418 protein-coding genes, 10 tRNA genes, 2 rRNA genes, 2 other RNA genes and 2 pseudogenes are annotated in these 461,373 nt (G+C 43.7%); 201 read left to right on the top strand and 233 right to left on the bottom strand.

Features of this window, described 5'->3' with window-relative positions; translation table 11 throughout:
• The first annotated feature begins 583 nt into the window (after window positions 1–583).
• From P0M11_RS02170 to P0M11_RS02150, 5 genes are all read left to right on the top strand, one after another.
• Window positions 584–808 (top strand): hypothetical protein, encoded by a 225-nt coding sequence (locus P0M11_RS02170; protein WP_275624245.1) that lies wholly within the window; start codon window positions 584–586, stop codon window positions 806–808.
• Window positions 809–974: 166 nt separating this feature from the next.
• A complete protein-coding gene (locus P0M11_RS02165; RefSeq protein ID WP_275624244.1) occupies window positions 975–2,486 on the top strand; it encodes a MauE/DoxX family redox-associated membrane protein in 1,512 nt (503 codons plus the stop codon).
• Between the two features lie 24 nt (window positions 2,487–2,510).
• Window positions 2,511–2,774 carry a DUF6520 family protein gene (locus tag P0M11_RS02160; RefSeq protein ID WP_275624243.1) on the top strand — a complete coding sequence of 88 codons (264 nt, stop codon included), beginning with the start codon at window positions 2,511–2,513 and terminating at the stop codon, window positions 2,772–2,774.
• 919 nt (window positions 2,775–3,693) lie between these two features.
• A complete protein-coding gene (locus tag P0M11_RS02155; protein WP_275624242.1) occupies window positions 3,694–3,945 on the top strand; it encodes a helix-turn-helix transcriptional regulator in 252 nt (83 codons plus the stop codon).
• Between the two features lie 107 nt (window positions 3,946–4,052).
• Window positions 4,053–4,187, top strand: coding sequence for a hypothetical protein (locus P0M11_RS02150; RefSeq protein ID WP_275624241.1), 135 nt, complete (start codon window positions 4,053–4,055; stop codon window positions 4,185–4,187).
• 45 nt (window positions 4,188–4,232) lie between these two features.
• Here the strand turns inward: P0M11_RS02150 and P0M11_RS02145 are convergent, their stop codons facing one another.
• The 34 genes from P0M11_RS02145 to glyA all read right to left on the bottom strand — a co-directional run bounded on the left by P0M11_RS02145 (window position 4,233) and on the right by glyA (window position 43,581).
• The gene (locus P0M11_RS02145; protein ID WP_275624240.1) at window positions 4,233–4,820 is read right to left on the bottom strand and encodes an acetyltransferase; all 588 of its coding nucleotides are present in this window, start codon (window positions 4,818–4,820) and stop codon (window positions 4,233–4,235) included.
• A complete protein-coding gene (locus P0M11_RS02140; RefSeq protein ID WP_275624239.1) occupies window positions 4,817–5,425 on the bottom strand; it encodes a sugar transferase in 609 nt (202 codons plus the stop codon). The genes P0M11_RS02145 and P0M11_RS02140 overlap by 4 nt, the downstream gene beginning before the upstream one ends.
• A gap of 260 nt (window positions 5,426–5,685) precedes the next feature.
• Window positions 5,686–6,900 carry a glycosyltransferase family 4 protein gene (locus tag P0M11_RS02135; RefSeq protein WP_275624238.1) on the bottom strand — a complete coding sequence of 405 codons (1,215 nt, stop codon included), beginning with the start codon at window positions 6,898–6,900 and terminating at the stop codon, window positions 5,686–5,688.
• A 109-nt stretch (window positions 6,901–7,009) separates the two neighbouring features.
• Window positions 7,010–8,908: an asparagine synthase (glutamine-hydrolyzing) gene (gene asnB / locus P0M11_RS02130; protein ID WP_275624237.1), complete on the bottom strand. Its 1,899-nt coding sequence runs from the start codon at window positions 8,906–8,908 to the stop codon at window positions 7,010–7,012.
• A 6-nt stretch (window positions 8,909–8,914) separates the two neighbouring features.
• A complete protein-coding gene (locus P0M11_RS02125) occupies window positions 8,915–10,087 on the bottom strand; it encodes a hypothetical protein (protein ID WP_275624236.1) in 1,173 nt (390 codons plus the stop codon).
• Entirely contained in the window at window positions 10,084–11,109 is a 1,026-nt protein-coding gene (locus P0M11_RS02120) for an acyltransferase (protein ID WP_275624235.1), read from the bottom strand. The genes P0M11_RS02125 and P0M11_RS02120 overlap by 4 nt, the downstream gene beginning before the upstream one ends.
• The gene (locus P0M11_RS02115) at window positions 11,109–12,173 is read right to left on the bottom strand and encodes a glycosyltransferase family 4 protein (RefSeq protein ID WP_275624234.1); all 1,065 of its coding nucleotides are present in this window, start codon (window positions 12,171–12,173) and stop codon (window positions 11,109–11,111) included. Before P0M11_RS02115 ends, P0M11_RS02120 begins: the two co-directional genes overlap by 1 nt.
• Window positions 12,170–13,339 (bottom strand): hypothetical protein, encoded by a 1,170-nt coding sequence (locus P0M11_RS02110; protein WP_275624233.1) that lies wholly within the window; start codon window positions 13,337–13,339, stop codon window positions 12,170–12,172. Before P0M11_RS02110 ends, P0M11_RS02115 begins: the two co-directional genes overlap by 4 nt.
• The gene (gene asnB / locus P0M11_RS02105; protein ID WP_275624232.1) at window positions 13,329–15,197 is read right to left on the bottom strand and encodes an asparagine synthase (glutamine-hydrolyzing); all 1,869 of its coding nucleotides are present in this window, start codon (window positions 15,195–15,197) and stop codon (window positions 13,329–13,331) included. Before asnB (P0M11_RS02105) ends, P0M11_RS02110 begins: the two co-directional genes overlap by 11 nt.
• On the bottom strand, window positions 15,197–16,312 hold the full coding sequence (locus tag P0M11_RS02100) for a glycosyltransferase family 4 protein (RefSeq protein ID WP_275624231.1): 1,116 nt from the start codon (window positions 16,310–16,312) through the stop codon (window positions 15,197–15,199). Before P0M11_RS02100 ends, asnB (P0M11_RS02105) begins: the two co-directional genes overlap by 1 nt.
• A 78-nt stretch (window positions 16,313–16,390) precedes the next feature.
• Entirely contained in the window at window positions 16,391–17,590 is a 1,200-nt protein-coding gene (locus P0M11_RS02095; protein WP_275624230.1) for a hypothetical protein, read from the bottom strand.
• Window positions 17,591–17,595: 5 nt separating this feature from the next.
• Entirely contained in the window at window positions 17,596–18,507 is a 912-nt protein-coding gene (locus tag P0M11_RS02090) for a glycosyltransferase (RefSeq protein WP_275624229.1), read from the bottom strand.
• Window positions 18,504–19,139, bottom strand: a complete 636-nt coding sequence (locus P0M11_RS02085; protein ID WP_275624228.1) for a formyltransferase family protein — start codon at window positions 19,137–19,139, stop codon at window positions 18,504–18,506. The genes P0M11_RS02090 and P0M11_RS02085 overlap by 4 nt, the downstream gene beginning before the upstream one ends.
• Window positions 19,136–19,837 carry a WbqC family protein gene (locus tag P0M11_RS02080; RefSeq protein WP_275624227.1) on the bottom strand — a complete coding sequence of 234 codons (702 nt, stop codon included), beginning with the start codon at window positions 19,835–19,837 and terminating at the stop codon, window positions 19,136–19,138. The genes P0M11_RS02085 and P0M11_RS02080 overlap by 4 nt, the downstream gene beginning before the upstream one ends.
• A gap of 1 nt (window position 19,838) precedes the next feature.
• Complete coding sequence (locus P0M11_RS02075; RefSeq protein WP_275624226.1) at window positions 19,839–20,921, bottom strand: DegT/DnrJ/EryC1/StrS family aminotransferase; 1,083 nt, start codon at window positions 20,919–20,921, stop codon at window positions 19,839–19,841.
• Window positions 20,918–22,351 carry a lipopolysaccharide biosynthesis protein gene (locus P0M11_RS02070; RefSeq protein ID WP_275624225.1) on the bottom strand — a complete coding sequence of 478 codons (1,434 nt, stop codon included), beginning with the start codon at window positions 22,349–22,351 and terminating at the stop codon, window positions 20,918–20,920. Before P0M11_RS02070 ends, P0M11_RS02075 begins: the two co-directional genes overlap by 4 nt.
• A gap of 2 nt (window positions 22,352–22,353) precedes the next feature.
• Window positions 22,354–23,460: a DegT/DnrJ/EryC1/StrS family aminotransferase gene (locus P0M11_RS02065; RefSeq protein ID WP_275624224.1), complete on the bottom strand. Its 1,107-nt coding sequence runs from the start codon at window positions 23,458–23,460 to the stop codon at window positions 22,354–22,356.
• On the bottom strand, window positions 23,460–24,203 hold the full coding sequence (locus tag P0M11_RS02060) for an N-acetyltransferase (protein WP_275624223.1): 744 nt from the start codon (window positions 24,201–24,203) through the stop codon (window positions 23,460–23,462). Before P0M11_RS02060 ends, P0M11_RS02065 begins: the two co-directional genes overlap by 1 nt.
• On the bottom strand, window positions 24,181–24,606 hold the full coding sequence (locus P0M11_RS02055; RefSeq protein WP_275624222.1) for an FdtA/QdtA family cupin domain-containing protein: 426 nt from the start codon (window positions 24,604–24,606) through the stop codon (window positions 24,181–24,183). The genes P0M11_RS02060 and P0M11_RS02055 overlap by 23 nt, the downstream gene beginning before the upstream one ends.
• Window positions 24,593–24,997 carry an FdtA/QdtA family cupin domain-containing protein gene (locus P0M11_RS02050; protein WP_275624221.1) on the bottom strand — a complete coding sequence of 135 codons (405 nt, stop codon included), beginning with the start codon at window positions 24,995–24,997 and terminating at the stop codon, window positions 24,593–24,595. Before P0M11_RS02050 ends, P0M11_RS02055 begins: the two co-directional genes overlap by 14 nt.
• Window position 24,998: 1 nt before the next feature.
• Window positions 24,999–25,856, bottom strand: a complete 858-nt coding sequence (rfbA, locus tag P0M11_RS02045; protein WP_275624220.1) for a glucose-1-phosphate thymidylyltransferase RfbA — start codon at window positions 25,854–25,856, stop codon at window positions 24,999–25,001.
• An 11-nt stretch (window positions 25,857–25,867) separates the two neighbouring features.
• Window positions 25,868–26,422, bottom strand: coding sequence for a dTDP-4-dehydrorhamnose 3,5-epimerase (gene rfbC / locus P0M11_RS02040; RefSeq protein ID WP_275624219.1), 555 nt, complete (start codon window positions 26,420–26,422; stop codon window positions 25,868–25,870).
• Between the two features lies 1 nt (window position 26,423).
• Window positions 26,424–27,503 carry a dTDP-glucose 4,6-dehydratase gene (gene rfbB, locus P0M11_RS02035; RefSeq protein WP_275624218.1) on the bottom strand — a complete coding sequence of 360 codons (1,080 nt, stop codon included), beginning with the start codon at window positions 27,501–27,503 and terminating at the stop codon, window positions 26,424–26,426.
• A gap of 6 nt (window positions 27,504–27,509) precedes the next feature.
• Window positions 27,510–28,799: a nucleotide sugar dehydrogenase gene (locus P0M11_RS02030; protein WP_275624217.1), complete on the bottom strand. Its 1,290-nt coding sequence runs from the start codon at window positions 28,797–28,799 to the stop codon at window positions 27,510–27,512.
• 48 nt (window positions 28,800–28,847) lie between these two features.
• Window positions 28,848–29,825 (bottom strand): SDR family oxidoreductase, encoded by a 978-nt coding sequence (locus tag P0M11_RS02025; RefSeq protein WP_275624216.1) that lies wholly within the window; start codon window positions 29,823–29,825, stop codon window positions 28,848–28,850.
• 1 nt (window position 29,826) lies between these two features.
• Window positions 29,827–32,163: a tyrosine-protein kinase gene (locus P0M11_RS02020; protein WP_275624215.1), complete on the bottom strand. Its 2,337-nt coding sequence runs from the start codon at window positions 32,161–32,163 to the stop codon at window positions 29,827–29,829.
• A gap of 4 nt (window positions 32,164–32,167) precedes the next feature.
• Window positions 32,168–33,103 carry a polysaccharide biosynthesis/export family protein gene (locus P0M11_RS02015; protein WP_275624214.1) on the bottom strand — a complete coding sequence of 312 codons (936 nt, stop codon included), beginning with the start codon at window positions 33,101–33,103 and terminating at the stop codon, window positions 32,168–32,170.
• Between the two features lie 533 nt (window positions 33,104–33,636).
• Complete coding sequence (locus P0M11_RS02010; protein WP_275624213.1) at window positions 33,637–33,900, bottom strand: hypothetical protein; 264 nt, start codon at window positions 33,898–33,900, stop codon at window positions 33,637–33,639.
• A 1,227-nt stretch (window positions 33,901–35,127) separates the two neighbouring features.
• A complete protein-coding gene (locus P0M11_RS02005) occupies window positions 35,128–35,880 on the bottom strand; it encodes a hypothetical protein (protein ID WP_275624212.1) in 753 nt (250 codons plus the stop codon).
• A 1,918-nt stretch (window positions 35,881–37,798) separates the two neighbouring features.
• On the bottom strand, window positions 37,799–38,536 hold the full coding sequence (gene istB, locus P0M11_RS02000) for an IS21-like element helper ATPase IstB (protein WP_275624211.1): 738 nt from the start codon (window positions 38,534–38,536) through the stop codon (window positions 37,799–37,801).
• 12 nt (window positions 38,537–38,548) lie between these two features.
• Complete coding sequence (locus tag P0M11_RS01995) at window positions 38,549–39,166, bottom strand: hypothetical protein (protein WP_275624210.1); 618 nt, start codon at window positions 39,164–39,166, stop codon at window positions 38,549–38,551.
• A gap of 80 nt (window positions 39,167–39,246) precedes the next feature.
• On the bottom strand, window positions 39,247–40,077 hold the full coding sequence (locus tag P0M11_RS01990) for a hypothetical protein (RefSeq protein WP_275624209.1): 831 nt from the start codon (window positions 40,075–40,077) through the stop codon (window positions 39,247–39,249).
• A gap of 1,097 nt (window positions 40,078–41,174) precedes the next feature.
• Entirely contained in the window at window positions 41,175–41,594 is a 420-nt protein-coding gene (locus P0M11_RS01985; protein WP_275624208.1) for a regulatory protein RecX, read from the bottom strand.
• Between the two features lie 718 nt (window positions 41,595–42,312).
• Complete coding sequence (gene glyA / locus P0M11_RS01980; protein ID WP_275624207.1) at window positions 42,313–43,581, bottom strand: serine hydroxymethyltransferase; 1,269 nt, start codon at window positions 43,579–43,581, stop codon at window positions 42,313–42,315.
• Window positions 43,582–44,391: 810 nt separating this feature from the next.
• Here glyA and P0M11_RS01975 point away from each other — a divergent pair.
• Complete coding sequence (locus tag P0M11_RS01975; protein ID WP_275624206.1) at window positions 44,392–44,688, top strand: hypothetical protein; 297 nt, start codon at window positions 44,392–44,394, stop codon at window positions 44,686–44,688.
• Between the two features lie 582 nt (window positions 44,689–45,270).
• Here P0M11_RS01975 and P0M11_RS01970 read toward each other — a convergent pair.
• Together P0M11_RS01970 and P0M11_RS01965 are read right to left on the bottom strand one after the other, a co-directional pair.
• Window positions 45,271–46,929, bottom strand: coding sequence for a ribonucleoside-diphosphate reductase subunit alpha (locus P0M11_RS01970; RefSeq protein ID WP_275624387.1), 1,659 nt, complete (start codon window positions 46,927–46,929; stop codon window positions 45,271–45,273).
• Between the two features lie 812 nt (window positions 46,930–47,741).
• Complete coding sequence (locus tag P0M11_RS01965) at window positions 47,742–48,716, bottom strand: ribonucleotide-diphosphate reductase subunit beta (RefSeq protein ID WP_158064681.1); 975 nt, start codon at window positions 48,714–48,716, stop codon at window positions 47,742–47,744.
• Between the two features lie 383 nt (window positions 48,717–49,099).
• Between P0M11_RS01965 and P0M11_RS01960 the strand changes: the two genes are divergently transcribed.
• The 4 genes from P0M11_RS01960 to P0M11_RS01945 all read left to right on the top strand — a co-directional run bounded on the left by P0M11_RS01960 (window position 49,100) and on the right by P0M11_RS01945 (window position 54,200).
• A complete protein-coding gene (locus P0M11_RS01960) occupies window positions 49,100–49,792 on the top strand; it encodes an ABC transporter ATP-binding protein (protein WP_275624205.1) in 693 nt (230 codons plus the stop codon).
• Between the two features lie 169 nt (window positions 49,793–49,961).
• Complete coding sequence (locus P0M11_RS01955) at window positions 49,962–51,194, top strand: ABC transporter permease (protein WP_275624204.1); 1,233 nt, start codon at window positions 49,962–49,964, stop codon at window positions 51,192–51,194.
• Between the two features lie 115 nt (window positions 51,195–51,309).
• The gene (locus P0M11_RS01950; protein WP_275624203.1) at window positions 51,310–52,578 is read left to right on the top strand and encodes an ABC transporter permease; all 1,269 of its coding nucleotides are present in this window, start codon (window positions 51,310–51,312) and stop codon (window positions 52,576–52,578) included.
• Between the two features lie 428 nt (window positions 52,579–53,006).
• A complete protein-coding gene (locus P0M11_RS01945; protein WP_158064685.1) occupies window positions 53,007–54,200 on the top strand; it encodes an efflux RND transporter periplasmic adaptor subunit in 1,194 nt (397 codons plus the stop codon).
• A 46-nt stretch (window positions 54,201–54,246) separates the two neighbouring features.
• Here P0M11_RS01945 and P0M11_RS01940 read toward each other — a convergent pair whose 3' ends face one another.
• Genes P0M11_RS01940 through P0M11_RS01915 form a run of 6 tightly spaced genes read right to left on the bottom strand, consistent with a single transcriptional unit; the run spans window position 54,247 to window position 60,699 of the window.
• Window positions 54,247–54,840 carry a hypothetical protein gene (locus P0M11_RS01940; RefSeq protein ID WP_275624202.1) on the bottom strand — a complete coding sequence of 198 codons (594 nt, stop codon included), beginning with the start codon at window positions 54,838–54,840 and terminating at the stop codon, window positions 54,247–54,249.
• 39 nt (window positions 54,841–54,879) lie between these two features.
• Complete coding sequence (locus P0M11_RS01935) at window positions 54,880–55,557, bottom strand: HD domain-containing protein (RefSeq protein WP_275624386.1); 678 nt, start codon at window positions 55,555–55,557, stop codon at window positions 54,880–54,882.
• Window positions 55,558–55,577: 20 nt separating this feature from the next.
• The gene (locus tag P0M11_RS01930; protein WP_275624201.1) at window positions 55,578–56,435 is read right to left on the bottom strand and encodes an alpha/beta fold hydrolase; all 858 of its coding nucleotides are present in this window, start codon (window positions 56,433–56,435) and stop codon (window positions 55,578–55,580) included.
• Between the two features lie 38 nt (window positions 56,436–56,473).
• Window positions 56,474–57,376: a ribokinase gene (locus P0M11_RS01925; RefSeq protein ID WP_275624200.1), complete on the bottom strand. Its 903-nt coding sequence runs from the start codon at window positions 57,374–57,376 to the stop codon at window positions 56,474–56,476.
• A gap of 54 nt (window positions 57,377–57,430) precedes the next feature.
• Window positions 57,431–58,069 carry a DUF4241 domain-containing protein gene (locus P0M11_RS01920; RefSeq protein WP_275624199.1) on the bottom strand — a complete coding sequence of 213 codons (639 nt, stop codon included), beginning with the start codon at window positions 58,067–58,069 and terminating at the stop codon, window positions 57,431–57,433.
• 11 nt (window positions 58,070–58,080) lie between these two features.
• Window positions 58,081–60,699, bottom strand: coding sequence for a valine--tRNA ligase (locus tag P0M11_RS01915; RefSeq protein ID WP_275624198.1), 2,619 nt, complete (start codon window positions 60,697–60,699; stop codon window positions 58,081–58,083).
• Between the two features lie 126 nt (window positions 60,700–60,825).
• On the opposite strand from P0M11_RS01915, the gene P0M11_RS01910 reads away from it, so the two are divergent.
• Together P0M11_RS01910 and P0M11_RS01905 are read left to right on the top strand one after the other, a co-directional pair.
• Window positions 60,826–61,308, top strand: coding sequence for a DUF1573 domain-containing protein (locus P0M11_RS01910; RefSeq protein ID WP_275624197.1), 483 nt, complete (start codon window positions 60,826–60,828; stop codon window positions 61,306–61,308).
• A gap of 84 nt (window positions 61,309–61,392) precedes the next feature.
• Window positions 61,393–62,262, top strand: a complete 870-nt coding sequence (locus tag P0M11_RS01905) for a polyphosphate kinase 2 family protein (RefSeq protein WP_275624196.1) — start codon at window positions 61,393–61,395, stop codon at window positions 62,260–62,262.
• 104 nt (window positions 62,263–62,366) lie between these two features.
• Here the strand turns inward: P0M11_RS01905 and P0M11_RS01900 are convergent, their stop codons facing one another.
• Both P0M11_RS01900 and rnpB read right to left on the bottom strand, forming a co-directional pair.
• Window positions 62,367–63,482 carry a T9SS type A sorting domain-containing protein gene (locus P0M11_RS01900; RefSeq protein ID WP_275624195.1) on the bottom strand — a complete coding sequence of 372 codons (1,116 nt, stop codon included), beginning with the start codon at window positions 63,480–63,482 and terminating at the stop codon, window positions 62,367–62,369.
• 34 nt (window positions 63,483–63,516) lie between these two features.
• Window positions 63,517–63,828, bottom strand: an RNA gene (gene rnpB, locus P0M11_RS01895) — RNase P RNA component class A.
• A gap of 134 nt (window positions 63,829–63,962) precedes the next feature.
• On the opposite strand from rnpB, the gene P0M11_RS01890 reads away from it, so the two are divergent.
• Window positions 63,963–64,457: a sigma-70 family RNA polymerase sigma factor gene (locus P0M11_RS01890; protein WP_158065456.1), complete on the top strand. Its 495-nt coding sequence runs from the start codon at window positions 63,963–63,965 to the stop codon at window positions 64,455–64,457.
• Complete coding sequence (locus P0M11_RS01885; RefSeq protein ID WP_275624194.1) at window positions 64,450–65,130, top strand: beta-carotene 15,15'-monooxygenase; 681 nt, start codon at window positions 64,450–64,452, stop codon at window positions 65,128–65,130. The genes P0M11_RS01890 and P0M11_RS01885 overlap by 8 nt, the downstream gene beginning before the upstream one ends.
• A gap of 72 nt (window positions 65,131–65,202) precedes the next feature.
• Here P0M11_RS01885 and rpoN read toward each other — a convergent pair whose 3' ends face one another.
• The 8 genes and pseudogenes from rpoN to P0M11_RS01845 form a co-directional block, all read right to left on the bottom strand.
• Window positions 65,203–66,678 carry an RNA polymerase factor sigma-54 gene (gene rpoN, locus P0M11_RS01880; protein WP_158064695.1) on the bottom strand — a complete coding sequence of 492 codons (1,476 nt, stop codon included), beginning with the start codon at window positions 66,676–66,678 and terminating at the stop codon, window positions 65,203–65,205.
• A 93-nt stretch (window positions 66,679–66,771) separates the two neighbouring features.
• Window positions 66,772–68,220: an asparagine--tRNA ligase gene (gene asnS / locus P0M11_RS01875; protein ID WP_275624193.1), complete on the bottom strand. Its 1,449-nt coding sequence runs from the start codon at window positions 68,218–68,220 to the stop codon at window positions 66,772–66,774.
• Between the two features lie 119 nt (window positions 68,221–68,339).
• Entirely contained in the window at window positions 68,340–68,882 is a 543-nt protein-coding gene (rimM, locus tag P0M11_RS01870; RefSeq protein ID WP_275624192.1) for a ribosome maturation factor RimM, read from the bottom strand.
• A gap of 308 nt (window positions 68,883–69,190) precedes the next feature.
• Window positions 69,191–69,757, bottom strand: a pseudogene (locus tag P0M11_RS01865) (30S ribosomal protein S16); the annotation flags it as partial.
• A gap of 94 nt (window positions 69,758–69,851) precedes the next feature.
• A complete protein-coding gene (locus tag P0M11_RS01860) occupies window positions 69,852–70,382 on the bottom strand; it encodes a nitroreductase (protein ID WP_275624191.1) in 531 nt (176 codons plus the stop codon).
• Window positions 70,383–70,446: 64 nt separating this feature from the next.
• The gene (locus P0M11_RS01855; protein WP_275624190.1) at window positions 70,447–70,896 is read right to left on the bottom strand and encodes a hypothetical protein; all 450 of its coding nucleotides are present in this window, start codon (window positions 70,894–70,896) and stop codon (window positions 70,447–70,449) included.
• Between the two features lie 87 nt (window positions 70,897–70,983).
• On the bottom strand, window positions 70,984–71,433 hold the full coding sequence (locus P0M11_RS01850; RefSeq protein WP_275624189.1) for a copper resistance protein CopD: 450 nt from the start codon (window positions 71,431–71,433) through the stop codon (window positions 70,984–70,986).
• Between the two features lie 69 nt (window positions 71,434–71,502).
• Window positions 71,503–72,021, bottom strand: coding sequence for an SRPBCC family protein (locus tag P0M11_RS01845; RefSeq protein ID WP_275624188.1), 519 nt, complete (start codon window positions 72,019–72,021; stop codon window positions 71,503–71,505).
• A 103-nt stretch (window positions 72,022–72,124) separates the two neighbouring features.
• On the opposite strand from P0M11_RS01845, the gene P0M11_RS01840 reads away from it, so the two are divergent.
• Window positions 72,125–74,140, top strand: coding sequence for a M3 family metallopeptidase (locus P0M11_RS01840; RefSeq protein WP_275624187.1), 2,016 nt, complete (start codon window positions 72,125–72,127; stop codon window positions 74,138–74,140).
• Between the two features lie 53 nt (window positions 74,141–74,193).
• On the opposite strand, the gene P0M11_RS01835 is transcribed toward P0M11_RS01840, so the two are convergent.
• Both P0M11_RS01835 and panD read right to left on the bottom strand, forming a co-directional pair.
• Complete coding sequence (locus tag P0M11_RS01835; protein ID WP_275624385.1) at window positions 74,194–75,225, bottom strand: lysylphosphatidylglycerol synthase transmembrane domain-containing protein; 1,032 nt, start codon at window positions 75,223–75,225, stop codon at window positions 74,194–74,196.
• 42 nt (window positions 75,226–75,267) lie between these two features.
• Complete coding sequence (panD, locus tag P0M11_RS01830; RefSeq protein WP_158064703.1) at window positions 75,268–75,618, bottom strand: aspartate 1-decarboxylase; 351 nt, start codon at window positions 75,616–75,618, stop codon at window positions 75,268–75,270.
• Window positions 75,619–76,017: 399 nt separating this feature from the next.
• Between panD and P0M11_RS01825 the strand changes: the two genes are divergently transcribed.
• The gene (locus P0M11_RS01825; protein WP_158064704.1) at window positions 76,018–76,302 is read left to right on the top strand and encodes an HU family DNA-binding protein; all 285 of its coding nucleotides are present in this window, start codon (window positions 76,018–76,020) and stop codon (window positions 76,300–76,302) included.
• A gap of 70 nt (window positions 76,303–76,372) precedes the next feature.
• Here P0M11_RS01825 and pdxH read toward each other — a convergent pair whose 3' ends face one another.
• Complete coding sequence (gene pdxH, locus P0M11_RS01820) at window positions 76,373–77,017, bottom strand: pyridoxamine 5'-phosphate oxidase (RefSeq protein WP_275624186.1); 645 nt, start codon at window positions 77,015–77,017, stop codon at window positions 76,373–76,375.
• 46 nt (window positions 77,018–77,063) lie between these two features.
• On the opposite strand from pdxH, the gene P0M11_RS01815 reads away from it, so the two are divergent.
• Entirely contained in the window at window positions 77,064–77,609 is a 546-nt protein-coding gene (locus P0M11_RS01815; RefSeq protein ID WP_275624185.1) for a YqgE/AlgH family protein, read from the top strand.
• 134 nt (window positions 77,610–77,743) lie between these two features.
• Here the strand turns inward: P0M11_RS01815 and P0M11_RS01810 are convergent, their stop codons facing one another.
• From P0M11_RS01810 to P0M11_RS01770, 9 genes are all read right to left on the bottom strand, one after another.
• On the bottom strand, window positions 77,744–78,553 hold the full coding sequence (locus tag P0M11_RS01810) for an aminotransferase class IV (protein WP_275624184.1): 810 nt from the start codon (window positions 78,551–78,553) through the stop codon (window positions 77,744–77,746).
• Window positions 78,554–78,622: 69 nt separating this feature from the next.
• Window positions 78,623–79,009, bottom strand: a complete 387-nt coding sequence (locus P0M11_RS01805; protein WP_158064708.1) for an START-like domain-containing protein — start codon at window positions 79,007–79,009, stop codon at window positions 78,623–78,625.
• A gap of 75 nt (window positions 79,010–79,084) precedes the next feature.
• Entirely contained in the window at window positions 79,085–80,260 is a 1,176-nt protein-coding gene (locus P0M11_RS01800) for an aspartate aminotransferase family protein (protein ID WP_275624183.1), read from the bottom strand.
• Between the two features lie 269 nt (window positions 80,261–80,529).
• Window positions 80,530–82,263 carry an OstA-like protein gene (locus tag P0M11_RS01795; RefSeq protein ID WP_275624182.1) on the bottom strand — a complete coding sequence of 578 codons (1,734 nt, stop codon included), beginning with the start codon at window positions 82,261–82,263 and terminating at the stop codon, window positions 80,530–80,532.
• Window positions 82,263–82,736: a transcriptional repressor gene (locus tag P0M11_RS01790; RefSeq protein WP_158065461.1), complete on the bottom strand. Its 474-nt coding sequence runs from the start codon at window positions 82,734–82,736 to the stop codon at window positions 82,263–82,265. The genes P0M11_RS01795 and P0M11_RS01790 overlap by 1 nt, the downstream gene beginning before the upstream one ends.
• A 69-nt stretch (window positions 82,737–82,805) precedes the next feature.
• Window positions 82,806–84,797, bottom strand: coding sequence for a KUP/HAK/KT family potassium transporter (locus tag P0M11_RS01785; protein WP_275624181.1), 1,992 nt, complete (start codon window positions 84,795–84,797; stop codon window positions 82,806–82,808).
• 96 nt (window positions 84,798–84,893) lie between these two features.
• Complete coding sequence (locus P0M11_RS01780) at window positions 84,894–85,877, bottom strand: pyruvate dehydrogenase complex E1 component subunit beta (protein WP_275624180.1); 984 nt, start codon at window positions 85,875–85,877, stop codon at window positions 84,894–84,896.
• A 106-nt stretch (window positions 85,878–85,983) separates the two neighbouring features.
• A complete protein-coding gene (locus tag P0M11_RS01775) occupies window positions 85,984–86,403 on the bottom strand; it encodes a DUF2147 domain-containing protein (RefSeq protein ID WP_275624179.1) in 420 nt (139 codons plus the stop codon).
• A 97-nt stretch (window positions 86,404–86,500) separates the two neighbouring features.
• Window positions 86,501–88,429, bottom strand: coding sequence for an alkaline phosphatase family protein (locus tag P0M11_RS01770; protein WP_275624178.1), 1,929 nt, complete (start codon window positions 88,427–88,429; stop codon window positions 86,501–86,503).
• Between the two features lie 92 nt (window positions 88,430–88,521).
• Between P0M11_RS01770 and P0M11_RS01765 the strand changes: the two genes are divergently transcribed.
• The 5 genes from P0M11_RS01765 to P0M11_RS01745 are packed head-to-tail and all read left to right on the top strand — an operon-like array spanning window position 88,522 to window position 91,561.
• Entirely contained in the window at window positions 88,522–89,235 is a 714-nt protein-coding gene (locus P0M11_RS01765; protein ID WP_275624177.1) for a CDP-alcohol phosphatidyltransferase family protein, read from the top strand.
• A gap of 17 nt (window positions 89,236–89,252) precedes the next feature.
• A complete protein-coding gene (locus P0M11_RS01760; RefSeq protein ID WP_275624176.1) occupies window positions 89,253–90,017 on the top strand; it encodes a 3'-5' exonuclease in 765 nt (254 codons plus the stop codon).
• A gap of 4 nt (window positions 90,018–90,021) precedes the next feature.
• Complete coding sequence (locus P0M11_RS01755) at window positions 90,022–90,444, top strand: DUF2007 domain-containing protein (RefSeq protein WP_158064718.1); 423 nt, start codon at window positions 90,022–90,024, stop codon at window positions 90,442–90,444.
• Window positions 90,445–90,459: 15 nt separating this feature from the next.
• Window positions 90,460–91,068 carry a fumarylacetoacetate hydrolase family protein gene (locus P0M11_RS01750; protein WP_275624175.1) on the top strand — a complete coding sequence of 203 codons (609 nt, stop codon included), beginning with the start codon at window positions 90,460–90,462 and terminating at the stop codon, window positions 91,066–91,068.
• A gap of 55 nt (window positions 91,069–91,123) precedes the next feature.
• Window positions 91,124–91,561 (top strand): universal stress protein, encoded by a 438-nt coding sequence (locus P0M11_RS01745; protein WP_158064720.1) that lies wholly within the window; start codon window positions 91,124–91,126, stop codon window positions 91,559–91,561.
• A 77-nt stretch (window positions 91,562–91,638) separates the two neighbouring features.
• Here the strand turns inward: P0M11_RS01745 and P0M11_RS01740 are convergent, their stop codons facing one another.
• A complete protein-coding gene (locus tag P0M11_RS01740; protein WP_158064721.1) occupies window positions 91,639–91,869 on the bottom strand; it encodes a hypothetical protein in 231 nt (76 codons plus the stop codon).
• A 41-nt stretch (window positions 91,870–91,910) separates the two neighbouring features.
• Between P0M11_RS01740 and P0M11_RS01735 the strand changes: the two genes are divergently transcribed.
• From P0M11_RS01735 to P0M11_RS01725, 3 genes are read left to right on the top strand one after another with little or no spacing between them, the layout of a single operon-like run.
• The gene (locus tag P0M11_RS01735) at window positions 91,911–92,807 is read left to right on the top strand and encodes a DUF6427 family protein (protein WP_275624174.1); all 897 of its coding nucleotides are present in this window, start codon (window positions 91,911–91,913) and stop codon (window positions 92,805–92,807) included.
• A 15-nt stretch (window positions 92,808–92,822) separates the two neighbouring features.
• Window positions 92,823–93,404: a DUF3109 family protein gene (locus tag P0M11_RS01730; RefSeq protein ID WP_158064723.1), complete on the top strand. Its 582-nt coding sequence runs from the start codon at window positions 92,823–92,825 to the stop codon at window positions 93,402–93,404.
• 20 nt (window positions 93,405–93,424) lie between these two features.
• Complete coding sequence (locus P0M11_RS01725; RefSeq protein ID WP_275624173.1) at window positions 93,425–94,069, top strand: MgtC/SapB family protein; 645 nt, start codon at window positions 93,425–93,427, stop codon at window positions 94,067–94,069.
• A 79-nt stretch (window positions 94,070–94,148) separates the two neighbouring features.
• On the opposite strand, the gene P0M11_RS01720 is transcribed toward P0M11_RS01725, so the two are convergent.
• The 12 genes from P0M11_RS01720 to P0M11_RS01665 form a co-directional block, all read right to left on the bottom strand.
• A complete protein-coding gene (locus P0M11_RS01720; RefSeq protein ID WP_275624172.1) occupies window positions 94,149–95,486 on the bottom strand; it encodes a trigger factor in 1,338 nt (445 codons plus the stop codon).
• A gap of 85 nt (window positions 95,487–95,571) precedes the next feature.
• Entirely contained in the window at window positions 95,572–96,117 is a 546-nt protein-coding gene (locus P0M11_RS01715; protein WP_275624171.1) for a hypothetical protein, read from the bottom strand.
• Between the two features lie 11 nt (window positions 96,118–96,128).
• Window positions 96,129–98,516, bottom strand: coding sequence for a TonB-dependent receptor (locus P0M11_RS01710; RefSeq protein WP_275624170.1), 2,388 nt, complete (start codon window positions 98,514–98,516; stop codon window positions 96,129–96,131).
• 76 nt (window positions 98,517–98,592) lie between these two features.
• A complete protein-coding gene (locus tag P0M11_RS01705; RefSeq protein ID WP_275624169.1) occupies window positions 98,593–98,949 on the bottom strand; it encodes a hypothetical protein in 357 nt (118 codons plus the stop codon).
• An 18-nt stretch (window positions 98,950–98,967) separates the two neighbouring features.
• Window positions 98,968–100,905 carry an ABC-F family ATP-binding cassette domain-containing protein gene (locus P0M11_RS01700; RefSeq protein ID WP_275624168.1) on the bottom strand — a complete coding sequence of 646 codons (1,938 nt, stop codon included), beginning with the start codon at window positions 100,903–100,905 and terminating at the stop codon, window positions 98,968–98,970.
• Between the two features lie 699 nt (window positions 100,906–101,604).
• Window positions 101,605–103,512: a T9SS type A sorting domain-containing protein gene (locus P0M11_RS01695; protein ID WP_275624167.1), complete on the bottom strand. Its 1,908-nt coding sequence runs from the start codon at window positions 103,510–103,512 to the stop codon at window positions 101,605–101,607.
• Window positions 103,513–103,953: 441 nt separating this feature from the next.
• The gene (locus P0M11_RS01690; protein ID WP_275624166.1) at window positions 103,954–104,688 is read right to left on the bottom strand and encodes a DUF4230 domain-containing protein; all 735 of its coding nucleotides are present in this window, start codon (window positions 104,686–104,688) and stop codon (window positions 103,954–103,956) included.
• Window positions 104,689–104,768: 80 nt separating this feature from the next.
• On the bottom strand, window positions 104,769–105,308 hold the full coding sequence (locus P0M11_RS01685; RefSeq protein WP_275624165.1) for a hypothetical protein: 540 nt from the start codon (window positions 105,306–105,308) through the stop codon (window positions 104,769–104,771).
• Window positions 105,309–105,322: 14 nt separating this feature from the next.
• A complete protein-coding gene (locus P0M11_RS01680) occupies window positions 105,323–106,369 on the bottom strand; it encodes an acyl transferase (RefSeq protein WP_275624164.1) in 1,047 nt (348 codons plus the stop codon).
• Between the two features lie 95 nt (window positions 106,370–106,464).
• Window positions 106,465–106,851, bottom strand: a complete 387-nt coding sequence (locus P0M11_RS01675) for a GxxExxY protein (protein WP_275624163.1) — start codon at window positions 106,849–106,851, stop codon at window positions 106,465–106,467.
• 3 nt (window positions 106,852–106,854) lie between these two features.
• On the bottom strand, window positions 106,855–107,667 hold the full coding sequence (locus P0M11_RS01670) for a UDP-2,3-diacylglucosamine diphosphatase (protein ID WP_275624162.1): 813 nt from the start codon (window positions 107,665–107,667) through the stop codon (window positions 106,855–106,857).
• Window positions 107,668–107,769: 102 nt separating this feature from the next.
• The gene (locus tag P0M11_RS01665) at window positions 107,770–108,216 is read right to left on the bottom strand and encodes a 6-carboxytetrahydropterin synthase (protein WP_275624161.1); all 447 of its coding nucleotides are present in this window, start codon (window positions 108,214–108,216) and stop codon (window positions 107,770–107,772) included.
• 100 nt (window positions 108,217–108,316) lie between these two features.
• Here P0M11_RS01665 and P0M11_RS01660 point away from each other — a divergent pair, with 100 nt between their 5' ends.
• Complete coding sequence (locus P0M11_RS01660; protein WP_275624160.1) at window positions 108,317–108,970, top strand: double zinc ribbon domain-containing protein; 654 nt, start codon at window positions 108,317–108,319, stop codon at window positions 108,968–108,970.
• A 16-nt stretch (window positions 108,971–108,986) separates the two neighbouring features.
• On the opposite strand, the gene upp is transcribed toward P0M11_RS01660, so the two are convergent.
• The 3 genes from upp to der all read right to left on the bottom strand — a co-directional run bounded on the left by upp (window position 108,987) and on the right by der (window position 111,416).
• On the bottom strand, window positions 108,987–109,637 hold the full coding sequence (upp, locus tag P0M11_RS01655) for a uracil phosphoribosyltransferase (protein WP_275624159.1): 651 nt from the start codon (window positions 109,635–109,637) through the stop codon (window positions 108,987–108,989).
• Window positions 109,638–109,704: 67 nt separating this feature from the next.
• On the bottom strand, window positions 109,705–110,052 hold the full coding sequence (locus P0M11_RS01650; RefSeq protein WP_275624158.1) for a four helix bundle protein: 348 nt from the start codon (window positions 110,050–110,052) through the stop codon (window positions 109,705–109,707).
• 53 nt (window positions 110,053–110,105) lie between these two features.
• Window positions 110,106–111,416 (bottom strand): ribosome biogenesis GTPase Der, encoded by a 1,311-nt coding sequence (gene der, locus P0M11_RS01645; protein ID WP_158064742.1) that lies wholly within the window; start codon window positions 111,414–111,416, stop codon window positions 110,106–110,108.
• Between the two features lie 138 nt (window positions 111,417–111,554).
• Here der and P0M11_RS01640 point away from each other — a divergent pair, with 138 nt between their 5' ends.
• From P0M11_RS01640 to P0M11_RS01605, 8 genes are read left to right on the top strand one after another with little or no spacing between them, the layout of a single operon-like run.
• Window positions 111,555–112,034, top strand: coding sequence for a heme-binding domain-containing protein (locus P0M11_RS01640; RefSeq protein ID WP_275624157.1), 480 nt, complete (start codon window positions 111,555–111,557; stop codon window positions 112,032–112,034).
• Window positions 112,035–112,037: 3 nt separating this feature from the next.
• Window positions 112,038–112,448, top strand: coding sequence for a DCC1-like thiol-disulfide oxidoreductase family protein (locus P0M11_RS01635; RefSeq protein WP_275624156.1), 411 nt, complete (start codon window positions 112,038–112,040; stop codon window positions 112,446–112,448).
• Window positions 112,449–112,495: 47 nt separating this feature from the next.
• Window positions 112,496–113,146 carry a DUF4290 domain-containing protein gene (locus tag P0M11_RS01630; protein WP_275624155.1) on the top strand — a complete coding sequence of 217 codons (651 nt, stop codon included), beginning with the start codon at window positions 112,496–112,498 and terminating at the stop codon, window positions 113,144–113,146.
• A complete protein-coding gene (gene murA / locus P0M11_RS01625) occupies window positions 113,146–114,453 on the top strand; it encodes a UDP-N-acetylglucosamine 1-carboxyvinyltransferase (RefSeq protein WP_275624154.1) in 1,308 nt (435 codons plus the stop codon). Before P0M11_RS01630 ends, murA begins: the two co-directional genes overlap by 1 nt.
• A gap of 35 nt (window positions 114,454–114,488) precedes the next feature.
• Window positions 114,489–115,490, top strand: coding sequence for a hypothetical protein (locus tag P0M11_RS01620; protein ID WP_275624153.1), 1,002 nt, complete (start codon window positions 114,489–114,491; stop codon window positions 115,488–115,490).
• Between the two features lie 20 nt (window positions 115,491–115,510).
• Window positions 115,511–116,584, top strand: a complete 1,074-nt coding sequence (locus P0M11_RS01615; RefSeq protein ID WP_275624152.1) for an NTP transferase domain-containing protein — start codon at window positions 115,511–115,513, stop codon at window positions 116,582–116,584.
• 15 nt (window positions 116,585–116,599) lie between these two features.
• Window positions 116,600–117,421 carry a formate dehydrogenase accessory sulfurtransferase FdhD gene (gene fdhD / locus P0M11_RS01610; protein WP_275624151.1) on the top strand — a complete coding sequence of 274 codons (822 nt, stop codon included), beginning with the start codon at window positions 116,600–116,602 and terminating at the stop codon, window positions 117,419–117,421.
• Between the two features lie 16 nt (window positions 117,422–117,437).
• Window positions 117,438–117,809 carry a hypothetical protein gene (locus P0M11_RS01605; protein ID WP_275624150.1) on the top strand — a complete coding sequence of 124 codons (372 nt, stop codon included), beginning with the start codon at window positions 117,438–117,440 and terminating at the stop codon, window positions 117,807–117,809.
• 4 nt (window positions 117,810–117,813) lie between these two features.
• Here P0M11_RS01605 and P0M11_RS01600 read toward each other — a convergent pair whose 3' ends face one another.
• From P0M11_RS01600 to P0M11_RS01545, 12 genes are all read right to left on the bottom strand, one after another.
• A complete protein-coding gene (locus P0M11_RS01600; protein ID WP_275624149.1) occupies window positions 117,814–118,269 on the bottom strand; it encodes a DUF1801 domain-containing protein in 456 nt (151 codons plus the stop codon).
• Between the two features lie 121 nt (window positions 118,270–118,390).
• The gene (locus P0M11_RS01595; RefSeq protein ID WP_158064752.1) at window positions 118,391–118,732 is read right to left on the bottom strand and encodes a YkvA family protein; all 342 of its coding nucleotides are present in this window, start codon (window positions 118,730–118,732) and stop codon (window positions 118,391–118,393) included.
• Between the two features lie 83 nt (window positions 118,733–118,815).
• The gene (locus P0M11_RS01590) at window positions 118,816–119,376 is read right to left on the bottom strand and encodes a TlpA disulfide reductase family protein (RefSeq protein WP_275624148.1); all 561 of its coding nucleotides are present in this window, start codon (window positions 119,374–119,376) and stop codon (window positions 118,816–118,818) included.
• 2 nt (window positions 119,377–119,378) lie between these two features.
• A complete protein-coding gene (locus tag P0M11_RS01585) occupies window positions 119,379–119,939 on the bottom strand; it encodes a thioredoxin family protein (protein WP_187695230.1) in 561 nt (186 codons plus the stop codon).
• Between the two features lie 32 nt (window positions 119,940–119,971).
• Window positions 119,972–121,033, bottom strand: coding sequence for a chorismate synthase (aroC, locus tag P0M11_RS01580; protein ID WP_275624147.1), 1,062 nt, complete (start codon window positions 121,031–121,033; stop codon window positions 119,972–119,974).
• A 111-nt stretch (window positions 121,034–121,144) separates the two neighbouring features.
• Entirely contained in the window at window positions 121,145–121,684 is a 540-nt protein-coding gene (locus P0M11_RS01575) for a glycine zipper domain-containing protein (protein ID WP_275624146.1), read from the bottom strand.
• 139 nt (window positions 121,685–121,823) lie between these two features.
• A tRNA-Cys gene (locus P0M11_RS01570) sits at window positions 121,824–121,894 on the bottom strand.
• Between the two features lie 106 nt (window positions 121,895–122,000).
• Entirely contained in the window at window positions 122,001–122,363 is a 363-nt protein-coding gene (gene folB / locus P0M11_RS01565) for a dihydroneopterin aldolase (RefSeq protein ID WP_275624145.1), read from the bottom strand.
• 108 nt (window positions 122,364–122,471) lie between these two features.
• Window positions 122,472–123,491 (bottom strand): quinolinate synthase NadA, encoded by a 1,020-nt coding sequence (gene nadA / locus P0M11_RS01560; protein ID WP_275624144.1) that lies wholly within the window; start codon window positions 123,489–123,491, stop codon window positions 122,472–122,474.
• Between the two features lies 1 nt (window position 123,492).
• Entirely contained in the window at window positions 123,493–124,224 is a 732-nt protein-coding gene (locus tag P0M11_RS01555) for a Gfo/Idh/MocA family oxidoreductase (protein WP_275624143.1), read from the bottom strand.
• Window positions 124,221–124,784 (bottom strand): guanylate kinase, encoded by a 564-nt coding sequence (gene gmk, locus P0M11_RS01550; protein ID WP_275624142.1) that lies wholly within the window; start codon window positions 124,782–124,784, stop codon window positions 124,221–124,223. Before gmk ends, P0M11_RS01555 begins: the two co-directional genes overlap by 4 nt.
• 18 nt (window positions 124,785–124,802) lie before the next feature.
• Window positions 124,803–125,660 carry a YicC/YloC family endoribonuclease gene (locus P0M11_RS01545; RefSeq protein ID WP_275624141.1) on the bottom strand — a complete coding sequence of 286 codons (858 nt, stop codon included), beginning with the start codon at window positions 125,658–125,660 and terminating at the stop codon, window positions 124,803–124,805.
• Window positions 125,661–125,767: 107 nt separating this feature from the next.
• On the opposite strand from P0M11_RS01545, the gene miaA reads away from it, so the two are divergent.
• Both miaA and P0M11_RS01535 read left to right on the top strand, forming a co-directional pair.
• Complete coding sequence (gene miaA, locus P0M11_RS01540; RefSeq protein ID WP_275624140.1) at window positions 125,768–126,682, top strand: tRNA (adenosine(37)-N6)-dimethylallyltransferase MiaA; 915 nt, start codon at window positions 125,768–125,770, stop codon at window positions 126,680–126,682.
• Window positions 126,683–126,687: 5 nt separating this feature from the next.
• The gene (locus P0M11_RS01535; RefSeq protein WP_275624139.1) at window positions 126,688–127,245 is read left to right on the top strand and encodes a thioredoxin family protein; all 558 of its coding nucleotides are present in this window, start codon (window positions 126,688–126,690) and stop codon (window positions 127,243–127,245) included.
• Between the two features lie 31 nt (window positions 127,246–127,276).
• Here P0M11_RS01535 and P0M11_RS01530 read toward each other — a convergent pair whose 3' ends face one another.
• The gene (locus tag P0M11_RS01530) at window positions 127,277–127,915 is read right to left on the bottom strand and encodes an MBL fold metallo-hydrolase (protein WP_275624138.1); all 639 of its coding nucleotides are present in this window, start codon (window positions 127,913–127,915) and stop codon (window positions 127,277–127,279) included.
• 94 nt (window positions 127,916–128,009) lie between these two features.
• On the opposite strand from P0M11_RS01530, the gene P0M11_RS01525 reads away from it, so the two are divergent.
• On the top strand, window positions 128,010–129,215 hold the full coding sequence (locus tag P0M11_RS01525) for a type IX secretion system plug protein domain-containing protein (protein WP_275624137.1): 1,206 nt from the start codon (window positions 128,010–128,012) through the stop codon (window positions 129,213–129,215).
• Between the two features lies 1 nt (window position 129,216).
• Here P0M11_RS01525 and hemH read toward each other — a convergent pair whose 3' ends face one another.
• Together hemH and P0M11_RS01515 are read right to left on the bottom strand one after the other, a co-directional pair.
• On the bottom strand, window positions 129,217–130,248 hold the full coding sequence (gene hemH / locus P0M11_RS01520; RefSeq protein ID WP_275624384.1) for a ferrochelatase: 1,032 nt from the start codon (window positions 130,246–130,248) through the stop codon (window positions 129,217–129,219).
• A gap of 127 nt (window positions 130,249–130,375) precedes the next feature.
• Window positions 130,376–131,254, bottom strand: coding sequence for a NifU family protein (locus P0M11_RS01515; protein ID WP_275624136.1), 879 nt, complete (start codon window positions 131,252–131,254; stop codon window positions 130,376–130,378).
• A gap of 114 nt (window positions 131,255–131,368) precedes the next feature.
• Here P0M11_RS01515 and P0M11_RS01510 point away from each other — a divergent pair, with 114 nt between their 5' ends.
• Genes P0M11_RS01510 through P0M11_RS01495 form a run of 4 tightly spaced genes read left to right on the top strand, consistent with a single transcriptional unit; the run spans window position 131,369 to window position 134,012 of the window.
• On the top strand, window positions 131,369–131,881 hold the full coding sequence (locus P0M11_RS01510) for a gamma carbonic anhydrase family protein (RefSeq protein WP_275624135.1): 513 nt from the start codon (window positions 131,369–131,371) through the stop codon (window positions 131,879–131,881).
• A 55-nt stretch (window positions 131,882–131,936) separates the two neighbouring features.
• On the top strand, window positions 131,937–132,419 hold the full coding sequence (locus tag P0M11_RS01505) for a hypothetical protein (RefSeq protein ID WP_275624134.1): 483 nt from the start codon (window positions 131,937–131,939) through the stop codon (window positions 132,417–132,419).
• 3 nt (window positions 132,420–132,422) lie between these two features.
• Window positions 132,423–132,983, top strand: a complete 561-nt coding sequence (locus P0M11_RS01500) for a GNAT family N-acetyltransferase (protein WP_275624133.1) — start codon at window positions 132,423–132,425, stop codon at window positions 132,981–132,983.
• 54 nt (window positions 132,984–133,037) lie between these two features.
• On the top strand, window positions 133,038–134,012 hold the full coding sequence (locus P0M11_RS01495; protein WP_275624132.1) for a YihY/virulence factor BrkB family protein: 975 nt from the start codon (window positions 133,038–133,040) through the stop codon (window positions 134,010–134,012).
• Here P0M11_RS01495 and P0M11_RS01490 read toward each other — a convergent pair.
• Window positions 134,009–134,485, bottom strand: a complete 477-nt coding sequence (locus P0M11_RS01490) for a hypothetical protein (protein ID WP_275624131.1) — start codon at window positions 134,483–134,485, stop codon at window positions 134,009–134,011. The genes P0M11_RS01495 and P0M11_RS01490 overlap by 4 nt on opposite strands.
• Window positions 134,486–134,581: 96 nt before the next feature.
• Between P0M11_RS01490 and P0M11_RS01485 the strand changes: the two genes are divergently transcribed.
• The gene (locus P0M11_RS01485; protein WP_275624130.1) at window positions 134,582–136,717 is read left to right on the top strand and encodes a helix-turn-helix domain-containing protein; all 2,136 of its coding nucleotides are present in this window, start codon (window positions 134,582–134,584) and stop codon (window positions 136,715–136,717) included.
• Window positions 136,718–136,740: 23 nt separating this feature from the next.
• On the opposite strand, the gene P0M11_RS01480 is transcribed toward P0M11_RS01485, so the two are convergent.
• Both P0M11_RS01480 and P0M11_RS01475 read right to left on the bottom strand, forming a co-directional pair.
• The gene (locus P0M11_RS01480) at window positions 136,741–137,295 is read right to left on the bottom strand and encodes a hypothetical protein (RefSeq protein ID WP_275624129.1); all 555 of its coding nucleotides are present in this window, start codon (window positions 137,293–137,295) and stop codon (window positions 136,741–136,743) included.
• A 71-nt stretch (window positions 137,296–137,366) separates the two neighbouring features.
• The gene (locus P0M11_RS01475) at window positions 137,367–137,699 is read right to left on the bottom strand and encodes a zinc ribbon domain-containing protein YjdM (RefSeq protein ID WP_275624128.1); all 333 of its coding nucleotides are present in this window, start codon (window positions 137,697–137,699) and stop codon (window positions 137,367–137,369) included.
• A gap of 129 nt (window positions 137,700–137,828) precedes the next feature.
• Between P0M11_RS01475 and lnt the strand changes: the two genes are divergently transcribed.
• The 6 genes from lnt to P0M11_RS01445 all read left to right on the top strand — a co-directional run bounded on the left by lnt (window position 137,829) and on the right by P0M11_RS01445 (window position 141,672).
• Window positions 137,829–139,478 (top strand): apolipoprotein N-acyltransferase, encoded by a 1,650-nt coding sequence (gene lnt / locus P0M11_RS01470; protein ID WP_275624383.1) that lies wholly within the window; start codon window positions 137,829–137,831, stop codon window positions 139,476–139,478.
• Between the two features lie 95 nt (window positions 139,479–139,573).
• Window positions 139,574–139,810 (top strand): 50S ribosomal protein L28, encoded by a 237-nt coding sequence (gene rpmB, locus P0M11_RS01465; RefSeq protein ID WP_158064774.1) that lies wholly within the window; start codon window positions 139,574–139,576, stop codon window positions 139,808–139,810.
• A 9-nt stretch (window positions 139,811–139,819) separates the two neighbouring features.
• Window positions 139,820–140,002, top strand: coding sequence for a 50S ribosomal protein L33 (gene rpmG / locus P0M11_RS01460; RefSeq protein ID WP_039341297.1), 183 nt, complete (start codon window positions 139,820–139,822; stop codon window positions 140,000–140,002).
• 21 nt (window positions 140,003–140,023) lie between these two features.
• Window positions 140,024–140,176 carry a DUF4295 domain-containing protein gene (locus tag P0M11_RS01455; RefSeq protein ID WP_158064775.1) on the top strand — a complete coding sequence of 51 codons (153 nt, stop codon included), beginning with the start codon at window positions 140,024–140,026 and terminating at the stop codon, window positions 140,174–140,176.
• Window positions 140,177–140,337: 161 nt separating this feature from the next.
• Window positions 140,338–141,291, top strand: a complete 954-nt coding sequence (ftsY, locus tag P0M11_RS01450; protein WP_275624127.1) for a signal recognition particle-docking protein FtsY — start codon at window positions 140,338–140,340, stop codon at window positions 141,289–141,291.
• 126 nt (window positions 141,292–141,417) lie between these two features.
• On the top strand, window positions 141,418–141,672 hold the full coding sequence (locus tag P0M11_RS01445; protein WP_158064777.1) for a GlsB/YeaQ/YmgE family stress response membrane protein: 255 nt from the start codon (window positions 141,418–141,420) through the stop codon (window positions 141,670–141,672).
• 71 nt (window positions 141,673–141,743) lie between these two features.
• Here the strand turns inward: P0M11_RS01445 and sppA are convergent, their stop codons facing one another.
• On the bottom strand, window positions 141,744–143,501 hold the full coding sequence (gene sppA / locus P0M11_RS01440) for a signal peptide peptidase SppA (protein ID WP_275624126.1): 1,758 nt from the start codon (window positions 143,499–143,501) through the stop codon (window positions 141,744–141,746).
• 22 nt (window positions 143,502–143,523) lie between these two features.
• Here sppA and folK point away from each other — a divergent pair, with 22 nt between their 5' ends.
• The 4 genes from folK (at window position 143,524) to fmt (ending at window position 148,448) form a co-directional block, all read left to right on the top strand.
• Entirely contained in the window at window positions 143,524–143,976 is a 453-nt protein-coding gene (gene folK, locus P0M11_RS01435) for a 2-amino-4-hydroxy-6-hydroxymethyldihydropteridine diphosphokinase (RefSeq protein ID WP_275624125.1), read from the top strand.
• 80 nt (window positions 143,977–144,056) lie between these two features.
• A complete protein-coding gene (locus P0M11_RS01430) occupies window positions 144,057–145,487 on the top strand; it encodes an OmpA family protein (protein WP_275624124.1) in 1,431 nt (476 codons plus the stop codon).
• A 79-nt stretch (window positions 145,488–145,566) separates the two neighbouring features.
• Window positions 145,567–147,471 carry a RecQ family ATP-dependent DNA helicase gene (locus P0M11_RS01425; protein WP_275624123.1) on the top strand — a complete coding sequence of 635 codons (1,905 nt, stop codon included), beginning with the start codon at window positions 145,567–145,569 and terminating at the stop codon, window positions 147,469–147,471.
• Between the two features lie 26 nt (window positions 147,472–147,497).
• The gene (gene fmt, locus P0M11_RS01420; RefSeq protein ID WP_158064782.1) at window positions 147,498–148,448 is read left to right on the top strand and encodes a methionyl-tRNA formyltransferase; all 951 of its coding nucleotides are present in this window, start codon (window positions 147,498–147,500) and stop codon (window positions 148,446–148,448) included.
• A 53-nt stretch (window positions 148,449–148,501) separates the two neighbouring features.
• Here fmt and P0M11_RS01415 read toward each other — a convergent pair whose 3' ends face one another.
• The 3 genes from P0M11_RS01415 to ruvX all read right to left on the bottom strand — a co-directional run bounded on the left by P0M11_RS01415 (window position 148,502) and on the right by ruvX (window position 150,124).
• Window positions 148,502–149,062: a DUF5606 domain-containing protein gene (locus tag P0M11_RS01415; RefSeq protein ID WP_275624122.1), complete on the bottom strand. Its 561-nt coding sequence runs from the start codon at window positions 149,060–149,062 to the stop codon at window positions 148,502–148,504.
• Between the two features lie 76 nt (window positions 149,063–149,138).
• A complete protein-coding gene (gene def, locus P0M11_RS01410) occupies window positions 149,139–149,711 on the bottom strand; it encodes a peptide deformylase (RefSeq protein WP_275624121.1) in 573 nt (190 codons plus the stop codon).
• Window positions 149,708–150,124, bottom strand: a complete 417-nt coding sequence (gene ruvX / locus P0M11_RS01405) for a Holliday junction resolvase RuvX (protein WP_275624120.1) — start codon at window positions 150,122–150,124, stop codon at window positions 149,708–149,710. Before ruvX ends, def begins: the two co-directional genes overlap by 4 nt.
• Before the next feature lie 108 nt (window positions 150,125–150,232).
• On the opposite strand from ruvX, the gene P0M11_RS01400 reads away from it, so the two are divergent.
• On the top strand, window positions 150,233–150,709 hold the full coding sequence (locus P0M11_RS01400) for a histidine phosphatase family protein (protein WP_158064786.1): 477 nt from the start codon (window positions 150,233–150,235) through the stop codon (window positions 150,707–150,709).
• Here the strand turns inward: P0M11_RS01400 and rsmD are convergent.
• Together rsmD and P0M11_RS01390 are read right to left on the bottom strand one after the other, a co-directional pair.
• The gene (rsmD, locus tag P0M11_RS01395) at window positions 150,688–151,272 is read right to left on the bottom strand and encodes a 16S rRNA (guanine(966)-N(2))-methyltransferase RsmD (RefSeq protein WP_158064787.1); all 585 of its coding nucleotides are present in this window, start codon (window positions 151,270–151,272) and stop codon (window positions 150,688–150,690) included. The two genes, P0M11_RS01400 and rsmD, sit on opposite strands and share 22 nt — an antisense overlap.
• 27 nt (window positions 151,273–151,299) lie before the next feature.
• A complete protein-coding gene (locus P0M11_RS01390; RefSeq protein WP_158064788.1) occupies window positions 151,300–152,016 on the bottom strand; it encodes a DUF3822 family protein in 717 nt (238 codons plus the stop codon).
• A gap of 104 nt (window positions 152,017–152,120) precedes the next feature.
• On the opposite strand from P0M11_RS01390, the gene P0M11_RS01385 reads away from it, so the two are divergent.
• Window positions 152,121–152,432 (top strand): DUF6370 family protein, encoded by a 312-nt coding sequence (locus P0M11_RS01385; RefSeq protein WP_158064789.1) that lies wholly within the window; start codon window positions 152,121–152,123, stop codon window positions 152,430–152,432.
• Between the two features lies 1 nt (window position 152,433).
• Here P0M11_RS01385 and P0M11_RS01380 read toward each other — a convergent pair whose 3' ends face one another.
• Complete coding sequence (locus P0M11_RS01380; protein WP_275624119.1) at window positions 152,434–152,928, bottom strand: Smr/MutS family protein; 495 nt, start codon at window positions 152,926–152,928, stop codon at window positions 152,434–152,436.
• The gene (locus P0M11_RS01375; RefSeq protein ID WP_275624118.1) at window positions 152,925–153,419 is read right to left on the bottom strand and encodes a metallophosphoesterase family protein; all 495 of its coding nucleotides are present in this window, start codon (window positions 153,417–153,419) and stop codon (window positions 152,925–152,927) included. Before P0M11_RS01375 ends, P0M11_RS01380 begins: the two co-directional genes overlap by 4 nt.
• A 112-nt stretch (window positions 153,420–153,531) precedes the next feature.
• Between P0M11_RS01375 and P0M11_RS01370 the strand changes: the two genes are divergently transcribed.
• The 15 genes from P0M11_RS01370 (at window position 153,532) to P0M11_RS01300 (ending at window position 171,180) form a co-directional block, all read left to right on the top strand.
• Window positions 153,532–154,737, top strand: a complete 1,206-nt coding sequence (locus tag P0M11_RS01370) for a pyridoxal phosphate-dependent aminotransferase (RefSeq protein WP_275624117.1) — start codon at window positions 153,532–153,534, stop codon at window positions 154,735–154,737.
• A 26-nt stretch (window positions 154,738–154,763) separates the two neighbouring features.
• Entirely contained in the window at window positions 154,764–155,783 is a 1,020-nt protein-coding gene (gene murB, locus P0M11_RS01365; protein ID WP_275624116.1) for a UDP-N-acetylmuramate dehydrogenase, read from the top strand.
• 200 nt (window positions 155,784–155,983) lie between these two features.
• Window positions 155,984–157,189, top strand: a complete 1,206-nt coding sequence (locus tag P0M11_RS01360) for an RsmB/NOP family class I SAM-dependent RNA methyltransferase (protein WP_158064794.1) — start codon at window positions 155,984–155,986, stop codon at window positions 157,187–157,189.
• 217 nt (window positions 157,190–157,406) lie between these two features.
• A complete protein-coding gene (gene asnB / locus P0M11_RS01355; protein ID WP_275624115.1) occupies window positions 157,407–159,074 on the top strand; it encodes an asparagine synthase B in 1,668 nt (555 codons plus the stop codon).
• Between the two features lie 253 nt (window positions 159,075–159,327).
• Entirely contained in the window at window positions 159,328–160,062 is a 735-nt protein-coding gene (locus tag P0M11_RS01350) for a hypothetical protein (protein WP_275624114.1), read from the top strand.
• A gap of 99 nt (window positions 160,063–160,161) precedes the next feature.
• Window positions 160,162–161,568, top strand: coding sequence for an MFS transporter (locus P0M11_RS01345; RefSeq protein WP_275624113.1), 1,407 nt, complete (start codon window positions 160,162–160,164; stop codon window positions 161,566–161,568).
• Window positions 161,569–161,671: 103 nt separating this feature from the next.
• Window positions 161,672–162,721, top strand: a complete 1,050-nt coding sequence (locus P0M11_RS01340; RefSeq protein ID WP_275624112.1) for an LLM class flavin-dependent oxidoreductase — start codon at window positions 161,672–161,674, stop codon at window positions 162,719–162,721.
• A gap of 85 nt (window positions 162,722–162,806) precedes the next feature.
• Window positions 162,807–163,715 carry a pirin family protein gene (locus P0M11_RS01335; protein WP_275624111.1) on the top strand — a complete coding sequence of 303 codons (909 nt, stop codon included), beginning with the start codon at window positions 162,807–162,809 and terminating at the stop codon, window positions 163,713–163,715.
• A gap of 36 nt (window positions 163,716–163,751) precedes the next feature.
• Complete coding sequence (locus P0M11_RS01330) at window positions 163,752–164,036, top strand: GNAT family N-acetyltransferase (RefSeq protein ID WP_275624110.1); 285 nt, start codon at window positions 163,752–163,754, stop codon at window positions 164,034–164,036.
• 246 nt (window positions 164,037–164,282) lie between these two features.
• Entirely contained in the window at window positions 164,283–165,866 is a 1,584-nt protein-coding gene (locus P0M11_RS01325; protein ID WP_158064801.1) for a sodium:solute symporter, read from the top strand.
• A gap of 90 nt (window positions 165,867–165,956) precedes the next feature.
• The gene (locus tag P0M11_RS01320; RefSeq protein WP_275624109.1) at window positions 165,957–166,808 is read left to right on the top strand and encodes a transketolase; all 852 of its coding nucleotides are present in this window, start codon (window positions 165,957–165,959) and stop codon (window positions 166,806–166,808) included.
• A gap of 108 nt (window positions 166,809–166,916) precedes the next feature.
• Complete coding sequence (locus tag P0M11_RS01315; RefSeq protein WP_275624108.1) at window positions 166,917–167,864, top strand: transketolase C-terminal domain-containing protein; 948 nt, start codon at window positions 166,917–166,919, stop codon at window positions 167,862–167,864.
• A 669-nt stretch (window positions 167,865–168,533) separates the two neighbouring features.
• Window positions 168,534–168,854: a hypothetical protein gene (locus P0M11_RS01310; RefSeq protein WP_275624107.1), complete on the top strand. Its 321-nt coding sequence runs from the start codon at window positions 168,534–168,536 to the stop codon at window positions 168,852–168,854.
• Window positions 168,814–169,080, top strand: a complete 267-nt coding sequence (locus P0M11_RS01305) for a hypothetical protein (RefSeq protein ID WP_275624106.1) — start codon at window positions 168,814–168,816, stop codon at window positions 169,078–169,080. The genes P0M11_RS01310 and P0M11_RS01305 overlap by 41 nt, the downstream gene beginning before the upstream one ends.
• Before the next feature lie 831 nt (window positions 169,081–169,911).
• Window positions 169,912–171,180 carry a chloride channel protein gene (locus tag P0M11_RS01300; protein ID WP_275624105.1) on the top strand — a complete coding sequence of 423 codons (1,269 nt, stop codon included), beginning with the start codon at window positions 169,912–169,914 and terminating at the stop codon, window positions 171,178–171,180.
• A 100-nt stretch (window positions 171,181–171,280) separates the two neighbouring features.
• Here P0M11_RS01300 and ric read toward each other — a convergent pair whose 3' ends face one another.
• The 5 genes from ric to P0M11_RS01275 all read right to left on the bottom strand — a co-directional run bounded on the left by ric (window position 171,281) and on the right by P0M11_RS01275 (window position 178,313).
• Window positions 171,281–171,994, bottom strand: coding sequence for an iron-sulfur cluster repair di-iron protein (ric, locus tag P0M11_RS01295; protein ID WP_158064807.1), 714 nt, complete (start codon window positions 171,992–171,994; stop codon window positions 171,281–171,283).
• Between the two features lie 84 nt (window positions 171,995–172,078).
• Window positions 172,079–172,510, bottom strand: a complete 432-nt coding sequence (locus tag P0M11_RS01290) for an Rrf2 family transcriptional regulator (RefSeq protein ID WP_275624104.1) — start codon at window positions 172,508–172,510, stop codon at window positions 172,079–172,081.
• A gap of 8 nt (window positions 172,511–172,518) precedes the next feature.
• A complete protein-coding gene (locus tag P0M11_RS01285; protein ID WP_275624103.1) occupies window positions 172,519–172,896 on the bottom strand; it encodes a hypothetical protein in 378 nt (125 codons plus the stop codon).
• 61 nt (window positions 172,897–172,957) lie between these two features.
• A complete protein-coding gene (locus tag P0M11_RS01280; protein ID WP_158064810.1) occupies window positions 172,958–173,428 on the bottom strand; it encodes a winged helix-turn-helix transcriptional regulator in 471 nt (156 codons plus the stop codon).
• Between the two features lie 127 nt (window positions 173,429–173,555).
• Complete coding sequence (locus tag P0M11_RS01275; RefSeq protein WP_275624102.1) at window positions 173,556–178,313, bottom strand: translocation/assembly module TamB; 4,758 nt, start codon at window positions 178,311–178,313, stop codon at window positions 173,556–173,558.
• A gap of 4 nt (window positions 178,314–178,317) precedes the next feature.
• On the opposite strand from P0M11_RS01275, the gene tsaD reads away from it, so the two are divergent.
• The gene (gene tsaD, locus P0M11_RS01270; protein ID WP_275624101.1) at window positions 178,318–179,358 is read left to right on the top strand and encodes a tRNA (adenosine(37)-N6)-threonylcarbamoyltransferase complex transferase subunit TsaD; all 1,041 of its coding nucleotides are present in this window, start codon (window positions 178,318–178,320) and stop codon (window positions 179,356–179,358) included.
• Window positions 179,359–179,369: 11 nt separating this feature from the next.
• The gene (locus P0M11_RS01265; RefSeq protein ID WP_275624100.1) at window positions 179,370–180,071 is read left to right on the top strand and encodes an RsmE family RNA methyltransferase; all 702 of its coding nucleotides are present in this window, start codon (window positions 179,370–179,372) and stop codon (window positions 180,069–180,071) included.
• A 1,537-nt stretch (window positions 180,072–181,608) separates the two neighbouring features.
• Here the strand turns inward: P0M11_RS01265 and P0M11_RS01260 are convergent.
• From P0M11_RS01260 to P0M11_RS01175, 18 genes are all read right to left on the bottom strand, one after another.
• Window positions 181,609–181,682: transfer RNA gene (locus P0M11_RS01260), tRNA-Asp, on the bottom strand.
• Window positions 181,683–181,778: 96 nt separating this feature from the next.
• Window positions 181,779–181,852 (bottom strand) — tRNA-Asp (locus P0M11_RS01255).
• 436 nt (window positions 181,853–182,288) lie between these two features.
• Entirely contained in the window at window positions 182,289–182,606 is a 318-nt protein-coding gene (trxA, locus tag P0M11_RS01250; protein WP_275624099.1) for a thioredoxin, read from the bottom strand.
• A gap of 100 nt (window positions 182,607–182,706) precedes the next feature.
• The gene (locus P0M11_RS01245; protein WP_275624098.1) at window positions 182,707–183,849 is read right to left on the bottom strand and encodes a cysteine desulfurase family protein; all 1,143 of its coding nucleotides are present in this window, start codon (window positions 183,847–183,849) and stop codon (window positions 182,707–182,709) included.
• A gap of 27 nt (window positions 183,850–183,876) precedes the next feature.
• Window positions 183,877–184,464, bottom strand: a complete 588-nt coding sequence (locus tag P0M11_RS01240) for an HAD family hydrolase (protein WP_275624097.1) — start codon at window positions 184,462–184,464, stop codon at window positions 183,877–183,879.
• Window positions 184,465–184,474: 10 nt separating this feature from the next.
• Entirely contained in the window at window positions 184,475–185,200 is a 726-nt protein-coding gene (locus P0M11_RS01235) for an SDR family NAD(P)-dependent oxidoreductase (RefSeq protein ID WP_275624096.1), read from the bottom strand.
• Window positions 185,197–186,561, bottom strand: a complete 1,365-nt coding sequence (locus tag P0M11_RS01230; RefSeq protein WP_275624095.1) for an FAD-binding oxidoreductase — start codon at window positions 186,559–186,561, stop codon at window positions 185,197–185,199. The genes P0M11_RS01235 and P0M11_RS01230 overlap by 4 nt, the downstream gene beginning before the upstream one ends.
• 5 nt (window positions 186,562–186,566) lie before the next feature.
• Window positions 186,567–187,457, bottom strand: coding sequence for a decaprenyl-phosphate phosphoribosyltransferase (locus P0M11_RS01225; protein ID WP_158064822.1), 891 nt, complete (start codon window positions 187,455–187,457; stop codon window positions 186,567–186,569).
• A gap of 115 nt (window positions 187,458–187,572) precedes the next feature.
• Complete coding sequence (locus P0M11_RS01220; RefSeq protein WP_158064823.1) at window positions 187,573–188,256, bottom strand: OmpA family protein; 684 nt, start codon at window positions 188,254–188,256, stop codon at window positions 187,573–187,575.
• Window positions 188,257–188,274: 18 nt separating this feature from the next.
• Entirely contained in the window at window positions 188,275–188,751 is a 477-nt protein-coding gene (locus tag P0M11_RS01215; protein WP_275624094.1) for a lipocalin family protein, read from the bottom strand.
• A 119-nt stretch (window positions 188,752–188,870) separates the two neighbouring features.
• Window positions 188,871–190,577 (bottom strand): S8 family serine peptidase, encoded by a 1,707-nt coding sequence (locus P0M11_RS01210; RefSeq protein WP_275624093.1) that lies wholly within the window; start codon window positions 190,575–190,577, stop codon window positions 188,871–188,873.
• A 4-nt stretch (window positions 190,578–190,581) separates the two neighbouring features.
• Complete coding sequence (locus P0M11_RS01205) at window positions 190,582–191,199, bottom strand: WbqC family protein (protein ID WP_275624092.1); 618 nt, start codon at window positions 191,197–191,199, stop codon at window positions 190,582–190,584.
• Window positions 191,200–191,255: 56 nt separating this feature from the next.
• Window positions 191,256–192,926 carry a signal peptidase I gene (gene lepB, locus P0M11_RS01200; protein ID WP_275624091.1) on the bottom strand — a complete coding sequence of 557 codons (1,671 nt, stop codon included), beginning with the start codon at window positions 192,924–192,926 and terminating at the stop codon, window positions 191,256–191,258.
• 67 nt (window positions 192,927–192,993) lie between these two features.
• Window positions 192,994–193,695 carry a 4-hydroxy-tetrahydrodipicolinate reductase gene (gene dapB / locus P0M11_RS01195; RefSeq protein WP_275624090.1) on the bottom strand — a complete coding sequence of 234 codons (702 nt, stop codon included), beginning with the start codon at window positions 193,693–193,695 and terminating at the stop codon, window positions 192,994–192,996.
• A gap of 11 nt (window positions 193,696–193,706) precedes the next feature.
• Entirely contained in the window at window positions 193,707–194,339 is a 633-nt protein-coding gene (locus tag P0M11_RS01190; RefSeq protein ID WP_158064829.1) for a DUF5683 domain-containing protein, read from the bottom strand.
• Window positions 194,336–195,229: a ParB/RepB/Spo0J family partition protein gene (locus P0M11_RS01185; RefSeq protein WP_158064830.1), complete on the bottom strand. Its 894-nt coding sequence runs from the start codon at window positions 195,227–195,229 to the stop codon at window positions 194,336–194,338. The genes P0M11_RS01190 and P0M11_RS01185 overlap by 4 nt, the downstream gene beginning before the upstream one ends.
• Window positions 195,230–195,264: 35 nt before the next feature.
• Window positions 195,265–196,038, bottom strand: coding sequence for a ParA family protein (locus P0M11_RS01180; RefSeq protein WP_158064831.1), 774 nt, complete (start codon window positions 196,036–196,038; stop codon window positions 195,265–195,267).
• Between the two features lie 159 nt (window positions 196,039–196,197).
• Window positions 196,198–197,019: an energy transducer TonB gene (locus tag P0M11_RS01175; protein WP_275624089.1), complete on the bottom strand. Its 822-nt coding sequence runs from the start codon at window positions 197,017–197,019 to the stop codon at window positions 196,198–196,200.
• 315 nt (window positions 197,020–197,334) lie between these two features.
• Between P0M11_RS01175 and P0M11_RS01170 the strand changes: the two genes are divergently transcribed.
• The gene (locus tag P0M11_RS01170; protein ID WP_275624088.1) at window positions 197,335–197,727 is read left to right on the top strand and encodes a hypothetical protein; all 393 of its coding nucleotides are present in this window, start codon (window positions 197,335–197,337) and stop codon (window positions 197,725–197,727) included.
• Between the two features lie 127 nt (window positions 197,728–197,854).
• Here the strand turns inward: P0M11_RS01170 and P0M11_RS01165 are convergent, their stop codons facing one another.
• Window positions 197,855–199,141 (bottom strand): adenylosuccinate synthase, encoded by a 1,287-nt coding sequence (locus tag P0M11_RS01165; RefSeq protein WP_275624087.1) that lies wholly within the window; start codon window positions 199,139–199,141, stop codon window positions 197,855–197,857.
• 159 nt (window positions 199,142–199,300) lie between these two features.
• On the opposite strand from P0M11_RS01165, the gene P0M11_RS01160 reads away from it, so the two are divergent.
• The 11 genes from P0M11_RS01160 (at window position 199,301) to P0M11_RS01110 (ending at window position 210,966) form a co-directional block, all read left to right on the top strand.
• The gene (locus P0M11_RS01160; protein WP_275624086.1) at window positions 199,301–199,855 is read left to right on the top strand and encodes a phosphoribosyltransferase family protein; all 555 of its coding nucleotides are present in this window, start codon (window positions 199,301–199,303) and stop codon (window positions 199,853–199,855) included.
• A gap of 42 nt (window positions 199,856–199,897) precedes the next feature.
• Entirely contained in the window at window positions 199,898–200,476 is a 579-nt protein-coding gene (locus tag P0M11_RS01155) for an adenylate kinase (protein WP_275624085.1), read from the top strand.
• A gap of 93 nt (window positions 200,477–200,569) precedes the next feature.
• Complete coding sequence (gene obgE / locus P0M11_RS01150; RefSeq protein ID WP_275624084.1) at window positions 200,570–201,553, top strand: GTPase ObgE; 984 nt, start codon at window positions 200,570–200,572, stop codon at window positions 201,551–201,553.
• Between the two features lie 989 nt (window positions 201,554–202,542).
• Complete coding sequence (locus tag P0M11_RS01145) at window positions 202,543–203,328, top strand: DUF805 domain-containing protein (protein WP_275624083.1); 786 nt, start codon at window positions 202,543–202,545, stop codon at window positions 203,326–203,328.
• Complete coding sequence (locus tag P0M11_RS01140) at window positions 203,325–204,353, top strand: hypothetical protein (RefSeq protein WP_275624082.1); 1,029 nt, start codon at window positions 203,325–203,327, stop codon at window positions 204,351–204,353. The genes P0M11_RS01145 and P0M11_RS01140 overlap by 4 nt, the downstream gene beginning before the upstream one ends.
• Window positions 204,354–204,356: 3 nt before the next feature.
• Window positions 204,357–205,355 (top strand): hypothetical protein, encoded by a 999-nt coding sequence (locus P0M11_RS01135; protein WP_275624081.1) that lies wholly within the window; start codon window positions 204,357–204,359, stop codon window positions 205,353–205,355.
• A gap of 6 nt (window positions 205,356–205,361) precedes the next feature.
• Window positions 205,362–207,056 (top strand): hypothetical protein, encoded by a 1,695-nt coding sequence (locus tag P0M11_RS01130; RefSeq protein WP_275624080.1) that lies wholly within the window; start codon window positions 205,362–205,364, stop codon window positions 207,054–207,056.
• A gap of 25 nt (window positions 207,057–207,081) precedes the next feature.
• Window positions 207,082–207,597 (top strand): retropepsin-like aspartic protease, encoded by a 516-nt coding sequence (locus tag P0M11_RS01125; RefSeq protein WP_275624079.1) that lies wholly within the window; start codon window positions 207,082–207,084, stop codon window positions 207,595–207,597.
• Window positions 207,598–207,825: 228 nt separating this feature from the next.
• Entirely contained in the window at window positions 207,826–208,617 is a 792-nt protein-coding gene (locus tag P0M11_RS01120; RefSeq protein ID WP_275624078.1) for a hypothetical protein, read from the top strand.
• Window positions 208,618–209,054: 437 nt separating this feature from the next.
• A complete protein-coding gene (locus P0M11_RS01115; RefSeq protein ID WP_275624077.1) occupies window positions 209,055–209,543 on the top strand; it encodes a DUF6438 domain-containing protein in 489 nt (162 codons plus the stop codon).
• A gap of 169 nt (window positions 209,544–209,712) precedes the next feature.
• A complete protein-coding gene (locus tag P0M11_RS01110) occupies window positions 209,713–210,966 on the top strand; it encodes a DEAD/DEAH box helicase (RefSeq protein WP_275624382.1) in 1,254 nt (417 codons plus the stop codon).
• Window positions 210,967–211,034: 68 nt separating this feature from the next.
• Here P0M11_RS01110 and P0M11_RS01105 read toward each other — a convergent pair whose 3' ends face one another.
• The 7 genes from P0M11_RS01105 to P0M11_RS01075 form a co-directional block, all read right to left on the bottom strand.
• The gene (locus P0M11_RS01105; protein WP_275624076.1) at window positions 211,035–211,802 is read right to left on the bottom strand and encodes a TatD family hydrolase; all 768 of its coding nucleotides are present in this window, start codon (window positions 211,800–211,802) and stop codon (window positions 211,035–211,037) included.
• A 4-nt stretch (window positions 211,803–211,806) separates the two neighbouring features.
• On the bottom strand, window positions 211,807–212,778 hold the full coding sequence (locus P0M11_RS01100; RefSeq protein WP_275624075.1) for a GSCFA domain-containing protein: 972 nt from the start codon (window positions 212,776–212,778) through the stop codon (window positions 211,807–211,809).
• Window positions 212,779–212,804: 26 nt separating this feature from the next.
• The gene (locus P0M11_RS01095) at window positions 212,805–213,776 is read right to left on the bottom strand and encodes a polyprenyl synthetase family protein (RefSeq protein ID WP_158064844.1); all 972 of its coding nucleotides are present in this window, start codon (window positions 213,774–213,776) and stop codon (window positions 212,805–212,807) included.
• 111 nt (window positions 213,777–213,887) lie between these two features.
• Window positions 213,888–215,030, bottom strand: coding sequence for an inorganic phosphate transporter (locus P0M11_RS01090; RefSeq protein ID WP_275624074.1), 1,143 nt, complete (start codon window positions 215,028–215,030; stop codon window positions 213,888–213,890).
• A 23-nt stretch (window positions 215,031–215,053) separates the two neighbouring features.
• Window positions 215,054–215,692: a DUF47 family protein gene (locus tag P0M11_RS01085; protein ID WP_158064846.1), complete on the bottom strand. Its 639-nt coding sequence runs from the start codon at window positions 215,690–215,692 to the stop codon at window positions 215,054–215,056.
• Window positions 215,693–215,780: 88 nt separating this feature from the next.
• Window positions 215,781–216,500, bottom strand: coding sequence for a DUF2490 domain-containing protein (locus P0M11_RS01080; RefSeq protein WP_275624073.1), 720 nt, complete (start codon window positions 216,498–216,500; stop codon window positions 215,781–215,783).
• A 156-nt stretch (window positions 216,501–216,656) separates the two neighbouring features.
• Window positions 216,657–218,390, bottom strand: a complete 1,734-nt coding sequence (locus P0M11_RS01075) for a DEAD/DEAH box helicase (protein ID WP_275624072.1) — start codon at window positions 218,388–218,390, stop codon at window positions 216,657–216,659.
• Between the two features lie 148 nt (window positions 218,391–218,538).
• On the opposite strand from P0M11_RS01075, the gene P0M11_RS01070 reads away from it, so the two are divergent.
• Window positions 218,539–219,210, top strand: coding sequence for a DUF2461 domain-containing protein (locus P0M11_RS01070; protein ID WP_275624071.1), 672 nt, complete (start codon window positions 218,539–218,541; stop codon window positions 219,208–219,210).
• A 9-nt stretch (window positions 219,211–219,219) separates the two neighbouring features.
• Here P0M11_RS01070 and P0M11_RS01065 read toward each other — a convergent pair whose 3' ends face one another.
• Genes P0M11_RS01065 through P0M11_RS01055 form a run of 3 tightly spaced genes read right to left on the bottom strand, consistent with a single transcriptional unit; the run spans window position 219,220 to window position 221,727 of the window.
• Entirely contained in the window at window positions 219,220–219,771 is a 552-nt protein-coding gene (locus P0M11_RS01065; RefSeq protein ID WP_275624070.1) for a thioredoxin family protein, read from the bottom strand.
• 19 nt (window positions 219,772–219,790) lie between these two features.
• On the bottom strand, window positions 219,791–220,468 hold the full coding sequence (gene trmD / locus P0M11_RS01060; RefSeq protein WP_275624069.1) for a tRNA (guanosine(37)-N1)-methyltransferase TrmD: 678 nt from the start codon (window positions 220,466–220,468) through the stop codon (window positions 219,791–219,793).
• The gene (locus tag P0M11_RS01055) at window positions 220,465–221,727 is read right to left on the bottom strand and encodes an NAD(P)/FAD-dependent oxidoreductase (protein WP_275624068.1); all 1,263 of its coding nucleotides are present in this window, start codon (window positions 221,725–221,727) and stop codon (window positions 220,465–220,467) included. Before P0M11_RS01055 ends, trmD begins: the two co-directional genes overlap by 4 nt.
• A 169-nt stretch (window positions 221,728–221,896) precedes the next feature.
• Here P0M11_RS01055 and P0M11_RS01050 point away from each other — a divergent pair, with 169 nt between their 5' ends.
• From P0M11_RS01050 to htpG, 15 genes are all read left to right on the top strand, one after another.
• Window positions 221,897–222,760 carry a glycoside hydrolase family 25 protein gene (locus tag P0M11_RS01050; RefSeq protein ID WP_275624067.1) on the top strand — a complete coding sequence of 288 codons (864 nt, stop codon included), beginning with the start codon at window positions 221,897–221,899 and terminating at the stop codon, window positions 222,758–222,760.
• Window positions 222,761–222,825: 65 nt separating this feature from the next.
• Window positions 222,826–224,712, top strand: a complete 1,887-nt coding sequence (locus P0M11_RS01045) for an ABC-F family ATP-binding cassette domain-containing protein (RefSeq protein ID WP_275624066.1) — start codon at window positions 222,826–222,828, stop codon at window positions 224,710–224,712.
• Between the two features lie 250 nt (window positions 224,713–224,962).
• A complete protein-coding gene (locus P0M11_RS01040; RefSeq protein ID WP_275624065.1) occupies window positions 224,963–227,194 on the top strand; it encodes a TonB-dependent receptor in 2,232 nt (743 codons plus the stop codon).
• Between the two features lie 33 nt (window positions 227,195–227,227).
• The gene (locus P0M11_RS01035; RefSeq protein ID WP_275624064.1) at window positions 227,228–227,755 is read left to right on the top strand and encodes a hypothetical protein; all 528 of its coding nucleotides are present in this window, start codon (window positions 227,228–227,230) and stop codon (window positions 227,753–227,755) included.
• A gap of 78 nt (window positions 227,756–227,833) precedes the next feature.
• A complete protein-coding gene (locus P0M11_RS01030) occupies window positions 227,834–229,183 on the top strand; it encodes a hydroxymethylglutaryl-CoA reductase, degradative (protein WP_275624063.1) in 1,350 nt (449 codons plus the stop codon).
• Complete coding sequence (locus P0M11_RS01025; RefSeq protein WP_275624062.1) at window positions 229,183–229,353, top strand: hypothetical protein; 171 nt, start codon at window positions 229,183–229,185, stop codon at window positions 229,351–229,353. Before P0M11_RS01030 ends, P0M11_RS01025 begins: the two co-directional genes overlap by 1 nt.
• Before the next feature lies 1 nt (window position 229,354).
• On the top strand, window positions 229,355–229,741 hold the full coding sequence (locus tag P0M11_RS01020; protein WP_275624061.1) for a DUF423 domain-containing protein: 387 nt from the start codon (window positions 229,355–229,357) through the stop codon (window positions 229,739–229,741).
• Between the two features lie 43 nt (window positions 229,742–229,784).
• Window positions 229,785–230,153 carry a response regulator gene (locus P0M11_RS01015; RefSeq protein ID WP_275624060.1) on the top strand — a complete coding sequence of 123 codons (369 nt, stop codon included), beginning with the start codon at window positions 229,785–229,787 and terminating at the stop codon, window positions 230,151–230,153.
• A gap of 6 nt (window positions 230,154–230,159) precedes the next feature.
• On the top strand, window positions 230,160–230,417 hold the full coding sequence (locus P0M11_RS01010; RefSeq protein ID WP_275624059.1) for a hypothetical protein: 258 nt from the start codon (window positions 230,160–230,162) through the stop codon (window positions 230,415–230,417).
• 284 nt (window positions 230,418–230,701) lie between these two features.
• Entirely contained in the window at window positions 230,702–231,898 is a 1,197-nt protein-coding gene (sucC, locus tag P0M11_RS01005) for an ADP-forming succinate--CoA ligase subunit beta (protein WP_275624058.1), read from the top strand.
• Between the two features lie 225 nt (window positions 231,899–232,123).
• Window positions 232,124–233,110 (top strand): 6-phosphofructokinase, encoded by a 987-nt coding sequence (pfkA, locus tag P0M11_RS01000; RefSeq protein WP_275624057.1) that lies wholly within the window; start codon window positions 232,124–232,126, stop codon window positions 233,108–233,110.
• A gap of 57 nt (window positions 233,111–233,167) precedes the next feature.
• On the top strand, window positions 233,168–234,172 hold the full coding sequence (gap, locus tag P0M11_RS00995) for a type I glyceraldehyde-3-phosphate dehydrogenase (protein WP_158064862.1): 1,005 nt from the start codon (window positions 233,168–233,170) through the stop codon (window positions 234,170–234,172).
• Window positions 234,173–234,448: 276 nt separating this feature from the next.
• Window positions 234,449–235,654, top strand: a complete 1,206-nt coding sequence (locus P0M11_RS00990) for an oxygenase MpaB family protein (RefSeq protein WP_275624056.1) — start codon at window positions 234,449–234,451, stop codon at window positions 235,652–235,654.
• 73 nt (window positions 235,655–235,727) lie between these two features.
• The gene (recA, locus tag P0M11_RS00985) at window positions 235,728–236,729 is read left to right on the top strand and encodes a recombinase RecA (RefSeq protein ID WP_158064864.1); all 1,002 of its coding nucleotides are present in this window, start codon (window positions 235,728–235,730) and stop codon (window positions 236,727–236,729) included.
• 129 nt (window positions 236,730–236,858) lie between these two features.
• Entirely contained in the window at window positions 236,859–238,754 is a 1,896-nt protein-coding gene (gene htpG, locus P0M11_RS00980) for a molecular chaperone HtpG (RefSeq protein WP_275624055.1), read from the top strand.
• A gap of 74 nt (window positions 238,755–238,828) precedes the next feature.
• Here htpG and P0M11_RS00975 read toward each other — a convergent pair whose 3' ends face one another.
• Window positions 238,829–239,134 carry an MGMT family protein gene (locus tag P0M11_RS00975; RefSeq protein ID WP_275624054.1) on the bottom strand — a complete coding sequence of 102 codons (306 nt, stop codon included), beginning with the start codon at window positions 239,132–239,134 and terminating at the stop codon, window positions 238,829–238,831.
• Between the two features lie 52 nt (window positions 239,135–239,186).
• On the opposite strand from P0M11_RS00975, the gene P0M11_RS00970 reads away from it, so the two are divergent.
• Window positions 239,187–240,161 (top strand): deoxyhypusine synthase family protein, encoded by a 975-nt coding sequence (locus P0M11_RS00970; RefSeq protein ID WP_181887770.1) that lies wholly within the window; start codon window positions 239,187–239,189, stop codon window positions 240,159–240,161.
• A 72-nt stretch (window positions 240,162–240,233) separates the two neighbouring features.
• Here the strand turns inward: P0M11_RS00970 and P0M11_RS00965 are convergent, their stop codons facing one another.
• The 3 genes from P0M11_RS00965 to P0M11_RS00955 form a co-directional block, all read right to left on the bottom strand.
• On the bottom strand, window positions 240,234–240,614 hold the full coding sequence (locus P0M11_RS00965; protein ID WP_275624053.1) for a GreA/GreB family elongation factor: 381 nt from the start codon (window positions 240,612–240,614) through the stop codon (window positions 240,234–240,236).
• Window positions 240,615–240,925: 311 nt separating this feature from the next.
• Window positions 240,926–241,321, bottom strand: coding sequence for an alternative ribosome rescue aminoacyl-tRNA hydrolase ArfB (arfB, locus tag P0M11_RS00960; protein ID WP_275624052.1), 396 nt, complete (start codon window positions 241,319–241,321; stop codon window positions 240,926–240,928).
• Entirely contained in the window at window positions 241,305–242,363 is a 1,059-nt protein-coding gene (locus P0M11_RS00955) for an AMP-binding protein (RefSeq protein WP_275624051.1), read from the bottom strand. The genes arfB and P0M11_RS00955 overlap by 17 nt, the downstream gene beginning before the upstream one ends.
• Before the next feature lie 85 nt (window positions 242,364–242,448).
• Here P0M11_RS00955 and P0M11_RS00950 point away from each other — a divergent pair.
• Window positions 242,449–242,519, top strand: a tRNA-Gln gene (locus P0M11_RS00950).
• A gap of 137 nt (window positions 242,520–242,656) precedes the next feature.
• Here P0M11_RS00950 and argS read toward each other — a convergent pair.
• The 3 genes from argS to P0M11_RS00935 form a co-directional block, all read right to left on the bottom strand.
• Window positions 242,657–244,420, bottom strand: a complete 1,764-nt coding sequence (gene argS, locus P0M11_RS00945; RefSeq protein WP_275624050.1) for an arginine--tRNA ligase — start codon at window positions 244,418–244,420, stop codon at window positions 242,657–242,659.
• Window positions 244,421–244,513: 93 nt separating this feature from the next.
• Window positions 244,514–246,103: a SusD/RagB family nutrient-binding outer membrane lipoprotein gene (locus P0M11_RS00940; protein WP_275624049.1), complete on the bottom strand. Its 1,590-nt coding sequence runs from the start codon at window positions 246,101–246,103 to the stop codon at window positions 244,514–244,516.
• Between the two features lie 5 nt (window positions 246,104–246,108).
• Complete coding sequence (locus P0M11_RS00935; protein WP_275624048.1) at window positions 246,109–249,033, bottom strand: SusC/RagA family TonB-linked outer membrane protein; 2,925 nt, start codon at window positions 249,031–249,033, stop codon at window positions 246,109–246,111.
• A 187-nt stretch (window positions 249,034–249,220) separates the two neighbouring features.
• On the opposite strand from P0M11_RS00935, the gene P0M11_RS00930 reads away from it, so the two are divergent.
• A complete protein-coding gene (locus tag P0M11_RS00930) occupies window positions 249,221–249,859 on the top strand; it encodes a ribonuclease HII (RefSeq protein WP_275624047.1) in 639 nt (212 codons plus the stop codon).
• A gap of 59 nt (window positions 249,860–249,918) precedes the next feature.
• On the opposite strand, the gene yidC is transcribed toward P0M11_RS00930, so the two are convergent.
• Together yidC and P0M11_RS00920 are read right to left on the bottom strand one after the other, a co-directional pair.
• Complete coding sequence (gene yidC / locus P0M11_RS00925; RefSeq protein WP_275624046.1) at window positions 249,919–251,715, bottom strand: membrane protein insertase YidC; 1,797 nt, start codon at window positions 251,713–251,715, stop codon at window positions 249,919–249,921.
• 153 nt (window positions 251,716–251,868) lie between these two features.
• The gene (locus P0M11_RS00920) at window positions 251,869–253,473 is read right to left on the bottom strand and encodes a CTP synthase (RefSeq protein ID WP_275624045.1); all 1,605 of its coding nucleotides are present in this window, start codon (window positions 253,471–253,473) and stop codon (window positions 251,869–251,871) included.
• 258 nt (window positions 253,474–253,731) lie between these two features.
• Between P0M11_RS00920 and P0M11_RS00915 the strand changes: the two genes are divergently transcribed.
• From P0M11_RS00915 to P0M11_RS00900, 4 genes are all read left to right on the top strand, one after another.
• Entirely contained in the window at window positions 253,732–254,535 is an 804-nt protein-coding gene (locus P0M11_RS00915) for a phosphatase PAP2 family protein (protein ID WP_275624044.1), read from the top strand.
• A 102-nt stretch (window positions 254,536–254,637) separates the two neighbouring features.
• Window positions 254,638–255,984 (top strand): DNA repair protein RadA, encoded by a 1,347-nt coding sequence (gene radA, locus P0M11_RS00910; RefSeq protein WP_275624043.1) that lies wholly within the window; start codon window positions 254,638–254,640, stop codon window positions 255,982–255,984.
• Window positions 255,985–256,056: 72 nt separating this feature from the next.
• Window positions 256,057–257,592, top strand: a complete 1,536-nt coding sequence (locus P0M11_RS00905) for a zinc-dependent metalloprotease (RefSeq protein ID WP_275624042.1) — start codon at window positions 256,057–256,059, stop codon at window positions 257,590–257,592.
• Window positions 257,593–257,686: 94 nt separating this feature from the next.
• The gene (locus P0M11_RS00900) at window positions 257,687–258,265 is read left to right on the top strand and encodes an ACP phosphodiesterase (RefSeq protein WP_275624041.1); all 579 of its coding nucleotides are present in this window, start codon (window positions 257,687–257,689) and stop codon (window positions 258,263–258,265) included.
• Here the strand turns inward: P0M11_RS00900 and P0M11_RS00895 are convergent.
• Entirely contained in the window at window positions 258,262–258,762 is a 501-nt protein-coding gene (locus P0M11_RS00895; protein ID WP_275624040.1) for a DUF6702 family protein, read from the bottom strand. The two genes, P0M11_RS00900 and P0M11_RS00895, sit on opposite strands and share 4 nt — an antisense overlap.
• A gap of 53 nt (window positions 258,763–258,815) precedes the next feature.
• Here P0M11_RS00895 and P0M11_RS00890 point away from each other — a divergent pair, with 53 nt between their 5' ends.
• The gene (locus P0M11_RS00890; protein ID WP_275624039.1) at window positions 258,816–259,394 is read left to right on the top strand and encodes a HupE/UreJ family protein; all 579 of its coding nucleotides are present in this window, start codon (window positions 258,816–258,818) and stop codon (window positions 259,392–259,394) included.
• An 87-nt stretch (window positions 259,395–259,481) separates the two neighbouring features.
• Window positions 259,482–261,848: a M1 family metallopeptidase gene (locus P0M11_RS00885; protein WP_275624038.1), complete on the top strand. Its 2,367-nt coding sequence runs from the start codon at window positions 259,482–259,484 to the stop codon at window positions 261,846–261,848.
• 53 nt (window positions 261,849–261,901) lie between these two features.
• Here P0M11_RS00885 and P0M11_RS00880 read toward each other — a convergent pair whose 3' ends face one another.
• Window positions 261,902–264,016, bottom strand: coding sequence for a hypothetical protein (locus P0M11_RS00880; RefSeq protein ID WP_275624037.1), 2,115 nt, complete (start codon window positions 264,014–264,016; stop codon window positions 261,902–261,904).
• Window positions 264,017–264,465: 449 nt separating this feature from the next.
• Here P0M11_RS00880 and P0M11_RS00875 point away from each other — a divergent pair, with 449 nt between their 5' ends.
• Both P0M11_RS00875 and groL read left to right on the top strand, forming a co-directional pair.
• Window positions 264,466–264,744: a co-chaperone GroES gene (locus P0M11_RS00875; RefSeq protein WP_158064885.1), complete on the top strand. Its 279-nt coding sequence runs from the start codon at window positions 264,466–264,468 to the stop codon at window positions 264,742–264,744.
• Between the two features lie 109 nt (window positions 264,745–264,853).
• The gene (gene groL / locus P0M11_RS00870) at window positions 264,854–266,479 is read left to right on the top strand and encodes a chaperonin GroEL (protein WP_275624036.1); all 1,626 of its coding nucleotides are present in this window, start codon (window positions 264,854–264,856) and stop codon (window positions 266,477–266,479) included.
• A gap of 698 nt (window positions 266,480–267,177) precedes the next feature.
• On the opposite strand, the gene ssrA is transcribed toward groL, so the two are convergent.
• Window positions 267,178–267,574, bottom strand: a transfer-messenger RNA (tmRNA) gene (ssrA, locus tag P0M11_RS00865).
• A 97-nt stretch (window positions 267,575–267,671) separates the two neighbouring features.
• Window positions 267,672–272,057, bottom strand: a complete 4,386-nt coding sequence (locus P0M11_RS00860) for a choice-of-anchor L domain-containing protein (protein WP_275624035.1) — start codon at window positions 272,055–272,057, stop codon at window positions 267,672–267,674.
• Window positions 272,058–272,252: 195 nt separating this feature from the next.
• On the opposite strand from P0M11_RS00860, the gene rpsU reads away from it, so the two are divergent.
• The 16 genes from rpsU to rplL all read left to right on the top strand — a co-directional run bounded on the left by rpsU (window position 272,253) and on the right by rplL (window position 280,357).
• A complete protein-coding gene (rpsU, locus tag P0M11_RS00855; protein ID WP_158064888.1) occupies window positions 272,253–272,450 on the top strand; it encodes a 30S ribosomal protein S21 in 198 nt (65 codons plus the stop codon).
• 80 nt (window positions 272,451–272,530) lie between these two features.
• Complete coding sequence (locus P0M11_RS00850; RefSeq protein WP_275624034.1) at window positions 272,531–273,406, top strand: tyrosine-type recombinase/integrase; 876 nt, start codon at window positions 272,531–272,533, stop codon at window positions 273,404–273,406.
• 41 nt (window positions 273,407–273,447) lie between these two features.
• Window positions 273,448–273,741 (top strand): ribosome-associated translation inhibitor RaiA, encoded by a 294-nt coding sequence (raiA, locus tag P0M11_RS00845; RefSeq protein WP_158064890.1) that lies wholly within the window; start codon window positions 273,448–273,450, stop codon window positions 273,739–273,741.
• Window positions 273,742–273,841: 100 nt separating this feature from the next.
• Window positions 273,842–273,915, top strand: a tRNA-Thr gene (locus P0M11_RS00840).
• 18 nt (window positions 273,916–273,933) lie between these two features.
• Window positions 273,934–274,016 (top strand) — tRNA-Tyr (locus tag P0M11_RS00835).
• An 84-nt stretch (window positions 274,017–274,100) separates the two neighbouring features.
• A tRNA-Gly gene (locus P0M11_RS00830) sits at window positions 274,101–274,173 on the top strand.
• 106 nt (window positions 274,174–274,279) lie between these two features.
• Window positions 274,280–274,351: transfer RNA gene (locus P0M11_RS00825), tRNA-Thr, on the top strand.
• Window positions 274,352–274,673: 322 nt separating this feature from the next.
• Window positions 274,674–275,861, top strand: a complete 1,188-nt coding sequence (gene tuf / locus P0M11_RS00820) for an elongation factor Tu (protein ID WP_275624033.1) — start codon at window positions 274,674–274,676, stop codon at window positions 275,859–275,861.
• A 52-nt stretch (window positions 275,862–275,913) separates the two neighbouring features.
• Window positions 275,914–275,984, top strand: a tRNA-Trp gene (locus P0M11_RS00815).
• A 13-nt stretch (window positions 275,985–275,997) separates the two neighbouring features.
• The gene (secE, locus tag P0M11_RS00810) at window positions 275,998–276,201 is read left to right on the top strand and encodes a preprotein translocase subunit SecE (RefSeq protein ID WP_158064892.1); all 204 of its coding nucleotides are present in this window, start codon (window positions 275,998–276,000) and stop codon (window positions 276,199–276,201) included.
• A 19-nt stretch (window positions 276,202–276,220) separates the two neighbouring features.
• Window positions 276,221–276,763: a transcription termination/antitermination protein NusG gene (nusG, locus tag P0M11_RS00805; RefSeq protein ID WP_158064893.1), complete on the top strand. Its 543-nt coding sequence runs from the start codon at window positions 276,221–276,223 to the stop codon at window positions 276,761–276,763.
• Window positions 276,764–276,838: 75 nt separating this feature from the next.
• Entirely contained in the window at window positions 276,839–278,017 is a 1,179-nt protein-coding gene (locus tag P0M11_RS00800; protein ID WP_275624032.1) for a hypothetical protein, read from the top strand.
• 179 nt (window positions 278,018–278,196) lie between these two features.
• Window positions 278,197–278,640, top strand: a complete 444-nt coding sequence (gene rplK, locus P0M11_RS00795) for a 50S ribosomal protein L11 (protein ID WP_158064895.1) — start codon at window positions 278,197–278,199, stop codon at window positions 278,638–278,640.
• Window positions 278,641–278,652: 12 nt separating this feature from the next.
• Window positions 278,653–279,345, top strand: a complete 693-nt coding sequence (gene rplA / locus P0M11_RS00790) for a 50S ribosomal protein L1 (protein WP_158064896.1) — start codon at window positions 278,653–278,655, stop codon at window positions 279,343–279,345.
• Between the two features lie 13 nt (window positions 279,346–279,358).
• Entirely contained in the window at window positions 279,359–279,940 is a 582-nt protein-coding gene (rplJ, locus tag P0M11_RS00785; RefSeq protein ID WP_158064897.1) for a 50S ribosomal protein L10, read from the top strand.
• Between the two features lie 48 nt (window positions 279,941–279,988).
• Window positions 279,989–280,357, top strand: a complete 369-nt coding sequence (gene rplL / locus P0M11_RS00780; protein ID WP_275624031.1) for a 50S ribosomal protein L7/L12 — start codon at window positions 279,989–279,991, stop codon at window positions 280,355–280,357.
• Window positions 280,358–280,434: 77 nt separating this feature from the next.
• Here rplL and P0M11_RS00775 read toward each other — a convergent pair whose 3' ends face one another.
• From P0M11_RS00775 to hutI, 3 genes are read right to left on the bottom strand one after another with little or no spacing between them, the layout of a single operon-like run.
• Window positions 280,435–281,748, bottom strand: coding sequence for an aldehyde dehydrogenase family protein (locus P0M11_RS00775; protein WP_275624381.1), 1,314 nt, complete (start codon window positions 281,746–281,748; stop codon window positions 280,435–280,437).
• 39 nt (window positions 281,749–281,787) lie between these two features.
• On the bottom strand, window positions 281,788–282,717 hold the full coding sequence (gene hutG / locus P0M11_RS00770) for a formimidoylglutamase (protein WP_275624030.1): 930 nt from the start codon (window positions 282,715–282,717) through the stop codon (window positions 281,788–281,790).
• Window positions 282,710–283,942: an imidazolonepropionase gene (gene hutI / locus P0M11_RS00765; RefSeq protein ID WP_275624029.1), complete on the bottom strand. Its 1,233-nt coding sequence runs from the start codon at window positions 283,940–283,942 to the stop codon at window positions 282,710–282,712. Before hutI ends, hutG begins: the two co-directional genes overlap by 8 nt.
• Before the next feature lie 127 nt (window positions 283,943–284,069).
• Here hutI and ruvB point away from each other — a divergent pair, with 127 nt between their 5' ends.
• The 6 genes from ruvB to coaE all read left to right on the top strand — a co-directional run bounded on the left by ruvB (window position 284,070) and on the right by coaE (window position 288,193).
• Entirely contained in the window at window positions 284,070–285,092 is a 1,023-nt protein-coding gene (ruvB, locus tag P0M11_RS00760; protein ID WP_275624028.1) for a Holliday junction branch migration DNA helicase RuvB, read from the top strand.
• Between the two features lie 9 nt (window positions 285,093–285,101).
• The gene (locus tag P0M11_RS00755; protein ID WP_275624027.1) at window positions 285,102–285,710 is read left to right on the top strand and encodes a tetratricopeptide repeat protein; all 609 of its coding nucleotides are present in this window, start codon (window positions 285,102–285,104) and stop codon (window positions 285,708–285,710) included.
• A 3-nt stretch (window positions 285,711–285,713) separates the two neighbouring features.
• Window positions 285,714–286,337, top strand: coding sequence for an FMN-binding negative transcriptional regulator (locus tag P0M11_RS00750; RefSeq protein ID WP_275624026.1), 624 nt, complete (start codon window positions 285,714–285,716; stop codon window positions 286,335–286,337).
• Entirely contained in the window at window positions 286,312–286,497 is a 186-nt protein-coding gene (locus P0M11_RS00745; RefSeq protein WP_275624025.1) for a GxxExxY protein, read from the top strand. The genes P0M11_RS00750 and P0M11_RS00745 overlap by 26 nt, the downstream gene beginning before the upstream one ends.
• A gap of 124 nt (window positions 286,498–286,621) precedes the next feature.
• Window positions 286,622–287,488, top strand: a complete 867-nt coding sequence (locus tag P0M11_RS00740) for an MBL fold metallo-hydrolase (protein ID WP_275624024.1) — start codon at window positions 286,622–286,624, stop codon at window positions 287,486–287,488.
• A 69-nt stretch (window positions 287,489–287,557) separates the two neighbouring features.
• Entirely contained in the window at window positions 287,558–288,193 is a 636-nt protein-coding gene (coaE, locus tag P0M11_RS00735; RefSeq protein ID WP_275624023.1) for a dephospho-CoA kinase, read from the top strand.
• A 143-nt stretch (window positions 288,194–288,336) separates the two neighbouring features.
• On the opposite strand, the gene P0M11_RS00730 is transcribed toward coaE, so the two are convergent.
• From P0M11_RS00730 to P0M11_RS00720, 3 genes are all read right to left on the bottom strand, one after another.
• The gene (locus P0M11_RS00730) at window positions 288,337–292,788 is read right to left on the bottom strand and encodes a fibronectin type III domain-containing protein (protein WP_275624022.1); all 4,452 of its coding nucleotides are present in this window, start codon (window positions 292,786–292,788) and stop codon (window positions 288,337–288,339) included.
• A gap of 189 nt (window positions 292,789–292,977) precedes the next feature.
• Window positions 292,978–295,914, bottom strand: coding sequence for a reprolysin-like metallopeptidase (locus P0M11_RS00725; protein WP_275624021.1), 2,937 nt, complete (start codon window positions 295,912–295,914; stop codon window positions 292,978–292,980).
• A 222-nt stretch (window positions 295,915–296,136) separates the two neighbouring features.
• Window positions 296,137–298,170 carry a M43 family zinc metalloprotease gene (locus P0M11_RS00720; RefSeq protein ID WP_275624020.1) on the bottom strand — a complete coding sequence of 678 codons (2,034 nt, stop codon included), beginning with the start codon at window positions 298,168–298,170 and terminating at the stop codon, window positions 296,137–296,139.
• A 135-nt stretch (window positions 298,171–298,305) separates the two neighbouring features.
• Between P0M11_RS00720 and P0M11_RS00715 the strand changes: the two genes are divergently transcribed.
• Window positions 298,306–298,776 carry a hypothetical protein gene (locus P0M11_RS00715; protein ID WP_275624019.1) on the top strand — a complete coding sequence of 157 codons (471 nt, stop codon included), beginning with the start codon at window positions 298,306–298,308 and terminating at the stop codon, window positions 298,774–298,776.
• On the opposite strand, the gene P0M11_RS00710 is transcribed toward P0M11_RS00715, so the two are convergent.
• The 5 genes from P0M11_RS00710 to P0M11_RS00690 all read right to left on the bottom strand — a co-directional run bounded on the left by P0M11_RS00710 (window position 298,777) and on the right by P0M11_RS00690 (window position 305,157).
• Entirely contained in the window at window positions 298,777–299,436 is a 660-nt protein-coding gene (locus P0M11_RS00710; RefSeq protein WP_275624018.1) for a DUF6048 family protein, read from the bottom strand.
• The gene (locus tag P0M11_RS00705) at window positions 299,402–299,875 is read right to left on the bottom strand and encodes a DUF6452 family protein (protein WP_275624017.1); all 474 of its coding nucleotides are present in this window, start codon (window positions 299,873–299,875) and stop codon (window positions 299,402–299,404) included. The genes P0M11_RS00710 and P0M11_RS00705 overlap by 35 nt, the downstream gene beginning before the upstream one ends.
• Window positions 299,875–302,385: a zinc-dependent metalloprotease gene (locus P0M11_RS00700; RefSeq protein WP_275624016.1), complete on the bottom strand. Its 2,511-nt coding sequence runs from the start codon at window positions 302,383–302,385 to the stop codon at window positions 299,875–299,877. The genes P0M11_RS00705 and P0M11_RS00700 overlap by 1 nt, the downstream gene beginning before the upstream one ends.
• A 110-nt stretch (window positions 302,386–302,495) precedes the next feature.
• Entirely contained in the window at window positions 302,496–303,908 is a 1,413-nt protein-coding gene (gene rlmD, locus P0M11_RS00695; RefSeq protein ID WP_275624015.1) for a 23S rRNA (uracil(1939)-C(5))-methyltransferase RlmD, read from the bottom strand.
• 163 nt (window positions 303,909–304,071) lie between these two features.
• Window positions 304,072–305,157, bottom strand: a complete 1,086-nt coding sequence (locus P0M11_RS00690) for a site-specific integrase (protein ID WP_275624014.1) — start codon at window positions 305,155–305,157, stop codon at window positions 304,072–304,074.
• A gap of 197 nt (window positions 305,158–305,354) precedes the next feature.
• Here P0M11_RS00690 and P0M11_RS00685 point away from each other — a divergent pair, with 197 nt between their 5' ends.
• From P0M11_RS00685 to P0M11_RS00660, 6 genes are all read left to right on the top strand, one after another.
• On the top strand, window positions 305,355–305,651 hold the full coding sequence (locus P0M11_RS00685; protein WP_131797735.1) for a hypothetical protein: 297 nt from the start codon (window positions 305,355–305,357) through the stop codon (window positions 305,649–305,651).
• Between the two features lie 383 nt (window positions 305,652–306,034).
• Complete coding sequence (locus tag P0M11_RS00680) at window positions 306,035–306,604, top strand: hypothetical protein (RefSeq protein ID WP_275624013.1); 570 nt, start codon at window positions 306,035–306,037, stop codon at window positions 306,602–306,604.
• Between the two features lie 555 nt (window positions 306,605–307,159).
• On the top strand, window positions 307,160–307,855 hold the full coding sequence (locus P0M11_RS00675; RefSeq protein ID WP_275624012.1) for a hypothetical protein: 696 nt from the start codon (window positions 307,160–307,162) through the stop codon (window positions 307,853–307,855).
• A gap of 263 nt (window positions 307,856–308,118) precedes the next feature.
• Complete coding sequence (locus tag P0M11_RS00670; protein ID WP_126729906.1) at window positions 308,119–308,667, top strand: hypothetical protein; 549 nt, start codon at window positions 308,119–308,121, stop codon at window positions 308,665–308,667.
• A gap of 331 nt (window positions 308,668–308,998) precedes the next feature.
• Complete coding sequence (locus P0M11_RS00665) at window positions 308,999–309,160, top strand: hypothetical protein (protein ID WP_275624011.1); 162 nt, start codon at window positions 308,999–309,001, stop codon at window positions 309,158–309,160.
• Window positions 309,161–309,298: 138 nt separating this feature from the next.
• A complete protein-coding gene (locus P0M11_RS00660) occupies window positions 309,299–310,045 on the top strand; it encodes a hypothetical protein (RefSeq protein ID WP_275624010.1) in 747 nt (248 codons plus the stop codon).
• A 260-nt stretch (window positions 310,046–310,305) separates the two neighbouring features.
• Here P0M11_RS00660 and P0M11_RS00655 read toward each other — a convergent pair whose 3' ends face one another.
• Window positions 310,306–310,593 carry a transposase gene (locus tag P0M11_RS00655; protein ID WP_275624009.1) on the bottom strand — a complete coding sequence of 96 codons (288 nt, stop codon included), beginning with the start codon at window positions 310,591–310,593 and terminating at the stop codon, window positions 310,306–310,308.
• A gap of 92 nt (window positions 310,594–310,685) precedes the next feature.
• Here P0M11_RS00655 and P0M11_RS00650 point away from each other — a divergent pair, with 92 nt between their 5' ends.
• A complete protein-coding gene (locus P0M11_RS00650; protein WP_275624380.1) occupies window positions 310,686–313,088 on the top strand; it encodes a prolyl oligopeptidase family serine peptidase in 2,403 nt (800 codons plus the stop codon).
• 1,005 nt (window positions 313,089–314,093) lie between these two features.
• Here P0M11_RS00650 and P0M11_RS00645 read toward each other — a convergent pair.
• The 5 genes from P0M11_RS00645 to aspS all read right to left on the bottom strand — a co-directional run bounded on the left by P0M11_RS00645 (window position 314,094) and on the right by aspS (window position 321,212).
• Entirely contained in the window at window positions 314,094–315,689 is a 1,596-nt protein-coding gene (locus tag P0M11_RS00645; RefSeq protein WP_275624008.1) for a thioredoxin family protein, read from the bottom strand.
• A gap of 135 nt (window positions 315,690–315,824) precedes the next feature.
• Entirely contained in the window at window positions 315,825–316,592 is a 768-nt protein-coding gene (locus P0M11_RS00640; RefSeq protein WP_158064919.1) for a succinate dehydrogenase/fumarate reductase iron-sulfur subunit, read from the bottom strand.
• Between the two features lie 22 nt (window positions 316,593–316,614).
• A complete protein-coding gene (locus P0M11_RS00635; protein ID WP_158064920.1) occupies window positions 316,615–318,627 on the bottom strand; it encodes a fumarate reductase/succinate dehydrogenase flavoprotein subunit in 2,013 nt (670 codons plus the stop codon).
• Window positions 318,628–318,683: 56 nt separating this feature from the next.
• Window positions 318,684–319,346, bottom strand: coding sequence for a succinate dehydrogenase cytochrome b subunit (locus P0M11_RS00630; protein ID WP_275624007.1), 663 nt, complete (start codon window positions 319,344–319,346; stop codon window positions 318,684–318,686).
• Window positions 319,347–319,460: 114 nt separating this feature from the next.
• Window positions 319,461–321,212, bottom strand: a complete 1,752-nt coding sequence (gene aspS, locus P0M11_RS00625; RefSeq protein ID WP_275624006.1) for an aspartate--tRNA ligase — start codon at window positions 321,210–321,212, stop codon at window positions 319,461–319,463.
• Between the two features lie 153 nt (window positions 321,213–321,365).
• Between aspS and P0M11_RS00620 the strand changes: the two genes are divergently transcribed.
• Together P0M11_RS00620 and P0M11_RS00615 are read left to right on the top strand one after the other, a co-directional pair.
• The gene (locus tag P0M11_RS00620) at window positions 321,366–321,857 is read left to right on the top strand and encodes a thermonuclease family protein (protein WP_275624005.1); all 492 of its coding nucleotides are present in this window, start codon (window positions 321,366–321,368) and stop codon (window positions 321,855–321,857) included.
• A gap of 59 nt (window positions 321,858–321,916) precedes the next feature.
• Window positions 321,917–321,991, top strand: a pseudogene (locus P0M11_RS00615) (30S ribosomal protein THX); the annotation flags it as partial.
• Window positions 321,992–322,196: 205 nt separating this feature from the next.
• Here P0M11_RS00615 and P0M11_RS00610 read toward each other — a convergent pair.
• The 3 genes from P0M11_RS00610 to P0M11_RS00600 all read right to left on the bottom strand — a co-directional run bounded on the left by P0M11_RS00610 (window position 322,197) and on the right by P0M11_RS00600 (window position 324,709).
• Window positions 322,197–322,862, bottom strand: a complete 666-nt coding sequence (locus P0M11_RS00610) for a DUF937 domain-containing protein (protein WP_275624004.1) — start codon at window positions 322,860–322,862, stop codon at window positions 322,197–322,199.
• 77 nt (window positions 322,863–322,939) lie between these two features.
• On the bottom strand, window positions 322,940–324,193 hold the full coding sequence (locus tag P0M11_RS00605; protein ID WP_275624003.1) for a glycosyltransferase family 39 protein: 1,254 nt from the start codon (window positions 324,191–324,193) through the stop codon (window positions 322,940–322,942).
• A gap of 6 nt (window positions 324,194–324,199) precedes the next feature.
• Window positions 324,200–324,709, bottom strand: a complete 510-nt coding sequence (locus P0M11_RS00600; RefSeq protein WP_275624002.1) for a DUF2480 family protein — start codon at window positions 324,707–324,709, stop codon at window positions 324,200–324,202.
• Window positions 324,710–324,751: 42 nt separating this feature from the next.
• Here P0M11_RS00600 and lpxB point away from each other — a divergent pair, with 42 nt between their 5' ends.
• A complete protein-coding gene (lpxB, locus tag P0M11_RS00595) occupies window positions 324,752–325,888 on the top strand; it encodes a lipid-A-disaccharide synthase (RefSeq protein WP_275624001.1) in 1,137 nt (378 codons plus the stop codon).
• A gap of 57 nt (window positions 325,889–325,945) precedes the next feature.
• Window positions 325,946–327,694 (top strand): ComEC/Rec2 family competence protein, encoded by a 1,749-nt coding sequence (locus P0M11_RS00590; RefSeq protein ID WP_275624000.1) that lies wholly within the window; start codon window positions 325,946–325,948, stop codon window positions 327,692–327,694.
• Between the two features lie 41 nt (window positions 327,695–327,735).
• On the opposite strand, the gene P0M11_RS00585 is transcribed toward P0M11_RS00590, so the two are convergent.
• Entirely contained in the window at window positions 327,736–328,071 is a 336-nt protein-coding gene (locus P0M11_RS00585; RefSeq protein ID WP_158064930.1) for a DUF3276 family protein, read from the bottom strand.
• 115 nt (window positions 328,072–328,186) lie between these two features.
• On the bottom strand, window positions 328,187–329,848 hold the full coding sequence (locus P0M11_RS00580) for an ABC transporter ATP-binding protein (RefSeq protein ID WP_275623999.1): 1,662 nt from the start codon (window positions 329,846–329,848) through the stop codon (window positions 328,187–328,189).
• Between the two features lie 132 nt (window positions 329,849–329,980).
• Between P0M11_RS00580 and P0M11_RS00575 the strand changes: the two genes are divergently transcribed.
• The 3 genes from P0M11_RS00575 to yajC are packed head-to-tail and all read left to right on the top strand — an operon-like array spanning window position 329,981 to window position 331,749.
• Window positions 329,981–330,886, top strand: a complete 906-nt coding sequence (locus P0M11_RS00575; RefSeq protein ID WP_275623998.1) for a transcription antitermination factor NusB — start codon at window positions 329,981–329,983, stop codon at window positions 330,884–330,886.
• A 13-nt stretch (window positions 330,887–330,899) separates the two neighbouring features.
• The gene (locus P0M11_RS00570; RefSeq protein WP_275623997.1) at window positions 330,900–331,409 is read left to right on the top strand and encodes a DUF1573 domain-containing protein; all 510 of its coding nucleotides are present in this window, start codon (window positions 330,900–330,902) and stop codon (window positions 331,407–331,409) included.
• Window positions 331,410–331,419: 10 nt separating this feature from the next.
• Window positions 331,420–331,749, top strand: coding sequence for a preprotein translocase subunit YajC (gene yajC / locus P0M11_RS00565; protein WP_275623996.1), 330 nt, complete (start codon window positions 331,420–331,422; stop codon window positions 331,747–331,749).
• Window positions 331,750–331,801: 52 nt separating this feature from the next.
• Here the strand turns inward: yajC and P0M11_RS00560 are convergent.
• From P0M11_RS00560 to P0M11_RS00510, 11 genes are all read right to left on the bottom strand, one after another.
• Window positions 331,802–331,877, bottom strand: a tRNA-His gene (locus P0M11_RS00560).
• 34 nt (window positions 331,878–331,911) lie between these two features.
• Window positions 331,912–332,631 carry a bacillithiol biosynthesis deacetylase BshB1 gene (gene bshB1, locus P0M11_RS00555; protein ID WP_275623995.1) on the bottom strand — a complete coding sequence of 240 codons (720 nt, stop codon included), beginning with the start codon at window positions 332,629–332,631 and terminating at the stop codon, window positions 331,912–331,914.
• A gap of 67 nt (window positions 332,632–332,698) precedes the next feature.
• Complete coding sequence (locus tag P0M11_RS00550) at window positions 332,699–334,372, bottom strand: hypothetical protein (protein ID WP_275623994.1); 1,674 nt, start codon at window positions 334,370–334,372, stop codon at window positions 332,699–332,701.
• Between the two features lie 97 nt (window positions 334,373–334,469).
• Window positions 334,470–335,339, bottom strand: a complete 870-nt coding sequence (locus P0M11_RS00545) for a substrate-binding domain-containing protein (RefSeq protein ID WP_275623993.1) — start codon at window positions 335,337–335,339, stop codon at window positions 334,470–334,472.
• On the bottom strand, window positions 335,329–335,526 hold the full coding sequence (locus P0M11_RS00540) for a C4-dicarboxylate ABC transporter (protein WP_158064938.1): 198 nt from the start codon (window positions 335,524–335,526) through the stop codon (window positions 335,329–335,331). The genes P0M11_RS00545 and P0M11_RS00540 overlap by 11 nt, the downstream gene beginning before the upstream one ends.
• Window positions 335,527–335,595: 69 nt before the next feature.
• Window positions 335,596–336,435: an energy transducer TonB gene (locus P0M11_RS00535; protein ID WP_275623992.1), complete on the bottom strand. Its 840-nt coding sequence runs from the start codon at window positions 336,433–336,435 to the stop codon at window positions 335,596–335,598.
• 23 nt (window positions 336,436–336,458) lie between these two features.
• On the bottom strand, window positions 336,459–337,022 hold the full coding sequence (locus P0M11_RS00530) for a biopolymer transporter ExbD (protein WP_275623991.1): 564 nt from the start codon (window positions 337,020–337,022) through the stop codon (window positions 336,459–336,461).
• 4 nt (window positions 337,023–337,026) lie between these two features.
• Entirely contained in the window at window positions 337,027–337,632 is a 606-nt protein-coding gene (locus P0M11_RS00525; RefSeq protein WP_275623990.1) for a biopolymer transporter ExbD, read from the bottom strand.
• Window positions 337,633–337,711: 79 nt separating this feature from the next.
• Window positions 337,712–338,581, bottom strand: coding sequence for a MotA/TolQ/ExbB proton channel family protein (locus P0M11_RS00520; RefSeq protein ID WP_275623989.1), 870 nt, complete (start codon window positions 338,579–338,581; stop codon window positions 337,712–337,714).
• A gap of 257 nt (window positions 338,582–338,838) precedes the next feature.
• Window positions 338,839–341,652, bottom strand: a complete 2,814-nt coding sequence (leuS, locus tag P0M11_RS00515) for a leucine--tRNA ligase (protein ID WP_275623988.1) — start codon at window positions 341,650–341,652, stop codon at window positions 338,839–338,841.
• Window positions 341,653–341,811: 159 nt separating this feature from the next.
• Window positions 341,812–342,264: a lipocalin family protein gene (locus P0M11_RS00510; protein ID WP_275623987.1), complete on the bottom strand. Its 453-nt coding sequence runs from the start codon at window positions 342,262–342,264 to the stop codon at window positions 341,812–341,814.
• 187 nt (window positions 342,265–342,451) lie between these two features.
• On the opposite strand from P0M11_RS00510, the gene P0M11_RS00505 reads away from it, so the two are divergent.
• Window positions 342,452–343,063 (top strand): deoxyuridine 5'-triphosphate nucleotidohydrolase, encoded by a 612-nt coding sequence (locus P0M11_RS00505; protein WP_275623986.1) that lies wholly within the window; start codon window positions 342,452–342,454, stop codon window positions 343,061–343,063.
• Here the strand turns inward: P0M11_RS00505 and P0M11_RS00500 are convergent.
• The 5 genes from P0M11_RS00500 to P0M11_RS00480 all read right to left on the bottom strand — a co-directional run bounded on the left by P0M11_RS00500 (window position 343,052) and on the right by P0M11_RS00480 (window position 347,053).
• Window positions 343,052–344,287, bottom strand: a complete 1,236-nt coding sequence (locus P0M11_RS00500) for a glycosyltransferase N-terminal domain-containing protein (RefSeq protein WP_275623985.1) — start codon at window positions 344,285–344,287, stop codon at window positions 343,052–343,054. The genes P0M11_RS00505 and P0M11_RS00500 overlap by 12 nt on opposite strands.
• Window positions 344,288–344,301: 14 nt before the next feature.
• On the bottom strand, window positions 344,302–344,760 hold the full coding sequence (locus P0M11_RS00495) for a DUF1648 domain-containing protein (protein ID WP_275623984.1): 459 nt from the start codon (window positions 344,758–344,760) through the stop codon (window positions 344,302–344,304).
• 9 nt (window positions 344,761–344,769) lie between these two features.
• Window positions 344,770–345,483, bottom strand: a complete 714-nt coding sequence (locus tag P0M11_RS00490) for a C40 family peptidase (protein WP_275623983.1) — start codon at window positions 345,481–345,483, stop codon at window positions 344,770–344,772.
• A 12-nt stretch (window positions 345,484–345,495) separates the two neighbouring features.
• Window positions 345,496–346,143: an O-methyltransferase gene (locus P0M11_RS00485; protein ID WP_275623982.1), complete on the bottom strand. Its 648-nt coding sequence runs from the start codon at window positions 346,141–346,143 to the stop codon at window positions 345,496–345,498.
• 73 nt (window positions 346,144–346,216) lie between these two features.
• Window positions 346,217–347,053: an OmpA family protein gene (locus P0M11_RS00480; protein WP_275623981.1), complete on the bottom strand. Its 837-nt coding sequence runs from the start codon at window positions 347,051–347,053 to the stop codon at window positions 346,217–346,219.
• Between the two features lie 79 nt (window positions 347,054–347,132).
• On the opposite strand from P0M11_RS00480, the gene tilS reads away from it, so the two are divergent.
• The gene (gene tilS / locus P0M11_RS00475; RefSeq protein ID WP_275623980.1) at window positions 347,133–348,428 is read left to right on the top strand and encodes a tRNA lysidine(34) synthetase TilS; all 1,296 of its coding nucleotides are present in this window, start codon (window positions 347,133–347,135) and stop codon (window positions 348,426–348,428) included.
• Between the two features lie 58 nt (window positions 348,429–348,486).
• A complete protein-coding gene (locus P0M11_RS00470; RefSeq protein ID WP_275623979.1) occupies window positions 348,487–350,565 on the top strand; it encodes a cytochrome c biogenesis protein CcdA in 2,079 nt (692 codons plus the stop codon).
• Between the two features lie 35 nt (window positions 350,566–350,600).
• On the opposite strand, the gene P0M11_RS00465 is transcribed toward P0M11_RS00470, so the two are convergent.
• The gene (locus tag P0M11_RS00465) at window positions 350,601–350,963 is read right to left on the bottom strand and encodes a rhodanese-like domain-containing protein (protein ID WP_275623978.1); all 363 of its coding nucleotides are present in this window, start codon (window positions 350,961–350,963) and stop codon (window positions 350,601–350,603) included.
• A 119-nt stretch (window positions 350,964–351,082) separates the two neighbouring features.
• Between P0M11_RS00465 and P0M11_RS00460 the strand changes: the two genes are divergently transcribed.
• Genes P0M11_RS00460 through P0M11_RS00445 form a run of 4 tightly spaced genes read left to right on the top strand, consistent with a single transcriptional unit; the run spans window position 351,083 to window position 353,804 of the window.
• Entirely contained in the window at window positions 351,083–352,009 is a 927-nt protein-coding gene (locus P0M11_RS00460; RefSeq protein WP_275623977.1) for a putative sulfate exporter family transporter, read from the top strand.
• Between the two features lie 40 nt (window positions 352,010–352,049).
• Complete coding sequence (locus P0M11_RS00455; protein WP_275623976.1) at window positions 352,050–352,565, top strand: hypothetical protein; 516 nt, start codon at window positions 352,050–352,052, stop codon at window positions 352,563–352,565.
• A 46-nt stretch (window positions 352,566–352,611) separates the two neighbouring features.
• Window positions 352,612–353,394 carry an alpha/beta hydrolase gene (locus tag P0M11_RS00450; RefSeq protein ID WP_275623975.1) on the top strand — a complete coding sequence of 261 codons (783 nt, stop codon included), beginning with the start codon at window positions 352,612–352,614 and terminating at the stop codon, window positions 353,392–353,394.
• A gap of 44 nt (window positions 353,395–353,438) precedes the next feature.
• Window positions 353,439–353,804, top strand: a complete 366-nt coding sequence (locus P0M11_RS00445; protein WP_275623974.1) for a DUF1304 domain-containing protein — start codon at window positions 353,439–353,441, stop codon at window positions 353,802–353,804.
• Between the two features lie 29 nt (window positions 353,805–353,833).
• On the opposite strand, the gene P0M11_RS00440 is transcribed toward P0M11_RS00445, so the two are convergent.
• A complete protein-coding gene (locus P0M11_RS00440; RefSeq protein ID WP_275623973.1) occupies window positions 353,834–354,841 on the bottom strand; it encodes a bifunctional oligoribonuclease/PAP phosphatase NrnA in 1,008 nt (335 codons plus the stop codon).
• 281 nt (window positions 354,842–355,122) lie between these two features.
• Between P0M11_RS00440 and P0M11_RS00435 the strand changes: the two genes are divergently transcribed.
• From P0M11_RS00435 to P0M11_RS00425, 3 genes are all read left to right on the top strand, one after another.
• Complete coding sequence (locus P0M11_RS00435; protein ID WP_275623972.1) at window positions 355,123–355,803, top strand: hypothetical protein; 681 nt, start codon at window positions 355,123–355,125, stop codon at window positions 355,801–355,803.
• Window positions 355,804–355,969: 166 nt separating this feature from the next.
• Window positions 355,970–356,128, top strand: coding sequence for a 50S ribosomal protein L34 (gene rpmH / locus P0M11_RS00430; protein WP_076385307.1), 159 nt, complete (start codon window positions 355,970–355,972; stop codon window positions 356,126–356,128).
• A 138-nt stretch (window positions 356,129–356,266) separates the two neighbouring features.
• Window positions 356,267–356,977, top strand: a complete 711-nt coding sequence (locus tag P0M11_RS00425) for an ATP-binding cassette domain-containing protein (protein ID WP_158064959.1) — start codon at window positions 356,267–356,269, stop codon at window positions 356,975–356,977.
• 22 nt (window positions 356,978–356,999) lie between these two features.
• Here P0M11_RS00425 and P0M11_RS00420 read toward each other — a convergent pair whose 3' ends face one another.
• Genes P0M11_RS00420 through P0M11_RS00410 form a run of 3 tightly spaced genes read right to left on the bottom strand, consistent with a single transcriptional unit; the run spans window position 357,000 to window position 359,738 of the window.
• Entirely contained in the window at window positions 357,000–357,701 is a 702-nt protein-coding gene (locus P0M11_RS00420) for a methyltransferase (protein ID WP_275623971.1), read from the bottom strand.
• Window positions 357,701–359,155, bottom strand: coding sequence for an ATP-binding protein (locus P0M11_RS00415; RefSeq protein WP_275623970.1), 1,455 nt, complete (start codon window positions 359,153–359,155; stop codon window positions 357,701–357,703). The genes P0M11_RS00420 and P0M11_RS00415 overlap by 1 nt, the downstream gene beginning before the upstream one ends.
• Window positions 359,145–359,738, bottom strand: a complete 594-nt coding sequence (locus P0M11_RS00410) for a riboflavin synthase (protein ID WP_158064962.1) — start codon at window positions 359,736–359,738, stop codon at window positions 359,145–359,147. Before P0M11_RS00410 ends, P0M11_RS00415 begins: the two co-directional genes overlap by 11 nt.
• A 97-nt stretch (window positions 359,739–359,835) precedes the next feature.
• On the opposite strand from P0M11_RS00410, the gene pdxA reads away from it, so the two are divergent.
• The 6 genes from pdxA (at window position 359,836) to rocD (ending at window position 365,347) form a co-directional block, all read left to right on the top strand.
• Window positions 359,836–360,927: a 4-hydroxythreonine-4-phosphate dehydrogenase PdxA gene (gene pdxA / locus P0M11_RS00405; protein WP_275623969.1), complete on the top strand. Its 1,092-nt coding sequence runs from the start codon at window positions 359,836–359,838 to the stop codon at window positions 360,925–360,927.
• Between the two features lie 140 nt (window positions 360,928–361,067).
• Window positions 361,068–361,589, top strand: a complete 522-nt coding sequence (locus P0M11_RS00400) for a DUF177 domain-containing protein (RefSeq protein WP_275623968.1) — start codon at window positions 361,068–361,070, stop codon at window positions 361,587–361,589.
• Between the two features lie 26 nt (window positions 361,590–361,615).
• Window positions 361,616–361,819 carry a 50S ribosomal protein L32 gene (rpmF, locus tag P0M11_RS00395; RefSeq protein WP_275623967.1) on the top strand — a complete coding sequence of 68 codons (204 nt, stop codon included), beginning with the start codon at window positions 361,616–361,618 and terminating at the stop codon, window positions 361,817–361,819.
• A gap of 125 nt (window positions 361,820–361,944) precedes the next feature.
• On the top strand, window positions 361,945–362,427 hold the full coding sequence (accB, locus tag P0M11_RS00390; RefSeq protein ID WP_275623966.1) for an acetyl-CoA carboxylase biotin carboxyl carrier protein: 483 nt from the start codon (window positions 361,945–361,947) through the stop codon (window positions 362,425–362,427).
• Window positions 362,428–362,510: 83 nt separating this feature from the next.
• A complete protein-coding gene (gene accC / locus P0M11_RS00385) occupies window positions 362,511–363,863 on the top strand; it encodes an acetyl-CoA carboxylase biotin carboxylase subunit (protein ID WP_275623965.1) in 1,353 nt (450 codons plus the stop codon).
• Between the two features lie 245 nt (window positions 363,864–364,108).
• Window positions 364,109–365,347 (top strand): ornithine--oxo-acid transaminase, encoded by a 1,239-nt coding sequence (gene rocD, locus P0M11_RS00380; protein ID WP_275623964.1) that lies wholly within the window; start codon window positions 364,109–364,111, stop codon window positions 365,345–365,347.
• On the opposite strand, the gene P0M11_RS00375 is transcribed toward rocD, so the two are convergent.
• Window positions 365,338–366,429 carry a glycosyltransferase family 1 protein gene (locus tag P0M11_RS00375; RefSeq protein WP_275623963.1) on the bottom strand — a complete coding sequence of 364 codons (1,092 nt, stop codon included), beginning with the start codon at window positions 366,427–366,429 and terminating at the stop codon, window positions 365,338–365,340. The two genes, rocD and P0M11_RS00375, sit on opposite strands and share 10 nt — an antisense overlap.
• A gap of 51 nt (window positions 366,430–366,480) precedes the next feature.
• Between P0M11_RS00375 and P0M11_RS00370 the strand changes: the two genes are divergently transcribed.
• Genes P0M11_RS00370 through P0M11_RS00355 form a run of 4 tightly spaced genes read left to right on the top strand, consistent with a single transcriptional unit; the run spans window position 366,481 to window position 370,430 of the window.
• A complete protein-coding gene (locus P0M11_RS00370) occupies window positions 366,481–367,515 on the top strand; it encodes a hypothetical protein (RefSeq protein ID WP_275623962.1) in 1,035 nt (344 codons plus the stop codon).
• A gap of 4 nt (window positions 367,516–367,519) precedes the next feature.
• A complete protein-coding gene (locus tag P0M11_RS00365; protein ID WP_275623961.1) occupies window positions 367,520–368,482 on the top strand; it encodes a glycosyltransferase in 963 nt (320 codons plus the stop codon).
• Window positions 368,479–369,318, top strand: coding sequence for a glycosyltransferase family A protein (locus P0M11_RS00360; protein WP_275623960.1), 840 nt, complete (start codon window positions 368,479–368,481; stop codon window positions 369,316–369,318). The genes P0M11_RS00365 and P0M11_RS00360 overlap by 4 nt, the downstream gene beginning before the upstream one ends.
• Window positions 369,315–370,430 (top strand): glycosyltransferase family 4 protein, encoded by a 1,116-nt coding sequence (locus tag P0M11_RS00355; protein ID WP_275623959.1) that lies wholly within the window; start codon window positions 369,315–369,317, stop codon window positions 370,428–370,430. Before P0M11_RS00360 ends, P0M11_RS00355 begins: the two co-directional genes overlap by 4 nt.
• Here the strand turns inward: P0M11_RS00355 and P0M11_RS00350 are convergent.
• Window positions 370,413–371,354 carry a glycosyl transferase family 90 gene (locus P0M11_RS00350; protein WP_275623958.1) on the bottom strand — a complete coding sequence of 314 codons (942 nt, stop codon included), beginning with the start codon at window positions 371,352–371,354 and terminating at the stop codon, window positions 370,413–370,415. The genes P0M11_RS00355 and P0M11_RS00350 overlap by 18 nt on opposite strands.
• A gap of 20 nt (window positions 371,355–371,374) precedes the next feature.
• Window positions 371,375–371,731 carry a phosphomannose isomerase type II C-terminal cupin domain gene (locus tag P0M11_RS00345; RefSeq protein WP_275623957.1) on the bottom strand — a complete coding sequence of 119 codons (357 nt, stop codon included), beginning with the start codon at window positions 371,729–371,731 and terminating at the stop codon, window positions 371,375–371,377.
• 88 nt (window positions 371,732–371,819) lie between these two features.
• Here P0M11_RS00345 and gltX point away from each other — a divergent pair, with 88 nt between their 5' ends.
• Window positions 371,820–373,331 carry a glutamate--tRNA ligase gene (gene gltX / locus P0M11_RS00340; RefSeq protein ID WP_275623956.1) on the top strand — a complete coding sequence of 504 codons (1,512 nt, stop codon included), beginning with the start codon at window positions 371,820–371,822 and terminating at the stop codon, window positions 373,329–373,331.
• 43 nt (window positions 373,332–373,374) lie between these two features.
• Window positions 373,375–374,331, top strand: a complete 957-nt coding sequence (locus tag P0M11_RS00335; RefSeq protein ID WP_158064976.1) for an acetyl-CoA carboxylase carboxyltransferase subunit alpha — start codon at window positions 373,375–373,377, stop codon at window positions 374,329–374,331.
• An 85-nt stretch (window positions 374,332–374,416) separates the two neighbouring features.
• Here P0M11_RS00335 and P0M11_RS00330 read toward each other — a convergent pair whose 3' ends face one another.
• Window positions 374,417–375,010, bottom strand: a complete 594-nt coding sequence (locus P0M11_RS00330) for a DUF6759 domain-containing protein (protein ID WP_275623955.1) — start codon at window positions 375,008–375,010, stop codon at window positions 374,417–374,419.
• A 144-nt stretch (window positions 375,011–375,154) separates the two neighbouring features.
• On the opposite strand from P0M11_RS00330, the gene tsf reads away from it, so the two are divergent.
• From tsf to P0M11_RS00305, 5 genes are all read left to right on the top strand, one after another.
• On the top strand, window positions 375,155–375,976 hold the full coding sequence (tsf, locus tag P0M11_RS00325) for a translation elongation factor Ts (protein ID WP_275623954.1): 822 nt from the start codon (window positions 375,155–375,157) through the stop codon (window positions 375,974–375,976).
• 104 nt (window positions 375,977–376,080) lie between these two features.
• Window positions 376,081–380,229 (top strand): T9SS type B sorting domain-containing protein, encoded by a 4,149-nt coding sequence (locus P0M11_RS00320; protein ID WP_275623953.1) that lies wholly within the window; start codon window positions 376,081–376,083, stop codon window positions 380,227–380,229.
• A 78-nt stretch (window positions 380,230–380,307) separates the two neighbouring features.
• Window positions 380,308–383,397 carry a T9SS type B sorting domain-containing protein gene (locus P0M11_RS00315; RefSeq protein ID WP_275623952.1) on the top strand — a complete coding sequence of 1,030 codons (3,090 nt, stop codon included), beginning with the start codon at window positions 380,308–380,310 and terminating at the stop codon, window positions 383,395–383,397.
• A 123-nt stretch (window positions 383,398–383,520) separates the two neighbouring features.
• Window positions 383,521–386,634 (top strand): T9SS type B sorting domain-containing protein, encoded by a 3,114-nt coding sequence (locus P0M11_RS00310; RefSeq protein ID WP_275623951.1) that lies wholly within the window; start codon window positions 383,521–383,523, stop codon window positions 386,632–386,634.
• A 109-nt stretch (window positions 386,635–386,743) separates the two neighbouring features.
• A complete protein-coding gene (locus tag P0M11_RS00305) occupies window positions 386,744–390,166 on the top strand; it encodes a gliding motility-associated C-terminal domain-containing protein (protein ID WP_275623950.1) in 3,423 nt (1,140 codons plus the stop codon).
• Window positions 390,167–390,213: 47 nt separating this feature from the next.
• On the opposite strand, the gene P0M11_RS00300 is transcribed toward P0M11_RS00305, so the two are convergent.
• Window positions 390,214–390,780, bottom strand: a complete 567-nt coding sequence (locus P0M11_RS00300) for a DUF2892 domain-containing protein (RefSeq protein WP_275623949.1) — start codon at window positions 390,778–390,780, stop codon at window positions 390,214–390,216.
• Between the two features lie 52 nt (window positions 390,781–390,832).
• Window positions 390,833–391,342: a dihydrofolate reductase gene (locus P0M11_RS00295; protein WP_275623948.1), complete on the bottom strand. Its 510-nt coding sequence runs from the start codon at window positions 391,340–391,342 to the stop codon at window positions 390,833–390,835.
• 80 nt (window positions 391,343–391,422) lie between these two features.
• Here P0M11_RS00295 and P0M11_RS00290 point away from each other — a divergent pair, with 80 nt between their 5' ends.
• Genes P0M11_RS00290 through P0M11_RS00280 form a run of 3 tightly spaced genes read left to right on the top strand, consistent with a single transcriptional unit; the run spans window position 391,423 to window position 393,263 of the window.
• Window positions 391,423–392,031 (top strand): LemA family protein, encoded by a 609-nt coding sequence (locus P0M11_RS00290; RefSeq protein ID WP_158064985.1) that lies wholly within the window; start codon window positions 391,423–391,425, stop codon window positions 392,029–392,031.
• A gap of 7 nt (window positions 392,032–392,038) precedes the next feature.
• Window positions 392,039–392,467 (top strand): TPM domain-containing protein, encoded by a 429-nt coding sequence (locus tag P0M11_RS00285; protein ID WP_275623947.1) that lies wholly within the window; start codon window positions 392,039–392,041, stop codon window positions 392,465–392,467.
• A complete protein-coding gene (locus P0M11_RS00280; RefSeq protein WP_275623946.1) occupies window positions 392,448–393,263 on the top strand; it encodes a TPM domain-containing protein in 816 nt (271 codons plus the stop codon). Before P0M11_RS00285 ends, P0M11_RS00280 begins: the two co-directional genes overlap by 20 nt.
• A gap of 1,000 nt (window positions 393,264–394,263) precedes the next feature.
• Here the strand turns inward: P0M11_RS00280 and P0M11_RS00275 are convergent.
• Window positions 394,264–396,087: a T9SS type A sorting domain-containing protein gene (locus tag P0M11_RS00275; protein WP_275623945.1), complete on the bottom strand. Its 1,824-nt coding sequence runs from the start codon at window positions 396,085–396,087 to the stop codon at window positions 394,264–394,266.
• A 69-nt stretch (window positions 396,088–396,156) separates the two neighbouring features.
• On the bottom strand, window positions 396,157–397,989 hold the full coding sequence (locus P0M11_RS00270; RefSeq protein WP_275623944.1) for a T9SS type A sorting domain-containing protein: 1,833 nt from the start codon (window positions 397,987–397,989) through the stop codon (window positions 396,157–396,159).
• A gap of 264 nt (window positions 397,990–398,253) precedes the next feature.
• Here P0M11_RS00270 and P0M11_RS00265 point away from each other — a divergent pair, with 264 nt between their 5' ends.
• The 4 genes from P0M11_RS00265 to P0M11_RS00250 are packed head-to-tail and all read left to right on the top strand — an operon-like array spanning window position 398,254 to window position 402,693.
• Entirely contained in the window at window positions 398,254–398,778 is a 525-nt protein-coding gene (locus P0M11_RS00265; protein ID WP_275623943.1) for an NAD(P)H-dependent oxidoreductase, read from the top strand.
• Window positions 398,779–398,796: 18 nt separating this feature from the next.
• Entirely contained in the window at window positions 398,797–400,671 is a 1,875-nt protein-coding gene (locus P0M11_RS00260; protein ID WP_275623942.1) for a monovalent cation:proton antiporter-2 (CPA2) family protein, read from the top strand.
• A 52-nt stretch (window positions 400,672–400,723) separates the two neighbouring features.
• A complete protein-coding gene (locus P0M11_RS00255; protein WP_275623941.1) occupies window positions 400,724–401,617 on the top strand; it encodes an EamA family transporter in 894 nt (297 codons plus the stop codon).
• Window positions 401,614–402,693 (top strand): PorV/PorQ family protein, encoded by a 1,080-nt coding sequence (locus P0M11_RS00250; RefSeq protein WP_275623940.1) that lies wholly within the window; start codon window positions 401,614–401,616, stop codon window positions 402,691–402,693. Before P0M11_RS00255 ends, P0M11_RS00250 begins: the two co-directional genes overlap by 4 nt.
• Before the next feature lie 14 nt (window positions 402,694–402,707).
• Here the strand turns inward: P0M11_RS00250 and ygiD are convergent, their stop codons facing one another.
• Both ygiD and P0M11_RS00240 read right to left on the bottom strand, forming a co-directional pair.
• Window positions 402,708–403,535 carry a 4,5-DOPA dioxygenase extradiol gene (gene ygiD, locus P0M11_RS00245; RefSeq protein ID WP_158064993.1) on the bottom strand — a complete coding sequence of 276 codons (828 nt, stop codon included), beginning with the start codon at window positions 403,533–403,535 and terminating at the stop codon, window positions 402,708–402,710.
• 78 nt (window positions 403,536–403,613) lie between these two features.
• Window positions 403,614–404,123 carry a YceI family protein gene (locus P0M11_RS00240; RefSeq protein ID WP_275623939.1) on the bottom strand — a complete coding sequence of 170 codons (510 nt, stop codon included), beginning with the start codon at window positions 404,121–404,123 and terminating at the stop codon, window positions 403,614–403,616.
• Window positions 404,124–404,516: 393 nt separating this feature from the next.
• Here P0M11_RS00240 and P0M11_RS00235 point away from each other — a divergent pair, with 393 nt between their 5' ends.
• From P0M11_RS00235 to P0M11_RS00225, 3 genes are all read left to right on the top strand, one after another.
• Window positions 404,517–404,972: a phosphatase PAP2 family protein gene (locus P0M11_RS00235; protein ID WP_275623938.1), complete on the top strand. Its 456-nt coding sequence runs from the start codon at window positions 404,517–404,519 to the stop codon at window positions 404,970–404,972.
• Window positions 404,973–405,087: 115 nt separating this feature from the next.
• Entirely contained in the window at window positions 405,088–407,229 is a 2,142-nt protein-coding gene (locus P0M11_RS00230) for a DPP IV N-terminal domain-containing protein (protein WP_275623937.1), read from the top strand.
• A 48-nt stretch (window positions 407,230–407,277) separates the two neighbouring features.
• The gene (locus P0M11_RS00225; protein WP_275623936.1) at window positions 407,278–407,904 is read left to right on the top strand and encodes a DUF4919 domain-containing protein; all 627 of its coding nucleotides are present in this window, start codon (window positions 407,278–407,280) and stop codon (window positions 407,902–407,904) included.
• Window positions 407,905–407,944: 40 nt separating this feature from the next.
• Here the strand turns inward: P0M11_RS00225 and P0M11_RS00220 are convergent, their stop codons facing one another.
• The gene (locus P0M11_RS00220; RefSeq protein ID WP_275623935.1) at window positions 407,945–410,086 is read right to left on the bottom strand and encodes a M3 family metallopeptidase; all 2,142 of its coding nucleotides are present in this window, start codon (window positions 410,084–410,086) and stop codon (window positions 407,945–407,947) included.
• Window positions 410,087–410,160: 74 nt separating this feature from the next.
• On the opposite strand from P0M11_RS00220, the gene P0M11_RS00215 reads away from it, so the two are divergent.
• From P0M11_RS00215 to trmB, 4 genes are all read left to right on the top strand, one after another.
• Complete coding sequence (locus tag P0M11_RS00215) at window positions 410,161–410,970, top strand: DUF2807 domain-containing protein (protein WP_275623934.1); 810 nt, start codon at window positions 410,161–410,163, stop codon at window positions 410,968–410,970.
• A gap of 123 nt (window positions 410,971–411,093) precedes the next feature.
• Window positions 411,094–411,891, top strand: coding sequence for a hypothetical protein (locus tag P0M11_RS00210; protein WP_229723810.1), 798 nt, complete (start codon window positions 411,094–411,096; stop codon window positions 411,889–411,891).
• A gap of 61 nt (window positions 411,892–411,952) precedes the next feature.
• Window positions 411,953–412,852, top strand: coding sequence for a DUF6759 domain-containing protein (locus tag P0M11_RS00205; protein ID WP_275623933.1), 900 nt, complete (start codon window positions 411,953–411,955; stop codon window positions 412,850–412,852).
• A gap of 74 nt (window positions 412,853–412,926) precedes the next feature.
• Window positions 412,927–413,610 (top strand): tRNA (guanosine(46)-N7)-methyltransferase TrmB, encoded by a 684-nt coding sequence (trmB, locus tag P0M11_RS00200; RefSeq protein WP_275623932.1) that lies wholly within the window; start codon window positions 412,927–412,929, stop codon window positions 413,608–413,610.
• Between the two features lie 71 nt (window positions 413,611–413,681).
• On the opposite strand, the gene rpsB is transcribed toward trmB, so the two are convergent.
• From rpsB to P0M11_RS00180, 4 genes are all read right to left on the bottom strand, one after another.
• Entirely contained in the window at window positions 413,682–414,443 is a 762-nt protein-coding gene (gene rpsB / locus P0M11_RS00195; protein ID WP_158065002.1) for a 30S ribosomal protein S2, read from the bottom strand.
• Window positions 414,444–414,640: 197 nt separating this feature from the next.
• Complete coding sequence (gene rpsI, locus P0M11_RS00190) at window positions 414,641–415,027, bottom strand: 30S ribosomal protein S9 (RefSeq protein ID WP_158065003.1); 387 nt, start codon at window positions 415,025–415,027, stop codon at window positions 414,641–414,643.
• A gap of 5 nt (window positions 415,028–415,032) precedes the next feature.
• Window positions 415,033–415,488: a 50S ribosomal protein L13 gene (gene rplM / locus P0M11_RS00185; RefSeq protein ID WP_158065004.1), complete on the bottom strand. Its 456-nt coding sequence runs from the start codon at window positions 415,486–415,488 to the stop codon at window positions 415,033–415,035.
• Window positions 415,489–415,659: 171 nt separating this feature from the next.
• A complete protein-coding gene (locus P0M11_RS00180; RefSeq protein ID WP_275623931.1) occupies window positions 415,660–415,992 on the bottom strand; it encodes a hypothetical protein in 333 nt (110 codons plus the stop codon).
• 75 nt (window positions 415,993–416,067) lie between these two features.
• On the opposite strand from P0M11_RS00180, the gene P0M11_RS00175 reads away from it, so the two are divergent.
• Window positions 416,068–416,442, top strand: coding sequence for a hypothetical protein (locus P0M11_RS00175; protein WP_275623930.1), 375 nt, complete (start codon window positions 416,068–416,070; stop codon window positions 416,440–416,442).
• Between the two features lie 93 nt (window positions 416,443–416,535).
• Here P0M11_RS00175 and P0M11_RS00170 read toward each other — a convergent pair whose 3' ends face one another.
• The 7 genes from P0M11_RS00170 to P0M11_RS00140 form a co-directional block, all read right to left on the bottom strand.
• Window positions 416,536–416,847: a type ISP restriction/modification enzyme gene (locus P0M11_RS00170; protein WP_275623929.1), complete on the bottom strand. Its 312-nt coding sequence runs from the start codon at window positions 416,845–416,847 to the stop codon at window positions 416,536–416,538.
• A gap of 292 nt (window positions 416,848–417,139) precedes the next feature.
• Window positions 417,140–419,632, bottom strand: coding sequence for a T9SS type A sorting domain-containing protein (locus P0M11_RS00165; RefSeq protein ID WP_275623928.1), 2,493 nt, complete (start codon window positions 419,630–419,632; stop codon window positions 417,140–417,142).
• A 4-nt stretch (window positions 419,633–419,636) separates the two neighbouring features.
• Entirely contained in the window at window positions 419,637–422,030 is a 2,394-nt protein-coding gene (locus P0M11_RS00160; RefSeq protein ID WP_275623927.1) for a T9SS type A sorting domain-containing protein, read from the bottom strand.
• Between the two features lie 62 nt (window positions 422,031–422,092).
• The gene (locus P0M11_RS00155; protein WP_275623926.1) at window positions 422,093–422,548 is read right to left on the bottom strand and encodes a hypothetical protein; all 456 of its coding nucleotides are present in this window, start codon (window positions 422,546–422,548) and stop codon (window positions 422,093–422,095) included.
• Window positions 422,549–422,629: 81 nt separating this feature from the next.
• Window positions 422,630–424,516, bottom strand: coding sequence for a hypothetical protein (locus P0M11_RS00150; RefSeq protein ID WP_275623925.1), 1,887 nt, complete (start codon window positions 424,514–424,516; stop codon window positions 422,630–422,632).
• Window positions 424,517–424,610: 94 nt separating this feature from the next.
• Window positions 424,611–425,249, bottom strand: a complete 639-nt coding sequence (locus P0M11_RS00145; RefSeq protein WP_275623924.1) for a response regulator transcription factor — start codon at window positions 425,247–425,249, stop codon at window positions 424,611–424,613.
• Window positions 425,246–427,252 (bottom strand): sensor histidine kinase, encoded by a 2,007-nt coding sequence (locus tag P0M11_RS00140; RefSeq protein WP_275623923.1) that lies wholly within the window; start codon window positions 427,250–427,252, stop codon window positions 425,246–425,248. The genes P0M11_RS00145 and P0M11_RS00140 overlap by 4 nt, the downstream gene beginning before the upstream one ends.
• A 193-nt stretch (window positions 427,253–427,445) precedes the next feature.
• Here P0M11_RS00140 and P0M11_RS00135 point away from each other — a divergent pair, with 193 nt between their 5' ends.
• Entirely contained in the window at window positions 427,446–430,808 is a 3,363-nt protein-coding gene (locus P0M11_RS00135; RefSeq protein ID WP_275623922.1) for a methylmalonyl-CoA mutase family protein, read from the top strand.
• Between the two features lie 221 nt (window positions 430,809–431,029).
• Here the strand turns inward: P0M11_RS00135 and P0M11_RS00130 are convergent, their stop codons facing one another.
• Window positions 431,030–431,350, bottom strand: coding sequence for a four-helix bundle copper-binding protein (locus P0M11_RS00130; RefSeq protein WP_275623921.1), 321 nt, complete (start codon window positions 431,348–431,350; stop codon window positions 431,030–431,032).
• Between the two features lie 140 nt (window positions 431,351–431,490).
• Between P0M11_RS00130 and P0M11_RS00125 the strand changes: the two genes are divergently transcribed.
• Window positions 431,491–432,585, top strand: coding sequence for a serine hydrolase domain-containing protein (locus tag P0M11_RS00125; protein ID WP_275623920.1), 1,095 nt, complete (start codon window positions 431,491–431,493; stop codon window positions 432,583–432,585).
• Between the two features lie 15 nt (window positions 432,586–432,600).
• Here P0M11_RS00125 and P0M11_RS00120 read toward each other — a convergent pair whose 3' ends face one another.
• The 8 genes from P0M11_RS00120 to P0M11_RS00085 all read right to left on the bottom strand — a co-directional run bounded on the left by P0M11_RS00120 (window position 432,601) and on the right by P0M11_RS00085 (window position 438,564).
• Entirely contained in the window at window positions 432,601–433,584 is a 984-nt protein-coding gene (locus P0M11_RS00120) for a lipoate--protein ligase (RefSeq protein WP_275623919.1), read from the bottom strand.
• 95 nt (window positions 433,585–433,679) lie between these two features.
• Complete coding sequence (locus P0M11_RS00115) at window positions 433,680–434,288, bottom strand: urea carboxylase-associated family protein (protein WP_275623918.1); 609 nt, start codon at window positions 434,286–434,288, stop codon at window positions 433,680–433,682.
• A complete protein-coding gene (gntA, locus tag P0M11_RS00110; protein ID WP_275623917.1) occupies window positions 434,288–434,968 on the bottom strand; it encodes a guanitoxin biosynthesis heme-dependent pre-guanitoxin N-hydroxylase GntA in 681 nt (226 codons plus the stop codon). The genes P0M11_RS00115 and gntA overlap by 1 nt, the downstream gene beginning before the upstream one ends.
• Window positions 434,969–435,152: 184 nt before the next feature.
• A complete protein-coding gene (locus P0M11_RS00105) occupies window positions 435,153–436,073 on the bottom strand; it encodes an MBL fold metallo-hydrolase (protein WP_275623916.1) in 921 nt (306 codons plus the stop codon).
• Window positions 436,074–436,105: 32 nt separating this feature from the next.
• The gene (locus P0M11_RS00100) at window positions 436,106–436,831 is read right to left on the bottom strand and encodes a hypothetical protein (protein ID WP_275623915.1); all 726 of its coding nucleotides are present in this window, start codon (window positions 436,829–436,831) and stop codon (window positions 436,106–436,108) included.
• Window positions 436,831–437,538, bottom strand: a complete 708-nt coding sequence (locus P0M11_RS00095) for a hypothetical protein (RefSeq protein WP_275623914.1) — start codon at window positions 437,536–437,538, stop codon at window positions 436,831–436,833. The genes P0M11_RS00100 and P0M11_RS00095 overlap by 1 nt, the downstream gene beginning before the upstream one ends.
• A 4-nt stretch (window positions 437,539–437,542) precedes the next feature.
• Complete coding sequence (locus tag P0M11_RS00090) at window positions 437,543–438,244, bottom strand: hypothetical protein (protein ID WP_275623913.1); 702 nt, start codon at window positions 438,242–438,244, stop codon at window positions 437,543–437,545.
• Complete coding sequence (locus tag P0M11_RS00085) at window positions 438,241–438,564, bottom strand: PadR family transcriptional regulator (RefSeq protein WP_275623912.1); 324 nt, start codon at window positions 438,562–438,564, stop codon at window positions 438,241–438,243. The genes P0M11_RS00090 and P0M11_RS00085 overlap by 4 nt, the downstream gene beginning before the upstream one ends.
• 86 nt (window positions 438,565–438,650) lie before the next feature.
• On the opposite strand from P0M11_RS00085, the gene ruvC reads away from it, so the two are divergent.
• Entirely contained in the window at window positions 438,651–439,205 is a 555-nt protein-coding gene (ruvC, locus tag P0M11_RS00080; protein ID WP_275623911.1) for a crossover junction endodeoxyribonuclease RuvC, read from the top strand.
• A 285-nt stretch (window positions 439,206–439,490) separates the two neighbouring features.
• Window positions 439,491–440,576 carry a DUF4407 domain-containing protein gene (locus P0M11_RS00075; protein ID WP_158065024.1) on the top strand — a complete coding sequence of 362 codons (1,086 nt, stop codon included), beginning with the start codon at window positions 439,491–439,493 and terminating at the stop codon, window positions 440,574–440,576.
• 53 nt (window positions 440,577–440,629) lie between these two features.
• Here P0M11_RS00075 and P0M11_RS00070 read toward each other — a convergent pair whose 3' ends face one another.
• The 4 genes from P0M11_RS00070 to P0M11_RS00055 all read right to left on the bottom strand — a co-directional run bounded on the left by P0M11_RS00070 (window position 440,630) and on the right by P0M11_RS00055 (window position 444,139).
• Entirely contained in the window at window positions 440,630–441,043 is a 414-nt protein-coding gene (locus P0M11_RS00070; RefSeq protein ID WP_275623910.1) for a DUF6759 domain-containing protein, read from the bottom strand.
• A 1-nt stretch (window position 441,044) separates the two neighbouring features.
• On the bottom strand, window positions 441,045–442,505 hold the full coding sequence (gene guaB / locus P0M11_RS00065; RefSeq protein WP_275623909.1) for an IMP dehydrogenase: 1,461 nt from the start codon (window positions 442,503–442,505) through the stop codon (window positions 441,045–441,047).
• A 127-nt stretch (window positions 442,506–442,632) separates the two neighbouring features.
• Window positions 442,633–443,793: a GlmU family protein gene (locus tag P0M11_RS00060; protein WP_275623908.1), complete on the bottom strand. Its 1,161-nt coding sequence runs from the start codon at window positions 443,791–443,793 to the stop codon at window positions 442,633–442,635.
• Between the two features lie 94 nt (window positions 443,794–443,887).
• Window positions 443,888–444,139, bottom strand: a complete 252-nt coding sequence (locus tag P0M11_RS00055; RefSeq protein ID WP_158065028.1) for a type B 50S ribosomal protein L31 — start codon at window positions 444,137–444,139, stop codon at window positions 443,888–443,890.
• A 180-nt stretch (window positions 444,140–444,319) separates the two neighbouring features.
• Here P0M11_RS00055 and P0M11_RS00050 point away from each other — a divergent pair, with 180 nt between their 5' ends.
• The 8 genes from P0M11_RS00050 to P0M11_RS00015 all read left to right on the top strand — a co-directional run bounded on the left by P0M11_RS00050 (window position 444,320) and on the right by P0M11_RS00015 (window position 460,212).
• Window positions 444,320–445,720 (top strand): hypothetical protein, encoded by a 1,401-nt coding sequence (locus P0M11_RS00050; protein WP_275623907.1) that lies wholly within the window; start codon window positions 444,320–444,322, stop codon window positions 445,718–445,720.
• Window positions 445,721–445,738: 18 nt separating this feature from the next.
• Window positions 445,739–446,074 (top strand): nucleotide pyrophosphohydrolase, encoded by a 336-nt coding sequence (locus P0M11_RS00045; RefSeq protein ID WP_275623906.1) that lies wholly within the window; start codon window positions 445,739–445,741, stop codon window positions 446,072–446,074.
• Window positions 446,075–447,310, top strand: a complete 1,236-nt coding sequence (locus P0M11_RS00040) for a hypothetical protein (RefSeq protein WP_275623905.1) — start codon at window positions 446,075–446,077, stop codon at window positions 447,308–447,310.
• Window positions 447,307–448,557, top strand: coding sequence for a 3-phosphoshikimate 1-carboxyvinyltransferase (locus P0M11_RS00035; protein ID WP_275623904.1), 1,251 nt, complete (start codon window positions 447,307–447,309; stop codon window positions 448,555–448,557). The genes P0M11_RS00040 and P0M11_RS00035 overlap by 4 nt, the downstream gene beginning before the upstream one ends.
• On the top strand, window positions 448,547–449,347 hold the full coding sequence (locus tag P0M11_RS00030) for an SDR family NAD(P)-dependent oxidoreductase (RefSeq protein WP_275623903.1): 801 nt from the start codon (window positions 448,547–448,549) through the stop codon (window positions 449,345–449,347). The genes P0M11_RS00035 and P0M11_RS00030 overlap by 11 nt, the downstream gene beginning before the upstream one ends.
• A 103-nt stretch (window positions 449,348–449,450) precedes the next feature.
• Complete coding sequence (locus P0M11_RS00025) at window positions 449,451–451,016, top strand: hypothetical protein (protein WP_275623902.1); 1,566 nt, start codon at window positions 449,451–449,453, stop codon at window positions 451,014–451,016.
• Window positions 451,017–451,447: 431 nt separating this feature from the next.
• Complete coding sequence (locus tag P0M11_RS00020) at window positions 451,448–456,325, top strand: hypothetical protein (protein WP_275623901.1); 4,878 nt, start codon at window positions 451,448–451,450, stop codon at window positions 456,323–456,325.
• A 17-nt stretch (window positions 456,326–456,342) separates the two neighbouring features.
• The gene (locus P0M11_RS00015) at window positions 456,343–460,212 is read left to right on the top strand and encodes a hypothetical protein (RefSeq protein WP_275623900.1); all 3,870 of its coding nucleotides are present in this window, start codon (window positions 456,343–456,345) and stop codon (window positions 460,210–460,212) included.
• A gap of 760 nt (window positions 460,213–460,972) precedes the next feature.
• Here the strand turns inward: P0M11_RS00015 and rrf are convergent.
• A 5S ribosomal RNA gene (rrf, locus tag P0M11_RS00010) occupies window positions 460,973–461,080 on the bottom strand.
• 185 nt (window positions 461,081–461,265) lie between these two features.
• Window positions 461,266–461,373, bottom strand: a 23S ribosomal RNA gene (locus P0M11_RS00005); the annotation flags it as partial.

Below are 461,373 nucleotides of genomic sequence, written 5' to 3'. Positions count from 1 at the left end.
TGTAAATTTTCTAAAAAAAAATTTAGGGTTTTTTAGCAAAATAATCCAGTCTTGACCTTTTTGGTTACTTTTTGTGTCAAGACAAAAAGTAACATATGAAAATCCTATCTCAAATTCCTTAACCTCAACCTCAACCTCAAACTGACCTAGAAGATTTTTGCGCTAAGAAAAACCCTGAATTTCTTAGTTCACACCCGTATAAATGATAACCATCGAAAAATTTACATTGTTCGAAGCGCGACACGAATCGTATATCATCCACCTAAACACGTTTTCGCGCAAGTTTGTAAATTTTCTAAAAAGAAATTTAGGGTTTTTTAGCAAAATGATTCAGTCTTGACCTTTTTGGTTACTTTTTGTGTCAAGACAAAAAGTGACATATGAAAATCCTATCTCAAATTCCTTAACCTTAACCTTAACCTCAACCTTAACCTCGATAACGCCTGCATCATTTCTTAAACTGCATCATAAATCCCCCTGTTCCGCTCCATCAAACACTTGCGGCACACCAAACACCCTCATAACTTCGTCCTCAGAATTCTATTAAAACCGGCCGGGATATTAATCATTAAAACTTTCAAAAATGAAAACATCCCAAATAATCCTCTTCGCAGGAACTCTGATTGTAATGCTTCTCTCCTCATGTCGTGAAGCGGAAGACCATCTGGAACCCATTCAAATCGAATCAGCGTCCATGGGGCCTGGTGATACCGACATGGAGCCAAAAGATCCCCCTAAGGATCCGCCTAAAGACCGTGACAACTGGCGTCAGCAAATTAATAACGTTGGGCTGAGCCATGCGGAATAAGGCGGTCATACTGGAATCAGGGCAGATATGTACTGCCGGCGGAATGTATAAAGTGGTCGGTCCTGTAACTACGTTACGGCCCGTCACAGCGGGACACATAATGCCCGGATATTGTGGTCACCCTGTACGTTGGGTGTTACTTTACAAATGTTAATGAAATATAGTAATGAGAAAGATCAACAAATACCTGCCCCAGGCTGCAAGTTGGTTCTTTATCCTGCTTTTCATTTATGCAGGAGTAAGCAAGATGCTGGATTTCGAGAACTTCCGGATACATATCGGGAAATCGCCGCTGCTGAGCGCCTGGGCAGGATTTGTCTCGTACGCCGTGATCGCTGTGGAACTGCTGATTTGCGGGCTTCTGGTTTACCGGCGGACGCAGCTGGCAGGGCTGTATGCATCATTTACCTTGATGGTGGCCTTCACGGTATATATCTGGCTGATCCTTAATTTCAGTGATTTTGTACCGTGCTCCTGCGGGTGCATCCTGGAGGAGCTGGGGTGGACAGAGCACCTGCTTTTTAATATTGCGTGTGTGGTGTTAGCCGCTGCCGCGATATGGATTACCGAGCGGGACCGTTTGAGGCTGAAAGGCAGCATCCTGACGTACCTGGGCGTACTGTTGGCGGCAGCCTTTGGCCTGTTGGTCGTGCTGTTTTATTCTTCGGAACATATAATCAAAAAGGAGAACAATTTTACCAGACGCTTCCTGCAGAATCCGGTCACAGAAGTTTCTACAATGACCTTGGCAGCAAATCGCCCCTATTTTGCGGGGACAGACGGAGACAGAATCTTTACGGGAGACCTGGTCCGTCCTTTACTGCTCAGCAGTATCAGCGATGATCTGAAGCAACTTAAAACAATGCGGATCCTTCCTGAAAAATTGGTTGAAATGACCTTCCGGAATGTACGTGCAGAAATTTCAAAGGGACGATATTATTTGTTTGACGGAACCGTGCCCGTAATCTATTCAGCGAAACTGGATGATCCCGAAGCAAAAATAATCAGCAGAGGTGATGCCTACTTTACGCAACTGTCTGTACTGGATACCGCCAGGTTTGCCCTGCGCACCCAAAGCAGTCTTACCCACCGGTATGTTCTGGCACTACTCAACCTCAATACCGCTGCCAAAGTGCAGCTGTACGACCGGTTGCTGGAGCCGCAGACAGACGGTGTGTTTGATGTGGACGGTCTCTTGCAGGCCAATGATGAATCCGTGGTTTACACCTACCATTACAGAAACGTATTCCTGGTACTGGACCAAAATATGAATTTGAGGCAAAGATTAAATACCATTGATACGACCGGTCAGGCAAAGATCTCCGTAACGGTGCTGAAAGACGGCTCCAGGCGAATGGATGCACCCCCGTTAAAAGTGAATGAAAATTTTTCACTGCTGGGCCGGATACTCTTTAACCAAAGTAATTTACGCGGAAAAACTGAACCCCGTGGTACATGGAAAAACCACCTGGTCATTGATCTCTACCGTACCGATGTCCAACATTACCTGGGAAGCATGAAGATAAAGAAGATTAGTAAGGGACCATTGAACGGGTATATATTTACCCCGGATCACCTGTATATCCTGCAGGCGAATGAACTGAAAAAGTTCCGCTATACAGAAAAATTTAAAATACTGATCAAACAGGGAGAAGCCGAAAACCCTGACCAAGAGTAGGCACCAATTTTAAATTTTATTATTATGAAAAAGCTGATTTTGCCGGTTGCCCTTGTGGTAACAGCAGCAGGTGGCGCATTTGCTACCCAGGCCAACACCGCCAAAGACGCCACCACTGTACCGGCGTACCGTATGGATCCCGAATCCGGACTCTGCGTAAGTGCCGGTCAGGAATGCAGCACCATTGTTGGTCCTGTATGTACGTGGAATGTGGATAACGTTACTCCCCTCCACGACAGTCCGCTTAGCGCTACAGAATGTGGCCGGGAACTTTTCAAAATCCAGTAACTGAGAAAGGATGCCCACACGGGCATCCCTTTTAATTTATTCCATCTTGTCATCACTTGCTTGTCATTCCGTCGAAGACGGAACCTCTTCCGACACCGTCGGAAGCCACTGCTACACTGCTACACTGTTAAATTGTTACACTGCTACATTGTTAAAAATTGATCAACCTTCTGAAATCTGAGATCTGAGATCTGAAATATTGGCTCCTGGCTCTCGGCTCTCGGCTCTATCTGCTAACAACTTTGCCTCAACCTCAGCCTTAACCTCAGCCTCAGCCTTAACCTTAACCTCAACCTCAGCCTTAACCTTAACCTCAGCCTCAGCCTCAACCTTAACCTCAACCTTAACCTAAGCCTTAACCTCTCAAAAATCTGATATCTGATATCTGACATCTGACATCTGGCGTCTAAAACCTTTTGCCTCAGCCTTAACCTCAGCCTTAACCTCAGCCTCAACCTTAGTCTTAACATTAACTCTAGTACAGGCAGGAACCCACCAGCGTGAGTCCCTCACCTGCTACTAAAACAACTAACATGAATGTTCTGAAAATAAGCCCTTAGGGCCGCAGTGGCTGCGCAACCACTGTAAGTGTCGTAAATATGTATATAGAAAGCGGGCTTAGGAAATTGAGAAGGGTGCATAAAACAGCGTGGGTCTCAACATATCCACTCTGAGGTACTGGTATACCCTGCAACAGATAAGTGAGCCCACGCCTAGGTCGTGAGCTACTGTACTTATCGTCTCGTTGCTTTAAATTACCAGTTTTCAGAGCGAGAGTCTAAGCAATAGCTTCTATTAAATCGAAGTATCGCAAGTTACCTTAATGTAACTCTATACAAATATAAATAAAAAAATTTACTGTGGTGTTATTAACCTACATTTTTTTCTGCTAATGTGCTCAAATTGCCAAAAAACTAGCATGAGTGAGAAGTTGGAATTCCAAAAGGCTGTAGGTTTACAGATAGAAAAGTTTAGAAACCAGCAAGGACTAAGCTATAGGCAATTGGCGCAGCGATGCGAAGTGGATCACAGTAATATTAGTAAAATGGAAAAAGGTGAAATTGATATGCGAATTTCAACGCTAATGGAGATAGCTAAGGGTCTTTCTATTCATCCTACGGAATTATTAAATTTTGAATTTGACATCACCGCATCCGAAATTGAAGAGTAAGGTGGCTCCGTGTAGTGTAATAGCCAGGTGCGTCCCCTTGAAATCGAACCTATATTTCCATTGCCGTTTAAGTCTTGGAATTCTGCTGCAAAAGATGAAACTGCCATATGATCCTTAGCATGGACCAGAGCAACTTTCACAAAACCCTCAACGATATCGGTAACCGCAAAATCGGCCGCACCAAATTGCTCACCAGCCTCCAGCCAAAACTACACTCCCAGTTCGAATCCACCGACGCCTGATATCCGCACTCCCATATCACATCAACAAATCATCACATCACCTCATCAAACAACCCTTCCCGGATTACCCACTACCGTCACGCCGTCCGGTACATCCCGTATAATCACAGCGCCTGCTCCAACAGTTACCCACTTCCCGATGGTAATTCCCTGGATTACCACTGCACCGATACCAATATGGCTTCCCTCACCTATGGTGACATTCCCGGCCACGGCGGCGTTGGGTGAAACATGTACATAATCTTCCAGCACACAGTCGTGCTCGATCACCGCACCCGTATTTATAATGCAGTGCTTTCCTATGGAAGCTTCCGGATTAATGACTGCATTTGCCATAACTACGGTGCCCGCACCTACTCTGGCATAACAGGAAACCATACTGCTGGGATGGACCGCGGCCACATACTGCAATAACCTGGATTCTGCAATCTTTTTGCGGACCCGGTTATTCCCTACAGCGATAACGGCTTCGCTTTCTTCTGATGCCTGTTGCCCGTCATCAAGGCTTACGGGCACACCAAACAGCTCCGACACAGGCGGATTAGCGTCCAGAATTTCATCGACCTTCAGGTTATTCTGTATAAGAATATCCAGAATCACCTTAGCATGTCCGCCGGCTCCAATCAGTATCATAGGGCACTTCCTTTAAAACGTTCTGCCGTAGCCTGCCCTTCTGCACTGATGCCTTCGGATTTAAACACTTTCCGAACGGTCATAATTATTATTTTAAAGTCCAGTCCAAAACTCAGATGATCTACATACCACACATCCATTTTAAACTTATCCTCCCAACTGATGGCGTTGCGACCGTTTACCTGCGCCCAACCGGTGATCCCCGGTCTTACCTCATGCCGCCTGGCCTGTTCCGGGCTGTATAATGGTAAATATTCCGGCAGCAACGGCCTCGGTCCTATAAGCGACATATCGCCCTTCAGCACATTGATAAGTTGTGGAATCTCGTCCAGTGAAGTTTTACGAACAAAAGTACCAATAGGTGTCAGCCGGTCCGCATCAGGAAGCAGGTTGCCCTGGGTATCTCTTCCGTCCGTCATGGTCTTGAATTTAACGATCTTAAAGATTCGTCCGTCCTTGCCGGGTCTCCGCTGGAAGAAGAAGGGCCTGCCGCCGTTGGCAAAAGCAAGTCCTGCTGTCACAATTAAAAAGACCGGACTTAAAACCACAAGCCCCACCAGCGCGGCTACGAAGTCAATAATTCGTTTTATATAATTCCTGTACACTCTTATTATTTTATAGTTTCAATAATCCATCCATTGCTCCAATGTTACATTGTTACATTACTTCATTGTTACATTGATAAACAGTCTGAAATCTGATATCTGACCTCTAGCGTCTAAATCATTTGCCTTAGCTCTTGATCCTTTATTTTTTCGTATCTAATCACAGAGCACACAAAGCCTTCTCACAGAACACAACGTTAAAATCCAAAATCCATCATTCAAAATTCAAAATTGAAAATCTGATATCTGACATCTGGCGTCTAAATCTTTTGCCTTCGCTCCTTAAGAATTGGCACCATCGCCCTGTACTCCTCCAGCAATGCCTCCCACACCACCTGCTGTTCATAACGGGCAGTGATCATCGGCCTGGCATTCTTTTTCAATCTCATTCGCCATTCCTCATCTTGCAGCATCGTCTTCATTGCTTCATATAGTGCCTCGGTATCTTTTGTGGGAATGATAGTACCGTTCACTCCTTCCTCCACAATTTCATTACATCCGTTGATATCTGTTACAATAGCCGGCAATCCCATTGCTCCGGCCTGCATCACCACATTGGGAAAACCTTCGCGGTAACTCGGAAAAACCAGTGCGTTACTGACAGCAAAGTAAGGTCTCACATCATTCTGATAACCCGTCATAATGATATGGGAATTATTTTCTATTTCTTCAAGTGTCTCTGCTTGTAGCGGGTCCAATTCTGTTTCTAATGGACCTACCAAAAGCAGTTTGACTGAAGGCAAGTCTTCGTTATGTTCTGGCTCTGAATCGGATTTTTCTGAATCTGAAACAAGCTTTTTAAACGCCGCCACTAACTCATTTATTCCTTTATCACCCACAAGACGCCCTACAAATACAAATACAAAAACCTGTGGTTTTAATAGCAATTCGTTACGTAACATGTCACATTTGCGCTCGGTGAAAACATCAGGGGAAAAGAAGGCAGTATCAATCCCATTGGAGGATCCGTTACCAATAACCTTTAGCTTTCCGGTAGGGGCATACTGATGCATAACGATAAAATCATAAAGGCCTTTTGAATTGGGATATACTTTCGTCGCACTCGCATAAGTCATTTTCTCTACCAGATCCAGTACCATTCTTTTTGCTCCGGAGGCTTCCATAAGCGGCATCCCGGCTACAGTATGCAGCCGGTTTGGCACACCAGCCAGCTTTGCCGCTAGCATGCCCACAATTCCGGCTTTAGGGGTATGGGTATGAACAATCTGTGGCTTCTCCCTTCTTAAATAGCCGTACAACTTCCATAATGCTTTTAGGTCCTGCAGAGGTGTAATTTCCCGCGTCATTTCTAGATGGAAATACTTCACTCCGTATTTTTGTGCTACGCGTGCCAGTTCTTTTTCGTCTGCAGAAATTGCGGTAACATCTAAACAATTGTTCATAAAAGTAAGCTGACGGCCTAATAATTTATCTAGGGACAACGGAACAGTAGTGATGCGGATAAGTTTTGGCATAAGTTAATTGCTGATAATGATAGTGCACTTTAAACAGCAGCTGGAATAACGGGTAGAACCACAATTTCTTACTTATATTTCCATCTTTCTAAAGTTGGCCATACGTAATTTAAAAAATATTCAGGTAAGTGTTACGGTACCACTTCTGGAAACAGAAGTAGGTCCAGACTTGAAATGTTCGGTCAAACTTTCCGGAGATATGATCACGTACCAGCGTCTCAATCTCAGTGGTATTAAAGATTCCCTGTTCGCGGAGGAAGGTGTCATCGGTGTAACTCAGGAGCTCTTCTTTCAGATGTTCACGCAGCCAGTCGCCCACGGGCACGCCAAAGCCCTTTTTGGAAAGATCTAGGAAGCGATCCGGAAAATGCTCTTTAAATGATTCCTTCAGGAGGTACTTCTTACTGTTACCATTCAAAAGGTACTTTTCGGGAAGGGTGTTGTTGTACTCCCAGATCTTTCTGTTCAGGAAGGGTGCCCTGCATTCCAGGGAAGTCAGCATGCTGGTTCGGTCCACCTTTACGAGCATATCACCTTCAAGACTTATTAACTTGTCTATGGCCCGGAAGTCGGAGAGCGTTTTGCTGCGTTGTCCGGTTAGGTTTTTATAGTAGTCAAAGATGCTTTTTTTGTAAAATCCGGGGTTCAGGACGGTCATCAGTGCGCGGTCTGTGTATCCCAGGGAAATCATGTTGTAATAATAATCGTCCCCATAATCCACTGCGTTTATCATCTTAAGGGCCTTGAATTTCAGACCGCGGTCATCATCTGAAGTGCGGAGTAGTTTTCCGGCAGCGGACTTTATCAGACTGAACAGTGGTTTCGGCAGTACGGCCGTCATTTTGCTGTTGTATTTTCCTACCAGGTATTTGTTGTAACCGCCATACATCTCATCACCACCGTCTCCCGTAAGCGCTACGGTTACATGCTGTCGTGTCTTTAGTGCGACAAAATAAGAAGGGAGTGCCGATGAATCTGCAAAAGGTTCATCAAAATTGAGCAGGATCCGGTCGGTGTCGTTCCTGAGGTCTTGGGGTTTCAGGATAAACTCATGATGGTTGCTGCCGATCATTTTAGCTACGGTACGGGCTTTATCCGATTCATCAAAGGATTTTTTTTCAAAACCGATTGAAAAAGTCTCGACTTTCCGTTCGGCATGGCGGGACATCTCCAACGCAACAATGGAAGAATCAACCCCTCCGGAAAGAAAGGCCCCGAAAGGCACGTCCGAGATCATTCGGCTTCTGACACTTTCGGAAACGAGTTCCTGTGTACGTTTTTTAGCTTCTTCAAAACTGATATTCCGTTTTTCACCTGAAAACTTTTCAACTGAGATGGGATGAATCTGAATATCGAGATTTTTAGGATTAATTTCCATATAATGGTTGGCTTCCAGCTTATGGATGCCTTCGTATATGGTATACGGTGCGGGGATGTAGGTCAGCCGGAAATAAAGATTGAGGCCTTCTCGTGAAATCTCGGGCCTAGAACCGTATTCTATGATGAGCGATTTCAGTTCCGAGGCCCATATGATTTTATTTTCCTTGCGCGTGTAATACAGTGGCTTTTCACCAAAGAAATCCCTCGCAATAATGACTTTATTGATTTTCTTGTCATAAATACTGAAAGCGAACATGCCGTCGAGTCTGGAAAAGGAAGCCACGCCATATTTATCATACATACGGAGGATCACTTCCGTATCAGAATGTGTTCTAAAAACCACTCCTTCGTCAATAAGTTCCTTTCTGAGTTCGGGAAAATTATAGATTTCTCCGTTGAAAACGATCACGATTTTTTTATCATCCGAAAACATGGGCTGGTTCCCTGTACTCAAATCAATGACGGCAAGGCGGCGCATGCCGAAAGCAATACTCCCGAAGTCATTTGATTCATGAAACACCCCATCGTCATCGGGTCCGCGGTGGATAATGCGGTCATTCATCCTGCCGATTTTGGTGGACAGGGTCTCGTTGTTTGTGTTTATGATAATTCCGTTAATTCCACACATATATGATTATTTTGGTTCGGCAACTGCTGATCTTGAGTATTTGTTCTTGATCTGATAAGAATAACACCACATAAAATAAAGAAGCATGCCTGGGAGAAACATGTTCCGCATGCGGATCATCACGCCCAGATTCCCTAATGATGGTGCAAAAGCTAGAACTCCTACAGCCAGGAAAACAAAAAGTCCTTTGAGTACAAAAGGTGCCTTTCTAAAAGTTTCTAATGGCCTGTAAATAAATGCTTTAATTGTGAGAAAAACAAGAAGCAGATTTTCAATTGATGCAATAAGGCCAGCAATACTACTGCTATCAAAGAAGAAGGGGCGGTATAAAAATGTTAAGACTTTTAATACATAAGGATATTCTGAGATATCAACAGCGGATCCTGCACCTTGTGCCAAATTTCCTGCCTGGCTGGCGGCACGTTTTGAAATAGCCTCAACCGACGTACTATCAACACTTACAAAAGTCATTACAGTAGGTAAGATAGCAACTGCTAATCCTAAAAAAATTGTCGAGAATATAATTTTCTTGGTTAATGGGATTCTGCCTCCAAAAACATAAGTTGATCCAAAAGCAAAAAGTAAAAACAAAGTAATATGAGGCCTTATTGCAAACGACAATGAAATACTTATAATAATAAATACCACTCTTTTAGCAGGATTTGTGAGTGCATATGCGAGCATTCCCACACAAAGAAAAAGAATAGTATCCTTGCCTACGCCTGCGCTCCAGAAATGTAGATTAGGTGAAAAGAATACCAAAGGAAATACTGCGAAGCCTAAAAATACTTTATTATAAGGAATGCTTAGTAGTGCGACTAGATAAAAAAAAGTCAAACCAATAAAGCCAAAAAGGGAATACAGCAAAGTGTTGGAAAGGTACGACATGCCCAACAGATTCGTAAATATGTAATTAAAGGCATTCATAAAGGACGTACCATCACCGTGTAAAAATTCATTTTTAAAAATCTCAAAGGTGTACGATTTTGGTATCTCCCAATATCCAAATGCATCACCTTCAATAAAAAAGCAGAAGTAGACGCCCGTCATTATATGGAAAATCCATAGCCACTGCAACATTTTTTTGTCATAAGGGGTCAACTTGTCTTTTAACAGATTTATAAATAAGAACCCCAGTATAAGAATTATAGGGATATATATAAAATCAAATAGCATCATATCTTCATTTGTTTTTTCAAAAATACCAGCAACTTTTTTTCAAATATTATATGATAAAAATAACTGGTTAAACAACAGAGCATAATTACAACGAAAAGTTCAAAAAGAAGCATTAACTGTATTGATTTTTTTGGTATAATTCGTACTAATACACTTTGAATTGGGTCATGAAGCAGATATAGTGAGTAACTGGAATTCCCAATAAGCATCATTATGTTTTTGGAATTTATTTTAAAATTCCAAAAACGCACACCCATAAAGACAAACAGGGATGCCGCCAAGGCAAAGAGGATATTTAAGGAAAATTCAAAAAATTGTATGTGGAAATATTTCAAGTAAGTAAACAAAAAAACGAACAGCAACGCAGAACCAAAAACATAGCGATATTTAAAAAATGTCAGTTTCTTGGCTAAATATGCTACCATTACTCCTAAAATAAATTCAAGATTATACCAATTAAAAACTATTTCAAAGATTTTGTAATGAGTATTTATTCCGAAAATGTTTATTAAAATAATGGATATAGTCCAAAGAGGCAGTAACCCTAAAAACAATTTCTTCGAAAGAAAATTCAAAAGAAATACACTGTAGAAAAACATTTCAAATGTCAGAGTCCAAGCTACCGACAATGCAGGATTTCCATGCGGTAAGAGTGTGAAGGATGTAATCCAACTTATTTCTCTGTCCGAATTGCTAAGACCGGGGAATATCATATAAATAATGAATATCCCTAGTCCCACAGGAAGATAAGGAACATAAATACGTAAAATCCTGTTTAGAATATATTTTTTACTGTATTTAGGATTATCTACATAATTTGCGGTAGTATAAGTGATGATAAAACCAGAAAGAACAAAGAAAAAATCCACTCCATATTTTCCAATTTCAACTATAAACTTTAAAAGCGGAATATCCAGATCATGGTAATACTCGAAAGAAATATATGTGTGATGTATAACTACCAACAGGGCAGCAATACCACGATAAATCTGTAAAATATCAAAATAGTTTTTTTTTTCCATCAGAATTTAAATTTCAGCGTTTCTAACCACTGGGCTGCTGTCTTTTGCAGGCAATATTTTTCCACTACCATTTTCCTTCCCTCCATTCCCATTTCAGTAAGACGATGCCGTTTTGAAAGAAAGTAAAGAAAGGCATTTTTCCATTCTTGGTCGCTATTAGCTATAAAACCATTGACCGAATGGCTGACAATCTCCGTGTTTGCCCCCACCCCCGAAGCAATTACGGGAATGCCGCTCGCCATATACTGAATGAGTTTATAACCACATTTTCCGCGTTCCCATGGAGTATCTTCCAAAGGCATGATGCCAACATCAAAAGCTCTTATGCTGGCAGCTTCTGAACTTTCAGTCCAGGGAATAAACTTTATTTCCAGAGTGGTATCAAGTTCTTCCTTAGCCCCCACCACATGCAGAACAATAGGATAAACTTTCGCAAGATCTTCCAGAAACGGTATAACAGTTTTCAGATATTTGAATGTGGAAAAGGTTCCGATCCATCCTACAATAAGCTTTTGGTTCATACCGGTAAAAAAATCTGATTTAACGTCGTAACGTTGCAGGTCAACTACTGTCGGAATTCTTATAACATGTGTTGCACCGGCATCTTTCGCCTTTCGCTCAAGATAGGCATTGCCTACCACAGTAAAGCTGCTTCCCTGCATTACTTTGTTTATTTTGTCACTTAAAAATTTTTTCACCAATATATTTGAACTCAAATCGTAATTGTGGAATATGGCATCATCATAGTCCACAATATACTTCACGCCTTTTTTACTTAACATGGTCTCAAACCATGCGGGCAAATAAGGGAAAAGTTCATATTCAATCACCACCAAACTGTCTTTGGGTAAAGAAAGCACTTTGAAAAAACGGCTAATATACGCTTTCAGGATTTGGGTGATGGATTTCCGGCCCTTGTAGAGATTTTCGAGATATTGATCGCCAAATAACGGAGATACTTCAACCTCAAATCCGTTTGCCATCAGCCATGGAAAATACTGATAACTTCGAAGACGGCTGCTGGCTCCCTTACGGGTATATTTTGTCAGAAAAATTACTTTCATATAAAAATCTGTTTATACAATTCCCGGTATTTCTCGACCCCTTTATCCAGGGAAAAAAAAACCTCTGCTATTTCCCTGCACTTTACTGATGTTTCCAACTTGCGCAAACCCTCGAATATTTCAGCGAAGTTATAATGGTCTATTTGTGTACTGTCCAGTATTTTACCGGCTCCCGATTCTGTAATCAGCTTTTCATGGTCACCTACCCCAGCATTGGTCAGCACCGGAATTCCGGACGCAAAAAACTCCCCAAGTTTGGTTGCAGCAGAAGCCCTTTTGGAAAAATAGGGATGAATGTAGAAAAGAGCAACCTCAATTTCCTTCAACCTTTCGGGCATTTCAGAAAAGGTTACTTTTTCAATCTGCACTTTTTCCAATGGAATGGCGTATTCTGTCAACTTAGTTTTTATAAAGTCATGCTGACCACTGTTGTATATGATAAATTTGTAATCCACTTGGGTTCCAATTGCTTTTAAAGTGGCGAGCGTTTTATCAAAATCATACCACCCTGAGGCCGTACCTACATACCCAATTCTTACCGCCCCTTCGTAAGACCGTTCGTGAAATCTAAAGCGGTGAGTGTCGGTACAGGTCGGTATGACCGATATGGGCGATATTTTGTCGCCATCTGGAAACAGTTCGTTATCCACAATGGTTCGCTTTCCTTCGTAGGAGAGTTTATTCACCGCTGCTGCATTTTGATACAGCTTTTTCTCAATCTTTTTAAGGGCTTTAAATACAAGACCGGTTCTGGAAATACTCCCTACATCAGCTCTTTCATCGAATTCGAAACCGCGGGTGTCAAAAAGGTAGTTCAGATGCAGCAGATTGGCGATCATCGCCGGGAAATAACTTCGGCAATGGGCATTTGTGATTTTATGTTTTTTGGAAACCGCATTCACTTTTTTCAGCAGCCTGAAAAAATTGGTCAGTTTGCCCATGCGGTCTGTTTTATATGGAACGGGATACCACAAGATACCGTGTGAGGAGAGTTTCTTCCTCAACCCTTCCATTTTCTCAGTGTCAGCAAAATCCTTTGGTTTTTCCAATGAAACAAGATGATATTCATAATTGTCGGACAGTTTATAGAGGTAGCTCAATACCTGGGAAGCGCCTAAAGGCTCATTCATGCCATTGTAACTGATATAGAGTATCTTAGTTTTCATTCATCATCCATTTTTGGTACCACATCTGGAACATAAGGAAATACCAGATCTTGACAGTCGTATTTGTTTTTCCGTTTCTGAACGCTTCAAGCATACGCTGTACCTCTTTATTGCTGAAAATGGCCTGGGCATCCAGAAAAGAATCAGAGAAATAATAATCCAGTTTCTGTTTAAGGTTATTGCGTAACCAGTCTTCCACCGGCGCGGCAAAACCCATTTTTGGTCTTTCCATTATTTCCTGCGGTACGAAATCATGCACAATATCCTTCAGGATAAACTTTTTCTTCCCGTTTCTTATCTTAAAATCATTGGGTAACTGTGCGGCAAATTCAATGACGTGCTGGTCCAACAGCGGTTCGCGGCCCTCAAGGCTGCTGCGCATCGTTGCCCGGTCAACTTTGGTGAGAATATCATCGAGGAGATAGGTTTTGTAGTCTATTGCCATAAACAGTCTGAGATCGTCATCAATAGAATCAAGGTCAGTTAGGAGGCTGCATTTTAAATCATTCACCTCATTTCTGAAAAAGCGGTCTGTTTCTCCTTTTACGTAAGGGTTGTTCAGCTGATTGGCGAGGGTGAATACATCAGGATTCCTCACCAGATCAAGAATTCGCTCCTGACTTTTAGGATTTTTAATGACGTTCTTAGCCAAAAAAGAAACAGGAAGGCCTATTTTTTTAAGCAGTCTGATTTGTTTCAGCTGTTTCAGCCGGTCATAGCGGTTGTAGCCTCCGAAGACCTCGTCTCCTCCGTCGGCGGACAATGCTACGGTCACCTTCTCACGGGCTACCTGGCTTACGAGCATGGTGGGTACCGCACTGGAATCGCCGAAGGGTTCGTCAAAGTGGAAGGGCAGGTCGTCAATAAGGTTAAACATTTCCTTTTCCGTAATATAATACTCCGTATGTTCGGTTCCGAGCCGAGATGCAATTTCCTTCGCAAATTTTGCCTCGTTGAGCCTTCGATCATCGACGCCAATGGTAAAGGTCTTGATTTTATCGGCTCTGTCCTGCTGCAGTAAGGCGGTAACCAGCGTACTGTCGTAGCCTCCACTAAGGAACACACCCACGGGGACGTCAGCGACCATCCTGTAATCGCAGGCTGTTTTCAGTATTTCTGAAGTTTTTATTTTGGCGGTTGCATAATCAATATCCAGAACGGGCTTCCGGTAAGCATCGGCCACATCCCAATACTTCACGGTTGAGGTGGTCCGCTTCGCAAGCTCAAAAGTTTCAATGCTCCCGGGAAGCTGTTTTCTCACCTTAAGAAAAATGGAATTTGGAGTCGGAATATACCCGTACTGTAAAAAACGCTTTACGGCATCCGGATTGAGTTCTTTTTTAAAAAGCGGGTGCTGGTGGAAAGATTTAATTTCGGAAGCCCACATAAGGATCTGTTCATTCTGATAGACGTGAAGGGGTTTTACGCCCGGACGGTCCCGTACGGTTATGATTTCCTTTTTTTGCCGGTCATAAATCAGATATGCAAACATTCCGATAAAACGGTTTACCGCCTCGGTGCCCCACTGCTCAAAACTGTGCAGGATGACTTCGGTATCCGATTGGGTGTCGAAATGATGACCCAAGTTAATAAGGTCATCTTTAATTTCCTGATAGTTGTAGATCTCGCCATTAAAAACGATTACCCAGTCTTTGTAGAACATGGGTTGGTTGGCGGTTGCGTGCAGGTCGATGATACTGAGCCGGCGGTGTCCCAGTCCCAGGGTGAAACCCTCCTCTTCCTGAAAGAAGTAGGATCCGGAATCGGGACCGCGGTGTGCAATCACATCGCACATCTTCACCAGGGTCTCCCGTGATGAGGTTTTACTGTAGTCTATAAATCCTGCAAATCCGCACATCAGTCCATTAATTTTTTATACAGTTCCATATGTTTTGCTGCGCTGCGCGCGATGTCAAATTTGCGCACTTTTTTCATCGCATTTTCTACTAATTCCTTCGCGAGCTCCCGGTTCTGCAAAAGTAAGCTAATTTTATCCTGCAGTTGCCCGGGGTTCCCGACCTCCACCAGTATGCCATCCACGCCCTCGTCTATAAAGTCTGGTATACCACCTGCGTTTGTAGCCACCATGGCTTTTCCCAGGGCCATACATTCCCCTATAATGGTAGGAAAACCTTCTGAGACGGAAGGGATCACGACCAGGTCGGCGTGACTGATCCAGCCAAACAGTTCCTGCTGTTTCAGACTTCCCAGGAGAAATACATTCTGAAGGCTCAAGTCCTTAATCATGTCCTCAATCTCCTCCCTTGCCGGCCCTTCACCCGCAAAGAAGAACCTCAGATTGTCATGCATTTTATTCAGTTCTACAACCGCCTCTACCAGATATTTGTGTCCCTTTTCTTTCACCAGACGGCCGGGGGTGATGATATTTATTGTTCCGTCCCGGTATTCTAAAGGCCGGGCAGCGGCTTCTGCCATCTGCTGTACCGCTGCCACTGGAAATCCATTATGCAACACCATTATATCATCAAGCTGTAAATGCTTGCGGAAAGATTCTTTCACAGCCGCACTTACGGCAAGCTTTGTGTTGAAGGTCTCCAGCATCATGCGGTCAGCCATTTTACGCAGCTTCTTTAGCGCAGATACCGCAGGATCGGCATCATAGCCCAAATTATGCAGCGTCACAACGGTCTTAAGGCGTGGCAATAAAAATTTCTTCAGGATACCGGTGTAGAAATGCGCAAAAAAAAGATGGGCATGCACGAAGTCATAATTATTGTTTTTTATGAGTTGTTTTAGCTGATGCAGAGCTGACACAAAATTCCATCGGAATTTAATATTAAACCGGTGCACCTTAATTCCCTGCTGCAAAAATTCGACAGCGAGCTCAGCCCCGTCAAACAGCGTTGCCACCTCGCAGGTATAGCCATTTTCCTGCAGCACAGGCAGTATGTTGAGCAGCACCCGTTCTGCTCCTCCGTTACCCAGGGATTCTATGACGAAAAGTATTTTCAATTTTTTATGTAAAATTTTCCTTGTTTACTGCAACTGATCATACAGATATGTTTTGTCGTTTAACTTACGTACGGGAAATTAGTTAGCAGAACGGGAAATTATTTTTTTTACCGCCTGGTGTAAAGGTGAATAATGTATTATATAAGGCTGTGCATCCCGGAGTCTAAAGGAAGCTTTTTCACTATAATTTAATAATCTGGATACAAAGCCGCTTACACCGTGAAACGTGTTCGTATAATTATAAACCTTATCTGAAATTTTTTGCAAATAAGAAGGGTCCGCAAACGCTTCTGAGAGGATTTCCTTTATTTCAAATCCGTCAAAATCTCCGAGATGTGATTCTATAAATTTTCCCAGACAAAAATTTTCTATTTCGTAACTCCATTTGTATTTGTAATTATCGGGAAATACGTTTTTTGAGGCATCAACGAGAATTACAGGAATCCCAATCTTGCCGTAGTCCAACAAGACGGTTCCCATACCAAATCCTATATCGGTTTCTGCTAAGAGAATCTCCGGCAAATCATTAGGATTTACTTTTTCTAAAACAGTTAGCTTAAAGTTTTTGTTACGAAAATGGTCTACATTAATGAACTGTTCCATATCATTAATGCTGTCCACAATTACGGTAAAATTTATTCTAAAATCGCGGCTTAATATAAGCAGGTCATCCAGGATTTTTTTAAGTGGCATCATCTTCCAGACTACACTTCTGCCTACATAACTTAACCTTATTTCCCCGGAAGCCAGAGATCCGGGTGCGTACTTATTTACAGCTGATCTTTTTATAGGAACCGGTAGAAAATATTTGTTGCGCATGGAATATCCTAATTTATTTTGCGCGTTGTTAATTCCCGTTTCGTCCATGAAGACCAGACTGTGCGATTCATCTAATTTGCTGACTAATCTACGACCTAAAAAACGCAGATTTAACCCAAATTTATAACGACTGATTTCCCCCAATAATTCATTCACATTATAATAAATGACTTTGGGATTAATTTTGAGAAATTTAGCAAAACATTCATCAAAACTTGTTAAGACAATAACGTCATCTGCTGACACGATGTCGCTTAAACTGGTCCAATTAAACTCCTCAATATCCAACAAGGGTACCTTTATGCCCTTGTTCTTTAACTGCTTATTTACAATTCCATCGGTATAGTTAAAAAAAATAAAATTAACATTTCTTTTCACCATTTCTTCAAATAGCGTTACATATAAGCTGGTAATACCACCAACGATATCTTTGTATTCGTAATAAAAAATAAATTTCATATCGTTTACTTTGGTAAGAAGTACCGCAAATACCAGGTAAGGGGTATTACATTGTTTTTCCTGTTAATTATAAAAAACGGGGTCTGTTTTACTATATACAGCACACGCTCCCAATAAGGTAAGATATGCATTGAGAGCAACGCCCTTACCTTTTCCTTTTTCAGCTTTATTTCTTTAGTGTATCTGTAATTTGTGGAACCATCAAACAAATCTAACATAGTGGTATAATAATGCAGTTTTTGCTGATGGTTATCTTGCTTTGTAGCGCCGCCGGGATGGTAACGGTAAATACTCAGAATTTCATTTAGTAGATGTACCTTTCCTCCATCCTTTAAAATCCATAGAACTAAAGAATCCACATCACTACCAAAAGAATAAAACCAATCCGGAAAAGTTAGTCTTGGATTATTTCTAAAAAGAATGGTCGCTGTTTCGAATTTACTGCTCTGCAGGATATCTTTAATGCCGTAAGAAAAATATTTTACCTCCGAATTTATTACGGGTGTATTCAGAATTTTACCATGAGCATCAATTGAAATTGAGTAACCTGAAGATAAGGCATAATCCGGATGAGCATCCAAAAATTCAATCTGCTTCTGCAGCTTCATTGGATCAATCCAGTAATCGTCGCCTTCGCAGAGGGCAATGTATTTGCCGGTCGCCTGTGAAGCTGCCCACAGAAAATTTGCATTCATTCCTTTATTAGTGTGATGTCTTGTGTACCTGACGGTAATATTTTCCGGCGCCCTACTAAGTAATGATTTAACCACTTCATCAGTTTGATCCGGGGAACAGTCATTGGCGATAATCAATTCCACAGGAAAATCCGTCTGCTGCATAAAAACCCCATTGATCGCTTCCTCTATGTATTTTTCATGACCATAGGTAATCATGACAACACTTACAGTATAATTCATGATGAATAGAATGATTTTTCTGTCGTAAGTTCCCTAATTATTACTCTACCCTCATCCATTGTTATCATATCCGTTTCCAGCCATACCCAGATTTTTTCCAGCATACCTATCTGCAAATCTAACACTGAGTCGTAATTTTTAAAGTTGCTTCTGCTAATTACTGATTGAAGAATAATTGGACCTGTATCAATTCCTTTATCAATAAAATGAGCTGTATTCCCCAAAAGCTGTACTGACGTAGACAAGGCTTGATCAATTGCATTCAAGCCCGGAAAAGCTGGCAGGATAGAAGGATGAAAATTTATTATTCTATTTTTATAAGCATCAACAAGTAATGGCTTTAAAATTTTATCCCCGAAACAGAATAAATAATCCACCTTATTTGAATTCAGGTTACTTAAAAGCTCTTGGTTTACAGTTTTGGATAAGACTTTGTTGGCGTTAACATGCTCAGCACTTGGCACAATCACACGATCTGGTCCAAAAATATCTGCTAATCGTGTTATCACATCATCCCTTCCTCCGTCATAATAAACAAATTCGGCTGGAAAATCCAGTAGTTTGTTAGAGTTATAAAATTTTATAACTCGCGCGGCACTTCCAGAACAATAAAAGGCATATTTAAAATTCATGATAAGGTGTAATATTTCAACATTTTACGAATATCCTCTACAGAGTTAAACATCATTACATCAATGATGGACAACCAGGGCACAAATTCATGGTCGAACTGTTTGTAATCTAAGGGCTCTGACTTAATAAATTTCAAATCTATGCCCTTTGAAGCAAAATATTCTTTACTATACAGTTCCTGGCCTCCTATGGCGTTGATGTACGTTTCAGCTCCGACCTGTTTGCAAATTGCAATCAGGCGCTCAGCACGCTCCAGCCCTTTGGTATCAGCAAATTCCATTGAAGACCTTTGTAAAACAGTAGTAATCCCCAAATATTCGTTAACAACCTGAATACTTACCATGGCCAAATCACCGATGGTTGAATTCTGTAATCTGAAAACTCTTTCTATTACTGGAAAAACTCCCTGAAAAAAGGGCGCTTTTTTATAATTTTGTTTGATCGTTTCTAAAATTTTACTGACATCGGGACTTTCTAAAATAGTTTTAACCTCATTAATCATTTTATTTTGAGAAGCGTCTTTTAATGGAATTGTAAATAATTTGCCTCTACCATTGAGTAAGAAATTATTCCTATTAACCCATCCTTTTTTTATAAAGTTGACATCATCATAAAATACAAATACATCAACTGCGTTGATCATTTGAAAATAACCAATATAAGGAAAGAAATAGGGTTGCATTATGGCTGCTGTCATATCAGTTGTTTTGCACTCTTAATATCAATCGACAAATTAAATCCACTTCTTCCACGGTCAGGTCATAGTAAAGTGGCAGACATAATACACGCCGCGACACCGAATCGGTTACCACAAAATCCTGCGTTTCCAAATAGGGTAACGAAGTAGCCAGCGAAGGATAAAAGTACCTGCGAGTAAAGATTTCGTGACCTTTCAACAGTTCCAAGGTTTGGAGCATCAGCTCTTCACTGTCAAATACAAGGGGGTAATAGGCATGGTTGTTTTCCGAGGCGGTATGCCACACGGGGCGGCGTGCCTTCAGGTTTCTTAGTCGGTCATCGTAGCGTGCCGTCAGTTCTTTTCTTTTACGGCTGATCTGCTCAATGTATCTCAGATTAGCCAGTCCCATGGCCGCATGGAATTCAGAATTCTTGCCGTTAAGACCCAGTTCCGCAAAACTTTCCGGCCCATCGAAACCGAAGTTCCGCATATACGCCAGTTTTTTTAACAGTGCGGCATCTTTGGTAATGATGAGTCCGCCCTCCACCGAATGGTAGAGCTTGGTCGCATGCAGGCTGGAGGTGGAAATATCACCGTATTCAAATATGGATTTACCATTGATTTCTACGCCAAAAGCGTGCGCTGCATCATAGATGACTTTCAGGTTATGCTTCTTTGCGATGGTCTCTATTTTCTCTACATCACACGGATTCCCGTACACATGGGTGGCCAGAATTGCGGAAGTGTTCGCGGTAATGGCCGCCTCTATCAGATTGGCATCGATATTCAGACTTTGCTCATCAATATCAACAAAAACCGGCTTGCAGCCTTCCCAGACAATAGAAGAGGTCGTAGCCACGAAAGAGAACGGCGTGGTGATGATTTCGCCCTTCAGGTCAAGCGCTTTTATCGCCATCTGAAGCGCTACGGTACCATTGGTCACAAAAAGCAGATGGTTGACCTTCAGCGTTTCTTTCAGCCGGAGTTCCAGGTCACTGGCGAGGGGTCCCATATTGGTGAGCCACTGCCGTTTCCAGATACCGTCCAGATAAGACTGATACACCTGCTGCGGGGGTAAAAAAGGTTTGGTAACGGGTATCATCTTTTGTTGATTAAATTAATTAATTCCGACATACTTTCCAATTTACAAATTCTGCCTACTGCGAGATAAAATAACAGTCCTACAACACTGCCCACAGCCAGTGGAACAAAATTTCCAAAGCTATATAAAACCATGGCTAGGTAATATATAATAACTCCCATGCTGGTGGACAGCAAAAATATTGGTATAACATCCCGGAACTGCTGTATTGCAGGATATCTAAGTTCCTGACCAGCGTAAAATGTATTGATAAAGAGCGCTAATATACTGAATATTACCATACCCCATAACAGTCCATCGAAGCCAAAGAAAAGTGATATTGATAGTAAGGCAATCATCAGAATTTTTTTTGCTATTTCGAGCTTTAGAAAAAGTCCTGATTTTCCCCTTACCTGCAAGATAAGAAGATTATACAGGTGCAAAGGATAAAGAATTCCTGTAACGGCGATTATTTGAAAGATGGGAACCACGGCTTCCCATTTTGCGCCGAACAAAAATAATATTAGAGGCTTGGCAAGAACTGCCATTATTACAATTACGGGACTCACGAGGAATATTACAGCCAGCATAATTCTCCTGTATGCGTCCCGAAGTTTTGGAAGATCGTCCTGCAACTTTGAAAATAAGGGAAAAACTACTTTATTCAGCGCTGTAGAAATATTTCCTACCGGAAGCATCATTAAAGTATTGGCGCGGGTATAATAACCTACTTGCGCAGGAGCATACATCTTTCCTATAACCAACTGATATATATTGGTGAAAATTACATCCAGTAATCCGCTTAAGGTCAATTTCGATCCAAAAAAGAAATGCTCTCTAAATTTTTGCCTGCTAAACTGTAAGGAGGGCCGCCAGCCACTGAGCAACCATAACACAAGCGTTGTTGCAGCACTCTGAACTAGGAAAGAGTACACCAGCGCCCATACGCCGTAGCCATTATAGGCTAAAAGGATGCCTACGAGACCGCTAAGAATTGCTCCCGGGAACGACGCGATGGCCAGCAGCTTAAATTTAAGCTCTTTGGTAAGTTTCGCGTTCTGTACTGCGGCAAGCGAAGAAATAACAAACGATAATGAGTACACTCTAATAATTGACGTTAGTACCGGCTGACCGAAAAAATTTGCAATAAATGGCGCGGTGACGAAAAACACGGCATATATTAAAATACTAACCCCAAAATTGAAAAGAAATACCGTGGAATAATCTATATCTTCCACAGATGAAGTCCTTATCAGCGACGAGGTGAGTCCACCATCAAATAATGTGGTACCAATTCCCATGAACACTGCAATCATTCCGATGAGTCCGAATTCTTCCGGAGTAATGAGCCGCGCCAGGACTATTGAAACTCCAAACTGAATGAGTTGTATCCCAAACTGCTGCGAATACGTCCATAGCATTCCCGATATTGCCTGTGCTTTTAAGGACATTTTCAGCAGCTAAATTGATTCAATATTTTAGTTATCGTTGTAACTTCTTCATCTTCCATCACCGGACTGATTGGCAAACTTAACACTTCTTCATGTATTTTTTCCGTGATAGGGAAAATGAAATGATTTAGTTCGCTGTAACATTGCTGCTTATGCGGTGGAACAGGATAATGGATTAGTGTCTGCACTCCGTTATCAGTAAGGAAGGCCTGAAGTTTTTCACGGTTTTCGGTTCTGATGACAAACAGATGCCAAACATGTTCCGCTCCAGTTTCCGGTTGTTCCGGCAGTATAATGGATTCGTTGTTGATTTCTGCTATATATCTTTTCGCTATGGCTCTCCTCCTGTCGTTTTCCGCATCAATGTATTTGAGTTTAACATCCAGGGCAGCGGCATGCAGTTCATCCAGCCGGGAATTAAGTCCTTTGTAAATATTCACATACTTCTGGTTGGAACCGTAATTGGCTAACGCCCGGATTACTTTTCCCAGTTCTGCATCTTTACAGGACACTGCACCGCCATCCCCCAACGCTCCTAAATTCTTACCGGGATAAAAACTGAACCCGGCCGCATCGCCCAGGTTTCCGGTTTTAACGCCGTTCCATTCAGCACCGATTGCCTGTGCATTATCCTCGATAATTTTTAACTGATGTTTGTTTGCCAGCGCCAGCAGTTCTTCAGACCAAACCACTCTGCCGTAGAGGTGAACAATCATGACCGCTTTGGTTTTTGCGGTGATTTTTTCTTCGATTTTATCAATATCAACATTGTAGGTGTGGAGATCAGGCTCTATTAAAACGGGCACCAAACCATTATCTGAAATGGCAAGAATCGAAGCAATATACGTATTTGCCGGAACAATCACTTCATCTCCCGGCTGCATTACTCCCATTTCAATATAGCCACGCAGGATCAACCGCAGTGCATCCAAACCGTTGGCAACGCCAATCACTTCTTCAGCATCGAGATAATGTTTTAAATTCTGCTCAAAAGTTTTTACTTCGTTTCCGAGAAGATACCATCCGCTGCGGAAAGTTTGCAAGAGTCTTTCTTCTATTTCCTGCTGGTGTGCGACGTTTATTTTTTGAAGGTCTAAAAATTTTATCATTAATCTTCCTTTTTATTTTGCCATGGATAACCTCTATACTCTTTTAAATGCTCTCTCCAAGGATATACATTTTGCCCATTTTCATCTTTTATTTCCCTTACAGATTTTTTGTCTACCCCCGGATATCCAATAATTAGACGTTCATCCGGAACATCTTTGGTAACCAATGTGCCTGCTGCTATTATTGCATTTTCACCAATAGTTACGCCAGGAAGTATTGTTGCATTGGCATATATCTGGGCATACTTTTTTATTCTGGTCTGTTTAAAATCACCAATTGGTGGATGCTTTACGTTAGTCAGTACAACAAACGGAAATATCCAAACATAATCTTCTATAATATTATTTTCGCTTAACATAACTTTGCTATGGATACGAACAAAGTTTCCAATTGAAGAGTTTCCCGGTAATTCAGAAAAAGAGCCAAAGCTGGTGTTAGTACCAATCACATTTTGTTCCCTGATTACAACATGATGTCCACTTTGAAAATTATCGCCAATTTTCACACCTTCATAAATTGTGGAAAATGATCTTATTATGGAGTTACATCCAATTACGGTCGATTCAAATTTGTGGTCTGGGAAATTTTTATAATAATTAATTGTAGGTTCGCCAATAATGCAATACGGTCCAATAAAGGTATTATCGCCAATCTCAACATTATCATAAATTACCACTCCTTCTGAAATATTCACATTTTTACCAATTTTAGCAAGTGGGCTAATACTTCCTCGATTTTTCATTTTTATATTTTATAAAACTCTTATAATCTCTTATATAATCACTCTCACTGTATTTTAATGAAGCCAGCACTACACAAACGCTACCGCTTGAAAAATCCTTCATTTCCCTCCAAATGCCTGGCACGATATGCAATGCTTTATTGGGATGATTGAGGAAAATTTCCTTTTTTCTACATCCGTCGTCAAGTACAAAAGTAAAAGAACCACTTGCTGCAATAACATACTGTTGAAGTTCATAATGTGCGTGCCCTCCTCTTTCACTTCCCATCGGTACATCATAGAGATAATAAATCCTTTTTACATCAAAAGGGATATTTTCCTGATTTTCCAACACAGAAATATTTCCGGCTTCCGTATGAACGACGGGAACTTCAATAATCTTACAATCATCAACTGAAAACATTCTTTAACTTTTTAAATTCTTCAAAATTACGGATATAGTCGTTTGTATCAAATCTTTTGTCCGAAACAATCAGAGCGAGCGAATTGGTGGAAAAATTTTCAAGACGGCGCCAGTACATTTTTGGCACATAGAGTCCGTAATAGGAGCGGTTTAAAGAGAATTTTTCTTCTGTTTCGCCATCATTCAATATTACATCAAAACTTCCGGAAAGCGCCACAATAAATTCCTGCTGCTCTCTGAAGGCATGACTGCCCCGGGTTTCACCACCCGGAACATCATAAATCCAGTAAGTTCTCGCAATTTCAAAAGGAAGCTGTCTTGGGCTTTCAAAAAATGAAAGATTCCCGCGGGGATCTACAATTTTTGGAAGTTTGATAATTTGCGGCTTCATGCTATATCAGGTTTTTTAAATATTTCCCGTACCCGCTTTTACCATATTTCGCGGCAGCTTCCAGCAATTGCTTTTCATCAATAAACCCTCGTGAAAAAGCAATCTCCTCGATACACGAGATCTTAAAACCCTGTCTTTTCTCAAGAACTTTTACGAATTCTGAAGCCTCATGAAGTGAATCGAAAGTGCCGGTGTCTAACCACGCGGTTCCGCGGGACATGACGCCCACTTCAAGCTGGCCTTTGTCCAGATAGATCCGGTTTACATCGGTGATTTCGAGTTCACCTCGTGGCGATGGCTTTAAATTTTTAGCAATTTCGACCACTGAGTTATCATAAAAATAGAGACCTGGAACTGCGTAATTTGATTTAGGTTCTGCGGGTTTTTCCTCAATTGAAACTGCTTTAAAGTTTTGATCAAATTCAACCACGCCATATCTCTCAGGATCTGAAACCTGATAGGCGAAAACGCAGCCCCCAATAACATTGGTTTTTGAAGCCAATAATTTGGGCAAGCCAGCGCCGTAAAAGATATTATCGCCCAAAACCAGCGCTACAGAATCATCGCCGATGAATTCTTCGCCTAAAATAAAGGCCTGCGCCAATCCGTCCGGTGACGGTTGAACCTTATACTGTATGTTGCAGCCGATGGAAGTCCCGTCGCCCAAAAGTTTAATAAAACCTTCCAGATCGTGGGGTGTCGTGATGATCAGAATATCTTTTATACCTGCCAACAGCAGTGTAGAAAGCGGATAATAGATCATCGGTTTGTCGTAAACCGGCATCAGCTGCTTGCTTACCACGATCGTGAGCGGATAGAGTCGTGTGCCGGACCCGCCGGCAAGAATAATTCCTTTCATGATATGGAAATTCAGTTTACATTGGATTTAAGTTCCTTGAAAGACTGAGCTTTCTCGTCCTTCTCGGAAATAATGAGTTGCTCAGGGGGTATTTTCCAGTCGATATTGAGCTCAGGATCGAGCGGATTAACACCGTTTTCTGAAGATTTGTTATAGGCATTGTCACATTTATAAAAAAAAGTGGCAGTCTCGGAAACCACGGAAAAACCGTGCAAAAAACCCCTCGGAATATAAAGCTGTTTTTTATTTTCGGCAGATAGTTCCACGCTAATTGACTGACCATAGGTTTCAGACCCTTCGCGGACATCGACTGCTACGTCAATTACCGATCCTTGAAGCACCCGTATCAACTTAGCCTGCGAAAAATCACCGGTCTGCATATGAAGACCACGCACCACTCCGAAACCGGAATGTGACTGATTATCCTGTACAAAGGACGGAGAATAACCCAGTATCTCATGCAGCTTTTCAGCATTATAAGATTCGAGGAAATAGCCTCTCTCATCAGAGAGCACTTCGGGCTCCAATATAAAACATCCTTTCAGTCGGGTTTCTGTAGCTAGCATATTATTGGTATTGTTCATCGTAATATTTCTGATAATCGCCACTCGTCACATGCTCCAGCCATTCCTTGTTCTCCAAAAACCAATCGATTGTTTTTCCAAGACCCTGCTCGAAAGTTACCGAAGGTTTCCAGCCCAAGTCATTGCTTAGTTTGGTGGCATCAATTGCATAACGTTTATCATGACCCGGTCTGTCCTTCACATAGGTGATGAGTTTTTCGGAATACCCTGCCGGTTTGCCGAGTTTTTCATCCATCTGTTTGATGAGTTCTTTCACCAAATCAATATTCTGCCATTCGTTGAAGCCGCCGATGTTGTAGGTCTCGCCTGTTTTTGCCTCAAAGAAAATCTGATGGATGGCTTTTGCATGGTCAATTACAAAAAGCCAGTCCCGCGTATATTTTCCGTCGCCGTAAATCGGGAGGGGTTTTTCATTTAAAATATTGGAGATGCAGAGCGGGATCAGTTTTTCCGGGAAATGGTTCGGTCCGTAGTTGTTGGAACAGTTGGAAACGATAAACGGCATTCCGTAAGTGTTACCATATGCTCTCACTAAATGGTCTGAGGCCGCTTTACTCGCGGAATAGGGTGACTGTGGGTCGTACGCCGTGGTTTCCAGGAAGAAACCCGCTTCGCCCAGACTTCCGTACACTTCGTCCGTAGAAACATGGTAGAAAAGGTTTTTTCTGGTCTCATCCGGAAAATTCCCGTGGGTGTGCTCGGGGTTCAGGGTCCAGAACTCCCGGCAAAGGTTCAGAAGGTTGGCCGTACCGTTCACGTTGGTGTTGATGAAGGCATTGGGATCCGTAATGCTGCGGTCCACGTGGCTTTCCGCTGCCAAATGGATCACGGCATCAGGATTATATTTTTCAAAGACTTTTCTTAATTCTTCAACCCTAGTGATGTCTGCTTTCTCGAAAACATAGTTTGGTTCGTTCTCAATATCCTTCAGGTTCTCCAGGTTCCCGGCGTAGGTCAGGGCATCCAGGTTGATGATCCTGCTTTCCTGATGATTCTTCACGAATTCGCGTACCACATGGGATCCTATGAATCCGGCCCCGCCGGTGATGATGATGTTCTTCATTCCTTTTTAAAGCTGGGCATGCGCCGATTTTAGAATTCCCTTTACATCATACACTACTGCATTTTCTTTAAGGTTCAGGCCGAGATCCAGGTCCAGGAATTCGTTATGCGCGACGCCTAAAATCACGGCATCATACTTCGTACCTTCCAGTTGATCGCTGCAGGTGAGTCCATACTCATGCTGTACTTCAACCGGATTTGCCCAGGGATCATAGACCGTGACCTTGGTGCCATAGTCTTCCATGGCGGCAATAACATCCACAATTTTGGTATTCCGGACATCTGGGCAGTTTTCCTTGAAGGTGATGCCGAGCATCAGCACCTGGGCACCATTCACCGCGATGTCTTTTTTAATCATGGTCTTAACGACCTGCTCCGCAACATATTTGCCCATGGAATCGTTGAGCCTTCTGCCGGCCAAAATGATTTCCGGATGGTAGCCGTATTCCTGTGCTTTTTGCGCCAGATAATAGGGATCGACCCCAATGCAGTGGCCGCCTACAAGTCCCGGCTTGAAGGGAAGGAAATTCCATTTGGTGCCTGCGGCTTCCAGGACAGCGTGGGTATCAATGTCCATGAGGTTAAAAATCTTAGCCAGTTCATTTACAAAGGCAATGTTAATGTCCCGCTGGGAGTTTTCGATGACCTTTGCCGCTTCGGCTACTTTAATGGTCGGTGCGAGGTGCGTCCCTGCAGTTATCACCGCAGCATACAGGTCATTCACTATCTTTCCGGTTTCCGGATCGGAACCGGACGTCACCTTCAGGATTTTTTCAACAGTATGCTCCTTATCCCCCGGGTTAATGCGCTCCGGCGAATAGCCTGCAAAGAAATCTATATTATATTTCAATCCAGAAACCTCTTCCACGACAGGGATACAATCCTCCTCCGTGGCGCCGGGATATACCGTCGATTCATAAATAACGATATCACCTTTTTTAAGAACCTTGCCAACGGTTTCGCTGGCTTTAATAAGCGGCGTAAGTACAGGACGGTTGTTTTTATCTACAGGCGTTGGTACGGTAATAATATAAATATTAGCCTCTGCAATATCATTCAGCTTGTCGGAACAGAATAATCCCGCCCTAGCATTTGCATCATCTAATGGATTGGCCGAAAGAAGCGCGGACTGCAATAGTTCATCTGATACTTCCAGCGTATCGTCATGACCGGCATTGAGTTCTGCAACTCTTTTGCTGTTGATATCAAAACCAACCACGGGAAATTGAGTGGCAAAAAGTCTCGCAAGGGGCAGGCCTACATAGCCCAGGCCGATAACGGCAATCTTATTAGTCATTTTTATTATTTGTGTTTTTATTAATTGTGCGTTGGCTCAAAGTAAAGATTACTTTTCTGTAAGGTTTTTCCAGTACCATCTTACAGCTTCTTTCAATCCCGCCGCAAAATCATGGCTGGGTTGGTAGCTTAATAATTCAGTAGCTTTTTCAATACTGGCTTTAGAGTGTGGTACATCACCGACTCTTACGGGTCCGTGTTGTATTTCAACTTCTGCTATCTTAGAATCAAATATAGATAAATATTCTTTCAGAAGATTCGCCATATCCTTAATAGTCGTCCGGTCGCCTACGGCTGTATTATATACGGTATTCACTGCTTTAGAATCCTCCGTCAGCATAGCGCGCTCGTTCATTTGAATGACGTTGTCGATATAAGTAAAATCACGGGAATAATCACCGTCACCGTTAATGGTGGGACTTTCATACTTCATCAGCTGGATCACAAACTTAGGGATCACTGCTGCATACGCGCCGTTCGGATCCTGCCTTCTGCCAAATACATTGAAATATCTTAGACCTATGCATTCCATACCATAGGTTTTTGAAAATATATCAGCGTACAGTTCATTAACATACTTGGTAATGGCATACGGTGACAGCGGCTTGCCGATAACATCCTCTACTTTAGGCAGACTCTTGGAATCGCCGTAAGTACTGGAACTTGCAGCATAAACAAACCGCTTAACTTTCGCGTCGCGCGCCGCCACCAGCATATTCAGGAAGCCACCAACATTTACGTCGTTACTGGTTACCGGATCATTAATTGATCTCGGAACGGATCCTAAAGCTGCCTGATGCAGCACATAATCCTGTCGCTCACAGGCTCTATGGCACGTCTCCGCATCACGGATATCTCCTTCAATCAGGGTGAAATTGGGATGTTCCATAAGCTGACTTAGATTATGTCGGTGTCCCGTCGCAAAATTATCCAGACAGGTAACTTTATAACCTTTGCCTATAAAATGGTCACATAAATTGGAGCCTATAAACCCGGCCCCGCCGGTGATCAGAATTTTTTTCTGCATTCTACTTTCTTTTTAAGAAGTTCAGCCACTTTTTGCGTTCACTGTCAGCTGCGTAGCCATAGGAGTATTTGCCTCCGTACCCATAACGCATCTCATTTTTATGAACGTCGTTCAGAACAATAGCCATTTTATTGACATTTTCATCAGTCGATACAGTTTCTGCGTAAGTAAGAAGTTCCTTTTCTGTATAGTTGGCTCTGACAACATACACCACTACATTAGCCGACCTTAGTAGATGAAAAGTGTCACTCACCATCATCATTGGTGCGGAGTCAATTAATACATAATCATAAATAGTTCTTAACTCGGCCAAAAGCATTGACATTTTTAAATCCTCTAACAGATCTGTTGGATTAGGCGGAATACTTCCCGACTGCATAATATCAAGGTTATCATGTAGTGCAGACGGATTGATATATTTTGAAAATTCCACACTGTCTGAAGCCAGGTAATCTGATAGACCAAGCCTCTTCTGCGGCACGTACCGACCCAGTTGTGGATTACGTAAATCAGCGCCAATGATCAGGACCTTTTTATTTGAAGCCAGCGCAAGGGCAGAATTTATCGAGACCGTTGTCTTTCCTTCACCTTTTACTGACGATGTAAAGAGAATTATTGGCGCTTCAGCGGGATTCTTTAGCATAAATTTCAGGTTCGACGTGAGAATTCTGAATGCTTCTGCATAAACCGAAAGGTCATTTTTTCCAATCAGATCGCTCTCATTTTTTCCAACTGTGGGTACCTCTGCCAGCACAGGCACATCAGGTAATGCTGTCGTGATATCGCTTTTTGATTTAACCTGAGTATCTAATGAAAACAGTCCGAAAAGCACGAGGAGGGGAAGAAGAAGACCGGCTGCAAGGCTGCCCAGCAGTATCTGCTGCCGGTTAGGCTCTACGGGTCCCGCTGTTGTATAAGCCGGATTCACCACCCTTACTTTAGGCATCGTTACTGCCATAGCAATTGACGTTTCTTCCTTTTTTTGCAGCAGATATAGGTATAATGATTCCTTCAGATTCTGTTGCCTGTCAATATTTCTGAATATTTTTTCCTGTGTTGGGAATTTACTGATATCCGTCCTGGATTCATTAAGCTGCCCGTTTAAACGGGCGATATTCATCTGTATCGATTGTCTGGATTTCACCAGATTATCAACAATAAGCGACCGTAATGATGATATTTCACGGTTGAAATCCTGTATAGCGGGATGCGATGGCGTGGCCTGCTTCAGCGTCCGGTTACGGGTAATAATAAGATCATTATATTGCGTAATGGCCTGATCTACTCCGGACGGCATCCCTACGTTGGTAGGCAACAACTGCTCACGGCTGCCGCGGCTGGCCACATTCAGCACCGAATTAACCAGTTCCAGCTGAGTAGCCTGACCTAAGAGTTCCTTGGTATTTTCATTGGCATTCTGCAGGGAAAGTTGTGCCTGCGATTCCAGATCGGTTATTTGGTTCTGCCGTTTATAGCCCTCCTTCTCGTTCTCGATGCTGCCCAGATCCTGTGTCAGAACCTCCAGCCTCTCATCAATGAACGCCAGCGAAACCCTGGACTGCTCACGTTTATTATCAAGATCTGCTGCGTTGTATTGTGCCACCACGGAATTAAGGATGGCTTCCGACTTATCGGGTACCTCTGATTTATAGGAAAGTTCGAGAATCTCCGTATTCAGCTCATTTTCCGCTATGGTAATGGCAGATTGTAATCCCTCCGCTACTTTAACCGCATTCATAAAATGAATCTCCAGCGGCTCTTTGATGCGGGTGTAACCAGCCTTTGGCTTCACTATAAATGTACCGAAATCCAGTGTGCAGACTTTATTATAAGCAAGCTTGTGCGACCTCCCGCCCTCTTCTTTAAGTTCAAAAGCGTTTCCTTTGTCACTAAAGGTATAGGTTCGTCCGCCAAAATTCTTTACGTCCTTTAGAGTTAGGATTCGGACTTCAATCGGTGCCTCATTATAAAGTTCCTTATCCTTCACCTGTCCTTTAATCACATAACTTACATCCGCATTAAGGACCTTTACTACATCATAAAGAATAGGTCGGGAGAGTACTATAGGGATCTCCACACCTGCACCTTCCTTTGCCATAACAGGGGTATTTCCCAAATTCTGTATGGCACCTAAACTGCCTTTCTCCAGATTTTCAATCTTAACGCTTGATTTCGTAAGATAAATATCGGAAGTATACCGTAGATAAATTTTCGCCGCCACATAAAAAACCAGGATACTAAGCAGGATCCACGGCCATTTCTTAAAATAACGCCCAATTTCTTTCTTAAGATTAATGGGGCTCTTCCCGGCACCCTTTACTTCTTCAAGTAACTCCATAAAATTAGCGGGCTAAGGTGATAATTAGAGTAAGGATTCCAAGCGCAAAGCCGGTGTACTGCATCCAGCGCGTAGAATTAGGATTGGAATTAGCTTCAATCTGTTTAAATTTATCAGGTTCCACATACAGAATATCATTCTGTTGCAGATAATAATAAGGTGAAGAAGTTATATTTGAACTTGAAAGATCTAAATTTACTACAAGATCAGCATTCCCTTCCTGTGCGCGGATCAGCTTTACTTTAGTCCGGTCTCCCGATTGTGTCATATCACCCGCCAGAGCAAGTGCCTGGAAAACATTTACTTTTTGTGTTGTACTCTGATGCTGCCCTGGTTCTTTTACCTCACCCAGTACGCTGATATTGAAATTCTTCAGTGAAACAGATACCATGGGATCGGTTAGATAGCGCGTAAGTCGCTCCTCAAGGTCTTCCCGCGCCTGTTGCAAAGTCATTCCTTTAACAAAAACATTTCCCAATACTGGAAAATTAATGAATCCTGATTCATTAACGGTGTACTCACTTGGAGTTACAGGGGCAGCCCCGGAGGTATTGGAATTGGTTGCACCCATACTTCCCAAATTAAAAGGTCGAACGGCAATATCATCAAGGCCGGAAACTAATATCAGAAGCTGGTCACCTTCCTGAATTTGGTTTCCTAAGAATTTTGCTTGCGTAATTTGCTGGTCTGGATGAGCCGTGGACATATAAACCATATTTTCCTTTGGCTTGCACGAGGCCAGCGCCATTACAAGGAGTATATAAAAGAACGTATTTTTCATCATCAAACGTAAATTCGGGCAAAGATAAATAAATTTCGTTAAGCACCGGTACATTTCCTTCACCACTTCCCACAATATCCCGCAGCCCTCTTTCCCCTTACCTCTTTGCTCTTTCTTACGCTTTGTCATCTCGTCCTCGACAAGATCTCTTCCGCGCATAGCGGAAGCCTTTTGTGTTCCCGCAGGGATCTCTTCCGACCCTTCGGAAGCCTTCGCTCTTATCCCCCTATCATCCCGTCGAAGACGGGACCTCTTCCGACCCCGTCGGAAGCCTCTCTGTCCCTCCGCGCCTCCTCCGTGTCTCAGTGGTTAGGAAAAAACCGAGGCGCCTTTGCGCCCCTTGTGCAAATCCTAGTGCCCTTTGTGGTTAAAAAATCCCTTACCCGGCTTAATCATAATGTCAGCCCAGAATCTTAAAAATGGAAAACTGCAAATCATCAACTGCTACATTGGTACACTGCTAAATTGGTACACTGCTAAATTGCGTCACTCGTACATTGATACATTCTCCTATTTAAAATTTTACATCTCCCATCTCAAATCTGATGTCTGACATCTGAAATCTTACATCTTGACTCCTGGTTCTTGGTTCTTGGCTCACTTTTTACTTTTGCCTTGGCTCTTAATCCTCCTTAACCTCTGCCTCAGCCTTAACCTCAGCCTCAACCTCAGCCTTAACCTCAACCTCAACCTTATCTCACCTTCACCTTCCCCGCAAACGGAAACTGAGAATAGTACGTCAGCCGGTCACCGATGATTGCTTCTGAGCCTTCAGAATGGTAAACAAACCTCTCCCCCTGCTGTATATATAGCGTGAATTTAGTACCCTTACCAATCTTAAGTTTGCCCAGGTCCAGGCTAAGTGAATAGTTTTTCTGTAGCTGGTGCGACACCCAGTCGTTCTCATCAAAAAAAAGGTCACGCTCGCGCGTACCAAAAAGTTTCTGGATCATCATTATTAGTTTTGTGCAAAAATAGGCATTTACAGCCAATTAATATGAATATAACATTAATTTAACACAAATGGGCAAATTTGGATAATAACAATCCTCAATACCCTCCCAAAACCTCAATTGAAAAGATCTTCCCTTTCCACAATTCCATAACTCACACTTTCCTCACTGCCCTCGTAGTCGCCCCTCCCAAGAAGCACCTGTCTTTTTTAATAACTTTTCACTACCGCACCAACCCAATTTTGTCATCTGGTCCCTGACGAGATCTCCTCCGAACCCTATCGGAAGCCTTGGCTCCTGTTTTGTCATATCGTCTCCAGACGAGATCTCTTTCGCTTACAGCGGAAGACCCTTTGTGCCCTTTGTGCAAAACCATTGTGCACCTTGTGGTTAAACAACCCCTCAAACCACATACTTATAATTTTCCCTCTTCGGGGTTCTTAATAATCGGACTTTTCTTTATCTATAAAAATGTCACCCCTTCGGGGTTTCAAAATCTTAAAAATGGGAACCTGTCATACTGCTACGTTTTAATCCCCGCATTTGAAATCTGATGTCACGGCTAAAATCCATAAGCTATAAGCTATAGGCTAAAAGCTATAAGCCCCCTTGTCATCCAGTCTAAGACGGAACCTCTACCAACCCCGTCGGAAGCCACTCCGTGCCCTCCGCGCCTCGTCCGTGCCTCAGTGGTTAGGAATAAACAAAAAAACCTTTGTGTCCCTTGTGCAACCCCTCGTGCCCCTTGTGGTAAATAACACTGCACCGGGGTTAATCATAATGTCACCCTTCGGCGTTCTCTATAATCCGCCTTTTAATATCTGTAAAAATGCCTCCTCCGAAGTTCAAAATCTTTAAAATGGATAACTGCAAATCGTCAGCTGCTATACTGGTACATTGGTACATTGGTACATTGCTACATTGCTACATTGCTACATTGATGCATTCTCCCATCTCAAATCTCCCATCTCAAATCTGATGTCTGAAATCTTACATCTTCCCTCAATCACTCAAACACCCAAACACCCAAACACAGAAAAACCCAAACACCTGACCACACTACCACTTCACCCCTAACCCAAACCACTTAACCTTAACCTTAACCTTAACCTCAGCCTTAACCTCAGCCTCAACCCCAACATCTAGGCTCTTTACCCTGACCCGTCCCGCAACCTCATCTGCGCAAAAAAGCCCGGTTTCCCGGGCTCCTGTCAAAAAATATTCTGATTCTTAATTAGACTGGCTTACAATAATCGTATTGGATTGCCCGGACTGCATACCCATATGAAGATGATTCTGGCCATTCTGAACCAACGAGATATAATTATGATCTCCCATCATAACATCAGCAGCCCAGTTTCCGGCACCGGTCTGGAACTGACCAAGTTCATTCGAATTGCCCGTTTGAACCCCCAGACTGCCGTTTCCGTTTCCGGTTTGGTGCGAATCGGCACTGTTATCATTTCCGCTCTGATTATAATAGGCTATATTAAAATGCCCGCTCTGAAGCTGATGAGCATAATTATTGTTGCCCGCCTGGCTCACCGCCGCCCAGTCCGCGTTGCCGAACTGATCCTGGTACACCGCATTATCACCGCCCTGCTGGTCGGCCTGCACATCACTGAAATTTCCGTTCTGTTGTTGCGCAGTCATATTATCGCTACCGCTTTGGAAAGTTTTGGCCCAGTTGGCAAAGCCGGTCTGAATAACTGTATTCCCATTGTCAGTGCCCACCTGGTCTGCGTCCACTTCATTGAAACTGCCGGTGCTCGTAGCCGTGTTCACATTAGACCATCCCGTCTGGTCCACATCGGCCAGATTACTGTTCCCGGTTTGCAGCAAAGTATTGCTGTTTGTTTGTCCGGTTTGTGTAATGGTAGCATAATTACTGTCTCCGCTTTGAGTGGATACATCAACGTTGCTCTGTGCACAGGCCAGACCGAATGTCATAAGTGCCAATGCACCTGTCAATTTTTTTTTCATGTCATTTGTTTTTTTTGGTTACAGTACAAATCTACCTGCAATACTGAAAACGTGTATCATTAAAAACCGCTAGATTAAAAATATACTGTGTTTCAGTATTATCTTAAGGAAAACCATTGCGATACCTCAAGGTTTTAAGCCAGACCCATATCGCAGCTTTATAAGATAATCACCCACCCATCTCACAGCAACGTCTGCTTAGTAATCTGTTAGCTCATGCTGGAATACGTTTTCCATTCTCTTTTTCCTCATCCGTAATACATTGTCTCTGGTCCCATACTCCTGCAGCCCCTTCTGTTTTCCTGCATTCCCAAAGTATCCCGCTAGTCAGTAACTAAAAAAGCCGTCCATCTGCCAGAGGACGGCAAAAAATAGAAAATAACTTCACACCGGAAGCAGACGAAGATTCGTAAGCCTCAAAGTGCTGAAGTGTTTGTTTGTACCATTTTATTCAATTCCAATATCTCACGCAACTTCTTAATTTCTAAATAAACACGAGGAGGTACAGAACAAAGGTAATTTTTAATCTCACTATTCTACCTCCCCAAAAACAGCGAAATTGAAAATATCCCCAATTTAATGGACATCCCCGGCTTTATTAAAATCCCATCCCAGCTCATTAAACCAATACCCCAATCACCAACCACCACTCACCAGTCACCAGTCGCCAATCACCAGTCACCAACCACCATTCACCAGTCACCAATCCCCAATCCCCAAAGAAAAATGCCACCCCGGAAAAGGACGGCATTCAAAAACACACGTAAAATAACCCTCAAACAAACTATGGAATAGTTGGTTACACTGCGCTTGGGAAATTTTATCTTATACCCTTCATGTTCTGCGATGAAATCTGAAACGCGACCCTGGTTATCTGCGGAACATGGTGAAGAGTACATCTCAAAGTTACATTCATCTGTACCATAACACATCCCAAGAAACAGTGAAATCAACAATATCCCACCGCACCACCACTCCATTCATCCCTCCAACAAAAAAAACAACTGAACTCTTTTCACTTTTGCCGTGTTCCTTGGCTCTTTCTTCTTTCTTCCCTTTTGTCATCTCGTCGAAGTCGGGATCTCTTCCGACCCCGTCGGAAGCTTCTCCGTTCCCTCCGCGCCTCCTCCGTGCCTCCGTGGTTAGGAAAACCCGAAGCCCCTTTGTGTTCCTTGTGCAAAACCCTCGTGCACTTCGTGGTTAAAAATTCCCTTCACCCGGGTTAATCATAATGTCACCCTTCACGCTTCTTTGTAATCCGACGTCTTATTCATCTATAAAAACACCACCCCTTCGGGGTTCAAAAATCTTAAAAATGGAAAACTGCAAATCGTAAGCTGCTGTACTGCTACATTGGTGCACTGCTACACTGCTACACTGCTACACCGCTACATTACTACACTCATATATTGGTAAACTGGTACATTGCTGCATTCTCCTATCTCAAATCTCCCATCTCAAATCTGATGTCTGATATCTGAAATCCTACATCTTGACTCCTGCTTCTTGGTTCTTGGCTCACTTTTTACTTTTGCCTTGGCCCTTCTACCTTTGTGCTCCTTGTGCAAAACCCTAGTGCACTTCGTGGTTAAAAATTCCCTTCACCCGGGTTAATCATAATATCACCCCTTCACGGTTCTTTGTAATCGGACGTCTTATTCATCTATAAAAATGCCACCCCTTCGGGGTTCAAAATTTTAAAATGGAAAACTGCAAATCATCAGCTGCTGTACTGCTACATTGGTACACTGCTACACTGCTACACTGCTACACTGCTACATTACTGTAAATTTCGGTCATATTGACCACCCATTTTCAATTCAAAGTGACCATGTGATTTCGGTTTAAATTGACCACCTGTAATTTTGATAAATACTCTTGCTATTCATGTGTTATTTGTTTTCAAATATATAAATTATTACTCCCTGTTCAATCCTCTTTTCTTTCTCATAGACTCTCCCTGTAGTTCCAGGAGGTGAGACTGATGGATTAGTCTGTCCAGAATAGCATCTGCAATGGTTTTTTCACCAATAAGGTCATACCATCCCTGCACTGGGATCTGCGATGTTACAATGATGGATCCGTTGTTGTGACGGTCTTCTATGATCTCCAGAAGGGTTATTCTGTTGGAACTGTCCAATGTCTGAAGACCAAAATCGTCCAGGATGATCACATCTTGTCTTTGTATTTTTGCCAGTTCGCGAAGGTAGGATCCGTCTGCTTTGGCTATTTTTAATTTGGCAAACAGCTTGGAAGTATTAAAGTAATTGACCTTATAGCCCTCAATACAGGCTTGATAACCTAGGGCAGTTCCCAGGTAGCTTTTGCCCACCCCTGTACTTCCTGTGATCAGGACGTTCTCATTTTTCTCCACGAACTCACATCCTGCAAGACGCATTACCAGATTACGGTCAAGATTGCGGACCTGATCGAAGTTGATACTTTCAATACTGGATTTGTAATGGAACTTTGCATTTTTAATGCTTCGCTCTATGCGCCTGTTGTGTCTTTCATCCCATTCGGCATCGATGAGCATCGATATAAACTCATCCAAGGTATAATGGTCTGTCCTGCCGCTTTCAATAGCGGTCTTAAAGGCATTGTGCATGCCGTAAAGCTTCATTTGCTTCATCTTGCTTACTGTAGGTTCGATCATAACTGTTGATATTTAATGATAGTATTGTTTTCCTCTGATATTGCCGTGATCAGGCAGTTCCTGCTCTCTGTCTTCTTCTTCCGGACCGATCATCTGATCAAGATTGTTCTCCAGGATTTTCTGCACCGTCTTAAAACTGTAGATCTTAAAATCCAATGCCCGTTTACAGGCAATAATCGATCGTTCCCTGCCTACCTTCTTTTCGAAGTTCAAAATGCCCAGGCAGCTTTTGTAAGCCTGCTCGGGATAATTGCGACTCTCGATGATCTGGAGAATATATTCTCCCACTGTAGGGTCAATACTGTTTGCCCAATCAATAAAGCGGAAAGCACTCCATCCGGCCACGAACTGATGAGTGCTGGCCAGGTGTTCCGTAATGGTTGTATAGACGTAGGGTTGGTAGTTGCGCCGGTGCATTGCGACCCTGTTGTATTTGTAGTAAATCTCCACTGTGGAGGATGTGTATAGGATCTTTATTTTCTTCTTGATATATTGGTACGGCACGCTATAGTAGTTCTTATCGTGACTCAACTGTACGTGCCCGTTCTGCATCACTGTGGCAAATGTTTGATACCTGATCTCAAAACGACGCTCTGGAAGTAGGCGCAGCTGCTGCCTCTCGTCCTCCATGAAGAGTTCATAGCGGGAGTAAGGGCGTCCTGTGAGCTTGCATTTATTATGAGAGTGCAGCAGGTCCCGGATCTCACGGTTTAATTCATCCAGACCGAAGAACCCTGGTTGAAGGTGGGCATAAATCCTTCTGTACAGGATCTTGACTGCCCCCTCCACCAAAGATTATCCCTGGGTTTGTAAGCTCTTGCAGGCAGGATGGTGGTTTCATAATGTTCAGTCAGATCCGCCAGGGTCTCATTAATGGTGGGTTCAAAACGGCTGCTTTTTATCACTGCCGATTTTAAATTATCAGGAACAATCGCTGCCGGTGTGCCTTCAAAAAAACGCATGGCGTTCTCTACAGAACGTACAAAGTCTTCCTTCTGCTGGCGCATAGAGGCTTCAGCATAAGTATACTGGCTGGCTCCCAGGATGGCTACAAAAAACTGAACGTCTTTTAGTTCTCCGCTCTCTTTATCAAGAATGGAGAGTGTCTTGCCTGCATAATCGACATACATCTTATCACCGGATTTATGATTCATGTGCATCACCGGGTTCACTCTCTTGCCCCAGATTTTGTAATGATACCGGAACTGCGAACTCTGAAAACCATCAGGGTGCAACAAAAGATACTGTTCCCACATATGATGTACTGTGACACCAACCTTTTTAAGTTCACGCTCCATCTTGGGGAAAAAATCGTAAAGAGACTGCAGCTGGGGACTGACGGCCTGCACAGTGTGATGGGAAAACAAAAGTTCCAACTCGGCATCCGTCTTCTCATTAATCACATCGAGGCTTAGGCCCAGAACCTCATAAAGAGAAATGTATTTCTTAACTGTATTTCTGGAAAGGGATAAATAGCTGCTTATAAATAACTTGCTCTTTCCAGTGCTGTAGAATTTTATGACTTTTCTAATTTTACTCATGTCTGTTATTTTATTTGCCATAATCCGCCTTTTTTAAACGAATGTATGACGCTAACATCATGAAAAATCAAGTAGTTTTATCTCAAATATAACCCAGATAATAGGTGGTCATCTTGAACCGAAAAGTTGTGGTCAATTTGCTCAGAAATCAGTGGTCATTTTAATCCGAAATCAGGTGGTCATTTTAACCGGTTTTTCCACATTAATATTATAAAAGATTGGAAACAACCGTTAGAATGACTGTTTCATATACCTACATTCATTTTGTAGAAATAACTGCTCTATTTAGTGACAGTCAGGTAGTTAAGCCAGCCTTCCCCCATTTGTAATGGTCTGATTTCTACCAGTCTGGCTTTTCATTCCCCTGTCTGTTGCCAAAAAAAACAGAAGCCCCATAGGGAACTTCTGCATAAATTTATTTATTACAGCTAAAATCAGTGCACTGCCAGAGCTTGTCGCGTCGCTTCCTTCGTCCGCTCTTTGCAATGACGTCCTTGATAGGGCGCTTATATCAGTCAAACACTCAAACACTCCGCCTCATCAACTCCCCTTTGTGTCCCTTGTGCAAACCCGCGCCCTCTGTGCTAAAAAATCCCTGCAACTAGGTAATTATAATGTCTCCCTATTAGAGGTTCTTTGTAAGCGGACTTTTATTATCTATAAAAATGACCCCCTTCGGGGTTCAGGAATCTTAAAAATGGAAAACTGCAAATCGTTAACTGCAACACATCTATATCACTATACTGGTGCACTGCTACATTGCTACATTGTTACATTCCCATATCTCACCTCTAATCTAAAGTCTAACATCTGGAATCTGATGTCTGAAATCTGAAATCCGCAATCTAACGTCCTGACTGAAACACTCAATAACTCAAACACTCCGTACCGCCTCTGAGCCCTCCGTGGTTAAGAAAATACCCTCTGGCTAAAACTCTAAGCCCTTTAGTGCCCCTTGTGAACGTCTTCGTGCCCTTTGTGGTAAAAAAACCTTTGCTCAATAAGTCTTACAGTAAATTTAAAACTCAGCAGCTTTACACCTCAACAACTCTGCAACTTTACAACTTACAACTCAGCAACTTTACAACCCAACAACATTACGACTCCCCAACCACCTCCAGGATATCGCCGTACTCAAACCCACGTCCCATTAAATATTTCACCGTTTTGGATTTTCGTTGATAGTCCTTGCCGGTTTGTTTTTCGTAATAGGAATCATAAATTTTACGGAGCGTGCGCTCATAATCCTCAGGATGGATTTCATCAAAACAGTTGCGGACTAGTTTTTCCGGCACCCCTTTGAACTTAAGATGATTCAGGATTTTGTTCCGGCCCCATGACTTTATGTAAAACTTCCCGCGAATATAGCTCCTGACAAAACGTTCCTCGTTAAGGTAGTTTTCCTCCATCAGATAGAGAAGGATTTCTTCCCTTGCTTCAGGAATCAGCAGGAAATCACGCATCTTCTGCTCCACTTCCTGATGGCAGCGGTCCTGATAAACGCAGTAGTTCACCATCTTTTGTTTGATTTCCGAAAAAGTATAGGATTTATGCTGCATGGAGTGCCTGGGTGATTGGTTATTGGTGAGTAGTGATTGGTCGTTGGTAATTGGTGTCTGGTGGCTTGTGAATGGAAGGCAACACCAGCTTTCAGTGGTTTGTTATTTTCGATGATTATTTACCATTTGTAAATTTACAGGTATAGGTATTGGTGTTCCTTTACTGATCCCTGCAACTTTTCAAATACTAAATGTGTTACGGTTGTTCCCTTACTTACTCAATTTTTTATTTTGCATTTTGACTTGAGTCTACTTCTAACTTTCTAAGCCCAAAATTACTTCCTGATAAAAAAACCGCAGAAATCTCCGCGGTTTTATTAAATATCTCCATCTAATATCTGAAATCCTACTCTCCCTACAGATATCACAAGATAAACAAAAAGATCTTGACTCTTAGCTCCGATCTAACCACAGAGAACGGCGCTTATACAGAGGACACTGAGTATAATTCAAAATCCATAGAACGTCACCCTCTGTCATTCCGAAGGGATCTTTTTAACCACAAAGTGCACAAAGGCTTCGCAAAGGACACAAAGTTAAACGCAATTAATCTCTTCTGTCACCTCGAAGGAATCTATTGCCACACTGTCAGAGATCTTTTTACTTTCTTCTTTTCCTTCAAGAGGTCTGTAATCTGATGTCTGAAATCTGATATCTAAAATCTTGACTCTTGGTTCTAGTATTGAAACAGCGGTCTGGAATCCATCAGTTCATTCACCTCTTTGCGGACTCTTGAAATCACTTCTTCATCTTTGAGGTTCATGACTACATCGTTGATGAGAGTTGCAATGGTTTCCATATCTTCTTCCCTCATCCCGCGGGTAGTGATCGCTGCGGTTCCCAGGCGGATACCGGAAGTGGTGAATGCCGATTTATCATCAAACGGCACCATATTCTTGTTACAGGTGATATCGGCCTTTACAAGGGCTTTTTCGGTTTCCTTACCGTTCACGTTTTTATTTCTGAGGTCCACCAGCATCAGGTGGTTATCGGTACCTCCGCTCACGATATCAAACCCTTTGTCCATCATCGCTTTCGCCAGCGCCTGTGCATTGGCAACAACCTGTTTGGTATAGACCTCAAATTTCGGATCAAGCGCTTCACCGAAAGCTACCGCTTTGGCAGCGATAACATGCTCCAAAGGTCCACCCTGTGTTCCCGGAAAGACTGCGCTGTCCAGCACCGCGCTCATCATTTTTGTTTCTCCCTTGGGCGTTTTGTGTCCGTAAGTATTTTCATAATCCTTACCCATCATGATAAGCCCGCCGCGTGGTCCGCGCAGGGTTTTATGGGTGGTAGTAGTCACTACATGACAGTGTTCGAAAGGGCTGTTCAGCAAGCCTTTGGCAATAAGTCCTGCCGGGTGTGCGATATCTGCCCAGAGTGTAGCTCCCACCTCATCGGCTACTTCGCGGAATTTCTTATAGTCCAGGTCGCGTGAATAGGCAGAAAAACCGGCGATAATCATCTTTGGCTTTACTTCCAGCGCTTTCTGACGCATGGCATCGTAGTCGATAAGTCCGTCTTCGCGGTTCACGCCATAGAAATTGGCATTATACTGAATGCCTGAAAAATTAACAAAACTACCGTGCGTAAGGTGCCCGCCCATAGAAAGGTCAAGGCCAAGGATGGAATCGCCAGGCTTAAGAACCGCCAGATATACTGCGGCATTGGCCTGCGAGCCGGAATGGGGCTGCACATTTACATACTCGATGCCAAAAAGTTCCTTAGCTCTTGCAATGGCTAGGTTCTCAACCTCATCCACTACTTCACAGCCACCGTAATATCTTCTGCCCGGATATCCTTCCGCATATTTATTGGTAAGCACGCTGCCCATGGCCTTCATCACATTATCCGAAACAAAGTTTTCCGAGGCGATAAGTTCGATTCCGTGGGTCTGTCTTTTTCTTTCCTGTTCAATAAGGTCAAATATTGGGTCGTGCATGATAAATTTTTGATTAAAGATTAGATAATTAGTATTTAACAAAAGAGATTCAGCGGTAAGAACTGCCCGTCCGGAGTTGGAAAATATAAATAATTCAACACCCGCTCAGTAACAGAAAAAACGCCGATATCTTTTTCCCAAAATTAGGCAAAATTTAGCTAAGGAAAAAAGCGGTGGAGGAAGAAGTGGGTACGGTGGACAAATTATATTTAAGAGTCAAGATTTCAGATCTAGATGTCAGATTTCAGATCTAGATGTCAGATATCAGATATCAGATATCAGTCTATAGAGTTTAGTTTAGCTTTGTGTCCTTTGCGCAACCTTTGCGTTCTTTGTGGTTAAATAGATCCCTTCGGGATGACAGAGGGTAAAGTATTATGGATTTTGAACTTAACTCCGTGCACTCTTTTTAAGCGCTGTGTGCTCCGTGGTTAAATTATCGAGCAGATTTGAGATATCAGATATCAGATGTCAGATGTCAGATATAGAGTTTAGTTTAGCTTTGTGTCCTTTGTTCAGGCTTTGTGTTCTTTGTGGTTAAATTACCAAGAACTCAATAATCAAGAGTTATGATTTTAAATTATGAACTATTGATTTTCCTCTGTGTGCGTTGTAAATTCTCTGTGTCTCTGTGGTTAAATAAACCAGGGAGGCGCGATGTCAGATCTCAGATTTTAGATTTTAATTTTGAGGAAAGAAGAAAGACAATTCAACTAACCTCCTAACCACCCAATCACCCAACTACTCAATCACTCAACTCCCCTCCTCAACTCAAAAAAAATAGATATCTTTACTAAATAATTGAACAGAATGAAACTTAAAAAGAAATACAAAAAGGAGCTTATTAAATCCCTTAAAACACTGGCTTTTACAGAACATGAGTTATTGGAAACAATGACCAACCTGATGTTGTTGAAAGAGCTCAAAAAGAACGACATCACTTTTGAAAAGGGTGATACATTCTCCTTCGAAGACAATATCTTTGACTACAGTGAAGACAAGAACATCCGCAAACTGGCCAAACTGCGCCGAAAAATGATCAAAACCATGGGTAAATTAGTTGACGGCACTGAGTTCAAGGACAAGGAAATTGAATTCCTGGCCTGATTTACTGCCTCCCAATAATATCAAAAATTTCAGGCTGGAAGCTGTGCCAGTTTTCGTGATTGCACAACTTCCTTCCCATACAAGAAACCGCAGATCACCACTGCGGTTTTTTTTACTTATTTATTTGTTGATTTTTGCCCTAGCTCTTGGCTCTATCTAACCACAGAGCACACAGAGCTTAAACAGAGCGCACAGAATTTAATACAAAATCTGATATCTGACATCTGATATATGAAATCTGATGTCTGACATCTTTTTCTTTCCTCTAATCCAAACACAGAGCACACAGAGCTTAAACAGAGCGCACAGAATTTAATCCAAAATCTGATATCTGAAATCTGATATCTGAAATCTGACATCTGAAATCTGATATCTGACATCTAAAATCCTGGCCCCGGCTCTAACCTAACCACAAGGTTCACAAAGCCCTTCACAAGGAACACAAAGAAGGCCGCAGAAATTCTCCGCGGCCTTATCTTTTCTCTGAAATCTGACGTCTGATGTCTGAAATCTGATGTCTAACGTCTTTCCTCTAAATAAGAAATCTTGTCTCTTATCTCTGGTCTCTTAATCTCTCTCCACTTACGCCTCACACGACGAGCACGTCACAAAGTTCACCATCATCTCCTTCGATACAGATGAACTTCTCTGGTAATAAAGTGTCTTCACGCCTTTTTTCCAGGCTTCAATATAGAGATAGTTCACATCCTTCACCGGCATTGTAGACGGGATCTGAAGGTTCAGCGACTGTGCCTGGTCGATATACTGCTGACGCTGCGCCGCCTGGGAAATAATTTCCATCGGAGAAATCTCGCGGAAGGTTTTGAACACTGCCTTTTCCTCATCGGAAAGCTCAGTCAGATGCTGTACGGAACCGTGGTTCAGCATAATTGTTCTCCACGTCTCCTCATTGTCAATTCCTTTCTCCTGAAGCAGCTTCGCCAGGTACTTGTTCTTACGCATGAAATTACCTTTGGCAAGTCCGGCCTTATAGTAATTGGACGCAAACGGCTCGATTCCCGGAGAAGTCTGACCCAGAATAGCGGAACTTGACGTCGTGGGTGCGATAGCCATCGTGGTGGTATTACGCATACCGTAGCCTTTCAGTAATTCCGGTTCACCGTAAATATTAGCCAGTTCCTGTGATGCCTGCAGGGACTGTTCTTTGATTTGTCTGAAGGCGCGTGCATTGAACTGCGTAGCTTCAAAACTTTCAAAAGGAATCATATTCTTCTGCAAGTACGAATGGTAACCCAGCACACCAAGCCCCAGAGCTCTGTGTCTCATGGCAAAGTTTCTGGCACCCGTTAGATAGTAATTACCTTCCGTTTTCTCAATGAATTCGGAAAGTACCGCATCCAGGAAGTAAATGGCCAGTTTCACGGCATTGGTATCCTTCCACTCGTCATAAAGCTCTAGGTTCATGGAGGACAGGCAGCAGATAAAGGATTCCTCCTCACTGGATGGCAGCATAATCTCGGAGCACAGGTTGCTGGCGTTAATTGTCATACCCAAATCCTTGTAGACCTGAGGTTTGTTACGGTTCACATTATCGGAGAACAGGATATAAGGCAGACCTTTCTGCTGACGGCTTTCCAGCACGCGGGCCCAAATCCGGCGCTTCTCCATATCACCGTCAATCATGTCCTGCATCCAGTAATCCGGTACGCAGATACCCGTAAACAGGTTCTGGATCGGGCTGCCAATGTCCTTAATGGACAGGAATTCTTCAATATCACCATGGTCCACATCCAGGTAAGCAGCAAATGCCCCACGGCGCACACCGCCCTGAGATACTACGTCCATCGCGGTATCGTAAAGTTTCATAAACGAAACCGCACCGGAAGATTTTCCGTTGTCCGTCACGGCAGTCCCGCGGTTACGCAGTTCCCCGAAATAACCCGAGGTACCTCCGCCAATCTTGGTCTGCATAATCACCTCGCCCAGTTTATGGGTAATGCCCTCAATATTATCCGGAACATGCACGTTGAAACATGAAATCGGCAACCCCCGCTGGGTACCCATATTGGCCCAAACCGGCGACGAGAAGCTGATCCAGCCTTTGGTAATCATTTCCTCAAAAGCAGGCTGAAGCTCCGGTTTGTAGAGTCTTTTTGCCGCTGCAGTGGTTATACGTTCTATAGCGCCTTTCACGGTTTCACCTTTCAGCAGGTAACCGCGGTTCAGCATTTGCTCGGACTCTTCATTGAGCCACCAGATGTCGTTTTTTTGTTCTTCCATCATAAATATGTTGTAAAATGTAGAGGTTCAGCTACCGTCTTCATTGTTAATAATTTCAATTTTTAGAAGCAGATTGCTTGCTGCTTCGTTTCACCAGTCCGCCCGCTCTCCGCTGTATCTTTTTCGGTAATTTCGGCTACGCTCAATCACCAAAAAAAGATGCCGCTGCGATCGGGGCTATTATTTTGCCTGGTGATTTGTTCACCGCTTTATGTTTTGCTGTTAGAACTCAGCCTTCAGCACTCAGCTTTTAGCCTTCAGTCCTAACTTCTAAATCTTTATATCAAAAATCTCCACGTCTGAAATCTGATATCTGAAATCTTACTTCTCGGCTCTCACCTAACCACTGAGCGCACAGCACTGAAACAGAGGGCACAGAGCAAAGTTCAAAATTTAAAACATGGCCTTTGACTTCTGGCTTCTGGCTCTCATAACCACAAAGAACACAAAGGCTGCGCAAAGGACACAAAGCTAAAGGCAATTTACAGCGCAAACAGGGAAATCCATAATCCAAAATTTATAACTTAAAATCCTGGTTCTTGATTCTTGGCTCTTTCTTCTTTCTTCTTTCTTCTTTCCTCCAAAAAGTCTGATATCTGAAATCTAATCTCCCGGCTCTTGGCTCTAATTTAACCACAAAGAACACAAAGTATGAATAACGCACACAAAGTTAAATCCAACTGCTGCTTTTTGTCATCCCGTAGGAATTTCTTCCTACACCGTCCGAAGTCTTTTTTCATTCCTCTTTCTTCTTTCCTCAAATTAAAAGTCTGATATCTGATATCTGATATCTGATATCTGATATCTCGACTCTAAAACAAATCGTTCTCCGTAATACTCTTGTCGTGCTTGGTATAATCCACCGGTCTTTTCGCGAAGAAATCATCCATCGAGTTGGCGAAAACTTCCTCTTCAAACCAGATCATAGGTTTGTACTGTTCCGGTGTAATATTATAACGGGTTCGCATTCCGATTTTCTTCAGACTGTCGTCTACACGGTATTTCATAAAGTTCAGCAGGTCTTCCTTAGTGAAGTTGTCCAGATCACCCAGTTCAAAGATCCAGTCCAAAATTTCTTCCTCCACCTGAATGGAATGGTCTACAAGTGTATAAATATCTTCAATATCAGAATCGGTAAGCAGTTCCGGCTGTTCCTCACGGATCTTGTTAATAAGGTAAATACCTGCATTGGCATGGATTTGCTCATCCACAGACGTCCATGCAATGATATTGGATACGTTTTTCATATATCCTTTAAACCTTGTAAACGACAGGATAATGGCAAACTGCGAGAACAGGGATACGTTTTCGATAAGGATGCTGAAAAGCAGCAGTGACGATACATATTCCTTCGGTGTGGTAGAGTTGGCATGTTTGAGCACATTGCTCAGGAAATCAATCCTTTTCTTAATGGCCGGAATCTCAACTACCTGAGTGAAGGCATCGTTATAACCCAGGACTTCCAGCAAACGTGAATAAGCTTCAGAATGACGGAACTCACATTCTGCAAAAGTAGACCCCAGGCCGTTAAGTTCCGGCTTGGGCATATGGTTATACAGATTTCCCCAGAAAGTCTTTACCGAAACCTCAATCTGCGCGATGGCAAGCAATGCATTCTTTACGGCATGTTTTTCATGTGGCTCCAGCTGCGACTGGAAATCCTGTACATCGGCCGTAAAATCAACTTCAGAATGCACCCAGAAGGATTTGTTAATCGCATCTACAAACTGCAGAACTTCCGGATACTCAAATGGCTTATAACTTACTCTCTTTTCAAAAATCCCCATAAAGCGATTCGGTTTATATCTTGTTAAAATAATAGTCAGACAAAAGTCACCTTACTTGTATTCTACTGAATATCAGAAGGTTAAATTACCCACCACAGTTATTATGGCGAAAACAAAAATAGATAATACATCCCTACCATGAAAGGCATAGCTGAATGATAAACATAAAAGTTTTCCACAAAAGCAGGGAAGCGGCTGTTGGTGCAGGTTACATCAGTATTTAGGTGGATTAAAACCAATTATGAAGGCTGCAACTTAAACAGTTTTCAATAAACCTAGTATTCAGAGTATTTTATAACTAAACAAAACTTAGAATCCATTAAAACGGGCGCCCTGTAACAAATAAGGCGCGCTGCATACTTATAATGGAAGCAATCTGCAATATGTTAAGCATTCAGAACCTCCATAAATCATATGATACGGGCAAGAGCAAACTGCACGTCCTGAAGGGAATCAACCTTGAAATCGGCGCCGGGGAATTCGTTTCCATCATGGGCAGCTCAGGCTCGGGAAAATCTACACTGCTTAACATCATTGGTATTCTGGATGAAAAAGATTCCGGCACCTACACCTTAGACGGAATTCCTATTGAAGACCTTTCGGAAGTAAAAGCCGCAGAATACCGCAGCCGGTTCCTGGGTTTTGTATTTCAGTCCTTTAACCTCATCGCGTACAAAACGGCCCTGGAAAACGTGGCACTGCCACTGTACTATCAGAATGTAAACCGTAAGGAACGTAACTTTAAAGCCATGGAATATCTGGAAAAAGTAGGTCTTGCTCAATGGGCCAACCACCTGCCCAATGAACTATCCGGCGGACAGAAACAGCGTGTGGCAATTGCACGTGCCCTGATCACCGACCCCAAGATCATCCTGGCCGATGAACCTACGGGAGCGCTGGACAGCAAGACAACTTATGATATTATGAAACTGCTGCAGGACATCAACCGCGAGGGGAAAACAATCATTGTTGTTACCCACGAACCCGACGTAGCTGCCGAAACCAAAAGAAATGTAATACTGAAAGACGGAATCATTGAAAGCGATGAATACATTACCCAGCGGGTGCTTGTTTGAGAATAATTTTAAAATTGTAACAGTTTAAAAATATAACAGTTTAGCAGTTAAACAATTTACCAGTCTGTCAATTATCAGTTTATAAGTCAACTACCAATAAACAACTTTACAACTTTACGACTTAACAACTCAACAACTCAACAACTTTAAAACAAATCCCTCCAATAAAATGTTTGATCTGGACCGCTGGCAGGAAATATTCGCCTCCATACGAAGCAATGTACTGAGAACCGTGCTCTCCGGCTTTACTGTAGCGCTGGGTCTGTATATATTTATTGTCCTCTTTGGTATCGGTTCCGGTCTGAAGAACGCCTTTACGGAAGGTTTCGCACGCGACGCCCAGAACCTCATCGCCATTTTTTCGGGTAAGACCACTGTAGCGTACGGCGGACTGCAGGCGGACCGCCAGGTGGTATTCAAAAATGAGGACTTTGACGAAGTTATCGGCATAGACCCGGAAAAAGTGGAATATTCCGCACCAAAATACAGCACCGGAATGATGGTAAAATATGGCCGCGAGAGTGGCAGTTACCAGATAAGCGGAACTACCGGCGATGAAAAATTCATAGAGAACCGGCAACTGGTGGACGGCCGGTATATTAGCCCCGGCGATCTGCAGCGGCGGCAGAATGTGGCCGTTATAGGCAGGATGGTGCAGCGTGACCTCATAAAAGACGGCAGCCCCATTGGCAGGGACCTGGAAATTAACGGCACCATGTTTAAAGTGATTGGAGTCTTTTCAGATGAAGGCGGAGGCGATTTTGAAGAAAGGATGATTACCATACCTATCACCACGCTTCAGCAAATGAAAAAAGGTTCGGATACCGTAAATTCCATACAGCTTACCTATAATCAAGACCTCACCCCGGAACAGGCCATCACATTTGGCGAGGAAATCGAAAAGCAGGTAAAAGCACGCCACAGGGTTTCCCCCGACGATGAAAATGCAGTAAGGGTGCGGAACAACGCCGAAAATACCAAGAACAGTTTTCAGTTCCTGTTTATCCTCACGCTTGTAGTTGGGTTTATCGGCATGGGTACCCTGCTGGCCGGCATCATTGGCATCAGCAACATCATGGTTTATATTGTAAAGGAAAGGACCCAGGAAATCGGTGTACGGAAAGCCATAGGTGCCAAACCCAACAGCATTATTGCACTGATCATTCAGGAAAGTATTGTCATTACAGTGATTTCGGGATTCATAGGAGTGGGTCTGGGCGTCCTTACGCTCGAACTTATTGGCGACAGCCTGGAAGCCTACTTCATTAAGGATCCGAGTGTAGGTTGGGGCCTCATTATTGTCGCATTTGTCTGCCTGATCCTGGCTGGATTAATTGCCGGCTTTGTACCTTCGTACCGCGCGAGCAAAATAAAACCTATTGAAGCCCTGAGAGCCGAATAATTTAACAAAGACAGTACATTGTACATAGTACATTATACATAGTACATTATACATATTAAATAGTACATCGTACACCATTCTGCAATAAAAAGTAAGTGCCAAAACACAGTATAGAATGAATATCGTTTTCAAAAAAGACACCTGGCAGGAGATCTACCATTCCCTCAGATCGAACAAGCTGCGCACCTTCCTCACCATGATCGGTGTGGCCTGGGGCATGTTCCTGTACGTTTCCCTGCTGGGCGCCGCTAAAGGCATGGAAAACGGCTTCGATAAATTGTTTTCCGGATTCGCCACCAACAGTATTTTCCTTTGGGCCCAAAATACCAATATTCCTTATGCCGGTTTTGCTAAAGGACGGCAGATGGAGCTGGACCGTAACGATATCGAAATGCTCACCACGCGGATCCCGGAAATCGATTATATCTCGCCACAGAGTTCCAAAGGAAGTTTTGGCACACCCGGCGAACTGATGTCGCGCACCGGCAAAAATGGCACCTACGGTCTGAACGGCGACTCACCTATCGGCAATAAAATTTCAGAAAAGAAACTGATCTTCGGAAGATATCTGAATGATGCCGACCTCGCGCTTAACAAGAATGTGATAGTCATTGGTGAGGAAATCTACAAAAATTTCTTCGACCATAAAAAAAATGAAAACCCGATCGGCCAAAGCATCAATGTGCGGGGAACTTTCTTTAATGTCATTGGGGTGTTCTCTGTGAAACGGGCCAGTCCCATGGAAAATGCGCAAACCGCTTATATCCCCCTTACCACCTATATGAAGATGTTCAACGACGGCGACAAGGTTGATGTCTTCTCCATTGTGAGTAAACCTGATGCGGATGTGGCCATAGTGGAAACCAAAGTAAAGGATGTCCTGAAACAGAAGTACAATGTCTCACCGGAAGACACCAACGCTTTCGGAAGCTTTAATTTGGGCAAGGAATTTAAAAAACTGACAGGCTTCCTGGACGGCATGCAGCTCCTCACCATCATTGTGGGTACGCTAACCATCCTGGCAGGGGTCATTGCCATCTCCAACATCCTGCTGATCACCGTAAAGGAAAGGACAAAGGAAATAGGCATCAGACGGGCCATCGGCGCAAAACCCGCCGAAGTGCGTAACCAGATCCTGCTTGAAAGTGTGGTGATCACGCTTACTTCAGGATTGCTTGGATTTATTTTCGGTATCCTTCTGCTGATGGTTTTGGATATGATAACGAAGAACCAGGAAGATATTCCGTTTTACAATCCTACAGTGGATTACGGGAATGTATTTGCCGCAATGACAATTATGGTGACGCTGGGACTTATTGTCGGAATGATTCCCGCACAGCGCGCCGTAAAGATAAAGCCCATTGAGGCACTGCGCAGTGAGTAGTAATTGCAAGTGGAGGTACAGATATCTTTAATTAGAGGAAAGATGTCAGATCTCAGATTTCAGACTTGTTAAAGGAACAAGGAAGAAAGAGGAAAGAAAAAAGACTTCTGAGGGGTGGGTTGAGATCTCCTCGAGGATAAGATAACAGAAGGGAGTGGTGGAATTAACTTTGTGTCCTTTGTCCATACTTTGTGTTCTTTGTGGTTAAAGAGATCCCTACGGGATGACAGAGAGTATCGTAATATGGATTTGGATTATTCTCTGTGTCCTCTGTACAAGCGCTGTGTGAACTGTGGTTAGGTAAAAGCTAATTGTTGATCGCTGAAAGCCGAACGCTGAACGCAAAACTAAAAGCGCTTTGTGCTCCGTAATTAAATTCGCTCCATAAACAGCGTAACAAAAATTGAAACATTAAATAAAAACGATATATGAAAAAGAAAATTACCGGAAAAAGGGTGCTTTACATCATACTGGGCCTCCTGGTGGCCGTTGCACTTTTTGCCGGCATCGGCTACCTCATTAAATCCAATTCCACCAAAAGCGAAACTTTTCTCACCAAAAAACCAATGATCCAGAATATGGAAGACAAGGTGATGGCCACGGGAAAGATTGTTCCCCGCGAGGAAATTGAGATCAAACCCAATATGTCCGGTATTGTGGATAAAGTACTTGTAGATGAAGGCGACCGCGTAACCGTAGGACAGCTTATCGCTACAATACGTATCGTCCCGAATATCCAGAATGTAAACGCTTCACAGCAGGAAATAAACACGGCACAGCTGCAGATCAGCAATGCACAGCTGAACCTGGACAACCAGCAGAAACAGTTTGGTATGCAGGAGCGTCTGTTTAACCAGGGCGTTATTTCCAGGCAGGAATATCTCGCGGCACAGCAGCAGCTACAGTCGGCGCAGATTCAGTTGCGCAATGCAAGACAGCAACTGGTAACAGCCCAGAAAAACCTTCAGATTGCCAGAACAGGTGTTACACCGGAACTTCAGAGCCTTGCCACGACTCAAATCCGGTCCAAAGCCAACGGTACTGTGCTGGAAGTTCCCGTAAAGGTCGGCAGCCAGGTTATCGAGGCCAATTCATTTAATGCGGGTACTACAATAGCTGCTATCGCAGACCTGAACTCCCTTATTTTTCAGGGAGAGATAGATGAGGCTCAGGCCGGTAAACTTAAGGAAGGCATGAATATGAATATAGTGATCGGTGCGCTTCAGAATAAGAAATTTCCGGGCCGCCTTACAATGATCGCACCTAAAGGTAAAGACCAGAGCGGGACGATTAAATTCCCTGTGGAGGGTGATGTTTTTAATCCGAACAATGAATATATCCGTGCCGGGTTTTCGGCCAATGGAGAAATCGTGCTGAGCTCCCAGAAAAATGCGCTGCTCCTTGATGAAGCGCTTATTCAGTATGAGAAGAAGGGTGGTAAAGATATTCCTTTTGTTGAAGTAAAACAGGCAAACGGTACCTTCAGGAAAGTATATGTAACTCTGGGAGCAAGTGACGGCATTAACGTTCAGATCAAAGCCGGCATTGATAAAAATGCGGAGGTTAAAGTCTGGAATCCCAGCGACAAGGATAAGGAAGCACTGAAAGAGAAAAAAAGCTAACCTATGTCACAAAAATATCCTGGAGTTTTTCTTCAGGATATTTTTTTTAATGCCTTCGGAACAGCAGTACACCGTTCAGAAAAATCAGGAGAAAACTTAGGGTTACGTATATACTGATTCGGTGGTTCCTCATTTTCTGCGCGTCAATAAGCAGTCCGGCAGTCTTGCTGAGTTTTTGACTTTGGTTAATGTAATTATGAACTTCAACAACCTGGTCACTGCTGCGGTTGGGCACAGCGTGTTGCGAGAAATAGACCATATTTTTTTTGCCCAGATACCCCGCAATCCAGAATTCACCGGAATGGTCCATTTTCAGATATTCAACCTGATAATGCTCCGGACGTACCCGACCTGCATGTTTCAGGTCGTAAGGCTCACCGGGTGATTCAGCATCATTTACACGCACCACATAAAAATCGAGTGCCTGCGGTAATTTATTAATGATCTGTACAGCCATGGCATCCATGACAAACGGATATTTGCTCCGTTTCACAAACCATACAGTAAAGTAGGCTGCCGCAGAAAGCACAATGAGCATACGTGCAATCCTGGCCGACACTGCAAAACTGCCCTTGCGGATCAGTGACAGTGGCAGTGCGAGACACAGCAGTAAAAAAATGATAAAAGTAAAATTCTCCATCGGATGCAAATATAAGCAAATTGCCCATGCAGGCCGGCTTTAGCGCTTACCCTCCCACTCTGCAAAAAACTGCTCCAGGTAGACTTCCATAAAAGCATGTCGGCCGGCCGCGAGTTCTTTTCCTTTGGCCGTATTCATCCTGTCCTTCAGCAGCAGAAGTTTTTCATAAAAATGGTTGATGGTTGTTCCCTCATTTCTTTTGTATTCTTCCCGTGTCATATTCTTCCGGGGTGCCATCTCCGGATGGTGCAGCAGATTATTTTTAAATCCTCCGAAATTAAAGGTCCGTGCGATACCAATTGCACCCATCGCGTCCAGGCGGTCGGCATCCTGTACAATTTGAAGTTCAGCAATTACGGGGTTCTTTACTCGGATATTATGAAGTTCATCACCGGAAGTTTCCAGGCTGTTTTTGAAAGACATATTTTTTATGATGAAAAGAACAGATTCTGTGGTTGCGGGATCTGCATCAATATTCTGCAGATGATTTCGGGCAATGGTGAGCGCTATCTGCTCATCACCACCTTGAAATTTGGGATCTGCGATATCATGCAGAAGTGCAGCCAGTTCAACAACTTCGCGGTCGCAAACTTCCGAGCCGGCTATGGTTAAGGCCAGTTTCCATACCCTTTCCACATGAAACCAATCATGCCCGGCTTCCGCACTCTTGAGTTGTTCCTTTACAAACTGTACGGTTTTTTCAATTCTTGAATTCATCATTAACTTCTGTCAATTAATTATAAAGCTTCATTCTGCTCCAGAAAATCCGGCACCGCTTGCCACAGCTTGCGGTTATAACTTCGGAAAAAATTAATATGCCCAATTTCACCACGGTCACTTTCGGAAGTATGCAGGAGGCGGTAAGTGGGCTTCATTCCGGGATAAGTCTCCGTCATCAGCTTCCGGACGGCCCTGTCCGTCAGCCAGGTGTCATCTTCAGCGCGAATCACCAGCACTTCCTGGTTTAAATGGGGTGCAGTATTTTCAGCATGCTCTTCCAGCAGTTTATTGGTTGATTTCCTGCTGATGACCAGCGTGCGCCAGTCATGCGCAGACCCTTTGGGAAGACTTTCACCCAGGCCAAAACGGTGTGCCGGAAAATAACCCCACAGTGCCGTTGTAACCGGTAGCAAAAAGGCAAAGCCAAGATAGCCTAAAGCCGCGGTTTTCCAGCCCAGATTTCCTACAAATGCTTTCTGCGTGCCCACAAAGACAAACTTTTCAAACTGCCTGGAATCTGCATTCATACCGAGGATAAGTGCGCCCACCGAATGTCCCAGACAAAATTTTCTGAATCCCGGAAAACGGTTATCAATGAATTCGGTCAAGCAACCGTAATCCAGCGAACCCCAGTCCCCCATAGTGGCTTTAAAATGCCGCATTGATGCCGGTTTGCTCTGACCCACACCGCGGTAATCATAGGTGATCACGGTAAAGCCATGCGATGCCATGTAGCGGGAAAAAGCGTAATAAACCTGCTGTTTAACACCGGTTGCCGAATTGATGAGCAGAACTTTCTTACTGCAGCATTCCGGTGCAAACATCGTAGCCGAAATACTGAAGCCGTCCCTGGCTTTCACTGAGATGGGAACCATCGGTCGCTATAATGTATTTTTGATTTTCAATGCGGGAATTACCCGGCAATATCGGAATTCATCTCTTCCAGTAAGGGCAGTCCTCCCTGGGAACCTTCGTTCATCGCGACCTTCAGCGATACATCAGTACCAAAACGGACACAGTTGCCTATTGAATTTCCATGGCAGTAGGCCACGGCAAACCCCGAGGTAAAAGCATCGCCCATACCAATTCTGTACTGCATATCCTGATGGTCATTCCGGTAATATTTCATCTCGGAACCACTGTAATAAGTGGTTACATTTGTATTGTCCCGAATAAAAAGCTTGTTGGGATTGTGCTTTAGGATATCTTCCACATTATCATCTCCAAAAACGGTAGGTAAATCCGTGCTTTTAGCGACGATGAAAGATGCATACTCCTGCACGTTAAGAGGAAGCCGTGCCGCCGGTGCTGCATATAACAGCACTTTGGTATTGTATTTTTTAGCCAGTTCCACTGTAAATTCTACCGCTTCCATAGGAATTTCAAGCTGAAGAAGTAAAAGATCAGCGGTTTCGATAAGGGATTCGGCTTTCTGAATATGATCCACAGAAAGATGCAGGTTAGCGCCGGGAACTACAACAATGGCATTCCGGCCTTCTGCGGAAGTTACGAAAGCAGTACCGGTATCCGCCTCAGAAGTAACGTTTACATGATCCACATTTATTCCTTCAGCCTTAAGATTCCGGAATACTTCTCTGCCGGCATCATCAGCCCCTATACAACTCACAAAACTTACATTGGCACCCAGCCTGGCCGTTCCCACAGCCTGATTGGCACCCTTACCGCCGAAAAAACGTTCAGCCCTGGAGGCCATTACGGTTTCACTGGGTTCCGGGTGACGTTCCGTGACCAATACAAGGTCCAGGGACGAGCTGCCTACTACAACAATTTTGGGTCTGTCTGTACTTAACTTCATGATTCAGATTTAATAACAAATGTACTCATTCTAAACCAATGGCATGCCGCGGTGCTAGCCTGTTACCTCTATGAATTCAGTTACGATCTTCAAAGGTTGGTTATTGCTGCCGAACCCTATATAGCTGGCATAAAAACCTTCACCGTAGCCGGCTTCAAAAGCGAATACGGTTCCGCCACGCTGCTCATTGGGCTTTAGGAAGGCATACTGGTCGATGGCTCCGTTTTCGTCGAAGAAATGGTCATGAAAAAACTCCTCGTAAATTCCCATGAAATCTGCGCCTTTGCGGTGATAAAGGGTTTTCTCCAGATGATTGAGGCAGTCCTGGGTTTCGAGGTCCATAAAACTGGCCATGCCGCTTTCAACAGGATATCCAAAGACTTCCTCGCCCTTCAGGTCCTTAATGTTCTGACCCGCCGTAGTAGCCATTTGCCAGGAGGTAATTTCTCCTGTGCCGAAACGTATTTCCGCATAGGCTACACAGTTGCTCTCCCTTTCTTTATGCAGAAGTACAGGAAAAGAACCCTGCGGAAACAGGGTTGTAAACGGCAGCATGTCACTGGTGATTACCGGATCGCAGGCCACCAGATATCCCGTGGGCAGGTGAATATCACCTACCTCAAAGGACTCAATGAGCGGATTTTCCACAAAATCCCTTGTGAAAAGCCGGCTGATATTATCAATATGCGTCATGAGTAATTTTCTTATAAAGTCTGAAGTTTACCTGTGAGCAGTACAATCTTCTCCTGAGCATCCTTCTGTTTTTTCAGCTCATTGTCTACCACCTGCTGCGGTGCACCTGCCATAAATTTCTCGTTGGAAAGCTTTTTCTCTACAGATTTCAGGAAACCCTGCAGGTATTTTATCTCCTCTTCCGTTTTGCGCTTCTCTTCTTCCAGGTCAAGGCTCTCGCTAAGCGGAATGGAAACTTCAGTACCACCTACCAGGAAGGTGAAGCTTGGTTCGTCTGTTTTAGACGCAAAATTTACGGCTGAGATATTGGCCAGCTTAACGATTAACTCTGTGTTAGGGAAGGATTCCGCATTGGTAAACACCTCGGCTGCCTCGCGTGGCGAGATTCCTTTGCTCTGGCGGTAGTTGCGTACGCCCGCTACCAACTCCCTGGTAATTTCAAATTGGTTAAGGATCTCCGTACTGAACTCAGTTATTTTAGGCTGTTGAGCAATTACAAGTGCCTCATCGGCAGTACGGGGTGCAATATTCTGCCACAACTCTTCCGTGAGGAAAGGCATGAACGGATGAAGCAGTTTCATCAGGTTTTCGAAATAAACAATCGTCTGCTCATAGACTTCGTTCGAAACCGATTCGCCAAAACCAGGCTTTATGGCCTCCAGATACCACGAGCAGAAATCATCCCAAATCAGTTTATACAAAAGGTGAAGACTGTCTGAAATCCGGAACTTCGCAAACTGATCTTCAATCTCGGTGACTGTTTTTGCCATTTGATGACCCAGCCAATCAATAGCTTGCTTATCGGCCGCTGAAGCCTTTTTAGTATCATCCTTGGTCCAACCTTGGATCAGTCGGTAGGCATTCCAGATCTTGGTGGCAAAATTACGTCCCTGCAGCATGAGCTCCTCATCAAAAAGAAGGTCATTTCCTGCCGCCGAACTTAACAGGATACCGACACGCACCCCATCGGCACTATATTTTTCAATCAGTTCAATCGGATCCGGAGAGTTACCCAAAGATTTGGACATTTTCCGGCGTTGCTTGTCCCGGACGATCCCTGTGAAATAAACATTCTTAAAGGGCACCTCACCTCTGTATTCCTGGCCGGCCATAATCATACGGGCTACCCAGAAGAATATGATGTCCGGACCGGTTACCAGGTCGGAGGTAGGATAGTAGTAGTCAATCTCTTTATTTTCCGTATCCAGCAAACCGTTGAATACGGACATTGGCCAAAGCCAGGCAGAGAACCAGGTATCAAGCACATCATCATCCTGGCGAAGATCAGAAATCTTAAGATCACTGTTTCCGGATTTGGACTTTGCCAGTTGGAGTGCATCATCAAAATTTTCGGCTACTACAAAATCATCCTCGCCATCTCCATAGAAAAAAGCCGGGATTTGCTGCCCCCACCACAGCTGTCGGGAGATATTCCAGTCGCGGATGTTCTCCATCCAGTATTTATAGGTATTCTTAAATTTTTCCGGGTGGAACTTCACCTGGTCGTCCATCACCACATCCAGTGCTGGCTGGGCGAGGTCGGACATCCTGAGGAACCACTGTACTGAGACTTTAGGCTCAATTACTGCACCGGTACGTTCGGAAGTACCCACTTTATTTACATAATCTTCGGCCTTCAGTAACAATCCTTTCTCCTCCAGTTCCTTTGCAATAAGTTTACGTACCTCAAAGCGGTTTTTGCCGGCATAATGCTGTCCGTGCGAATTAAGGTTGGCATCATCGTCCAGTGAATCTATGATGGTCAGGTTATGGCGCTTTCCGATCTCATAGTCATTGATATCGTGCGCCGGAGTAATCTTCAGTGCCCCTGTTCCGAATTCAATATCCACATAATCATCCTCAATTACAGGAACCACCCTGTTTACAATGGGAACAATAACATTTTTGCCTTTCAGGTGTGCATAACGCTCATCTTCAGGGTTTACACACACGGCCATATCGCCAAAGATTGTCTCGGGACGCGTGGTAGCCACAGAAAGGTATTCTTCCGATCCTTCCACCTTATATTTAAGGTAATACAGTTTGCCGTTCTGCTCTTTAAAGATTACTTCTTCATCAGAGATATTGGTCTTGGCCTCAGGATCCCAGTTCACCATACGGTAACCGCGGTAGATCATTCCTTTGTTGTAAAGGTCTACAAAGGATTTTATTACCTGTTCGGACATTTTGGGCTCCAGGGTAAAGCGCGTCCTGTCCCAGTCGCAGGAGCAGCCCAATTTCTTAAGCTGTTCCAGAATGGTGCCGCCATACTCTTCTGTCCAGGCCCAGGCGTGCTTCAGGAATTCTTCCCTGCTGAGGTCTGATTTACTGATGCCTTCAGATTTCAGTTTAGCCACCACCTTGGCTTCCGTGGCGATGGAAGCATGGTCCGTACCCGGTACCCAGCAGGCATTGAAGCCCTGCATTCGCGCCCGGCGCACCAAAACATCCTGAATAGTATTATTCAGCATATGTCCCATGTGAAGGATCCCTGTAACATTGGGCGGCGGGATCACAACGGTGTATGGTGGTTTTTCGTTAGGTTTGGAATGAAAATAATTATTTTCCAGCCAGTAACTGTACCATTTGGACTCAGTTTCCCGGGGACTGTATTTCTCTGAAATCTGCATTATGCTCGCTTGTTTTGGCGTTAATGCTGCAAAAATAGGCAAAAGAAAAATTTCCTAAGTTTATTTAAATTTATTTTTAACTTTGCTACCTAATTTGAATCAAAAATCATATCAAACATTATCAATATGAAAAAATTATTTGCAGGTTTTGCAATTTTAGGAACAGTTGCTTTCGCTTCAGCCCAAACAATTACTTTTGACAACACTGTGCTTGATTACGGTACTGTGAAACCCGGTTCCGACGGTAACAGAGTTTTTATTGTAAAGAATACAGGTGACAAACCTCTTATCATTTCAAGCGTTAAGCCATCCTGCGGCTGTACTACGCCTGATTTCAGCAAAGACCCTATACTTCCAGGTAAAACAGGTCAGATAAAAGTTCACTACGATACTAAAAATCTGGGTGCCACTCAGAAGCTGATTGAAGTTTTCTCCAATGATCCCGAAAACCAAAGATCTGTGATCCATATTAAAGTAAATGTTGATCCAAATGCTCCGGAACCAAAGGTCCTTACGGAAGCTGAACTGAAAAAAGCTGAAGCTGAGAAAAATGCAGCATTGAAAAAGTCCAAGAAAATGGTTAAAAAAACCAAAAAAGCTACGGCCTAATTCCCCAGAATATTTCTTTTATAAAAACCGTTTCATTTTGTGAAGCGGTTTTTTTGTTACTTTTAATTTAAAATTAAATGCGCTATGAAATCAGACTTCAGCGAACATTTCCTAATAAAAGATTCTGTGGACCTAAGCAAACTGGAAACGGAATATAAAGGCCATCTGACCAAAGACGACGGAATAATACTATTGGAACAGGAGAAAGTTAAACTTCGCGAACTTCAGGAAAGACTTTATGCCGATGGCAGTAAGTCGCTGCTGATTGTCCTGCAGGCAATGGATGCAGCCGGCAAAGATTCATTAATTGAGCATGTGTTCGGAGGAGTAAATCCGCAGGGCTGTGAAGTTACCAGCTTTAAAACGCCCAGCGAAAAGGAATATTCGCACGACTTCCTTTGGCGCCATTATTTGGCTTTACCGGCAAAGGGAAAAATAGGAATCTTTAACAGGAGCCATTATGAAAGTGTACTTGTATGCAAAGTTCATCCGGAATACAATCTGAATGAAAATGTCTGGAAATCAACAAAGGAATTTAATGCCGAATTCTGGGAAAACCGATATGAAAGCATACGCAATTTTGAAAAACATCTCGCAAATAACGGCACGACAATCATAAAGATTTTTCTGCACATTTCGAAAAAGGAACAGAAAAAAAGGTTACTGGACCGTATTGAGGAAAAAGAAAAAAACTGGAAATTTTCCCCGGGCGACTTGCCGGAACGCGCATTGTGGGATGATTATATGACGGTATATGAAGAGGCCATTAACGAAACCTCAAAAAAGCACGCCCCATGGTTCGTAATTCCGGGCGATGACAAATGGTTTGCACGTGTGGCAGCGATACAGATTATCATCGATGCATTGGAGGATATGAACCTGCAGTTCCCTAAACTTTCAGATGACGGTCTCACTGAACTTAGTAAGGCCAAAAAACAGCTTGAAAGCGAGTAATACAATAAAAAGCAGAAACATTAATTTCTGCTTTATATAAATAAGTTTAACCGTCTGAATTATTACGGCTGTGCCGTTAATATGCGTAACATCCTGAGCTTCATTTATTTCTTAATGAACTTCATACTCTTCAGCTCATTGCCTGCATTGATCTCAATATAATAAAGTCCGGGAGCCATAGCTTTAACCGGAATCTCCAGTGAGCTACCCTTCGCTTCCAGGCTGCTCACTAAACGACCCTCCGCATTATAAATCTTAACCAGGTCTATTTTCTGCCCGGCCGAAAGATACAGAATATCGCTGGCAGGGTTTGGATAAACCTTAAAGTCTGCCTTTTCTGTTTCACGTACCGACAGTGGGCTCTCATTAATCTTTGCCATATACTGGAAAGCTCCGGTACTGAAGAGAGAACTGTGCGTTCCGGTAGCAGAATCAAGAATATGGAGTCCTGCCCCATTTGAGTAGAGATAATTGCCGTTACCGAGCTGCAGTACACCTGCATTACCGCTGGTGCCGGGTGTAGGATATGAGTTAAGTATGGCACCGGTAGCAGGATTAATCACATAGATTCCGCGGTTATTACCCGAAGCTGCATGATTTGCGAAGGTAGCCACCACAAGATTACCATCGGAATTGAAATTCATCTGCTCGATATTTGCAAGTACCGGAGCGGAAAACAGGGAGCCTACGACTGTTCCGTTATACCCCAGGATCTGTATTTCCGAGGGACTTGTAAATGATGAGACAAAGGCTGCAGTACCGTTATCCAACACATCAAAAGGTGAGCTTACGGTGGCATAATATCCAAGAGGCGCACCACTGAAAGACAGCCGGCGTATGGAGTTGGCAGTAGCTCCGTTCCCGCTTCCGGCATTAGTAACCCAAACTTCATTGTTCACGACATTGAGCCCCCGGATATTGTCCAGGCCTACAACATCGCCCTGTAATGTAGAATGTAGTGTACCGTCGAAATTATAGATATAAATATCATCGGCAATTTGGTCAGCAATCCAAATTTTATCGTTCACCTGCGCAATACCCTTAGGCGTTCCGCTGGGAAGTGAGATAAAATTGGCGTTTACTACAGCGCCGGTTACAGCATTAAGCTTATAAACAGTGTCGGTACTGCTGTTCAGCACCAGCACACTTTGTTGCGCGGTTGCATTGCCACTAACCAGGGCAAGAAAGCCCATTCCTAAAAAAATAGATAATGTTTTCATATTTTTTTTATTAAAAATACGAAAAACTATTAAAACCACAAGAAAAGCGGTAAGCCGGATTCTGTAGATTCGCCGAAACGAAAATGCCTGTTATTTATCTGCGTTTTACATTGCTGCAAAACTTTAGCTGTTTACCCCTCATCAACGGACGGGCCGCCCTTAACTGATGATATACTTAACATTGCACCGCAAAGAGTTTACCTGGTTTCACTATAAATTAATATACATACTTTCTGTTGCACTTGTCCTGATCTCACGACCGGCGGGCGTTACCCGCTTTGCTGCCCCGTGGTGTCCGGACTTTCCTACCCCCGCCAGAGCGGGAATCAACAGGCTGCTCTTCTTGTGGACTGCAAAGATACAAATAACCGTTTAACCTAGGCAGCCGCTCTCGCTGGGGCTCCACAAAAAAAACAAATTCGGGCATTACAGGATTGGAATCAAATTTTTATCTTCGTGTGCAGAAAAAGACAGTATACAGTGACCACAAAAGAGCAGGAATTTGCGAAACTGATAAAGGATAATCAGGGTTTGATTATCAAGATTTCGCGCTTATACACCAACTCTCTGGAGGACGAGGAAGACCTGTTTCAGGAAATTGTGTTACAACTGTGGCGCAGTTACGACACATTCAAAGGTGGGAGCAAAATTTCCACATGGATGTACAGAGTGGCGCTGAATACTGCAATTACCCTCTTCCGCAAGAAAACCCGCTCGCCCAAGACCGATGAACTGATGGATTTTCATTACAGTGATTATCTGGAAGATGATGAAGAGAAACAGCAGCAAATTGCCTTGCTGTACAAGGTAATAAAAATGCTTCCTAAGGTGGAAAGGGCCATCGTGATGATGTATCTGGATGATCTTCCCTACCGCGACATTTCCGAAAACCTGGGGATTTCTGAAGTGAATGCACGCGTAAAGATGAACCGGCTTAAGAAGCGATTAAAAGAACTAATGGAGAAACATGCCTGACTTTAATATAGACGATTTTAAGAAAACCTGGCAGGAACACGAAGTCCGTCCCAAATACGGAAACTCAGAGATCCTGGAGATGCTGAACCATAAATCACGTAACTATGTGAAATATATACTCTGGATCAGTGTAGTGGAATTCCTGTTCTTTACCGGACTGTCGGTATTTTACATTTTCCGTACCGAAGATTCAAACAGTTTCATCTCGGCTATGGAAAAACTGGGTGTGCACAATACACCGGAACTTCAGCAGGAATTTGGACACCTGTATAATATTCTGAAAGCCTTAAGTTTTCTGATTACCGGTTTTTTTGTGGTCAGGTTTTATCAGAACTACCGCCGGATCAATCTGGAAGCCAACTTAAAAAGGTTCATACTTCAGATTATGATTTTCCGCAGAACTGTAAACCATTTTATCCTGGCCAACATTCTGCTCCTGATTATCTTCACGGGAATACTTACCCTTTTTATTTTCCGTACCCTGGCTACACAGGAAATCACTCTTGAACAGCCCACTCTAGTCGGCTTCTTAACGGGTATCGGCATTGCCACACTCCTCAGTGTCGGATTGATCTGGCTATACTACAGGATTGTTTACGGAATCATTATGAAGAAACTGGGCCGAAATCTAAACCAGTTGAAGGACATTGAAAACAACAGCGAACAGAATTAGCGGGATTAATCAACAATAAATGCAAAAAAATATCCGTCGCAGCTGCACGGATATTTTTTTTTTGGGGTGTGGCTACAACTCTTTTCTAAGCCTGGCCACCGGAATATTCAGTTGTTCACGGTATTTTGCGATGGTACGCCGTGCAATATTGTATCCTTTTTCTTTCAGGATACCTACCAAAGCATCATCCGTATACGGTTTGCGTTTGTTTTCCTTCTCAATAGCCTCCATAAGGTGCATCTTGATTTCCTTTGTCGATACTTCCTCACCGTCATCATTGGTCAGACTGTCGGAGAAGAGGTCTTTAAGGTAGATGATTCCGTTTGGCGTATCAGCATATTTACTTTTTACCACACGGGATATTGTGGATATATCAAAACCGGTAATATCTGCTACATCTTTCAGGATCATAGGTCTAAGTGACTTGTCGTCGCCCGTAATGAAGTATTCTTTCTGAAGTTTTACGATGGCCGTAATGGTTTGCAGGAGTGTATTCTGACGCTGGTTGATGGCATCTATATACCATTTGGCCGCGTCCAGTTTCTGTTTAATAAAAAGTGCGGCCTGCTTATGCTCCGGCGAGTTTTTATCATGTGAATAAGTGGAAAGAATATCCTTATATTCATCGGAGACTCTTAATGAAGGTGCATTTTTGCTGTTCAGCAAAGGCACAACTTCAGGCTGTTCGCCTTTTTTATTCTCATTTACCTGGATTACGAAATCGGGAATGATTTCCTGGTTGATAGTGATGGTCTGTGTATCAAAATTTCCACCCACCCTTGGTGAGAGTCTGGAAATTTCGTCCAGTGCATCCTTCAGGTCATCCTCATCCACATCATACTTCTGCATGATCTTATTGTAATGCTTATTGGTGAGGGCATCAAACTGGTTACGCAGGATATTGGCCGCAAGGCTAATTGCTTTGTCCGCGCTCACTTTTTTCTCAATCTGAAGGAGCAGGCATTCCTGAAGATTGCGGGCACCAACTCCGGGAGGATCCAGTTTCTGAACATAATTTTCCAGGATATCTTCCACATTCTCCTTTGTGGTATATATTCCCTGCGAGAAAGCCAAATCATCTACAATGGCTTTCAGTTCCCGGCGAAGATAACCGTCGGTATCCAAATTCCCAATGATATACTCAGCAATTTTAAGTTCGTCATTTTCAATGTTAATGAGCCGAATCTGCTCCAGCAGATAATCATAAAGCGACTGTCCTTCTGTAAGCAGGCTTTCATTGTCGAACTCCTCATCGTCTGCTGAATAGTTGCTGGATGATGTCTTATAACTGGGTTCATCATCAAAAAGATACTCATTCACATCAAAATCAGTATCAATACTGCTGCTGCCTTCATCTTCATATTCGGTTACGGGCTCATCTTTCGCGTCCTTGTCCTCGTCATTTCTTTCGAGGGCAGGATTCTCTTCGAGTTCACGTTCCAGCTCTTCCTCAAACTCCAGCGTATGCAGCTGTATGAGCTTCATAAGCTGAATCTGTTGGGGGGCAAGTTTTTGTCCGAGTCTGAGTTGAAGGTTTTGTTTCAGCATATTTTTTTCTGCAAATTATTTTGTGCGTAGCAAAAGTAGGGATTGAATTATTTTACCGATTACAGATTAATTCCATATTCTTACAAGATTCTGTTAAAACTCCGCATTCTTGGGGGTTCGCGGGAATGGAATTACGTCGCGGATATTTGTCATACCCGTTACAAATAGCACCAGCCTTTCCAGACCAAGACCAAAACCGGCATGCGGCACCGAACCGAACTTACGTGTATCCAGATACCACCAAAGCTCATGCTCGTCCACATTCATATCCTGCATTTTCTGTTTCAGTACATCCAGCCTTTCCTCTCTCTGCGAACCACCGATAATCTCACCAATTCCCGGGAACAGAACGTCCATCGCGGCCACGGTTTTATTGTCATCATTAAGACGCATATAGAAGGCTTTGATCTCCTTTGGATAATCAAATAGCACTACAGGGCTTTCAAAATGCTTCTCAACCAGGAAGCGCTCATGCTCACTCTGAAGGTCAATTCCCCAGCGGTCTACAGGATACTGGAATTTTCCTTTTTTGTTTTCCTTGGAGCTCATCAGGATTTCTATGGCTTCCGTATAGGAAACCCGCATAAAGCGTTTTTTAACAACGTTTTCCAGTTTTTCAATCAACCCTTCTTTTGCACGGTCCTTTTCCGGCTTCTGTTTTTGCTCCTCAGCAAAACGGCTGTTCAGGAATTCAAGATCTTCGGCACAGTTCTTCAGAACATAGCTGATGACGTATTTCAGAAAATCCTCTGCAAGGTCAATATTATTTTCAAGGTTATTGAAGGCTACTTCGGGCTCTACCATCCAGAATTCGGCAAGGTGACGCGTCGTGTTGGAATTTTCGGCACGGAAAGTGGGTCCAAAGGTATAAACCCTGCCTAATCCCATAGCTGCAGTTTCCGCTTCAAGCTGGCCTGAGACTGTAAGATTGGTTTTCTTTCCGAAGAAATCCTGGGCAAAGTCTATTTCTCCCTCCTCATTTCTTGGAATATTGTTGAGGTCGAAATTGGTGACACCGAACATCTCCCCGGCACCTTCGGCATCTGCACCGGTAATGATCGGCGTATTGATATAGAAGAAGTGGTTTTTATTGTAGAATTCGTGAATGGCAAAACTTACGGCACTGCGAACACGGAAAACGGCTGAAAACAGGTTGGTCCTGAAACGAAGGTGCGCCTGCTCACGTAGCACTTCCAGTGAGTGTTTTTTGGGCTGAAGAATGGTTTTGTCGCGCTCTTCAGTAAAATTATCACCTAAGATAACAATTTTTTTGGCGATGATTTCAATGGCCTGACCGCTTCCCTGGCTTTCCACCACTTCACCGGTAATTTTAAGTGACGAGGCGACACTGATTTTACTTAGTGTGTCTTTATCAAAATTATCAAAATCCACAACTACCTGAAGGTTGGCCATAGTGGATCCGTCGTTAAGTGCGATAAAGCGGTTGGAGCGGAAGGCACGGACCCAACCCTGCACAGTAATATCGTGATGAAGTATTTTTTTGTAATCTCCGAGGAGTTCTTTTATAATCATTCTTTTCATTGCGGTCTTAGTCAATTATAGCAAAGATAGCACTTTTGGCTCATTTTTGCAGGCCGAAGGAGCCTGATTGTTTAATGCGGTACCTCCGAAATCAGTATCGTGAGCTTCGGCACGGTTTATCATTCATCTTTCACTGCAGGTGTAGTATATACTTCCAGCAAACCTTCCGGAAGCTGCATCGTAATTACTTTATCAGCACGGTTTACACTCAATATCCAGTCTTTGATCACGGGAATAATGACTTCCTTACCGTCCAGATCAAGAATAAAATAATGCTGGGCAATCTGATCGTTAATTTCCTTTATGGTTCCGCAGGAGTTTCCTTCTTCGTCTCGGATTTCAAAACCAAGGACTTCGTGATAATAAAACTGGTTTCCGGAAAGTTCCGGAAGTGTGGATAAAGGCATAAAAACGTTCTTGTTTACCAGCTGTTCTGCCATGGCAAGGTTGGCGTTTTTAAAGAAAACAATCTTTGTGTTATCGCGGCTCCATTGCTGTTTTTCTACAAAAAAGGGAACAAGCAGTCCGTTTACTTCTACAAAAACGCCGTCCAGCTTATTATAATGATTTGGCTGGTCGGTATCCAGTTTCAGAATTACATTTCCGGCCAGTCCGTGTGTCCTGGTGATTTTTCCCAGGTAATAACAGTCTTCTTTTTTCATGTTGATTTATTAGGATCAGCTGTGGCGCGGGTTTGGGGCCCACGGTTTGCATGCAGATTTGCAAATATACTCTTTAAATAAAAAAGACGCCAAACAGGCGTCTTCCGTAATTTATACAGTGAGGTAGATTAAGCTTTAGCTTCATCTGCAGCTTCACCGTCTTCTTTCTTAGGAGCAACTGCATCAGCAATTTTCTCAGTAACGTTTGCTACAGTTTCCTTTACGGAATCTACAGCGCCAGCTACTGCTGCCGCAGCACCACCAATTGTTTCTGCTACATTTTCAACAACTGATTTTTCAGTAGTTTCTTCTGTTGTTTCAGCGTTTTTAGCATCTTCAGCTGCTTTTTCCTCAGCTGCTTTCGCATCAGCCGCTGCTTTTTCTTCGGCAAGTTTTGCCTCAGCTTCAGCTTTTGCATCTGCCTCAACTTTCGCTGCTGCATCAATTCTTGCCTGATTTACTTTAACTTCTGCTTCCAAAGCTGCTTTCTTGGCATCTGCTTTAGATTTTGCCAAATCATCAGTTTTACCGCTTACCTGCTTTTCTTTAGTCTCCAACCAGGCACCAAATCTCTTCTCTGCTTCAGCTTCGTCAAAAGCACCTTTTGCTACACCACCCATAAGGTGTTTTTTGTAAAGTGCACCTTTGTAAGAAAGGATCGCTCTTGCAGTATCCGTAGGCTGAGCACCATTGTTCAACCACTTTACAGCCGCATCAACATTCAGTTCAATGGTTGCTGGGTTGGTAATTGGGTTGTACGTACCGATTTTCTCGATGAATCTACCGTCTCTTTTTGCTCTTGCATCGGCAACTACGATGTGGAAAAAAGGCTTTCCTTTTTTACCGTGTCTTTGTAATCTGATTTTTACTGACATAAAAGTTTGATTTTGTGGGAACTCGTCCCGTTAAATATTAAGTGCGCAAAGATAACCAATTTTATGGAATTGAACCCTTACACTTGAAAAAAAATCAAATTTCATCCAGTTCAGATTTCAGGGCACCCAAATAAAAAAGACCATAACATTTTTCGTTCTCAGCGAGACCCAAATAGCCGTCCAGATATTTGATGAGACCCGGCGAACTCCAGTAACAGCCTACATTTGCAGCAGTACAGGTCAGATACATATTCTGCACCCCCATAGCTACAGCGGCAATTTCTTCCCACTCGGGCACCAGACCGCTGAATGCAACCGAAATACTGATAATGGCCCCGGCCTTACCTGCTTTGGCAGGAATATCTTCGTATTTTTTCTGAAGGAAGACCGCAGGTGGCGTGGTATCACGGTATATTCCGGCAAGGGTGGCACCAAGCTCATCTTTTTGTGCACCCGTAAAAACCCGGAAACGCCAGGGCCTCGTCCTTTTATGGTTGGGAACGAACTGCGCCGAATCCAATATAGCCTTCAGCACTTCCGGTGCAAGACCTTCCCCTGTGTAATCTCTTGGAAAAGTGCTCTTCCGTGATTCGATGATTTCTTTTAATATCTGACTTTTATCCATCAGACAAAAATAATGAACTTTTAATGTCCCGCTGTTGATATAGGATATGAAGTGAAACCGAATTTTAAAAAATTTCTTCTATCCTTTGGTGAATTTTATTGAGGGTAAATTCATCACCCGCCCTTTTCCCTTTCATAATTTGCGCCATTGGACTTATTTCGGAGATGGCGTAAAACCGGTCTCCTTCAAAAAAGAACTCGCCTAGTGAGACCGAAATATAGAACCTGGCCTTATTCGTTATGACCAGCGAGCCCACAACTGCTGAGTCGGTCTTTTTATCTGGAACACGCTGCATTTCACGCTGCATATTTTTAAGCGCGGCCATCTGACGGTCCAAATGGTAAATCTCACTCTGTATTTCTTCCCGAATCGAGTCGTACTTACTGGTTTTTTTGATGTCGCGGCTGGCTTCCAGTGTGAAATTAAGATAAAACTCCAGCGTCTTTACCTTACCTGAAAGCATTTCCTGCACATACGTCCGCAAATCATTTTTATTATAGAGAGCCTTCTGCATATAAAACAACAATGCTGCAACTTGCTTCCAGCTGAATGTTGCAGGTTAAAACTAATGCTTTCTAAACAAAAAATATGCATTTTTATTTTAAATGCTCAAGCCCCCGTAGCGGAAGAAGCTTCCTACAATGAGCATGAAGATGCCTATAACCGTAACACTGATGATATGAAAAGCCATTAACGGCAAGGTACGGGCACTCAGTTTAGGCAGCACAAAAACATTGGCACTCAAGGCGAATAGTAAGGTGCTGAAAAGCAGAATCAACTTAACGGAAACAGCAGATTCAACAGGATTGGTGAAGTGAAACCATTGCGTAAAATCCACCCCGAAATCGTAAGCCATCCAGACGCCGGTGATCACCATTACCAGCAGCGCGGGAATTCCAATTTTTTCGTATTTCTTCTCAAAGGAGAGCAGGATTTCAGGATCACGATTCCTCAGCACTTCCGGCAAAATCCCCAGCGCGAGTACGAGATGACCGCCCACCCATATAGCGGCACCCAAAAGATGTAATACCAAAAGTAAGTGATGTGACATATTACTGCAAAAATAGAGGCCGCAATACCGAAAAATCTATGACCACAGTCATACTTACGGTCCTGTTGATTATTTTTCCGAAAGCGCCTTCAGAGCTGCAAGACCTTCACCATAGGACTTGTCCATCTGGCCGTCCATAAACACCGTCATTAGGTTCATAGGATAATCGAATTCGCAGTCCATATCCCAGGTCACTTTTGTGCTATTACCCTGAGGGGTCAATACAATATTAGAAGTAGCATCACTTTCAAAAGGTCTGGTAAAAAGCATCTTGGCGCTCTGTTTCTTATTGGGCACCAATGCCGTAATGATATGACAGCCGGCACCTGCATCATCGTTTCCGTCCCAGCAATACTGATCACCTACCTGACCGCTGTTCCCGGAATAATCAATTTTCATATTCGGATCCAGCTTCATCCAGGGGTTCCACTGGTTAAAAGCTTTCATCGAACTGATATTCTGGTACACTTTGTCGGCAGGCGCGTTAATGACAATCGATTTTTCAAAGTGATAATCCTTGCCAACAGCAAACATGGCGATAAGCAATACAATTACGATGGCTACGATGATTTTCAGTAAAGTTTTCATGATTGTTTAGTTTTACACAAATATAAAATTAATATTTTGAGTATTTTTACCTCACCAAGCAGGTGGATACCTGCTCAAATCTGAATAAATCCACTATTTTACAATGAGTAATCCTTTGTTACAACCCTTTCAAACTATACATTCCTCCGCACCTTTTTCCGAAATAAAAGAAGAACATTTTTTACCTGCTTTCCGTGAGCTTATTAAGGTTTCGGAAAAGGAAATTGATGCTATCGTCAATAACGAAGCTGAGCCCACTTTTGAAAACGTAATTGAAGCACTGTCGTACTCCGGACAACAACTGGATGTAGTTTCAGGCATTTTTTTCAATCTGAATTCCGCCGAGACCAATGACGAAATCCAAAAAATCGCTCAGGAAGTTTCACCTCTGCTTACGGAATATTCCGCAAGAATATCGCAGAATGAGGTCCTTTTTGAAAAAATTAAAAAGGTGTATGACGAGCAGGACAAATATCAACTGAGCGGAGAACAACAAATGCTTCTCAGCGAGACGTATAAAGGATTCGTGCGCAGCGGTGCCTTGCTGAATGGTGAGGATAAGGAAAGATTTAAAGAAATAAGCATTGAACTTTCCAAAAAATCACTGCAGTTCGGACAGAATGTATTGGCTGAAACAAATAACTATTTCAGGCACATCACAGATAAAAAGGAGTTGAAAGGCCTTCCGGAAGCCATTCTGGAACAGTACCGTGAAGAGGCAAAATCCAGGGGACTGGAAGGCTATGTGATCACGCTGCACATCCCAAGCTATCTGCCCGCCATGACGTATGCGGAAAACCGTGAACTGAGAAAAGAACTCGCTGACGCCTACGGAAAGAAATCCTTTAACAATAATGAATTCGACAATCAAGAACTCATCCGCGAAATGGTATCTCTGAAGCAGGAGAAGGCAAAGTTGCTGGGATATAGCAACTACTCAGAATTTGTACTGGAGGAAAGGATGGCTAAATCGCCGGACCAGGTACTCAATTTCCTGAATGAGCTTATGGAAAAAGCAAGACCTTATGCTGAGAAAGAAATTGCGGAACTGCAGGAGATGGCAAAAGCTGACGGCATAGACCAAATGCATAGTTATGACCACAGTTATTATGCAGAAAAACTCAGGAAAAAGAAATTCGATATTGATGATGAGGAGCTGAAACCTTACTTCCAGTTGGAAAAAGTGGAGGAGGCAGTATTTACATTGGCTAAAAAACTCTTCGGACTGGAATTTAAGGAATCCCTCGAGATCCAAAAATATCATGAGGAGGTAAAAACCTATGAGATATTTGAAAACAGCCAATTTAAGGCGCTGCTTTATACCGACTATTTTCCCAGAAAAGGAAAAAGGGCCGGCGCCTGGATGACCAGTTTCAGAAATCAGTACCGACAAAACGGTGAAAATATCAGACCGCATATTTCTGTTGTGTGCAACTTTTCGAAACCAAGTGCAGATACACCAAGCCTGCTCACCTTCCAGGAAGTTACGACCCTTTTTCATGAATTTGGTCATGCGCTGCACGGCATTTTGGCCGATACCACCTACCCCAACTTATCCGGCACCAATGTAAAATGGGATTTTGTGGAACTGCCTTCCCAGTTCCTGGAGAACTTCTGCTATGAACCTGACTTTCTGAAAACCTTCGCCATACATTATAAAACGCGCGAGACACTGCCGGATGATAAAATCCAGAAAATTTCTGACTCCAAGAATTTTATGGAAGGATACCAGACCCTAAGACAGATTGGCCTGGGTAAACTGGATATGGCCTATCACAGTACAGCTGATAAGATTGGTGACGTAAAGACGTTTGAGGTGAAGGAAACCGAAGGCACCAGTCTATACCCTGCAAATCCTGATACCGCAACAAGTCCAAGTTTCTCCCATATTTTCCAAGGCGGATATTCGGCAGGATACTATTCTTACAAATGGGCCGAAGTGCTGGATGCGGATGCATTTCAGTATTTTAAGGAAAACGGAATCTTCAACCCTGAAACTGCAGCCAGGTACCGACGTTTACTGGCAGCCGGCGGGACCAAGGATCCCATGGAACTCTACAAGGAATTCCGCGGAAGTGAACCCAAGGTTGAAAGTTTACTTAAGCGCGCTTTCGGATAAATAAGAAGAGACGGCAGCCGCCGTCTCTTCCATCTTTTATATATGGCCGAATATCAACTAGACTTTTCGGCTGTATTTAAAGTTCTTTTACGAAGGGCCTCACTCCTGCTTTTTGCCAGCACAGGAAGTGAGACAAAACCCATGACAGCCATAATGACCAGCTGCATGGTGTGTGAAATAAAGGCATACGCTAAACCTACTGCAGCACCTTCCTCAAAGGATTTGCCTTCCGAAAGAAACAGTGCGCCAATTCCAATCTTAAGCGCGAAATGGAATGCACCGATACCCCCCGAGGCCGGAATCATCATGCCCAAAGTACCAACTACTATGATGAAAAACCCGTCAGCCACAGAAAATGCCGAGGTTTCAGGCAGAGAGAAACACACCAGGTAAGCAGCCAGAAAATAGCAGATCCAGATGCCAAATGAATATAAGAAGAAACGAATCGGCTGCTTCAGGTGGAAAATTGATGTTATGCCCTGCAACAGACCATCCACAATTTTATAAATCTTTCCGAGAAGTGAGATTTTCTCCAGTCTGGACCTCAGGACGAAGAATAAAACCGCACCTGTAATCCCCACCGTCAATATTAGCCAAAGCCAGAAGTTGGAGGATTGGGCCGAACTGTCATTGCTCTGGGTAACGTGGTTGAAAAACGCAAGTATGGCCTCGTATTTAAAAACAAGAGTAAGCAGCAGGAAACCCATCATACAGATAAGGTCTACAATACGTTCCAGGATGATGGTACCGAATGATTTATCTACGGGAACCTGCTCAACGCCGTACAAAGCGGTAGATCTGGCCAGCTCGCCGCTGCGCGGGATGGTGAGATTCATAAGATACCCGAAAGAAATGGTCCAAAGTGAGTTGGAATTAGAAATCCGGTAACCCATGGGTTCAAGCAGCAAATTCCAGCGGATGGCACGGAACCAATAGGCTAAAATTCCAAAAACAGCAGCAACGGCTACCCAAAAGTAATTCGCTTTGGCAAAATAACCTTTAATCTCAGCGAAGTTAAGGCCCCGAAATGCCAGCCACATAAAAAAAACAGCCACTGCCAGCGAGAGGGCAATGGTCAGAATCATTTTCAGAGGATTTTTCTTGTTGGTTGTTTCCAATGGACAGGATTAGGTTAGGAGGTTGGTATTCTCGTCCGGAAACACAATTTTGGGCTGGAAGTCACGCGCTTCCTCGGGCGTCATTTGGGCATAAGCAATGATGATGATAATATCACCACGCTGTACACGTCTTGCAGCGGGCCCGTTCAGGCACACCTCGCCGGATTTTCTTTTTCCCTTTATGGCATAGGTATCGAACCTTTCACCGTTGTTTACATTCACGATATATACCCTTTCGCCCACCATAATGCCGGAGGCTTCCAGTAAATCTTCGTCAATCGTGATGCTTCCTATATAATTTAGATCAGATTCGGTAACCCTAACCCGGTGGATCTTGGATTTAAAAACTTCAATAAGCATTCTGCAAATTTATTAATAATTATCAACATAACTGAATGTACAAGACCTGAGTACAATTACGCCTGAAACACGCTGCCGGTGGATGAAACTCAATAATTTGACCTTCATTTGAATGATGTTTAACCTCAAAAGGTTAAAAATTAATATGTTTTACGAATTCATAAATTGCATCACAAAACCTCTGAATTGAAAAAAACATGATAAATAAAGGGGATAGTATGAATTGCAGTTTCTGCAAGTGCTGATAAACCGTTCCAACCCCAATTATCATTTTTTAATATATAGCCATATTTTTATAAAATTCTGTTCAATTAATCCTTAAAAATTTGCGCATATTGAATTTTGTATTATATTTGCTTATATAACCAAGTAAATTACTAACTTTTTAATATTAAAATTATGAACAAGTCTGAATTAATTGAGGCAATGGCAAACGATGCCGGTATCACCAAAGTAGCAGCAAAAGCAGCATTAGAATCTTTTATGTCTAACGTAATGAACACTTTACAGCAAAAGGACGGAAAGGTTTCCCTTGTAGGATTCGGAACTTTTTCCGTAGCCGAAAGAGCTGCAAGACAGGGTATCAACCCAGCCACTAAAAAGCCTATCAATATTGCTGCGAAGAAAGTAGCTAAATTCAAAGCTGGTGCAGATCTTGCCACTGCGGTTTCCGGAAATAAATAATTTCAGATTATTTACTATAAATAAACCTCACTTTCGGGTGAGGTTTTCGTTTTTATATATGGTTTGCTGCTCAGGGAGCAAGTCTTTTGATGCTCCAGTTGAAATCTGATTCCAAACTGTAGAGAATTCGGTCGTGCAAACGGTTGGGTCTGCCCTGCCAGAACTCAATTTCATAGGGACGGGCCATATAGCCACCCCAGTTTTCAGGCCGCGGGATTTCCCTGCCATCATACTGCTTCTCCAGATCCTTGAGTCTCTGCTCCAGAAATTCCCGGTCCGGTATAAATTCACTCTGTGGGGATACCACAGCACCCAGCTGACTGCCGCGTGGGCGCGAAGCGAAATAACCGTCGCTTAAATTTTCGGGCAGTCTTTCCAGTTCGGCTTTAATGATTACCTGCCGCTCCAGCGGTGGCCAGAAAAAATGAAGGCAGGCACGCTTGTCGGACTCAATTGCCTTACCCTTGCGGCTGTTATAGTTGGTATAGAAAATAAAACCTTCCCAGGTATAGGACTTCAGCAGGACCATACGGGTGCGCGGACAACCGTCTTCCTCCAGCGTTGAAACGGACATGGCATTGGCTTCAGAGATGGCGGAATGTGCGCCTGCATCCACAAACCAGTCACGGAACTGCTCAATTGGGTTTTCCCTGATCTGGCTTTCAAGCAATTCAGACTGGTCGTAAATTTTTCTTTTATCGTGTAAGTTTTCCATTTTTTTTCTATTTTTGATTGAAGCATAGCTCCAAAAAGAAAATGTGATGAATTCCTACAAAGGTAAAATTTTAATATCCACACCTGATGTGTCGGGCGACATTTTTTCCAGGTCAGTGGTGCTTATGGTGGACCATAGTGAAAATGGAGCCTTCGGACTTATTCTGAATAAAAAAAATGAAGATGTAAGCCGCGGAGTAGCGCAACTGCTGGGATTTGATGTGGATGTATATGAAGGCGGACCTGTTGAAAATGACAAGACATTCTTTATTGTAAAGGGTGAGGCGGCGAACGATTTTCACCTTAAGATTAATGAGAACTACTATCTGACCGAAGATACCGAAACAGTTATTGAGCAGCTGCTGAACAATACGCTTAATGTAAACGATGTAAAAGTATTTTCGGGTTACTCAGGCTGGGCAGCCTTGCAACTGGAAGGCGAGATACAGAGAAAATACTGGACGGTAGTTGATATCTATGACCTGGATTACACACTGTCCAACGACCATAATCTATGGAAAAAAATCATGCAGAACCTGGGCGGCGAATTCCTGATCTGGGCTAATGCCCCACAAAATATCTCACTGAATTAATACGGCTGCAAATAAGGTAAAATTTTACATTCCGCATACAATTTATAGGCAAGCCCGCCGTTATATCGGTAACACATTAATAAAACCCGGTAACTGACAAAGGTTGGTTATCGGGTTTGTCAATTTCAGAGCTTTTACAGGAACGATTTCTGCCATTGAGCAATAATCTGGGCAAAACGGGCGTGAGCAAAGGTTTTATTTCTGATCTTCTGTACAGGATGAAGTCCCTGCCCATCGGAAACCATAAGGATTTCTTCCGATTTCTGACTTTCAAATGCGATCAGTTCCTCTTCGCGGATTTCTGCGAGTCCGTTCTTATGAATGAAGGTAACCAGATTTTCCATAAGGGGAGAGATGTAAGCGCCTTCAGACTGCTTCGGAATTTTAATTACATTTCCTTCCAGAAAGAGCAGGTTTCCCGCCACGGTCCTGGCAATACGTTTGTTCGGATTCAGCAGGATAACATCGTCCAGGTCATTGTCGCGGGCATAAATCTCCGCATAAATATTCTCGGGGCAGTGAACTCTTATATTGCTAAGCAAATGGGTGTTTACGCTTATTTCTTTAATGAGGTCCAGTTCTATTGAGTTGCGCAGCTGCAGGACATCGCCCCTGGCTTCAACATGGATATGAAAAGATACGGGTCTTTTGTCAAGCTTTTCCGGTCCACTTTCGCGGTATACCATCATGTGGATGAAGGCATCCTGAGTTCCCGGTTTCATTGCCATTTCGGAAAGGATATGCTGAAAATAATCCAGGGTATAACTCAGCGGTATATTCATCCTCATCTTGCGCATGGAGGCCATCAGAAAAAAATAGCATTCTTCGGCCATAATCAGCTTTCCGTTACGTACAAAAAAAGTAACCTTCACCGCATCACCATGCAGGAATGCACGGTTAGCATTCATTTCTCCCAAACCATCTGTTGAAGTATTTTGGATCATTACAGGATATTTTATAAAAAACAAATGAACGATCGCTCGTCCATAGTGTTTCAGTTATTTTAAATATTTTTATGCTGCGCCCAGCTTAATCTGCAGGTTTTCGATCAGGTTGTCCCAATACAGCCTGTTCTCCTCCTCGTCGCCGGGATCACAGAAATCAGTAATATTGAGTGACAGATCTTCTGTAATCTCATCAATGACAATGGTCATTTCAAAGAAATTCTTCGTGCCCTCGTCTTCTTCCCAACGGAAGCGAACAAAACTTTCAGGCTTATAGCGGATCAGTGTGGCCTTCTCTTCCGGACCGTCGCCCCAGCTGAAATAGAAGTCATCTCCCTTCTCAGTTACATCATCGGCAAACCACTCGGAAAGCCCTTCGGCACTCGCAAGATATTCGTATAAAATCTCTGAAAGACAGTGCATTGGATATTCGTACTGCACTTTCTGCTTTGCCATACTGTTCTCTTTTTTTATTGTTGCGCAATATATAAATTAAAAACGCAACCATGCAACAGAATGGATATGATTTTTCTACGCTTCATTCAAAACGTCGATAATTATTTGGCAACCGAGGCGAATTTCATCAAAACTTAAAGTTAAGGGTGGGGAAATCCTGAGGTATTCATTGCGGTAAAGCTGCCAGAACACTACCAGACCTTCTTCCATACAGCGTTTTGATACCTGCAGGGTGTATTTTGGATCGCCCAGATTTACCGCCAGCATCAACCCTTTTCCGTTAATGTTTTTAATTTTTGGATGAATCAGAAGTTCGCGGAAGAGTTTTTCCTTTTCGGCGACCTCAGCCATCAGTCCACTCTCAAGAACCTCCTTTAAGGTAGCATGACTGGCCGCCGCAATTAGCGGATTTCCGCCAAAGGTTGTAATATGTCCCAATTTCGGCGAGTGCGACAGACTTTCCATGATTTTGCGTGAACTCATGAAGGCGCCTACCGGTACACCGCCGCCCATGCCTTTGCCCATGACCAGGATGTCCGGCACAATGCCGTAGTGTTCGAAAGCAAACAGTTTACCTGTCCTTCCGAAACCCGGCTGGATTTCATCCAGGATCAAAAGTGCGCCCACCTCTTCGCAGCGGGATTTCAGTTTCCTGAGGTAATCTGGCTGTGGAAGCAGAAATCCGGCGGCCCCCTGTATCGTTTCCAGAATAACACAGGCGGTTTTGTCCGTGATGAGTTGCAGGTCTTCTTCCCTGTTGAACCCGATGAAGTCTACTAAAGGAAGCAGCGGCCGGAATTCCCGTTTGTGGTATTCGTTACCGGAAACAGAGAGGGCACCGTGGGTATTCCCGTGGTAGGAGTTGTGAAAGGAAACGATTTCTTCCCTTCCGGTATATCTTTTGGCCAGTTTTAATGCACCGTCTATCGCTTCTGCACCTGAGTTTACGAGGTAAGTAACTTCGAGGGGTTCGGGCGTAGATTCAGCCAGCAACCTGCAGAGTTTCACGGGCATTTCCTGGGCATATTCGCCGTAGACCATGACGTGCAGGTATTTATCGGTTTGCTCCTTTATGGCTGAAATGATTTTGGGATGCGAATGACCCAAAGTATTGGCAGAAACTCCGGCCACAAAATCCAGGTATTTCCGGCCGTCTTTGCCGTAAATATAGCTTCCTTCCGCCTTTTCCACTTCGAAACCGGCAGCGAATTGGGTGGTTTGAGCCTGATATTTAAAGAAATCGTTTTGCATGGTGCAAAAATAAGAAAAACGATTGGGTGAGTGGGGTTTCAACTTTGTCAAGGTTCTCAGTTAGAAAAATCTAATTTAGCTTTATCTGATCGGAACCCTTACATGTTCCTGAGGAGTCACCCGCGCCCCGACCTGAGTGGAGCTCTTTTTATGTAGCAAAGCGGAATAAAAAAGCGGGAACGGAGGGCGGATAAAGGCGCCCTGAATAGAGACAAAAGACAAAAGGCAAAGGGCAAAGAAAAAAGAACAAAGAAGAAAGATAATACTCCTTACCTCCGGACGCGCTTCGGCTTTTTGGCTTCCTCAGCCGCACGGGCACGGTCAATTTCGGCCTGTGCCGCATCAAAAAGTGGGTTGTCTTCGGTATATTGGACTTCTTCATAATTGGGCGTGTCCACAAAAATGTCCTGCCACTTTAGCAGGCGGTCTTTGGTATTCCAGTTGAAACCCTGCAGAAACCTCATCTCTTTGGAGATCTTACTCATGGGATAAATGTCTGTTAAAGCACCAATATTGCAGGAAATGATCTGTACTCTGCGCTCTTCAAAAAGGGCTTCGATGATCCCACAGGTCGAAAGTGCTACACCGATCCTTTCGGTTTCACGCGTTTTCTCATTTTCATCGTCGGCATAAGTGACGGCCTGCGCATTACCGATGACATTGGCCAGATTCACCTCATTTTCCTTATAGTAAACGGTCATCAGCTTACCCTTCACTTGGTTGAATTCATCTTTTAGGTTCAGTGAATCGGCTTTACTGATGGCAAATGCATTCCCGATGACCTTCAGGGAGTCGATGTACTCATTTTCAGTATCGAAATAGGCTTCAATCTTATCGCCCGACACCTGTTTGGCACCGCTCCAGGCAATTGGGCTGCCCGCGAGGTGCAGCACGCCATCGGTTTCGTTGAAACTTAAAGAATCGGACCGCGACTGTATATTGGATTTAAAGAACCTGGCCTGACGGTACGCCCGCAGGAAACTCTTCTTTATATTCGTTGAGTCCATTTTCTGATACGCCAGGATACGGTTTGCCGAAAAGTAGATGGAGTCATTCTCCAGGATTTTCACAGCGTAAGCTTTTTCCGTGACCATGGCCGAATCGATTTTCTCATAAATTTCGCCATAACCACCTTTTATATAGCGGCGTTCCTGTGGGTCGTTAAGGGTAACATTTCCCGTAGCTGTACCAAAGCCGGTAATCTGGTTGTAGTACATCTTGTCTCCGACCAGGGTTTTGTTGTTATAGTAAATCGTGGAGTTTTTGTTGAGCCAAACTTCCTTTGTGTTCTGGTTATAGGTGCCGCTCTCGGTGTACACCCTGTTGGACGGGTTATCCCTGTTGATAATGGTTGTAGGACCGTTGAAAGTGGCTACATTGGTGTTCTGGTTCTGTACGATATTGGTGCCGTCCACAATATACTGGTTATTTTCAATCTTTACATTACCTGTAAAGTCAATGAGTTTTGTAGCGATATTATAGGTAGCTGATTTTGCATACATAATTCCCTGACCGTCCGTGATGGTACCACCGGTATTGAAATAGGCTTTATTGGAAATCCTGTCATAATACAGGGTTTCTGTACGGATGGTCTGTTTGGGATCAGTAAGGACCACATCTTTTTTGGCGATACCGCGCTGCGTATTGCCGTCATATTCCATTTCCTGGGCGGTAATTACAGAACCGTCGGCATTGCGGAGCTTTACATTGCCCACTGCTTTTACAAAATTCTCCTTTTCATACCAGATCACGAAATCGGAGGTCACAACAGATCCCTGATGATCGAACTGTACATTACCTTCAAAGAAAGTATTACCGTTAAATTTGGCAGGATCTTTTTTAACAAAATCGGCGTGAACAAGCTTTACCTTCTCCCCCTGCTTCTGCTGCGCCTGCTGCTGACTGAAAAAGGGATCCTTTACGAGAGGATCCGTAGGTCTGGTGGTAATTTGCGCCAGAAGCTGCACAGAGGCAAAGAGAAAAACAGCAAAATATTTCTTCATCAATCTTTTTTGGTGCCGTAGAAGTAAAGCGAGTGAGAATCAATATTTACACCAAATGCTTCCTCAATGGACTGCTTGATTCCCTGGATCCTGGGATCGCAGAACTCAATGATTTCGGCAATCTCCTTATCAGAGTCGCGCTTGTAGATAACGAGATGATCGTGCTGCTTATCAAAATAGGATTTCTCGTAGGAGGAAGTGCTCAGGGTTTTTTCGCCAAACTGGTGCTTGCGTATGAGACCGGCATCCAGAAAAATCTCTATAGTATTGTAAATCGTGGCTTTGGATACGTGATACTTCTTCTGCATCATCAGCAGATACAGATCATCGACATTGAAATGATGGTCCAAGGTATAGATTTCCTCCAGAATGGTGTAGCGTTCCGGCGTATTCCGGAAACCCTTTTCCTGAAGGTACTGCCTAAGTACATCTTTAATCTGTTCTACATTCTTTTCTTTCTGTACGGAATCCATTGCTGCTGTTTGCTGCAAATTTATCACTTTTTTCTTTGACTCTGAAATACAGTGTGGAAGCGTAGGCTATCAGCCTTCGGACCTTTTAAATTCTACCTGCTGAATTTTCTTCACGATAATATCCTGGTCCAGGAGAGGCGCCGACTCTACGACCACATTATGCGGGGAAACTCCCCAGGTCTTGAAATCGTCGCTGCCAATATATTTTACGAAGTTGTAGATATTGAGTGTGATTTTTTCTTTGATCGTAAGCAAGGTATCATTGATGTAAGTATTATCGATGATCACATACTTAAGGTCAGGCGGAATATTATGTGCCCTCAGTGAAGGATGACTGCTCCGGGACGGGATCACCCCTTCTGCCATAAGGTCTTTCAAAACATCATCGAAATAGTCATTGATCCTGCGGTCTACCTTGAAACCCAGCATGAAGTTCACGCGGTAAATGGTGCCCGCTACAATTTCCTCCACCGAGTATTTAAAAGTGAAAGGATCTTCCTGATTTACTATATTGAGGATAAAGTAATGGTCTGCACGTTTTGGCTGGCGGCGAAGGATGGAGTAAATGATTTTGGCCTCTATCTCATTTTCACGTTTCGCACGGCTCAGATAGGCCAGGTTGGTCGCATATTTCGGGATGGTCTCATCCAGCTTCATTTCCTTGATAATCGGGACATATTTGTCAAAACTTACAAATTTTATGAAGTTGTTTTTGATGCGCCGGCCATTGTACCAGGCATACATACACACGCCGATGAATCCCCCCAGCACTATGGTGAGCCAGCCGCCTTCAAAAAACTTAATGACATTCGCACTGAAAAAACCAAGTTCAATGAACAGGTAAGTTCCGCCGAAAAGCAACATAAGTAAAGGATGTACCCGTCTCCGCCTCAACCAGAACAGCAGCAGTACGGTGGTCATCAGCATGGTTATGGTGATGGTAAGGCCGTAGGCAGCTTCCATTTTCCCGGACTCCTGAAAATAGAGTACCACAATGATGCACATAAGTAGCAGACCCCAGTTAATGCGCGGAATGTACATTTGACCTTTCACACCAGATGGATAATCAATCTTTTGGTTAGGCCAGAAATTAATCGACATGGCCTCGGTAAACATGGTAAAGGAACCTGTAATTACTGCCTGACTTGCAATAATTGCAGCGGCCGACGCCAGAACCACACCCGGAAGGATAAGGTATTCCGGCATGATTGCGAAAAAAGGATTGAGGCCTTTTGCCTGAACGGTATCAATATTGTCCAGCAGCCAGGCACCCTGTCCCAAATAATTCAGAATAAGCATCAGCTTTACGAAGATCCAGCTTACTCGGATGTTCTTTATTCCACAGTGACCAAGGTCTGAATAAAGTGCTTCAGCTCCTGTAGTACAAAGAAAGACGGCACCCAAAATAATAATCGCACTGGGTGAGTGTGTGATAAGCTGATAGGCATAATACGGATTAAATGATTTGAATATTTCAATGTGATCCGAGATGTGGAGCGAACCAAAAATGCCCAGTGCCAGGAACCAGATCACCATCACCGGGCCAAAGAATTTACCTATGAAACTCGTGCCGAATTGCTGCACCACGAAAATGACGAGCAGGATTCCGCACGTGATGAAGACTACAGGTGTTTCGGGATTATAGATCTTGAGCCCTTCTATGGCCGACATTACGGTGAGCGAAGGTGTTATTACACTGTCGGCTACCAGGGTGGCACCGCCTATAATGGCAATGAGGTACAACCAGCGCTTCCGGAATTTTTTAACAAGAGAATAGAGCGCCAGGATTCCTCCTTCACCCTTATTATCTGCTCTTAGTGCAATAATCACATATTTCAGCGTTGTCTGCAGTGTGAGCGTCCATATGATGCAGGAGAGCGCACCTTCGATATATTCATCCAGAGGAAGAGTGGCCGAATCCTCGCGCGCACCCACGATGGCTTTCATCACATACAGCGGAGATGTTCCGATATCGCCAAAAACGATACCCAGAGAAACCAAAACTCCCATAAATGAGAGTTTCTTAAGATCAAAATGATGACCACCGTTTAATGCATCCATTTCAAAAAAAATATCGGCAAAGGTATTCTATTTAACCGCCTGTTTTCATGACTATTTATAAATGAAAAAACTCTCTTTCGAGAGTTTTTATCTATTTTATGCCTTGATGTACATGGCTTTCTTAATTTCGGCTTTCACGGTTTCCAGTTTGGGGAACCATTCTGCAAAAAGTGCGGAAGAATAAGGGGCCGGTGCATCCGGAGTTGTTATTCTCTTGATGGGTGCATCCAGATAATCAAATGCTTTCTGTTGTACCATATAAGTAATCTCAGTAGCTACGGAACCAAATGGCCACGCTTCTTCCAAAATTACAAGACGGTTGGTTTTTTTCACAGAGTTCAGGACTGTGTCATAATCCAGCGGACGAACCGTTCTAAGATCAATTACTTCAACTGAAATACCTTCTTTTTCCATGTCCTCGGCCGCCTGCATGGCCAGTTTCATAATCTTTCCGAAGGAAACCAGTGTAACATCCGTCCCTTCTCTCTTGATATCAGCTTTTCCTATAGGCAGATAATATTCCTCCTCAGGAATTTCCATCTTGTCGCCATACATCTGCTCGGACTCCATGAAGATTACAGGATCATTGTCCTGAATAGCAGATTTCAGAAGGCCTTTTGCGTCGTAAGGGTTGGACGGAACCACTACCTTAAGTCCCGGACAGTTGGCATACCAGGATTCGAAAGCCTGGCTGTGGGTGGCCCCAAGCTGTCCTGCCGAAGCCGTAGGTCCGCGGAAGACGATAGGACAGTTCCACTGGCCACCACTCATCTGGCGTATCTTGGCTGCATTATTAATAATCTGATCAATACCTACCATGGCAAAGTTGAAGGTCATGTATTCCACGATGGGGCGGTTACCGTTCATTGCGGCACCAACAGCGATACCTGTAAAACCGAGTTCTGCAATTGGAGTATCAATTACCCTTTTAGCACCAAATTCATCAAGCATACCTTTGGAAGCCTTATAAGCTCCGTTGTATTCTGCCACCTCTTCACCCATCAAAAAAATGGATTCGTCTTTACGCATTTCCTCGCTCATTGCCTGCGCAATCACTTCGCGGAAAGTATATTCTGCCATAGTTGCTTTAATTTATTAGAGCACAAAATTACAGATTTTTTATTGAATCCTTAAACAAAAAAAACAGGGCTCGTGCCCTGTATAATTATTATAACGCAGTAAGTGATCAGTTTACTTTATGCCATGTCTGGGTTCTGCCAATAAGTGAAAAGCCTACGTAGCCGCGCACATTCAGCTTATCGCCTTCCCTTTTAATGGTACATTTATAAGTCTTGCCACTTTTGGGATCCGTAATGGTTCCACCTGTAAATTCATTGCCGTCCTTATTCAGTCCGCGAATGATTTCGAGACCAATTAAAGGTTTATTCTTACGGTCGTCGGTACATTTCACACAGGTATTATTTTCGGGCTTGGCCAACAGCTGCACGATCTTACCTATGTACTGGCCTTTTGAATTCTTTGTAATCTCGACAATGGACTTGGCCTTGCCGGTTTCATCGTCTATGGTTTTCCATTTACCTTCAATCTGTGCAAAAGAAAGGACACCCACGAATAGGGCGGCGAAAGCGAGAGCAAACTTTTTCATATTCTATAAGTATTTTTTGTATTGAGTTATCTTTTGATAAAAATAATCAAAAAATGTTAAGCTCCAACTTTTTTATTATTCTGTTCATATAAAAACCTTAGTTCAGCTTCCGGTTGATCACACGGTCCATATAATCCTGATACCAGGCCTTCACCAAAAGTTCACCAGCGGCAGTTTTACTGTTAGTTACCGTACCCTTCAGGTTCTGCTCCAAATTAAGGTCAGTAACATTGTAAATTCCCTCCACTTCCCTGCCGTTAAACCTGTAGATATAGTCATTGGTCATAATCTGGTTGCTCACCGCATCTGAATTTACGATAAAGGGTGCGAACCGCTGCTCCGATACCAGGCTCCTGCCCCAGCTCCGGATTTTTCTGTTATATCCTATTAGATCGGCCAGTGTTGGGTAAATATCCATCTGTTGTGCCAGCTCCATATTAACTCCTTTCAGCCTATATTCCGGATTGGGTGAGTAAAACAGGATAGGTACAGCAAAACGGTTCATCATTTTTTCGTACTCGGGATAATGAACTTTATTGGGATGGTCGCCGGTTATGACGAAGATGGTATTCTTAAACCAGGGCTTGTTTTTTACTGTATCGAAATATTTCCGGATCGCCATGTCCGTATACTGCATCGGGATGTGCATCTCTACGGAGCCGGGGCGGAACTTATCCTTATATTTTTCGGGAACAGTGAAAGGATGATGTGATGAAGCCGTGAACACTGTTGACATAAACGGCTGGGTTCTGCCCGTGTTATTGGCAAAATACTGCAGAAAGGGCTCGTCCCAGATCGCCCACATACCGTCGAAATCTGCGTCATTATTGTATTCATTCTTTCCAAAATAATCTCTGAAACCCAATATGCCGGCAAAACCCTGGAAACCCATGGAACCATTGGGAGCACCGTGATAGAAAGAGGTATCATAACCCAGTTCGTTGCACACAGAAACGATGCTCTGGATTTTCTGGTTGGAATATGGGGAACTTGTAAAAGCATCCGTAAGACTTGGAATACCGGCGAGTATACTGCTCATCCCATGGATAGACTGACGCCCGTTCGCATAGGAATTCGGAAAAATAAGACTTTCGGCGGCCAGGCTGTCTACAAAGGGCGTATATGAAACAAAGTCACTGATATTTTTGTGCCTGTTAAAGGCGCCGGAATATTCCCTCCCGAAAGACTCTACAATCAGTATCACGATATTGGGACGGTTGGTTACCTGCCGTGAATATTGCTTATAGGGATGAACATTTTGCTGAATAAAATCGTCATCAACAAACTTGACAAGTTCGAAGTTATTGCTGCCCAGTGTCCGGAAGAACGAAAAAACACTGTTTAGCACGAGATTGGCCTGAACAGGATTTTTAACATGTCTGTTCGCATCTACCAGATTGATAGGGCGCGTGGAATGCCGGAAGTCGCCCCGAATTCCACCCACTGCCAAAACCGCTGTGAGACATAATACGATAACGGACAGAAGGAAATAAGGAATCAGCTTCACAGGTTTGCGCACTGCGATCCTGACTTTACGGTAAAGCCAAACCCAAAGTGCCATCAGTAATGCAAATAATACAAGAACTGAAGGATTCTGAAGCACAGAGACAAAAAACACCTTCATCAGGTTGGTCTCATGCTGTGCCACATGCATGGCCGCTGTGGTTAGCCTTGCCTGACTGAAACGGTAATATATAAAATCGCCGAAATTCATTCCGTAAGCAATTCCATTGGTAATGAAATATACCCAGAACAGCATTTTCTGATAGTAAACTTTGGTATTAATTACCAGCGGAAAAAGGCTCAGCAGGATAAACAGTGCATTGACGTACAGAATAGCTGTGGTATCGAAAGCAAAACCTCGGTAAGCAATATTAAGATAATCATAAAAACTGTCTACTTTAATAAGATCCTTGTTATAAAACCAGAAAAGCACGCGTGCCACCTGATAAAAGAAATACACAAGCAGAAGCCTGTAAGCCAGTACCAGCACTTCCCCGGACCTGAATTCCCTGAAAAATTTCATAGCGGCAAATTTACATTAAATTAACATTCAAGACAGACTGCAAATCGCGGGGAAAAAGAACGCAACCGGATAAAAAGCTTATTTTTGCGGATATGAGTTTTCTAAGAACAAACCTGGCTAACATCTTTACGCTTGGGAATCTTTTTTCGGGTTCCATAGGAGTAATCCAGTTGCTGGAAGGAAATTACGGTAATGCGGCGGTCTGCATCATCATCAGCCTTGTACTTGATTTTTTCGACGGCTTCATTGCCAGGCTCACCAAGACGGCCTCCAATTTGGGTGGCCAGCTGGACAGCCTTGCGGATATGGTGAGCTTCGGGTTCCTCCCGGGTGTGGTGATGTACAAAGCACTGGAATCGTTTGGCTACGATTTTATGGGGCTGATGCTGCCGTTTGAAATTAAGTATCTGGCTTTCTTCATCACTGTCTTCTCCTGCCTGCGCCTGGCTATTTTCAATATTGATGATGAGCAGAAATATTATTTCAAAGGACTTAACACACCCTCCAACACGGTACTGATCCTGGGACTTTATTATGCCAATATGGAAAATGGCAGTTTCAGTTTTCTTTTTGAAAACCCAATGCTGCTTCTGCTCCTCACCGCACTTTCGTCGTGGCTGCTTGTGAGTCCGCTGAAGATGATTGCCATGAAGTTTAAATCGATGAAACCGGCAGACAATTATCCCAAGATCGCATTACTCATTGGGGGGATTCTGCTGCTTGCGGTATTTGGAACCGTGGGTATTCCGCTGGCGGTAGTATATTATATGGTGATATCCCTTATATTTCAGAAACAGCTTAGATAAACTCAAACTCCCTGACAATGAATTTAAAACTATATAAACCGCTCTGTATCTTTGATCTGGAAACTACAGGAACCAATGTAGCGAAAGACCGGATTGTAGAGATCAGCATACTGAAAGTTTATCCCGATGCTTCACGCGAAAGCCGGACATGGCTCGTGAATCCGGGTATGTACATTCCGAAAGAATCTACAGCCGTACATGGAATCAGCGATGAAGATGTAAAGGATTCGCCGAAATTTGAGGAAATTTCCGCAAAAGTAATGGAAATGATAACGGGTTGCGACCTGGGCGGATTTAACTCCAACCGATTTGATGTTCCCCTGCTGGCTGAAGAATTACTGAGAGCCGGTATTGATTTTGACCTGAGTAAATTCAAGCTGGTGGACGCCCAAACCATCTTTCACAAAATGGAACCCAGAAACCTTACAGCAGCCTATAAGTTTTACTGCCGCAAGGAACTCACTAACGCACACTCGGCGGAGGCTGATGTACTCGCAACCTTTGAGGTACTGGACGCACAGGTAGCACATTATGAGGAACTGCCGAATGAAATTGCCGGACTCAGTGAGTTTTCACATCATTCGAGGTTTGCAGACCTGGCCGGCTTCATTGCATTTGATGACGATGCGAAAGAAATTTTCACCTTCGGGAAGTACAAAGGTCAGCGGGTGAAAGATGTTTTCCAGAAAGACCTGGGCTATTACGGCTGGATACAGAATGCCGACTTCCCGCTGTACACCAAAAAAGTACTGACCGGCATCCAACTCCGAAGCAAATTCTAGAAGTATGCCGTCACTGGTTAAATTCAAATTTTACAGCAACAGCATAGAAGCCAACCGCGACAAACAGATCCTGGCCAGTCATGGTATTGAAAGTTTCATTGCCAATGAGCAGACCATTCAGTCCGACTGGCTTCTCTCCCAGGCGCTGGGCGGCATACAGCTGCAGGTTTTTGAAGACGAGCGCGAAAAGGCCGCTGAGGTTCTGGAGAACTTTCTGGAAGATGAAGCAACCCGTCTTGAAGTGGAACACACTATTCCTGATCCCGAATTTGACCTTATTTGCCCCAAGTGCGGCTCCAACCACCTGTACCGCGACGAAACGCCCGGGGGACTTTTCGGAATTTCGCTGCTCTTCCTGGGACTGCCACTAAAAGCCAAAAGCAATATCTATCACTGCTACTACTGTGATCATGAATTCAAAGCTTAAAATTTACCGAACCTTATGAAAATCATTTGTATAGGCCGCAATTATGCAGAGCACGCAAAAGAATTGGGCAATGATGTACCCGAAAGTCCTGTTATTTTTATAAAACCCGATTCGGCGGTGCTGAAAAAAGGACTGGATTTCTATATCCCGGAGTTTTCTGATGATGTACACTATGAACTGGAGGTCGTACTGAAGATCTCAAAAGTGGGTAAGTATATACAGAAGGAAAGAGCCGGCGATTATTTTAACGAGATTGGACTGGGAATTGATTTTACCGCCCGCGACCTGCAGAGTGAACTGAAAGCAAAAGGCCTGCCCTGGGAACTGGCCAAAGGTTTCGACGGTGCTGCAGCTATTTCCAACTTCTATCCGAAAGGTGATTTTGACCTTAAAAACCTGAACTTCTCACTAAACAAAAATAAAACCGAGGTACAGTCCGGCAACACATCCATGATGCTGTTTTCACCGGAAGAGATCATCGCGTTTGTCTCCAAGTATTTTACACTGAAGAAAGGCGATCTGATTTTTACCGGAACACCCAAAGGAGTGGGAAAAGTGGCTGAAAATGACATTCTGGAAGCGTTCTTGGAAGGAAATCGGGTTATCAATCTAAGAATTCAGTAAAACCAGAGACTTTTCTGCGAAAATTTCTTAACTTTAAGGAACAAATTTCAGCATTATGGTTAATATCGTTTTACCGATCGATTTCACAGAAACAGCCGATGTTCTTATTGCAGGTGCCGTAAAGTTTGCGAAGGAAAACCGCGGAAAAATTTTCCTGATACATGTAGCGCCGTCTGATATTGGTTTTGCCATAGGTGATATGGGCTTCCAGTATTTTCCTGAGGTGGAGCAGAATGAAATCAATGAAGAACTGAAACAGCTGGACCGCATGCAGCAGCTGATTATTTCTCAGGGTGTGGAATGCGAACACCTGCTTCGCCAGGGAATTGCAAGAGATATTATCCTCGAGTATGCAGAGGAAAAAGATGCTTCCTACATCGTCATGGGTTCTCACGGACGCAGCGGTATCTATGATGTCTTTGTGGGCAGCCTCACCAAGGACCTTACCAAGAGTTCGCCCATTCCGGTGCTGGTGATTCCCTGTCACAAATAAAGGCAGCATATAGAATTCAACAAAAACAAAAACCCGCTTTTCCTTGAAAAACGGGTTTTTATTTATAATCAATTTATTTAACCTTTCTTGTAAACTTCAGGATCGTAATAAGGACGGATCACTTTGGACGGCGTCTTGTAATCCCGGTCTTTGTTATTTCCCAAAGGAACTACAAGTTCCCAGCACCAGTATATAAAAATGATTGATGCAACGATGAAAAGTATCCAGTTCAACAGATAACCGAAGGCTTCAAAAAAACCGAAGCTCCACTTGAAAACATCGCTTAAGAAGAGGAATATAGACGTCATTATTTTCTTTTTTAGATTAACTTTGCACAAATTTAAGAAAAATGTTCAGATTACTTTCAAAAGAAAGCAATATTTTTTCAATCCCCGTCTATATTGGTTTCCTGCTTTTGTCTGTAACTGCGTTTAATGTTTTTAGCCTCAACAGTTTATCGCTGATACCCACCCTTATTACAGTCGCCGGCATTGCACTGGGCTATTTCGGGTTCAACACCATCGGTTTAACCTACCAGACTCACCTCCCACTTTTCCTGTACACCTTTTTTGTCTTTGCCTTCTTTCCCGGAAGTATCGATATCGGAATAGCCACAGCGCTTTTCACGAACTCCTTTCTCATACTCATCATGACCAGCACAAACGATGATTTCCGGCGCAAATCTTACCTGATTGTAGGAGCTATTCTGGCTGTAAATTTTATATTCCTGCCGGCCACCTGGCCTATGGCTATATTTGCACTGTTGCATATATTGGGAACCTCCAACCGAATAGGCCTTCATATTTTCCGTTTGTTTTACGGAGTTTTCCTGGTTGCCATGAGCTACTTTTCGGTGATGTACTTTCTGGGAAACCACTCGTGGAACGAAGCCTACTTTCCCTTTACAGCCTTTAAATTCCACAACGATTACGGACAGTTACTGTACCTCCTGCCGGTAATTCTTATGATGGCCTACGCCATATTCGATCATTTCATACATTATAACAAGAAAAGCCCAATCAGCAAGTTCAAGTATTCCTTTATGCTGCTCTTCTTCACTGCCCAACTTATCACCGTTGTACTGTATATGGGGGACCATTACGAATACCTTTTACTGCTGGCCCTGCCGGCAAGCATCATATTAAGCCGTTTTCTGCGTTTCACAAAAAGAGGGTGGCAGAAAGAGCTGGGCCTCTGGGTAATCATAGGATGCGTGATTGCCTTTAAAATAGCCGGCTATCAATAAATTTTATTTTAGAACATGATACAGATTGACGATAAATTGATTTCCGAGGAAATTTTTTCCGAGGAATTTGTTTGTAACCTTACCAAATGCAAAGGCGCCTGCTGCGTAGAAGGCGATGTAGGTGCACCACTGGATAAGGAGGAGACTAAAATTCTGGAAGATATTTTTGATAAGGTAAAACCTTACCTGAGACCTGAGGGCGTACAGGCACTGGAGGAACAGGGAACCTGGACCATAGACCCGCATGACGGCGATTATGTGACTCCCATGGTAAACGGTGCCGAATGTGCCTATGTGATCTTTGACGAAAGAGGAATAACCAAGTGCGGAATCGAGAAAGCGTATGAGGACGGCGCCGTGGTTTGGCAAAAACCTATTTCCTGCCATCTCTACCCAATCCGTGTAACTGAATACTCCACTTTTACAGCGCTGAACTATCATGAGTGGCCAATTTGCAGTGATGCGTGCGTTTTGGGCAAAGAATTGCAGGTACCTGTTTACAAATTCCTGAAAACTCCACTTATCCGCAAGTATGGCGAAGATTTCTACCTTACACTGTCTGAAGCTGCTGAGGAATGGAAAAAGGAATTCAGCTGAAAACAATTTAAAACCCATTGATGTCTGAACATTTTGAACTTCTTGATGTATATAAAGCCCTTTTCTCTGTAGCCGCAGGTCTGATCCTGGGCTTTGAGCGGGAAATGAAGGATAAATCTGCCGGTTTGAAAACCATCACGGTCATCTGTCTGGGCTCTACCCTGTTTTCAATTCTGTCCTACAAACTTGCGGGCATTGGCGACCCTACCCGGATAGCCTCATACATCGTGAGCGGCATTGGCTTTCTGGGCGCGGGTGTCATTTTCAAGGAAGGTTTCAATGTGTACGGCCTAACCACGGCAGGCGTAATCTGGATTGCAGCTGCGGTGGGGATGTCTATCGGTTTCGGCGAGATTTATATGGCTTTCACATTCTTGGCCGCGGCCATGATCGTGATCAACCTGGCCAAATACTTTACCAGCCGCATGATGCCGCAGCACCACAGCAAAATCCTGAAACTGAAGATATCATCTGAAAAATTCTCCGGTAAATCCGGCATTGTAAATGAGATTGGAAAGATCGCTCGCGAAGCCAACGAGATAGGCCTGGAAAAAGACGGCGAGAGCCTCACCCTCACACTGGAAATCTTTATCTCTAATAAGGAACTGGGCAGGCTTGAGGAATATCTTGTGGAAAACAGGGATTTGCAGCACTTCAGCTTTTAGCAAACTGATAATTTTTACAAAAAAAATCCGTCCGGCAGTAAACTGCCGCACGGATTTTTATCTTAAGCTCAGAAGGATATTATCCCTGCTTTACCAATTCCATAAACTCGTCATGAGAAATAGGCGTTTCAGTCTTAGTCGCTTTTTCAAGGATTACATCCTTAAGTTTTGCCATGGCAACTTCTGAAGAGATCTGTCTTACCTGCTCCTGGTCTTTCAGCATTTCTACAGCATATTTCTGTACCTCTTCATCCGGAAGGTGGTGAATTCCGTAGATGGCCAACTGGTTTCTTACCAACTGTTCAGCCTGAGCCAACACATCTTCGTAATCCAGTTTAATTTCGTTGTCATTCATCAGTTTACCTTCGATGATCTGGTGCTTGATTGCAGCTCTTTCATTTTCCAGTACTCCTTTTGCCTGCTCTTCAGTCTTGATGTTCTCATTGCTGAATACCAACCACTTGGCAAGGAAAGCTTCAGGTAGCTGAACCTCTTCTTTCTCTGTGATCTGCTCCAGGATATTGTTTACGAAATGGATATCCGCGTTCTGCTGGAAATACTCGTCAAGTTCAGACTTTACTTTTTCCTTAAGTTCTTCTTCAGACTTAATGTTTCCCTCGCCATACACTTTATCAAAAAGCTCCTGGTTCAGTTCGTGATTGTTCAGTCCGTAAAAATCTTTCACTTTCACTTCTACCTCATCATGGTGCAAATGCTCGATTTCAGCTTTGCTGAAGCCCAACTGCTTGGCCAGTTCTTCCTTTTCAGTAAGGTCAGCTTTAGATACCTTTACAGAACCATCCATTTTCAGAGACTTCACCAGTTCGAATGCCTCCTTGCTTTCCGCATTGATTGTAACATTCTTTGGCGGATGATTATGCGCACCTTCAGCATCTTCTTCAACTACCTGGGTGATTTCAAGTGCGATAAAGCTGTCTTCAGTGATATTATCCTGAGGAACCTGCTCGGCGAAACGCTTCTGCATGTTTTCGATGGACTTAGTAATTTCCTTGTCAGATGCCTCTACTTTGTAGTGAGGGGCTTCATATTTGGAAAGGTCAATGGTCATTTCCGGCTCGTAACCCACTTCAAAGGCAACTGAAAGCTGCTCCGCAGTATGGTCAAAATCATTTACCGGAAGTGGAACCGGCTGGCCCACCATTTTTAAATTATTTTCGTTGATGTAATTGTTCAGACTGTCGTTAACCAACTTATTGATCTCTTCAAAGGCGATAGGAGCTTCATATTGTCTCTTCACCAGGCTCATAGGCACTTTACCTTTTCTGAAACCGGGTACCTGTGCATTTTTCGCGTAGTTGTGAAGTTGTTTTTCTACCTTGTCTTTATAATCTGCTCTGTCTACCGTTACGGTAAGTAAAGCACTAACCTCATCGTGGTTTTTTGCTGTTACATTCATTGTTATATCGAAATTTTTAGAGTTGCAAAAGTATGAATTTTATTTGATAAAGATTTGGCATTTCCATGCTAAAAAATGCTAAAAATCAGTCGGTAATACCAAAAATGGCGAGGGCATCTGTCTCGCCTCCCATTACGCTGCCCCAGGCAGTGCCGTTCTGAGCTTCAGAAACTTCCGCAGCATCATGTATCAATGCCAGATTCAGTTTGGGGTTACCGCCGTTCACCGCGCTGTTCACCAGCCATCTGCTCTTTACACCTAGCCTCCTACCGTCTGTCCTCAAATCATCATCCAACCTTGTAAGTGTGATATCTGTATCAGTAAATCCAAAGATCAGGAAATGCTCATCCCTTTCGTCTATGATTTCATCAGTAATGTCTTCGGCTCCGTTCCGGAAGGCCACAGAAACCAGGTAGCTTCTGCCATCCTGCAGTAAGATTTCAGGCTGGAAGGCAGAGTTGGCGATGTAAGTGTAAGTACTGGAAGCCCCGCTCAGTTCGTCCACCACAGTAAGCTCAATGGCCGAGATTTCCTCCTGCGTGAAGACGTCATCATTCTCATCAGCCCGGCTGCATGACTGTAAAAACAAAAATAAAACAACAGGTAAAATATATTTGAGTAAACTTTTCATTGTTACAGTTTTTAAAAATTAAGTTTAAGATTAAGGATGATGTTGCGGCCCATTTCCGGCGAAAAATACCGCATGCGGTTCAGGTAATCCCTGTACGTCACATCAAATAGATTGGTAACCGAAAGACCTGCCGAAAGATTTTTGTGCAGGTTGATGCCCGCCTGCAGACCCCAGAGCGAATATGCCGGCGGCGGTGTGGAAAGGTCCAGCTCGCGTGTGACTTCAATACCGTTTTCCTGAAGGGTGATTTCGGGGTTGTATAAAGGGAATCTTTTCTGCTCCAAAACAGTTTGATTGGATACGCTGAGGTAAAAGTTCTGCCATTCCTTTTTCCGGAATTCCAGACTGTTTGAGAAGTTGGCGGGCTGCATCAGGATCAGCGGCTGAGCATTGCTTTTATCATCACCATATACATAGGCAAAACTTCCTCTGTACAGAAGATCTTTGGTAATACCCAACTCCACGTCCAGGTCTAAACCATACATTACGGCTTTTATCTGTTCATAGGTCCAAACCGGGAAAATACCGCGGATGGTATTCTGCAGTCCTGTGGGAACCTGATTGATGAAGCTGTTGGAGGTGAACAAATAAGGATTGACAGAAAACTTCAGACCATTTAAAAGATCAAGTTCCGAACTGATATTCAGATTCACCTGATGGCCGGTCTCATTTTCGAGACTCATGTCGCCTACTTCAATTACCGCGGCTGAGTGGTGCAGTCCGCTGGAAAAAAGTTCCGCAATATTTGGCGTACGGGCTACTTTAGCATAATTCAGTTTAATATTCAGCATTTTGCTTTTGCCATATTCAAAACCGGCGTTGTAAGAGAAGTTTTGGAAATCCAAAACCGGTATCGTGAACACCCGTCCGCTTTCACTTTCATACTGAAAAAAGTGGGGATAAAGATCTTCAAAACGGTCCTCCCACTCGTGATGGTCGTACCACATCTTCACTTTATAGCGGTTATAATCGTAACGCAAACCGGCTTCAAGCCTCAGTGCGGGCGCCGCTTTATACTTCATTACGGAATAGACCCCGGCTGAGTATCGGTGGTAATTAGGCACCAGTCTTTTTGCCATGGTCTCCGCACTGGAATAATTGTACTGGTACATCAGGTCAATTCCGTTTTCCAGGCTCCACTTTTCCCTTTCCAAAAGTTGATTAAGATTGAACTGGTTGGTAAAAAGTTCCAGATCCAGCGAAGGCAGATCCGAAAAAGCTTCGCGGCGGATGTCAAATTCCTTTCTTCGGTTATACTGAAAACTGTAATCTGCGGAAAGTTTACCTAAATGTTCAAACCTTTTGTAAGCTGACAGTTTAGCCAGATGGTGCTGGATTTCCTGTTTGGGATGGTCTATATCATAACTGAAATCACGCTGATAAATGGGTGTCCCGGTACTGACTGCACGATAAAAGTCTTCAAGATTACCGATATGAGACCCCCTGTAAATACCTACTTCCTGATCGGTAAGAACATAGTTGAGACTGAAGCCCTTCATAAATTCTTCCTTTCCTGCCCGGAAATTAAAAGAGCTCGCGGCTGTACCGGTATTCCATAACGGATAATCCGGACTTTCCAGGTCGCCCAACTTTTTATAACCGCCATTGGCAGCAGCAAACCAACCGTTTTCCCACGTCTTTACAAGCGCAGCATCAATCGCAGCACCGCGCCCGTTTGAGATACCGGAGATGTTCAGATGTCCGCGGAGTGTGTCAGCCGGCTTAAAGTTTTCGGGCTGCAATACGATGACTCCGCCAATGGCATCGCTCCCATATTTAAGTGCCGATGCTCCTTTCACCACATCAATATGATCAAAACCGTTAATGTCCACATTAGGTGCATGCTCTACGCCCCACTCCTGCTCGGCCATCTTCACGCCATTGTTCAGGATGGAAATGCGGCTGCCGTAAAGTCCGTGAATTATAGGCTTACTTACATTGTTTCCCGTCTTCAGTGCACCCACGCCGGAGATCCGGCTCAACACATTGCCCAGATTTTCACTGGAATTGCGGGCTATATCCTCTTTTTCCAGGGTGCGCACGATAAGTGAACCTGTGGAACGGTGACCGCCCTGCAGAACAATCTCATCAATAACCTCGGCATGATGCTCCAGACTGATGGTCAGGTCCAGGTTTTTGTTTACCGTAATCTGCTCCGAAAAGGGGTTACATTCAGGATGTGAAACATTGATGCTATAGGCTCCGGCCGGAACCGTTTCAAAAATAAATTTGCCCTGCGCATCAGTTTGCGCTGTCTGTTTGCCCAGGGTAATTTTTGCGTTTGCGAGTGGGGTTTTGTCATGGAAGTCGAACACAGTTCCCTGTACACGGAAACCTGTTTGTGCGGTATAGAGTGTTAATCCAAAGAAGATTAACAACAGATTGATTGTCGTTTTCATTGTAAAATTTTAAAGTAAGTGAAGGAAAGGTGCATGCCCAGATTCCCACGGGAATCCGGTCATACTTTTACTTTGGTTAAATGAAAACAGACGGTGGACCACGCAGCGTAATCACTGCAGCGCTTCGGGTAGGAATTATGTAAACAGCCTGCCGGGAAAGTTCCTGAAAGGCTTCAATACTGTAAAAAGTATATTGGAACTCCTGCGGCACCAGGTTACTGCCGTCATGCAGAAGATGGCAGGCCAGGCAGTCCGCGTATTCCAGCGGTGTATGAGCATCCGAGACGGAGTCTTGCGCCTTCTGAAACTTAAACGCCCGGAACTCCAGACCACTTTTATGGCGGTGCATATGAACCGCGAAAAAGGCCACAAAAACATAGACACCTACGAGAAGTGCCGCCAGAATACGTTTTTTAGTGCCTGATACGTTCACACGGTAAAAATAAACAATTTATTCTTCAATCTGAAGTGCCAGCTCCTCCCAAAGGTCCAGATTCTCCTGAAGCTCTGCCTTCAAGGCTTCATACTTGGCAAGTTCCTGTTCATTGGGATTGCTTTTGGCGAAGATCTCCTCCAGCATTTTTATTTCCTTTTCGTAATCGGCTATTTTTTCCTCGGTCTTTTTAAGCTTGTTCTGAAGCTGCTTCTGCTCCTTACTAACAAACACGTTAGAAGGCTGCGGAACAGCCACTGCTTCAGGTTCAGCGGCTGGTTTGGACTTCATTTCCTGATTCTTCACCTCCAGCTTGGCTTTCTCCATGGAAATCTCGCGCAGGCTTTCCTTCTCGCGGTAGCTCAGGTACTCATCTACAGAACCCAAAAACTCCTTCATGCGGCCGTCGCGGAATTCAAAAATCTTATCGGCCAATCCCTGCAGGAACTCACGGTCGTGGGAAATAACGATCAGCGTACCTTCAAACTTCTGCAAAGCAATCTTGATAATCTCTTTGGACTGGATATCCAGGTGGTTGGTAGGCTCATCCATAATAAGCGTGTTGAAGGGCTTCAGCAGAAGTTTACACAGTGCAAGACGGTTACGCTCGCCACCGGACAGCACCTGCGTTTTCTTGTCAACATCTTCGCCGGAAAAAAGGAAACTTCCCAATAGGTCACGAACCCGTGGCCGGGTTTCTTCGGTGGCCGCATCTTCAGCTTCCTGAAGTACGGTTTTATTTGGTGTCAGCACCTCTTCCTGATTCTGGGCAAAGTAGCCTATGTTCACATTATGACCCAGTTTCCAGGAGCCGGTATAATCTTTAATATCGCCGGAAAGTATTTTGGCAAGCGTAGTTTTACCCTGTCCGTTCTGTCCGAGCAGGGCTATACGGTCGCCACGTTCTACAAAGAAATCAACCTTATCAAAAATCTGCTTCTGGCCATAGGCTTTGCCCAGATTTTCTGCCTCAAAAACCACTTTTCCCGGAATGACAGACTGCACAAAACGAATATTGAATTTGGAAACATCTTCATTATCCAGCTCAATGCGCTCAATTTTATCGAGTTTCTTGATGAGTGACTGGGCAAATGATGCTTTGGTAGCAGAAGCACGGAATTTGTTGATGTTGTCTTCCATCTGCTTGATCTCGGCATCCTGATTTTTCTTGGCCTGCTCCAGCTTTTCACGTCTTTCTTTACGAAGTTCCAGATACTTGGAATAATTGGCCTTATAATCATCTACTTTTCTGTTATTCACATCGAAGGTACGGTTACACACCGACGTCATGAACTGTTTGTCGTGACTCACCAGCACAATGGCACCACTGTAATCTTTCAGGAAGTTCTCCAGCCAGATAATGGATTCCATATCCAGGTGGTTGGTAGGCTCATCCAGCAGCAGCAGGTCATTGTTCTGCAGAAGCAGTTTGGCCAGTTCAATCCTCATTCGCCAGCCGCCGGAGAAATGATCGGTCAGCCGGTGGAAATCATCAGCGCGGAAACCTAATCCCAAAAGGACCTTTTCCATATCACCCTCCAGGTTATAGGCATCATGATGGTGCAGGATATCGTTAAGGTCGGTCATACGGTTGATGAGGTCGTGGTAAGCATCGCTTTCATAGTCAGTACGTGTGGCCAACTGATCGTTCACCTCCTCCAGCTCATTTTTCCATTTATTAATCTGCTCGAAAGCCTGTTTGGTCTCTTCCCAAACGGTTCGGCCCTTTACAAATTCCAGGTCCTGTTTCAGGAAACCCATGGTAATATTGCCATCGGGTACCACATTACCTTCAAAGAAATTAATCTCGCCCGAAAGAATTTTCAGCAGCGTCGATTTACCGGCGCCGTTCTTTCCTACAAGCCCAATTTTATCGGCTTTCTTAATGGTAAAGTTAACGTCGCGGAAGAGATAATTTCCTGAATGGTGAAGGCCAAGGCCCTGAACTGACAGCATAACTGATGGTGGATTTTAGGGTGATGTTTACAGGCTGCAAAAGTAGTGATTTTGAAGCAGTTTTCGGGCAAAATAAAAGCCACCCGCATTTGGGTGGCTTTCATACCTGTTTATTTTTTAATGTTTATTTGAGTGAGCAATGATGGCCAAGCGGGTTAACCTTCATTACCTGTGTACAAATTTAGGAGGTTTATGCAATGTTCACTTTATAGATTTCACTGCAAAAATTATAAGAATTACATCTACCAAAATCCTGAGGCTGTGGCGGCCGCTTGGGCCGCCATGTGCAAGGCCTTATGAAGAAACTTTATTTTTTAATCACGCATCATATTTATCCGGTTGCTGCGTTTGCCAGAAGGGCAGCCAGTGAAAATTAAATTGTTGCATCTCCTATCAACAAACTAATTCCCTAAAATGACCTAGGAGATTTTTGCGTTAAGAAAAAATAACGGAGTGCCGTTAATAAAATTCTTCTGTTCGAAGCGCGACGACAGCCGAACTTAGTCACCTTATCGTGGATCCGCGCAAGTTTACGAAACCCGCCTCCGGCGAGGTTAGCCGAATCCATTAAAAATAAATTATTGAGGCAATTTTTAGGCACGTAGTTACTTTTTTAGCAAAAAGGTCCAAGTCTTGATTTTTTTGGTTACTTTTTTCATCAAGGAAAAAAGTGACGAAACAATTTAATATATAAAAACATTATTTTTTAATCACTTTACCGGTGGTGGCAAAGCCCTCGCCCAGTACTTTTACATAGTACACTCCCGTGGTCATACCGGTCATATCAACGGTGTAGGTGCGGGCAAATTTACCCTGGGTAATCAGCCTGCCGTCTGCGGTGATGACTTCATAAGAAAGGAGCTTTTCTTTGGTTTTAATATTTAAAACATCCTGCACCGGGTTCGGGTAGAAAGCTACATCCGTTTGCTGTACCGGAGTTTCGGCGGTAGCCATAGCGCTGCAGGCCGATTTTGCCAGCTTGCTCACAAAGAACTGTGATTTGCCGCTGCCTGTAAGGCCGTTCATGCTGGGGAGCCCGTCATTAGGGTCCTCGAAAAGAATACCGTGCATAAACCCTCCTAAAACATAGTTACCGTCATTATCTACCGCCACGGCCGTAAATTCATCCTGCGATCCAAAGGAACTTAACACTTCATGCGTTCCAATTACTGCTCCGGTACCCGTGTTAAGCCTTACAAGTAGCGGGTCGGCTTGGTCATTTACTGGTCTCTGCATTGCAAATGAACCCCAGGTATCCCCGCGGCTTCCTTTTACAAAGGCAACTTCATTATTATTGAGTGTAAGACGCCCTTTCATAAATTTGTACCCTTCTATTGAATTTGCAGATATAGCACTTGGAATGGTTGCCCAAAGTACAGTTCCTGCCGGATTGAGCTTCATGACGTAGGGGTTGTAGCCCTGGAATACGTATGGGAATGTATAGTTGCCGAACGAAACACTGTTGTTAAAAACTACAGAACCATTTTGATTATAAATATAATAGTTGCCCGCTATATAAATATCTGAGGTATTTGGATCCTTTACAACATCAAGGACACTGTTGTCATCCGGTACGTTCGCGGGGTTAGTAGACATTGTAAATTCTTTTCTCCACACTTCAGCTCCGGTGGTGCCGTTAAAGGCCAGCAGATAGCCATCTTCTGTAAATGGAGTGCCACCGTAGGAAAAATCGGAATAAGTGAAATTTCCATACTGCATTCTTTTGCCGGCCAGATAGTACTGGTTTACTCCTGCAGTTCCGTCATATAATAGACTTACTTTTCCTTCGCTGTACCCCTGAACTATAAAACCGGTAATTGGCAACAGTAAAGGATTTGGGTCAGGGGTCATATTGCCGTTGTTATAACTGAATTTTATCAGATAGTATTGATAACTGCCTGTAAAACTTGCCGGGACCGTTATAGCTCCGTTAAGATGGGTACCGGCAGCAAATCCAACAATAGCGTGGATGTTTTTGGACGAATCCATATAAAATATTCCACAGTCTGAAGAGCGTAAGGCGGAGGTAACATTACCCTGTAACGGTTTTTGCCACTCCAGATTCCCGTTAGCCGTACTGTATTTTAACAGGTATGCGGTCTTCAGACCCGGATCCGGAGTCGTGGTATCGGTTTGTGATATCTGTATTACAGGTATGTGATTGGCAGAATCGAAGTGCAAGGGTGCATAGGTAGGATTACTTGCATAGGCTCTGTTTTGAAATGTTCCCATTATGTAAAGCCCGCCATTATTATCCACCTCGATATTCCAGCTTTGCTGCACGGCAGTGGTGCCACCAATATTTCGTGTCCAGCGTACATTCCCCTGGCAATCGGTAGAAAACAGAAACAGATCCTGCCGGTCATAGTTATCTACCGCAGTTCCGTTTAAGGTAGGATTTGTTGGGTTCATGGTAGCCAGGTAATAATAGTTGTTCTGATTGTCCACCGCGATATCCCGTATACTTTCGTCCTGTGTATAATTAAAGCCCGAACTCGTTGAACCTGTATTCCCACCACCGTATTTGGCCCACTGCCAACTGTAGGTTTGGGCAGAAGCAAGGGTGGTTAAAGTGGTGAGGAGTAAAAGGTAAAGTTTGTTTTTCATATCGTTTAGTTCTAATTGGCTATTGTCAAAATACTTGCATTACTATAATTCGCTGATTATTTGTGTAGAATTGACCTTTAAACATTTCTTAAAACTAATAACTTTTGCACGACCCATCAAATAAGTTCCTCACAATAAACCCTGTTTTTATAAAAATTATCGGTAAAATGATAAATATTTTTAATAAATCATTAAAACAACACCTCCTTTCACAAAAGGAAATAAATTAAAGAATTACCGCATATCCTGCAGTTAAAATTGGTTCGTGATCCGTCGCGACTTTCGCCGGTACGTCCGCCTCGCAAGGACAGCAAAGTCCTGGAAAAGCGCGTCCCGGCACTGTTCGGATTACTATTTTACGGGGAAAAAATAAGGGTACAAGTATTCAGTAACGGATCTGGCAGGCCTTTTACTATATCAGTTTAAATTAAGAGATCTTAATTAAGCCCGTCCGACACCCGACCCGTCTTTTAATGCCAACTGGTCCTTCTTTTCGGTAATGCTGCCGGGATTCTCCAGCAGGAAATTTTTGGAGCTTAACAGTTCGGTCATCAGCGTACGCATTTGTTCCGCAGCCACTTGCGGCAGGTGCGATTTTTTTGCAGCCTCTATGACCTGCTGTTTGCTGTTCTGCTGAATTTTCGCCAAATCTTCCTTGCTGAAGAGGTTGAAAAACTGCTCCTCCATATTATAATACTTATAGTCGGTTTCGGTAGAAAGGATTTCAGGTGCGGGAAAATCGACCAGCCTGACCTTACGGGTACCCTCATCAACTTCCCACTTCAGTTTTTCAAAATCATACCCAACCAGAATCTTTGCCTGAACAATCACCAGCGCCTTCTTTTTGGAAGGGATGAAATTGAGCAGCTTGGTGGTTTCTTCATAATTGTAGATTTCCTGAAACTGACCCTCCGCAGATACAATCTTAAAGACCTTGCGCATACTTTCGGCAATGGTGTGCGAACTTTCGGTAATTACGGGTGGCTGTGAAGTCAGTTTTTTTGAAGCTAAAAAAGCGATGGCTCCGCCCAGAATGAGTCCCAGCAACAACATCAGCAGCGTCATTATGGAGTTTATGGATTCACTTTGGGTAAGCTGGTAAAGAAATATTACGAGAAAACCTGCAGCCAGAATGCCCAGGGACCAAAGGATGATCTTAAACTTTTTAGACGTCATTTTTAGTTGTTTAGAAGTAAAGATAGGATTTTACTCCTGCTTTACATCAAAACCAATGCTACATTTCCGGGATCTGCTGACTATTTCTTTTGCAGGAAGCCCGGTGGCAGAATAAGTTCCTCCAGCTTACCTTTCACCTCCAGCTTTTTATAGTAGAGGTTGCGCGCCATCATCTTCAGCATAAGGTCTTTATCTACAAGGTTCCAGAATTTTTCCTGATGTACCTGCCGCGGTTTCCGGACCTCATTAAATGTTGTTTCCCACTTGTCGGGATTGTGGTAAAACTCGATGACTCCGCAATGTTCGGGCACCTGACCGGGGTCAATGAGTCCCATAGGCAGCAGGAAGCTGAACTGATTACAGATATAATCGCCGCAGGAAATCTTGTCGTGTTTCAGGAACTTTTCCTTTGTTTTGGAGTTCTGATAGTTTTTCTTGAAATCGTTCTTAAAATCACTTTTCGAATATTTGATCTCAAATTCGTGGCTGAAGCCTTCGGAATTTACCACAAGTATGTCCGCTTCCCAATCGGAGTGAAAATGATTGGTGAGCACCAGGTCCTTCTCAAAGTCATAAAACTGTGAGATAAAATTATAGGTAAGCTCTTCTATTTTAAGCATGCTCAAATTTAAAGTTATGTGATCAATAAGCTGCAGCCCCGGATGTCCGAATGGTCTATGCGCCCCAATACCTGAAACTTGTCATTGCGAAGAAACGAAGTTGATGAAGCCGTATCAAAATGGTTAACGGTTTTTCCCAGATCCTGCGTAGCGATAAAACTGCAGGAATGCCGGTTGGCCAGGTCGATGATGTTGAGGGCACCGGTCCTGCCCGCTTCCACATAGGAAAAAGGATCTTCAGTATTCCGTACTAAAATCCGCATCCAGGAAGGTGTTTCGTAGATATTTTCACCCATTGAATAGGCCTGTGACAAAAGTTCGGTCATGGAATATTCGGAAAATATCCTGTCGGTCCTGAATCCGTTCTGAAGGATTCTGAGCAACTCGTCTTTGGTCATTTCTTCCTTTCGGCCTTTCATCCCGCCGGTTTCTATTACCGTAAGTGTAGTTGAATTGTTAAGTATTTGAGTGTTTGAGTTGTTTTGTGATCGGGTTTTACAGAAATCCAGGAAATCCAACAATGCGAAGGACACACCGAAAAGTATTACTTTTTTGTTTTGACTGGAAAGTTGTTGCAAGAGATCATATAACTCCGCGTGATTGTAAAGAAAGTAGCCGTTTTCGGGTTTGCCGGATTTCTTCATCAGGAAATCGACCATATAAATCAGGGACGAGTGCGGATTTTCTGAGTAATTGGGAAGCAGGCCCAGGAAAACATAATCTTCCGGCGCGCCTATGAATGTGCTGAAACTGCGGTAAATGCTCTCTTCGTAAAGACTGAAATCGGCAATATAATGTTTGGAGCGGTTCAGCTGGGTGGTACCTGAACTTTGGAAATATTTTTCTGCAGGCAAGCTCCTGTCCGCGACCACATGATTTTTAAACATTTCAATGGGCAGGAAAGGGATTTTTTCCACCGCATCTACCGTTTGCGGATCAATGTTTAAGTGACCGACAAACTTCCTGTAAATCTCCACATGATCATACTGATAGCGGAATGTTTCCAGGCAGGCCTGCCGGAATTCGGATTCTGTTTTTATGTTGAAGATGTTATTAACCACGGAGATACGGAGATTTAAGGGAGAACACGGAGAATTTAAAATAGCTTAATTTTTCTTAACCACAGCGATACGGAGGTTTTACGGAGGAAGAAAAACTAGAGTGCCACATCTCCATTCAAAATTCTGCGGTAACCTACTTTAAATAAATTAACATTAAAATTAATCAGAAGGCCCAGTTTACATTTACTCAGTTTTAGATAAGTTAATACCTGTGCGAGATGTACCTCGTTAAGACTTTCCACAGATTTTATTTCTACCACAACTTTTCCTTCTATCAGAAAATCCAGTCGATATCCCACATCCATCTTTATCTCCTCATAAATTAGTGGCATTGCTTTTTGCTTTTCTATATAGAGCCCTGTTTTCAATAATTCATAGTAAAGACATTCCTCATAGGCAGATTCCAATAATCCCGGTCCAAGATTCCTATGAACCTTTAAACCGGCATCAAACACCATTTGCGAAATATCGTTCTCGTGCATTACTTATAAACCCTGTGTTCTCCGCGCAGACTCTGTGTCGCCGTGGTTAAAACTTCTCAAACTGAACTCTCTTTCCTCAAAAACCCCATATGTATAATAGGAAATCCAGTCGCCCAGGTTCACGTATTTTGCATTGTTTTCCTTCACCTTTAAATCCAGAACCATGGGCAGATGCCTGTGCCCGTACACAAAGTAATCAATCTTTTCCGTCTTTAGCTTCTCCTTCGAATAGATGATTAGGAACTCTTTATCCTCACCCAGGAATTCCTTGTCTTCCTCGCCCGAGATCATTTTGTTTTTTGTGGAGAAGTAGATGGCTACCTTCATCGCGATGTCCGGATGCAGCCATTTGAAGGCCCACTGCGCCAGCGGGTTGGTGAAGAGTTTCTTCATCCTCTTATAGCCTTTATCACCCGGGCCGAGGCCATCGCCGTGTGCAAGGAGAAAATTCTGACCGTTAATTTCGAAGTATTGCTTATCAAAGAAAACCCTGCAGCCTATTTCGTCTTCAAAATAATTCTTCATCCACAGATCGTGGTTACCCACAAACATAAAAAGTTCAATTCCTGAGTCTTTCAGTTCGGCCAGCTTTCCCAGGACACGCACGTAACCTTTCGGGATTACGTGATTCCACTCGTGCCAGAAATCGAACAGGTCGCCCATGAGGAAGAGCGCCTGGGCGTCCGCTTTTATGGAATCGAGCCAGCGGATAAACTTTTCCTCGCGCGGCTTGCTTTCCCTGGCAGTGGGAGCACCGAAATGCTGGTCGGAGGCAAAGTATATTTTTTTGCCGGGAAGAAGATCTATTTTATTCACAAATACACATTTATTATATTTTTAACCACAGAGAGACAGAGGCATTCACGGTGTTCACGGAGAATTCGCCGTGTTCGCCGTGCAGTCGTAGTGTCGCTGTGGTTAAATTTGATCCTCGGCAAACCATTCACCATAGGAATTTTCGGTTTCATGGAGCTTAAGATAAGCAAGGTTTACACCTGCCGGCAGACGGGCCTGTACCTTAGCTGCGATTTCGTACAGCATATTTTCGCAGGTGGGCTGATAGTCACAGAATATCACCTTATGACCCTTCTGTTCCAGGTCCTGGCCCAAAGCTTTATGAGGAGAGGCAGCATTCACCAAAACTGCGTGGTCCCAAAGATCCACTATTTCAGACTTGACAACCTGCTTGATATCGCCAAAGTCTACCACCATACCGTTTTTAGGATGATCCAGATCATTGATCAGGTTTCCCTTCACCGTCACAAAAAGTTTGTAGGAATGACCATGCATATTCCTGCATTTTCCGTCGTAGTTATAGAGCACATGTGCAGTTTCAAACGTAAATATCTTGGTGATTCTAATCATGCGGCAAAGATAATGAAAGTTACAGGACATGGCTTTACTGAACGCATTCCTGCCTCAGGACCTTAATATTTTGTAATTTTAATGGTGAAATCATCTGATAATGCTTCTGGACCTGCTTTTTCCGAACCGCTGCCTGCACTGCAACAGAATCATCGATGCCAGGGAACTGGTGTGCGGGATCTGCATGGATCAGATAAAGTTCACGCACCATGACTTTATAACTCCCAATTTCCTTACCGAAAGATGCAGTCTCCTATTTCCCGTGAGGCATGCCTGCGCACTGATGCAGTTTGAAGAAGACAGCCTGAGCCGGAAAATCGTGCACCAGCTGAAATACGGCCAAAGGGAAATGGCAGGTAAAGTTCTTGCCGGCTGGGCTTGTGAAAGACTTGATTTTGCTGAAGAGGTACCGGATCTGATGATTAGCGTGCCGCTGCATCCCAGAAAACTTCGTGAGCGCGGCTATAACCAGCTTCATCTCTTCACCGAAACCGTGGCAGCACACTTCAGCATTGACTTTGATCATCAACTTGTAAAACGCAACCATTACCGTAAGGCTCAGGCCAAAAAAGACAAGTCGCACCGCACGGAAACAGAGGGTTTATTTTCGGTCGCGAAAAGGTTTGAGAACAGACATGTACTGATTATTGACGATGTTTTTACAACCGGCAACACCATGAGCTCGGTAGCCTGGGAAATCCTGAAAGCCGGCAATAACACGGTCTCTGTTCTGGTAATGGCTGTTGATGAGTAACGTAAGAACAGAGTACTCAGCGCTGCAGTTTTTCACCATAGGAAAGGTCACCGGCATCGCCCAGACCAGGGCTTATATATCCTTTCGAGGTCAGACTTTCATCAACGACACCCACCCAGATATAAGCGTCGGGATATGCCGCACGGATGGTTTCCAGGCCCTGTTCTGAAGCAATGGCTGCCACAATATGCAGCTGGGTAGGCCGGCCATGATTCAGCAGATCCTTGATGGCTTCAATAAGACTTGCACCGGTTGCCAGCATAGGGTCAGCCACAATAAGCGGGCGGCCGTCTATATTCGGACAGGTTAGATAATCCTGTTTGATGGAAAAATAATCATTGGCGTCATGCTTCCTGTAAGCCGCTACAAAACCACAGTCCGCTTTGTCCAGATAGTTCAGGATTCCCTGAAACAGAGGTACCCCAGCCCTCAAAATGGTTGTAAGCACCGGCTGAACGGCTATTTCCTTCACCCTGATTTTATCCAGAGGCGTGGTAATTTCAATTTCCTTTTGCTCCAGATGTTTGCTGATCTCAAAAGCAGCAATCTCTCCGATACGCTCCATATTCCTGCGGAATTTCAGTCGGTCATTCTGAACTTCGATGTTGCGGAGCTCATTGATCCAGGTATTGACGAGGGAAAATTGGTTGGATAAAACTGTAGTCATAATGATGTGATGATTTGATAATTGGATGATTTGATCATGCGATACAGGTCACTTCCACTCTAAACACTTATATATCCTTTTTTGAAGTTGATATTATTTTTGATAAGAGTTTCTGAATGCTGAGTAAGTTTATTTGCAAATTTTCAGCAGAAGGTAAACCCGTTGATCTTTCACAAAGCAACAGCCAATAGCCGGTCTCCTTTGCCTCCTTATCAGCCACTTTCATCTTATGAATAAAATCTGCCCGGCTTTCTGCACTTTGTGCCTCATGAACGTTTGCTCCGATTGAAGTGCCGGACTTCAGCAATTGATTGGCAATTACATACTTCCTTTTGGTTTCAAGAACGTCAGTGAATGCCATGATGTCTAAAGCGAATCGAACACTCAATTCTAATATTTCATTCCTGGCTTCCATTTGCTATCCGTTTTAACAGCACATTACCCAATTAACACATCATCAGATCAAACCTATTTTTGTCGGAAATATACTTCGATTGGAACACCTGTAAAACCAAAGTGCTTACGAAGCTGGTTTTCAGCAAAACGTTTATAGGGCTCCTTTACATATTGCGGCAGGTTGCAGAAAAATACAAACTGCGGACTTGGCGTAGGTAACTGTACACAATATTTAATCTTTACAAACTTACCTTTTGTTGCGGGTGGCGGAGTATGTTCGAAAACGGGAAGCATCACCTCATTCAGTTTTGAGGTTTTGATTTTCTTGGCGCGGTTTTCATACACTTCCATAGCGACTTCTACAGTTTTCAGGATTCTTTGTTTGGTAAGCGCAGATACAAACAGGATGGGAATATCGGTAAACTGGCCGATGCGCTCCTTGATCTGATTTTCGAAATCGCGCGTGGTATTGGTACTTTTGTCTTCTACCAAATCCCATTTGTTCACCACGATCACAATCCCTTTACGGTTCTTCTGTGCCAGACCGAAAATGTTCATATCCTGTGATTCCCAACCTAAAGTGGCATCCACCATGATGATTACAACGTCTGAATATTCAATGGAACGTACGGAACGCATTACGGAGTAAAATTCCAGGTCTTCCTTCACCTTTGCTTTACGTCTCATACCTGCCGTATCCACCAGTACGAATTCGTAGCCGAATTTATTGTAAAGCGTCTGGATAGAATCCCGGGTGGTACCCGCGATATCGGTAACGATATTGCGCTCTACATCAAGCAGTGCATTGGTAAGTGTAGATTTTCCAACATTAGGCCGCCCCGCGATCGTGATCTTGGGCAGACCTTCAAAGGGGTCTTTATATTCGGTTGTCGGAAACTCCGAAACAATGGCATCCAGCAATTCACCGGTTCCGGAACCGGACGCGGATGACATCGTGAAGTACCTGTCAATACCCAACTGATAAAATTCGGTAGCCGCCAGTTCTTCTTTGGCAGAATCAACCTTGTTAACCGTAATATATACTGGCTTTTTGGAGCGGCGCAGCATTTCGTAGATTTCCTGGTCGGTATCGGTAAGCCCTTCATCCACATTAAGCATGAAAATGATGGACGTAGCTTCATCAATTGCAAGCTGCACCTGCTTGGATATTTCCTCCTGAAAGATATCTTCTGTGTTTACCTCGTAACCACCTGTATCGATAACCGTAAATTCTACACCGTTCCAGTCCGACTTTCCGTAATGACGGTCACGCGTAACTCCTGAAGTGGCATCAACTATCGCCTCCCTTCTTTCAAGCAAACGGTTAAACAGTGTGGATTTTCCTACGTTGGGCCTCCCAACGATTGCAACTATATTGCTCATGAAATTTTGTTTAATAATATAATTATTAATGGGTTACTTCAACTTTTGAAGCCCAAAAATTTTTGCAAAGATAGGTTTAAATCGCGAAATCCGGTTTTTTACGTTAATATTCGTAATTTCACCTGAGAATATATTCCCATGAAAAAAGTACTTGTTGTCCTGCTGATGGCTTTCATCATTATTCAGTTTTTCCCCATCGACCGTGAAAACCCGCCTACCAACGAAGGCATGGACTTTCTGACCATCAAGAATACTCCGGAAAGTACCGCCACGCTGATCCGGAACGGTTGTTACGACTGCCACAGCAACGAAACAAAATACCCCTGGTACACAAATGTTCAACCTATCGCATGGTTTTTGAAGGACCATATTGAAGAAGGCCGCAAAGAGCTGAACTTTTCCACATTCGCCACCTATGAACCGAAACGCCAGGCACACAAGCTTTTCGAAGCGGCCGAAATGGTTCAGACGGGTGAAATGCCGCTGGATTCCTACGAACTGGGACATCCCGAAGCGCAGTTCACTGAGGCCCAGCGTAATGAAATCATTAAATATTTCAAAAAGGTGGAAGGAGACATCCGTTTGGAGTACAGTCTGCCGGCCGAAGTAGTGAAATAAACGATGGAAAATATTGATTCTACAAAATACTACGTTCTTTATGACGGCGATTGCGGTTTCTGCAATTTTTGGGTACAGTGGATCCTTGCCCGTGATACCAGGGACCACTTTATGTTTGCTTCCCTTCAATCCGATTTTGGGCAGAAATTCCTGAAAGAAAGGGGACTGGAAACGAAGAATTTCAATACACTCTATCTCTGGAAACCTCAGGGCTTTTATCTCATTAAATCCAAAGCGGTACTGGAAATCGCTAAAATACTCGGCGGCACATACGGTTTGCTGGCCAGGTTAAATTTTCTTCCGGCAGGAGTAACGGATATCATCTACGACCGAATAGCTGCCAACAGACAGCGTCTGGCCACCGAAAGCTGCCTGCTGCCCACGCCCGAGCAGCGCAGGAAAATTATCTCTTAACTTTTCCTTGGGATTTAGACATCCAACAAAACATTATATTTGCAGCTATGGAATACAACACCGACCGAACACAACTTCATATGCCGGAATACGGCCGTATTATACAGCAGCTGGTGGAGCGCTGCAAGGAACTTGAGAATAAAGAAGAGCGGGACGAAATGGCGGTGGCCATCGTAGATTTTATGGGTCAGAGAAACCCACAGCTTCGCGATGAGGAGAATTATAAGCACAAACTTTGGGATCACCTCTTCATACTTGCAGATTATGACCTGGAGGTTACCTCGCCCTACCCGATACCTACGCGTGAGCAGCTGGCAGAGAAACCCAAGAGAATGGAATATCCAAAACTTCAGGGCGATTTCAAATTTTACGGCAAAAGCATTCTACAGCTTATCGACAAAGCCATTGAACTGGAAGAAGGTGAGGAAAAGGAAGCTTTGATTGAAGTGATTGCCAACAATATGAAAAAGTCCTACAACATCTACAATAAGGAACATGTTACGGACGATGTAATCTTCAGGCACCTAAAGGAACTTTCGGATGACCGTCTGGATCTTACAAATCTGGAATCGCTGGAAAAAAGCAAGATTTACCACAATACCAGCCGCAATAAAAACCAAAAAGGCCAGGGGCAAACTCAAAACTCTAAAAATCCAAACCGTCACCGAAACCAACAAAACCAAAACAGAAGGAAATAATGAGCGGAACATTTCAGATTCGGGGAGGAAAACAGTTGCAGGGCGAAATCACTCCGCAGGGCGCAAAAAATGAGGCACTACAGATTCTGTGTGCCGTTTTGCTTACAGAGGACGAAGTCAGAATTAAGAATATTCCGGACATTCACGATGTAAACAGGCTGATTGAAATCCTTGCCGACTTCGGTGTAAAGATTACCAAGCACGCGCACGGCGATTACTCATTTAAGGCCGACAGTGTCAATTTTGACTATATAAAATCTGCTGAATTTAAGAAAGACGGTGCAAAACTGCGCGGTTCCATTATGCTTTTGGGGCCCATGCTGGCCAGGTTTGGCGAAGGTTATATGCCTACCCCCGGAGGCGATAAGATCGGACGCCGCCGTTTGGACACCCATTTCCAGGGATTTGTGGAACTGGGAGCTGAATTCCGTTATGATGAGGCCGAAGCCTGGTATTGCCTGAAAGCAAAACAGTTAACCGGCAAATTCATCCTGCTTGAAGAAGCCTCCGTAACCGGTACTGCAAACATCATTATGGCCGCTGTGCTTGCTGAAGGGCTTACCAGAATTTACAACGCTGCCTGCGAACCTTACCTTCAGCAGCTTTGCCATATGCTTAACAGAATGGGCGCCAAAATTTCCGGAATAGGCTCCAATTTGCTCACCATCGAAGGGGTTTCTCATCTGAACGGTACCGAACATACCATGCTGCCGGACATGGTGGAAATAGGTTCGTGGATCGGACTGGCCGCTATGACGAAGTCTGAAATCACCATTAAAAATGTGGAATGGGACCACCTGGGTGTCATCCCGAACACCTTCAGAAAACTGGGAATCCAGCTGGAAAGGTCAGGTGAAGATATTTACATACCCGCTCAGGAGCAGTATAAAATCCAGAAATTTATAGACGGTTCCATACTAACAGTTTCAGACGCACCCTGGCCCGGCTTTACGCCTGACTTACTGTCGATTGTTCTGGTAGTTGCCACCCAGGCGCACGGCACGGTGCTGGTACACCAGAAAATGTTTGAATCCCGCCTGTTCTTTGTTGATAAGCTGATTGATATGGGTGCGCAGATTATCCTTTGTGATCCACACCGTGCTACCGTAGTAGGTCTGAACCATGAATCACCACTACGCGGTACCACCATGATTTCCCCGGATATCAGGGCTGGTAATGCACTTTTGATCGCAGCCCTGTCTGCAACCGGGCAGTCCATCATTCAGAATATTGAACAGATAGACCGTGGGTACGAAAATATAGACGGCCGTCTGCGGGCAATCGGTGCCGATATTATCAGAATATAATTCATCAGTGCAGCATCAGGCTGCATTTTTTGTACATGGCAATAACAGCGAAACATCAAGCTTCAAACCTTATTACGCGACTTACGGCACTATGGGCGGTAAGCGAAAGCGGTTTGGGCGGCCTGTTTCATGCGATGAAACTTCCCTTCAGCGGATTGATTCTGGGCAGTTTTGCCGTGATGATTGTTACCTTTTTGGCTTCGCATTCCGACCGGAAGTTCCGGACCATTGTGCAGGCTACGCTTACCGTTGTACTTATAAAAGCCATTGCCAGTCCGCATTCACCTTTTACAGCCTATGTAGCAGTGCTCTTTCAGGGTTTGGCAGGCGCCCTGATCTATTCGCTTTTGCGGGTGAATTACCTGTCCTCTGTAATTTACGGTATTATTGCGTTAATGGAAAGCGCCTTGCAGAAACTGCTGATGCTGGTTCTTATTTTCGGAAAGAATCTGTGGGAAGCTTTTCAGGAATTTTTCACTTCACTGGCAAAACAGTTTGGACTGCACAGTCTGGAGCATCTTCCTCTGCTCATCGTTGGTGGATATTGTCTGATCTATTTTTGTGGCGGAATCTTAGCAGGCGTCTATTCAATAGCATTTCCGGCAGCCATCAGGAAAAGAGCGGAAGAATTAAGATACCAAACAGTGAAGGTAACAGCTCCGGAAATTCCAAAAAGGAAGAAAAAAAATAAGATGAAACTTTTGGGGATAATGTCCATACTTTTTTTCATTGTTATGGTATTTGCATTTTCAGGCTCGGTGAATAAGGCAGTCTATTCGCTGCTGCGCACATTTGCCGCGCTGGCACTTATCTACCTGATTATAAATCCACTTTTCACTTATTTTCTCACCCAGTGGAAGGACCGCACAAGAAACAGTAATCCCGGAAAACTTCAGGCTGTACTTGCTTTTGTACCCGCCTTCAGGAACCACGCCAGGACCGCATATCTTTACGCAGAAGGTGAACATTCTTACCTTAAAAAGGTGAAAATTTTTCTGCTTACATGGATGGCACTCGCACTGTTCTGTGAGGAGTGAAAATTCACTACATTTAGCTGATGGCTTTCTGTAAGAATATTTATATACTTTCCGGCCATACAGGCTCAGGAAAAACTACAATGCTGACCGAATGGGCGGCAGATCACCCTAATGCCGGTGGAATTTTATCGCCCGTGATTAACGGCAGACGCCATTTCCTGGATATTTCTACAGTTGAAAAGCAACTGCAGGAAACGCCGCAGGGTTCACTTAGGGTAGGCCGCTTCAGGTTTTCGCAAGCGGCATTCAACTGGGCCTATGAAGTTTTACAAAAGCAGCTTCAAAAGGGCTACGAATGGCTCATCGTTGATGAAGTTGGTCCTTTGGAACTGTCGCAGGGAAAAGGTTTTCATTCACTTGTCACGGAAATTATAAATTCTGAACCTCATCCCGCCAAACTGCTTTTTGTAGTACGACCCACTCTCGTTAACGAATTCATCCGAACGTACAACTTAGAAAAAGTTAAAATATTTCCCAAGAACTGTTTAAAAGGACAGCTCCTGCCTGAACTTAAAGGAATTGTCCTTTGCGGCGGTAGGAGTACAAGGATGGGAATGGATAAAGCTTTGCTGCAGTATGCAGACCTGCCTCAGTGGAAAATGGTACACCGGATGCTGGGGAGTTTTTGTGAAAAAGTAATGATTTCCGTGAATGAGCACCAGCATAACAAATGGTGCCGCGAAGACACTTTTCTCTGGTGTACAGACCACCCGCAATACAATGGCAAAGGACCCCTCACCGGCATTCTTAGCTGTCTGGAAGGTTCTGATCAGGGCTGCTTTATTGTAGCTGTTGATTATCCACTGCTTAAAACGGAGCACCTGATAGAACTTTGGAATGCCCGCAACGCTCACTCGGAAGCGGTCTGTTTCAGCGTGAAGGGTCAAAACGAGCCTCTGGTTTCCATTCTGGAGCCCGCAGCCGTGGCAAAACTTAAAAAGTTCGCCGCAGCCGGCGGAAACTCATTAAATAAATTTCTCGGGGAGATTAAAACACTAAAAGTGGAACTTGCGGATATGGGATTTATGCTGAACATCAACACGGAGCAGGAATACCTGCAACTAAAATTGGATCCTGATTTCAGAAATGCGTAACAAACAGAAAAAAACATGACAAAAGAAGTGACCATCTATAAAATCAGTGATTTTGGGACCTCGGTAACCGCAAAAAAAGATATTCTTGCAGTAGAGGAACCGCTTGAGATTTCGGTAACCGCCGGCGGGAAAACCACTCCCCTGTCGGTAACGATGAGAACCCCCGGCAATGACGGCGAACTGGCCATAGGCTTCCTGTTTACCGAGGGCATTATTTCTTCTGCCAACGACCTGGCCGACCCACCTTATAAAAACACCGGTGACAATCAGACCACTGTTTACCTGAAGCCGGGCCTGGAACATAATCTTCAGAAGGTGAAAAGAAATTTTTATACAACAAGCAGCTGCGGTGTATGCGGTAAAGAAAGTATTGAGGCCATTATGCAGGTTTGCAGAACACCTGCGCAGATCGATGACGGAAAATTAGACATCCGGCATTTATTTGAACTAAACGGAAAACTGCGGACGGCTCAGGAAACGTTCAATTCAACCGGTGGCATCCATGCTTCCGCGCTGTTTGATTTTCAGGGAGAATTAATTACGCTTCGCGAAGATGTAGGCCGGCATAATGCTTTAGATAAACTTATAGGCGCAGAACTGCTGAAATGGAATGATAAGGAGTTTTTTTTGCAGCAGCATATCCTGCTTCTGAGTGGACGGGCAAGTTTTGAACTCGTGCAAAAGGCTGCTATGGCCGGAATTCAGGTTATTTGCGCCATTGGCGCACCCAGTTCACTGGCGGTGGAAACTGCAGAAAAATTTGGCATTACCCTGATCGGATTCCTGAAAAATGGAAACGCAAATATCTACTGCGGTTCGGATCGCCTAACTTACTAATCGTTATATTTATCTCATGAAAATTAGAATTAAAGGCAACAGCGTTCGTTTACGCCTCACAAAAAGCGACGTTCAGGCACTTAGAGAAACAGGTAAAGTTTCAGAATCGACAGTAATCTCACCCGGGAATATCTTTACCTACGTACTACAGAAGAATACCGAAGCACCCAGGATGTACTGCAGCTTTTCTGAGGGTAAAATGACTGTACATTTGCCGCACGACAAACTTTGTACCCTGATCTATACAGAGGAAATAGGGGTACAGGACTATGCCGAAAACGGACAGGAAGGCGGCCTGTTTCTTCTTGTTGAAAAAGACCTGAAATGTATGGACACCACCTCTGAAGACCAGTCCGATATGTTTGATAATCCGAAAACTTCCTGCTAACCTGTTACTTCTTCAGATTACCTTCATATAAACTGATCCACTCCTGCGCAGTCATCTTCTGGACCAGCTGCCCCATAAGTTCAAAAGGAATTTCGTCCGGCTTCTTGAAGCGGATGCACGATTTCCCCATGTCTAACTTTCGTTTGCAGTGTTTTGGATACTCGGCAACAAACCAGTCGTGCAGTTCGGGACTGGCATAGATTCCCATATGATAGAATGCAATGAAATTTTTTTGCGAGGCCATACCCAGAAATGGAAGCGGCTCACCGGGTGTACAGTGATAACCGTTCGGATAAACCGACAGCGGAACATTCCAGCCCATCATACCATAACTTACAGCCTCCTCAAAATCCGGCGGAAGATTTTCTTTCACTGTTTCATAAAGTTTCTGCATTGCTGGCTTACGCTCGTCCGGCACCTTGCTCAGGTAATCTTCTACACTCACAGACTCAATTCTCATGGTAATTTTTTTATAAAAATAAATAATTTACTGTACTATCCATTAATATATAATCCTACCGAAGAACTTAACAGGTCGGAAAATCTTTAAATGCAACAGCCCGCTGTGGCGGGCTGTGATATTAGTCTATTATTTCAGCATCAGAAATGTTCCTGGTATTTCCAATCTTCTCAGCTTCCCAAAGGAGGAATTTATCTACTTCCTTCAGTAATTTGGGTAAGGCCAGCGACAAAACCGCCAGGTCGTCAGCCACACCCAAAACAGGAATGGCGATTTCCGGCAGCAGATCAATTGGCGAAATAACATACAGTAGGCCCAAAAGCGGCAGAATAATATCAACTGCATTTACGGGATACATACCTTTTCTCCAGTAATTGACCATCCGGATAATGTCCGGAATCTTTTTTATGAAACCTTTGTGCTTAATGGCCTGTTTAGCCAGTTCAATTTTAGAATATTTCATTATTGGTGTTATATTTTTCTAAGAAAAGAAATAAACAATTAGCCTGCCAACGCTGATCGCATACCTGTTAACAAAGTATAAAATTACTTCTCTGCCTTTGTAAACTTATCAAGAAATGAATGTACTTCCGCGGCGTTCCAATCCTTAGTGGCGGTTTCCTTCTGAAGAATTCGACCGTTTGCGTCCAGAACAAAAGTGGTAGGAAAAACTTTAGGCAGGATCTTGCCGTCAATGGGACTTTCGGCAATGTAAACAGGAACCGTATAATTATTGTCCTTCATAAATTTTCTCACATCCTCTTCCTTATCCATCATTGCGATAAGCACAAAATCCATGTTGTGCTTGCGGCTGTCATACAGTTTCTGAATAGAAGGCCACTCCTCGCGGCAGGGCTTGCACCAGGTACCCCAAAAATTGAGGAAGAGCAATTTTTTTCCTTTAAAATTCTTAAGATTTGTGCTTGTTGTATTAATACCTTTCAGGACCACATCATAATCCGCGTCATCTACCGTTACAGCCTCCTGCACCGTAGCCACCGGAACAAACTGTTCCTGCAGGTACTGTCGTACTCCGGGAACGGCTACTGCGATTCCCGCGGCTAAAAGGAGGACTATAAAAATTAAATTCTTACGTAAAAACCTCATTTTCAAATTAGTTTAAGTATTTCCTCAATAGCGTCTTTACCCCTGTTTTTGGCATAATACACCTGCAGGTCATTATAAAACTGCTCACGCGGATAAGCTGCTTCGTCCGCCTTGAATTTAGCCAGCAACTGGTTGCCGTATTGTGGCCGTGGGCCCCAGACTGCAGTTACGTTGAACTCTTCATCCAGGACGAGAACCTTAGGAATGGACTGTGTTCCATTTGTTAAATACTGATTGATCAGTGTAGTGTCGGAATCCCTCAGAAAAATCCTGACCTGCACGCCGGCTGCATCAAAAAATTCAGCAACTGCCGGAACCGTAGCACTTGCGTCACCACACCAGGGTTCAGAAATAATTAAAATCCGGCCTTTGAACTGCTTAGCCTTAAAGTTCTCAAGCAATTCCGCATCAGGCTTAAAGGTCTTGAGTGTGCGCTCCATGCGGTGCAGCCCCAGTTCATAATATTCAAAATAGTCATCTTTTTCTGATGTCTCGGTAGCACGGCGCTGGGCCTCGTCCATATATTCTTCAAAAGACAGTGCGGTTTGCCAGTATTTTTCCATTTTAATTCCTGTTTATCAATTAATTGCTAAAATTAAATCTTCCTGAGTTTATTGATGAGATAAAGGTCTGCCAGCACAAAGGCGGCAAGGTTTTCCACGATAGGCACGGCGCGCGGTAAGACACAGGCATCATGACGTCCCCTTCCCTCTACGGTTACAGTATTCCCGTGTCGGTCTACACTTTGCTGGTTCCGCAACAGGGTAGCCACTGGCTTGAAAGCCACACGGAAATAGATGTCCATCCCATTTGAGATACCACCCTGTATTCCACCGGAAAGATTGGTCTTAGTACTGAAATCTTCATTAAAAAGATCATTATGCTCTTTACCGGTCATTCGGGCGCCGCAAAATCCGCTTCCATATTCAAAACCTTTTGCGGCATTGATGTTCAGCATGGCCTTAGCAAGTTCAGCCTGTAGTTTCCCAAACACAGGTTCGCCTATGCCGGCAGGCATATTACGGATAACACAGGTAATGGTTCCGCCAATCGTATTGCCTTCTTTTTTTATTTCCTTTATCCGGCTGATCATTTTTTCAGCTGTAACGGGATCAGGACAGCGTACATCACTTTCATCTGTTTTTGACAGGTCCAGGTCCTGATAGGGTTTTTCGCAAAAAATGTCACCAACTGAAGAAACATAAGCCTCAATTGTAACTTCAGCAGGCAGAATTTGGCGTGCTAAACTTCCAGCCACGACCCAGTTTACTGTTTCACGTGCTGAGGATTTGCCGCCACCGCGGTGATCCCGGATCCCGAACTTGCGGTCATAAGTGAAATCGGCATGGCTGGGCCTGTAAGAATGGGCCAAATGCTCGTAATCCCCGCTTTTCTGATTATGATTTTCAATGATAAATCCAATGGGTGTGCCTGTGGTTTGGCCATCAAAAATCCCGGAAAGAAACTGTACCTTATCACTTTCCTTTCTTTGGGTGACAATATTAGACTGCCCGGGTTTCCGTCGGTCCAACTGATGCTGCACCATTTCAAGATCAGCGGACACACCCGCCGGAAAATTGGTGATGATGCCGCCATATGCCGGCCCGTGACTTTCACCTAAGGTGCAAAGCGTTAAAAAATTCCCCAGATTGAACATAGTACAAAGTTAAGGAAAAGTTGGATGCGGATGCATGAGTGCAGGGCCGTCCGGAGGAAGGGATTAAAAAAAGGACCGCTGCATGCGGCCCCTGTACTTAAAATGTTCTTATTATTGTGGCATACGTCCCTGCTTCTTATCAACCTGTCGTCCGATTACATAACCACTGGCACCACCAATGATACCACCAACTACGGCGCCACCACCTCTGTTTTTCTTGTTAAGCAAAGCACCAGCTGCGGCACCTGTTACAGCACCTACGACCGTACCTTTGGCTGTGTGACTCATTCCCTGTCTTTGGGGAGCCTGCTGAACGGTACCTGCATTACCGGAAGATGATCCGCTATTGCTGGAGTAACGAGGAGTATTATCCACGTAAACAGTTCTGGTCTCACGTACTACATTGGTTTTGGCTGATGCTGCGGAGGCCTGTCTTGCCTGTTGCACCTGGGCAACACTGTCAGCTTTTTTCTGTGTTTCGTACGCCATTCTTTCTTTCTCAATAGCCAGTTTTTGCTTTTCAATCTCTAACTGACGCTGCTGAAATTCTATTTTCTGCTGCTCAAGAGATTTCTCGGCTAATTTATCCTCTTTTTGACATGCGGTAAGCATCATGATTGACACTGCACCTGCTGCTATTATATTTTTCATAACTTTAATTTTAAATGCAACTTTTCTATTTTCAGATAAAAGTATGCCAAATGTGAAACCAAAGCAGTGTTAACAGAATGTTAAATACTTTAAATGTTCATAAAATAAAAAAACCAACAGTTTAAAACTGCTGGTTTAGAGGTTCCTAGCGGATTCGAACCGCTGTACGTGGTGTTGCAGACCACTGCCTAGCCACTCGGCCAAAGAACCATTTTGGTGTGCAAATATAGGGTTTTATTTAAATTTAAAAAAATTATTTCAGAAAATATAGGGTAAGCCCCCTGCATCACTAAGTTTTGCAGTCTTAAATGGCTTGTTACCTGAAACTTTTTGCCAGCTCCACACTCACCCCGTCCATTTCACCCTGCATTGGTGGATTAGTCTTGGTGAGTTTTATGCGGATATATGTTAGCTGGTTAAATTCGTCCTGAAGTCTGTTGATAATCCTTGCAGTTACATGCTCCAGCAATTTTGAGGGGATTTTCATCTCCTCATGAATTACGGAATTTATTTCCGCATAATTAACGGTGTCAGCCAGATCGTCGGTTGCCGATGCCTTCCAGAGATCCGCATGCAACTCCACATCCAGCAAATAATAGGTGCCGGTAAGCGTTTCCTCCGGAAGCACACCATGGTAAGCGTAGATCTTCAGGTTTTCCAGCAGTATTTTTGAGGTCATAGGCTCTTTCTTCTGTTTTATAAATAGTTATCCTATAATTCACGGAGATCAGCTGTGAACAGACGAACTCATCACTGAATCATCAAATCATTGAACCATGGAATCAGATCACTTTATCGTCTTGCTCATTTCAAGCATGGCCTCAATAGGTTTTAATGCCTTAAGGCGCAACTCTTCATCAATCAGAATTTCAGGTAACTCATACTTCATACACAGATAAAGTTTTTCCATTGTATTCCGTTTCATATAAAAACATTCGGAGCAGTTGCAGCTTTCATCAAAAACCAATGCAGGAATAAGCTCTTTGTGCGGGGCACGCTTTCTCATCTCATGCAGAATTCCTTCTTCAGTAGCTACGATAAATTTCTGACTGTCATCTTTTTCCACATAATTAAGCAGTGCCGAAGTTGAACCGATAAAATGTGCCAGATCAAGAACGGCAGATTCACTTTCGGGGTGGGCAATAAGTTTTGCATCTGGGTTCTGAGCAAGTTGTGAGGCAATCCTTTCCATGGAGAAAGCTTCATGAACGATACAGCTGCCGTCCCAGAGAATCATATCGCGACCGGTCTTCTTGGTTAACCACGCACCCAGATTCTTATCCGGAGCAAAGATGATAGGCCTGTCCTGCGGAAGGGACCGGATAATGGTTTCGGCATTTGAGCTTGTTACAATTATGTCGGATTCTGCTTTGGTCTCCGCGTTACAGTTGATGTAGGTAGCAATAAGCGCATCAGGATATTTGGCACGCATAGCCCGCAGACCTTCACCACTACAGCCGTCTGCCAGTGAACAGCCTGCCTGGGTATCCGGCAACACCACTTTCTTGGTGGGATTCAGGATTTTGGCAGCTTCAGCCATAAAATGCACGCCACAGAAGGCGATCATATCTGCATCGGTATCCTTTGCCTGTCTGGCCAGTTGCAGTGAATCACCCAAAAAATCAGCAATGTCCTGGATGGCGGGTGGCTGATAATAATGCGCTAGGATGACGGCATTCTTTTCTTTTTTAAGGTCCATAATGGCCTGCACCAACGCTTCACCTTGCGGAATGACCACATTTTCTATGTTGAGAAATCCCCTGACCGGGAGATTTGCCTTTGCTTTATCTAAAAATTCGGTACTCATGCTAAAAATATTTAGGATTAGGATGTTTAAATGTATAATTAAAATCGTCAATGAACTTCTGAGAGCTGATGATGCGGCCATTTACTCCATCGGCTGAGTCATCGCTTCTATGAACTTCCAGGTCCAGAATCTCCCCGACTGTTGGGTGTACCGGAGCCACCAGATTGTATGTTTCACCGGCAGGTGGACTGTTCAAAACAGCTTCAACAGCAAGAATAATGTCCGTAAAATGGATGTGATTTGCCAACTTTTCCGGATCAGGCGGTGATTTGCTGCGGTAAAAGTTTTGCAGCGACCGTCCATCACCCATAATTCCGCCCAAACGAAGAACAATCGTTTGAGGATATTTTGCGGACACTATTCTTTCAGCGCTTACAAGATCTGCTCTCAGACCTTCCTTATTCTCCTCTGTGAAAACACCATTTTGCTGCGGATAAATTCCTGTAGAACTGAAAAAAACGGAATGATTTGTTTCCAGTTCCAGTTTCTTAAAGCCGGCATGCCAATTGGGGCTTGCTGCCGGCATACTGAAAATCACCGCATCCAGAGTCTCACACGCCGGAATTTCCTCAGTATTTGTAAAGTCAAACAAATACACCTCGGAAGCCACAGACTGCAGTTCCTGTACTTTCTCCCGACTGGTTGTGGTAACAATTAAATGATGTCCCTTCTGCTTCAGATAAGCAGCAAGCCTTACGCCAACCCAACCACAACCCACGATGGCAATTTTCATGAAGCCAGGAAATTTTCAATTACCTTAACTACGGCATCCTTGGCCACCTGGAGATCGTCATTAACCAAAATCTCATCAAACTGATCTTTATAGGTCATTTCTTCACCGGCTTTCGCCACACGGTTTACAATTGTTTCAGCATCGTCCGTAGCGCGAAGGTGCAACCGTCTCTCCAGTTCTTCAATGGACGGAGGCATTATGAAAATGGAGATGGCTTTATCATCAAAATACTTTTTCAGGGCAATTCCGCCTTTAACATCCACATCAAAAATGACCGTCTTATTCTCTTCCCAAATGCGCTCCACTTCAGATTTCAGGGTACCGTAATATTTGTCATTGTACACTTCCTCATACTCCACAAAAGCATTCTCAGCGATCCGTGTACGGAATTCGTCTGGGCTGATGAAATGATAATCTATACCATTTTTCTCCTCCCCTCGCGGACTGCGTGTAGTGCAGGAAACAGAAAACGACAGTTGCGGGAAGGTTTCCAGACAGTGTTTCACCAGGGTGGTTTTACCACTACCGGAGGGTGCCGAGAAAATAATCACTTTTTGCATCTTTCAGAATCAGTATTTTTATAAAACGTTCAGGGTTTGCTCTTTAATCTTCTCCAGATCATCCTTCATCATTACCACAAGCTTCTGGATCTCTGCATGGTTTGCCTTGGAACCCAGCGTGTTGATCTCGCGCCCTATTTCCTGAGAGATGAAACCTAATTTTTTACCGTTAAGGTTTTCGTTCTTCATAACTTCGGTATAGTACTTCAGATGCTGTACCAGGCGCACTTTTTCTTCTGAAATATCCAGTTTCTCGGTATAATAGGCCAGTTCCTGATAAAATCTTGTCTCATCAATATTTCCGAACTCTTTCAGCGTGTTTTGATAGCGCTCTTTCACTGCTTCCAGTCGGATTCCTTCATACGGAACCACCATGGAAAGATAGGTTTCTATATTATGAATATTCCGCTTAAGCTCTTCGTGCAGGATATCGCCTTCAGTCTTGCGGAATTCTTCAAATTTCGTTAATGCCTCGTCCACAAGTTCACTGATCAGGAGCCATTCCCTTTCGGTGACCTCCTCATTCTTTGCTGTTGTAGCGTCCGGCATCCTGATGGCCATTTTAAGGTACTCAAAGTCGGGACCGTCTGCGGCTACCGCTTTTAGCTGAGCCATATATGATTTTACAAGTTCCGAATTAATGCTGGTATCACCGGTCACAGCGGTAGTCTCCAGGTTGATGTAACAGTCCACTTTACCACGCATAATGCGGTCGTTCAACACCTTACGGATTTCAAACTCCTTTTCTTTGTATCGCTGCGGCATCTTGATATTAAGGTCAAAAGCTTTACTGTTCAGCGATTTGATGTCAACTGTAATTTTTCTGCCTTCTAAGACCCCTTCGCTTCTGCCGAAGCCGGTCATGGATAAAATCATAGAATGTAATTAGGTAACAAAGATAAAGATTATTGAGGGAAACTGCGGACCCGGCGCGGCTAATTCGGGAATGTGCATTTCTGAAAAAAATTAAGGAAATTTGCAGCGTGAAAAAGTTAATTTCCATCGTTGGGACTACAGGAATTGGGAAAACCACGCTTGCCATCAATATTGCAAAATATTTCGGCACCGAAATCATCTCCTGCGACTCGCGGCAGTTTTTTCGTGAAATGCCCATTGGCACGGCCGCGCCCTCGCCTGAAGAGTTGGCTGCTGTACCTCATCATTTCATCGGAAACCTCTCGGTAAAGGATTATTATTCCATTGGTCAGTATGAGCGGGACGCTCTTCAACGGATTTCTGAACTTTTCGGAAAGCACGATGTTGCGGTGCTGGTGGGTGGCAGCATGATGTACGAAAAAGCCGTCATTAAAGGACTGAACAGTCTGCCGGAGGCCGATGAAACGAATCAGAAAAAACTGGAAGCCCTGTTTAAAGAAGGTGGAATTGCTGCATTACAGGCCTTACTTCAAAAAGAAGACCCTGCTTACTTTGAAATTGTGGACAGAGATAATCACCGCCGGCTGCTGCGCGCGCTGGATGTGATTTGGCAGACGGGGAAAACGTACACTGAAAATATTGCGGAGCCAACGGATCCGCGCGATTTTGAAGTGATCCGTATCGGTATCGAGGCTCCGCGTGAAATCATTTATGAGCGCATCAACCAACGCGTGACGCAGATGATGGAGAAGGGGCTGCCGGCAGAGGTTCAGTCACTTCTTCCGTACCGGGACCTCACCGCACTGCAAACCGTGGGATATACAGAGCTTTTCAGATATCTTGATGGTGAATGGACGCTTGATGTTGCACTTGATGAGGTCAGGAAAAATTCGCGCAGGTTTGCCAAAAGACAACTGACCTGGTACCGTAAAGAAGAGGATATACATTGGGTAAACTACGAAAATTCACTGCAGGAATCCTTATCTTTGCTGTTGAATCACAACATCAAACCAAAAAACTGAAAGTAATGGCAAACACTCCTTCCAATATGCTTGAGTTGGGCACTAAGGCTCCCTTCTTTGAACTTCCTAACCCTTCACACTCCAACGAACTTCAGTCGCTGGATGAACTGAAAGGTGAAAAAGGAACTCTTGTAATTTTTATGTGCAACCACTGTCCCTTCGTTTTACATGTAATTGATAAACTGGCGGAACTGTACGAGGATTACAATGATAAAGGAATTGAGTTCATCGCGATCAATGCGAATGATGCTGAAAAGTATCCCGCTGATGCTCCGGAGAAGATGGCCGAGTTTCAGGTGGAGAGAAAATTTGACTTTCCATATCTGTACGATGAAAGCCAGGCCATTGCAAAAGCTTATAATGCAGCCTGTACCCCGGATTTCTACTTTTTTGATGACAAACTGGATCTTGTTTACCGCGGTCAGATGGACGACAGCCGGCCGGGTAACCAAAAGGAAGTTACCGGCGAGGATTTGATCGTTGCTTTTGAAAATCTGCTTGCCGGAGCACCTCAGGAAGAAATGCAGCGGCCCAGTATGGGATGTAATATCAAATGGAAATAAAACTGAACGCACCCGATTGGGTGCGTTTACTTTATCTGAAAAAAGGATTATACTGTTTTTCAAAACCTATGGTGGTAGGATTACCGTGCCCGCTGTACACTTTGGTATCGTCGGGAAGGGTAAAGAGCTTTTTGCTGACACTTGCGATCAGCTGTTCATGATTTCCCTTATATAAGTCCGTCCGACCGATGCTGCCTTCAAAGAGTACATCGCCGGAAAGAGTCAGACCGCTTTCTTTACTGTAATAGGCAACACTTCCGGGGGAGTGGCCCGGCACATGAAAAACTTCCAGTTGATCTTCACCCAGGGAAATCATCTCTTTTTCATTCAGGAATTTAATTTCTCCGCTGAAAGGTTTAAAAAAGAAACCGAAACGGTTGGCATCCATAGGATTGCGGTCCAAAATCTCCTTTTCAATTTCGTGCAGCATCACGGGAACTTTATAGGTATCGTGTGCCCACTGCAAACCCAGCACATGGTCGATATGCGCATGGGTCAGCAGAATATTCTGAACGGTTAAGCCATTTTCGCCGATAAAATTCTGAAGTTGCTGTGTTTCTGCATCACTGAAATTGCCGGGATCCACAATAAAAGCATGCCGTTCGTTATTATAAATGATGTAGGTATTTTCTGAGAAAGGATTAAAGACAAAAGATTTTATATGAAGCATTGCTTTGTTTTATAAAAAGCAAAAATACGAATATCTGTAAGAGTGGAGAACCACCCCCTAACCAGTTGGTGTAATTTTCGTTATCTTCGTGGAGATGAAACCATTAACTATAACCTTACTGTTTCTGTCGGTTTTTATTTTCGGGCAGGACATCCGCAGTATACAGCTTTTCAACCCCCAAACCAACGATGAAACACCTGTAATTGGCTTTAATGAAAGACTCATTCTGAAGTTTGACGATTTTTCCAATTCCAGCACCGCTTACAGATACACAATCCGGCATCTGGACCGGAACTGGAAGGACGACGGCCTTTTTTTCACGGAATATGCACAGGGCAGCCTGAACGCGCTGATCGATGATTTCAGATACTCATTCAACACTTTACAGAAATATACCAATTACACGCTTACCATTCCAAACGAAAAAATAAAACCAAAGATCTCAGGTAATTACGAGCTGGTGGTTTATACCGACAGTGCCAGCAGGCCGGTGTTCACAAAGAGATTCTCAGTCACTGAATCTGCGGCCGAAGTAGGTGTATTGGTAGGCCGAACCACCGACGCCCGGAACCCGCAGATCAACCAGAGGGTTGAAGTGCAGGCCAGCGGTCCGGCTCTGCTTCAGAATTTGAATTCCGTAAGTCTTTCGGTGGTGCAGAACAACAATATAAATATGTCTCTTAATAATCTGAGACCTACGACAACTTTGGGTAACCGCATAATGTTCCAGCAGATGAACCTTGCATTCCCCGGAAACATGGAATTTTATTATTTCGACAATAAAATAATTGATCAGGCAATAGACATGGTATCAGGCACGGAGCAGATTGACGGAACCAACTATACTTATCTTCATCCCGTATGGGCCTATCCGGAGAACTATCAGTATCAACCTGATGTAAACGGCGCTTTCTATTTCCGCAGAAATGATTTGGGTATTGAGCGGAATGCCGACAATGAGGCCGATTATTCCTGGGTACATTTCACCCTGGAATCGCACAAAATGGATAAAGACATCTTTGTCCTGGGTGCTTTTAACGATTTTAAACCGGGGAAAGAAAACCAGATGATATATGATGAAGGAAGAGGAATGTACGTTGGCAGGATATATTTGAAACAGGGTTTCTACAATTACATCCTGGCCACAAGGCCTCCCGGCGGACAGTTAAACTTCGGCGAAATCAACGGTAATTTCTGGCAAACCGAAAACCTGTACCAGGCGTACCTTTACTACACTCCTTTTGGCCGAAACTATGACGGTCTTATAGGTTACGGCGAATTCAGAACGCCTGTTCGCTAACTCAGACCAGAAAAAAATCTTCCAGCCGCTCTTCGCAAAGGGTCTTCACTACTTCAATCCAGCGGTCTTCATCGTTAAGACACGGAATATAGTGGAAATTTTCGCCTCCGGCATGCATGAATTCCTCTTTGCCTTCCACGGAAATTTCTTCCAGCGTCTCCAGACAGTCCGAAACAAAGGCGGGACACACGATCGCGAGATTTTTAATCCCTTTCTTCGGTAAGTTTTTCAGAGTTTCGTCGGTGTAAGGCTCAATCCATTTATCGTTGCCCAATCTGGACTGAAAGGTAACAATAGTTTTCTCCTTTGGGATATTTAGCCTTTCAATGACTGACTCCGTAGTTTTGAAGCACTGGTGCCTGTAACAGAACTGATGACTGGGATTGGTATCGCGTGAACAGCAGTCGTTCAGGTTGCAGGTTTTGGTAGGATCCGTTTTATAGATATGCCTTTCCGGAACACCGTGATAGGAAAACTGCAGCGCATCATAATTTTCAGGCAGCTTTTCGCGGATGCTTTCAGCCAGACAGTCAATATAAATATCACGGTTATAGAAAGGCTGCACATAATTGATTCTGACTCCCGGGAAGAACTTTTTCCGGACCTCTTCGGCTTTTTCTACAACTGTTTCCGTAGTACTCATGGCATACTGTGGGTAAAGCGGGAACAGCACAATATCGGTAACGCCCTGCTCAGTAAGGCTGCGGATACCGTTTTCAATGCTGGGTTCGGCATATCTCATACCTATTTCCACCGGCACATCCACAAGCTTCTGTAATTTTGTCTGAATCTGTTTGGTTATAACAATCAGCGGTGATCCTTCCGGTGTCCAGACCGTTTTATAGGCTTCAGCAGACTTTGGCGGCCGCGTGCGCAGGATGATTCCCTGCACGAGCAAACTCCGGAAAAACCATCTGTAATCAATCACTCTTTCGTCCATCAGAAATTCATCCAGATACTCTTTTACATCCTGGACATCTGTAGATTTCGGAGAACCCAGATTAACAAGTAAAATACCTTTGCGTGTAGGCATTCCTGACGCCTGACTGTTGATATCCTGCAATTTTTTATTTTTAATGTTTTGGAGACTTAATTTCCTGATGGTTCTGAAAGTATTTTCATCAGGAGGTATAGAAAAATAGGACTTGGAAAAGTGGCTGTTAACCGTTCACGGCCTCCACCTGCTCCACAAGTTCCGGAACAAACTGTTTCAGCAGGTTTTCAATTCCGCCTTTCAGTGTGGCCGTAGAGCTTGGACATCCTGAGCATGCGCCCTGAAGCAACATCTTAGCTGTTTTGGTAGAGGCGTCGTACTCTAACAGGGAGATTTTACCGCCGTCATTTTCAACTGCCGGCGCTACATATTCATTCAGAATGTCAGAAATTTTCTGCTCCTGGTCCGTATATTCCCTTTTGATGATATTTTCAACGGGACTTTCATGTTTCTGTGCTGTAATATTGGAAATGGAGCCGCCATTCTGAAGGTACTCGGCAATAAAAGCGCGAACGGCGACCATTACTTCATGCCACTGCACCGATTCATCCCTTGTTACTGCCACAAAATTATCAGAGATGAAGACTTCCCTGGCAAAATCAAATTCCTCAAACACGGCTTTAGCCAGTGGAACGTCTAAATCCTGGTCCCTGCTCTTCACTTCCACAAACCCATCCAGCAGCAGTCGGCTCGAAACAAATTTCATTACATTTGGATTGGGAGTCATTTCAGCATAAATCTGGTACATCTCCTTTCTCTTTTGAAGATAGATGCGTGGATTGGCCAGTAATTCATCCTCGATGACATTCTTAAGACTTTCGGCCACCATATCCCACTCTACACTGTCCTGTTTGGCCACAGCGATAAAATTGGCTGTAATAAAGATCCTGTCTACGAAAGGATAGTTGAAAAGTTCCTGTGCCAGCGGAATTTCTGATATATCTGAAGACCTGTCCAGTTCCAGAGAACCCGGAATAAGGTTGTAGTCGGCTACAAACTTCATCACTTTCGGGTTTTCGGTAGGCTCTATAATTATTTGTCTCATTTTATTCTTTAAATTTGAATGTACAAAAATACAGATTATTAAGCGGCTTACAGAATCCGGCATTTAGATATTTTCAATTCCGCTGTAACCATCTTTCAATTAAGAAAATTCATAATGGCTTTAGTAAAAGAACTTTTGGGTAAGAGTCCACAAATAGGCGATAACACCTTTCTGGCAGAAACTGCAACCATCATTGGTGACGTGACAATGGGTAAAGACTGCAGCATTTGGTATAATGCCGTAATCCGTGGCGATGTTCATTATATAAAAATGGGCGATAAAGTAAATGTACAGGACAATGCCATGCTGCACTGCACTTACGAGAAATATCCGCTGATTATCGGTAACAATGTTTCCATTGGCCACAACGCAATCGTTCACGGCTGCCACATTAAGGATAATGTACTGATCGGTATGGGAGCCATTGTTATGGACGACTGCACCGTAGAAAGTAATTCCATAGTAGGAGCAGGTTCCGTGGTGACCCAGGGAACCCACATTAAATCCGGTGAAGTTTGGGGCGGAATCCCGGCCAGGAAAATAAAGGACATTTCTTCTGATCTGCTGGAAGGCGAAGTAAACCGCATTGCCAACAATTATGTAAAATACTCCGGGTGGTATAAATAGGATTACTGCTGCAAAATTTTCTAGGTAATGCGAACTGAGGTTTCCTAAATAAATTATGAGAATATTTTTTTTAACAGTTTTATTTTTAAGCTCGTTTGCTTTCGGGCAGAATGAATTTTATGACAAATTTTTTCATATTCCTTCTAAACTTCAGGATAAAGAACTTAGAGTTTATATATCTCAAGATGGAACGGTAAACGATCGGTCCGCTTTTATTCTTAAGCAAACTAAGGAAAAATGGAATGGAAAATTCTATCTTGAGAAAGAACAGGGAAAATTTACAGTGAGGAAATTTAAATTAAAAAACGGAGATAAATTTTGGAGCATTTTGATGAACAATATTCCCAAAGTGGACACTTCATTTTCTGATTACAGTCTTCACCCTACTTTCTATAACCTTCACATAAAAAACAACCGATCAGCTAAAGAGTATAATTTCATGGATGCTACGAACTGCGAAAACACAAATAATGAAACTATGAAATCCGTTTTTGTGTTCTTTTCTATTTTAGAACGAAAGTTTAGAATCAAACTGTAAAAAATGGATAGTATTTATGCAGAGTTGTACACCCACGATCTACTACTGAACCAGCCCACCGAATCCGATCTGGAGGATATTACTGCGCAGATCAATTCAACCGAAGATATTGCGCGGAATATCTTTAATATCCCTTGGCCTTATACCGCAACCGATGCGGAGAACTGGCTTTCTGTTTGCCACGAGGGATGGGAAAACCGCACTTCTTTCCGTTTTGCAGTTAAAGATAAGGATACCGGTCAATTTATGGGGATGATTGGCCTGCATCCGCACACAGCACATCAAAAGGCTGAGGTAGGCTATTGGCTGGGTAAAGATTTCCACGGCTTCGGTTATGCCACCGAGGCTCTCAAAACCGTTATTCAGTTTGGCTTTGAAAATCTCACTCTCAATAAGATTTTTGCTACCCATTTCGCACACAATCCAGCCTCAGGAAAGGTATTGCAGAAGGCGGGCATGAAGCATGAAGGATTCCTGAAACAGGAATACCGTCATCGGGAAATCTTCCAGGATGTTCACAGGTATGGTATCCTGAGAAAAGAATGGAAGGACATAATGCGCTAAAGCCTGCGGTTCTGAAAGGCATTAAAATTGAATTCGGTTTCGGCAAAATCAACTATGAAAAAGCTAAAGGAACTGTGGAGTATTATTGTGGCCACATTTAAGGACTGGAGTGCCCGGGATTTAGGAACAGACGCCGCGAGTTTGGCCTACAGCGCGATTTTCTCGGTACCGGGTCTGCTCATCATCATTATTTGGGTGGCAGGCATCTTTTTTGGCGCCGAAGCTGTGCGGGGCGAGATAACCCAGTTCATAGGGAGTATGATGGGGAAAAATGTCGGCAAGCAGGTAGAAGAAATGGTGGTGAGCGGCATGATAGACAAAGAAAACATCTGGATGAAAGCTTTTGGTGTAGCCACCCTCGTATTTGGTGCTACATCACTCTTCTTTCAGCTTCAGAAATCACTGAATAAATTATGGGATGTGGAGGCGGCTCCCAAAAAAGCGTGGCAAAAATTCATACTGGACCGCGCCAATTCTCTGGGACTAATCCTTGTAATCGCATTTCTGCTGCTCATCACCCTGCTCCTTTCATCATTCATTGGTATGGCCAATGACTGGATAGTGGCCCATTTTAGCGTGGAGACCTATCTCCTGGTTCAGCTGTTAAACATTGGCGTGGGCTTTATGATTACTATGGTGCTCTTCGGATTTATGTTTAAAGTATTGCCGGATGTGGAATTACCCTGGAAATCCGTTTGGACAGGAGCCTTTACCACTACCCTTCTGTTCACGGTGGGTAAATATCTGATCACTTATTATTTCGAAAATTTCAATCCCACCTCAGCTTTTGGTGCAGCCGGTACGGTGATCCTGCTGATGCTTTGGGTAAATTATACCTGCCAGCTCATTTTTCTGGGGGCTGAGTTCACCAAAGTTTATTCGCAGAAAAAAGGCCTGGCGGTGAAACCGTCACGTCATGCGAAATGGAACCCGCAAATGATTGCCGAGGACAAAAAAACTCAAATCGTATGCATGGTTGATGCTGAGACCGATGAGGACAGGAAGACTCCGGACGATTCTATGATTTAATTTACAGCAGCATCACCGGACTGCTCACCATACACCAGGACCGCCTTACCCAATTCGCAACGGACTCCCGCCGGCTGTGGCTCCACCCTGCAATCTGAGAAAAGATTCCTGCGGCGGTTATATGCAGCCTGACGCCTAGTAAACTCCTGTATTTTAGGCAGGATTTCCGTCTCAACATCCTTATGATAAGCAATATAGGCTGCCGGTCCTCCACAGGGCTTGGAACCTAACGGAGATACGCGCCAGTCCGCAGAACCACTGCAAGTGCGGGCAACGCTCAGCGAATCTATGGAGGCTTTCATCACCCGAATATTTTCCCTTTCCTGTACCAGCACTTCTTCACTTTCTTCCGGCTGGCGCTCGGGCTTTAATGCTACATCCTTAGGTAAAGTTTCCGGGTCGGCCACATTTTTTTTAACGGAACAGGAAGCAGCGGTTAAAACAAGGGCAAAAATCACAAATCTTATCTTCATTGCTATGGTGTATGAAGGCCAAATTTAGCCAAAAAAACCGGGTAATGTAAAATTTACCGCCACATGTTTTGACCTTATTTTTGCTAATTTTGCCTGATGAACCAGCAGCTTTTTGACCTCGCAGAACATACCAGCCGAAGCATTTTCCTTACCGGAAAGGCCGGCACCGGTAAGACAACATTCTTAAGCGGGTTCGTAAAGAAGACCTCCAAGAAACATATTGTTCTGGCTCCCACGGGAATTGCCGCCATCAATGCAGGCGGAGTTACCATACACTCCATGTTTGGGCTGCCGCCACGCACCTTCCTGCCTACGAATGAACGTATAGACGGAAACATAGCCCTGAACATCGCAGATCTCATGCACCACTTCAAATACAGGAAGGAAAAACTGAAACTGCTGAGGGAAATCGAGCTCATTATTATTGATGAGGTATCCATGCTGCGTGCCGATGTACTGGACATGATGGATCATTCGCTGCGTTTTGTACGGCGGAATGACAGCCGGTTTGGTGGCGTACAGATGCTCTTCATCGGCGACCTTTATCAGTTGCCGCCCGTGGTCCGTGACGAACATATCTTAAAGCAATATTACAGTTCTCCTTTCTTCTTTGAAAGTCATGCCCTGAAAGAAGTTCCGCTGATCACCATTGAACTCACCACTGTTTACCGGCAGACAGATGAGGCATTTCTGGATATCCTGAACCATATCCGCGAAGGTGTTACCGGTGATATTGATTTTGACCTTCTGAATGAAAGGTATCTGCCCGATTTTGATCCTGGCGCGGAACCCTACGTCTATCTGACTTCGCATAACCGTATGGCCGACGAAATCAACCGTAAGAGGCTTGCCGAACTTCCGGGCAAGTCCCGATTGTATGCCGCGGACATTGAGGGCACCTTTAACGAAAATCAGTATCCAAATGATGAGGTACTTGAACTGAAACCCGGCTGTCAGGTGATGTTTATCCGTAATGATGCCAGCGGCGAACGGAAATATTTCAATGGTAAACTGGCAGAAGTCCTGGAAGTCGGGGAAAAGGAAATAGTGGTTCAGATTGATGGCAGCGAAGATACCTATACACTGAAAAAGGAAACCTGGGAACAGAAAAAATATTCCCTGGCACCGGATAAAACCATAAAGGAAGAGATACTGGGCAGTTTCAACCAGTATCCCATCCGCCTGGCATGGGCCGTAACCATACATAAATCGCAGGGTCTCACGTTTGACCGGTTAATTATTGATGCGGGACAGTCTTTCGCCTCGGGACAGGTTTACGTGGCACTCTCCAGGTGCCGTACCCTGGAAGGAATTGTACTTAAATCAAAAATTACCCCGGATGTGATTATTACAGACCGCCGGGTGGCGCAGTTTCAGGACGAGACGCAGGCAAATGACCGTCTGGCTGACATCCTGAATTCCGAGAAATATGATTACAGCATCAACAAAATCACCAGCCGACTGGACTGCACCTGGATAAGCGCAGCACTGCAGTCCTGGTATCATTCCGCAAAAGCAAGCAAATTCATTGACAGCCATAAAGTGAAGTTCCTGTACGAATCCATTAAGCCGGAAAGCGAAAACCTCAGCAGAATCTTCAGGAAGTTTGATAAGGTAATTCACCAGAAAGCACATCATTTCGTCGCCGGAAAAGAGGAATGGAAAGAGGTGGAAACAAAGGCCGCCGGGGCAGTGAATTTTTTCTTTGCACAGATTAATTCCAAAGTATTTGCACCTCTAAAGGAATTTTACGCCGAGAATAAAGGTACGAAGGGTCTGAAGCAATACAATGATGATTTTCGGGTGTTGCTGGATGACCTGGAAGATTATCTGAACAGCCTTAAGTCGCTTCAGTTACTTGAGGTTTCATTGTTTGACAAGACCAATGATGTTCCGGTTACCTCCAAAATTGCAAAAGTACCATCGCATATACTCACCTTCCAGCTTTTTGAAGACGGCAAAACGATTCCTGAAATTGCCCGCGAGCGCGGACTGGTAACAGAAACAATTTATGGCCACCTTGCCAAATTTGCCGAGCGCGGACTGCTGGATCTACAGCGCGTATTTGCGAAGGAAAAAATCAGTGTTTTTGAGAGAGAATTCCGCGAAAATACTCATGAGACCCTCACCGACTGGAAAAAAGCCTTACCCAGTGAATTCGAATTCAATGAAATCCGTATTCTGCTCAATCACTATAATTATTTGAAGTCGAAGGAAGAAGAAAACGGATAAATGATGAGGTAATAAGTGGGTGGTTAATAATAATTTGTGTTCCGGAGAATATTTAGGTAATTGGACTCGGATAATTTCCCCTGATTATACCACGTCTCCAAAACATCTTTTTTGTCCCGTAGTTTGTTTGAAGAGGTCTGCTCAAAATTCACTTCCGTAATGCTCCCATCCTTAAATGATATGACCATCTGATTCCTGATTCCGCGCGATATAAAACCCCGGAAGTCACCTTTTATATCATTTCCGATGAGCCTTAACCGCTCAATATCATCCGCCGGAATTACTTGGTCGTCCACAATGATCCGGTCATGCAGCAACTCAAATGTACCGTTAGGACGTGCCTTGTTTTTGGCGCTGAACAGAACATAATTTAGTACAGCGAGCAGAAAAATACCAATCAGCACCATGTTCAGGGTGAAGGTACTTTCCAGAAAATAGTCCTTCTTACGGTAAAACTGCGGAAAAAGGCTGAGGATGAGTAAACCCACAATAAGAAGTGCATCGATAACCATCAGGATAACGAGGAATTTGCCGACTGTAAATTTCTTCTTTGCAACTGTGCTGAATGTTCTGAACATAATTTTTTGTTAAGGCAGAATTACCTATAAGATTTACATTTAAATCAGGATATGGATGGAGTTTGGGGGATTCAGGCTTTCTTTACGAATTCCGATTTTAAAGCCATGGACCCGAAACCATCAATTTTACAGTCAATATTATGATCAGAATCAGGACGTAATCTTATGTTTTTCACTTTTGTCCCGGCTTTCACCGGTTTGGGTGCCCCTTTCACAGGAAGGTCCTTTATGACAACCACGCTGTCGCCGTCCTGCAGTTCATTACCGTTACTGTCCAGTACCTTGCTCTCCGCATCGGTCTCGGCCGGATCCCACTCATGGAAACATTGCGAACATACCTGGAGATTATCCTGTTCGTAGGTAAATTCGGATTTACATTTAGGGCAAATAATTACATCACTCATGGTATTGTTTTATACGCTCAAAGATACGGCTTTTATCTAAAACGGCTGTTTCCGCAGGACAGCTGAATCGTTTTAATAGCTTAAATTTGAAACCTGACAAACAAGAAAGTTTAAACCGGAGTTTTTATGATGAAATATTTAATATTATCACTGATCTCGGCGATGCTGCTCAGTATTTCCTGGCCCACCTACGGCATCCCCTTTTTTATTTTAATAGCTCTGGTACCACTGCTGCTCATGGAGCACGAAATTTCGAAATTTTCTAAGATAAAACACAAGACGGCCGCCGTCTTTGGCCTATCCTACCTTGCTTTCCTCATTTGGAACATTGTAACCACCGGCTGGCTGTACGGAGCAAAAAATCCGGACGGATCCAATTCGGCTTTTGCAGTGCTAGTACCTGTTCTGGCCAATTCCCTGCTCTATACAACGGTCTTTACGCTCTATCACCGTTATAAAAACATACAGGGAACTTATTGGGGACTGGCTTTCCTGGTGGCACTCTGGATGGCGTTTGAAAAATTTCATCTGGAGTGGGAACTTACCTGGCCCTGGCTTAATCTGGGCAACGCTTTTGCCGACTATCCACGGATCATCCAGTGGTACGACACGCTGGGAGCCACAGGCGGCAGTTTCTGGATCCTGCTTGTTAACGTGTATGCATTCTACACAATCAGAATCTGGGAAGCGGGCCGCAAAAGACAGGCACTCCTCAAAAATATTGCGGTTTTGTCTTTGGGCATATTCCTGCCAATGGGAGTTTCGCTTATACAGTACAGCACCTTCAGCGAAAAACCTACCGGAGAAGTAAGCGTACTGATGCTGCAGCCCGACCTGGACCCGTATACCGAGAAATACAGTAAAGACAGCCTTCAGATCCTGAATGAACTGCTGACTCTGGCGCATGAAGGATCTGGTGGAAAAATTGACTATTATATAGCGCCCGAAACCGCATTACCAGGATATGGCTCGATTTCGGAAGCGGGTATGGAAAACAGCACTTTGCTGAATTCGCTGAAAAGCTTTACAACCGGAAAACCCGGCTCTGTATTTGCTACCGGCATTTCCTCACACCGTTTTTATTCCGGCAATGATAATGTGCCCAGAAATGCTTATCAAACCCGTCAGGGTGTTTGGGTAGAGAGCTTTAACACAGCAGTGCAGGTAGCACCGGCCGGCACAACCCAAGTCTACCATAAGGGAAAATTGGTTCCCGGAGTAGAAATATTTCCCTATATCGGTGTCCTGAAACCCATATTAGGTGATGCGATGCTCAACCTGGGCGGCACCGTCGCATCTCTTGGGGTGGATGATGAACGCAGGGTGTTCAGCAACAGTTTCAATAATGGCAGGCTGGCACCGATTATCTGTTACGAAAGTATATATGGTGAATTCACTACCGAATACGTAAAGAAGGGTGCAAATTTCCTGGCCATTATGACCAACGACAGTTGGTGGGGCGTGAGCCAGGGACACAAACAGTTGCTGGCTTATGCCAGACTGCGTGCTATAGAAACCAGACGCGAGATCGCGCGTGCAGCAAACAGTGGAATCTCTGCACATATTAATGCGAGAGGAGATATTGAAGCCGACACTTTTTATGGTGACCAAACCACTCTGCACGCCAGTATTAATCTGTATGAAGGTCAAACAATTTATACCAGAACAGGTGATCTTCTGTCGCGAATCTGTATCTTTGCCCTCGGATTTCTTCTTTTTTACCCCATATTAAAGAAACTTCAGTCGGTAAAAGATAACTACGGGAAGAAAAAGTCATGATTTGCAGTTATTTAATTTACAAATATTTGCCTAAGTAATATTTTCTTCATAGTTTTGCAACCTCAAATAATTAAGTCAAAAAAGAACATCGAGATATGTCAAGAATTTGCCAAATAACAGGAAAGCGTGCAATGGTTGGTAACAACGTTTCCCACGCTAACAACAAAACGAAGCGTCGTTTTGAAATTAATTTGTTGGAAAAGAAATTTTACATTCCGGAAACAGAAGAGAACATTACACTGAAGGTTTCTGCTCACGGATTGAGGATCATCAATAAAGTTGGGATCGAGGAAGCAGTTCAGAGAGGAAAAAGAAACGGATTTATTAAATAATTAGTAATCATGGCAAAAAAAGGTAACAGAGTTCAGGTAATCCTGGAATGCACCGAGCATAAAGAAACAGGAGTGGCCGGAATGAGCAGATACATTACGACCAAGAATAAAAAGAATACGACGGAAAGACTGGAACTTAAGAAGTACAATCCTGTTTTGAAGAAGTATACCGTTCACAAAGAAATTAAGTAATCTTTATAAAGATATATTACAATGGCAAAGAAAGTTGTAGCAACCCTGAAAGACGCCAGCTCTAAAAAAATGGCGAAAGTGGTAAAGATGAACAAATCTCCTAAGACAGGAGCGTACATTTTTGAAGAAAAAGTAATGAACGCTGATGATGTTGATGCTTTCCTGAAGAAATAATTGACATTATAACGTAATGATATCAGACTACTCAAAATATTGGGTAGTTTTTTTATTTATCTTTGTATCTGCAGTCTTCGGGGGCATTTAATGCCTTCAGGAGGAAGGTGCAGACATCATTTTAACCGGACAGTTTCTGTCTGTAATCTGAGATCTCATATATGAGTTGGTTTAAAAAAATATTCAATAAACAGGAAAAGGAAACCCTGAACCAGGGACTGGAAAAGTCCAGCCAAGGATTTTTTGAGAAAGTATCCAAAGCAGTAGTTGGCAAAAGTAAAGTAGATGACGATGTACTGGATGATCTGGAAGAAATCCTGATCAGGTCCGACGTTGGTGCTGCTACCACTGTAAAAATTATAGACCGTATAGAAAACCGTGTGGCACGTGACAAATATGTGGGAACCGAGGAACTGGACAAAATCCTGAGGGAAGAGATTACCGCCTTGCTCCTGGAAAACCCGCACGCCGCAACCCAGAATATTGACATCAGCAAAAAACCTTATGTAATTATGGTGGTAGGCGTGAATGGTGTAGGCAAGACTACAACGATTGGGAAACTTGCACACCAGTTTAAATCCGAGGGCAAGAATGTCGTGCTTGGAGCCGCTGATACCTTCCGCGCAGCAGCCGTAGACCAGCTGGTGATCTGGAGCGAACGTGTGGGCGTGCCTATTGTAAAACAGGGCATGGGCGCCGATCCGGCTTCGGTTGCCTTCGACACGGTGCAGAGTGGCGCAGCACAGGGCGCGGATGTAATTATCATTGATACAGCAGGCCGCCTTCACAATAAGGTAAATTTAATGAATGAACTCACCAAGATCAAAAAGGTGATGCAGAAGGTGATACCCGATGCCCCGCACGAAATCCTTCTGGTGTTGGACGGTTCTACAGGCCAGAACGCTTTTGAGCAGGCGCGGCAGTTCACCGCAGCTACAGAGGTAAGTGCCCTGGCCGTAACAAAATTGGACGGTACAGCCAAAGGCGGTGTTGTTATCGGCATTTCCGACCAGTTTCAGATTCCCGTGAAATATATTGGTGTGGGAGAAAAGATGAATGACCTCCAGCTCTTCAACGGCGCTGAGTTTGTAGACTCCTTTTTCAGGCGCTCCTAGACTTTTAAAATTTTAGTGTTTTTTTATATCATTCCAACAATTATTAATTCTTGGTTTAAAAAGGTCTGACTTTAGCTTAGACTAAGTAAATCAAATAATAATTATTAACATTAAAATTTTAAAACTATGGGTATTTTAACTTGGATCATTTTTGGTCTTATCGCAGGTGCAATCGCAAAATTCATTATGCCGGGTAATCAGGGAATGGGTTGGTTAATGACAATCATTCTGGGCATCGTAGGCGCGTTTGTAGGAGGCTGGATCGGAACGATGTTTGGTTGGGGAACAGTAGACGATTTTGATTTCGGAAGCATGGTTCTTGCCGTTGTAGGTGCACTCCTTGTTCTCTGGATTTACGGTATGGCAACCAGACGCGGATAATCAATTATTAAAAACAAAAAGAATCCCCCACCAGATTTGGTGAGGGATTTTTTTTGTTTGAGTAGTCCGATTTACTGAAGTTTAATTGTATATGGCATTCCCATGATGATCCCGGACTGCAATTTAGGATTGGTAAATTGCTCGAAAAGCTGGTAGTTTTCTTTGCCCATCTTACTTTTAAGGAATTTTGCAGAGATCTCATCCTGGTTCAATCCTTCAAAAAACTGCTCCAGCTGCGAACGCTTCTTAGGAAACGCGGTAACGCTGTATTCTTTAACATTTGCCTTTTTGGCTGCGAATGCCAGCGCATCTTCTAAAGATCCCAGTTCATCCACAAGGCCAATCTGCTTTGCACGGGTGCCGGACCATACACGTCCACCACCTACTTCATCAATTTGGGCAAAGGACTTCTTACGGTTCTGGGTTACAAAGTGTACAAATCTTTTGTAGGTTCCTTCCACACTGCGGGTCATCATCCTGACCGTGCCCGGTGACACACCGTTGATCAGGGAGAAATTATTTGAATTGGCATTGGTAGCAACACCATGTGCATAAATTCCGTTCCTGTTTGCTAAATCTTTAGCGTATGGAATCATTCCAAACACTCCAATCGATCCTGTAATCGTATTTTCCTCGGAGTATATGCGGTCGGCAGCCATGGCTATATAATATCCTCCCGAAGCAGCATAATCGCCAAAGGAAACTACCAATGGTTTCTTCTTTTTCAGTTGCTGAAGTTCAAATAAAATCTCATCGGATGCGTTGGCACTACCTCCCGGTGAGTTCACCCTAAGTACAACCGCCTTCACATCTTTGTCTTCAGCGATTTTCTTTATTTCCTTTACAAAGTTCTGTGCATAAATATCCTTGGCGCCCTCACCATTATAAATAGCACCCGAGGCATAAAGTACCGCTATCTGCCCTTTATCCGATTTTTCATCATCTTTAAAAGAACGGACATACTTAGCCAGACTCATACGGTTAAGATCCTCTTTTTCCTTAAGCTTAAGTTTTGACTTTAAAAGATCATCATACTGCGATTTCTGAAGCAGTTTATCAGCCAGTCCGTGCTTCACGGTCAGCTCAGGGATCACACCGTACAGGCTGTCTGTCACCATTGCGAGTTGTGTGGGTGAAATTTTTCTTGAAGCTGCAATTTTAGCAGAGGTGCCACTCCAGATATCATTAAGCAGTGTACTAAGCTGTTCACGGTTTTCCTCAGACATATCATCCCTTATATAAGGCTCTACTGCTGCCTTGTATTTTCCATGACGAATGATTTCGAGTCCAATGCCATATTTTTCGGCAAAACTTTTCATATACATCACTTCGGTTCCCAGTCCTTTCAGTTCAATACCGCCGGAGGGATTCAGATAATACTGGTCCGCTACGGAACCCAGATAATAGGCAGGTTGTGAAACTGTATTCCCATAGGCCATCACAAATTTTCCGGATTTCCGGAAGTCCTGTAATGCCTCGCGGATAGCATCAAGCTGGGTCATTCCGGCACTTATAAAATCGGTCTCTATACTGATCCCTTTAATTTTCGGATCATCCTTTGCTTTTTTTATGGCATTTACCGCATCATAAACCAAAACGCTTGACATTGGATTATTAAATTCAAAGATGGATTCCTGATCTTCCGTGGGACTGTCAATAATATTGGTTTTCATATCAAGGGTAAGCACGGTGTTCTTTTTTACCTGCGTCTTCTTGTCTCCCGCAGCCGCACTTACCACCATCATCAGCATAAAAAACAAGGTAAATACGCCACCGATCAGCAGGATTGCGACTATATTTGCAAGTACAGTTCTGAAAAAACTTTTCATAATAAATTTAGAATTTAACGATATGTCGCACAATGAAGCCATTTTGTTACTGGGCAGCAACAGGGGAATTCCGGAGGAAAATCTGAAAATGGCATTAGAGTTGCTAGAGAAGAGTAGCTGCGTAATAAAACGCAAGAGTAAAGTTCTTAAAACTGAACCTGTAGAGTTTGAATCTGACCGATTATTTTGTAATATTGCTATAGAGGTCTGTACCGCTCTTTCACCTGTAAAACTGCTTAAAACATTAAAAGGCATTGAACAGGGTATGGGACGAGAAACGGACAGCGGTAATTCCAGGTTGTATACGGACAGAATAATTGACATAGACATCGTTACGTTTAGCAGTCTGGTTTTTATTTCAGCTTTGCTTGAAATTCCGCATCGTAGACATTTGTTTGAGCGGGAATTTTCAAAAGAACTTATTGCAGATTTACGCAGTAGTCAGACCTTGCAGGAACCGAATTTAGATGATTAGGGGATTTCATCTGTACTTCAAAAAGGGTTTCAAGGTTTGTAAATTAGAAATCAATTATTAACAATTAAAAATAATAAATTATGAAAGTAACTACCGCTGTACTTGCACTGTCGCTGGCTTTACCATTTGCCGCCTCTGCGCAGGATTCCATCGCAGTAATGAGCAATGAATACCCAAACACGTATTCATCAGGATCTGCCAATGTCTATCCTTTCACCCAGGATTCCAAAAGATTTAACGACTGGGCTATTTCTGCCGGGGTCGGAGTACCTTTATTGCAGACTGCAGAGTTAACATCTTTAAAATTCGGGGATAACAGCCCTAAAAACACCTGGGGTTATTCTGCTTATTTAAGTATTGATAAAGCAATCACCCACGCATTTGGTCTAAAACTCCAGTACGACAGAGGTGAAACAAGACAAGGTTGGTTTAACACTAAAAATGCTGATGCTACCGCCGCAGCACCAATTGGAGGGCGTACTCAGTATGATGCACTTTCACTGTTAGGTGATGTAAACCTTTCTAATCTTCTTAGAAGAGTGGATAACAAATCACCATATAGATGGGCGCTTCATGCTTATGCCGGACTAGGTAGTTTAGCATACAGAGCTTATGTAGAAGACGCAAATGGACAGCGTATGACTGGTGAAATCAAACCTTTCTCTCTTGATTCATGGTTTGGTCAGGGGGGTACCGGTTTAAAATACAGACTGACTAGAAGCCTGGACGCTGAAGCGAGATTAATGTATGTTTACACTGGAGATGATTCCTTTGATGGTGTTGTAGAAACCTCTCGTAAATCGGACAATTTCTTTAATGCAACTTTAGGTCTTACCTACAACATTGGTAAACATGAATCACACCTGATGTGGCATGATCCTTTACAGGAAATTTACTATAAATTGGATGTTCTTGCTGACAAAAATCAGGACATTGAGGTTTGTAAGGCAGGTGACAACGATAATGATGGTGTTTGTGATGACTGGGACAGACAGCTTGATACTCCTGCAGGAGCAAGAGTTGACGGTGCAGGCGTTGCCCTTGATACAGATCTGGACGGTGTAATTGACCTTTACGATAAATGTGTTACGGTTCCGGGACCTGTTGAAAACGACGGGTGTCCAACGTCAGGGCCCTCAAACGGTGGTATAATCACTGATGATACAAGAACCCTGGAAGGTATTGAATTTGACCTGAACTCAGACAGAATTCTTCCGTCCAATACACCAATTCTAAACAACGCAATCAACTATATTAATTCCACTCAAGGATCTTACCGAGTAGTAGGTGGTACTGATACAAGAGCCAGTGATGCTTATAACCAAAATCTTTCTCAAAGAAGAGCGAACACGGTTAAAAACTACCTGGTGCAAAACGGTGTGAACAGCGGAAAACTTGAAGCTGTAGGCCGTGGAGAAAAGGATCTTAAATACCCGGAATGTGATCCGGCTACGAAATGTCCGGAATGGAAAAACAGAGCTAACAGACGTGTTTATTTCGAAGCGAAATAACCTGACCTAAGTTTTTTTGAAGCCACGCAATGCGTGGCTTTTTTTATGATTACGGATCAGAATTCCTTATTTTTACACCATGATATCCACGAGTGAATTTCAGAAACTTAAGCTGGAGACCTTAAAACACTTTTGGGGTCACACTGAATTCCGCGAACAGCAGGAGGAGGTTATAAATGAGGTTCTGTCCGGACACGACGTTGTGGCGCTGCTCCCAACCGGAGGCGGCAAATCAGTCTGCTATCAACTGCCTGCACTTCTTCTGCAGGGTACCTGCCTGGTCATATCTCCGCTGCTGGCACTTATGAGAGATCAGGTAAACCAACTGAAAAGCAACGGAATCGAAGCGGAGTACCTTTCTTCCGAACTTGAAGATTTTCAGAGCGAAATTATTTATAGCCGCTGCAGGGACAATATCACGAAACTCCTCTACGTTTCACCGGAAAGACTGAACAATCCGGTTTTTCTGGAAAACATCCGCGATATTGAACTGTCTTTCATCGCAGTGGATGAAGCTCACTGTATCTCCGAGTGGGGTCAGGATTTCAGACCCAGTTATCAGAACATCCGTTCATTTCGTGCCGCCTACCCGGGACTCGCCTGCCTGGCACTTACCGCAACAGCAACGCCAAAGGTCCTTAAAGAAATTACAGACAGACTGGAGTTGAAAAACGCTTCCATCTACAGGAAAAGCTTCCGTCGGGAAAACATTAAAATCTACACCGATAAGATTGCTGACAAATATCAAAGAATCTACGATCTTCTTCGTTTTACAAAAAATGCAGGCCTTATTTACACCCGCACCCGGCGGGAGGCAGAGGAACTGACCCGCTTCCTGAGAAGTAAGAACATCACGCACGTAGATTACTATCATGCAGGTCTGAGCCTGAAAGAAAAACGCCTCAGGCAGCAGCATTGGCTTCAGTCACGTGATCAGGTCTTGGTGTCCACGAACGCTTTTGGGATGGGAATTGACAAGGACAATGTGCGCTTCGTTATTCATTACTCCTGTCCCGCAAGCCTGGAAAACTATTTCCAGGAAATTGGAAGAGCCGGCCGGGACGGCTTGGAAAGTTATGCTTTTCTTTTATGGAACGAGCAGGAATTTGATGCGTTCGACCAGCTTATTAAGTATCAGACTCCGGACAAAAGGGAGTTTCAGGTAATTGTTACTTACCTGTATTCCCTTTTCCAAATTGCGGATAATGACCTTCCTGAGAAAACATTTCAGCTTCATATCGATACCTTACGCAGATTAACCAAATCATCTACGGGGAAAATCAGGAACATCCTGAATTTTATGCATAATCAGGAACTTATCTATGTAAACAGTCATAAAAGTCTGTCCTCGCTGGAACTGAAACTGTTGCCGGACGAAATAGACCAGCTTCCAAAAAAAGATGCCTATTTCCTGGAATTACTGCTGCGTAATCTGGCGGGAATCTCTGCCCGAAAAGTGATGTTCAGTGAAGCTAATTTAAGTTCGAAGATGGGGGTTGATACCCTGCTTCTCAAAGAGCGCATACGCGAACTGCAGGCCGGCGGTCATCTGGAATATATAGATGGGGCACTAGCCAGCATCAAATTCCTTCAGCACCGGAATGACCGGCTTCTTGCCTCAAAATACTGGCAGCTGTTTTATCAGATTCAAAAAAACAAACTTCAGAAATGGGAGGAGATGAAGTTTTATGTGCGGAACAGGGAACATTGCAAAATGCGTATGATCCTTTCCTATTTCGGTGAAAAAAAACCTGTAAACTGCAGAAAATGTGTAGTGTGCGAATCCCGTAAAGGACATTCACCAAAATCTGTAACCGACGAAATTTTAACGGTGCTCGGCCGTCAGGCATGTACAGCAGATGAGATCGCCATTCAGCTTAATTTCTATGAGAAGGAAAAAATCCTGGAACAACTGATTCTTCTGCTTGATGCCGGAAAAGTAAAGATGCTTAATTTCCGTACCTATGCATTGGCCCAACATTAATTTTTAATTATACTTTGTACTAAATCATGAAATCATTAAGAGCCGTCTTTTTCGGGACACCTGAATTCGCAGCTGCCAGCCTTAAGGCCATCCATGAATCTTCGCACAAGATCGTGGGCGTTGTTACCGTGCCTGATAAAGCTAGTGGACGCGGACAGAAAATAACCGAATCAGCCGTAAAAAAATATGCTGCTCAACAGCAATTTCCTGTCTTTCAACCCGAAAAACTGCGGGACAGTGAGTTTCTGGATCAGATGAGAAAACTGGACGCCGATGTTTTCGTAGTGGTGGCATTCCGGATGATGCCAAAGGTCCTTTTTGAACTGCCCAGACTGGGCACTTTCAATCTGCATGCCTCATTATTGCCGGATTACCGGGGTGCAGCTCCCATCAATTATGCCATTATCAACGGTGAAACAAAAACCGGTATTACAACATTTTTCATCAACGAAAAGATAGACGAGGGCAACATATTGCTGCAACATGAGGTGGAAATAAACCCGGAGGACAATGCCGGTTCGCTGCATGACCGTTTGATGGAAGAAGGAGCTCAATTAGTGGTGCAGACTATGGACCGACTAGCTGAAGGAAACCTGACAGAGCAACCTCAGCAGGAAAAAAAAGAAGTTAAAAATGCGTTCAAAATTTTCAAAGAAGATACACGTATCAACTGGCAGCAGGACGCGCAGACCGTACATAATTTTATCCGTGGACTTTCTCCCTACCCCTGCGCATTTACGAAACTGAAGATTGGCGGAGAAGAAAAGACCTTTAAGATTTTTTCCGGCAGCACAGAAAGCACCGACAGCCAGGAACCAGCGGCTAATCTGTATGTGGACCGAAAGAACTTTAAGATTATGACCGGTAAAGGTTGGTATTTGCCGGCGGAAGTACAGTTGGAAGGTAAAAAAAGAATGGGAATTAAAGATTTCCTGAATGGCCTGGGATCTTACGATAATATTTTACTTATTCAATAAAAAAACCGTTGCTGAATTTCGGCAACGGTTTTTATATGCAGACGGAAATTGAATTATCCCTGTTTTCTGTGTGTACTTTTAGGGGCAGATTTAGCTGCTGACGTAGAGGCCTTTACCTTTGGAGCACTTGGCTTTTCGGCCTTTGCTGTTGCAGCTTTCTTTTCAGCAGGTTTCAGCTCTACTTTTTCGTCATTATCCTCAGTTCTGGTTTCTTCGGACCTTTTGAAGCTGTCCTGATGGATAAAGCCTGCTTTATGGAGAATGTTGTACCACTGTGCCAGTTTCTTGATATCGGAAACGTAGACTCTGTCCTTATCATAATCCGGAAGGGCTGTTTGCATAAACGTTCTGAGTTCAGCTTCACCGGACTTATGTGAAAGGGTTTCAGTATATCCGTTGGATGTGGCAATATTTTCAAAAACCTCAAAAAGCGGAACTTCCCTGTCCGTGGTAAACATAGCAATATTGTCCAGCAGACTTACCTGGCTGGAGTTACCAATGCTTACTTTCTTCTTGGTACTTACATCCTCAATTATAAAGCCGTTCTTCAGTTGTGAAACCAGCTTAAAAAGTCCCGGTTTTCCGGAAATTGAAATAATTTTCTCTAACTCCATAGTCTTTATTTAAAATTTAGTTACGTGCGGTTACGCAACCTATTGACATTAATACTTTATTAAATAGGTGGGTGCCCTATTTAGGAAACCTCATCTTATAGTCTACATTTACATCTCCCTGCATGATCCTTGACAACTTGCCCTTTACCAGTTTTTTCTTGAGTGAAGAAAGATGGTCCGTGAAGAGAATACCCTCAATATGATCATATTCATGCTGGATAACCCGGGCACGAATATCGGAAAAAGTTTCGGTATGCTTTACAAAATTCTCGTCAAAATATTCGATAAGGATGGTTTCCTGCCGCTTCACATCTTCGCGTACATCCGGGATGGAAAGGCATCCTTCATTGAACTTCCATTCTGGTCCGCTTTCTTCAAGAATTCTGGCATTGATGAATACTTTTCTGAAATTCTTCAGTTCCTCAGCAATATCTGCATAATCCTCATCTTCCGCCAGTGGACGTACATCTACGCAGAAAAGACGGATATCCAACCCGATCTGCGGAGCAGCCAGACCAATACCGTGTGCACTGTACATGGTCTCATACATATTCTCAATCAATTCCTTAAGATTGGGGTAATCTTCATCAATATCCTGCCCTTTTTTTCTTAGGACCGGATCTCCAAATGAACGGATGGGTAATATCATTTCTGTATCTGTTGTAAATAATTCTGTAAAATAATGGTGGCACTCACTTTGTCGATCAAGGCCTTATCCTCTCTTTTTTTCTTGCTTTTACCACTTTGTGAAATATAAAGCGAGGCAAGTTTAGAGGTAAAGCGCTCATCCATGCGATTAACAGGAATTCCGGGAAATTTCGCTTCAAAGACTTTAATGAAAGCCAGGATATCTTTTTCCACCTCGGAAGGTTCTCCCTGCAGATTGGTAGGAAGTCCCACTACTATCGCATCCACCTTGTAGGTCTGGAAATAATTATTCAGGAAGTCAAAAAGCCTGGCATTTTCCACAGTCTCCAGACCACTTGCAATAATCTGCATATCATCAGTAACAGCAACGCCTACTCTTTTCTTTCCGTAATCAATTCCCATGATCTGTCCCATGGGCGCAAATTTACTAATTTTATGTGGTTCAGGGCGGTCTAATTCAAGTATACAAAATGTATTATGAAAAATTATTTATAATTTTAGTACTCCAAATCAACACATTAAATGAAAAAACTGATACTTGTTCGGCATGCAAAAAGCGACTGGCCTGAAAACACCGACGATTTTAACCGTCCGCTGGCTACCCGCGGTCATACAGATGCCCAAAAGATGGCCCATTACCTTAAAAGTAAGGCTATTGATATTGAGCAGTTAATTACAAGTCCGGCCTTGCGGGCAAAAAGTACCTGCGAAATTTTTGGCGAAACCTACTGTAAAGAATTCCTGACAGACGAAAAACTGTACCAGCCCTCGGAGAGGAATATTATGTCCGTACTCTACGACCTTGACAATGAGGTGGGCTCTGTGGCTTTATTTTCACATAACAATGGCATCTCCAACTTTGCCAATACCATGACGGAAGATGTATTTCTCTTTCCTACATGTGGCGTAGCCGGTTTTGAGGTGAACTGCAGTTCCTGGCTGGATTTTGAGGCTGCCGATAAAAAACTGATCTTCTTCTACGAACCCGAATCCATCTGACCGGATACCGGCGGGTTGGGTGCAATAAAGGAAAAACTTAAATTTCCGTACTTTCTGGTGTCTGTGATATTCTCATGAACGGGAACATTCTTTGCGGGATGCTCCAGCACGAAGACGCCGTTTTCCTTCAGATAATTGTTGTTCAGCACCAGGGAAATTAATTCCGAATACTTCCTCTCGTCCATATTGAATGGCGGGTCCGCAAAGATCAGGTCATACTGCTTCCGGTTGCGGTTTTTTTTCAGCCAGTCGAAGGAATCTCCCCGCTGTACATTAATCTGGAGCTGCATTTCCAGTTCTGCCGCTGTACTGTTAATAAATCCGGCATGCTTTGCATTCATTTCCACAGCCGTCACATCCTGGCATCCACGTGAGGCCAACTCCAGGGAAATGGAACCTATACCTGCAAAAAGATCGAGTGCGGACACGTAGGACAGGTCAAAACGGTTTTCAAGCATGCTGAAAAGAGCTTCCTTGGCAAAATCCGTGGTGGGCCGGACATCAAAATTTTTGGGTGCCGAGATCCTCTTGGCTTTCCACTTTCCCGCTATGATTCTGAACATATTTCGTTTTTTAGGATCCGCAGCGCATTAGGAATTAACCAGAAATCTGCGTTTTGGAAGGTTATCAAACACGATCTTCAGGTTCCTTACAAATTTCTGAAGTTCGGATATAAAGGTTTCGTTTTCCGATGTTTCCCCGTAAACAAAGAACCGCGTCTCGCCCAGACCGAAACCAATCTTACTTAGGCTGAACATGATAAAGTAAAGAAAATCCACTTCAGAGTTCACATCGAGGTTATTATAAAGAATCACCTTTCGGCTTTCCAGCGCAAAAAATTCACACTGATTGTTGTAAAGGTTGATATGAATTTCTTTGCCGCCCTTCGGGGTGAGCGTGTTCAGGAACTTCTCTCCGGAAAAATTAAACTGTGCCGGTATATGGGTCTGCTTGATCTGCGTGTACAAATCTTTGGGAAAAGTATAGTAGAACTGCACCTTAAACTTTTTGTTTACGCTCAGCATCAACTCCTCCGCCTCCTTCTCTACGGGTGAATTATATGAAATAAGGTCCAGCCCAAGATCATGGCGGTCAAATCCTTCCGGCATCAGCGAAAAGTGATTAAGTGCCGAAAGTACAGTGACAGAAGCGTACTTCCTCTCTAAAATTTCCGCCAGTTTTTCACTGATGGAAGCTTGCGGCATTTCCTCATTCACGAAGAAAGACGATTCAGAAAGGACGCTTTTGTTACGGAGAATCTGGTAGAAAAGCCCGTCGCGGGTGAAAAGTAAATTTAATTTTTCCATCTTGAAGTGGACAAATTTATTAAATAATTCCCGGCTTCGGAAGTGAGGCCTGTTTTATTACAGGATATTTGTTAACTTAGCATCTGATAAATAAACATTTAACGATGAAAAAGGCTGCGTTCATATTACTGTTATTTCTTAGTTCACTTGTATTTGCTCAGAAAAAAATTCAGGACCGCATAGTGCCCGCATCATGCGGAATGTGTCAGTTCAAACAGAAAACCGATAAAGGCTGTGTGCTTTCAGTAAAGATAGACGGCAAGGTATACACAGTTGCCGGTACGGGCATCAATGACCATGGCGATGCTCACGCAGCCGATGGGTTCTGCAATAAAGTCAGGAAAGCCAAAGTTTCGGGAGAAATAACAGGAAGTGTGTTTGTGGCATCAAAATTCAGTTTGATTCCCCTGGAGTAATTCAGTCAAATTTTACCGTCACGGAGCCGGACTCATGATGGAGGATGGCATTATTGTAATATTCCAGTCCTGTCTGTGCGCTCAGCACATCATGCACCATTTGCTGTAGTACGCCGTCACCGATTCCGTGTATTACCTCAAGGTTTTTCAGATGGTTTTTGCGGCAAAAATCCAGTGTTTCAATCAGTTTTTCCCTTTGCATAAACAATCTTTCAAAGCTGCTGTAGCGTGATGTATCTTTCACAATATTTTCAAAATGCAGATCCAGTATCAGGGGTTTCTTATTGTGTTTTTTTGATGATTTCTTGGGCGTTTCCTTTTTTAATTCCACTTTTAAATCTTCATAGATAGAAGGATTCTGCAGAACCAGCTGACTTTTCAGGTACTGATGAGTAAATCCGTGCGTGTCCCGGAAAACCACAGTTTCGCCATGTACTGAAGTTATTGTGCCTGCCAGATCGTCGTCCAGCACGGAAACATGGTCACCTATTTTCATTTTGGTCCGAGTTCAATGATTTCCAGCTTATCTATAGTTCCGCTGCACACCTCAAATCGCATCATCGTACGCATTTTATGCCAGCCTTGCGTGCCGCATGCGCCGGGGTTAAGGTGAAGAAGCTGATTTTGCCTGTCAAACATGGCTTTTAATATGTGCGAATGTCCGGAGATAAAAAGTGCCGGACGCTGAGTACTGATTTCTTTTCTCGCCAGCGGCGAATACTTTCCGGGATAACCTCCGATGTGAATCATCATCACTTCCACGCCTTCACAGTTGAAGCGGTTGACTTCGGGAACGCATTTGCGGATTGGCTCACCGTCTATATTACCATACACGCCCCTCAGCGGCTTCAGGCCCTCCAGTGCTGTTAGTACATCCAAACTGCCAAAGTCTCCGCAGTGCCATACCTCATCGGCTTCACCGGCATAATCCAGGATACGCTGATCTATATATGAATGGGTATCCGACAGCAGTAAAATTTTCTTCACCCTGCAAAATTATTAAATTCAGACTTGCAAACTGCAGTTTCACCCATTTAATGCGCCGGCAGCCAAACCGGGGGTGCGGAAAATTTCCTACTTTTGTAAAAAATCTGAATAAATGCCTAAGATATCCACCAGAGCTGCGGAAATGCCCGCTTCACCAGTTAGAAAACTCGTTCCTTACGCCCTGCTGGCCAAGCAGAAAGGAATAAAGGTATATCACCTCAATATTGGTCAGCCAGATATTGACACCCCCCAAAGTGCAATAGACGCACTGAAAAATATTGACCTTAAGGTCCTGGAATACGCCCTGTCTGAAGGCAATCTGGAATACCGGACAGCGCTTAAGGATTATTATCATTCTTTAGGATTTACCGACCTAACCACAGATAATTTTATTGTGACTAACGGTGGCTCCGAGGCTTTGAACTTTGCCCTGTCCACACTTTGCGACGACGGCGATGAGGTAATTATTCCCGAACCGTATTACGCCAATTATAACGGTTTCACCAGCACTTTCAACATTAAGGTGGTAGCTATCCCATCCACCATTGATACCGGATTTGCACTTCCTGCAATTGAGGAATTTGAAAAGAAGATTACTCCAAAGACACGTGCAATCATCATCTGCAACCCCGGCAACCCTACCGGCTACCTGTATACCCGCGAAGAGTTGCAGCAACTGGCAGATATTGCGCTGAAGCATGACATCGTTATTATTTCTGATGAAGTTTACCGCGAATATGTTTATGACGGCAAGCAGCAAATCTCAATGTTCGATTTTCCTGAATTAGCTGAAAACTGTATCATCATCGATTCCGAGTCCAAGCGTTATTCCATGTGTGGCGCCCGGATCGGCTGCATGATCACCCGTTCCAAAACCATCCACGATGCAGCCATGCTGTTTGCTCAGGCCAGGCTTTCGCCTGTTCTTTTGGGTCAGATCGCGGCTACCGCCGCACATAGAGATGATGCTGCCTATATCATGCAGGTCCGCAGTGAATATACCCACAGGAGAAACGTCCTTGTGGATTTATTGAACGGAATCCCGGGTGTAATCTGCCCGAAGCCCAAAGGGGCATTTTACTGTGTGGCCGAACTTCCTGTGGATGATTCAGAAAAATTCGCTCAGTGGTTGCTGGAACATTATTCCAGTAACAACGAAACCGTAATGGTTGCACCCGCAGGTGGTTTCTACAGTGATCCGGAACTGGGCAAAAAACAGGTTCGTATTGCCTACGTACTGAAGGAAGAAGATTTACGCCGCAGTGTAGAGCTCCTGAACGATGCACTTCAAAAATACCGGGAGGAATTCAGCCTTTAGGTACCGCCATTTACTTCCCCAACAGTATGATCTTATTTGAAAATCATTCCCTAAAAGAACACAACACTTTTGGGGTCGATGTTTCCGCACGATACTTCGCAGTGGTTGCTACCCTGCAGGATTTAATAGCTGCATTGGATTTTGCGAAAAGCAGTAATCTCCCAACACTGATGCTCGGTGCCGGTTCCAATGTGCTTTTCACAAAAGATTTTGAAGGTATTGCCATACAGATTAACTTTAAGGGTATAGAAGAAATTATTCTCAGTGAAGATAAGGTCCTGGTTAAAGCCCGGGCTGGAGAAAACTGGCATTCCTTTGTTGAATACTGCCTTCAGAAAGATTATGGTGGCTTGGAAAATCTGTCGCTGATACCCGGCAACGTAGGAACCTCTCCTATGCAGAACATAGGCGCGTACGGCACCGAAATCAAAGACGTTTTTGTAAGCTGCCTGGTCTTAAACCTTGAAAACCTGGAAACGGAGGAACTCAGCCAGGAAAAATGCAGATTTGGATACCGCGATTCTATATTTAAGCAGGAAGGCAAAGGAAAATACGTCATCCTGGAAGTCACGTTTAAACTCAGCAGAATAAACCATGTCATCAAGGCAGGATACGGCGCCATTCAGTCGGAACTGGAAAAAATGGGAACCGTAAATCCTACCGTTCAGGACATCTCTGCTGCTGTGATTAATATCCGCAAAAGTAAATTGCCCGATCCTGCAGTACTTGGAAATGCCGGCAGTTTTTTTAAAAATCCGGTTATAACCGCAGAACACTTTGCTAAGGTACAGCAACGCTACCCGGATTTACCGTCTTATCCTGCTGGCGACCTGATAAAAGTGCCGGCCGGCTGGTTGATAGAGCAGTGTGGCTGGAAAGGAAAACAAATTGGCAATGTGGCCTGTCATGATTTGCAGGCCTTGGTGATTGTCAATAAAACCGGCAAGGCATCTGGACAGGAAATTTTCGATTTTTCTGCTATGATCATTGATTCGGTGAAAGAGAAATTTGGTATTGAGCTCGAAAGAGAAGTAAATATAATCTAATTATTCCGCTGCCAACTAACTGAAATTTCCTAAGCATAATGCTAATGCGGATAGAGACATCATCACATCCGCGCATCACACATCATCACATCAGCAAATCATCACACCTCCATACTACCTCATCACCCCATCTTCTGTACATTCTTCAAATTATCACTATTTTTGCAAAGCCTTATCAACTTCTAAGGCAATACCACTTTATGGAACTCATACACCGCAACTTACTGATTGGTATCCACGATGCATTACAGGAAACCTTCTTTCAGGAAAGAAAATATGCCGACAAGGTAATTGAAAGACTTCTTAAAGCTCATAAAAAATGGGGCAGTGAAGACCGCAAAGTCGTTTCGCAGATTTTCTATGACATTATCCGCTGGAAAAAACGCCTCGAATACTATATGGGAGAGGGCGTAAAGCCGAACAATGTTTACAAACTGATACTTGCGTACTGTCTTTGGAGCAAGACCCATTATAAAAAATTTGAGGAATTTGACGGTATCAAGACAGCCGATATCCTTACCAAGCTGAAGAAAAACACCGTTCCGAACAAGGCAATTGAACATTCCATCCCGGAATGGCTGGCCGGTACGCTGGAGAAGGAGCTGGGCAGCGGTTGGGAGCGTGAAATGAACGCACTGAATGAACAGGCACCCACTATTTTACGGGCTAACACATTGAAAACGACAGCGAAAGAACTTGTTTCCGACCTCAAGGATGAAGATGTGGAAAGTTTCCAGATACGCAACTATCCGGACGCCGTTCAGCTGGAGGAAAAGAAAAATGTTTTCCTTACCTCCGCCTTCAAAGACGGACTTTTTGAAGTTCAGGATGCCTCCTCGCAGAAAATTGGTGAACTGCTCGATGTTCAGGAAGGTATGCGCGTGGTTGATGCCTGTGCCGGCGCAGGTGGTAAAACACTGCATCTGGCCGCTTTGATGAAAAATAAAGGTCAGATTATCGCTCTGGATATTTATGAATGGAAACTGGCCGAATTGAAACGCCGGGCGAAGCGGGCCGGTGCTCACAATATTGAAACAAGGTTTATTGAAGATAACAAAGTAATCAAGCGCCTGCACGAAAAAGCAGACCGACTGCTTATAGATGCACCCTGTTCCGGGCTGGGCGTACTGAAAAGGAACCCGGACTCCAAGTGGAAAATTGACCAGGATTTTATAGACCGTATTAAGCAGGAACAGCAGCAAATCCTTCAGGACTACTCAAAAATGCTGAAGAAAGGCGGAAAGATGCTGTATGCCACCTGTTCCATTTTACCAAGTGAGAACAACGAGCAGGTAGAAATTTTCCTGAAGAACAATCCGGAATTCAAACTTATAAAAGAAGAGAAAGTGATGCCCAGCGATGGTTTCGACGGATTTTACATGGCGCTTATGGCACGTAACCTCTGAAAACCAGACTAATTAAATTATTAAACAGCTTTCGGGCTGTTTTTTTTGTGAAAAATTTTTCGCGGGGACATTATGAAAACCTTATCAAATTAATTTTTTACACACAATTTCATTTAAACAGTCTATTTATTTCATAAATAATGATTTTTATTTGGTAATATTAAGTATATTGATAAGTTTGTATTAAATATAACTACTAACCAAATAACTTTTTATTATGTGTGGAATCGTTTGCTTGCTTGATGCAAAACAGAAAACAGAAACATTAAGGCCCCAAATCCTTCAGATGTCCCGAAAAGTTCGCCACCGCGGTCCCGACTGGAGCGGCATTTTCCAGGATGAGCGGGTGATCTTCTCCCACGAAAGGCTGGCCATCGTAGATCCCACCTCCGGAAAACAACCCCTTTTTACCAAAGACGGAAAAGTAGTGTTGGCAGTAAACGGGGAAATATATAATCACCGCGAGCTACGTGCTGAGTTTCCGGACTATGAATTCCTTACGCAATCGGACTGCGAAGTAATTCTGGCTCTCTACCGCAGGCATGGGAAGGATTTTCTGGAAAAACTGAACGGCATATTTGCCTTCGCCCTTTATGATTCCGAAACAGGAGTTTATCTGGTTGGTCGTGACCATATGGGTATTTGCCCGCTTTATCAGGGTTGGGACCGTAACGGAAATTATTATGTAGCCTCTGAACTGAAGGCTCTGGAAGGAGTCTGCAAATCGATTGAGGTATTTCTGCCAGGCCACTATCTGTACAGTGCAGAAGGATTTGAATTACAAAAATGGTATAGCCGTGGCTGGGAGGACTACGACAGTGTTAAAGAGAATCAAACGGACATCAGTAAAATCCGGCAAGGCTTGGAAGCCGCGGTGCACCGCCAGCTCATGAGTGATGTTCCCTATGGGGTTTTGTTAAGCGGTGGTCTGGACTCGTCTATTATTGCTGCCGTAACAGCCAAGTACGCCCGCAACCGTATTGAAAGCGGTGATCAGGAGGAAGCCTGGTATCCGCGCCTGCACAGTTTTGCTGTAGGTCTGCAAGGCTCGCCCGACCTTGTTGCAGCACAAAAAGCCGCAGATCATATTGGTTCCATACATCATGAAGTCCATTTTACTGTTCAGGAAGGTCTGGATGCAATCCGCGATGTTATCTATCATCTGGAAACCTATGACGTTACAACTGTAAGAGCATCTACGCCTATGTACCTTCTGGCCAGGGTAATTAAATCCATGGGAATTAAAATGGTACTTTCCGGTGAAGGCAGCGACGAACTTTTTGGTGGATATCTTTACTTCCATAAAGCACCCAATGCAAAGGAATTCCATGACGAAACCGTAAGAAAATTAAGTAAACTGCACCTTTACGACTGTCTTCGGGCCAACAAAGCGCTTATGAGCTGGGGCATTGAAGGTAGGGTTCCGTTTCTGGACAAAGAGTTTATGGATGTAGCGATGACTGTAAATCCAGCCGACAAGATGATCAGTCTGGCAAATGGCCGGATGGAAAAATACATACTCAGAAAAGCATTTGAAGATTTGTTGCCGGACAGCATTGCGTGGCGTCAGAAAGAGCAGTTCTCAGACGGCGTAGGATATTCCTGGATCGATTCGCTTAAAGAGGCAGCCGAAAACGAAGTTTCTGATGAGATGATGGTCAATGCAAAATTCAGATTTCCGCTTAATACTCCGCAAAATAAGGAAGAGTACCGCTACAGAACCATTTTTGAGGAACACTTCCCGAGTGAAACTGCTGCCGCTACAGTTCCGTCTGTACCTTCTGTAGCCTGTTCAACGCCCATTGCTTTGGAGTGGGATGAAGCCTTTAAAAACTTAAGTGACCCAAGTGGCCGCGCTGTAAATGTGCATGAGGAGTCATATTAACATATTCATTTTAGTGGCTTAAAAAAATAAGGACATTAAAACACTGATAATGTGAACGTTTTGTTCAGCAAATCTGAATAATGGCAAAATATTAAATTTGAATTTTAACAAATGCGCCCAAAGATTATCCAATAATTAACTATATTTGGAAAATACTTAACAATTCAAAAAAATGAGAAGAAACTTAATTCTACTTTTTACTGCATTGCTGGCTTTTAACTTAAACTTTGCACAAAATAAGTTTGAGTCCGTAATGAATTCAAAAAAACTGGGCGTTTCATACAAAAATGTAAAATCCAAGGATAAAGAAGATTTTTACCAGCAATATTTCTGGCTTACAAAGGTTGAGGAATTGCAGGCTTACCCCCATCTAAAAGAAATTAAGCCTCGGGTACTTTATACTTTTGTAAAGGAAATTATGCCTCAAATCCCTACAAAAACCCTTACTAAAGAAAACAGAAAGTATAGGGAAGATGCCGAACTTTCACTGGACCAGTATTTCAAGAACAAAGACTGGACTAATCCGGTGATGGCGCTTAACCTGCGTACTTACGTAGATCCTCAAAATGAGAAATATTTCTCAGTCGTTAAGCCTGAAAGTGTAGTTACCATGCTTCCTAAGAAGCTATATTCGTTCACATCTGACAATCAGAAAACACAGGAGCAGAAAATTTACTATATGTGGATCGATGAAGATGATTATAAGATTGTGGACATTGTACCGGACCCTAAGAAAAATGAAGTGTTTTACACTGAACTGAAGAGCATCCTGCCTAATTACTCATTCCCAAACTTTGTTCCCGAAAGTGCTAAAATGGGCGACAAGAAAGTGAAGAGCGATGCCGACTATTATTACATCACTGCCTTTCAGGTAGGAAATGACAACATTGTTTACAAAACTCTTGATTTTGAGGATTATATTTTTGTGAGATATAAAAAAGATGGCGGTCCGTGGACTGACGTGGAACACAGAGACAAGAAATATTAAAATGAAACCTGCCTGATCCGGCAGGTTTTTTTTGTATCGCTTTAAAGGATTTTAAATTACACGCCATTTTTTAGGTTCATTTTTTGATAACACCTGTTGATGCCCAATTCCACAAAGACTTTCGATACCCCAACTAAAAGAATTCTACCCTTCATCCTTGCGACGGCAATTTTCATGCAGATGCTGGACTCCACGATCCTGAACACATCTTTACCTTCCATTGCTGCAGATCTGCGCGAATCGCCGCTGGATATGCAGAATACCATCATAAGCTACGTACTCACACTGGCACTGTTCATGCCCGTGAGTGGTTTTTTGGCAGATAAATTCGGCACAAAGAAGATATTTATATTTTCCATTATTGTATTCAGCCTGGGATCTCTGTTTTGCGCAGCATCTCAAAACCTCACTCAACTTGTTATTTCGCGGGTTGTACAGGGAATTGGAGGCAGTCTGATGACTCCGGTAGGCCGTCTGGCGCTGATTAAAACTTATGACAGGAACGAACTTTTGCCGGCACTTAATTATGCCATTGTTCCGGCCTTAATCGGTCCGGTGCTGGGTCCTCTTGTAGGTGGATATATGGTAGATTATCTCTCATGGCACTGGATATTCCTCATCAATATACCTATAGGATTAACCGGCATTTTCCTGAGCCTGAAATACATGCCCGACTATAAATCGGCTGAAATCAGTTTTGATTTGAAAGGCTTCCTTATTTTCGCTTCCGCCTCGCTGCTTCTTTCAGTGGCTCTTGAACTTTTCGGAACCAGCACGCGTACCACTCCTGTGCTGCTTATTTTTGTACTTGGATTCCTGATGATCTACTACTATTACCGACATGCAAGCAAGACTACCGATCCGATTTTTCCGTTAAATCTGTTTCAGGTCCGCACCTTCAGAGTAGGCGTTTTGGGAAATCTGGCCACACGCCTGGGCATCAGTTCAGTGCCGCTGCTCCTGCCACTCATGATACAGATTGCTTATGGCCAAAGCGCAGTGATATCGGGCTGGATTGTAGCACCCATGGCACTGACAGCCATGTTTGGAAAATCGTCTGTTATTAAGATTCTGAACAGATTCGGCTATAGAAAAACACTCATGATCAATACTTTCATTATCGGATTCCTGATTTGCTGTATGGCTCTACCAAATATTAACACGTCCATCTGGTGGTTTCTGCCTATCATAGCCATCCTCGGCTTTTTCAATTCCATACAGTTCACCTCCATGAATACCATTTCCCTCGCCGACCTGCGAAACAGCCATACAAGCAGCGGAAACTCACTGCTGGCAGTAAACCAACAGCTGGCCATCGGTTTCGGTATTGCTTTCGGGCTTATCGTACTCAAGATTTTTGAAGGTAACGCTGCATTGATGCACGGGAATCCCCATCTGGCTTTCCGATACACCTTTATCGTGGTTGGTATACTGACCATATTTTCAGGTTTTGTCTTCCGCCGGCTTCACTACCGCGACGGCGAAAACATGCGGTCCGCCCATTAATAACAAAAGCTGCGTAAGACACCGGGCTGCAGCTTCTTAACTTAAGTCAATGTACAGGCAGTAAAGGATGGATATATTTGTATGAACATTAAATCCGACATCAATGAATAAAAAGATAGAATTCGGTCTGATGACCTTCGCCGATGCCGCACCTGAAACAGCTGCAAACACAGGCCTCAATGCGCAGCAGAGAATTAAAGATCTGCTGGAGGAAATAAAACTGGCAGATGAACTTGGAATAGAAATATACGGAGTAGGCGAGCATCACCGTCCGGATTACGCTGTATCGTCACCAACAACAGTGCTGGCTGCAGCGGCTGCCATTACCAAAAATATAAAACTCACCTCTGCAGTTACCGTTCTGAGTTCCGAAGATCCTGTGCGGGTTTACCAGCAGTTTGCCACCGTAGATGCTATCTCAGGCGGCCGTGCGGAAATAATGGCCGGTCGCGGTTCTTTTATTGAGTCCTTCCCTCTTTTTGGCTATGACCTGGATCATTATAACGAACTTTTTGAAGAAAAACTGGATCTTCTGTTGGAAATTAACAAATCAGAAATCGTAAACTGGTCCGGACAGCACCGTGCTTCCATAAACAATCTGGGAGTTTATCCGCGTGCAGTTGAGGGTGAAATCCCCGTTTGGCTGGCTGCCGGCGGAACACCGGCCTCAGCAATCCGGGCTGCGAAACTGCATTTGCCGCTCATGCTGGCCATCATTGGCGGTATGCCACAACAGTTTACTCCGTTTATAAACCTTTATAAAAAAACTGCTCTGGAAAATGGTGTGAAGTCCGAAGATCTACAAATAGGCATTAACAACCATATGTTCATTGGTGAAGACGGTGAAAAAGTCGCTAATGAATACTATCCTTACTATGCGCAGATGCTGGACCGTGTAGGCAGAAGCCGTGGGTGGCAGCCGATGACCCGTCAGCAGTTTGAATTCATGCGTTCACCGGAAGGTTCATTGCTGGTTGGCAGCGTGGGGCAGGTGGTGGACAAAATCGTATACGAACATCAACTTTTTGGATTTACACGTTTCCTGGGTCATGCCAGCCTGGGCTTCGTGCCGCATGAGCTTACCATGAAGTCCATTGAACTTTATGCTACTCAGGTGATACCGGAAGTTAAGCGCCGACTGGGGGTTCTTTAAAACATCTGATCTATTTTTGCTAAATTCGTGTCTGAGTCTTCCAGAATTGGTATAACTCAGAGTTCCACTATTAAAACATTTCACCATGTCTAACCTTGGATTAATCATTGAAGAAAAAGCCGCAGATATCGGCAATTTTCTGGTGGGCCGCCTACTGCCTTTCCGCGAGAAAAGAGCGGTCGGACCCTTTGTATTTATAGACCATATGGGTCCCGCGGCACTGAAGGATTACCAGAATCTTGATGTCGCACCGCACCCACATATCGGACTTTCTACGCTTACCTATCTGCTGGAAGGAGCCATACAGCATAAAGACAGTCTCGGAAACGACTTGGAGATACAGCCGGGAGCGGTAAACTGGATGACAGCGGGGAAAGGTGTAGTACATTCTGAAAGAACTCCTGAATATCTGAGAAACACTGAAAAACATCTGCACGGATTCCAGATTTGGGTAGGACTTCCCAAAGATCTTGAACAGAGTGAACCCAGTTTTCATCACACCGAAGCAGCTGATGTTCCCGACTGGACAGATGACGGCTTGCGCTACAAACTTATTGCAGGTGAACTATCTGGCAAAAAATCACCCGTACCGGTTCACTCGCCACTATTCTTCCTTGAAATTTACAGTACCGGAAGTCAGAAAGTGAATATTGGAGGTGAACTTTTCGGCGAAGTGGCAATGTATGTTCTGGAAGGAACGGTGACAGTGGACGGACAGGTTTTCGGTGGTAAGCAACTGTTAATAGCTAAGGATGCAAAACTCTGCGAATTTGAAATGAGTGACAAGGCGACCGTTTATCTTTTTGGCGGTGAACCCTTTCCTGAAGAGCGGTATATATTCTGGAACTTCGTAAATTCCGATAAAGCGGTTATAGAAAAGGCTACGGAGAACTGGCATCAGCAAAACCATGAGGCATTTCCTTTGGTTCCGGGTGATACAGATGATTACGTGCCTTTGCCGGAGGCAGTTCTCAAGTCGAGACTTTCAAGGTAAATTCTTAAACCAGTTAACACTAAACAAATAAACGATATGACTGAAATTAAACACGAAAACGATGGCCATAAGGGAGCATTCAACCTGTATGTAGACGGAAAAAAGGCCGGCAGCATGACCTACACCGGCGCGGGGGATGATAAGTTTATCATAGACCATACGGAAGTTGATGAAGCGTACAACGGTCAGGGTCTGGCGAAAAAGCTGGTATTTGCAGGCGCGGAATATGCACGGGAAAACGGAAAGAAAATCATTCCGCTTTGCACATATGCCAAGGCGACATTCCAGAAGAATAAAGAAATTCAGGACGTACTGGCGTAATCCAAAACTATTTTAGCCAATCTAACCTTTCCCTGCCGGAAAGGTTTTTTTTTATTTCTACCCTGCGCCCCGGATTGAACGGCCTGTCTGAGCTCTTGCGCGGCAAAAAATATCATTTTTTGCCGCGCAAAGCGAGTAGTGAAAGCCGGATAAGGCGCCCAAATAATTGCACAACCTTCTTTCCCGACCCGAATTAGCGTCCGAATAGTCACAAAAAACTATATTTGCGACACTAAAATGTAATTAATGAATTCCGCCACAATACTGATTCTGTTTGTATTTGCCTATTTTATCGGTCTGCTCGTCATTGCGTACCTGACCAGCCGTAACGCTGATAACCAGTCGTTTTTTATCGGGAACAAGAAAAGTAAATGGTGGCTGGTGGCTTTCGGGATGATAGGGACCAGCCTAAGCGGCGTCACCTTTATTTCGGTACCCGGAACGGTGGGGAAAATGACAACCGGTGAATATCCTTTTGGCGGTTTCGAGTACTATATGATGGTGATCGGCTTTTTCCTGGGCTATTTTATTGTGGCTTTTGTGCTGCTGCCGCTATATTACAGAATGAACCTGACCTCCATTTACACTTACCTGGGCCGACGGTTCAACGTGGAGGCGCATAAAATCGGGTCCCTGTTCTTTATCATTTCACGCTCCATTGGCGCCACAGCCCGCCTGTACCTGGTGGTGAACGTGCTCCAGATTTTCCTGCTTCAGGCGCTGGGCGTACCTTTTTGGGTTACGGCCGGTGTTATTTTACTCATGGTTTTGCTTTACACTTTTGAAGGTGGTGTGAAGACCATCGTGATTACTGATACGCTGCAGACCTCTTTTATGATCCTGAGTCTTGTGGCGTGTATCATCTTTATCCTTTCGAACCTGAACCTGTCTTACGGCGAAGCCTACACTATACTAGCCGACAAGGATTATACGCATCTCATCAATACGGATATCAACTCCAAAACTTTCTTCCTGAAAACGGTTCTGGGCGGGATGTTTATCACCATCGCTATGACGGGTCTGGACCAGGAAATGATGCAGAAAAACATTTCTGTGGACAACCTTAAAAATTCCAAAAAGAACATGCTCACCTTTGCCGGTACGCTGCTGATCGTAAATCTGGCTTTCCTGTTCCTGGGTGGCTTGCTTTACCTGTTTGCCATGGAAAACGGCGCGGTGTACAGTCAGGTTGTTGATGTTGTAAACGGCAAGCAGAACATCACCAATGTATTCGGCTTCCCGGATGCCGCTACCGGGAACATCACCAATATTATGGGCGATGACCTCTTCCCGGCACTTTCTTTACAGGGGTATTTCCCGCTGTTTATTGCGGTTATATTTATTATCGGATTAATTTCAGCTTTATTTCCTTCCGCCGACGGTGCGCTTACGGCCGTTACCAGTTCTTACTGTGTGGATTTGCTGAACATAAACGAAGACCAGACGAAAACCGAGAAGCAGAAAAAAAGACTCCGGATGAAGATTCATCTCATTTTTACTGTTATTTTCTTTGCGCTCATCATGATTTTTAAAGCCATCAACGATAAGTCGATTGTTTACCTGATTATGGAAGTGGCCGGATACACCTACGGTCCGCTGTTGGGTCTGTTTGCCTTCGGCATCCTGACCAGGTTCAGGATTACTAAAAAATACAGCATCATCGCTGTTACTTTGCTGGCGCCGGTGCTCACATACCTGATTAACTATCTGGTGACACAAAACAGCGATTACAGGATAGGCGTGGAACTGATTATGATTAACGGGCTACTGACCTTCATAGGGTTGTGGCTCATCCGCGACCGCAGCACCCACCTGAAGGTTGTGGAGTAACAATTTGAGATCCTGCTTTTTAAGGCAGGATTTTTTAGTTTCACCAAGCCGTCAATTATTTGTAAATTTGCACGCAAATAAATCGATATAATGAGTAAAAGTATTGAAGAGCTGAAATCTCTTACAACACAAATCAGAAGAGACATTTTGAGGATGGTGCACGCCGTTAATTCCGGCCATCCTGGCGGAAGCCTTGGCTGTACAGAGTACTTCACCGCACTGTACGGTAAGGTGATGAACTACAAACTGCCGTTTACGATGGAAGGTAAAGGTGAGGATCTGTTCTTCCTTTCCAACGGGCACATTTCGCCGGTATTCTACTCTACTCTGGCAAGATTTGGATTTTTCCCGGTTGCAGAACTGGGTACATTCAGAAAACTGAACACCAGATTACAGGGACACCCTACCACTCACGACAATTTACCGGGCGTTAGGATCGCTTCAGGTTCATTAGGTCAGGGACTGTCGGTGGCTGTAGGCGCGGCACTGGCTAAGAAAATGGACGGCGACGATTCGCTGGTGTACACGCTGCACGGCGACGGTGAACTGCAAGAAGGGCAGATTTGGGAAGCTCTGATGTTTGCTGCTCATAATAAAGTAGATAATTTAATTGCAACCATTGACTATAACAACAGGCAGATAGATGGTGATACCGACGATGTTTTAAGTCTGGGAGATCTGCATGCAAAACTGGAAGCTTTTGGCTGGAAAGTGCTGAATGAGAAAAACGGTAACGACCTGGAGACCGTGATTTCAATCCTGGAGCGTGCGAAACAGGAAACAGGAAATGGTAAACCAGTAGCTATTATTCTTCATACCGAAATGGGCTTTGGGGTAGATTATATGATGGGAACCCACGCGTGGCACGGAAAAGCGCCAAACGACGAGCAGCTGGACACAGCCTTCAAACAGCTTTATCTGGAAGGTCCTGCTGATTACTAAATCGCTTTTGGCTTTCAGCAACTCGCTTTAGACCGATTTAACACACTCAATTCTAACCACAAACCCGCAAGAAGCCTAATGCAAAAAGCTGATTGCAAAAATTAAGTCATGAAATACCAAGTTTTAGATAATAAAGATACAAGAAGCGGTTTCGGTGCCGGACTGGCCGAACTTGCTGATACTAACCCCAACGTCGTAGCGCTTTGCGCAGACCTCATCGGCTCCCTGAAGATGGAAAAGTTCATCGAAAAAGCACCGGAACGTTTCATACAGGTAGGAATTGCCGAAGCCAATATGATGGGAATTGCCGCCGGACTTACCATTAACGGCAAAATTCCTTTCACAGGAACCTTCGCCAACTTCTCTACCTCACGAGTGTACGACCAGATCCGTCAGTCCATTGCCTACTCCGGCAAGAACGTGAAGATCTGTGCATCCCACGCGGGACTTACTTTAGGTGAAGACGGCGCTACACACCAGGTTCTGGAGGATATAGGAATGATGAAAATGCTTCCCGGAATGACGGTAATCAACACCTGCGATTACAACCAGACCAAAGCGGCCACATTGGCGATAGCCGATTTCGAAGGTCCTGTGTACCTTAGGTTCGGACGTCCTGTTGTGCCGGTTTTTATTCCGGAAGACATGCCGTTTGAAATTGGCAAAGGAATTATGCTGCAGGAAGGCACCGATGTAACCATCGTAGCTACGGGGCACCTGGTTTGGGAGTCTCTGGTTGCGGCTGATCAGCTTGAAAAGGAAGGAATTTCCTGCGAGGTGATCAACATCCACACAATCAAACCTCTGGACGAAGAAATCATCCTGAGATCAGTGGAAAAAACCGGAAGGATTGTTACAGCCGAAGAACACAACTACCTTGGAGGTTTAGGCGAATCTGTAGCCGGATTGCTGGCCAGAAAAAGACCGACCATCCAGGAATTTGTAGCTGTGAATGACACCTTCGGAGAATCTGCAACTCCGGCAGAACTCATGAAGAAATACGAAATTGATGCAGATGCCGTAAAGGCCGCTGTAAAAAGGATTATGTCCAGATAACTTTTTCTGAAATACATTTTAAAACACGTCTTCGGGCGTGTTTTTTTTATTTTTACAATAGTTATTTCGAAAAAATAAACTTACACTACATATCGATGAAAAATTTCTTTTTCTTTTTAGCGCTAATACTGATTTCCTGTAATACCTCCAAAAAAACTTATAAACCCGTTACTACAGGACCAAATTGTAGATAACAATCAACCTTTTCAATATCTTAAAAACCGGCTTCAGTTAAGCAATTCTGTTAAAAAACAGTACGAACAAACTGTTATCTTATTAAATGGAAAGGAGATCGGTTAAGACAAATTCAGTCAACTACTGAAAAACAAGAAAATAAATTCTATTGAAAGTATTTTTGATAAAGATAAAATAGAGAATTTAGGTTACTCTTATAAGCAGGTGAAAAGAGTATTGTTGACTAGCAATTAAATTCACCGCTCTTTGGAAATTTCCAAAAAATCCTACCATTCACCTTAAATATCCTATAATTCCACTTTCAATTAAGATAATTTCGTCAGTCATAAATTTAATCAACCACCATGACTGACCCATTTAAAAAAACTTATAAACATTTCCTTTACTGCCCTTACTTTGTTTGCAGGAATTAGCCTTGACGCTCAGGAAACGGAAGCGAACCCAATACAAAATCCTCCGGTAAACGTCGAAGGAATGACAGGCAACCGTGGAGTTTCTTTCCAGATGACTCTGGACAAAAAATTAAGGAGCGTTCCTCAAATCGGCTTTTTTGGCGTAACAGATTTTAATTCCGATTGGGGAAATGACCAGCTAAGTGATTTGATGATTATGGATAAAGCTACGGTTGACCTCTATAAAGGACTTAAAGTGGGTGCGGGATTTCAGAGCACTCCTGGTGGAATCCGGCCTTCTGCAGCTTTAATTTGCACTTACGCAACCCCCGAATGGCTTGTAATCGCCATCCCAAGCGTGGATGAGCAGGAATGCAAATATCGAAGGGTTAGGAATTATTGAATACAAACCGGCACCCAGTGATAAATGGAGACTGTATACCAGGCTACAGGGGACGTATGTCCATGCCATGACTGCAGATCTGCATACCAGAAGTTATATTCGCAGCCGCGTGGGCTTTACCTATAAAGAATTTACTTTCGGTGCGGGAGCCAACCTGGAATATTACAGCCCTTTAAAACATAAACAAAGCAATATCGGCGGCTTTCTGCAGGTAGCGTTGTTTTAAAACACAATTCGAAAATTCCGAAGCCTCTCTTCCAGTACCCGCGCAGTCACAGCGCTATCCTGTTCCATAGTAAATGATTGCTTCGTTGTTTCCCATCGTTATCGGAACAGATTACGATCGGTACTTCCGACTCGAAGGACGAAAGTCCACTTGCTCCCATGTCGCGGATTCTCAACCGAGGATCAGTAGTTATACAGAAGACATCCAGACTCTTGAGATTCCTGCGGAATGACAAAGAGGCTTTTATTTTGATGATAACAAGCGAACAATCAATTCAAAATTTTGAATTTTAGAATTTTGATTTTAGATTTATTCGACATTAAAATATAGAGCCTCTTCTCCGTGCACATTGTGAAAACCTTTGTGCCCTTTGTGGTTAAAAGTATCAAGATTTCGGATATCAGATCTCAGATCTCAGTTGTTAGATTTATGCAAAATTGAAGTATAGAACCTCTTCTCCGTGCACGCTGAGAAAACCTTTGTGCCCTTTGTGGTTAAAAGTATCAGGATTTCAGACATCAGATCTCAGTTGTTAGATTTATGCAAAATTGAAGTACAGAACACCTTCTCCGTGCGCGCTGAGAAAACCTCCATGAACGCTGTGGTTAGCAGCACTCCTATTTTTAGCTCACAAATATCACTGATCAGCACAGAAAAATTTAAGGTTAAAAAAAGCATGGATTATAAATCCGCGACATCGGCTCAACTATTACATTAAGCATCATGCTTCAGGCGCGCGTAAAAAATGTTCTGTGAAAGTTTCCTAAATTTGCGCCAGTGATGGACAGTCAACGGTCCGTTTTCCTCTCAACTTCAGCTTAATATACTCCTTTGGAAAGAAAGAAAATTGTAAAGCAGCATTATTTCAGGCTTATTTTGGCATCAATTGCTGTTGCCCTCGCAAGTGCGATACTTGCTTTTGGCCTCAAGCATCTCACTGAGTACCTGCAGCATCAAATATTTGGCGTCGCAGGCAGTTACGCTGCATTATACGTAATCCTGCCCTCAGTCGGAATAACGATGATTTATTTCTTAAGGAAATATGTTTTTCAGTACAGGAAAAATAAAGGCATCACCGAGATTTACAAAACACTGGACCAGCGGAAGGAACATTTACCCTTATTTAAGATTCCGTCGCACTTCATCAATGGTTTCCTAACTGTTATTTTCGGCGGATCCACCGGTATTGAGGTGTCAACCGTGGTAGCGACAGCTACCATTGGAAATTATGGCTATAAAAAGGAGTTCTCCGCCAGAATGTACAAGCGCGAACTTATTTGCGCAGGCGTAGTTGCGGGTGTTGCTGTTTTGTTTGCAAGCCCGCTGGCCGGATTTCTGTTTGCCATGGAGGTTATTGCACGTAAAATACGTCTTTCACTCGTTATTTCCTGCACAGTGGCTGCACTGAGCAGTTTTCTTTTCATCCGGCTTTTCGACAACCAGACAATATTTAATACGCCTGTAGCCAACTGGAACTATGCTGCAGTACCCTTTTTTATATTGTTAAGTATTTCAGGTGGTCTTCTTTCTGTATATTTCACGCTGTTGGTTACGCGTATGAAAACATTTTTCGGAGGTATCAGCAACAATTTTATTAGGGTAAACCTGGGTGCTATAGCCGTTGGTCTCCTAATTTTCTTTTTTCCGGCTTTATACGGGGACAGTTATCACGGTTTACGAATGATGTTGGAAAGCCCGCCGGAGGGCAGCAGCGCAACTTTGATATTAATCCTTACGCTGGCCATTCTGAAACCATTGGCTGCAGCACTGACACTTGGCGCCGGCGGTGACGGGGGCGTTTTTGCGCCAAGCATCGTGGCCGGCGCTTTTCTGGGGTTAAGCTTTGCTATAATTGGTAACACCTATTTTGGAATGCAGTTTATTCCGGTAAACTTTGCCCTGATAGGGGCTGCATCTATGCTCTCTGCAGCTTTGTTTGCTCCGCTTACTTCAAGCGTTCTGATCTGCAGCTTACTACCGGGTGGATTTATGCTTTATTTCCCCGTGTTCATTTGCTGTTTCATTGCCACTGCAACCGCAAAGAAGATGCTGCCTTATAACGTATATACTTATGACCGGTATGTAAATGCAACTGCTTAGTATATTCGTAAGAGATTCGAATCAGAACTGTTAAAAAAAGCCGGTTTATGAACTAAAACGGCTTTCTTCTTTCTTCTGTTAGCGGAACCAGATACCTGCTCTATAAAGTTTTCTCAAGTGCGACAGCCTTGGGGAACAGGATATTGTTTTCCAGATGGATGTGCTTGTGAAGGTCGTTTTCAAAATCTTCAAGCATCTTAAATGTTACCTGATAGGTTCCGCAGGCATCATCGGGAAACTGATAACCATTGGTCAGTTCTGAGATTTTCACAAAACGGTCGCCTTCGGCTTCGTGTTCCTCTTTCATCATAGCCACCGGATTTTCTACAGTTCCGAAATGCGGCTTATCAAGAGGCTCTCCACTACGCTGTGCTGTAACCATTTTTTTGATGAAGGGAAAAAGAATAAGTTCTTCTTTTTTCATGTGAGCACCTAAATCTTTCGCACTTTCTACAAAAAGCCTATTAATCTCAAACAGTTCGGGGTGACGGTCACCGTGGACTTTACATAATTTGTCCAGATATGGAATAAGCATGGCCGTTTTTTCCTCAACATAGCGGTGGTGGGTTTTCTCCACATAATCCGCCAGCAGGTCCAGCGGCCAGCTGTTAAAATCAATGTCTGAAGATTTCTGACTAGAAATTTCCTCCAACTCCCGATAGATGTCTTCGGGATTAACTTTTTTTCTGTCGCAGGCTTCCTCTATTGTTCTGCCGCCTTTGCAACAGAAATCTATGTTATACTTTTTAAAAACTTCCGCAGTCCTGAAATTTTCCGCTACGTAATCGCCTATTGTTTTTTCCTGGGTTAGCATATCACTTTTTTTTTAAGATTATATGACAAAGGTACACCAAATTTTTAATTCGGACTATTTCATCCTATTTAAAAACAAAAAAAATCAGCGTAGCCAGGCCAGCCCACTTTCAGTTCGCACAGCGAGGTCAAAGAAGGAAAATTTCTGAGTCATGATCTGCAGTTTTTCACGTACTATCTTAAAGTCATCATGAACCGGACAGGGATTAAGAGCTGAGCATCTGTGCAGTCCCAGCCCACATTCTGTAAATACTCCGGGACCGTCAAAAAGAATGACGATATCGTAAATGGTAGTGCCTTTCTGTTTTTCCTCATTAAAAACAAAACCGCCCATTTTGCCACGCGACGATTCCAGTATCTTTTCACGGTTCATACGCTGCAGTATCTTAGCAGTGAAGGCCACCGGTGCGTCCACAGATACTGCTACCTGCTTCACGTTTACGAGTTCATTCCGCAAACTTTGTTTGGCAACATAGATCGCAGCTTTGATCGCGTATTCACATGCTTTCGAAAACATCGGTCCGATTATTTAAAGAACTGCCATTTGGGAATAAAGGCAAGCAGACCTATTCCTGTAAAGAGGAACAGCGAAGTAACATCTGTATAGAGAAATGTATCCAGATAATAGATGTGGGAATAAAAATGTGCACCTACCAGCAATGGAAAAAGGATTACGCCAATTTTCCGGTACAGATAAATGAGGAGAAGCGAAAGGATAATAAGCAAATCGACAGAGAAAATAATGTAAAAATACCACTCCGGAATTTTAAGTTCACCTTGCTGCAGGTACTGATCCACATCTACACCAATACCCATAATTGTGAAAAGTAAAAGCGCGAGCAGTGACAGTATAAAACCTAAATCTTTTTTAGGGCTTTCATCGGCAAATTCATTCCTTTCCATAGGTGCAAAAATAATGAAACCTGCGAACAATCCGCAGGTTTCAGTAAAGGTAATTAATAAATTAGATCCTAACGGCATCAATAAGTCTGTTCTTGTCGCTCAGATACTCTTCCATGGAGATCATACTTTCGGTTCTCATAACATCCTGGATGTCATCAATCATATAAATGATTCTTTTGGCATCCTCGGTATTCTTGGCACGCATCTTACAGAAAATATTATATTTTCCAGAAATTACGCTGGCTTCCACAACATTTGGAATAGCAGCAAGTTCTTTCAGTACTTCCTGAGTACGGTTTGATTTGGTAAGGAGAATCCCGATAAAGGCAGTAAAATGGTAATCAAGTTTGCCATAATCTATGCTAAGTGAAGATCCAAGAATGATTCCGGCATCTTCCATTTTCTTAACCCGAACATGAATTGTGCCGGCAGAAACGTCCATTTGTTTAGCAATTTCGGTAAAGGGCATACGGGTGTTTTTCACCAGGAAATCAAGAATTCTCTTGTCTATCTCATCTAACTGATAATTCATTTTATTTAATTGAGTATTTATTAATAAATTACTGTATTTTTTGCAAAATTACAAAAAAATATTAAACAACACAATATTTAGAATGTATTAACGATAATTTAACGCAACCTTATGTTCAACCTAATAATTACAAAGCAATTGAATCTTTTGTTTTTGATTCTTTGGAATTTGAGGGGTTTTGTGAAGAGGGTATTTTATCCTTCTGCCTTCTTTTGAAGATGGTATTAAAACTTTTGCTCCATACTACCCCACCTCCATAGGTTTGGTTGGCTGCACCGTTACTTCCTCCACTTCCCATTCCGATATTCATTGGTTTGGAGTAGCCCCGAAGCACCAGTGTGCCGTCATTTTTCTTGCTTACGTCAATTTCTACAGTTCCTTCTCCGGAAAGCAGGTCGGTGTCTGTGCCCTCCGGTCCTCTGGACAAAGGTATACCCAGACCTGTTTTCACCTTAACGCGTGGTGAGAGATCGAAACTCACTCCGGCATTGGCACGGTCTCCTGTATTTGAGGCCTCATCGCCGCGTACATAATTCAGGTCAATCTGAAATTCATTGCTGATGGTGTTCAGTACAGATCCGAGCTGTCTGAAAAGCAGGTTATATCCTGTATTTTCGGCAATATTACCCACATCCAGTCCGGTTGCGGTTGTATTAAATCGGTTAAGCAATAATACAGAACCAAACTGTATCACCTTTTCATCCTCCTGATTCATTTTCGATGCCAGTGTTTCCCGAATCTGGCTGGAAACATCAACAGCCGACACACCCAGTTCAATTTTAGGATTATTCAGTGTCTGCGTAATCCTGGTTTGAAGCAGAACATTCACAGGCTGCAGAGAACCAACTCCCAGATAATCGCCGGTGTTGGAAACAGTACGCATATAGTTGGCAGTGATGTCGAGTGCAGGTGTTAAGGCATCGCCATCCCAGCGGATGCTGCTGCCCTGAACAATCTGGAAGGTACGGTTTAAGACGGCTTTGGAGGTGAAGGTTCCGTTTTCAACGATATAAGAACCGTTCATTTCAATGTTTCCAGTCCGGGCCATCACAAACCGCAGTTCGTCGGATGTTCCGCGCACAGATATATTCCCTATATCATCTCCTACGAGTACATTCACGGTAGTTCCTTTGTCCACAGCCAGATTGAAGTCAATATTCATATTGGCACCTGATCGTTTTTTATCTTCCAGGGTAATGACCCCTTTGTCATCCTCCTTGAGAAACCGCAGCATCTTAAATTCTTCAACATTGGAGGTGGAATTGGAGTTAAAAGTAAACACACTGTTGTTGAGGGCCCTCATATTAGGCGTTTGTATACTCAGCGATTTCACCGGACCGGAAACATAGAGATCTCCCTGACCGTATATCCTACCCCAGAATAAATCATAATCGCTTTGCGTGGTATTAAGCATCATTAGATTATCTGCCCTCATTATGAGCTCGACCGCCATAGAAGCCAGGGTTTCAAAATAAATCGCCCCGGAAATTGTACCGCTGGAATTGTTACGACCGTCCCGGACTCCAATATTATTAAGTATCGCGCGGCCCCGTGACAATGGAATTACGGTGTCCTCAAAAGAATAATCGACACCTGTAAAATCAAGTTTAAGCCCGAATTTACTCATTGCGATGTCACCACTGTAATCCAGATCCTTCAGCGTACCGTTCACAGACAGCACCCCATTGGCATATCCACGCATATTACTGAAAACCCCTTTAACGAACTGATTGGCAAATTTAAGATCGAAGTCCTTCATATCAGCCTTGATGTCCAGGGTAGGTGAAGGCGTGTTATTGTCAATGGTGCCGGTTACCAGCAAATTGTTATCGCCGATGATTCCGGCGGAAATTACCTGAGCTTCTATGTCGAACACATTTGCAGTAGCTGAATTCTTAGCATTGATAACAATATTACCAAGATCCTCGCCATCCATTGTAATGTTATCAATCCTCAAATCCACGAGTGGTTCCAGGTTATTCCGGTTCATTGTAATGTTGATGCTTCCGTTTGCAAGTCCCTGCATATCCAGAGAATTTCCACCAGCCTGCATTTCCAGGATTTTGGCAATCTGCATATTCTTAACTTCAGCCTCGGCATGGAAATCCTTAGCAGATTTGAACGTAGCAGTTTTAACAAGTAACTCGCTGCTGTCCGAGAAAATACGCAGATTCTCTATCAGGAAATCTTTGGTTGCCTTGCGGTAAGTAATGGAATGATTAAGTTGCGGACTGGTATCAATACTCCATGTAACATTATTGAAATTAACCGAAGTAGGGTCAAACCTTACTACATAGTCACCCTGAGTGTTTGTAGACTGGTTTAAGTTAATGCTGTAATTCTTGAGTTCTCCGTTAACTTCCTCCTGCGGACTTCCGTGTTGAAAATTGGCGGCAATATGAAGCAACCGGTTGTTTTCGTTTCGGCCCGTTATGCTTACCTCTTTTAGAACATTATTACCATACTGCGCCCGGTCCACCTTTGCGAATATCTGTTCATCAAGATTGGCAGTATTGATGCGAACCACCAAGTTGTTTACCATGGTACTGTCCCTTTTTACGAGGTCACTTTGTGTGATGCGGTATTCAGGGTTTACTGCCGCAAGCGCACGGTCCGCGTCGGTGATTTCCTGCTTTTTCGTCGTATAATACATCAGTTCGGACGCATCCAGATTCAGGACCAGGTTGTTGGCATCCCCATTATAGGAGCCGTTCACAAAAGCTCCGCGCGGGATCCGCAGGTCCGGCATAAAATAATTCATCAAATTCTGGCGAATATTGAATTCCATATTAAAATTCTGCCCACGGAACATCCGGCGCGGCGGCGGACCCACCAGGATTTTATTGAGGCCGTTTTCTATCATTGCAGGAAGATCACCCAGATTATAACGGCCCGCAATCCTGCCGCTTACAGCGCCCGGTGCATCTACTGCTACAACGCGGCTGCCGTCCTCAAAAAATGCCTGTACTTTTGCATTTGGTATATTAAATTTTTGAGTGGATGTAGCGAAATTCAGATTGGTAAGCTCTGCGTCCAGGTTCATATCGTTCAGACTGGTCATTGCTATCTTACCGTTTACCTGGCCACTCATAACCTGGCTGCCGGAGGCCCCGGTAAAATAATTCAGGTTCAGATAGCCAATATCTGCATTTACATCGGCAAGGATCCGGGAGGTCCGGAAATCAATAAGACCCTTCACTGCGCCCCGCGCCTGATCATCATTCACCTTTACAATCCCATTATAGGTTCTGCGGTCCAGCAAACCATCCAAGGTGACATTATTAATTACTTTATCCAATATTTCAATGCTGGCAATCTGGGACTGCGTACGGATGCGCATGGTATTTACATCAAAACTCTGCCCGTCCACATTAAATTTACCTGTAATGAGTCCAACCTGCTTACTTTTGGTGATTATGGAAGTGTTAAGATCAAAAACCTCGGCATATCCACGGTATTTGGGCATAACCGTGCTGTAATCAGTCAGGTAGAAATTCCGGATATTTGCCCTGCCGATGCCGGTGATGAGATTGCCTCTGGGTACATAAATCTGCTCGGGCATTACCCTTACGCCACCCCGGTATCTGAGCCGGCCGAAATCATCGGCAAAATTCTTCATCTTTTCGGAAACAAATGTGGGTAACATGGCTTTCAGACCCTTATAGGTAAAATCGGTTGACAGATCATTGGTCTCAATTACAAACTTGCCATTCAGTAAATTACTGAGTTTCATGGTGCCCGTACGTACACTCACATCGCGGTTGCCCAGAACAAAGTTACTGAGATAGAAGTTGTTAAGGGGTCCGGCCATCGATCCGGATATGTTTACCGGCTTGTAATTGTCCCACTGCGTTACAAAATAACTGATATCATAGCCGCTGATCTGACTACCCTGTTTCATTACCATTTCCCAACGTACCCGGTTGGTAAAATCTGCCCACGACCCATTTTTGAGGTTGAATTTTACATCACCCTGCAGCAGGGTGTGGTCTGTGAGCAGAGTAAGATCCCGAAGTGAAAGAAAATCTTTCGTAAGTGAAATATCTGCTGAAAAGGTATCCACAGTATGTTTCTTGCCCCACCGGCTCGTATTGAAGCTAAGGTTATTAACCTGAGCGAAAACATCGCCACCATTTACACGCACACTTGGTGCGCGCAGGTTTAGATTTTGGGCTACCAACCACCGGCCCTTATCTCCACTGCTGTTCCTGTTGATAATGGAAACCCTGGAGTTCACAAGTTCTACCCGGGAGTTGAGCAGAAAAGGGGGCTTGGTGGGATCCGCTTTCTTTCCTGAATCAAAATTTCCGATATATCTGATGAAGTTTGAAATGCTGTCGCCTTCATAGGTGATTACTTTAATATCGGCCTCAGTCAATGTCAAAGCATCAAAACTTAGCGAGTTACTTCTGCCGCTAATGGCATTGGTGGCCAAGGCAATCCAGTTTGAGTTGGCACGGAATTCACGAACTTTTATAAATTCAAGTCCTTTATAGTCTTTTATGGTGAGGCCGCGAATGGTAACATCGCCAAAGTAATCTACATGGACATCTCGTGTGGACATCTCTGCCTTAAAATCCTGGTTTAGGATCTGCAGAGCCTGGTTGGCAGCCCAGCGCTTTGTTACAGGTAAATTTACTGCTACCAGTGCAATTACGAACAGCGAGAGACTGAACCAGAAAATAATGAGCATCAGCTTCACCCACCAGCGAACGTTGGTTACATCCTTTGCGGCCTGCTCTACAATAGCCCCGGCTGAACCTACGGGATCCTGCACTACATCGGAGACCACCTCCTTTACCTGCTCCACTTTTTCACCGATCTTTTCGGGAATAGTATTTGAATGCTGCTCGTTACTGTTTTTATTATTCTCTATATTTGCCATTGTAATGAACGAGTCAATAATTTTAGGGATAGAGTCGTCCTGTGACGATACTTCTGCGGCAGTGATCAGAGGTAATGAGATTCTCTCCAATATTGCAGCAAATCAGGAAATTCACAACTTATACGGCGGGGTTGTCCCCGAACTGGCTTCCCGTGCGCATCAGCAAAACATCATTCCAGTTGTACAGCAGTCCATAACCAGAGCAAATATACAACAAAATGATATTGACGCCGTAGGCTTCACCCGGGGTCCCGGTCTGTTGGGATCACTGCTTGTGGGAACCTCCTTTGCTAAATCACTGGCTATGAGCCTGAATGTACCCTTAATTGAGGTAAATCATCTCCAGGCCCACATTTTAGCGCATTTTATTGCCGATGCAAATCCTGTGCCTCCGAAATTCCCTTTTCTATGCCTTACTGTAAGTGGCGGACATACCATGATTGTGCTGGTTAAGGATTACTTTGACATGCAGATCATCGGTAAAACTACGGACGATGCGGCTGGTGAAGCCTTCGACAAGATTGGAAAGATATTTGGCCTGGATTACCCGGCCGGTCCCATCATTGACAGATTAGCCAAGGACGGAAATCCTACGGCCTACGAATTCAGCAAGCCGAAGATGCAGGACTACGATTACTCCTTTAGCGGCATTAAAACTTCAGTGCTTTATTTTATCCAAAAAGAAATCAGGAAGAATCCGGAATTCATCAGCGAAAACATAAATGACCTTTGTGCCTCTGTTCAGAAAAGTATCGTAGATATCCTGATGCAGAAACTTACAAAGGCAGCTACTGAACTGAAAATTTCCGAAGTTGCGATAGCAGGAGGTGTTTCAGCCAACTCAGCACTGAGAGAAGCAATGCAGGATACAGGACGACGATTAGGTTGGAATATTTATATACCAAAATTTGAGTATACTACAGATAACGCCGCAATGATTGCCATGGTAGCAAAACTCAAATTTGAACGTGGTGAATTTTCGGACCTCTCCGTTTCTGCCGCAGCCAGGTATGATCTGGTGACTGATTTCACTAATAAGGATTAATTCATACAGTGATGAAATTATTTTTTGGCGAAATTTTCCCCGAAGTTAAGATTGATGAAGATGAACAGCAGCACATCCTTAAGGTTTTGCGTATGCGTGATGGTGATGAAATTACAGTCACTGACGGAAAAGGAAATGCGGCAAACGGCCAGCTGATCCTGGAGGGTAAAAAAGTTATTTTGGATAATGTAAAATACCTTCCGCCGGCTCTACCCTTTTCCCTGAACCTTCATATTGCGATTGCACCAACCAAAAATATAGACCGTATCGAATTTTTCGTGGAAAAAGCCACTGAAATGGGCATCAGCGAGATAACATTCTTACTGACGGAAAAGACGGAACGGCGGAATTTGAACTTCGAAAAATTACAGAAGCAGGTGATCGCCGCATCCAAACAGTCGCTTCGTTTTCACTTTCCAAAGGTGAACAACCTAACTAAGTTTTCAGATTTTATTCAGAAACAGGCCCCCGGGGAAACATTTGTAGCACACTGTGATTCTGCTTTTGAGAGAAGAGAACTCCATCAGATTCCTTCTATGGACAGTATAACCTTTATGATAGGACCTGAGGGCGATTTCAGTCCGGCAGAGATTACGCTGCTGGCAGACGCTGGCATCACAGCGGTTTCGCTGGGAAATCAAAGGTTACGCACCGAAACGGCAGGTACATTTGTAGCAGCATGGAATTACAACCGGATAAATGGAGGACTATAGTATACGTTGAGCATTTATCTTCTGCAAAAGTGGCTCGTGGAACCTAACTTATCAAACTTTGAGATTTCGAGAGAGGTCACATAAGTAAATTTCATGGCAAGGAGGCAAATGGAACTTCAGAAGATTTCCAATGATCTGTTTGAGAGCCACGCTAACTACAACCTATCCTTATTGCTTCCCGTCATTCTTGAAGGGAATATTTTTAACCAGCAATTAACTTTAAGATTGAATTTCTATTCAGTCTTTTTATACGTTTCTCCTCTACTAAAGCTTCTTTTTTTGTTTGGTATGGCGCTATATAAACCACTCTCCAGTCACGTACAGAAGAGGTGAATTTATGCAGGCCATTAAGATGATGATTGAGACGCTGTGCTACATCGGTTGAAAACCCTTTGTAGTAAACATCTATTTCAGCCGAATATAGAATATAAACATAGCACATAAATAAATTCTAAGTTAAGAATTAAATAGTACTGTTGGAAAATTACTTGTGGACTATATAAAACAAAAAAGCCCCAAAATGGGGCTTTATGCAATCCGGACGGGACTCGAACCCGTCTCGTCATGAATGACGAGATGACAGGGCAGCATTCTAACCCTTTATTAACTTCTCAATTGATGCTCTATTCTATTTCAGCAGAATATAGAATATAAACATAGTACGTAAATGAATTCTAAGTTAAGAATTAAACAGTACTGTTGGAAAATTACTTGTGGACTATATAAAACAAAAAAGCCCCAAAATGGGGCTGCATGCGATCCGGACGGGACTCGAACCCGTCTCGTCATGAATGACGAGATGACAGGGCAGCATTCTAACCCTTAATTAACTTCCCAATTGATGCTCTATTCAGTCTTCTTATACGTTTCTCCTCTACTAAAGCTTCTTTTTTTGTTTGGTATGGCGCTATATAAACCACTCTCCAGTCACGTACAGAAGAGGTGAATTTATGCAGGCCATTAAGATGATGATTGAGACGCTGTGCTACATCGGTTGAAAACCCTTTGTAATAAACATCTATTTCAGCCGAATATAGAATATAAACATAGTACATAAATGAATTCTAAGTTAAGAATTAAATAGTACTGTTGGATAATTACTTGTGGCCTATATAAAACAAAAAAGCCCCAAAATGGGGCTTTATGCGATCCGGACGGGACTCGAACCCGTCTCGTCATTCATGACGAGATGACAGGGTAGCATTCTAACCCTTTATTAACTTCTCAATTGATGCTCTATTCAGTCTTTTTATACGTTTCTCCTCTACTAAAGCTTCTTTTTTTGTTTGGTATGGCGCTATATAAACCACTCTCCAGTCACGTACAGAAGAGGTGAATTTATGCAGGCCATTAAGATGATGATTGAGACGTTGTGCTACATCGGTTGAAAACCCTTTGTAGTAAACATCTATTTCAGCCGAATATAGAATATAAACATAGTACATAAATAAATTCTAAGTTAAGAATTAAAATAGTACTGTTGGATAATTACTTGTGGCCTATATAAAACAAAAAAGCCCCTAAATGGGGCTTTATGCGATCCGGACGGGACTCGAACCCGCGACCTCCGCCGTGACAGGGCGGCATTCTAACCAGCTGAACTACCGGATCAGATTTTAAAAAGTTCTGATAAACTTCAATTTTAACTCCTGCATCTCACTTCTGATAATGCGTACTTCAACATCTGATGACGTGAATAATAAGCTGCGATCCGGACGGGACTCGAACCCGCGACCTCCGCCGTGACAGGGCGGCATTCTAACCAGCTGAACTACCGGATCAGATTTTAAAAAGTTCTGATAAACTTTTGTATCCATCTGGACTCGAACCCGTCTCGTCACTCTTGACGAGAGCATTCTAACCAGCTGAACTACCGGATCAGATTTTAAAAAGTTCTGATAAACTTTTGTATCCATCTGAACTCGAACCCGTCTCGTCACTCTTGACGAGATGACAGGGCGGCATTCTAACCAGCTGAACTACCGGATCAGATTTTAAAAAGTTCTGATAAACTTTTGTATCCATCTGGACTCGAACCCGTCTCGTCACTCTTGACGAGAGCATTCTAACCAGCTGAACTATCTTACCAATTAATGTTAAAGAACTTCTTCCTTTTTGGTGAGTGCAAAAGTACACAAATTTCTATACGGCACCAATTTTTTATTAATAAAAATACTTCCCCCGAAGGGAAAGCATTCATTATCAATCTGATTATTTTTATAAATGTGCTGAAAGTTTTTCAGAAATAACCTCTTTTGAAGCTACACCTACAATCTTATCTACCACCTCTCCATTTTTGAAGATGAGCACAGTCGGTATATTTCTGATACCATAATCTACAGAAACCTGCTGATTATTATCTACATCTACCTTACCCACTATAGCCTTTCCTTCAAAATCGGCGGCAACTTCTTCGATAATGGGTCCAAGCATACGGCATGGTCCGCACCATACTGCCCAAAAATCTACAAGTACCGGTTTATCTGATTTAAGCACTGTTTCCTGAAACGAGCTGTCTGTAATCTCTATTGCCATTTTTTATATTTTTTTATTAATACTGTATGAACTATTGCAAATGTACACTTTTATAGGTCAACCCTCTTCATGTGGCACCTATTCTAACTATTTACACTTTCTATATTATAACTTCCGCAATTTTCTGCAATGCATCAGCCAAAACGTCAATTTCATCTGTCGTTGTAAGATGACTAAAGGATACACGCAGTGGTGTGGTGGTGTTCAGTTCTTCATCATTAAGGAGCATCAGCATCACCATTGAAGGCTTAGAGGCACCTGAAGAACAGGCGCTCCCCTGTGAAACCGCGATACCCTGCATATCGAGCTTCATACCAATCATGGGATCTTTAAAAGGAAGCAAGACACTTAATACCGTATAGAGACTGCTATGTTCACTACTCCTTCCATTAAACTTAACACCGGGGACACTTTCTGATATCCTCTTAACGGCATAATCCTTAATTTGTATGATATGCTCAGAATATTCTTTCATATGCTTCATCGCAAGTTCCATTGCGGCGCCAAGCCCTACAATTCCGGCAACATTTTCAGTACCGGCTCTCAAGCTTCTTTCCTGAGGACCTCCGGTGATCAAAGCTTTCAGACCGGAAGACTTTCTTATAAATGCGAAACCGCTGCCCTTTGGACCGTGGAATTTATGAGCACTGCAGGACGCAAAATCCACCGGAATGTCTGAGAAATCAAGATCCATATGTGCCATACTCTGTACGGTATCCGAGTGAAACAATGCATTAAACTCTTTACAGATTGTTGCGACCTTCTTAAGGTCTATCATGTTACCAATTTCATTATTGGCATGCATAAGGGAAACCAGTGTCTTAGCGTCTGATTGCTTCAGCACTTCCTCCAGCTGCACCAAATCTATATCGCCTTTCTTATCCGGACGAAGGTAAACCACCTCAACATTCTTACGGTTTTTCATTTCCGCAACCGTTTCGGCAACACATTTATGTTCGATGGGTGATGTAATTATCCTGGTAACGCCCAAATTACGCACACAAGATTTAATAATCATGTTATTGCTTTCGGTACCGCAAGAGGTGAAAATAATCTCTGCCGGACTTACACGTAGATAATCCGCAATCTTCCTCCGCACATTTTCAATAAGGATTTTAGCTTCCTGACCAAAGCTGTGGGTGGATGATGGATTTCCAAAGTTTTTCATGGCTGCAACCATTTCAGTAATTACCTGATCTGCAATAGGTGTAGTTGCAGCGTTATCCAAATAGACTTTCTTCATGAGGAGTACGTGTTATAGCTTTCAAAATTAATGAAAAAAACGGAAATAGCTTTCGTCGGCCCAGTTCAGCATGGGCTTGTCACCCGCCGTATCGCCAAAGGCTATTATCTTGTCAAATTTCCGCCCCTTGATTTCTGCGCGAATGCGGTTAAGTTTTTCATTACCGTTACAATTAGGCGTAATAAACCTACCTGTAAACACATCATCCCTAAATTCTGCTTCCGTAGCCAGAAGTTTCATATTGAACTTCTGTGCAAACGGGCGGACCCAAATATCCAGCGAGGCGGTAACCAGCCAACTTTCAGTTTGAGCCGGATCACGGCTGTTCAGAAAATCAAGCGCATTCTGCCGCATTACAGCGGGGAAATTCTCGTTAAAAAACCTATCCGATTCTTCTTCAATCCGGCTACGTCTTTCACCTTTAAGTACTGAGGATATGAAACTTTTCTTAACCGTCTCAGCATCCATAAGCCTTAATTTCAATAATATAAAAAGAGGAATGTGAAGTACAAATCTGATGTAAAACCTACGGGCATTATAGTGCCTAAGAAACATGAACATGGTGTCCCTATAGGTAAGGGTACCGTCAAAATCAAAGCAATAAAGTTTTCTCATCAGATAAATATCAGAGTTTAAGTTTAACAAAAATAAACTCCGGAATATTCTTTATAACAAACATTATAAGACGCCAAACAGGCAAAACATAAATGACATTACGTTTATTTCTGTAAGCTGTATAAATATTTGCGGCTGCCCTGGATGGTGTAACTGTAAGTACAGGATTGAGCGGCAGCCCCTCGGTCATTTTAGTCCTCATAAATCCCGGTTTCACTGTCATTATGTGTACGCGCCGGTGGTGCATATAATTACGCAGACCACTTAAGTATGCGGTCAGTCCGGCTTTGGCACTTCCATAAATAAAATTGCTTTGCCTGCCCCGGTCTCCCGCCACCGACGAAAGCACAATCATGGTTCCTCCGCGGCGGCGTTCCATTTTCTCAGCAAAATGCGTCAACAGCGGAATGAGACGGCTAAAGTTAATATCCAGAACTCTGGTTGTATTTTTTGTGTCATAAAGACCTTCCTCACTGTCCATACCCAGATATCCAACCGCACAGAACAGGAGCGATGACTCAACCCGCTCAAAACGTGAAAAATTGAGTTCGGAGGTAAGGTCCAGCATTACAATCTCTGACTCCTGCAGATATTTAACCTGAAGATGCTGTGCAAATTTGTGTGCGAGTTCAGGTTCGGAGGTAAACAGATACAGTTTTTCCAAATTTCCGTCCCGCTGCAGGACCTCTTCCACAAAAGCCTGGGCCACTTCCGAATTACTGCCTAATACAATCATTGCCTATTTCTTTTGCTGTTTGTGCCGTGTGTAGTTTGCGACGTAATGGTGCTGTTCAGGATTCTTTTATGCTGAAGCGACACAAATTTGGGATTTTCCACATTCCTTAAATAGTTGGTTAATGAGTTTTTACTCATCGAATCCTTGGTCAGATAAATTCTTCCGCCATAGTTCTCAACTATAGTATCCAGCTGTGCTACCAATGTGGGAAGTTCCAGGTTCACCTTAAAATCCAGTGCCAGCGTATACCCTTCCATCGGAAAAGAATTGTAGGCCAGTGGATTATTCTTACCAAACAGTTTAAGTACCGCCAAAAACGATCCATTACCACTTTCCGCAATGGCAGAAAGTATTTCCTGCATACCCTGACGGCCGTGCTCTTTCGGAATCACCATCTGATACTGGATAAAGCCCTTCTTCCCATAGATCCGGTTCCAGTTTCCCACTGCATCCAATGGAAAGAAAAACCTTTCATAATCTACAATATTCTCTGTTCTTTTCTGCCTTTGCTGAGCATAATACAGTTTATTAAACAGTTTCACTGTGAATCTGTTCAGCAGGACGGAAGGCAGATATGCCGGCACTGAAGGCAGCAGCCGCTTCTTTATTACGTAAGGGGTTTCGCGCTTCTTTGCATCAATTTCATTTCTGGTGGCATGTTCGCCACGCATCAGAATGGACCGCCCTATACTGTTGCCCGTTTGCAGGCAGTCTATCCAGGCCACATTGTACGTCCACGAGTCACTCTCCTCGAACAGGGAAAAGATCTGGTCCAGATTTTCAGCTTTTATGCTTTCCTGCCGGATATAAGCAGTTTCTATATTACGGAGTTTGAAAACGGCCGAAAGTATGATACCTGTAAGGCCCATCCCTCCAATGGTGGACCAAAACAGATGTGCATTTTCGGTTTCCGAGCAGTTATGTACAGAACCGTCTTCAATCATTAGTTTAAATGAAATCAAATAATCTGAAAAACAACCCTCAGAATGATGATTTTTGCCATGCACATCGGAAGCAATGGCACCTCCAACGGTTATGAATTTGGTTCCGGGAGTAACATAGAGGAAATATCCCTGTTTAATTATAAGGTCCAGCACATCCGCCAGCAAAACCCCGGACTCACATTCGATTATCCCGTTAATCCGGTCAAAATTTATAAATTTATTCAGTCTTGCAGTGGAGAAAATATTTTCTGCCAGCGCAGCATCACCATAACATCTTCCGTTGCCCCTCGCAATTACTTCGTTATGTTGCTTAACAAAGGACCTGATTGCGGAGAGCGTGTCTGCGGTGCGGATATTCTTTGTTACCACAGGATAATTGCCCCAATTGGCTATCTTCTGTACAAAATTCTTCTTCATCCTAATTAAAACTGCTTATCATATATCAAGAGCAGAAAGGTAGCAAACCACATGGCAAGAGTTACCTGTATATAACGGTCTTTGTATATGATTTTTGTCGGAGATTCTGTCTTGTTATGCACAAGAGTTTGCTGAAGGTATCTCATAAATGCAAACACTACAAAAATAAATGTATAGAATATCCGGCTGCCAAACCGATCCTGCACCTCCGGCTGCACGGTGAACATAAGGTAGGAAATTATAGCGAGAGTAACGGATATTGACAGCGCAATATCGGCAAACTGAACATTATAACCATCCAGGGCTTTCCGCGTACGCCCGGAAATCTGGGCATTGATAAGTTCACCCCGCCGTTTGCCAAATGCAAGCACGAGTGCTAACACGAATGTAAGAAGGATGGCCCACTGGGATATAGGGATTCCTGAAATATAACCACCTGCCAGTACACGGAGCACGAAACCTGTTGCAATTATGGACACATCAATGATGGCTACATGTTTCAGATGAAAGGTATAGGCCACATTAAGCAATACATAGAACAGGATGACGGAGGAAAATTTTCCGACACTGATTCCGAGACAGAACTGCGAAACAGCCAATAACAGGAGTGCGGCTGCGAGCACCATAAACATAAAAGCAATCGCGGTACTCTTTGATATGGCACCGCTGGCAATCGGTCTGTTGCATTTTTCGGGATGCCTGCGGTCGGACTCTACATCGGAATAGTCGTTCAGAATATATATAAAGCTGGCGGCCAGAGAGAACACTACAAAAGCTGCTAAACTCTTTAAAACCAGATCAGCATTAGTGATGTTGCCGGAAAAAAACAGCGGAAGAAAAACAAAAAGGTTCTTGACCCACTGCTCCACACGTAGCAGTTTTATATATTTTGTCATAAATAATTTGAGGAATCAAGCGTAAAAATACGTTATTTTAAGACAATGCATTTTACAGGCAACAAAAAAAACTGCCAGGAGGCAGTTTACTATAAATATTAGGCTCAAGAAGTTCTTACTGTTCCTGCTGAGCTTCCTTAATCATATTTTCATTCGCAGTAATTGCAAATTCTACACGACGGTTATCTGCCCGGCCCGCTTCGGTGTCATTAGAGGACTTGGGATCACTTTCACCCATACCCATGGTGTACATGCGGCTGGAAGCCACTCCTTTGCCTACCAGATAGGACTTTACCGCAGCTGCTCTTCTTTCAGACAAAGCCTGGTTGTAACTATCCGTTCCTTTACTGTCAGTGTGACCATAAATATTAATGTTGGTGTCTTCATTATTTTTAAGAATATCCGCAAGTTTATCGAGGTTTGCTCTGGAGGTCGCTGAAAGTTCAGACGAATCAAAACCAAAATTCACCATTCTCTCCGGCAGAGTTACCTTAATTCCTTCATTTACCCTTTCAACTTCGGCGCCAGGCAGCGTTTGCTTTATCTCTTTAGCCTGTTGGTCCATTTTGCGACCAATCACATTACCGGCTACACCACCAATGATGCCCCCAAGGACAGCTCCCGCCGGCGCGTTGCCACCTTTACCCACATTGTTACCCAACACACCGCCGATAACAGCACCTGTAGATGCGCCTACAACGGTACCTCTTTGCTGGTGATTTGAATTCTGAATAGTTTCGCAACTCGTAAGCATAAGAGCCGCTGTAATTCCTGCTATATAAGTATTCCTTAATTTCATGATTTTATTATTTATTGATTATTTTGCAGTTCTCTGGAAATTATAAATTACATTAACGTTCTGACCTTCAAAAGGAACAGATTGCTGCACTGAAAACTGGTCGGCGGTCTGGTTTAACAAAGTAAGTGCATATCCGGTTTCATTCTCTTTCGGTTTTGTACCGTCAAAGATTTTCTTGAACTGAAAAGTAGTACCGCTTACCACCTCAAACTTAATTGGCTGCGTTTTTACCGGGCAGGCTCCGCCACCGTTCAATGTGTATGATCCTGTATAATTATTCGGTACCAGTACCCACTGGCTTCCTACGAAACACTGGGCATCGGCCCCTTCATCAAAAGGTCTTATCATATAAGATTTATCGTAATCTACACTTGTAATTTGCCATGTACCTTTCATCTTAAGAAATTCCGCTCTGTTGGCCTGGGCAGTTTTTGCAGTGGAGCAGGAAACAGCCAGCGAAGCTGCTGCAATTCCCGTTAAAAGTATTTTTTTCATTGTTTTAATATTTGATAATGGCAAACAGGCGAAAACCGTGCCAGCAAAAAAGTCTGAAAACAGAAAAAGCCCATAAAAATGGACTTTTTGTGACTAACTTTTTATTGAATGACAACAGCTTATTTAGCTTTTTTCTTTGCTGCCGGCTTTTTGGCTGCGGGCTTAGAAGCTTTGCTGTCAGCTTTGTAGAAATTGGTAAAAGCATATTCTGCCGCCTTATACAGGTCAATAACTCCCCCTGATCTGGAAATCATTTCAAAAGTGCTGTTCTTATCAGAATCAAGCATCGCACTGACTGTGGATTTATTTGACGTTTTAACCAGCGATTCAATTATCTGTTCGGGCTTCAGGTTGGGCATATAAGCCCACAGCACAGCTGCGGCACCCGCCACAACCGGAGAAGCCATGGAAGTCCCCTGTTCGTATTTGTATTTGCCATCGGGTACAGGTGCGTAGATCTCCTGCCCCGGAGCGAATACATCTACCATCTTCTGGTTATAATTGGAAAAGGAAGCTCTTAAAGATCCGGCGTCCTTCGTGCTGGCACCTACAACAATCATATTGTTAATGAAAGGTTTTTCATCGGCAGTACTTTTAAAGTTGCTTGGAAAATAAGTGTGTTCAGCAACGTTGTGGTTGTCATTTCCGGCCGCTTTAACCAAAAGAACCCCTTTGTCCTGCGCATATTTAAACGCATCCCAAACGACTTCCTTACCAGGTGAAACCGGCTTACCAAAGCTCATGTTCAGGATTTTTGCACCGTTATCCACCGCGTATCTAATGGCATTTGCCACGTCCTTGTCACGCTCATCACCGTTTGGAACTGTACGCACAGCCATAATTCGGGCTACCCGGGAGGCTACACCATACTGAACCTCATTCCCATGCGGAAGTCCTGCAATAATTCCGGCCACATGGGTACCATGTCCGGCATCCGGTCCCTCATAGTTATTATTTCCGTAATATCTCTCCGAATAATCCTCATAATTGTCGCCCACTATTTCAGAACGCGGATCGAAATCAAGGTTATAATGTTTGGTTGCCTGTGCTTCAAAGTGGTCTATAGCCTCCTTCATTTGCTCCTTCAGCATTTTCTCAACCTCTGCAGGTGTCTTTCCTGCAAAATCAGGATCGGCAGCGATTCCGGCCAATACCTGCGCAGACATAGCCTGCTCCTGTGTTGCAGGCTTAATGGCAGCAACCGTTGCCGGTGTAAGCACCTTACCGTTCAGCATAGACACCATGGTAGGAATAAGTGTGTTGATCATACTGTAGGTTTGATAGGCCTGCTTTGCTTCCATTCCCTTTTTCGTATAAAGTTCCTTGGATTTCATATACAGCTCAAACTCCGCGGGTCTCTTTGCCTGATTGGCTTTATTTTCAGCTGAATTGGGACCTTCAAAAATTTGCTGGTATTTTTTAACCATACGGGTTACCTCCAAATTGTCTGCATCTATATCGCCATTCTTGCCTCCTATGAAGTTCCAGCCATGTACATCGTCTATATACCCGTTCCCATCATCGTCCTTACCATTGTTAGGAACCTCGTTTGGATTTTTCCACATATTTTTTACTAGACCGGGATGATCTACCTCCACACCACTGTCCAATACTCCTACAACAACAGTTTTCGGCTTCAAACCTTTTGATTCCAGGAATTTATATGCATTATCGGTGTTTATTCCATAAACTTTGGTCGCAGAAAAATCTTTATGGTACCATGTCATCAGATCTTTATCCTTTGCAGGCTCCACGGCCGTTGTAGACTGTGCGCTGAACAATCCGAATCCAAAAAGGAAGGATGTTGCTATAAAAAGTCTTTTCATAAAATTAATATTGTATTGTTGAAATATTTCTAAGATAGGTAGTGGATTCCGGACCAATGTTACACAGAAGATCCAAAACGGATAAATCTTCAATGAAGCCGTGTTTGGCAGAAAAGGACTGGTAATACTCCGGCAAACCTTTTGGCTGCGCATTTTTTGCAGAGAAATGGTCGCGCAAATTATTATGTTCCGGTTCTTTTATGAATTCCTGTGTCATGGCAAAACTCACCTCTGTTTTCAGAAGTGATTGGATAACGTCGAGGACCATAAGGTTAAAGTCGAAAAGGTATTTTTTCTTTTCCGAATAGATGGTCTGCAGTTTATCTTCATAAAATTCAAAGTAAGGTGAACTTTGATAGGCTGTTTTAATTGATTTCCAGTGGATTTTCTGCCAGTCCTCAGCATAGGAGATCACAGTTTCCCTGTAAAGCCGGTTACCGTTGTGGCATACAGGTATCATTAATGCCAATTTCCCGTTAGCACCATAAATGATTGCGCGGTTGCGGTAAGTTTGCTTGGGAAAGTTCTCAAACTGCTCCAGCGTTATGCCGCGGTCAGGCTTTAAAAATTCAGCGTACCACGAAATAGGAGGAAGATAAAACAGAGGTAGTAAAACGTTCATTTGAGTTCTATTAAAATTAAAAAACGCGATCGGAACCGCGTTTTGTATGATTAAGTTTAAGCATCGTTATCTTTTTTCCGGAAGAGTTTTGCAAAATAATCCCACCCGAAAAATAGGACCAGCACAAGCACCGCCAGCCACCAGTAGGAGGTTTTGTGAAGTTCACCGGTATTGGCCGCTTTAAACATCCTATCCCACCGAACTTTCTTACCCGGTGCCTGATAAGTGGACCCTTCATCAGAGAAAAGGCCTTCAATACTCAACCAGGTAAACATCGGTTTTCCTACAATATGAGTTTCCGGAACATAACCAAAGAAACGTGCATCCAGCGAAGCATCACGGTTATCACCCACCATCATGTAGTAGTCATATTTGACGGTGTATGTATCGGTTTCGTGGCCGTTGATTGTTATTTTGCCGTTCTTTTCAGCCAGCGTGTTACCTTCATGCTGTACAATCAGTTTCCGGTATTCGGGCAGGTTTTCGGGGGTCAGTTTCAGTACATCACCTTTCTTTGGGATCCGCAGTGGACCGTACCAGTCCACATTCCAGTTTTTATTATTCGGGAAGATGGTGGATGAGGTATTGATTTTGTCGCTGAAAACCAACTGTTGCTGCTCAATACTCTTTTGTATATCCGGATAGTAAGAAATATCTTTCTTGCCCTGTGGTTCTACAGCTTCCACCATATTTACAACCTGCGGAAGCGATTTAATTTCCTTAGCTGTTTGGTCAGTCAACCCCTGAAACCGGTAATAGAACCCGGAATCCGTGCGCTGTTCCTGTACCGGCAAAAATCCGTAAACATTGTATAGAGAACCTATGTCCAACTGTGAACTGGTAAGGACTTCATAAGCATGCTGCACCTGAGCATCGCCCATCCTCACTTCCGGCTTACCGTTGATGAAAAGTTTTCCGGCTCTGAATTCCATAACATCTCCCGGTTGAGCTACCAGCCTCTTTACATAGGGATCCTTTCTGTCTATAGCTACATGAACGGAATCATCCGGGTAGTTAAAGACCACAATGTCATTTCTCTGTGGCTTCTCCCATCCAGGCAGCCGCAGGTAGGGAAGCTTTACAGCTTCCGCATAGGATTTCGGATCATCCTTTGGGTTACCTTTCTCGCCCGTGTCAATGATGGTTCCCTGCAGAAAGGGTATCGCCAGCGGCCGCATAGGCATACGGTAACCGTAATTCAGTTTATTAACAAAGAGGAAATCTCCTACCAGCAGTGTGCGCTCCATAGAACCAGTAGGAATTCCGAAAGGCTGCGTAAAGAATACATGAATTATTGTGGCAAACACTACAGCAAAGGTAACGGAGCCCAGGAAGGAATCCTTTTTGCCGGCATTTTTTTCATCATCTGTCAGATATAAATCCTCTTCTGTCCATCGTTCTGCATCTTTTGAATAATTAACCACTGCCATATAGATGAAAGGCAGAAACACGGTCATCAGTTTTTGCTGAAAGAGTGTCTTCCCGAATTCCTTCATCAGATTGAGATGAAACACCGTCATCATAATGGGTCCAACAATTGGGAGATAGGCAAGCACTACCCACCACCTGGGCTGGTCCGATTCCTTCTGAACAATATAATAGTTATAAAAGGGTACAAATGCCAGCAGAGGGCTGTAACCCAATTTTTGGAAAAGTTTCCAGGTGGATACTCCCATCAATACGGTGAGTATAATTACATATAAGGTATAGGTCAGAAAATAATCCATATTCAGTTGCTTAACGCTATTAGTTTAAATGATTAAGTAAATGTTACTCTTTATTGTGGAAGAATGATCAGTTAAATAATACATCCTGCATGCTGAAGTTACCCTTTTTCCCGATAATCCATTCGGCGGCGATAACCGCGCCCTGCGCGAAACCGTTCCGGCTGAAGGCGGTATGGCTAACTTCAATCTCATCTACATCCGAACGGTAGTAAACCCTGTGTGTACCGGGTACCTCATCTTCGCGGATGGCAAAAATTCCAAGTTCTGCATCCCGGGTCTCTTCCAGTTTCCAGGCGTTAAAACGTGGATTATGGGAAATAATGCCCTCAGCAAGGGAAATAGCAGTGCCGCTGGGCGCATCTTTTTTATGGGTATGGTGTGTTTCTTCCAGCTGTACATTATATTGCTGAAATGGCCGCATAAGATCAGCCAGCTTTTCATTGAGCGCAAAAAAGAGATTTACCCCCAAACTGAAGTTGGATCCGTAAAGGAATGCAGTGTCATTATCGAGCGCAATCTGCTCTGCTTCAGTCTTTCGGGCCAGCCAACCGGTTGTTCCGCAAACTACCGGGATCTGAAGTTCCAGACAGTTTTTTATGTTGATGAATGCCACTTCGGGCTGGGAAAATTCAATTACTACATCCGGGTTATTCAGATTCTGGGCAGTGGGGGTTTCCGTGAGGCGAGCCACAATCTCGTGACCTTTCGCCGAGGCAAGCTCATCAATGATCTTACCCATTTTCCCATATCCTACCAATGCTATTTTCATCAGGGATTCATTTAAAATTTATAATTGAGGGCTACTCCCACAGTGGACGGTCTATCCGTAAATTCATCATGTATCAGTGTGGGTCGGACAGCCAAATCAGGATCATTACGACCCTCGTAGAGATGAGCGTCTACTACGGCATCCACAATATTAAGAATATAAATAAGGCCAGTCGCGGCTATGGCGTAGTCCCGGTTCCTTTTCCATAGATCCTGCTGTCGGCCCAGGGCCTCTTTCAGATTAGAAATATTATAGTTGGAAAATTCGTGGGGCACGCCATTAATTTCCGATACGAATGCATTCCTGTATCTGCGGTACCGTTTGTCGTTGTAGATCGTTACGCCAATTCCGGCTCCAAGGGCGCCCCAGACTACCGGTATTTTCCAGTATTTCTTATTATAATACTGACCTAAACCAGGCAATACCGCCGAATAGAGACCCGCTTTGGTGGGACTGAAAACAGGTTTTGAATAGGGCGCATTCAGATCCTCGATATTGCTTACTACTTCCAGTTCACTTTTTGGCGTTTTTGCTGAAAGGGTGTCGCGCGGATGATTTTCCGTCCGTATGGTATCATTACGGTTTACCTGAGCCAGGCAGAACACAGACGTCAGCAGGAATAAGACGGTCACGAAGCTCCTCATAACCTAAAATGCGAGAGAATATTATCGAGGTCATCCTGGTTTTTAAAGTCCAGTACAATCTTTCCTTTGTCACCCTTGCCAGAAGCTTTGATTTCAACATTCACATCCAGCGCATCGGCCAGTGATTTCTGCACCCTTTTCAGGCTGTTGGGCAATGCGGTTTTGGCTTTGGGTTCAGCCTTTTTTTCCGGATTCTTAATCTCGGTAGAAGCGAGTTCTGCCTGTCTCACATTGAGTCCTTCACGGATTATTTTCCTGAAGAGGTAATTTTGAGCTTCCGGATCTTCCAGACTGATGATTGCACGGCCGTGACCGGCAGAAATCTCTCCGCTGCGTATGGCATTCTGCACCTCAGGAGTTAAACGCAGAAGTCTTATGGAGTTGGTGATCGTGCTCCTTTCCTTCCCCACCCGCTGACTCAAACTTTCCTGAGTAAGACCAATCTCGTCCAGAAGGCGCTGATAAGTGAGCGCAACTTCAATGGCGTCCAGATCTTCACGCTGGATATTCTCCACCAGGGCCATCTCCAGCAGTTCCTGGTCATTTACGAGGCGTATGTAGGCCGGAATCGTCTCCAGACCTGCAATTTTCGAAGCACGGTAACGCCTTTCACCGGAAATGATTTCAAACTTATCACCTTCTTTGCGGACGGTAATAGGCTGTATAACCCCCAAATTCCGGATGGACTGTGCGAGGTCATTAAGAGCCCGCTGATCGAAATAGGTTCTGGGTTGAGAGGCATTTGGATAAATGTCCTCAATCTGAACCTCCACAATATTGCCTACAAACTTATCTGCACCCTCGTCGGTCGCCGAGTTTACTGTCGCTTTGGATTCTGCACTCAGGATAGCACCTAAGCCGCGGCCCATGGCTCTCTTTTTATCTTTCATTTATGTGTTATCGCTTATATAACCTTCTGCCAAGGTTAATTATTCACCAGATTTTCGTTTTTCAGCAATACCTCTTCAGCCAGCTGAAGGTACTGAATGGCGCCTTTACTTTCAGCATCGTAATTAAGGATACTCTCTCCAAAGCTGGGCGCCTCACTTAAACGCACATTACGGCTTATAATTGTATCAAATACCATCTCGGGGAAATGGCTGTTCACCTCTTCAACTACCTGATTCGAAAGCCGCAGGCGGGAATCATACATCGTGAGCAGTAAGCCTTCAATGTCTAAATCTTTATTGTGGATTTTCTGCACATTTTTAATTGTGTTAAGCAGTTTACCCAACCCTTCCAGCGCGAAATACTCACACTGAATAGGGATAATTACTGAATCCGCGGCTGTTAAAGCATTCACAGTAATTAATCCGAGTGAAGGCGCACAGTCAATAACAATAAAATCATAATCTGCCTGAATCTGGGTCAGCGCATCCTTCAGCATATACTCTCTCTGATCGCGGTCCACCAGTTCAATTTCGGCTGCCACAAGGTCGATATGAGACGGAATGATATCCAGATTGGGTGACGAAGTGCGCTGTATGCATTTTTTGGCGTCCGAACTGTGATCCAGCAGGTTGTAGGTGGAATACTTCACTTCCTCTACACCCAAACCGGAGGTAGCATTGGCCTGCGGGTCTGCATCAATCAGAAGCACTTTCTTTTCCAATACCCCCAAAGCTGCAGCCAGGTTCACGGCGGTCGTGGTTTTGCCTACTCCCCCTTTCTGATTCGCTATACCGATGATCTTACCCATTTTTTATCTTTAAAAGACAAAAATACATATTTTTTAATGTCAGGGTAAGCGCATAATGCCGGATAAAATTAAAATACTGACCTTTAACCTCTTAGTATATAAAAATTTATCCACAACCGATAAATCAATTGTGGATAAAAACACTCGTCAAGGGCAGGGTTATTCGAACTGCATTGAAATTGGTATACGGAAGTAAGAGCGAACTTTATGGCCGTCCAGCACTGCAGGGTTCCACTTGCCACGGGCTGCAGCAACCGCTTTTTCGGCCTCACGGTTAAAATCTGCATCTTTACCTGTTGCTTTAACCGCGGAAATACTTCCATCGCGTTCTACCACAAAAGTAACCACAGCCGAGATTTTTTCTCCGGAACCCTCGTACGCAGAACCATCAAAATTCTGAAGAACTTTCTTACGGAAAGCCTGGATACCGCCCTGGAAATCAGCCATCACATCCACCCTGGCAGGTATAGCGTTGGGATCCGGTATTACAGCCGGCGCCTGAGGAGTGGTGGCTTCCGGTCCCTGAACCGTTGCCGGCGGGTTATATGTGCTGACAGGAGCCTCGCCGGGGGTATCCTGTAATCCCGGTACAGCCGTTTCCGGATTTATGGTGGAGACCGGTCTCTCTACAGCATTTTGAGTCGGAACCGGCACGGAAGTGTCATACGTCTGCACTGAAGTGGAAACAGGTTTCACTGCAGGTGGCTCAACCGTCCGATCCGGCAGAACCCAATCCTCTACAGGGACCCAATGCGGCGGAGTACCCGGGTCGGGAACTGCACCCGGCGACCTGTCTAAATTGGAGAGCAAAAGTGGCGCTATACCAAGAATCACAAAAATGCTGATACCAAAAAACATAGCCTTTCCCAAAAAAGCACCTTCTTCTTTCCTGAGTGCGTAAGCACCATAGTTCTTATTTCTGTGCTGGAATACGATTTCATCTAAAGTCTGCAAACTCTGGGAATCGAATAACTTTTTCATAATGCGGTATTTTACGTGTCGGAAATAATTTACACTTAAACAATGCAACCCTAATATCCTTAAATTACTTTTAATTATATGGCAGCACCATTTACAGTCTTACAACGAATTTTTTCATGCAATAGATATACCGCAATATTAATTTTGATAAAAAAAATGGGTAGACACCGGAACTCCTGTAGATTAAACGAAAATCAAGTAACAAACAGCTGTAAAATAGCTGATTTCATCCACTGAAAAAGGGTGATTCACCTTTTGTCACTGCTATCATACACACATAAATTTGTACATCTGCTAACCGCAAAAACACAGGAAATGGAAACCATTTTAGTCCTTATATATACCACAGGCAGCCTGCCGCAGACCAAAGCCTATAGTTATACCATCAATTTTTACAAAGACTGCACGGCATCCTTAAAAGTTTTCAGGGGCTATGAGGATTCACCTGCATATACGGATACCACTACTTATGACAGGACTGCTTTGGACCAAATAATACAAGACCTCTCACGCCTCCCGGAGTTCCAATCATGGGCGGCAGTCGCAGGAACGGAAAGGAGAGAAATTATCTATATGGACGGCGACCGGACGCTTAGGAGAGTCATCACACCGCAGACCATTGAAGACCTTAGAATATTTGAACAGCTGCTTCTTCTTTATGATGAAGACTTCCATTTCCTGCTGAGTAATCAAACCCAAAAACCGTAGATTTCACCTAAAGTGTATGCATCACCGGGGCTACTTGCACGAACTAAAGCAGCACGATAAAATCCGGATTCTTTACAAAAAAAAGACACCGGCTGCGCGGTGTCTTAACTCTAAGAATATTCTTGCATTAAAAAAGTTCCTTCCGTATAATATTCTGACTTCTTTCCGGCCCTACCGAAACAAGATAAACATTGATACCAAGGTACTCCTCAATAAACTCTATATATTTTTTTGCATTTGCAGGCAGTTCATCGTAGGACCTGGCATGCGTAATATCTTCGGTCCAACCCTCCAGTTCCTTATAGATCGGTTCGTAGTTGTACAGCTTAGTGGTGGATGAAGTAAAGTAATCAATAATCTTTCCGTCCTCTGTTTTGTACTGCGTAGCCACTTTAAGAGTCGGGATTCCGGACAATACATCCAGTTTAGTGATAACCAGGTTATTGATACCGTTAATCATTGTCGCATGTTTGAGCGATACAAGGTCCAGCCAACCCGTCCTTCTTGGCCTTCCCGTAGTAGCACCGAATTCATGACCTACTTTGCGGATCTCTTCACCCAGCTCGTTGTCCAACTCGGTTGGAAACGGCCCATGACCCACACGGGTTGTGTATGCTTTGGCCACACCGATAAGATTTTGCAGACTTGTTGGCGGCACACCGGCACCCGTACAAACTCCACCGGTTGATGGTGATGAAGATGTCACATATGGGTAGGTCCCAAAATCAATATCGAGCATCAATGCCTGAGCGCCTTCAAAAAGTATATTTTTTCCGTCTCTGATCGCCTGATTCAGTTCCACTTCCGTATCTACGATCCGGTCTTTCAGTTTTTCACCTATCTCCAGGAACTCATTATAGATTTCATCCACATCAAGAGTAGGCTTGTTGAAATACTTTTCAAAAAGGCTGTTTTTGCTTTTCAGGTTTTTCTCAATCTTCTCACGCAGGACTTCAGGGTTCAGTAGGTCTACCATGCGGATTCCCGCCCTGGCAATCTTGTCCTCATAGCATGGACCGATACCTTTCTTGGTGGTGCCAATCTGTGTTCCATCCTCATCTTCCTCACGGTAAGTATCCAGTAATATATGATAAGGCATTATGACATGTGCCCGGCGGCTGATGAAAACATGATCTGTTCTCATTCCTTTGGCTTCCAGCTGGCCAACCTCTTTCATAAAGGCTTTGGGGTTTACCACCACTCCATTGGCTATGATGCATTTCCCACGGCACTGTAAAACTCCGGAGGGCAAAAGGTGAAGTACAAATTTCTCTTCGCCGGCATATACCGTATGCCCCGCATTGTCGCCACCCTGAAAACGTACGACATAATCTGATTTTGCGGAAAGCACATCCGTTATTTTTCCTTTGCCTTCATCTCCGTACTGAAGACCAACAACCACGTAAGTTGACATATTTTACTGTTTTTAGATTCGCGCAAAGTTACTTTTAATATAAGTTTCAGACAAAGTTTGCCGGAAAAATCTTGGCTATTGGGTCATATTTTGGTGGCTGAATGACAGTAAAAACTTTTCCGATAAAAATGCTTAAATTTGCGGTCTTCAAAACAGCGTATGGAATCCATTGAAATTCACGACAAGACCTTCGTTCCTTATTTAAAGGATGCTGAAATACAGGAAATTGTAAAAGCGACCGCTTTAAAGATCTATGAAGATTACAGGGATAAAGTTCCGGTTTTCATTGGCGTACTGAACGGTGTAATTATGTTTTTTTCCGATTTGCTGAAACACTATCCGGGACCCTGCGAAATCGCGTTTATACAGATGAGTTCTTATGTCGGGACGCAGTCCACAGGAATTGTTTACCAGAAAATGGAACTTACCAAGGAGATAAAAGACAGGCATATTATTCTGGTGGAAGACATTGTAGATACCGGCAACACGGTTGAAAGTCTATTCCAGTATTTTAACGAGACACAAAGACCAAAATCTGTGAAACTTGCATCCTTCCTGCTTAAGCCGGAAGTGTACAAGAAGGATTTCAAACTGGATTATATAGGCAAAGAAATTCCGAACAAGTTTGTCCTTGGCTACGGTCTGGATTATGATGAACTCGGCAGGAACCTGAAAGACCTTTACCAACTTGAAGAAGGCCAGATCAACCACTAATCATCCGCCAGGGCGGAACTCTTCCATAACAAACAATTATTCATGATCAATATCGTATTATTTGGTCCTCCGGGCAGCGGAAAAGGCACACAGGCACAGAACCTGATAGAGAAATTTAACCTGAAGCAGATTTCTACGGGCGACCTGTTCCGTTATAACATAAAGAATGAAACCGAACTGGGCAAACTGGCAAAATCTTATATAGATAAAGGAGAACTCGTACCTGACCAGGTAACCACAGATATGCTCACGGAGGAAGTTAAAAAACCAACCGACACCAACGGCTTTATCTTTGATGGTTACCCAAGAACGGTAAACCAGACCGAAGCACTGGAGGAAATTGTAAAAAAAGTGCTGAATTCAGAAATTTCTGTTTGTCTTTCTTTGGTGGTTGAAGATGAGATCCTTGTAGACCGCTTACTGAAAAGAGGCGAAACCAGCGGCCGTTCCGATGACTCAAATGAGGAAATTATCCGCACCAGGATTCAGGAATACTACAGTAAAACTGCTGAGGTAGCCGAACTGTACAAGAAGCAGAATAAATATGTAGAAATAAACGGTGTAGGCGAAATAGAAGAGATCTCGGAAATGCTGTACGCTGAAGTAGAAAAAATAAAATAGGATGCAGGTGCGGAGATTTAGGACACAGAATGCATTTCCTTACAAATCCAGATCCGTAAACTAAACCTTAACCTAAACCCTAAAAAGTATAATATGTCAAACTTTGTAGATTACGTAAAAATTCACTGTAAATCCGGACACGGAGGTGCAGGATCGGCGCACCTTCGCCGTGAAAAATATATTCCCAAAGGCGGTCCCGACGGTGGCGACGGCGGTCGCGGGGGACACGTGATCATGAAAGGTGACGCACATGAGTGGACGCTACTGCCGCTGCGGTTTACACGCCACATAAAGGCGGAACGCGGACATAACGGTGCAAAAAACCAGCTTACCGGCGCTTATGGCGAAGATGTATATATTAAAGTTCCATTGGGAACCATAGCCAAAAATGAGGACGGCGAAGTAATTGCCGAAATCATGGAGGATGGCCAGGAAATCATCCTGATGCATGGCGGTAAGGGTGGCTTGGGTAATGAGCATTTCAAATCTTCCACCAACCAGACTCCGCGTTATGCCCAACCCGGAATGCCCGGTGAGGAAGGTTATATTACCTTCGAACTAAAAATCCTTGCTGATGTAGGCCTGGTAGGCTTCCCCAATGCAGGGAAATCCACGCTGCTGGCCGCAGTTTCGGCCGCCAAACCAAAGATTGCCGACTATGCCTTCACTACCCTGACTCCAAACTTAGGTATCGTGGATTACAGGAATTACAAATCTTTTGTAATGGCCGATATACCCGGGATCATTGAAGGTGCCGCTGAAGGCAAGGGATTAGGTCACCGTTTCCTGCGACACATAGAAAGGAATTCCATCCTGCTCTTTTTAATTCCGGCAGATTCTGAAAGTCATTATAAGGAATTTGAAATTCTGGAAAACGAACTGAAAAAATACAATCCGGAACTGCTGGATAAGAACTACATTATTTCCATCTCCAAAGCCGATTTGCTTGATGACGAATTAAAAGAAGACATCTCAAAGGAATTTCCCGAAAACCGCAAGCCCATTTATTTTTCCAGCGTCACGCAGGAAGGCCTGACGGAACTGAAGGATGTGATCTGGAAGAAGCTGCATGGATAACAACAAACAACAGACCTGATTTTTGGGTCTGTTTTTTTTGATAATGGGTGCTGTACGTTTTATAAACCTATTCAACGTAAGCAGTTTTTAACTCTTCAGACCTATTTAACCGCAATATAAAACTTTTTGCCACACGATGTAGTCGTATGGAGGCTTGAGGTTTTTACATATTTCTACACTACATGGATAATCTACAAAGGAATTTCCCTATTAGGAGTACAATCCAACTTAAACTCAGCTTTTAAGGAATGTTGTCCACGCTACGGCAGTACCATTTCAATAGAAAAATATAAGTTATTATATACAAGCTGCATTTGAACCGTAGTATAGAAACAATAAGGAATAGTATCAATGGACTAAAATAAATTGTTAAATTATAAGAAAATTGCACTGACTAAATTGATATTATTAGTATATTGCGTCGTGTTTAGCCATGTAGATAACGCAGAAATTTATTATACATTTAATAAATTTTGATTAATACGTAGTTAAACAAAAAACCCCCTTCAAAACACACAAGATGAAACGAACTAATTTAAAATATCAAATTCAGATTCCAAAGTTATCTCACCAACGCGCGTTAAGAATAAACTTCATCATTTGATATAGAGTATTTCCAAATTTTTAATCAACCTTTTTTTATTGATTATATAACTTCCGAAAGTAATAATCTCAACCTGAGTAGCACATGTGGGAGTAAAATCAAACTGCTTACTACTACTTAGTGCCATGATATGGCGCGATGCAAATATGATAAACAGAAAGGTTGCATTTCGAAAAAGATGTTCCTCAAGAACTTCACAATAATATTTTAGAATACGAACTATCCTGCAGAACGATGGCAATTTCAGCACCCGTCCGAGCACTGCTGAAGAAGCATTATAATATATAAATTACATAAAAATTTTAATGGTATTTGTGTAGCAACAGAATTTGCGCATGAGAATGTTACTGAATTAAATTATTCAATTAGCTTAAAATCAAACAATATGTCTACTAATGTATTTTCCTTTAACGGAAGAATAAGAAGAAGTGAATATGTTCTTAGTTTCATTGGGTATGTAATTGCATACGTGATAATTACAGCGTCTATGGAGAGCGAAGGACTGGAAGCAATTATTCTTTTATATATTCCGTTACTATGGTTTTTATGGGCGCAGGGCGCAAAACGGTGTCATGATATAGGGAAGAGCGGCTGGTGGCAACTCGTACCCTTCTATATGCTTTGGATGATCTTTGAAGAGGGTCAGCGACACACCAATGAGTATGGTCCTGATCCAAAAAACGTGGAGCAAACTGTTCATGAGGACAGGATTTCGTTGGATAAGGAAGATGTGTCGGAAAAACCAGTACAGGTGGCGGTAGACATTAACCAAGGACAAGAGGAATTTAAGATGGGACTTAAATTTTATAATGGTAGTGATGACATTGCTGAACAGTCTTTCGCGAAGGCAGTAACCTATTTTAAGCAGTCCGCAACAAAAGGTCACCCGCAAGCTGCAGAAATTTTAGCCAATTGCTATTATAATGGGGATGGTGTTGAGCAATCGTATGAAAATGCTGTTGAACTTTGGGAGCGCTTGGCGCAGGAAGGCAATACAAATGCACAATACAACCTTGGTTTGTGCTACTACCAGGGTAAAGGCGTTGAGAAAAACAATGAAACGGCAATCAGCTTACTACGACCTGCATGTGAAAATCTTAATGACAACGCCTGCAGTTTGCTTAACCGTATAAAAAAAGAAACAGATTATTCATTAAAAACTTCAATATGAAAATTAAACCTACAGACCTTTTTCTGGCAGTGCTTGCCCTAATGTTAATTGGAGTCAGTTTTTGGCAGACTTGGCTCGGACTCAGCCAAATTTTTGGTGGTGCCTCTTTTGTTATTGCCCTTGTACTGTCCCTTCTACTGCTTTTCCTGATTTGGATGTTAAGAGATTATAAGATGAACGGAAAACCAACGTCTGGGCTTATAGGTATGTACATATTCATCGCTTCATTTTGTTTCATAGCGAACTTCAATGCGTTGTACACCCGCTTTATGAAGACCGAGATATATACAACCGAACTTAAAAGCGCAAATGATCAGCTAAACAAACTTGAGGCAGATGTGGATGCTCGGCTCACATACAGCGTTGATGCCAAGACGCGGCAGGATATAATCAGTGATGTGAACCAGCTAATGATTCAGATTCAGGATCCATCTAATTCCGGAATTGGACCGGAAGCCCGAACTATCCTGGATAGAATACAAAAAAAACTGGGCAAATCTATAACGCCATTAACGCCTGTTAGCCAAACGCCTTCCGGATATAGGGATCTTGCGGAAAGAATGGGACAGCAAATTCTTGATATGCTTGAAGTACTGAACCCAGACGAGCGAGCACTTAAAACTGATATAGATGCAGCTGCACTCAAGTGGAATAAAAAAACCCAACAGTTGATTGCGGAGTCACCTGATGTTATTAACTCTGCAGCACCAGGATTGATTGATGAAATGTTGCTTGATTATAATAAATTAGGCAATCGTGCTGAGACTGTATTAGGTGCAACTAAATATGATTTTGTGCCCACAAAATCAACTGCTCAGGATGTGGGTAAAATTGGATTTGCATTCAGGCATGCCATTGAAAATTTTGGAATGTATCAATTTGTAGTATTGCTGGGATGTATACTGTTAGACTTTGGTATTATGATCATTGTTCTACTTGTAACTGAGCCTGGAGGTGCCGGTAGAGGCCGTGGAAATGAGGGCATTTTTGGTCCTAAAAGAAAAAGTACAACCCTTGTAAACTAACAGATGATGAACGATGAATTAAAACCTTTGCCTATCAATGGGACGGAATACATAGATCACGAGGAAATTAGGTTTGGTGGAAACGATACAGTGAATGGTACAGTGGACGAACTGAAGCCGATCTCAGATTTACCTGTAAATTCTTCTAGAAGCGCAGCGGAGTCTGACTTTGTACCTTTACAGGGTACTGTGAACATCTCAGATATCAAAAACAAGGACAGTAACTATATCTTCTTTTTCGGTACTGCACAGTCAGGAAAATCCGTAATACTGTCCTCCATGCTTTACGCTTTAAGAACAAAATTCGGGGTTATTAGGCCTCAAAAAGGCACACCTAATAGCAGGGAAGCAATGGTACTGTTATCCGATTTTTTTGAGAATATCCGACGCGGTATTTTGCCGGGAAGAACAGTTCGTGATCAGGTCACGCGTATGGATTTGGTCTTTGAGCCTAATAATAAATCCAAGAAAGTAGGACCGGTCAATCTTACATTTCTGGAAGCATCAGGCGAAAATCATAATGAAATTCGCAGAGGTGGTAATTATCATGGCAGCATAGCGCAATATCTTAAAGCTAATATCCCTATGACCTTTATTCTTGTGACGGGATATAATTCCGCCCACAATGAGGACAGTATTTTAAATGAGTTTCTTTATTTACTTGAACATGAGGGTAAAAATTTGCGCAATATAAATTTAATTCTTGTTGTCTCCAAATGGGATAAATCTGGCAACCAAGCTCCTTCTGAGGAGGAACTGGATTATTTCGTAAAAGAAAGGCTTCCGATGACTTACCAGTTTTTGGAAACCAATAGCTTAGCAAAAACATTCTATACTGTAGGGCAATTGGAAAATACAGGAGGTGAAGATAAAATCGTTGCCCTAAGCCTAGACTCCGCCGAGTTGCTGTCCAAGTGGTTATACAAAAATATCGCCGGCCAAAGTTTAGATTACGAAGGTGGATTTTGGGAGCAGTTTAAGTGGTCTTTAGGCAAAAAATAGCAGGAAATGACAGCAAGTATATCTTATACAATTTTTGGAACTTTTGGTAATCCAAATGGTTTTACCCAATCTACATCCGGTCCTATACAATCAATTAGGAAGTTTGATTTGAATCCGACGGCAATCCAACTTTTTGAAAGTACCGTAGCGATGTACGCCCTGCGCAAAGAAATGGTGGGTCATGATATGGTGATTTCACTTGCGAAATACTCTTACGCTGCGGAGAGGGAATCTAGTCGCGGTGGCACATTTGTAGGCGCGTCAATAGTGATGAGCAACGGCATAGTTGACGCTAAAACGGTATTAAATGTTCTGGACAATTTACACAGCAGGTTAATTTCAAACAGTAATAATGTTCAGAATGGCATCATACAGGTAAGCCACTCGGATCATTTTCAAGTATATATACAGAATAATAGTGCTCTTAAATTAAATCCTAACGCAATTTCGGACGTAGATTTTACTGAAAAAGGCAAAAATGTCGTTGTTTTTACATCTTTAAAAAATATTTCAGAGGCCTTAAATAATGCTATTGATCTATTAAATGATTATGATAGTATCTACTTCACAGACGATCAGAATGTTGCATTCTATGTGCAAAGGAAGGGGTTATTTGAGTTGATTCAGGAGGTTGGCGAGCTTAAACAGTTCAGTGCTAAATTGCAGTTGGTAGAGAAGCGTAAGTTAGAGAAGCAACAGAAATCTTTTGCTAAGGTACAGAGAGAGTTGGATGAAATTAATAACGTAAAGAATTTGCACATGCAGCGGTACTTGGAAACCATTAATCGTAATAAGGAAATTCATCAGAATAATCAAAAAAAGATTACCGATTCTGAACGAAATCTCAAAGAATACGAAGCATCTTATAACCAACATATTGCTGAACTTAAAAGGCTCCAGTTACGGCTCAATGGACCAGCGTTGAAGTTAAGAGAACTGCAGCAAATTGAAAATGAAATAAGAAAACTACATAGCGATTTTGATAAAAGAAAAGCCAGTTTTAACGAGCCGCAGCAAATGGAATCGCTGGCTGTAAACCGCAGCGCACCCGGGGTAACGAGAGCGCCGGTTCCAGAAACTACAAGTTATATGGCTGAAGGGCGTGAGAGGCGCGGGAGGGGCCGCTTGTCACCAAAAATAATAACTGCTGGGGTCGTACTTCTGCTTGTTCTTGTAACAGCCGCAACGCTGTACTTTCTTAGAGACAGCACATCTAAGGAACATTCTCCGATTATTGCAAGTGAAGCAGAAGCAAACCAGGACACCGAACTTGACAGTACCCAGGCGATACAGTTGAGTCCGGAATCTAACGGTTTTCTAAATGAAGATGAACTAAAGATGACAATTAAAAAGCAGTTTTCCGATTCCCCACTTCCTATGTCTTTGGACTCAGTGGTTAGCAGGATATTTAAGGCAAATCCCACTGATATCGGGTCGCCTTATTTTAAAAAAACCAAAGAATACGGCGAACATCTTGTACAAATTAATCCCGATAATTTCAAAGACAGAAAGTTGGTGAGAACAGATGGTTTACAAATCCCAATCTATAAGAAAGAGTCTCAACAAACAGGTCAGGAGGGCAATAGTGCGACGGTTCAAGCTTCTCCATCCAACTTAGGTAAAGATAGAGAAAATACAAAGGTCTTAAATAATAATGAAAGCGCTACCCCTCCTTCTACTGTCAGCACTCTTAGTAAATAGCTGCGAGCACCCCTCTGCAGATTCTATGAAAAAGGGTAGCAGTGGCACTCCAGTTATAACCAATTCTGTGGTCACCTCGCCTGAACATGCTTCAGTGCGTATATCAGATCCGGTTGCATTAGCACCGGCAGCCCAAACGGGGCTGGAGGCTCCGCAAGAGAATGTCGTGCAGATGGAGCGGGAAAACGGGGTGAATTTTGTATGGATTGAACTGAATGGTATTCCGCTTCGCTTTATATTCGATACGGGCGCAAGTTCTATTTTTATCTCACCGGCCGAAGCATTGGTTCTGGTGAAACAGGGGACCTTGAACGAGGAAGATTTAATTGGTGAGGAGCAATATCAGGACGCAACTGGTGATGTTTCTGTCGGAACAGTGATCAATTTGAAAGAGGTGAAGATTGGTAACAGAATTCTCCGAAACGTAAAAGCCAGTGTTTCTGATAATATTGAATCACCCTTACTTCTGGGTCAGTCCGCACTGGAACAGTTTGGCACTATTGAGATTGACAACAGGAATAGCAGGATTATATTAAGGTGATTCTAAGTCTGCTTTTTGAGAATTTTTCCTTTAGTTAGTATCAATATTATTTTAATATGACCAGACACAAAGCTAATCCTATGGCTAAAGGTGATTCTGGTTTGGTTTTTTATACTGCTCCAAGATCTTGCGCTGCACAAATTACTCCTTTAGATCCACTACTGATATCAATTAACAAGGTAGGCCAAATGGCCTACTTTTTATTATTAAAAAAAGTGAACTCGCGATATGAATAAATTAATTTTTATTATTTTTCTCTTCTCGGTTATAATTGTAAAAAGTCAAAAAATTTCAGTAGTTGATAGTTTAGATAAGTCTTCGATTTCTTATTCTGAAATTTTAATTGACGGAAATAGATTTTTTACTGATTCTTTGGGCAATTTTAATTTATCGGGAGCTTATAAAAACATCATTATCAAAAAGCCTGGGTATTATGATAAAACTTTAAAAAAAATAGAAAATCCTGTAAAACTATCCCCTAAAGTTATCAATATTCCTGAAGTTCATTTGATTAAGAGAGAACGAAAATATATCTCTGCGAAAACTAAGAATAACAGCACCACTGTTATTCCTTTAGGGCTTGAATATGGATTTAAAATTAGCAATCCATATAATAAGGATGGAATAATCAAAAGCTTAATGGTTCCTATTAAAAAAACATACGAAAATAAAGCAGCTATTTTAGTGATAAAATTTTATAATATTTCTAATGAAGTAATAGAAAACGAACCCATTGAGAATAGTAGCATCACAATAAATATTAATAAATTAAACAAGAAAGAAAACTCCATCGATTTTACTGATAATTTTGTGATGATTCCAAAAGAAGGGTTATTTATCTCCATTCAAGTAATTGAAGAATTTGGTTCTGACAAGATTAAAATTGACAAACCCTCCATAAGTTTTATTAACAGTGTTCAAAAAGGCAAAATTTATTTTTTGGATGTATATGAACGTAAATGGAAGTTACTCTCAAACAATACTGCGTTGATTGGATTGTCATTAATTGGAGATTTCTAAAAAAATAGCATACACAACTACCTCTCATTGCTTCTCTCAGGATTAAATGATTAAAAACAACAGCGTCCTTAATAAAAAAAGAAGGTATCTAAGTAACTCACTAACTTTGAGGTTGCATACCAAAAGCCCTCGATGTAGGGATTTGTAATCCGCTGTCGTGCTTTATAATCCCCAACCGCTTAATTTTGTAATTATTCCTCCCTTTAATTCGTACCGACCGTCATAGTGCTGTTTTAATTAAAGATAAGTATGTAAATTAGGCAAATTTGCCGAAATAAAGTTTCGAGGTAGTGAACGGTTTGATGGAGCTTGGTGAGCAATGAGGTGTGAGAAATTAAACCGTTTACGGGCGGACAATTTGCGCATCTACGAGATTTGCCATGCTCCCTGTCCCTTTATTTTGGAACACTTGTTGCGCACTACACAAAAAATTCCACATGAAATACATGCTTCTTTTTATCGGTGCGGCGCTGTTAATGGCCTGTACCGCACAGAATAAATCAGAATATACCACAATTGAATACGAGGCCGGCGCCTGCTTTGGCTTCTGCCCTATCTTTAAGATGACCATCAATCCGGACCGCACCGCTGTGCTGGAAGCAGAACATTTTAACTTTTCTGACGGACGGTCCAAAGATGAATTCTCCATGCCGCGGGAAGGTACTTTTAAAGGTACCATTAAAGAAGAAGACTACCGTACACTCGTAGAAATGCTGAACGCGCTGAAACCAAAAACCCTCAAAGCTAAATATGGCAGCCGGAATGTTACCGACCTGCCAACTTCATTCCTGCGTTTGAGTTTTAGCGATGGAACTATTAAAACAGTTGAAGACTACGGCAAGCACGGCACACCGGATTTGGAGAAGCTTTACCGCTACTTCGAGGATTTAAGACACAACCAGACCTGGGAAAAAGTTGGTGAGTAGGGATTTAGCTATTGTATTATATAAAAACGTATCTTTGCAGTCTATTTCGCGGCATTCTAAGCCATTTCGTAATTCGTTTTACTAAAAGATTCTGTTTTAAATATTGAGGACAGGATGAATGAAGAAGCATAACGCTTCGTCCGCACTAATTTTAATACAGGACAAAATTTTGTTATTTACAGACTTAAATTTAATTAAGCCCATACTTGATGCGCTTAAGCAGGAAGGTTATGAGAAACCAACTCCAATCCAACAACAGGCTATACCCGAAATACTGAAAGGCCGGGACCTGCTGGGAACTGCACAAACCGGAACCGGAAAAACAGCAGCCTTTGCCATCCCTATCCTGCAGAACCTTACGGAAAAAAACATCCGTAACAACCAGATTAAGGCTCTGATCCTCACACCTACACGTGAACTGGCCATTCAGATTGAAGAAAGCTTCAATGCCTACGGCCGTAATTTGAAACTCAGAAACCTGGTGGTTTTTGGTGGCGTTAAGCAGGGTGCGCAGGAGCAGTCGCTGAAAAGAGGTGTGGACATATTGGTGGCTACGCCCGGGAGATTGCTGGATTTCATCTCACAGGGTATTATTTCACTGAAGCAACTGGAAATCTTCGTTCTGGACGAAGCCGACAGAATGCTTGACATGGGATTTGTACACGACGTAAAGAAAATAGTGAAGATGCTTCCGGAGAAAAGACAGACGCTGTTTTTCTCAGCAACGTTTCCGGATGAGATCAAGAATTTGGCTAATTCCATACTGAACAACCCGGTGAAGGTAGCTGTGGCTCCGGTATCTGCCACGGCAGACACCATACAGCAGAAGGTTTATTTCGTTGAGAAGGAAGACAAGCTGGAACTGCTGACACACATCCTGAAAAACGACATCAGAGAATCTGTACTTGTGTTTTCCAGAACCAAGCATGGTGCCGATAAAATCGCCAGAAAACTGCAGTCTCATAAGATATCAGCAGAAGCCATTCACGGTAACAAGTCCCAGAATGCAAGGCAGAACGCACTTACGAACTTCAAGTCCGGAAAAACTAGGATTTTGGTGGCTACAGATATTGCCGCCAGAGGAATTGATATTGATGAACTGAAGTATGTCGTTAATTTTGAACTTTCTGATGTTTCCGAAACCTACGTTCACCGTATCGGCAGAACGGGAAGAGCCGGCGCCGAGGGACAGTCCATTTCTTTTGTGGACGGTCTGGACCTGCTGAACCTGAAGAATACTGAAAAACTCATCGGCAAAAAAATTCCGGTAGAGCGTGACCACCCTTTCCACACGGACAGTTTGGTGCCGCAAAAAAGGGATTCCAACAACAAACCTTTTACTCCAAGGCCAAAACCACAGGCCAAAGAAAACATCGGCTACAAGAAACCTCACAATAAAAGTAATTTTTCCAGAAATAAATAAAATATCTGCTGAAAGTCAAAGCCTCTCCGAATTGAAGAGGCTTTTTTTTGCTACATGCGGGAGTCAGTTTACTCCTTACCAAAGAGCCTAAGGGCATTTTCGGTAGTTATCCTGTCAATTTCAGAATAGTCTTTACCGTAAACATCAACCAGTTTACCTACAACAAGATCCAGGTAGGAACTTTCATTCCTTTTCCCGCGGAAAGGCACCGGCGCCAGGTAGGGAGAGTCAGTTTCCAGCACGATATTATCCAGGGGAATTTCATGCAGGAACTGATCAATCTTTCCGTTTTTAAAGGTGACCACTCCACCGATTCCAAGCAGGAAGTTGAGCTCGACGGCCTGGCGGGCCTGTTCCAGATTTCCGGAAAAGCAATGAAAGATTCCGCGCAGTCCTGGATGCTTTTTCCTTTCCAGTACTTCAAAAACCTCATCAAAGCTATCGCGTGTATGGATGACGATGGGCAGATCCCGTTCTATTGCCCAGTCTATCTGTGTTTCAAAAGCTTTCACCTGAATATCCAAAGTTGTCTTATCCCAATAAAGGTCAATGCCAATCTCCCCGATGGCCGGAAAGTTTCGCTTATTCAGATATTCCTCTACAATTTTAAGCTCGTGCTCCCAGGTTTCGGGTTTTACATAGCATGGGTGCAGACCCATCATGGAAAATATCCGGTCCGGATAATCCTGTTCCACCGCCAGCATTTTTTCATGGGTTTCGGAGTCAATTGCGGGCAGGTAAAACTGATTCACGCCTTTTGCGACAGCGCGGTCAATTACTGCCGCACGGTCTTCATCAAATTCTTCGGAATACAGATGGGTATGGGTATCAATCATTTTGTTATTGTTGAGGGAATGCGTCTGAAAAAACCGTGTGCTTTACAAAGGTTTGCTGCAGGGCAATCCTGCCTTTCAGATTCTCCAGGAAATCCTGGTATCTTGGGTCAGTTTCGTCTGACGGTCTGTGGGCAAGTGCGCGGCTGATCCTGAAGTTTTCTTCCACAAAATCCATGGTTTGGTCGCTGAAATACGCGCTTCCAAATTTTTCCCAGATATATTGGACCGCCTGGTTGCTGGGGTGAATTAGGTCGTCTTTATAAAAACGATAGTCCCGGAGGTCATCCATCAGTATTTCATAAGCAGGTAAATAATGGCAGTCATCAAACTGCTCTGTGACTTCATGTACCGCAGTAATAAGTTTGGCCTTGCTGAGTGTATTTCCTTCCATCCCATCCCTGGTGTGACGTACCGGAGAAACGGTGAAAAGGATCTGGACACCCTCAGGACAGATGTCTTTCAGATGGGTCACGGTTTCATACATCGCATCCGCCAGCTCCAGATTGGTAAGCAGTCGTTTTTTAAAGAATTTTCCGGGAATTTTGTGGCAGTTGGCCACAAGTTTATTTTTTGGAAGAAATTCGTAGACGAAGGAAGTTCCATAGGTGATGATCACCCATTTTGTATTCTGCAAAAATAAGTTAGCCTCCTCTATCCCATGATTAATAAGCTCCAGGGTCTGGTGGGCATACCTTGAGTTGAATTTGGTATGATGGTCCAGTGAGATTACCTGATCGTCATAAGCCACCAGATCCTCCTGGTCGTAAAAGGCGGAGTCGTGCAGCCTTTTCACCGACGTATTAATTGAATATGGATTAAAGATGGTGCCGAACGGATTGCTCAGCGTCTGCAGCTGACCTGTGGCCAATAGCGCTGAAATTTCTTCGGAAAAGCAGGAGCCAATTGCAAAGATGCAGTCTTCAGGCTGCATCTTAACGGTGGAATCCTTTATATTAACCTCTGTTCTGAATTTCATAAACAATGTAACGCGGATAAGACGGTTTAGCTTTCTCTTCTGAGCAGATAGTTGGCCAGTTCAATAAAAGGTTTTTTCTTCTCATCCGAAATGTCAATCTTCATCAGATAATCGTGAGCAATCTGATTATGCTTCTCAACCAAACGGAGTGTTTTCTCATCGACCTTGGTTCTGCGGAAAATTTTCTCCACACCATAGACTTTATCCACATTATCCGTTTTCTTGCTATACCAGAATTCCAGTTCCTTACGCTCTTCCGGTGTACTGTGTTCCTTAGCGAGAAGATAGAGGACCGTTTTTTTGTTCTCGTAAATATCGCCGGCATGCTTCTTACCAAAATCTTTCTGGTTACCAAACACATCCAGGTAGTCATCCATAATTTGGAATGCAATACCGATATGCTTACCGAAGTTGAAGATATTCTTTGCATCCTTAAATTTCGCTCCTGCAATCAGTGCTCCAATTTCAAAAGACGAGGCACTGAGGACGCCCGTTTTGTAAGTGATCATGCGGATATATTCCTCGTATGTCACATTGTCCTGCGTTTCAAAGTTGATGTCGTACTGCTGACCTTCGCAAAGCAGAAGTCCGGTATGAGTAAATACACGTACACAGGCTTTATAAAGATTGGGTTCCAGGTCTTCAAAGAATTTATATGCCTTGAGCAATAGTCCGTCACCGGAAAGGATGCCCGTGTTAAGGCCGTACACAGTATGTATGGTGGGGACATTTCGCCGCAGCGGTGCCTCATCCATAATATCGTCATGAATAAGTGTAAAATTATGGAAATACTCTATGGCCAGTGCAGGCTTTACCGCTTTTGATAGCTCACCGCCAAAGAGGTCGCAGGCCATCAGTACCATAATGGGACGGAGTCGTTTTCCGGCGTTGGAAATGATATAATTCATAGGTTCATACAGCTCCTGAGGTTTATCCCTGAAGGAATATTTTGTAATGGCCTCCGAAACAATTTCCTGATACTGATCTAAAAATTCCATACTTTATTCTTTGATGCAAAAATACGGTTTTATAGATGTTTTAGGTAAGGTTATAAACAAAAAACCACTCTAAATAAAGGAGTGGCTTGTCTATATAATGAAATTAATTTCTTATATCATTTTCACTAAAAGGTAAGTGATACCTGCTACCATGGCCGAAATAGGAATCGTTAAGATCCAGGCCCACAGCAGGCTTACTGTAATTCCCCAGCGAACGGCTGAAACTCTTTTGGTAAGACCTACGCCAATAATGGCACCTGTAATGGTGTGCGTGGTGGAAACCGGGATACCCAGATGATCGGTCAGGAAAAGGGTAATGGCTCCGGCAGATTCTGCGCTTACTCCTTCCAGTGGGGTAACCTTGGTGATACGTGTACCCATGGTTTTTACGATTTTCCAGCCACCACTCATGGTTCCCAGAGCGATCGCAAGGAAGGAAACAAAGGGAACCCAAACATAATCCGAAGTAAAATGCTTGAAACGCTCTGATGAGTCCATCATTGCATATTCGTCGGTGCCTCCAATCATTACCACGTGGTAATAAATTACCGCTGCACCAATGATACCCATAACTTTCTGCGCATCATTAAGGCCGTGACCTACGCTGAAAAGTGCAGATGAAACCAGCTGCCATCTCTTGAACTGTTTGTCGGCCTTACGCGGGTTGCTTCTTCTTGCAAAGTAAACGATGGCGAGTGTAATAAGTATTGATACCACCATACCGATGAAGGGTGCCATGAAAATGAAGAGGAATATAGGAATCACCTTTTCATATTTTACCACATTTTGGGTAAACAGCTGCTGGAAAGCCAGCTTGAGTGTATCCCAAATTCCCAGATGAGGCATACTGGCCACCACATGTTGATAATCCATTACGAGCGCATTCATTAGAGCGGCACCCAGGAAGCCTCCGATAAGGGTGTGCGATGAAGATGACGGGATGCCGAACCACCAGGTTAGTAAGTTCCAGAATATCGCTGCTACCAGACCCGCGAGAATAACCTCCAGGTTAATGAAGTTTTCATTTACAGTCTTGGCGATGGTGTTTCCGATCTTAAACTCGCCAATGACATACATGGCAAGGAAAAAGGCGGCAAAGTTCCAGACAGCAGCCCAAAGTACAGCCTGGAACGGCGTTAGAACCTTAGTAGACACGATGGTTGCAATTGAGTTTGCAGCATCGTGAAATCCGTTAATATAATCAAAGATCAGCGCGAGGACAATGATTATTATGAGGAGAATTGGTAATTCCATTCTTTCGTAAAAAATTATTGCACTTACGCGTACTTGATAATAATGTTCTCAATAGTGTTGGCCACATCCTCGGCCTTGTCGGTCACGATCTCAAGATATTCAAGAACGTGTTTGGTCTTGATGATGTTGATGGCATCTCCCGTCTCAAAAAGTCTTACCAGACCCTGGGACAGCACATCATCAGCAATATTCTCAAAAGAATTGATCTTGATGCATGATTCCTTCACTTCTGCAGGGTTGGTAAATCCTTTCAGATGCTGGATCGCATTTTGGATCTCGACGCAGGATTTGTGAATAAGCAGGGAAAATTCAGAGAATTCCTTTACATCCGGTGTCTTGTAGAGGAAGATGTATTTGGATGAAGCATAAATGTAATCCGCAATATCGTCCAGGCCAGCTGCAAGCATGTTGATGTCCTCGCGGTCAAAAGGCGTGATAAAGTTTTCGCCCAGCTGTACAAAGATCTCATGAGTAAGATCGTCCATTTTATGTTCATAATCACTCATCTTTTTAAGGAGTGAATCGTCATTCAGGTCGAAATCAAGCATTCCGTCGTGAAATTCCTGAGACATCTGCACAAGAGTGTCTGCTACCTTTTCGAACAGTACGAAGAAGACTTTGTCTTTTGGCTGAAATGCCTTGAAAATGTTACCAATTCCCATTTTGTCTGTTGTTTAATTTAGAGTTGCAAATATCCGGATAACCGGGCACAAGGTTTTTATGTTTTATATTAAGTTTTGTTCACATTTGTCAGTCCGCTACCGGATAGGACTGCGGCACATCTTTAAGCCTGTCCAGCGTGAAATTAAGTGCAAAATAAAGGAAATGGAGATTCCGGGTATTGTCTGCGGTGAATTCGCGTTGCCACATATAGGCCAGGTTGGCACTCACATTGTGGTTGTACACGTATCCAATTCCACTCAGAAACCTGTTTCTCTTGAAGGTGGGTTCTTCAGGGCCCACAAAAACTTCGTTGAAGGCATTTACAAAAAAGGTATTGGCTTCCAGTTTTTCCCTGTTAATCGGCAAGGTGGCGGAGAGCCTGTAACGGTAACGTTCTGTATTGGCTTCCGTATCCGTTTGAGGGTAATAATACAGACGTTTTTCGGCACGAACCCTATGATCCAGTTTCAGGCGGTCCAGGTTGTGCGAGTAGGTGTATTGCAGCCACAAACGGGTTTCGCGCTGATAAAAATCGCTGTTTCTGTAAGTTCCGTAAGTTCCGATTCCTACAAAAGGTTGGTGTTTGCCTATATTGTAACCCAAACCACCTTTAACTTCATAATAGTCGATCTTTACAAAATCCTCGATGCCGCGTGTCTGAAGTTCCAGATACGCCAGCCAGTTCTTGTCATGTTTATAGGAGAATGACATCATATTGAATGATGAAATATGTTCGCGCGGATTGGTCTGCGAAAAACCTGTGGTAAAAGTCAGAAGGAGTACCAATAAGTTCAGCGATTTTTTCATAGCTTGATTTAAGCGACAAAGGTACTAAACTTGCTATGTTAACAATGTTAATTTAATATTAAGTTAATCGATGTGTAACATCAGAAGGTGCACAGAATTTTTGGCATAAAAAAAGCACGGCTGACCGTGCTTCAAATTTTCTCTGCAAAAGAAAGTTTAGTTGGCCTCTTCAGCTCTCATTTCCTTTCCTTTAAACTTCTGGGTTTTCAGGCCCTTTATAACCTCATCCTTGAAGGATTTCTCAACTTCAAAGAAGGAAAACTTCTCCATGATTTCAATATCACCGATGTCCGGACGTTTTTTGGATTTTGCGGTGGCCTTGTTCAGGATTTCCAGCATATCCATTTTTTTCAGGTGGTCTCTTTTTCCAAGGTTGAAGAAAAATCTCACCATATCGCAGTTACTTCTTTTCGGTTTCCGGTCCCGGCCAAAATCACGGCCACCGTCTCTGCCTCCGTCACGGAAACTGTCTCTGCGGTCATTACCACGGTCACGATCACCTCTTCCCCTGTCATCGTGGTCGCGGCGGTTACGGTCGCGGCGGCTTTCACCACGGTCGTCACTGCTGAATTTCTGGTCCACCATGTCGTTCTTGTCCTTATAGAACATCGCCAGGTCCCTTAGCTGCAGCTGCAGAAGTTTGTGTACCAATTCTTCTTTACTGAAATCGGAAAGATCCGGAATCAGAGCATCATCAAAAGTGAAAAACTCCTCGTGCTCGGTAAACAGTTTTTCGAAAACACCACCTACCTGTGCTTTAATGATTGCGTCACCTGTAGGAATTTTCTTTTCAATGATGTCAATTTTGGTGGACATCTTTATCTGCTTTAGTTTTCTGGACTCCTCAGGCTTGATAAGCGCCATGGAGATTCCGTCTTTTCCGGCACGTCCTGTCCTACCGCTACGGTGTACGAATACTTCTGGATCGTCCGGCAGTGAATAATGGATTACATGGGTAAGGGAATTCACATCAAGACCACGGGCAGCCACATCGGTAGCTACCAAAATGTCAATATTTTTCAGTCTGAATTTCTTCATCACCGTATCCCTTTGTGCCTGGCTAAGGTCGCCATGAAGCGCATCGGCGGCATAACCGTTCTGCATCAGGAAATCTGCAACCTCCTGCGTCTCCATACGGGTACGGCAGAAAATGATGGAATATTGATTTGGGTTTGCGTCGATAAGTCTTTTCAGCGCTTCCTTCTTATGACGGTAACCTACCACATAATATTCATGCTGAATGTTTTTCTTCACCTCATTTATTGAACCCACAGAAATGCGGTGAGGTTCTGTAAGGTAGTTTTTAGAGATCCTCTCCACCTCCTTGTTCATCGTTGCCGAGAAAAGGTAGGTATGTTTGGTTTCAGGAGTCTCTCTCAGTATCGTTTCCAGGTCATCTTTGAAACCCATGGAAAGCATTTCATCAGCTTCGTCCAGAACAAGCCACTGTATTTCTGAAAAATCAAGTGCTTTTCTGTTTATAAGGTCGATCACACGACCCGGTGTACCCACAATAATCTGTGGTTTATCACGCAGGGAGCGGATTTGGTCAGAAATACTCGATCCACCATAGACCGCAGTGGTCTTGATGTCTCTCATATATTTCGAATAATTTTTAATGTCTTTGGTAATCTGCAAACAAAGTTCTCTGGTAGGACAAAGCACCAAAAATTGGATTTTGCGACTCCCGTCGTCAATCATATCCAAAATCGGAAGCGAAAATGCTGCTGTTTTGCCTGTTCCTGTTTGCGCAAGTGCGATGAGATCGCGTATATCTGTAGAGATAAAAGGAATAGTCTGTTTTTGGATTTCTGTTGGGCTTACAAAGCCCAGTTCGCCAACTGCCTTCAAAATTTCAGGACTTAAGTTGGTCTCCGTAAATAAATTCATGTAAAAGATCGTCTATAATTCTGCCGCAAAGATACTTATTTTATTTTTGATAAAAAATAACTGCTTTTATTAAATAAGTGTTAAAGATGTAAAGCATACTAAGTTTAGCGGTAAATTCTTTTTGTATACTTTTATGTAAAATATTTTTATGGCTGATGCATTATCTAAGGAGACATTAACCTTCGTTACAGACCTTAACAAAAACAACAACCGCGAATGGTTTACTTGCAATAAGTCACGGTATCTGGTTGCGCAGGAAAATATGGTAAATTTTGTTGATGCCCTTATTCAGGAAATTTCGGACTTTGATGAAGCTGTCCTAAAAATTGACGCTAAAAAGTCCATTTTCCGGATTTACCGCGACACGCGCTTTTCCAAAGACAAAACGCCTTATAAAACCAATTTCGGTGCCGGACTGGGCATGGGCAAAGGTTCAGAGATTGCGGGTTACTATCTTCACATCGAACCGGGTAAATCCTTTTTGGCGGCAGGTGTCTATAAGCCCGACAGCAGTATCCTGAAAGAAATCCGCAGGGAAATTTCCGTGAACGCTGATGAATTTATGGCCATCATCAACGGCAGCGAATTCCGCAAATACTTTACCGGACTCTCTGAGGAGGATAAGCTCATACGGATTCCGGCGGGATTTGACAAAGATGACCCCATGGCTGAAGTACTGAAACTAAAAAGCTACATCGCAGTTTACAACTTAACAGACAGGGAAATATTGGAAAAGGACGCCGTTAAAAAATTGGCAGACATGTTCAAACAGGTTAAACCTCTGAATGATTTTTTAAGTGCCCCGTTTAAAAAGCAGTAGGAATAAAATTTACCTTTGGGTAAGCTTTTTAACTGTGGCCAAAAGTTCAGGATCGTCAGGGGTGATTGCATAATAATCAGCAATTTTACCGCTTTGATCAACCAATATAAAACGCGGTACCCAGTTCAGCTCAATATAATCGTTGAACTTGTTTTTCCAACCCTCATCAAACCAATAATTGATCCCGCCGGCGATTCCGTATTTATCCAGACCGCGCTTCCATTGGTCATGTGTACGGTCCAGTGAAAAATAAATGACAACCAAATCGGGATTTGCTGATTTAAGCGCATTGGTTTTGGGCAAGGCAAGTATGCAGTCCCGGCACCAGCTGGCCCAGAAATCGATCAGTACCACCTTCCCCTCATAAGGTTTCAGCACCTGCGCTACGGTTTGCTTCTTACCGTCCGCGCCAATGAGCTTTTGGCTGAGGACATCGGCTGTAAATTCGGATTTGATAGCCTTCACAGGCTTCTGCGCATAACTCAGACTGAAAAAAAGAAGCGCCAGCAGGCAAACAAGTTTCTTAGTTAGAAACTGATTATTATGGAATAGAGCCTTCATATACAAATTATCATTCGGGTTAATCTTTCAGCAGATCAGGGCGGCGTTCCTGGGTAATTCGGACCGCTTCGTCGTGACGCCATTCCTCAATTTTGGCGAAGTGACCGCTCAGCAGAATTTCGGGCACTTTTAAACCTTTATATTCTTCAGGTCTCGTATAAATAGGTGGCGACAGCAAATTATCCTGGAAGGTATCGGTAAGCGCACTCTGTTCATCATTCAGCACACCCGGCAGCAGGCGGATTACAGAATCTGCAAGTACACAGGCAGCCAGTTCGCCGCCGGTAAGCACATAATCACCGATTGAGATTTCTTTTGTAATATGCAGGTCCCGCACGCGCTGATCGATTCCTTTATAATGTCCGCACAGAAAGATAAGGTTTTTCTTTATGGAAAGTGAATTGGCCATTTTTTGATTTAGGGTTTCGCCATCAGGAGTCAGGTAAATCACCTCATCATAGTCACGCTGGGATTTCAGTTCAGAAATGCAGAGATCCAGAGGCTCCACCAACATTACCATTCCGGCACCACCGCCATAGGGTTCATCATCCACTTTCCGGTGCTTCCCCACACTCCAGTTCCGCAGCTGATGGAAGTGTACCTCGGCCAGGCCTTTCTGCATGGCTCTTTTCAGAATGGAAGTCTGGAAGGGACTTTCCATAAGTTCCGGCAGTACACTTATTATATCAATTCTCATTGTTCAGTCTTATTTTTTTTGTTTGGGACGATTATCAGGCGCAAAGATGAATCTTTATTCACATAACTCCACATCCAGTTAAAGAAAATTGCCAGTTTATTGCGCACCGAAAGGATGAGCATAAGGTGCAGGAACATCCAGAAGTACCAGGCCAGGAAACCCTGAAACTTAAAACCGGGTAAATCCACCACGGCCCTGTGCTTCCCGATGGTGGCCATACTGCCCTGATCCACATATTCATACTCCACCCAATCAGCTTCATTTTTCCTGACTAAATTCCGCGCAAGGTTTTTACCCTGATTTATGGCTACATTGGCAACTTGGGGATGGCCCTGCGGGTATTTTGGAGTTTCCATATGTGCAATATCTCCAATCGCAAAAATATTTTCTGTTCCCTTCACCCGGTTGTAACGGTCCACAATGTAACGGTTACGGAAAATTTGACTCTCGCTTAGTCCCTCAATAATATTGCCCGTAACACCGGCTGCCCAGATTACGTTGTTAGCGGGTATCTCCTTACCGTTGGCCAGCAGCACACGGTCGCCGTCATAAGCGGTCACAATTTCGCCCTTCATGAAAATAACGCCCAGTTCATTCAGATATTTCTCGGACATTTTCTGCGATTCCGCACTCATATTGGAAAGGGGCGTCTCCGTAGAGCTCACCAGGATGATGTTCAGATTCTCAAAGTTCATGTGCGGATAGTCACGCGGCAGAATTTCACGTTTCATTTCGGAAAAGGCGCCGGCCAACTCCACACCGGTGGGTCCGCTACCTACGATTACGATGTTCCAGTTGCCGTCGTCACTGCGTTTTCTTTCTATGATAAGTTTCTCAAATGTAAGCAGCACATGGTTCCTTATGGCTATGGCCTCCTGGGTATTCTTCATGCCAAAGGCCAGCTTCTCCATCTCGGCATTTCCAAAGAAATTGGTCTTGCAGCCTGTCGCAATTACCAGTTTGTCATAGGTAAATTCGGAATCTTCTGTAATAATCTTGTTCTGCTCGGGTACTATGCGCTGTACTTCCGTCATGCGGTACTGGATGTTCCTGGAGCGCTGAAAAATCTTGCGGAAAGGGAATGAAATATTGCTGGGCTCAATCCTGCCGCAGGCTACCTGATAGAACAGCGGCTGAAACATATGATGGTTTACTTTATCTATCATAAACACCTTCTTGTTCTTGTTATTGAGCGACCTGGCGAGCTGAAGCCCTGCGAAACCTCCGCCTACGATTACAATTTTCTCCCGTGTTTCCATAGTACAAATTTACCTAATTAATAATTGATGCCCTGCACGTTCGCCTCACTACGGTGAATTGAATCCGGCAGGATTGTGATCTTTACAAGGGAACGAACATTATACCATACCGAAATCAAAAGCTGTAAAATTCGTTATTTATACTTCTTAACGTTACTTTTGCAGTATAATGCCAAATAAGAGAACCAAAGGGAAAGTCCGTAAAAAAATCCACAAAAGCCGGCGGCGCAAAATCATAGTTCGCAGAACGGTTTTGCTGATTGTACTTGCTTTAAGCCTTATGGGCACCGGTTATTATCTTAAGGAAAAAATCTCTTTTTATTACGCCATGCATTTCCGGCCTTTTAAGCATAAGAAACTCACCAATTCTGAATTTGAGGAGCAGCGGATTAACAGGATCATTGGCGATTATGCCGATAAAACTTTTGGCATAGACATCTCCCACTACCAAAGGTCCGAAGATATTACATGGGACAGCCTCAGCATCGGCAACCGTGCCATCCCCATCCGGTTTGCCGTGCTTCGTGCTACCATGGGTAACCGAAACACTGATAAGCATTTTGATGAATACTGGAAACTGGCTAAAAAACACAATCTGATAAGGGGTGCCTATCACTTTTACCGTGCCGATGAAGATCCTGTACGTCAGGCCAATAATTTCCTGGAAAATGTAAAGCTGGAGTCCGGTGACCTGCCACCGGTGCTGGATATCGAACGTATTCCGAAGCGGAAAACCAACGCCAAACTGATTGAAGACCTGAAGATATGGTGCAGGATCGTGGAAGAAGCCTATGGGGAAAAGCCCATTATCTACACTTATTATCACTATTACAAGGATTTTCTGGACGGTGAGTTTGAAGAGTATCCGCTTTGGCTGGCTAACTACAACGATGTTCCCCAACCTACGCCCACAGGACGTTGGGACTTCTGGCAGTTCACCGAAAACGGAATTGTCTACGGCATTAACACCAAGGTCGATGTAGACATTTACAACGGAAGTTTGTGGTCACTGAAAAGGCTGACGCTGGATTAACATCATTTATCGTATTTTTGCTGCTTTAATCTCACGCCTTACACCGCGTACAAAATCCCGTTTCCATGAACTACGTCAGCGCCGAAAATCTTACCAAATCATTTGGCATGAAGGTCCTTTTTAAAAACATTTCATTCAATGTAAATGAAGGGGACAAAATCGCCATTGTGGCCAAGAACGGCAGCGGGAAATCTACGCTTCTTAAAATCCTGATGGGAAAAGAGATCGCAGATTCGGGTAATGTTGTCATCAACAAAGACATACAGGTGGTCCTTTTTGATCAGGAAATTGAATTTGATTCAGATCTTACCGTAGAGGAATTTATGATGACACTGGATTCAGCACCTATTGTAGCAGTAAAGAATTACCACCACGCCTTGCACACCGAGAATCCCGACGATATGGAAAAAGCTCTGGCCGAAATGGAAATCCATAAAGCCTGGGACCTGGAAAACGAGATGAAGCAAATCCTTTCGCAGCTGAAGATCACCGATCTTCAAGCCAAAATGGGCACGCTTTCCGGTGGGCAGATCAAACGTGTGGCCCTGGCAAAACTTCTTACTGAAACCCGCGCTGAACACCGCCAAATCCTCCTCATCATGGATGAACCTACCAATCACCTGGACGTGGAAATGGTGGAATGGCTGGAAAATTATCTTTCCAAGGCTAAGATCACGCTCCTGCTTGTTACTCACGACCGCTACTTCCTAGATGCGGTTTGCGATCTGATTTGGGAGATGGAAGACCAGAACCTCTATGTTCACAATGGAAGCTATGCGACTTACCTGGAGAACAAAATGATTCGCGAAGACAACCTGAATGCTACAATAGACAAGGCGAACAACCTGTACCGCAAGGAACTGGAATGGATGCGCCGCCAACCCAAAGCCCGCACCACGAAATCCAAATCGCGGATCGACGATTTCTACGAAACCGAGAAAGTGGCCAAAACGGACACCCGCAAGGAAAAACTGGAACTCGATTTCGAAATGAAAAGGCTGGGCAATAAAATCCTGGAGCTACACAATATAAGTAAGAGTTACGGCGAAAAAGTCCTGCTGAAGGATTTCTCCTACCAGTTCCAGCGTGGCGAAAAAGTTGGAATCGTGGGCAAAAACGGTGCAGGCAAATCCACCCTGCTTAATATCATCCAGGGTCTGGAACCTTATGACCGTGGCTCCATAGAGACGGGCGAAACCATAAAATTTGGCTATTTTTCGCAGAAAGGTCTTAAATATAAGGAAGAAGAACGCGTAATTGATTTCATAAAGGATATTTCTGAGAATTTCCCGTTGGCCAACGGCCGTACGATTTCGGCGTCACAGTTTCTGCGTCTGTTTCTTTTTGATGACCAAACCCAGTACAGCCCTATTTCAAAACTTTCCGGTGGCGAAAAAAGAAGACTTCACCTGATGTACGTGCTTTATCAAAATCCAAACTTCCTGATTTTTGATGAACCAACCAACGACCTGGACCTTCCCACACTTACCGTTTTGGAGAATTTCCTTCAGCAGTTTCAGGGCAGTTTAATTATCGTATCGCATGACCGTTATTTTATAGACCGCGTTGTAGATCACGTATTGGCATTTGAAGGCGAGGGCAAAATCAGGAACTTTGTGGGTAATTTCTCGGAATACCGCGAGATGAAAAGCCAGGAAAGCAAAAAACTGGCTGAGCAACCCTCAATGCAGGCACCCAAAGTGGCCGAAATTGCACAAGCCGTTCCCAAATCTCCTTCGGCACAGCGCAAACTCTCCTACAAAGAGCAGCGCGAACTTGAGATGATTGACAGGGAACTACCTATTATTGAAGAAAAACGTGCAGCTATTATGCAGCAACTTACTACAGAAACCGAGTATGGAGTGATCTCCAATTTGTCCGCCGAACTGGAATCGCTGACTTCCAAACTGGAAGAAATGGAACTGCGCTGGCTGGAACTCCAGGAAATATAAGTACTTTCTTATCCCTCAAGGAGATCTCCCCAAAGAACTTCCTGTATTTTGGGTCTGAAGATGTGACGGATTGTCGCGCATACAGTGTTACATGACAAATCTCATTTCCGGGCTACCAGCAATGCTTTCAGGAAGTTAACACATTTCCATTAAAACTATTTAGAATAATTAAAAATAAGCTTGCAGAAAAGAGCAGGCTTTATTACATTTGCGGTCGTTATTTTAATTCATTCTAAATAAAGACTAGGAAATGAAAAGAAGACTTGTTTCTGTTGGCCTTTTGGCCCTTACTCTTCCCGCATATGCTCAAATGAAATTTGTAGAGTATTCCGACACCCTTCGGGTGCAGCAAATTGAGGACATCAATCTGCATAAGACAGGCAACCCGAATAATGCGCGAACGCTCACTACAAAATCCAATCTGACAGTCATGGAGAATCCGCAACCCATAGCCATCGTAACCCACGAAATCATAGAGCAACAGCAGGCGAAGCAGTTAAGTGAAGTCCTTCAGAACGTAAACGGTCTTTATATTACCTCAGCACGCGGAAATTCCCAGGACAGTTTTGGTGGACGCGGATTCAACTTCGGAAACGATAATATTTTTAAGAATGGCGCCCGTGTAAACAGTGGTGTTTTCCCTGAAGTTACAGGTCTGGAGCGTGTGGAAGTACTGAAGGGCGGAAACGCGATGCTTTACGGAAATGTAGCCGCTGGCGGAGTAGTTAATCTGATCACCAAAAAACCACGTTTCAGTTTTGGCGGCAGCATCGGCATGAACGCCGGCAGCTGGAACTCTTATAAACCTACGGTTGATTTTTACGGCCCACTGAGTAAAAATGTTGCTTTCCGTGTGAACGGCACCTATGAAACTGCCGAAAGTTTCCGCGATGTGGTAGAGTCCCAGAAGTATTATTTCAATCCGTCTGTACTGTTTAACATTGGCGAAAAATCTCAGCTTATAATAGAAGCCGATTACCTGAAACATGACCTAACGCCCGATTTCGGAATTGGCGCCATTGAAAATAAAGACAAATCTTACGCACTGAACACCTTCCTGCCAAGAAATGCGTATGTTGGCACCGACTGGCAATACCAGAATGTAGAGCAGGTTACTGCAGGACTCACCTTCAATCATCAGTTCAATGATTTATGGACATTGAATACTGTGGCTTCTTTTCAAAACTACACCAAAGATTTCTTTTCCACTGAACGTGTGACCTGGTCTTACGACAATGCGAACCGCCTGAAATGGAACAGACCCCTCAACAAGACTTACAACGAGCAAAATTACACTTCACTTCAGCTAAATCTGAACGGGGAACTGAATACAGGCAAGGTGAACCATAAAATTCTGATCGGGACCGACGGAGATTACGGCATAGCCGACGCTTACACCTTCCGGAATCCGGAAACCGGCAAAAACTTCGGAACGTCATATACTTATGGCAGTAATGGAGGAACCGGCTTGCTGTATTTGGATGATCCTTCCACGTGGGCCGGAGGCGCCATGCCAATGTCTGAAAATAAGGACAGAACACGCATACCTACACAGCGTTTCGGGATTTACGCTCAGGACTTCATCAGCCTTAACGAGCAGTTCAAGTTACTTGCCGGCTTAAGATGGTCTTATATTGAAAGTGAGAGTACCAAAAGGGATTATCTGGACAATACGGACAGCCCGGGCGGCAAAACGGTAGACCGTGCATTTTCGCCAAAAGCAGGTATCGTTTATATGCCGAATGACAATCTTTCTGCATTTGCAACTTACACCAATTCTTTTGTAGCCAATACCGGCCGCGATATTTACGATAATGTGCTGAAACCATCGATTATAGATCAGTTTGAGGTGGGCATGAAAAAGAATTTCTGGAATAATGCCGTAGCACTCAACCTGACGGTTTATCAGATAGATAACCGTAACTTCTACCAAACAGCTGAATTTAAGGCAGACGGAAGCGCAAATTTAGACTCCACGGTTAAGGATTTTGCAGGTAAGATGCGCAGCCGGGGCGTAGAACTGGACATCACCGGAAACCCGCTTCCGAACCTGTCCATCATTGCCGGGGCATCCTATAACCATTCTGTTTATCTGGATACTCCCGAGACCTTCGGTTATGTTGAGAACCAGCGGCTGGTCCGCACACCTGCCACAACTGCTAACGCATCGGTCTTTTACACATTTGCCAAATATTTGAAAGGATTAAAGATTGGTGGCGGAGTTTATTTTATAGGAGACCGCATTGCGGGCTGGAACGACACCAAGGAATTGCTGGACAGCCGTAACGGCGCCTCACGTATGCTGGAGGTGGGCGACTATGTGACCGCATCACTAAGCTTTGGCTATGACTGGAAAAAATTCTCGCTGATGGGAAAAATAGGAAACCTGTTTGATGCTGTGGAATACAATTACCATGAGAATTACTCGGTGAACCCCATCACGCCGCGCAATTACTACCTCACCCTTACCTACAAACTTTAAGAAATCTACTGCATTCAGCTTTAAAAATAAACTATGGAAAAGAAAAAAAAGTCGGGAAATTTAAAGTCCACAATGCGCATCCTGCACCGGTACCTGGGCTATTTTACAGCCGGCATCATGGCTGTTTATGCCATCAGTGGCGTTCTGCTCATTTACCGCGATACCAATTTCCTGAAAAAGGAGAATAAGTACGAGGTTGTATTAAAGCCAAATCTGACAGAAAAAGAGTTGGCCAGGGAGATTAAGGTACGGAATGTTGAATTTGAAGCTGAGGAAGGTCCTGTCCGGAAATTTAAGGACGGCACCTATAATGTAAGTACAGGCGAAGCGAAATATTCCAAGATGCAGCTGCCATTTGTGCTGGAGAAGTTCAACGAGCTGCACAAATCCACCTCCAAACACAGATATGCCTCACTGAACACCGTGTTTGGGCTTGTGCTGTTTTTCTTTGTGATCTCTTCGTTCTGGATGTTTAATTTTAAATCCAAAGCATTCCGGCGCGGAATGATATATGCGGGAATCGGTTTTATCCTGGCCGTCATCATGGTATTTTTCCAGTAAAATCTATAAATATTAAGGTAAGGAATACCTGCCTTTTTCTGAACCCTCCCCCGATTGATAGCTGCAAAATCCATATCTTTGGATCTCAAATCATATTACATGAATCAGCAACCGGTGGAGGGTTTTTCCAAACTTTCAAAGCAGCGCAAAATAGACTGGCTTATTAAAGAATACCTTAGTGATGACAGCAGTTATGAACAGATACTTCAGCAGTACTGGAACGGTGACGCTGTTCTACAAAAACTTCATGAAGAGTTCTCGGAGAATACCATCTCCAATTTCTATATGCCTTATGGAATAGCACCCAATTTTCTTATAGACGGCAAACTGCTGGCACTTCCTATGGCAGTGGAAGAAAGTTCGGTAGTAGCTGCAGCCTCAAAAGCCGCAAAATTCTGGATTGACAAGGGTGGTTTTAAAACAACCATTATTAACACGAAGAAACTGGGCCATACCCATTTCATTATTAATGTTGAGGCACACAAACTGCAGCACTTCTTCAACTTCAAACTCAAGAAAAGACTTTTCGAAGCTACTGAAGAGATTACAAAGAACATGCGGAACCGCGGCGGCGGCATACTGAACATCCGGCTAATTGACAAAACTGCGGATCTGGAGAATTACTTCCAGCTTAAAGCCAGTTTTGACACCGTGGATTCCATGGGCGCCAATTTCATTAATTCCTGTCTGGAGCAGTTTGGCAAAACTTTAACGGAAGAGGTAGCAAAAGATGAAACCTTTACCAAAGAGGAAAAAGAATCGCTGCAGATTGTTATGAACATCCTGTCCAATTTTACGCCGGACTGTATTGTAAGAGCTGAGGTTTCCTGCAAAATTGAGGACCTGAAAGATGACAGCGGCATCTCCAATGAAGAGTTCGCCACCAAATTCAAACGTGCCGTCACCATTGCGGAGATAGAGCCTTTTCGTGCGACCACGCACAACAAAGGAATTATGAACGGTGTGGACGCGGTGGTGATTGCCACCGGTAACGACTTCCGCGCTACCGAGGCCTGCGCGCACGCCTACGCTGCAAAAGACGGTAAATATTCAAGTTTAACACACTGTACCATTGATAACGGAATTTTCAGATTCTGGATAGACCTGCCTATCTCGGTAGGAGTTGTAGGTGGCCTTACCAATCTGCATCCTTTGGTGAAATTTTCGCTTGCGCTACTGGGCAAACCGTCAGCACAGGAATTGATGAGCATCCTGGCGGTTTCGGGACTGGCACAGAATTTTGCAGCCATACGTTCACTGGTAACCACCGGAATCCAGAAAGGACATATGAAGATGCACTTACTGAATATCCTGAACCAACTTGGAGCCACTGAAGACGAAAAAAATTATTTTGTCACTTATTTCAAAGACAAAACGGTGACCCATCACGAGGTGATTACTCAATTTAACAGTTTAAGAGCTAAATAATGTTCGGAATCATTTTGGCTGGGCTTCTGCTGGCATTCGGCATTTTCCTGCAAGCAACAAAAGATCCGGGATTTACCTCAACAAAAAAGTTTTCGTGGTTACTGATTGCCCTGGGCGCAATCACACTTTCGGGGAAATTAATTATCATGTATCAAAAAGGAGAAATATAATATGAAGACATTTACATTGGTTGTTGGTGCGGTTTACGGACTGCTGTCGGTAATTTTGGGTGCATTTGGCGCGCACGCACTGAAGAAGGTTATTTCTGCAGAAAAGCTGATCAGTTTTGAGACCGGAGTACGGTATCAGATGTACTCTGCCCTGTTCCTGCTGATCGTGGGGTATATCCTGAAATTTGAAAGCCCCTCTGAAAAATGGATTTCCATCCTGATGATTGCGGGAACCTTTATTTTCTCATTCAGTATTTATCTGCTCAGCATGAGTGAGGCCTGGAATATGAATTTTAAATTCCTGGGACCCATTACTCCCATCGGCGGACTGATGATGATCATTTCCTGGGCGATGCTGATTTTCTATTTCCTGAAGAACAGGATCTGAATCTTTTCTGAATCTACGGAATGATTATTGACTGCCTATAAAAATGTATAAGAAACGCATCCTTCTTCTTGAACCTAAAATACATGTATCCAAAGTATTGGAATCGATTTTAAAGGATGAAGGATATCAATGCAAGACCCGGACTACTACTCACAATCTGCCGGATTTACTGGCAGAATTCCAACCGAATGCAATATTGATAGCCAGACAAATTCCTCCTATGGGAGTGATAAGCGCCATAGAATATATTCGCCAAAGTCCATATGGCAGGCATGCCGCAGTAATTTATATGACAGGTTCGGGTCAATCTATTGCCGAGGCAACATCAGCAGGAGCTAATATCACATTAGCGAAACCACTTGACCTTACCAAGTTTCTGTTTACTTTGGAAAATTTTACAAATTTAAACTGAACCAGCATGTTTTTCATCTTCGGACTGAACAGGAAACCGGTAGGCAAGGAAACCCGCACTATCCGCAAGAATGGCTTTGATGTAAAGGCCATTATTACCGTTTATAAACTGTATATAGAGTTATTTTTCATCCCGCTCATTCCATTAGGCAAGAGGTACAGCATTTACATTCCGCATAGTGATGAATATTATGAGCAGAGCTTCCGCTCCAGGATCCCTGATGAATATATGGAGATTTGTAAGGATGTAGGCAGGTTGTACTGATGACGCAACGACATGAATAAGGCCAAGCCGCGCCCCGGATTGAACGGCCTGTTTGAGCTCTTTTTGTTAGTTCCGGCCCGAGCGGAGGCGCAAAAAAGCGAGTAGTGAAAGCCGGAATCGGCGCCCATAATTTTTCGTTTCAGAAGAAAATCCGCAGGATCCATCATCAAAACATCGCTTAAACTTCCGCGCTTTAAAAAACTTAACGGTTTAGGGCTTTCTACTTAGTGCTTTTTTCATAAATTTGTAAATCCTTAAAAAAATAATAAATTTAATTCAATACTATGAATCTTCACGAGTATCAGTCCAAAGAGATTTTAGCAAAATACGGCGTTAATATTCAGCGCGGTTTCATCGCCAATAATGTAGAGGAGGCAGTAGATGCAGCCAACAAATTAAAAGAAATGACCGGAGGTGCCGAAGGTTGGGTGGTAAAAGCGCAGGTTCACGCAGGTGGCCGTGGTAAAGGCGGCGGTGTAAAATTCTCTCCAAACGTTGAAAAACTGAAGGAAAATGCAGAGAACATCATCGGTATGCAGCTGGTAACTCCACAAACTTCTGCTGAAGGGAAGAAGGTAAACTTTGTACTTGTTGCCGAAGATGTATATTATCCGGGAGCTTCTGAAACCAAAGAGTTCTATGTTTCTATCCTTTTGGACAGGGCATTAGGCAAAAATACGGTGGTATATTCTACTGAAGGGGGTATGGACATTGAGCATGTAGCCGAAGTTACCCCACACCTTATCCATAAGGAAGTGATTGATCCTGCATTGGGTCTTCAGGGTTTCCAGGCTCGTAAGATTGCTTTCAACTTGGGACTTAGCGGTAACGCATTCAAGGAATTCACGAAGTTCATCACCAACCTTTACAATGCTTATGTAGGTATTGATGCTTCTCTTTTTGAGATCAACCCTGTTCTTAAAACTTCTGACGATAAAATTATTGCAGTTGATGCCAAAGTAACCCTGGACGGTAACGGACTTTTCCGTCACAAAGACCTTGAGGCATTAAGAGATACACGTGAGGAAGATCCAACTGATGTTGAGGCTGGCGATGCAGGTCTTAATTTCGTAAAACTGGATGGTGACGTTGCATGTATGGTAAACGGTGCCGGTCTGGCAATGGCGACTATGGACATCATCAAGCTTTCCGGCGGTAACCCGGCTAACTTCCTGGACGTTGGTGGTACAGCTGATGCGGAAAGAGTTCAGAAAGCCTTCGGAATCATTCTTAAAGATCCAAACGTAAAAGCCATCCTTATCAACATCTTCGGTGGTATCGTACGTTGCGACCGTGTTGCACAGGGAGTTGTAGACGCTTATAAAGCAATGGGAAGCCTTCCTGTTCCTTTGATCGTAAGATTACAGGGAACCAACGCTGTAGAAGCAAAGCAGCTTATTGACAATTCCGGCTTACCTGTACATTCTGCAATCACACTGGAAGAAGCAGCAAACAAGGTAAAAGAAGTTCTGGCGAAATAAATCATCAGACATTTAAATATAAGACAGCTTTCGGAAGGAAGCTGTCTTTTTTTGTACTGGCGTTAAACTTCTGAAATTGGTTGAATTTTCGGCTACAATAAGGCTTAATCACTCGCTAAGAAGTCAGACATTTAGCTTTGAGAATGTGATTATTATGATATCCTCAGGCACAGCCTTCACTTTGCCATAATTTTCGTAAATTTGCACCACGTAACGACTCCGGATATGGCAGAGCAACACATTAAGAAACTAGCGGTTTTAACATCGGGCGGCGACGCGCCTGGAATGAACGCCGCCATTCGTGCGGTCGTACGGACTTCCAACTACTTCGGACTGGAATGCTACGGCATCCGCGAAGGTTTCAATGGCCTCATTGCCGGTAACATTACCAAGATGGGCCCGCGCTCAGTGAGCAACATCATCAATCTGGGCGGTACCATCCTTAAATCTGCCAGGTCGGAAGAATTCAGGACTGAGGAAGGCCGGAAGAAAGCCTTCGAGCAGTGTAAAGAGAATGGAATAGACGCCCTGGTTTGCATAGGCGGCGACGGTACTTTTACCGGAGCGAAGATTTTCAATGAGGAATTTGGCATACAAACTATTGGTGTTCCCGGAACGATAGACAATGATATTTTCGGCACCGATACGACCATTGGTTACGACACTGCACTGAATACGGCCATGGACGCTATCGATAAGATCCGCGATACGGCCACTTCCCATAACAGAATTTTCTTTGTAGAGGTGATGGGCAGAGATGCCGGTTTCATCGCCCTGAATTCCGGAATTGCCACCGGTGCGGTAGATATCCTTATACCCGAGCAGAAAGACAGTATGGAGGAACTCTTCGACACTTTTGATAAAGCGGCAAAGCGCGGCAAAAACTCCAGTGTGGTTGTAGTGGCCGAGGGTGAAAAACTCGGAAATGTATACGACCTTTCTGAACAGACCAAAAAGAAATACCCCAATTACGATATTAGAATCGCTGTGCTGGGACACATACAGCGCGGAGGCTCGCCCAGCTGTGCCGACCGGGTTTTGGCCAGCCGCTTAGGTTACGGTGCTGTAACCGGACTGATGGAAGGGCGTAATAACGTGATGGCAGGTATGCGCAGCAATAAACTGGTCTTCACGCCTATAGAAGAAGCTATTAAAAAACACAATACCATCAACAAAGACCTGCTGAAGATCTCCGAGATTCTCGCGATTTAAGAGTCTGGTGCCTTTTGGTAAAAAATGGAAAATCATTAATTATAAATCTAATAAATTATGTCAACAATCAAAGTAGGAATCAACGGATTCGGTAGAATTGGCCGCCTGGTCTTCAGAGCAATGACCGAAAGAGACAACATCGAAGTTGTAGGGATCAATGACCTTATCGATGCTGAGTATATGGCGTATATGCTGAAGTATGATTCTGTGCACGGCGAGTTTAAGGGCGAAGTATCCACAGAAGGAAACGACCTTATCGTAAACGGAAAGAAAATCCGTGTAACTGCCGAAAAAGACCCTAACAACCTGAAATGGAATGAAATCGGCGCTGAATATATCGTAGAATCTACAGGATTGTTCCTTAGCAAAGATTCTGCACAGGCTCACATCAATGCGGGCGCAAAGAAAGTAATCCTTTCCGCACCTTCTAAAGACGATACTCCCATGTTCGTTATGGGTGTAAACCACATGGACCTTACAGACGATATTAAAATCTTCTCCAATGCGTCCTGTACGACCAACTGCCTTGCACCACTTGCAAAAGTAATGCATGACAACTTTGGTATTGTTGAAGGTCTTATGACCACTGTTCACGCTACCACTGCTACACAGAAAACTGTGGACGGACCTTCTGTAAAAGACTGGAGAGGAGGGCGTTCTGCACTTAACAATATCATCCCTTCTTCTACAGGTGCTGCAAAAGCCGTAGGAAAAGTAATTCCTGAACTGAACGGCAAGCTTACAGGTATGTCTTTCCGTGTACCAACTGCTGACGTTTCTGTAGTTGACCTTACAGTGAGACTGGAAAAAGCAACTTCTTATGAAGAGATCTGCGCAGCAATGAAAAAAGCTTCAGAAGGCGAACTTAAAGGAATCTTAGGTTATACTGAAGATGCAGTGGTTTCTCAGGATTTCGTAGGCGAAAAGAGAACCTCTGTATTCGACAAGGATGCCGGAATCATGCTTTCTCCAAACTTCGTGAAAGTAGTTTCCTGGTATGACAACGAAATGGGTTACTCCAACAAACTGGTAGATATGCTTGCACACTCTGCAACGCTATAATCAGAGCCACTGACCATACAGACCTCCGGAATATCCGGAGGTTTTTTTTAGGGGCAATACCCTCGCCGCGCTCAGGCAGCCGCGCCGGGTCGCTGCGTCCGCTGCAAGTCCTCGTTTTTTGGCGCTCGCTTCGCTTGCGCCAAAAAACTCCGGGCTTTCCGCTGCCATCGCTATTGCGGGGTCCAGGCGGCATTTCCATAAGAGTCCGGTTCAAATGGAGCGCGGCATCATTTCTGCTGCAAAGCACCACAAAATTCAGGAATTACCTTTCAAAAAATGAAGGCACAACCACAATTCTACCAAAGCCCACATTTTCAGTCATTCTGGACCACCGGAAACGGCAGGGATCTGCTGGAGTGGTCCGGGGCGAAACCCGGTATCGCAAAGTTCGACAGGTATTCGCACCTGTATCATGAAGTAGATGCACTGGGCGATGCGGCGGTTCAGGAAACCTACCTGAAACTTCCCTATCATGAAGCCTCGGCCCTCGTGGAAAAATATTCAGCCTCTCCGGTGTCGGCAGATGAGGTTGCGCCGGAGAACCTTAAAAAGCTTTTTCTGCAGATGCAGGAAGTGCCGGAATGGTTTAATGCCGCTTTGGCGAATGCCGGCGCAAGGTTCTGCATGCGTACCGGCACCAATGGCTTAATCATCCTGCGCGATTTCACCCTGATGGGCGGATATGACTTCGCTTTCCTCAACAAACCACTTGTCTTTACCGGTGCGCTTAAACGCGGTGCGGTGAAAAGGCTTAAAGATACACTTGAATTCTGGGTAAATGTAACCCGCGAAAATGCCCTTCGAACCAACTCGCAGGCTTACAGACTCATTGTGAGGACGCGACTTCTGCATTCCTACGCCCGCCTTAAGATCCGCCAGAAAAGTGAGAATTGGGATTACGCGAACTGGGGCACGCCCATCAATATGTGGGATATGGTGGCCACCTATACCGGATTCAGTCTTGTATTCATGCAGGGTCTGAGGAAACTGGGCATCCGGATAAGTGAAGAGGAGGAAAAAGGCGTTTTTCACCTTTGGAAATACATTGGCTACTTGCTGGGAATCCCCGCAAAGTACATGCCCGATAATAAAGAAGAAGCCGTGGAGCAGTTTTATCTTTGGACCGCAACCCAGGGTGCCGGCGATAAAGATTCGGCCTATCTGGCGAAAGCGCTCTTGGACGAAAATCTGGAATCCACTATTCTGAAATATCATTTCCAGCGTAAAAATCTGCGCTATCTTCACATTTGCTGTAACTGGTACTTACTGGATGAAAACATTAACGAAAGACTTCAGATTCCGAAAGTTCCGCTACCGCATGTGTTCCCTTCAGTAATTAAAAGTGCGAATGTCCTGACGCAGAAAATATTCCCGCTCCATAAACCGGAAAGATACCGCAAACTTGTGGATATGGGCCATAAACAGCAGATGAAAGTCCTGGAAGATTATCTGACGCATACACCTAAAGACTTCCATTATTGAAGCCTATTTTTGGCAAAACATTATAAGAAAAAGAGCGGAAAATTCCGTATTTTTGAACAAACAAATATTACAGATGAGCAGTAACGAAGATAAGAAAAAAGCACTCTCACTGGTGCTTGATAAATTAGATAAAACGTACGGAAAAGGTACGGTGATGACCCTGGGTGACGCGTCTGTGGACGATTCCATCGAAGTGATTCCCTCCGGTTCACTGGGGCTGGACCTTGCGCTGGGCGTAGGCGGATATCCGCGTGGCCGGGTAATCGAGATCTACGGTCCGGAATCCTCGGGTAAAACCACCCTTACCCTTCACGCCATTGCTGAAGCGCAGAAAACCGGCGGGATTGCGGCATTTATTGATGCGGAGCATGCCTTCGACAGACATTATGCCTCTAAACTGGGTATTAACCTGGACGACCTTATTATTTCACAACCGGATAATGGTGAACAGGCACTTGAAATCGCCGATAACCTGATCCGCTCAGGAGCTATTGACATTGTAGTCATTGACTCCGTGGCAGCTCTTACCCCTAAAGCTGAAATAGAAGGTGAAATGGGCGACTCCAAGATGGGTTTGCACGCACGTTTGATGTCACAGGCTTTGCGTAAACTTACAGCTACCATATCCCGTACAAAATGTACCGTGATTTTCATTAACCAGTTAAGGGAAAAAATCGGTGTAATGTTCGGAAATCCTGAAACGACCACCGGAGGTAATGCGCTTAAATTCTATGCTTCCGTAAGGATTGACATCAGAAAGGCGAGCGCGCCTATTAAAACAGGTGATGAAGCTGTAGGAAGCCGGGTGAAGGTGAAAATCGTTAAGAACAAGGTGGCACCACCGTTCAAGATGGCCGAATTTGACATTATGTACGGTGAAGGCGTTTCCAAAGTGGGAGAAATCCTGGACATGGCAGTAGAAACAGGAATCGTGAAGAAAAGCGGATCCTGGTTCAGCTACGAGGAGACCAAACTTGGTCAGGGCCGTGACGCGGTTCGGGATATGCTGAAGGACAATCCTGAACTTGCCGAGGAATTGGAGGCCAAAATCAAAGAAGAGATAAAGAACAAATAATTACAGTAAGAATAACTGAAGCAGCTCCCGGGCTGCTTTTTTTTGCAATAACTGTTGCGTGCCAAAATGTCACTAACCGCTGCTTGGTATTCATTTTGAAAAAATCAGGTCAACAAAAATTAAATAATTATGACTAAAGGAAATATCAATGTATCGGTGGATAATATTTTTCCACTTATTAAGAAGTTTCTCTACAGTGACCACGAAATATTCCTGAGGGAGCTTATTTCCAATGCCACAGATGCGACGCTGAAACTGAAGCACCTCATCAACATCGGAGATGCCAAAACTGAATATGGAAATCCTGCCATTGAAGTTAAAATTGACAAAGAGAACAGAAAGCTTCACATAATAGACCAGGGTCTGGGAATGACTGCTGAAGAGGTTGAGAAATACATCAACCAGGTAGCTTTCTCGGGAGCTGAGGAATTCCTGGAAAAATATAAAGATTCTGCCAAAGACGCCGGAATCATCGGTCACTTCGGTCTTGGTTTTTATTCTGCCTTTATGGTGGCCGAGAAAGTGGAGATTCTTACAAAATCCTATAAAGAAGGTGAGGCAGCCGTAAAATGGACCTGCGACGGAAGCCCTGAATTCACGCTGGAAGAAACGGCTGAAAAAACTGACCGTGGCACAGAAATCATTCTTCATATAGCCGAAGATTCAACAGAATTCCTGGAGGAATCCCGAATCCGTGAACTGTTGCTGAAATACAACAAGTTCATGCCGGTTCCAATTAAGTTCGGGACCAGAACAGAAACCCTGCCCCTGCCTGAAGATGCAGCCGAGGATGCAAAACCGGAAACGCAGGAGGTTGACAATATCATCAACAACCCTACGCCAGCCTGGACCAAGGCGCCTACGGAACTGAAGGATGAAGATTATAAGAACTTCTACCGCGAACTGTACCCCATGCAGTTTGAAGACCCGCTTTTCCATATTCATCTGAATGTTGATTATCCATTCAACCTTACCGGTATTCTGTTCTTCCCAAAACTGGCCAATAACCTGAATATCGAAAAAGATAAGATCCAGCTGTATCAGAACCAGGTTTTTGTTACCGATGAAGTAAAAGGTATTGTACCTGACTTCCTGATGCTGCTCAGAGGGGTTATTGACTCGCCGGACATTCCGCTGAACGTTTCCCGGTCCTATCTTCAGGCCGACGGTGCTGTGAAGAAAATATCTTCCTATATCACGAAAAAGGTGGGTGACAAGATGGCTTCACTCATCAACGAAAACCGCGAGGATTTTGAGAGCAAGTGGAATGACATTAAGGTTGTGATTGAGTACGGAATGATTTCCGAGGACAAATTCTACGACAAATCAGACAAATTTGCGCTGTATCCGAATGTGGAGGGCAAATATTTCCTCTGGAATGAATTGGAGGAAAAAATTAAAGCCAACCAGACCGATAAAGACGGTAACCTGATCATCCTGTATGCTAGCAACGAACACGACCAGCACAGTTATGTACAGGCCGCACAGGATAAAGGGTATGAGGTACTGTTACTGGACTCTCCTATCGTACCGCACCTGATTCAAAAGCTGGAAACATCCAAAGAAAAAATCCGTTTCGCACGTGTAGACGCGGATCACATCAACAATCTGATTAAGAAAGACGAACCGATTATTTCCAAACTGAACGAAACTGAGAAGGAAACACTTAAAAAGACCGTTGAAGAAGGTATTTCAGATTCCAAATTCACTGTACAGTTGGAGGATATGGAAAGTACAGATGCGCCTTTCATTATCACTCAGCCGGAGTTTATGCGCCGTATGAAAGACATGCAGGCTACAGGCGGTGGCGGAATGTTCGGCATGGGCGGTTTCCCGGAGATGTATAACCTGGTGGTGAATACCAACAGTGAACTTGCGGGTAAACTGCTTAGTGAAGAAGATGGCGAGGCGAAAAATGCGCATATCAAACATGCTTTAGACTTGGCAAAACTTTCTCAGAATCTACTGAAAGGAAAGGAGCTCACTGAGTTTATCCAAAGAAGCTATAAGGAACTGGCGAAATAAACTGAAAGATTTATCAGGATTCCGTTTCGGCGGCGGCTTCGCCGCCGCCGAAACTTTTTTAGCCCTGTCCTATCCTATAACTCCTCCATCGGATCCCAGAAAATATTTCTGAAATCCTGAATCCTGTTTCCTTGGACTTTTATACCTTCCGAAGACAGCCTTTGCGTAAATTCCGCTAAACAACTGCCGGTAATCGTACCTGTGGAGTTGCAGACGCGGTGCGCGGGAAACTCTTCTTCATAATTCCGCAAGGAATTGCCCACATGCCTCGCAAGATTGGGATATCCTACAGCTTTTGCTATGGCACCGTAACTTGTAACACGCCCGCTCGGAATAAGCCGGATCACTTCAAAAACCTGCCGGCGGAAAATCTCATCCATTCATCAAAATTAAGATTTATTAAATCCTTATCTTTGCTGAAAGTAAAAAAACATGAACAAACCGATTACCGAATTTATAGAAAAATACTATCTCCATTTTAATTCAGCCGCATTGGTTGACGCTTCCAAAGGCTATGTGGCCCATTTGAAAGATGGTGGAAAAATGATGATTACCCTAGCCGGAGCCATGTCTACGGCAGAAATCGGTAAAATTCTGGCCGAAATGATCCGTCAGGACAAAGTGGATATTATTTCGTGTACCGGCGCGAACCTGGAAGAAGACCTCATGAATTTAGTGGCCCACTCGCATTACGAAAGAGTGCCGCATTACCGTGACCTTACAGCACAGGACGAATGGGCATTGCTGGAACGCGGACTGAACCGTGTGACCGATACCTGTATCCCCGAAGAGGAAGCTTTCCGCCGTTTGCAAAAGCATATTGTAGAGATCTGGAAAGATGCTGAAGCCAAAGGCGAAAGGTATTTCCCCCACGAATACATGTATAAGATGCTTCTATCAGGTGTCCTGGAGCAGTATTACGAAATTCCGAAGGAGAATTCATGGATGCTGGCTGCCGCGGAAAAAAACCTGCCTATCGTGGTTCCGGGTTGGGAAGATTCAACAATGGGAAATATTTTCAGCAGCTACTGTATTAAAGGCGAACTGCAGGCTTCTACAATGAAATCCGGTATTGAATACATGATGTTCCTGGCCGACTGGTATCCAAAAAATTCCGGCGGCAAAGGTGTAGGATTCTTCCAGATTGGCGGTGGAATCGCAGGTGATTTCCCGATCTGCGTGGTCCCTATGCTTTACCAGGATATGGAAATGACCGACATTCCGTTCTGGTCATACTTCTGCCAGATTTCAGATTCTACAACTTCTTACGGATCTTACTCAGGAGCAGTTCCAAATGAAAAAATCACCTGGGGCAAGCTGGACATTACGACGCCTAAATTCATAGTAGAAAGTGACGCTACCATCTGTGCACCGCTAATGTTCTCCTATATCCTGGAGAATTCTTAAGAAAAGCATTTAAAAGAAAAAAGGCCGTTTCACGAGTGTGTGAAACGGCCTTTATTTTTTCAGGTGCTCTGTTTAATTTTGCCAGTTTTCCACCTTCAGGATTTCAATTTTCCTTTCACCGTCGCGGAATGGCCATTCTATGACATCGCCTACTTTATAACCTACGGTGGCCAGGGCCATATCGGAAAGGATTGAAAACTTATTCTTTTTTGGTTTGGCTTCTGCTACTCCCACAAAAATCAACTCCTCTTCCCTGTCCAGGGTGTGGTCTTTTATAGTTACTTTTCTGTTCACGGTAACCACCTCAGGCGGCAACTCTCTTCTTCTTACCTGCTGCGCATTTTTCAGTTCTGCCAGAAGCCGGTTTTCTTCTTCAATGGTTACTTTCTTTCTCCTTAAATGATCTTTAATTACGTCGTAAACTCCGGTTGTTAAAATGATATTCTCAGACATTTTGCCTATTTTTTTGTGATGATCGTGCTACAAACGGCCCTGAGACACTGCATACCGTGAGGCACCATGTCTGTAGTAACACATCGAAATTAAAATTAATAAACGGAAAGTTCCCGCCAGGACCCGACGGGTCTAATAGATGAACTCTTTGGAGCTTTTCAGAAAAGAATCCGTGTGAAGGTAAAGCAATGAAGACAAAAGTCTTTGCGAACGAACACTGTCATATTTTAAAATGGAAGTGACCATAATTGCTTTATTGAATTACAAACATACGGATTAAAAAGCTAAAAAACAAACCGTTAGCTTAAATATCAAATCCTGAAGCGCCTGTTTTCCTTCTTTTCCGAAATCTGCTTCTTGGCCTTTATCCTTTTCTCCACCTGCCGTTTTGAAGGTTTGGTTGCTTTTCGCGGTTTAGCTTTAATCAAACACCTGTTAACCATCTCAATCGTCCTTTCGGTTGCTATTTTCTTATTCTGAATTTGGGTACGGCTCTCGGAAGCGGTAATCTGCAGAAGTCCCTCCTGGCTGATCCTGTTCCTAAGTTTGACAGCAATCATCTCTTTTTCTTCGTGACTGAAGAAAGTGCTTTCAGCTACATTCCAGATGGCAGTTACCGCGGATTCCACCTTATTTACGTTCTGTCCGCCGGGACCTCCGCTTCGTGCGGTCCTGTAGTTCAGTTCTTTGCTAAAATCCCTGTCCATCAGCATCATTCATTAAACTGTTAATACTCCGCCGGTCTGTCTTACCATTGGGCAGCCGCGGAAAACTATTGATATAGCGCACCTCACGCGGCACGTGGTTTTTAGACAATGTTAATCTGATCTCATCAAAAGCCTTTGCCAATCCGGAATGCAGTTCAGCAGTTTCCGTTCCTTCAATGGCCAAAACCAGTCTCTGACCCAACGAATCATCTGAAACGCCGGTAAGAAGAGCCTCGGCATCCACATACCTTTTAATGATACCTTCCACCCGTTCAGGCTGGACCTTCAGGCCACCGGAATTGATGATGCTATCGGCCCGTCCTATGAATTTGAACTGCTTTTCGCCGTGCAACTCCACCACATCATTGGTTTGAAGCAGTGTGGGATTGAGTCCCGGAGCATTAATGAGCAGGCATCCACGGGAGTCCTGAGACACACTCACCCCTTCAATTACTGTAAAATACTCATCTGCCTTCGGAAAGATCTGTTTTAAGGCAATATGGGAAAGCGTTTCCGACATGCCGTAAGTTTCAAATATGCGTGTATATCCCGAGTCCGGCAAACTGCTGCTGATTTTTCTCCTGAGCATTTCCGAAACCTGGGCACCACCAATGATCAGATTTTCTATCAGGTGAAGTTTATCAAGTGAATTTTCCACCTGCAGTGGCGACATGGCACAGAAGTCTACCTGTTTGTTCCAGTCCTGCAAAGGTTTGGACGAAGGATTCACCACATGCAGTTTAAGTTTTGCTTCCAGCGCGCGTACAACCATCATTTTGCCTGAAATATACTCCACAGGAAGGCAAATAAGCGTTGAATCACCTTCCTTGAGGCCAAGAAATCCGCAGGTCATTTGGGCGGACCAACGCATTCTGATTTTTTCTACCTCCAGAATTTTTGGCACCCCTGTAGAACCGGAGGTCTGCACCTTAACAGTTTCTGACGGTGATTGCCAATCCCTGATGAAACTGACCACTTTTTTTTCAAAATCAGACCCGGGGTTTAAATTATTCATATTGAAGGTGTTAAAATCAACCGTCATGATAAGTGAGAATTTTATCTAATTTTTTTTGCCTAAAGATTTTGGAAATTACAAAAATTATTCTACATTTGCACCACAATAATTGAGACCCATGGTGTAACGGTAGCACTTCGGTTTTTGGTACCGCCTGTCGGGGTTCGAATCCCTGTGGGTCTACAATTTTCAAGATAACGCTCTGATTTTCAGGGCGTTTTTTTTGTATTTTATTAGTTTTTACCTCAGTCACTAAAATAATGGAAAATAAAAAAATCAGCCTGTATAGACTGATTTTTGATCTAAGCGGCAATTTTATATTACATCCGGTTCACAACACCGATTCCCAGCAGCTCCAGTGATTTTTTGATCGTTTTGGCAGTAAGTGCTGATAGTTCAAGTCTGAACTGCTTCACAGCCTCATCATCCTGTTTCATTATAGGGTTATTCTGGTAGAATGAGTTGTACGCCTTCACCAGGTCATAGACATAATTAGCCACCAGCGCCGGACTCAGTGCCGCAGCCGCTTTGGATACCGATTCGCGGTAGTTGGACAGCTGTGAAATCAGGTCCTTTTCGGATTCATTTAACTGATATCCTGCTTCAATTTTCTGAGGCTTGTAAGCAGCTTTCTGAAGTAAAGACTGAATCCGTGCGTAGGTGTATTGGATAAAAGGTCCGGTGTTACCGTTGAAATCGATACTTTCAGCTGGGTTGAAGAGCATCTTCTTCTTTGGGTCTACCTTCAGCATAAAATACTTAAGTGCGCCCAGACCAATTACTTCATAGGATTGTTCCTTTTCATCCGGCGTCAGTGTTTCCATCTTGCCAAGTTCTTCGGCTTTTTCACGTGCGGTTACCACCATTTCTTCCATAAGGTCGTCAGCATCAACCACAGTTCCCTCACGGGATTTCATCTTTCCTTCGGGAAGTTCTACCATACCGTACGACAGGTGATAAAGGTTATCTGCCCATTCGTAGCCCAGTTTCTTCAATATTTTGAATAAGACATCAAAATGGTAGTCCTGCTCGTTACCTACGGTATAGATGAGTTTCTGAATATCATTCTTCTTGAAGCGCTCCACTGCCGTTCCCAGGTCCTGTGTCATATACACCGAAGTCCCGTCGGAACGCAGCAAAAGTTTGTGATCCAGGCCTTCATCCGTAAGGTCACACCAAACAGAACCGTCCTCTTTTCGGTAAAGTACACCTTTAATCAGACCTTCCTGAATAAGGTCCTTGCCCAAAATATAGGTATCGCTTTCATACTGCACCTGGTCGAAATCCACACCCAGTCGGCTGTAGGTTTGGTTGAAACCTTCATACACCCATGAGTTCATCTCTGCCCAGAGGCTTCGTACTTCCTCATCACCTTTTTCCCAGCTGAGCAGCATTTGCTGCGCCTCAAGCAGAATGGGTGCCTGCTTCTTAGCTGTTTCCTCATCTGCACCGGCAGCCATAAGTTCAGCAATTTCATTTTTATACTGTTTGTCGAAAGCCACATAATAATTGCCCACAAACTTGTCGCCCTTGATTCCGGTGCCCGCTGCTGTAGTTAGCTCCCCAAACTTTTGCCAGGCAAGCATCGATTTACAGATGTGGATTCCGCGGTCATTGATGATTTGGGTCTTGATTACATTATATCCGTCGGCTTTCAGGATTTGAGCTACTGAATATCCGAGAAGGTTATTGCGTATGTGACCCAGGTGCAGCGGTTTGTTGGTATTGGGAGATGAATACTCAACCATTACCGTTTCATCCTTTGGCTCCAACTTGTCAACAGATTCAGCAATGGATGAGAAGTTATTTATAAAGTGAGCATTGCTGATTTTCACGTTCACGAAACCTTTAACAACATTAAAGCTTTCAACAAAATCAGTCTCAGTTGTAAGGGCACTGCCCAACTCCATCCCAATCTGTTCCGGACCTTTTTTCACCAGTTTCACAAGCGGGAAAATAACAATGGTAAAGTCGCCGTCGAAGGCGGTTTTATTTTCCTGAACTTCGAGTTTCAGATCGTAAATCTGAAATACGTTCTGGATGATTTCGGTAATTTTATGCTGCAGATTATCTTTAATATTCATTGTCGGAAATTGAGTTACAAATATAGGCAAATAAAAAAACCACTCCGGAGAGTGGCTTCATAATGAATGTAAAAAAAGAGTAGTACTAAAATATTAATTGTCCCAAATGAGTTTGGTATTCATCTTATCACCGCCGATTGCAGCTGCTGCCGTTGCGTAATTCTCAGGATTCAGCGTCTGAATAAGCGTTGGATAAAGCAAGCGAGAAGGAATATCAGTCAGACCGGGCACCAGCGGAGTGAAGGTGTATGTAGTCTCTCCAGTTACCGGGATTGGTACCAGTAAAGGAGCTGTTTCCCCCGGAAGCAACAGTATAATTGTATCCGGATAGCCAGTTCTTCTGTATTCGGCCCATGCCTCATAAGGCTGCATGAACAGTGCGACATACTTTTGTGTAAGAACCGTGGCAGCAGAAGCCGGTGGCAGAGTAGCCACAAAAGCGTCAGCAGCTGCAGGAGTTACGCCCCATTTCAGCATAGAAGCTTTTACGCCATTCTCGTAATTAACCTGGCTCCAGCCGTTGGCCTCACTAAGTAAGAACTCTACCTCTGAATATTCCATTAGAATCTCTGTATAATCTGTACGGTAAACATACTTGCTAAAGAAATTGTTTCCTACAGCAGCCTGTGAAGCCTGGAAATCCTCGGGCAAACCATATGGCATACCTATAAATTTGCTTGGATCAGTAGTATCCGCATAAGTTCCATTTAGGATTGACGCTTTGCTGACATCATTTGGTGCTGCATATCTGAATAGTCTTGGATCAAGTCCAAAATTCCCAGTATTTCCTTTAAGGAGATCAATCAATGTTTTGGAAACAGAAAAATCTGATCTGGTTCTGAAATCATTATACATCGGCGACGGGTTGGTTAGGTTCGCTTCATACCTCACTCCAACATTGTCTGCATTAGAAGTCATCACCCCAGATGCGATAGCTTCGGTGATGTGCGTCTGAGCACTTGGTATTACACCTTTAACGCGGGTTGCTACCCTAAGCCTGAGTGAATTAGCAAACTTTTTCAGCTTTACGGGATCACCTCCGAACAAACCATCTGCCGGACTGAATACAGGTTCGCCCATTTCAATCATTTCAGAAGCTTCCTTCAACTCCTTCAGTATATCAGAATAAACTTTTTGCTGAGAAGCGAATTTGGGCTTTATGAACTGGTTAACATTAAGAGCCTGAAAATCTGGATCACTGTTTCCATAAGAATAATATGGAATATCTCCAAAAGTATCGGCAAGATTCAAAAACACGTAGGAAAGCATAACGCGTGAAGCCGCAATCTGGTTAGCGTTTGAGCCGTAAGCACTTGCCGCCGGTGCCGTTTCCGGATCGGAGTTCATATCAATAATCTTCTTATAGTTTGAAGCTGCAATAAATAGCTGACGCCACAACGCGTCGCCACTCGTTGAGCGGTATGCATATTTATCCTCATCGTTATAGGCAGTCTGCGAAGAATACTGCATCCAGGGTAAAGTTACCCGGGCACTTTCAAAGGAATTCCGCGTACCGTCTGTAACCACTCGGTTGGCATAATTGAAGACCCCGTAAGTTAGCGGGGATTCGGGATTATTGGGGTTCTCATTGAGTTCCTCAAAACCCTCTGTGCAACTTACCGCTGTTCCCAGGGTCAGGAGAGAAGCTGCAGCTATTACAAATACTTTTTTTATATTTTTCATCTTTATTAAAATTTAAAGTTCACATTCACACCAAATTGTCTTGTGGAAGGCAGTGAGCCCCCTTCAAGACCCTGGATATTTCCTGAACCGTAAGACGTATTCTCAGGGTCCATACCTTTCCAATCCAGATTCCAGGCCAGCAGATTTCTTCCAAAAGCAGAAATCCTCACACCCTCAAGTAAGCTTCCAATCATCTCCTTAGGCAGGTCATAGCTTAAGGTTATATCACGAAGTTTGATATAACTTGCATCAAAAACATTCAACGCATCTACGCCTCCGTAATGCATACCTCCAAACTCATTAGCGGTAATCCTGATATCGTTTGGAGTGCCGTCTTCCAGAACACCGTCCAGAATAACACCTGCTTCCCTGTTACCGCCAAAGCCTGTTTCCTCTAACATACCGCTGTACATACCCCACATATGTGTGGTAGAGAAGTATTTACCTCCTTTCTGCATATCGAACAGGAATGACAGAGCTAAATTCTTATACTTTAACGAGTTTCTTAGACCCATATTGTAATCCGGCAAAGTAGAGCCAAGATTTTGAACAGTTGCTGTCGGAACGTAAAGTCCGTCCTCACCTACAATCTTGTTACCGTTTGCATCATAGGTAAAATCGAATCCATAAATTGCTCCGTATGGCTGACCCTCTACTGCCAACAGTCTGGCCCGGAAGGGGGCATTGGTAAGCTGGTAAGTAGATACACCCTCGTAAAGTTTAACTATTTCATTTCTGTTCTGTGCAAAATTCCAGTTCATAGTCCAACTGAAATTTTCATTTTTTACGGGTGTTACATACACCATTGCTTCCACCCCTTTGTTGGTGATCTGTCCCGCGTTAATAAGATTATTATTAAATCCTGTTGCAGGATCAACACTTAACGGCAGGATCGCATCGGTAATGTTCACATCGTAATAGGTCACATCAAAACCTACCCGGTTTCTCAAAAAGTTCATTTCGAGACCAATTTCTTTAGTTTCCTTTAATTCAGCTTTGAGATCGGGGTTGTTATTCTGTGTAAACAATCCATAACGGGGCTGCCCGTTAAAGTTTGTAAATTGTACAGAATAGTTCGATAGCTGGTATGGATCGCTATCTGATGCAACACTGGCCCAACCTGCACGTAACTTACCGAAGGACATCCAATTGGCGTCTATCAAGTTAGAGAATACAAAACTACCTGTAATTGAAGGGTAAAAACGATCCTCTTTAGTAGTAGAGAACCAGTCGTTTCGTCCGGTAGCCTCCACGAAAACAGTTTCCTTAAAGCCTAATGAAACTGACCCAAATGCACTGTTTACTCTCTTCTCAAATAAAGAATTGGTTGCAAGAGGGTCATTTAAACTATTCTTAAGGTTATAAAAATTAGGAATAATTAAACCACCTCTTGTTGCCCCATTCAGATCACTTCTTTTTAAATTTCTTCTGTTTACTCCCACAAAGGTTTGCAAAGACCAGTTATCAGAAATTTCAGGATTCCAGTGCACCCGGCCTTCGTAATTGTACTCAGAAAAATTACGTTTGAAGATCGAATAGCCCGAAACTGCCTGCGAACCAATTGCGACTCTATTGTCATTATCCTGACTATACATATCTGCATATACTTTACCGGTCGCGTAAAGGTTAGGTAGGATATTATATGTTAGCCCCGCGAATCCATAGAAGCGGTTCCTCCTGTCATTGGTTACATTCTCATAAATGGTCCAATACGGGTTGTCCGAGTAGTAGGGTTCCGGATCATTCCAGGCTGTCCTGTTCCAGGTACGCTGCTGACCATTTGCCAGCTTGTAATCCCGGAGCTTTGACATATCCAGTTGGCGCTGACCCCACTGGTAAAATTTCTGCGCTACAGAATTATCGCCATAACCCTGTTCCGGTCTGTTAAAACCACGGGTTTGCACAAAATTGAATCCTGTTTCTACCTTTAGCTTATCATTTAACTCACTGTTAGCATTAATTGCAAAGTTATGACGGTCTATGCTACTGGTAGGAATAATACCAGTAATAGCAGTATTTGTGTAGGACAGACGGACATTTGATCTTTCAAAAGATTTGGCGACCGCAAAGTTGTTGGTTAATGTAATACCGGTATCAAAGAAAGAATCAACATCATGCTTTGGAGCAACCCATGGAACAGGCTTCAAATAGTCGTTAGGGAATTCCTCCTGATCAAATGCATACCAGGGCAAATAAAGTAAATTGGCATCATAACGCGGGCCCCAGGATTCATCCATTCTGTATTCATTCAGGTTGTAGGTTTGTCCATTGATGACCTGAGTGGGTAGGGTAAGTTGGGAACCACCACCATAGTAATTTTGGAGTTTTGGTCGGATGTAAATGTTTTCAAAAGCGATTCCGGAACTGTACTCAATATTGGTCCGTCCTCTTTTAGCCTGTTTGGTAGTGTAAATAATTACACCATTTGATGCTCTTGAGCCATACAGGGCTGCAGCCGGCCCACCCTTCAGTACGGTTACAGATTCTACATCGTCTGGGTTAATATCAAATGCTGCATCACCGTAATCCCTACCACCAGCACCACGCTGTGTATTTGTATCATTAATGTTACTGTTATCCAGCGGTACCCCATCGACGATAATTAAAGGTCGGTTCTCACCAATAATGGAGCTAACTCCACGCATTGTAATTCTTGTGGAGCCTCCCATTGATGAAGGTGCAGTAACCTGTACACCGGCCACATTACCGGATAACGCACTTAGTGCATTGGACTGACCAGCCTCCGAAATGGTTTCACCCTTAACTTCCTGAGCGGCGTAGCCAATTGATTTTTTCTCCCGCTTGATTCCGAGAGCTGTAACAACAACTCCTTCAATCTCCTGCGTTCTGAGGGTGTCCTGCTGCGCACTTACTACTGTAAATGAAGCAGTTAGGACCACTGCTAAAACACTTGCTGTTAATTTTTTCATATCAGTTTTGATTTTACGATAAACAAAAAAAGCTATAAATTTTAACATAGCCAAGAGATTTCTTAATATTTCGTTAATATTTTTATACGCTATGCATGGAATTGCATAATTACATGAATTATCAATATATACAAATTTGCAGGAAAAATGTAACTTTGTGCAAGAGTAATTCTGTATGGAAAATTTAATGATTAGTTGGTCTGAAACGGGAATAGAAGCAGGCTGCGATGAAGTGGGCCGGGGCTGTCTGTGTGGCCCCGTGGTTGCAGCCGCTGTTATACTGGACAGGAATTTCGGGGAAACTTTGGTTAATGATTCCAAGAAGTTAACCGCCCGGTTAAGGCAGGAACTGGACACCTACATTAAAGAACATGCAGTTGCTTACGCTATCGCGGAACTGCCGCCGGCTTTTATAGACGAACACAACATCCTCAACGCAAGCATACATGCCATGCACCTCGCGCTGGACCAGCTGCACATTCGTCCTGAACTGATTCTGGTAGACGGTAACCGTTTTCATCCCTATAATTACATCCCGCACCAGTGTGTTATTAAAGGGGACTCAAAACTGCTCTCCATAGCGGCCGCTTCCATCATAGCCAAAAATTACCGGGACCGCAAAATGGCGGAACTCCACACCGAATTCCCCGAGTATGGATGGAACACCAATATGGGCTATGCCACCCGGGAGCACCGTGAAGCCCTAAACAGATACGGACCAACTATTCATCACAGACGCTCATTCAGGCTCGATTACCGGGATGGATCTGATGAATCACCTTTTGTAGTGGAAATGAGCGACAGTGTACAACTGGAACTTAAATAAAAAAAGCAGCGGATAATTGATTTTCCGCTGCTTTTTTATTGTGACTATGGGCGAAGCAATTACTTCTTCTTACCAGTCTGTTTCTGCTGCTGCTTCTGTTGTTCCTGAGCCTGCTCCATCATCTCGCGCATACGCTTCTGGAACTTTCCTTCAGGCTTGGGTGCCTTGGTCTTGTTCTCCTGAATCATAGCATGAATCTTCTTCTCATCAAGAATCAGATATTTGATGGCCAGGATAATGAAGATATTAAGCGCATTGGATACGAAATAATACCATGACAAACCGGACGACGATGTATTCAGGAAGAAAAAGAAAGTGATCGGGAAAATGTACATCAGCACCTTCATATTAGGCATCCCTTCCTGCTGTGGCTGCTGGATGTTTCCGGAAGTCATTACAGTATAAATTAGGATAACCACAGTACAGGCTAGCGCGAAAATACTGATATGATCCCACCCAAAAATCGGAACTTCAAAAGGAAGTTTTATTACATCATCATAAGCGGTAAGGTCTTTTGCAAACCAGAAGCTCTGCCCCCTAAGATCGATGAAGTTAGGGAAGAACCTGAAGAGCGCATAGAAGATCGGAATCTGCACAAGCGCCGGTAAACAGCCTGCCATTTGGTTTACACCGGCTTTACGGTAAACCGACATGACTTCCTGCTGCTTCTTCAACGGGTCCGCATCTTTATATTTGGCATTTACCTCATCAATTTCCGGACGGATCACACGCATCATTGCACTCAACTTGTGCTGTTTGAACATGATAGGAGAAAGGATAAGTTTTACGATAATCGTCATCAGGAAAATCACCCATCCAGCTGTAAGTCCCCAACTGGCGATAATATTGTACATAGGCATAAAAAACCATCTGTTCATCGTACCGATAAAGGACCATCCCAGAGGCAGCAGCTCGTCAAAATTTTTACCGTATTCCTTTAAGAGTTTAAGATCAAGCGGCATAAAGTACCATTTGAAATTCTGATTGAACTCGCCACCGGACATTGCTGTCTGCGCACTGAAATTAAACTTCTTTAAAAATTCGCCCTCTTCAATATTCTCCTGTGAACCAAAAGAATTGGTGAAACCATTCTGAGGCTCCAGAACCGCAGTGAAGAACTGCTGCTTTATGGCAATCCAGTTCAGCGTTTCTTCAGTTTCCTCCATGGTGGTCCTGCCGTCATAATCGAAACTTCCGTAGTTATCAAACGCATAGTTAAACTCTGTATGGGTCTGTTCCTGAGAACGGCCTTTCTCCATCTGGCGGGCACTGTGGTCCCAAACAAACTCAGCGTTCTGTCCGGACACCAATTTGGAAAGCCCCTGGGTTCTCACATTGAAATCTACGGTATACTTATCCTGAAGGGTATAGATAAACTCGATTACGGCACCGTTTATACTTGCCTGCATCGTCACAGAATTACCGTTTTGCTTCGGGGTAAATACAAGGTCACGGGTGTTTAGCAGTTTCCCGGTCTTGTCTTTGAAGCGGAAACCGTATGCTGAATTATTCTTATCGAAAAGCAGCAGGTTTTTGTCATTTTTGTCTGAAGCCTTGTTATACGCCTTATACTCATTAAGCTCTACAGTCGAAATCTGTCCACCCAGCGTAGAAACAACCAATCTAAGCTGCTCATTCTTAAGTTCCACCTGACTTATGGCCGCCGTTTTCAGACTGTCATTCAGATTCGACATTGCGGCGGGCATATTAGCCTGAGAAGTCTGGCTTACCTGCGCGGAAGCAGCTGTAGGCTCCTCAGGTGCCGGCTGAAAATAGAACATTGCGCCCATCATGATCAATGAGAACAACATAAACAGAATGATCTGATTTCGGTCTAAACCGTTATTTTGCTGCATTTTAAATATTTATTTCAATGTGTTTCAGCACACGGAAACGTTCCATGAAGCCGCTGAAATTAAAGGTCACAAAATTACTGATTTTTTTTGGAAGGAGGTTTCTTTTTAGAGAGTAAAAAATACCCGCTGCAGGGCGGGTATTCAGAAAAAATATTATTTTGAAGCTGCACGGATAAACGCCTTGAACAGCGGATGCGGTGTAGCAACAGTACTTTTATATTCCGGATGATACTGTACTCCTACATAAAACGGATGATTTTCCAGTTCCAAAGTTTCCACCAGACCGGTATCAGGATTTACACCGCTCGGGATCATGCCGTTGGTTTCATATTCTTCCTTATACTGGGAATTGAATTCATAGCGGTGACGGTGTCTTTCGGAAATATTCTTGGAACCATAAATTTCCATTAACCGCGAATTAGGCTTCAGTGCGCATTTCCAGGCACCCAACCGCATGGTTCCGCCTTTATTTTCCACACTTTTCTGTTCTTCCATCAGCGAGATCACGGGCTCCGGAGTTTCAGGATCAAATTCCATGGAATTTGCTTTTTTGTAACCCAGCACATTTCTGGCAAACTCCACCGTCATGATCTGCATACCCAGACAGATTCCCAAAAGCGGAATATTGTTCTCCCGTGCGTATTTAGCCGCCAGGACCTTACCTTCAATGCCGCGGTCTCCAAATCCCGGGGCAATAAGCAGCCCGTCTACACCCTGAAACGTGTCCTTTAGGGTATCTTCGGAAATATCACCGCTGTATACCCATTTTACACGCACTTCTGTATCCAGATCTGCTCCGGCATGAATAAAAGCTTCGGCGATGGATTTGTAGGAATCCTGCAGTGAGACGTATTTCCCAACCAGGGCAATCTCTACCGATTTTTTAGGATTCTGATATTTTTTCAGGAAATGCTTCCAGTCTTTCAGGTCAGCCTCCTTATCTGATTTCAGATCAAGTTCTTTAAGTACTACATCATCAAAATTCTGCTTCTGAAGGTAGAGTGGAACCTCATAGATGGTTTCCAGGTCTTTACATTCGATGACATTTTCCAGAGACACATTGCAAAACTGGGCTAATTTTGCACGCTGCTCCTTAGGTATTTTATGTTCCGTACGGCAAACAAGCACATCCGCCTGGATACCGCTTTCCATCAACTGGCGTACGGAGTGCTGTGAAGGTTTGGTTTTAAGTTCACCGCTCGCGGCCAGATAAGGCAAAAGGGTAAGATGAATGACCATGGAATTATTATCGCCCAGTTCCCATTTCAGCTGACGTACACTTTCTATATACGGCAGTGATTCAATGTCGCCCACAGTACCCCCGATCTCTGTAATAATGATATCGTAGTTCTGTTTGGCCAGAATTTTAATCCTGCGTTTTATTTCGTTCGTAATATGCGGAATAACCTGAACGGTCTTGCCTAAGAAGTCGCCTTTTCTCTCTTTCTCAATAACTGTCTGGTAAATTTTACCTGTCGTAACGTTGTTGTTTTGTGAAGTGTTGGAATCCAGGAACCTTTCGTAATGGCCTAAATCCAGATCGGTTTCGGCGCCGTCTTCAGTTACATAGCATTCGCCATGCTCATAAGGATTCAAAGTTCCGGGGTCAATATTGATATAGGGATCAAGTTTTTGGATAGTTACATTAAATCCCCTTGATTTCAGCAATAAACCAAGCGACGCTGCAACAATTCCTTTCCCCAAAGAGGAAGTCACACCCCCCGTGACGAAGATGTACTTCGTGTTCTTTTTACTCATTAGATTAGGTTTGCGCAAAGTTAGGCTAAAAAGTTTAACAGGGCAATTTGCGTATTTCAAAAATTAATTTGCCGCAGATGTAGCATATGGTAAAATGAAGCATCAGCCTATCAATTCTTGAGACGATAAAAGAGGATTAATATTGTATTTGATGCAGGGGACAGTTTCTGCAGGCAGGATTTTTGATATGCCGGTAACTGCAACCTCATCCGGAACCCATACTCTCTGATTCCGGGACATCAGTCAAATATGAACAGAATGAATAACAGATATCGGGCACTTGTAATCTTTACCGTGACCTTTGCACTGGTTTACAATTTTTCGCTTTGGTATGCGTCCCAACTTTCGGATGTAAGCTCTGTTATACTCTCTGTTGAGAAGCATATTCCTTTTCTTCCCTGGACTATTGTGCCTTACCTTTCGAGTGGTGCATTTTTCTGGATCACATTTTCATTACTGAAAAATAATGACCAATTGGAGGTTTTCCTGAAGCGGGTTCTATTTATGACTGTAGCAGCAGGTTTAATCTTTGTTGCCGCCCCCTTAAAATACGCTTACCTCCGACCTGAAATTGAGAATCCACTCTACCGTGGACTCTTTTGGCTGCTGGAAGGTGTGGACGATCCCTACAACCAGTCACCTTCACTTCACGTAGCTTTTTCCTTTGCCTTCTGGACGGTCTTCCGTGAAGTAAAATCACGGTGGCGGCCGCTTATTGCGGTCTGGCTGGCCATGGTAGCCCTATCCACTCTCACCACCTATCAGCATCACCTTATTGACGTTTTTACAGGCAGCATTCTGGCCCATTTCACCTTCCTTCTGTTTCCATCAGGGCCTGTGCAAAATTCTTCACGTAACCTGCATACCGCCAATTTTTTCTACCTGGGCGCATGGTGCACACTTGGCGGTGCCTTTGTTCTGGCCGACTATCTGAGTCCAAACTGGATTTCACTTTTGGTACCTTCTACCCTACTTTTTCTGCTTGGTTTGCTGTTCCAGCTTAGGCTCCTGGGATATATTAGAAGGCAAACAATAAGAGTGAATAACGTTCGTGAACGATAGTAAGCGTTAATTTACAATGCGTCAATCGCAAATCTTTACGATTTATAGCTGAAATATGGCTACTTGAAATATCATGTCATTTTTTTTCAGGAAATTCGCGGCATGGCAAAACTCAAAACTGCATATTTCTGTCAGAATTGCGGAACTCAGTATCCTCAATGGCTGGGACAATGCAAGAATTGTGGCGAATGGAATACGCTTGTGGAGGAAATTGTAGAAAAATCTCCGGCCAGGACCGTAGGGAGCAAATCCAAACAGCATATCATCAACATTATTGAAGTTGAGACCAGTGAGGAACCCCGAATTACAACGCCCTCCGAGGAACTGAACCGCGTACTGGGTGGCGGCATCGTGCTGGGCTCTGTAACCCTTATCGGCGGCGAACCCGGTATTGGCAAATCCACACTATTACTGCAGCTTGCCCTTAAGATGAAGAAAAAGATTCTTTATGTGTCCGGCGAGGAGAGTGCGTCACAGATTAAAATGCGGGCCGACAGGCTTACAGAACTTCAGAACCCGAACTGCTACCTTTTCACCGAAACGTCAGTGGAAAAAATCCTGCACGAAGCAAAAAAACTGCAGCCCGATTTTGTAATTATCGACTCCATACAGACGCTCCAAAGCCAGCTTATTGAAAGTTCGCCCGGCACGGTTTCACAGATACGGGAATGCTCCAATGAGATTATTAAATTTGCCAAAGACAGCAATACACCTGTTTTTCTGGTGGGCCACATCACCAAAGACGGTCAGATTGCAGGGCCCAAGGTGCTGGAACATATGGTAGATGTCGTACTGAATTTCGACGGTGACCGCAACCATCTTTTCCGCCTGTTACGTGCCAATAAAAACCGATTTGGTTCCACGTCAGAAATTGGAATTTACGAAATGGTGGCGCAGGGACTTAAGGAAATAAAAAACCCTTCGGAAATACTGATTACAAAAAAGTTTGAGGAACTCTCGGGCAATTCGGTAGCAGTTACGCTGGAAGGGAACCGGCCCATGCTAATCGAGATTCAGGCTCTGGTAAGTTCGGCAGTGTACGGAACACCGCAAAGAAGCTGTACAGGATATGATTCCAAACGCCTGAATATGCTGCTGGCAGTTCTGGAAAAACGTGCCGGGTTTCAGTTGGGAGCCAAAGATGTATTCCTGAACATCACCGGAGGCATCAAAACCGACGACCCTGCGCTGGATCTGGCCGTAGTAGCCTCTATACTTTCAAGCAATGAGGATACCGCGATTTCTGAACACTTCTGCTTCGCCGGTGAAATTGGTCTGAGTGGCGAAATCCGTCCGGTAGCACAGATTGAGCAGCGTATTTCTGAAGCCGAAAAGCTGGGCTATGAAAAAATATTTGTTTCCAAACTGAACAAACTTCCCAAAAGAAAGTCCGGGATTATTGTAGAGGAGGTTAGCAAGGTGGAAGAATTTCATGACCGGCTTTTTTAAATTCACCAAGCCATCATGCGGAAGATATTTATAGTTATATTTGGTAAAACTTACCATTAAAACACAAACCGCATGAAAAGGAATCTCGCCCTTCTTTACTCATTTTGTACTGCCCTGTTATGTGCTCAGACCTCCTTATTTCAGAATCCGGTGAATTCGGCCCAACTTCAGCCTAACCAAAGACTGCATGAAGACCTGTCGGCTTCCTATATATCTACAACTTATTACCTGCAGCCCGCTTTTAACACTGAAACTGATCTGGAAATACAGCTCCCAACTGGAAAGAAGGTACGTGCCAGCCTCACCAAAACTTTCAGGTATACCAATAAAAGTACATCATTTGCGTACGCAATTGAAAACGAACCGGAATCCGAGCTTGTGTTTTCGCGCTACGGCAATATGCTTTCGGGCATGTATGCCTCATCTGAAGGTGAAAAAATAATGTTTCAGCAAACAGATGACAAGATCATTGCAGTTTCACTGGTTAATGAGGCGTATATCAGCAGCCGGGACTCCAGTATGGATTTCCTGCTTCCGGCCGCAGCAACACATAAAACAAACCAGAGCATCTGCCTTTCACAGACACCTGCCTGCGGGGCCACGACCATTGATGTCATGGTGGTGTACACCTCAGCTGCCAGACTGGGCTGGGGAAGCGTGGCACAAAGTAATTCGCAGATTGCTACTGCCATCACTAATTTCAACTTATCGCTCCTTAATTCGGGAATACCGAATACTACAATAAATCTGGTCTATGCCGGCGAAATAGATTACACCGAGAGTGGAAACATAAGTACCGACCTAAACAGACTGCGTTTGCCGGCAGACGGTTTTATGGATGATGCACACACTCTACGGACCACCTACGGTGCAGATTTATGTGCTTTGATTACAGCAACACCTACCAACACCTGCGGCCTGGGTTATCTAAACACCAATCCTTCCAACTACAGCAATAGCGCGGCGTTTTCGGTTTCGTTAAGGAACTGTGCTGTATCGAATTATACTTTAAGCCATGAAATGGGACACAATATGGGTCTTAACCATGACTGGTATGTGAATCAAAGCAATAACCCCTGCTCCAATATGCACGGCTATGTAAATCAAACTGCAGTTACACTTGGCACAGCCAGTTCCACATCTCAGCGCTGGCGTACGCTCATGGCTTATAATGACGAATGTGCCGATGCGGGCATCAACTGCTCCAGAACCAACCGATGGGCCAACCCGTTGATAAATTACAACGGAGAACCTACCGGAATAGCAGCTCCGAACCCCACCCCGTCTGACGAAGCTTTCGGCTTTGCACGTTTTGCATGCGTGGTTGCCGATTTTATGCCGACTGCAAACATGAACACTGTAGAATCGGTTATTGACACCAGGAATGAATTGACTGTATATCCAAATCCGGCTTCAGAGGAAATCAATATCAGCACCGCAAACAGTGAGGCTAATACCCTCCGGATCATCAACATGGCAGGGCAGGTTGTACATACAGGTAAGAATAAAACGGTAAACATACGGCATTTGAGTCCGGGCGAATACATCCTGACGGTTTCGGACACTGACGGAGCGTTTAAGGGCTCAGCAAAATTCATCGTAAAATAACCCTGTACTAAAGGTTACTGAAGCTCTTTTTAGGAAACAGCTCAATAAGCAGGCCTCATAAGGTCTGTTACTGCCAATTTATATAAATTAGCAGATGAATTTTTTGGCACATTCCTACCTGGCATTTTCGGACGGGCATATCGTGGGACAGTTCCTGCAGGATTTCATCCGGAATAAAGACCGGTTTTCGTTTCCGCCCGAAATTGTGGAAGGGATACTTCTGCACCGCGAGATTGATACCTTTACGGATGCGCATCCTGAGATCCATGAGGCCAAAAAGGTTTTCAGCCCACTCGTGCGGCTCTATTCGGGCGCCTTTGTAGATGTAGCTTTTGACTATTTCCTGGCCAACAACTTACCTGAAGAAACCTTAAAACTGCATGCAGAAAGGGTTTACGGAGTTTTGCGGCATCATCTGCATCTTTTCCCGCCCCCATTTCACCGAATGCTTGAGGGAATGGAAAGAGATAACTGGCTTTATCATTACCGGGAGGAGCAGGGCATTCATTTTTCATTCCGTAACGTCCTGAACAAGGCCAGATATCTGGATAAAAACCTGGCTGTTTTCGAGGTCTTCCTGAACAGCAGACCTCAGCTTGAAGCTCATTTCATGATATTTTTCCCCGACCTGGTGAGACATGCTGAAACTTTCAACAGCCGCTTTCGGATCTAGAAATTCCGGTAAAGGTACCGGTCCGGATAACTGAGTTTATGGCTTTGCCTGTTGCCGTTTACAATAATATGAATAATGTTGATCTGATCGTCAAAAAGATTATAAAGCACACTCACGGCGGCTTCTACCTTTTTGGGAGAATCAAGTTTCTGCGATTCCAAGTAAATATTCACCGCTTCACTGTCTTCTTCAAATCCGAGATAAGTGAGATTTAACACCTTATTGTCTGCTTTCAGTTTCAGATGTCCGGAAAGGTAATTAATAAGTAATGTGTTTATTTTTGGCTGATACGACCCATCATTAAAGTGTACTGCCTCGCCATAATTTTCCTTCAGCGCGTTTTCCAGGTCATCCAGGAAAAACCTTGCGCTGATCTCAAAGGTTTTGGATGATGGATTGTATCTGAATTCAACCGAACCAACATGATAGGGGTGTATTTCGCTTGCGGGAAGAGCCGAAAACAGAAAGAGGGATATCAGGACCAGCAGTTTATGCATCTGCCAAAATTAGAAATAAATTTTGTATTATCGCCAGCTTAAAACAACGGCCGATGCAGGATTTTCTATTTTATCTGAGTTTGGGTTGGGAGCACATAATCTCCCTTGACGCCCTAGATCACCAGCTCTTTGTACTGGTACTGGTTGTGGTTTTCAGCATGAAGGACTGGAAAAAAATCCTCTGGCTAATTACCGCATTCACCATAGGCCACTCCATCACATTGGCACTAAGTGTATTGGATTTGGTAAAGGTACCGGGCCAATGGGTAGAGTTCCTGATACCACTCACCATTTTTATCACGGCTGCAGACAATATCCTGATGAAAAACAGACAGCAGAATCTGATGAAAATGAACCATTATCTGGCGATGATTTTCGGCCTCATCCATGGAATGGGTTTCGCAAACACCGCGCGAATGACGATGGCCAGTGAGCAGGATCTGTTTTTTCCTTTACTGGGTTTTAATATCGGCCTGGAATTGGGACAAATTGTTGTAGTCGCGCTCATTCTCGCACTGCAATGGCTTATTTTGGCAATTTTTAAAGCCAACCGCAAAGACTGGATACTTTTTGTTTCGGCAGGAGTTTTTGCTTTGTCTCTGCAGATGACGCTGGAAAGGCTGCCCTTTTGATTACATTGATTACTCATTTATCTGGATTTAGCAGAATTCAGTAACATTTTGCTAAATTTAAACACTACTTCATTAAATCCGTTTTATATGAAACTTTTTAATCTGCTGCTCGCCATGCTGTTGCCCATGAGTTTTTGCGCTCAGAATATCCAGAATAACCCGGGAAGCAACCATGGAAACAAATTTGAACAGCTGGGAACCATCCTGCCCACTCCCAATGTGTATCGGAATGCCTCCGGCGCGCCCGGGCACCAATATTGGCAAAACCGCGCAGATTACGAAATTACGGCGTATCTGGATGAGGAAAAAAGAAATCTGCGGGGATCGGAGACTGTGACTTATTATAATAATTCACCGGACGAACTGGAATATCTGTGGCTGCAACTGGATGAAAACCAACAGTCCTCAGTAAATAATGCAGGCTATGATATGGAATCCACCCTTCCACGTCAAATTACAACAGACCGCCTGAAAGTGACCGATCTGCCGGCAAAGGATAACGGCTACGGTGTAAATCTGGAAAAAGTTACTGATGCCGCGGGAAATACCCTGCCCTACACCGTGAACAAAACCATGATGCGGATAGACCTGCCCAGACCGCTGAAAAGCGGAGAAAAATACACGTTTAAAATAGACTGGAATTACAATATTCCCAACCGTATAACAATGGGCGGCCGTGGTGGCTATGAACACTTTCCTGAAGACGGTAATGATCTGTACACTATAACACAATGGTTTCCCCGGATGTGCGTATACAGCGACTTTAAAGGCTGGCAGCATAACCAGTTTACGGGAAGAGGTGAATTTGCGCTCCCCTTCGGCAACTACAAAGTCTCCATGAATGTTCCCGCTGACCATATTGTTGCTTCAACAGGTGAAGGAAAGAATTTTGAAACAGTTCTGACACCTACTCAGCTTGCTCGCTGGAAAAAAGCCCAAACAGCTTCAGAACCAATTGAAATAGTTACTTTGGAGGAGGCCAAAAAAGCTGAAAAATCCAGGTCAAAACAGAGAAAAACCTGGACTTTTGAAGCCGAAAACGTACGCGATTTTGCGTGGACATCTTCCCGGAAATTTATTTGGGACGGTATGAAGGTTGTAATTCCTGAAAACAACAATCAGGTGATGGCCATGAGCCTCTACCCAAAAGAATCTTATCATCTTTACCGTAAATTTTCGACCCGGGCAGTTGCGCACACCATTCTTACCTACAGTGAATTCACAATTCCGTACCCCTATCCGGTGGCGCAGTCGGTGGAAGCCGCCAACGGTATGGAATATCCTATGATTTGCTTCAATTATGGCCGGACAGAAAAAGACGGGACTTATTCTGAGGGAATCAAGAACGGAATGATTGGCGTGATTATTCACGAAGTCGGACACAACTTTTTCCCAATGATTGTAAATTCAGACGAAAGGCAGTGGTCCTGGATGGATGAAGGTTTAAATACTTTTGTAGAGTACCTTACAGAGGAGAGATGGGACAATAAATTTCCTTCCCGCCGAGGACCGGCACACACGATCGTAGATTATATGAAATTACCGAAAGACCAGCTGGAACCCATCATGGTGAATTCAGAGAACATCATCCATTTCGGCCCGAATGCTTATGCCAAACCTGCCACCGGCCTGAATATCCTGCGCGAAACAATAATGGGCCGCGAAATATTTGATAAGGCGTTCAAAACATATTCAAAAAGATGGGCGTTCAGGCATCCGGAACCCGCAGATTTTTTCCGTTCAATGAATGATGCCAGTGCCGAAAACCTGGACTGGTTCTGGCGGGGCTGGTTTTATGGTACCGATCCTGTGGATATCGCTATTGATAAAGTAACCGTAGCTGCTCCGGACCTGGACGCCACTCCGCAACCTTTCCGTGAGGTTTATAATGTAGACGCCCCACTCCTCAATTCATTTGATGACATTTCCAAAATCCGTAACCGTAATGATAAAAGTATCACCTTTTACACCGATAAAGACAGGGAAAGTCAGGATTTTTACTGGCGTTATGCACGTGGCCGGGAACAAGTAAATACGAAGCGTGAATATACTGTTGAGCGCGAAACAATGGAGAAGGTAGCCGCCAAAGATAAGCGTGACCTGCAAAATATATTTGGCTATCAAATTGATTTTGTTAATAAGGGCGGGATGGTAATGCCCATCATTCTGGAGTTCACTTTCGAAGACGGTACAAAACTCAGAGATAAATCCTCTGCCCAAATCTGGCGAAAGGATGAGAACAAAGTGTCCAAAACCTACTTCTTTGACAAAAAATTAAAGTCAATTCAGCTTGATCCACTGCGTGAAACCGCCGACATAGACATTAGCAATAATTTCTGGGGTCAGATTCCGGCTCCGGCCACAAAGTTTGAAGTCTTTAAACAAAAAGCAGGAAATGCGGTGCGTGGTGCAGCACAGGAACGGATAAATCCCATGCAGGCTGCGGGTAAATAAAAAAAACAGGAGTTGCGGTGCAGCTCCTGTTTTGTTTTAGAATTATAAATGAATTAATCTTTCAGACAGAATGCCTGATTGGTATACGTAGGACTTGCCATGTAAGCACTGTCCACCACGTTTTTCTGTTCAATTACCAGAACTATGTTTCCACAGTTTTTGTCTGTTGCAGTCGTTACTTTAAATTCGCCGTTCACTACATTCACTGTTCTGGTAAATGCATTCACCTCGCCGGGAGCAATGACCTGATTTACGCCTTCAAAATCCATGTCGGTAAAGCGGCCACCCGAAACAGAAAGTGTGAATTTATGGATGAAATTGTCGGTAGCGCTGAACTTACCGAGAATTACATCACCTTTTTTGAAATGAACGCATTCCCCTTCATCATTGATCTTCATCATAGGTACAGGATAAGTGTTATCCATTTGGATACGGTGAGAATCTGAACTTCCGTCTTCATGTTCAATCACAATGTTCAGTCTGGCATTTGTGCCCGGGCTGAAAAGTGCCAGCTGACTCATAATATTGTGCTGATAAGGCTGATAGGTATAATAATTAGTAGCCGGTTCCGGATTGATGGTAGTATGAATTACGTTGCCGGAAGAATCATAACCTACCAGATGCAGCGGATCATTCACATAATTCATAGCTCCGGTTTCCAGGTTAATCACCTTAATCCGGTATTTCATACCCGCAAATGGCGATGAAACGCCGTGGATACTTATTTTGCCCATAAACCGGCTGCCATTGATCACCGGATTCTGGTTAATTTCAAATTTTGCTGCAGGCAGCGTAAGACCGGTGGTGTCATCAATATGATCAACTGAAATTCCGCCTAAAAGAATCATCTTTGGTGACTTGCCGTTCCAGCCTTTAGGCATGGGCGGAATCTGAACATATGCCTCCTTGAAATTACCCCAGTAAGGAGTATCGAGGCCTGTGGGTGGCACATTCCAGGAAAGCACAGCGCGAACTTTTATGACCCTTGGCGCATCGCATTTGGCTTTAAACTTCGTAAGGTCATAGGGCATGATGGCAGAGTAAGAAAGACCGGCGTGTCCGGGAATATCATGGAGAACAACCACCTGGGTACCTACCCTCACCCACTGGCAGTTTGTGGATGAATCCTTGATCCAGAAAGTCACATATTCTTTAGAACCCGCCGTGCACAGGCCACCACCATAGCCATAGTTTTTCTTCGCCCGGAATGTGGCCACAAAAGCTTCCTTGTGATAATCCAGTCCAACACAGCCAATTTCCTCATAAGTCGTATTGCCTGTAGATTTGATGAGATCCTGCAGACTTTTTGTAAAATCAAGCTGATTGGCCTTAAACAGCGAAACTATATTGCTTTTAATAACCGGATCATTGCTGGTCATGGCTTCTACCAAAAGTTTGGCACCAGACCGATGGGGTTCTACACTGAGATTAGCTTTTTTATAATCGCTTACCAGCTGGGAGAAATTAACTTTATCTGCCGCATATTCTTTTTGTGCATCACTAAGACTCTTCGCGGCCGCAGGATTATTCGCTGTAAGATCTTTCAGGGATATAGTAGGATTTAAAATGGCTTTCTCAATCAGAGAACCGATATTCACAAAAGGAATATTGATTTTTATGGGCTTAATCTGAATCCGGTCTTCCTTCACGTTTCCCCAAACGTAACCGGGCTGGGTTAAATTTGGATCGTTTGCCGGCGGAATAGAATTCCAGAGAAGGACAGCTTTCACCTTAGGCAAAACAGGTTGCGAACAGACTTTCTGCTTAGGGTCAATTTTAAGGCGCAGTGCGAATTCCATGGGTTTTTCAAGCTGTTGGTCACAGTCTTTTGAATCCGGGATATCATGAACATTAGCACCCACATATCCTTCATCTACCCAGCCACCACCGTAATTTACATAAAACCTTACATAAATATGAGAACCGGCACTGCACAGATTTCCGGAGTATCCATAAGCTCTCTTAATTTTCACAATCGCGGTCAGCTCTTCACTGTCCGGATTATAGCCTACACAACCCAATTCTTCAAAAGAAGTATTGAAGTTTTTTTCAAAAAACGCCAGGGGTGTATTTAATTTCAGGGCAGATTTTGAGCTGATGTTGGCCAGATAAAGCTGAGATTCATTTCGGGCAAGCATAAGCTGCTTTTCGTTTAATTCGTTAGGCATGACTATTTGTTTTTATGGTTTCCCTACTGTTAAGCGTTTCGGGTTTCGCTTTGTCCAACTGCAAGTTTTTTTTAGTTAAATGATATCAATCAGACTTCGTAAAATTATTCCTAATCTCATAGTAAATTAAAGGTAAATCACCCATTTTTTAATTTAAAGAGATATTTTATATGAAAATATTCATCACAACCCGTTAAAACTTTAACAACCCTACACGCAACATCATTAGCGCCCCTCACAAAAGCAGCGATCCGACTGCTCCAAATTGGATACATGATTCCCATCCAGGGATTGCCACTAAGAGATTCGATATACTGCCAAAATTTCACTTTTCGCTCTTCAAACTGTGCCAAAAATTACAGACAGTGACATCAAAAGGTCGGCGGTGCTTCTTGGCAAAGTTTTGGAGAAAAAGATGACAAGTAAAATCTTAACTAAAATCAAATAATATGTCAGTAAATTTCAAACCATTAGCAGACCGCGTTCTTATTGAACCAAACGCTGCGGAAACAACAACTGCATCAGGTATCATCATTCCCGATACAGCTAAAGAAAAACCACAGGAAGGAACAGTAATCGCTGTTGGAAACGGTAAAAAAGACGAACCAATGACCGTTAAAACGGGCGACAGAGTGCTTTACGGAAAGTATTCAGGTTCAGAACTTAAACTGGATGGTAAAGATTACCTTATCGTGAAGGAATCTGACTTATTGGGAATTCTGGGATAGACACCAGAATTAAAGATTGGAGAGTGGAGACTTCTCTTTTGAATACTTTACTTAAACAGTGAGCTTCTAATATCTCACATCTAAAAATCTAAATTCTAAAATTTAAACAATGGCAAAAGAAATAAAATTCGATATCGAGTCCAGAGACGCACTGAAAAGAGGTGTTGATGCTTTGGCAAACGCAGTAAAGGTGACTTTAGGTCCAAAGGGACGTAACGTTGTTATTGAGAAATCATTCGGTGCACCGCACGTAACCAAAGACGGTGTTTCCGTGGCAAAAGAAATCGAGCTTGAGGACCGTGTAGAAAACATGGGTGCCCAAATGGTAAAGGAAGTAGCTTCCAAGACCAACGATATTGCCGGTGACGGTACTACTACGGCAACTGTTCTTGCACAGGCTATCGTTCGCGAAGGCCTGAAGAACGTAGCTGCAGGCGCTAACCCGATGGATCTTAAGAGGGGTATTGACAAAGCGGTAAACGCAGTTGTTGACAACCTGAAATCACTGTCTCAGGAAGTGGGTGATTCTTCTGAAAAAATCAGACAGATCGCTTCTATTTCTGCAAACAATGACGAAACCATCGGCACCCTGATCGCTGAAGCGTTCGGAAAAGTAGGTAAGGAAGGTGTGATCACTGTAGAAGAGGCTAAAGGTACAGATACTACTGTTGATGTGGTAGAAGGTATGCAGTTTGACAGAGGATATCAGTCACCCTATTTCGTGACCAATCCTGAGAAAATGATCACCGAACTGGAAAACCCATATATCCTTTTGGTTGAGAAGAAAATCTCTTCAATGAAGGAACTTCTTCCGGTATTGGAGCCGGTAGCACAGGCAGGTAAATCACTTCTTATCATCTCTGAGGAGGTAGACGGTGAAGCTTTGGCAACATTGGTAGTGAACAAACTGAGAGGTTCCCTGAAAATTGCTGCGGTTAAAGCTCCTGGATTTGGCGACAGAAGAAAAGCAATGCTTGAAGACATCGCTATCCTGACGGGCGGACAGGTAATTTCCGAAGAAAGAGGCTTCACAATGGAAAACGCTACCCTGGAAATGCTGGGTACTGCAGAAAAAGTAACAATTGATAAGGATAACACCATCATCGTAAACGGTGCCGGTGAGGAAAGCCAGATCAAAGGCCGTGTAAACCAGATCAAGGCACAGATGGAGTCTACAACTTCAGATTACGACCGCGAGAAACTTCAGGAAAGACTAGCCAAACTGGCAGGTGGTGTAGCAGTACTTTATGTAGGTGCAGCCTCTGAAGTGGAAATGAAGGAGAAAAAAGACCGTGTAGATGATGCTTTACATGCTACAAGAGCAGCTGTGGAAGAAGGAATTGTTCCCGGAGGTGGTGTAGCTTTGGTAAGAAGTATTTCAGTACTTAATTTCGAAGGGTCCAACCAGGACGAAACTACAGGTATCAAGATTGTAAAAAGAGCTATTGAAGAGCCCTTAAGACAAATCGTAGCCAACGCCGGTGGCGAAGGTTCTGTAGTGGTAGCAAAGGTTTCCGAAGGATCAAACGATTTCGGTTTTAATGCGAAGAATGACGAATATGTAAATATGTTTGAAGCCGGGATCATCGACCCGACTAAAGTAGTACGTGTAGCGCTGGAAAACGCAGCTTCCGTATCCGGTATGCTTCTTACAACTGAGTGTGTAATTACAGAAGTGAAGAGCGCAGAACCAGCGATGCCAATGGGTGGCGGTGGAATGCCGGGAATGATGTAAGTAGTGCTGTAAACCATAAGCTATAGGCGATCTGCTTTTAAGCTTACGGCTTACAGCATACAGCATACAGCGTACAGCTTAATGCAATAACCCTCCGTTCAGATTTTTCTGAGCGGAGTTTTTTTTGGAGCCGGGAACCTGCTCTCCGCTATTACTCTCCGCTCAGCCGCTCCCGGCTCGTTCCTCGCCGTCCGCATCTTCACTATGGGGTAGCCGCTGCGATCAGGGCTATGGGTTTGGGTTCCCGAATGCCATGCGGTCTGAATCAACAGTTCCGACCGATCTAGTCTGAGGCACTTTGCCCAATGCAACCTTGTCAAGGTTCAAAACCTTGACAAGGTTTACATTTCACACTGGAAAAATACCGCGTTTGTATCTTTCGGCATGTTTGGCAACCGGAAGTGTTACTTCAAATGCAAATCATAGAAGCCAATGGGTGGTTATGGAATCCCGGGAAGGTGGTAAAAGCAATAGGTTGATTGCGTTTAGCTAATAGCTCTCTGCCAATAGCCATAAACATCAAGCTCTGTGAAGGTTTTCCTGACCAAATTTTGTATTTATTACTTACTTGCACCTAAAATAAGAAATTGCACTGCAGCTAAATTTAAAAAATACATCGATAAAGATTATTCTGAACTTAAATCTGGGAACTGTAAAATAAAAATAACCACCTGATAAACAGATGGTTAAGAATCAGCTTGTGGAGTTGGAGGGATTCGAACCCTCGTCCAAACAAGCAACACATAAGATTTCTACATGCTTATTCTGCTTTTGGTTTAGACCGGAAACAGAGAACAGACACCCAATTTCCGACTTAGCTTCTAAATTTTTCGTGCTTTGGCCGAAGCTTCCAAAGCCTTATTTCCGCATTGCTATACCCCGGATTCAGACGTCGCGAAACAGAACTTCTGCGGGATATCTTGCCTCCTTACTGTCTTCGGGAGAACGCTAATCTTACTATGATTCGGATTAAGCAGCAAGAGCAAACTCTTGGTCGCCAGTTAAAATTATGTAGCAAGGGATTAAAGAGATCGCGCTACGGTTCTCTGCATGCTTACTTACCCATTGATCTTGCTGTCGAAACCAGTCAACCCCAGATAAGTCTGCAAAGATATGAAAATTTTATTCCAAAATAAAAAACTGACATTAAGGCATAAAAAAGCCGCGTCCGGACGCGGCTCATTTAAACAATCTAATCTCTATTCTTTACCAGGATCCAGCCGGTCCGCAGCACCGGTTTCTGAGTAATAGGATCGGTCCAGGTTACTTTGTACCAATAGGTATCCGTACTTACCTTAAAGTTGGTGTAATTACCTGTCCACACTGTTTTGGAAGGAGACGCGCGGAAGACTTCCTTACCGTACCTGTCGTGAATGGAGGCACTGAAGTTCTTATACTTGCTAACACCTGTGAAATCGATATGATCATTGATGCCGTCGCCGTTTGGAGTGATGGCATTTCCAATAAAGAATGTAAGGTATTCCACTGTTCCAAAGCAGGTTTGACCCTTATAACGCACCGAAATAAAGTAAGTGGTATTCCGCAGGATGTTTGCGAAAATATTGGATGACTGCCAGGTGAGACCGTTATCAATGGAGAATTCAAGATCCGGACTTGGATCATCAACAATAACAGTAAGCGTATTGTTTTCATAAACGATTTCCTTCACCTCCACAGGCGGTGTAAATGAAGCATTGGCGCTGAAGGTTTGCGAACAGACTCCGTTATTGATGGTAACCGTATAAGTTCCCGGAGTATCCACCGTAATGGTCTGGCTGGTGGCACCGGTACTCCATAGGTAAGTATAGTTCGGTCCTGAACCGGCGTCCAGCACATCGCTGAGACCTTCACAGAACTGAACATCTTCCAGTGTTGACGTGATGGCCGGTACTACGGTGATTGTAATATTTGCCACCGTACCCTGGCAACCGTTGGCACCGATGCCGGTTACAGTATAGGTAGTGGTTACAGTTGGCGAAACAACCTGCGTGTTTCCGGAGCCGGGCAAACCTGTCCAGGTATAGTCCTGAGCACCTGAGGCGGTTAAAGTAACAGTTTCACCGGCGCAGATATTCATGTCGTTGGCCGTAAGCGTGATTACAGGAGGAAGGTTATTCTCAACCACGGTAACTGTCTGCTGCTGACTGCAGTTATTGCCGAAATTATTGGTGACAGTAAGTGTATAATTCCCTCCCTCATTAACCACAGGTGTCAACGTATTGGCTCCCGACACAATGTTTCCGCCTGCCGAGGCCGTCCACAATATGGTTGCTCCCGCCTGGAAAGTTGAGGCGGATGCATTCAGCGTAATCGAGGGATTGGTACAGGTGATCTGCGCAGGCTGGGCTATGTTAATGTTGATGGGTGCATCAGTTGTTACTGTAGCACTTGCTGTATACTGACAGCCCCCCGGTGTAGTGACCGTAACCGTATAAGTTCCGGCCGTATTCACTACCGTGGACTGAGCTGCAGAACCATTAGACCACAGGAACGTATATCCCGTACCTGTTACATTGGCGGTAAGCGTTGTATTGGCACCCGGACAGAAAGAAAGGTTGCCTGTAATCTGGACATTAGGATCATTGTTCTGAACAATGTTTACCGAAACAGGCTGACTGGTGCATGTTCCGTTCGCTACTGTCAGTGAATAAGTTCCGGGCGTTGTCACGGTGATGGACTGCGTAGTTGCTCCTGTAGACCAAACATTACCGGTGGCATAGTTGGATGTAAGGACAACCGGTGTAGTACCGCAAATCGCCGGTGCCGACTGGGTAATCACAGGCGCCGGTGTTACGGTTACCGTAAGCTGAAGCTGTACCACCACCGCACAGTTTGCATTGCTTACACGAACATAAATTGTGGCTGTTCCCGAATTATAAGTTGCAGGGGTCGTAATATTGTTGGTATTGCCCGCATTGGCATCAGCTGCATTGGTATAGTAGGTAAATGTGACCCCGGGCTGAGTACTCATCGACGGCTGGGCCGAGGTAAGGTCAAAGGTAAAAGTATTGGTAGGTGAACAGGTGCTCAGCGCAGCATTCTGGGCTACCGGCACCGGATTTTGAGAAACAGTTACCGACTGGCTGAACTGACAGTTACCCGGTGTGGTTACTGTAACAGTATAGGTGCCGGCAGTATTTACCGTTGTGGAGGCCGTAGTAGCACCATTGGACCAAAGGAAAGTATTGCCTGTTCCGTTTGCTGTTGCTGTTAGTGTTGTTGAACTGCCCGCGCAGAAAGCAGTATTTCCGGTAATCTGCACATTAGGATCCGGATTACCTGTAATGGTTACCGAGGCCGGTGCACCGGTACAGTTTCCTGAAGTATTTGTTAGCGTATAAGTACCGGGTGTAGTTACGGTAATGGACTGCGTGGTTGCTCCCGTAGACCAGGTATTGCCGGTGGCAAAATTGGAGGTAAGCGTTACACTTCCGGTTCCGCATATCACAGTGGAAGATGCAGTAATTGTGGGAACTACCGTTTGACTCACCGTCAGCTGAAGAGGTACAACTACAGCACAGCTTCCGCTGGTTACCCGCACATAAACCGTGGCCGTACCGGACACATGAGCCGTGGGCAGACCAATGGTGTTGGCATTTCCGTTATTAGCATCTGTTTGGTTCACATAATAGGTAAACACGACGCCCGGTGTAGTGCTGATACTTGGCTGCGCCGATGTCAAATCAAAGGTACCGGTGGCTGCCGGCGAGCAGATACTGAGACTGGAGCCCTGCGCCACAGGCGGCGTGTCTGCCTGAACCGTTACCGATTGCGTATACTGACAGTTCTGTGAAGTTGTTACAGTAACCGTATAAGTTCCCCCGGTGGAAACAGTGATATTTGGTGTAGTAGCCCCGGTGGACCAAAGAAAAGTATTTCCCGTACCGCTGGCTGTAGCTGTAAGTGTAGTTGAACCTCCCTGACAGAAGGCGAGATTTCCGGTGATCTGCACATTAGGATTCGTGGCCGCCGTAATTACAACCGAAGCCGGAGCACTCGTACAGGCTCCTGAGTTGTGCGTCACTGTATAAGTTCCGGGAGTGGTTACGGTAATGGTCTGCGTCGTTGCACCATTAGACCATGTATTTCCTGTAGCATAGCTGGAAGTTAGCGTCACCCCTGATGATCCACAAATAAATGTCGATGATGCTGTGATCACAGGTGGCGCAGGTGTTGGATTTACTGTTAAAATAAGTTCAGCAATATCACTGCACTGCCCGCTGGTTACGCGTACATACACCACTCCTCCGGACGAGGTGTGCGCAGCCGGGTTCGGTATTGTATTCGTATTTCCGGCAGTTGCGTCTGCCAGTGAAAGATAATATTTAAAGGTAGCACCCGGAGTATTACTGATAGCGGGCTGCGCCGATGTCAGGTTGAATATTCCGTTCGCCGTGGCTGAACATACGCTCAGGGCTGCATCCAGGGCCTGCGGTTGCGGAAGAGTGGCAATTGTAACCTCTGCGGAACCCGGACAGGTAGAGCCGGGAACCAGCACCTGCACGGAATACACACCGGCCTGAGTCGCCGTATACGAACTTGCTGTTGCACCAGCAATAGGACCTCCGTTTAGATACCACTGGTAAGTAGCTCCCGCAACAGGCACAGTAGCATTTAATACCTGTGATGATCCTGCACAAATACTGATATTGGATGGTAATGGATTACCGGAGGGGTCAGTAAGCTGCACACCAATATTAAAGGAACCTGCCTGGAAAAATACACCGGTATCATATTCAGTATCGTTATAATCTGCCAGCACCATCTTGAAACGGTAGGTTTCACCCGGAATCACCGGGGCTGTAGCCGTAAGCGGGATGGTCCGGCCGGCAAAATTGGTCTCAATATTTGCTGTGTTGTTTCCGGCATAATACTGCTGGTTTATGGCAGGACAGGAAGCTGATACAAAGGGATGAATATTGGTAACGCTCACCGGTCCGCCACCGGCGGGCAACACCGCCATATTGGTATAGGTAGGGTCGCTTACCTTCTTCAGCAACAGCGCAAACCCGTCTGTGTAATTACAAGCAAATCCTCCGGAATACTCTTCGGAGGCAAAAATATAATTAAAGGTAATTTCACTTGTTACGGGTACAAAGTCAAACTGGATATAAGTAGCATCCCGAAGGTTACTGTTAGGAACTGCAATGGCCGTAGCAAGGTCAGGGTCTCCCAGGGTACCTAATGTTCCGCTCAGGTTACCCGCAATAAAGGAATTTCCGGCCTGACTGGCCTGACCGGTCATAAGCACAAGACCCTCATTGAAAGGAAAAGCGGTTGTACCTTTATTGAAATAACCCCATGACCGTGATGGATTTGTAGCAGATAAACCGGGTGAAACTACCACATTGGTTACACTCGCCGCACAGTTGGCACCTCCACTGATCAGTACATTTTCAATAAGTTGCTGTACAGTGTATGAACTTTGAGGATAACCGGGCGTGTTTACATCGATAAATGCACCAGCCAACATGCTCTTAGCCGTAGGAGTCGCTGCAACACTTCCCTGTCTCTTACTTTGGCCGGATAAGAATGCGCAGACGGACAGGACATATAACAGTAGAAAAAGTTTTTTCATAATAAGAAATTGTAAAAGGCAGACCTGAACCGTCACACTATGCATAGAGCAGGCAAACCACTGAAACAATGTTATAAGCTTCATTTATATCGGATAAAATTACTAATTAATTTTAAAATATTATTTTATCGTACGTTTAAGTTTGCCAGTTATAAAAATATTTCTATTTTTGCAGTCCAAAATGAGATGTAAATTATGTTAATTATCCCAGTAAAAGACGGCGAGTCTATAGACAGAGCACTTAAGAAATACAAAAGAAAATTTGATAAAACAGGTGTTGTTAGAGCTTTAAGAAGCAGACAGCAGTTCATCAAGCCTTCTGTAACACTAAGACAATCTAAACTGAAAGCTGCCTACAAACAGAGAGAGGCCAGCAAAGAAGATCAGGCTTAAAATTTTTACTTACAAAATACTAAATCACTTTCCAAACAGTTATATTTGGAAGGTGATTTTTTTGTTTTTAATATCCTGGCATGATCAGTAAATTCCTTGAACATATTGCGCTTGAAAAGCGGTATTCACCCCATACCCTTACCAGCTACCAAAAAGACCTTACGGACTTCCGGGAATTTTACCTCCGAACCGAAGCCAGTGCGCATACGTCGCAAGCGGACAAAAAAGTGATCCGCAATTTCATGGTCAGCCTCAGCGAAAGCGGTATGTCCAAACGCAGCATCAACCGTAAACTGTCCACGCTTCGCTCCTACTTCCTTTTCCTCCTTAAAATTGGCGAGATCCAGGTCTCCCCTATGGAAAGCATACAGTCACTCAAATTCTATCCTGAAAAACAGATTCCAATGTCTCAGGATGAAATGCAGGACTTCCGCACACTAACACCGGACCTGCCGGACCTGCTTTCCCATCTTATCGTTGAAACACTTTACCAAACCGGAATGCGTAAGGCAGAACTGTGCAGCCTGCTGTACAGAGATGTAGATCTGGCCACTGCCGAACTCCGCGTCACAGGAAAAGGCAACAAAGAAAGAGTCATTCCCATCTCCCCGGCATTGGGCGAAAAAATGCAGCGCTACCTGGAAATAAGGAAGCCCCTGATTCAAAATGAAATATATTTCTTTGTTAACTCCAGGGGAAAAAAACTGGGCGAAAAGTTTGTATATTCAACGGTTAATAGATACCTTGGTATGGTAACTGCTAAGAAGAAAAAGAGCCCGCACATCCTCAGGCACAGTTTTGCTACACATGTACTGGATAACGGCGCGGAAATCTCAAAAGTGAAGAAATTGCTTGGCCATTCTTCACTGGCGTCTACGCAGGTTTATACCCAGGCAAATATAGAACAGCTTAAAAAAGTGTTTAACAGCACACACCCGAGAGCGAAAAAAGAATGAGTGAACGAAAGTTCAGATGTATAATTTAAAAAAATGTTATTATGAAAATTTCAGTACAGTCTATAGGACTGACACCCCACGCACCGCTTGAAGACCATATTGAAAAGAAACTTAATAAACTGGAAAACTACTATGATAAAATTATAGAGACCAATGTGTTCCTGAAAGTGGAAAATAAATCCGACAAGGAAAACAAAACAGTAGAGCTTATCTTAGGCGTTCCGGGTGATGATATCGTAGTAAAGAAGACCACATCCAGTTTTGAGGAAAGTTTGGACCTTTGTGCTGAGGTAGCTAAAAAGCTGCTAATCAAGAAAAAAGAATTAGCGTCATAAATTTTATTAAAAGTTTTTAAATAATTACTTGTAGGTTTCAAAAAAACTACCTTATATTTGCACTCGCAAAAAGAGATCAGCGTTCTTTTGAAATCTATTTGCCTCCTTAGCTCAGTTGGCCAGAGCACGTGATTTGTAATCTCGGGGTCGTGGGTTCGAATCCCTCAGGAGGCTCAGTATTTTTGTAAAATTGGGGAGATTCCAGAGTGGCCAAATGGATCAGACTGTAACTCTGCTGTCTTACGACTTCGCAGGTTCGAATCCTGCTCTCCCCACATTTTATAAAAAATATCTTGCACTTTTAAATTTAAACCTTAAATTTGCAAACCGTTTACCAACACTATTTGTTAAACACAAATGCGGAAGTAGCTCAGTTGGTAGAGCGTCAGCCTTCCAAGCTGAATGTCGCGAGTTCGACCCTCGTCTTCCGCTCTAAAAATCACAACCAAAATAAGGCTTGTGATTTTTTTTTAAACAGTTGCCGACGTAGTCTCGTCTGGAGACGAAACATTTCCCTGGCAAGGAAAAAAAACAAATTGCCGACGTAGCTCAGGGGTAGAGCGTTTCCTTGGTAAGGAAGAGGTCGTGAGTTCAAATCTCATCGTTGGCTCTATAAAAGCAAATCTCTCAGAAATGGGAGATTTTTTTATGCCGAAAACACTAATATTAAAACTGTAAACAAGTTTGTAACGCAAGCACAGGACATTGTGCCGCAATGGTAAAGCAAGCTATACCATTATTTTACTTACATATTTTCTTAAACCGGAAAATTTTATATAAATTTGCAGTCCTAGAATTTAATGTCCCCACGTGGCAAATGCCTGGATTTGAATGTTGAAACTTTTTTTTATTGCAAAAAGGTTTTGATTTTCAAAAAATCACTATATTTGCGCACTGAAATTTTAAAAAGTAATTAAATAAATATTTAAATCATGGCAAAGGAAACGTTTAATCGTAACAAACCGCACTTAAACATTGGTACCATCGGTCACGTTGACCATGGTAAGACTACTTTAACTGCAGCAATTTCTAAAGTATTATCCGATAAAGGATACGGTGAAGCTAGAGACTTCTCTTCTATTGACTCCGCTCCGGAAGAAAAAGAAAGAGGTATTACTATCAACACTGCTCACATCGAGTATGAAACTGAGAACAGACACTACGCTCACGTAGACTGCCCAGGTCACGCCGATTATGTAAAGAACATGGTAACTGGTGCTGCCCAGATGGACGGTGCTATCCTGGTTTGCGCTGCTACAGACGGACCAATGCCACAAACAAGAGAACACATCCTTCTTTGCCGTCAGGTAAACGTACCTAGAGTTGTTGTTTTCATGAACAAAGTGGACATGGTTGATGATGCTGAGCTTCTTGAACTTGTTGAACTTGAACTAAGAGACCTTCTTTCTTCTTACGAATACGATGGAGATAACTCTCCGGTAATCCAGGGTTCTGCTCTTGGTGCACTTAACGGTGAGCCAAAATGGGTTGCAACTGTAGAAGAACTGATGGCAGCTGTTGATACTTGGATCGAACTTCCTGTAAGAGATCAGGATAAGCCATTCCTTATGCCGATTGAAGACGTATTCTCTATTACTGGTAGAGGTACTGTAGCAACCGGTAGAATTGAGTCCGGTATCATCAACACTGGTGACGGTGTAGATATCGTAGGTATGGGTGACGAGAAACTTACTTCTACTGTAACAGGTGTGGAGATGTTCCGTAAGATCCTGGACAGAGGTGAAGCTGGTGATAACGTAGGTATCCTTCTTAGAGGTATTGAAAAAACCGATATCAGAAGAGGTATGGTAATCGCTAAAGCAGGTTCTGTTAAGCCACACAAAAAATTCAAAGCAGAGGTTTATATCCTTTCTAAAGAAGAAGGTGGACGTCACACTCCATTCCACAACAAATACCGTCCACAGTTCTACGTTAGAACAACTGACGTTACAGGTGAGATCTTCCTGCCTGAAGGAGTAGAAATGGTAATGCCTGGTGATAACATCACTATTACTGTAGAATTGCTTCAGCCAATCGCTCTTAACGTAGGTCTTAGATTTGCGATCAGAGAAGGTGGTAGAACAGTTGGTGCAGGTCAGGTAACTGAAATCCTGGATTAATCATCCACTAATCATAAAGTTCCGCAAGGAAACTTGCGGAACTTTTTAATCTACGGGCATCGTCCAATGGTAGGATACCGGTCTCCAAAACCGTTGATCAGGGTTCGAATCCTTGTGCCCGTGCTAAATTTTAGAAATGAGCGTAGCCAATTTTATTAAAGGTTCTTATCACGAGTTTAAAGATAAAGTGGAATGGCCAAAATGGCCGGAGCTTCAGTCTTCTACAATTGTTATCACAGTTGCTACCGTAATACTTGCAGTTTTTGTATTCGGAGTAGATGAGCTTTTCTCTAAAGCCATCCAAAACATAATTGACTTGCTTTCAGGTCTTTTCATCTAAAAAATAATTTCCCCGGGAAATGAGTGATTTGAAATGGTACGTGCTGAAGTCAATCAGCGGTCAGGAAAATAAGGTAAAAAACTATATTGAGAACGAGATGAAGCATCATGGCTTCGAACAGTACGTTACTCAGGTAGTAATTCCTATGGAAAAAGTTATCGTAATGAGAAACGGTAAGAAAGTTCCTAAAGAAAGACCTTACTACCCGGGCTATCTGATGGTGGAGGCCAACTTAATCGGCGAAATCCCGCACATCATCAAGAACATCCCTGGTGTTATCTCTTTCCTGAGCCTTACAAAAGGGGGAGATCCTGTACCGATGAGGAAATCTGAAGTGAACAGGATGCTGGGACGTATGGATGAACTTTCTGAATTCGCTACAGAACTGGAAATCCCATATGTAGTTGGTGAGAATATCAAAATCATAGAAGGACCGTTCAACGGATTCAACGGCACCGTTGAAAAAATTCTGGAGGACAAAAAGAAACTTGAAGTTTCCGTCCTTATCTTCGGGCGTAAAACACCAATGGAATTAAGTTTCCTGCAGGTAGAGAAGGTGTAAGACTTTACCTTAAAAAAAACATAGAACCGTTCATACTGAGCGGTTTTTTTTTATATTTAACAAAATAAATAATTGATGAAAAAAATCTATTTCTTCTGTTTACTAGCAGCGACACAGCTTGCCATTGCGCAAATTAAATTTGAAAATGCCTACCTGATTGACCAAACAGGCAACAAAAAAGACGTATTGATCCGTAACGGCGACTGGCTGGAGAATCCTGTCATCATTCAAGTTAAAGATTCGGAGGCATCAAAAGAATACAGCCTAGGCCTGAACGAGGTTCAGGAGTTCGGCTTTCAGGATGACACCGTATTCCGCAGATTTACAGTGGACATCAGTAACTACGAAAAAGACCTCGGCAAAATTGATCAAAATCCCGACTTCAGTCCGGAGAAACAAACCGTTTTTCTGAAACAGTTGTCGGAGGGAAAACTAAACTTGTATTCTTACTATAAAGGTACACCGAAATATTTCTATGCTGCTCCCGGTGAACAACCGAAACAGTTACTTTACCGCAGATATTACAATGATAAGAATGATCTACAGACTGTAAATACATACCGTGAGCAACTTGCCAGTTTACTGAATTGCTCAGGAACCAATTATAACACCGCCCAATACAGTACAACATCCCTAAAGCAACTTTTTGACACATACAACAATGACTGCAACAAAGTGGAATCTTCCGGAACGAGAAAATCCAGATTTGCAGTTAACGTTGTAGCGGAAGCGCATATGTTAAAAACCTCATTTAACGGCCCAATCTACTACCTGGATAATATTAGTATGGAGTCCCAACTGGTTCCGAAGTTCGGTATTGAACTGGAATATTTCCTGCCCTTTAACAAACAGTCCTTTTCCATAATCGCAGCACCTAAATACTATCAGTATAAAAATGAATTTGTGCGGGTGTACGATGTTGCACCACACACACAAACTATTCAGCTTACAACTTCAACACTGGAGATACCCCTTGGTTTCCGATATTATAATTACTTCAACAATTCCAATTCAATGTTTGCCACACTTGCTTATCAGATTAAGACAGACTTTGAAGGCAGCCTGGGCGTTAATTCGCAAGAGCGCGAGTTGCAGTCAGGTTCTGCAACTTCATTTTTGTTAGGCGTTGGTTACCGCCATAAACGACTTATGGGTGAATTGGTTTATGCACCTTTCCGCTCGAGTTCAACCACCTATTTTACCGACATCAAAACATCGGATGTAGGATTATCGTTAAAATACAATATTTTCTAATTCCAGTGAAAATAGAAGAGCGCAAAATTCTTTCTTAAAATCAACAGTTTACGCTTGCTATATCAAAAATAATTCTTAATTTTGCAGTCCGAAATGTTAAGTGGTTTTGTGAGACAACCGCTTAGCGGATTTATAAATGCTTCCACATTCATAAATTACTAATTTTTTAAAAACAAAAAATGGCTAAAAAAGTCTTTAAAATGGTAAAGCTTCAGGTGAAGGGTGGCGCAGCTAACCCGTCTCCACCAGTAGGTCCGGCTTTGGGTTCTGCAGGTGTGAACATCATGGAGTTTTGTAAGCAGTTCAACGGTAGAACTCAGGATAAGCCGGGACAGGTTTTGCCTGTTGTAATTACAGTTTTCGAAGATAAATCCTTTGAATTCGTAATTAAAACGCCTCCTGCAGCCATCCAGCTGATGGACGCAGCAAAAGTGAAGTCCGGATCCGGAGAGCCTAACCGTAACAAGGTTGGTTCCGTAACATGGGCTCAGGTACAGAAAATCGCCGAAGATAAAATGTCGGATCTAAACTGTTTCACAATGGATTCCGCAATGACTATGGTAGCGGGTACAGCTAGGTCTATGGGCTTAAGAGTAACAGGACAGAAACCAACAAACGCTTAATACTTACTGAAAATGGCAAAATTGACTAAAAAACAAAAGGAAGCGTTTAGCAAAGTTGAAAAGAACAAAATCTACAACCTTGAAGAAGCATCTGCTTTGGTAAAGGAAGTAAATACTGCAAAATTTGATGCATCTGTGGACATTGCTGTTCGCCTGGGAGTAGACCCAAGAAAAGCAAACCAAATGGTAAGAGGTGTGGTATCCCTTCCACACGGTACCGGTAAGGATGTTAAAGTTCTTGCTCTTGTAACTCCGGACAAAGAAGCTGAAGCTAAAGAAGCAGGTGCAGATTATGTAGGTCTTGACGAATATTTACAGAAAATAAAAGAAGGCTGGACAGACGTTGACGTTATTGTAACTATGCCGTCTGTTATGGGTAAACTGGGACCTTTAGGTAGAGTACTTGGACCAAGAGGTCTTATGCCGAACCCTAAATCCGGTACAGTAACAATGGATGTAGCCAAAGCTGTTGCAGAGGTTAAAGCCGGTAAGATTGATTTCAAGGTAGACAAGTACGGTATCGTACATGCAGCCATCGGAAAAGTATCTTTTGAGCCTGCTAAGATTAAGGAAAATGCGGTTGAACTGCTTCAGACGCTTATCAAACTTAAGCCTACTGCAGCCAAAGGTGTTTACGTGAAGAGCATCTATATGTCTTCCACTATGAGCCCCGGGATTGCAATTGATACTAAATCTGTAAACTAAAATCTGAAATACAATGACTAAAGAAGATAAAGTATTAGTAATACAAGAAATAAAAGACCTTCTGCAGGACGCGAAAGTGGTTTATGTAGCAGATCTTGAAGGCTTGAATGCTGCAAAGTCGTCAGATTTTAGAAGACAGGCATTTAAGAACAACATCAGCGTGAAAGTGGTGAAAAACACACTTCTGCAGAAAGCGATGGAATCAATGGAAGTGGACTTCTCTGAAATGTTTCAGACATTCAAAGGAAACTCCGCTCTTATGGTGGCCGAAACAGCAAACGCACCTGCAAAGCTGATTAAGGATTTCAGAAAAAAGGATGCAACTCCTGCCCTTAAGTCTGCTTATGTACAGGAAACTGTTTATGTAGGTGATGAAAACCTGGAAACCCTGGCAAACATCAAATCCAAAGAAGAAATGCTTGGAGAAATCATCGGATTGCTTCAGTCACCAATTCAAAGACTTGTTTCTGCATTACAGAACAAAGCTGAAGGTGCTGATGCTGCTGAAGAAACTCCTGCTGACGAAGCTCCAGCCGCTGAAACTGCTGCTGCTCCGGAAGCTGCAGAAGGAACTGATGCTCCTGCTGCTGAATAATACACACTCAAAACAACATAATCGTTCAACATTTAAAACATTATCACAATGTCAGATTTAAAAAACTTAGCGGAAACGCTTGTAAACCTTACTGTAAAAGACGTAAATGAATTAGCTGCTATCCTTAAGGATGAGTACGGAATTGAGCCAGCTGCTGCTGCTGTAGTAATGGCTGCAGGTGGTGGTGCTGAAGCTGCTGAAGAGAAAACGGAATTCGACGTTATCCTTAAAGCTGCGGGTGCTTCCAAACTTGCTGTAGTTAAATTGGTAAAAGATCTTACAGGTGCTGGTCTTAAAGAAGCTAAGGATATGGTAGACGGAGCTCCTGCTCCAATCAAAACCGGTGTCTCTAAAGACGAAGCTGAAGCTCTTAAGAAGCAACTGGAAGAAGCAGGTGCTGAAGTAGAACTTAAGTAAGTTTACACTTTACAATAAACAGGAAAGCGTCTTTTTTAAGACGCTTTCTCTTTTTATATATGTACGTCTCCGGTCAGCTACTCTCCTACTACCGTTTTCACAGTTACAAACTCCTTCAGCGCAAGCAAAGAAAGTTCAACTCCATAACCTGAAGATTTGGCGCCGCCAAAGGGCAGCCTCGGATCCGAACTGGTTTCCCGGTTTATGCTTACGGTACCGGATTCCAGGTGATCTGTAAAGAATTTCTGTCTTTTCCGGTCTGCTGTCCAAACAGAGTTCGCAAGTCCGAAAGGGATATCATTGGCAAGCTCTAATGCTTCTTTGTCGTTTTTCGCGGTCATAACCATCCCCAGTGGCCCAAAAAGTTCCTGTTGCAGCACCGGATTACCGGTCTTCACCTTAATAAGCCCGGGCATGAAAGCGGTCTCTGAAATTCTTTCTAATGGCAGAATGATCTCTGCCCCGTTTTCCAATGCGGTTGTGTACTGCTTCTCCAGTTCATCAGCAAGATCCGGCCTGGCCATTCCTGCGATCTCAGTTTCAGGATCCATAGGGTCTCCCGGCACATACTTTCTGTACTCATTAATAAAGAGTGGCATAAAATCTTTTTCAATTTTTTTTTGGATGATGAAGCGCTTACCTGCATTACAGGCCTGACCACAGTTGGCCAACCTGGCCTTTGCAGCACTGACTGCCGCGGATTCCAAATCTGCATCGTCCAGCACTATAAAGGCATCCGAGCCGCCAAGTTCCAGCAGTGATTTCTTAATATACTTACCGGCAGTAGCAGCAACCTCAGCACCGGCACCTTCACTACCCGTAAGACTTACGGCCTTTACGATACTGTTTTCCAAAAGTTCCTTCACGACCTCATGACCAACCTCCAGATTCTGAAAGACAGCTTTAGGAAAACCTGCCTCCAGAAAGAGCTTTTCAATAGCGTTACCACTGCCGAAACAGATGGACGCATGTTTAACCACCACTGTGTTGCCCGCCAAAATCGTAGGTACGGCAAAGCGGAGAACCTGCCAAAACGGGAAATTCCACGGCATTACTCCCAGAATCACACCTTTAGGCGCATAATGGATTTCAGATATCCGGAATTCGGTCTCTACCTTCTCCGGCTTCAGGACATTCTCAGCGTTTGCGTAGTAGCGCGTCATCAGAGCACACTTTTCCACTTCGGCAACCGCCTGTGAGATAGGTTTGCCCATCTCCTCAGTGATAATTTTTGCCAAATCTTCCGAATCCCTGTCCAGAAGTTTCGCAAGTCTCGTAAACAGCTTTTTCCGTTCACTGAAGGAAACTGTTTTCCAATCCTGAAAAGACCTCTCGGCACTTTTCAGTTTATTCTGTATTTCTTTTGTCATTTTTTTATTTTGCTGGCTCAGCTGTTCGTCAGCTATCAATTATGCTTCAAAACTGATGCCTTAGCTCATCAGCCATTCATTTACGAGCGAAGCTGCAAGCCGCGCTGTTCTCTGATCAGGATCCAGTGCCGGATTAACTTCAGCAACATCCAGCGCAAGCAGCTTTTTATTTTGAAGTATATGTCTGTAGAAATGCATGAACGCAGCATCAGCAAAAATTCCGCTGTAAGCCAGAGCTGAAACTCCCGGTGCTATTGCCGCATTAAAGACATCTATGCAGATAGTGAGATAAATGACATCTGCACTGTTCGCCAAATCATCAATTCTCTCATAAATACCGGGCAGGTTTTCGAAGAAAATTTCGTCTGCTGTTATATAATGCATGCCGTATTGGTGAGCGGTATCAAAAAGTTTCAGTGTATTGGAATTTCGCTGTATCCCGATATGAAGTGAATGCATTGCGCCTTCCTGCGCGATCTGCCAGAAACCTGTACCTGAACTTGGACCTATACCTGCCTCCGGCTCCCGGTTATCAAAATGGGCATCGATATTTATAATGCCGATTTTTTTATCAGGAAAAGCTTTTCGCAGGCCGGAAAAATGGGCATAGGTAACCTCGTGTCCTCCGCCCAGTACCACGGAACGTCCACCGTTTGCTAAAACAGAAGATGTCTTTGCTGCCAATTCAGCCTGGGCTGCTTCCAGGGTAGAAGCACATGCAACATCACCAAAATCCTTTAACGAAAAATCGGGTTTTACCACCGGGAAATTAGCCATATTTCTACGTATAACTTCCGGTGCCAGCGCGGCTCCAACCCGACCCTTGTTACGTCGAACACCTTCGTCTACCGCAAATCCATGCAAAACGAAATCTTTAGGTGAAATCTCATCATAACTGTTCTGAAGTGAAACCCGCTGCCAGATCCTTTGCTGCAGGGCTTCATCGCCATCAAAGCGTCCCTGCCAAATACTGTTTTTTTGCTTAATCATTCCCAATCCTTTTTCCGTTCACAAATACAGTTTCCGCCTCTAAACTTCCCTGGCGGTAAAGTACATTTTGAAAATTATCCGTTTTGTAGGTCACAAAATCAGCTTTCATCCCTTTTTCCAGCTTTCCACGGTCTTCAAGACCCAATGCATAGGCAGAGCGGAAAGTCATGCCGGCTAAGACTTCGGCGGTAGACAGTTTTTGAAAGGCGGCTAATATGGACGCCTGAGTCACCAGATTACCCATGGGCGCAGAGCCGGGATTCCAGTCGGAAGCGATGGCCAGGATACCGTTTGCATCAAGGATCTTGCGGGCTGGTGTGAATTTTTCACCCAGGCCAAGACTGGCACCAGGCAGCGCAACTGCTACCGTTTCAGAATTTGCCAAAAATGCAATGTCGTCATCAGCAGTAGCTTCCAGATGGTCTGCTGATTTTGCACCCACTTCAACTGCAATTCTGGAACTGCCCGGCGTAAACTGATCCGCATGAACCGTGATATAGAAACCCAGTTCCTTCGCTTTTAAAAGGAAATCACGACCTTCTTCAGGCTGGAAGGCCGATTTCTCAATAAAGATATCTACACGCTTGGCGAGTTTTTCCTCCTTAACCAATGGTAAAATCGTATCTGTAATATAATTTAGGTAATCTGAATTGCTGCCCTCAAAATCGCGCGGCTTAAGATGCGCGGCCAGGCAGGTTGGAATAAGCGTAGCTTCAGTCATTGTCTGAACTTTCCTGATGACGCGCAGCATCTTCAGCTCATTTTCTGCATCCAGACCATAACCTGATTTGATTTCTATCGTAGTGATGCCGAGTGACAGCAGAAAATTCACTCTTTCCAGTGTGCTTGTTATCAATTCCTCTTCAACTGCTGATCTGGTGTGCTGAACGGAACTCCAGATTCCGCCGCCACTTTCAGCAATCTCAAGATAGCTTTTGCCTGCGTTACGCATGGCGAAGTCATTGGCGCGGTTTCCGCCAAAACAGATATGCGTATGACAGTCGGCAAAGGCCGGCAGACAAACCTGTGTGCCTGCTACAGGCTCAATTTCAGCATCCGGAAATTTTTGTGAAAGGTCGTGAAAAGAAGCCACCTCCTCCACGACACCTTCATTCACCAAAATCCCTCCGTTTTCTATAATCTGCAGTTGCTCATCAGCCAGTTTTCCACGTAACGGGAGGTTGGCTAGGGTGATGATCTGTTTAAAAGGTCCAATAAGTTTCATATCTGTAAATTTAAGATTAATAGATAAGCCGGCAAAGATTTTAGGAAGAACAAGCCATGACGGACGCCCCAATGTTTAAGAGATTCCACCTAAAATTATTATCTTTGAAGATATACAAAACTGAGGTATGCCCGATTTTTTACATCCTGATAAGGATAATTTTTCAGATGATGAACTGCTGCAGGAGGAGAAAATCCGGCCCCAGAGTTTTCAGGACTTTGCCGGGCAGCGAAAAACACTGGACAATCTGGAAGTCTTCGTAGCTGCAGCCAAAAACCGTGGTGGAGCGCTGGACCACGTGCTGCTTCACGGCCCGCCGGGACTGGGAAAAACAACGTTGGCAAATATTATAGCAAATGAACTTGGAGTAGGCTGTAAAATCACCTCCGGACCCGTGCTGGATAAACCGGGAAGCCTGGCGGGACTGCTGACCAACCTGGAAGAAAATGATGTGCTTTTCATTGACGAGATTCACCGCCTTTCCCCTATCGTTGAAGAATATCTGTATTCAGCGATGGAAGATTATAAAATAGACATTATGCTGGAAACCGGGCCCAATGCCCGCAGCGTACAGATCGGCCTCAATCCCTTTACTCTCGTCGGTGCCACCACAAGAAGCGGTATGCTTACCAAGCCAATGCTCGCCAGGTTTGGAATACAGTCCAGGCTGGAGTATTATACCATTGAATTGCTGGGAATGATTATTGAGAGGAGCGCGCGGGTACTTGGAGTTAAAATTTATGAAGATGCAGCCCTGGAAATAGCACGCAGAAGCCGAGGAACTCCCAGGATTGCCAACGCTTTGCTTAGAAGAGTGCGGGATTTTGCGGAGATAAAAGGCAATGGTGAGATAGAAATTGAGATCACAAAATACGCGCTCAATTCATTGAATGTTGATGAATTTGGCCTGGATGATATGGACAATAAAATAATGCGGGTAATGATCGAGAATTTCCGGGGAAAACCGGTAGGAATTTCGGCACTGGCTACATCAATCGGCGAAAATCCGGAAACCCTGGAAGAAGTTTATGAGCCGTTCCTGATTCAGGAAGGGTTCATGATCCGCACACCACGCGGACGGGAGGTGACAGAGAAAGCTTATAAACATCTAAATATTGTCGTACCACGACGAAGGGATGAGCTATTTTAATTCATCATTATGAAAAATATACTATTATTAATAACTTTCCTCTTCTCAATGATTTGCAATTCTCAACCGAAAGAAAATTATATAGTAAAAGGTAAGGCGGAAATGGCCAATCAAAATTTTGATGAAGCTATTAAAGTATTTACAATAGGGATTGATAACAATCAGCGAAAAGCTGAAGGCTACTTTGGAAGAGGTTTGTGTTATAACTTAATTAAAGACTATCAAAAAGCAGTTTCTGATTTTGAAAATTCAGAACGACTAGGAAATAACGATGTTAAATTATTCACTTTAAGAGCGTATGCTTATAGTGAACTTGGAAAGAATGAATTAGCATTAAACGACTTAAATAAAGCAATTTTAATTGATCCGGACTTTTACCCAAAAAATTACTTTAATAAAGCTTCGTTAGAGATAAGACTTGGCAGAAATGATGATGCGATAAATGATTTTACAATTTATGCCGATAAAACAAATGATTTTATTGCATATTCTGAAAGAGGAAAAATACTATTATATCAAAATAAAAAAGACGACGCCTGTAAGGATTTTGAAAAATCGATTGAGTTAGGAAATCAGGACAAGGCAGTTCTGGAGTTGCAGAAAAGCAATTGCCATTGACAAATGTACATCCCAAAGATATATAAGAGCGAAGACCGCGAACTGATGAAGCAAATCATCAGCGATAACGGCTTCGCTACGCTTATTTCAAACAAAGAAAAACTTTGGGCAACCCATTCCATGTTTTTACTTAACGAATCAGGAAAGGATTTCTATCTGGAAACGCACGTATCGAATGGAAATCATCAGGCAAAAGTGTTAAGGGACGGCGATGAAGTCCTATGTGACTTTTTAGGCGCAAATGCGTATATCTCCTCATCATGGTATGACCACATAAACGTATCCACCTGGAATTATGAAGCCGTACAAATTCGCGGAACTGTAAAACTGATGACCGATGACGAACTTTACCTTCATCTGCACAAACTTACCTACAAATACGAGAAACAGCAAAAATGTCCGATGTTTGCTGAAAACATTGGCGAGGCAAGTATTCGAAATGAGATGAAAGAAGCGTTCGGAATCAATATCTTTCCCACCGAAATTCATATCGCTTCTAAATCGTCGCAAAACAGAAAAGAAACTGATTTTAAGAATATCATTAAAGAACTGCAGGAGTCTCCGGAAGAAAGTTCAAGAAAGGTTGCGGAGAAGATGAAAGATGCTAAGCCTGTTTACTCGCAATGACCACAATGATAAAATTAAACCAGTACCCGAAATCAATAGTTATCATGATTTTCAGTTACTGAACTACCTTAGAATTACGGGCTGCAAATTAGCCCTGATACTCAATTTTCATCCATCTCTGGTTAAAGATGGTATGAAAAGAATTGCAGACAGACTATAAGATAGCCTCTGCTAAGCGCCGGCACCTTTCCGGTCTCTGACTTTAGTCAGAACTTTTAAAACAGTTGTAATCTTTGCGTTCAGAATATTGAAAAATTGTATTTTAGAAATTATAAAGTAAAAAAATGAAATTATATCCTATACAGTGCGGAAAATTTAAACTGGACGGCGGTGCTATGTTTGGCGTCGTCCCAAAGTCCATTTGGCAAAAAACCAACCCCGCCGATGAGAATAACCTGATTGAGCTTGGCACCCGTTCGCTGCTGGTAGAAGACGGTAAAAAACTGATCCTGATAGACTGCGGACTTGGTAACAAGCAGGACGAAAAATTTTTTGGGCATTACTCACTTTGGGGAGATGATACCCTTGATAAAAACCTGAAGAAGTATGGTTTTATTCGTGAAGATATTACCGATGTGTTCCTCACCCACCTGCACTTCGACCATTGTGGCGGCGCCATAGAATGGAATGATGACCGCACGGGCTATCAGCCTGCCTTTAAAAACGCCGAATACTGGACCAATGAAGAACACTGGAAATGGGCTACAGAACCTAATGCGCGCGAAAAAGCCAGCTTCCTGAAGGAAAACATCATGCCCATGCAGGAAAGCGGTCAGCTGCGTTTTCTGCCTACTCCCACCAGCGGCAACTACGGTTTCGCACCGGACCTTAAAATGGATGTCATCTTTGTGGATGGGCATACGGAAAAGCAGATGCTCCCTGTAATTCAATATCAGGAAAAAACAATTGTCTTCGCCGCAGACCTTATTCCTACCGCCGGACATATACCGCAGGTTTATGTTATGGGCTACGATACACGGCCCCTGCTGACGTTGGAGGAAAAGGCTAAATTCCTGCAGAAATGTATAGATAACGAATATCTTCTATTTTTTGAACATGATGCCCATAACGAATTGGCCAGCTTAAAGATGACCGAAAAAGGGGTCCGTCTGGACGAAACATTTACGATGAATGATGTATTCGGATATTAAGCAGCCTGGTTAGTTCCGGCTCAACAAAATCAGAATTGTATATCTTTGAAATAATTTAAAAGCAAATTTATGGACACTAACGATGGCGGAACCGCCTCGCCCGAACCCGAGCCCCAGATCATTGGCCTTACCGGCGGTATTGGTTCCGGTAAAAGTACAGTAGCGAAATTCATTGAAGGATTGGGTTACCCTGTATACTACTCAGATATCCGCGCAAAGGAAATCGTAAATGACGACCCCCGACTTAAGGAACAAATTATAGAACTGCTGGGTCCCACCGCTTACGACAGCGACAGCAGGTACAACCGCAAAGTGGTTGCCGGCAAGGTATTCGGCAACGACACCCTGCTTGATGGCCTGAACGGCCTGATTCACCCCGCCGTTCGTCTGGATTTTGAAACGTGGAAAGGCCGGCATCATAGCCCGCTCCTTTTTAAGGAAACGGCCCTGCTTTTTGAACTGGGACTGAATAAAGAATGCGACAATACCATACTGGTTACCGCAGAAGACAACATCAGGATGAAAAGGGTAATGGACCGCGACGGAAAAACCTACCGGGAAATAGAAGCCATTATGGACCGGCAGCTCCCGGAAAAGGACAAGCTAAAACTGGCTGATTTTGTAATTCATAACAATGAAGGCTTAACAGAGCTTGAAACCGAAACAGAGAAGGTGATATCACAGCTGGCAGAAGCGAAATCATAGTAAAAGAGTTTATATTAAAAGAAGGAGATGACGCTTGGTCACCTCCTTCTTATTTTTTAAAACGTAAAAACCAATTCCAGGCTACACACTTGACCAATAAAAAAGCCCTCATTTCTGAGGGCTTCACTTATTAGGACCAGCAATTATTCTTTAATGAATTTTTTCTGTACTGCCTGTCCGTTGGTGTCGGTGATGTCAATCACAAACACTCCATTGATCAGTTTACTTACGTCTATCTTGTTACCGATAACGATACCGCTCTGTATAAGCTGTCCGATTGCGCTGTACACATTGTACTTGGCACCGTCCTTCACCTTAGTTATGAAGAGTGTATTTTTAACAGGGTTAGGATAAACGTTGATCTGGGTAGGATCCATGATGTTGATAGGCATTGCCTTCGTAATCCTTACACGGTAATCTTCCACTTCACCATTGGCAAAGGTTGAACACATCTCTGGAGATCCGTCTCTGCTCATCGCTACCCTCATAACAACATATTTGTCATTTGTAAGGCTTACATAAGCATCTGCCGGTACGGAGAAGGTGCCTGTAACCGGCGTATTCTGGTTGGCCGGAGCAATAAGGATTCTTTCACTGTTGGAGAATACTCCGTCTCTGTTGAAGTCAATCCAGACAGTTACAGCTTCGTTATACTGGGTATTTGCCCATTCCTTGCTGATGGAAATCCTGTTACCGGTAGATCCCTGAACCAGAAGGATATGTCTTGTGATATCATTCACATAGCTGGTATAGCCTGATGCATCAGAATCACTGTTCATTTCTGTTCCGCCTGCCGGTCTCACGTTAACATTTGAAATATGTTCCGCAGCTGAACTTGCAGCTGTCATATCACAGTACATCAGTCCTGGAGTTGTAAATACATAAGGATGTGTGAACTGTTGGGTAGTTCCGCCACAAACGTTTGCAATCTGAACTTCATACTGAGTTTCTTCAAACAGTCCTGTAATGATGTATGTATTGACAGTAAGGTTTTGTGTATTCCATCCTGAAGAACCAACCTTTCTCCATCTCAGCACATAGGTCGCTCCCGGATACGCGTTCCAGTCTACCTGCGCCTGTGTCATGGTAATATTGGTTACGGTAAGACCGATCGGCGCCATCTCACAGGTTGGCAATGTAGTAAACACCTGTGGTGTAGTATAAGGATTAACTGCACCTGAACATTCCGAAGCAACACGTACTTCATAAGTGGTATACGGGTTAAGACCTGTTAGTGAATACGATGTACCTGTTACGGTAACTGTGGTCCAGGTAGCGGCACCAACCTCACGGTACTGAAGTACATAGGAAGCAGTCGGAACCGGATTCCATGAAACTAAGGCACTGTTTGGTGTTATTGAAGTTACAGTAAAGTTAGTAGGTGGCTCAGGATCACACTTGGTTTCAAACGGAACTTCCGTTGGTGCTCCCGGTACGTTGTCACAAAGTGCTACAACCTGTACAATATACTGTGTTGAAGGCGTCAGGTTAGGAATGGTATACGTACCTGTAAGATAAGTAACAGGAATCTGACCGGTCCAGTTGGCTGCACCAACAGGTTTGTACTGTACAATGTAAGTTGCACCTCCCGGATCAGGTGTCCACGTAACGGTTGCAGTGTTGTGTGTAATTCCGGACACCACTACGTTCTGAGGTGCAGCGTTGTTACAAGGAATCGGCTCAACCAGACGTACCGGATAATCTTCAACCTCGCCATAGTTAAATGTTCCACAAGCCGTCGGCACAGTGGTAAGTCTGGCAATTACCCTCATTTTGGTATTGTAAGGACTTGCATAACCTACGGCAGGCACTGCGAATGTAGTTGATACCGGAGTGATCTGGCTTGAAGCAGTGTTAAGAACAAGTTCTGCAGTATCAAAGATACCATCTCTGTTAAAATCGATCCAGGCAGAAACAGCCACGTTGGACGGTGCGTTAACCCATCCTTTTTCAACTGAAATAGTGTTTCCTGTAGATCCAAGAACAAGAGTTACCAGTTTGGCAGGATCTAAATAGTAGTCAGTATAAGTACTTGGTCCGGAGTTGTTCACCATTGGTGCACTGATCGGGAAACCGGTTGGTGTCACTGTTACATTCGTAATATGTTCATCAACCGGTGTGGTGGTCGATCCCGCGCTACACCAGTTCAACGGCGGTGTTGTAAACTGGAATGGTGCACTGTAAGCTCCCTGAGTTCCGCTACATACGTAAGCAACACGGAATTCATAGGTTTTCTGTTCCTGAAGACCGGTAAGAACATGGAAACTGTTTACAGGTGCAGGAGTAACAGTGGTCCACGGTGATACCGGGTTCGTTACTTCTCTCCATTCCAGCACATAAGCTGCTCCCGATGCAGGAATCCAGGAAAGTGTCGCAGAAACAGGTCCTACATTACTTGCTGACAGTCCTTGTGGCGCAGCCGAAGTACATGGGATTGGTTCCACCAGTTCCACATTATAATCCTCAACTTCTCCCCACGTAAATCCACCGCAGGCATTTGGATTTCCTCCTTCCTGAAGTATTACCCTCATTCTGGTTTTCAGTGGTCCAACATAGGATCCTGGTGGGTTAGGAACTGTAAACGTTGCATTTACAGGTGTAGTGGTATTTGATGGTGAGTTAAGAACTCTTTCAGAAGCTTCGAAAGTTCCATTTCTGTTAAAGTCAATCCAAACACCCGTTCCCGCTGCATAATTTGTTCCTAGCCATGCTTTGGAAACGGAAACAGTGTTACCTGAAGTACCGATCACCAGTCTTACGAGACGTGAAGGATCATTTGTATAGTCCGTATATACACCACCGGTACCGGTTGAATTGGAAACCATTGCCGGCGCTCCGATTGCGTTAACGGTTACATTGGAGATATACTCGTAAGGCGTTGTGCTGGTAGGCGCAGACGTACAGTAGGACATAGCCGGGGTCGTGAACTGAATAGGTCCGGCAAAAGCACCCTGCGTACCACTACACACATAAGCTACCCTGAATTCATATTGCGTTTGTTCCTGTAAACCTGTTAGAACATGGAAACTGTTCACCGGAGCCGGAGTTACAGTATTCCAGGTAGGCGAACCGACTTGTCTCCATTGCAACACATAACTTGCACCTAGAGCAGGCATCCACGATAAGTTGGCAGTCGTACTGGTAAGTCCACTAGCCATAACATTCGTTGGCGCTGCAGCCGTACATGCAGGTAGTGGCTCACCTACAAACTGAACTTGCGGAATGGCAGAATATCTGGAACTTGCTGAAGGTGGTGAAGCAGGATCAGGATTCACTGAATCACTTCTATACAATATACCTCTGTTAGTTCCGGCTGTATAACTTCCCCAGTTAGCAGTACATGAAAGACCGGGAGAATTTTCATCCACAGCAATAACTATATTATTTACTCCATCCCATACAAATGGAACGTTGAGAGTAAGTTCCACCCACGTACCGGCCACCATATTTGGAAGCGTACCTGTATAAACCTGCATCATTTGGTTTAGAGGCACATAGGAAGTTGTGGTTGCAAAGTTGGCCTGCGTGGTATTTCCCATGTAAACAACCCACTGGTTATAATTGGCCTGAGTTGAAGCGGGTGAAGACACTTTGAAACGCACTTTAGTTATAACATTATTAGCTCCGAGAGCTGCTGTAACTTCTGCACCTGTATAAATTTGCTGCGAATAGCTGTATCCATAACATGAATATACAGGAAGAAACCCTTGATTTGCTGTACCTGAGCCTATCTGTCCCGGAGTGAATTCAGGACCGGCAACCCAGAAACTACTGTCCGTAGATGAACAGATCGCTCGCACCCACCAGTAATAGGTTGTACCCGGAATCAGCGAAGGAAGATTCACACTGGTACCTGTAACCGCGGTTCCAACTGTAGCTGCTGTAGGCGGTGTATTGGTAGTGGTTAGATAATATTGATAACCGTTAGCCGGTGCTGGTGAAGGTGCTGTCCAGTTAAGGGTTGCGGAATTAGGTGTAAGGTTGGTTACGTTCGGGTTGCCTGGAACAACACATGTCGGAATGGCAAAATTGACATTATCTATCCCTCCGGCCGGCGCAGTACCTAAACTTCCGTCATTTCTCCACTCAAAAACCAGCCTCATATTAGCACCAGCGAAGGTGTTGATGGCTACATTGGTGTTAAAGTAGTTTTGCCAAGTGGACTGCATATTCATATTACCGCCTAGCTGTATCCGTCCGGCACCGGCAGTAATTTGTGTACCTGCTGTGGGTGTAAAGGTTGAAGGAACCAGCCATACCCGCAGGTAATCACAGCAGGATTCACCATTTGCCCGCCAGTCAAATGACAGCGTAGCAACTGTAGAACCCGCAGGGATAATCAAATCCTTGTAAGCATGCGCCACACTGGTGGAGTTATTGGTATACTCATTGGTAACACCGTTGTCGTTGGAAATATAGATCGCATCGGCAGGATTACCTGCTGCGGATCCATGTGCCCACTTGTTAGCCTGTGCGCCAACGAAAGTAAAATCGTTAGTGGTGAATGGCTGGCTATAGGGTAAGGGTGACGGCGTGCCCTGACCACTAACCTGGGCCATAAACCCTAAGATCAGCATTAATAAAAGTTTTTTCATAATAACACTATTTCTATATTATCTACAAATCTAAGATTTTTTTAGAAGTTATTGCATAAGTCCTGATATTTTTTTAAAGTTTAAAGCCAGTTTCAACATTTTTACGTATTCTTTCAGCAAAACGGCTTTCAGACCAAAAAAAATCCCCTCCAAATCAAATTCGGAGGGGATTGTTATCATTAAAGTGTCTTATTTCTTGATGAACTTGGTGCTCATCTTAAGATCTCCATCCGTTACCGTAATAATATAGGTACCTACTGTAAGACCTGCAACGTTAACCTGATTACGCTTGATCTGTCCACCGCTAACCAGCTGTCCTACCATATTATGGATTTGGTACAGCGCACGGTCTGAAACCTTAGTAATATTCAGTACATCTGTAGCAGGGTTAGGATAAATCTTTACTCCTGAATCCTGTACTTCACTGGTGGCCATGGCTCCAGTTACAACTACATTATAATCCTCTACTTCGCCGTAACCTGGATTTGCACATGGGTTGGTAAGTATCGCACCTGCATTGGATGCACCTGCATATATATTGATTACCCTCATTCGCAACGGTTGTCCTGTCACAACCGTAGCCGGAACCGTGAAACTGGCAGTAACCACCGCTGTATTACTTACGGGAGAAGTCATCACCCTCTCGGCATCCTCAAAGGTGCCATTCATGTTAAAATCAATCCACGCAGATACCGCATCATAATCCGGAACGTTGTTTAGCCAGGCTTTCGTTACAGAAAGGGTATACGTGTTACCCTGTGCCAGATTAATCTGCAGCGCCGGATTAGTCGTATAGTTGGTATAAGTACTGTTTGCAGAAGTATTATTCACATTGGCAAGCGTCACATTTGAAATATATTCATACAGGGTATTCTGCGCAGCTGCCGGACAATATGTAACTACTGTGGTTGAGAAGTTAACCGACGCACTGAAAGGTCCCGGGGTTCCGCTGCAGGTCGCATTTACCTGTACTTCATAGTTTGAATTCTGCTGCAGTCCGGAAAGGGTTACTGTTGGATTGGCAGTTGTTACCGTAGTCCATGTTGGTGATCCCACAATTCTGTAACGCACTTCATAAGTAGCACCGTTCATGGCCGTCCACATTACTGTAGCACCTGAGCCGGAAATTCCGGACACAGATACACCGGTAGGCGCAGTTCCGTCACAAGCCGCCAACGGGCCAATCTGTAACGAACCTACTGCATAAAATACATTATTAACAGCACTTACACGAACTTTTACGTTGGAGCCCGTAGGGATACCGGTAAACACAACATTTTCCGAACCGTCATTAGGTGTGGAAGCCAGCAGAGTTACCCATGTGGTTCCATCATTTGTAGTATAATCAATTTTTACATTGGCTACATTATATGGAGCCGCATTGGTAGACGCTACGTCCCAGGTTAAAGGACCAGCTATATTGTTGTAGCCGGTAACCGATGTCACACGGAAAGGTCCTGCATCCCCAACGGTAATACTTTGCTGGGCAAACTGAGTTTGCTGCTGGTTGGATATCGGATGGTTATCGCGAACTGTCACACGGAAGGTTTGAGGTCTCGCAACCGTGGAGACAGCTTCCCAAAGGTTGTTACTGTTGTTCAGAACTCCTGCAAGTACAGACGACAGTCTTGGAAAGTATCTTGTAGGACTTGTTGTAGGAGGCATGGAGCGGAACGAAGGCCCGGTGGTGAGTGTACCAAGGTTGGCAGCTGTGGTTGCGGATGAGCCATTATCAAACTGCTCCCAGGTATAATTCATTGGGTCATTTTCCGGATCAGTGGCACTCGCCGTAAGAACAAATGCTGTTCCTTTAGGAATGGTATAAGACGGCAAAGCGGCGATCACCGGTGGATTATTGGCTATATTGGTCTCAATATCACACGTCTTGGACATCAGGTTGTTCTGGATCTGCTGAATGGAGATTGCATGGAAATAAGGATCAGACTGGTTCTGAACATCTTGGTTAGTGATTCCGGCATAACCCATAATGGTAGATCCGGATCCCGGCTCCATGCTGCTTCCACCACCCTGAATCTGATGGGTGAATGTGTGTGTTCCGGCAAGCTGATGTCCCATTTCATGGGCTACATAATCAATGTCGAATGCATCTCCCATCGGTTGGCCGCTTCCAGGTGAGGTGTACGCGGATCCTTTACCGTTGGGAACTGCGGCAGTCGGATTAATACAGATACATCCGATACAACCAGCATTTCCACCACCTCCGTTACTTCCGAAAAGGTGACCTATGTCATAGTTCGCATTGCCAACCACATTGGTAAGCGTTTGCTGTAACTGACCGTTCCAGGCATCCATACCTCCAGGTGCAGGTGCGTTCCACGCATCGTAAGGATCTGTGGCTGGGTTTGTATAGATAAGCTGTGGATAGTTCTGAAGCAACAGTCTTAGCGCCAAATCCTTTTCAAATACAAAATTCACCCTTGTAAGAGTGGCATTCATCTGTGTAAGAGCCTGGCTTACTCCTCCAAAGAAATTTGTATATTCTGCTGTAGTAGAAAGTGCCAGCCTTAGGGTGCGGAACTTTTTGTCAGAACTTTTGGCAAAATCTGCCGGGTTATGAGCAAAAGACTTACCTGAATTAAACAACTGTTCCATCTGCTTTTTCACCATTGGGTTCTCCTCAGTAGTACAGAGGAAACTGTCATTCCCGGTTCTGCCCGTCTTTGGATGAACCTTAAACAGAGATTTGGACTTATCGGCCGGAGATATAAACTGGTAATAACCATTGGCCTCAATTGAGGACTGAAAATCGTCTCCTGCCACACTGAATCTGATCAGTTTGGAAGGATCATCAATACCTACACCGGCATAAGAACCAAGACCGTACTGGTCCGCAAGTTCTTTCACAACTACCGGTGCACTGTACACATTAAACCTTTCGGTCTTTCCACCCAATACCGGAATAGAAATAACAACCGGCTTAGCATAATTACCGGATTCCTGCGCATTAATCAACTGCGATTTAATCTGCTGTATATCCAGCACATAAAATTCCTCCTTTGTCTGCGCATTTATTACTCTGTCTCCTTTAGTTGGTGCCTTCTTCCACTGCGCAAAAGTTCCGGAAGACAAACCCAGGAGAACCATAAACGTAAATAGTTTCTTCATGATTCCATTAAATAATTTGAACAAAATTAATTATTTTTTACAATTAGGCGCATTTAATCCAGTAAAACTTTAGCATAAAACCACCTCATTGTCAATACTTCTGCATAGTTGAGATGTCTGTAATAATGTCGCAGACTGGCTTTAGGTAAATTGATGCCTGATAATCGGCAAAAAAAATATCCTCAAAAAATTTGAGGATATTCATATTGGAAAGGAAGTTATTTACTTCTTTATAAACTTAACATTTCCGGAAAAATCACCGTCATCCACGGTAATTATATAAGCACCTGCAGCCAGGCCGGAAACATTTACTTTATTATCCTGTAGCTTGCCCCTGGCCACTACCTGCCCGATGGAGCTGTATATAGAGTAAAGCGCACGGTTGGATACTTTTGTAATGTTCAGCACATCCTTTGCCGGATTGGGATACACTTCAAACTTTGCCGCGGCAGCTTCAGAAGTAGCCAGGTTTGAACTAAGTTTGAAAAGAACTGTTTCCTGGTCGCCAAAAGAACCACCACTGTATATTACAGTAGTACCGTCTTGTGATTTCAAATCAAAGTAGCCTGCACCATATCCACTGTTGATGCCGTCGCCGAAGCTGTCCGTAATCTGGAATGTATAGCAGTTATCTAAAGGAAGGTTCCAGGTCTCAGTAATTAGAGCCGGAATGGACGGGGATGTGTCTGAATATGGGCCACCGGAATAAAGGATGGCACCGGAACCGTTTCTCAGCTCCCAGCTGGTTTCATCACCATACATATCCTGCTGAAGTCTGAAAACTACTGTGCTGAAAGGATATACCGGCGAACCAAATGACTTTGTAGCTGAATTGTTTGTAGCACGCTGATCGGCAACACCGTTTACAGTCTGTATACCGGCAGTAACCGTAGTGAGTATGGTACCGGCAGGTAAACTTATTGTTATTGTGCTGAATTTATCCTGCGCGAGTGAACCCGTCCAGTTATAAACTTGGTTGGCACCTCCATTATAACTGTAATTAATTGCAGCTGAAGTCAGGAGAGAAGTACCGCGGTTGTAAACAGTCAGTTTGAACTGATTGGTCACCACGTCACAACCTGCACCCCCACACACATTTTCAATTTTAATTTCAGCGTCATTTGGGAAAAGTGGGATCGCAATATCTTTGGTTGAAGTTTTCAGCGAGGCTCTCCTTGGAGAATTGTTCATTACTGCCACAATTCTGGCCTTCTGGTCATTGGTAAAGATATTCATGCAGGAATCATTGGTATAGTTCATATAGTTACGAACCATATCCAATCCCGGACTGGAGGGACAGGAATCCTGGAAGTCATTGCAGTTATATTGAGCGTTTCCGGCACTGGAGGAGTTTGGTGTATCGTTGCAGAAATCATCTACCGTACAGCCGCCGTCGCCCCAAAGATGTCTCAGTCCAAGGAAGTGGCCCACTTCATGGGTCATGGTGCGGCCCAGATCAGAACCCTGCATCAGGTTGAAGGTTCCGTCATTATAATCAGAACTTCCGAAAGATCTGTAACCTGCAACAACGCCGTCAGAATTGGCAGCACCGCCATTTCCGGGCATTCCGGCCAAGCCCGAACCGCTTGGAAACTGCGCATAACCCAAGAGACCCTGAATAGAAAAGTTAACGGTCCACATATTCAGATAAGAGTTGGGATCCCATATTGTCTGAGGTTTCACCTTTGTATCAACATCATCTGGGTTCCAGGAAGTCTGACAAAGGTTTACGCGGTCTATACCATTGGTAGGGTTTCCGTTGGGGTCCACCTTTGCCAGGGCGAACTGAACCATCACATCAGCACCTACCGGGTCAAAATTCTCACCTCTGGTCCCAAAAACCTTCCGGAAATCGTTGTTCATGGCCTCAATCTGAGAAATCACCTGATTGTCACTAATATTTGCCTGAAATCCCACCTGCTGACCACTATGGATTACGTGAACAACTACCGGAATGGTAATAATTCCGTTATTCTGGGATTTATCTGCTTTTGCCTTCTCCACCAGGGGCGCCAGCCAGGCTTCAAACTGTGCATCATTCATCCTGTTGGGATCACTGGACTGCAGTCTGGCTTCATATTCAGTAGTAGCACACTTTATCACCGCCGGATTTTCCTGAATCTCTTTATTGGTGTATTTTTTGCCAAAAATAACTACATCTGAATCAGCTTTCGTCCGCTTCTGACCTTGCGTCGCTGTAGCACCCATGAAAAGTGCTGACAGAAAGAATGATTTCAGTAAAGACCTTTTACTCATAATTTGTTGTACTTTTATAAAAAATTAAATTTATTTTTAAGATTTGCGAAAATACAGGTTTTTTTAATGTTAAACCACATATTTTAAATAAAACAGGTGTTTTTTTGAATAATTTTATATAAAATCTGAATTTTTATGACTCACCTAAAAACCAGCCTCCTCCTTGCTCTTTCGCTGATAACGCTTCAGTGCAGTGCCCAGAAAAAGAAGCCTGAAAATAAAGATAAAACAGCAGTAAGCACTACTGCAAACAGGTTGAATATCCAGAAAATTGAACTCGAGGAAATGACCCGCGGCTCCCGAAGGATGGTGACCATCACCCCTACCAACAAAATAGTGGAAATAAACAGACAGGTTAAAAATGAAAAAATGTCCGCTGCGGAATGGAATGCCATTATCAACCAGCTCTCCGCTGAGAAACTGTCAGGACTCGGCAGTTATAAATCACCCACTACCAAGCGGTTTTATGATGGAGCTTTTTCTGCGGACCTTAAAATAACTGCAGGGGGCAAAGTGTACAACAGCCAAAGTTTTGATTCCGGAACACCACCCAAAGAATTTGCTGAGCTCTATTTTGCAGTTGCCAAAAACTTCAAAGAGAAATAATCAGAAGGAATAGGCAATATTCCACATATATCCCATGTTAAATTTACCGGAACTGCGGCCGAAGCCGGGGATGATCATGGGTTTAATATTTTCCTGTGTAGTTGAATACAGGACATATTTGGGCTGCACATTTACATCAATATAAAAATTACTGTCAAACAGTTGCACCCGTCCGCCGGCATAACCCTCAATCCAATAAGAGGATTGCGATGATGGCGGGAAAGCAACGGACGACGAACTTCCGCCGAAACCCCTCACAGGCACGGACCGGTATTCCTGCCTGTAAAATGAAGCTGCGGCCTTTCCCCCGACATAAAAACCGTTCAGAGCGTTTTCAGGATCCTTCATCAGCCTGTATAAGGCACCCAGTTTTATGAAAGGACCACTTACCTCAGCATCGTAACCGTTCTTGATGTAGCTGTTTGTTTCAAACCCTGCATCGGCTACCGCATGAAGTTCCTTCTTCAGCCTTGACGATACAAAACCCTGAAACACCTTTCGGTCGCCGAAGAATGAAAGTCCGGCACCCAGCACATCAACCCCAACAACAAAATTGGGACTGTACTTCCATCCTGATTTTTCCACAGGTTCCGCCATCTGCGCAGAAATAGCGAGTGAACAAAGACTAAAAAAGAAGGAAAAGGTGAGTTTTGCTTTCATTTACTATTTCATTTTGAGCAGTTTCAACTCCCAATACAGGATCGGGTTGCTGAAGGTCTGCAGACAGGCCAGTATATAATCTCCTTATTCCGCAGGCCGGCGATACATATTCTGTGCTCGTGGTATAATTTAAGCGTACATGCGACACAGGACCCGTGCGGGATGTCGCAACGAAAATATCGGTAAAAGGCAGGTCCTCCACACGAAGTGGCAACAGCAGGGAGTCTGTCTTAACCGTATTCTGAACTACAGTCACAGGACCGGAACCGTAATCCACCGCCACAAACACGGAATCAAGTGTGCGGGGCTTGCCCGTGGCAAATGTCTTAAATTTTATCTTTACCCTGGGAGTTCCTTCACCTCCTGTACACACGTCATCATCTGTACTGCATGAAATCAGCAGCAGTAAGGAAGTGAGTACTGTAAGAAAAAACTTCATCAGCTTCGTGGATTAAGGGCTTTTTCCAAACGGAATACCAGGTCATCATAATGGTATTTGGTAATGGTATCTGCTCCTGATTTTGCAGTAAGTTCGTTTTTCAGCTCGTTCAGTACACCGCGAACAACCGCTTTTACATCGGAATTATCTGAAACAGCAACTGATCTGCCGGGTCTGCCTGCACCGGACGAGGGTTTGGCATTCAGCAGTGCAACCATGGATTCCACATAATTACGCTGCAGATTCCTGCGGTAAAGATCCGGTTTGCCGCGGAACACTTCAGCTTTAAGGTCATTCATATATTCCGCCACAGGATAGGCATTATTTTCGACAGCCTGTGTCTGGTACATCATCTGGAGTACACTTGTACTCAATATCCTGTTCAGCACAGAATTTTGAAGCCGCTCCACTACTTCTACCGGTGAGGTGCCTGTCCTGTCGAATATGTCATTCCTCAGCAGCCACTCAGGTGTTTCAAATATGTTTCTGCTTAAGAAATTCAGAGCATCCTTTTGGTCTTTACGCGGTACTGCTTCATAAACAGGACCTTTCTGCTCCACCGATTTAGGCGTTTCCATCTGTCCGCCTATATATTTTGAAACGTGCCCCAGATATCTGCTGAACTGCGAAGTCACCTGATCGTACATCATGCTGAGGTCGTTATAACCTTCATTAGGCGTAGCGGTCCATTCATCCAGGTTTTTAACAATTCGGCCCAGGTTTTTTATACCATAGGTTCCGGCCAGCATAGGATTATCCCCAATCTGCTCACTTTGCAGACGCGGATCGAAGGGGTTGCTTTCGGTACCGAACCAAAGCCTTGGATTTTTCATTTTATCCATGACCCATTTGTTCAGATATTCCTTTTCTTTCTCCGGCGAATCAAACTGATAAAAACGACGGTAACCCCATTCGATGGCCCAGTCGTCATAGTCGCCGATGCGGGGCATTATGCCACTGTCCGGAATCCTGTCTTCCGGCTGTGCTACATAGTTGAACCTGGCATAGTCCATAATGGAGGGGGTATGGCCATTCTCTTCCAGCCATTTTTTGTCCCTGAGTTTTTCTACCGGTACCGCCGCACTTGAGATGAAGTTGTGTCTCAGTCCCAACGTGTGACCTACCTCATGAGCTGAAACAAAACGGATCAGTTCTCCCATAAGCTCATCATCGAAATTCATTTTGCGCGCACGTTCATCATTTGGTGAAGCCTGAATGAAATACCAGTTACGCAGCAGGTTCATAACATTATGATACCAGTTGATGTGACTTTCCAGAATCTCACCGGTACGAGGGTCGGAAATTGAAGGTCCTGAAGCATTGGGCACATCAGAGGGTTTGTATACTATAGCCGAGAAACGCGCGTCTTCCAGACTCCACTCCGGGTCTTCCTTTACATTTGGAATCTTAGCATACACGGCATTTTTAAAACCTGCCTTTTCGAAAGCCTTCTGCCAGTCATTTACGCCCTGCATGAGGTAAGGCACCCACTTCTTCGGTGTGGCCGGATCAATATAAAATACAATGGGCTTGGCGGGTTCTACCAACTCGCCTCTTTTATATTTTTCCAGGTCCTGCGGCTTTGGCTCCAGTCTCCATCTTTTGATCAGCGATACTCTCTTTACTCCCTGCGGGTCCAGGTCGAAATCTGTATAGCCCACGGTAAAATATCCAACGCGGGGGTCGAAGTATCGGGCCTGCATCTTATTTTCAGGCAGCATAACAAGAGAGGAGTTAATCTCAACCGTATAGTTTCCGCTTACTGTAGGTTTCTCCACGCCCGGCGGGAATGTAACATCGCCCAATGTTCTTGCGAATGTCTTGGTCGTATTTATTTCCAGGTTGGTGGGGAAGGATTTTATGAAGTTGATGAATGATTTATCTTTCTGAAAAGCTCCTACCTTAAACCTCTTCTTCATGCCAGCATCAAAGGAGACAAGTTCATTGTCCGCGTTCACCAGATCGGTAACCTCTACAACGAAAGATTTTTTGTCCTTACCGTAGGCTTTAATGTCGAAGGCATGTATGATTGCCTGCATATTGTTACGCATTACCGAACTGTACATCTGGGAAGTGGAGTCAGCAGCGTAGTCGGCATAGGAAATTGAGCGTACAAAAAGCTTGTCCTGCGGACCTTTTTCAAAAGTGATCAGATTCTGTGCGATCTGGTCGCCGGCATAACCTGTGGTTCCGGAACGCATACCTGCGGCAGCCTTGGTAAGACGGGTAACCAGAAGAAATTCTTTTGCAAGAACCTTATCCGGAATTTCAAAGTAATATTTCTCATCTACCTTATGAACGGTGATGGCTCCGGCATCCGAAATGGCTTTAGAGGTAATGACGTCCTTATATGGTTTTACAGTTTCTTTCTTTTTGTCCTTTGCAGCAGTATCCGGCTTTTTTACGGCAGCGGTGTCTGTTTTCACTACAACAGTATCCCGTTCCTGCGCGCCTGAAAACGAAAAGGCTGAAGTTACAAGGGTGAGTATGAATAAGTTCTTAAGAATCATCAAATTTTTTATTTGGCTAAAGATAGAAAATTACAGTAACACGAAGCGGAATAAATTGAACCAACTGGCCAGTAACTAGAAGGAATAAGGTCACTAAAAATGGAACAGGTTTAAATCCGCTCCATCAGAGCAATGTTTTCCACGTGATGCGTCTGCGGGAACATATCTACCGGAAGGATCTTCACCAAACGGTACTGGTCTTTCATAAGGGCAAGGTCCCGGGCCTGGGTGGCCGAATTACAGCTTACGTAGACAATACGCTGAGGAGCAAGTTTCAGGATCTGCTCCACCACCTTCTGGTGCATACCGTCGCGCGGCGGGTCGGTAATAAGTACATCTGCCGGTGGATGGTTGGCCAGGAATTCATCATTGAAGATATCCTTCATATCTCCACAGTAGAAGGTACAGTTGGAAAGCCCGTTCAGTTCCGCATGCTCCTTTGCCGCAGCAATAGCTTCGGGTACGGACTCAATGCCGATGACCTGTTTTGCGTTGCGGGCCACGTACTGTGCGATTGTTCCGGTACCTGTGTAAAGGTCATACACCACTTCATGACCCTGCAGGTCTGCAAACTCAAGAGTCTTGCGGTACAGCTCAAGCGCCTGCCGGTAATTGGTCTGGAAAAAGGATTTGGGCCCAATCTTGAACTTCAGGCCGTCCATTTCTTCCATTATAAAGCCGTCACCAAAGTAGGTTATAACTTCCTGGTCATAAATGGAGTCATTCTGCTTACTGTTTATGGTATAAACCAAAGTTTTAATCTGGGGAAATTCCTTCAGCAAAAATTCGAAAAGCTTTTCGCGGTTTTCCTTTTCCTCACGGAAGAGCTGGAAAAGTACCATCCACTCCCCCATCGAGTTTTGGCGCAGCATCAAGGTACGCAGGAAACCTTCCTGACTTTTTACATCAAAAAAATCCAGACCGTTGGCGGCGGCATAGTTACGTACTGCCAGACGGATGTCATTGGAAGGTGGTTCCTGAAGCCAGCATTCCTTCAGGTCCAGGATTTTGCTCCACATTCCGGGGATATGAAAGCCCAGGGCATCGCGGCTGCCGAAATTCTCCTCGGAACTGATTTCATACTGGGTAAGCCAGCGCGCATTGGAGAATGAAAACTCCATTTTGTTGCGGTAGAAGTACTGCTCTGCACTGCCCAGGATGGGCAGCGTTTCAAAGTTCTCAATGCCACCAATTCTTTTTATATGGTTAAAGACCTCATCCTGTTTAATGTCCAGCTGTTTTTCGTAGGACAGATTCTGCCATTTGCAGCCGCCGCATACTCCGAAATGGATACACTTAGGCTCCACACGGAAAGGGGAAGGTTCCAGTATTTCTACGGTTTCGGCTTCAAAGTAGTTGGATTTCGCTTTTTTCACGCGGGCATTTACACGGTCGCCGGGGACTGCGCCCGACACGAGCACGGTTTTGCCCTCGGCGGTACGGCCTATGGCCACGCCTTTTGCACCGGCGGAAACAAGCTGAATATTTTCGAGTATCTGATTTTTTCTTCTGTTTTTAGACATGCAGCAAAAGTACGCTTTTGGAATAAAAAAACCGCCGGCCGGCGGTTTGGAATTATTTGCGGTGAAGAAAGGTAATGACAAGTGTCTTTTTCTCATTCCTGGTAAAAGTTAGGGGTTTATTAGTTCTATACTCTATTCCTCCGAAGGGCTCATGGTAAAAACGTCATAAAGTGTCCAGCGGGCTTTTGATCTGCGCTTTGGAAAGGTCGGTAACGTGGGTATAGATTTCGGTGGTCTTAAGGGAACTGTGCCCCAGGAAATCCTGGATGAATCGAATGTCGGTGCCGGTTTCCAGCAAATGGGTGGCAAAGCTGTGGCGGAGCCCATGGATGCCTATTTTTTTCTTTATTCCGGCTTTCTCCAGGGCTTTTTTAAAGACGGCCTGTACCGACCGCGCAGCATACGCAGCGCCCGCCTGCCCTTCAAAAAGGTAGACTTTGGGCTGGTACTCCAGGTAGTAGTTCCGCATATCGGTAAGCAGGCTTTCGGGCAGGAGGGTCAGACGGTCTTTTTTGCCTTTTCCCTGTTCTATGCGCACGAGTTTCCGGGCACTGTCAATGTCCGTAAGTTTAAGCGCCACGACCTCGCTTACGCGCAGCCCCATTCCGTAGCACACCTGCAGTATTAGGCGGTGTTTCGGATTCTCCGTGACCTCAATAACTTTTCTCACTTCTGTTTTGGTCAGCATTTTAGGCAGGGCCTGTTTCTTTTTAGGCCGAGGTATGTCAATAAACATCCGTTCACGGTGCAGCACCTGTTCAAAATAGAATTTCACGGCATTGATGCGGGTGTGAATTTCGCTCGCGGAAAGCTTAAGTTCCTCATGGCAATACAGGAAGTAGGCGCGCAGCCGGTCCGGGGTAAGGTCTTTTACAGGATGGTTTTTAAGGACATAAAGCAGTTGAGCAAATGCGGTGCTGTAGGTGCGGGCGGTATTTGGGCTATATCCCTTAAGCAGGAGGTGCTCCTGGAAGCGTTTGTATTCCGGAAGATTAATGAGGTGAATCTGGGCGAGTACCGCTTTGCCGGTAATTTGCAGGGGCATATTGAACAGCTGGCGATGGTAGCGGTTATCAGTCACATACCATTTTTTATTGGTGGCCGACCAGCGTGCCTTGCTATGCGACCGCAGGCAGGCAATCATCTCAGCGTTTTTTTCGAACTGGATCCATATTACATTTTTCCCCTCATGGGTACCTTCGAAAAAGCGATATCTTTTGTCTGAAAAGTCCATATTCACTATGCGCATTTATGATATGTTAATATTTCTAAAAAAAAGCAGTTAATCGGATCGTTACAATATAAAATGCGCACTTCAAATATAAGCATAAAGCCTTAATAATCCGTTAGGTATTGCAGTTTATAATTTTTTAACAAAAAACATTACGACAGCAGATAATATACATATATTTACGTGTTAGTAACCATTTTAAAAAACCGACAACATTGACACGACTATTTTTAATATTGACATTTTTTTCGCTGACCTTTTTAACATCTTGCAAGAATTATTATAATGATACAATCAAATGGGCAGATGAAATAAAGATTGGTACAGATATTAAAACAATAAAAAACAATCAACCTGAATTTATTGAAATCGATTGGAACAAACCAAATAAAGTCGAAACAGAAACGAGATATTTAATAACTAAAATAAAAGGCAATCGAGACATATTAGCAATGTCTCACTATTTAGTATTTATCAACAACAAATATCAAGGACGTGAAACACAAAAGTAACATACAAGAATGAGGATTTTAAAAGGAATAAAATATCTATTTATTACAACTCTCGGAATATTACTTTTAATAACTTTTTTGGGGTTAACTCATCGATTTACAAATCCTGGATTTAAAAGCATAAGTCTAGTGGACTTAAAATACCTAGTACAGGCAATTACAATAAATATAATATTTCTATTATTGATAATATTGATTATACAACGAACAAAAAGAAAAAACGGCTACTAACAAGGGTTTTGCGTCAGGCGGGCTGAAGTGCAAAATTCAACGGTAGTTTTTCAATTGAACTTTAGTAATAATATCCGCTTTTGTGCTTCGATTTCCCGCCCGAACGCAAAGCCCCAAAACGTTAGCTGAAAGTCTTCCAAAACAAACCGCAAATGAGTGAAATCAAAGGAAAATTTGAAAACAAAACATTAATTTATTTTGCTTTTATTTCGAGCTTTATACTATTCTTCTTTACGTTTAAATTTTATAATTCAGAACTTCCAAATAGAAGTAATACAACTGAAATAAAAGGTATTATTAAAGAAAATATTTCTATAAAAAAAGGGCGAAGAGGAAGCAGAACATTAATTATTAAATTACGTGAATATCCTAAAATTAATTTTACAATTGGTAGTGTTTCATTACGTCAAACCTATGAAGAAAAATTATTAGAAGAAAACAAATTAGGAGATTCAATCATATTGCTCATTGAAAGCGAAGAATATAAAAGAAAAATACTTAAAACAGAAAATATTCCTTTTCCAGAAAACATTCTACATCCTGAAAAAATAAGTATTGTTGAAATTAATAGTAAGAATTTTAGTTATTTAACACTTAATGATTACAACAAAGAACACAAAGAGAATAATTATTTAGCAATAGCTTTTTTCGGATTATTTGGAATTCTTATGACATTTTTAGGAATAAAAGGAATCATATATCACAAGAAAAACTTCAAATAAAGACCTTCAGCTAACATCGTATTGGCAAAATGCGGGGTTAAAGTCTAAGTTGAACTATTTGTAATATTTAGCCGCCAATATTTTCCAATTCCACATTTTTGATTAACTTAGTTCCATTGAAAAAATATTGGCTACGATTGGTCTAAACTTGAACTTTCGTTCAAATTTAGCCCGCACTTCGCCAATACTTTTTCCGTTGTAGGTAACGCCACTGACAGTCTTGCCGCCGATAGTAAATCCCGAAAACACCTTTTTTTTTCTCCCGAAACCGACCTGAACTCGACCAAACTCATGAGCTTAAACTGGATAAGCATGCAGCGCACTTTGCGGCCGGATTCAAGATCCTGAAAAATGGCGCTACCTACAACACGGCATTTCTGTAACCGGGGTTGAGGTTTACCTCATGAAGACTTTCGCCGACTGTTCTTTTTGTTATATTTACAAAAACTTACCTTAAAAGTCCCGGCTACAGAAATGCCCGGGACGTTATAGCCAATTGTAAAACAACACCGCAAACGAACAGACAAATTGAACTTGATAGACAAAATAAAACAGTTGACAACTAAGCAGGACAATTCACCCGAACTGAAAAAAGGAGAGATAAAACAAATTCTCATTCAGACGGCAAGTGAAGTTTTGCCTGACTTTGAATTTTTAACATATAAAAATAGTTGCTACTCATTTCAGCGACTAAGACAGGTAAACAATTTGACAGTTCACGAAATACTACACATAATCTTTACGCTAAAAGACAAAAACTTTGCTTACTCAATTGCTTCAAGATTAAACCCAGATTACATTTTTTCTAACCAATACAACATTGGACTTTTAAATCCGCATAAAGACTTAAAAGTATTGCGACATAATTCAGGTGCGTTAAATATTGAAGACGCTTACAATTTCCACAACGGACAAGTTGAAACGACAACAAAAACTGTGAAGGAAATTTTTGGCGACTTTAAAAAATATGGACTTCCATTTCTTGAAAAACAAACTGAAAGACTAAAATCTAATTCAATAGTAAAACGTGGTTTTGACTACATAGAAGATTTAAAAACTGACAAGCAAAAACTGAAAACTGAAATTACAGAAGAACTAAATAAAGGTGGACTCTTACTTTCTAGTATAAAACACCCAATTTATATTGACTTAAAAGAAAAACTTCAATCAGTAAGCGGACAAAGCAAAGAAGACAGACAACTTATACCGAAGACAGCACACGAATTATTAGAACTATATTGGACGAGATGAAAATAACAACTGGCTATAACAGGCGTTTGGCTCAATGGCGGGTGACGTGGTTAATTGAACATTCTGCCTCGCATCAACTTTTGTGGTGTATTGACAGTTTTGTGCTCCGAAATCCGCCACTGCGCCAAGCGCCAAAACGATGTGCAAAAGTTTTCGCTGTCGCAAAAACCTTCAACACATCTGCGGATTGGCAAAATTCCCTCAGGAAAGCAAGCTTTCAGAGGAAACTTCGCCAATCCGCGCTTCGTTAGCAGAAATGTTAAATGACAACGTTTAAAATATTTACCGCATCTGAAAAATTTGTTTGGACAAGAAAAAGAATTCTATTTGGAATCTTTTTACTTTCCTCTGCATTATTAATGTTTAAAGTTTATGTAATCAGGGATTCAGATTTTTTTAATGACAGTTTAGCACAAGTTTTTGGATTTATTTCTGTGGTTGCAATAATATTAGGACTACTAAACTCTTTTTTTCCTGAAGAGCTAAAAGGAAAATTGAATGGAGAACTAATTCTTGATTATTCAAAAATTAAAATAAATGACAAGGTTTATGAATTAAATGACATTCAGTCAATAAAAATCAATACTGGACCTTTTAACGGTCAATTAATATGGGGCTATAATGCATTTTCTGAAAAAGTTTCAAATGGAATTTATAATGATTTTACAATTAAACTAAAATCAGGCAAAGAAGAGAAATATTATTTTCAAATAGACCACAAACGAAAAATGCTAGAAGCGACTGGTGAATTAAAGAAATACGTTGACGAAGGTTTACTATCATACGAAAATTTTGTCGAAATAAATAGATAAAAAACACTTCTGCTAACAAGCTATTTCTATTAGCGGGGTTGAAGTTTACATAATAAAGATTTTCGCAATTTGTTGATTTTGTTATATTTATAAAAACCAGTTATCATAATCCCCGCCAACAGAAATACCCAACCGATGTGCAAAAGTTTCCGCTCCGCTCCAACTTTTGCACATCGAAGCGCGGATTACATCCTCAGCTGTGTCAAAGCGTTTTCGCTGTCGCAAAAACCTTCAACACATCTGCGGATTGGCAAAATTCCCTCAGGAAAGCAAGCTTTCAGAGGAAACTTCGCCAATCCGCGCTCCGTTGTAGGTAACGCCACTGGCAGTCTTGCCGCCGATAGTAAATCCCGAAAACACCCGTCTTTTCTCCCGAAACCAACCTGAACTCGACCAAACTCATGAGCTTAAACTGGATAAGCATGCAGCGCACTTTGCGGCCGGATTCAAGATCCTGAAAAATGGCGCTACCTACAACACGGCATTTCTGTAACCGGGGTTGAGGTTTACCTCATGAAGACTTTCGCCGACTGTTCTTTTTGTTATATTTACAAAAACTTACCTTAAAAGTCCCGGCTACACAAATGCCCGGAACGTTAGCAGAAAGTGTAAAACCAAATATCCAATAAGAATGAAATTTTTACCTGTACTATTTTTTTTGATATTTTATGGTTCTTTAAAGTCCCAAAAATTTATAGATGAACCCTACTATTTTGTAGGGGTTGATGAAATGCACGTTTATAAGCAATCAAATGACACGCTTTATAATTTTACTACATTTTCGGTTAATAATAATCCAAAATTAGATTTTAAACGAAACCATTATAAAATATGGGAAAATCAAGATTTGGGAAAGGAATTCTTTGCTCTAAAGGTGGAAAGGCTTGATACAATTCCATTAACCACAAATCCTTATCCAGAGGAAAGGTTTAATATTTGGATTTACAAGAAAACGCCAAAAAAAATTACATTTTTAAAACAAATATCGCAACTTAAAAAAACTGAGATGCAGAATTACAAATTGGACACTCTTCACAAAAATGATAAATATGGACAAACATATTATTCGCTGACATATATGAACGAATTGTTGAAATTGAAAAGAGTTAAGACAAAAAAGGATGTAGATATAATCAATAATGAATTAAACAATCCTGAATATCTCGAATTTGCAGAAGATTATCAAAAAAATAATAAAATGTCCGACATGTATGCTTCAGGATTAATGGCAACGTTAATCAATAAAGCAACTATCAAAGTTGGATATAGTCCAATCGGAGCGAGTGTTTTAATGAACATAATAAATTCAAAAATGTATGATGAAGATAAAAAGCGGAAAATAATTGCTGAATATTACGAAAAAATAAATCCCGAATAGAAACACCTTCTGCTAATAATTAAGCTTTCGTCCTGTCCGCAGGACACTAGATGAAAGCCCGTTAGATCTTTCGCTGCGCTCTGGACAGGCTCACTTTCGGGAGCTTTTTTGACAGTCTATGGAGTTGTCGATATTAGGATTTAGGGTCGTAAAGCAGTTTTTCAGAAGGACTGCTTTTTTTTGTGGCATTTGGTAGCCTTTATGGGTGTTTTCTACTGTTTTTCTTCGCTGCAGAACACAGATTCCCTTACCCACAAATTTTAGTTCGCAGACAAGGGTTGGGTGACGAAAAGAAAATCCTGCGGCGGACCGCGCTGTCCGAAAACGGCAATGGTGACCAGGTTTCCTTCTTTGCAACAGCGGCATTTTTTAAGCAAAGTCTGGGGAAGGAAAACGATTCTTTCGACTTTCAACTCTGCCTGTAATTTCTGCAGTTTCCCGCGCTTCCAGCTGCTGTTCAGGATGCCGTAATGCCGGATCCTTACAAATCTTTTCGGTAAAATATGCATCGAAAAACTCCTGAAAAACTCTGTGTTTGCAATAGTCATTGACTTTTTTAGAGAATTTTTACTACTTTGGTCCTTGTACGCCGCTTGCTTCGGCAACCCTCAAAACACCAATATAAACCAGCTATAATATGATGAAAATTAAAACTGCCGTCATCGCACTTCTGTTTGCGGGACTGACCTTGGCACAGGAGAATATCACCTACAGGCAGCCCTCTGCAGAAATCCTTCAGCTTGCCGATTATCAGCGCGCTCCGGGCGTGATCATGAACAGCAAAAAAGACTGGATGGTCTTTACCTACCGAAATACATACAAATCCCTGGACGAACTGAACCAGCCGGAAATGAAACTGGCTGGCTTGCGTGTAAACCCAGTGACGAACATTGCGAGTACTGTTACGTACATTACTAATCTGAAGGTAAGGAGGCTAAAAGACAAGGCAGAAACACAGATAAAAGGTCTGCCTGCCAATCCAAAAATAGCATACATGAGTTTTGCGCCTAACGAACAAAAGCTGGCCTTCACCAACACAACGTCAAGGGGAGTAGAACTTTGGGTAGTGGATTTGGCTACGGCAACCGCCAAAAAAATAAGCAGTGACAACCTGAATGCCAATGTGGGTACGCCCTATGTGTGGATGAAAGATTCCCAGAGTCTTTTGGCAAAAAAAATCCCGGCAAACCGCATTAATTTAATCGACCCGACAAAAGAAGTTCCGGCAGGACCAACGGTTTCTACGGCCGACGGTAAAGTTTCTCAAAACAGGACCTATCAGGATTTGCTTAAGAACCCCCAGGACGAACAGAATTTTGATACCCTTGCTACTGCTGAGCTTGTGAAAATTACCCTGGACGGCAACGAGCGCAGTTATAAAGGTGTGGCCATTTATACCGGCATGAGCTTATCACCCGACGGTAATTTTGTGATGCTTACCACCATTAAGCGACCCTATTCGTACATCGTGCCGCTCAGCCGGTTTCCCATGACCAGCACGGTTTACGATCTGAACGGAAATCTGGTGAAAACCGTGAACGAGGTGCCTTTAACAGAGATTATGCCTAAAGGTTTCTCATCCGTCCGTACCGGAAAACGAAGCATGTCCTGGCGTGATGATGAGCCTGCAACCCTGGTTTATGCGGAAGCACTTGATGGTGGCGACCAGTCTAAATCTGTTGAGTTCCGGGATGAAGTATTCTTATGGCAGGCGCCCTTTAATGCTGCGCCAAAGTCTTTCTTTAAAACCAAACAAAGATTCAATAATATTGAGTGGTCCAATGCAGATTTTGCCGTAATTAACGATTCCTGGTATGACACACGCAACACAAAATCCTACCTCATTAATTTCAAAGACAATACCCACCGCATAATTGATGACCGGAATTACCAGGATGTATACACAGATCCGGGATCATTTAGTCAAACTAAAAATCAATTCGGCAAAACAGTTATTGATACCAAAAACAATAAGGCATATCTTGTGGGCGAGGGCTTCACGAAAGCCGGGCAGTTCCCGTTCATAGACGAAATAGATGTGAACACCCTGACTAAAAAACGCATTTACACTTCCAAAATTAAGAACTCAAAGGAAAATATCATCGATATTATTGATGTCAAAAAAGGTGAAGTCCTGGTTGTGGAACAGTCGGCGGGCAGGTATCCGAATTATTTCATCCGAAACATCAAAAACGGTAAAGCAACTGCACTGACTGCCTTCGCAAATCCATTTGAAAGCATAAAGGATGTTTATAAGGAAGTCATCAAATACAAACGGAACGATGGCGTAGAGCTTAGCGGCACCCTATATTTACCTGCAGGATTTGACAGAAAAAATCCGAAAGAAAAATTACCACTGCTGATCTGGGCCTACCCGGCTGAGTATAAAGACAAAAATACAGCGGGTCAAAATACACAGAATCCGAATGATTTTACATTTCCCAGCTATGGTTCATTTATTTATTGGGTTACTAAAGGTTATGCAGTTTTGGATGATGCTGCTTTTCCGATAATCGGTGAAGGAAAAACAGAACCTAATGACACATTTATTCCGCAGCTCGTGGCCAACGGTAAAGCTGCAATTGATGCAGTGGATCAGTTAGGTTATATTGACCGGTCAAAAGTTGCTGTTGGCGGTCATTCCTACGGAGCATTTATGACCGCTAATCTGCTTACTCACTCTAACGATTACGCATGTGGAATTGCACGAAGCGGTGCATATAACAGAACTCTTACGCCATTCGGTTTCCAGTCAGAACAGCGGAATTACTGGGATGTGCCGGAAGTTTACAACACGATGTCGCCATTTATGAATGCTGACAAAATGAAAACACCGATGCTTCTGATACACGGCGAAGCCGATAATAATCCCGGCACATTTACCCTGCAGACAGAAAGATACTTCCAGGCACTGAAAAATCTGGGTGCACCGGTGCGGATGGTTTTGCTGCCGCTGGAATCCCATGGTTACGCGGCCCGCGAAAGTATCCTGCATGTATTATGGGAGCAGGATCAGTTCCTGGAGAAATGCTTTAAAAAATAAGATGCAGGTCTTCCGTTTTGGAAGACCTCTTTTTAACTTACTGTCAGATCCTGAAGGAGCTGTACCCTATTTGCTGCAGAAGGGCAATGCAGCCAAACTTTATCATTATTGGGACTCGCTTAAATACATGGTGCAAAGGAATACTTGTAAAAAAATCTGTTTGAGTTGGGATTCAACCTTGTCAAGGTTTGGAACCTTGAAAAGGTTCGGCGAACTTTTACATTAGCAAAATCACCTACTTTGGCTCTCCACTTCAAGGACGCCTGCAAAGTGGGTGGTTTAAGCCACACGGGTATCGCTATTCAACCTTTTAAGGGTTTATAAAATAAGGATCACGGATAACAAATCCGCGACATCGGGGCTTCAACCTTGACAAGGTTCTGCAAACTTCTACATTAGCAAAATCTCCTACTTTGGCTTTCCACTTCAAGGACGCCAGTGGGTGGTTTAAGCCGGGGATTAAAGGAAATCGTTTTGTATGGTGTTAAAGCCCGACGACGGTTTGGATTATCATTCAGTGAAAATTAGACCACGATCCCGCGCATTTAAACCCGTGACTGCCAACTCCTGCGACGACCGCCATTTCTAAACCTTTGAAACCAACTGATCGCGGCTACTCAAGTATAAGATGGTCACCACACTTCCAAAACAGAACATCCCTATAATCCAAAAGAGGGAATTTCTGAATGAATGCTTAATGATATCGTAAAACACCATCACCCAGGTAAACATGCCCGGCACGATTCCTATAGTTAAAATAATGTTTGCCGTAACGGGTCCTACTGTAAATGTGTGATTTTAAGCCAGGCTCCTATCCACATCGTTAAAAAACTGAAGACAGCAAGGACCAGCAAAAACTTTCGGTCAATTATCATTGGTGATGGGTTCATAAAGGTTCGCTTAGCGTGCTGGTATTAATTTCATTTTTGGACGGTTCGGTGACCAGTGTTAAAAATAACAAAAAACCTCACCCGAAGGCAAGGTTTAAGAGTATAAAAATAAGTTTTACTTAGTTGCAGGTGCCGGCGGCGGCGGAGTGCTTCCTTCTGCCGGCTGCAGCTCTCCTTCCGGGGCAAACAGGTCGTTCTGCAGCGAGGCTTCCGGTGCTACCTGTGGTGCCTTAAGTCCGGACAGCTGATCCAACAGCGCTACCAGTTCAGGATCTCCTAAATTGAAGAAGTTACGTCCGGCAATCTTACCGTCTTTATCCAAGACAATGAAACTTGGCGTCAGCTTGAAACCGTAGATGCCGTACTTTTTGGCAAAGTCGGAGTTAAGGCCGCCTTCAGCATAAACATTGGTTCCGGGGATACCTTTCAGCATGGCTGAGCTGGTCTTGTTGAACTGCTCTTTGGTATCGTCAAAATTCACAAACACGAAATTCATTTTCTGCTTGTAGAAATCTACCACCTGGCTTAGGATTGGAACGGTAGATTCGGTAATGTAAGGTGTCCAGGAAGCGTAGAACATCATTACAGTTGGCTTACCCTTACTGTCAGCAATTTTGTACGCTTTACCGTCCTGTTTGATCAGAGCAGCTTCGGGCGCCGCCTCACCTTTCTTAAGACCGGAAAGAACGAAAAGAACTTTCTTGAGATCCTTTTTAATTTCGGCATCTTTAATATCTTTCTCGATGATGGATGTTACCTTATCAGTAGTTTCCTTAGTGGAAGAAGGATTGATGTCCGACTGTGCCATCACGAACGCCAAAAGGTAATCCTTGGCAGTTTGGGAAAGATCCTTACGCTGCTTCAGATAGCTGCTGAAAACTTCGGAAGTGATCATATCTGTTTTTCCGGCAGTCTGCGCGGTGGCATATTTCTGGAAATCCTCACTCATTTTCCCCAAAAGATAGTTGCGGTACAGCGGATGTTCCTTCACCATGGTATCTTTATCTTCCTGAAGCTTCAGCTCATAATCCTTTAAAGCTTTGGAATTGGCGAAAGCCGGGTTCGCGGTCATCTGCTTGCGGTACATTTCGTATTGTGGGATAATGGACATAATACCGGTGCGCACATCGTTTTTCTTCCAGGAAATCACTTCCTTATCGGCGCCGGTTTTCTTGCCCACCTCATCAATATTCTTTTCAAGGTCTGCCTGGATTTTCTGAAGGGCTTTCAGGAAGGCAGCTTCATCCTTGTTCATATTGTCCTGCATATTTACCTTCTGGGTATATTCCGTCATATACTTCTGAGTCTGCTGCAGGAAATCGTTGTTCCCTTTTGCATCGCCGGTTATTTTAAATTCGGCCGGGAAAGTGGCCGCATCTCCGGTGATGTTCAGGCTTTGTCCCGTTTTCAGGTAAATCAGGTTTTGCTTTCCGGCATAGGAAATGACATACATACCGCTTTTAGGTGCTTCAAAGTCACCTTTGAAGTTTCCGTCCTTATCAACACCCATATTGACCACAGGCAAAGTAGCCACACCTGAAGCTTCGGTAAACTCTATTCTTTCCAGTGGCGACCCCCCGGTTACTTTACCCGTTACTTCAACTTTCTTAGAACAGGAAACGGCCAGGAAAGCCAGAACCATCATAAACAGATATTTACCGAGTGAACTCAGTGCTTTTTGCTGTAATACGTGAATTTTCAGTTTATTCATTATTCATTTAATTTGGGCAAAAATAACGCATTGATACTGTAGAATAAAATTAAATATCACAAATTGTGAAGGTTTAACAAGAAAAAACCGTCTCCAAATAATGGAAACGGTTTTATTATAATATTAAAATACAGTTTATCCTCTGTCCAGGTTGGCCGCCATGAACTCGCGATTCATCCTGGCGATGTTCTCCAGGGAAATCCCTTTTGGACATTCAACCTCGCAGGCACCAATATTGGAACAGTTACCGAAACCTTCTTCATCCATGGCTTTCACCATGTTCAGCACCCTTCTCTTCGCCTCCACACGGCCTTGCGGCAACAGGGCATACTGAGAAACCTTGGCTCCTACGAACAGCATTGCAGATCCGTTCTTACATGTCGCCACACAGGCTCCACAGGAAATACATGCAGCGGCATCCATGGCCTTGTCGGCATCTTCCTTAGGTACCGGAATCGCGTTGGCGTCCAGCGTATTTCCGGAAGTGTTTACGGAGATAAATCCACCGGCGGCCATAATTCTGTCGAAGGCGCTTCTGTCTACCACCAAATCCTTGATTACAGGGAAAGCAGCACTTCTCCAGGGTTCAATATGAATGGTCTCTCCATCCTTGAACATCCTCATATGAAGCTGGCAGGTAGTGATGCCCGTATCGGGACCGTGTGATCTTCCGTTGATGTACAGGGAACACATACCGCAGATTCCCTCGCGGCAGTCATGGTCAAAAGCGATTGGGTCTTTACCTTCGTTAATCAGGTTCTCGTTGAGCATATCCAGCATTTCCAGGAATGAAGAATCTGTGGATACATCTGAAATCTTATACGTTTCAAACTGCCCTTTTGATTTATTGTTTTTCTGTCTCCAAATTTTCAGAGTCAGGTTTAATCCTTTTTTTGCACTCATTTCTATTAAATTTAATTGGAGATTACTTGTAACTTCTCTGTTTCACCTCGATGTTCTCGTACACAAGTTCTTCCTTGTGCAAAACCTCCTGATTGATGTCCGCGCCCTGGTATTCCCAGCATGCGGCATACTTATAGTTTTCATCGTCACGCTCGGCTTCACCGTCCGGAGTTGCGTGATCCCAGCGGAAATGCCCTCCGCAGGATTCGTTTCTCTCCAAAGCGTCCTTGGCCATAAGCTGTCCCAGTTCCAGGAAATCTGCAACGCGGAAAGCCTTCTCCAGTTCAGGATTCATCTCCTCGTTGGTTCCGGGTACCCTAACATCTTTCCAGAACTCTTTGCGAACTTCTTCAATTTCTGCAATGGCTTCTCTAAGCCCCTCAGGCGTTCTTCCCATACCCACTTTGTTCCACATAATGTGGCCAAGTTTTTTGTGGAAGTAATCTACGGAGTGTTTTCCGTTATTATTGAGGAAGAAGTTGATCTTGTCGCGAATTTCCTTTTCAGCAGCATCAAAATCCGGAGTATTTGTCGGGATCGCACCTGTACGGATATCAGCTGAAAGATAATCTGCAATGGTGTAAGGCAATACGAAATAGCCGTCGGCAAGACCCTGCATCAGTGCAGAAGCACCCAACCTGTTTGCTCCGTGGTCGGAGAAGTTGGCTTCACCAATAACAAAACATCCGGGAATGGTGGACTGCAGGTTATAATCTACCCAAACGCCACCCATGGTATAGTGTACCGCAGGATAAATTTTCATTGGCGTTACGTACGGATTATCTGCTGTAATCTTCTCATACATTACGAAAAGGTTACCGTATTTTTCCTCAACCCAGGCCTTACCCAAATCATAGATTTGCTGCTCGGTTGGATTGGCAATATTTTTTTCGATAGCGGCTTCCCTACCTTTCTTTGTAATCTCTGTAGAGAAATCGAGGTACACCCCTTCTTTTGTGTCGTTATTTTCAATACCGAAACCTGCATCACATCTTTCCTTCGCAGCTCTGGAAGCTACATCACGCGGCACCAGGTTACCGAAGGCCGGATATCTTCTTTCCAGATAGTAATCGCGGTCTTCTTCTTTAATGTTTTCAGGTCTAAGTTTGCCTTCGCGGATCGCTACGGCATCTTCAATTTTCTTAGGCACCCAGATACGCCCGGAATTCCTAAGTGATTCAGACATCAGTGTCAGTTTAGACTGCTGGGTTCCGTGAACAGGAATACACGTAGGGTGAATCTGCACATAGCATGGGTTTGCGAAATAGGCTCCTTTCTTATGAATCTTCCAGGCGGCAGATACGTTGGATCCCATCGCGTTGGTTGAAAGGAAATAAACGTTTCCGTAACCTCCGGAAGCGATTACAACTGCGTGTGCAGAATGTCTTTCGATTTCTCCCGTGACCATATTTCTGGCAATGATACCTCTGGCTTTTCCGTCTACAAGGACAAGGTCCAGCATTTCGTGACGGTTGTACATCTTGATACGGCCCTTACCAATCTGGCGGCTCATAGCAGAGTAAGCTCCCAAAAGCAGCTGCTGGCCTGTCTGACCTTTAGCATAGAAAGTACGTTTCACCTGTACACCACCGAAAGATCGGTTGTCCAGCTGGCCACCGTAATCGCGCCCGAAAGGAACACCCTGTGCCACGCACTGGTCGATGATGCTGGCAGAAACCTCAGCAAGACGGTACACATTGGCTTCACGCGCACGGTAATCTCCGCCCTTTATGGTATCGTAAAAGAGGCGGTAAGTTGAGTCACCGTCGCCCTGATAATTCTTAGCCGCATTAATACCACCCTGTGCAGCAATCGAGTGTGCACGTCTCGGCGAATCCTGATAGCAGAATGCTTTTACATTATAACCCTGCTCGGCCAAAGTAGCAGCTGCTGACCCTCCGGCCAGACCTGTTCCTACTACAATGATATCGATCTTGTCGCGGTTGTTGGGCGCTACAAGATTCATGTGATTTTTATGGTTGGTCCACTTTTCGGCTAACGGCCCGTGTGGAATTTTAGAATCTAATTTGCTCATTTGTTGAAATTTTAAATTTTGAATTTTAGATAGGTTGTAAACTAAAACTTAAAATCTTATTGAGTGATATAATGATATACTGCGATAATGATAAAACCGGCCGGGATAAGGATGGAATACCAGTTACCGATTGCTTTAATCATGGGTGTGTACTTTGGATGTCTGGCACCTACCGACTGGAAAGATGACTGGAACCCGTGTGCCAGGTGCAGACCCAACAGTATAAAAGCAATAATGTAGAAGATCACTCTTACCGGATTTGCGAAACGTTCGTGCAGTTCGCCCCAATATCTCAGATTATCGGCCTCATTACGTTCAATATACTTGAAATTAATCTCATGCCACCAGAAATCGTACATGTGAAGTCCCAGAAATGCCAGTACTACCAACCCCGAGATAATCATATTACGAGAAGTCCAGCTAGAATTAGCCGCACCGTTATTTACTGCATATTTTGTAGGTCTGGCATTACGGTTTCTGATCTCCAGGATAAAACCCATAACGAAATGAAAAATCACCGCAAAACCTAAAACCGGCTGCATAATAAACTGAATCAGTGGGTTGTAACCCATGAAATCTGACGCGGTATTGAAAGCATCAGGACCTAAAACGGAAAGAAAATTCACCGTGAGGTGCATAATAAGGAATATGAGCAAGAACATTGCAGACAATGCCATTGCGTACTTCCTACCGATAGTAGAACTTGTTAATCCTGCCATAATGAATATTTAAAATTTGAAATTTGACAAAGTTAAAAAAATGTTAAGGTATGGGCGAATGAGAAAAGTCACCTATATATAGTTTGTAACTGTTCTAAATAGCATCTGTTTTCATCAAATGGAATCCACTTTCAGACTTAATTCAGTAAGCTGTTCGTCTGCAATTGCACTTGGCGCATCAATCATCACATCTCTTCCGGAGTTATTTTTGGGGAAAGCGATGTAATCACGTATGACTTCATTGCCGTCCAGAATTGCCACCAGCCTGTCGAATCCGAAAGCCAGACCCGCATGCGGTGGTGCACCGTATTTAAAAGCGTTCATCAGGAAACCGAACTGCGCTTCTGCTTCTTCTTTAGTGAAGCCTAGGAGATCGAACATACGTGACTGCAGCTCTTTATCAAAAATCCTCACCGACCCGCCGCCGATTTCATTACCGTTCAGTACCAAATCATAAGCATTTGCTCTGGCTTTACCGGGATCGGTTTGCAGCAGGGCAATATCTTCAGGCTTCGGCGAAGTAAAGGGATGGTGCATCGCATGATAGCGTCCGGACTCGTCATCCCATTCCAGCAACGGGAAATCCACTACCCAAAGTGGTGCAAATTCTTTCGGATTTCTTAAACCCAGACGGTTACCCAATTCCATCCTAAGCGCGGATAGTTGGGTTCTTACTTTATTTTCAGTTCCGGACATCAGGAAAATAAGATCTCCTGCCTTTGCCCCGAATTTTTCTGTAATTTTTCTTAAATCATCTTCAGCGTAGAATTTGTTTACTGAAGAAGTGACGGTGCCGTCTGCCTGGAATTTAATCCAAACCATGCCGGAAGCCCCTATTTGAGGACGTTTTACCCAGTTGATAAGCTCGTCTATCTGCTTACGGGTATAGTCGGCGCAGCCTTCTGCATTAATTCCGACCACAAGCTCCGCCTCATCAAAAATCTTGAAATCCTTACCCTTCATCAGATCATTTACCTCAACGAACTTCATCCCAAAGCGAATATCCGGTTTATCGTTTCCATAGGTTTTCATGGCTTCGCCGTAGGTCATTCGCGGGAATTTAGCCACATCAGTTCCTGTAATGTCCTTCAACAGGGCAGCTGTCATCCCTTCAAAGATTTCCAGCACGTCTTCCTGCTCCACAAAAGCCATTTCGCAGTCGATCTGGGTAAATTCCGGTTGACGGTCGGCACGCAGGTCCTCATCGCGGAAGCATTTGACAATCTGGAAATAGCGGTCCATTCCACCAATCATCAACAGCTGTTTGAAAGTTTGCGGCGACTGTGGCAGGGCATAAAACTGTCCAGGGTTCATGCGGCTGGGTACTACAAAATCCCTGGCACCTTCGGGTGTTGATTTGATAAGAACGGGGGTTTCAACCTCAATAAAGTTCTGGTCAGAAAGATAGTTGCGAACCTTCTGCGCCATCTTGTGGCGAAAAATAAGCTTGTCGCGTACCGGATTTCTACGGATATCCAGATAGCGGTACTTCATACGGAGTTCCTCGCCGCCGTCGGTTTCATCTTCAATAGTAAATGGCGGCAGCTCTGCAGCATTAAGAACGGTAAGATTCTCAACCAATATCTCCACATCCCCTGTTGGGATTTTTGGGTTTTTGGAGGTTCTCTCGATTACTTTACCGGAAACCTGAATCACAAATTCCCGACCCAGTTTTTTGGCATCCTGCAAAAGTTCTGCTGAAGACCTGTCCTCATCAAACACCAACTGTGTAATTCCGTAACGGTCGCGCAGGTCAATCCATATCATGAATCCTTTGTCGCGGATGGTCTGTACCCAACCGGAAAGTGTAACATTTTCATTAAGATTACTGAGCGAGAGTTCGCCGTTGGTGTGCGTTCTAAACATTTTTTGCTGAAGTTTGTAATGGATTACTGAGAATTTCGGCAAAGATAGGACATTCAGGGAAAAATCCGCCGACCGGAGATTTAATTAAAATGGTATCTGACACTTCAGAAAAATCAAAGCAGCAAATTCAGTTTAAATTATATTTGTACCTCTATGAAGAAATTGATACCCACTTTATTTTTTACAGCATTTTCTTTTTTACTCTTTGCACAGACCCATTCGGCAAAAATCATTGCCATAAAAGATGGCGACACCGTGGTGATGCTTGTTAAGAATAAGCCGCAAACCATAAGGCTGGCGCATATAGATACACCCGAGAAAAAGCAGTCCTACGGTACCGCCGCAAAGATATTTTTGTCCGAGCGGATCTACGGACGCGAGGTCCAGGCGGTTATTGCCGGAAAACCTGACCGTAACGGTCGCTGGATTGCAGAAATCTTCAGCCAAAACCAAAACATCAATAAGGAACTGGTACGCAACGGCCTGGCCTGGCATTATAAGCAATACTCCAAAAATGACAATTACGCTGCCCTGGAACGCATTGCCCGCCAAAAGAAAACCGGGTTATGGAAGGACCAGGGACCCATAGCTCCTTGGCAATGGCGAAAAATGAAAAAAGGAAAGTCTGCTAAAGTGAATTTGTGACCTTTGGCAGAGTTTAAAAAGTTTTCCTAAATTTGATCTACACCAAAATTTAAATTTTTATGGGAAAAGGAGACAAAAAATCCAGACGCGGTAAAATTACCGCAGGCAGCTACGGCAAAAGAAGAAAAAGAAAATCCGGATCTGTAAAAAACATTCCGGTTAATGTGCTGGATGCGGACGACAGCAAGTCTTCCAAAGTGAAAGTAAGACAGGACGTAGGCTACCCTGCAAATGAATCGGAGAATGCGAATGTGGAAAATGACCCGCTTCCGAAAGCGACCAAAGACAAAAAAACCGAAGGATAATCTTCGGTTTTTTATTTGATAATGAGTTCGGTTATCATCTGCCGCCGCCCAAAATGCTGCCTAAGATTCCACCGAGGCCACCTTGCTGCTGTTGCTTCTCTCCTCCGCCGCCCAGAACACTGCCCAGGATATCATTCAACGGATTTCCGGTGGATTGGGAACTTCCGCCACCCAGCACACTACCCAGAATATCGTTCAGTGGGTTTGCCGGCTCGTTCTGCGCCTGATTCTGCGCGCCTCCCAGAATTCCACCCAGCAGATCCCCAAGACCCCCACCGGAGTTAATGCCGCTGGACTGCTTTTCTTTGCCAATGAAGCCCATAATCAAGGGCGCAATCATGGCCAGGATAGGTCCTATTTTATCCATTGATATTCCCGTATTCTGCGAAAGCTGGTTCTCTACCTGGGATTTCTGCCCGCCAAAGATATGGTCAAGGATAGAGCCTCCCTCCTGTTGTCTGGCTTCAACCTGTGAAGGATCATCCAGAATGCTTCCATCATGATCTTTGTCCAACGCATTATTCAGTGCCTCAGCTTCATTAGGATCGTCCTGAGATTTTTTTCTGAGGTAAGAAATTACAAGTGGGGCTGCCACAGCCATCAGGGCAATAACCTGATTTTTGCTGATGCCGAATTTATTTTCAGCCTGAGAGGCTACCTGCGTGCCTGCATTTCCGGTAATGAGATCAATTAAATTCATAGTCTTAATATTTATTTGGTGAAAAAATGTAATCAAATTTACCAAAAACTATTCCCGGAACAACATTGAATACTGAATTATAATTTCTTTAACTGATCATCGGTTAATCCATCTTCCTTTTTAAGCCTGATAAATTCCCGGGCGCTACTTTCCATCCATTGCATTGGATCCGGGGACTCCCGGCCTTCCAACACAAATTCCAGGATGCCGACATTATTATTCATCCAGGGCAGCAGATAATAGGATAGGCCACCTTTATACAACTTCCGGGCATGAAATTCAGAACCTGTGGATGTAGCGGCCGCGATCTGAAAAGCGGCCAGGTAAAAGAAGGGAATGAGCGTGACACTAAATAAAGAATAACGGAATATTCTCTCCGTCCTAAAACGGCAGATTCCCAGTCCACAAAGCAAAACGATTATAAAGTTAAAAGGCAGAAAGAATATATAGCTGTCCGAAACACCAAAAACTACCCCGAAAGCAAACACCGGCAGACCTGCCACACCCAGAAATACAGGAAGTCGCTTTCTGTCACGCCAGAGCCGGGAATAACCTGCAAATGCAAAGAGAATAATGAACCAGAAATTATACACCAAATAACCCAGCGCAGAGGCAAATCCTTTTGCAATTCCTTTAATACTCAGAGAATCCAGTACAGTACCTGCCGAAAAGACCTTTGACACCGGCTGATCAGTTAGCAGCGGAACCGCAATCAGCAACAGAACAAAGAAAAGAAACACCGCCAGCGAAACAGCAGCTTTTTTTCTGTATCCTGCATAAAATAAAAGCAGCAGGAGCGCCGGCACCATCAAAATATTCTGAATATGACTAAAGAGACTGATTCCCAGAAACAGTGAAGCCAGCGAGAGGTCCAGCAGTTTTTCATTACGAAGAAACCTTAGCGAATACTGAAGAAAAAGTGCAACCCAAATAAGGTTGAAAGTATAGATTTCAATGATTTCCGAATTTCTCCAAAACGTAAAACTCAAACCTAAAAGTAGTGTACTGAATATTGCTGACAGGCGGTGGCCCGTAGCTTCAAGGACCGTCCGGTAAAGAATCAGCAGGGCTATACACGAGGAGATGATGACCACAAACCGGCCGATTTCCTGACTTTCCACAAAAGGCAACAGCCTCTTGAAAAAAACGAGCGTATTGGTAAAGAGAAAATGCGCATAGGTTGATGTGGAAAGCACAAAATCTCCTTTCTCGGTATCCGCTACAAATCCAATACAGTCGCCAAACGGAATTTTGGAGAAACTTCCCGCATAATAGAGCGCAAAGAATCCAAAAAACAGGAAAAAAGGTATGGCAGTATTTTTTACCGGCACCCTTTATCAGTTCTTAAAAATCGGGACATTCGAGCAGGCCTCACCAAACATCAGGGATTTCACCAAAGGTTTAAGCTTTTCCACCAGTTCTATATAGGCATTCTCCGGTATCTGGACATCGGAACATCCTTTCACCAGTACCCTTTTACCCAAAAGTTCATTGAAATCATAGGTCTGTATGGCATTATGCATAAGCAGAACTTCCAGGTCCTCGCGGCTGCCGTAAACCACTTTGGTAGCTGCCTCGGTGATGCGCGCGGTTAGCAGGAAATAAGCCCACAAAGGAACTATAGCATCTGCGGAGTTGTAAATGTAAACAAAGGCATCGCGATACTGTTCTGGATCCAGCGCGGCTACTTTTTCGCGGAAATCTTTTTCCTTCAGGATAATACCTTCAATAAGAAAGGAACTTAGGTCCACGCCAATCCGCTGACCTTTAGGCATAAGTGCCGCGATATCAAAGTTGATAAGGCCACTGTCGGCCACTTTATTTTTTATCTGAAATTCTTCTGACATTATTATTTTATCTTTGAACAAATTTACAATTTTTTACACCAAGTGAAGTACTACATCATCGCAGGAGAAGCCTCCGGAGACCTGCACGCCTCCAACCTCATGAAATCCATCCTGAAGAAGGACCCGGCGGCGGAGTTCCGTTTTTGGGGTGGCGACCTGATGATGAAGGCAGCGGGCAAAAAACCGGTTAAGCATTATAAAGATCTCGCTTTTATGGGCTTTCTGGAAGTTGCCAAAAATCTGCGGACGATCTTTAAGAACCTCGCCTTCTGCAAAAAAGACATCAGCCGGTTCAATCCGGATAAACTGATACTTGTGGATTACCCCGGTTTCAATCTCAGGATTGCAGAATTTGCCAAAACTGCCGGCCATGAGGTTATTTACTATATCTCTCCGCAACTTTGGGCCTGGAAAGAAGGCCGTGTGTCCAAAATAAAAAAGTTTGTGGACGAAATGCTGGTCATCCTTCCGTTCGAAAAGGATTTTTATGAGGGCCATGGCGTACACGCGCATTTCGTAGGCCATCCTCTGCTGGATGCGCTCTCGGATCTTCCATCCCTCGATTCACTGCAGTTTCGTAAGGAAAACAACCTGGACCAGAGAGAAATTATTGCTCTATTGCCGGGTTCGCGTGAGCAGGAGGTCACTAAAATGCTCAGTATCATGCTTTCCGTACGGCCACATTTCACTGAGTATCAATTTGTAATCGCAGGCGCACCCAGTTTGCCGAAAACTTTTTATGAAAAATTCACAGATGAAGATATTCATTTCGTCTCCAATCAAACTTATAGCCTGCTTCGTTGCGCATGTGCAGCACTTGTAACATCGGGAACCGCCACGCTGGAGACAGCACTGCTGAATGTTCCTGAAGTAGTGTGCTACCGCAGCTCCCGGATTTCCTACGAGATCGGAAAGCGTGTTGTGAAAAACATCAAATATATTTCCCTGGTAAATTTAATAATGGATCGCCCTGTGGTAAAGGAATTGATCCAGCAAGACCTTAACACCGGGAGCCTGGTTGATGAGTTAAAGAAAATTCTGCATGGCGAAGCGCGCGAAAAAATGCTCGGCGAATATTCCGAACTCAGAAAAAAACTTGGCGGTGAAGGTGCCAGTGATCATGCTGCTGAGATAATTACAGGTAAGCATAGGGTGCTTCACCCATCTGCGGAAAAATAAAATTCGCTACATTTATAGGTAAATCCTATCCCGGTGCATAAACAGCCTCTGTTTATAATGTGCATTTGCTTTATCCTGGGCATTATTATCCAGGAATACCTTGCACTGCGCAACTGGACTTCTTATTTCCTGGTGCTGATTTTGGCAATTACAATGTTTTCCTATCTGAGTACCTCGCTCTTCTGGGTTGCACAAAGGAAATATCTTTTGGCTTTGCTTTTCGGAGTAATGGGAATTTGGCTGCACACCCTGCATTCAGAAATTCCTGCACTACCCGAGTTATCACCTAAGGAGGAAATGGTTTTCAAGCTAAATAAGAAACTGAATTCCAATGAAAAGAACCGGAGGTACGAAATAGCAGTAAATACCGGTGAAGCTGAGGTTTCCAGTATACTTTCTGTGCCGAGAGGCTTACCTGAACTGGATTATAAGCATCTGTACCGAGCTGATATATATATCAGCCGGGTTCAACCACCAAAAAATGACTACCAGTTTGACTACTCAAAATATCTGAGCCGGAACCGAATTTATCACCAGAGTTATCTGCCTGGCAAGCTGGAATCTGCTGAAGTAACCAACCTCACTGTTGCCGACCGCATCCGTCAGAAAAGACTGGAGGTACTGCAAAGGATAGATTCGGTGTCCATAAGCCCTAAATCGAGGGAATTTATGAAAGGTATCATCCTGGCCGACAGGACAGAGATGGACCGGGAAACAGTAGCGGATTTCACGAAAACCGGTTTGGTACATATCCTGGCTATCTCCGGATCTCATATCGTCGTAATTTATGGTCTGTTCTTCTGGCTGCTTATCCGGATCTTCCCATTGAGACACAGACGTACCGCTATCATTTGCAGCCTCATTCTGATCTGGGTCTTTGCCGTTTTCATTGGCTATGGCAATTCGGTAGTTCGCTCCTGCATTATGATCACTGTTTACTTCATCTATATTATTTTGCAGCGAAAACCCGATTTACTGCATGCTATGGCATTTGCGGCTCTTATTATACTGATATCAGACAGCAACCAACTTTTTGATGTGGGCTTTCAGCTTAGTTTCATGGCCGTCTTTGGAATCTACTGGCTTAACCAGCCCATCCTCAAACATCTGCCGCCGGCCAACAGTTTCGTAAAAAAAATGCTGTTCAACACTTTCTCCATTTCCATGGCGGCACAAATCTCCACCTTACCGGCTGTCATTTATTACTTTCATCAGTTCTCACTCATATCCATTGCCGCGAATCTTGTTATTATTCCGCTTTCACAAATCATCATAATCTTCAGTTTGATGATGACATTAACTATTGGCAGCAGCTGGTATCCGCAGGCACTCCTGCTCTTTTACGATCACTTCATAAGAATAGTTCTGTACACTATTCACTGGTTTTCCGGTTTTGACAGGTTTATGTACAGCAACATACCTATGACCCTGGCCGAGACGGCTATTTTATGCACAGTCATTTACTACCTCCGTTTTTTGATTTTACAGTTCACCATCAGAAACCTGCTGCCTCTGCTGGCTTTAATCACATTGTATTTCGGGTTATACCACGGACTGAATATCTACCATGAACAGAAAAATGAAGTTCTAATTCATCATCACTTCCGGAAAAAATATTTTTCAGTGAAAAAAGGAAATAAAGTGGAATTCTGGCTAAATGCTGACGCTGATCAGGCAAATGTAAAAAAGTACATTATAGATCCATATCTGACTTCACGCCGTGCTTCCGCATATCAAATCAAGACGCTTCCACACAAAGCCACTTCGGTGCAGTACAACGGAATCACTTATCCGCTGAAGGATTAACAGACAAAAAAAGCTTCCTGTGAGGAAGCTGGTTCAGAATATTAAATATCGTCGTCGGAATCAATTGTGAAGGATTTTGATTTAAAATCCTTGTCATGTTTTTCGGAAATTACATCTTCACCTTTTTCATTGATGATGAAGTCTGTGCTGTCCCTGAACATTTCGTGAAATGCAGCGAAATCCTCTTTGTAGAGATATATTTTATGTTTTTCGAATGAGGCTTCACCATTCTCTCCGAAATTCTTCTTGCTTTCGGTAATAGTAAGGTAATAATCGCCAGCTTTGGTTTCCCGCACATCAAAAAAATAAGTCCTCCTGCCTGCTTTAAGCACCTTCGTAAAGATTTCATTTTCGTGGCGTTCCTTATAATCGCTCATGGTTCCGTCGTTTTTGTGTCTTAATTAACAAATATATAAGATTTCTACGAACCTCAAAATATTTTATTAATTATTTCTCAACCAAAATCTATTATCGATACCAAAAAGCGAAAATCTATGCAGACCGTTCTTTATCTACCGCCGTGAGATTCAAGATTTTATCGGCTCTTTTAGCACTGGACTCCCGGTGGGTGAAGATAACCGAAGTACTGTTATGAATATATTTTTCAATATTTCTCAAGATGTTTTCCTCGGTTTCGGTATCAAGAGCCGACAGTGAATCATCAAAAATAAGGATGGAAGGTTCCTTAATAATCGCACGGGCAATACAGATACGCTGTTTCTGACCACCGGACAGCATGACACCACGTTCACCCACCTTGGTTTTGTACTGGTCTTTAAATTTCACAATATTCTTGTGTACATCGGCCATCTTCGCCGCGTCAATGACTTTCTCAAGAGTGGCATCATCTACAGAAAAACCTATATTATTCTCAATAGTATCCGAGAAAAGATAACTTTCCTGAGGAATGTATCCCAGGTGCCGCCTGTAATTAAACATACTGTGCTCCTTCAGGTCTTTCCCGTCGATTAAGATCTGTCCTTCCGTGGGATGCAACAGTCCGGCCAGAAGGAGTGCCACGGTAGATTTTCCGCTGCCGGTCTTACCCATAATTGCAATGGACTGCCCCGCCTCTACCTTAAAACTCAGGCCATCCAAAGCTTTAATACCGGTATTGGGATAAATATAGGATACATTACGGAATTCTATAGATCCCCGTATGGGATAAACTGGCCCTTCCGTATCCATCACTTCTGACTTTAACGCCAGAAATTCATTAATTCTTGCCATTGACGCCTCCGCCCTTTGGTTGATGGATGTTACCCAGCCAACCATGGAGAAAGGAAAAATAAGGATGTTAATGTACATGAAGAAATCCGCGATCTTCCCCACAGAAAGTTCATTGCTGAGGTACTTGTTTCCACCGATATACAGTACCACAACATTGAGCAAACCAATAACGAAAAGAATGATGGTAAAGAAGTATGCTTCGGTCCTGGCCAGATCCAGGGCTTTATCCTGGTAATCCCTTACTTTAAATCCATAATTTCGGGCAATGTAGCGCTCGCGGGCGAAAAACTTCACCACCCGTATACCCGAAAAGCTGTCCTGCACAAAAGTTGAGATGGCCGACTGGCTTTTCTGCATCACTTTGGATTTCCGGTTGATGACGGAACTCACCCAATAGATCAGAAAGGACAGAACAGGCAGCGGTATCAGGGTCCATAAGGTCATAGATATATCCGTACGCACCATATAGATACCCGTGATCAGCACAAGGATTAACAGATTCACGATGTACATTACACCCGGGCCAAGATACATACGTACCGCTACAACATCCTCGCTGAGGCGGTTCATCAGGTCTCCGGTAGTGGTTCTTTTGTAATCGGTAAGGGAGAGCTCCTGGTATTTCCGGAAAATCTTGTTTTTAAGCTCGTACTCAATCCTGCGCGATGCAACAATAATGGTCTGACGCATCATAAAAGTGAAGAAACCAGTCAACAATGAGGAAGCTACAATTATGCCCACATAAATAAGTACCTGCCGGTTAAAACCCAAATGTCCGGAGGCGGCAATCTGATCTACAGATTTACCTACAAACTGAACCTTAAAAATATTAAAGAAATTACTGGCAATAATAAACAGAAACCCCCAAAACAGGAGTATTCGGTGTTTCCAGAAATAAGAGTTCAGTGTCTTAAGCGCTTTCATAGGTATAGTGATGCAGAAAATCACTGCATTAGCCGGCGCAAAAGTACAAATTTGAAAATTGTAAGCAGCGGCCGAGCCTCCCCTGCGTCTGCAAAAATTTCCTATCTTTGCACGCATAAAAAGCTCTTTGAAATGTTAGGAAGAAGACAGATCCGTGAAAAAGTGGTGGAAACCCTTTATTCATACTACCAGAACCCCATCAAGTTTGACGTTCTGGAGAAAAATATGCTTACCGAAATAGAGAAAATTTACCACCTCTACATCTACCAGCTTAATTTCATGGTCGCCTTAAAGGAACTTGCAGAAATGCAGATTGAGATTGGCCGCAGGAAATACCTCAAAACTGAAGAAAACCTTCACCCTAACCAGAGATTTATAGAAAATCTGGTGCTGAAGAAGATTGAGGACAACACAGAAAGAAGATCTTTCACCTCCAAACATGCCGAACTGAACTGGGACATGCACGATGACCTGTTGGTGAAAACTTTCCAGCGTATTATTTCGGGTAAGAGATACCAGGATTATATGAAGGAGGAAGAGCATTCTTTTGAGCAGGACCAGAAATTCATTGGAAAACTTTTCCTTAGGTATATTGCTGAAAATGAAGATTTTCATGAGCATCTGGAAGAGAAGGAAATGAGCTGGGGCGATGATTTCCATATCTCGAACTCAATGATTCAAAAAACCATCGGATTTTTTAAGGAAGACGAAGAATCGCACACGCTGATCCGTATGATCAAGGACAGTCAGGATGAGAATTTCGCGCGCCGGCTGCTTAGGGAAAGTCTGAATCACTGGGAAGAAAATGAAAAGAAACTGGAAGCGAAGCTGGAGAACTGGGACCTGGACAGGGTTGCTCTTATGGACAAGATTATCCTGGTAGCAGCTATCACCGAACTGGACCGATTCCCCCTAACCCCTGCCCGGGTAATAATTAATGAATATATAGAGATTTCCAAGGTGTATGCCACAGACAGATCCAATATCTTCGTTAACGGTATCCTGGACAAATACACCAAAGAATTAAACAGAATATAAATTTATAAAAGGTATGAAAAAATCAATCGTTGTTCTGTCGCTTTTTGTTGCGGCATTGGGAGTTACCTCCTGTGAAAAGAAAGAAAATACAGAAGTAACCACTGAAGACACTGTGGTTGCAGAAGACAGCGTGGCAGCAGTGGATATGTCTGCAGATCCTGCAGTAGCAGCCGATCCTCAGGCTGAACTTATCAAAAAGGCTCAGTCCTACCCGCTTACAAGCCTGGCACTTTCAGAAAATCATTTTGATTTCAAAGATGTTAAGAAGGGTGAAAAAGTAAAACACGTGTACGAAGTAACCAATACCGGTGAGAATCCACTGATCATCTCCCAGGTGAAGCCCGCTTGCGGATGTACTGCTCCTGACTATACCAAGACTCCTATCCTACCGGGACAGAAAGGAAGCGTTACACTTGAATTTGATTCATCAAGTTTTGACGGTCTTCAAAACAAGCAGGCAGAGATCTTTGCTAATGTAGAGAAACCTGTTGTACTTACATTTTCGGCAAACGTTGTAAACTAATTGACCTAAGATGATAAGTATATTTTTACAGGCCCCGGCAGGTGGCGGCAGCAGTATGACAATGATGCTGATGATGGGCCTGATGTTCGTCGGGTTTTATTTCCTGATGATCCGTCCGCAGATGAGAAAGGCCAAGCAGGAAAAAAACTTCCAGGAATCACTGAAAGTGGGACAGCGCGTGGTAACTACAGCTGGATTGCATGGACGGATTGCACAGATTATGGAAGACGGTGTTGTTATTGAAACCCTTTCCGGAAAACTGAAATTCGAGAAATCTTCCATCTCCCGCGACTATACTCAGGCAAGATTTCCTGACACCGCAACTGAGGAAGCCAAATAAAAAACATCCACAAAAAACAAAAACGTACTGAAATTCAGTACGTTTTTTGTTTGGGTGAATGAGGGGTCTCGAACCCCCGACCTCCGGAACCACAATCCGGCGCTCTAACCAACTGAGCTACAATCACCGTTTGAGGTTGCAAATATAGCGCTTTTGGATAAACTACAAAATAATTCCTTCAAAATTTTTCAGTGCCAGAAGCCTTTCAGTGGTAAATCCCTCTGCAAACTGCACACCGGATAACCTGCCAAGATCCTGTGCCCGGTAAGTCAGGCTCTCCTGGAAATCTTTAGTCGCGATCGGCGTCATAGGTTCATTCGATTTTGGATCATAAAACTGAGTTTTGTAAGCCATACAGGCCTGCAGCTTCAAGTCCATAAAATCAGAGATATCTACAACAAAATCAGGCTCTAAATTCCTCCATTGAATGTAATGGAAAACCTGCTTGGGTCTCCAGGCTTGCTGAGGTTGACCCTCCAGCTCTGTTTCAATCTTAATGAGCCCGGCAAGAAAACAGGCATCGGAAATGAGTTTTGCCGCCTTTCCGTGGTCTGGATGACGGTCATCTACCGCATTAGCAAAAACAATATCCGGCTGATATTTCCGGATCATCTTTACGATCTGCAACTGGTGCTCTTCATTATTCAGCAAAAAGCCATCTTTCATACCCAGGTTTTCCCTGGCAGAAATTTTAAGGATAAATGATGCTTCCGCGGCTTCCTGCGCGCGTGTGATGTTGGTCCCACGTGTTCCCAGTTCTCCCTCCGTAAGATCGATTATTGCCACCTTTTTTCCTTCGGATATAAGTTTGGCTACGGTTCCGCCACAACCGAGTTCAACATCATCAGGATGCGCTCCTATGGCTAAAATATCAACTTTCATATTATGATTAAAGGGTAATAAAAAAATCCCGGCCTGCATTAAGGCCGGGAATACAGAATCCTGTATATTATTTATTCAAATTTGCGTTCAGGTTCACAGCATCTTCGTAGCTGGGATTAAGCTGTACCGCTTTGGCAGCATAATCTTTAGCTTTAGCCAAATCTTTAGTCTGGTTAAAGTAGGCTACAAGATAATAAGCATACGATAACGTCTCCTTTTGAGCAGCCTGCTCCTCCGGCTTTTGTGCCAAAACTGTATCAATGAATTTCTGATATGAAGATTCGGCCATTGCCTCATTTCCTAACTGCTGGTAGGCAGCTCCTTTCGCATAGTAAGAGTAAGCCCAGGTAGGCGAAAGTGCGATCATTTTATCCCATGTCAGGATGGCTCCATTCCAGTTCTGGGCTTCCTGATAAGCGCTCCCCAGTTTTACCAGGGCATCGGCATCATTGGGGTTGGCTGCAGTCTGCTTTTTTAAAGCCTCAATCGCAGGGTTCGTAGGTCCAGCGTTTGCTGCGGCAGTACTGGCTCCTCCTCCCTGGATCTTAAGAAGTTCATTGTCCCAGTTCAGCGTCTCATCCTTGGCATTTTTCGCAATGGCGATTTTCTGCTGAGATTCAATCATCATTGAGGATTTCTTAGCCGCATCCTTTTCGTCCTTTGCAAGACCTGCCAAAATAAGTCCTTCCAAACCACGGTCGGCAGGGTAGATTCTGGATTTATCTGTCACTGTGTTGATGAAGGTATTCAGATCCGTCTGTGCCTGTGTATATTTACCGTCAGCATAATCAAGATAAGCCCTTAATTTATACTTAATAGGATCCTGAACCACATTAAACACTTTATCCAATACAGCGCGCGAATTTGCGTAATCCTGGTTGGTAAAATAGAGTTTTGAAATTTCCAACTGCGTTCCCGGATCTTCATCAGCATATTTAGCATAGTTCACAAGCGCCTGAGTGGCTGCCTGTGGCTGCTGAAACTTCATTTCATAGCCAGCCAGTGCACGGTAAGCCGGTGCATAGGTAGGATCGGTAGCGATGGCCTGCGTAATCCTTTCCTTTGCCATCTTCCACTGGTTGGCCTGCATCCATAAAGTTCCCATACGGGTATATACTGAAGCTTTATTTTTGGCCAGAGGCAGCGCCTTTTCATAAGCAGTCATTGCTTTTCCTGCTACCTGCGGACTGTTGGTAAGCTGCAGGCGGTAGGCATCACCCAGCGTATAGTAGTAATTTGCAGGGATACCGGATTTCATAGCACGCTCAATTGCCTTATCAAGATATTGAATGGCCAATTCGGGATTACTGTTCTTTTCAAAAAGTGTAAGTGCCTGCCCTGCGCGGAAAAGAACTTCTGCATCTTTCTCCTTGGAATCCTTTACAATATTCTGGATTTCGGTAATGGCGGATTTATCCCCTTTACCAAGTTTTATAGTAGCTAAACCCAGTTTATTCAGGTTACTCTTACTGTCTGCAGCAAGACCTTTTCTGAAATTCTGTTCAGCGGCTGCCCAGTCGGGTTCGTTTTGAGTAAGGAAGGTATTACCCAGGTAAAAATAGTTCTCGGCTGATGGAGATTTGCTAACCATCTGTTCGAAATTTTGTTTTGCCTTTGCATACTTATGACTGTCTATACTGGTAATGCCATCCTGAAGAGTCTGACCAAAAGTAAAATTCGCGAAAAAAGCTGCCGCGACGGCGAACACTGCTTTTTGGGTTAATTTCATATTATTTTTCATTTATTTATTTTTCGATTATATTTAATTCGGTTAATGTTACACAATATCCATTCCAAAAACGGAAATTGAGCATTAATCGTACTTTCAGAAGGAAAAATTAGTACATTTTAACTTCCCTTTGGTAAAGGTTGTATTTTTGAAGTCCTTCTTTATCCACGATCATCTGTCCCAAATGGGTACAGGAAAAACGTATAAAGCCGTGCGCGATGCCAAAGGTGCGTTCATTGACGAGAAAATACAGCACACGTGTGAAGGGGTAGGACATATTGGCAAGACTCTGTGTATCCGGAGTGGTAATTTTCCCGTTATGGCTTACCGGAAGAATCTTCACCTGCGACCTTAAACTGTCGGCTTCCTGTGAGTAGGGTCTGCTTAACGTATTGAGACCTATGACACCGATCTTACCCGGATACTTTTTCAGTTCACCAATGATATTGCGGTTTCCGCTGATAATGGAATACTGTAAATCCGAGGCTTTTTTTCCAAGTTTCTGCGCAATGAAATTCAGATTACTGGCATTTGTTCCGTCAAAAATAAGCTGTTTATCCGGAGATTCCATGGCTGCCGAAATCTCTTCCATCGTAATAGCAGAGCGTTCAGAATCCTTCGGCACAATAAATACCAGGGCATCCGCCGCAAATTTTGCGGGTTCATATTTAGACTCGGTCACCCTTTCAAATTCGCTGATTTCGGCTGAAGATAGGTCCCGGGACATTACAGCTACTTTTGCCCTGCCCTGAAGCAAATCCAGAAAGCCTAAATCTTCTTTACGCACCTCTACCTTCACTTCGGTATCGGGATAATGTATCATGTATCCGTCTGCCAATGCTTCTGTCACGCTTTGAAATGATTCATCTGTGAACACCGTCAGCTTGCCCTCATGATAGTTCTGAACAGTAGGCTCTGCCTTCTTTTTGCAGCCAAACAAAATGGCGGACAGCATTATGATAAATATATTAATCCTCATTACGGTCCTGTCTTAATCTGTGAACAGCTCTGAAAATCCTGAAACCACCATACACTATGAGTAAGGCTCCAAGCGCATAGGCGATATTTGGTTCGAGCGGAATAAAAAACCAGAATTTCAGTATTACAAATACACCAAGAATGATGTAGAAAATCCCGGCGAGAATGGATAACCAGTTGAATAACATATTACAAAAATATAAAAAATAAAAAAGAGAAGCGATTGCTTCTCTCTTATTTGATTATAGAATAAAATACTATTCGAATGCCATCGTTAACGGCAGCCTGTATCTTGAACGTACACTCTGTCCGTTTACCTTGGCAGGTGTCCACTTGTTCTTGATAGATCTGATTGTTCTCTCAGCCTCCGCATTAAAGTCTCTGTTTGGACCTTTAGCTACTACATCAGTGATGGACCCGTCCCGTTCAACTACGAAAGTAATGTCGGCCTTGATTTGTCCACCTTCACCTTCGAAGTCCGATCCGTCAAAGTTACTCATAACCTTCTGCCTGAAAGCTTTGAGCCCGCCCGGGAATTCCGAAGACTGGTCTACCGTATCGTAAACTTCCGTCGTGCTCACTTTTGGTGCTTCAATGGTCGCTGCCTTTGTACCGGTCGATGGTGGTGGTGGCGGCGGCGTGTAGGTTGGAGTTTTCACCCCTTCCTGATTCTGAAGACCTGTGGTTGTTTCCAGCTGCTTTGAAATTGGCGGCGGTGGGGTCTCCACTTTTGGCGCTTTTTTCGGTTCCGGAACCACATTTTGGATTACCTCCTGCTTTGGCTCCTCCTTTGGTGGTGGCGGCGGTGGTGGTGGTTCTTCCTCCTTGGGTTGCTCCAGGATCACATCTTCCTGTATAATTTCAATAAGTTTTGCATCTACTTCCTGTTTAGCTTCAGCATTCATCTCCTGAATTTTAAGGATGACGAATGGTGTTAAAGCCAGAACAAGGAAAAGAACTGTGCCCCCTATGAAGGATCTGGTGAGTACTTTCCTGTAACTGTTACGAAGATCGTAGGCACCATACTGCTTATTTCTGTTTTCAAATACAATCTCATCTAAAGTTAGATTAGGACTGTAGTTGTTATCATCTGCCATTTCTTTTCTTTTTATGGTTAGATTTAATTGTTCGCTGCAGGTGCTGCTGAGCCACCTACTTTTCTGTCATAAACAGCCTGCTCCCAGGGTTTAACGTCGGTAACACCATACATCTCACTCTTGGTGATGGCCATTTCATCCAGAATATCAACAAAGTTCTTATAAACCGCATCATCGGTAGGTTTTATAATAACTGTAAATTTACTCTGGTCTGCTGCTCTGGCTTTTGCCTGCTTAATGATATTCCTTATTCCTTCGCGGTCGAAAGAAGTTTCATTAAGTGTTGCGTCTGTCAGACTTGTATTATCCTGCTGGTGCCAGAAAATCCTGTTATCCTTCCCTATCAAAAGTGATATTGAGTTAGATAATTTAATCTCGGTATCAGGCGCCTTCTGATTTTCTTTTGGTTTGGCCGGAAGTCCCAGGTCCATTACATTCGGTTTGTTAAAAGTTGTAACCAACATGAAGAATGTAATCAAAAGGAACGCCAAGTCCACCATTGGGGTAAGATCTACGTGAGGTACCTGCTTCTTGGAGCGCACCTTGCCGCCTTTCCCGCTACTGTCTTTTACTTGTACTTCTGCCATTTCTTTATTCTTGTGCCGTTTCCTGACTTGTTATTAACCAGAACTTCAAGAAGTCTATATCTCTCAATCCTTCAAACAGGGCTTTCACCTTCGGATATTTGGTCTGGGTATCTCCTTTAATCGCTAACTTATAGTCCGGGTTTACAGCCAAACTTTGCTGCACCCAGTCAATAAGCTGTTTATTCGTACTGTCCATCGGAATTCCGGTAGGGCTTTTATAGGCCTTACGGTCCTCATCGGACAGATTCAGGAAACCTTTAAGCTGATTCATTGGTACCCCAATGGCCTGAACCTGTGAAAAGGCGGCTTTTTCCGGGTCCGTGAATTTCATACCATACTTCTCTCCCATATTATCCAGCAGCTGCATTCTTTCGCTGCCGTTTTCCACGGGTGTAAAATAGAACTTTCCGTCTGGTGTGCTCAGAATAGTCATTAAACTGGCATCCGGAAGAAGTTTTTCAGATATAGAAGATGGCGTGGTTATCGTCTCAACATCAGGTTTCGCAAACTGAGCCGTGAGGATAAAGAACGTAAGGAGTAGAAATGATACATCGGTCATCGCCGTCATATCCACCCTTATATTATGTCTTTTTGGTTTGACTCTCGCCATTATATTTTATTTTATTATTAAACTTCACCTAAAAGGACCATTAAACTCTGGGTACAATGGCCCCAACATCTGGAATCTCTTAGTGAAATTCAGCAAATGACTGCTGGATAGACATAGCGATCTCATCGATCTTAAATGTCAGTCCGTCAATTTTGGAAGTAAAATAGTTGTAAAGGATAATCGCAACTGCAGAAGTACCAATACCTAAAGCGGTATTAACAAGTGCTTCGGAGATACCGATAGAAAGTGCTGCTGAGTCTGGCGCACCACCACCGGAACCCAGTGCAGAGAACGCCTTGATCATCCCGATTACCGTACCAAGAAGTGCTACAAGCGTTGCAACAGTACCCAGTGTAGAAAGGATCATCATGTTTTTCTCCAGCATTGGCATCTCAAGAGTTGTAGCTTCTTCGATTGATTTGTTAAGAGCTACCATCTTCTGCTCTTTATTCATTGTCGTATCGTGTGAAAGCGCTTTGTAAGTTGTAAGACCCTCCTTAACAACGTTACCTACGGAACCCTGCTGTCTGTCGCACTCTTCGATGGCTTCATCAATTTTATTCTGGTTAAGCAGCCTTCTAACAGTAAGTACAAAATTATCAACGTTAGAAGCACCTGAAGCTTTTCTCAAAACCAAAGCCCGCTCAATAGCGAATACAATAACGATGATCATAAATGCGATCAGAATTGGTACGATTGGTCCCCCCATGTAGATAATCCCCATAAATCCGTCACCAGGATGAAGCTCCTTAGTCTCCAAACCGGAAAAAGCCACTGAAGAAAGTCCTTCCAATCTTGGATCTGCTTTAAAATTACTTGGATTTCCAAGAACAAATAGATAAATGGCAACACCTATCAATAGAAGGATAGGAATAATTAATGCAGGATTTAAACCTCCTACTTTTTTAGCAACTACTTGCTCCCCATTGTTTGAAACATTCATTTCCATATTTAACTAAATTATAATTGTTATTTTTTTAAAATTTACGCCGTAAAATAAATGCAAATATAATTATCACGCAAACTTTTTAGCCTATCACCACGATAGAAAAGCTAATGTTAATGATAATTAATATTGTCAAATTATTAATCTGAAAGGCAAAAAGCGGGAAATTTAGTCCCTACGCCCAAAATCGTTAAAAAATACGAAATATTAATTCATTTTTTTATTGATTTCGCAACAAATTACTGTCCTTACTACAGAAATCAGACGACAATATTAACTATTTTATTCCGAACAATAATTACTTTGCGGGGCAAATTTCCGCCTAACTGCTGTATTGTTCTTTCGTCTTTCATTACAAGTGCCTCAATCTGATCAGTATCCAAATCAGTACCAAGACTTATCTTAAACCTCATCTTTCCGTTAAAACTTACAGGATAGTCGAAATTAGCCTCCGTAAGATACTCTTCATTGAGTTCCGGAAAAGCAACAGTTTCAATGGAAGAACTGTGACCCATAATGCTCCACAGTTCTTCGCAGATATGGGGCGCATATGGCGAAATTACAACGGCCAGCGGTTCCAGGATTTTACGTTTGCTGCATTTAAGCTTCTGCAGTTCATTTACAGCAATCATGAATGATGAAACGGAAGTATTGAATGAAAAATTGTCCAGATCGTAAATTACTTTCTTTATTAAAGTATGCAACACCTTGTATTCTTCCTTAGTAGGCTCATCATCAGATACATACACTTCATCGCCGTTATAATAAAGGTTGTAGAATTTTTTCAGGAAACCATATACACCGGTCAGCCCCTGTGTATTCCAGGGCTTGCTTTGCTCCAGCGGGCCCAAAAACATCTCGTAAAGACGCAGGCAGTCGGCACCGTACTCATCACAAATCTCATCAGGGTTTACCACGTTGTATTTGGACTTCGACATTTTCTCCACCTCCCGTTCAGTGATGTATTTGCCGTCTTCAAGGATAAATTCAGCGTCTGCAAACTCGGGACGCCAGTTCCTGAATGCCTCAACATCCAGTTCATCGGTGGCACCTTTCAGAAGGGAGACATCCACATGGATCCTTTGAATCTCCTGATCAGTAATAAGATTTTTTGAAATAAAGCGATTGGTTCCGGCAATTCTGTACACAAATGCACTCATCCCCAGGATCATTCCCTGGTTTATGAGTTTCCTGAAGGGCTCTTCATGGCTTACGTAACCTCTGTCCTTTAAAAACATGTTCCAGAAACGGGCATAAAGCAGGTGTCCGGTGGCATGTTCGCTTCCGCCGATATATAAATCTACCTGTCCCCAATAGTCTGTGGCCTCCTTATCCGCAAAAACATTTTCATTGGCCGGGTCCATATATCTTAAGAAATACCAGGAACTACCGGCCCAACCCGGCATAGTGGACAATTCCAGAGGGAAGACGGTATTTCCGTCTATGCGGTCGGTAGCCACTACTTCCTGATGAACCTCGTCCCAGGCAAAGGTTCGGGCATTCCCCAATGGCGGGTCACCGTCTTCGGTGGGTAAATACTTCTCCACTTCCGGCAGTTCCAGCGGCAGTGCAGATGTTGGCAGGGTATAAGGCATGCCGTCCTTATAATAGACAGGCACGGGCTCGCCCCAATAGCGCTGACGGGAAAAGATGGCATCACGCTGCCGGAAGTTAATCTTGCCATGCCCTATACCACGGTTCTCAATTTCATCAATAATCTTAATTTTAGCCAGTTCATAGGTGAGCCCGTTCAGGAATTCGGAATTTACACAAACACTGTCCTTACTGTCGTAGCTTTCAATCTGAATATCAAGACTGTTATCAATTACATTAATAATTTCGAGGTCAAATTTCCTGGCAAATCTGTGGTCACGTTCATCATGAGCCGGCACTGCCATCACTGCACCGGTACCGTAGCCCATCAGAACGTAGTCCGAAATGTAGACAGGCATTTTCTTATCGGTGAAAGGGTGCCTCACATAACTTCCCGTAAAGGCTCCGCTTACATTCTTAACATCGGTCATACGGTCACGCTCCGTTTTCCTGGAAGTTTCGTCCCGGTACTTATTTACTTCTTCTCTCTGCGAATCAGTGGTCAGAAGATCAACCAGTGGATTTTCCGGAGCGAGGACGATAAAAGTAGCACCAAATATTGTATCCGGACGGGTGGTAAACACCTCAATGGAGGTATTTGCAGTTTCCGTCTCAAATCTTACTGATGCACCCTGTGATTTTCCGATCCAGTATTCCTGAGAATCCTTCAAAGGCTGTGGCCAGTCAATATTCTGTAAACCCTGCAGCAGACGTTCAGAATATGCGGTGATGCGCATGCTCCACTGCATCATTTTTTTCTGGAAAACCGGAAAACCGCCGCGTTCCGATTTACCGTCCTTTACCTCATCATTGGCAAGTACGGTACCCAGGCCCGGACACCAGTTTACTGTAGTTTCGGCGCGGAAGGCCAAACGGTAATTCAGCAGAATTTCCTGCTTATGGACTTCGGAAGCTTCCTGCCAGTCGGCAGCGGTCAGATTTAGATTTTCATTCTGAAACGCAAAAAGCTGATCTGTCCCATGATTATTAAGATGTTCAATAAGAGTGGAGATGGGCTCGGCCTTATCGGTGGTGCGGTTATACCAGGAGTGGAAGAGCTCAATAAAGATCCACTGTGTCCATTTGTAATAGGAAGGTTCGGAAGTTCGTACTTCACGGCTCCAGTCAAAGGAAAAGCCGATTCGGCGCATCTGTTCCTCATAGCGTGTTATATTCTGCTCTGTGGTTACTGCCGGATGCTGGCCGGTCTGTATGGCGTACTGTTCCGCCGGAAGACCAAAACTGTCGTAACCGATAGGGTGCAGCACATTGAAACCCTGATGCCTTTTATATCTTGCGAAGATATCGGACGCAATATATCCAAGTGGATGACCTACATGGAGACCCGCTCCGGAAGGGTATGGAAACATATCCAGGGCATAGAACTTAGGCTTGCTGCGGTCTTCGGAGGTTTTATAGGTTTGATTTTCCTGCCAGTATTTTTGCCATTTACGGTCGATCTGCTGATGATTGTAAAACATTATTCCTTATTATCAATGAGTCTGCAAATTTAAGGCATTGCAGGCAAACTACACCCATAACCGCAACTGAAAGCGCTCAGCTCTCTATAATAAACCAATCTGGCTGCAGCGCATAAAAAAGCCCTTCCGAAGAAGGGCTTCATTGCTGTTATGAAATTATTACTGAACACGCACCATGGTGTAAACCTGGGATTCGTAAGTATCCGCGTTCAGGTCTATCTCCTCAATCTTCAGGTTCATAGTGGTATCGGTAAGATCAGAAATCTTGCCCGTGTCCTGTCCGGTAAGGTAATTAATCACGATATCACCGGTTTTAGGATTATACTGATAATTGATGGCGCTCTGGAATGCGATATGACAGGTTGTGAACGTATCGTCCTGCCTAAGCACACTACCTGTATTGTCTTCATTAAAAGTCCAGCGGGAAAGTTGCTGGCAATCCGTATACCAGTAGGTCTCGGAGTTGGAGCCGGTACTGTCCACAGTAGTTTCCACCATCTTTACAGGTTTCCAGACACCGGTAATCCTGGACTTGACTACCTCATCATCATCACAGTTCATCAGGAAACTAAATGCGAAAAATGCAGCAATTAATAAAAATATCTTTTTCATGAAATTTATTTAAGGCGTTAAAAGTAATAAATATTTTAAAGATTCAAATGTTTTTATTCGGGTTCTGGTCATTAAAGGTATTATTTTTACGCTAAATTCATTTGCAGGACTTTAAAGTGGTAACACCGACCGTTCCATCTAATCACCTGCAAGCAAATCAGCAACCACCTTTTCCGAAAACAGGCACATGGAATACTCAAAAGAATTTAAACAGGCGCTCAGTGCCTTTACACCCGCCGAAAAGGACAAACTCATCTTCCGTCTCCTGAAAAAGGATAAAATCCTTTCGCAAAAACTGTACTTTGAACTCATTGATCCTGAAAACACCGACGACAAACGTATAAAGATGGAAACCTACATTGTACAGGCGGTAGCGCAGGCAGCTAAAAATCACCGAAATCCGAAACTGTTCCTGCAGTTAATACGTAAGATAAGCGCAGCAATCACCGAACATGTAAAAATTACAACGGATAAATTTGGGGAAGTTTCCCTTAATCTTCTGCTCATCTCCGAGGTGCTAAAACAACCACACCGTTATGGCGACACCCATAAACTGCATATTTATCTGCTGAACAAAATACTCAGGATGCTTACGCTGACAATAAAACTTGACCCTGATTATTATATTGACCTGGCGGAACTGTACCGGCTGATCAGGGATCAATTAACAGCAAATACTCAGCTCAATTCACTCAGTAATCATATAGGCCTTAATCCCGATTGGCTGGAACCGGACTTCATTCCGGAAAATATTGCGGACACTTACAGAAGTATAAAAAACCGCGGACTACTCCGATAAAATTCTATCTATTATCAACCGGGTGGCATCTGGCTGCCCGCTTACAAATTTGGCTGCATTCTCTCCCATTTCGCGGGCCATGGCAGGATTTTGAAGGAGTTTTATCAGGAAATCTGAGGCCTGCGTCTCATTTTCAAATGATTTTCCGCCATGTTTTTCCAGCAACTGATCGGCTTCGGGGTTTTTGGTGTATTTATTTCCGAAAAGCACGGGAATACCAAATGTAGCAGCTTCCAGAATATTATGAAGTCCCTTCGAATGGAACCCACCGCCCACCACGGCCACATCGGCATAGGAATACAGTTTTGAAAGGAGGCCAATGCAATCTATGATAAGTACATTCTGTTTTTCCCGCAGGGGCTGCCCGGAAACTAATTCTGAATAAAAGACTGCCTGTGGAAACAACTGCTGCAGAGTCCCCGTACGCGACAGGTCATGTGGCGCAATAATAATCTTGACATCGGGCTCATGATACGCGACGAGCAGCGCAATCTGCTCTTCCGTTTCCCAGGATGAACCCAGAACAATCAGACTCATGTCCTCTTTAAACTGCTGCACAAAAGGCACAAAATTATCTCTGTCTCTAATTTGCTTGACCCTGTCGAAACGGGTATCCCCGGCAATGGATGAATTATTAAGCCGAATCGTCCTGGCTAATCCGTAGGATGTGGGTGTCTGATGAAAAAACCAGCTGACATTCCTGCGAAGCTGTTTCACGAACCAACCGCCGTAAGGCTGAAAGAAAACCTGACGTTCATAGAACAGGGCGGAGACTACATAAACCTTTACATTGTAGCTTTTGAGGTGTGCCAGCAAATTATACCAGTACTCATACTTTACGGTAAAGAAAATTTCGGTATTAAAACCAGAAGTAAATTCCCCTATCCACCTCGGTGTGTCAAATGGAAGGTAGCAAACAGCATCGGCAATATTAGTTTTATGAATAACGTTATCGTATCCGGAGGGTGAAAAGAAGGTGATAAGGATTTTATGCTCCGGAAAATTCGCCTTCAGTTTTTCCAGCACCGGAATGCCCTGTTCATATTCGCCCAGACTTGCGGCGTGCATCCAAATGACGCGGTCCTCCGGCGAGAAGGCTTCTTTTACAATATCACAGCTTTGCCTCCTGCCCGCCAGTCCTTTTTTCAGCTTGTAGCTGAAAAGCGCACCTACCTTCATAGCAAAGATCATCAGCGAAATAAAAATATTGTAAAGAGACCTCATAGTTTCAGGCTTTGTTAATGCTTGACAGTTTCGTTTGCCTTCCCCAAATAAATAATCATCCCAATGATGCCGACATACAGCAAGCCAATTATAATTCCGGGCGACATGGAAAACCGTGCAGTATTATCCAGCGCCACCTGTACTGTTTGATAGGACATCCATGCAAAAATAAGCAGAACCAAGGTACACAGGACAGAGATAAATTTTTGGATGGCGTGGGTATTTTTTTTGAAATCTTCCGGAAGGTTAATTTTGGAAGGATTAAAATAAACATAGGTGCAAATCCCAAAAAGCAGCGTGGCGATTCCGGCCTCCAGCCATATCATATAGCGGCTGCCAAAACCGTCAGGTATTCCGTCGCCTGAAAAATGGACAGGGATGATTTCGGGAAGTTGGTTATAGTTTACAGCAGGGTAGATCCAGATAAAGACCAGTAAGATAAGATTGAGACCTGTTAAAAATTTTTGCAGCATATCCAGAATTTACAGTAAACGTCTCACAAACCTAAGTCTGTGCGTATGTTTATTTAAATCTACATTAAAGATACCGGAGGAATCCAGCAAGTCGATCCTTACTTTACCGTATGCATGGATAATGCGCTGATCTTCAAGCATCATTCCTACATGTACAATATTTCCTTCTTCATCTTCAAAAAAAGCAAGGTCGCCCGGCAAACTTTCTTCAATAAAATCCAGAACGGTACCTTCTCCGGCCTGCTTGTAGGCATCGCGTGGCAGCAACAGCCCGTGTATCTTAAACACAATCTGCATGAAACCGCTGCAGTCTATGCCGAAAACACTCCTTCCACTCCATAGGTAGGGTGTATTCAGGAAAAGAATTGCGGTGCGGGCAATACTTTCATGGGTCGCCGGTATAACCTCCGCTGGGTGCGGTGACGCAATTTCGCTGCCCATTGAGATCATGACAGAGCCGCTTCCGGAAGGGACATAACCAAATAAATCAGTAAAAAAAGCAGTGGGCCGGGAAGAAAATTCTTCATCGGTAATGGCTGAGAGTTGAGTGTAATGAACAAATCCCTCATAACCGTCATAATCCATACGTACTTTCCGAAAATGACCTGCTGTTCCCAACACATCGGCACTTTCGCCAAAAAGCATCTGCGAGACCATTTCAGACCGGTGACTCGGCTCCCTGCGGAGCGGTGCTGCAGAAGTATTGCAAACTGCCTTTCCCATTTACGTTTGAAGTTACTTTTTCCTTATTAAATTAATACCGTCGCGCAAAGGTAAAATAAGATTCTCAAAATCTCCGTCACGCGCCACCAAATCGTTGAGCTCGATAATCTGCTTTGTTGCTTGATCTGCAGGTTCGTCCGTCAAAACTTTACCATACCACAGCACATTATCCAAAAGAACTACCGAGCCGGAGCGCAGTCTGGGCTTTATAAGGTTCCAGTAACTTACATAGTTTTCCTTATCAGCATCAATAAATACAAGGTCAAAAACCTCATCAGTTTGCTGCAGAAATTCCAGAGCATCCTCAATTACAAAATTAATTTTTGCTGAATGCGGACTTTCCTGAAAGTATTTTCTGGGAATATAAGCCAGTTCCTCATTAACATCAAGCGTAGTAATCTTTCCGTCGGAAACAAGTCCTTCGGCCAGGCAAAGGGTGGCATATCCCGTGAAAGTACCTATTTCCAGGATATTGCGCGGGCTCAGCATCTTTGAAATTATCGTAAGTAACCGTCCCTGCTGATAGCCGGAGAGCATATGTGGCTGTGTGGTCTTCTGATAGGTCTCGCGCCGTAATCTTTTCAGATGTTCAGGCTCCCGGGAAGCATTACTCTCCAGGTAGCGGTCCATTTCCGGACACTGTTCTTCAAAAAAACTCATATAATTAAACTTTGGAAAAATAAATAAACAAAAAAATCCCGAATAAACGGGATTTCAGAGGTGTAAAAAATACTTAGTTCTTGACGGGAGCAATATCCATCAGCTTCATAAACTCATCCAGTTTAGGCATGATGATGATTTCTGTCCTGCGGTTCTCAGCTCTGCCGGAAACCGACATATTGGTCGCCTTTGGATTGTATTCGGAACGTCCGCCTGCCGTGATCCGGGAAGGATCAACACCAAACTGGTTTTGCAGCACACGTGCCATGGAGGTAGCTCTCAGCGCGGAAAGATCCCAGTTGTCTTTCGGAAGATTTGCCGAATTTAATGGAACATTATCCGTATTACCTTCAATCAGTACGGAATATTTATCATAGTCATTGATCACTTTTGCCACTTTACCCAGAACTTCCTGCGCAGACGGCTGAATATTATAATCGCCCGTCTTATAAAGCATCTTATCTGACAGTGAGATCATTACCACACCTTTCAGCACCTTAATTTCAACATCCTGGTCCGATACATTATCCAACGATCTTTTAAGTCTGTTGGAAAGTGCCATGTTCAGACTGTCGTTCTTGGCATTGGTAGAAATCAGACGCTTGATATAGGAATTGGACGCGTTGATTTCGCCAATCAGTTTGTCAATGTTTGCAGAGCCTTTGCCGGTATTGGAAAGACAGGCGTCCAGTGATGATTTCAGCGCATCGTTCTGACTCTTCAGAAGGTTGTTCTCACTGGCGAGTCCTGAATTTACAGACTTCAAATCCTGGATTTCACGCTGGCGGTCACCAATATTGGTGATGCACTGGTTGTAATTTTCATTTAAAGCATCAAACTGTTTCCTGCTCACACAGGACGTGATGGTAACAGCAACTGCCGCAGCCACAATCATTTTTCCTATTTTCATAAGTAGTTGTTTTGTTAGTTTCAAAAGTACCGCTTATCGTCCGAAGATAAAAATTATCTTTGCTAAACATTTCTTAAAAGTGCTTACAATACAGACTTTTCAGGCCCAATTGGACCGTTTCGATGTCTCATTTTCGGAAGACCGCTTCCTTCTTGCAGTAAGCGGTGGCGCAGATTCCATGGTCCTGCTTCATCTCTTTCAGCAGACAGGCGTCAACTTTCAGGTTGCACATGTGAACTACCGGCTGAGAGGCAACGATTCGGATGCTGATGAAGAGTTGGTACGGAATTACTGTTCAGCGAAAAATATTAGATTTCACCTCTATACGGTTTCGGATAAAGATGAAAAACCTGAAGCCTCCATACAGCTTTGGGCACGGGACCTTCGTTACCGTTTCTTCCGGCAAATTCAACAAAAGGAAAACCTTAACTATCTGGTCACCGCCCATCATCTGAATGACCAACTGGAAACCTTCCTCATCAACCTCTCCCGCGGCACCGGAATAAGGGGTCTGTGCGGAATCACGGAGTTTTCAGACGATATCCTTCGTCCACTGCTCCACTTTTCGAAAGAAGATATCTACCGTTTTGCCGGGGAAAATAAGATTCCGTTCCGTGAAGACCGGTCAAATGCAAAAAATGACTATCTGCGGAATATGTTAAGGAACGAGGTTATTTCAAAACTGACAGATGCGCGACCGGACTTTCTGGAAAACTTTGACAAAACCATCAGCTACCTTACTGAGGCTAATAATTTTGTTGATGACAAGATTGCTGAGATCGAGCGTGTTTTAATTCAGGTAAACTTTGGGGGATTCAGTATTGATAAACCCGGGCTTCAAAAAGAAAGTGATTTTGTTAAATTCGAAATCCTGCGAAAGTTTGGATTCTCAAATAAAAGCGAAATTTCAAAGATATTTTCAGCCGAAAAAGGCAAAGTATTCTGTTCTCAAACATACGAACTAACGGTGGACAGAGGAACGCTGGTACTGCAGGCCTTACAGGAAACGAAGTCTACGAAGCCTCAAGAATTCATTCTGAATATGCACGAAGACGAAATCATCCTTCCGGATACCTTCAAAATCACTCGACGGAACAGCAATCGTCTCATGTGGCTTATTGACCGTGAGAAAGTGACCCTTCCGCTTAAACTGCGGAAGAAGAAAAGCGGTGATGTGTTTTACCCGATCGGTATGATAGGCAAAAAGAAAATCAGCAAATTTTTTAAGGATGAAAAATTGCCTATTTTAGCCGCGCAGGAAATCTGGCTCCTTTGCGACTCCAGGGATGAAGTACTGGGTGTGCTGCCTTTGCGTCAGGACCGGAGGTACGCCTCAGATCCGAAAACAAGCAGTAATATAACCTTGAAATTATAAGGATACCTTTCATTTTCTGCCCAAACCTATCCCCTAACTGATAAAAATATATTGGGTAATGAAGTTGATCAAATTTCTGTTTTTCACTTTCCTGTTCATTTTCGGAACACTTTCCGCACAGATAAAAGATCCTGTAAAACTTAGCTACGAAGTTCTGCCGCTGGGCGATAATCTTTACGAGGCCGTAATTACAGCAAAAATGGAGAGCGGCTGGCATATTTACTCCAAAGACCTGCCTCCGGACAGCGGTATTCCCACAGAACTCATCATCTCCTCAGCCGAAGGAATAACTCTTGTAGGCGGAATTGTGGAAGTCGGCAAAAAGCATGATGAATTTTCCGAAGCTTTTGGAGCCCAAATCGTTTATTATTCCAATTCGGCGAAGTTCAAGCAGAAATTCAGACTAAAAAATCCGGCGCAACCGGCCACCATCGCTGCAGAGTTCACCTATCAAACCTGCGACGACCGTGTTTGCCTGGCGCCCAACACTCTGGAATTTGCAAAAAAAGTAACTCCGGATGGAAACGTGGCTGCGGCCGAGGTTCCGGTGATTGCTGCTGAACTGCCAAATGACAGTGCCAACATGACAACCGACACACTGGCAGCTACTGCAATCAGCCAGCCGGAAACCGGGACCTTAACCCAACTGGACCCTAAAAAACTTAAAATAGAAAGCCTGGACTTCAACAACCCACTTACAGATTGCGGTGAGGAGAAACAGGAAAAGAGTGAAAACTATCTCACATATCTCTTTCTGGGCTTTCTGGGAGGAATGATTGCCCTGCTTACACCCTGTGTTTTCCCGATGATTCCGCTTACAGTATCTTTTTTTACAAAAGGAAACAAGGACAGATCCAAAGGAGTTAGGGATGCCTTAATGTACGGTTTCTTCATCTTTGCCATTTTCACAGCTTTAAGTATTCCGTTTCACCTTATAGACGGAATCGCAGGAAATATCTTTAACCAGATTTCAACATCAATTTGGCTGAATCTTTTCTTTTTCGCCATCTTCATGTTCTTTGCGTTCAGTTTCTTTGGATATTTTGACATTACCCTACCCAGTGCGATAGCAAACCGCTCTTCACGTGCCGAAGAAGCCGGAGGCATGGTTGGTATTTTCTTTATGGCGCTTACACTCGTAATCGTATCTTTCTCATGCACAGGACCCATCCTGGGATCCTTGCTGGGGAGTGCAGTTACGGGAGCCGCCAATGTTCCTATGCTGCTTACTTTCGCCCTGGCGGGGTTCGGACTGGCCTGGGCCATCGTTTTTGGCGTGCTGGCTCTGTTTCCGCAGGCATTGCAAAGTCTGCCCAAATCCGGTGGCTGGATGAATACGGTAAAAGTCGTTCTGGGGTTTGTAGAACTGGCATTGGCACTTAAGTTCCTCTCCAAGGCCGACCTTGTTTCGAAGACTTTTATGCTTAAGAGAGAACTTTTCATTGTTTTGTGGATCCTGATTACGATTGGGCTTGTTCTCTATCTGTTCGGAATTATCCGTTTCCCGCACGACGATAAAAAAGCTAAGATTTCAGCCGGCAGAAAAGTCTTCGGTGTATTAGGAATCGGTTTCCTTGTTTACCTGATCCAGGGACTTGTGCCGGCAGACAGACCAAAGCTGCAAATGCTTTCAGGCATTTTGCCACCGCTTAATGTGAGTTATTTCCATGATGTGGAGGACGGTATCCTGGGCATGAAACCCGAACATGATTATTTTAAAGCCGTTGAGACCGCGCAAAAAGAGAACAAACCCATTTTGCTGGATTTCACCGGGTATGGCTGCGAAAACTGCCGTAAAATGGAAGAATTTGTCTGGAGTGAGCCCGACATCCTGCCCATCCTTCAAAACGATGTGATACTGACTTCGCTTTATGTTGATGATAAGGAGGAACTGCCGGCAGACCAACAGACAAGGATTGACATGGGTAATGGCCAGGTGAAGCGGATTAAGACGATAGGCGACCGCTGGAGTATGTTCCAACAGATCAATTTCAACGATAATACACAGCCTGTTTATGTTCTAATTACCCCGGACGGCAAAGTGATTAACGCACCGTTCAAAGGATACAACAGCGACAAGGAAGTCTTCAAGAAATTCCTTGAGTGCGGTATCGGTTACTATAAGAATTCAAAATAGACAGAGTTCCGGCCTGCGGCCGGAACTTTTATTTTCTACTTCAGCGCTTCTTTCATTTGCGGAACATTTATTCCGTTGGTTACATTGTGAATTCCGTTTTCCTCCAGAATTTTAATTGCCTGGCCGCTGCGGTTTCCGCTTTTGCAAAAGACGATTACAGAAGGTTTACCGCGAAACTCATCGACCCGGCTTTGCACCTGATCCAGCGGGATGTTAACTGCACCGTCTATGCTTCCTTCTGCAAATTCTTCAGGGGTACGGACATCTACAAGCATAGCGCCTTGCCGAACCTGTTCTTTAATACCAGTCGGTTGCGTCTTTACTTCCACAGGTTTGGTGGTATTACACTGCAGGTTAAAGAACAGCAGACCAATAAAAAGGGACGATATTATTTTCATTACTTAAAATTTTTATACAGTTTCAGAAAAGATATAAAAGGTAAATGTAAGGCTTTGTAACCTATATTACATTAAGAGTGAATCCCTTTAAATAACTTTGCAGGGATCAGTAAAAGACTATGGGTAAAAACAGGAATTTAGGGAAAGTTGTATTTTTTGTTCTCGCAGCCGTTTCTCTGCTTCCTGTTATTTCAGCTCCAATTGCTTTGCTGCTCGGCATATTCTTCATCAATATTTTTCAGACCAAAATAGTCGGACTGCCGCAATACACTAAGAATGTACTTCAATACAGTGTTGTGGGGCTCGGTTTCAGCATTAACCTGGGCATGGCCTTTGAAGCCGGAAGTAAAGGTTTTCTATTTTCCGTTTTTACTATTGTACTGGTATTTGCTGCAGGCCTGCTTTTGGGAAAAATGCTGAATATTGACCGTAAAATTACCCAGCTCATTTCCGCGGGTACCGCCATATGTGGGGGCAGTGCCATTGCGGCTGTATCGCCGACAATTAATTCCACCAACAGCCAGAATTCATTGGCGCTCGGGATTGTATTCGTGCTGAACGCTTTGGCATTATTCATCTTTCCCTATTTAGGTATGTATTTGGGACTCAGCCAGCAGCAGTTTGGTGTTTGGGCCGCTATAGCCATTCATGACACAAGCTCTGTTGTAGGTGCAGCCAGTAAATTTGGAGATGAAGCCCTGCATATCGCGACCACGGTTAAATTGGCCAGGGCACTTTTCATTATTCCTATAGTCCTTTTGTTTTCACTGGTTTACAAAAAGGAAACGAAGGTGAAATTCCCACTGTTCATTGCATTCTTCATATTGGCAATTTTGTTGAATACCTATTTACCTTTCCTGAAGAATATCTCACCTTACATCGCTGAAATCTCAAAAGCCGGACTTAAGGTGGCTCTCTTCTTAATAGGCACCGGCCTTTCAATCAGCAATTTGAAGTCAATTGGTCCACGGCCTTTCCTGCTGGGGATCCTGCTCTGGGTACTGATCAGCAGTGTTTCGCTTTACGCAGTGCTGGAATTTTTATAAGTAAGAAGCACTGTCTTACAGCAGGACCAATTGATTAACTTTGGTGAAACTGCTAGCCTATGAAAGGTTGTTACTGCTGCTTTCTGTAATTCTACTATCCTGTAATAAAAATATTGAAGAATATGAAAAGAAAAAACTTACCGACACACTTCGCATTATAGATTCTGTAAATGCGGCGCGTACGGTTTACAATGACAGTATCCGCACGCTGAACAAAAAGGACAGGTACCGCGATATAAGCGGAAGCTATCGCTTCACCCACAGTGAAATTGCAGGTTCAGGTAAGGTTCGATTCACCAAAAACGGACGTGATGAATATAATGTTTCGGGGAAGATTTCGTCCGGAAGTGATTTTGTGGCAATAGAAGGCAAAATAAAAGCGGTCACTATGCAGTACCTCAATTTTGAAGGTGTTATAGAACAAAAAATAAACGGTAAAAAGTTCAGGCGCACAGCAAAAACCTCTTTTAAAGATGAGAAAAAGGGACCGTACTGGAGACTGCAGGATAAAAAAGGCGGCGAAGGCTTTGTAGAGTATATAGACATCCATTTCTAATATGCTGCACTTTAGTTTTTGTTGAAAAAATTTTATAATTTTGATTATGCTTCACTACGAAATATCCGGTTCCGGCACCGAAAACCTTGTATTACTCCACGGCTTCATGGAAAATCTAATGATATGGGAGGAAATGGAGGCTTTTCTGTCCGAAAAATTCCGACTGGTAAAAATAGACCTGCCCGGCCATGGACTCTCCAAAATACTGGATGAAGTCCATACCATGGAACTGATGGCCGAAGAGGTGAAAAAGGTAACCGACAAACTAAAAATGGACAGGTTCCATTTACTTGGTCACTCCATGGGAGGGTACACTTCGCTGGCATTCGCAGAAAAGTTTCCCCAAAGTTTAAAATCACTGACCTTATTCTTCTCATCTTATTTTGCGGATGATGCCGAAAAGAAGGAACAGCGCCGCAAGAGTTTCAGGATCATCAAAGAGTCTTTCCCAAATTATGTAAGAGCCGGAATCCCCAATCTGTTCAGCGAAAATGAGAAGGACGTTCTGGAAGGCAAAATCGAACTGGCTAAGGAGATTGCCCTCTCCACAAAAAGCGAGGGAGCCCTGGCCGCCGTAAAAGGAATGGTGGAAAGAACGGACAAAGTTTCAGTTATGGAAAATTTTGAGGGTAAGATCCTGGTAATTGCGGGCAAATACGACAATGCGGTTAAAACCGAAGTAATCCTTAAAAACCTGCCGGACCGTACCAATATTAAATCCTATTTACTGGACTGCGGACACAACGGGCATTGGGAGAAACCGGAAGTATGCGCTGCCATCCTCAATACTGAATTGTTACATAATTTGCCTAAAAATCTCGTATTCTAGTAAAGGAAGGTAATCAGGTTAAATATTCAATCCAAAATCACAGTATGGAACTTCTGTCAAAGATTCTGATCGCAATCGTTGCCATAGAGCATCTTTACATCCTTTATATGGAAATGTTTGCCTGGGAAACACTGGGCCGAAAGACTTTTAAAGGTGCACTAAGTGATGATCTTTTCATACCGACAAAAGGTCTGGCAGCCAATCAGGGGCTGTACAACGGTTTCCTGGCAGCCGGGCTTATCTGGTCTTTATTTATTGCCGATGAAATATGGTCGCAGAATGTGGCACTGTTCTTTTTGGGCTGTGTGGTGGTAGCGGGGGTTTACGGAGCACTCTCGGCCTCACGTAAAATATTCTTTGTGCAGGCGTTGCCTGCGATCATTGCCATTGCCGTTCTTCTGCTGAAATAAATGACCACCAGCCATAAGCACGAAGTTATTTAGAAGTCCTCCGCCTCAATCTTCTCTTTAAAGTCTGCGATAGTTTCTTCAATGGTTTTCATGTATTTCCCGCCGGCCGCGTTAATATGCCCGCCACCGTTGAAGTGATTTCTTGAAAACTGGTTCACATCCACATCATCCTTGGAGCGGAATGAGATCTTGATGAAATCTTCATACAGATCTTCCATAAAAAACGCAGAAACCTGTGTGCCCATTATGCTGAGACCGTAGTTTACAAATCCTTCGGTATCGCCTTTCTGGAAACCGTATTGCTTCAGTTCGTCACGTTTCAGCCAAAGGATGGCTACTTTACCGTCTTTCACTACTTCTATGCGGCCCAGGATAAGCGCGAGCAAATGCAGTCGCGAAACGGTGTTCGTATCCCAGGTGCTGGAGGTAATCATGGCAGGATTGGCACCCTTTTCAATCAGGTTGGCGATAATCCGGTGCGTGGTCGCACTGGTGGACCGGAACCGGAATCCGCCGGTATCGGTCATGATGCCTGTATAAAGACACTGTGCGATGTCCAGGTTCACCTTATCTTCTTCTTCCAAAGCCTGAATGAAATGATATATCATCTGCGAGGTTGCAGGAACCGTAACATCAGAATAAACAAAGTCAAAGTCATCCGGTTGCTGGTGGTGGTCAATGAGTATCTTTTTTGCTCTGGCCTTCTCCAGCCACGGACCCACCAGATTGCCGCTGCGGTGTGCGGCATTGAAATCGAGGATGAAGATTACATCTGCATTGTAAATGGCTTCACCCGCAATTTTGCGCTTATAATCGGCAATGATTATTTTTTTGGATTCCGGCATCCACTTCAGGAATTTCGGGAAATCGTTCGGCACAATTACATCAGCCTGCAGACCCATCTGTTTCAGAAAATGCTTCAGACCCAAACTGGACCCAACAGCGTCGCCATCGGGGTTATAGTGAGTGATAATAACAATTTTATTTTCGGGAACAAGAAGGTTTTTAATCTCTGAAATTTCTGAAGGAGTGAACATGTACAAATGTAAATTTAGGGCACAAATATAAGGCTTTTGCCTTCACCATTAGTGCCCTGATTTTCACGAAGCTGATGACCATCCCAAAACGAATAAAGATAAAGAAATGCATAAATTTCTGCAATCGACATGATTTGGAGAAATGGAATTATATTCATCCGGTCAACTATCAGGAAATTTCATTACTTTAGATCAAGTTAATAACAAATATCTCCTGTACGGAGTTGAACTGCTTTGCTAAGTGATGTTGCATACCCCACCTGATTTTCTACTTCAGGCTAATGATGATGAATAAAATATTTTTAATACTACTTTTCCTCCACAGTGCGGTTTGCTATACCCAAGAGTTGAAAAGTGACACTTTAAGTGCAACCAACATTAAAGCCGTAACAATTAACAGTAAGGATTATGAAAAAATTGAATATTCATATGGTTTAAAGCAGGAGATTAATTTCAAACTGGCGACAGTAAACCCTAATGCTGACTATGAGTTAGGCTTAAGATTTAAGAATACTTCGAAAAAAAATGGCAGAATCAGTAATGTAATATTATTTCTTCATAAATCTGCTAAAAATTTACCCTTAGCAAACCTCGAACTTAATTTTTATAAAGTGGATTCACTAACAGGTAGACCTTTAGAGAAACTGAACACTGAACAGATCATTTTCACGCCAACATCCCGAAAAAGAGGATCATTTAAAATTAATGTTGAAGGTTTTAACATTCATTTTCCCGCCGAGGGAGCTCTGGTTAGCGTGAAGTGGCTGCCAACAGAAGAATACAATATGCAGGTTGGCCCAGCGATTAGATTAACAAACTACAAGGAACGGCTTACATATACGCGCTACAATAACGATCCCGCCAAATGGGGTAATAATTTCAATTTCTCGAAAAAACCAGGTGTCTATACCAATGCAATGATTGGTTTAGAAGTGTACATAAAGCGAAGAACTGTAAACTAAAGCAGGAAGGAATGATGATAATGAGGAAAGGTTTAAGAAAAAAATCTCACAATAGTTTATCTGATCGTTCCAACAAACTTTTACAAATTAATTTGCAGACAATAAAAACTTTCATATCTTTGCAATCTGAAAAATAAGAGATAGTATTTACTAAAAATATTTAGCGATGAGCAAAAGAACATTCCAACCATCAGAAAGAAAGAAAAGAAACAAGCACGGTTTCAGAGAAAGAATGTCTACACCTAACGGCAGAAGAGTACTTGCTGCAAGGAGAGCGAAAGGCAGAAAAAGCCTGACAGTTAGTGCTCAGCGCGCTAAGAGATAATTTTTACATCTCTACATCATATATATGCTTGAAAAAGAAATTTTTCAGGCATTTTTTGTTGTTAAACTTTTCCAAAAATTTAGGATTACAGTACAGGATTATTTATTTTTGAAAATTATACAATTCAACTAAAGACCAATGCCGCACAGACACGAAACCGGAGAGAACATCATCAACCTTAGTAATGCTACCATTGCACAGAAAAACTTCACTGTTCTCAAAATGGTGGATCTTCACATAAAAAAAGGTAAATTCTGTTACCTGATCGGCAAAACAGGTTCCGGTAAAAGTTCTCTGCTGAAAACACTTTACGGACACATCCCCTTAGCCGCAGGCGAAGGCAGCGTGGCAGGTTTTGACCTGGCTAAACTGCGTACCTCACAAATCCCGGACCTGCGCAGACGTCTGGGCATCGTATTTCAGGATTTCCAGTTGCTGCCTGACCGCACGGTTGAAAAGAACCTGAAGTTTGTACTGCAGGCTACAGGCTGGACGGATAAAACTAAAATGGACGACCGCATCAATGAAGTTCTTGAAAGCGTGGGTATGAAAACCAAGAAACACAAAATGCCGCACGAGCTTTCCGGCGGTGAGCAGCAGCGTGTAGCGATTGCAAGGGCTTTACTGAATCATCCGGAACTGATCCTGGCCGATGAGCCTACAGGAAACCTGGATCCCGAAACGTCCAACGAAATCATGACTTTACTGAAGAAGGTGGCTGTAGAAAACCATGCTGCCGTGGTAATGGCCACGCACGATTACCACATGATCCAGAATTTTCCGGGTGAGGCTATTCGCTGTGAAGATGGAAACGTTTCCGTTCTGGACACAGCTGAACTGTTTGAATAAGATCCGGCCGGCTAATTTCTATTTAGCTTCCATTACCGAACACATGAAAATCCCGCGTGGCTTCCATATACTGTTCTGAATAAACCCTGGGGCCTTTTTCAATTACAAATTCCTGCTCCGTAGCGGGGATTTCTTTTTTGGAGAATTCCAGTACATTCCTTTTGACAGGGCCACCGGCAATTCCGAAAATATTTATCCTCCGTATCAAATGCAGTCCCAGTTGCCGTGCAATGTGTTCCAGGCCCGGGGACTGACCCGAAGGGACAATTAAGGAAATAATTCCACCGTCCCGAAGCAGGCCTACGCCGCGATGCAGAATTACAGCTGCGTCCATTTCTATAGTTTGCCGGTCGAAAACATCTTTAGCAGATTCATTAACTTCAAAATACGGTGGATTGGAAATGATAAGGTCAAATTCCGAATCGCTGCTGAATGATTTAAAATCAGCCTGCAGTGCCCGCAACCTGTCGCGATAAGGAGAATTCTGAAAATTACTGTTTGCAAGCGCCACTGCTTCGGGATTAATATCGAGAGCAGTAACGTGCAGTTCAGGATTGCGCTGTGCCAGCATTAAGGAAATAAGACCTGTTCCGGTGCCCGCTTCCAGAACCATTTTTACACCGTCCAGATGCGACAGCGCTCCCAGGAGCACCCCGTCTGTACCTACCCGGAAAACATCAGCCTGCTGGCTAATTTCAAAATTTTGAAATCGGAAAGGTTTCATTACAGATTTGTAGGCAGTGAAATGGTGAACTTAGCTCCCTTGCCGGGTTCGGATTTAACGGTGATCACCCCACCGTAATCTTCCACCATCCTGCGCACCATAGTAAGTCCCAGACCCATACCTGATGATTTGGAAGTAAAACTTGGCTCAAATATACGCTCAATCATACTGCCGTCAATTCCCACCCCGTTATCATCTACAGAGATAATTACCCTTTTGTTTATCTGCTCCAGATCTACATTAATAATAGGTTCGGCCACGTCTTCAACAGCCTGCTTTGCATTTGTAATTAGGTTGGTGATGATCCGGTTCAGATAAATGCGGTCCATTTTAATAAGGATATCATCTCTGTTACTGTGAACAAAAATGCGGTCGTCATTAAAAATCCTGAGAATGGATTCCACCTCTGCATTCAGATGAAAGGTCTCATTGTTTTTTTCCGGAAGCTGCGCAAACTGTGAAAAAGCCGTAGCCACCGTGGCTACCATATCGATCTGGTCTATCACAGATGAGCTCATCTTTTTCAGCTTTTCTTTTATATCAGGATCCCCCGGGTTAAATTTCCGTTCAAAATTCTGGATGGTAAGCTTCATGGGCGTAAGCGGATTCTTCACTTCATGTGCCACCTGTTTGGCCATTTCGCGCCAGGCTTTTTCCTTTTCACTGAAGGCCAGGCGGTCCTTATGGTCCTGAATCTGAAGTATCATCTTATTATAGGCTTTCACCAAAGCACCTAACTCATCGTTCTGATAATACGATATGGGCTGCATTTCCTTATCAAAGATGGTGATGCGGGTAATTACCTCTGAAAACCTGGAGATTGCATCTGTAAGATGTCGAGAAATAACCCAACTTAACCAAATACTGAAAACAATTACAAGCAGATTGACCAAAAGCATGTACTTAAGATACTTATTCAGAATATCCATATACGCACTTTCGTTATGGTAGAAAGGAAAATAAACTATAGCGATAGGCTCCAGCGAGTTATTCTGAAAAATGGTATAAGAGGAGGTTTTATTAGCACCCACGGTGGCGTCGTATTCCTGCACATCGACCCTTTTGTTACCGGCAACTACGCCATGTAAAATATTCTGTGGTATTTTTTTCTGTGCCACCAGATTCCTTTCCCGGTTGGAAAGGAGAAAATTACCGTTCAGATCATAAATTATAATATCCTGTTTAGTGATATCGGCAATTTCCAGAATCTTATCTTTCAGGACCTCGGGCAACTGCTCTGTACTTACAGGTTTCTGGCTCACGGCGTAGTCCAGTGCAGCCATAAGGCTGTTGGTCTTGTTCTGCATATCCGTACGGCTTTGCTCCTTGGCATTGTTCTTCAGCAGAAAATAGGAAAGTATAGACGAACCCGCCATGCTCAGAATACAAACTACGATAAAACCCCAGAAAACCCGGTTCCGAAGACTGTAACCTTTATATTTACTAAGTGGCATGCTTGGCTGTGAGTTTGGCTATGTATTTTCCGATGATGTCAAATTCAAGATTAACCTCATCGCCGACTTTTAAGTTTTTCATATTGGTAAAATTCCAGGTGTAAGGAATCACGGCCACCGAAAAACGGTTGTCGCCGCTCTCGGCAACGGTTAGGCTGATTCCGTTTACTGTTATGGATCCCTGCGGAACTGTTATAAAATCACTTTCCTCTTCATAGGAAAAGGTAAGCACATAACTTCCGTCCTTCTGCTCCATAGCAATAAGCCTGCCAGTCAAGTCTACATGTCCCTGCACAATATGCCCGTCCAACCGGCCGTTCATCTGCATGCAGCGCTCCAAATTCACCTCTGTGCCTACTTCCCACCTACCCAGATTTGTTTTTTTCAGCGTTTCGTCTATTGCAGTTACCACATAACCGCCCTCCAGCAACTGCACCACCGTGAGGCAGCAACCATTATGCGCAACGCTTTGGTCTATTGATAATTCGTGAGCAAATGCACAGCTCATGGTAAAATGGATATTGCGGCCCTGTGTTTCTATTTTCTCCACGGTGCCGGTAGACTCAACGATGCCTGTAAACATAAAATAAAGTGTTAAGGATGATGTTCGGTTGACTGTATATTAATACAGAAAGTTATTTATAAATTTGTAACCTTTAAACAAATTCAAAGATAGTGATATGAGTTCAAAACAACATAAGGTGAGGGTGGGAATTTCGGTTGGTGATTTTAACGGCATCGGTCCCGAAATCATAATGAAGACCCTGAACGACAAAAGCATCACTGACTTTTTCACACCTGTCATCTTTGCATCCGGTAAACTCTTCACTTATCAGAAAAACATCTTCAAACTCCAGCAAAGTTTCCATTATGTAAATGAGGCCTCCGAGGCTCAGGGCGGCAAAATTAATATGGTGAACCTCTGGAAGGACAATGTAAATGTAGAATTGGGCAAACCCACAGAAGAATCTACCAAAATGGCGATTGATTCTCTGGAGGCCGCTACGTCCGCATTACTAAATAACGACATCGATGTACTGGTAACCGCACCCATCAACAAGGACGAAATGATGAAGCAGGGTTTTGCTCATGCCGGCCACACCGGTTACCTGGAAGAGAAAGCCGGCAAAAAAGGACTCATGTTCCTGGTAACAGATGACCTTAAGGTCGCAGTATCCACCCACCATATTCCCGTGTCGCAGGTAGCCGCGAGCATCTCAAAAGAAAAGATCAAGAAACAGATCAAGCTTCTGAATCAGTGCCTTATAGAGGATTTCCAGATCCAGAAACCCAAAATTGCCGTATTGGGACTAAACCCACATGCCGGCGATGGCGGTCAGATCGGAAGGGAAGAAATTGAAATTATTCAGCCTGCTGTTGCCGAAATCTTTGACAATGGCATAATGGCTTTCGGTCCCTTCCCGGCCGACAGTTTTTTCCAGCCGGAAAAGTACCGGAACTTCGATGCTGTACTCGCCATGTATCATGACCAGGGGCTTGCTCCCTTCAAAACTCTGGCTTATGCCGACGGAGTGAATTATACCGCGGGCCTGCCATTTATACGTACTTCACCGGATCATGGTGTCGCTTACGATATAGCAGGACAAAACACCGCCGATGAACAGAGTTTTCGTGAAGCAGTTTTTGCGGCAGTGCGGATTTTTAAAAACCGATCCGAATATCAGGCATTAATGGAATCCCGACTCAAACCCAAGCGAGCTGCAGCAGACAATGGTGTGGATGAAGATTTGCCTAAAGATTCAGCAAGGTAACATGACCATTTTTGGTTCATGCAGATAGCGCGGTACCTTTTTAATTCTGAATGCGTTACCAAAGAGCAGCCAATTACTGAACATTGGTTGAAATATATTTGCTAATTAAAAAATAATGCATATTTTTGCACACTCATTTTATGGAGAAGCTAAGAAAATATGAAGTTGTATTTTCCGGCCTTAAAAACGGAAAGCATAACTTCCGGTTTGAGATAGATAAGGAGTTCTTTCAGCTGTTTGATACAGAGCAGGAGTTTACAGACCCCAAACTGGTTGCTGATGTTTTAATGGAGAAACACACTACTTTTCTGGAGTTCTGGATAACTACTTCAGGAACTGTAAACCTAACCTGTGATATTACGAATGATCAGTTTGACCATCCTATATCCAGCGAGATGCGGCTACTTGTACAGTTCGGCGAGGAGTACGATGACAGTGAAGAGGAAGTAATAACCATTCCGCGGAATGATCATGCCTTCAATGTAGCACAGTTTATTTATGAAGAGGTGATGCTGGCGATTCCGATGAAGAAGGTTTCACCAAATATCTCCGATGAGGATATAGAGAACCTGGAGAAATACAAACCGCAGGAAGAAACAGAAAAAGAACCGGAGGCAGATCCCAGATGGGACGCCCTTAGAAAATTAAAAGATAAAAATTAACATAGAATAATTAATAATTATTAGCAATGGCACATCCAAAGAGAAGACAGTCGTCTACAAGAAGAGATAAAAGAAGAACGCACTACAAGGCATCAGTTCCTCAGCTTGCTAAAGACGCTGCGTCAGGTGAACTGCACCTGTACCACAGAGCTCACTGGCATGAAGGAAAACTTTACTACAGAGGAAAGGTAGTAATGGAGAAAACGACAGAAACGACAGAAGAAGCTTAAGATCATTTCTTAACGCAAAACTTCCATTTCACATAAAAAACCACTCGATTACAATACTTTCGGGTGGTTTTTTGTTGTGTTTTCTTAAAAATTGGTATCTTTGAAACCTTAATTAAACATCAAATATGGACATTAGAGAAATACAGAACCTCATTAAATTTGTATCAAAAGCAGAGGTTTCCGAAGTGAAGTATAAAACGAAGGATTTTGAAATTACGATCAAGACTCCTCTGGCAGGAAATGACACAGTGAGCTATATCTCACAACCTGCTATGTACCAGGGCCAGGCACCTGCACCGCAGGCAGCTCCACAGGCCGCTCCTGCTGCTGCCGAGAAACCTGCTGAAGCTGCATCTGATGACAGTAAATACCTTACCATCAAATCTCCAATGATTGGTACTTTCTACAGAAAGCCAAGTCCAGATAAAGATGTTTTTGTTAATGTAGGCGATGAAGTATCCAACGGAAAAGTGGTTTGTGTTATTGAAGCGATGAAGCTATTCAACCAAATCGAATCCGAAATCTCAGGAAAAATCGTTAAAATCCTTGTGGATGATGCTACTCCTGTAGAGTACGACCAGCCTCTGTTCTTAGTTGACCCTTCCTAGTCATTTTAAATTGTAAATTATAGTTTCGGACATGATTAGCCGAAATAATTTAAAATTCAGAATTTAAAATTTAAAATCAAAAGATGTTCAAAAAAATATTAATTGCCAACAGGGGCGAAATCGCTATGCGTATACTCCGCACCTGTAAGGAAATGGGCATTAAGACCGTTGCAGTATACTCTATTGCCGATAAGGACAGCCTCCATGTAAGATTTGCAGATGAAGCCGTATGTATAGGTCCGGCCATGAGCAAGGATTCCTATCTTAAGATCCCAAACATCATCGCAGCTGCTGAAATTACAAATGCAGATGCCATACACCCAGGTTACGGATTTCTATCCGAAAACTCCAATTTTTCCAGAATCTGCCAGAAAAACGGTATCAAGTTTATTGGTGCCACACCCGAACAGATCGACCGTATGGGAGATAAAGCGAATGCGAAGGCAACGATGAAGGAAGCGGGCGTTCCCTGTGTTCCGGGTTCCGACGGTCTCATTGACTCTTACGAACATGCACTTAAGCTGGCTAAGGAAATTGGTTATCCTGTAATGATTAAGGCTACCGCAGGTGGTGGCGGAAAAGGGATGAGAGCCGTCTGGAGGGAAGAAGACCTTAAGGATCACTGGGAATCTGCCATACAGGAAGCTGTTGCCGCATTTGGAAACGGCGGCATGTACATGGAAAAACTTATAGAGGAGCCAAGGCATATTGAAATTCAGATTGCTGGCGACCAATATGGCAAAGCCTGTCACCTTTCCGAAAGGGACTGCTCCGTACAGAGAAGAAACCAAAAACTTACAGAAGAAACTCCATCACCGTTCATGACCGATGAACTTCGTGAAAAAATGGGGGATGCAGCTGTGAAAGCGGCTGAATATATCGGGTATGAAGGCGTAGGAACCATTGAATTCCTGGTGGACAAACACAGGAATTTCTACTTCATGGAAATGAATACACGTATTCAGGTAGAGCACCCGATTACCGAGCAGGTGGTGGATTATGACCTGATCCGTGAGCAAATCCTTTTGGCTTCAGGCTCACCCATCAGCGGTATCAACTATTATCCAAAACTGCACTCTATTGAATGCCGTATCAATGCGGAAGATCCTTACAACGATTTCAGACCATCACCGGGAAAAATTACAGGTCTTAATATTCCTGGAGGACACGGAATCCGTGTAGATACTCACGTATATGCGGGTTATACCATCCCATCCAATTATGATTCCATGATTGCCAAGCTGATAACGACGGCGCAAACCCGCGAAGAGGCCATCTCCAAGATGAAACGTGCTCTGGAAGAATTCTATATTGAGGGAGTGAAGACTACAATTCCATTCCACAGACAACTTATGGAAAATGAAGATTACCTGGCCGGAAATTACACCACGAAATTCATGGAAGATTTTGTGATGGATAAGAAATTTGACCATTAAATAATCAACACTTATCGATACAGGAATCCGTCTCATTACTGAGGCGGATTCTTTTTGGTTTTATCCGGACCAGCCGTACCCAATTTTCTACCTGCAATTCCGCCAGGTATTGTCACAATACTTTTGCTGTGCACATTTTTCACGAGGATCCGATAATTCAAAATAGAAACGGGTGCAGCTGTCATAATTATTCCACCACGGGGAACTGAAAATATTTCCCTATTTTTGCTTCAAATCATGGATCAATGAATGCAATGAACAGCAGTGAATATATACAGCTTGAAGAAAAATACGGTGCCCATAATTATCATCCGCTACCGGTAGTACTGGATCGTGGCGAAGGTGTATATGTTTGGGATGTTGAAGGGAAACAGTATTTCGATTTCCTGTCGGCCTACTCTGCTGTTAACCAAGGTCATTCACACCCAAAAATCGTGGAAGCACTCGTAAACCAGGCTTCAAAACTGGCGCTTACGTCCCGTGCCTTCTACAATTCCAAACTGGGCGAATACGAAAAGAAAATCACTGAACTTTTTGGTTTCGATAAAGTGCTGCCAATGAACTCAGGTGCGGAGGCAGTGGAAACCGCAGTGAAGATCGCCAGAAAATGGAGCTATGAAGTTAAAGGCATTTCGGAAAACCAGGCACAGATCATTGTGTGTGACAACAACTTTCACGGGCGTACGACTACAATTGTCTCATTCTCCAATGATCCGGACGCAAGTACCAATTATGGTCCCTTTACACCCGGATTTGTGAGAATTCCTTACAACAGCCTGGATGCACTGGAGCAAATACTCCGGGAGCAGTCTGCCACAACGGCGGCATTCCTTGTGGAACCCATTCAGGGCGAGGCCGGCGTTTATGTTCCGGACGAAGGTTACTTAAAGGGAGCTTCAGAACTCTGCAAAAAATACAACGTCCTTTTTATTGCTGATGAAGTACAGACCGGTATAGCACGCACCGGTAAGCTGATTGCCTGTCATCATGAAGATGTACAACCCGATATCCTGATCCTCGGCAAAGCCCTTTCCGGCGGCATGTATCCGGTATCTGCAGTACTTGCTGATGACCACGTTATGAACGTTATTAAGCCGGGGCAGCACGGTTCAACTTTTGGCGGCAATCCGCTGGCCTGCGCAGTCGCCATGGCTGCACTTGATGTGGTTGAAGAAGACGGACTTTCTGAACGAGCTGAAAGACTGGGGAAAATGTTCCGTGCCGAAATTGAGAAAATCATTGCCAAGACAGACCTCATCGTAAGTGTACGCGGCAAAGGCTTGCTGAATGCCATCATCATAAATGATACCCAAGACTCTCCTACAGCCTGGAACCTTTGTGTGGACCTGATGAAAAACGGTCTTCTGGCCAAGCCAACGCATGGAAATATCATCAGGCTTGCACCGCCATTGGTTATCACTGAGGAACAGCTGATGGAGTGCGTTCGGATTATTGAGAAAACAGTACTGGAATATCAACGTTGATTATCCGTGAGAACTTTTTTATAAAAGTTAAAATAATTAGTGGACATTGTAATATAACTAAATTGCACTGTCCATTTTTTTATTTGTTGCGTCATTTCTGATCTATTTTGATGGAATAAATTCATTTTTTCATGAAATAATCGGCCCATACTTTCAGGATTGAAATCTTCAAAATAAAAAGCGAAATTACCACCAATTTCCGGTAAACTTGTAAGTTTTGAAAGAAACACAGGCTTACCGAAAGCCATTGCCTCAATGGGAGGAATTCCGAAACCCTCTGCCAGGGAAGGATGGCACATGGCTTCACAATGTTCTATCACTGCATACTTTTCTTCTTCAGAAAGATTACTGAGGAAATGCACCCTGTTTTCAAGCTGCAATTCATTTATTCTTTTACTAATCTCATCTTTATAAGGTTGCTTCCCATCTGAGGCAATTAAGACTAGATCTTCATCAATAAAAGGCAACATTTCTACTAGAGACATTTGGTTTTTTTTGCTGCAAAGCACTCCGATATTTAAAATATATTTTTTATTTTTTAAAAAAGCATACTTTCCTAACCTATATTCTTCCTTACCGGGAAGCTGTATCCCGTTGTGGATCACGGTAATTTCTTTTAGTTTATTAAGCCGAAACAGATGTCGGTTGTTAATGAAATCCTCTTTTGCATAGTTTGAAATACAAACGATATAATCAGCATTTCTGAGATTATTCTGCACTTTCGTCAGCATTTTTTTTCGCTTCGAGTCCGTTAAGTTTTCGTGGAGAAAATTGAGGTCATGCAGCGTTATAATTTTAATAGTCTTCTTATAGTTTCTTTGGAAATAAGATGACAGCTGATGACTTACATGAATTAAATCGAACTTAGAACTAAAGCCTTCATAAAATTTTTGAGTCTTATTCCATTCAATGATCGGTACCGCAGGATAAATTCTTTTTTTCAAACTACCGGTTCCGTAAAGCGTAAAAAGCTCCTGCGGATAACATTGCAATAAACCTTTGGCAAGATTTCCAAACACATTAGCAATTCCCGAATGAGGATAACGAAGCCGTTCCAGATCTATTAAAATTTTGTTGCTCATAAGGGGGTCAACATAAATGAATATTTATAGTAAATTTGTAAAAAATCCTACATGCAAGAGAGAACTAAGAAGGTTGCTTTATTGATACCCCATCACTTCGAACTTTACAAAGCAATCATTAGGAATCTGGAAAAATTGGGCTTTAGCGTTGTATTCATCATTCTTACAGATAAAACATTCAAATATAAAAGTTTTAAGGAACAATCCACAAATTTTCTTCGCAAAACTATTTTTGGAGATAAGCAATATAAGGACAAACTAAGAGTCATTCATCACTCTGAGGAGCTCGAACATCAGCTTTCTGAAACTGATATTGAGTTTGATTACGGACTGGTTATCCGACCTGACTACTTTACCATCTCTTCACTGGAAAAATTAAAAAAAAAATGCGTCTTATTTTGTGGTTATCAGTGGGATGGCTTTAAAAGATACCCTAAGATCGTTGATTATATTACCCTTTTTGACCGGTTTTTTGCCTTTGATGAAAATGATTATCATAAGCACAAAGACTTTTATAAAAACATCTTCCCTATCACAAATTTTTATATTGATTATTTGCCGCGAAACCCAGTAAATAATGGGCAAGTCTTCTTTCTTGGAAGTTATATACCTGAACGTATGGATCAGGTCATTAAAGTAAGTGACTTTTTTAATGAAAAAGGAATCCCAAGTTCAATTAATGTTGTTTTTCATAAGTCGAAAATTCCTGAAGAGCTTACACAAGCAAGTATTAACTTAATTAAAAAACCCTTAAGTTATTTAGAAATGCTTGATCGCGTAAGCAAGTGTGGCTGCATGCTGGAATTTCACAACAAAGAAATTCATGAAGGACTTTCTTTCCGGGTTTTTGAAGCGCTCTATTTTAAAAAGAAACTGATTACAAACAATGTTTCTGTGAAAGATTATGATTTCTTTCATCCCAACAACTTCTTTATATGGAACGAGAATAACACAGGAGATATAGAAAACTTCCTTCGGGAGGAATATGTTGATTTGGATGAGCATGTTTTAAGAAAATACTCCTTTACCAACTGGATCTCTATTATATTTAATATTAAACCATACCAAGCAATTCAAAATTATTAGAAAATTGAAAACTTCTGTTGTGATATGCACCTATAATGGTAGCTTATATATTGAGGAGCAACTGTGCTCTATATTAGAACAAACGGTTCGGGTGGATGAAATTATCATATGTGATGACCGTTCGACCGACAATACTGTTCTGCTTATCAAATCATTTCAAAATACAAACCCTCATATTACTTTAACTGTTAATAATGAGCAGCTTGGAAGCACAAGGAATTTTCTTAAAGGTATTAAGAGAACCTCAGGAAATATTATCTTCTTAAGCGATCAGGATGATTATTGGGAACCCAATAAAGTAGAACGGATGCTGGATGTCTTTCGCCAGAACCCGACCATTGAGGTAATTGCAACAAACGGTTATTTTTACGATGGGAAGGAAAGTTCAGATGATAAAGTATCCGTTTGGAATATACCAGATTTGTTAAACAAAGAAAAAGTTGATTTCACCTATTTTGAAGTCATTACTTCCCTTACCAACTTTGCAACGGGCGCGTCTATGGCTTTTCGTAATAATATAAAAAACCTCTTAATGTATAACGGCGAACACGAAGAGCTCCTGCATGATGAGTACATTGCGTTACTGGCCTGCCAACGAAATACTTTTCTTTTTTTAGAAGAAAAATTATTTCATTATCGCATTCATCCTGATCAGCAGGTAGGAAGTGAGTTTTTTAAGTTGAATCACAAAAGGATTAACTACATAGCAAAAGCGTTTCTTAGAAAAAACACCTTTGAAGAATATAAAGGGGCACTCAAGGTCATCTCATCCAAACATAATAATACCCGAAAAATCATTAACCTCACCTCAATCGATAAACAAACCCACGAACTTCTTCAGAAATCACTGAATACCTCGGAAGAAAAATTTCAAGAAATATATATGGAAATGAAAAAAAGATTTCCTGTGAAAACAATGGTTCTTAATTTTATCGACTTTTTTACCCGTAAGAGAAAACTTTTATGACTCGTTTACAATTCTCCATAATTGTACCCTGCTATAATCAGGAGCTTTATTTAAAGGAAACCTTACTTTCGGTAAAAAATCAAACTTATACAGCTTGGGAATGCATAATTGTAAATGATGGCTCCACCGATGGTTCCGAGAAAATAATCAATGATTTTTGCGAACTGGACTCACGCTTCAGCAAAATTACTCAGACCAATCAGGGACTTGCCACAACCAGAAATAACGGGATAAGAACTGCGAAAGGCCAATTTATATTACCACTTGATGGTGATGACAAGATCGGTCCCGAGTACCTGGAACTTGCCGAAAAAGAATTCCGGAATGATCCGACAATTAAACTTGTTTACGCTGAGGCCAAATTTTTCGGAACTAAAGATGAGCACTGGCCCCTGCCGCCATACGATTATACACGGTTGCTTTTTGTAAACTGTATTTACTGCAGTGCAATATTCCGTAGGGTTGATTATCTGAAAACAGAAGGATATGATGCAAACATGCGCCACGGTTACGAAGACTGGGAATTCTGGCTGCAGCTTCTGAATAAAGAAGACAGAGTTGTGCGCCTGGACTCTGTACAGTTTTATTACCGGCAGAGGGAAAAGTCTATGATCTCTTTCCTGGATGAAGAGGAAAAAAGAAAGGAAATGGAGAATTATATTGTCCGGAAACACATAATGAAATATCCTGCATTTATGCAGCAGGGTCTGTCAATGGAGGTACTCCTGGATATAAGTTACCGCCTGCAAGAGCTGGAACAACTAAAAAACTCGCTCTCCTATAAGAAAGGCTTCAAACTGGAGAACAGCATTAGAAAAAAACTCGGCCGGATATGATGACACCTTATTTCAAAATTTGGAAGTACAGCCGGCAACTTAACAGGTCAGGACTGTATTTCTTTTTTCCGTTTTATCACATAGGCGGTGCAGAAACAGTTCATTGTAAGATATTGGCTTCAATGGTGGTAAGACCGAACTGCATTATTACTAATCAGTCCATTACCGATGCCAACCTTCAGAATTTTAAAAATGTTTCCAACCTTATCAGTTTCGACGCGTCTGTTTCAAAAAAGAGATATCGCCAAATTCTGCTGAAATTATTCTCTGTTAAAATTAACCGGCAGAAAAAACCAATTATATTCGGATGCAACAGTATCTTTTTTTATGATCTGATTCCCTTTCTGGAAGATCACGTACGCATCATTGATCTTACACATGCCTTTTCTTATGAACAGTACTCACCGGAAAACTATAGTTTGCCTTATGTAAACCGGCTTGATGCACGTGTTGTGCTCGGAACCAAAACAAAAATGGACTATGCCAGGCTTTATCGGGAAAATGGTATAAATCCCATATTTACTGAACGGATACGCATCATAAAAAATGCGGTAGGAATACCGGATACGATTAAAAAAAATGAAAACGAAATCCTTCAGTTAATTTTTGTTGCAAGAAATTCGTCAGAAAAACGCCCGGAAATCGTTTTTGATATTTTAAAAGAGCTAAACGAAAAAAACATCCCATATTACTGCCGTATTGTAGGAGATTTCCCTGAAGGCCAGAAACTGGAAAACACAGAATTTACAGGTGAGATCCACGACTCCACTAGACTTAACGAATTATATTCAAAAAGTGACATCCTTTTGCTTACCTCAGAACGCGAAGGTTTACCAATGGTCATTCTTGAGGCGATGGCACATAAGGTTCTTCCGGTCAGCACTTCTGTGGGCGAAATACCTGAGCTGAACAGTGACCTGCCTGGAATTTTACTGGTCGATCCCCGTCATCACACAAGAGTCTCTGCAGACATGGTGAAAATAATTTGCCGGCTTAATGAAAACCGCAATGAACTTCAAACCAGACAGGAAAACTGCTTTCAACTGGTGAAGAATAATTACAGCGACCACCGGTTTGCCGAAAACTACCGTAATCTATTCCGCTGGGAGTAAGTATTTCTCCAGCACCTTTAAACTGCACAAATCTTCCACTTTCCGGTTATAAAACTGTTCGCAGTAGCTGTGTGCATTTTCCAGAATGAACCGGCACTTGTCGGGATGGGCGAGATAATGCTGAAGCTGAGTTTCCAGATCCGAATAATCGTCCTTTATTTCAATATAATGTACGCCTCCCACCAACGATCCTTCCATAAACCATGTTTCAAGCGTAGGTTTGGGCATTACCGCAATGGAGTTGGAGGACATGACCCACTTCAGGTTGGTAGCCACGTCATTTCCCTGTAAACACAGGATGAATTTATAGTTCAGGTGGTCCGCTATTGAAATTTTCTTTTTTATCCAGAGCGGATTTCCGCCCTGCGCATTCACCTGTCCCAAATCGCACATCGGATGGCCGAAGTACTGGCTGAAAAAATGATATCGGTGCTCCTGAAATACCGCTCCGCGGCCGATAAGCACATCTTTTTTAGTGTGGAAAGGTTGGTCATTGTGAACCCAAACAAAATGACGCGCTTTATCCAGATTCAGCAATATGCTGTTGTTATTATCTGCTGCAACAGGGCGGCTTTTTACAATACTTGGCAAATCGGGCACAGTAGTCACATCACCAAAAACAAAATTGATGGGCAGTTCTTCCGGAAAAAAGCGGGCGTATTCGTAGGTGTCGTGATAGTAGGTTTTAGGTGTTACCGGACTCCGCAGGTCCTTCAGCGTGCAGCAGGGTGAAGATGTTGAACTTTTAACTGAAGAACGGCAGTAATAATCGACCCGGGAAGTCACCAACTCCTTTTGGCGTGCGGTTAGTGAGCGTTCAAGTTGCTTAATTTTTATGCTGTAGGAGGTCGTGGGTAAAATACGGCGCAGGTAGGCCTTTATATAATAAAAGAATTTAACCTGTTTTTCAACTTTTGCCATCATAACGAAATCATGCGGGAGAGTCAGGATTCATCTCCGTTTCGGGCATAATCGTCCTGAAGCCGAACAATGTCATCTTCACCAAAATAAGTTCCTGTCTGTACTTCTATAAACTGTAACAGTTCAGAAGAATTATTTTCAATTCTGTGTTTGGAAAACTGTGGAATGAAGATGCTCATTCCGTAACTTAGCTGGTGGTTCTCGCCATCCAGTACAACCGTAGCTTCACCCTGTATTACCGTCCAGAATTCCTGACGGTGATGGTGATATTGATATGAAAGTCGGTGCCCCGGCAGAACCTCAATTCTCTTGAGTTTGTATGTAGGTTCGTCGGCGAGCACATAATACTTTCCCCATGGTCGTTCCCCTATTTCGAGCATTGATTCATATTTGATGCAAAACTAAATAAAATATTACATTCCTGCACCAAAAGTCATTTTTTGGCTAAATTTGCCCAAATTTAAATCTATGAGTAAAGTTAGAGTTCGTTTTGCGCCCAGTCCCACCGGTCCGCTGCACCTGGGTGGTGCCAGAACGGCCTTATATGATTACCTTTTTGCAAAGAAAAACAACGGGGATTTTGTACTCCGTATTGAAGATACCGATACCGCCAGATATGTGGAAGGTGCCGAAGATTATATCATGGATGCGCTGGAATGGGCGGGGATTACGCCAGACGAAAGCCCCAGACATGGTGGCAACTACGGACCCTACCGTCAGAGCGAAAGACGGGATATTTATGACAGGCATATCGCGGAAATCCTGAAGACGGACTATGCTTATATGGCGTTTGATACCCCCGCCGAACTGGATGATATCCGTAAGCATTATGAAGAAAAAGGCGAGGTTTTCTCCTATAATAATATTACCAGAAACCAACTCAAAAACAGTTTGGCCCTGCCTGCAGACGAAGTGCAGAAACTTCTGAACGAAAAAGCGCCCTATGTAATCCGTTTTAAAATGCCCGTAAACCGCATTTTGAACCTGGAAGACACCATTCGCGGTAAATTTGCAGTTAATACTGATACACTGGATGATAAAGTACTCGTTAAGAACGACGGTATGCCTACGTATCACCTGGCCAATATCATAGATGACCACGAGATGGAAATCAGCCACGTTATCCGTGGCGAGGAGTGGCTCCCCTCTATGGGGCTTCACGTACTTCTTTACGAAGCAATGGGTTGGACCGCGCCTGAGTTTGCACACCTGCCACTTATTCTGAAACCGGAAGGTAAAGGAAAACTGAGCAAAAGAGACGGGGCCAAATTTGGCTTTCCGGTGTTCCCGATGAATTTTACAGACCCGGAAACCAAGGAGGTTTACCCCGGTTATAAAGAACACGGCTATCTGCCGGAAGCCTTCGTAAACTTCCTGGCTCTCCTGGGTTGGTCGCCTGCAGAGGACAAAGAGATACTGAGCCTGGAAGAAATGGCCCAGGAATTTGATCTGCATAAAGTACATAAGGCAGGGGCACGCTTCAGCAAGGAGAAAGCAGACTGGTTCAACCATCAGTACCTTCAGAAAAAAAGCGATGAAGAGGTTCTTCTGATGCTGCAGGACCTGGAACCCGAAAGAACAAAGGCTCTTGCTAAGGACAAACTTCTGAAAATCGTTTCCCTGATGAAAGAACGCGCCACCTTTGTAAAGGACATCTACGAAAGCGGAAAATTCTTTTTTGAAGCGCCGGAAACTTTTGATGAAAAAGCGGTAAAAAAAGCCTGGAACGACCAAACGGCGGGCATCATTACACAGTTTTCTGAAACCTTAAATGCTGATGATTTTAATGCTGCTAATCTTAAGGAAGCCATCAAAAATTTTGCTGAAACCCAAAACCTGGGCATGGGCAAGGTCATGATGCCTCTCCGCCTTGCGCTTGTAGGCGAGCTTAAAGGTCCTGATGTACCGGATATTATGGAAATAATTGGTTATGAGGAGACTAAATCGCGTATTTCAAATGCGGTAAATAATATCGGATAAGTCTCTGCAATTTTCACTAATTTTGAAGGATAATTTTCAGGATATGCAATATTTAGAATTTGAAAAGCCAATTGAAGAACTGATGGAGCAGTATCAAACCTGTTCAATCGTAGGCGAAGATGCCGGAGTAGATGTGAAGTTGGCCTGTTCTCAGATTGAGGACAAAATCATTGAAAAGAAAAAGGAAATATATCTGAACCTTACACCATGGCAGCGCGTGCAGCTCTCCAGACATCCGGACCGCCCTTACACACTGGATTTCATCAATGGAATTGTAGATAAAGACAGCTTCCTCGAGCTTCATGGCGACCGTAATTTTGCTGATGATCCGGCAATGATCGGTGGTTTGGCTACGATAGACGGTCAGAAAGTGATGCTGATTGGTACCCAAAAAGGGCGTACCACCAAGGAAAGACAGCACCGCAGATTCGGTATGAGTAATCCCGAAGGCTACCGTAAGGCTTTACGCTTAATGAAACTCGCTGAAAAATTCCGCATTCCTGTTATTACGCTCATCGATACACCGGGGGCCTATCCCGGACTTGAAGCTGAAGAAAGAGGTCAGGGTGAGGCCATTGCACGTAATATTTTTGAAATGACCATGCTGAAGACGCCTATCTTCTGTTACATCATCGGCGAAGGAGCCAGCGGTGGTGCCCTGGGAATTGGCGTGGGTAATAAGGTTTACATGCTGGAAAACACCTGGTATACCGTAATCGCTCCGGAAAGCTGTTCTTCTATCCTGTGGAGAAACTGGAATCACAAGGAAGATGCGGCAAATGCACTGAAACTGACTCCAAGCGACGCTTTGGAACATAAATTCATTGACGGAATCATACAGGAACCGCTGGGTGGAGCACACTACGAACCGCAGGTTGCCTATGACCACCTGAAACAGTCTATCCTTCAGAACATCAAGGCCTTTGCTTCATTTTCAGGCAAAGAACTGGAACAGCAAAGACAGGATAAGTTCATTGCGATGGGCCGCTTCAAAGGGTAAAAGTTATTAGAAATATAAAATAAAAAGGGCTGTCACCATACCGGAGACAGCCCTTTCTGTTTAATATGAAATCACTATAGTTTTCTTACCTCCTCGAATTCAAAGTAATGGCAATATCCTTATTGATATTCTTGGCTGATGAATATTTGGCATCACAGATACTCGTAGTCACCAGATAATTACCTTTATCGATCAGGATATAACTTTGATTGTTGGCCTTTACATCAAGGTTATAATAATTACCTCTCCCACTGAATTTTACGATCAGGTTACAGGCCGAACGGTTGACGATCTGTACATAGGCTTCCCTCTTGTTGGGACTGTTGTCAAAGAGGTGGTTCAGGACCTTAGCGGCCATCTTACTTTTATCGTTCACGCCATCTTTAAGGTCGCTCTTTACTTCGCGCACCAATTTTCCTTTTGTAAGCGGTTCCACTTTCGGTTTGGCAGCAATATCATTAGCTGGAGTAATAAGCTGTACCAGTTTGACCCTTAAATCTCCAATGGCGGGATCGCTGGGATTATCTTTTATAAAGGCTGCGATTACTTTCGGGTCGTTACTCATCTGCGCCTGTGCAGCCGTCATTTTTTCTGCAGGAGCCTTTACAGAGGTTTTTTTCTTCTGTGCCATAGCGAGACCGCAGATCAGGACCAGAAAAAAGATATACCATTTTTTCATATTATAATTGTGATTGTTAATACATTGGATGCCTACTATAACGTAAAAAAACTATGTTTTAGTTTACATTAAATTTATTTATCTTTGCATCGCTCAAAAAAGATTCTAAACTTAACTCTTTTTTTTAAATACAAAAATAAATATATGTACACACCGGTAGCTGCAGACGTAGCGAAACTTAGAAACACGACAGGGGCAGGTATGATGGACTGCAAAAAAGCTTTGGTTGAGGCAGAAGGAGACTTCGAAAAAGCAATTGAAATCCTTAGAAAAAAAGGACAGAAAGTTGCTGCCAACAGAGCCGACAGGGAATCTACTGAAGGTGCAGTTATTGCAAAAGTGAATGACGATAAAACTAGAGGGGTTATTATTGCCCTGAACTGTGAAACTGACTTCGTGGCTAAGAACGAAGAGTTTGTAAAACTTGCTCATGACCTGGCTGAAATGGCTCTTGGAAAAACCAAAGAAGAGCTTTTGGCTTCAGATTATAAAGGCATTACCGTTGCTGATAAACTGATCGAGCAGACAGGTGTTATTGGTGAAAAAATTGAAATCGGTTCTTTTGAAACCATTGAAGGACCTTTCCTGGGCGCATACATCCATGCTGGAAACAAAATCGCTGCCATCACTTCCCTTTCCGCAAACGTAAACGGATCTGAAGAGGCGGCTAAAGCAGTTGCAATGCAGGTTGCAGCTATGAACCCAATCGCTCTGGACGAGACAAAGGTTTCTCAGGACACGATTGACAAAGAACTGGAAATTGAAAGAGACCTGCTTATCAAGGAAGGTAAACCGGAGAACATCATCGACAATATCCTGAAAGGGAAAATGCAGAAGTTCTACAAAGAAAATACCCTTGTACATCAGGCATTCATTAAGGACGGAAATATGTCTGTAAGCGATTACGTAAAATCAATTGACGCTGACCTTAAAGTAGTTGGTTTTGTAAGAGTTAGCCTTACCTAATAACCAACTATATCCCGATACATTCTCCCTGATTTTTCAGGGAGTTTTTTTTTATAAGTAATCCACAATTATTGAGTAATTTTGTCACCATTTTTACATGGATTATGAAAAAACTTTTATTTGCTTTCCTTCTTTTTTTCAGTTTCTTAGGATTCGCACAACTGGACACCGACCACTGGTTTGCGCCCATGGCTGCAAAAGCAGGTAATTCCGGCGCTGAAAGCTATGTATATCTTTCCACTAACGAAACTACACCTTTCACTGTAAGCATTTACAATAATAATACCCTGTTTACCACTGCCACCATCAGTAAAGGGAATCCGGCGCAGGTATATATTCCGGAAAGTTTTATGATGGGATTAAACCAATCCCAACTTTTCACACCCGTAAGCAAGGGAATCTTTCTGCAGGGTCCTAAAAAATACTTTGCCAACTACCGTTTCTCGGTAACCAATCACGCCGAGATCATCACTTCCAAAGGACTGGCAGGGCTTGGCACCACTTTCTATGCGGCCATGGCACCCCTTACCGGTACAGGAACTTACATTAACTCCACCATAGGGGTTATGGCAACAGAAGACAATACGACGGTTACCGTTTCGGGATATGACCCCACGGTTGTCTTTTCAGACGGAAGTTCCAGTGCAACTAAGACGTTCACGCTCAACAGGGGGCAGTCTTACATCCTGGACGCTGTAAGTACGGCGGGACCCGGGAATCTGGACGGCCTTATCGGTGCACGGATAGACGCCAACCACCCGGTATCAGTTACCAACGGTAACTTTAACGGTATTTACACCAATTTCAATTTCACCAACAATGACATCCTGATGGACCAGGCTGTTCCCGTGGACAGATTAGGCAAAAATTTCGTTATGGTGAAGGGAAATGCGCCGGTAACGTCGGGCATGGAGACGGCACTCATAGTAGCTACTGAAAATAATACCAGCGTCTCTGTGAACGGGAGCCCGACGGGCATCGTACTTAATGAAGGGGAATATACCATGATAGACGGGTTCAACTATACACTGCAGGGCACTACGCACTATAACATGGGTATCAGTACGAATAATAACGTCTATGTATACCAGTTTCTGGGAGGAACTTCCAGCGGCAGTGTTTATGCGGCCGGAGGATTCAACTATATACCACCCTTAAGCTGTTTCCTGCCGAATAAAGTAGATGAAATCGGAAACATCAACAGTCTTGGCTCTGCAACTTACAGCACCAAACTCAACATCATTACGCAAACCGGCGCCAATGTCACCATTAACGGCACTCCGGTATCACCTTTGAACGGACCGTTTCCCGTTGTAGGTAATCCGGACTGGGTTACCTATTCGGTATCCAATGTTTCGGGCAACATAACGGTGAATTCAACGAAGTCAGTCACAGCGGGCATTGCTGCAGGCAGCGGAGCCGTAGGCTACGGCGGTTATTTTGCCGGCTTTTCCTCCGTACCCGTAATTTCAAAAACCGGCGACTGTTATGCCGGAATTCTGCTTCAGGTTGATAATTCCTATGATGCGTACCAATGGTTCCTGAATGGCGTAGCCATACCCGGTGCGACAACCTTCTCCATCAACCCTGATCTTTACGGATCGGGAACCTACACGGTTCTGATCACAAAAAACCTCTGCGAATCCAAACTCACTGAGCCTTATTCCTATACCGCGTGTCCTCCAATAAGCACAAGCATCCAAAATATTGGGTCCTGTAACACCCTCACAGTTACACCTGCTTTCACCACTTCCGGTCAACCAATTAATCCATCACTAACCCAAATAATTGCGGCGCCGGCTTCCGGTACAGCAACGGTGAACGGTGTTACTGGAGTCATAACCTATACACCTGCTGCCGGACTCACCGCAGATACACAGGTTCAGTTTGTGTATTACCTGCAGGGTACTGGCAATCCGGCAGATTTTGAATACTTCCGCGTGACAGTCAATATCGACGTGCTCCAAACTACCAATGCCTCATTGGTTTCATGCGCGGGTGCGAATGGTAACGCTAATTTTAACCTTACGTCAGTAAGCAATTCACCGGATGCGGGAACTACCGCCCAATATTTTACCAATGCGAACCTAACCGGGGCGATAGCAGATCCAACCAACTACTCCGCTCCCACGGGTTTGGTGTACGTGCAGGTAACTTCGGCCTCGGGGTGTGTAGCCACCTCTCAAATTCAGCTTACAGCGGTAGCGGCACCCAATATTAACCCCGCCGCGTATAATACAAGTATTTGTGACAGCGATCTGGACGGCTTAATAAACGTAAGTTTCAGCGATGTTACGCCTGTAATTGTAAATAATTCCGGCCAGTTTAATGTCCGGTACTATTTAAATCAGGCAGATGCCGCTGCCGGAAATAACAACACCCTCGGGAATGCCTGGACTTTCAGTACACCTACTACCGTATATGTGCGTGTTGATGCTTTGAACGGCAACTGCGCACCTGCGTTGGACCAACTGAATTTCACAGTAGGCCCAAAAGTTCCGGTACTTACTTCCAACCACACTGCAACTCTTTGCGACCCGGACGGAAACGGCTCGGAACCAGCTAACCTGAACAATTACACAAACGCATTTACAGTGGATCCTGGCGCAACCTTCACTTTCCACGGTACACTGGCAAATGCCAATGCAGGAACGAATGCCGTAAGTGCGAACCAAACCGTAACCGGCACCGGTGTTTATTATATCCGGATCCAGCATCCCGGTTTTTGCCCTATGGTGGTTGAATTAAACCTCACACTGCAGTCCCTTAACGTTAATCCCGCTACGCTTTCCTCATGTGCGAATGCGGCAGGTGCAGGTACCTTCAACCTCACAACAGCAAATGTAACCGGCACACCGGGTGTTACACTGGGATACTTCTCCGATCCGGCACTCACTGTCACTATACCCGATCCTACAAATTATACAGCCGCACCGGGCAATGTATATATTCAGGTTTCCACAGCAAACAACTGCTCAGCGGTTGCTGTTGTAACACTTAACGTAATACCGCTGCCTAACCTTAATACTGCCGGATTCAACGGAGCACTTTGCGATGAAAATTTTGACGGCACGGTTCAGGTAAACTTCTCTGCTGTTACCCCACAGATTGTAAATAATTCCGGAGCTTTCAATGTTCGCTATTATCTGGTGCAGGCCGATGCCGTTGCGGGAAATAACAACAACCTTCCGGCGAACTGGAGTTATACAGCCACAACAACAGTTTATGTGCGCGTGGACAGTAACACGGGGAACTGTACGCCCGCTCTGGGACAGATTATCTTTAGCATTGGAAACCAGTTAACACTCATTTCCGGCACTGGCACAGCCGAAGTATGTGACAACGATCTTAACGGTTCGGAGCAGATAAATCTAAATTCTTACAGTTCTTTATTTACAGTAAACCCCGGCGTAACTGCTTCATTTCACAATTCACTGGCTGACGCTCAGAACGATGCAAATGCACTGGCGGGCACTCAACTTATCACAGGCACCCAAACTTTTTATGTACGTTTTGAGAGTAACAATGCGTGCCCCAACACAGCTCAGCTTACCCTGACGATTAAATCACCAAAAAAATCTGATGTTTTAAAGGATATCACCATCTGTCCGGGAGCTTCAACACAACTGGATGCGGGCCCGGGTTTTACAGCATATCTCTGGAGCAACGGTGCGACTACCCAGTCCATCAATGCAACTGTTGGCAACTACTATGTTGACTTAAGTTTTAACGGCTGTACCTACAGACAGTATGTAAGCGTTCTGGCTGCCCAGGAACCTGTAATTACCAGTATTGAGGTGAAAGGAGACGTAGTAACCATCAATGTTTCCGGCGGAACTCCGCCTTATCAGTATTCGCTGGATGGTATTAACTGGCAATCCTCGCCGGTTTTCATGGGAGTAGCAAAAGGAACGCAGACCGCTTATGTTCTTGCCGCCGAAAAATGCCGCCCTGTGACAAAGGAATTTCTGGTTCTGGATCTGATTAATGCCATTACTCCAAACGGAGACGGAATTAATGATGTGCTTGATTATTCGGACCTGAGAAATAAAGAGAACGTTTCGATAGAAGTTTTTGACCGTTATGGCGCATTGGTCTATCAGTCCAAAACCAGGAACTACATCTGGGACGGCCGTGTAGGCGGAAGAGTGATCAGCAGTGGAACCTATTGGTACCTTATCAAATGGACAGACCCGGGATCCATGGAACACATGGAGTACAGTGGCTGGATTTTGCTGAAAAACCGCGACTAATGCTTTTTACTTAAAAATAATATCCCTGAATACAAATTTTATTATAAATTTGTTAAATTGATTAAAAATACCAGAAATATGAAAAAACATCTACTTATTTTGGTGCTTATGCTTGTTACCGCCACCAACCTCTGGGCACAGCGGGATACTGAGCATTGGTTTGCACCTATGAGGGACCGTGCAAGTTCTACTTCGTCGGTTCAAACGCTTTTCCTTTCTACGGATTCCGTAACCCCGTTCCCGGTAAATATTTACAATAACAACGCGGTAATTGGCACTGTTACGATAAGCAAAGGAAATCCCGGAACCTTCATTGTACCCAAGACGGCAATCGTGGCGACAACCGACGCGGAATGTATGACAACTTCTACAAAAGGTCTTTACCTGCAGGGTCCAACTCCATTCTATGCCAGTCTCCGTATCTACATTTCTTCTCACGGCGAATTCATTGCATCTAAGGGAAAAGCCGGAATCGGCACATCCTTCCGTGCAGTTGTAACGCCTAACAATTATGTAACCAGTATTACCAATTTCGTAACCAGCGTTTTGGCTACTGTAGACAACACCACCGTTACCATAAACGGTTACCAGCCAACTGTAGAGTTTGCCGGTGGAGTTACAGGAGCAGCTTTGCCGAGTATCACGGTAACCCTGAATAAAGGTCAGTCCTATATTGTAGAAGGACCGGGAAATATAGCCGGAAATGCTAATGCCTTTTCAGGAGCACTGATTACCTCAGATAAACCCATATCCGTGATGAACGGTAATATGAACGGCAACTATGCACTGGGTTCATTTGGCGGATCAGATATCATCATGGACCAGTCCGTACCAATTGAACGTCTCGGTAAAACCTTTGTAATCATCAAAGGAAATGCGAACATAGGCACCAATATGGAAGGGGCACTGGTAACCGCAACCGAAGATCAGACTGACATCTTTATTAACGGTTCCCCCACAGCCGCTGCCACCATCAATGCTGGACAGACTTTCCGGATTATGGACACCAACTTCGTGGACCAGGGAAGCGGCCATTTCAACCTTTATATTTCTACCACGAAGAATGTGTATGTGTATCAGCTCATAGGTGGACGACCGACTGACAATGCCACAGAAGGATGGAACTATATACCGCCGTTAAGCTGCTATCTGCCCAGAAAGATTGATGAGATCGGTATGGTGAATTACATCACACCTACCAATAACAGTACGAATCTCAGCAACTGGCTGCTGAAGCTTAATATCCTTACAGAGGCAGGTGCAACTGTTACCATAAACGGTAATCCACCACCAGCCGGATCGGGTCCCTTCAATGTTACCGGAACCACCAACTGGGTGACCTATTCGGTTCCGAATCCTACCGGAAACGTAGCTATTAATTCTAATAAAGCTGTGACCGCAGGGGTTACCGGTGGATATGTTACCGCAGGTTTCGGTGGTTACTTTGCAGGATTTTCATCAGTTCCGGCCATCGTGAAGGAAACTGGAGAATGTATTCCCGGAATTGTGCTGGCCGTAGATGATATCTATACTACTTACCAGTGGTTCCTGAACGGCAATCCAATTGCAGGTGCCAATACATTTCAATATACTCCTACCGTTCCCGGTGTATACACCTGTACTGTAAGTATTCCAGGATGTACTCCGGTTACAACTCCACCGTACGAAGTTTTCCCTTGTCCTACAAATACGACACAAACGGTTAATGTGTGTGGTGGAAGACAGTTTACAGTAGCTTTCACAAACTCTACACAACCCCTGGATTTAAACTCGATTACCATAACCAACCAACCTGCTAACGGTACGGTAACAGTGAACAATGTTACAGGTACAATTTATTATGTGCCTGCAGCAGGATATCTGGGCCCGGATACCTTTACTTATGAATTCCAGAGTACTGTACCGACCTTCTTCGACAGCGAAATTGTTACTGTGAATATTAATGTGGTGCTTTTGGAAACAGATGATGATACAATCACTGCGTGTCCGTACAACGGGGTAGCTACTTACGATCTTACGACCGCTGATGTTTCGGACTATCCATTAGCAACCTTCAACTATTATCCTACGCTTACCGATGCACAGAACGGAACAAATGAGATCCTGACTCCGGCAGCCTACGTGTCCGCCGCGGGCAGTGTTTTCGTGAAAGTGACTACACCTGAAGGATGTGTTGATTATTCCAAAATCACACTTCTGTTCTATGCACAGCCACAGGTTAATGATGCTACATTACAGTCCTGCTTTATTCCTGCAGCACCAACAACAGCTATCTTTGACCTTACAACTGCAAACGTGGGCGGCGGCTTGGGTGCGCTGAAAAATTATTTCCCATCTCTGGCAGATGCCGAGAACAATACGAATGAGATACAGAATCCGTTCGTACATAATTCTACCAATAATACGGTGTATGTAAGGGTATATAACAACAACGGCTGCTACAGCATTGCAAAAATTACATTAACGGTAATTCCTCCTACCTACTCTACAGTTCTACAGGACAAAGAAATCTGTGTTGAGGACCGTACCACTTTGGATGCAGGACCCGGATTTGATGCCTACGAATGGAGCAACGGCGCTACTACACAAAGTATTTCTAACGTTGCGGTTGGTGAATACTGGGTGATCCTGACCAAGAACGGATGTGAAACGTTACAAAAGGTAAGAGTGACCAAAGTTCCTGAAGTGGTAATTACAAATATTGACATTACCAATAATACAGTAACACTAACGGTAAAAGGTGGAAAACAACCTTACCAATATTCCGCTGACGGAATTAATTGGCAGGATTCCAACGTATTTACTGAAGTACCGCGCGGTCAGAACATTTTCTTTGTAAAAGATGCGTTCAACTGCGAACCGGTAACTGTTGAGATTACGGTTCCTAACCTCATCAACGTGATTACACCTAATGGCGACGGTATCAATGACTATATTGACTATTCTGCGCTTAGGTACAAACAAAATCTGACCTTCTCTGTTTATGACAGATATGGAAACAGAGTTCACCTTGCCGACAAGAATAACTTCTACCGTTGGGACGGCAGATTTGCCAGCAAGAAATTAATTACCGGAACTTACTGGTACCATATTACATGGAACGAACCAGACGGAACACAGGCTCCGGTTATGTATAAAGGCTGGATCCTGGTGAAAAACAGGGAATAAATTTTATTCAAAGAATTCATTTTAAACACGGCAATTTTGCCGTGTTTTTTATTGCCGGTGAGAGAACAGGCGAAAACCTCGCATAAAATTTCTAAATTTGTAAATATTTAAAATCCAGTAAAAATGAAAAAACAATTACTCCTTTTCTTTCTTCTGGTACTTTCGTTAGGGAATCTCCGTGCACAGTTTGATACTGATCATTACATTGCGCCCTATTTTGCAAGTACCACCGGCTACACGCACGGACTTTACTTTTCAACAAAATCAACTACGCCATTTAACGTAGAAATCTATAACAACGGCACGGTTGTGCACACGATTACAGGTCTGAGCAAAAACAATCCTCAGGTCTGGATTATGACTACTGCACAAGCTCAGCAATATATATTTGCAAGTGCAGACGCAGATGCACTGGTTGTTACCAACCGCGGACTTTATACAAAAGCAGTGGGCACAGCCAATGATATGCGCTATTTTGTTTCGTTGAGACTCAGACAGTCAGCGCATGGTGAATTCCTTACTTCAAAAGGAAAGGCAGGACTTGGTCTTCAGTTTTACGCGGCACCTGCCCCACTGACTTACAACTCGTCTTCAATGAACTTTACTGCAGGGGTTCTGGCTACGGAAAACAATACAACTGTTACCGTAAGCGGATATAATGCGGGCATTAGGTTTGTAAACGGACCTGCTGCCAATACACCTCCTTCTTATACATTTACACTTAACAAGGGTCAGTCTGTTCTTCTTGCCGGAGAAGCTAATTTCGCCGCAAACCAGACAGGGTTCATCGGTGCCAAGATTACTGCGGATAAACCTATTTCCATGACCAATGGTAATGCCAACGGTATGTTCGGTACCGCCAACACCACTTCAGGTTCCGATCTCATCCTGGACCAAAGTGTCCCGGTAGAAAGGCTGGGTAATACCTTTGCCATGGTGCGGAGTCTAACTTACCTGGCAGACGCTTCAAACGTAGAAGGCGGACTTGTAGTAGCCAAGGAAGACAATACACAGATATTCCTGAACGGCTCTGCTACGGCCGCGGCAACAATTAACGAAGGACAGTATTACCGAATCCTAAGCAACAACTACATTAACCAGGGTAATAATCATTACAATATGTACATCAGTACTTCCAAGCCGGTTTATCTTTACCAGCTTTTGGGAACAGGTACTTCTTCCGCAGGCACTAATACGGCAGGATATAACTATATACCGCCTTTGAGCTGCTATATGCCGCGCGAAGTGGATGAAATTGGCTTCATTAACCAGATGCCGAGTCATACCGGCGCTATCAATATGAAACTTAATATTCTGACGGAATCAGGTGCAACGGTAACCGTGAACGGTGTAACACCAACAGCCGTTCAGGGTCCTTATCCTGTTACAGGAAATCCTAACTGGGTATCATATGATGTGCCCAATGTAACCGGCAATCTTACGATAGTTTCCAACAAGGCGCTTACTGCCGGTATCAACGGAGGATATTCTACGGCCGGATACGGAGGTTATTTCGCTGGGTTTTCTTCTGTACCTGCTATTGTAAAGCAAACAGGCGAGTGTATACCGGGTCTTATTCTTGCTGTAGATGATATTTATGAAACCTATCAGTGGTTCTTGAACGGAAACCCTATCGCAGGTGCAAATACTTTCCAGTATAGCCCTACGGTACCGGGTGTCTATACCTGTACAGTAAGTATTTCGGGATGTGCTCCTGTAACTACACCTGAGTATGAAGTTTTCCCATGTCCTGTAAATACAACACTTGATGTTAATGTTTGCGGCGGAAGGACTTTTGATGTTGAATTCAGCAGCTCTACACAAACAGTGGACCTCAATTCCATTGTGATTACCAGCCAACCGGCAAACGGTACCGTGGCTGTTGATAATTTAAACGGAACCATCACCTACACGCCAAATGCGGGTTATTTAGGGCCGGATACTTTTACTTACGCTTTCCAAAGTACAGTTCCTGTTTTCTTTGACAGCGAATCTGTAACAGTAAATATCAATGTCGTTCTGCTGGAAACAACAGATGATGCGCTGATTGCCTGTCCGTTTAACGGCGTGGCAACCTATGACCTTACCACCACGGATGTTACCAATTATCCGGGAGCTACATTTAATTACTATCCGACTCTTACAGATGCGCAAAACGGTACGAATGAAATCCTGGTACCAGCTGCCTATGTGTCAGCAGCAGGAAATGTTTTTGTTAAAGTAACCACACCCGAAGGATGTGTGGACTACGCCACAATCACTCTTTCATTCTATGACCAGCCCGCATTAAATGATGCAGTTATGGAGTCATGTTTTATAGCAGGCTCCCCGGTTACAGGAGAATTTGATCTGAGTACTGCGAATGTAGGCGGAGGAATCGGTGCTACCAAAGACTATTTTCCATCCCTAACCGATGCACTTAACAACACCAATCAAATCCAAAATCCGTTTGTTTACCTGAGTTCAAGCACAGAGGTCTTCGTACGGGTTTATACCGCCAATGGCTGTTACGGAATCGCCAAGATTACTCTTAATGTAATTCTGCCAAACTACTCCTCCGTACTTCAGGATAAAGTGATCTGTATTGAAGATAAAACCACACTAGATGCAGGACCCGGTTTTGAAGCTTATGAGTGGAGCACCGGCGCCACTACCCAAACCATCTCTGACGTAGGTGTTGGCGAATATTGGGTATTGCTTACCACAGACGGCTGTAAAACCAAACAAACTGTAAGAGTACATAAAGCACCTGAAGTTATCATCAACAACATTGATATCACCAATAACACGGTAACCTTGACCGTTACAGGCGGGCAGCTTCCGTACCAGTACTCGGCTGACGGAATAAACTGGCAGGATTCCAATATCTTCACTGAAGTACCGAGAGGTCAGAATACTTTCTATGTGAAGGATGCACTGGACTGTGTTCCGGTTGCAGTGGAAATTACTGTTCCTAATCTGGTGAACGTGATTACGCCAAATTCCGACGGAATTAATGATTTTGTGGATTATTCAGCACTGCGTTATAAGAAAAACCTGACTTTCTCCGTATATGACAGATATGGAATCAAAGTTCACGAGGGAAATAAAAATAACGACTACCGCTGGGACGGACGTGTGGCCGACAAGAAGGTGAGCACAGGAACTTACTGGTACCATATTTCATGGACAGAGCCGGATGCAACCGCTGCTCCGGTAACTTACAAAGGATGGATACTTGTAAAGAACAGAGAATAAATTAATCATTTACATGATAAGAACACGGCAGATTTGCCGTGTTTTTTTTGCTTAAAACATTGAGAATGATATATATAATCTTTAAATTTGTATGACATCCATCATTTCAATGAAAAAAATTCTATCTATTTTCCTTGTATTTCTGATGTTTTCATCTGTATCTGCCCAGCTGGACCGGGAGCACTGGTTTGCCCCGATGGTAGACCGGACCGGTAATCCTAACCCGTTTCAAAAGCTGTATTTATCAACCAACAGGACCATACCGTTTCCGGTAAGCATCTACAATAATAATGTTCTGATAGGTACCGTAACAATAAGCAAAGGCAATCCACAAAAATTTGATGTCCCCAGGAATTTTATTATAACCACCCTTCAATCCGATCTTTTTACACCTATAACAAAAGGACTTCATGTTTCAGCAGAATTTCCCTTCTATGCCAACCTCCGCTTCTCCGTGTACAATCATGCCGAGATTGTAACCTCTAAAGGAATCTCATCCACAGGAACAACATTCTACACTGCCACAGCACCCATCACTGTACAGAATCCGATCCTCAATTTTATGACGAGCATCCTTGCCACTGAGGACAATACAAGCGTAACTGTCTCGGGCTATGCGTCTACAGTTCAGTTTTCGAACGGTACCACGGGTGCCGCAAACCCAACGATGACCTTTGTGCTGAATAAAGGCCAGTCCTATATCATTGAAGGGAAAGGCGAGATTTCTTCAAATTCCGACTCTTTCATCGGCAGCAAGATTGTGGCATCAAAACCTGTGAACGTGACCAACGGTAACTTCAACGGACAGTATGCGGGCGCACACCCTCTCAGTTCAGATATACTTATGGACCAATCCATTCCCACCAATCAGTTGGGCAATAATTTTGCGCTCGTGAAAGGAAACGGTACCATTGGGTCCAACATGGAAGGCGCCCTGGTCATCGCCACTCAAAACAACACGCAGGTATTTCTGAATAATGAAACTGTGGCCGCAGCCGTGCTGAACGAAGGTGACTACTACGTTGTGCCGGATACAAAGTATGTTCTGCAGGGAAACAATCATTACAACCTCTATATCACTACTACGCAAAATGCCTATGTCTATCAGTTGCTTTCCGGTATAGACAATGGGGGCAATACCGTAGCCACAGGAGGCTTCAACTTCATTCCGGCATTAAACTGCTATCTCCCCAAACAGATTGATGAACTTGGGTTTATTGATGAAAATGAAGTATTCTCCAATGCTAATCCCACCGGTATACTCAATGTACCTACAAAACTCAACCTTATTACGGAAACGGGTGCCAACGTCCTGGTTAACGGTACAGCTCCGCCCGCAGGCACGGGACCTTTCCCAATGACCGGCACCACAAACTGGGTAACCTACGGAATCCCTAACGTAACCGGAAATATTACAGTAAATTCCAACAAGGCCATCACCGCTGGAATCAATGCCGGCAGTGATGCTGTAGGATACGGTGGTTTCTTCGCAGGCTTCCCTACACAACCGGTTATACTCACTTCCGGAACCAGTTGTATCCCCGGCCTTGTTCTTACCGTAGACCCCGTAATATATGACTCGTACCAGTGGCTCCTGAACGGAACGCCCATACCTGGTGCCACCTCACCCTCCATTTCACCCGTGCAGCCGGGTTACTATACGGCGTCCGTAACCATGGGAAGTTGCGCACCTCTGGTGACCACCCCCTATAAAGTGGAGAAATGTATGGTGAACTCGTCTGTGGTCTATAATATATGTTCGTCGCAAAACATTACACCTGCTTTTTCCGCGGTTACGATTCCCCAAACTGTGGTTGCGGCAACAGTTGCCGTTACAGTTCCTCCCACCTTGGGTACGGTAAGCATTAATGCTGCCACCGGCCAGCTTACCTATACAGCTAATAATCCGGGTGTTACAGCAACTGATACTTTTACTTATACATTCTGCGGAAGTGATCCGGATTTTCCGGAGTGTGAGACCGTCACAGTAACCATAAACATCGCCCAGATCCCGGTAAATAATGTTACCCTGAATGCCTGCAGCGGTCCAAACGGGCTGGGCACCTATAACCTGACGCTTGCACAGGTGACCACGCAGTCCCCGGTAACCGTTACGTACTATCCTACCCTGGCCGATGCACAAATCGAGAATGCCGCCGCGCTTATTTCGGATCCAACTAATTACAGCACAGCTGCGGGCGTCACCGTCTATGCAGTAGTAAGATCTCCTGAAGGCTGTAAAAGTATTGCAAATATCATCCTGGGACTTTTTCCCCTGGCTACCGTTGCAGACTATACCGGAACTTTTTGTGATGAAAATCTGGACGGTATCTTTGAAGTTATTTTCAACACCGTAACCGCGCAGATTCTTCCGAATGCAGCCTATTTCAGTGTGAGTTACTATGCCACTCTGGCTGATGCAAACGCAGGTGGAGCTAACAGTCTGCCGAACAACTGGACTTATACCTCAAATACAACAATATACATCCGCGTGAACTCCCCCGACGGTTGCCCACCGGTGATCAAGGCACTTAATTTTATAGCCGGTACACCTTTGCCACTGCTTGTAAATTCAAACCTGCAGGCGATCTGTGATGACAATACCGACGGTGCTAAAGATGTAAACCTTTCAGCCTTCCTGACCAATTTTACGTTGGACCCACTGGTGACAGCTACCTTCCACTCCACTCTTGCGGATGCCCAGAATGACAGTAACGCACTACCAATTCCTGTGACGGTGACCGGCAGCCAGACTTTCTACATACGGTTCGAAAAATCAGGTGCCTGTCCCGCAACAGCTACCCTGACCATTACCGTCAAAACACCCAAGACATCGGACCAGCTTGCAGATGCCGTAATTTGTCCAGACGGTACCACGGTACTGGACGCAGGTCCCGGCTTCGACAGCTACCTGTGGAGCAACGGTGCTACCTCTCAAACTATCACAGTAGGCACAGGTACCTATTGGGTAGACCTCACCTTCAACGGCTGTGTTTACCGCCAGACCGCAACAGTCACTGCTTCAGAACTGCCAGAAATCACCGGCATAGACATCAAGGACAATACGGTGACCGTTACGGTAAGCGGCGGTACGCCACCTTACCAGTACTCACTGGATGGCCTGACCTGGCAGACTTCAAATGTCTTTAACGGGATCAGCAGAGGAACGTATACCGTCTATGTGAAGGATGCTTTGGACTGCGGAATAGTGACCCGACAGTTTGCCTTCATCAACCTCATCAATGCCATCACCCCAAATGACGACGGTTTTAACGATTCCATCGATTATTCCGAACTGCTGACCAAGGAAGACCCTGTTTTCAGAATCTTTGACCGGTATGGTGCAGAAGTTTTCCGCGGAACCCCTGCCAACCGTTTCCGGTGGGACGGTAAAACCTCACCTACCCGTCACGTGAGCACAGGCACCTACTGGTACATCCTGCAGTGGCGCGAGTTCGGTTCTCCAACCACATTCCATTACACCAGCTGGCTGCTGGTAAAAAACAGAATGGGTAACATCTTCAAAGAATAAAGCAAAAGAAAAAGGCACCTGTGTGGTGCCTTGCCTGTATTAAAACCTTAAAATTTGCCCCGCTGCCTCATGTGCGGGTTATGCATATGTTTCTGCATGGATGGCATTTTCATCTGGTCCTTCATCATCTTAATCTGGTCCGTCATCATACCTGCCGTATCCAACTTTTTGGCCTCTTCCAGTAAACGCTGTCCTTCCTGACGTCTGCCTCTTGAGATTGCCGAAGCAGCGAGGTTAAGCGTAGCCATAGCACGGTCCTGTTTCATATTAAGGCCGTACTCCAGCGCCTTTTTCATATAAGGCTCCACTTTGGAGGGGCTGTCCTGAGCCAGTGTCAACCCTGTAAGATAATGGAAATATCCGTACTGGGTCCTGTGAAGCTGTGTTGGATAGTTGGTAACCCTTGCCAGCCAGGAGGCCGCTTTCTCCATGTTCTGTTTCCGCAGATGCCAAAAAGCCATCAGGATCATCTCATTTTTAAAGTAAAGCAGGATCGGAAAGGAGGAAAGGAGAAATACCACCACTCCCCAGCCAATGTTCCGTGTGAAGAACATCATATAAATTCCGGATATAATCAATATTGCCGCAAGTGCAATTTTAATGTTTTTGTTCATGAATGAAATTTTAAGACTGCAAAGATAGGTAATTTGCCTAAAAATTACAGGTTTATACCTGCTCCGCATTCAGCGGGATAATCCGCTCAAAAGTCTGGAACTTCATATCAAACCTGTTCTTTTCATCGCTTGCAAAGTTCACCTCATCAGTCATCTGCCATATTTTCATATCAATCTCCGGGAAAAAGGTATCCGCATCGCACTCTCCATCCACACGGGTCACTTCCAGTTTATCGGTAAGATCCATAGTCTGTTCGTAAATATTACCCCCACCGATAATAAAGATATTTTCGTCAATTTTCTTAGCAAATTTCAAGGCTTCTTTAATGCTCCCAACGATCAAAATGCCCTCCTGAAACCAGTCTTTTTTCCGACTGATCACGATATTGGTGCGGTTAGGCAGAGGTTTGCCAATACTTTCAAAAGTCCTGCGGCCCATAATCACCGGATGACCCGAAGTAATGCTCTTAAAATGCTTCAAATCTGCAGGCAAATGCCAAAGCATTCGGTTCTCCAGCCCAATTCCGTTTTTCCGGTCCATCGCTACAACAATAGTGGTCATCTTTTAGGTATTTCAGCAAAAGTAGCACATAATTTGTATATTTGGTTAGCGAATTTTTTTTAAAAATAAATTAATAAACTATGAAAAACAAAGGTTGTTTAAGCGCCGGAACACTCGGGATTGCATTACTTGTCATCTTAGGTCTTGTGCTTTTATGGGGCGTACCAAAATACAATAATCTGGTCGCTCAGGAACAGACGGTAAATACCAAATGGAGTAACGTGGAAACTGTTTATCAGAAAAGGGCTAACCTGATTCCAAACCTGGAAAGAACCGTGAAATCGTATGCACAGTTTGAGCAGGAAACCCTGACCAAAGTGATAGAAGCCCGTTCCAAAGCCACTTCAATTAATGTGGACCCTACCAATATGACCGAGCAGGATATGGCCCGTTTCCAGGCTGCACAGGGTGAACTTACTGGTGCACTGAGCCGACTTATGGCAGTTGTGGAGCAGTATCCTAACCTGAAGGCAGACCAGCAGTACACCAATTTCCAGCGCGAATACATCGCTATTGAGAACAGCATACGTGCTGAAACGGTGGTCTTCAACGGTGCTGCGCAGGAATTCAATACCAGCATCAAGACTTTCCCGAACAATATCCTGGCAAACTTCACCAATTTTAAGGAGAAGCCCTACTTTAAGGCTGCGGCCGGTGCCGAACAGGCTCCTGAAGTATTTACCAATTAAAAAGGTAATGAGTAATTTCCTAAGCAATACTCAAATGGCTTCCCTTGTGGAAGCCATTAAAACAGCCGAAGACCATTCTACAGGTGAAATACGGGTGCATATCGATTCCAATACGGAGGACGATAATGCCGAGGTGGCCTTTGAGGTGTTCAAAAGGCTTTGCATGGAGAAAACGGCAGAGCGTAACGCGGTACTCTTCCATATCAACTTTGAGCAAAGGTATCTTACCATTATAGGTGACGAAGGTATACATAAGAAAGTACACCAGCAGTTTTGGGACAAAATGCATGATGATATTACGGCTGGCTTTGCAAAAGGCCGTTTCTTTGAACCACTGCAGAAAGCGATACTTGATACGGGTACTGAACTAAAAAAATATTTTCCTGTGACGGGAGAAAACAAAAACGAACTCTCTGATGAGATTAGCTTCTCTTAAATTTTTTACTGTCTTTTTATTTTGCTGTGCCTGGATTCAGACTCACGCCCAGTACAAAATTCCCCAAAAACCGGCTGTTTTATATCCTGTATATGACGTAAGCGGCATTCTGAGTGAAAGTGAGAAAGACCTGCTGAACCAAAAACTGATAAAATTCGAAGACAGCACGTCCACCGAGATTGAAGTGATCATCATACCCTCTACGCAGGGCGAAGACGTCAATTTTGTAGCCTGGGAATTCGGTGAAAAGTGGAAAATAGGCAAGAAAGGCACAGACAACGGAATTGTTTTTCTTATTGCCACGGACGACCGTACCATGTCCATACAGCAGGGCCGCGATGTTGAAAAATACCTCACCGCCTCGGTGGCCGGGCAGATCATTGATTATGTGGTGGCTCCCAACTTCAAACAGGGACGTTGGTACGAGGGTATAGACCGTGGCACCAGCGCACTGATGGAAGCCGTACAGGGCAAATACAAACCTGTCGTAAAAAAAAACACCGAAGGCAGCGGCATGAGTTTCTTTGAAATCATTCTAATTGCCTTTTTCGTAATCTTCATCCTCAGTTTTCTTTTCAAAAACCGTGGCGGGGGCAACCGGCATGACGACGATGATGAAATACTTACACGCCGCGGCAGACGGAGTTATCCGGGAGGCTTTTTCCCTTTCCCAATGGGTGGCGGCTTCGGCGGCGGTGGCTTTGGTGGCGGAGGCTTTGGCGGTGGCGGAGGCGGCTTTGGCGGCTTCGGCGGCGGCGGAAGTTTCGGCGGCGGCGGTGCCTCCGGCGGCTGGTAATAAAGGGAATAAAACACTAAAAAGGATGTCCTAATAGCAGGCCATCCTTTTTTTTAATTTAAGTTCACCTGGCAGTACACATAATATGCTAAAATTCAGCAGCCTGTTTGTCATTCCGCAGAAATCTGACTGGCATAATGAAAGTCTTTTATGACCATTTGTCAAATACAAACAACTGGAATACAGTAAATTATCAAAGGGATGCTTTTCTTGATAAGAAGATACATCTCTGGTGACAAAATAAAACCCTGACAGCATGCTTCTGGTGCACGATTCAATGTGTAACGTGCAGGCTGGTGACCCAGGGTAAATTTACCCGCAACTACAGCATTGACATGACCGGTATGACCATGGGCGTGTTTGCTAAAAAAATAACTACGTGCCTAAAAATTCTAAACTTGCACGAATCGACAATAGGGTATTTAATGTCGTTTTGTGGTCGCGCTTCAAACAGAAGAATTTTTTTACGGCACTCCTTTATTTTTTCTTGACGCAAAAATCTCCTAGGTCCGTATTTGTGATATAGATAGCTGGTTTAGATTTATCAGGAGCAAAGCATGGATGACAAAAAATAAAGTTTCTTCATAAGAACTCTGCACATGGCGGCCAAAGCGGCCGCCGGCCTGCAGGGGACCGGCAGGAGATTACTGGGGTACCTGCATATTTGGCTTCAATATTCTGCTAAAATTCAGCAGCCTCTTTGTCATTCCGCAGGAATCTAACTGGTTTAATAAAAGTGTTTTAAGATTATTTATTAAATACAAACAATTGTAATACAATAGATTACCAATGGAAAGCTTTGTTAATAAAAAAGCATCTCTTGTGACAAAATGAAACCCTGGGCGACTGGTATTATTTGCTATTACTGTAGCTGTTAAAGGCTGAACAAAAATACTGCACCATGATCTGTTTCCAGAACTAAAGGAAAGAAAGCAACTTCCTGAGACTGCGTCTTCAGATGCTCATATTAGACTGACCAGTATTACCAGTCGAATATATTCTATTTCTTCACCGTCATTTTAAAGGTCTTCAACTGCTCCCCGAATTTTTTGGAAACCGAAAGTATGTAATTTCCTGAAGTTAGGAGGTGTCCCCAACTGAAATCCTGCTTTTGCTGGCGTGAGAGCTCTTCTTTCTTCACCAGTCTGCCGGAGGTATCATACAGCGACATTACAGCAGCTTCTTTTGCCAAAACAGATCCTGACAGTGTGAAATTACCGTTGTTGGGATTGTTATAAAGAACTAATTCTTTTAACGATTCATTACCGGAAACCCCCATAGCAGACTTGAGATCGAAACGTGCTATAAAAGCTGTTGTCTGGCTAGTGTTTGAAGGATTCCTTTGTGGCATCCATGCACTCTCTGATGTATATCCGGTTTCAGAATTTGTATTGCCATACAGAAACAATACATTATTATCAATTGCAATATTAAGCGGCATCAAGATTCCCGGATAACTGGACGTGCCACCATAATACGAACACCAGATAAGATTACCGGATGCACTAAATTTTGCAAAATAATAATTTATTGAATTGGGAGTGTTTAATTCTGGCGCTGACTGATACGAACCAATTGTTGCGATATTATTTCCACTGCCGTATGTGTTGCCTGATATATAAATATCACTACCCTGTACTGCTAACACTTTTTCAAATTCATTCATATCAGAACCTGAATTTCCAAAATAAGTACTCCACTCACGGATTCCAGCATGGGAAAATTTTGATAGAAATAAATCGGAGCCACCGGTGATTACTGATTTATGGCTTGTAGGGGTACCGTAAAAATTTAAACCCGTATCATCATAATCAGTACCAGTAATATAGATTCCGGTTGCATTAACTTCTAAATCTGTTGGAATACTAATTATAAAACTACTTTGTGGTGGTCCATAATAAGTTCCCCATTCACGGGTTCCAGTATTGGCATCCAGTTTTGTTATTGAAGTTTCTGATTTGACAGTCTGATAAGCTCCTGAAGTTGCCATTGTATCGGTATTAGGATTAATATTTCTTCCTGTAATCATATACAAATATCCATTCCAATACTTCATTGATGAACAACCACCTGGCAAATAGGATCCCCAGACTCTTTGACCATTACTATCAAGCTTCACTAAATAGTGAGTGGGAATCAAATTTCCCTGGCTGTTATATAACGTCTCAAAATTTTCCTGCCATACCCCGTTTGTAGTTAGATTTGCAGAAACAGTAGTCGCTCCTGAAACATAAATATTATCTGAGGAATCCAAAACTAGATCTGTTCCAGGCGTTACAAACGGAAGATAAGAAGCCCAAAGCAACTGTCCGGTAGTAGAGTATTTTGCAAGTAAAACTTTTTTTGATGAGGAAGGTTGAGGATCTGTTGACAAAAAAGCACCTGGAGTGGCCTGCAAGGAAGGCGAACCGCCATAGACGATATAATATCTGTTATCCTGTGAATCAATAGCCTCCAGACTTCTATATCCCACTGCAGATTCAGGGGCGCCGTACCCAAATAAATCAGGAACTCCTGAATCGGAGAATTTAGCATTAAAATAAGTGGATTGTGAACCCTGATAATTTTCACCTCCTCCTAACAAAAACTGGTCATAATAAGAGTTTGCATAGGTTGCGTTATGCCATATACCCCCTCTCAGATACATGTTCTTTTGAGAATCAAAAATGATTCCTCTACGCACTTCTGATCCAGCAATTTGACTACCTGCTGGTCCAAAATAGGTACCCCATGTTCTCTCATACTCAAAACCAACTTGAGCTGACATGAAGTTACATAACATGATACCAATTAATAAACTGAAAATTTTTTTAATCAAATTCATAATTTTGAATTTAGGTTAAATCTGAAGGAATGAAATTTGTCCCTTATGGTTGCGCTTTAATGCAATTACTTATTTCTTCACCGTCATTTTAAAGGTCTTCAGCTGCCCGCCGGATTTTTTGGAAACCGAAAGTATGTAATTTCCTGAAGTTAGCAAGTGTCCCCAGCTGAAATCCTGCTTTTGCTGGCGTGAAAGCGCTTCTTTCTTCACCAGTCTGCCGGCGGAATCATACAGTGACAAAACGGTGTCTTCTTTTGCCAAAGCAGGTCCTGACAGTGTAAAATTACCGTTGTTGGGATTGTTATACAATTGTATATCTGCTGAATGGCCTGCCGTTTCAGAGGTTCCCAGTTCATCTTTAAATACAAACCGCGTCACAAAACCGAACGGAAAGCCTGGATAAGGGTTGGTCATGGACTGATAAGGTGCGCCTTCAGTTCCTATACCGGTGGTTGCACCAGTGCTGCCCCACAGAATTAAAGTACCATCGTTCAATAATTCGGGATTTATATGTTCCTGAAACATATTAGCTCCGGCCCCTCCAAAATAGGAGCACCACAATCTGCTGCCGGAACTGTCAAACTCTGCAAAAAACATGTTTGTGAGACTGTTTGATGTGTTGGAGGGAGTGGTAAGATGCGCACCCGGAGTAGAAATATTAGACACAGCACCGTACTGGCTGCCGGCGATAATTATGCGGTTACCCAGTATTGTTAATGTACTTCCAAAAACCTCCTCGTAGCCGTCACTCCCAAAATAGGTACTCCAAACACGGTTACCGTCATGGCTGAATTTGGTTAAAAACAAATCTGCCCCACCTGTTAGCTGACCTTTAAATGCGCCAGGAGTGGCGAAATAGGCGGGATAGTCCGTATCCTGATTTTGACCGCTCACATAAAGTCCCGTGCTGTTTACTTCAATATCCCAAATTCCCGCACCGGTATAAGTGGTGATATTGTGTGGCGTACCGTAAAAGGTACTCCAGATTCTCTGTCCGGTAGCGGCATCAAATTTCCCAAGCAAATTCATAGCCGGCCCTGTGGGCTGAAATGTTCCCGGTGTGGTGAGCTGGCCGGGCATGTTCGGATCATACCCACCACTGGCATAAAGGCTACCGGCATGATACTCGAAATCATTGATTCCCTGAACAGCATAAGTAGCCCACATTTTTTGACCTGCGGAATCCAGCTTTACAATGTATCCGTTTATTCCAGGCTGACCACTGACAGTCTGATACGAAACAAAATTTTCCTGATAAACCCCGGCCGTTCCGAGTCCGGCAATAGATTCCGCTGTTGAACCTGTAATAAAGAGATTATTATTTTCATCAAATCGGAGGGCAAATGCAGCACCTCCCGAATTGGGAAGATAAGTAGTCCATATCAGATTGTTTGCACTGTCGTATTTGGAAAGAGTAAATGTATACGCGCCGGAACCGACATTCTGTGTGAGCCAGGCTCCGGGTGTAGAAAGGTTAGGAATATTGCCGGGCAACTGCTTTAGCATGAATCTGTTATTAAAAGAGTCTACACCAATTAATCTTTCGCTTGCACCACTACTAATACCATTATAACCTGCAGATAACTGTTGCCCGGTCACCGATATTGATACAGAATAACTATTTTGCAAAGGAAATACAGAGGGGCTACCCCCGCCTGCTATAAATTGGTCATAATACGTATTGCTGTAACTTGGTGCAAAAACAGTAGTACCAGACATATACAGATTGTTTTGTGAATCAGAATTGAAGGAAGTATCCGGCAAATGCGTATCAAGCAAATGGGTTCCTGATCCGCCAACATAAGTACCCCACTGCTGCTCATAGGGAAATACACCCTGAGCAGATAAACCAGTTCCCCATGTTATAGTAACAAGGAAAATAAAGTGTTTAAGAATTTTCATATTTAATAGATTTGGACATAAATAATATTTGTGACATGGAATACTGTCATGGTATTGTCTACTAATATATATATTTATATATATATCTACACAAAATAATTCTCAATAAAAATCAAATATTTTTATTAAATCATACACATCACCTGTTCGCGAGCTCTTTTTCCTCAAGTTTTTAACCTGTCAGAAAATGATTGTGCAGGTTTAGGAAGAAAGTAAAATACCAGAACAGGCTATTTTTTATATATTTACAAAAACGGACGTCTTGTGGAAAACACCCTGGTTTTATTTGCCCATCCCTATCTGGAACATTCAAAATCCAACCGGGAACTCATTAATTTCTATGTACGGCATCAACACTACACCTTTCGGGACCTTTATGAAGAGTTTCCGGACTTTCATATTCCAGCATTTCGCGAACGCAAGAGAATTGGCAATTACGACCGTATTATATTTCATTTCCCACTGATCTGGTTTGGACTTCCGCCATTACTTAAACTTTGGATTGATGAGGTTTTTGACCTTAAATGGCAGGACGAAGGCAGGGAAAATCCGCTGGAAGGTAAAGAAGTGGTAGTGTTGGTTACCACCAATTATCAGCAGGAACAGTTTGGTGAGCAGGGCTATTTTCAGTATTCAATAGAAGAGCTTATCTCCGGGCTTTTTGTTGTACTGAAACAAAACAGACTTAAACTCAAGGAGTTTCTGTGCATTTACGATATAGACCAAATGGATAAAAAAGAGATCATCAAACACAAGCAGCACTTTATGTCAATTTTAAACGGAGAATAAATGGAGGGGAAATTTGCAATGACCATCCTAATATTCCTGGGTGCCGCTATTATTATGGCTCCGCTGGTAAAAAGACTCGGACTAAGTTCGGTGATAGGCTATATTGTGGGCGGAATTATTATCGGTCCGTTTATTCTGAAACTGAGCGGTAAGGAAACCGACAATATCATGCATACCACAGAATTCGGTGTGGTACTGCTTCTGTTTCTGGTGGGACTGGAACTGGAGCCTAAAAAATTCTGGGCCATGCGGAAGAAAATACTGGGCCTCGGTCTCAGCCAAATGCTGATAACCATCGCACTTCTCTTTGGCATTTTCTACCTGGCCGGCTGGCAACCCGACGTGGCCATGGCTGTAGCGATCTGCTTTGCCCTGTCGTCTACCGCGATCGTCCTTCAGACCTTGCGTGAAAAAAATCTCTTCCAGACAACCTCCGGCGAAGCGTCCTTTTCCACACTCTTATTTCAGGATATTGCTGTAATTCCCATCCTCGCAATTTTGCCGGTGCTGGCCCATTACAATCCACCAGAAGAGGAAACCGCGGTAACACTGCTGTTACAGGAACTTCCCGAGTGGCTTCAACCCTTCTCAATACTTTTTGGCGTTGGACTTCTTATTGTTTTGGGGCGCTATGTTTTTGTCCCTTTCTTACGTTTCGTTTCCAAATCCAATCTTACCGAACTGCTGACCGCTGCTTCCCTGTTTTTAGTTATTGGGGTGTCTGAACTGATGATTGCGGTGGGGCTCAGTGCCGCCCTCGGCGCCTTTATTGCAGGATTAATGCTGGCCAACAGTGAATTCCGCCATGAACTGGAAGCGCAGGTAGATCCTTTCAAAGGTCTTTTTCTGGCTGTATTTTTTGTGAGCGTGGGAGCAAGCATCAACTTCTTCGTTATTGAAAAGGATCCACTGTTCATCTTCAGCACCGTTATCGCGGTCCTTTTGGTTAAGTTTGCAGTGCTGTACGGAATTGGCAGATTTTATAAATTTTCCGTTGACCAGAATTTCATTTATGCATTTGCACTTTCGCAGGTAGGTGAATTTGCTTTTGTACTGCTGAATTATTCGTCCAAACTCTACCTGTTAACCCCCGAGATGAACGACCAGTTAATGGCCGTAACTGCCATAACGATGTGTATCACGCCTATTCTCCTGATCATCAATGACCGGCTGATAGATCCGCGGCTGAACAGTCAGTCTGAAGACTATAGCTCATTGGGCCTGCCGGAAAATATTGAACCGCGAAAGATCATCATTGTTGGTTTCGGTCATTTTGGAAGTACCGTGGGCAGGCTGCTGCGTGCCAATAAAGTAAAGTCTACCGTGCTGGACCATGACGCAGACAGGGTAAAGCTGTTACGCAGCCATGGCTTTAAAGTTTATTACGGTGATGCCACACGGCTGCCTATCATGCGTACAGCCGGTGCTGCTGAAGCGGAAATTCTGGTTCTTTGCCTGGACGACCCTGAAGCCAATAAACATATTGCCGAGATGGCAAAAGAGCAGTTCCCGCAGCTCAAAATATTTGTAAGGGCAAAAAACCGGCTGGATGCCTACTCGTTCCTCAATAATGGAATCGACAATATTTACCGTGAAACCCTGGGTACCGCGGTAGATATGGCTGTAGACGTACTGCATGCCAGCGGCATGCGTAAATACACGGCCAGACGGCTGGGGAAACGCTTCGAAATGATCGACAAAGCTTCGGTTCGTCAGCTGGCTAAGGAACAGATGAAGGAAGTGATGACTTTCACCACTCAGGAAGCACTCCAGCGCGAAGCCGAGCTCCTGAGCCTGGACAGCGTTTCAATTGAAAACTCTGAGTGGCTGGATCATGAAGGCGAAGGCAACGACAAAACTGACCTACAGCAAAGTGACACCGGAAAACAGTAGTTTGCAATAAGGTTTTTATACCTATTTTTGCGACCGTCTTATCTGCATAAAAATGAAAAATTCTGCCCTGTTCCGTCTGCACCTCATTGTGTTTCTGTGGGGTTTTACGGCTATACTGGGTAAACTGATCACTGCGGAAGCTCAGGTTCTGACCTTCTTTCGAATGGGGATTGCAGCCCTCTTCCTTTTTATTTATATCCGGGTCATCAGAAAAGACAACCTCAACGTTCCCCGAAAGCTCCTTTTCGGGCTGGTAGGTGTTGGAGGTTTCATGGCGCTGCACTGGCTGTGTTTTTTTCATTCCATCAAGGTTTCCAATGTATCCATTGCTCTGTGCTGCCTGTCGCTGTCCACCCTCTTCACCTCTGTTCTGGAACCCATTGTGTTCAAAAGGAAAATAGATGTCTCGGAAGTGATTATGGGAATGGTCATTGTAGCCTGCATGGCAGTCATCTTCAACATTGAACTGCGGTATAAGGAAGGTATTTTCTTCGGCATTTTCACTGCACTTTTCGGTACTGTATTTTCGGTACTCAACGGAAAACTGTACGGAAAAACCAGTTCCGGGAACATTATTTTCTACGAAATACTGGGCGGATTTATGCTGATTTCCCTCTTTTACCTGCTCACCGGGCAAATCTCTGAAGTTGCAGACATCACCACCCGCGACCTTGCGCTTATCACCATTCTGGCAGGTGTATTTACAGCCTACCCGATGCTGGAATCGGTAAGTCTGATGAAGTATATTTCACCCTTCACACTGGTACTTACCGTAAATTTAGAACCGGTGTACGGAATTATACTTGCTTTTTTTATCTTTGGTGAATCAGAACAGATGAGTCCGGTCTTTTATGTAGCTTCATTTGTGATGATTACGGCCATCATCATTAACGGGGTCCTGAAATCCCGTAAGGCCAAACAAACAATTAATCCTAACACTCCATGAGGAAGCTAGTCTTTTTATTCGTTTTTGCATCTGTTTGCACGCAGGCCCAGATCATAAGGAAATATTCCAACGAATTCCTGAACATCGGCGCGGGCGCCAGAGGCCTGGCCATGGGCGGTGCCGTTTTAAGCAGCCAGGACGATGTATACGCACCAATGTGGAACCCTGCCGGACTTATGGGTGTGGAGCGCGACTGGCAGGGCGCAGCCATGCACGCGGAATATTTTGAAAGCATTGCCAAATATGATTATATCGCCTACGCCAAACCTCTGGACAGCAAAGGTGGTGTTTTTGCAGTATCAGTAGTTCGCCTTGGGGTGGATAATATCCTGAATACCACTCAGATGATCGACAGTGAAGGTAATATTGACTACGATAAAATCACTAAATTTTCCCAGGCCGATTATGCTGCCCTTGTTTCCTACGCCTTCCATCCCGGTGGTAACCACAAATTATCGGCGGGTGTAAATGCGAAGCTGGTGTACAGAAATGTTGGTAAATTTGCCAGCGGATTTGGATTTGGGTTTGATGTTGGGGCCCTCTACCACGCCGACAGTGGCTGGAAGTACGGAGCTATGCTGAGAGACGCCACCACCACAGTCAATTTCTGGAATGTAGATCAGAAGGAACTTTCAGCTATTGTAAACGGTGAGGAATTTAACCCGGCACCGGCCGATAAAATGGAGATTACAATGCCCAAACTGAATGTAGGCGCCAGTAAAAACTTTGAGGTGAGCCAGAATATTTCCATATTGCCTGAAGCAGGTCTGAATATTGACTTTGCTAAAACCGCCGCGCTGGTATCAACGGATTTTGCAAGTATTACTCCATATGCGGGTGCAGAGATGAACTATAATGATCTCGTATTTGTAAGGCTGGGTGTAAACAGGTTTCAGTCCATCACCGATATTGAGGACCTCAAACGTAAGGTTTCCTTTCAGCCCAGTGCGGGAGTGGGGATCAAATACCGGGGACTTACTTTAGATTACGCGATTACCAATTCCGGGATCGGTGGCAGCAACTTCTTCTCCAATTTCTTCTCGCTGAAATTCGACATGGGAGAATTCCGGAATTAAGGGCTTCAGTTTCATTAACCAATTTTTACACTGGTCATACTCAGGCTTCCGCCTATGAGTTCATCATTGAACAGTGAAAGTTCATCAGATTTATTCTTCAGACCTAAGGAATAAATAAGTGGCAAATAGTGATCCGGCGAAGGAATGGCAGCCTGGAGGGCCGTTCCATGTTTTTGATATTCAATCAGGTTACGGAAATTACCGTCCAGGATCCAGTTATTGGTTTTTTCACGCGCCTCAATCGCCCAGTCCCAGCCGGCACCGACCGTGTTGATATTCTGCCAGTCAATCATCCTGAGATTATGCACGATGTTGCCACTGCCAATAATTAATATTCCTTTCTCCCTTAACTTCTGCAGCCTGCCGGCGAGCTCAAAGTGATACTCCGGAGGTTTCGTATAATCAATACTCATCTGCACTACAGGAATATCTGCATCGGGATAAAGATGCCGGATAACCGACCACGCGCCATGGTCCAGTCCCCAACTGTGATCTTCCTGGACCTCAGCCGGCAACAGCAGTGTGGCTGCTTCCTGTGCCAGGTCGGGGCTGCCGGGCGCGGGATACTGCACAGCGAAAAGTTCCTCCGGAAAACCTCCGAAATCATGGATAGTGGGTGGCAGATCCATGGCGGTAACTTTAGTACCACGCGTAAACCAATGTGCGGAAATACAAAGTATGGCACTGGGTGTGGGAATCTCCCGTGAGATATTTCTGAAGCCCTGAACGAACTGATTCTCTTCAATGGCATTCATTGGTGAACCGTGACCCAGAAAAAGCACAGGCATCTTTTGGGTAGTTGGGAACAAGGCTGAAATATTGGTCAAATCATTCAAATTCATTATAATACTTTTTAATAAAAAAAACCTGAAAATTATAAGCATAATTCCCAGGTTTTCAGGTCAATCGTTTAAACGCTGTTATGCTTTAACAAACTGCAGCTCGCCTGCAATTTTAACTTCATCGGAAACCATTACGCCGCCTGCTTCCAGCGCTGCATTCCAGTTAAGTCCAAAGTCACTTCTTTTAATCTTTCCTTCAAATGAAAAGCCTGCTTTGGTGTTGCCCCAGGGATCTGCATTAATACCACCGAAATCTACATCAAGTTTCACAGGTTTGGTAACTCCGTTAACCGTTAGATTTCCTGTGATCTCGTCGTTCAATGCATCACTTTCAAAAGTTATTGTTGGATTAACAGCAGCATTGAAAAACTCCTCGCTTTTCAGGTGATTGTCACGGTCTGTATTGTTAGTGTCAATAGAATCGGTCTGGATGGTTGCAGTAACTTTCGCATTGCGGAAAGTATCATCTTCCGCTTCCATTTCAGCTGTAAAGGTCTTGAAAGAACCTTTTACATTGGAGATCATCAGGTGCTTTACTCTAAAAGTTATTTCACTGTGGGTTGGGTCTAAATTCCATTTTGTTGCCATAATATTCTGTATTTATTGGTTTGTTAAAAATTTCTAATACAAAGGTAGCTGTTTGGCCAAGGCTGTGCATTGATGTAAGTTAAGAACGTAATCCTCTGTACTGCTGGAGTAAATTTATCCATTTTAATTCATGCACCCGGTAAATTATAAGGTATTTCTAATTTGGGGAAAATCTTTTTGTTAGCTTTATAAAAATATCCGCATGAGCAAAAGTGTCTATTTATGCCTGCTCTTCTTCGCCTTTAATACGGTCCAGGCCCAGATTACAGACAGCGTTCAGCCCCGGAGTTATCAGGTAGAATTCAGATATAACCAACTTTACATTCCTGCAGGACTGATGACCGCGGGTATTATATTGGATAGCAACAGGAAGGAATCGATAAAAAATGAAGAGTGGAGGAAAGGAATGAACATCTTTTCGCTTTTCAAAATCATTTTGACGATTATGCGCAATTCGCGCCGTTAGCAGCAGTATATGCATTTGAACTTGCAGGAATGGAGGCGCGCACCGACTGGAAGAACCGAACCGCCATTTTGCTGAAAGGCCAGCTGATTAACTTAGGTTTGGTGTATATCCTGAAAACATCACTTAAAAATATCCGGCCGGACGGAACAGCCTATTCATTTCCGTCCGGACATACTGCTAATGCCTTTGCCGGGGCCACGATACTCAGCATTGAATATGGCAGGCGCTACAAATGGGTTCCCTACGCTTCCTATGGTCTAGCCACGGCCATCGGGGTTATGCGGATGGCAAACAATAAACATTATATTTCAGATGTTATTTTCGCGGCCGGACTCGGAATCCTCTCAATGAAAGCTGCTTACTGGTCACATCAGTACAGGTGAAACAAGGCCCCAAAAGCCGCAGACCCGATGCAGATGATCTATACAGCCGCCGCATTAACAAATCCTTAACACCTTCAATTATATTTCTTATTTTTAAGGCCTTAATGCTTAAATAATGAAATTTTCAAAATTATCCCTTTTATTCATAGCTCTGAGCAGTTTTACATTTGCTCAAAACCAGAAATATACGATGGCTGAAGCCGTAAACGGACTTCGAAGCAACCTGGCGGTAAAAGGTATATCCCAATTCTCCTGGACAGATGATGCCAAAGCCTACATTCAGGGGAGCAAAAATGCCTATCTGATCACCGAAGTTCAGAGCATGAAATCGGACACCCTGGTTTCCCTGAGCCGCATCAACAAAAATCTCAGTACTGCAGACCGGCTGAAAATCTTTCCGATGGTGAAATTCATCAGCCGAAATAAAGGCTATTTCACAAGGGACGGCAAGTACTTTTGGCTGGAACAGTCGGCAGGCAACTGGAAGATCAGTGAATGGACCGCACTGGACAAAGGCGCCGAAAACGTGACTGTTCTTTCTGATAACAAAAGCATAGTGTACACGGTTAAGAACAACCTGTACCTGAACAGAAACGGTAAGACGGTGAGCATAACAGATGATGCCGATGAAAACATCGTAAACGGTCAATCTGTGCACCGTCAGGAGTTCGGCATCAGCAAGGGGATCTTTGCCGCACCTTCCAATGAAAAAATTGCCTTTTACAGAATGGATCAGAGCATGGTTACCGATTACCCGGTCATTGACTGGTCGGTAACACCGGCTCAAAACCGAAATATAAAATATCCAATGGCCGGAGGGGCATCTCACCATGTTTCGCTGGGGGTATACGATATCAAAAACGATAAAAAGATCTTCCTGGAGGTTGACGGTGATAAGGAGCAGTACCTCACCGCGGTAACCTGGAGCCCGGATTCAAAATACATTTTCATCGGTGTACTGAACCGAGAACAAAATCATATGAAAATGAACCAGTACGACGCTGCTACCGGCAAACTGGTAAAGATGCTTTTCGAGGAGAAATCCGATAAATATGTGGAACCTCAGCACGAACTGTTATTTTTCCCCAATTCCAATTCCGATTTCATCTGGCAAAGCCAGCGTACAGGCTATAACCATCTTTTCCACTACAATCTGGACAAAGGTCTGGTAGCACAGCTAACGAAAGGTGACTGGCTTGTAACAGACATCCTGGGTTTCAATGAAAAAAGGAAGGAAATCTACTTTACATCCACAAAAGAAACGCCGCTGGAAAGACATCTTTACAGGGTGAACTGGAACAATTTCAAAATGCAGAGGCTGGACACCGCAGAAGGCATGCACACAGGCATCCTGAGCAAAGACGGTACACAGCTGTATGATATTTATACCAATGCGTCTACACCGCGCAGTGTGAATATCATCAACGCAGGTACAGTCAAGTCCAGAAACATTTTTACGGCTGAGAACCCACTGAAAAACTACCTGAGACCGGAAATTAAGAACGTTACACTGACGGCAGACGACGGAACCCCTTTATACGGTAAGATTATTTTACCAACTGATTTTGATCCCACAAAAAAGTATCCTACAATCGTTTATCTGTACAACGGTCCGCACCTGCAACTGGTGACAAACAGTTTTCCCGCTTCAGGCAACCTCTGGTATGAGTATATGGCTCAGAACGGTTACGTTGTCTTTACGATGGACGGCCGGGGATCTTCTAACCGGGGACTTCAATTTGAACAGGCGGTGTTCCGCAACCTGGGTGAAACTGAAATGAAGGATCAGATAAAAGGTGTGGATTACCTGAAATCGCTTTCCTATGTTGATGCGGAGCGCATGGGAGTACACGGCTGGAGTTTTGGCGGATTTATGACAACCAGTTTAATGCTGAAGCACCCGGAAATCTTCAGGGCAGGTGTTGCCGGTGGACCGGTCATAGACTGGAGTATGTATGAAGTGATGTATACCGAGCGGTATATGGACACTCCCCAAACCAATCCTGAAGGTTACAGACAGTCCAATCTGCTGGACAAGGTACAGAATCTGAAAGGTAAGCTCCTTATGATTCACGGTGCGCAGGACGATGTGGTGGTATGGCAGCACTCCGTAAACTTCCTGAAAGCCGCCGTAGATCATGGTATCCAACTGGATTATTTCGTATATCCCGGCCATGAGCATAACGTTCTCGGCAAGGACCGTGTGCATCTTATGCAAAAGGTCACCGATTATTTTGACCAGCATCTGAAAAACTAAAATTAATCCCGGCCCCGGTCGGGATTATTTGTCAAATTAAATCTGCATATGTTCAGGACCTTACTTCTGTTTTTAATGATTTCCGGAATTGCTGTCCAAGGTCAGGGAAAACCCGGAATGGCGGACATTGAGCATAATGTCCAGGATTCTGCTTCCGTATATTTCCACGAAAGACTGCTTTTCCGCTTCGTAACACTACCGTCACTTTTAAGTACTGAGGAAGGGCGTCATCTTTACTATGGACAGTACAAAATGCGGAAAAGAAACCCTGCTGAAGAAGAAAGAGCATTCTTTGAGCTGGTTTCGGCCAATAAATGCCGCGAAGCCATTGCCGCAGGTGAGAAGTTGCTTAAAACCGACCCCGTAAATCTGGAAATCCTGGGCAGGATCCTGCAGTGCTACAGCACAGCCGACCGGGAAAATCCTCAGGGACCACACCGGTTCACTCAGTTCCGGATTATCCTGGACGCGGCTTTAAGCAGTGCCACAGGAGCCGACACGCATAAAACCTATACAGTGATGAACGTGGTGGATGAATATATTCTTGCCGGTACACAAGGTATAGATCTCATGCAGTTCAGGCGCCGTTCGCAGGCTGTTCCGGAAGGAATGATGGACCACTGGCGGAAAGGCCGCAGGAAAATTTCATTTCTTGTGATATATTCTGAAGAATGAATAATAAAAGACCGCTCAGTAATATGAACGGTCTTTATTTTTATTTGATGAAACCTTTGTTTCTGAGCAGTGGTTTAAGGTCAGGATCCTTTCCTGTATAGTCCTTAAAGGCTTTGTTAAGGTCCACCGAATTACCAACGGACAGAATATATTCGCGGAAACGGTCACCATTAGCACGTGTCATACCACCGTTCTTTACAATATAATCCCAGGCTGCGGCATTCAGGACGTCACTCCACATATAAGCGTAGTAGCCGGCGCTGTAACCACCGCCCCAAATATGGGCGAAATACGGTGAATGATATCTTGGCGGCACCTGCGGAAGGTTGAATCCATACTGGTTAAGGACCTTTTTCTCAAATTCAAGCGCCGGCAGAAGTTGGCTTTCATCGGTTACTGAATGCCAGTTCATATCCAATGTCGCGGCGGACACGAGTTCGGTGGTTGAATATCCCTGATTGAAGGAAGATGCCTTTTTTATCTTATCCACCAGGGTCTGTGGCATCGGCTTTTTTGTTTGGTAATGGATGGCATAGTTTTTTAGCACGCTGGGTTCCAGTGCAAAGAATTCGTTGATCTGCGAGGGGAATTCCACAAAGTCACGCGGTGTATTCGTTCCAGACACTGAAACGTATTTCTGATTGGCAAAAAGTCCATGTAAGGTATGGCCAAATTCATGGAACATGGTAGACACATCGTCATAAGAAATGAGCGAAGGCTTGCCCGGCGCAGGTTTCTGGTAATTGAAGACGTTGGTAATAACCGGCTTCTGGTTCAGCGCATGGGACTGATCTACAAAATTGCCCATCCAGGCGCCACCGCTTTTGTTGCTTCGGGTGTAGAAGTCCAGGTAATAGATGGCCAGCGATTTACCGTCGCGGTCGAAAACTTCATATGTGATAACATCCGGATGATAAACCGGCAGATCAGTCCTTTTCTTAAACGTAATTCCATAGAACTGTTCCGCAGCGTAGAAAACTCCTTTTTCCAGCACAGTGTTCACTTCAAAATAAGGTTTGATTTCATTTTCGTCCAGGTCATACTTGGCTTTCCGAACCTGTTCTGCGTAAAAATTCCAGTCCCACGGCGCTACAGTGAATTCAGCCTTTTGTTTGTCAATAAGGGCCTGTATCTCCGCACTTTCCCGCTTGGCTGTCTCCACAGCAGGTGCGGCCAGTTGGGCCAGCAGATTCATAGCGGCGGCAGGATCCGGTGCCATCTGGTCCTGAAGTTTCCATTCGGCAAATGATTTTTTGCCCAGGAGCTGTGCTTTCTGAAGCCTCAATCGCGCCTGCTTTTCCAGAATGACCCGCGTGTCATTGGCATCACCTTTTTCCGCACGTGTCCAGGAAGCTTTAAAGAGCTTCTCGCGCGTGGAGCGGTTTTTCAGATTCTGAAGCAGCGGCTGCTGCGTGGTATTCTGCAAAGCCAAAAGGTATTTTCCCTCATGACCAGCTGCCTTCGCATCGGCCGCTGCAGCGGCAATTTCATCCGCCGACAGTCCGTCCAGTTCCTTAACATCAGAGATCACAAGACCACCCTGCTTCCTGGCCTCCAAAAGTTTGTTGCTGAACTGAGTGCTCAGTGTTGCCAGTTCTTCATTAACCTTCTTCAGCTCCTCTTTCTTTTCGGGCGAAAGATCCGCACCGGCAATTTCAAATTTCTGGATATAATATTCGGCCAAACGCTTATCCTCTCCCGTAAGCTCATTAATCTTTATAGCCTTTATCCTTTTATACAGCTTATCATTCAGGTAAATCTGATCTTCCTGTGCCGCAAATTTAGGCGCAAATTCTTCCTCCAGTTTCTGAAGTGCGGGATTGGTATTCGCACTGGTAAAATTAAAGAATACAATTGACGCCCGCTTCAGGACTTCCCCGCTGTTTTCCAGTGCTGCCAGCGTATTCTCAAAGGTAGGAGCGTCCGGATTTGAGGTAATTTTGTGAATTTCAAAAAGCTGCTGCTTCAAACCATATTCAAAAGCCGGGCGGAAATGTTCGTCCTTTATCTTATCAAATTCAGGAGCCTGATACTGCAGTTTACTTTTCGTCATAAAGGGGTTGGAGGCCAGTGCGGCATCCATCACCGGAGCTTCTATCTGGGTATTCTTATCATTCATCGTAGTACATGCTGAGGTTACGGTAAGTGCTGAAATCAGCAACAAACCAGGTAATCTTTTCATTTTCATAATATTTTACTGTGTGATATAAAGATATATTCTTTTTTTTAAATTTGAGTAAGCTAAAAACCGAAACCATGAAAACCATTATCCTGCCAACAATATCTGTTTTGCTGATGATTACCTCATGCGCGAAAATTAAAGTAGAGATGCCCGACAGCACTATAAGTACCGCGTCCGGAGACAGAACACAAAAGACCTACAATTATTCCTTTGATCAGTTAAAGGTATCAACAGGAATCACCGCCGATATTATAAAAGCGGAAAATGAAAAAATTGTTATTGAAGCCCCCGAAAAACTGATGGACAAGGTAAAGGTTGTCCAAAAGGACGGATTGGTAAGCATATTGATAGAATCCAACGGGATTTTTAAAAATATTTCGGCCGACGGAAATGTGCACGCCACTATTTATGCCAAAGATTTCTCTGCCGTCACTGCCGAATCTGCTGCAGATATCACGGTCCGGGACAAATTCCTTCAGGAAAAAATGGCTGTTGATGTCTCCAGTTCCGGATCTGTGAGCGGACATCTGGAAGCCAACGAATTCAGGATCAAAGCCGCCTCCGCAGCAGAATTTACCGGTCAGATCTGGGCACTTAACCTGGAAGCTGACCTTAGTTCGGGCGCGACGGTGAGCACCAAAGGCAGAGTGACTAACGCCAATGTGTCCGTAAGTTCCGGCAGCAGTTTTGAAGGCAGCAACACCTCCCTGCAGGAAGCGGACCTGGATGCTTCAAGCGGCGGAAGCGTGGTGGCAGGCGTTGTAAAAAGAGTTACTGCCAGGGCAAGTTCCGGAGGCAGCATTCAGATCAGGAAGCAAGCTGCGGATACCGAGGTGAACCTGAAGGAGAGCAGCGGTGGCAGCGTATCGGTAAGCGGTGACTGAAAGGAAGTTAGACGACCATGTTCATGATTTAACATACAGCGGCAAAACTTTAACCTAACTTTAACCGCCCAAACCCATCCAAGGTCCGCCATGATGGGTATTTTCTCTTTATTTTTGCGGGATATGTTTAAAAAAGCTTGTCTGCTTTGGCTGATGATCACTGCAGTACATGTGATGGCCCAGTCAGTTAGCGGTGAAATCCTGATGAGGGATAACTCATCACTGTACCTGAATCAGATTTATGTGACCAACGTGAATGATCAGCGGAGCGTCCTGTCTGATGTAAACGGCAATTTCACAATTGCGGCGAAACCTGGCGATATCATCAGGTTTACTTCCATTGTGACCGAACGCAAAGATATTAAGGTTACCGACAACATGCTTCAGGGTAAACCTCTGCTGATTGAGCTTAAGATTGCTTATTATGAGATAGAGGAAATTGTCCTTAACCGTTTTAAACCTTCGGGAAACCTGAAGAAAGATGTTCTTGCACTAAAAACCGGTGAAAAGGAAATGAAGCTGAAGGAAATGATCGGACTTCCGGAACCAAAAGGTGATGGTACGCCGCCTCAGCTGCCACTGCTGGGCATGGCCGGTGGGGGAATATCTTTAAGCGTAGACAGTTTTTACGACCTTATTTCCGGCGAAAAGCAAAAGAAGGAAAGACTTCAGGCGTATGAACGCATGTCCAGAAGCATTTCGAATATAAAGGAATATTTTGGACCTCAATATTTTGCTGAGCTTAAAATACCACCTCATCTGACAGATAATTTCCTTCAGTTTGTTTACAGTTCAGACAATCTGTATCCGTACGTCCTGGCCGGAAACTATGAGGGTACCAAAATCTATATTGAAAAATATCTGCCTATTTATCAGCGCCGGCTGAAAAACTCCAACCTGATGCAGACCACGCTGAACTGAATACTATAACGGAAACTTATCCGTTATAATACTTTTCTATAACAGAACCTCCCCCTTGAACATGAAGAAATCACTTCTCTTTTTTACCCTGCTGCTTTTCTGTGCACTACCGGCACAAAAACGGATGAAGGACTACTCCAACATCATGAAAAGCACTAATATTTACGAAATAGATGCTTTCCTGAGAGACGCACACGAGGACGATCCCCGGCGCTCCGTATTGAAGCCACGGCTTATGGATATGATAAGGGATTATATAAAGAACGCTCACCCGGACGACACCCGTGTAAAAGATATGCAGGAAAAACTGGCTTTGCTGAAGAGAAGACCTTCCACAAAAATAACCTTTGCGGAGATGAACGCAAACATCAGACAAAAGCAGATCAGGTTTTACCAGGAAGCCCTGGCCAGAGCGCAGCGCGCAGCCGCCAACCCGGAACTGGGCGCTCAGGCCAGAATCAAGGTAGAGACGCCTGAAATTGACCGAAGTTTTGCAGTGGCGAAATCACGAAGTTCAGCCGAAGCTGCTGCCATACGTGCCGCGAACAGAAACACAGCGGGCGACGTGGCCGTAACTCCCACAATTCCGTCTAAGAGCATATCTGCTGAGGCTGTAGCTGCCATAAATTCGGAGAAAGAGGAATTTGATCTGTTAATGAACCCCACGGTGCAGGAGCATAAAAACCAGACCGTGAAGATACTGAATGCCCTGTTTGACAATGATCCTACCAGCAAGGAAACAAGTGTGATGATCAAGAATAACTCCGACTGTGATATCATCATGCGGATGGAGGGCACAGGAAATACAAAATACAGGCTGGCAATCCCTGCAAGAAGTGAAAATACCATTGTCATCCTAAAAGGCCAGTACCTTTTCTCCAGTCTGGTGTGCGGGGCTCAGTACGCCTCTCAAAAGACCGTTCAGAAGGCCATTATGGTAACCCTGGGTTCCTCGTCCTAAAGCCACGGCCAATAGCGCTTAAACTGCTTTCCTTTTTTGCTGTGGAAATGATTAAATTTGCACGATTTTAAATTATGGGCAAAAATAAACTCGCAAGATTCGAGGAGAACCGTATTCTCCCGAACGTTATACAGCCAACGCGCGCTGAAGCACTGGACAATTTTCATCTGAAAGGGAAATGGCGTTCTGAGATCTTTAAAAATGAAAACCCAATCGTAGTGGAACTTGGTTGTGGTAAAGGTGAATATTCAGTTGGATTGGCCAAGGCCTTTCCGGAGAAAAACTTCATCGGAATTGATATTAAAGGTGCCCGGTTTTGGTTTGGCGCCAAAGAGGCAACAGAGAAGAATATGAAGAATGTAGCCTTTCTGCGCACACAGATTGAACTTCTGGACTGCTTTTTTGAGGAGAATGAGGTTGATGAGATCTGGATTACCTTTCCGGACCCGCAAATCAAATACAGACGGACCAAACACCGTATGACCCACCCGGACTTTCTGGAACGCTACAGAAAAGTACTGAAGCCTGAAGGCATTGTGCACCTCAAAACAGACTCTGAATTCCTGCACGGTTATACACTCGGAATCTTACAGGGATCAGGACACGAGATCCTGACCGCTCATCATGATATTTACGGCGCGCCGGAATATGAACCTAATACCGTACATCTGCGCGAAATAAAGACCTATTATGAGGAGCTATTTTCCTCCAAAGGAAAAACCATCACCTATATCAAATTCAGGTTCAGGCCGGATTAAAATTCAGAAGATTGTCAACCACAAAAAACCCGGCTCGCAAGAACCGGGTTTCTGTTTTATAAGACAAAATCTTATTCAGCGTCGAAATCCGCATCAGCATCAGCTGATACTTTTTCGCCTTCTTCTTTGGATTTTTCCTTATCAGCTTTTCTCTGGGAAAGACCGTCTTTGATGGATTCTGAAACTACGCTCAGGATCATGTCGATAGATTTGGAAGCATCATCATTTCCAGGAATCACGAAGTCTACTTTTCTTGGGTCAGAGTTCGTATCTACGATAGCAAATACAGGGATACCCAATTTCTTAGCTTCAGTAACTGCAATGTGCTCTCTCATGATATCAACAACAAAGATTGCTGAAGGAAGCCTCACCATGTCTGAAATAGAACCTAAGTTCTTCTCCAGGTTCGCACGCTGGCGGTCTACCTGAAGTCTTTCTTTCTTGGATAAAGTTTCGAAAGTACCGTCTTTCTTCATTTTATCGATGTGGTTCATCTTCTTAACAGCTTTACGGATAGTTACGAAGTTCGTAAGCATACCGCCTGGCCATCTTTCAGTGATGAAAGGCATATTAAGTTCAGCAGCGTGTTTAGCCACTACTTCTTTCGCCTGCTTTTTAGTAGCTACGAAAAGAACTTTTTTGCCTGCAGAGGTGATTTTTTCCAAAGCGGAGCACGCTTCGTCCAATTTCACTGCTGTTTTATGTAGGTCTACGATGTGAATACCGTTTTTCTCCATGAAAATGTATGGAGCCATATTTGGATTCCACTTGCGGGTCATGTGACCGAAGTGTACACCTGCCTCTAAAAGGTCTTTAACATTTGCTTTTGCCATGTCGCTTTTTTGTTTTTAGTTTACGTTCCGCTTTTGTGCAATCAACTGGTCTTTAGATGGGAGAACAGTTTGGGTGCTAAACTAAACGGGGCATTTTGTTAAGCTTTAGGCTTTAGGCTATACGCTTTAAGCTTTCAAGCGGTTTAATAATTTGTAGGAATTTAAGCCTAATGCATATTGCATACAGCTTGCAACTCTTAACGTTTTGAGAACTGGAATCTCTTTCTTGCTTTCTTCTGACCTGGTTTCTTTCTTTCCACCATTCTTGCGTCTCTGGTAAGCAGGCCGTGAGGCTTAAGTGCCAACCTGTGCTCTGCGTTGATTTCGCAAAGAGCTCTGGAAACTGCCAGTCTGATCGCTTCTGCCTGACCTGTATTACCGCCACCGAAAACATTTACGGTAACATCATACTGTCCTGCAGTTTCTGTCAAAATGAAAGGCTGGTTCAGTTTATAAACCATTACATCTGTAGAGAAGTATTCTTTAGCATCCTTACGGTTTACAGTGATGTTTCCGGTACCCGGCTTCACGTAAACTCTGGCTACTGAAGTTTTTCTTCTTCCAATTTTATGAACTGTAGACATATTAATTATTTAAATTCGTTAATATTAATAGTTTTTGGCTGCTGAGCTTCATGTTTGTGTTCAGTTCCTTCATACAGATAAAGGTTCTTGAACAGCTGAGATCCCAGTTTGTTCTTTGGAAGCATACCTTTAAGGGATTTTTCCAGAACCTTCATCGGATCTTTTTTCAATAGCTCTTCAGCTGTCTGCGACTTCTGTCCACCAGGATAACCTGTATGCCAGATGTAAGTCTTGTCAGCCCACTTGTTTCCGGAAAGAGTAATCTTTCCAGCATTCAAAACGATTACATTGTCTCCGCAATCCGCGTGAGGTGTAAAATTCGTTTTGTGCTTACCTCTCAAAATCTTTGCAACCTTGGAAGCTAATCTTCCTAAAGGCTGTCCTTCAGCGTCTACCACAACCCATTCTTTATTAGCGGTAGCTTTGTTAGCTGAAACGGTTTTGTAACTTAATGTATTCACACTTTTTCGTTTACGATTAAACATAATTTTCCCCAAAAGGGTGTGCAAAGGTAAAGAATAATTTTCAAATTGGAAATCTTTTCAGAAATATTGTGTTAAGCTTTTGAAAATGTTAGGTTTATTAGCAGCAAACAACATGATGTTTTGTTAATTTGCTCCTGCTCTGAATACCTAATTTCTCAGCGATTTGCTGCTCCTGAAACTTGCGATCAGATAATAGGCAACAAAAACCATGGAAAATTTAATGACGGAGGGAACCGCCTTTTCCACATTAAAAAAAAGCAGTCCTACACCAACCAGTACAGAAATTCCTAAAAATGAAATCCCCAGCTTTTGCGGTAGAGTAAATTTCAGATCATCCAGAAAATAAGCCATTCCCCATGCGGCACCAAAGGCAGCACCGTAATAAAGGTCAAGTTGCCAACCCTGACTGCCAAGCAGATAGTGGTTGAGTAAGAAGCTTATTGCGGTTCCGGCAATGAAATATAATAAAGCACGCTGCATGAAATTTCGTTTCCGCAAAAATAAATATTTAATTGCACACAGGCTATTTGTTTATATTTGGCAAAATTCGCTTCCATGAAACTTCGCCTATTTGCATTTGTGATCCTATGTTTCGCTTTAACTTCCTGTCAGCAGATTATTGATAATTACTGGGACCGAAAGGAGGAGGAAAACTTTACTTCCTCCTATATGGGCGTCTATAAAGGAAACTATTCCGGGGATGAAACCGGTACACTAACCATGGAGGTCTCGGATAAGGGCTACGTGACCCTCACCAAGGTCTCTCCCACCGGAAGCGAAACCCATACGAGCGGGATAGCCCGCGAAGATGGTGCACTGCAGTCTGTTGCATTGCCATCCGGCTTTACGCTTTACGGTAACCTCATTACTAAATCCGGAACGTGGAAGACCGGCATTTTGAAGGGTAATTGGTCTGTGGTAAAACAATAAAAAACCGCTCAGCTCCATACAGCAGCCTTCTTTTGAAACTATGTTCGAACAACACCTGGTGCGCCATAGCCACCCGGGTTTTCGGAAGCCATCTTAGGTCGCTCCCGCTTCATCAATCTCCCCCATCAGCCTTTCCGTATGGGTCATGGCATAAATCATTTTTTGGTAATGCAGCACATCCTGGAAATCCAGCGTGCGGCCTTTGCGGTCTTTGAGCCATTTCTGCGCGGGTTGGTAACCGCCTATGTAGAAGTTCTGAGCATTTTCGGGAATGTTATCGAAGTATTGAGCGGCGCTGCTGTACACGCGGCCGACGGCTTCAAGAGCCTCAGTCACCGTACCCTGCGCTGAACTGCGCTCGGACCCTGTGGCCTTCGAAGGGGGTCGGGAGTTTCTCCACCACATTCTCCTCTTTTGAAAAAGCTACAACGCTCCGCGGAAAATACCTTCTTCGGGTCTTGCACAGTAGTTATTGCCACGCGGTTTGCCAAAAATTGGTAGGTTTTGACAACTCTTCCCCAACGAACCGCGACCACCGCCTCACCAACACCTGGATCTTCAACACGAAAAAGGCCGGCTGAAATGGATCAGCCGGCCTTCAATATTAAAAAACGCTAAGCACCTGTATACAGTACTTTGGCACTATTGCAGTTGCGGCGCTTTCTGAAGAAGTTGTTTGCCTCCTCGTGCGCTGCCTCTACCTTTTAATAACCTTTCCCACAGACGTGACCATACCGGCGCTGTTTTTTATTTGGTACAGGTACACGTTGGCAGGCAGGTCAGATTTGTCGAGGGTGTTCACTCCTTTCACCAGGTAATGAGTAGCGACCAATTTACCAGACGTGTCGTAGAGCTGAAAGATGCCGCTTTCCAGGACAGAAATATGGAGCGCATCCCTAAACGGGTTCGGATAAACGTTCAGGCTTTTCATGGCAGTTTCAGCCGTCGCCAACGCTCCGAAATTCATTACTGCAAATGGCGAGAAAGTGGTGATGCCCGTCGCCGTGATGGCAAACGGACCGCTGCCGGTCACACTGCCGCTGTTTTCCTGGTTCCACTGTCCGTTGTAGTAATGTCCGACCTTGGCACCTGCCGCACTGAAGGTGGCATTCTGCTGCGCTGCATTCCAGCCGAAAGTGAGGTTTACATTACTGCCGCCCGCTGTACCTTCAGAAATATCCCAGGTAGCATTTACGGCACCGTTTGACGTATTCGCAATTCCCTCGGAGACTCTGGCCGAAAAATTGTCGGGAGTTCCGGAGTTGGAAATCGTAATCGGATTGTAGTGGTTGGCCGTTCCTATTGGTAAGGAAACCGACCCGCGTGCTGCGTTCAGATTCTGCACATTTACCGTGCCGGTGCCGTTGGTTACCATATAATGCGACGGACCGCCGTTGGCCACTTGCGCAACAGGCCCCAAATTAACTGAGTTGGCATTGAGGGTAATGTTTGCACCCAGGTTAAGGGTGCCGCCGATGTTCAGATTTCCGGAAGAAAGAATCAGTGGCGAATTCAGAGTCAGGTTACCTGCATAGGCGGGGACGTCTGCAACAACAGTAAACCCTGCAGGTACATTTACAGGATCTGTAAAGCCCGGCACGGTGCCCGCATTCCAGTTGGAAGGGTTGCTCCAGTTACCGTTCACAGAGTTGTTAAAGGTGTAGTCTCCCTTGAATTTATACAGATTCTTCGGGCTTTCTGTCACAAAATAAAGGCTGTCGCCCAGGGTGAAGAAATTCGTAGGTTTTGAAGAGTTGGAGATGGTATATGAGGAAACCGTAGTTGTACCCGGCAGCACGTCTAAAAGTCGCGCCGTATTTCCCACGGTACCGTCGCTGCGCCAGACTTCCATATTGTCGGCCACCTGATTAGAAAAATAAGGCACCATCTGGTCAAAGTCCTTATAATAGGCCGCTCCCTGATACAAAGCAAAGCTGGGACGGTTGGTATTTTTGCTGGATACCACCGTGGTGCCTGCGGCAGTACCGTCGGAGTGAATCAATCTGAAGGTTGATGGCGACTGTATGAACTCTTCGAAAAAAATGTGCCCGTTGGATACTATGGTATAGTCAACCAGATAGTTGGTGGCATCCCGGATCTTTTTGGTATTCGACAGCGTTCCGTCCGTTGTCCACACTTCATTCTGCTCAATATTGGCAGGATCCTGTTTCAGCATAAAATAAAACTTCTGGCCATCGTTCACAAAATCGAGTACATTACCATAATAAGGTTTTTTGGAATCTGCGCCACTGGCCGTCTCATAGAAAAGCTGTGTCCCGGCGGCAGTTCCGTCGGATTTCCAGATTTCGTAATTCTGCTGGTTCCAGGATGGGCCCAGATTATCCGTAGCCCAGAACAGGAATTGTCCGTTGAGGGGTTTACTGAAGTGAGAACCCACAAACCAGTTGACAGCAGCTGGATTCACCTTCACCGTACCGGCAGCCGTTCCGTTGGTCCTGTACAGAAAACCGCCAAGATCAGTTGACACCTGGCTCCGGCCGCTGAAAAAATATTCATTGTTAAGTCGGGTTCCGCCCGTTCCCCCGCCATAAATCTTTTCGCCGGTTGCGGTTAAAAGCGGCTGTGTTCCTGCCGGGGTACCATCAGTCACCCAGGCAATCTGATTGCCGTAGTAAACGGTGGCGCTTGCGGGATCGTACGCCGTGAAAATCAGCTTGTTCCCGGCAAAATTATCGTTCAATTCCTGTACTCCGCCGCGTCCAAATAAAGAAATGGGCGATACTGCACTGTAATTGATCACCGGTGTGGTTTTGTTCATGAGCTTTATGGTTCCTGCCGCGGTGCCGTCTGTGACCCACAGTTCCGTAGTCATTTCCGTGGGCGTACCCCCAGCAGAAGGGTTAAGGTGTTGTGAGCGAAGAAAATAGAGCCGGTCTGCGGTCTGATTAAAAGATCCTATGGTACTGTAGTTTCCGTTTCCGGTGGTGTAAATAGTTCCCAGGTCTTTTAACAGCTGGGTACCTGCTGAGGTTCCGTCGGTTACATAAAGTTTACATTCCTGCGGGTTGGCCGGCTTCCCGATATAATACATTTTATTGTTAAATATCTGTGGTAGTTCCACATCTTCATATTTGGGAACTTCAGCATTGGACAACTGTTTCACCAAGGTAAGCTGCGCGTTTGCGGCAGTGAATACGGCCAGGGCGATCAGTATATATATGTTTTTCATGGTTTTAGTTTTTAAGCAGTTTACCGGAAGCTATGGTTCCTCCTTTCAGATTTTTCAAAGCATAATAATAGAGTCCGGCAGGCATCACGCCCATCTCCAGCCTGTTGTTGCCTTTTTTTACCATGGCAACATCTATCACTTTTCCAGAAGCATCAAAGAGCGTGAGTGTGCCATTTTCTTCCGTTTCGACCTGAAGGTAATTACTAAACGGATTGGGATAAACGTGTACTGATGAATTGCGGACCTCCGCCGTTGCCAACGCTCCGAAATTCATTACCGCAAATGGCGAGAAAGTGGTGATGCCCGTCGCCGTGATGGCAAACGGACCGCTGCCGGTTACACTGCCGCTGTTTTCCTGGTTCCACTGTCCGTTGTAGTAATGTCCGACCTTCCCACCTGCCGCACTGAAGGTGGCATTCTGCTGCGCAGCATTCCAGCCGAAAGTGAGGTTTACATTGCTGCCGCCCGCTGTACCTTCAGAAATATCCCAGGTAGCGTTTACGGCACCGTTTGTCGTATTCGCAATTCCCTCGGAGACTCTGGCCGAAAATGTATCCGAGGTTCCGGAGTTGGAAACCGTGATGGGATTGTAGTGGTTTACCGTTCCTATGGGCAAGGAAACTGCCCCGCGTGCGGCGTTCAGATTCTGCACATTTACCGTGCCGGTGCCGTTGGTTACAATGTAATTGGCTGCACTGCCGTTGGTGATCTGTGATGAGGCACCCTTCAGGTTGATGGATCCCGTGTTCAGGGTTACCGGTGCTCCCAGGTTCAGGGCCCCGTTGAGGTTCAGATCGCCGCCGGTGAAATTAAGGGGCGAATTGAGTGTCATGTTATTCGCAAAGGCGGGTGCACTGATGACCGGGTTGAATGCCGCGGGAACAACCGCATCGTCAAACTGCAGTGGAATCATCTTACTGACCCAGTTCATGGGTGTGGACCACTGGTTATCTCCCGTACTGTTGTTAAAGGTAAAATTGTCATCAAACCGGTACAGGGCATTGTAGAGAACACCCAGATAGCTGGAAAAGGCGTAAAGATTGGTTCCGAGCCTAAAAAAGTTGGTGGCATAACTGAAGGAATTGGTGGTGGCCTGCGTGGTACCATCGGTACCGACACTTCGCCAGGGAGTGTAAAAAGCGGTATTGTAGGTGGGTTTGTTGGCAATCCACAGCGTGCCGTTCCGAACGACACCAGCGTCGGTATTATAGAAAGGTTTAGTAATCGTGGTTTTTTCCAGCGTAGACATATTAACCGCAAAAGAACTGTATACATTGGTATCGTTGGAAGCCCGCAGGAAGTACGCCATCTGGTCGTCTACATAAAAATGGGTAACCGGGTACACGCTGCCGTTATAAAGATTTATGAAGTTGGTACTTCCATCCGTTACAAGTATGTTGTGAAGCAAATTGTCATTGGTCCGGATAAACATGTAATTGGCAGTTTTGTGAAAGGTAAAATGGTCCTGTTCATTCACACCGTTTCCCGCATTGTCGCCGGAGAAATTGTAAAACACGGAGGTTCCGGCCGCGGTACCGTCAGACTGAAAGATTTCCCTTTGGAAATAGCCGGAGTTTGGTACAAATTCCTGCGTCGCCATGAAATAAATTTTATTCTTGAAAACGGTTCCCATCCGGACTGCGTTTTGGTAGGAGCCCAACAGTTGGGGTACACCTGCCTGCAGTTTATAAAATTTTGCACGCACCGTATTAATTCCGGTGTCCTGCGCAAGGAAATAGTAAGACCCGTTGTAGGCAAGGCCCACATCCCAATATTCATCGGTCATACCGGTTTCATAAGGAAGGTGCACGCCGCTCGCTCCCGCCACAGGCTGGGTTCCGGCCACAGTCCCATCTGACTGCCACAGATAAAGTGAGGTTGCATATACATTGTCTGCACCTTTCCAGAAATAAAATATGTTGCCTACATGTGAAGCCTGATAAGGTCTCTGGTAATTCTGTACCGAAGTCAGATTATGCAGTCCACTGATGTTGATACGCGCATTGGTGACGAGTTTATAGGTATTTGCCGCCGTACCGTCGGAGAACCAAAGCTCATCATTCTGCACGAAAGTAACATTGTCATAATAGCTGAATTTAATATACATACCGTTGGCGCCTTTCTTCAGACTGGCCAGGTACCAAGAAGAAGCATCAGCTGGCTTGGGCATATTGGCCACCTGAATGGTACCGGCTGCAGTGCCGTCGGTTACAATGAGATCGAAAGAACTGTTAGATCCATTTTTGAGGTAAAACAGTTTGCTGTTCCAGGTATTGTATTCATTGGCGGCAAGTGGAGCCGGAGGATTTAAATTGGCGGGAAGATCCATCACCTTGGTGAACTGTGCATTGGCAAGAATAGTTGCCAATAGGAGCGATAAAAATAAAAATGGTTTCATATTCTGTGATTTTAAGGTAAAAAACCCGCCGGAAATTCTCGGCAGGGAAGTAAAATTTAATGTCAGTTTACCGGAATGTTGGTAAAGGTGCCATAGACAGCCGTAAGTCCGCCACCGGACCAGGTCGCCTTAAAAGTTCCTGTGGCTTTGCCTGCAGCGTTGGAGGTGATCACCACTTCACCACTAACCGGCGTGGCAGGATTTCCGTCAAAATAAAATGCATTGCTCGCATTAACCGGATAGGTGCCGGGTGTGACGCCCGTAAGGTTGAATTCGAACAGCGTTCCCGATGTGGGCGTGGCGCCCGTAAACGCAAAGATGGATTTGTACTGCGTGCGGACTTCGGAAGAGCCTGCTGTTTTCAGTGGCGCGGTAGTTGAGTTTTCACGCCAGGTGAACCCGTTTACTGCGGCTGTTGGAGGATCTGCAGGATCATCATTTGCAGGGGTACAGGCAGTAATGCCGGCAAACAAAAGTGCGAACAGCATAACGTAAAAGAAAATTCCTGATTTTTTCATGATATTGATTTTTAGGTTTTTTAAAGAAAGGAAAACCACACCTGGCCTGCAGGCAGACGCAGGTGCGGAAATCACAGATTATTACTGACTTACATCCATCCGGGAAACCAACAGACGGTCACCGTTGGGAGTTTCACTAAAGAAATAGAGATAATCTCCTATTTGGATGCGGTTATGTTTACTGTACAGGTAGTATTTTTTCTTTTCCAGATCCCCCAGCGTTCTGAATTCTGATGATTTGCCGGTCGCAAGGTCCAGTTTGCCATATTCTATGCTGTAGAAAGGAGAATAGGATTTGGTGGTAGTGGTAGTAGATGTACCTGCGATAAAATTGCTGAAGGTGCTAACATCAGTATCCACATCAATGGCTTTCACCATTTCCATAATCCAATTCACGGATTTTCCGTCTTTACTTTCGATCAGATAACCCGTTGCAGGAAAATTATCGGCGGTCATGGGCGAGTTATTGAAGAAGCCTTTCTTATTTTTCTGGTCCAGCTGTACCGTATAGTTCCGGACAAGATTTCCTTCGGGTGAAAAATGGAGCAGATACATGCCTTTGTACACGCGGTCATAATTGTCGCCGCTTTTGCTGCCGGAAACCCCTGCCAGCGTACCCAGCATTTTGCCGCCGGGTATTCCTATAGCACTCCCTTCGGGTTTATAATCCTGTACACTCAGCATCATAGATCCGTCTTTCAGGATTTGAAAATTATTGGTGATAAACTTCTTGCCATCAAACTGCAGCGGTTTTTTCATATCTGCCCCGGCTACCGCTTTCTGATTCAGTTCTGCCATAGGCGTCGCCTTCACGACCGATGCAGTCTGCCCGCTGATCTTTACAATGATAAAGTCATCATACTTTTTATCATCGAGCAGATTGTCAATGGACTGCTGAGAGGGCGCCAGATCTTCCTTACCCGAAATCATATTGGCCATTTTGCCAATGCTGCCGAACATGCCACCGCTTGTAGAAGCCGCAGCCTGCTCTTCATCATCCATACTGGTAGGAGATACCGTACTTCCCAGAATCTCATCAGCAAATTTCCCGTCTTTGCGGATGCCCATTCCGTAAAGAATTACCTCTTTTCCTGTTGAGTAGGCATTGAGTATGCGGAAGCCTGCCGTAGGGGCTGTAAAACTTATCTGCTCCTTCACCATTCCTTCCGGGGAAATACGCAGATAGCTGAGTTGATTGGGCTGTCCGGCGCTGCCTTTTCCGAAAGGCTTACTGGGCGCCAGTACCACAATCCAGTCCCGCGGGAAATCATCGTTGGAAACGTCGCGGCTGTTTTCATCCAGCAAAGGTTTGGAAAAAAGCGGACGCATGGCGTGAGGTGTAGCTATGTTGGAGATTTTCCGGGCCTCGCCGGTGTTGGAGATTTTTAAGAGATACAGTGAAGTCAGCGGCGCTCCTTTGGTGTATGGATAGGCCAGCGCATAGATCGTGCTGTCTCTTTCCACTTCATAGGCGCCACCGAAGAGGTATTCGCCACCGGATTCACTGGTCAGTTTCTGCCGGTCCAGCAGTTTTATTCTCTTTACATAGTCACCCGCGAACCAGTTGTATTTTGCTTTAATTTCACGCTTCTTGAACATCATTCTGCCGGTGAGGTTGGTACTCACCGCTGCGGCAGTTGTTGTGTATTCGTCGCCTTTGAAGTTAAAGAACTTCCACTTTTTCTTCACCCTGTCCACATCCCATTCATCCTTCAGCGTATTGGTCAGGTTCGCGTCCCGGTCAAAGGAGTAGGTTTCAATCTTCACTTTTTTTCTTCCGGAAGGGAGGAAATAGACCATTTCAAACCCACCGTCAGCCAGTGGCTCCACGCCACCCAGGTATCCTTTTTTGGCCTTGCGTGAGATCTCGTAATCTTTCTCCAGAACCGAAAAGGTTGCCTGCTGGGCCTGCACCAAGGCCAAACCCATTGTAAGGCCTGCGATCAGCATTAATTTGTTTTTCATCATCTGTGTTTTTTGTGGGATAAAGGTATCACACTCCTCTCCTCCCATGTATACCCTCTAGAGGGTATTTTTACAGATTCTGAACCGGAAAATAAAGTTACTCCTGCAGCAGATCCAGGTCGTGCACGGCCTGCATGAGCCGTGGGACAGAATTGGTTTCCGTCTTGCGGTAAATATTCTTGCGGTGCGTTTCTACCGTACTTTCGCTGATGCAGAGACGGGCCGCAATTTCGCGGTTCATCAAACCCTCAATCATGAGCCTGACCACCTGTTTTTCCCTGGCCGAAAGGATGGTAACCGGCGAATCAATAATGCGGTGGCGGAATTTTGTAAGTGCTTCAGCAGCTTCATCGGAGAGGTGCAGGTCGCCACGGCGGGCATCGTGCAGCGCCTGCACCAGTTCGGCACGGTTGATTTTCTTGGACAAATAGCCGTCTATTCCAATCTTATCCACGAGCTCGTAAATGGTTTTGGGGTCACAGGTCATTGAAAGCACAATCACTTTTAAGGCAGGAAATTCCTTTTTTAATATCCGGGCACATTCGTAGCCGGTGAGATTGGGCATGAGAAGATCTGTAAGAATCAGATCGGCAACCACCTGTCCACTGCGCAGGTCTTGCAGTAAGTCCGTCCCATCCGTGTAGGTTCTTGTAATATGGATGTCGTTTTCAAGTCCGAGGAGCATTTCTATGCCATCAATAATAATTTGATGATCGTCTACAATGGCAATTTTCATGGTTTTAGCGGGATTTCCACATATATTTCAGTTCCTTTACCAGCTGAACTTTTAATCCAAGTCTGGCCTTTCAGGAAATCAATACGGGTCTGTATATTCTGCAGCCCTATACCCTCGTTGCGACGCTTAATAGCTTGAAGATCAAAACCTGCCCCGTTGTCACTAATTTTAGTGATAATTTTATCTGAGTCCTGTACTACCAGAATATCAATCTTGGTGGCCCGGGCATGTTTAAGGGTATTGTTAATACATTCCTGTACCGTTCGGTATAAGACCATCTGTATATTTTCGTCCAGCTCATTATTAAGATTCTCAATCTTAAGGTTAATTTCAATTGTGGGCGACGATGTATTTTCAATCAGTTTTCTTAAGGCCTCAGATAGTGAATTTTTTAGGAGCATATGAGGCATAATCTGATGTGAAAGGGTGCGTACATCGCTAATGGCATCCGAAAGAATCTTACGGGTTTTGTCTAATATGAGTTCAAAACGTGCCGGATCTTCCTTATAATCATTGAGTACACTTACATTCATGCCTGCCGCTGTGAGCAGCTGTCCTATACCATCATGCAGGTGCGTAGCCATTCGTTTTCTTTCATTATCCTCAGCTGCCATAACTGCCCTTGCGGCCAAATCCTGCTGTTCCAGAACTGTTCTCTGTAACTTCGCCTTCTGGCGGTGCTGGTAATTTCTGTAATATACAATTCCAATAAGTAAAACTCCCAGTAGGGCAAACAATGCAACGTTCCGTTTAAAAAGCGTTGATTTCTGCTTCTGAATCTCACTGTCTTTCTGTAAAGTCTGGTATTTCTTTTCAAGTTCGGCACTGGCTCTGCTAACCCCTGTGTTCACCAGTTCACCGTCCAGGGCGATATATTTTTCAAAGAAATGATCGGCGCTGTCTGGCTGTGCCGTGTGGTGATAGATGTTGGTGAGCAGTTTGTATGTAGAGAGCTGGTTTTCCTTGGAATTTTCCCGTTCAAAAACCGGCAGGGCTCTTAGAAGCAGGTCTTTAGCCTCGTGGTATTTTCCCTGAACAATGTAATTCTGCGCCACATCAATCCCATTGCTCTCAGTATCTACTCGGGAATTAAACGCTTCTCTTGCGAGCTGGGATGTCTGCAGATTAAGCACCGCGAGGGAATCCTTCCGCTGAAGCGTATATAAGTTACCTAAGTTTCTGGAAGCAAAGGCGATACCCTGTGTGTTGCCCACCTTACCGCAAATTTCACTGCTTTTCTTATATTGTACCTCTGCCGCCGCGTAAGATTTCTGCATCTGCAGGGCTTTGCCCAGATTAAGGTAATTTTCACAAAGTTTGTTTTCTATTTCTGTGGTCCTGTCCTGGCTTTCAAAATAGGCAATGGCTTCCGAAATGTACTTCACCGCCCTGCGATTGTCCTTCAGATCTACATACAGCAGCCCGATGTTGCCTTTGGTGATGTTGATGTTTTTCACATCATTTTTCTCCTCAAAGAATTTAAGAGCTTCAAGGTACATTTTCATGGCTTTGCTGTACTGAAAATTGCTTTGATACACCGAGGCCAGGTTGTTGTTGAGTTTTGCGATGCCCGCGGCATTGTTCTGTTTCTTCCGGATCTCGTAGGATTTCAGGTAGTTTTTCTCGGCATTTCTGAAGTCATTATTGCGGAAGTGTACTGCTCCCAGGTCACTGTATACCTGTGCCAGAAGCACCGAATCCTTCAGTTTGCCGGTGGTCGAAACAGCACGGCGCCCATAGGCCAGTGCAGAATCTACCGAAACGCTGGCATAATACCAGGTTAGATCGGCGTAAATTACTGCCTTTCTCCTCTCATCCGGATTATTCTTCAGATCCCCTTTCAGATTGGAAATAATTTCATTCAGGTTCTGAGCACTTACCGGGCGTGAAAAACCGGTAAGAATAAGCACTAAAAAAAACAGGAAAAGCTTTTTCCCTATAATTTCGGATTTTAACAATGAATAGTTATTCGTCGAAAGGAAAAAAAATCCGATTTGTTTCATATCTGTTTAGTGCATCAATACTAAATATAAAGTTAATAATTAACCTTAAAAAACCTCAGCAAAAAGATATTTTAGATTAGATTTAAATAATATTAGATCTTAGAACAGTCGGTCATCCTTAGACACTGCAGCGTTTCCATCACCTGACAAATCTAGATAAATTGCTATCTTTGGGCACATTGAAAATTCATCTATGGAAACCCAAAAATATTCTCCTAAAAACAAAATACGGATTGTAACTGCTGCTGCGCTCTTCGACGGGCACGATGCGGCTATCAATATCATGCGCCGCGTGATCCAGGCCACGGGTGTGGAAGTGATTCACCTGGGCCACGACAAATCTGCTGAGGAAGTAGTGAACTGTGCGGTGCAGGAAGATGCAAATGCCATTGCGCTAACTTCTTACCAAGGTGGACATAACGAGTATTTTAAATATATCTACGATCTTTTGAAGGAGAAAAATGCCTCACACATCAGGATTTTCGGTGGCGGTGGAGGTGTAATCCTTCCGGAGGAAATCAAAGATCTGATGGATTATGGTATTACCCGAATTTATTCGCCTGATGACGGCCGCGAACTTGGCCTGCAGGGCATGATTGACGATCTGGTTCAGAAATCCGACTACGCGACGGGAGAAAATGTTACCGTAGAAAATTTAGATAAAATAAGCTTTGACGATGCCAGGTCGATTGCTGAAGTGATTTCAGCGGTTGAAAATTTCTCCGAAAGCAAAACCGATTTGGTTAAAGAAATAGACGCCAGAGCTGAAAATTCCACAATCCCGATTATTGGCATCACCGGAACCGGAGGTGCAGGGAAATCCTCATTAACCGACGAACTTGTTAGAAGATTCCTAAGGTCCAACCCTGAGAAAAAAATCGCCATTATCTCCATAGACCCGTCCAAGAAGAAAACAGGCGGTGCATTGCTTGGCGACAGGATCCGTATGAATTCAATCAACGATTCGCGTGTTTACATGCGCTCGATGGCAACGCGTGAGAATAATGTTTCAGTTTCGCCGTATATCCATTCGGCTTTAAATGTCCTGAAAATTTCAAAACCCGATGTCATAGTCCTGGAAACTTCAGGTATTGGACAGTCCGGTTCGGAAATTACTGAAATCGCTGATGTTTCCATGTACGTGATGACGCCGGAATACGGCGCCTCTACCCAGCTGGAGAAAATTGACATGCTGGATTATGCCGATTTAATCGCTTTGAACAAGTCGGATAAACGCGGTGCTCTGGACGCGCTTCAGGCGGTTAAAAAGCAATATCAGCGAAACCATGTACTCTTCGAGCAGCCGCTGGAAGAAATGCCGGTTTATTCCACAAAAGCCAGCCAGTTCAACGATTGGGGAACTACAGAGCTTTATAACGAATTGATTAAAAAAGTAAATGCAAAGTTCGAAGGTTTAAATTTCAGCGAATACGAGGAGCAAAATGTTTCAGAGGAAACGACCATTATTCCGCCGAAAAGAGTCCGCTACCTGTCTGAAATAGTGGACACGAACCGTGCATACGATAAAGAAGTAGAAAACCAGGCACTCATCGCCAAGAAGATGTACCTCGTGGAGGGCGCGAAAGCACTTATACAGGACGACCAGCATACGCATGACAAGCTTGAAAAAGTTTTCCTGAAAACCAAAAAAGAACTTTCCGAAGAAAACGCAGCCTTCCTGCACGGCTGGCATCATTTCAAAGAAGAACTGGAAGCGGATACTTACTCCTACTTTGTGCGCGGAAAAGAAATTAAAGTTCAAACCAAGTCTGAAACGCTGTCGCACCTTAAGATTCCAAAGATCGCTTTGCCAAAATTCCAGGATTGGGGCGACCTCATCCGTTGGAAAGGCCAGGAAAATGTTCCCGGATCCTTCCCTTTTACTGCGGGAATCTACCCTTTTAAAAGAACAGGTGAAGACCCTACAAGAATGTTTGCCGGCGAAGGCGGACCGGAAAGGACCAACCGCAGATTCCATTATGTTTCGGCGGAGATGGACGCCAAAAGGCTTTCCACCGCATTTGATTCGGTGACACTTTATGGTCAGGATCCTGCCTTGCCACCGGATATCTACGGTAAGATCGGTAACGCGGGAGTTTCCATCGCTACGCTGGATGATGCGAAGAAACTTTACTCCGGTTTTGATTTGGTGAATGCCATGACTTCGGTATCTATGACCATCAACGGTCCGGCGCCGATGCTGCTCGCATTTTTCATGAATGCCGCCATTGACCAGAACTGTGAGAAATATATTGAAGAAAATAAAATTTGGGATAAAGTTGAGGCCAGACTCAAAGAAAAATTTGACGATAAAGGACTGAACCGCCCAACTTACAGCGGTGAACTTCCGCCATCCAATAACGGCTTAGGGTTAAAATTACTTGGTTTGACAGGTGATGAAATTCTTGAGGCTGACGTTTACGCTAAGATCAAGGCGGAAACCATCGCTACGGTTCGTGGAACTGTTCAGGCGGATATCCTGAAAGAAGACCAGGCTCAGAACACGTGTATTTTCTCAACGGAATTTGCGTTGAGACTGATGGGTGACGTTCAGGAATACTTCATTAAAGAAAAAGTCAGGAACTTCTATTCGGTTTCCATTTCAGGTTACCATATTGCTGAAGCCGGTGCCAACCCAATTTCGCAGCTTGCCTTTACTCTGGCCAACGGTTTCACTTATGTGGAATACTACCTGAGCCGCGGCATGGACATCAATGATTTTGCGCCGAACCTGTCGTTCTTCTTTTCCAACGGTATCGATCCGGAATATGCGGTAATCGGACGTGTAGCCAGAAGAATCTGGGCCAAGGCGATGCGCGAAAAATACAACGCCAACGAAAGAAGCCAGATGCTGAAATATCACATCCAGACTTCCGGTCGTTCGCTGCACGCGCAGGAAATTGATTTTAATGATATCAGGACTTCTCTGCAGGCGCTTTACGCCATCTATGACAACTGTAACTCACTCCATACCAATGCTTATGACGAAGCCATTACGACGCCAACTGAAGAATCGGTAAGACGTGCGATGGCTATCCAGCTGATCATCAATAAAGAACTCGGTCTGGCTAAAAATGAGAATCCATTACAGGGTTCATTCATCATTGAAGAACTTACTGATTTGGTGGAAGAAGCTGTCTATGCTGAATTTGACAGGATTACGGAAAGAGGCGGAGTGCTTGGTGCAATGGAAACGATGTACCAGCGTTCCAAGATCCAGGAAGAATCCATGCATTACGAATGGCTGAAACATACGGGTGAATATCCGATTATCGGCGTAAATACTTTCCTGGGTAAAGACGGTTCACCAACTGTTTTACCGGGCGAAGTAATCCGTTCTACCGAAGAAGAGAAGCAGATGCAGATCAAAAACCTGCACAATTACCAAAGTGCAAATTCCGACAATACGCAAAACGCACTGAAATCTCTTCAGCACGGCGCCATCAACCAGCAGAATTTATTTGAACTCATGATGGAAGCGGTAAAATACTGTTCTCTGGGTCAGATTACCAATGCGCTCTTTGAAGTGGGTGGTATGTACAGAAGGAATATGTAGTTGAGATAGAAACTAGAAGTTAGAGGTTAGAGGTTAGAAGAGAGACTGAAGATTCTGGCCATTTAGTATAAGTATAAAAAACCGTGTCGGGCCTTGCCTGACACGGTTTTTTATTTAGCCCTGATTGAGCGGTTTGTTTGAGCTCTTTACCTTTGGGCGGCGGCTTCGCCGCCGCACCAGGGAAAAAGCGAGCCGCGAAAGCAGGTTCCCGGCTCCAAAAATCAATTCATAAATGACCGGCAAGCTTCCGCACATTCGCGGCAGGCACGGGCACATTCCCGGCAATGATCATGTTCGTGTTTCTCACACTCTGCTGCGCATTCGCCGCAAATCCTGATGCACACTTCCAGCAAATCAACCATGTTGGTGTATTGCGTAGCCGCCACCTGATGCACCGCCGTACACACTGCCGCGCAAACACGGTCCGTACGGATGCAGTTCACCATATGATGCACATGTTCTTCTTCCAGACATGCATCTGCGCAGTGATTACACGCCGCAATGCAGGCCGACAGTTTCTCTAATAACATTTCATTGTTCATAATTCTGCTTTTTGACTGGTAAGGATGCAACAAGGTTCCTGCCATGATGCAGAAATAAAATGTGTACCTTAATTTTCAGTCGGCATATCAACTTCTGCCACGGTTTTTGCTGTATGGTGGCCAACAATCCTATTCCTATTTTGAAGCTATATTTACCTTTCCTTTTACTGTCCTTCCTTTTCGCGTGTAAACCCGATGTACCCGCCACTCAGGACCTTTCAGCTACACAAATTCCTGCCAAAGATACCCTCGTCAGCTGGGAACGAAAGAAAACGCTGAAGCCGCTGCTCGACTCTGTTTTTGCGGAGACTCAGTTTAACGGCATTATTTCGGTGTACCGGGAATCTGAAAAGTATTATGAGAAAAGCCTCGGATTTGAAGATTTCAAAACCAAAGAACAGTTGGACAGCAATTCGGTATTCGCCATAGGATCAGTAAGCAAACAGTTTGCAGGCGCTATTATTTTGCTTTTGGAGGAAAAAGGAAAACTGAGCACCTCGGACAGAATATCGAAATACTTGCCGGAATACCGAAGCAAGACATTTGAAGATATTACCATTCATCATTTACTCACGCATACTTCCGGAATCAGTGATCTGGGGCCAGGTTTGCAATCTGAACCGGGTGCAGAGTTCAATTATTCAAATAAAGGGTACCGCTTACTCGGGGAGATTGCAGAGGCAGCATCCGGCAAGTCTTACGATGCAAATGCCCGTGAGCTTTTTGCGAAAGCAGGACTTACCGCGACATATACTGCTGAGAACTTTACCGGAAAAAATCTGGCCGGCGCACATACCGGTCCCCCCAGCAATACCACCCCGGTGCCGAATATGCCACAACGACTGGCCCATGGTTCCATCTCCACGGCAGCTGGTGGACTGCTGTCCACAGTATATGATCTGCACCGGTGGAATTTTGAGCTGTATTCAGGCAAAATCCTTGCTCCCGTGTCTCTTCAAAAGTTTCTGAAACAAAGCGCAAATATGAATCATCCTATTCTGGGTTCTGTAGGTTATGGCCATGGTATCATGCTTGGCGCTGCGCCAAAGACCTATCTTCATTCGGGCTATGTAAAAGGATCTCCTTCACTCACTTTATATTATCCGCAAAGCAGGACCTCGGTGGTTATCCTATCTAATACAGCCGATACAGGAAAAGGCAAGAAAGCAATTTTCCGGCCCCATACGAGGGTGAAGCAGATAGTGGACAGCCTGGAAGTGACGTGGAAACATTAATGGTCTAAAGCATGTCTAGAAGAAGGCTTCTATAATTTCATCAGCACTCACCTTACCAAAATAGTCAGTCAGGTTCAGTTCTGAAAACAGTTCCCGGAGATCCTTTTCCTCATGTTTCTTACCGATCAACCTGTTTTCCAGTTCTTCAATAGGGTGGGCCGCGAAAAAGTCGCCGAAAATTTTGGCTTTTTCTATTACACCTTTCACCACATCAAGATGGACTTCAATAAATCCTGCCGGAACTTTAATGGCTTTCCGGTAATTGTAATTGGGCGAGAAGCCGAAATTCCAGTCCCAGGTTTCATATTTCTCCGCCACCAGTTTTTCGATCCGGGCCACATCGTCCTCCGTAAGACTGTACCTTTTGGCGCCTGGATTATTTCTGAGGATTTCTTCGGTAAGAAGATTTTTCATTTCCTCAGTGCCGGTTCCCCCTGGTAAATATTCCTTCAGGTTCACCACACGTGCGCGGTTGGACTTGGTAGCTTTATCAATAAATTTGAGTGGATTCACCTTCAGCGCCTGGGCCAGGATTTCCATCTCTGAGTCAATGAGTATTGTTCCGTGCTGAATCATCTTTCCCTGGCGCGCCAGTTTGGCATTACCGCTGAACTTCCGCCCGTCAACGAGTAAATCGTTGCGGCCCTGCAGCACGGCGGGAACACCTAATCTGTCCAGCAGCGTAAGCACGGGTTCGGTGAAAACAGAAAAGTCCATAAAGTCGTGCTTACCCAACACGGTATGAAAACTGAAGTTCAGGTTTCCCAAATCATGATAAACTGTGCCGCCACCGGACATCCTGCGCACCACCTTAATTCCTTTTTCCTTTACATAATCCAAATTGATCTCAGCCAGGGTATTCTGGAATTTTCCCACGATAATGGACGGAGCATTTACATAAAGCAGAAAGAGATCCTGTGTCGGAAATCTTGTTAAGAGAAATTCTTCTGCAGCAATATTAAAATAAGCATTGTTGGATGGTGAATCAATAATATACATGCGGAGTGTTTGCAGCAAAATTACTGATTTTCGGGGAGCTGACTGCAGGTGTTGAAAGCCAAAAAAAGGCCGCCTGAGTTGCAGCAGCCTTTATTTTACAATTGGGAATATGAAGATGATGGGGTGACAGAATATTGTATAGGCTTAAATGATCCGCCATTGCTGTCTTCGGCAGAACAGGCGGTGAGGCAGACCAACAGATCCATCATGGCCTCAAACTTTACATAATCGCCGGGTTTGGAAGTCGGCGGAAGTACGGAAATCTTACCTTTTGCATCAAACTGAACATTCATAAAGATATTGAAGGCGGTAGGGATCTCATCCTGTGACAGCCCCATTGGTTCCAGGTTTTTTGTAAGATTTTCCAGACAGCTAGGATGATAGCCCTCATGCCTGTACATGATTTCAAAAGTTTCCTTACTGCAGGGCGCGAGCAGAAAATCATTGCGGCCATTGGTATCTTCCAAAATCTTCATCATTTTACGTGACCGGTTGCTCCAAAGATAATTTCCTGTTGTCAGCAATATGCTTTCCTCAAAATCAAGCGATTTACCGGAAGAGATTTTTTCGCCGTGGTCATGGCGGTTAAACAAAACCATATCACTTACCTGCATTCCCATTGGGTCGGTAACGGTAAGTATATCCCCTTTATTAAGTATAAATGCTTTCCCGGTTTGTTTTTCAATAGTGTGTGTATGCTGCATTATTTGCTGTGTTTATGATGAAAGGGACATTTCCAGCTGTCTTCCACGTGGCGGCCACTGTACTGTTTGGTCTCCGCATCTTCACCGAAATCTTTCAGTACAGGGTTAATGCTGCCCTGGAGTTTTTCATCGTTTTTACGAACCATATCTCTTACTTTATCGTACGTTCCCATTTCCCGAAGTTTCTCAAACTGAGAATGGAGATTAAATACTAAAGTGGTATAAGGTGCCTGCCGTGCCATGCGCGAACTTGCCGGATGCAGACCAATCACATAAAATGCGTGGCCTAAAAGGCTGAAACTGAAATTTGAATCGTTAGGATCGCTGCTTACGTTACTGTCCCAGTTTTCAGGATCTTTATCATGAAGCTTTTGAAGGAGTTGCCAAAGTGCGTTTTCGTAAGTCAGCTCCTCACTGAAAGAGTCATTTGGAAAAACAGCCACAAAGGAGCGGAAATCCGTAGTTCCAATTTTAGTACACTGTATGTAATTTTTTAAATCGGCGATAATATTTTCTGCAGTTTTACTGCTTAGCATTTCTTCATAAGCATGAAGGTCATAGTTGTTCATTTTGAAGAGTGACTTTGCCATAATACAGGGATGATCACTTTTTAAAATGAATTCCTGATAAGCATTATCTATCTGTCGCAGGTCAATGCCTGAGGGTGTTAAGACTTCCATAAAACTATATTTTAATGTTAAGATGGTGCGGCTGTGATAGCCGGAGACTATTTTCTATACAAGTATAATACCATTGCACATCAAATACTTACACTTCAAAAATACCGGGAATTATGACTTTTGACAACGCAAAAGAGGCGGGCTATTATTAGCCAGCCAGCGAGACTGCAGTACAAAATTTTGATTATCCGCCCAAGGTCTGCCGTATCCCCTCAAGAAATGCCTGATACCGGTCAGGACTGATTCTGTTGGCAAATCCGGGAATATGCGGACTCTGCTTCAACAGATCTTCTGTAGATCTGTTTTCTTGAATTGCTTTTTGTACATATTGAGTGGACGCTTCCAAAAATCCGGCCATCTCTGCGAGGTCAGCCTTACGTCCCACGGTTAATTCCGGGGTATTGGCATGTCCGAATATAAATATGGTGTCATTATCAAATTTTGACTGTGCCATTTCAAGCACGCGTACCCAATTGCGGGAATCGGAACCGTCGGCAGTTCGGTACACCGGTATCATATTGATGAACATAAGGTCGCCCATGTGAACTACGTTATCAGTTTCAAAATGGTACATGGCATCGCCGTAAGTGTGGCCGTTGCCGAAGTGATAGGCTGTAATCCTCTCCCTTCCGGCTTTAATACTGTGCTCCTTATCAAAAAGAACTTTTGGGTAACGCTGTTCCGTTAGTTTATTGCTTTTTTCAGCGGCCAGGCGCTGCAGTTCAGGGACGCGGCGGTGCGCCACGATTTTGGTGTCCGGAGCTTTAAAAGCAAAATTTCCGGAAGTATGATCTCCATGGTGATGGGTATTGCAGAGGTACAGAACCGGTTTGCCTTTGGCAGAAATTCCGTCCAGAATGGACTGTATGGCATCCGGAAACTGGGAATCTATTACAATAAATCCATCTTCAGTTTCCAACAGGCCCACGGTACCGCCACGGTTGGTAAACCGGCTAACGTTCCCGCGCACTTTTTTAAGGCTACCTGTAGTTGGCACAAAGGGTTCATAAACTGTACGGGAGGCAGCACAGCTAAGAAATCCGGGCATGATGGCCAAACCCAGTCCGGCAGAGAAGGTGGTGGCAAGAAACTGTTTACGGTCCATAGGATAAATTTTAGCTAAAATTAGCCAAAAGTTTAGGCCTGAGGTTTCAGAAAAATAAGAAAAGGTTTCACTTTTTGGATTTGAGTGAGATATTTTTTCTGGGTAATGAATATCAAAGCATTTCCGAAGACCAGAAAAATTATTACAATGAAGGTAAATAAAAACCTATCCGTTGAATATTCCGGCTGCATGAAGCGGAAAACAGAAAAAACGGTAGGAGAATTATTAAATATCCTGTCAATATTTGGAATTAACACTGCAAAGGAGCTGAAGAATATTGCTGGAGAATGCTGATAATAGGTCAGAACATATTTATTGTATTTTTTAGCCAGATCAAAATCATCACGATGGCGCAAATACTGTATTGGAGGTAGGAACGTAAAAAGCACCATTGCCGCGGTCAATAAATAGCTGAAGAGCTCCGCACTGGTCAACTGCGCCATTAAGAACAAGGAAATCAGCACCATCCCACCGTATATAAACATTTGTTTCAGCACGCCCAAATTAATACTGAGATACATTTTGCGGAGAAATTTACTGTTGTCGTTCAGATTCCAGCTGCCGTCCCAATATAGTTTTAATTCATCTTTCCAGCTGTCTTTCACTTGATCGAATGCTTCCTCAAAGTTCAACCCTCCCTCTTTCTGCAACTCTGATATCTGGGTTGTGAAATGATCGTAAACCTCCACCACGATATCGATCGGCAGTTTTTTATCTAAAAGATAGGTGCGGATTTGGGTGAGTTGCGAGCTGTTCATCAAACATTAAGATGCTTTAAAAATGGTTTTACTTTTTTAATGGTATGGAGAAATTTTCTCTGTGAGTAGTAAGAAACTAAACTTATCACTAAAACAGCATAAGTGATTACAATTCCCAAGATTATACTCTTAAGATTAGTGCCGTCCGCTGTGCCTGCAAACATTTTTGCAATTGTACTGGCTTCTGTAAAGAATTTAAAATAAAAATACAGGCACGAAAGGCTTAACAATGTATACTCCTGAAAAGAAACAAGGACATACTTTTTGTATTTCTTATTTAGAGAAAAATCTTTGAAGTTCTTAAAGTAAACATAAAAAGGAAGCAGCAATATGAGACCTGTAGCTATGACAAAAATATATTTATAAACATGGAAGCTAAATAAAAAAGAAAACAACATCAGAGCCAGCACAATTACAGAAGCGATGTAAAGCGCCTTGCCAAGGAAGGCACGTAAGTTTGCGGTGTTGATTTTCCGCAACAGTTCACTTCTGTCTACCAGGTCCCACTCCCCTTTCCAGGAAGGCTGCAATTCTCCCTGCCAACTTTGCTTTACCTTTTCAAAAGCTTTGTCAAATTCCAACCCTTCCTCTTTCTGCAACTCCGATATCTGGGTAACGAAATGATCGTAAACCTCTACCAGAATATCAATCGGCAGTTTTTTATCTAAAAGATAATTACGAATTGCAGCGAGCTTAGTTTCGTCCATTGAATTATGCTTTTATAAAGTGAAGAAATGGTTTTGTACGCCGCAGATGTCTGATGAATTTGAACATGGACAGCAGTCCGAAAAAATAGGCTAGTAACCCCAAAGGTGCTACCACAAGTGTAGCTAAGTCCAATTTTGTAAAAGAGCCATAAAAAAGATCCTGAATCCTTGCTTGACTTTCAATACTGAAGATGGTATTCTGCATCAGGATGTAACCTGGCGCAACCATTGCAAATGATTTCTGATGAGTATTTAGCCGCAATCCCTTCATCCTCCAGGCAATAGCAATGTCTTTGATATTAAAAAGAAAGTAAACAACCGGCACCAGGACCGCCGCACTCCAAATAGCTGTTTTAAAAACTGAATAGTGATCAGATGATAAACCGTGTGATGCAGCAGATATAACTGTTAAGAACACTGCAGCTGTGAAGATCGCATACACAGCAACATTCCTTTCCTGCTGAGCCCCGATTTCTTTGTTAATTTTTGGAATGAATTTACCGTTTCCAAGTTTGACCAATCTAAGGTCAGCTTTCCATGCATCTTTAGTAAGATCAAATGCTTCATTAAATGAGATGTTTTCCTTTTGCATAAGCGCTGAAATGTGTGTACAAAAATGATCATGGAGTTCCATCGCAACATCTACCGTCAGTTTTTCCGCCAGAAGATATCCCGCAATTTGGATTCGTTGGTCATCTGTCATCATATATTAAAAATGGCATTTAAATTAAAAAGATAGGATTTCATTTCAGCTTCCTGAGCCTGTTGCTGCTTCCTGCCTTTTTCTGTCAGCAGGTAGTATTTGCGGTCGCGCCCGTTTACGTTTTGAATTTCCGAATAAATGATTCCATCATTTTCCAGTTTATGCAAAAGCGGATAAAGCGCTCCTTCAGTCATTTCCAGCTCACCCTTTGTAAGTTCCTTTGCGCGCTGGGTAAGTTGGTAACCGTACATCTTCACCTCTGTAACCAGGAGTTTCAGGATAATGTTCTGAAGTGTACCTTTATAAAGCTGATTTCTCTTCATACCTAATTTAACTATGCATAACAAATATATACATCATTTTCTTATGCATCCAAATTTTCGGCGTTTAATTTTTTACATTTGCATCAGTGAAAAACGAAAAGATTATCCTGGGTATTGATCCCGGTACCACAATTATGGGTTTCGGAATTATCTCCGTAACCAAGGGTAAAATGGAGATGATTTCCATTCATGAACTGATTCTGAAAAAATATCCGAATCACGAAACCAAACTGAAGTATATTTTTGAAAGAACCCTGTCGCTGATAGATGAATTTCATCCGGATGAAGTGGCCCTGGAGGCGCCTTTCTTTGGCAAAAATGTGCAGAGTATGCTGAAGCTGGGCCGTGCACAGGGTGTGGCAATGGCCGCAAGTCTGTACCGCGATATTCCTATCACCGAGTATTCACCCAAGAAAATAAAAATGGCCATTACCGGGAACGGGAATGCCAGCAAAGAGCAGGTTGCAGCAATGCTCCAAAATTTACTGAACCTGAAGGAGTTTCCTACAAAGTATCTGGATGCGTCCGACGGTCTGGCGGTGGCGGTGTGTCACCATTTCAATTCCGGTAATGCCGTATCGGAAAAAAGTTATTCGGGATGGGAAAGTTTCCTGAGGCAGAATCCGGACCGTGCTCGGTAAAAAAATATGGTAACCGTGACTTGCATCGGTTACCACATTCTGAATAATCCAGTGTTAATGTTTTATTTCTAAAAAAATTTTAATGCATCAGCCACTGAATTACTGCGTTATCATTTGTGTTTTTGTTAAAACAAAGATATGTTCTATAACTAAATTTGTTTAGATTGCTGCGGGTAAATACCTACGTCATTTTACGTATTTTACTATTCTTTGCATATCATATTTATACTGGGTAAAACCTAATACCATCTGTAACAATGTTATTAAGCGCATGACTTATCCTGTATGAAGACGCAACAAACTTTACAGCGCCCGGAAAATCATACGATGAATTGGTTTCAGCATTTTCTGCTCCTATGCTCCGGAGGCAATATACATATTTTACGAAAAACGCCCAGTGAATGGAATAAATTTGCCGGCATTGGCGGAATCGTTCTGTTTACTGCGGTATTTGCAACCCTGTCCGCCGGCTATGCCATGTATACCGTTTTTGATGATCTGTGGGTGTCGGTAGCCTTCGGTGTAGTGTGGGGTCTGATGATTTTTAATCTGGACCGCTATATTGTTTCGTCCATAAAAAAGACAGGTTCGTGGGGTAACCAAATCCTTATGGCCGTACCGCGACTTATCCTGGCGGCATTTCTGGGTATCATCATTTCCAAACCTCTGGAACTGAAGATATTTGAAAAAGAAGTTAATAAGCAACTGAATACCATTATCCAGCGAAACAAAGCCAAACTGCAGGCCGAGATGAACACCCGGATTCTGCAGCAAAGCACACCATTTGAACAGGAAAAGAAGCAAATTCAGGAGAAAACAGCCATGTATCAGGCGGCTTATGATTCGGCAGCTGTGGAGCTTGAAAAAGAAATCCTGGGTAAACAGTCCGGACTGACGAGCGGCAAGGTAGGATTCGGCACCAATGCCAAACGGAAAGCTGAACTTAAGGAACAGCGCCGTATGGATCTGGAAAATCATCAGAAAAGCAGTTCGCCGCGCCTACAGTATCTGGACCGGGAGATTTCCAAGGTATATACGAATATTGAAACTGAAAGAGAGAAAACGGAAACCACTGAAGACCGTTTCAATGGGCTTGCGGCCCGTCTTCAGGCGCTGGATGAACTCGGCAAAAATTCCGCAGTGATGGCACTGGCAGCTTCATTCATCATGGGACTCTTTATCTGTCTGGAAATTGCTCCTGTACTGGTTAAACTGATTTCATCAGCAGGGCCTTACGACTACCTGCTGGACAAGACCGAGAACGACTTCAGGATTTATGCGGACGAAAAGATTCAAAAAGGTAACGCTTCAAGCGATTACAGAATCAGCAGTTATAAACGTTCGCTGGGTGACGAGAACGAAACCCTTTAGCAAAAAGAGCCTTCCACTCATTGCGGAAGGCTCTTTTTATCAGTTAGAATTATTTACTCTGACTCGGAAAGAGTTAGTGTACTGCTGTCCATTAAAGTCTTGCGTACCGCGTAGCGCGTGGAGCATAAATTTGAGGTTACGGTATAGTTACCTTTTTCCAGCACCACAAAATTTCTGAATTTCCTGCGTACGGGAACATTATACGTAGTATCTCCTGCAAACCGAACTATAACATTGCATTTGCTGTTATTGTTGATGAGGAGAGAAACATGGTTATCCAGTGGGCTGCCGTTCAGAAGCAGGTCCAGCGATTCGGCAGCCGTATCCAATTTGTTTATGGAATCCTGTATCATAAGCTGTCCAAATTCAAATGCTTCAGACCGTTCAGCAATAGGTGTTTTATCTTCCTGTACTGCACAGGAAGCCACTACGAGTGCCACAGCAGCTATGGAATACAGCTTATTCATCTTACAGCGAATAGTTAGGAGCTTCCTGTGTTATAATCACATCATGCGGATGCGATTCTTTAAGACCGCTGCCGGTAATCATCACCATTTTGCCGTCACGCTGCAGCGTTTCAATATCAGGAGTTCCGCAGTAACCCATACCCGCTCTTATACCACCTGTAAGCTGGAAAACCACCTCTTCCAGTTTCCCCTTATGCGGCACACGGCCTTCAATACCTTCCGGTACGAATTTTTTGGCCTCGGTCTGGAAATACCTTTCCTTGCCGCCACGTCGCATGGCGGAAAGTGAGCCCATTCCCTGATAAGCCTTGAACTTTCTGCCCTGGAAAATAATCTCCTCACCGGGAGCTTCGTCAGTTCCGGCAAGTAACGATCCTAACATTACAGCATTTGCGCCTGAGGCCAGGGCTTTTACAATATCACCGGAAAGTTTCACACCACCGTCGGCAATTACCGCGACATTGCGGCTTTTAGCATATTCAAAGACATTATAAATGGCTGAAAGCTGCGGTACACCAACTCCCGCAACTACTCTTGTAGTACAGATAGAACCCGGACCTACACCTACTTTCAGGATATTGGCACCAGCATCTATGAGGTCTTTGGCAGCCTCGGCAGTTACAATATTACCGCCTACGATATCCAGATCGGGAAATTTGCTTCGGATTTCAGTAATCTTTTCCAAAACACCTTTGGAGTGGCCGTGAGCCGAATCCACAGCGATAATATCAACACCGGCTTTTACCAAAGCCGTTACACGGTCTATCGTATCTTCACCAACGCCAACACCGGCTCCCACAATCAGTCGGCCATCCGCGCCCTTATTGGCGTTAGGATATTCCATTTGGTTATCAATATCCTTGATTGTAATAAGTCCTACAAGTTTGAATTTATCGTCAACAATCGGCAGTTTTTCCACTCTGTTCTTCAGAAGGATCTCTTTGGCCTGCTCCAGGTTGGTTTGTTTGTCGCTGGTGATTAGTTTATCCTTAGTCATCAGCTCCTCAACCTTAACCTCCAGGTTTTCCTGATACTTCACATCGCGGTTCGTAATGATGCCAATTAGCGTGTTTTCAGCGTCCACTACAGGAAGCCCTGAAATCTTGAAATTTGCCATCATTTCCTTGGCTTCAGCTAGTGTATGATCTTTAGAAAGCGTCACAGGATCCGAAATCATTCCGTTTTCCGAACGTTTCACCCGGTATACCTGAGCGGCCTGTTCCTCTATCGGCATGTTTTTATGGATGAAACCTATTCCACCGACTCTTGCAAGTGCAATGGCCATTTCGCCTTCGGTAACTGTATCCATAGCTGCGGACACAATAGGAACATTAAGGGTTATTTTATCGGAAAGACGTGATTTTAAAGATACCTGATTAGGCAGTACTTCGGAGTAAGAAGGGATAAGAAGAACGTCATCGAAAGTGATGGCTGTCTCCACGATTTTGTTGTGTATAGACATCTTTACTTTCTTTGCAAAATTAAGGTTTTTTTACTTAAAATGAAAGTGTTCTGATAATTAACTCCTTTGCAGTTGAATTTCTGTTATGCTTCAACCCCTCTGAATAAAAACCAAAGGATACCGACACTTAGTAATTATGATGAAGATAGCTGAAAATAGCTTCATCCGCGCCGGTGAGTTCCACCTTACGTCTGGCCATTACTTTTCCGGCAACCTCAACTGCTTTATCCAGTCTGAATTTTTCATCACCAGTCATCCCGCCCCAACTGAAGGAGGGTATATGATTGGGTGGGAAGCCTGCTTTGAAGATATTGGCAGCTACACCAACTACCGTTCCTGTATTGAACTGGGTATTGATGGCGGCTTTGGAATGATCGCCCATTATAAGTCCGCAGAACTGCAGACCCGTATCTTCCATGGATTCACTGCTATAGGACCATAGTTTAACGGTGGAATAATTATTTTTCAGATTAGAAGAATTGGTATCGGCGCCCAGATTGCACCATTCACCGATAACGGAATTCCCTATAAAACCATCGTGTCCTTTATTGGAAAACCCGAAAATGACCACATTATTTACTTCTCCACCTACCTTGGAATGGGGTCCAACGGTAGTATCGCCATAAATTTTGGCACCAAGGTTAAACTTGGATCCTTCACAAAGGGCAATCGGACCTCTAAGGTTACATCCCTCCATCACTTCAGCATCTTTACCTATATAGATCTTTCCGCTGCGGCAATTGATGGTGGAGAACTCAATAGAGGCTCCTTCTTCAATGAATAAATCTTCCTCCTTTCCAAGAAACCCATTTGTTGATGAAAGCGGTTGGGAGGTACGGCCATTGGTCAACAGATTAAAATCGAAATCAATTGCCTCGGAATTATAGGAAAATAAATCTGTTGGTTTCCGGAAGAAAACCAGCTCCTCCGTAATATCCGTCATCTTTTCAATCTGCGAAAGCGAAAAGTCTTTAATATTTACCCTTGCAGCAAGCAGTTCATCTTCATACACCAGCGCCTCACCTTTTTGGAGGCTGCGTATTTGGTGCAGGACGTCTTTGGTAGGCAGAAAATTAGGCACCAGAAAAAGACTTTCCTCCGGTTCGGGCGCCTGAAATTTGGGCTGCAGGAACTCCTCAGTAAAATAAGATAGCGTATTGCTTCCCAGCAACTTTTGCCATCTTTCGGCAAATGTTAATATACCGCAGCGCATTTCGGCTACAGGTCTTGTAAAAGTTAGCGGCAGGAAATTCTGCCAGTATTGGGCATCAGAAAAAACAAGTTGCATGGGGTGGAATTTATGAATGAGAAGGGCTTCAAATTTAATAAAAAAAGTCCTCCAAAAAATTTGGAAGACTCTTAATATGGTTAAGATCCGTAAATTACTTTGCGAATTTCTTATACTTGTTCATGAACTTGTCTACACGTCCTGCTGTATCAACCAGTTTGGTTTTACCGGTGTAGAAAGGGTGTGAAGTTGAAGAGATTTCCATTTTGATCAGTGGATAAGTCTCACCTTCATACTCAATAACGTCTTTAGTCTCAGCAGTAGACTTACTTAGAAACATCTCGTCGTTACTCATATCTTTGAAAACAACAAGTCTATAATTTTCAGGGTGGATACCGTTTTTCATAACTTATTAAATTTAAATTAATTACAAAAAATTAGCGTTGAAATAAGTAATGGATCTTTCTCTGCTGAATTTTAGAGTGCAAAAATACTAATAATTTTCAAACCTGCAACATAGAGATCTCATTTTTTGCAATTTAATGTTCCGCTTTTTTCGTTAAATTTGAAATCTATTAGTGAGGATATGAAATTAAAAATAATTGCAGCAGTGTTCTTCTGGGCAGCGCTGCTTATGGTGTCCTGCAACAGGGACGAAATTAGTTTTGAGGCTCCTTCTCAGGAACTTCGCTTTTCAGCAGATACTGTGTTTTGTGATACCGTATACCATCAGGTCCGTTCCGAATCTTACGCTGTGAAGGTATACAATACCGAGGACAGGGATATTATGATCCCAAATATTGAACTGGGCCGCGGTGCCTCTTCACTATACAGGATAAATGTGGATGGTAAGTCCGGATATTCTTTTAATAATGTACCACTCCGGAAAAAGGACAGTCTCTATATTTTTGTAGAAATCGCTCCTACGGCATCATCGCCCGAGGCCATTGCAGAAGACCGAATCTTTTTTACCACCCCTGCCGGCAAGCAGCATGTGACACTCTTCTCTGTAGTTCAGGACGCTGAATTTTTTGTTGAGACACCCGGCAATCCCAATATCCTTTCCGGAAACATTACATGGAATGACAGCCGGGCTAAAATTATTTACGGTGATCTAACTGTTGCCCCGGGCAGCACACTGAATATTGAGCAGGGCACTAAAGTTTATTTCTTTAGGAACAGTGGTATGAAGGTGGCAGGCGGAGCTACCGTAAATATCAACGGGAATCTGGATGATGAGGTAATTATCCGCGGCGACAGGAACGATCCAAAATACGACACTATTCCCAAAAACTGGAACTCAATGCGGTTTGAACCAGGATCCACAGTAAATATGAATTACGCCAGAGTTTTTGGCGGAATACGAGGTCTGGATTTACGTGAAGCTGCTGCGACTATAAAAAACTCCATTATACACACCTTTGATGAATATGGCATTTATGCTGTAAACTCAACTGTAAATGCTGAAAATTTGGTGATGAATAACTGCCAGAATGCCGATTTTGGTATTTTTAAGGGCGGAAATTACAATATCATCCATTCCACGCTAGCTAATTATTGGCAACTTACCGGCACGGGAAGCGGTTTAGCGATGTATGCGGCCAACGAATGGATAAACAGCAGCGGCCAGACAGAAACCGCGCCGCTCAGCCTCATTATCGGGAACTCCATTCTCTACACCAAAAGCGCCAATGCTCTTCAGCTTAAACCTATAAGTGGCCAAACATTCAATTACCAGATCCGGAACACTCTGCTGAAATACGATGCAGGTGCCGGCTTTAATTTTGATACCAGTCCGGGAATCATTAACTCCTTTAAGAATACAGATCCGGCATTCATGAACTACTATACTGAGAAAATGAATTTAAGGGTTGTAGCAGACTCTTACGCCAAAGGGAAAGGTTCCGCAGGTATTGCCGCAACCGTGCCCCTGGATATCGTGAAAATCTCCCGTACATCGAACCCTACACTGGGCGCATACCAGTAATTCTTCAGCACAAAATCTATGGAACAAGAAATAACAGCCCTTCAAAGGAAGGTGGACGCCTGGATCAGTACTGTGGGTGTCCGCTATTTCAACGAACTGACCAATATGGCCATGCTTACCGAAGAGGTTGGCGAAGTGGCACGGATCATTGCCAGAAGATACGGCGAACAGAGTGAGAAAGAGTCCGATAAAGGAAAAGATCTGGGCGAAGAGTTGGCGGACGTGTTATTTGTTACTTTGTGCCTGGCCAATCAAACAGGTACTGATTTACAGGCTGCTTTCGACAAAAAGATGAAGCTGAAAACCGAGCGGGACGCCACCCGTCATCATAACAATGAAAAATTAAAACCTTAAATGCACAAATTTCTAACAGCTTTCCTTATAGCTCTATTCGGTTTTTCATGGGCGCAGGTTACTGTTCCCTACAGGATAGGCGACAGGTTCGGCATCGCGGACGAAAACGGGAAATTGCTTATGCCGGCAACTTTTGATGTGATTGACGTACATGCTCCCGGGGAATTTACCGCTACAAAAAGAAGTGCGAACGGTTTTAAAACCACTTACATTACTGATAACAAGATCAGGCTAAGTGATACAGATTACAATTACTTCAATTTGGATTCTTCATTCATAACTGCGGTAAATTTGAAAAACACAAGGGATTTCGGTGCAGATGATTCCCGAAACAGCGTCACAGATGTGTATACCTTAAGCGGTAAAAAAGTCTTCGAGCAGTCTTTCCGTTTTGTTAATTTTATTGAAGATGAGAAAAAGCCCGCATTGAAGGATGAAATTTTAATCCTAACCAATGATCTGAACGGTAAATACAGTTTGCTTTTGCTTAGTAAGAAAACCATGAAGGTGACCAGGACCTTTTTCGAGAATGCTGTTGATGTGGATACGGATTACGACAGGTTCCCTGTAAGCTTCAACGTAAAATATGTTTTGGCGAGAGAAACAACCTTGAATCAGCTCACTATAACCTTTGAAAACGGCAGGATAAAAACACATAATTCGGAGCCTGTTTCGCCCTCTTCAGGCTTTGGGAGATCAGTATCCGAAAGCTACAGTTCCTATTCACCACCGCCCCCACCGCACGCTTATGCTCAGGAAGGAATAAAATCTCCGCAAAATAAACCGGAACAAAAAAATGACAATATTGCGCTGGAGATCAAAATGGTTGAACTGAATAAGCGATATACCGAACCTTTTACCGACCAGACGATGACCCTCGTTAATCATAAACTTACGAAAGAATATGCAAATCTGGTGAAAGTTGACGGTAAATGGGGCTATTTCGGCAACCAAACAAAAAACTGGATTCTAGCGCCGTCTTATGATGAAATTATCCTGGACGAAGGAAAATGCGTTTTCTGCAGCACTTATGTTGTGCGCGTGGACGGGGTTTACCGAATCATTGAAACAGAGAATAACAAACAAAAAACCTACCCCGGCAAATTTGTAAAGTTCCCTCATTTTGCAAAGAAAGATTTTGGAAGAGAAGGATTCCAGCTGATTCAGCTTTTTGATGAGGACGGTAAATTCTTCGCATATGCCAATCAGGACGGTAAAGTATATTACAGCAGATGATTCTCAAAAAATCTACACTTTTAAGTAACAAGACCATTGAAATCAGCGGTTCGAAAAGCATATCGAACCGTTTACTGATTCTGCATGCGCAGTTCAGTAATATAAAAATTAAAAATCTTTCAGATTCTCAGGACACGCGCCTTCTTCAGGCTGCGCTGCAAAACAGTTCAGATACGGTAGATGTCCATCACGCAGGCACGGCTATGCGCTTCCTCACCTCCTACTTTGCCATTCAGGAAGGCAGGACAACGGTACTTACGGGTTCGGAAAGGATGAAAGAGCGTCCCATTAAACCTTTGGTGGATGCTTTAAAGCAATTGGGCGCACAGATCGACTTTCTGGAAAATGAAGGCTACCCTCCCTTAAAGATCACGGGCCGCAAACTAAGTGGGGGCGAAGTAAGGGTTCAGGCAAATGTGTCCAGCCAGTTTATCACTTCACTTATGCTGATTGCTGCAAAACTTGAAAACGGCCTAACCATTATTCTGGAAGGGAAAATAACCTCCATACCTTATCTTGAGATGACACTTAAAATCCTTCGGACGATCGGAATCACAAACAGTTGGGAGGAGAACAGGATAACGGTGAAGCCCACTATTCAGACCGAAAAAAATTCTCAGATCGTGCCATTTATCATAGAAAGTGACTGGAGTTCCGCTTCCTATTTTTATTCGCTGGCAGCTCTTGGCAGAAGCAGTATCAACTTAAAATGCTTTAAGCCCTATTCACTTCAGGGAGATTCGGTGGTAAGAGAACTTTACTGGGAGTATTTTGGTGTAAATACAATTTCGGAAGGTGCGGAAGCTAAAATTTCGCTCCTGCCTGATAATAACTTTAAATATCCGGAGCGGATAGAACTTAATATGAATGCATGTCCCGATATTGCCCAAACTCTTTGTGTAACCGCTTCAGGCTTGAAAATCCCATTCCACATTACCGGGCTGGAAACTTTAAAAATAAAAGAAACAGACCGGCTTTCGGCACTACAAAATGAACTGTTCAAAATCGGGTGCCTTACCGAAACCACAGACTCGGCGATCTGGAGCACTAACTTTATAGAGCCTTCAACAAATATCACCATTGATACGTACAGTGATCACCGCATGGCCATGAGTTTCGCGCCCATCTGTCTCCTGCAGGACCTAAATATTAAAAATGAAGAGGTTGTTGAAAAATCCTATCCTAACTTTTGGTCAGATTTGGCGCTATGCCTGACCCCACAACATGAAGATTCAGATGAAAAATAATAAAACAATAATCATTACCGGCACCTCGGGCGGAATAGGCTTTACACTTGCCGAATATTTTGGCAAAAAAGGCCATAAAGTTTACGGACTGAGCCGGAAGACCGCAGAATCACCCTATTTCACCACGATTCCTACAGACATCACGGATAATACCCAGGTTCAGGCAGCCATAAGAAAAATTTCAGATGAAAGTGAACACGTTGACCTTCTGGTTAACAATGCCGGAATGGGAATGGTGGGAGCCGTGGAGGATTCCACAAAAGACGATATCTGGAAACTGTTTAACCTTAATCTCGTGGGTGCCGTTCAGTTAATGTCGGCGGTATTGCCTGCCATGCGCGCTCAGAAAAGCGGACAGATCATTAACATTTCCAGTATTGCCAGTGAAATGGGCCTGCCCTTCCGTGGGTTTTATTCAGCCTCGAAATCTGCACTCGACAAAGTTACAGAAGCCATCAGATATGAAGTTTCTCCCTGGGAGATCCAGGTGTGCTCACTTCACCTGGGCGATATCAGGACAAAAATTGCAGAAAACCGTGTAAAAACTACTGTTTCTGAACCCTACAGGACTACGTTTGCCAAAGTTCATGACCTTATGAATTCTCATGTTGACGACGGCACTGAACCGCTGGATGTAGCTGTATACATAGAGAAACTGATCTCCAGGAGAAACTGGAAAGCACACTATTATTTTGGAAAGTTCGGCCAGAAGGTGGGTGTGCCTTTGAAATGGATTTTACCCCAAAACTTTTACGAAAGGCTGATGAAAAAGTATAATAAGCTGGACTAAGAGTTTACCATATTGATTCTGCACAATGAAACCTGAAAATATCCGTTTTTCCTAAGCTGCCACCGTGTGCCGACTGCTACAAATATCATTTTTACTCTTATGTGTGTTCATCAATGCGCAGCAAAAGGAATTCTGGCTCATTGATGTAAACACCAGTGAAAGGAAAATAGTAAAAGATTCACTTTCGGCCACAAAATTCCTGGACTCACTCGCCGCAAATAATCACTTTTTTACTGAAGTGAAGAGCGTAAAGGACGAAGCAGTACTTACCAAAATTTACTACGATAAAGGCCCAAATTATAACAGCGCAAATATAAAACTATCGGACAGCGTAGCTGCGGACCTTAAGATATCCGGGTCTTTCTACACCAAGAATCTGGATTCAGTACGGAAGAGCATCAACCAAAAATATGTGGATTTAGGTTACTCATTCAGCCGTGTAAAAACAAAATACCTGGGCATGAATAACGGAATTCCGCAGGTGGAGCTGTCCGTAAACCGAAGCCGGCAGAGAAAAATAGACGGTTTCGTAATGAAGGGATACGATAAAGTACCAAAACGCTTTGTGAAAAATCTCGAAAAAGAATTCAGATCACGAAGATACGATGAAAATAATCTGCTCGCCATCAACCGAAGTCTTCAAAACCACCCTTTCGTAGCTCTCGAAAGACCACCACAAACACTGTTTACCCAGGATTCTACCAACATCTATCTCTTCCTGCAAAAGAAAAAAGTAAATTCCTTTGATGGTATGCTGGGCTTTGGCAATGACAGGGACGAGAAATTCACCTTCAACGGCACACTGAACCTAAACTTCAGGAATGTCTTCAATGGTTTTGAAAGCATCTCACTTTATTGGCAGCGCAACCCCGACAACGGTCAAACCTTCGACCTGAAAACCGATATTCCCTATCTTTTCCAGTCTAATATAGGCGCCAGCGTCAACATTAATATCTTCCGGCAGGATTCCACCTTTGCCAATGTAAAAGTTTTGCCGGCTGTGTATTACAACCTCTCCGGCCGGCAAAGATTGGGGATTCGCGGCACATTTGAAACTTCTACGGTGCTGGATTCCTTATATACGCAGGGCACTGACTATACCCGGAAAGGCGCGGGACTCTGGTACGACTATACAGCGCCTACCGAAATTGAACTGTTCCTGCACAAAACTCGTGTCCGTGCCGAAGCTGATGCACTTTTCACCAACTATTCGGCAACGGACCTGGATGCAGTACAAATGCGTTATTTTCTGGCAGCCGAGCATAACCTTCACCTGCGCGGCAACAATTACCTCAATTTAAAAGGGGAGTCTGCGATGCTGAGTTCAAAGAATGAATTCACCACCAATGAACTCCTGCGTTTCGGTGGCTGGAACTCCCTGAGAGGGTTTAATGAGGAGGCGCTGTATGCAGATTTTTACTATTATGGCGCTGCCGAATACCGCTATCTGGTAAATAATCAGGCATTTTTTGACGTGTTTCTGCAGTATGGGCAACTTTACAACAGGATGGCTGACCTTAAGCCCCAGCTTTACAGTTTTGGGGTAGGATTTAATTTTTTTCTGCCCATAGGACTTATGAGTTTCCAGATCTCGAACGGGAATGAATTCGGCAACGAAATTAAGTTTGGGGACACCAAGATTCACTGGGGGATCCTCACAAGGTTCTAATAAGGAGCATTCCGCACTGTGCTTCGGTGCGGAACATTCAGCCCGCTGTCCGCTACTACCGGCGCCCGCCTGCGGCGGGCGCCGGTAACCGCTTCCATCGGGGCTATAACTTTGGCTATACCTTCTTTCCCGCACTCCTGTTCAATTCATGCACTTTAAGTTTGCCTTAAACAGACCTTTCAGACGCGGGTAAGTGCTCTACTGGGGATTCCACCTGAAACAAATCCCTTATAACAGGTATATTCGTTAGTATTTTTCACTTTTTACATACAACCTGAATAAAATCTTCCTAATTTCGTAAGGCATTGCATTTCACAGATGCAATCTCAGGGCTACGATGGTTACAGGCGCCAACCTGTGTGTTAGGAATTTGGCCTTAAAGGTTTCTTTCACAAAAAAACGAAAAACTACCAACCACAAAACTCAGTAAAATGCCCGATCTCTCTAAATCAGCAATATATTTATTGCAGGATTTGGATTTGGAATCCATACAGCAAATCCGGCCACAGCAACTTGAATCACTCATAACCGCGCTTCAGAAATCTCATATCCGCGAAAAATCCGCTGCACCATTGCGCGCTCCGCAGTTGGTTTTGGAAAAAAGGAAAAACCGCGAGATCCTGAAACTGAAGAATATTGGGCAAACTGCCATTCCACCGGCTGTACGTGCTGAGTATGAGGTGGAAGCCCATCATTCAATAGCTGCCCTGTCTGCACTGAAGGACAGCCTGGACCTGAGTTCGCATTTTATGGTGGCAGATAAGGTAATGGGTCCTTTCGAAACGCTGGACGGACTAGAAATATTCATTAATATTTACAGGTATATAGATGACTTTAAAATCTTTTTCCCGGGAGAAACTCAGGCGGCAATGGTCCTACCTGTCCGTTTACCCCGTCTGGTCTTGGCCGGCACACGGTTCAGTACGCTTACTCTGATTAAAGGAAGCGTCTGGATAAGAGCAGACCTGCTGGATCCCGCAGCACCAAAGGAAAAATATATTGGTCTGCGCATCTCTTCCGGCACCGTGAAATTGGGTGGCAACTTCCCTCCCGGCAACAACTCTATCGTAATACCAAAAACTTCGCAGATGGAATGCGAATTCAGTCTGGACAATTCCTACCAGCCTGAAGCAGTTGAATCCCTTGGAACCGATGGCCGGAACTCCGTTTTCACTCCTACGGCAATACTCAAACTGAAATCATTAAATTCACGCTTCCGGATTACAAGTAGTGAAAAGTTCACCGGAAAGACACTTGGTCAGGAAATCAGTCTCAGTTCATTTTCGTCCACCTTTGCCTGGGATGCCGTTAAAAGCCATGCTGTTCTCCATCTTACTTCCGCAGAAAATCATTTAACAGTACGCCAATCCGAATCCAAACTGTACCATCTGGAAGGAAGATGCCCGGCCGGCAATTTCCGGTGGCTCCTGCCCAGCGCAACCCTGGTGCAAAACCAAAGTATAGAAGTGAAGTTCAACGGTGTACTTGGAGCAACGCTCGGACCGGGACTCAGGTGCATCTGGGACGGCATCAGGAATTCCGCTGCGATGGTGAAAGCGAACAGTTGCGAACTGCTGTTCATGAGCGGACTTGTACATCTCAGTTCTGATTCAGCAGTTTTCGGTTCGGTGCAGGACCATCTGAAACTTTGGCAGCATTCCGCAGAAAATGCTGAAAAAATGGAGCTTAAGGTAGGTTTCTTGGACTACAGATCTCTTCAAATCACTTCTCAAAGTGGCCAGATGGACATGATAAGTGCCTTTGCTGATGCGGATTTTTACATAAATAAACCTCTGCTGGCCGATAACAGGCCCGTGCATCCAAAGACAAAAAAAAGCATATACGCCAGGGTACATGGGAAAAATGGGAAAATATTAATGATCCTGGACAGCGACATGCTGACCGAAGATCAGGTGCCGGGAGCCAATACTCCATTGCCCAGGTATCAGTTCGCACTCCAGAATGCATACTTTACAACAACAGAGGAACTGGGGTTATTCCTGAATGCGAAATATAAAGACGAAAACAATGTTTACGAAGGAAATTTACTACTGCAGTACGGAATCTATCATGTTTTGCCTACACTTCCACATCCTTATACGGCCAACCGTTACGTACATCAAAAGACCCGCAACAATGTAGTATCCGGTGTCTTTCAAGCCATCATAAAATGGAGTCAGGAAAGCGGGCTGAAAGAGGCTGAGGTCACCTTTAAAATGAACCGGCAGTTCAGTGAGCAAAGTTTTACAGTAAACACTCAGAATATTGTAAACAGTAACAGATACAAGCATCAGGAGTTGCGTATGAACAATAATTTCATGCTGTTTGATGTGAGTACCGAATCCGACCATTGGGGTGTGGCGCTTACAATGGAAAACCGTGACATCATGCGCAAACTGTATTCACATGATGTTAATATAACGGATGAGAATGTGGTCACCATTAATAAAAATTATCTGCAGACACCAATGGGTTTTATGCACGGACTCACACTTCCCCACATTAGCTGGGAACCTGTAGCCAATATCACTCCGCCGGACCACGGGATGGATCCCCCTGAAGGAATTCTGAATCAGAAGAACAACAGTGTACCTACAGTATTTAGCCAACTGTATAATAAGCCGGTAAAAATACACCCCAGGAATTATTTGGAAAGTTTCCGGGAAACATTGAAGTCGCCTACCGGTGAATCCACAAATCTGCAGTCCAAAATTCTTTTCAGCTTACCTAACGGCAAACTGTCAGTGGTATCACTGCATCCCTACAATCAGGAGAAAATGTGGCAGCAAGGGCACCTGGATTTCATTATGCCCAAATTTGAACATCAAAACCAAAGCCTCTCCGGCGGCCTCCAGTTTAGAATTGCAGCCTTCAAAGATCCAAATCCTGACCAGCCACCCCGCATGAGAGGAAAAACGGAGCAGTTATACAACCTTACTGATTTCACTAACGTAAGCATTTTAGGCCAGTCTGTAACCACCATTTTTAACGGTGCTTTTAACCCGCAGAATCAGGAGGTGAATGTCGGCGTTCCCATTACCCATATCGATTTTTCCGGTTATGGTGCAAGCACCTTCAGTGACTGGCAGAACCCTACGGCTAAGTTTGCTGCCATTGCGCAGGCCAAATTCAATGTCCTGAAAGGCAGGACTGCCTATGAACTGGTGCAGGCCGTAAGTGTTATTTATCCCTGGGGGATCTGTACGACCCGAACAGTAACCTTTCTAAGGAACAATAACGCCGTAATCTTCCGTGAAGACAGCGGCTGGGTGGCTAAGGGCCAAGGTCTCTTCGACTTCAGTTTTCACTGGCCCACCAATAATGGCACTGTGTTCTATCCTAACATTTATGATATATACCCCGGTCTGGTACAGGGGCTTTTTAACGTCACCAACATTAAAGAAGACTATAATGACGTCATTAAATTCAGTTATGATCTGCAGAACGGAGATTTCTCAGTAAATAACAGTGCACTTCAAACCAATGCAGCAGGAACAAAAGAGGCAGAATTTGTAGCCGTTTATTTTGATGCTGATGTGAAACTGGATCCTTTGGATAATCAGGTTACAGGGAAGAGGTTCAAAGGTTATCTGCAGCTCCAACCTCAGGGTGTGCCGGTGCCTGCTAGAGTTCTGAGGCAGATACTGGATAAAAGTCAAAACCCCGTCAGCGGCGAAATCGATGCTGTTCTACCTGTAGAAAGAACACTTCAAAAGTTTAAAAGCAATTCAGTAGAGGTAAATCCTTCCTATCAGAATGACGATAACGGGGCAATCACCTTTGTAGCATCTGTAAAGGGATCGGTAATTTTACCGCCGGACGGTAGCTGGAGTGTCGTAGAGGTTGATAAAAACACGGGAGTTGTTCAGAATCTGAAAACAGGAAGTACCGTAGGTTTAGTGAAGGATGGACTAAGACCCAAAAACCACGGCAACCCGTTCCAGCTGAATACCACCAAAACACTTGTCGCATTTCCTGATGGTTTGAAGAATTCGGTGAGCAGCTTCAGCAGAACCTACGGATTTCTGCAGAATACAGAAACTCAAAAACTGTTACTGAACTCCGTACAGTACTTAAAAGGGCAGAGTGAAAAATACACTGCTGACCCTGCGCTTCTGGCCGACAGCTTCAGGTTGCTCAGTTCCAAAGGTCCTTTCCCCAATCTGAGTGAAGCAATAAAAGTGGATAATGCCGCGCAAACGGTAATCGACCTGTTGCCCGACGGCCCGGTAACTGGTGGAGTGAAGAAAATATTCCATTATGAAGTGCCCTCAAACTTCAATTATAATATCGTCGGAAAAGAAGGTGATGCTTTCAGGATTTACATCAAATATAATGCGGTTGATAAAAATGGCAATCCGTCGCATAAATCGGTAATCAAATATGTGACAGATTCCGTATCTGAGGACCGCTGGAGCAATCAGATGCATCATCTTACCATAGGTGTGGATCTGGTCTTTAAACCCATCATGTACATCTCCGGAGATTTCGGAAACGGTAAGAAGATAAGCGCCGGATTCAATACGGGAAGCAGCCCTCAGTTAAAACTCTGTAAAGAACTGCAGACCATTTATGATATTCTGGAATTTCTGAACAATCTGGATCCCACGCAGCCTTCCGAGGCGGTAAAAAAAGCGCTGAAAATCGTGATGAGCAATTCGGCCGACAGTTGGGAGTATAAATTCAAAGCTGATAAGGAAATACCTCTAGTCAAATTTCCTTTTGACCCCGTGAATTATAATTCACCAACCACGCCACTCAAACTGGATGCCTTCTTCAGACTTGGGGTATACTTTAATCAGCCTATCAAGATTCCAAATACGATAAATCAGCTGAAACCTTCTGTGGGCGCCTATCTGGAGTTGGGTGCGGATTTGCGAGTGATGTGTGTGAGTGTAGCCGCAGCCACAATCTATGCGGTAGGCCGTGCGGAAGTAGGTCTGGCTGCCGACCTTAACACACCGCCTACACTCTATTTTAAATTTGGTTTCGGAGTGGAACTGGCTGTCGGATTACCTGTTATTGGCTCCGTAGCGGTTCTCTTTATGGTGGGTGTGGATATTAAGATAAACAGCATGGACGTTATCGTAGGCGCATTCATCTACTTCAGAGGCCGGGTGGAAATTCTGGGTGGTATCGTTACCATAACAATTTCTATAGAAGCAGCCGGACAGATCCACAAAAAGGTGGATTCCAGCCAACCTACCAACTGTATTGCCAAATGCACATTTGCACTTGATATTTCGATTGCATTTGTCATCAACATCAACTTTACGGAAACCTGGGAGGAAACCCGACAGATCAGTTAACCAAACACGATTAAACCATGGAACCCTTATACAGCTTACTTACTTTTCCGCAGAAATATGAATCCGGCAGACTTTACTTTAATATTATGGTTTTACCGCGCAATATAAATCTGCTGGAGAGCGTCAACGGAATTCCGGCTTTTGCCGACACAAATTTTGAACTTGAAACAAAAATGATTAAGGGACTGGAGGGTCTACCTCTCTTTTCCGCCGCTGCTTTTTCGGAAATCCCGGAGATCAATTCTCCCCCAACCCATAAGCGAAACACAATTACTGCGGTGATGCAGCAGCTGGAGCTGAATGACGGACTCAAGGTAACCTCTGATAAAAATCTCAATAAAGATTCCGGTGCATCCCAGCAAATACAGCAGTATGCAGCTAAGAATGTGGCAATCAGGAAATACTTACCCGAAACTTACCGGAAGGCATTCAACTTTACCAGCCCCAGAACACGGTTTGCGGTTACAGATGATGAATATGAGTGTATTATAAAGAATAAGGAAAAGAAAAATACAGATCCGGTTACCAACAGAAATTATATCTCCTGGGGAAAACTGATGGCCTTCATCCTGCGCAATCCTCTGCTCGCTGAAAAAGCAGGATTTATAATCAAAGCCAGTATAGAAGTGGACCTGTCGGTGCTTGATAAAGGCGGCTGGCTCTTCCACCGGTTTGCACCTGCGAGTTCATTTGGCAGTGTACAAACCGCGGTTTACGCAGCCAGGATCCCGGCTCTTAAGGGAGACCGCAGACTGTTTTCACCGGTTCTTTTTCCGGTTAAGGAGGTGGCTGTGAATACCGCCACGTACGATGAAGTGATGCAGGAATCGTTGATTTATAATGATGGTTTTGCTAGGATTGTGCATGCGAACCAGCCCGTGAATCAGGATTTGCTCCAGGAAAAAGACGTGAGTAACCCTCCGGTCATGGATGTGGGTCTGCGACTGGGCTGGGACGATGAGCAACTGATTATCTGGGGCAACCGCCAACTCAGGCAAAAAGATGAGATAACAGAGCAGAAAATTGACGCTCCGTTAGGTGTACTCGGTTATAAGGTGGATGTGAGGAAGTTAGGTGACACCAAATGGTCATCGCAAAATAGGATTGTAGTGCGGCAGGATATGCTGATTAACGGAGAAACGCTGGTTCCGGCGGGTCAGTCCTTAGAACTGCCTACTGAAGTTTATCCTACCTCACATGGAAATACAATGGAAGAGGGTTTCTGGCTGCCGATGTATTTTGCCTCATGGAACGGTAAGTGTATGGTGGTTCCGGACAAAGATGCTGAGGAAATTTATCATTTAGCAAAAACGAGGGTGCCGGTACAGAAAGCGGGCAGCAGTAATGCCATCAACCTGAAACCAAAACCGACATTCCATCCCTACCAACAGGATGAAGATCACAAAGTTGATCTTATTTACGGAAATGATTACCAGTTCCGTATCCGTCTGATGGATATTTCGGGCGGTGGTCCCCGGGTGGAAGATGAACAGATGAACGGTGGTCAGAAACCCGTTGCAGATGTACATTTCAGAAGAAATGTGCAAGCAGGTAAACTCATAATCGCTAATGTTGATGCTTTTCACAAGTTACAGTCTGTTGCCACTGTAAAAGACACCAGCATACTGGAAAATTTACTGGATGCTTCAAACAAATTGCGGATCAAGCGCCCGCTGCTCAGCTATCCCGCGGTTGCATTTACAGGTAAATATAGCGACGCGGTAACTTTGCTTAAACAAAAAATTGAAAACATTCCACCTCCACAAAATTCTGACAGCCGTGTCCAGCATACCGTAGGACTACCGGACCCCGATATAAAAACATTTAAAATCCTGGTAGAGATAAAATCCCTGGAAATGGATAATGTGCAGTCAATTAACGGTAAGGAATCATTCTTCGCCTGGAAAGAAAAGATATTTGAAATCCCTTTTGATCAAGAGACAGAGAATTATGATCTTGAAGCAGAAATCAACATCATCTATCAGGACATAAAAATCCTGAACCCGTTGGATGATGAAGGTCCGAATGATTTAATTCTCCCGACATCCAGGGAAGTCAGGCTGACACTTACGCCGATAGTAGACGGAGCTGACCTTGAAGGCGACTATGCCGCACCCTTTGTAAAAGAAGGCAGCAGCACGATGCTGACCTCTTTCAAAATTGCCGAAGATGAAAGCGATCTGCTTTCGCCCATAGATGGTGGCCTGCGGGCATTCTATCTTCAACCGGACCCGCAGCCTGAACTTGCTGCAATATCCAAATCTAAACTGGACCTTGTAAAAATTACATCAAACAAAACCTCTCCTGAACTGCAGCGACTGGCTGATGCCCTTAATCTAACAGTCCGCAACCTTACCATTCATGGCGAAAAAGGGAAACGCGTACAGTTTGGTGCAAGTAATGAGTTGCGGCATTCGCTTTCTCCTGACTCAGGCTCAGTAACGTTGTCCAGTTCAAAAGAACTGTTCAACCGCTGGCTGGTCACTTTGGATTTCAGTTTGCTGCGGGATTGGTCGTGGAAGGGCTTACATGAAGACAGTTTTACGGTGTTCAGAAAAATAAACCGTCCCGGCGAAACTGAGGAAGAGGTGGGCAGCATAAGTGTGAAAGATGTTGCCAGTATGACGATGCTGGATGAAGCCGACCGGCAGGCAAGCAGAATTATCTTTCTGGACTGTATCGATCCTGATAAATACCTCAAAAATTTTCCACGGGAGATTTCGGCTCAATACAGATTAGTGCCCAACTATAAAAAAGGTTACGAAGCTACCCGTAAGGATGAACCTGAAATACTGCAGATTGATTTGCCAATAACTACCATTCCGCACCAGATCCCAAAGATGGTTTCAATCGGTATAGCCATGAGCAATTATGCTTATGACAAAGAATTCTACCGCTCTTCGGATGAAAGGCAGAAGTATATCTGGTTTGAATTTGATGAAGCACCTAAGGACCCGAAAGATACTTACTTCGCCAGAGTTCTTGCTTACTCGCCAGATCCTTACCTGTGCCGTGTGGATAATGATCTGATTACAGAAATCAGCGAGGACCTGCCAATACGCCTTAACCCCGAAGAAATACGCGAAATAATCCCAGGGATGAGCAATGACTTTGCAGGTATTGGTGTCTTACAGGAAATGATTCCCGCATCCACAGATAATCCGCGTACCTATTTGCTACCGCTTCCGCTCGGTATGCATGGAAACAGTGATGAATTATTTGGCTTTTTTACTTATGAAATACGGCTTGGACATAAAAAGGAGTTATGGAGTACTTCACAGGGCCGCTACGGGCGTAGGCTAAAAGTGAATGGCGTACAGCATCCGGCTCCTGAACTGGTGTGCAACGCCTACCGGGCAGAAACAGCGAATCCACTTGCAAAAAAAGAAATTGAGATTACGGCACATTTCGCAAACGCGGTGCTCAACGGGGAGGATATAACAGCTTTTCCACCTAACACTTCATTGTGGTATCTCCTGTATACACAGGTTATGCAGGCCGATGGCGAATCTTTCAGGAACATTCTGATTGATTCCGGACCATTATTATTTGATCCCGGGAAATCTCATAATGGAGCTATGTTAAGGCCACAAGGAAATAAAAAAGGTACTGCACGCCTCACTGTAAATGAGATTGGAAACAAACTTGAAGAACTGGGTCTTCCAAGGAACAATAATCTGAGCGTACTTGCTGTGGAAATGTTTCCGCTGAACAATAAATGGCAGTATGACACCCGAAATAAAAGGAATGACCATGAAATCTCCTACGACGATTATATAAAAAACCGCAACATAGCGAATCCGCTTACTGATATGCTGGGACAGTACAGGATTTACCGAAGTTCCAGGCTCGTACCGATAACTGAAGTGTGCTGTGAGGATTGTTAGTGGTGATTGGTGACTGGTGGTTGGTTTCTGCGGCCAGCAGTCAGCCATCAGCTGTAGGCTGTAAGCTGTAAGCAGGAAGCTGTAAGCAGCCTAACCTCTCATATCTCACTTCTAACTGGCCGTTGGTGATTGGTGACTGGTGATTGGTTTCTGCGTCTTCCGGTCAGCATTTAGCGGGCAGATAGCTGCTGTAAGCGGTAAGCAGTAGGCTATAAGCAGTAAGCTATAAGCAGTAAGCTGTAGGCTGAAAGCAGCCTAACCTCTCATATCTCACTTCTAACTGCCCGTTGGTGAGTGGTGACTGGTGACTGGTGATTGGTTTCTGCGGTCAGCCATCAGCGGTCAGCAGTCAGCCATCAGCTGTAGGCTGTAAGCTGTAAGCTGTTAGCTGTAAGCAGCGTAACCTCTCATATCTCACTTCTAACTGGCCGTTGGTGACTGGTGACTGGTGATTGGTTTCTGCGTCTTCCGGTCAGCATTTAGCGGGCAGATAGCTGCTGTAGGCGGTAAGCAGTAAGCTATAAGCAGTAAGCTATAGGCAGTAAGCTGTAAGCTGTAAGCAGATTAACCAGGCATATCTAACTTCTAAACTCTCATATCTAACTTCTAACTTCTAACTTCTAACCTCTAACCTCTAACCTCTAATATCTCATATCTGAAGTCTTTGCTCTTTGTTCTTTGTTCTTTATTCCACCAAACAAAAAAATCCCCAACCACGTGTGTGATTGAGGATTGTGTCCCGCCGAGGCGGATGAAAAAAAACTGGCGGCGACCTACTCTCCCGCTTTCGCAGTACCATCGGCGCTAGAGGGCTTAACTTCTGTGTTCGGAATGGGAACAGGTGAGCCCCTCTGCTAAAACCACCCTAAAGGTTGTTTTGTACAAAAGGTTGTACAGTATATGTTATTTAAATAGATTGGAGATGGATAGATTTGAGACACGAGACATTAGTCTCTTATCTCTTGTCTTTAAATCTTCTGTCTGATTTAAAAAATCGATAAAAACGTTCACAAAGAGATAACCGTACATGCACCTGCTGGGTGCGCCTATATCAGGCTATAAATCTACGGGTAATTAGTACTACTCGGCTATGCCATTACTGACTTTACACCTGTAGCCTATCAACGTGGTCATCTCCCACGACCCTTAAAAGATGTCTCA

The sequence above is a fragment of the Kaistella sp. PBT33-4 genome (assembly GCF_029194425.1).
GTDB lineage: Bacteria > Bacteroidota > Bacteroidia > Flavobacteriales > Weeksellaceae > Marnyiella.
Note: the sequence above shows the minus strand (reverse complement) of the source record. Positions and strands in the feature narration are given on the sequence as shown.

Bases quoted from the DNA above. Each gene is read 5' to 3' on its own strand.
- P0M11_RS02170 (WP_275624245.1), top strand. From the start codon at position 584: ATGAAAACATCCCAAATAATCCTCTTCGCAGGAACTCTGATTGTAATG.
- P0M11_RS02165 (WP_275624244.1), top strand. From the start codon at position 975: ATGAGAAAGATCAACAAATACCTGCCCCAGGCTGCAAGTTGGTTCTTT.
- P0M11_RS02160 (WP_275624243.1), top strand. From the start codon at position 2,511: ATGAAAAAGCTGATTTTGCCGGTTGCCCTTGTGGTAACAGCAGCAGGT.
- P0M11_RS02155 (WP_275624242.1), top strand. From the start codon at position 3,694: ATGAGTGAGAAGTTGGAATTCCAAAAGGCTGTAGGTTTACAGATAGAA.
- P0M11_RS02150 (WP_275624241.1), top strand. From the start codon at position 4,053: ATGATCCTTAGCATGGACCAGAGCAACTTTCACAAAACCCTCAACGAT.
- P0M11_RS02145 (WP_275624240.1), bottom strand. From the start codon at position 4,820: ATGATACTGATTGGAGCCGGCGGACATGCTAAGGTGATTCTGGATATT.
- P0M11_RS02135 (WP_275624238.1), bottom strand. From the start codon at position 6,900: ATGCCAAAACTTATCCGCATCACTACTGTTCCGTTGTCCCTAGATAAA.
- asnB (WP_275624237.1), bottom strand. From the start codon at position 8,908: ATGTGTGGAATTAACGGAATTATCATAAACACAAACAACGAGACCCTG.
- P0M11_RS02125 (WP_275624236.1), bottom strand. From the start codon at position 10,087: ATGATGCTATTTGATTTTATATATATCCCTATAATTCTTATACTGGGG.
- P0M11_RS02120 (WP_275624235.1), bottom strand. From the start codon at position 11,109: ATGGAAAAAAAAAACTATTTTGATATTTTACAGATTTATCGTGGTATT.
- P0M11_RS02115 (WP_275624234.1), bottom strand. From the start codon at position 12,173: ATGAAAGTAATTTTTCTGACAAAATATACCCGTAAGGGAGCCAGCAGC.
- P0M11_RS02110 (WP_275624233.1), bottom strand. From the start codon at position 13,339: ATGAAAACTAAGATACTCTATATCAGTTACAATGGCATGAATGAGCCT.
- asnB (WP_275624232.1), bottom strand. From the start codon at position 15,197: ATGTGCGGATTTGCAGGATTTATAGACTACAGTAAAACCTCATCACGG.
- P0M11_RS02095 (WP_275624230.1), bottom strand. From the start codon at position 17,590: ATGAAATTTATTTTTTATTACGAATACAAAGATATCGTTGGTGGTATT.
- P0M11_RS02090 (WP_275624229.1), bottom strand. From the start codon at position 18,507: ATGAATTATACTGTAAGTGTTGTCATGATTACCTATGGTCATGAAAAA.
- P0M11_RS02085 (WP_275624228.1), bottom strand. From the start codon at position 19,139: ATGAATTTTAAATATGCCTTTTATTGTTCTGGAAGTGCCGCGCGAGTT.
- P0M11_RS02080 (WP_275624227.1), bottom strand. From the start codon at position 19,837: ATGACAGCAGCCATAATGCAACCCTATTTCTTTCCTTATATTGGTTAT.
- P0M11_RS02075 (WP_275624226.1), bottom strand. From the start codon at position 20,921: ATGATACCCGTTACCAAACCTTTTTTACCCCCGCAGCAGGTGTATCAG.
- P0M11_RS02070 (WP_275624225.1), bottom strand. From the start codon at position 22,351: ATGTCCTTAAAAGCACAGGCAATATCGGGAATGCTATGGACGTATTCG.
- P0M11_RS02065 (WP_275624224.1), bottom strand. From the start codon at position 23,460: ATGATAAAATTTTTAGACCTTCAAAAAATAAACGTCGCACACCAGCAG.
- P0M11_RS02060 (WP_275624223.1), bottom strand. From the start codon at position 24,203: ATGAAAAATCGAGGAAGTATTAGCCCACTTGCTAAAATTGGTAAAAAT.
- P0M11_RS02055 (WP_275624222.1), bottom strand. From the start codon at position 24,606: ATGTTTTCAGTTGATGATTGTAAGATTATTGAAGTTCCCGTCGTTCAT.
- P0M11_RS02050 (WP_275624221.1), bottom strand. From the start codon at position 24,997: ATGAAGCCGCAAATTATCAAACTTCCAAAAATTGTAGATCCCCGCGGG.
- rfbA (WP_275624220.1), bottom strand. From the start codon at position 25,856: ATGAAAGGAATTATTCTTGCCGGCGGGTCCGGCACACGACTCTATCCG.
- rfbC (WP_275624219.1), bottom strand. From the start codon at position 26,422: ATGCTAGCTACAGAAACCCGACTGAAAGGATGTTTTATATTGGAGCCC.
- rfbB (WP_275624218.1), bottom strand. From the start codon at position 27,503: ATGAAGAACATCATCATCACCGGCGGGGCCGGATTCATAGGATCCCAT.
- P0M11_RS02030 (WP_275624217.1), bottom strand. From the start codon at position 28,799: ATGACTAATAAGATTGCCGTTATCGGCCTGGGCTATGTAGGCCTGCCC.
- P0M11_RS02025 (WP_275624216.1), bottom strand. From the start codon at position 29,825: ATGCAGAAAAAAATTCTGATCACCGGCGGGGCCGGGTTTATAGGCTCC.
- P0M11_RS02020 (WP_275624215.1), bottom strand. From the start codon at position 32,163: ATGGAGTTACTTGAAGAAGTAAAGGGTGCCGGGAAGAGCCCCATTAAT.
- P0M11_RS02015 (WP_275624214.1), bottom strand. From the start codon at position 33,103: ATGCGCGGAAGAGATCTTGTCGAGGACGAGATGACAAAGCGTAAGAAA.
- P0M11_RS02010 (WP_275624213.1), bottom strand. From the start codon at position 33,900: ATGATGATCCAGAAACTTTTTGGTACGCGCGAGCGTGACCTTTTTTTT.
- P0M11_RS02005 (WP_275624212.1), bottom strand. From the start codon at position 35,880: ATGAAAAAAAAATTGACAGGTGCATTGGCACTTATGACATTCGGTCTG.
- istB (WP_275624211.1), bottom strand. From the start codon at position 38,536: ATGATCGAACCTACAGTAAGCAAGATGAAGCAAATGAAGCTTTACGGC.
- P0M11_RS01995 (WP_275624210.1), bottom strand. From the start codon at position 39,166: ATGGAGGACGAGAGGCAGCAGCTGCGCCTACTTCCAGAGCGTCGTTTT.
- P0M11_RS01990 (WP_275624209.1), bottom strand. From the start codon at position 40,077: ATGAGTAAAATTAGAAAAGTCATAAAATTCTACAGCACTGGAAAGAGC.
- P0M11_RS01985 (WP_275624208.1), bottom strand. From the start codon at position 41,594: ATGGTGAACTACTGCGTTTATCAGGACCGCTGCCATCAGGAAGTGGAG.
- glyA (WP_275624207.1), bottom strand. From the start codon at position 43,581: ATGCACGACCCAATATTTGACCTTATTGAACAGGAAAGAAAAAGACAG.
- P0M11_RS01975 (WP_275624206.1), top strand. From the start codon at position 44,392: ATGAAACTTAAAAAGAAATACAAAAAGGAGCTTATTAAATCCCTTAAA.
- P0M11_RS01970 (WP_275624387.1), bottom strand. From the start codon at position 46,929: ATGGAAGAACAAAAAAACGACATCTGGTGGCTCAATGAAGAGTCCGAG.
- P0M11_RS01965 (WP_158064681.1), bottom strand. From the start codon at position 48,716: ATGGGGATTTTTGAAAAGAGAGTAAGTTATAAGCCATTTGAGTATCCG.
- P0M11_RS01960 (WP_275624205.1), top strand. From the start codon at position 49,100: ATGTTAAGCATTCAGAACCTCCATAAATCATATGATACGGGCAAGAGC.
- P0M11_RS01955 (WP_275624204.1), top strand. From the start codon at position 49,962: ATGTTTGATCTGGACCGCTGGCAGGAAATATTCGCCTCCATACGAAGC.
- P0M11_RS01950 (WP_275624203.1), top strand. From the start codon at position 51,310: ATGAATATCGTTTTCAAAAAAGACACCTGGCAGGAGATCTACCATTCC.
- P0M11_RS01945 (WP_158064685.1), top strand. From the start codon at position 53,007: ATGAAAAAGAAAATTACCGGAAAAAGGGTGCTTTACATCATACTGGGC.
- P0M11_RS01940 (WP_275624202.1), bottom strand. From the start codon at position 54,840: ATGGAGAATTTTACTTTTATCATTTTTTTACTGCTGTGTCTCGCACTG.
- P0M11_RS01935 (WP_275624386.1), bottom strand. From the start codon at position 55,557: ATGAATTCAAGAATTGAAAAAACCGTACAGTTTGTAAAGGAACAACTC.
- P0M11_RS01930 (WP_275624201.1), bottom strand. From the start codon at position 56,435: ATGGTTCCCATCTCAGTGAAAGCCAGGGACGGCTTCAGTATTTCGGCT.
- P0M11_RS01925 (WP_275624200.1), bottom strand. From the start codon at position 57,376: ATGAAGTTAAGTACAGACAGACCCAAAATTGTTGTAGTAGGCAGCTCG.
- P0M11_RS01920 (WP_275624199.1), bottom strand. From the start codon at position 58,069: ATGACGCATATTGATAATATCAGCCGGCTTTTCACAAGGGATTTTGTG.
- P0M11_RS01915 (WP_275624198.1), bottom strand. From the start codon at position 60,699: ATGCAGATTTCAGAGAAATACAGTCCCCGGGAAACTGAGTCCAAATGG.
- P0M11_RS01910 (WP_275624197.1), top strand. From the start codon at position 60,826: ATGAAAAAATTATTTGCAGGTTTTGCAATTTTAGGAACAGTTGCTTTC.
- P0M11_RS01905 (WP_275624196.1), top strand. From the start codon at position 61,393: ATGAAATCAGACTTCAGCGAACATTTCCTAATAAAAGATTCTGTGGAC.
- P0M11_RS01900 (WP_275624195.1), bottom strand. From the start codon at position 63,482: ATGAAAACATTATCTATTTTTTTAGGAATGGGCTTTCTTGCCCTGGTT.
- P0M11_RS01885 (WP_275624194.1), top strand. From the start codon at position 64,450: ATGCCTGACTTTAATATAGACGATTTTAAGAAAACCTGGCAGGAACAC.
- rpoN (WP_158064695.1), bottom strand. From the start codon at position 66,678: ATGCTGAAACAAAACCTTCAACTCAGACTCGGACAAAAACTTGCCCCC.
- asnS (WP_275624193.1), bottom strand. From the start codon at position 68,220: ATGAAAAGAATGATTATAAAAGAACTCCTCGGAGATTACAAAAAAATA.
- rimM (WP_275624192.1), bottom strand. From the start codon at position 68,882: ATGAAAAAAGAAGACTGTTATTACCTGGGAAAAATCACCAGGACACAC.
- P0M11_RS01860 (WP_275624191.1), bottom strand. From the start codon at position 70,382: ATGGATAAAAGTCAGATATTAAAAGAAATCATCGAATCACGGAAGAGC.
- P0M11_RS01855 (WP_275624190.1), bottom strand. From the start codon at position 70,896: ATGCAGAAGGCTCTCTATAATAAAAATGATTTGCGGACGTATGTGCAG.
- P0M11_RS01850 (WP_275624189.1), bottom strand. From the start codon at position 71,433: ATGTCACATCACTTACTTTTGGTATTACATCTTTTGGGTGCCGCTATA.
- P0M11_RS01845 (WP_275624188.1), bottom strand. From the start codon at position 72,021: ATGAAAACTTTACTGAAAATCATCGTAGCCATCGTAATTGTATTGCTT.
- P0M11_RS01840 (WP_275624187.1), top strand. From the start codon at position 72,125: ATGAGTAATCCTTTGTTACAACCCTTTCAAACTATACATTCCTCCGCA.
- P0M11_RS01835 (WP_275624385.1), bottom strand. From the start codon at position 75,225: ATGATTCTGACCATTGCCCTCTCGCTGGCAGTGGCTGTTTTTTTTATG.
- panD (WP_158064703.1), bottom strand. From the start codon at position 75,618: ATGCTTATTGAAGTTTTTAAATCCAAGATCCACCGGGTTAGGGTTACC.
- P0M11_RS01825 (WP_158064704.1), top strand. From the start codon at position 76,018: ATGAACAAGTCTGAATTAATTGAGGCAATGGCAAACGATGCCGGTATC.
- pdxH (WP_275624186.1), bottom strand. From the start codon at position 77,017: ATGGAAAACTTACACGATAAAAGAAAAATTTACGACCAGTCTGAATTG.
- P0M11_RS01815 (WP_275624185.1), top strand. From the start codon at position 77,064: ATGAATTCCTACAAAGGTAAAATTTTAATATCCACACCTGATGTGTCG.
- P0M11_RS01810 (WP_275624184.1), bottom strand. From the start codon at position 78,553: ATGATCCAAAATACTTCAACAGATGGTTTGGGAGAAATGAATGCTAAC.
- P0M11_RS01805 (WP_158064708.1), bottom strand. From the start codon at position 79,009: ATGGCAAAGCAGAAAGTGCAGTACGAATATCCAATGCACTGTCTTTCA.
- P0M11_RS01800 (WP_275624183.1), bottom strand. From the start codon at position 80,260: ATGCAAAACGATTTCTTTAAATATCAGGCTCAAACCACCCAATTCGCT.
- P0M11_RS01795 (WP_275624182.1), bottom strand. From the start codon at position 82,263: ATGAAGAAATATTTTGCTGTTTTTCTCTTTGCCTCTGTGCAGCTTCTG.
- P0M11_RS01790 (WP_158065461.1), bottom strand. From the start codon at position 82,736: ATGGATTCCGTACAGAAAGAAAAGAATGTAGAACAGATTAAAGATGTA.
- P0M11_RS01785 (WP_275624181.1), bottom strand. From the start codon at position 84,797: ATGGATGCATTAAACGGTGGTCATCATTTTGATCTTAAGAAACTCTCA.
- P0M11_RS01780 (WP_275624180.1), bottom strand. From the start codon at position 85,877: ATGGCAGAATATACTTTCCGCGAAGTGATTGCGCAGGCAATGAGCGAG.
- P0M11_RS01775 (WP_275624179.1), bottom strand. From the start codon at position 86,403: ATGAAAAAGTTTGCTCTCGCTTTCGCCGCCCTATTCGTGGGTGTCCTT.
- P0M11_RS01770 (WP_275624178.1), bottom strand. From the start codon at position 88,429: ATGAAATTTTTCAGGGAATTCAGGTCCGGGGAAGTGCTGGTACTGGCT.
- P0M11_RS01765 (WP_275624177.1), top strand. From the start codon at position 88,522: ATGAGTTTTCTAAGAACAAACCTGGCTAACATCTTTACGCTTGGGAAT.
- P0M11_RS01760 (WP_275624176.1), top strand. From the start codon at position 89,253: ATGAATTTAAAACTATATAAACCGCTCTGTATCTTTGATCTGGAAACT.
- P0M11_RS01755 (WP_158064718.1), top strand. From the start codon at position 90,022: ATGCCGTCACTGGTTAAATTCAAATTTTACAGCAACAGCATAGAAGCC.
- P0M11_RS01750 (WP_275624175.1), top strand. From the start codon at position 90,460: ATGAAAATCATTTGTATAGGCCGCAATTATGCAGAGCACGCAAAAGAA.
- P0M11_RS01745 (WP_158064720.1), top strand. From the start codon at position 91,124: ATGGTTAATATCGTTTTACCGATCGATTTCACAGAAACAGCCGATGTT.
- P0M11_RS01740 (WP_158064721.1), bottom strand. From the start codon at position 91,869: ATGACGTCTATATTCCTCTTCTTAAGCGATGTTTTCAAGTGGAGCTTC.
- P0M11_RS01735 (WP_275624174.1), top strand. From the start codon at position 91,911: ATGTTCAGATTACTTTCAAAAGAAAGCAATATTTTTTCAATCCCCGTC.
- P0M11_RS01730 (WP_158064723.1), top strand. From the start codon at position 92,823: ATGATACAGATTGACGATAAATTGATTTCCGAGGAAATTTTTTCCGAG.
- P0M11_RS01725 (WP_275624173.1), top strand. From the start codon at position 93,425: ATGTCTGAACATTTTGAACTTCTTGATGTATATAAAGCCCTTTTCTCT.
- P0M11_RS01720 (WP_275624172.1), bottom strand. From the start codon at position 95,486: ATGAATGTAACAGCAAAAAACCACGATGAGGTTAGTGCTTTACTTACC.
- P0M11_RS01715 (WP_275624171.1), bottom strand. From the start codon at position 96,117: ATGAAAAGTTTACTCAAATATATTTTACCTGTTGTTTTATTTTTGTTT.
- P0M11_RS01710 (WP_275624170.1), bottom strand. From the start codon at position 98,516: ATGAAAACGACAATCAATCTGTTGTTAATCTTCTTTGGATTAACACTC.
- P0M11_RS01700 (WP_275624168.1), bottom strand. From the start codon at position 100,905: ATGCTGTCAGTTCAGGGCCTTGGCCTTCACCATTCAGGAAATTATCTC.
- P0M11_RS01695 (WP_275624167.1), bottom strand. From the start codon at position 103,512: ATGAAAAACAAACTTTACCTTTTACTCCTCACCACTTTAACCACCCTT.
- P0M11_RS01690 (WP_275624166.1), bottom strand. From the start codon at position 104,688: ATGACGTCTAAAAAGTTTAAGATCATCCTTTGGTCCCTGGGCATTCTG.
- P0M11_RS01685 (WP_275624165.1), bottom strand. From the start codon at position 105,308: ATGCTTAAAATAGAAGAGCTTACCTATAATTTTATCTCACAGTTTTAT.
- P0M11_RS01675 (WP_275624163.1), bottom strand. From the start codon at position 106,851: ATGCACGAGAACGATATTTCGCAAATGGTGTTTGATGCCGGTTTAAAG.
- P0M11_RS01665 (WP_275624161.1), bottom strand. From the start codon at position 108,216: ATGATTAGAATCACCAAGATATTTACGTTTGAAACTGCACATGTGCTC.
- P0M11_RS01660 (WP_275624160.1), top strand. From the start codon at position 108,317: ATGCTTCTGGACCTGCTTTTTCCGAACCGCTGCCTGCACTGCAACAGA.
- upp (WP_275624159.1), bottom strand. From the start codon at position 109,637: ATGACTACAGTTTTATCCAACCAATTTTCCCTCGTCAATACCTGGATC.
- P0M11_RS01650 (WP_275624158.1), bottom strand. From the start codon at position 110,052: ATGGAAGCCAGGAATGAAATATTAGAATTGAGTGTTCGATTCGCTTTA.
- der (WP_158064742.1), bottom strand. From the start codon at position 111,416: ATGAGCAATATAGTTGCAATCGTTGGGAGGCCCAACGTAGGAAAATCC.
- P0M11_RS01640 (WP_275624157.1), top strand. From the start codon at position 111,555: ATGAAAAAAGTACTTGTTGTCCTGCTGATGGCTTTCATCATTATTCAG.
- P0M11_RS01635 (WP_275624156.1), top strand. From the start codon at position 112,038: ATGGAAAATATTGATTCTACAAAATACTACGTTCTTTATGACGGCGAT.
- P0M11_RS01630 (WP_275624155.1), top strand. From the start codon at position 112,496: ATGGAATACAACACCGACCGAACACAACTTCATATGCCGGAATACGGC.
- murA (WP_275624154.1), top strand. From the start codon at position 113,146: ATGAGCGGAACATTTCAGATTCGGGGAGGAAAACAGTTGCAGGGCGAA.
- P0M11_RS01620 (WP_275624153.1), top strand. From the start codon at position 114,489: ATGGCAATAACAGCGAAACATCAAGCTTCAAACCTTATTACGCGACTT.
- P0M11_RS01615 (WP_275624152.1), top strand. From the start codon at position 115,511: ATGGCTTTCTGTAAGAATATTTATATACTTTCCGGCCATACAGGCTCA.
- fdhD (WP_275624151.1), top strand. From the start codon at position 116,600: ATGACAAAAGAAGTGACCATCTATAAAATCAGTGATTTTGGGACCTCG.
- P0M11_RS01605 (WP_275624150.1), top strand. From the start codon at position 117,438: ATGAAAATTAGAATTAAAGGCAACAGCGTTCGTTTACGCCTCACAAAA.
- P0M11_RS01600 (WP_275624149.1), bottom strand. From the start codon at position 118,269: ATGAGAATTGAGTCTGTGAGTGTAGAAGATTACCTGAGCAAGGTGCCG.
- P0M11_RS01595 (WP_158064752.1), bottom strand. From the start codon at position 118,732: ATGAAATATTCTAAAATTGAACTGGCTAAACAGGCCATTAAGCACAAA.
- P0M11_RS01590 (WP_275624148.1), bottom strand. From the start codon at position 119,376: ATGAGGTTTTTACGTAAGAATTTAATTTTTATAGTCCTCCTTTTAGCC.
- P0M11_RS01585 (WP_187695230.1), bottom strand. From the start codon at position 119,939: ATGGAAAAATACTGGCAAACCGCACTGTCTTTTGAAGAATATATGGAC.
- aroC (WP_275624147.1), bottom strand. From the start codon at position 121,033: ATGTTCAATCTGGGGAATTTTTTAACGCTTTGCACCTTAGGTGAAAGT.
- P0M11_RS01575 (WP_275624146.1), bottom strand. From the start codon at position 121,684: ATGAAAAATATAATAGCAGCAGGTGCAGTGTCAATCATGATGCTTACC.
- folB (WP_275624145.1), bottom strand. From the start codon at position 122,363: ATGACCTCAAAAATACTGCTGGAAAACCTGAAGATCTACGCTTACCAT.
- nadA (WP_275624144.1), bottom strand. From the start codon at position 123,491: ATGAGTACCGAATTTTTAGATAAAGCAAAGGCAAATCTCCCGGTCAGG.
- P0M11_RS01555 (WP_275624143.1), bottom strand. From the start codon at position 124,224: ATGAAAATTGCCATCGTGGGTTGTGGTTGGGTTGGCGTAAGGCTTGCT.
- gmk (WP_275624142.1), bottom strand. From the start codon at position 124,784: ATGCAAAAAGTGATTATTTTCTCGGCACCCTCCGGTAGTGGTAAAACC.
- P0M11_RS01545 (WP_275624141.1), bottom strand. From the start codon at position 125,660: ATGATTTTATCCATGACCGGCTTCGGCAGAAGCGAAGGGGTCTTAGAA.
- P0M11_RS01535 (WP_275624139.1), top strand. From the start codon at position 126,688: ATGGCAAACACTCCTTCCAATATGCTTGAGTTGGGCACTAAGGCTCCC.
- P0M11_RS01530 (WP_275624138.1), bottom strand. From the start codon at position 127,915: ATGCTTCATATAAAATCTTTTGTCTTTAATCCTTTCTCAGAAAATACC.
- P0M11_RS01525 (WP_275624137.1), top strand. From the start codon at position 128,010: ATGAAACCATTAACTATAACCTTACTGTTTCTGTCGGTTTTTATTTTC.
- hemH (WP_275624384.1), bottom strand. From the start codon at position 130,248: ATGCCTACACGCAAAGGTATTTTACTTGTTAATCTGGGTTCTCCGAAA.
- P0M11_RS01515 (WP_275624136.1), bottom strand. From the start codon at position 131,254: ATGAGACAAATAATTATAGAGCCTACCGAAAACCCGAAAGTGATGAAG.
- P0M11_RS01510 (WP_275624135.1), top strand. From the start codon at position 131,369: ATGGCTTTAGTAAAAGAACTTTTGGGTAAGAGTCCACAAATAGGCGAT.
- P0M11_RS01505 (WP_275624134.1), top strand. From the start codon at position 131,937: ATGAGAATATTTTTTTTAACAGTTTTATTTTTAAGCTCGTTTGCTTTC.
- P0M11_RS01500 (WP_275624133.1), top strand. From the start codon at position 132,423: ATGGATAGTATTTATGCAGAGTTGTACACCCACGATCTACTACTGAAC.
- P0M11_RS01495 (WP_275624132.1), top strand. From the start codon at position 133,038: ATGAAAAAGCTAAAGGAACTGTGGAGTATTATTGTGGCCACATTTAAG.
- P0M11_RS01490 (WP_275624131.1), bottom strand. From the start codon at position 134,485: ATGAAGATAAGATTTGTGATTTTTGCCCTTGTTTTAACCGCTGCTTCC.
- P0M11_RS01485 (WP_275624130.1), top strand. From the start codon at position 134,582: ATGAACCAGCAGCTTTTTGACCTCGCAGAACATACCAGCCGAAGCATT.
- P0M11_RS01480 (WP_275624129.1), bottom strand. From the start codon at position 137,295: ATGTTCAGAACATTCAGCACAGTTGCAAAGAAGAAATTTACAGTCGGC.
- P0M11_RS01475 (WP_275624128.1), bottom strand. From the start codon at position 137,699: ATGAGTGATGTAATTATTTGCCCTAAATGTAAATCCGAATTTACCTAC.
- lnt (WP_275624383.1), top strand. From the start codon at position 137,829: ATGAAATATTTAATATTATCACTGATCTCGGCGATGCTGCTCAGTATT.
- rpmB (WP_158064774.1), top strand. From the start codon at position 139,574: ATGTCAAGAATTTGCCAAATAACAGGAAAGCGTGCAATGGTTGGTAAC.
- rpmG (WP_039341297.1), top strand. From the start codon at position 139,820: ATGGCAAAAAAAGGTAACAGAGTTCAGGTAATCCTGGAATGCACCGAG.
- P0M11_RS01455 (WP_158064775.1), top strand. From the start codon at position 140,024: ATGGCAAAGAAAGTTGTAGCAACCCTGAAAGACGCCAGCTCTAAAAAA.
- ftsY (WP_275624127.1), top strand. From the start codon at position 140,338: ATGAGTTGGTTTAAAAAAATATTCAATAAACAGGAAAAGGAAACCCTG.
- P0M11_RS01445 (WP_158064777.1), top strand. From the start codon at position 141,418: ATGGGTATTTTAACTTGGATCATTTTTGGTCTTATCGCAGGTGCAATC.
- sppA (WP_275624126.1), bottom strand. From the start codon at position 143,501: ATGAAAAGTTTTTTCAGAACTGTACTTGCAAATATAGTCGCAATCCTG.
- folK (WP_275624125.1), top strand. From the start codon at position 143,524: ATGTCGCACAATGAAGCCATTTTGTTACTGGGCAGCAACAGGGGAATT.
- P0M11_RS01430 (WP_275624124.1), top strand. From the start codon at position 144,057: ATGAAAGTAACTACCGCTGTACTTGCACTGTCGCTGGCTTTACCATTT.
- P0M11_RS01425 (WP_275624123.1), top strand. From the start codon at position 145,567: ATGATATCCACGAGTGAATTTCAGAAACTTAAGCTGGAGACCTTAAAA.
- fmt (WP_158064782.1), top strand. From the start codon at position 147,498: ATGAAATCATTAAGAGCCGTCTTTTTCGGGACACCTGAATTCGCAGCT.
- P0M11_RS01415 (WP_275624122.1), bottom strand. From the start codon at position 149,062: ATGGAGTTAGAGAAAATTATTTCAATTTCCGGAAAACCGGGACTTTTT.
- def (WP_275624121.1), bottom strand. From the start codon at position 149,711: ATGATATTACCCATCCGTTCATTTGGAGATCCGGTCCTAAGAAAAAAA.
- ruvX (WP_275624120.1), bottom strand. From the start codon at position 150,124: ATGGGACAGATCATGGGAATTGATTACGGAAAGAAAAGAGTAGGCGTT.
- P0M11_RS01400 (WP_158064786.1), top strand. From the start codon at position 150,233: ATGAAAAAACTGATACTTGTTCGGCATGCAAAAAGCGACTGGCCTGAA.
- rsmD (WP_158064787.1), bottom strand. From the start codon at position 151,272: ATGTTCAGAATCATAGCGGGAAAGTGGAAAGCCAAGAGGATCTCGGCA.
- P0M11_RS01390 (WP_158064788.1), bottom strand. From the start codon at position 152,016: ATGGAAAAATTAAATTTACTTTTCACCCGCGACGGGCTTTTCTACCAG.
- P0M11_RS01385 (WP_158064789.1), top strand. From the start codon at position 152,121: ATGAAAAAGGCTGCGTTCATATTACTGTTATTTCTTAGTTCACTTGTA.
- P0M11_RS01380 (WP_275624119.1), bottom strand. From the start codon at position 152,928: ATGAAAATAGGTGACCATGTTTCCGTGCTGGACGACGATCTGGCAGGC.
- P0M11_RS01370 (WP_275624117.1), top strand. From the start codon at position 153,532: ATGCCTAAGATATCCACCAGAGCTGCGGAAATGCCCGCTTCACCAGTT.
- murB (WP_275624116.1), top strand. From the start codon at position 154,764: ATGATCTTATTTGAAAATCATTCCCTAAAAGAACACAACACTTTTGGG.
- P0M11_RS01360 (WP_158064794.1), top strand. From the start codon at position 155,984: ATGGAACTCATACACCGCAACTTACTGATTGGTATCCACGATGCATTA.
- asnB (WP_275624115.1), top strand. From the start codon at position 157,407: ATGTGTGGAATCGTTTGCTTGCTTGATGCAAAACAGAAAACAGAAACA.
- P0M11_RS01350 (WP_275624114.1), top strand. From the start codon at position 159,328: ATGAATTCAAAAAAACTGGGCGTTTCATACAAAAATGTAAAATCCAAG.
- P0M11_RS01345 (WP_275624113.1), top strand. From the start codon at position 160,162: ATGCCCAATTCCACAAAGACTTTCGATACCCCAACTAAAAGAATTCTA.
- P0M11_RS01340 (WP_275624112.1), top strand. From the start codon at position 161,672: ATGAATAAAAAGATAGAATTCGGTCTGATGACCTTCGCCGATGCCGCA.
- P0M11_RS01335 (WP_275624111.1), top strand. From the start codon at position 162,807: ATGTCTAACCTTGGATTAATCATTGAAGAAAAAGCCGCAGATATCGGC.
- P0M11_RS01330 (WP_275624110.1), top strand. From the start codon at position 163,752: ATGACTGAAATTAAACACGAAAACGATGGCCATAAGGGAGCATTCAAC.
- P0M11_RS01325 (WP_158064801.1), top strand. From the start codon at position 164,283: ATGAATTCCGCCACAATACTGATTCTGTTTGTATTTGCCTATTTTATC.
- P0M11_RS01320 (WP_275624109.1), top strand. From the start codon at position 165,957: ATGAGTAAAAGTATTGAAGAGCTGAAATCTCTTACAACACAAATCAGA.
- P0M11_RS01315 (WP_275624108.1), top strand. From the start codon at position 166,917: ATGAAATACCAAGTTTTAGATAATAAAGATACAAGAAGCGGTTTCGGT.
- P0M11_RS01310 (WP_275624107.1), top strand. From the start codon at position 168,534: ATGACAGGCAACCGTGGAGTTTCTTTCCAGATGACTCTGGACAAAAAA.
- P0M11_RS01305 (WP_275624106.1), top strand. From the start codon at position 168,814: ATGAGCAGGAATGCAAATATCGAAGGGTTAGGAATTATTGAATACAAA.
- ric (WP_158064807.1), bottom strand. From the start codon at position 171,994: ATGCTAACCCAGGAAAAAACAATAGGCGATTACGTAGCGGAAAATTTC.
- P0M11_RS01290 (WP_275624104.1), bottom strand. From the start codon at position 172,510: ATGTTTTCGAAAGCATGTGAATACGCGATCAAAGCTGCGATCTATGTT.
- P0M11_RS01285 (WP_275624103.1), bottom strand. From the start codon at position 172,896: ATGGAAAGGAATGAATTTGCCGATGAAAGCCCTAAAAAAGATTTAGGT.
- P0M11_RS01280 (WP_158064810.1), bottom strand. From the start codon at position 173,428: ATGAATTATCAGTTAGATGAGATAGACAAGAGAATTCTTGATTTCCTG.
- P0M11_RS01275 (WP_275624102.1), bottom strand. From the start codon at position 178,313: ATGGCAAATATAGAGAATAATAAAAACAGTAACGAGCAGCATTCAAAT.
- tsaD (WP_275624101.1), top strand. From the start codon at position 178,318: ATGAACGAGTCAATAATTTTAGGGATAGAGTCGTCCTGTGACGATACT.
- P0M11_RS01265 (WP_275624100.1), top strand. From the start codon at position 179,370: ATGAAATTATTTTTTGGCGAAATTTTCCCCGAAGTTAAGATTGATGAA.
- trxA (WP_275624099.1), bottom strand. From the start codon at position 182,606: ATGGCAATAGAGATTACAGACAGCTCGTTTCAGGAAACAGTGCTTAAA.
- P0M11_RS01245 (WP_275624098.1), bottom strand. From the start codon at position 183,849: ATGAAGAAAGTCTATTTGGATAACGCTGCAACTACACCTATTGCAGAT.
- P0M11_RS01240 (WP_275624097.1), bottom strand. From the start codon at position 184,464: ATGAGAAAACTTTATTGCTTTGATTTTGACGGTACCCTTACCTATAGG.
- P0M11_RS01235 (WP_275624096.1), bottom strand. From the start codon at position 185,200: ATGATTGTATTAGGCAGTAATTCGGAAGTGGCCCAGGCTTTTGTGGAA.
- P0M11_RS01230 (WP_275624095.1), bottom strand. From the start codon at position 186,561: ATGAAGAAGAATTTTGTACAGAAGATAGCCAATTGGGGCAATTATCCT.
- P0M11_RS01225 (WP_158064822.1), bottom strand. From the start codon at position 187,457: ATGACAAAATATATAAAACTGCTACGTGTGGAGCAGTGGGTCAAGAAC.
- P0M11_RS01220 (WP_158064823.1), bottom strand. From the start codon at position 188,256: ATGAAATTAAGGAATACTTATATAGCAGGAATTACAGCGGCTCTTATG.
- P0M11_RS01215 (WP_275624094.1), bottom strand. From the start codon at position 188,751: ATGAAAAAAATACTTTTAACGGGAATTGCAGCAGCTTCGCTGGCTGTT.
- P0M11_RS01210 (WP_275624093.1), bottom strand. From the start codon at position 190,577: ATGAAAAGACTTTTTATAGCAACATCCTTCCTTTTTGGATTCGGATTG.
- P0M11_RS01205 (WP_275624092.1), bottom strand. From the start codon at position 191,199: ATGAACGTTTTACTACCTCTGTTTTATCTTCCTCCTATTTCGTGGTAC.
- lepB (WP_275624091.1), bottom strand. From the start codon at position 192,926: ATGGATTATTTTCTGACCTATACCTTATATGTAATTATACTCACCGTA.
- dapB (WP_275624090.1), bottom strand. From the start codon at position 193,695: ATGAAAATAGCATTGGTAGGATATGGGAAAATGGGTAAGATCATTGAT.
- P0M11_RS01190 (WP_158064829.1), bottom strand. From the start codon at position 194,339: ATGAGGAGCTTCGTGACCGTCTTATTCCTGCTGACGTCTGTGTTCTGC.
- P0M11_RS01185 (WP_158064830.1), bottom strand. From the start codon at position 195,229: ATGAAAGATAAAAAGAGAGCCATGGGCCGCGGCTTAGGTGCTATCCTG.
- P0M11_RS01180 (WP_158064831.1), bottom strand. From the start codon at position 196,038: ATGGGTAAGATCATCGGTATAGCGAATCAGAAAGGGGGAGTAGGCAAA.
- P0M11_RS01175 (WP_275624089.1), bottom strand. From the start codon at position 197,019: ATGAAAAAGTTATTCGATTCCCAGAGTTTGCAGACTTTAGATGAAATC.
- P0M11_RS01170 (WP_275624088.1), top strand. From the start codon at position 197,335: ATGGAAACCATTTTAGTCCTTATATATACCACAGGCAGCCTGCCGCAG.
- P0M11_RS01165 (WP_275624087.1), bottom strand. From the start codon at position 199,141: ATGTCAACTTACGTGGTTGTTGGTCTTCAGTACGGAGATGAAGGCAAA.
- P0M11_RS01160 (WP_275624086.1), top strand. From the start codon at position 199,301: ATGGAATCCATTGAAATTCACGACAAGACCTTCGTTCCTTATTTAAAG.
- P0M11_RS01155 (WP_275624085.1), top strand. From the start codon at position 199,898: ATGATCAATATCGTATTATTTGGTCCTCCGGGCAGCGGAAAAGGCACA.
- obgE (WP_275624084.1), top strand. From the start codon at position 200,570: ATGTCAAACTTTGTAGATTACGTAAAAATTCACTGTAAATCCGGACAC.
- P0M11_RS01145 (WP_275624083.1), top strand. From the start codon at position 202,543: ATGTCTACTAATGTATTTTCCTTTAACGGAAGAATAAGAAGAAGTGAA.
- P0M11_RS01140 (WP_275624082.1), top strand. From the start codon at position 203,325: ATGAAAATTAAACCTACAGACCTTTTTCTGGCAGTGCTTGCCCTAATG.
- P0M11_RS01135 (WP_275624081.1), top strand. From the start codon at position 204,357: ATGATGAACGATGAATTAAAACCTTTGCCTATCAATGGGACGGAATAC.
- P0M11_RS01130 (WP_275624080.1), top strand. From the start codon at position 205,362: ATGACAGCAAGTATATCTTATACAATTTTTGGAACTTTTGGTAATCCA.
- P0M11_RS01125 (WP_275624079.1), top strand. From the start codon at position 207,082: ATGAAAAAGGGTAGCAGTGGCACTCCAGTTATAACCAATTCTGTGGTC.
- P0M11_RS01120 (WP_275624078.1), top strand. From the start codon at position 207,826: ATGAATAAATTAATTTTTATTATTTTTCTCTTCTCGGTTATAATTGTA.
- P0M11_RS01115 (WP_275624077.1), top strand. From the start codon at position 209,055: ATGAAATACATGCTTCTTTTTATCGGTGCGGCGCTGTTAATGGCCTGT.
- P0M11_RS01105 (WP_275624076.1), bottom strand. From the start codon at position 211,802: ATGATTGATACCCATACCCATCTGTATTCCGAAGAATTTGATGAAGAC.
- P0M11_RS01100 (WP_275624075.1), bottom strand. From the start codon at position 212,778: ATGAAATTCAGAACAGAGGTTAATATAAAGGATTCCACCGTTAAGATG.
- P0M11_RS01095 (WP_158064844.1), bottom strand. From the start codon at position 213,776: ATGGAATTTTTAGATCAGTATCAGGAAATTGTTTCGGAGGCCATTACA.
- P0M11_RS01090 (WP_275624074.1), bottom strand. From the start codon at position 215,030: ATGGAATTACCAATTCTCCTCATAATAATCATTGTCCTCGCGCTGATC.
- P0M11_RS01085 (WP_158064846.1), bottom strand. From the start codon at position 215,692: ATGGGAATTGGTAACATTTTCAAGGCATTTCAGCCAAAAGACAAAGTC.
- P0M11_RS01080 (WP_275624073.1), bottom strand. From the start codon at position 216,500: ATGAAAAAATCGCTGAACTTATTGGTACTCCTTCTGACTTTTACCACA.
- P0M11_RS01075 (WP_275624072.1), bottom strand. From the start codon at position 218,390: ATGAATTTATTTACGGAGACCAACTTAAGTCCTGAAATTTTGAAGGCA.
- P0M11_RS01070 (WP_275624071.1), top strand. From the start codon at position 218,539: ATGGCTGATGCATTATCTAAGGAGACATTAACCTTCGTTACAGACCTT.
- P0M11_RS01065 (WP_275624070.1), bottom strand. From the start codon at position 219,771: ATGAAGGCTCTATTCCATAATAATCAGTTTCTAACTAAGAAACTTGTT.
- trmD (WP_275624069.1), bottom strand. From the start codon at position 220,468: ATGAGAATTGATATAATAAGTGTACTGCCGGAACTTATGGAAAGTCCC.
- P0M11_RS01055 (WP_275624068.1), bottom strand. From the start codon at position 221,727: ATGGAAACACGGGAGAAAATTGTAATCGTAGGCGGAGGTTTCGCAGGG.
- P0M11_RS01050 (WP_275624067.1), top strand. From the start codon at position 221,897: ATGCCAAATAAGAGAACCAAAGGGAAAGTCCGTAAAAAAATCCACAAA.
- P0M11_RS01045 (WP_275624066.1), top strand. From the start codon at position 222,826: ATGAACTACGTCAGCGCCGAAAATCTTACCAAATCATTTGGCATGAAG.
- P0M11_RS01040 (WP_275624065.1), top strand. From the start codon at position 224,963: ATGAAAAGAAGACTTGTTTCTGTTGGCCTTTTGGCCCTTACTCTTCCC.
- P0M11_RS01035 (WP_275624064.1), top strand. From the start codon at position 227,228: ATGGAAAAGAAAAAAAAGTCGGGAAATTTAAAGTCCACAATGCGCATC.
- P0M11_RS01025 (WP_275624062.1), top strand. From the start codon at position 229,183: ATGTTCGGAATCATTTTGGCTGGGCTTCTGCTGGCATTCGGCATTTTC.
- P0M11_RS01020 (WP_275624061.1), top strand. From the start codon at position 229,355: ATGAAGACATTTACATTGGTTGTTGGTGCGGTTTACGGACTGCTGTCG.
- P0M11_RS01015 (WP_275624060.1), top strand. From the start codon at position 229,785: ATGTATAAGAAACGCATCCTTCTTCTTGAACCTAAAATACATGTATCC.
- P0M11_RS01010 (WP_275624059.1), top strand. From the start codon at position 230,160: ATGTTTTTCATCTTCGGACTGAACAGGAAACCGGTAGGCAAGGAAACC.
- sucC (WP_275624058.1), top strand. From the start codon at position 230,702: ATGAATCTTCACGAGTATCAGTCCAAAGAGATTTTAGCAAAATACGGC.
- pfkA (WP_275624057.1), top strand. From the start codon at position 232,124: ATGGCAGAGCAACACATTAAGAAACTAGCGGTTTTAACATCGGGCGGC.
- gap (WP_158064862.1), top strand. From the start codon at position 233,168: ATGTCAACAATCAAAGTAGGAATCAACGGATTCGGTAGAATTGGCCGC.
- P0M11_RS00990 (WP_275624056.1), top strand. From the start codon at position 234,449: ATGAAGGCACAACCACAATTCTACCAAAGCCCACATTTTCAGTCATTC.
- recA (WP_158064864.1), top strand. From the start codon at position 235,728: ATGAGCAGTAACGAAGATAAGAAAAAAGCACTCTCACTGGTGCTTGAT.
- htpG (WP_275624055.1), top strand. From the start codon at position 236,859: ATGACTAAAGGAAATATCAATGTATCGGTGGATAATATTTTTCCACTT.
- P0M11_RS00975 (WP_275624054.1), bottom strand. From the start codon at position 239,134: ATGGATGAGATTTTCCGCCGGCAGGTTTTTGAAGTGATCCGGCTTATT.
- P0M11_RS00970 (WP_181887770.1), top strand. From the start codon at position 239,187: ATGAACAAACCGATTACCGAATTTATAGAAAAATACTATCTCCATTTT.
- P0M11_RS00965 (WP_275624053.1), bottom strand. From the start codon at position 240,614: ATGTCTGAGAATATCATTTTAACAACCGGAGTTTACGACGTAATTAAA.
- arfB (WP_275624052.1), bottom strand. From the start codon at position 241,321: ATGGACAGGGATTTTAGCAAAGAACTGAACTACAGGACCGCACGAAGC.
- P0M11_RS00955 (WP_275624051.1), bottom strand. From the start codon at position 242,363: ATGACGGTTGATTTTAACACCTTCAATATGAATAATTTAAACCCCGGG.
- argS (WP_275624050.1), bottom strand. From the start codon at position 244,420: ATGAATATTAAAGATAATCTGCAGCATAAAATTACCGAAATCATCCAG.
- P0M11_RS00940 (WP_275624049.1), bottom strand. From the start codon at position 246,103: ATGAAAAATATAAAAAAAGTATTTGTAATAGCTGCAGCTTCTCTCCTG.
- P0M11_RS00935 (WP_275624048.1), bottom strand. From the start codon at position 249,033: ATGAAAAAATTAACAGCAAGTGTTTTAGCAGTGGTCCTAACTGCTTCA.
- P0M11_RS00930 (WP_275624047.1), top strand. From the start codon at position 249,221: ATGATTAGTTGGTCTGAAACGGGAATAGAAGCAGGCTGCGATGAAGTG.
- yidC (WP_275624046.1), bottom strand. From the start codon at position 251,715: ATGCAGCAAAATAACGGTTTAGACCGAAATCAGATCATTCTGTTTATG.
- P0M11_RS00920 (WP_275624045.1), bottom strand. From the start codon at position 253,473: ATGAGTAAAAAGAACACGAAGTACATCTTCGTCACGGGGGGTGTGACT.
- P0M11_RS00915 (WP_275624044.1), top strand. From the start codon at position 253,732: ATGAATAACAGATATCGGGCACTTGTAATCTTTACCGTGACCTTTGCA.
- radA (WP_275624043.1), top strand. From the start codon at position 254,638: ATGGCAAAACTCAAAACTGCATATTTCTGTCAGAATTGCGGAACTCAG.
- P0M11_RS00905 (WP_275624042.1), top strand. From the start codon at position 256,057: ATGAAAAGGAATCTCGCCCTTCTTTACTCATTTTGTACTGCCCTGTTA.
- P0M11_RS00900 (WP_275624041.1), top strand. From the start codon at position 257,687: ATGAATTTTTTGGCACATTCCTACCTGGCATTTTCGGACGGGCATATC.
- P0M11_RS00895 (WP_275624040.1), bottom strand. From the start codon at position 258,762: ATGCATAAACTGCTGGTCCTGATATCCCTCTTTCTGTTTTCGGCTCTT.
- P0M11_RS00890 (WP_275624039.1), top strand. From the start codon at position 258,816: ATGCAGGATTTTCTATTTTATCTGAGTTTGGGTTGGGAGCACATAATC.
- P0M11_RS00885 (WP_275624038.1), top strand. From the start codon at position 259,482: ATGAAACTTTTTAATCTGCTGCTCGCCATGCTGTTGCCCATGAGTTTT.
- P0M11_RS00880 (WP_275624037.1), bottom strand. From the start codon at position 264,016: ATGCCTAACGAATTAAACGAAAAGCAGCTTATGCTTGCCCGAAATGAA.
- P0M11_RS00875 (WP_158064885.1), top strand. From the start codon at position 264,466: ATGTCAGTAAATTTCAAACCATTAGCAGACCGCGTTCTTATTGAACCA.
- groL (WP_275624036.1), top strand. From the start codon at position 264,854: ATGGCAAAAGAAATAAAATTCGATATCGAGTCCAGAGACGCACTGAAA.
- P0M11_RS00860 (WP_275624035.1), bottom strand. From the start codon at position 272,057: ATGAAAAAACTTTTTCTACTGTTATATGTCCTGTCCGTCTGCGCATTC.
- rpsU (WP_158064888.1), top strand. From the start codon at position 272,253: ATGTTAATTATCCCAGTAAAAGACGGCGAGTCTATAGACAGAGCACTT.
- P0M11_RS00850 (WP_275624034.1), top strand. From the start codon at position 272,531: ATGATCAGTAAATTCCTTGAACATATTGCGCTTGAAAAGCGGTATTCA.
- raiA (WP_158064890.1), top strand. From the start codon at position 273,448: ATGAAAATTTCAGTACAGTCTATAGGACTGACACCCCACGCACCGCTT.
- tuf (WP_275624033.1), top strand. From the start codon at position 274,674: ATGGCAAAGGAAACGTTTAATCGTAACAAACCGCACTTAAACATTGGT.
- secE (WP_158064892.1), top strand. From the start codon at position 275,998: ATGAGCGTAGCCAATTTTATTAAAGGTTCTTATCACGAGTTTAAAGAT.
- nusG (WP_158064893.1), top strand. From the start codon at position 276,221: ATGAGTGATTTGAAATGGTACGTGCTGAAGTCAATCAGCGGTCAGGAA.
- P0M11_RS00800 (WP_275624032.1), top strand. From the start codon at position 276,839: ATGAAAAAAATCTATTTCTTCTGTTTACTAGCAGCGACACAGCTTGCC.
- rplK (WP_158064895.1), top strand. From the start codon at position 278,197: ATGGCTAAAAAAGTCTTTAAAATGGTAAAGCTTCAGGTGAAGGGTGGC.
- rplA (WP_158064896.1), top strand. From the start codon at position 278,653: ATGGCAAAATTGACTAAAAAACAAAAGGAAGCGTTTAGCAAAGTTGAA.
- rplJ (WP_158064897.1), top strand. From the start codon at position 279,359: ATGACTAAAGAAGATAAAGTATTAGTAATACAAGAAATAAAAGACCTT.
- rplL (WP_275624031.1), top strand. From the start codon at position 279,989: ATGTCAGATTTAAAAAACTTAGCGGAAACGCTTGTAAACCTTACTGTA.
- hutG (WP_275624030.1), bottom strand. From the start codon at position 282,717: ATGATTAAGCAAAAAAACAGTATTTGGCAGGGACGCTTTGATGGCGAT.
- hutI (WP_275624029.1), bottom strand. From the start codon at position 283,942: ATGAAACTTATTGGACCTTTTAAACAGATCATCACCCTAGCCAACCTC.
- ruvB (WP_275624028.1), top strand. From the start codon at position 284,070: ATGCCCGATTTTTTACATCCTGATAAGGATAATTTTTCAGATGATGAA.
- P0M11_RS00755 (WP_275624027.1), top strand. From the start codon at position 285,102: ATGAAAAATATACTATTATTAATAACTTTCCTCTTCTCAATGATTTGC.
- P0M11_RS00750 (WP_275624026.1), top strand. From the start codon at position 285,714: ATGTACATCCCAAAGATATATAAGAGCGAAGACCGCGAACTGATGAAG.
- P0M11_RS00745 (WP_275624025.1), top strand. From the start codon at position 286,312: ATGCTAAGCCTGTTTACTCGCAATGACCACAATGATAAAATTAAACCA.
- P0M11_RS00740 (WP_275624024.1), top strand. From the start codon at position 286,622: ATGAAATTATATCCTATACAGTGCGGAAAATTTAAACTGGACGGCGGT.
- coaE (WP_275624023.1), top strand. From the start codon at position 287,558: ATGGACACTAACGATGGCGGAACCGCCTCGCCCGAACCCGAGCCCCAG.
- P0M11_RS00730 (WP_275624022.1), bottom strand. From the start codon at position 292,788: ATGAAAAAACTTTTATTAATGCTGATCTTAGGGTTTATGGCCCAGGTT.
- P0M11_RS00725 (WP_275624021.1), bottom strand. From the start codon at position 295,914: ATGAAGAAACTATTTACGTTTATGGTTCTCCTGGGTTTGTCTTCCGGA.
- P0M11_RS00720 (WP_275624020.1), bottom strand. From the start codon at position 298,170: ATGAGTAAAAGGTCTTTACTGAAATCATTCTTTCTGTCAGCACTTTTC.
- P0M11_RS00715 (WP_275624019.1), top strand. From the start codon at position 298,306: ATGACTCACCTAAAAACCAGCCTCCTCCTTGCTCTTTCGCTGATAACG.
- P0M11_RS00710 (WP_275624018.1), bottom strand. From the start codon at position 299,436: ATGAAAGCAAAACTCACCTTTTCCTTCTTTTTTAGTCTTTGTTCACTC.
- P0M11_RS00705 (WP_275624017.1), bottom strand. From the start codon at position 299,875: ATGAAGTTTTTTCTTACAGTACTCACTTCCTTACTGCTGCTGATTTCA.
- P0M11_RS00700 (WP_275624016.1), bottom strand. From the start codon at position 302,385: ATGATTCTTAAGAACTTATTCATACTCACCCTTGTAACTTCAGCCTTT.
- rlmD (WP_275624015.1), bottom strand. From the start codon at position 303,908: ATGTCTAAAAACAGAAGAAAAAATCAGATACTCGAAAATATTCAGCTT.
- P0M11_RS00690 (WP_275624014.1), bottom strand. From the start codon at position 305,157: ATGCGCATAGTGAATATGGACTTTTCAGACAAAAGATATCGCTTTTTC.
- P0M11_RS00680 (WP_275624013.1), top strand. From the start codon at position 306,035: ATGAGTGAAATCAAAGGAAAATTTGAAAACAAAACATTAATTTATTTT.
- P0M11_RS00670 (WP_126729906.1), top strand. From the start codon at position 308,119: ATGACAACGTTTAAAATATTTACCGCATCTGAAAAATTTGTTTGGACA.
- P0M11_RS00660 (WP_275624010.1), top strand. From the start codon at position 309,299: ATGAAATTTTTACCTGTACTATTTTTTTTGATATTTTATGGTTCTTTA.
- P0M11_RS00655 (WP_275624009.1), bottom strand. From the start codon at position 310,593: ATGACTATTGCAAACACAGAGTTTTTCAGGAGTTTTTCGATGCATATT.
- P0M11_RS00650 (WP_275624380.1), top strand. From the start codon at position 310,686: ATGAAAATTAAAACTGCCGTCATCGCACTTCTGTTTGCGGGACTGACC.
- P0M11_RS00645 (WP_275624008.1), bottom strand. From the start codon at position 315,689: ATGAATAAACTGAAAATTCACGTATTACAGCAAAAAGCACTGAGTTCA.
- P0M11_RS00640 (WP_158064919.1), bottom strand. From the start codon at position 316,592: ATGAGTGCAAAAAAAGGATTAAACCTGACTCTGAAAATTTGGAGACAG.
- P0M11_RS00635 (WP_158064920.1), bottom strand. From the start codon at position 318,627: ATGAGCAAATTAGATTCTAAAATTCCACACGGGCCGTTAGCCGAAAAG.
- P0M11_RS00630 (WP_275624007.1), bottom strand. From the start codon at position 319,346: ATGGCAGGATTAACAAGTTCTACTATCGGTAGGAAGTACGCAATGGCA.
- aspS (WP_275624006.1), bottom strand. From the start codon at position 321,212: ATGTTTAGAACGCACACCAACGGCGAACTCTCGCTCAGTAATCTTAAT.
- P0M11_RS00620 (WP_275624005.1), top strand. From the start codon at position 321,366: ATGAAGAAATTGATACCCACTTTATTTTTTACAGCATTTTCTTTTTTA.
- P0M11_RS00610 (WP_275624004.1), bottom strand. From the start codon at position 322,862: ATGAATTTAATTGATCTCATTACCGGAAATGCAGGCACGCAGGTAGCC.
- P0M11_RS00600 (WP_275624002.1), bottom strand. From the start codon at position 324,709: ATGTCAGAAGAATTTCAGATAAAAAATAAAGTGGCCGACAGTGGCCTT.
- P0M11_RS00590 (WP_275624000.1), top strand. From the start codon at position 325,946: ATGTGCATTTGCTTTATCCTGGGCATTATTATCCAGGAATACCTTGCA.
- P0M11_RS00585 (WP_158064930.1), bottom strand. From the start codon at position 328,071: ATGAGCGATTATAAGGAACGCCACGAAAATGAAATCTTTACGAAGGTG.
- P0M11_RS00580 (WP_275623999.1), bottom strand. From the start codon at position 329,848: ATGAAAGCGCTTAAGACACTGAACTCTTATTTCTGGAAACACCGAATA.
- P0M11_RS00575 (WP_275623998.1), top strand. From the start codon at position 329,981: ATGTTAGGAAGAAGACAGATCCGTGAAAAAGTGGTGGAAACCCTTTAT.
- P0M11_RS00570 (WP_275623997.1), top strand. From the start codon at position 330,900: ATGAAAAAATCAATCGTTGTTCTGTCGCTTTTTGTTGCGGCATTGGGA.
- yajC (WP_275623996.1), top strand. From the start codon at position 331,420: ATGATAAGTATATTTTTACAGGCCCCGGCAGGTGGCGGCAGCAGTATG.
- bshB1 (WP_275623995.1), bottom strand. From the start codon at position 332,631: ATGAAAGTTGATATTTTAGCCATAGGAGCGCATCCTGATGATGTTGAA.
- P0M11_RS00550 (WP_275623994.1), bottom strand. From the start codon at position 334,372: ATGAAAAATAATATGAAATTAACCCAAAAAGCAGTGTTCGCCGTCGCG.
- P0M11_RS00545 (WP_275623993.1), bottom strand. From the start codon at position 335,339: ATGAGGATTAATATATTTATCATAATGCTGTCCGCCATTTTGTTTGGC.
- P0M11_RS00540 (WP_158064938.1), bottom strand. From the start codon at position 335,526: ATGTTATTCAACTGGTTATCCATTCTCGCCGGGATTTTCTACATCATT.
- P0M11_RS00535 (WP_275623992.1), bottom strand. From the start codon at position 336,435: ATGGCAGATGATAACAACTACAGTCCTAATCTAACTTTAGATGAGATT.
- P0M11_RS00530 (WP_275623991.1), bottom strand. From the start codon at position 337,022: ATGGCAGAAGTACAAGTAAAAGACAGTAGCGGGAAAGGCGGCAAGGTG.
- P0M11_RS00525 (WP_275623990.1), bottom strand. From the start codon at position 337,632: ATGGCGAGAGTCAAACCAAAAAGACATAATATAAGGGTGGATATGACG.
- P0M11_RS00520 (WP_275623989.1), bottom strand. From the start codon at position 338,581: ATGGAAATGAATGTTTCAAACAATGGGGAGCAAGTAGTTGCTAAAAAA.
- leuS (WP_275623988.1), bottom strand. From the start codon at position 341,652: ATGTTTTACAATCATCAGCAGATCGACCGTAAATGGCAAAAATACTGG.
- P0M11_RS00510 (WP_275623987.1), bottom strand. From the start codon at position 342,264: ATGAAAAAGATATTTTTATTAATTGCTGCATTTTTCGCATTTAGTTTC.
- P0M11_RS00505 (WP_275623986.1), top strand. From the start codon at position 342,452: ATGGAATACTCAAAAGAATTTAAACAGGCGCTCAGTGCCTTTACACCC.
- P0M11_RS00500 (WP_275623985.1), bottom strand. From the start codon at position 344,287: ATGAGGTCTCTTTACAATATTTTTATTTCGCTGATGATCTTTGCTATG.
- P0M11_RS00495 (WP_275623984.1), bottom strand. From the start codon at position 344,760: ATGCTGCAAAAATTTTTAACAGGTCTCAATCTTATCTTACTGGTCTTT.
- P0M11_RS00490 (WP_275623983.1), bottom strand. From the start codon at position 345,483: ATGGGAAAGGCAGTTTGCAATACTTCTGCAGCACCGCTCCGCAGGGAG.
- P0M11_RS00485 (WP_275623982.1), bottom strand. From the start codon at position 346,143: ATGAGTTTTTTTGAAGAACAGTGTCCGGAAATGGACCGCTACCTGGAG.
- P0M11_RS00480 (WP_275623981.1), bottom strand. From the start codon at position 347,053: ATGAAAATAGGAAAAATGATTGTGGCTGCGGCAGTTGCTGTTACCATC.
- P0M11_RS00470 (WP_275623979.1), top strand. From the start codon at position 348,487: ATGAAGTTGATCAAATTTCTGTTTTTCACTTTCCTGTTCATTTTCGGA.
- P0M11_RS00465 (WP_275623978.1), bottom strand. From the start codon at position 350,963: ATGAAAATAATATCGTCCCTTTTTATTGGTCTGCTGTTCTTTAACCTG.
- P0M11_RS00460 (WP_275623977.1), top strand. From the start codon at position 351,083: ATGGGTAAAAACAGGAATTTAGGGAAAGTTGTATTTTTTGTTCTCGCA.
- P0M11_RS00450 (WP_275623975.1), top strand. From the start codon at position 352,612: ATGCTTCACTACGAAATATCCGGTTCCGGCACCGAAAACCTTGTATTA.
- P0M11_RS00445 (WP_275623974.1), top strand. From the start codon at position 353,439: ATGGAACTTCTGTCAAAGATTCTGATCGCAATCGTTGCCATAGAGCAT.
- P0M11_RS00440 (WP_275623973.1), bottom strand. From the start codon at position 354,841: ATGTTCACTCCTTCAGAAATTTCAGAGATTAAAAACCTTCTTGTTCCC.
- P0M11_RS00435 (WP_275623972.1), top strand. From the start codon at position 355,123: ATGATGATGAATAAAATATTTTTAATACTACTTTTCCTCCACAGTGCG.
- rpmH (WP_076385307.1), top strand. From the start codon at position 355,970: ATGAGCAAAAGAACATTCCAACCATCAGAAAGAAAGAAAAGAAACAAG.
- P0M11_RS00425 (WP_158064959.1), top strand. From the start codon at position 356,267: ATGCCGCACAGACACGAAACCGGAGAGAACATCATCAACCTTAGTAAT.
- P0M11_RS00420 (WP_275623971.1), bottom strand. From the start codon at position 357,701: ATGAAACCTTTCCGATTTCAAAATTTTGAAATTAGCCAGCAGGCTGAT.
- P0M11_RS00415 (WP_275623970.1), bottom strand. From the start codon at position 359,155: ATGCCACTTAGTAAATATAAAGGTTACAGTCTTCGGAACCGGGTTTTC.
- P0M11_RS00410 (WP_158064962.1), bottom strand. From the start codon at position 359,738: ATGTTTACAGGCATCGTTGAGTCTACCGGCACCGTGGAGAAAATAGAA.
- pdxA (WP_275623969.1), top strand. From the start codon at position 359,836: ATGAGTTCAAAACAACATAAGGTGAGGGTGGGAATTTCGGTTGGTGAT.
- P0M11_RS00400 (WP_275623968.1), top strand. From the start codon at position 361,068: ATGGAGAAGCTAAGAAAATATGAAGTTGTATTTTCCGGCCTTAAAAAC.
- rpmF (WP_275623967.1), top strand. From the start codon at position 361,616: ATGGCACATCCAAAGAGAAGACAGTCGTCTACAAGAAGAGATAAAAGA.
- accB (WP_275623966.1), top strand. From the start codon at position 361,945: ATGGACATTAGAGAAATACAGAACCTCATTAAATTTGTATCAAAAGCA.
- accC (WP_275623965.1), top strand. From the start codon at position 362,511: ATGTTCAAAAAAATATTAATTGCCAACAGGGGCGAAATCGCTATGCGT.
- rocD (WP_275623964.1), top strand. From the start codon at position 364,109: ATGAATGCAATGAACAGCAGTGAATATATACAGCTTGAAGAAAAATAC.
- P0M11_RS00375 (WP_275623963.1), bottom strand. From the start codon at position 366,429: ATGAGCAACAAAATTTTAATAGATCTGGAACGGCTTCGTTATCCTCAT.
- P0M11_RS00370 (WP_275623962.1), top strand. From the start codon at position 366,481: ATGCAAGAGAGAACTAAGAAGGTTGCTTTATTGATACCCCATCACTTC.
- P0M11_RS00360 (WP_275623960.1), top strand. From the start codon at position 368,479: ATGACTCGTTTACAATTCTCCATAATTGTACCCTGCTATAATCAGGAG.
- P0M11_RS00355 (WP_275623959.1), top strand. From the start codon at position 369,315: ATGATGACACCTTATTTCAAAATTTGGAAGTACAGCCGGCAACTTAAC.
- P0M11_RS00350 (WP_275623958.1), bottom strand. From the start codon at position 371,354: ATGATGGCAAAAGTTGAAAAACAGGTTAAATTCTTTTATTATATAAAG.
- P0M11_RS00345 (WP_275623957.1), bottom strand. From the start codon at position 371,731: ATGCTCGAAATAGGGGAACGACCATGGGGAAAGTATTATGTGCTCGCC.
- gltX (WP_275623956.1), top strand. From the start codon at position 371,820: ATGAGTAAAGTTAGAGTTCGTTTTGCGCCCAGTCCCACCGGTCCGCTG.
- P0M11_RS00335 (WP_158064976.1), top strand. From the start codon at position 373,375: ATGCAATATTTAGAATTTGAAAAGCCAATTGAAGAACTGATGGAGCAG.
- P0M11_RS00330 (WP_275623955.1), bottom strand. From the start codon at position 375,010: ATGAAAAAATGGTATATCTTTTTTCTGGTCCTGATCTGCGGTCTCGCT.
- tsf (WP_275623954.1), top strand. From the start codon at position 375,155: ATGTACACACCGGTAGCTGCAGACGTAGCGAAACTTAGAAACACGACA.
- P0M11_RS00320 (WP_275623953.1), top strand. From the start codon at position 376,081: ATGAAAAAACTTTTATTTGCTTTCCTTCTTTTTTTCAGTTTCTTAGGA.
- P0M11_RS00315 (WP_275623952.1), top strand. From the start codon at position 380,308: ATGAAAAAACATCTACTTATTTTGGTGCTTATGCTTGTTACCGCCACC.
- P0M11_RS00310 (WP_275623951.1), top strand. From the start codon at position 383,521: ATGAAAAAACAATTACTCCTTTTCTTTCTTCTGGTACTTTCGTTAGGG.
- P0M11_RS00305 (WP_275623950.1), top strand. From the start codon at position 386,744: ATGAAAAAAATTCTATCTATTTTCCTTGTATTTCTGATGTTTTCATCT.
- P0M11_RS00300 (WP_275623949.1), bottom strand. From the start codon at position 390,780: ATGAACAAAAACATTAAAATTGCACTTGCGGCAATATTGATTATATCC.
- P0M11_RS00295 (WP_275623948.1), bottom strand. From the start codon at position 391,342: ATGACCACTATTGTTGTAGCGATGGACCGGAAAAACGGAATTGGGCTG.
- P0M11_RS00290 (WP_158064985.1), top strand. From the start codon at position 391,423: ATGAAAAACAAAGGTTGTTTAAGCGCCGGAACACTCGGGATTGCATTA.
- P0M11_RS00285 (WP_275623947.1), top strand. From the start codon at position 392,039: ATGAGTAATTTCCTAAGCAATACTCAAATGGCTTCCCTTGTGGAAGCC.
- P0M11_RS00280 (WP_275623946.1), top strand. From the start codon at position 392,448: ATGAGATTAGCTTCTCTTAAATTTTTTACTGTCTTTTTATTTTGCTGT.
- P0M11_RS00275 (WP_275623945.1), bottom strand. From the start codon at position 396,087: ATGAATTTGATTAAAAAAATTTTCAGTTTATTAATTGGTATCATGTTA.
- P0M11_RS00270 (WP_275623944.1), bottom strand. From the start codon at position 397,989: ATGAAAATTCTTAAACACTTTATTTTCCTTGTTACTATAACATGGGGA.
- P0M11_RS00260 (WP_275623942.1), top strand. From the start codon at position 398,797: ATGACCATCCTAATATTCCTGGGTGCCGCTATTATTATGGCTCCGCTG.
- P0M11_RS00255 (WP_275623941.1), top strand. From the start codon at position 400,724: ATGAAAAATTCTGCCCTGTTCCGTCTGCACCTCATTGTGTTTCTGTGG.
- P0M11_RS00250 (WP_275623940.1), top strand. From the start codon at position 401,614: ATGAGGAAGCTAGTCTTTTTATTCGTTTTTGCATCTGTTTGCACGCAG.
- ygiD (WP_158064993.1), bottom strand. From the start codon at position 403,535: ATGAATTTGAATGATTTGACCAATATTTCAGCCTTGTTCCCAACTACC.
- P0M11_RS00240 (WP_275623939.1), bottom strand. From the start codon at position 404,123: ATGGCAACAAAATGGAATTTAGACCCAACCCACAGTGAAATAACTTTT.
- P0M11_RS00230 (WP_275623937.1), top strand. From the start codon at position 405,088: ATGAAATTTTCAAAATTATCCCTTTTATTCATAGCTCTGAGCAGTTTT.
- P0M11_RS00225 (WP_275623936.1), top strand. From the start codon at position 407,278: ATGTTCAGGACCTTACTTCTGTTTTTAATGATTTCCGGAATTGCTGTC.
- P0M11_RS00220 (WP_275623935.1), bottom strand. From the start codon at position 410,086: ATGAAAAGATTACCTGGTTTGTTGCTGATTTCAGCACTTACCGTAACC.
- P0M11_RS00215 (WP_275623934.1), top strand. From the start codon at position 410,161: ATGAAAACCATTATCCTGCCAACAATATCTGTTTTGCTGATGATTACC.
- P0M11_RS00210 (WP_229723810.1), top strand. From the start codon at position 411,094: ATGTTTAAAAAAGCTTGTCTGCTTTGGCTGATGATCACTGCAGTACAT.
- P0M11_RS00205 (WP_275623933.1), top strand. From the start codon at position 411,953: ATGAAGAAATCACTTCTCTTTTTTACCCTGCTGCTTTTCTGTGCACTA.
- trmB (WP_275623932.1), top strand. From the start codon at position 412,927: ATGGGCAAAAATAAACTCGCAAGATTCGAGGAGAACCGTATTCTCCCG.
- rpsB (WP_158065002.1), bottom strand. From the start codon at position 414,443: ATGGCAAAAGCAAATGTTAAAGACCTTTTAGAGGCAGGTGTACACTTC.
- rpsI (WP_158065003.1), bottom strand. From the start codon at position 415,027: ATGTCTACAGTTCATAAAATTGGAAGAAGAAAAACTTCAGTAGCCAGA.
- P0M11_RS00180 (WP_275623931.1), bottom strand. From the start codon at position 415,992: ATGCAGCGTGCTTTATTATATTTCATTGCCGGAACCGCAATAAGCTTC.
- P0M11_RS00175 (WP_275623930.1), top strand. From the start codon at position 416,068: ATGAAACTTCGCCTATTTGCATTTGTGATCCTATGTTTCGCTTTAACT.
- P0M11_RS00170 (WP_275623929.1), bottom strand. From the start codon at position 416,847: ATGTGGTGGAGAAACTCCCGACCCCCTTCGAAGGCCACAGGGTCCGAG.
- P0M11_RS00165 (WP_275623928.1), bottom strand. From the start codon at position 419,632: ATGAAAAACATATATATACTGATCGCCCTGGCCGTATTCACTGCCGCA.
- P0M11_RS00160 (WP_275623927.1), bottom strand. From the start codon at position 422,030: ATGAAACCATTTTTATTTTTATCGCTCCTATTGGCAACTATTCTTGCC.
- P0M11_RS00155 (WP_275623926.1), bottom strand. From the start codon at position 422,548: ATGAAAAAATCAGGAATTTTCTTTTACGTTATGCTGTTCGCACTTTTG.
- P0M11_RS00150 (WP_275623925.1), bottom strand. From the start codon at position 424,516: ATGATGAAAAACAAATTAATGCTGATCGCAGGCCTTACAATGGGTTTG.
- P0M11_RS00145 (WP_275623924.1), bottom strand. From the start codon at position 425,249: ATGAAAATTGCCATTGTAGACGATCATCAAATTATTATTGATGGCATA.
- P0M11_RS00140 (WP_275623923.1), bottom strand. From the start codon at position 427,252: ATGAAACAAATCGGATTTTTTTTCCTTTCGACGAATAACTATTCATTG.
- P0M11_RS00135 (WP_275623922.1), top strand. From the start codon at position 427,446: ATGGAAACCCAAAAATATTCTCCTAAAAACAAAATACGGATTGTAACT.
- P0M11_RS00130 (WP_275623921.1), bottom strand. From the start codon at position 431,350: ATGAACAATGAAATGTTATTAGAGAAACTGTCGGCCTGCATTGCGGCG.
- P0M11_RS00120 (WP_275623919.1), bottom strand. From the start codon at position 433,584: ATGTATATTATTGATTCACCATCCAACAATGCTTATTTTAATATTGCT.
- P0M11_RS00115 (WP_275623918.1), bottom strand. From the start codon at position 434,288: ATGCAGCATACACACACTATTGAAAAACAAACCGGGAAAGCATTTATA.
- gntA (WP_275623917.1), bottom strand. From the start codon at position 434,968: ATGGAAGTCTTAACACCCTCAGGCATTGACCTGCGACAGATAGATAAT.
- P0M11_RS00105 (WP_275623916.1), bottom strand. From the start codon at position 436,073: ATGGACCGTAAACAGTTTCTTGCCACCACCTTCTCTGCCGGACTGGGT.
- P0M11_RS00100 (WP_275623915.1), bottom strand. From the start codon at position 436,831: ATGAACAGCTCGCAACTCACCCAAATCCGCACCTATCTTTTAGATAAA.
- P0M11_RS00095 (WP_275623914.1), bottom strand. From the start codon at position 437,538: ATGGACGAAACTAAGCTCGCTGCAATTCGTAATTATCTTTTAGATAAA.
- P0M11_RS00090 (WP_275623913.1), bottom strand. From the start codon at position 438,244: ATGATGACAGATGACCAACGAATCCAAATTGCGGGATATCTTCTGGCG.
- P0M11_RS00085 (WP_275623912.1), bottom strand. From the start codon at position 438,564: ATGAAGAGAAATCAGCTTTATAAAGGTACACTTCAGAACATTATCCTG.
- P0M11_RS00075 (WP_158065024.1), top strand. From the start codon at position 439,491: ATGAAGACGCAACAAACTTTACAGCGCCCGGAAAATCATACGATGAAT.
- P0M11_RS00070 (WP_275623910.1), bottom strand. From the start codon at position 441,043: ATGAATAAGCTGTATTCCATAGCTGCTGTGGCACTCGTAGTGGCTTCC.
- guaB (WP_275623909.1), bottom strand. From the start codon at position 442,505: ATGTCTATACACAACAAAATCGTGGAGACAGCCATCACTTTCGATGAC.
- P0M11_RS00060 (WP_275623908.1), bottom strand. From the start codon at position 443,793: ATGCAACTTGTTTTTTCTGATGCCCAATACTGGCAGAATTTCCTGCCG.
- P0M11_RS00055 (WP_158065028.1), bottom strand. From the start codon at position 444,139: ATGAAAAACGGTATCCACCCTGAAAATTATAGACTTGTTGTTTTCAAA.
- P0M11_RS00050 (WP_275623907.1), top strand. From the start codon at position 444,320: ATGAAATTAAAAATAATTGCAGCAGTGTTCTTCTGGGCAGCGCTGCTT.
- P0M11_RS00045 (WP_275623906.1), top strand. From the start codon at position 445,739: ATGGAACAAGAAATAACAGCCCTTCAAAGGAAGGTGGACGCCTGGATC.
- P0M11_RS00040 (WP_275623905.1), top strand. From the start codon at position 446,075: ATGCACAAATTTCTAACAGCTTTCCTTATAGCTCTATTCGGTTTTTCA.
- P0M11_RS00035 (WP_275623904.1), top strand. From the start codon at position 447,307: ATGATTCTCAAAAAATCTACACTTTTAAGTAACAAGACCATTGAAATC.
- P0M11_RS00030 (WP_275623903.1), top strand. From the start codon at position 448,547: ATGAAAAATAATAAAACAATAATCATTACCGGCACCTCGGGCGGAATA.
- P0M11_RS00020 (WP_275623901.1), top strand. From the start codon at position 451,448: ATGCCCGATCTCTCTAAATCAGCAATATATTTATTGCAGGATTTGGAT.
- P0M11_RS00015 (WP_275623900.1), top strand. From the start codon at position 456,343: ATGGAACCCTTATACAGCTTACTTACTTTTCCGCAGAAATATGAATCC.